We start from the raw sequence: 459,029 nt of genomic DNA on the forward strand, positions 1-459,029 counted from the left end.
CCGTCGAGCCGCTTGCCTTGATGACGATCATCTCTCGCCGTCGTTCCCGTTTGCCGAACCTTGCGTGAAGCTTGCCGATTCCGGTTAACGGACGGTTTACGAGTCCGCCTCCCGTCCACTAGCTGTCACGCGATGCAGCCATGACGACGAGCCCCAGCACGGTCACCAGCGCCCCCAGTGCAACGCCGGGGCTGACCCAGCCATGGCCGAGCAAGCCCTCGAACAGGATGATGTAGCAGGGCGAAAGATAGGTATAGGCAAGAACCTTGGCGGCCGGCAGCCGCATCGCCGCATACTGGACGAGGAAGGTGGTGCCCGCCGTCGTGAAGATGGCGAGGTAGACGATCGCCACCCAGACGATCGCCGGCAGCGATTGCCAGTCGGTCTGCACGATCTCGCTGACCCCGTAGAGCGCGATACACAGGCCCGTGGCGACCAGCGTCCACAAGGTGAAAGCCGCGAGCGGCTCGCGACCGTCGTTGAGTTTGCGGACCAGCGGCGCATAGGCCGCGTGGCAGACGACGCCGATGAAGAAGATCATCTCGCCGCGGCCCAGGTCGAAAGCCAGAAGCGCATCGAGGTTGCCGCCGAAAATCACCCAGATCGAGCCGAGGCCGGCAAACACCAGGCTGGCGATGACGATGCCGCGCGGCACCTGCCCGAGAAAGAGATAGCCGAAGACCGCCGACATCAGCGGCATCAGCGTGAAGACCGCTCCCGTCGAAACCGGATCGGTCAACCGCAGCGCCATGAACATGGTGATGAAGAACACCGCCATCAGCGCGCCGAGCACCAGATAGCGCCACGGCGCCCGAGGTGCCGGGATACGGCCGCGCGTCAGCACAGCCACGGCTGCTGCCATCACCACCACGCCGAACGCGAACCGCATGGCGTTGATTGCGGCCGGCCCGATATGCGACGCGGCCATCCCGCCAAGCGAATAGGAGCCCGATACCAACGCGGTAAACAGCAGCATCGCGAGATGCCCGAGCAGTTTCTGCCTGCCGGTGGCATGCGTCGTCGCGCGCGGTTTCGCGTCGAGGGCTATATCTGCGGATTGGCTCAAATCGGTGTCCCGGACTGTATACAGGGGGACTAGCCGAGAGCGCTGACAGACGAAAGCAAAATCGAGAGGGCCAGAAGCAGGGGCAAGCGTCGGCCCGCCGTTGCTTCTGGCGCCTCAAGCACGCTCAGGCGGCCTTGGCCGTTTCCACCGCATGCACGGCGCGGAAGCCGGTGCAGAGGCGGTTCCACACATTGATCATGCCGATGGCCACGCTGAGCTTGACCATTTCCTCTTCGCTGAAATGCGCCCGGACTGCATCATAGCTTTCGTCCTCGACATGGTGACCGGCAAGCGCCGTCAGCGTCTCGGTCCATTCCAGCGCCGCACGCTCGCGATCCGAGTAAAGCGGCGATTCGCGCCATGCCGAGACCAGATAGACGCGCTGCTCGGTCTCACCGTCGCGCCGCGCCTCGCGCGTGTGCATGTCGACGCAATAGGAACAGCCGTTGATCTGCGAGGCCCGCAGCTTGATGAGATGCAGCAGCGAATGCTCCAGCCCGCAATTGTTGGCCGCTTCGTTGAGCGCCATCACCTGCTTCATGATGTCTGGCGCGACGTTGAAAAACTGCAGTCTGGGCTTCATGCCTTTTCTCCTTTGGCTTGGGTATTTTTGGAGCGCCCCTGCGGGCGTTTGTTCTGCTCGGCAAAGGCGCAGGCGGCCGCAACGGCGCGCGGGTCGGCCTCGGCGCTGAAATCGGCCGCGATGTCGGCAATCGATGTCTCGGCAAGCGCAGCGCGGTAGGCGCGCTCGGCCTTCAGCATTGCCGCGTTGATCTGGCAGGGTTTTGCATGGACCTCCGCGGGCAGTCTCACGGGTCCGCGTTGACGTATCTCCGTACAACGGAAAGCCGGTTGCCGCCCCTCGATGGCAAGCACGACGTCGAGCAGCGTGATCTTCTCCGCCGCCCGCGCAAGCCGGTAGCCGCCCTGCGGGCCCGAGACGGATTCGAGCAACCCGTCGGCAACGAGCGCCTTGAGGTGCTTCAGCAAATAGCTTGCCGAGATCTCGTAGGCATCCGCGAAGGCTGCGGCAGGCATCGTTTCGCCCGGCCCAAGCGAGGCCAGGATCGTGACGCTATGGATCGCCGCCTCGACTCCTTCAGAAAGTTTCATCGTCTGCCCTCAATTCTGGACTCTCCATATCCTGGATATTACATATCCACAATAGGATTGTGAGTGTTCTCCTGACAAGGCCTGTCAGCGACTGTTCAGTCGTTGTCGGCAATCCTTGCGAGAAGGCGCGCCAGCGAGACAGCCTCGTCGCGGCCCAGCCGGGCGCCGACAGCAGCCTCGATCGCCGGTGCGTACACGCCCCATATCCTTGCCCGCACAGCCAGCCCGTCGGCAGTGATGGCGAGCACATGCCCGCGACGGTCGTCGGCGCAAGGGCGCCGCTCGACCAGACCGGCCTTCACCAGCCGCTCGACCAGCCGCGATAGGTTGTACTGCTCGAACAGCAGCGCGTGCTCCAGTTCGAACGGGCGCAGACCGCCCTCGCCCACCTTTTCGAGTTCCCACAGCGCATCGTACCAGGCCAGCGGCGGCAGATCCGCCTCCTTGAGCCGCGTCTCGACCTTCTGCATGGCGACGCGATACGCCCGCGCGAGCGCAATCCACGCCGCGACCGTTGCCTTGTCGGGTCCATTCATAAGCATCACCGTAATGTGAATTAATGCAATTGCATGAACATTGACTTTCAGATCCCACTCGCCAATTTACATGCAAATGCATTAAATTCAACCGACGGAGTCGCCCATGTCTGCAAAACTCACCCTCGTTTCCTTCGACCTCTGCCCTTATGTTCAGCGCGCTGCGATTGTGCTTGCCGAAAAGGGCGTCTCGTTCGAACGCATCGACGTCGACCTCTCCAACAAGCCGGGCTGGTTCAAGGCGATCTCACCGCTCGGCAAGGTTCCGCTGCTGAAGGTGGGCGACGAGGTCCTGTTCGAGAGCGCCGCGCTCGTCGAATATCTCGATGAGACGAAGCAGCCGCGGCTCCATCCCGAAGATGCGTTGACCCGGGCGCGTCACCGCGCGTGGATGGAATTCGGCTCGGCAGCGCTCGGCGACATCTGGACCATGGAAACCACGACCGGCCAGTCCACCTTCGATGACGCGGGCGCCCGGCTTCGCCAGAAGATGGAGCGGCTGGAAACCGAAATCGGCACAGGCCCCTATTTCGCGGGCGAAGCGTTCTCGATCGTCGACGCGGTCTTCGCGCCTGCATTTCGCTATTTCGACGTGTTCGACACGATTGCCGATTTCGGCGTCTTCACCGGTCTCGGCAAGGTCGGTGCGTGGCGGCAGGCCCTCGCGCGGCGCCCTTCGGTGAAGAACGCCGTGGTGGCCGACTACAACGACCGTCTGCGCCGTTTCCTGGCCATGAAGAACGGCGTCATCGTCAACCGGTCGGCCGCCGCCTGACGGCGGCCCAACGCCGCCAAGCACCGCCGCGTTCAGGCTGAGGCGATCGAAGCCTCGATCGCCCCGGACATGATCTCGATGCCGCGGTCGATCTCTTCATCCGAGACCGTCAGCGGCGGTGCGATGCGGAACACGCCGCCCATGCCGGGCAGCTTGACGATGTTCATGCTGAGCCCACGCTGCATCGCCTCTTCCATGATCCTGGCGCCCAGTTCGAAACCAGGCGCCTTGGTCTGCCGGTCCTTCACGACCTCCAACCCGAGAAGCAGCCCTCGCCCGCGCACGTCGCCGACGCATTCGTACTTCTGCTGAAGCGACAGCAGGCCGGCGCGCAGCCTTTCGCCGCTCCGGGCGGCCCGGTCGACCAGCCCGTCACGCTCGACCACATCGAGCACCGTTACACCCACCGCTGCGGTAAGCGGGTCGGAGACGTGGGTGGTGTAGAACAGGAAGCCGCGTTCGAACGCCTTCTGCTCGATTTCCTCGGTGGTCATGACCGCGGCCAGCGGCAGGCCGGCGCCGAGGGTCTTCGAAAGCGTCAGGATGTCGGGCGTCACGCCGTCGCGCTGGAATGCGAACATGTCCCCCGTGCGACCGACGCCCGTCTGCGCCTCGTCGAGGATCAACAGCATGCCGCGCTCGTGGCACTTCTGCTTCAAGGCGGCGAGATAGCCCTGCGGCAGTTCGAGAATACCGCCGCTCGACAGGATCGGTTCGGCGATGAAGGCAGCGAGATTGCCCGTCGACTGCCGGTCGATCAGTTCGAAGGCGTCGTCCAGTTCGGTCTGCCAGTCATTCGAACCGTCGGCGTGGGAGAAGCGCGGGCGATAGGCATTTGGGGCCGGAATGACCAGCGAACCGGCTGTCGCGGGGCCATAGCCGCGCCTGCCCGCGCTGTAGGTTGCGGAGGCCGCAGCACCCGTCATGCCGTGCCAGCTCTGCGCAAAAGCAACGACCTCGTGCCCGCCTGTGACCAGCTTGGCCATGCGGATCGCAGCCTCGTTCGATTCCGCTCCGGTGGTAAGCAGTTGAACGCGGTCGAGCCCCGGCGCGAGCGCCGCCAGCCGCGCCGCGAGTTCGACCACCGGTCGGGACAGCATGCCGCTGAAGAGATGCGCGACAGACCTCATCTGCCGATCGACCGTCGCCACTATGTCGGGATGCGTATGGCCGAGCACGGCGCTCATCTGGCCCGAGGTGAAGTCGAGGATCGCGCGCCCGTCGGCATCGTAAACGAAGCTGCTCTCGGCGCGCTCGATGATGACGCTTTCGAAGCTTGGTCCGTAGCGGATCAAATGCTTGCGCGCGGCCGCCCAGAATGCGGGGTCGTCGTTCAGGGACACGAAATCTCTCCGAATGGCTCGCCCAATCGCTAGCGCTGCTTGAGCTTACGCGCAAATTGATATTACCGTACTCCGGTATCAATCGGACTGATGCCATGCATCTCCTCGACCTCACGCTTCTACGGAACTTCGCTGCGGTCGCGCGAACCGGTTCCATAAGCCTTGCCTCCAGCCAGATCGGCAGGACACAGTCCGCGCTGAGCATGCAAATGCAGCGCCTGGAAGAGCAGATCGGCCAGTCGCTTCTGCATCGCAGCGGGTCGGGCGTGCGCCTGACCGCCGCTGGCGAAAGGTTTCTGGCTCACGCCGAGTCCTTGCTTGCCAGGCACGACGAAATCCTCGCCGACATGGCTGGCGGCATGCTCAAGGGTCCCATCAGCCTTGGGTGCCCAGAAGACTACTCGATCGCCTTCATCCCGGAATTGCTCAAAGACTTCCTTGCGCTGCACCCCGAAGTCGAGCTGCGCATGGTCTGCGCGCCTACCACCGAGCTGCGTCCCCTGCTGCATCGTCGCCAGATCGACATGGCGCTCGTGTCTCTCTCCGACGCCGCAAACAGCGATGCCATACGCAAGGAACGATTTGTGTGGGTGGCGAACGAACCGAAGCCAGCCATACTCGATCTCGACCCTATTCCGCTGGCTTTGTCGGCGCCCACGACGCTCGACTATCGAGCTGCCTGCGACGCGATGGACGCGGTCAATCGCCGCTACAGGGTCGCATTCGCCAGCGACAGCTTGGCCGGGCTTATCGCAATCGCGCGTTCGGGGCATGCGATCAGCGTTCTGACGCAGACAGCCGTGCCAGCCGATCTCCATATCGTCTCTAGTGGCTTGCCGCCTTTGCCGAAGCTCGGGATCGCGCTCGAATTTGCCGAGCAACGTCCATCCTCCGCAGCCACGGCCTTGGGCGACCATATTCGAACGGTGCTACCGAGCCTATCGGCCGACGCAGCGGCATCGTATCCCGTCGCCGCCGTGGCGCTGCGGCGACGTTGAACGCGCCCTGCTCTATTCGGCGGCCTGGCGCGCCATCGGGTTGTTGGGATGCGTCGTCCAGTTGGCATAGACAGGCTCGACGACCTTGCCGGTGCGCTTGTCGAGACTGCCCGCCGCCAGCGGCTCCAGGGTAATGCAGCCTTCCACCGGGCAGACATTGACGCAGAGGTTGCACCCGACGCACTCCTCCTCGATCACCTCGAAATGGCGCGCGCCGTCGACCATGCTGGTTATCGCCTGGTGCGAGGTATCCTCGCAGGCGATGTGGCAGCGCCCGCACTTGATGCAGGCATCCTGGTCGATGCGCGCTTTCGCGACGTAATTGAGGTTGAGATACTGCCAGTCGGTGACGTTGGGCGTCGCGCGGCCGACGATGGCGTCGAGATCGGCATGCCCTTTCTCGTCCATCCAGTTCTTCAGCCCCTCGATCATCTCCTCCACGATCTTGAAGCCGTAGGTCATAGCCGCGGTGCACACCTGCACGTTGCCTGCCCCCAGCGCCATGAATTCGGCCGCGTCCCGCCACGTCGTGATGCCGCCGATGCCGGAGATCGGCAGACCGCGGGTCTCGCTGTCGCGCGCGATCTCGGCGACCATGTTCATGGCGATCGGCTTCACCGCCGGGCCGCAATAGCCGCCGTGGCTGCCCTTGCCGTCGATGGTTGGCTGCGGCGCGAAACTGTCGAGATCGACCCCGGTGATCGAGTTGATCGTGTTGATGAGCGACACGGCATCGGTACCGCCAGTAAGGGCGGCGCGTGCCGGCTTGCGGATGTCGGTGATGTTCGGCGTCAGCTTGGTGATGACCGGCATGCGGGTGTTCTGCTTGCACCAGCGCACGACCATCTCGATGTATTCCGGCACCTGGCCGACCGCCGAGCCCATGCCGCGCTCGCTCATGCCGTGCGGGCAGCCGAAGTTCAGCTCGATGCCGTCGGCACCCGTATCCTCCACCAACGGCAGGATCGCCTTCCAGGCTTCCTCGACGCATGGCACCATGATCGATACGATCAGCGCCCGGTCCGGCCAGTCGCGCTTGACCTGCTTGATCTCGCGCAGGTTGGTCTGCAGGTCGCGGTCGGTGATGAGCTCGATATTGTTGAGGCCCAGCAGACGCCGGTCCGCCCCCAGATCGCGCCGTAGCGCGGCCCGTTGACGTTGACGACGGGCGGGCCTTCCTCGCCCAGCGTCTTCCACACGACGCCGCCCCACCCCGCCTTGAAGGCGCGGACGACATTGTACTCCTTGTCAGTCGGCGGCGCCGAGGCGAGCCAGAACGGATTCGGCGACTTGATGCCGACGAAGTTCGAACGAATGTCTGCCATGCTCATGCCCTCCCGTTAGAGGTGAGTGCCCGGTGGATGCTTTCAGCCGCGTCGCGCCCGGCGGCGACCGCAGCGACGGTCAGGTCCTCGCGCGCGTCGACGACGCAGTCGCCGCCCGCCCAGACCTTGGCCATGGAGGTACGCCCTTCGGCATCGACCTTGATGCGCCCGCCTTCCATGGCGATCGAATTGCCGGAGCCGTTGAGTGGCGACGCGTCGAACGACTGGCCGATCGCCTTGAACACCTGGTCGGCGTCAATCAGCATCGTCTCGCCCGTGCCGACCAGCTTGCCATCGCGCAGGGTCGTGTATTCGAGCTCGATACCGGCAACACGACCGCCCGCGTCGATGACGCTTTTGGGCTGCAGCCAGTGGCGGATGGTGACGCCCTTGGAGGCAGCCAGATCCTGCTCGAACTCCGAAGCGTTCATGTGTTCCTTGCCGCGGCGATAGCAGATCGTCACCTCTTCGGCGCCGAGCAGCTTGGACTGGATCGCAGCGTCGATCGCCGTCATGCCGCCGCCGATGACGACGACACGCCGACCGACCGGAAGCTGTGCGAGATCGCCGGCCTGCCGCAACTCGGCGATGAAATCGACCGCATCCTGGACGCCCTCGGCATCCTCGCCCTCGGCCCGCAGGGCGTTCACACCGCTCAGGCCCATGCCGAGGAACACGGCGTCATGAGAGGACGCGAGTTCCGCAACGGAAATGTCGCGGCCAAGCGCCTTGTCGTGCTGAACATCGATGCCGCCGATGGCGGTGATGTAATCGACTTCGGCCTGCGCGAAGCCGTCGACGGACTTGTAGGCCGCGATGCCGTATTCGTTGAGGCCGCCGGCCTTCGGCTTGGCTTCGTAGACCGTCACCTCGTGCCCGTTGACCGCCAGCCGATGCGCGCAGGCGAGCCCTGCCGGCCCAGCGCCGACGACGGCGATCCTTTTGCCGGTCGGCGCGGCGCGCTCGTAGAACTGTTTGTGCTGCGCCATCGCGGTATCCGTCGCGTAGCGCTGCAGGCGACCGATCTGCACCGGCTTGCCCTCGGCCACCTCGCGGACGCAGACCTCCTCGCACAGCGTCTCTGTCGGGCAGACGCGAGCACACATGCCGCCGAGAATATTCTGGTCGAAGATGGTCTTGGCCGCGCCAACAGGATTGCCCGTCGAGATCTGCCGGATGAACATCGGAATATCGATCGACGTCGGACAGGCCTGCATGCATGGGGCATCGTAGCAGAAGTAGCAGCGATCCGCCTCGACCAGCGCCTCATGGCGGTCGAACGGGGGATGAAGATCGGAAAAATTGTCCGCATATTCCGGCGGCGCGAGCCGGCCGGCGGCGATGCCCTGCTTGAACTGGCCTTCAGCCATCGTCGATGTTCCCCATTATTGGTTTTGGGGAAATGCTAGCACGAATAATTTTTTTATCAATCGGTCAAATTTTTGACGACGGAGCTAAGTCGCGGTAATTACTTGATAATTATAGTCATGTTTTGCGTGCGGCCTCAGGTTGCCGACGCAATGTCCGTCCGAGCGAAATCATCGCCTTTATAGAGCAGCTGCAGTTCGTGCTTCGTCGCATACGCATATGAGAAGCAGTCACCAAAGTTGAGCCTCGCCGGATGGCCCGTACCCTTGCCGAAGCGCCGGTAGGCTTTCATGGCTTCACCATAAAGGTCGGCCTCAATGCCGACCATGCGGATGCCCAGCGCATTCAGCAGTTGGGGAACTGCCGCTTCCGCTACTTCGTAGTCGCCGAGAACCTTGCCGATCGATAATGCTGCCTCAAACCCATTGGTCACCGTCGTCACCGGCGCATCTGCCGCCCTGATCTGCTGTACCAGCCGCTCGGATCCGGCTTCTTCAAGCGCGATTGCGACGATCGCGGACGTCTCTACCAGGATCAATCGTCCTCACCCCACATCTCGTCCATGAAAGCCTTATCGTCCTCGGCGCGATAGGGTCGAGACCCGCGCGCTGCGCGAATCTGGACCAAGACGGATTCCAACTTGTCTTCGGTCGCGTTGTCACGCTGCCTGCGCGCCTCCTCTGCCTCCAGAACGGCAAGCTTAACAGCCTCGGTTAGCGTTACGCGACGCGCCCGGGCGAAGTGCCGCAGAAGCCGGTCGGCTTCTTTATCTTGAATGTGCAGAGCCATTTTCTGCCTCCATGTACAAAGTGATATGGTACTTTGTACATGGGTTTTCTACAACGATGGTACGGCTGCGGCCAACAGCTACCCCCGCATCCGCTCGAAATTGGCGTCAAACAGTGGCATCGCCTGAATTCTTGCAGGCAAGCGCCGGCCGAGAAGCTCGATCTCGAACCCTGTTTCCGCCTCTGCAATTTCGCGCGGCACATAGCCCATCGCCACCGATTTACGGGAATGATGGGCGTAACCCCCGACGTCACCCAGCCGCGCACGGCGCCTTCGAACCAGATCGCCTCGTCGCCGATGACGTCGGCGTCGACCGCATCCACGACGAAGCTGCGCAGCCGTAGCCGGCCGCCCTGCTCGCGCTCGGCGAGTGCCGCCGCCTTGCCGACGAAATCCGCCTCCTTGCCATAGGCGACGAAGCGGTCGAGGCCGGCTTCTAGAGGACCGTAGATCGGCCGGTATTCACGCGCCCAGGAACCGTAATTCTTTTCGAGCCGCAGCGCGTTGAGGCGCGCGCGAGCCGAACAGGCCGATACTGAATTCTTCACCCGCCGACATCAGCCGCTCGAAGACATGACGCTGATATTCCGGCGCCATCCAGATCTCGTAGCCGAGATCGCCGGTATAGCTCACGCGCCCGACCAGACAGGGCGCCATGCCGATGTCCATCCTGCGGATCGCCATGAACGGGAACGCGGCATTCGAAACGTCGGCGCGGGTAACTGTCTCGAGCAGTTTTCGCGCTGTCGGGCCGGCGATGGCTAGCCCGACCAACGACAGGCCCCGCGCATCGACATTCACGCTTCCTTCGCCCGGCAGGTGCTTCTCGAACCAGCGCATGTGGTTCTGCTCGGCAATGCCGGAGCCGAAGATCATCCAGTCCTGCGATGACGACCGGTCCGCATCGTCAGTAAGATCGCCACCGTAAAATCGCCGATCAGCTTGCCGTCTTCCTTCAGCATCGGCGCGAGCGCCATGCGTCCCGGTGCGGGCAGCTTGCAGGCGAGCATGCGGTCAAGCCAGTCGCGGGCGCCCTTCCCCGTCACCCGGTATTTGGCAAAGCTGGAGATTTCCATGAGGCCGACGCGCTCGCGCACAGTCTGCGCCTCATTTGCCACATGCTCGAAATCGGTCGAACGCCGCCAGGAAAATTTGTCCCTCGCGCCCCGCGGCGCATACCACAACGGCACCTCGAGCCCATAGGCGACACCCCATTGCGCACCCTTGGCCGAAAGAAGGTCATAGATCGGCGTGGTCTTCAGCGGTCGTCCGGCCGGCAATTCCTCGTTGGGGAAGCCGATCGAGAAGCGCCGCGAATAGTTCTCGCGCACCTTGGCGTTCGTATAGGCCATCGACGCCCAGTCGCCGTAGCGCGCCACGTCCATCGCCCAGATGTCGGCGCCCGGATCGCCGTCGATCATCCAGTTGGCGAGCGCCAGCCCGACGCCGCCGCCCTGGCTGAAGCCGGCCATCACCCCGCAGGCCACCCAGAAGCCGGGAAGCCCGCGCACCGGCCCCACGAGCGGGTTGCCGTCGGGCGCAAACGTGAAGGGCCCGTTGATGATCTGCTTGATGCCGGTCTTCTGGAAGGCCGGGAAATGGCGAAAACCCACCTCAAGCGACGGCGCGATGCGGTCGATGTCGGGCTCCAGAAGCTCGTGGCCGAAATTCCACGGCGTCTGGTATTCCGACCATGGCTTGGCGGCCTTTTCGTAGGTGCCCATAAGCATGCCGCCGCGCTCCTGGCGCAGATAAAGCTCACCGTCGAAGTCGATGGCATGGATGATCTCGCTGCCGGTCTTCGCGTTCCACTCCGCCACTTCCGGCATGTCCTCGGTGATGAGGTACATGTGCTCCATGGCCAGCACCGGCAGTTCCAGCCCCACCATGCGCCCAACCTCGCGCGCCCAGAGCCCGCCGGCATTGACGACATGCTCGGCCACCACCTCGCCCTTGCCGGTGATGACACGCCACATGCCATCTTCGCGCCGCACGATATCCTCGACCTTGGTGAAGCGATGCACCTCCGCGCCCAGCTTTCGGGCGGCCTTGGCATAGGCGTGGGTGACGCCGGAGGGGTCGAGGTGACCGTCCTCCGAATTGCGCACCGCGCCGACGAACTGCTTCGGATCGAGCAGCGGCATCAGCTCTGCCGCCTCCTGCGCCGAGATTTCCTCCAGGTCGAGCCCGAGATAGCGCCCCTTGGCCACGACGCCCCGCAGCCAGTCCATGCGTGCTTCGGTGGCCGCCAGCAGCACGCCGCCGGTGATGTGCACGCCGGTTGCCTGGCCGGAAAGCTCCTCGATCTCCTTGTAGAGTTCGATCGTGTATTTCTGCAGCTTGGCGACGTTCGGGTCGCCGTTGACCGTGTGCATGCCGCCCGCCGCGTGCCATGTCGAGCCGGAGGTCAATTCGTCGCGCTCCAGCAGCATGACATCGGTCCAGCCATGCCGGGCAAGATGATAGAGCACGGAAGCGCCCACGACGCCTCCCCCGATTACCACGACACGTGCGTGCGATTTCATGATTGCTGTTCTCGTTCAGTGAGTTGAAGGCTTGGCCTGAATCTTGTTGTCAGGCGCTTGGAAGCGGGAGTTTGGGCGTTCCGGCATGGATCCTCGGGCTTGACCCGAGGATCCATGCCTGACCATCTCCACCTCGCCAGCAGCACGAAATAGGTCACGGCTCCCCCGCCCCGATCTCTTCCTTGCGTTTGGCGACGTAGGCGTCGAGCGCTTCTCGTACGCTCTCGTCCATCGGCGGCTGTTGGTATTCGGCCAGCGCCTTCTTCCAGACCTGCGTCGCGCGCGCGGTTGCATCGGCGGCGCCGCTCTCCTGCCAGCTCTCGTAGTTCTGCCAGTTGGAGACCATCGGCTGGTAGAACGCGCTCGAATAGCGCTCCAGCGTGTGCGCATCGCCGAAGAAGTGCCCGCCCGTCGGCACGCGCGCCAGCGCGTCCAGCGCCAGCTCGGCCTCGTTCACCTCGATCGGGCGCAGCAGTTCCATCATGTGCTGGATCATCTCGACGTCGAGCACCACCTTCTCGAAGCTCGCCGTGAGACCGCCCTCCTGCCAGCCGGCGGCGTGGTAAAGCAGGTTGCCGTGGCCGAGCACGGCGCCCCACAGCGCCATCATCGTCTCGTAGGCGCCCTGCGCATCCGCCGCGTTGGAGGCGGAGCCCGGCGTGGTGCGGTATGGCAGGTTGTAGCGGCGCGCAAGCTGGCCGGAGGCGATGTTGGCCTTCGCGTTCTCCGGCGTGCCGAAGGCCGGAGCGCCAGAGCGCATGTCGACATTGGAGGTGAACGCCCCATACATTACCGGTGCGCCGGGCCGCACCAGCTGGGTCAGGACAATGCCGGCGAGCGCTTCGGCATTCTGCTGCGCCAGCGCGCCGGCCAGCGTCACCGGGCTCATCGCCCCCATCAACGTGAAGGGCGTGACAGCGACCGACTGCCCATGTTCCGCCATCACCATCAGGCCCTCGGCCATCTGGTCGTCGAAACGACGCGGGCTGTTGACCGAGATGATGGTGGAAAGTGCGGGATCGCCGCGCATCTGGTCCAGCGTCAGCCCGCGCGCGATCGCCATCATCTCGATACCGTCCAGCGCCCTGCCCTGGCCGATGGCGGAGACGTGAAAGCTCTTGTCGGTCAGCGTCAGGTTGGCGAGATAGGTGTCGAGGTGCCGGGTGTTGGCCGCGAGCTCGATCGGCGCGCAGACCTGGTTGCCGAGCATGGTGATGCAGTTGAAATGCTGCGCCAGCCGGATGAGGTCGCAATAATCGCGATGGTTTCCCGCGCGTCGCCCGCGCTCCATGTCGTGCACGTTGGGCGGCCCGGCAACCAGCGTGAAGCAGATGGCATCGCCGCCCAGTGGAACCGCGCGCACCGGGTTGCGCGGCGTCAGCGTGTAGGACGGCTGCGTTGTCCCAAGTGCCTCCGCAACAAGCCCGCGATCGATGTAGACCGTCTTTGCAGCGCGATCGACCTTGGCGCCAGATCGGGCGAACACGTCGAGCGCGGCGGCGCTCATCATCTCGATGCCGAGATTTTCCAGGATGTGCATCGATGCGTCGTGGATCGCCTCCACCTGGTCGTCAGAAAGGACCCGCATCGGCGGATAGGGATTGCGCACATGCGACGCCGCAAGCTGCGGGATCGGTGCAGGCTCGCGGGCGTTGGCGCGCCCGCCGGAGCGGCGGCGGCGTGGTTCGGCGTTCATCCTCAAAGGCTTATCGTGCTGAAACGCTTCTTCTGTCGAAAAAGCGTCCTATCCGGGCGTAATTTTAAGATGAGCGGCAAATATTCGCGTCTGATGGAAAGAATAGCGACATTCCGCGTCGCTTAAATAACATAGCATGAATTTCGAGAGTTTTGGCGCTTCTGGACGCCACGAGACAAATCGGTCAGGAAGTGGGGACGGTGCAGGCTGCACCGGCAAGAGAAATTGCCGCCCGAGGTGTCCCAGTGTCCACGCTCCTGACCACGCTGTTCTCCCAATCGGCGCCGCTGATCCTTTTGGCGCTCGCGGTCTTCGGCATCGTCATCTTTGCGGTTTCGATGCTGTTGCTTACTGCCTTCAGGTCATCCACCCGGCACCTCGATCAGGCGGTTCCCGTCACCACCTTCATGAGCACGATCGCGACGGCATGGGCGTTGGCGCTGGGCTTTGCCGCCGCCGACGTTTGGTCCATCCGCGCGCAGGCCGAGCAGGCCGCCAGCGAGGAGCGTTCCACGATAGCCCGCCTCGCAGGCATAGCCGGACCCGATGCGCTCGACGTGCCGGCCATGATCGAAGGCCTCATCGCCTATAAGGCTGCGGTGCGCGATGTCGAATGGGGTGCCAACGCCAACCGCGACCCGGCGCTGGAAGTCGACCGGGCACTCCAGCAGATTCGCATCGGCATGATCGACTTCGCGCAGGCCGGTGCCTCGGCCCCGCTGGTTGCGAAGATGGCGCAGGACTTCGACGAGTTGCAGGATGCGCGCAACAAGCGGCTTGCATTGGGCGGCAACTCGATCAGCCAGTACAAATGGTATCTGGTGCTGTTCCTGACATTCCTGTCGATGGTTGCGATCGCCGCCGTGCATGCGGAGCGCCCTCCGGCGGCACGCAACGCGCTGGCGGTGTTCGCCGTCGCGGCTGTCGTCAGCCTCTGGATCCTCGCTCTGCATGCCATTCCCTATGCGGGCGCGGCGCGCATCGGCTTCGAGGAAATCCAGTTCCCGATCTCACACTCCTGAACCGCGCCTTCGCCTCCCGCCTGGATCGTTAAAATTCAAGGCAAGCTTTCATTTACGGGCATCCGCTAGTGTGACGGAATGTCTGTATCGCGTTCCTTGCGTTTCCTGCCGCTCTTGTTGCTGCTGGCCTTATCGGCCTGCGCCAGCAAGCCCGATCGTATCAACAATGTCTGCTCGGTGTTCGACCAGAATTCCGGCTTCGTCGGCAACTGGCATCGTTCGGCAAGCAGCGCGTCGCGTCAATACGGCATTCCCGTTCACATCCTGATGGCGACGATCCGCATGGAGTCCGGCTTCGAAGGCCGCGCGCGCCCGCCACGCAAGAAAATCCTCGGCTTTATTCCCGGCAAGCGCGCCTCGACAGCCTACGGCTATTCGCAGGCGCTTGACGGCACATGGACTGAATATCAGCGTGCGACCGGCCGCCATATGGCCCGCCGCAACAACTTCTCCGACGCCGTCGATTTCGTCGGGTGGTACCATAACAAGTCGGCGACCACGCTCGGCATCGCGCCGCACGACGCCTACAATCTCTATCTAGCCTATTATTCCGGCCATGCCGGCTATCGGCGCGGAAGCTGGCGCAGCAATACCTCGATCCAGAACTACGCACGCCGCACCGCGACGATGGCTCAGAACTACGCATCGCAGATGCAGTCCTGCGGGCGCTAGACGCCGCCAGCGCAACTGCTCGACAGGTCAAGACGCTCTCACTGCGTCCTTCGAGGCTCGCAGAGCCTGTTCTCGGGCTTGCCGAAGGCAAGACCCGGGGGCTCGCACCTCAGGATGAGGGAGGTGATTTGATCGCCCCCAACAGCACAGCGGATTCAACTACAGGGGGAAAAGGCCGACGCACGTCGGTAGAACAACCTTCGAGCCCGCGAGTTTGCCGGAGCGATGCAAGACCTCCCTCATCCTGAGGTGCGAGCCCCCGGGTCGTGCCTTCGGCAAGCCCGAGGACAGGCTCTGCGAGCCTCGAAGGACGCACCACAAACTGCACAGCAGAAGCGAACGCCTACCGCGGCTTCTTGCCGAAGACGCGGATGTATTCGGCCTCGCCGCCCTTGGCGAGCGCCTTGGCCTGCTTCACCCAGTTGTCGCGCTCGATGCGCCCCTTGAATTTGAGATAGTTGTCGACCCAGTCGCGCTCGGCCTTCTTCCACGCCGCCACCTGCGCGTAGGTGTAGATGCCGAGCCCGTTGAGAACGCCCTCCAGCTTTGGCCCGACACCGGAGATCAGCTTGAGATCGTCGGGGTTGCGCGGTTTCTTCACCGCTGGCGGACGCCCCTTCTCGGCGCCACCTGCCGTCTCAGAAACGCCCATCTGTGCCCTGGCTTCCTCGGGCGAGGAGGCGGTGCGCGCACGGCGCGGTGGCGTCTTCGCCGCCTTGCCGGCCGCCTTTTCCTTCGCGGTAGCGGCGCTTGCGGGTTTCACCGCAGCGCTCGCAGCCTGGCGTCCCTCGCCCGCTTCCGTCAGCGACTTCTCCGGTGCGGAATCGCCGGGCTGGCCCGTCATCGCTTTAGATGCGCGCGCCCTGGGCTGAGCCTTGGCATCCAGGAGGCGCGCCGGCGTTGCCGCCGCAGCGGCGCCGGGCCGCTCGGCGCGGCTGCCGGCCTTCGTCGGCTTGCGCGGCGCCTTGGCCTTCGGCGTCTCGGCCGCCGGATCGGACTCTTGCGCGCCTTCGAAGCTGATGACCGGCTCCATCGAGGCAAGTTGATCGTCGTCCAGCCAGCAAAGGCTCTTGTGCCCGTTGCCGAGGTCCTTCATCGGCGGCACCTGCGTCTCGCACTTGTTGCCCGGCACGAACTGCTTCCACCGGCAGCGCGTCTGGAAAGGACAGCCGGGCGGCGGGTTCATGGCCGATGGGATGTCGCCTTCCAGCACGATGTGCTTCTTCACCACGCTCGTATCCGCGATCGGGATCGCCGACAGCAGCGCCTCCGTGTAGGGGTGGTAGGGCGGCGAGAATATCTGGTCCGTCGTTCCCGTTTCGACGATGTGGCCCAGATACATCACGACGACGCGGTCGGCGATGTAGCGCACGACTGACAGGTCGTGGCTGATGAACAGCATCGTCGTCTTGTTCTTACGCTGGATGTCCATCAGCAGCTCGGTCACCGCCGCCTGCACCGAGACATCGAGCGCCGAGACCGGCTCGTCGGCCACGACAACCTTGGCGTTGCCGGCAAAGGCGCGGGCGACGCCGATGCGCTGCTTCTGCCCGCCGGAGAGCTGGCGCGGCATGCGCTCGGCAAACGCGCGCGGCAGCTTCACCAGGTCCAGCAACTCGAACATTCGCTTGCGGCGATCCTCGACCGTGTCACCGATCTTGAATTTTTCCAGCGTGCGGATGATCTGCGACCCCACCGAATGGCTCGGATTCAGCGTGTCGAACGGGTTCTGGAACACCATCTGGATGCCCGACACCGTCTCGGTGTCGCGCTTTTCGATCGGCGTATCTTCGATCTCGGTATTGGCCAGCGTGACGGTGCCCGACGTCGCCGTCTCCAGCCCGAGAAGCACCTTGGCGAGCGTGGACTTGCCGCAGCCCGATTCACCCACGATGGCCACGGTTTCGCTCTCGCGCGCCTCGAAGCTGATCTGCTCGTTGGCCTTGACGGTGCGTGTCTCAGCCCCGCCGAAGATGGCGTTGGCCGCCACCTCGTAATATTTCTTCAGATTTTCGATCTTGAGCACCGGTGCGCCCGGCTTGACGGCTTCCTTCTCCGTCGTTGCACCTTCTGGCAGCGCATTCCAGTCGATCTCGTTGAAGCGCACGCAGCGGCTGAAATGCCGGTCGTGCCCCTCGACCTCGATCATCGGGATTTCAGCCGCATCGCACAGGCCAGGCTTGAAGTGGTGGCAGCGCGGCCCGAAATTGCAGCCCTTCGGGCGCTCGTGCGGCAGCGGAAGCTGGCCCGGAATGGCGATCAGCGGCCGAGAGTTCTTGTCTGCGCCGGGCAGCGGTATCGAGCGGAACAGACCCTGCGTGTAGGGGTGGCGCATGTGGTCGAACACATCCTTGATCGACCCCGTCTCCACCGCCTCGCCCGAATACATCACCGTGATCCGGTCGCACGTCTCCAGGATAAGCCCGAGATTGTGCGACACGAAGATCATCGAGGTGCCGAACTGTTCGCCGAGCCCCTTGACCAGCTCGACGATGCCGGCCTCCACCGTCACGTCAAGCGCGGTCGTCGGTTCGTCGAGAAGCAACAGGGCCGGATTGGACAAGAGCGCCATCGCGATAACGATGCGCTGCTGCTGGCCGCCCGAAAGCTGGTGAGGAAAGGAGCGCATTATCCGCTCGGGGTCCGGCAGCCGCACGGAGCGAACCATCTCCAGCGCGCGCTTGTAGGCCTCGTCGCTCGAAACCTTGTCGTGGATCAGCGGCACTTCCATCAACTGCCGGCCGATCTTCATCGCCGGATTCAGGCTCGCCATCGGCTCCTGGTAGATCATGGCGATCTCGTTGCCGCGAATGGCCCGCAGTTCAGCATCGGACAGGTCGCCCATGTCCTTGCCCTTGAACTTGATGCGCCCGCCGACAATCTTGCCGACATTCGACAGGTCGCGCATCACGCCCAGCGACACGGTCGATTTTCCGCAGCCGCTCTCGCCGACGATCCCCATCGCCTCACCCGGCATCACCGTGCAGGAGAAGTCCATCACGGCAGGAATCTCGCCCTTGCGCGTGAAGAAGGAGATAGACAGGTTTTCGATCTCGAGGATCGGATCGGCGTTCTGGGCCGCCTCGCTTGGCTTTACGGCTTCGTTCATGGTTCCGTCCTCAATCCTTCAGCGACTGTTCGCGCAGCGCATCGGCCAGAAGGTTCAGGCCAAGCACGAACGACATCAGCGCGATTGTCGGCGGCAGTGCGGGGTGGATATGCGAACGCAGGAGCCGGCTCGCCTCCTTGATCGCCGTACCCCAGTCGGGGCTTTCCGGCGCAAGGCCGAGGCCGAAATAGCCCAGCGTGCCAAGCAGGATCGTCGTGTAGCCGATGCGAAGGCAGGCATCGACGATCAGCGGCCCGCGCGCATTGGGCAACACTTCCCACAGCATGATGTACCAGGGGCTTTCGCCGCGGGTCTGGGCTGCGGCCACGTAGTCGCGCGTCTTGATGTCCATCACCAGGCCGCGAACGATGCGGAAGACACCCGGCGATGAGGCGAAGACCACGGCTACGAAGATGTTCAGCTCGTTCGGCCGGATGGCGATGATGCCCAGCGGGTCGGCGTTGAAGACAAGGCCGAGATAGATCCACCCGCCGATCAGCAGCGTCAGCCCGATCTGTATCGCCAGCGCCTGCGGTCGATGCTTGTAGCGTGTGTAAAACAGCGTGCAGAAGAAGATGATCGGAAACAGGAAGAACACGCCCGCCATCGTGTAGGGGATCGGCGTGTCCATGATGCCGGGCGTCACTAGCAGGTAGAACAGCAGGATCACCGGGAAAGCCAGCACGAGGTTGGCCAGGAACGACAGGATCGTGTCCACCCGCCCCCATAATAGCCGGCCGGCAGGCCAAGCGTGATGCCGACCATCAGCGCGAACATCGTCGCCGCCGGCGCGATCACCAGCACGATCTGGCTGCCATAGACCATGCGCGAAAAGATGTCGCGCGCCAGCCTGTCGCCACCGAAGAGGAAGGCCTGCCCGCTTTCGGGCTCAATCGCGCCCGGCAGCGCATCCTTCATCACCAGCACCTGGGCCAGCGGATTGAACGGAGCGACCGTCGAGGCGAACATCGCCGTGAACAGCCAGAACAGGCAGATCGTTACACCGGCGATGCCGACATAGGTATCGAAGAGCTGGCCATAGAGCCCGAGCCGCGCGCGGAAGGCGAAACTCGTGCCGAGCACGACGGCCAGCGCCAGCCAGACCGGCCAGAACCGCACCAGGACACCAAGCAGCACCTGGAACGCGCTGAGATATTCATGTTGCATGCGCGGTCCCCTTACTGCACGCGAATGCGCGGGTTGAGATAGGCGTAACCCACGTCGGAGATGAGCTGGGTGAAGAGCACCACGAACACCGACACCAGCGAGCAGCCGAGCAGCAGGTCGATGTCGTTGTTGCCCGCGGCCTCCACGAGCGTGAAGCCAAAGCCCTGGTAGCGGAACATCACCTCAACGATGACGACGCCGGTCAGCAGCCACGGAAACTGCAGCATGATGACCGTGAACGGCGCAATCAGCGCGTTGCGCAGCGCATGCTTGACGACGACGGCATTGAAGGAAAGCCCCTTGAGCCGCGCCGTGCGGATATATTGCTGCGTCATCACCTCGACCATCGAGGCGCGCGTCATGCGGGCGATGTAGCCGATGCCGTAGATCGCCATCGTCATTACCGGCAGGGTGAAGTTGTAGAAGCTGATGCCCTGGCTGGTCGCCGATGCCGCCGAGCCGTTGAGCCAGCCGAGCCACGACGCGAAGACGACGGTGAAGATGACGCCCGATATGTATTCAGGCGTCGCCGTCGTCGTGATCGATGCAACCGAAAGCGAGCGGTCCGTTCGCGATCCCTCCCGCATGCCGGCGAAGATGCCGATCAGCAGCGCGACGGGCACCATGACCACCATCACCCAGAACATCAGGATGCCGGTGGCGCCCAGCGCCGGCCAGAGCTTGGCCGAAACCGTTGTCTTGAATTTGGTCGAACAGCCGAAATCGCCCTGCAGGATGCCGCCATAATAGGGCTCGGCCGGTTCGTTGCAGTAGGAGAAGCGCGGCGTCACTGCGCCCGTCTCGGCGTCTATGTTGGGCTGCTTCTGCACCACGCCGAGCCAGCGCCCGTAGCGCAAAAAGAAATTGTCCCGGTAACCGTTCCGCACGAGCCAGCTTTCGATGTGCTCGTCAGAGGAGCGCATGTCGAGCTGGCTGATCGACAGCTTGCGCAGGTTCGGCTCCAGATTGACCATGAAGAACACGACCAGCGTGAGGCACAGCATGGTCAGCAGCATCGTTCCGAGACGACGAGTGATAAAGGTCAGCATCGTACCCCCTGCCTGTCGGGTTGGGGAATGCGCCGCACTATACGCCTATGGAGAACCGCAAGGAAATGGCCGTGCCATCGGCAGGACGACCGTCCTGCTTCCGTCCCGGCCCTGGCTTGCGTCGTGTTCCCCTTCAACGCTTTTCTAGCTCAGGCGCCCCGTTGAGGCGGAAAGGGGGCTTGCGCCCCCTTTCCTGTTTTTTCTGCCGATCAGGCTTCGTCCAGCCAGACCTTGCCGAAATCATGCTCGAAGGTCTGGTGCATCCCGTGGTTCTTCACGGCCGCCACCGAGTGGTTATAGAGCTTGCGCCAGTAAGGCTGGATGATGATGCCGGAGTCCTGGAGGATCTTCTCGATCTCCTCCATCACGCCACGACGTTCATCGGCATCCGCGATCGAGAGCGCCTGGTTGATCTTGGCGTCGAGGTCCGGATTGGAGTAGCCGGCCTCGTTCCATGCCTCGCCGGTGCGGTAGGCGATGGCGACCACCTGGATGCCCAGAGGGCGCATGTTCCAGTTGGTCATCGAGTACGGATACTTCGTCCAGTCGTTCCAGAAGGTCGAGCCCGGAAGCACCGTGCGCTTGACCTTGAAGCCGGCTTCACGAAGCTGGGCGGCGATCGCGTCGCCCGTGTTCTTGTGCCAGTCCTCATCGACCGTGATGAGCTCGTGCTCATAGTCCATCTGGCCGGCTTCTTCCATCAGCGCCTTTGCAGCCTCGATGTCCCGTTCGAACGGCGGGAGTTCGGCATATTCCGGATGGATCGGGCAGACGTGGTGGTTTTCGGCCACCGCCGGCATTGCCGTAGCCCAGCGCGAGGATGGTCGCGTTGTCGACGGCCTTCGTCAGCGCCTGTCGCACCTTCTGGTCGTCATAGGGCGCGTTGTTGACGTTGGTGCGCGCAACGATCGTGGACGCGGTAACGACCTCCGACGTCTCGAGGCCGATGCCCTCGAGGATCGACACGAAATCGGCCGTGGTCTCATGGTTGGTATGCACCTCGAGCGCCTCGAAGGCCGAAACCATCGCCGCCGGATCGGTGCCGTAGTCGATGAACTCGACGCCGTCGAGATAGACCTCGCCGTTCCACCACTTGCCGTTCTCGCGCCGCTTGTAGACCACGGACTGGCCTACATCGTAGGACACGAGTTCGAACGGCCCGGTGCCGATCGGGTTCTGCACGAAATTCGCGCCCGTCTCGTCGAAGGAGCGGTGCACGATGAGGCCCGGATAGTCGGTCAGGTTCGGGATAAGCGCGATGTCCGGCTCGGTCAGCTTGAGGCGGACCGTCATGTCGTCGACCTTCTCGACAGAACCTTCACGCAGCTTGCCCGTCTCCGCGTCGGCCAGCGAGCCAAGGCGGCCCGGCATGGAATTACCTTCCGCGCTGCGATCCGCCCAACGCGTGATGTTGAAGATCACGTCATCGGCGTTGAAGGTGTCGCCGTTCGTCCAGGTAACGCCCGGGCGGCAATGGAAGACGTACTCGGTGGCGTCGTCGTTGATTTCCCAGCTCTCGAGCAGATAGGGTTCGAAAGTGAACTCGCGCGTGTATTTCACCAGCGGCTCAAGCGTCTGGCGCTCGGCGTTGGCGATCTCCGACCAGTCTGCCGTGCGGGGATCCTTGGGATCCTTGACCGCCATCGCGACCTTGAGGACACCGCCCTTCTTGGGCTCTTCCTGCGCCATCGCCGGGGTCGGCGCGGCCAGTCCGATCATTCCATAAGCCATTGCGGTGGTAGCACCGAAGGCGCTGGCCATGGCCAGAAATTCGCGGCGGTCGAGCTTGCCGGCCTTCGTCTCCTCCGCCAGCTTTTTTATATGGTCGGGGACACGGTTGCCGTTGCTCTTGTAAAACTTCATCGACGTTCTCCCATTTGAAGCTGCTTGCGTTAGCATTCCGCAGATGGACGGCGATGTCAAAAACCCCCGTCCGCAGGCACCGCAACGGAATGTGCAACGTTGCAGGGGGCACAGATGGCGTAATTGCGACAAAGTTGACGCAATTTTAGCAATGGGAAAAGAATCTCGGCGGCGCGGAGATCGATTCCGCCCGAGCGTCTCATGACATTACCTGCCGTTTTGGAGTGCCGATAGCGCCACCGCTCACGGGCTTCGATGCCAGCGGGCGCTGCCGGCCGCATTGTTGACAAGCCGTCACGAAGGTTGCCTAAGTTCCGCAACGGTAATTCGTCAGCGTTTGGAGGGTTTCATGTCGATGCGCGCCGCTCGGATTTTCTCCATTCTCGCGACCCTTTTGCTGGCCTTTTCCATCCCCGCTTCCGGCCAGAGCGAGCGTCGGATCGCGACGACCCCCGATTCGGACTATTTCGGCTTCGATCTGCGCACCGAGCAGGACATACCGCTCGACGCCTGCGAGGCAGTGTGCCTCGCCGATCAGGATTGCCGCGCCTTCACCTACAACACGCGCGCGCAATGGTGCTTCCTGAAATCCGACTACAGCACGTTGAACCCGTTCCCGGGTGCGGTGGCCGGACGCGTGGTCGTCGACAGCGGCGAAGCCGAACTCGGCGCACCACCCGTGCTCGACTACGTGCCGCAGCACATGCGCGATGAGGCCCTGCGCTACCGCGCGACGCTCGAGCGCGAAACGCCGGACGAATCCACCGGCATCGTATACCTGTCCTCGAGCGCAGCCAGCGCCCTGAGTGCCGGCGATCCGCAAACGGCGGTGGAAGCCCGGCGTGCCGCGCTCGTCATCGACCCCGACGACGCCGAACTGTGGGCCGGACTTGCCCGTGCGCAGTTCGCCGTCGAGCCCGACTCCAGCTCCGAACGCGCGCAGCGTGGCCAGGACGGCATGTCGGCCGCGCTAAACGCCTATGCACTGGCGCGCTCCGCATCGGCTCGTGCAGACAGCCTCGCGGCGGTCGGTCTCGCGCTGGACAACCGCGACCTCTATCGCCCGGCCCTCCAGGCCTATGAGGCGAGCCTGGCGTTGGTCGACGATGCTTCGGTACGTGCCGCCTATCTCGACCTGAAGGCTCGCAAGGGCTTCCGCGTCGTCAACAATACGGTGGAGGCCGATGGGGCCGCGCCGCGCGCCTGCGTCCAGTTCTCCGAGGATCTGGCGAAATCGGGCGTCGACTACGCACCCTTCGTCACCGTTGACGACGCCGCCCCGAAGGCAATCGAAACCTCCGGCACGCAGCTCTGCGTCGAGGGTCTCGAACACGGCAAATATTACCGTATCGGCATCCGGTCCGGCCTTCCCGCCGCCGTCGGCGAGGTGATCGCAAGCCCCGTCACGCTATCCGTCTATGTCCGCGACCGCGCACCCTCGATGCGTTTCTCCGGCGAGAATTTCGTGCTGCCGTCCACGGGCCGCCATGCCCTGCCGATCGTCAGCGTGAACACGCCGCTTGCCGAGCTGAAGCTGCATCGCGTGGGCGACCGCGCGCTGAGCGATCTGATGAAGGACAACCCCTTCCCGCGCCAGATCGACGAGTACGAGATTTCCTCGCTGGCGGAGAATCTCGGCGAGCTCGTCTGGCAGGGCACGATCGAAATCGACAACCAGCTCAATAAGGACGTGGTCACCGCCTTCCCGGTCGAGGAAGCGCTGCCGGAGCGCAAGCCTGGCGTCTACGTACTCACCGGAACGCCGCAGGGCGACACCAGCGATCCTGGAATGCGCGCGCCACGCAGTGGTTCGTCGTCTCCGACATCGGCCTCTCGACCTATGCCGGCGAGGACGGATTGACGGTCTTCGCCCGCTCGCTGGCAACCGCGCGCCCGCTGGAAGGCGTGGAGCTGCAGCTTCTCGCCCGCAACAACGAGGTGCTGGGCACCGCAACGACGGATGCCAGGGGACAGGCCGTGTTCACGGCCGGCCTGACGCGCGGCGGTTCCGGCATGGCGCCCGCGGTGCTCACGGCCGCGGGCGGCAAACAGGATTTCGTCTTCCTCGATATGACGCGCGGCGGTTTCGACCTGTCCGACCGCGGCGTGACGGGTCGCGCCGCCCCCGGCGCCATCGACGTTTTCGCCTGGACCGAGCGCGGCATCTACCGCCCCGGCGAGACGGTCCATGCAGCCGCCCTCGCGCGCGACGAAAGTGCCGACGCGATCGAGAACCTGCCGCTGACCTTCATTTACACCCGCCCGGACGGCGTCGAGGAGCGCCGCATCACCAGCGATGGCGGCGCGCTCGGCGGCCATCATGTGCCGCTGGAGCTGCAGCAGACGGCGATGCTTGGTTCCTGGACGCTGGGCATCTACAGCGACCCCGACACCTCGCCCCTCGCCCAGTCGGTATTCCTGGTCGAGGAATTCGTTCCGGACAGGATCGAGTTCGACCTCGAACCCGAGACGCCGGAGTTCGATGCCGGCGAACCGGCCTGGATCGCGCTCGACGGCCGCTACCTCTACGGTGCGCCCGCTTCCAATCTGGAGCTAGAGGGCGAGGTCGTCGTCTCCACAAGACGCGAATGGGATCGGTTCCCCGGCTTCTCGTTTGGCCTAGCGGACGAAGAGATCGAGGCGTCATCGACCTCCCTCGACATTGATGCGACGGACGAGGACGGCAAGGCCCGCATCGAAGTGGCAACCGATGCACTGCCCTCCACGACCGGTTTGCTCGAGGCCAAGGTGACCGTGCGCATGCGCGAAAGCGGTGGCCGCGCGGTCGAGCGCAGCACGAAGCTTGCCATCCGCCCGCAGGACGCCGTGATCGGTATCCGTCCCGATTTCGCCGGCTCCGAAGTGCCACAGGGGTCCACTGCCTCGTTCCGCGCGATCGCCGTCTCGCCCGCAGGCGAGCGTGAGGCGCTGTCCGGCGCGCTCTGGACGCTGACCAAGGTCGAGCGCAACTATCAGTGGTACCGCAGCAACAACGCTTGGAACTACGAGGCGATCACCGTCGAGCGTCGCATCGACAGTGGCACCGTCGACATCGCTGCCGACGATCCCGCGACCATCGCGGTCCCCGTCGACTGGGGCCGCTACCGCCTCGAGGTCGAGAGCGCCGATCCTGCCGGACCGGTTGCCAGCTACGAATTCGATGCCGGCTGGTTCGTCGAGGCAACCTCGACGGAAACTCCCGATGGCCTGGAGATCGCCCTCGACAAGGACAGCTACGAAACCGGCGAGACCGCGACCCTGAAGGTATCGCCCCGCTTCGCCGGCGAGCTGCTGGTGGCGATCGGCTCCGAACGCCTCCATCAAACGATCGAGGCGAGCGTGCCAGCCGAGGGCACCGAGATCGAGATCCCCGTTTCGGCCGACTGGGGCGCCGGGGCCTATGTCACGGCAACGCTGTTCCGCCCCGGCGAAACGGAGGAAAGCCGCATGCCGTCGCGCGCCATCGGCGTAAAGTGGCTGGCGATCGATCCCGCGGAGCGCAAGCTCGGCGTCGAGCTTTCCCCGCCCGCGCAGGCCCTGCCCCGCGCGCCGCTTTCCATCCCCGTTTCTCTGACGGGGCTGGAACCCAGCGAGGAAGCCTACGTCGCGGTGGCAGCCGTCAACGTCGGCATCCTCAACCTGACCCGCTACGAGCCCCCGCGCCTGAAGACTGGTATTTCGGCCAGCGCCGGCTCGGTCTCGATATACGCGACATCTACGGCCGGCTGATCGACGGTTCGGCCGGCGCTTTCGGACGCATCCGCACGGGCGGCGACGGCGGCGGCCTCACCGCGCAGGGCAGCGCGCCGACCGAGAAGCTGCTGGCCTTCTTCTCCGGACCCGTAAAGGTCGGCGACGATGGCAAGGCCGAAATCACCTTCGACATACCCGAATTCAACGGCACGGCCCGCGTGATGGCGGTGGCGTGGTCGAAGCGCGGTGTTGGCGAAGCGACAACGGACGTCATCATCCGCGACCCGATCGTGATCACCGCCGGTCAGCCTCGCTTCATGGCGACCGGCGACCGTGCCACCGTGCGCCTCGACATCCACAACGCCGACGGCCCCGCCGGCGATTATGCGGTTGCGGTGCGGACAGACGGCATGGCCGGCTTCGACTTTGGCGACGTGCCGCAAAGCGTCGCGCTCGGCGACAACGCCCGCGCCACGCTGACGCTTCCGGTCACGGCGACAGCCACCGGCGATGCTACGGTGACCGTGTCGCTCACTCACGCTGACGGCGTTGAGGTCGACCGCACTCTCTTCCTGCCGGTGCGTCAGCCGGCGATGCCGGTCACGAACCGTCAGGTCATCAGCCTCCAGGCCAATGGCGGATCGCTGCGCGTTGATGGCGAATTGCTGGCAGACAGCCTGCTCGACGGCGCATCGGTATCCGTCGGCGTATCGCCGGCATCGGCCTTCGACCTGCCCTCGCTCCTGATGACGCTCGACCGCTATCCCCATGGCTGCGCAGAGCAGACGGTCAGTCGCGCCCTGCCACTGCTTTACGTGGGCGAACTCTCTTCCGCGACGGGCCTCGAGAACGATCCCGGCCTGCGCGAACGCGTGCAGAAGGCGATCGCCAGGGTGATGACCTTCCAGACGTCGACCGGCTCGTTCGGCCTGTGGGGGCCTGGCTACGGCGACCTCTGGCTCGACGCGTACATCACCGACTTCCTGACCCGCGCCCGCGAAGCCGATTTCGGCGTGCCGGTTCAGGGTATGACCAACGCCTTAAGCAATCTCCAGAACCAGCTTTCCTACACGACGGACGTTTCCGAGCGCGGCACGGAGATCGCCTACGCGCTTTATGTGCTGGCGCGCAATCGCAAGGCGCCCATCGGCGACCTGCGTTATTATGCCGACACGCGGCTGGAGGAATTCACCAGCCCGATGGCACGCGCCCAGCTTGCGCGGCACTCGCGCTTTATGGCGACAACCAGCGCGCCGATACCGTCTTTGCATCCGCGCTGCGGCGCGCGCAGGGCGACACCGCTACCAACTTCAACCGCTCCGACTACGGCTCCTCGCTGCGCGACGGCGCGGCGATGCTGGCGCTGGCGGCAGAAACCCGCCCCTCGCCTGGCACGGTTCCGGCCATGGTAAGCTTTGTCACGCAACAGAAGAACAACGCGCGCTGGACGAGCACCCAGGAAGAAGCCTGGATGCTGCTGGCGGCCCGTGCCGTGCAGGCTTCGGGCGACGCGATCCGGCTCGATGTGGACGGCGCGCCGCATACCGGAAGCTTCGCCCGACGCGTTGCCGGTGAGAGCCTGCAGGACAACCCCATCACCGTCACCAACCGGGGCGACGAACCTGTCGATGCGGTGGTCACCACGGTAGCCGCACCTGTCGATCCGCTGCCGGCCGGCGGCAACGGCTTCACCATCACGCGCAGCTACTACACGCTTGACGGCGAGGAGGCGACGGTGTCCGAAGCGGCGCAGAACGAGCGTTTCGTGGTGGTTCTGCGCGTCAACGAAGCCAACACCTGGCCCTCGCGGGTGGCGGTGACCGACCTGTTGCCAGCCGGCTTCGAGATCGACAATCCGCGCCTTGTCGGCAGCGCGGAACTCGCCAATTTCGACTGGCTGGCCGAACCGGAAGCCGCCCATTTCGAATTCCGCGACGACCGCTTCGTCGCCGCCTTCGACCGCAATGGCGGCGGGTCGTTCCAGGTCGCCTATGTGGTTCGGGCGGTAACGCCTGGCGTCTACGCCCACCCCGCCGCCGTCGTGGAGGACATGTATCGCCCGCAATTCAACGGCCGCACGGCAGCCGGCATGGTTGAGGTGATTGCCGCGCAATGATGCGCTGGAAGGGCCCTGCTCTGGCGCTTTCCATGACCGCGGTGCTCGGTACCGCGGCGATGGCAGGGCTCGACGCGCTTGATCGCGCTTATCCGCCCCCGCTCGAGCCACCGGCAACCTCCACCGAGGTGGTCGACCGCGACGGCGCCCTGCTGCGCGCGCTGGCCACGCCGCAGGGCGCCTGGCGTTTCCGCATCACGCTCGACGAGGTCGACCCGCATTTCGTCGACATGCTGATCGCCTACGAGGACCGGCGCTTCCGTCGGCACGTCGGCATCGATCCGGCAGCACTCGCCCGCGCCGCAACCCAGTTCATCACCAATGGCCGCATCGTCTCCGGCGGCTCCACCATCACCATGCAGCTCGCCCGGCTGATCGAGCCACGCAAGGAGCGCTCGCTGACGGCCAAGCTGCGCCAGATGGTGCGCGCGCTGCAGATCGAGCGGCGACTGTCGAAGGATGATATCCTCGAACGCTACCTGACGCTGGCGCCCTATGGCGGCAATCTCGAAGGCATTCGCGCAGCGACGCTCGCCTGGTTCGGCAAGGAGCCCAAGCGCCTCGGCGTCGGCGAGGCAGCCCTGCTGGTTTCCCTGCCCCAGCTACCCGAACGCCGCCGCCCCGACCGGCACCCGCAGGCCGCCGCCGAAGCCGCGCGCGACCGCGTGCTCGCCCGCATGATCACAGCCGACAAGCTGGAACAGCGCGAGGCCGAGCGCGCACGCGACGCCTCGGTGCCGGCGAGACGTCACGACATGCCCTTCCTGGCCGCACACGCCGCCGAACGCGCGCTCGCGGAAAACCCCGGCCTCCCGCGCCATCAGCTCACCATCAGCCGCCGTGTGCAGGAAGGGCTGGAGGCCGTGGCCCGCGAGACGGCGGCGCGGCTCGGTTCCCGCCTCTCCGTCGCCATGGTCATGGCCGATGCGCAGACCGGCGATATTCTTGCGGAAGTCGGTTCGGCAGGCTTCTTCGATGGCGCCCGCGCCGGCTGGGTGGACATGACGCGGGCGGTCCGCTCGCCGGGCTCGACGCTGAAGCCGTTCATCTACGGGCTCGCCTTCGAGGAAGGGCTGGTGGCGCAGGAGACGATCATCGAGGATCGGCCATCGAATTTTGGCGGCTATCTTCCGCGCAATTTCGATCTCGAATATCAGGGCGACGTGTCTGTACGCACGGCACTGCAGATGTCGCTCAACGTGCCGGCCGTGCGGCTGCTCGATGCCGTCGGTCCGACGCGGCTCGCGGCCCGCTTCCGCCGCGCCGGCGTGACGCTGGCGCTCCCGCGCGACGAGGCGCCGGGCCTCGCCATTGCGCTCGGGGGCGCGGGTCTGACGCTACGCGACCTCGTGCGCCTCTATACCGGGCTCGCCAATCGCGGCGAGACGGTCGCGATTGCCAACGTTGCCGGGGAGCGCGAGACAGCAGCGATCCTCGACCGCCGCGCGACATGGCAGGTCGCCGACATGCTGTCCGGCATCGCGCCACCCGAAGGCGCTGGCGCCAGAGGCATCGCTTACAAGACCGGAACCAGCTACGGCTACCGCGATGCTTGGTCTGTCGGTTTTGACGGCCGTCATGTGCTCGGTGTCTGGGTTGGCAGGCCGGATGGCGCGGCCGTGCCCGGCCTGTCCGGCTATGCGTCTGCCGCGCCCGTTCTGTTCAAGGCCTTCGAACGGTCGGGGCTGCCGGTCACGCCCCTGCCCCGTGCGCCTGCCGGTGCGCTGCGCACGGCGCGCGCCGACCTGCCGATGATGCAGCGGCGCTTCTCCGCGCCCGGCGACGCTTTGCGCCAGCCGGGCGTTGCCGAGCCGGCGCCGCAGATCGTCTTCCCGCCGCAGGGCGCGCGGGTCGAGCTTGCATCGGGCGCCGGCAGCGCGGCGATACCACTGGTGCTCAAGCTGCAGGGCGGTCGCGCTCCGTTCCGCTGGCTCGCAAATGGTCGCCCCGTCGAAGGCCTCTGGCGCCGGCGCACGGCCAACTGGCAGCCGGACGGTGCAGGCTTCTCCACCCTGACGGTCATCGACGCCGCAGGCCGCACGGCCAGCGTGAAAGTGTTCATCGAACAGGACGCCCCAACACCCTGAATCGACTCGCGGATTAGCCTTGGTGCGTCCTTCAAGGCTCCCCTTCGACAAGCTCAGGGTCGCACCTCAGGATGAGGGACGTTGTGCATCGCTTCGGCAAGTCGGTGGGCTCGAGGGCCCTTCCGTTAAGGTGCATCGAGCCCACTGCTCAGCGGGTTCGATCAACCCACCTCCCTCATCCTGAGGTGCGAGCGGAGCGAGCCTCGAAGGACGCACCTATCGTCATACCACCCCGGGAGCTAAGCCGCCGCGGGCTTCGGCATCAGCGCCTTGAGGTCAGATGCCGGATCGGCGGCAACATCCAGCGGGATCGACAGCCGCGCCGCGAGCAGCCGCCGCGCCACCATGTGGTCGGCCGGGCTGTTGACGCTCTCCACCGCGATCAGCCTGCCTTCACGATAGACGAAGACGGAGAACTTTCCGTTGGCCGGGTCGCCGCGCATGACGGTTTCGTTCATGCCCATCGCAAGGCCAGCGATCTGCAGCTTCGTCGCGCCCTGATGAGACCAGAACCACGGCAAGCTGTCGTAAGCGTGGTCGTTGCCGGTCAACCGCGCGGCTACGCATTTGCCCTGGTCGACGGCATTCTGCACGGATTCCAGGCGGATCATGCCGATGCCATAGGGGTTCGGGTGTGCCGCACAGTCGCCGATCGCCGAGATGGCCGGGTCGGTGGTGAGCAGCCGATCGCTCACAACGACGCCATTGTCGGTCGCAAGCCCGGCCTCGGAGGCCAGTTCGGCGTTCGGCACCACACCGGCAGCCACGACCACCGCATCGGTATCCAGCGTGTCGCCGTCCGAAAGCGTAACCTTGCGGCCGTCGATTTCAGTCGCCACCGTTCCGAGCCGCAGCCGTGTCCCCATCTGCTCGTGGATCGGCACGAAGCAGGCGCTCATCATCGGCGAAAGCACACGGCCCATCAGCCGGTCGGCCGCTTCGAGCACATCGACGGCGATGTCGCGCTGCCGTAGCAGTGCTGCGACCTCGAGCCCGATGAAGCCGCCGCCGATGATGGTGGCGTGTTGAAGGTCATCGAGCCGGCCGGTCATGAGGCGCGCATGGGCGAGCGTGCGCAATTCCATCACGCTTGCCGGATCGAGCCCTTCGATGGGCGGAAAGCGGTTGCGCGCGCCCGTCGCCAGCACGAGATGGTCGTAGGGCAGCCGCTCGCCGCCTTCGAGCACCAGTTCTCGCGCGGGACGGTCGATGCTCTGCGCCCGCACACCGAGGCGCAGTTCGATATTATTCTGCCCGTAGAAGGCTTCGCCCTTCAGCGGAAGCGAGGAATCCTCGACGCTTTTGAGAAACTCCTTCGACAGCGGAGGCCGCTGGTACGGCAGGTCGGGTTCGGCGCCGATGACGATCACCGAACCCTGGAACCCGTTGTGCCGCAGCGCCGCAGCGCATTCCACGCCCGCCTGCCCGCTACCGACGATCACCACCCGCGACACTGTCTCTTCGCTCAAGAGCCGTCTCCTGCAATTGGACTGCGCTGGAGATAACAACGCGCCTGCCCCATGTCGACGGGTCGCGTCGTTTGAGCCGCGGTTTCTCTCTCCTGCGTCATCCCGGCCGACCGAGCTTGCGAGGGGTCGCGAAGCGACGGGACCCATTGGCCCGAAAATCGTGTGGCACGGCCCCGTGCAGCACGCGGCGCATGTCCGTACAGCCGCGAACGCCCGCAAACCGGCCGTGCTGCTCAATGGGTCCCGGATAGCCTGCGCTGCGCTTCGGCTTCCGGGATGACGATGGCGAGGGCAGCACTTCGTATCACGACAGCGGCACGGTCTCCCTCATCCTGAGGTGCTTCGCGAAGCGGAGCCTCGAAGGACGCACTACCCCTCAGCCCAATATCCCCGGCAGATCGAGCTGATGTTCCCTGGCACAGTCGATTGCGATCTCGTAGCCGGCGTCCGCATGGCGCATGACGCCGGTGGCCGGATCGTTCCACAACACGCGCTCGACACGCTTCGCCGCTTCCGGCGTGCCGTCGCAGACGATCACCATGCCCGAATGCTGCGAGAAGCCCATGCCGACGCCGCCGCCATGGTGCAGCGACACCCATGTCGCCCCGGAAGCTGTATTGAGGAGCGCGTTGAGCAAAGGCCAGTCGGAAACGGCGTCGGAGCCGTCCATCATCGACTCCGTCTCCCGGTTGGGCGAGGCGACGGAGCCGGAATCGAGGTGGTCGCGGCCGATCACGACCGGTGCCTTCAGCTCGCCCTTCGCCACCATCTCGTTGAAGGCGACGCCTGCCTTGTGGCGGTCGCCGAGCCCGATCCAGCAGATGCGCGCCGGCAGGCCCTGGAACGCGATGCGCTCCTGCGCCATGTCGAGCCAGCGATGCAGATGCTCGTTTTCGGGAAACAATTCCTTCATCTTCGCGTCGGTCCTGCGAATGTCCTCCGGGTCGCCGGAAAGCGCCGCCCAGCGGAACGGCCCGATGCCGCGACAGAACAGCGGCCGGATATAGGCCGGCACGAAGCCGGGGAAGGCAAAGGCGTTTTCGAGCCCCTCCTCCTTGGCCACCTGCCGGATATTGTTGCCGTAGTCGAGCGTCGGCACGCCGGCATTCCAGAAGTCGACCATGGCCGCGACATGCGTCTTCATCGACGCACGCGCCGCCTTCTCGACCGCCCTCGGGTCGCGCTCGCGCCTGTCGCGCCATTCGGCGACCGTCCAGCCGACCGGCAGGTAGCCGTTGATCGGGTCGTGCGCGGAGGTCTGGTCGGTGACGATGTCCGGGCGCGCGCCGCCGGCCTTCATGCGCTTGACGAGTTCCGGGAAAACATCTGCGGCATTGCCAAGCAGGCCGACCGATTTCGCCTCGCCGGCCTTGGTCCAGCGCTCGATCTTCTCCAGCGCCTCGTCAAGCGTGGTGGCCTTCTCGTCTAGGTAACGTGTGCGGATACGGAAATCGATGCGGGTCTCGTCGCACTCCACCGCAAGGCAGCACGCTCCGGCAAAGACCGCCGCCAACGGCTGCGCGCCACCCATGCCGCCGAGTCCGCCAGTCAGGATCCACTTGCCCTTGAGGCTGCCGTCATAATGCTGGCGGCCAGCCTCGGCGAAGGTCTCGTAGGTGCCCTGCACGATGCCCTGCGTGCCGATATAGATCCACGAGCCGGCCGTCATCTGGCCGTACATGGCGAGCCCCTTGCGGTCGAGCTCGTTGAAATGCTCCCATGTCGCCCAATGCGGCACGAGGTTGGAATTGGCGATCAGCACCCGCGGCGCATCGGCATGGGTGCGGAACACGCCCACCGGCTTGCCGGACTGGACCAGCAAAGTCTGGTCGCCTTCGAGATCGCGCAGCGCGGCGACGATACGGTCGAAGTCCTGCCAGGTGCGCGCCGCCCTGCCTATGCCGCCATAGACCACCAGCTCGTTAGGATTTTCGGCAACGTCAGGATCGAGATTGTTCATCAGCATGCGCAACGGCGCCTCGGTCAGCCAGCTTTTCGCCGTCAGTTCGGTGCCGGTAGCGGCGCGGATGGTGCGGGTGTTGTCGAGGCGGGAATGGAGCGTCATCATGTCCTCCAGGGTTCAGCGACGCGCCCAATCGAGCGCGGTTTCGAATATGCTGTGCAGCACTGCGCGCAGCGGCGCGGCGAAATCGGGATCGTAGGCAACCGGCCAGTTAGTCTCATCGACGGGACCGACCGGCTCGCGCAGATAGCCCCGGCAGGCGAGTTCCATCTGCAGCGCATGCACGCCCTCCTCCGGCGTGCCGTAATGGCGCGTGATCCACCCGCCCCGGAAGCGGCCATTGACGACGAAGCTCTCGTCGCTGGCCTCCAGCAGCGTGGTCACCTTTGCTTCAAGCTGCGGATCGGCGCTCGCCCCGCCATTGGTGCCGAGATTGAACACCGGAAGCTCGCCCGGAAACAGGCGTGGGATCACCGACCGGATCGAATGACAGTCGTAGAGCACGACCCGATCGTGGCTCCCGCGCAGGCGTTCCAGCTCGGTACGAAGCGCTGCGTGGTAAGGGTCGAACCATGTCTCCCGCCGCCGCGCGATGCCCCCTCGCCGGGCTGCAATCCGTCACGGTAGAGCGGATCGCCATCGAACGTCTCCGTCGGACACAGGCCGGTGGTCGCCTGTCCGGGATAGAGTGACACCCCCGACGGGTCGCGATTGACGTCGATCACCGTGCGCGAGATCGCGGTGCGCACCACCGTCGCGCCGAGCCCGGCCGCAAAATCGTAGAGTTTCTCGATCCACCAGTCCGTGTCGCGCCGGGCCAGCCACGGCGAAACGATCTGGCCGTCCAGACCCGGCAATTCGGTGCCGGTGTGCGGGATCGAAACCAGCAGCGGCGCATCGCCACGCGTCACGGTTAGCCAAGGGGTGGTCACAACCATACCTCCAAGACTGCAGCTTTACGTTGCCCCCTCTGTCCTGCCGGACATCTCCCCCACGGGTGGGGAGATCAGCCGTCGCGTCTGCCTTCGCTAACCGCCTGGGTTGCAAGATGGGCGGCCGGACTGAAGCTGCCGATCTCCCCCTTGTGGGGGAGATGTCCGGCAGGACAGTGGGGGGCGCGACAGAGTGCCAGCGTTTGCGCTCACCCCTCCACCCCCGGCAAATCCACGGCTCCCGCCGCCTCGATCACCGCACCCGTGCGCACCAGTGTGTTTGCGGCTTCCATGTCCGGATGGAAATGGCGGTCGTCGTCAAGATGCGGCACGCTGGCCCGCAACAGCGCCCTCACCGCCTCCAGCGATGCGCTCGATGCAAGCGGCGCATGGAAGTCGCAGCCCTGCGCGGCCGCCAGCAGTTCGATGCCGACGACGGCCGTGGCGTTCTCCACCATGCCGATCAGGCGCCGTGCACCATGCGCGGCCATGGAAACGTGGTCTTCCTGATTGGCCGAAGTCGGGATGGAATCGACGCTTGCCGGATAGGCCTTCTGCTTGTTCTCCGACACGAGCGCCGCCGCCGTGACCTGCGGGATCATGAAGCCGGAATTGAGCCCCGGCTTTGGTGTCAGGAACGCGGGCATGCCTGAAAGCGCCGGATCGACCAGCATCGCGATGCGGCGCTCGGCGAGCGAGCCGATCTCGCAGACCGCCAGCGCGATCATGTCGGCGGCAAATGCCACGGGCTCAGCGTGGAAGTTGCCGCCCGACAATGCCGTGTCGTCCCCAAATTCATCACCTGGGAAGATCAGCGGATTGTCGGTCACACCGTTGGCCTCCGTCGCAAGCGTATCTGCCGCCTTGCGCAACACGTCGAGCGCCGCACCCATCACCTGCGGCTGGCAGCGCAGGCAATACGGGTCCTGCACGCGCTCGTCGCCGATGCGGTGCGATTCGCGGATCGCGCTTCCTTCCATCAACCGGCGCAGCGTTTCCGCCGTCTCGATCTGGCCGCGATGCTTGCGAAGCTGGTGAATACGCGGATCGAACGGTGCATCCGAGCCCTTCGCCGCGTCGGTGGACAAAGCACCTGTCACCAGCGCGGATCGGAAGAGCAGTTCCGCCTCGAACAGGCCAGCGAGCGCATAGGCAGTGGAGAACTGGGTGCCGTTCAGCAGCGCCAGCCCTTCCTTGGCGCCGAGCGTCACGGGCGCGAGACCGGCCGCGGCAAGACCTTCGGCAGCCGGCATGCGGCGATCGTCCAAGAACACGTTGCCGACGCCGATCATCACCGCCGTCATGTGAGCCAGTGGCGCCAGATCGCCCGACGCCCCCACCGAGCCTTGCGCCGGCACCAGCGGCACGACACCTCGCTCCAGCATCGCTTCGAGCAGATCGACCGTTTCCTGCCGCACGCCCGACGCTCCCTGCGCAAGGCTCGCGAGTTTCAGCGCCATCATCAGCCGCGCCACGGACTGCGGCATTGGCTCGCCGGTGCCGGCGGCATGCGACAACACGATGTTACGCTGCAGAGTTTCCAGATCGGCAGCCGGAATGCGCACGCTTGCAAGCTTCCCGAACCCGGTATTGATGCCGTAGACAGGCTCGCCCCTGGCGACGATGCGCGCCACAGCCTCAGCGCTGGCCGCAATTTTCGGGCGGCACGATGGATCGAGCTTCGGCACCGCGCCGCGATAGATGGCGCGCCAGTCGGTGAGCGTGGCAGCACCCGGCTTGAGCTGTCTGGTCATTTGCCCCTCCACACCCGCTGGTGCAGCGGGTTGAAACCGATGCGGTAGACGAGCTCCGCCGGGCTCTCGACATCCCAGATCGCCAGATCCGCCCATTTGCCCGCCTCAAGCGTGCCGGTCTCACTCAGGAGGCCGAGCGCGCGCGCCGCCTCACGCGTGAGGCCTGCGATGCACTCGTCGACCGTGAGCCGAAACAGCGTCGCCGCCATGTTCATCGTCAGCAGCACTGACGTCAGTGGCGAGGTGCCGGGGTTGCAGTCGGTCGCCACCGCCATGCGGACGCCGTGGCGACGGAAAAGCTCGACCGGCGGTCGCCGCTCCTCGCGGATAAAGTAGAACGCGCCCGGCAGAAGCACGGCAACAGTGCCGGCCTCGGCCATCGCCTCCGCACCTTCTTCATCCGTATATTCCACATGGTCGGCCGAAAGCGCACCGTATCGGGCGGCAAGTGCGGCGCCATGCAGATTGGAAAGCTGGTCGGCGTGCAGTTTGACTGGCAGTCCGAGCGCGGCGGCTGCATCGAAGACGCGCGCAATCTGCTCAGGCGCAAACGCGATACCCTCGCAGAACCCGTCGACCGCGTCGGCAAGCCCGGCCTGCGCCACTGCCGGCAGCATCTCGCCGACAACCTTGTCGATATAGCTATCCTTGTCGCCCTCCATTTCAGGCGGCAGCGCATGGGCACCAAGGAAAGTCGTGCGCACCGAGACGGGACGCTCCTGCGCCAGCCGGCGCGCTGCCCGAAGCGACTTCAGCTCGTTTTGGGTGTCGAGCCCATAGCCGGACTTGATTTCGATGGTGGTGACACCCTCCGCCAGCAGCGCGTCGAGCCGCGGCAGAGACTGGCGTACAAGCTCGTCTTCGTCGGCCGCGCGCAGCGCCCTCACCGACGAAACGATGCCGCCGCCCGCCCGCGCCACCTCTTCGTAGGAAGCGCCGGCAAGGCGCATCTCGAATTCATTGGCGCGGCTCCCGGCATGAACGAGATGGGTGTGGCAGTCGATAAGCCCCGGCGTCATCAGTCTGCCACCGCAATCGACCGTCTCGGCGGACCCGAGTCCGGCAGGCAGCTCGGGCTCCGGACCCGCAAAGACGATGCAGCCATCGCGCGCGACAACCGCCCCGCGCACGATGACACCCCCGCCACCATCGGCCTTGGCCATCGTTGCGAGCTTGGCGTTGCGCCAGACCTTCACCGACATCGTTCCTCCTTCGACAGGCAGAGGGGCATTTCCGCCTTTCATTCCTCACCAATATGTATATACATAATGAAAAGCGACGCAAGCGGAGTCTTGGGCCATGACGGTGATCTTTGCGGAACAGGCGCTCACGCCCGGGGGCTGGCTCGAAAACGTCAGCATGACGGTCGCCAACGGCCGCATAGGCCGGATCGAACCGGACTCTTCACCTGCCGACGCCGACGAGCGCTGCACGGTTCTGCTGCCGACGGTCGCCAATCTCCACAGCCACGCCTTCCAGCGCGCGATGGCGGGCATGGCCGAACATCGCGGCCCCACCGCCGATACCTTCTGGACCTGGCGCGAGGTGATGTATCGCCATGCGCTGACGATGACGCCCGAGCACGTCGAGGCGACCGCGCTGATGCTTTATGTCGAGATGCTGGAGGCAGGCTTCGGCCGCGTCGGCGAGTTCCACTATCTCCATCATGCGCCGGACGGCCGGCGCTATGACGACGAGGCCGAGATGGCGGGCCGCATCGCCGCGGCCGCGCAGGCAAGCGGCATCGGCCTGACGCTGCTGCCCGTCTTCTACGCGCATTCGACCTTCGGCGGCGCCGAGCCGACGCCGGGCCAGCGCCGTTTCATCAACGATGTCGAAGCTTTCGCGCGCCTGCTTGAATCATCCCGCAAGGTCGTTGAATCACTACCTGAGGCAGTCGTCGGCGTCGCGCCACATTCGCTGCGCGCTGTCACGCCCGACGAGCTTGCGGCGGTGGTGCCGCTCGCAGCCGGCGGCCCCGTGCACATCCACGTCGCCGAGCAGGTCAAGGAGGTCGAGGACTGTCTTGCCTGGTCCGGCGCCCGCCCCGTCGAGTGGCTTCTGGCCAACGCACCCGTTGACGGCAACTGGTGCTTGATCCATGCCACCCACATGAACGACAGCGAAACAATCGCGGCCGCGCGCACCGGGGCCGTGGCAGGCCTCTGCCCGGTCACCGAAGCAAATCTCGGCGACGGCATCTTTTCCGGCTCCCTCTTTGCCGCGCATGACGGCCATTGGGGCGTCGGCTCCGACTCCAACGTCCTCATCGGCCTCGCCGACGAGTTGCGTCAGTTCGAATATGCCCAGCGGCTCGGCAATCGCGCCCGAAATGTCATGGCAGGCGGCCCCGGTTCGACCGGCCGCGCGCTTTTCGATGCCGCGCATCGCGGCGGCGCCCGGGCGCTCGGCGCAGCGGACGCTGGCATCGCCGTCGGCGCACCGGCCGATTTCATGGCGCTCGACACCACGCACCCCACCTGCGAGGGCAAGGCCGGCGACGCGCTGCTCGACGCCTTCATCTTTGCCGGCGCGGGCCGGCCGGACCGCGTCTGGATCGGCGGCCGCAAGCTGGTCGAAAACGGACGTCACCGTCTGCGCGACGAAGCCGAACGTGGCTTCCGCAAGGCCCTGCGCGAGTTGTCGGAGGCATGACCGTCCCCTCCTCCCTCCACCAGCGCATCCTTGCCGACATCGGCCAAAAGATCGTCTCCGGCGAATGGCCGCCCGGCCATCGCATACCCTTCGAGCACGAGCTGACCGAGCAGTATGGCTGCTCGCGCATGACCGTGAACAAGGCGCTGACCCAGCTTGCCAAGGCGGGGCTGATCGAGCGGCGCAAGCGCTCCGGCAGCTTCGTCGCCCGTCCGCGCTCGCAGGCAGCGGTGCTGGAAATCCACGATATACGCACGGAGGTCGAAGCGCTCGGCCTGCCCTATCGCTATTCGCTTTCGTCGCTCACGCAGCGTCTCGCCGAAACGCCGGAAGACGCTACAGCGGGCTTTTCCGATGCGGTCCCGCTTCTCGACATCGCCTGCCGGCATTTCGCAGGCGACGCACCCTTCTGCCTGGAAGAACGCCTGATCAGCCTCGAAGCTGTACCGGAGGCTGCGGTCCAGAGCTTTGCGGACACTGCGCCCGGCGCGTGGCTCATCAGCCACGTCCCATGGAGCACGGCGGAACACACCATCCGCGCGGTCGCGGCCGACCGCGCCACGGCGCGCATGCTGGATGTTCCGCCAAACACGGCCTGCCTCGTGGTCGAGCGCCGCACCTGGTCGGGCGGCCTGCCCGTCACGCGCGTGCGGCTCACATATCCGGGCACAAGCCACGCCGTCGTGGCCCGCTTCACGCCGGAAGGCTGAACCGTTGCTTTTGCCGCGCCCGGCAGCCATGCTGCCCAGGCAACGCATCGGAGGAACCATGACATCGTCGCTCATCGGCCAGTCGGCCTGCACCATCGTCGACCGGCTGAAAAGCGAAGACGTTTCCCCACTCGATCTTCTCGACGCGCTGGAGGAACGCATCGCCGCGGTCGACCCGGCCGTCAACGCCCTGCCGACGCTGTGCTTCGATCGCGCCCGCAACCGCGCCACCGAACTGATGAAGCAGCCCGTCGAGAAGCGCGGGCGGCTCGCCGGCCTGCCGGTGCCGATCAAGGACCTGACCGAAGTGGAGGGTGTGCGCACCACGTGGGGCTCGCCGATCTACGCCGACTTTGTGCCCGAGCGCTCCGACATCCTGGTTGAGACCGTCGAGGCCGAAGGCGGGCTCATCTACGCGAAATCGGCCACACCCGAGTTCGGCGCCGGCGCCAACACCTTCAATGAGGTGTTCGGCATGACGCGAAACCCCTGGAACACCAGCCGCTCGGCGGCGGGTTCCAGCGGCGGCGCGGCGGTCTCGGGCTGGCTACCGGCATGGCATGGGTGGCGCATGGCTCCGATCTCGGCGGCTCGCTGCGCAATCCGGCGAGCTTCTGTGGCATCGTCGGCCTGCGCCCGAGCCCCGGCCGCGTCGCTGCCACGCCCGGCACCATCGCCGACAACATCCTCTCGGTCGAAGGCCCGATGGCACGCACGGTCGAGGATGTTGCCCTGATGCTCGACGCGATGACCGGCGAAAACCCGCTCGACCCCGTTTCGCTGCCGCGGGACGGTACGTCCTATCTGCAAGCCGCGCGCTCCGGAATGCCGATACGAAAGGTCGCCTTCAGCGCCGACCTCGGCGTGACACCGGTCGATCCAGAGGTCGCAGAGATTTGCCGCCGCGCGGCCTATCGCTTCCGTGAGCTCGGTGTCGAGGTAGTGGATGCACACCCTGATCTTTCCAACGCCCACAGCGCTTTCCAGACGTTGCGGGCCAGAGGCTTCGCGGCAGCCCATGCCCGCAAGCTCCAGGAGCACCCGGCAAGCTCAAGCCGGAGACGGTCTGGAACGTTGAAAAAGGTCTGCAACTGACGATGGCCGAAATCATCGAGGCCGAGACGCAGCGTACGGAGATGATCGCCAATGCGGTCGCGTTCCTGACCGACTACGATCTGCTGATGACACCGGCGACGATCGTCGCGCCCTATCCTGTCGAACAGCGCTACGTCACCGAATGTGCGGGCGTAACCTTCGACACCTACATCGACTGGCTGGCCATTGCCTTTGCCGTGTCGCTTACGACAGCACCCGCACTGTCGCTGCCCTGCGGCTTTACCGCAGAGGGGTTACCCGTCGGCCTGCAGATCGTGGCGATCCCGCGCGGCGAGGCGAAGCTGCTTTCAGGCGCGCGCCAGCTCGAAAAGCTGCTCGACCTCGACACCGTTTCGCCGATCGATCCGCGCCCGGGAAGCTGACGGTCAGCTTCTGCCTTCCAGCCAAGCCCAGAGATAGGCCGCGAGAGGTGCCTCGACATGCAGGCGCGCCGTCTCAGGCCCAATCCGATAGAGTAAGACGGTAACGCCGGCGAAAAGCACGGCCGCCGAGCGGCTGCCTGCATTGATGTCGACGGAGGTGCCCTCGGCCACGATCTCGCGCAGCGCGACGCCGGATATTTCGAGGATCGCATAGGCGTCGTCGCAGGGCGTGGCGACATAACCGTTCCGCCAACCGGGCGCGGCAGCAAGCGGACCGGGCGAGACCAGAAGCGTGCGGTCGCGCCCGATCCGCACGGCAAAAGGCTCCGCCGCAGCCACCGACCAAAGGCTGATTTCCGGCGCGGCAGGCATGAGTTCGGCAAGGGCGGCATCCAGATCGCCGGAAACAAGTGCCTGGCCGAGCCCCAGGACGCGCCTCACCGAATAGGCGTCCCCATCGATCCGCGCGGTTGTCCAGTCCGGCGCCGGGCTCCAGAACAGCCCGCGGTCTCGCATCGTCTTACGCATCGATCCGGCTCCCCTCGCGATCGAAGAAGCAGGGCTGCGCGATGACCGCGCGTCTTGCTTTGCCCAGATGGAACAGGCTCACCTCTTCGCCCATGCGCGACATGCCCTGCTCGACCAGCCCCAGCGCAATCGGGCCGCCGACGGCCGGGCTCTCGTAGCTCGAGGTGACGTAGCCTGCCGAGCGCCGCTTGCCGCCGGTTTCGTCCAGCACATGCGCGCCGGTCGGCAATGCGGGCCCGCCATCCGCCACCACGAGCCCGACAAACTGCTGCCGGTTGTCGCGCAAGGCGTTCTCGGTGAACAGCGAGCGCTTGCCGACATATTCGCCCTGCCGCTTGTCGCGCGGGCCGGTGATGCCCAGATCGTGCGGCATCGACGTGCCGTCCGTATCCTTTCCGGCAATGATGAAGCCCTTTTCGGCGCGCAGCAGCAGCAGTGCCTCGGAGCCCATGAGCACGGCGTCGAGCGCCCTGCCCGCTTCGTTCATCGCAGCCCAAAGTGCTGGCGCCTTCGATGCCGGCACCGAGATTTCGTAGGAGCGGTCGCCGGTAAAACTGACCCGCGCCACGCGCGCCGCGCCCCCTTCGAACGAGCCTTGCGCAGCGGCCATATGCGGCAGCGCCGCGTCATCCAGGTCCACACCGAGCGACAGCGCCGCAACCAGCGCCTTTGCGCGCGGACCCGTCGCGGTCAGCGTCGCCCAGTGCGCAGTGAGATTGTGCACGAACACCGCCGCCGGATCGAACCGATCCTGCCGCCACTCTTCCAGCCGCGCGACGACGCCGGCCACATGGCCCGACGAGCAGGAGACGACGTAATGGTCGTCCGCGAGCTTCACCGTCACGCCATCGTCGTAGATGACGCCGCCCTCGGTGAGCATGAAGCCGTAGCGGATTCGGCCGGGTTTCAGCGTCGAGATGGTGTTGTAGGAATTGTAGTCGACGATCGCGCCCGCCTGCGGCCCGAACACCTCGATCTTGCCGAGCGGCGAGCCGTCGAAGATCGCGACCGTCTCGCGCGCCTGGCGCGCCTCGCGCCGTATCTCGTCATCGGCCTCGCCACCACCATAGAAGGCAGGCCGCAGCCAGCCGCCATACTCGCGAAAAACCCCGCCCGCCGCGCGATGCTGCGTCTCCAGCGCCAGCCGCCGCACCGGATTGAACAGTTGCCCGCGCCGCCGGCCGGCCACCACCGTGAACGGCACCGGCACGAAGGGCGGGCGGTAGGTGGTCGTTCCCGTATGTTCGATCGTGCGGCCGGTAACCGCGGCCATCGCTGCAAGACCGTTCATATTGGAGGTCTTGCCCTGATCGGTCGCCATGCCGAGCGTCGTGTAGCGCTTGAGATGTTCGACCGAGCGGAAATTCTCACGAGCGGCGAGTTCGACGTCCTTCAGCGTCACGTCGTTCTGGAAGTCGATCCACTGGCGGCCCTTTGCGCCGGGGTTCGGCCATGCCGGTGCGATCGCATAGTCGCCAAAGTCGCCCGCCGCCGCGCCCGCAAGCGATATGCCGTCGACAGGAGCGCCCGGCACGAAGGCGGCGATGGCCTCGTCGTAGCGCAGCTTTCCCTTCGCCTGGCAGAACAGATGCACCGTCGGCGTGTAACCGCCTGAAGCCAGCACGCAATCGGCCTCGATCCGCTTTCCCGAGATCGTGACAGCCTCGACGCCTTTTCCGCCATGAACAGCGTCGACGCTGGCGCCCTCCCGCAGGTCGGCGACCGTCACCGCAGCGCCGGCTTCCCTCAGCGCATCGGCCAATCCCAGTGCACGCGAATTGTTGACAGCAAGCACGATGCGCTCGCCCACCAGCACGCCGTAGCGGCGCAGGTAATAAAGCGCGGCTTCCGCCGACATGACGCCTGGCCGGTCATTGTCGGCAAAGACCAGCGGCCGCTCGATCGCGCCAGTCGCGAGCACAATCCGCTTCGGCCTGATGCGCCAATGCCGGTCGGGCGCTCCGTCCCGACGCTCCCAGCAGCAGACGAGATTGTGGTCATAGATCCCGTAGGCAGTTGTCCGCGACAAAATCCGCGCGCCGGCCTGCTCGACATCACCGGCAAGCACGGCAGCCCGCTCTGCCCCATCGGCCTCACGATGGAGCATTGTTCCGCCGGGCTCGAAACGATCGTCGACGACGATTACGCTGCCACCTGCACGCGCCGCATCGCGCGCTGCCAAGAGCCCCGACCGCCCCGACCCGACCACAAGCACGTCGCAGCGCGCGTTCATCGCGGGACTGTCGGCCGGCGGCTCGTGCGCGGGATCGAGCCGCCCCAGCCCCGCCATGGCGCGAATGCGCGGTTCGAAGCGATGCCAGTCCGGCCAGAGAAAGGTCTTGTAGTAGAACCCGGCAGGCAGGAATGGCGACAGCCGGTCGAGCAGGCCGAGCCGGTCGCCCTCGGCTGTCGGCCGCGCATTGACGGAGCGCAGATCCATGCCCGCTTCGAGGCGCTGCGTCGTCGCGCGGACGTTCGGCCACGTCTTGCCGTGGATGGTCACGTCGAGGATCGCGTTCGGCTCCTCGCTCCACGCACCATGGATGCCGCGCGGCCGGTGATACTTGAACGAGCGGCCGACAACGCGCACGCCATTGGCCAGCAATGCCGAGGCGAGCGTATCGCCCTCCCGCCCCTCATAGGCTCTGCCGTCGAAGGTGAAAGCCAGCGGCGCGCCGCTGTCTCGGATGCGGCGCGCGCTCATGCCTCCGGCCTCCGCAGCGAGTGCGACCCCGACACCGCATGGCTCACGGTGTCGCGTTCCATCAGGAAGAACTCGCCGCAGGTCGCGTGTAACCAAACCTCCCGTGTCGCGCCCTTCGGGTTGTGGTCGAAATGAAGGTAGCGCGCCCAGGCATCTGCCGAGACCTCGGCCGCCGGCTCGGGTCGCGTCTTGCCGGCCTCGGCGCAGAATGTGAACTCGGTCTCGTCGCGCTCGCCGCAGAAGGGGCATGAAAAGAGTTGCATGATCCGCCCCCTAATGCGCGATGCCGGAACCGGCCGCTTCATCGACGAGGCGGCCGGTCGCGAAACGGTCGAGGTCGAAGGGACGGCTGATCTCGTGGTGTTCGCCGGTGGCGATCAGATGCGCGGTCAGCCAGCCACCCGCCGGGATCGCCTTGAATCCGCCCGTCCCCCAGCCTCCGTTCAGGTAGAGCCCAGACACCGGCGATGGCCCGATGATCGGCGAGGAATCCGGCACCACGTCGACCACGCCTGCCCACTGCCGCAGCATCCTGAGCTGCCCGAAGGCGGGAAACATCTCCAGCATGCCGGAGACGACTGTCTGCTGCATCGGCGGATTGCCGCGCTGCGCATAGGAGGGCACGCGGTCGAGCCCGCCACCCAAGACGATCTCGCCCTTGTCGGACTGGAATAGATAGGTACCGGTGCCGGGATAAAGCACCACCGTGTCGAGGCAGGGTTTCACCGGTTCCGACACCATCGCCTGCAGAGAGTAGGAGCGGACGGGAAGCTGGAAGCCCGCCTTCGCCGCAAGCACGCTCGAATGACCGGCAACGCAGAGCGCCACTGCATCGGCGTGGATCGTGCCCAGCGACGTCTCGACGCCGACGCATCGGCCGCCTTCGATGAGGAAGCCGGCCACCTCGCAATTCTGGACGATGTCGATGCCGAACCCGTCGGCGGCGCGCGCATAGCCCCAGGCAACGGCATCGTGGCGCGCGACGCCTGCCCGCCCCTGCCAGGTTCCGCCGAAGATCGGATAGCGCGCTTCGTCGCTGGTGTTGAGCAGCGGCGCCTTGTCCAGCACGCCGTCGCGGTCGAGCAGTTCGGCATCGGTGCCGTTGATCTGCATCGCATTGACGAGCCGCGCCGCCATCTCCATCTCGGCCGGCGAACTGGCGACTGTGACGACGCCGCGCTGCGACAGCATGACGTTGTAGTTGAGCTCCCGCGAAAGCCCCTCATAGAGCTTCAGGGAGAATTCGTAGAGCGCCACGCTTTCGGCATAGAAATAGTTGGAGCGGATGGTCGCGGTGTTGCGGCCGGTATTGCCGCCACCCAGCCAGCCTTTCTCCAGCACGGCGACATTGGTGATGCCGTGGTTCTTGGCAAGGTAATATGCGGTCGCAAGCCCCTGCCCGCCGCCGCCGATGATGACGGCGTCGTAGCGTGGCTTCGGTTGCGGCGAGCGCCAGGCGGGCTGCCAGCCGCTATGGCCGCGAAGACCTTCGCGCAACAACCCGAACGCGGAATAATGTCTGGTCACATGTCCCCTCTCGCTGGCGACATCGCGCCGACTGCGATCTAAGGCCGCGCCGCGCGCTGGCACAACCACGGATGCGACCAAATCTGTTGCGCGACCGAACGATTTAGGGCTTTGTGGCGCCGTTCTTCGGAGGGCCCCATGTTCGAGACACTTCAACCCGCCGCACCCGACGGCATCCTCATGCTCATGTCGCTCTATCGCGACGATCCGCGCACCGACAAGCTCGACCTCGGCGTCGGGGTCTACAAGGATGTCGACGGCAAGACGCCAGTCATGCGCGCGGTCCGCGAGGCCGAGCGACGGCTTCACAAGACGCAGGCCAGCAAGAGCTATCTCGGGCTTGCCGGCGATGTCGTGTTTAACGAGCTGATGATCGGCCTTGTGTTCGGCGAGAAGGCGGAACGCCCTCGCCTGCGTGCCGCGCAGACGCCCGGCGGCACCGGCGCGCTGCGGCTGCTGGCCGACCTGATCGCGGCTTCGCGCCCCGATACCACCGTGTGGGTGCCGGACCCGACCTGGCCCAACCACATGCCGATCCTGCGCGCCGCGGGCTTGACCGCGCGCACCTACCCCTATTTCGACAGCACGACCGGCAGCGTGCGTTTCGACGCGATGATCGAGGCGCTAAAAGGCGCGGTGCCCGGCGACGTGGTGCTGCTGCACGGCTGCTGCCACAACCCGACCGGTGCTGACCTCTCCGCCGCACAGTGGGAGACTGTTGCCGCGCTCCTTGCCGAACGCGGCCTGACGCCTTTCGTCGACATCGCCTATCAGGGGTTCGGCGACGGGCTGGAAAAGGATGCCGCCGGCCTTCGCATTCTCGCGGCCCACGTGCCGGAACTGCTGGCCGCCGCAAGCTGCTCCAAGAATTTCTCCGTCTATCGCGACCGAGCCGGCGCGGCGCTGCTGCTGGGTCGCAATGCCGCCGAGGCGGACACCGCCTATGGCCAGTTGCTCGGCCTTGCGCGCGGCATCTGGTCGATGCCCCCTGACCATGCGGCTGCATGCGTGCGCATTGTGCTCGAAGACGACGACCTGCGCGCCGACTGGAAGGCGGAGCTGGAAGCCGTGCGGCTGCGCATGCTGAGCCTGCGCGAAGGCTTTGCCGAGGCGCTGCGCCGCGAGTCCAATTCCGATCGCTTCGATTTCATCGCCCGCCAGCGCGGCATGTTCTCGAGGCTCGGCCTCACCGGCGAGCAGGTGTCCCGCCTGCGCGCCGAGCACGGCGTCTACATCGTCGGTGACAGCCGCTTCAACGTCGCCGGTCTGCCCGGCGACCGGCTCGATGCGCTAGCCACGAAGGTCGTTTCGGTATTGTAGGAGGCGTAATGTCCACCACCATAGACAGGGTCAAGGCCGCCCGCGAAGCAGCCTCCGCCGGGCTCGACAGCGCCCGCGGCATGGACCGGGAGGATGCGCTGGCCCCGATGCGCGGTCTCTTTGCCCTGCCTGCCGGCGAGATCTATCTCGACGGCAATTCGCTGGGCGCGATGCCGGCCTCCGTCGGTCCGGCCATGGCCGAGGCCCTTTCGGAAGGCTGGGCGAAGGACCTGATCCGGAGCTGGAATGGCCGCAACTGGCACATGCTGCCGGTTACGGTCGGCGACCGGCTGGCGCCGCTGATGGGCGCGAAGGCGGGCGAGGTGCTGGCCGCCGACTCCACTTCGGTCAATCTCTACAAGGTGTTCTGCGCAGCAATGCGCATGCGCCCCGATCGCACCGGCGTCATCTCCGAGCGGAACAATTTTCCCACCGACATCCATATCCTCCAGGGCGCGATCGCCAACGTTTTCCCGCAGGCGCAACTGGCGCTCGCAGACGATGACGACGAATCCGTGCTTTCGCTGCTGGGGCCAGACACGGCGGTTGTTTGCCTGAGCCAGGTCAACTACCGCACGGGTCGCCTGCGGGACATGGCACGTGTCACCAAGGCCATTCACGACGCCGGCGCGCTGGTCATCTGGGATCTGTGCCATTCGCTGGGCGCGCTGCCGATCGACCTCAACGGCTGCAATGCCGACTTCGCCGTCGGTTGCTCCTATAAATACATGAATGGCGGTCCCGGCGCGCCGGCATGGCTTTTCGTCGCCTCCCGCCACCTGGCCAGTGCCGGCAATCCGCTGACGGGGTGGCAGGGTCATGCCGCGCCGTTCGCCTTCGAAGTCGATTTCGCACCGTCGGCAACGATCGAGAAGTTCCGGGTCGGCACGCCGCCCGTTCTCTCCTATCTGCCCTTGCTCGAAAGCCTCGCCGTCTTCGAGCGCACCGACATGGACGCCCTGCGCGCGAAGTCGCTGAAGCTGACCGGCTATTTCATGGAGCTGGCCGACGAGAAACTTGCCAGGCACGGCCTCAAGGTCATCACACCGAGAAAAGAGGCCGAGCGGGGCAGCCAGGTCGCGCTCACCCATGAACATGGCTGGCCGATCATGCAGGCGCTGATCGCCTGCGGCGTCGTCGGCGACTTCCGCGCTCCGGATATCCTGCGCTTCGGCTTCACCCCGCTCTATGTCGGCTTCGAGGATGTATGGGGCGCGACCGCCACGCTCGAAGCGATCATGGAAAGCGGTCTCTGGCGCGAGCCCCGCTTCGCCGAACGCAAGCTGGTGACGTGACCACGGTTCACGACGATTGACCTTCCATCGACGATGTGCGTCCTTCGAGGCTCGCTGCGCTCGCACCTCAGGATGAGGGAGGTTGCCCGTCGAACTCGCGGGTCAGCGGGCTCGATATACGACAGCTTCGAGGATGAAGGATGTTGGCATCAAGCCAACCACATTGTCGGTTCGATCAACCCACCTCCCTCATCCTGAGGTGCGAGCGCAGCGAGCCTCGAAGGACGCACTATCAACATGAAAGCGACGCCAACCATGATGCCATCCGTCAGACACCCCGACCTCGAAGGCAGGTCCGTACTGATCACCGGCGGTGGCTCGGGCATCGGCGCGGCACTGACTGAAGGCTTCGCGCGGCAGGGCTGCAAGGTGGCCTTCATCGACATCGCGCGAGAGGCCTCAGAGACGCTGGCTGCGCGCCTGCGGGATGCCGGTCTGAGCGCGCTCTTCCTGCAGGCCGACCTGCGCGACATCGACGCCCTGCGTCAGGCAGCCGCCGAAGCCGCGGAGACGCATGGGCCCGTCACCGTGCTGGTCAACAACGCGGCATACGACCAGCGCCACGAGATCGCCGACGTGACGGTCGACTACTGGGACGACAATCAGGCCATCAACCTGCGGCCGCATTTCTTCACCGCCCAGGCGGTGGCGCCGGGCATGAAGGCGGCGGGCGGTGGCTCGATCATCAACTTCACCTCCACCTCCTTCATGATCAACCATCCCGACATGCCGTCCTATACGGCGGCGAAAGCCGGCATCATCGGGCTCACCAAGGGGCTGGCCGGCAAGCTCGGCCCGGACCGCATCCGCGTCAACGCGATCGCGCCGGGTTGGGTGATGACGGAACGCCAACGCGAACTGTGGGTGACGCCCGACGGGCTTTCCGCCCATCTCGAGCGGCAATGCCTGAAAGAGGAGATGCAGCCGGCAGACCTCGTCGGACCTTGCCTCTTCCTGGCATCAGACGCTTCCCGCATGTTGACCGCGCAAACGCTCATCGTCGACGCCGGGCATTTGTAGAGGCGGCCGACACCCGCGTTCGCTCCTAAAGCATCATCTGGTAGCTGACCGGCACGAACCGATAACCCTGGTCGAGCGGTTCGGCATAGCCGAGCGCCGGGAAAGGCATGTGGTAGCCGAGGAATGGAACCCGGTCGGCCGCGATCATGTCGAACACGCGCCGGCGCGTCGCCGCCGCCTCCTCCTTGTCCATATCGAAACGCACGTGCCAGTCGGGACGCTGCAGCGAGGCGACGTAGTGGTTGGCCGTGTCGGCGGTCAGCACGAGCCGCTTGTCTTCGGATTCCAGGTTGAAGATCATGTGGCCCGGCGTGTGGCCGGTGGCCAGCATCGCGCTTATGCCCGGCACCACCTCATCGCCATCGCCCAGGAAAGTCATCTTCTCCGCCAGCGGCACGACGTTGGCTTGAACGGCCCGCGCCGAGTTCTCGGTCGGCCCGCTCAGGCGCTCGTCGGCGGTCCAGAAATCGTACTCAGCCTGTCCAGTCACGTAGCGTGCATTGGCAAATGTCGGAGCACCGTCTTCCATCACCCCGCCGATATGATCGCCATGAAAGTGGGTGAGAACGACGACCGACACGTCATCGGCGCTATAGCCGGAAGCCTCAAGCCGAGAGCGTAGCTGTCCCATACCGCCTTCGCGCGCGGCTGCCCCCAGGCCTGTGTCGAAAAGCACCAGTTCGGACCCGGTATTGACCAGCGTCGGCGTGAAGCTGTTCACGAACCGGCCCGCGGGCAGGAAATTTTCCTCCAGCAACGCAGCCATGGCCTCGGCATCCTGGTCCTCGCCGAAGGTCGGATGCGGCCCATCGCCCGGCCGCAACCCGTCGAGGATCGCCGTCACCTCGAAGCCGCCGAGATTGAAACGATGGAAGCCGGCATTGCCCACATCCGTCATCGGCGCCTGGGCATGCGCGGCCCGCACCATGATCTGCGGCGTTGCCAGAACCGCCGCCGTACCCGCTACGCTCATCTTGAGAACCGATCTGCGATCTGCCGTTGGCATCATCTTGCCACTCCCTCCGTTCAAATGTCGATGCTGCGAACATGGCAACCTCGGCGGCGGCGGCAAGGGTCTCACGGCAACGTGAGCGTTCGTGAGATGGCCACGACGGAAACCGCCAACGGAAATAGATGATAAGACTGCCTTATGGATTGATGACGCCCGCACCCCCTGTGCTAACCCGCCGTCATGTCCGACCATCCTGCGCCGTTGTCCCGGCGCGCTCCCGCCGACTGGCTCGTCCGTTGAACCGCACCATCCCGCTCATTCTGGCGGTGGCGCTGTTCATGGAGCAGATGGATTCGACCGTCATCGCCACATCGCTGCCGGCCATTGCTGCCGACATCGGTACGAGCCCGATCACGCTCAAGCTCGCTCTGACCAGTTACTTCGTCGCGCTTGCGATCTTCATTCCCGTCTCGGGCTGGATGGCCGACCGCTTCGGCGCCAAGCGTGTGTTCCGCATCGCCATCGTCGTCTTCATGCTGGGATCGCTTGCCTGCGCGATGGCCGGCTCGCTCGGCGCATTCGTGGCCGCACGCTTCCTGCAAGGCATGGGCGGTGCGATGATGACGCCGGTCGGTCGTCTCGTGCTGGTGCGCTCGACGCAACGCAGCCAGCTCGTCTCGGCCATGGCATGGCTGACCGTGCCCGCATTGATCGGCCCCCTCATCGGCCCGCCGGTCGGAGGCTTCATCACCACCTTCTTCACCTGGCACTGGATCTTCCTGATCAACATCCCGATCGGCCTGCTCGGCGTGATCGTATCCGGCTACGTACTGCCCGACATGCCGCCCTCGCCCGTCGCCCGCATCGACTGGACCGGCTTCTTCCTGTCGGCACTTGCCGCCGCCGGCGTCGTCTTCGGCCTCTCGGTGGTCAGCATGCCGGCGCTTCCCCCGATCATCGGCGTCACCACGCTTGCCCTCGGCATCGCGGCCGCCGTGCTCTATGTGCGGCACGCAAGGCGCATCGCCACACCGATCCTCGACCTCAGGCTGTTCGACAACCCGGCCCCGCGCATTGCCATCCTGTCGGGCACCATCTTCCGCATCGGCATCGGCGCGGTGCCGTTCCTTTTGCCGCTGATGTTCCAGCTCGGCTTCGGCCTCAGCCCGTTCGAATCCGGCATGCTGACCTTTGCGAGCGCTTTGGGCGCGATCGCGCTGAAATTCGTGGCGACGACCGCCCTGCGGTTAGCCGGCTTCCGCAATGTACTGATCTTCGCGACGATCGCCGGCGCGCTCCTGATGGGCGCCAACGCCTTCTTCACCCCGGCAACGCCTTACTGGGTCATCATAGCGGTGCTGGTGGCGGCCGGCTTCACGCGCTCGCTGTTCTTCACCTCCAACAACGCGCTGGTCTTCGCCGAGATCGACGACCGGCAGGCGAGTCAGGCAACGGCGATCGCCTCGGTGGCGCAGCAGATTTCCATCGCCATGGGCGTAGCCTTCGCCGGCATGATGCTGGAGGCGCACCACGTTCTGACCGGCGAGCCGACGGGGCTGGCCGCCTTCGGCCCGGCCTTCATCGGCGTCGCCCTGCTTGCTGGATGCGCGGTGCTGCCGATCCTGTGGTTGTCGCCCGACGCAGGTCTGACCGTATCCGGCCATGTCCGCAAGAAACTGCCACCGCAGGAAAGCCCTCACTCGGTCGACTGAGGGTCCGTTTCCGCCCTGCCCTTGAAGTCCTTGGCGAGGATGTAGAGCTCGACCGACTCGTCGCGCGAGGCCGGTGGCTTGACGTGATGCACCGTGCGGAAATTGCGCTTGAGAAGGTCGAGCAGCCCGCCTTCCGTGCCGCCCTGAAACGTCTTCGCCAGAAAATGCCCGCCGGGCTTTAGCACCTGGATCGCGAAATCGGCCGCGACCTCGCACAGATGCATGGTGCGGATGTGGTCGGTGCGGCGGTGCCCCGTCGTCGGCGCGGCCATGTCGGAAACGACCAGGTCGGGCGCGCCGCCCAGCGTCTCCATCAGCCGCGCCGGCGCCTCGTCGTCGAGAAAATCCATCTGCAGGATCGCGGAACCCGGCACCGGGTCCATCTCCAGATAGTCGATGCCGACGACGGTCGGCGCATCCTCCGGCGACTTTACCCGTGCCGCCGCCACCTGCAACCAGCCGCCGGGTGCAGCCCCCAGATCGATCAAGCGCTGGCCCGGCTTCAGCAGCTTGTGTCGGTCGTCGATCTCGATCAGCTTGAACGCCGCGCGCGAGCGATAGCCTTCCGCCTTGGAGCGGTGAACGTAGGGATCGTTGAGATGCCGCTCCAGCCAGCGGCGCGACGAATTCTTCAGCCCGCTCTTCTTCTTGATCCGCGTCTTCAGCGCGCGCGCACCACCGCCGCCCGACGCCCCGCTCTTGCCCGGCTTCTTCATCGCCCGAACGCTCCCCTGCGGCGGTTGCGGCGCCAGGCGCCGTCGTCGGCCATCAGCTCCGAAAGCATGCCCTCGCGCAGGCCCCTGTCGGCGACGCGCAGGCGCTCCGACGGCCAGTGGCGGCGGATCGCCTCCAGGATCGCGCAGCCCGCGAGCACGAGGTCGGCCCGGTCCGGTCCGATGCAGGGGTTCGCCATGCGCTCCTCGAAGCCCCAGCCAAGCAGCTTCTCGATCATCGCATCGACATGTCCATTGTCCATCCACAACCCGTCGACGCGGCGGCGGTCGTAGCGCTCCAGTCCCAGATGCACGCCCGCCAGCGTCGTGACCGTGCCGGACGTGCCGAGCAGGTGGAAACGCTCGCCCGCCGCCAGATGCGAAAGCCGTGTCCGGCCCTCGAAGCGGTCGAGCATGCCCGACACCTCCTCCACCATCGCCTCGAAGATCGCGGGCGTCACATGCCGGCCGCCGAACCGCTCGGCAAGCGAGACGACACCGACCGGCAGCGAGGTCCACGAGACGATGTGGTTGGCAAGCCTTGGCGTGCGGTGGCGCGAAACGTCGATCAGCGCGATCTCGGACGAGCCGCCGCCGATGTCGAACAGCACCACGCCATCCGTGCCGCGCTCGACCAATGAGCCGCAGCCGGAAACGGCGAGTCGCGCCTCGGTCTTGCGGTCGATGACCTCCAGTTTCAGCCCGGCCTCTGTCTCAACGCGGGCGATGAACTCCGCGCCGTTTTCGGCCGAGCGGCAGGCTTCGGTCGCGATCAGCCGCGCCTTGCGCACCTGCCGCGACTGCAGCTTGTCGGCGCAGACCTTCAGCGCCTCGACGGCGCGGTCCATCGCCGGCTGACCGAGCCGGCCGCTGGCCGAAAGCCCCTCGCCCAGCCTCACGATGCGTGAGAATGCATCGATGACGCGAAACTGTCCCGGCCGCTGCGGGATCGCCACCAGCAGCCGGCAATTGTTGGTTCCAAGGTCAAGCGCCGCATAGACGGGAAGGTCGGCCGCGCGAGGCCGCTGGCCGTTGGCCGCATGTTGCCCTCCGGCCGCGCCACCCTTGCCTATGCCCGGCTGGCCCTGCGGCGCTGCCGGGGCTTCCTTCGCCACCTGGCCTTGCGCTGTCTGCCCGGCTGCGGGGCTCGACTGTACCGCACCGGGGTTGGCGCCGCCGCCCGGCGTCACGCCATCGCGCGCGAAAACCTTGCGGCCACGGCGTCGCTTGCGGCGTTTTCTGGATTGGCCTTTTCCGGGAGCGGCGTCACGACCATCCCGTGCCGGCGCAGGATTGCCCTGGCTCCGGCTGCTGGGGTGTCCGGAATGCGGCGCGGCGGCCTCGACCGGCCCGCCCACGCCGCCAGACGCCCCGCCCTGCGGCGCATCCGCGCCCGAATCGGGGTCTTTCACTGGCTATCCTTTAGCGCCGCGCGAACCAAAAGGACGCAGCAGGCGCACTCGTCTTTTCTGTTGGCGACAGAGTATCAGCGCCGATGCCAAACACCAAGTGCGTGTGCCGGCGAAATTTTCGCAACGCTCGCAGGATGCCGGCAGCACCCGGGTCACCCGCATTGGGGCGGTAGCGTAAAGGCCCTCGCCATTCTTCAGGAGCATATTTCCCCGGGGATCACCCGCATTGGCGCTGTAGTGGAACGACGGTTTGGGGTTGACTATTCGCCGTCCGTGGCTATATCGGGCGCATTCGGTGCCGCCCACGCTGCACCACCGCCCGTTTCAGGGCGAACCCGGCCAAAGCGCCGTGTTGGGGAATAGGTTAACGGTAGACCCACGGACTCTGACTCCGTTAGTCCTGGTTCGAATCCAGGTTCCCCAGCCAACTTACTTAGCAACATCTAAGGCTGTGGATTTGCGATCTCGTTCGTCGAGATGGCACTCGTGTGGATTTTAGGGAATTTTGCAACCTGATCCAGTCGGCACCGTGGTATCGGACCGGTCTGCAAGGCACTCCAGGTCAGTCCGCGCGACTAACAGCGACCGCAAATCTGAGGAGGCATCTAAGTTGGAGCCTACAAACCAGAGACCGCCGATCGAATTCGTGGCGCTGCTCACCTGGATCAGCTCCTCGATAATAGTGGCCGTCTATCTGCAAATATCGCCTCCCGCCGTCTTGGGTGGCGTGTCGCTGGTCTACCTAATGATCACCGCGTTCATCGTATTACTGTCGACTATGGGCGTTATGGCCGCCCACGCCTTCTTCTCCCGCAGCGTCCTCGCCTTTTTGGTGGGTGGGCTCCTCGGCCCGTGCATCGTCTTCGGCTTTGTGGGCATTATGGGTGGCCTTAGCGCCACCCCAGGGTTCAGCCCTTTCTTCCTCATCTCCTGCGCAGTCCCCGGCGGCTTGCAGGGCGCAGTCTCCTATCTGCTGACGAAATATCCGAAAGAACAACGCAGGAAGAGTGCGTGACTCTCACCGCATCGCGGCGATCTTCCTGCGCAGCCAGCCGGAGCCGATTTCGGCGAGCAGCACGAGAGCGATGATCACCAGCAGGATCGCGGCGACGCGCTGGCTTTCGAGTTGCTGCGTTGTGCGTTTCAGGTACCAGCCCATGCCGCCGCCGCCGAAGAAGCCGACCACGGTCGCAGCCCGGAAGGCAACGTCCCAGGTGTAGATGGCGATGCCGGTAAAGGCGACGCGCACCTGTGGCAGCACCGCATACTGGAAGACCTGCAGCGGGCTCGCGCCCACCGAGCGCATGGCTTCCACCGGCCCCATGTCGATCGCCTCCAGCTCGTCGGCGAACAGCTTGCCGGCAAAGCCGATGCAGAACACCGTCAGCGCCAGTGTGCCGGCCAGCATGCCGAAGCCCAGCACGGTCACGAACAGGATCGTCCAGATCGTCTCGTGGATCGACCGGCTGCCCATGATCGCGAAGCGCCCGAAGGGATAGGCGATCCGGCGGCCGATCGTGATGTTGCGCGCCGCAAGCCACGCGAGCGGGATGGAGCAGACCACGCCCAGGAAGCCACCCAGCAGCGACATTTCCAGCGTGCGGATCACCGAGCGGATGAAATCGGCATCGGTGACATAGCCGAGGTCCGGCGGGAAATAGCGCGTCGCCAGAATCTCGGCGAGCCGGGGAAAGGCCCCAAGCACTCGCGACAGGTCGATGTTGAGGAACGCGATCGACCAGCCGAGGAAGGCGAGCACGGCCAGCATGACCGCGAAGCGGATCGTGGCCTCCGGGTGACGGTAGCGCGACCAGCTCTTGCGTGGCGCGGCGACGGTTTCGGCGGTAACGACGGTCATGGCGCCCTCCTCAGATCACGGCCTTGCGGGCAGTAGTGAGACGACCTCGCCGATCGCGATCAGCACCAGCACGGCCAGCACCACCAGCGTCACGCCGCCATAGTTGAACATCGCCATCTGGCGGAAGAACACGAGGCCGAGACCGCCCGCGCCCACCAGTCCCATGATGGCGGAACGGCGGATGTTGATGTCCCATTCGAAGATGATGGTGCCGATGATGACCGGCAGGATCTGCGGCACGATGCCGTAATACATCACCTGGAACTGGTTGCCGCCCACGGCGCGGATCGCCTCCACGGGCTTGGGATCGATGTTCTCGATCGCCTCGGCGGTGATCTTCGAAATGAAGCCGATCGAGCGCATGGCGACCGCGAGAATGCCCGGAAGCGCACCCAGCCCTACCGCGCCGACGAACAGCAGCGCCCAGATGATCTCGTGGATCGAACGCGACAGCACCATCAGGAAGCGGCCGACGGGGTAGAAGAAATATTTGCTCGGCGTAACGTTGGCCGCACCGAACCACGCCACCGGCAGCGAGAGCACGCAGCCGAGCAGCGTGCCCAGCGTCGCCATCATCAGCGTTTCCAGCGCCGGCACGATCAGGTGCGGCACCAGCGACCAGTCGATCCACAGGAAGCGTTCCAGCGTGCCGCCGATACCCAGCGCGCCGCCCATGCGCGCCCAGTCGGTATCGACCATGATGGTGTCCCAGAAACACCAGCCGAGCACGGCAAGGGCAGCTGCCACCAGCAGCCAGTTGTTGATGCGGCGGCCGCGCTTGTGCGCGACCCATGCATCGAACCCGTGTTCGGAGACGGCCGGTGCTGCGACGCTCATCACAGCACCTCCATCGCGTAGATCTCGTCGAGGTCCTGCTTGCGCATGCCCTTCGACGGCCCGTCGAACTTCTTGTAGCCGTCCTGCATGCCGATGATGCGGTTGCAGGTTTCCAGCGCAAGCTGCACGTCGTGAATGTTGCAGAGCACCGGCACCTTGAACTCGTCGGCAAGCTCGCGAATGAGCCCCATGACATCGCGAGAGATCTTGGGGTCCAGCGCCGAAGTCGGCTCGTCCAGGAGCAGGATTTCCGGTTTCTGCATCAGCGCGCGGGCAATGCCGACGCGCTGGCGCTGGCCGCCCGAAAGGGCGTCGGCGCGTTTGTCGACATGGTCCTGCAGGCCCACACGTTCCAGCAGATGCAGCGCGCGGTCGATGTCCTCGCGCGGAAACGCCTTGAAGAAGGAGCGGAAGGCCCCCGTGTAGCCGAGCCGGCCGGACAGCACGTTGTCCATCACCGACATGCGGTTCACCAGGTTGAACTCCTGGAAGATCATGCCGATGCGCCGCCGCAGGTGCCGAAGCTCCCCGCCGCGCAGCGCACGTACATTCTGGCCGAACAGCACGATGTCGCCCTCGGTCGGCTCGACCAGCCGGTTGACGCAGCGGATCAGCGTCGACTTGCCTGCGCCGCTGGGGCCGATGACCGCGCAGAAGTCGCTGTCGTCGACGGAGAAGTCGATCCCCTTCAGGATCTGCGGCCCGCTCGAAGTGTAACTGACTTTCAGGTTGCGAACGTCGAGCACAGGCACGCGGTTCTCCTCATGTCCGGGAAGGCCGCGACGTGCGCGGCCCTCCACAATACCGGCCTCGTGTCTCACTGACCTTCGGCCTTCTTTTCGGCGTCGACCAGCTTGCGGATGATACCGTAATCCGAATCCTGCATGGCGACGAACTTGGTGGACTTGATGCCGTCGAAGAACGGCTTCGCATCGGGGTTTTCGTGCAGTGTCAGGAACGCTTCCTTGATCGCGGCCTTGATGGGCTCGCAAAGGTCGGTGCGATAGACCATCGGATCCTGCGGGATGATGCCCGACTGCCATAGAACGCGATAATCCTCCGGCGCGGCGAGCCCGCGATCGATGACGTTGTCGAGGCGATGGGTTGCCACGAAGGCGTCGTCGACGCGGCCTTCCTTGACGGCCAGGGCCGACTGGTCGTGACCGCCGGTGTAGACCACCTTGGAGAAGTACTTCTCCAGTTCGGGCCCGGTGCCGATCTCGTCCCCGAAGACCATGCGCGGCATCAGGTTTCCGGACGTGCTGGCGGGATCGGCGAGGCCGACGATGGTGCCCTTCAGCGATTCGATGCTGTCGAACTTCGAGTCGGACCGCACCACCAGCACGGCGCGATAGCCCGGCCCTTCCTCCTGGAAATGACCCTTCACCTTGGTGTAGGTCGCAAAAACCTCCAGGTTCGGGTCCTTCTCCCTGGCAAGCACATAGGAATTCGGCCCATGGACGCCGATATGCACCCAGCCATTGACCATGCCTTCGATCACCGAGGCATAGGATGTCGGCATGAAGAACTCGACGCTCTTGCCGGTCTTCTCCTTCAGGGCGTCCAGAAGCGGCTTGTAGATGTCGAGTTCCTGCGTCGTTTCCTCGGTCGGAATGATCGAGAAGACGAGCTGGCCGGGATCCTTGCACTCCTGTGCCAGGGCCGCCGATGCGTAGGCAACGACCGCCGGCGGTCGCCAGTGATGCGAGTATGCGGGTAGCAGGCTTCATGTTTTGCTCCTCCCTTTTGAGCGTCAATCCAGACGGGCGTGCTGCGCAATGCAGACGCCCGAAATTCCCGTCAGGCCACCGCCTTGCGGCCGCCGCCCTCCAGACCGGCAACGGCAACCAGCTCCTCCCGGCTGCCGATGAAGTTCTGGCCACGTTCCCCCTCGAACGCGGTATCGATAAGCGCGCGCCACTCCGCATCGTCGATGCCATAGGCGCGGAAATCGGTCGAAACGCCGAGCTTGTCGAGCGTGGTCTCGAGGCGCTCCGCCGCACCGGCGGCATCCGTCCCGAAAATGGAGCGCAGCCCCTCCTCGCAAATGCCTCCCTGCCCGGCGACACTTCGGATGATCATCGGCAGCGAGAACGAGCAGGCGATGCCGTGCGGCACGCCATGTTTGAGCGTGATCGGATAGGAAAGCGAGTGCGCGATCGCCGTCTTGGTATTGGAGAACGCGAAGCCGGCCAACGTGGCGGCACGCGCCATACGCTCGCGCAGTTGAGGGTTGCGCAGGTCTCCGGCAAGCGCCGGCAGCGTTGAGAGAACGCCACGCGCGGCGGCCACCGCATGGGCCGCCGAAACGGGGTTGGCGTTGCGGTTCCAGAGGCTTTCAAGCGAGTGCGAGAGCGCGTCGAGCCCGGTCTGGATCGTCAGCTCGCGCGGTTTGCCTGCCATCAGATCCGGGTCGACGAGCGCCACCTCGGGATAGAGCCCCGGATGCGCCAGCGAATATTTGCTGCCGGCGGCATTGTCCCAGACGGTGCCCCAGCAGGTCACTTCGCTGCCGGTTCCGGCGGTGGTCGGCACGGCGATCAGCGGCCAGGGCGAAAGTGTTTCGGCGCCGGCGCGCTTCTTCAGGAATGCGTCCATCGCGGCGAAATCACCGCGGGCGGCGGCGAAAACCTTGGCGGAATCGATCACCGAGCCGCCGCCGAGCGCAACGATCACCGGTGTTGCGGCAAGTGCGGCGAACCGCGCCACCTGACCTTCGAGCAACGCGATGTCCGGGTTCGGCGCGATGTCCTCGACGACCAGCAGCGGCTTTCCCGCGCTCTTTTCCAGCGCGGCGGCCAGGCTTCGGAAGTAGGGTTCGCCATAAGTGACGAGCACATAGGGACGCCCGTTCAGCAGCGAACCGAGCTTTGAAAAGCTTCCGTGTCCGAACTGCACGTCGACCGGGTTACGATAGGACCACACGGCGATTTCCTGCGTTGAATGTTCTTGCGCTTCGAACCGTGACCGACTTGCAGTCCATTGACTAATACAAATTTCCGGCCACTATCATTGACTGTGGCTATAGTTTTCACGCACCTCCGTTCCTTTCATGCAGTGGCCGAGCATCGCGGTTTCACGGCGGCCGCGCAGGCGCTCAACATCAGCCAGCCCACCGTCACGACGCAGGTGAAGGAGTTGGAAGAGCGCTACGGCGTAGAGCTTCTCGTGCGCCGCGGTCGGCGTGTCGAGCTGACCGAAACCGGCGCGGCGCTGTTCGACATCAGCCGCAGGATCATGAAGCTGACCGAGGAAGCCGACGAGCTTCTGCTCTCCAGCGGCCATCTGACGATCGGGCAGTTGCGTGTCGCCGCCGTCGGGCCTTTCCACGCAACCGACATGATAGCCCGCTTCCTGGCCGCCTATCCGGCGATCAAGGTCAGCATGCTGCTCGGCAATTCGGACCAGACGCTACAGCGCATCCTCGAACTGGAGGCGGATGTGGCGATACTCGCCCATGTGGTCGACGATCCGCGCGTGCATTCGGTGCCGTTCAGTACCCACGAGGTCGTCGTGTTCGTCAACACAGACCATCCGTGGAACGCGCGCGACGCGGTCTCGATCGCCGAGCTGGCCGACCAGCCGCTCATCCTGCGCGAGACCGGCTCGACGACCCGCCGCGCGCTCGAACGTGCCGCCGAGACGGCGGGCGTCGAGATCAGGCCGTTTCTGGAAATCGGATCGCGCGAGGGAATCTGGAAGGCCGTCGAGCGCGGACTTGGCATCGGCGTGGTGGCCGATTTCGAGTTCGTCGCCCACCCCCGGCTCGCCACCATCGCCATCTCCGATGCCGCGATACGCACTGAGTACCGCCTGGCCTGCCTTCAGGAACGGCGCAACTCACCGAAGATCGAGGCTTTCATGGAAACCGTGCTGGCCGACCGGCACACCGGAAGATAGCCCCAGCCTATCATTCCATTGACAGTATCGATTTGACCAATGGTCGCTGCGGCGCGACTTCTAAGGCTCGCTGACGGAGCCACCTTTATGCACATCTCGCTGATCCTTCTCCACCTTGCCGGTGCCGTCATGCTGCTGCTGGTCGCGGTGCACATGGTCAGGACCGGCATGGAGCGCGCGCATGGCGCACCGCTGCGCCGGCTGCTGGGTCGCGCGCGTCGGGGCCGCCTGCCCGCCGCGGCCGGCGGAACGGTCATGGCGGTCCTGCTCCAGAGTTCTACCGCAGTTGCCATCCTCGCTTGTGGCTTTGCGGCGAGCGGCGCCCTGCCCGTCTCGACCGGCATCGCGCTGCTGCTCGGCGCCGACCTCGGCTCGGCAATCGTCGTTCGGATCCTGTCGTTTGATCTTGGCTGGCTCATTCCCGTCTGCTTCCTCGCCGGCGGTGTGCTGTTCCTCAAGACGCGTGCGCAGACGACGCGCGAAACGGGGCGCATGGTGCTCGGCATCGGCTTCGTCCTGATGTCGCTCCAGCTCATCGCCACCGCGACCGGCCCGCTGCGCGATGGCGGTATGCTACCCACCATCGCCCGCTATCTGGCCGAGGACTATCTGACGGCGTTCTTGCTTGGCGCGGTCTTCACCTGGCTGATCCATTCGAGCGTCGCTTCGGTTCTCATGCTTGCTACCTTCGCAAGCCAGGGCCTGATGCCGCTCGAAGCGGCCGTGCCGATGGTGCTTGGCGCAAACCTTGGCGGCGGCCTGATCGCCTACTGGCTATCGCGTGGCATGCCGGTCGAGGCGTCGCGCCTGCCGGTCGCCAATCTTCTGTTCCGCGCAGTCGGCTCCGTCCTGGCGCTCGCCCTGTTCGAAACGGCAACCCTGCCCCTGGAATGGCTCGGCACCGATGCCGGTGCGGGCCTCGTCAACCTGCATCTTCTCTTCAATGCCGCCCTGGCCGCGCTCAGCCTGCCATTCGTGGGCCTGATGGAGCGCCTGCTCACACAGTTGATGCCCACTGCCACCGCAAAGCCGGCGGACGAAGATCCCCTACGCCGCCGTATCAGCGCGCTCGATCGCGCGGTCATCGGCACGCCCCGGCTGGCGCTTGCAAGCGCCACACGGGAGCTGCTGCGCATGGGCGAACTGGTGGAAGTGATGGTCCGGCCTGTCATGGACCTCTTCAATGGCGGCGACAGGGTCGAGATCGTCCGCGTCCAGGCCGTCGACGAGGACGTCAATCGGGCGCACAGCGAGATCAAGCTTTACCTCGCCGAGGTCAATCGCGGCGAAATGACCAGCGAGGAGGCGCGACGCAGCATCGAGCTCACGGATTTCGCCATCAACCTCGAACACGCCGGAGACATCGTCGCCAAGAACCTGCTGCCGCTCGCCGAGGAGCGCGCGCAGAAGCGTTGGCGCTTCTCCGACGAGGGCTGGGGCGAGTTGCAGGACCTGCACCAGCAACTGCTGGAGAACATGCATCTGGCCCTCAACGTCCTCGTCTCGCAGGACCTGCCTTCCGCGCGCCAGCTCGTGGTCGAGAAAGAGCGGATGCGCGACCTCGCCCGCGCCAGCCACGACCGGCATCTCAAGCGGTTGCAGACCGGGACGCCCGAAAGCATCGAGACGAGCGGCATGCACCTGGAGATCGCGCGCGGGCTCAAGGAGATCAACTCGCTGCTGGCAGCCGTCGCCTATCCGATCCTCAAGCGCAGCGGCGACCTGCTGGAAAGCAGGCTTGCACAGCCGTCCCATTCATAGGACGGCCTCGCCGCTCAGCCGCTCGTTTCGTCTGCAAACTGCTCGGCGATCTTCCAGAATGCACGCACGAGCTTGCCGCCCGAGCGCTCGCGCAGGCAGATGAGTGCCTCGTCCATCGTCACCTCCGGCGCGTCGATCCTGAGCGGCGACAGGCCGCTGTGCCATCCGAACTCGGCAGCCGACACGAAACCGACGCCGGCGCCCGACGCGACGATCTCGCGCACGGCCTCGCGTCCCTCTGCCTCGATCACCGCCTTCAGCGGAACGCCCTGCTCCTGCGCCATCGCTTCCAGCTTGTGGCGCGTTTTCGACCCGCGCTCGCGCATGATGAGCGGATGGCCGGCAAGCTCCTGGAGCGTCACGGACTGCCGGCCTGCCAGTGCATGCTTGCCTGACACGAAGGCGATGATCGGCGTGGAGTTGAGATGCAGGATCTCGAATTCCCTGCCCTGCGGAATTTCGCCCAGAACGCCAAGGTCGGCCTCGTATGCGAACAGGCTCGAAATCACCGTCTCCGTATTGCCGGACCGTACGCTGATCTGGATGCCGGGATAGGCCTCCCGGAACCGCCCCAGCACATGCAGCAGATGGTGGGCCGCATCCGCGACGATACGGAGCGTGCCAGACCTCAACGCCTTCGATTCCGACAGCAGATCGTGCGCCTGCTGCTCGGTGTCGAACATGCGGTGGGTGATGTCGAGAAGCTGCTGCCCCTGCCGTGTCAGCGAAACCTGCTTCTTGTGCCGGTTGAAGAGGAGAACGTCGTATTCTTCCTCCAGCTTGCGCACCTGATCGGAGATTGCCGGCTGCGTCAGGAAAAGCGCCTCGGCCGCGCGCGAAAACCCACCGCAGATGGCGACGTAGTGAAAGGCCCTAAGCTGAACGTAACGCATGCTCTTTCCTTTTTGCCGGCTATCCGACACGCCGACCATCCATCGCCAGGGCTTATTGATGGATACAAAATAACGATTTGGCAAATAGAAAAGCCGAGCGCATGGTGCGGCCACCCTTATCGGAGATGCACACCATGGCGCCGGAATTCTCGAAAAACGCCCCCTTCGAAGCGCCCGCGCTGGGCGAGCCCTACCTGCTGACGCCCGGCCCGCTCACGACCGCCTATTCGGTCAAGCAGGCGATGCTGAGGGACTGGGGTTCGTGGGATGCCGACTTCCGCGCGATGACCGCCGATCTGCGCCGCCGCCTCCTCGCTTTGATCGGCGACGACAAGTGCGACTATGACTGCGTTCCCATGCAGGGATCGGGCTCGTTCTGCGTCGAGGCGATGCTGGGTTCGTTCGTGCCGAAGGATGGCAAGGTGCTCGTGCTGGCAAACGGCGCCTATGGGCTGCGTGCTGCCCAGACCATGGACTATCTCGGCCGCGCCCACACGCTGATCGACAAGGGCGACTACCTGCCACCGCGCGGAGACGAGGTCGCCGCAGCACTCGACGCCGATCCGGCGATCACCCATGTTATCGCGATCCACTGCGAGACCAGCTCCGGGATCCTCAACCCGCTCGCCGAGATTTCCGATGCCGTGCACTCGCGCGGTCGCAAGCTGCTTGTCGATTCGATGAGCGCCTTCGGCGCCGTGCCGCTGGAGGTAAGCCGCATCCCTTACGAAGCCATGGTGTCGTCGGCCAACAAATGCATCGAAGGCGTGCCCGGCTTCGGCTTCGTCATCGCGAAGAAGACGGCGCTGGAAGCGGCCAGGGGCAACAGCCATTCGCTGTCGCTGGACGTCCACGCCCAGTGGGCCACGATGGAAAAGACGGGCCAATGGCGGTTCACGCCGCCCACCCATGTCGTCGCCGCCTTTATCGAGGCGCTGAAGATGCACGAAGCCGAGGGCGGCGTCGCGGCGCGCGGCGCGCGCTACACGCAGAACCGTGACGTCATGGTCACCGGCATGAAGGAACTCGGCTTCGAGACGCTGCTGTCGGACCAGTGGCTGTCGCCGATCATCGTCACCTTCTTCTGCCCCGCCGATCCGAACTTCGTGTTCTCGAAATTCTACGACCTGATGAAGGACAAGGGCTTCATCATCTATCCCGGCAAGCTGACGGTGGTGGATTCCTTCCGCGTCGGCTGCATCGGCCGGATGGACGCGCACGTCATGCGCCGCGTCGTCGAGGCCGCAGGCCAGTCGCTCGCGGAGATGGGCGTAACGAGCGCAGCCCCGCCGAGCGCGGCCCTCGACGAGCGTTCGAAGCTCGCGGCCTGATGCCCGAGGGAATTCATAGATCAGATCAATCGATCCAATTCAGAATTGCGATTGGGCAAATGGATTGGAATGCGCGACACAGGCAGCGACCTGCCAGTTTTGAGGAAATGCCATGAACCAGATGTCCCCTGTCACCGTGTCGGCCAACGGTCGATCCTATTCCTGGCCGCGCGTGCCGGCGATCGCGATCTGCCTTGACGGCTGCGAACCGGCCTATCTGGACGAGGCCATTCGCGCCGGCCTGATGCCGACGCTCAAGCGCATCAAGGAGAAGGGCACGGTCCGCACCGCGCACTCCGTCATTCCGAGCTTCACCAACCCTAACAATCTGTCGATCGCGACCGGCCGCCCGCCGTCGGTGCACGGCATCTGCGGCAACTACCTCTACAACCCCGAGACCGGGGAAGAGGTGATGATGAACGATCCGAAGTTCCTGCGCGCGCCGACCGTCTTCAAGGCGTTCTACGACGCCGGCGCCAAGGTCGCGGTCGTCACCGCCAAGGACAAGCTGCGCGCCCTGCTCGGCCACGGCCTCGCCTATGACGAAGGTCGCGCGATCTGCTTCTCCTCGGAGAAGTCGGACACCACCACCAAGGCCGCCAACGGCATCGAAAACGCCTCCACCTGGCTCGGCCGGCCGGTTCCAGAGGTCTACTCGGCCGAACTGTCGGAGTTCGTCTTCGCCGCAGGCGTCAAGCTGCTCAAGGAGTTCAAGCCGGACGTGATGTACCTGACCACGACAGACTACGTGCAGCACAAATATGCACCGGGCGTGAAGCAGGCGAACGACTTCTACGAGATGTTCGACAAATATCTCGGCGAGCTCGACGCCCTGGGTGCCGCCATTGTCGTGACCGCTGACCACGGCATGAAGCCCAAGCACCATGCCGATGGCTCGCCCTCCGTGATCTATGTCCAGGACCTGCTCGACGAATGGATCGGCAAGGATGCCGCTCGCGTCATCCTGCCGATCACCGATCCTTATGTGGTGCACCACGGCGCGCTCGGCTCGTTTGCAACGGCCTATCTGCCGAAGGGTGCCGACCGCGCCGACATCATGAAGCGCCTGGCGGCCGTCGACGGCATCACAGTCGTGCTTGGCCGCGAGGAGGCTTGCGAACGCTTCGAACTGCCGGAAGATCGCATCGGCGACATCGTCATGGTCTCCGGCGAGAACATCACCGTGGGAACCTCCGAGCACCGGCACGACCTCGCCGCCCTCGACGAGCCCCTTCGCTCGCATGGCGGCCTGACCGAGCAGGCGGTGCCCTTCATCGTCAATCGCGTCCTGCCGAAAATGCCGGAGGCGCCATCGCTCCGCAATTTCGACGCCTTCTATTACGCGGCCATGGCTGCGGCACAGCAAAAGTGAGGGAGTCAGCCATGACCAAGGCGGAACCCGCCATCAAGGTTCGCCACGAGCCGATGCGCATCGCCGGCGAGAAGGTCGACGCCGACGGCGTCGTCGAGGTTCGCTACCCGTGGGACAACACCGTGGTCGGCACCGTGCCGGCAGGCGGTGCCGAGCATGCGCGCCGCGCCTTCGAAATCGCGGCCGCCTACCAGCCGAAGCTCACCCGCTACGAGCGCCAGCGCATCCTGTTGCGCACCGCCGAGCTTCTCAACGCGCGCAAGGACGAGATTTCGGATCTCGTCACACTGGAACTCGGCATCTCCAAGCAGGACTCGCTCTACGAGGTCGGCCGCGCGTTCGACGTCTTCACGCTCGCCGGTCAACTGGCGATCCACGATGACGGCCAGGTATTTTCCTGCGACCTCACCCCGCATGGCAAGGCGCGCAAGATTTTCACCCTCCGCGAGCCGCTGACCGCGATTTCCGCGATCACCCCGTTCAACCACCCGCTGAACATGGTCTCGCACAAGATCGCACCGGCCATCGCCACCAACAACTGCGTCGTCGTCAAGCCGACCGAGCTGACGCCGATGACCGCGCTGGTGCTGGCCGACATCCTTACGAAGCCGGCCTGCCGCCCGAAATGCTCTCCGTCGTCACCGGCTGGCCGGCCGACATCGGCGACGAGATGATCACCAATCCCAACATCGACCTCATCACCTTTACCGGCGGCGTGCCCGTCGGCAAGCTGATCGCGTCGAAGGCCGGATACAAGCGCCAAGTGCTGGAGCTCGGCGGCAACGATCCGCTGATCGTGCTCAACGACCTGTCCGACGACGATCTGGCCAAGGCCGCCGATCTCGCGGTGGCGGGCGCCACCAAGAATTCCGGCCAGCGCTGCACCGCCGTCAAGCGTATCCTCGTCCAGGAAAAGGTGGCCGACCGCTTCGTACCCATGGTGCTGGAGCGCGCGAAGAAGATCGTTTTCGGCGACCCGATGGATCCGGCAACGCAGCTCGGCACCGTCGTGCACGAGAAGGCGGCGGCCATGTTCGAAAGCCGCGTCCACATGGCGGCGGAAGCCGGAGCCGAGGTGCTTTACAACCCCGGTCGGCGTGGCTCCCTGCTGCCGCCGATCGTCGTCGACCATGTGCCGCACGAATCCGAACTGGTGATGGAGGAGACCTTCGGCCCGATCGTCCCGATCATCCGCGCGCCCGATGACGACGACGCCCTGATCGCGCTCTCCAACTCCACCGCCTTCGGCCTTTCCTCGGGCGTCTGCACCAACGACTACCGCCGCATGCAGAAATACATCGCGGGCCTCAAGGTCGGCACGGTCAACATCTGGGAAGTGCCCGGCTATCGCATCGAGATGAGCCCGTTCGGCGGCATCAAGGATTCGGGCAACGGCTATAAGGAAGGCGTGATCGAGGCGATGAAGTCGTTCACCAACGTCAAGACCTTCTCGCTGCCCTGGTAGTGCCTGCATGACATACGATCTCGCCGTCGTCGGCGCGGGCATCGTCGGGCTGGCCCATGCGCTCGCGGCGGCGAGCCGCGGCCTCAGCGTCGTCGTCATCGACCGCGACGCACAGGCCAACGGCGCGTCGATCAGGAATTTCGGCCTCGTCGTGGTGTCCGGCGAGGAGCCCGGCCGCCAGCGTAGGCTGGCCGAACGTTCGCGCGAGATCTGGCTCGAAGTCGCGCGGCCTGCTGGCATCGAAGTCCTGCACACCGGCCTGCTCGCCGTGGCGCAGCGCCCGGAAGCGCTGGCGCTGCTCGAGGCCTTCGCGGCCAGCGAAAGCGGCGCAGGCTGCACCCTGCTCTCCCAGGAAGAACTCGGCCGCCGGCAGGGCGGGCTCAACCTCGGCAATCTGCGCGGCGGGCTTCTCAGCCCAGCGGAAATCCGCATCGAATCGCGCGAGGCGATCCCAAGGATCGCGGCCTATCTCGAAGGCGAGCTGAAGGTCGATTTCCGTTTCGCCACGACCGTTAGCGGCGTCTCTCCTCCAGTTGTCGAGACAAGCAGCGGGCCGATCCGCGCCGGCAAGGTCGTCGTCTGTCCGGGCGACGATCTCACCGGGCTCTTTCCCGAACTGATCGCCCGGCATGAAGTCCAGCGCTGCAAGTTGCAGATGCTGCGCCTTGCCCCGAGCGGCCTGCGCCTCGCCTCGGCCGTCGTCTCCGACTTGAGCCTGGTCCGCTACCCCGGCTATGCGCTGCTGCCCGAAGCCTCGGCCCTGCGCGCGCGGCTCGAAGACGACAGCGCCGAAGCCCTGCGCAACGGCGTGCACATGATCGCCGTCCAGAGCGCCGACGGTTCGCTCGTCGTCGGCGATTCCCATCATTATGGGAAGACGCCCGATCCGTTCGGCTCGGAAGCCGTCGACGCGCTAATCCTTCGTGAGTTCGGCGCGGTCTTTGCAAAATCACCGACAGTCTCGCGCGCGCTGGACCGGCACCTACGCCTCCGCACCGGAGCGCGCGCATTTCCGCGAGCAGGCGGGAGACGATGTCCGTCTCGTGATGATCACCAGCGGCACCGGCGCCAGCACGGCTTTCGCCATTGGCGAGGAAACCATAAGCGAGCTATTCAACTGAAGCGTCCGGCAGCGTGAGCGGCGAGGCGCCAGACCGAGGCGGGGAGACGCGGCAATGAGCATTGTCCACACCGAAGGCGAGTCTAACCGCGCGGCGGCAAGGCAGGAATGGAACGCGCGTCAGCATCACGCGCCAGCGCAGGAGCTTCTCCGGCGCGACGCCGACGCCTTCCTGCACCAGAGCCTTTCGAGCCCCTGCGTATCGACGATCGCGAAGGCCGAAGGCATCTGGATCGAGGACCTCGCGGGCCGGCGATACATGGATTTCCACGGCAACAGCGTCCACCATATCGGCTACGCTCATCCCCGGCTGGTTGCCGCGATCAAGCAGCAGCTCGACGATCTCAGCTTCGCCCCGCGCCGCTTCGCCTGCGAGCCCGCCGTGGAACTCGCCGAGAAGCTTGGCCGACTTGCACCGGGCGACCTCTCGAAAGTGCTTTTCACGACCGGCGGCTCCGATGCGATCGAGGTCGCGTTGAAGGTCGCGCGTGCGGCCACCGGACGCTTCAAGACTCTTTCGTTCTGGGACGCCTTCCACGGTGCCGGTTTCGCCGCCGCCAGCGTCGGCGGCGAGGCAACGTTTCGCTCGCAGATCGCCGGCCCGCTCGTCACCGGCGCCGAGCACGTGGCGCCATGGGCGAGCCGCAACTGTGCCTACGGCCACGACAGCCTCGAAGCGTCCGCCCGCGCCTGCGCGAACATGATCTCCTATGTCCTTGGCCGCGAGGGCGATTTTGCAGCCGTCATTGCCGAGCCGATGCGCGCCACGCCGCTCGTTCCCGCGCCCGGTTTCTGGAAAGCCGTGCGCGAAGCCTGCGACCGGCACGGAACCCTGCTCATCTTCGATGAAATCCCGACGGGTCTCGGCAAGACCGGCAGGTTCTTCTCGCACGAGCACGACGGCGTCGTTCCCGACATTCTCGTGCTGGGCAAGGCGCTCGGTGGCGGCATCCTGCCGATCGCATCGGTCATCGCGCGACGCGACCTCGACGTCGCTGGCGACTACGCGATCGGTCACTACACCCACGAGAAGAACCCGGTGACGACCCGCGCCGCCCTCACCACCATCGGCATCATTGAAGAGGAAGGCCTCGTCGAGCGCGCGGCGGAACTAGGCAGCTACGCCATGGCAAGGCTTTCGGAAACCCTGGCCCGCAGCCCTCATTTCGGTGAGGTACGCGGCCGGGGCCTGATGATGGGCGTCGAGCTGGTGACCGATACCGACAGCTACGCCCCTGCCCGCGAACTGGCCGAGCGCGTCTATTATCGCTGCCTGGAGGAAGGCCTGAGCTTCAAGATCAGCGCCGGCAACGTGCTGACCCTGTCACCACCGCTCATCATCGACCGCGAGGATCTCGACCGTGCGTTGGCGACCGTCGAGCGCGCGGTCATGGCCGGCTGAGCACCGGCCATTCGCCAGCATGACGGCGCGATGACAAATATCGCCGTGCGCGATAGTACCATCGATTAAATAGATTTTACTTATCGCGGCACTTTCCCCACGATCCCACCATGGACGTTTTGAAGCCGGCGATACCGGCGTGCCGCAGAGCAGCAGGCGTCCCCTCGCATCCGCTTCAGGTGCCAAATAATGGGGAACACGATCATGACAACATATCGCGCAGCCGCACTCGCAGCTTTCGCGACGGCTCTTTCCGCCTCGGCTGCTTTCGCCCAGACCGAGTTGACCGTCTACACCTCGATCGAGGCCGTCGACCTCGACCGCTACAAGCAGACTTTCGAAGCCGCCAATCCCGACATCAAGGTCAACTGGGTTCGCGACTCCACCGGCGTCATGACCGCCAAGCTGCTGGCCGAGAAGGACAACCCGCAGGCCGACGTGGTCTGGGGCGTGGCTGCGACCTCCCTGCTCCTGCTCAAGAGCGAGGGCATGCTGGAGCCCTATGCGCCGGCCGGTGTCGAAAAGCTCGATCCGAAATTCGTGGATTCCTCCACCCCGCCCAGTTGGGTCGGCATGGACGCCTATGTGGCTGCGCTTTGCTACAACACCATCGAGGCGGAGAAGCTTGGCCTCACCCCGCCCAAATCCTGGAAGGACCTGACCAAGCCGGAATATAAGGGCCACGTGGTGATGCCGAACCCGAACTCGTCGGGCACCGGCTTCCTCGACGTGTCGGCCTGGATCCAGATGTTCGGCGAGGACGACGCCTGGGCGTTCATGGACGGCCTGCACGAAAACATAGCCGCCTACACCCACTCCGGTTCCAAGCCCTGCAAGATGGCGGCGGCCGGTGAAACGGTGATCGGCGTATCCTTCGAGTTCCCGGGCGCCAACGCCAAGAAGGCCGGCGCGCCCATCGACATCATCTTCCCCGAGGAAGGCTCTGGCTGGGAAGCGGAAGCAACCGCCATCATCGCCGGCACCGCCAATCTCGAGGCTGCTCAGAAGCTGGTCGACTGGTCGATCACCAAGGAAGCCAACGAGATGTACAATGTCGGCTACGCGGTCGTCGCTTATCCCGGCATTGCCAAGCCGGTCGAGCATCTGCCCGACGACATTCCGTCGAAGATGATCGAGAACGATTTCGAATGGGCGGCGAACAACCGCAAGGCCATTCTGGCTGAATGGCAGAAGCGCTACGACGCAAAGTCCGAACCGAAGGGCTAGCCCCTTGAGGACAAGGCCGGGTGGAGCGATGATCGCGCCCGGCCTTTTTCATGCCAAACAAAAGGTCGTGCGATGAAACACGAGACCATTCCCGGCGCGACCAGCGCTGCGGTACGCTCGCGGCTATCCGCGGAAGGGACCGAACCGGTGAAATCCCCTTACCTGCAGATCCAGAACGTCTGGAAGACTTTCGGCGAGTTCGCCGCGCTCAAGGGCATCTCGCTGTCGATCCAGGAAGGCGAGTTCGTCTGCTTCCTCGGCCCCTCCGGATGCGGCAAGACAACCCTGTTGCGCGCCGTGGCCGGTCTCGACCTTCAGACCCGCGGCACCATCCACCAGGGTGGCCGGGATATTTCCGTCCTGCCGCCCTCGCAGCGCGATTACGGCATCGTTTTCCAGTCCTACGCACTCTTTCCCAACCTCACGATCGAGAAGAACGTCGCCTTCGGCCTTGAAAACACCCGGCGTTCGAAAGCAGAAATCGCGCAGCGCGTCGCCGAACTTCTCGACCTCGTCGGCCTCGCCAGCCAGGCCAGGAAATATCCTGCCCAGCTTTCCGGAGGCCAGCAGCAGCGCATCGCGCTGGCCCGCGCCATGGCCATCTCTCCCGGCCTGCTGCTGCTCGACGAGCCGCTTTCGGCGCTCGACGCCAAGGTGCGTGTCCACCTCCGCCACGAGATCAAGAACCTGCAGCGCAAGCTGGGCGTGACCACCATCATGGTCACCCACGACCAGGAAGAAGCCCTTGCCATGGCTGACCGCATCGTGGTCATGAACCACGGTGTGATCGAGCAGGTCGGAACGCCGACCGAAGTCTATCGCGAACCGGCAAGCCTCTTCGTCGCCGACTTCATCGGCGAGACGAACCAGTTCCCCGCCAAGGTGCTGTCCGGCGGCAAGGTGGCCCTCACCGGCACCGAACTCGCCTGCGCGCCGCATGGCTGCGCCACCGGCACACCGGTCACCGCCGTGATCCGCCCCGTCGACGTCATTCCCCACGGCGACGGCGCCCGTTCACCCGGCGCGCCGGATGTAGTGGCCACACGTGAGAACCTGATTGAGGTCGACGTGCGCGAGATGGAATTTCTCGGCGGTTTCTGGCGCACCCGCCTCGCCTCGCCTCGCTTCGGCGACGGCCTGCTGGTCGCCGATTTCTCCATCAATGCCGTGCGCAGGCTCGACATCGCCGAGGGCAGCGCCATGAGCGTCGAACTCCCGCGCGACCGGGTGCTCGTCTTTCCCGAGAGGGCCGCCTGACATGACCGCCGCAACGCTCGAAATCCCCAGGGGCCGCGCGTTGCGGACCAGGGTCTCCGGCGACGATCTCGTCAAGCGCGGCTTGATGGTGGTCATCTCGCTCTATCTGCTGGTGGCGCTTGCCGCCCCGCTCTACGTCCTGCTGTCAAAGTCCGTCTCGACCTACGAGTTCGACCTGACCGCCTTCGAGCTCCAGCGCAGCGACGAAAGCGCCACGACCTGGAGCGAGCCGACGACCGTAGCCACGCTCAATGAGGAAGTCGGCGGCGTCATCACGCCCGACCAGTTGAACACGGGCTCGGACGGCCGCCTCTCCCTGACCGCGCTTTATCCCGACTTCAGTTTCCGCAGTCCGGTCATGTACCGCATCCGCGGGACGAGCGATGACGCCGCCTATCTGGTGGGCTCGGAGCTGCATCGCGGTACCGAATGGCTCGAGCTTGATTCCAACTCCTTTCGCCGGGTGGTGATCCGCCCCTCGGCATCGCTCGGGCTCGACAACTTCGTCGCCTATTTCTCAACGCCCGCGCTCGCACAGTCGATCGCCAATTCGGTACTGATGGGTGTCATCAGTACCGTACTGGTCATCAGCATCGCCTTCGGCCTCGCCTACGCGCTCAACCGAAGCTGCATGCCGTTCAAGGGCTTTTTCAGGCTCGTCACCACCATTCCCATTCTTGTGCCGTCGCTGCTGCCGGGCATCGCGCTCGTCTATCTCTTCGGCAATCAGGGCCTGTTGAAGGGTCTCATGATGGGCCATTCCATCTACGGCCCGATCGGCATCGTCATCGGCTCGGTGTTTTTCACCCTGCCCCACGCGCTGCTCATCATCTCGACCGCGCTGTCGGTGGCCGACCAGCGCCACTACGAGGCCGCGCAATCGCTCAGGTCGAGTCCATGGCGCACCTTCTGGACCGTCACGGTGCCGGGCGCGCGCTACGGCATCATCTCGGCCGCCTTCGTGGTGTTCACGCTCGTCATCACCGATTTCGGCCTGCCGAAGGTGATCGGCGGCCAGTACAATGTGCTCGCCGTCGACATCTACAAGCAGGTCATCGGCCAGCAGAATTTCGAGATGGGCGCCGTGGTGGCGGTGCTGCTGCTGGTGCCGGCCGTCGCCGCCTTCTTCGTCGACAGCGCCATCCGCAAGCGTCAGGTGGCATTGCTGTCGGCGCGCTCCGTGCCCTATCAGCCGAAGCCCGATCGCGGCTTCGATACCGCCTGCTTCGTCTATTGCTCCGCCGTCGCCCTCTTCATCCTGATGATGATCGGCGTCTGCCAGTTCGCGGCGACGGTGAAATTCTGGCCCTACGACCTGACGCCCAGCCTCAACAACTTCCGCTTCGACCTGATGGATGGCGGCGGTTGGGGCGCTTATTACAACTCGATCGTGATGGCGCTGCTCACCGCCGTCTTCGGCACGATCATCGTCTTCGTCGGCGCCTACATGGTGGAAAAGACCGACGGCTTCGCGGCCGGCCGCACACTCTTCCAGTTCCTTGCCATGCTGCCGATGGCCGTGCCGGGCATGGTCTTGGGCCTCTCCTACATCTTCTTCTTCAACGATCCGGCAAACCCGTTCAACGCGATCTACGGCACTATGGCGATCCTGGTGGTCTCCACCGTCACCCACTTCTATACGGTGTCACACCTCACGGCGCTGACTGCGCTCAACCAGATGGACCGCGAGTTCGAGCCGGTCGCGGCCTCGCTCAAGCAGCCGTTCCACCGCCTGTTCTTCCGGGTGACGGTGCCGGTTTCCCTGCCCGCCATCCTCGACATATCGATCTACCTGTTCGTCAATGCGATGACGACGGTGTCGGCGGTGGTGTTCCTCTATTCCACACAGACGCAGCTCGCCTCGGTGGCCGTGCTCAACATGGACGATGCCGGCGACATCGCGCCCGCGGCTGCCATGGGCATGATGATCTTCTACACCAACGTCGCCGCGCGGCTGCTGCATGGGCTCGTATCGCGGCTGCTGCTGAAGCGCTCGCAGGCCTGGCGGCAGCGATAGCGCCTCTTTGCCCACGGCTTGCTCCAGATAAGAAAAGGGCCCGCACAAGGCGGGCCCTCTGCATATCGGACGGTGCCGCTTGGATCAGAACGCCGGTTCGACGCTGTCGACATTCGCCTTCGTCACGACCGTGAGCGGGATCGGCAGACGGGCGCCGACTTCCTTGCCGTCGAGGATCTCGGCCATGGTCTCGATGGCGAGCTTGCCGTCTTCCACCGGCGACTGGACGATCGTCGAATGCATCTCACCCGACTTGATGGACTCGAACGCGTCCTTCTGGCCATTGATGCCGACGATCGGCGGCGTCGGCTCGCCGGGCTTGGCTTCCTTCCACGCGTCGATGAAGCCGCGCGCCATCGTGTCGTCGTTGGCATAGACGCCGTCGATGCCGTCGCCGAAGCGGGTGATGAGGTCGCGGCTGACGACGAGCGCCTTCTGCTGGTCGAAGTCGGCGTTCACCGTGTCGAGAACCTCGATCTTGCTGCCGATCTCGGCAAGGCGATCCATGAAGCCGCCGACGCGGCCGATGGTCGTGCCATTGCCGGCCTGCCCGGCGATCACGACGACGGAGCCTTCGCCACCCAGCGCGTCATTGAGCGATCCGCGGCCATCTCGCCTTCCTCGTAGACGTCCGGTCCGGTGAAGGACTTGATGAACTGGTTGGCCTGCTCGTCCATCGGCGAGTTGATGAGGATCGACGGGATTTCCGCCTGCTGCGCCCGCGCGAGGCCTGGAATGTAGGCCTGCGGGTCAAGTGGCCACAGGATGATGCCGTCGGCGTTGCGCGCGATGCAGGTGTTGAGCTGCTCGGTGCCGGTCTGCACGTCGAAGTTCTGGCTGAGCGTGATGACCTCGATGCCGAGTTCCTTGGCGCGCGCCTCCAGTGCCTCGTTGGCCGGCGTCGCATAGGCATGCGCGTCGGCAGCGGTGACGTAGCAGACGGTCTTGGCTTCCGCCCAACCCACTGAGGCAAGCAGCGCCAGCGCGCTGACAATCATTCCGGTTTTCGTATTGGTCATGGTTTCCTCCTTAAAATCTCAAGATTTTCAGCCCGATGCGCCTGCCGCCGCATGTGTGCGCGGGCCATGCCGCACCGTACGGTCGAGAACGACAAGCAGAATGAGGATGAGGCCGGCGACGACCTGCTGGATGTAGGCGGGCACCGACTGGAACTCCATCGCCGTGGTCAGCGCCGCGATCGTCAGCACACCGCCCAGCGTGCCGAGCGCCGAGCCACGCCCGCCCTCGATGCGCGTGCCGCCGACCACCACCGCCGCGATCACCGTGACGATCAGTTCGGCACCGAAGACGGGCGAGCCGGTATTCGTGGTCAGGCTCTGGAGAACGCCGGCCACACCCGCCAGCGTTCCGGCAAAGACGAAGGCGAGGAACACCGTCCGGCCGGGCGCGATGCCACTCGCCTCGGCTGCGTCGGCATTGGAACCGACCGCGAACAGGTTGCGCCCCGCCACGGTGCGCGTCAGCCAGAAGTGCAGCAGCAGGATCGCGCCGACGAACAGCGCGCTGCGCAGCGTGAATATCTCGAGATAGATCTTCGACAGCGCCAGAGACAGCATGATGTCCGTGCCCGGAACCGGCTGGCTGTCGGTCAGCCAATGTGCGACCGACCGGAAGATCAGCATCGTTGCAAGCGTGGCGACCAGCGCGTTGACCTTGAAGACGACCGAGAGCAGCCCGTTGAAGGCGCCAGCGGCCGCACCCGCAAGCACGCCGGCAAGTGCTGCGGGCCAGATGCCGATGGCCGGTTGCAGCATAACGGCCGTGATGCCCGCCAGCGCAAAGGTCGAACCCACCGAAAGATCGATCTGGCGGGCGATGAGCAACACCGTCATCCCGATCGCGATGATGCCGATGGCGGCGCTGCGGTCGAGCCCCAGGCTGAGCGTCGTGACGCTCAGGAATCCGGGAACCGTCAGCGAGGCGACCAGCAGCGTCAGCCCAAGAATGACGGCGACGCGGTAGCGGACGAGCCGTGCGATCGGAGTCATCAAGCCCCTCCCCGTCTGCGAAGGGCGACATCCAGCGCGACAGCGCCGGCGATCAGCAATCCGAGAACGAAGCCCTGCACCGGTGTCCGCACGCCCTGCAGCACCATCACATTGGTCAGCAGTTGCACGAACACCAGCCCGGCAATCGCGCGCGGCACCGAGCCGAAGCCGCCCATGATCGAGATACCGCCGACGACGACAGCCGTTATGGCGCTGAACTCGTAGCCCGTGCCTACCAACGGTCGCGCGCTTTGAAGGGTCAGCCCAAGCAGCGCGCCGCTCAAGCCCGAGCACAGCGCGGTAATCACGAATGCGCCTGCCTTGACCGCCCGCACCGGCACCGCGCTCGCCTCGGCGGCGCTGTAGTTGCCGCCGGTGGCCACCGTCCATCGGCCCCAATAGGAGCGCGACAGCACGAAGTGACCGACAACCGCCACTGCGAGGAAAATCAGGACGATTGTGGGTATGCCGAACACGCGGCTCTTTACCAGCGCGGCCGTGTCCGGGTTCGTGCCATAGACGATCACGCCCCCCACCGCCGCCTGCACGATGCCGAGCACGATCGTGCCCACGCCGAGCGTCGCGATGATCGGATTGATGCCGATATAGCCGATCAGCAGACCGCTCATCAGCCCGCAGAAACCGGCCAGCGCGATCGCCGCCGCGAAGGCCGGTACCGGGCCGATGACGGGTTGCAGGGCAAGCGACAGGATGGCCCCGCACGCGATCGTCGCCGGCACCGACAGATCAGCAAGCCCGCCCACCACAAGCACGAAGGTCATGCCCACGACGACGATGCCGACGATCGCCATGGAGGTCAGTACATTGACGAAATTGCCTGCCGTGAAGAAGACCGGGCTGGCCAGCGAGCCGTAGATCAGCACCGCCAGGATCGCGATCGCAAGCCCGCCACGGGAAAGAAGATCGACCAGAGGGCTTCCGCCCCGAAAACGTTCATTCGTCGTGTCTTGCTGCATCTGCATCGGTACGTCCGTCACGCCGCCTCCTCCCCGGTGGCAAGCGCCATGATCCTCTCCTCGCTCAGGGCCGCGCGCTCGACGGGTGCGGCGGCATGGCCGTCCCGCATCACGACGACGCGATCGCACACCCCGAGAACCTCCGGCAGTTCCGACGAAATCATCACCACCGCCATGCCGCCGGCGACGAGTTCGCCGATGATGCGGTGGATTTCGGCCTTCGCGCCCACGTCGACGCCCCGCGTCGGCTCATCGAGGATGAGCACCGAAGGGCTGGCGGACAGCCATTTGGAAATGACGGCCTTCTGCTGGTTGCCGCCCGAAAGAAGGCTGATGCGCCGTTCCGGGTCCGGCGGCACGATGGAGAATTCCTTGGTGTATCGGTCGGCCAGCTTACGGTCGGCGCTCATGCTCACGCGGCCGAATCGGGACAGCTTGCGCAGCACCGGCAGGCTGATGTTCTCGCGCACGCTGAGCGAGGGGACGATGCCGTCGTCCTTGCGGTCTTCCGGCACATAGGCGATGCCCGCGCGCATGGCAGCCGCCGGCGACTTGATCGTCACAGCCTTGCCGCCGATCTCGATCCGGCCCTCGGTGGCGCGCGCCAGGCCGAAGATGGCCCTTGCCAGCTCCGTGCGGCCTGCCCCGACAAGCCCGGTAAGCCCGAGGATTTCGCCCGATCGCACCTCGAAGCTCACATCGCGAAAATTGTAGCCGTCGCCGAGGCCGATCACCTTCAGCACCGGCGCGCCGATGTCCGACGGCGTCTTCGGGAAGACGTTGGTGACCTCGCGCCCGACCATCAGCCGGATCATCTCCGCAGCCGTGATCCCGTCGGCCGGCCGCGTGTCGATCATGCTGCCGTCGCGCAGGATCGTCACGTCGTCGGCGATCTCCAGCACTTCCTTGAGGCGATGGCTGATGTAGATGATGGCAATGCCTTCCTGCTTCATCTTGCGCAGGATGCGAAACAGCGCTGCCGTCTCGTGCTCGCTCAGGCTCGAGGTCGGCTCGTCGAGAACGATGATGCGGGGCTTTGCCGCGTAGGCCTTGGCGATCTCGACAAGCTGCTGCTGGCTGATCGAGAGATCGCCAAGCCGCGCTTTGGGATCGATCGCCGCGCCAAGTTCGTTCAGGATGACTTCGGTGTCGCGCACCATGGCCGCCTTGTCCGCAAGGCCCCACTTGCGCGGCATGCGCCCGAGGTACACGTTTTCGGCAACGGTTAGGTCGGGAACAAGATTGAGTTCCTGATGCACCATGCGGACGCCGAGCTTCTGGGCGTCGGCGGGCTTGCGCATGCGCACTTCGACCCCGGCAATCTCCGTCGTGCCGGTCGTGGGCAGGTAGGTACCGCTCAACACCTTCATCAGCGTCGACTTGCCAGCGCCGTTTTCGCCGACGATCGCATGCACGCGGCCGAACTCGACCGTCAGATTGACGTTCGAAAGCGCCTTCACGCCCGGAAAAGTCTTGCTGATCCCCCGCATGCGGAGGGCTGTTGCCGCAGCCGACATACCCTTCCTCCCGATCGCGCGCCCCTGCCCTTCGTTCCGGTATCGGATGCGCATTGTTCTATTACACTAATATAATACCCTGCGCAAGCAAGCGCCCGGGCTTTCTTCCCGCCTTAGATTGAAAGACCGTAGAAGCGTACGGCATTCAGGCCATAAACCGCGCCCCGTTCGGCTTCGCTCAGTCGACCGTCGATAATTGCACGCAACGCCTGCAGTGCCTCGGCATAGCTGCCGGCTTGCAGGCACACCGGCCAGTCGCTGCCGAACATCAGCCGTTCGGAGCCGAACAGTCCGGCGACACGATCGACATAGGGCTTGAGGTCTGCCGGCTTCCAGGCTCGGTGATCGGCCTCTGTAATCATTCCCGAAAGCTTGCAAAGCACATTTGGAAATGCAGCTACGGCGGCCATATCCTCGGCCCAGCCGCCGAACGCGCCGGATGCGATATCCGGCTTCGCGATATGGTCGATGACAGCCTTCAGCCCCGGCACCGCCTCCAGCGCGCGAGCGACATGCGGCAGATGCCGGGGATGAACGAGTATATCGAACGCTATGCCGCGTTCCGCCAGCAGCTTCAGATTGGCGAGCACCGCTGGTCGCAAAATGTAGGCGTCATCGGCAAGGTCCTGCAGCATCGGCCGCAGCCCCACGAATTTGGGCTGCCGCGCAAGCGCATCGAGCTTGGCGCCGAAGCCGCCATCCTCCATGTCGAGCCACCCCACGACGCCTGCGACGAACGGTGTCCCCTCCGCAAGCTCGAGCAGAAACGCGGTCTCCGCCTCGGTCTGCGCGGCCTGCACCACGACAGTGGCGTCAACGCCGGCCCTGCGCAGCAGCGGCGCAAGGTCGTCCGGCATATAGTCGCGGTAGAGTGGCTCGCCCATCTCGGGCGACATCCAGTGATAGTCGCCGCGCCCAACCTGCCAGAAATGATGATGGGCATCGATGACGGGAGCGGCGGCCATCTGCGCCTCCTACGCGTCCGCGCGGAATGTCTGCGTCTGGGTTCCGAGGCCCTCGATGCCGAGTTCGACGACATCGCCGTCCTTGAGGTAGCGCGGCGGCTTCATGCCCATGCCGACGCCGGGCGGTGTGCCGGTCGAGATGATGTCGCCGGGCAGCAGCGACATGAACTGCGACAGGTAGGAGACCAGATGCGCGACGCCATAGACCATCGTCTTCGTTGAGCCGTCCTGCATCGTCTCGCCGTTCACCTTCAGCCACATGCCGAGGTTCTGCGGGTCGGACACCGCGTCGCGCGTCACCAGCCAGGGGCCGATCGGACCGAACGTGTCGCAGCTCTTGCCCTTCGTCCACTGGCCTTGCCGCTCGGTCTGGAACGCACGCTCGGACACGTCGTGGGCGACGCAATAGCCGGCGACGTAATCCATCGCATCGGCTTCGGAGACGTATTTCGCGGGCTTGCCGATCACCACGCCGAGCTCGACCTCCCAGTCGGTCTTTTCCGAACCGCGCGGGATCAGGACGTCATCGTCGGGACCGACGATCGCCGAGGTCGCCTTCATGAAGATCACCGGCTCCGACGGCACCGCCATGCCGGACTCCGCGGCATGGTCGGCATAGTTGAGGCCGATGCAGATGAATTTGCCGACGCCGGCAACGCAGGGTCCGATGCGCGGATTGCCGGCAACGAGCGGTAGGCTCTTGGGATCGGTCTGCGACAGCGCCTTCAGCGCATCGGGATGCAGATGTTCGCCCGCCACGTCGGCGATCACGCCGGAAAGATCGCGGATCGCCCCATCGGCGTCGATCAGGCCCGGCTTCTCCGCGCCGGGCTCGCCAAAACGAACAAGCTTCATAATGAGTCTCCCGAATGAAACGATCAGTAGGTGGCGCGGCCGCCGGAAAGGTCGAAAACCGAAGCGGTAGTGAAGCTGTTTTCCTTCGTCACCAGCCAGGCAACCATGTTCGCGGCCTCGTCCACCTCGAGGAACCGCGCGCGCGGGATCTTCGACAGCATGTAGTCGATATGCTCCTGCTTCATCTGGTCGAAGATCGGCGTGCGGGCGGCCGCAGGCGTGATGCAGTTGACGGCAATGTCGAAGCCGGCCAGTTCCTTGCCGAGCGATTTCGTCAGGCCGATCACCGCCGCCTTCGAAGCCGAATACGCCGAGGCATTGGGGTTGCCCTCCTTGCCGGCGATGGAAGCCACATTGACGATGCGGCCATAGTTCTGCGCCTTCATCGAAGGCACGACGGCCCGGTTCACGTAGAACGTCCCGTTCAGGTTGATGTCGATCACCCGCCGCCACTCGTCCAGCGGATACTCGTCGAGCGTATGGTTGGGACCCGCAATGCCGGCGGAATTGACGAGGATCGAAACCGGCGCAAGCCGCTTTTCCGTCTCCTTGTGGGCGGCAACGACGGCATCGGCGTCGGTGATGTCGACAACCACCGTCTCGACGCCCGCGCCGAGTTCTGCCTTCGCCGCAGCCAGCCGCTCGCCACCGATGTCCCAGAGGCAAACCTTCGCACCGGAGGCGAGGATACGCTTGGCAAAGGCAAAACCCAGTCCCTGAGCGCCCCCTGTGATGACGGCAACCTGGCCTTCAAGATCCAACTTGTTCATTGCCCGAACCTCCCGAATCGTCGTGTCGTGTGCCTCGCCCAGCCTGTCCTGCGCGTCGGCTTTTCCTGCATTGCTCTTGCATATTACACTAGTATAATGCAAGCCTTGAAACGCCACGTGATGGCCTCGTGCAGGCCGGTTACCGCCATCGTGGCGGAAAACATGTCGTGAGGACGGGACCATAGTTTCGAAATCGCCTGACCAGCCAACCGAAGACCGGCTGTCCGCATTCCTCGGCGGCGTGGCGCTCAACCGCGCGATCCCGCTGCGCGACCAGGTCTATTCGCTGGTCCGCAAGGCCATCGTTACCGGCAAGCTGGCACCCGGCGCGCCCATCAACGAAATCGACATCGCGACCCGGCTGGGGATCTCGCGCACCCCCGTGCGCGAGGCGGTCAAGAAGGTCAGCGACGAGGGCCTCGTCGAGGTGTTCGCGCAGCACGGCACCTTTGTCGCCGACATCCGCCGCGAGCAGGTCGAAGAGGCCTACATCATCCGCATCGCGCTGGAGTTGGAGAGCATCAGGCGCGCGGCCGAACGCATAACACCGTCCCACGTGCAGGACCTCGAGGACATCGTCAACGCGCACGAGACAGCGGTGAAGCGTTCGCGCTACGACGAGGCGATCGCCCGCGACGACGATTTCCACCGCTACATCGCCGAGGTCAACGGCCTGCACATGCTGTGGAAGGTGGTCGACATCTCCAAGGCGCAGATGGATCGTTGCCGCCTGCTGACCTTGCCGAGCCCCGGCGCGGGTCAGGAGACGATCGCCCAGCACCGCGCGATCCTCGAAGCGCTGGCGCAACGCGATCAGGAAGCGTCGATGCGGGCCTTGAAGACCCATCTTCAGACGTCGCTCGACAACACGCTTGCCTATCTCGACGCAACGATTGGCGAGCGCGCGTCCTGACCTGAGCGGCCGGGCGCTGGGGTCACGGCGCTGCGGAAGACAAAGACAAACGACCGGAGGAATGCAGGTGAAGGTTTCGCAACGCAGGGCCGTCGGGCGGGCAGGCCTGGAGCTGACGGCGCTGGGACTGGGCTGCGCTGCTTTCGGCGGGCTCTACCGGCCGATCGCCGCCGATGACGCGCTGGCTACGCTGCGCGCTGCCTGGCAGGCAGGCATTCGCCATTTCGACGCCGCGCCGATGTACGGGCTCGGTCGCGCGGAACATCTCCTCGGACACTTCCTGCGCGAGGAAAGCGGCGGCGTCGACGAGGCCGTCATCAGCACCAAGGTCGGCCGGCTGATGGCCCTGCCCCGCCCCGGCCGCGAACTACCGCCGGAGCCGCCGAAGAACCCGTTCGATTCCGGCTGGAACAACGGCCTCGGGTTCCGCGAGGTCTTCGACTACAGCTATGACGGCCTGATGCGCAGCTTCGACGACAGTCAGCAACGCCTCGGCCTGCCCGGCATCGATCTTCTTTTCGTGCACGACATCGGCCGCGTCACCCATGGCGAGCGCCACGACCGCACATGGAGCGACCTGACCGGCGGCGGCTTCCGGGCGCTTGTCGAACTGCGCGACGCGGGCCTCATCAAGGGCTTCGGCCTCGGCGTCAACGAGACGCAGGCGATAGACGAGGCGATGAACGAGACCGACCTCGACTGCTGCCTTCTTGCCGGGCGCTACACCCTGCTCGACCGGTCCGGCGAGGAACTTCTGGCCAAGGCCCGGTCTCGCAATGTCTCGATCGTGGCGGGCGGCGTGTACAATTCGGGCATCCTTGCCGCGCGCAACGCAGTCGACCGCAAGTTCGACTACCGCGATGCGCCGGCAGAGATCGTGAAGCGTGTCGACCGTCTCGCTGAGATTTGCGCGCGGTTCGACGTGCCGTTGGGCGCTGCGGCGATCCAGTTCCCGATCCGCAACGAAGCGATCACGTCGGTGCTGGTCGGCGCCAGAAGCGTCGACGATGTCACGACCAGCATCGACTGGTTCGAGCGCGAGATACCGGATGCGTTGTGGAGCGAGCTCGACGCGGCCGCCTGATACGGCCGCAAAGCCCTACATGGTCGCGCCGACCGACCAGGGCACGAATTCGCTGTCGCCGTAGCCAAGCTGCTCGGACTTCGTCCGCTCGCCGGATGCCACAGCAAGAACCCGCTGCAGGATTTCCTCGCCCTTCTGCGCCAGCGAAACCCCGTCGAGGACATCGCCGCAATTGATGTCCATGTCCTCGTTCATCTGCTCGTAGATGTAGGAATTGGACGCGAGCTTGAGCGAAGGCGTCGGCTTGCAGCCGAAGGCCGAGCCGCGCCCCGTGGTAAAGCAGAGCACATTCGCACCGCCGGCCACCTGCCCCGTCGCCGAAACCGGGTCGTAGCCGGGCGTATCCATGAACACCAGCCCCTTGGCCGTGACGGGTTCGGCATAGTCGAAGACACCGTTCAGGTTGGTCGAGCCACCCTTGGCCGCGGCCCCCAGCGACTTTTCGAGGATCGTCGTCAGCCCGCCCGCCTTGTTGCCGGGCGACGGGTTGTTGTTCATCTCCATGTTGTGGCGGGCCGTGTAGTCCTCCCACCAGCGAATGCGCTCCGCAAGCTTCTCGCCCACCTGCGTGCTTTCGGCCCGGTGCATCAGCAGATGTTCGGCGCCGTAGATTTCCGGCGTCTCAGAGAGGATCGCGGTGCCCCCTTCGGCGACCAGCAGGTCGACCGCCACGCCCAGCGCCGGATTGGCCGTGATGCCGGAGTAACCGTCGGAGCCCCCGCACTGTAGCGCGAGCATCAGCTCCGAGGCCGGCGCCTCGCTGCGGGTCGCCTCGTTGACGGTCGGCAGCATCTCCTCGATTGCGCGCACGCCCGCTTCCACGGTCTTGCGCGTGCCGCCCACTTCCTGGATCGTCAGCGTGCGGAAGGTCGTGTCCTCGCTGATGCCGTAGGACTGCATCCAGCGCGGGATCTGGAACGCCTCGCAACCGAGGCCCACCATCAGCACCCCGCCGATATTGGGATTGGTCGCGAAGCCCCATTGCGTGCGCTTGAGAAGTTCATACGCCTCGCCGTGGGTGTCGAGCCCGCAGCCGGTGCCGTGAACCAGCGAGATCACGCCATCGATGTTTGGATAATCTGCGAGGATGCCGGAGCGCGTCACCTGGTCTGCGATGAAGCGCGCGGCACTCGCCGAACAGTTAACCGATGTCAGCACCGCCACATAGTTGCGCGTGCCGTATTTGCCGTTCGCGCGGCGGAAGCCCTGGAAGCTGCGCCGCTTGTCCGCGGCGACGAACGCAGTCGGCTTCGTTTCGGTACCGAACGCGTAATCGCGGTCGAAGGCGTGCAGATAGACATTGTGCTCATGCACCCAGCTTCCCGGTGCGATGTCCTCCTTGGCAAAACCGATCACTTGCCCGTACTTGATCACCGCCGCATCGCGGGGATCGCCTCCACCGCCATCTTGTGGCCGCGCGGCACGCGCTGCGATGCGGTGACGCCCACGATCGTATCGCCGGCGCTGAAGGGTTCGATTGCCACAACGATGTTGTCGGCATCGGTAAGTCGGAGTGCGCGCGCTGTCGGTGCCGTCAACATATCCTGGAAATCGCCTGAAAAACGGGGTTGCAACCCAGAGGGAATGTAAGAATACTAATATAACAGTTCAGGTCGGTCAAGGCGGCTCCCCCTACCCGATCGCTGCGAGGAGGACTGAGAGAATGCAACGGATGGGTTTGTGCATCGGCCTGAAGGCCGGCCAGGTCGAGCGATACCGCGAACTGCACGCGGCCGTCTGGCCCGACGTGCTGGCCGCCATCTCGACAGCCAACATCCGCAACTACTCGATCTTCCTCAAGGAGCCGGAAAACCTGCTCTTCGCCTATTGGGAATATGTCGGCACGGATTTCGAGCGCGACACGGCGATCATGCGCGAAAACCCCGCCATGCAGGAATGGTGGAAGATCTGTGACCCGCTGCAGCAACCGCTCGATACACGACGCGACGGCGAATGGTGGGCGGCAATGGAACCTGTCTTCTTCCACCCGTGAATCCGGGCAGGTCTTCCTCTCTTACAACAGGAAGAAGACGATCGCCGGAAACAGTGCCAGTAGCAGCACGCCGAAAAGCTGGATGCCCACAAACGGCATGATCCCGCGATAGATGTCGCCGATCTTGACCGACCTTGGCGCAGCGCCTTTCAGGAAGAACAGCGCAAAGCCGAACGGCGGCGTCAGGAACGACGTCTGCAGGTTGACCGATACCAGGATCGCGAACCAGAGCAGCACCAGCGAACGCTGGTCGGCAGCCGGCAGGTGTTCGATCCCGAGGGCCGGTGCGAAATCGGGCGCGAAGCTGGCGATGATCGGCGCGAACACGGGCAGGATGATCAGCGTGATCTCCAGCCAGTCGAAGAAGAAGCCGAGCAGGAAGATCACCACCATGAGAAGGAACAGCAGGCTCCAGTGGGTGAGCCCCATCCAGGCGATGAAATCCAGGATCAGGTCCTCTCCGTAAAGCGCGCGGAAGACGTAGGAAAAAGCCGTGGCGCCCGCGAAGATCAGGAAGATCATCGCCGACGTCAGCGCCGTCTGCATGCACACCTTGTCAAGCGATGCCCGGGTCAGCTTGCCGTTGAACCAGGCCAGCAGGATGGCGCCGAACGCGCCGATGCCCGAGGCTTCCGTCGGCGTTGCCCAGCCGGCGAAGATCGAACCGAGCACGAGCGAAATCAGGAAGACGATCGGCAGGAAGCCCTTGACCACCATGCCGATGAGATTGGCAACGCCCACCTCGTCCTCGGCGCGTTGGACGGCGGGCGCCTTGTCCGGCCTGAACGCCGCCAGCGCGACGATGTAGACGCAATAGAGGAAAGCCAGCATCAGGCCCGGCAGGATGGCCGCCAGAAACAGGTCGCCGACCGAGATCGCCATCAGGTCGGCCATCATCACCAGCATGACGGAGGGCGGCAGCAAGATGCCCAGCGTCGCGCTGGCCGCAACCGTGCCCGTGCCGAGGCGCACGTCGTATTTCTGCGCGATCATCGCCGGCAGCGCCATCATGGTCAGCATCACAACCGATGCGCCGATGATGCCGGTCGTCGCCGCAAGGATCGTGCCCAGCAGCGTTACGGCAAGGGCCAGCCCGCCGGGCACCCGGCGCAGCATCACCTGCAGCACGCGCAGCAGGTTGCTCGCCACCTGGCTCTGCTCGAGCATGATGCCCATGAAGATGAAGCAGGGAACGGCCACCAGAATCTGGTTGTTGGCCGCCGTCTGCCACAGCCGCTCCACGAAGAGGTAGAGTTCCGACGTGTGCATGACCCCGAGCCCTATGCCGCCCAGTGCAAAGAGCAGCGCAAGCCCGCCAAGCACGAGCCCTACCGGAAAGCCGGTGAACACGCACAGCGCCAGGGCTATGAACATGTAGCCGCCGAGATAGTCGTAGAGATGATTGTAGATCGCGGTCATGGCGAGACTTCACCGGGCTTGGTTTCGTCTGCTGCGGCCGGCGGGAGCCCCACCATGTCGAGGCGCCGCAGCGCTTCCTGGCGCAGCGCCGAAGAACCGAACAGATAGACGGCGAGCCGCATCAGCGTCGACAGCAGCGACGCCATCAGCAGGGCCGCGCCGATCAGCACGAAGGACTTGATGATCCAGCGGTTGGGCAGTCCTGTCATCGCCGGAGACCCTTCCCCTTGCAGGAAGGCCTTTTCGACGAAGAACCAGGATTGATAGATCAGCACCCCGCAATAGGGGATCGCCAGAACGAGAAGCGCGATCAGCTCCAGCCATCCGCGCCGGCGATCAGACTGGCGCTCGCGCCAGATGTCCACGCGCACATGCGTGCCGTTGAGATAGGCCAGCCCGTAGGCGAGCAGGAAGATGACGGCATGCAGATGCCACTCCATCTCCTGCAGCTTCGTCGGAGACAGGAAATCGTAGAGCCAGCTGTTCATCACGAACTGCTGGATGAAGATGATCTTCCGCGTGACGACGTCGTAAACGATGATCAGGATCAGCGGGATGATGAGCCATGAGCCCAACCGCCCGAAAAAGGCGCATATCCGTTCCAGAATGTCGGATGCGGCGAGGAAAGAACGCATCATGTGCTCCAATCGAATGCCGGATCGCGCGCCCGCGGAAGAAGAGGCGCGCCGCTACCGGCGCGCCTCCGACGGTTATTTCAGGTAGGCGCGCTCGCCCCAGACCTTGTAGTTCTCGCGGAACGCCGCAAGGCTTTCCCAGACGCGAGCGGAATCGGCGTTGGCGCCGGTCTCCGCGTCCAGCACCTTCTCCCACGCGGTACGGAACGCGTCGAGCATCTCCTGCGGCCATTCCATGGTCGCCACACCGTCGGCCTCGTTCTGCTGCATGATCTCGTACTGGCCAGCCTCGCCATCGGCAAACTGCTGCACCAGCGCGCTTTCGCAGGTCAGCTCCACCGTGCGCTTCTGGCTGTCGCTCAGCTTGTCCCAGCTATCCTTGTTGATCAGGAGCTCCTGGACGGTGGACTGCTGGTGCCAGCCGGGGAAGTAGTTGAACTTGGCGATCTGGTAGAAGCCCAGCCCACGGTCGATGGACGGGACCGACTGCTCGGCGCCGTCGAGCGTGCCAAGTTCCAGCGCCTGATAGACTTCGCCCGGCGCCAGGAGCTGCGTGGAAACGCCGAATTCCTCCATCACCTTGGCGCCGAGGCCCAGGAAGCGCATCTTGATGCCGCGCAGGTCCTCGAGTGTCTTGATCTCCTTGCGGAACCAGCCACCGCTTTCCGGAGGCAGGATACCGCACGGCAGCATGTGGATGTTGTCACGCGCGTAGAATTCCTGCGCGAGCTCCAGCCCGCCGCCATGGCGAAGCCAGGCGAGCATCTCGCCCGCACCGGGGCCGAACGGCACGGCAGCGAAGAACGCATAGGCCGAGTTCTTGCCGACGTTGAAGCCCGGTGAACCGTAGGCGGCATCGACGGCCCCTTCGGAAACCGCGTCGTAATACTGCGTTCCGGCGACGATCGCGCCCGGCTCGAAGACGCGGATGTCGAAATTGCCGTCGGTCAGCGTTTCGACGTCCTCGGCGATGTTCCACGCGGTCGGGCCGGCAATCGGCATGGCCTGCGCATAGGCGGAATGAACCCGCCAGCGCACGCGCTCCTGTGCGTCGGCCACCGTGGTCATCCCCACGGCCAGTGCAAGCGCAAGGCCACCGGCGGCTGCAAAATTCTTCATTTCGAACTCCTCTCTCGTTTCCTCCGGCTGCCCCCGATCAGGCCTGGCCGAACTCCTCTTCGAAGTCATGGAACCGGTCGTAGCCGACCATGCCCATGAACTCGTCATACGTCGCCATGCCCGATGCCGCCGCGATCGTTGTCCCGTCGTTCTTCAGCGTGTCGAGTATGGTTTTCGCCGCCCGTGCGGCGGCAAACAGGGTCGACAGCGCGTAGAACACGATGTCGAAACCCATCTCCTGAATGTCGTTCGCCGCCAGCTTCTGGACCTCGTTGCCGTCCATGATGCTCAGCACCTTCCGCCCCGGAACGTCGCGCGCGATGGCCTCGGCCTGCGCGATCGTGCGCACCCCGTCCACGAAGACGAGGTCGACGCCCGTCTCCGCATAGAGGTTGGCGCGGCGGACCGCTTCCTCGATCCCATGGACGCCCAGCGCATCGGTGCGCGCGATCAGCAGCATGTCAGACTTGCCGCGCGCGCTCACCGCGCCCTTGAGCGTGCGAACCTGGCTTTCGGCGGAAACGAGCTGGATGCCCGCGAGCTGGCCGCAGCGCTTCGGCAGTGTCTGGTCCTCGAGATGGATCGCGGCGACACCCACCTGCGCATAGTCCTCGACAGTGCGCAGCAGGTTGTTGGCGCCGCCATAGCCCGTATCGGCATCGGCAATCACCGGCAGCGAGGTCGCCCGCACCATGCGCCGCGCGTGATCGATCATCTCGCTTTGCGTCATCAGGCCGAGGTCCGGCATGCCCAGCGTGGTGGCTGTCGCGCCGAAGCCGGTCATGTAAACGGCCGGGAAGCCCGCCTGCTCGACGAGACGCGCCGTCAGCACGTCCGATGCGCCCGGCGCCTGGATGAGCCTGCCCGCGGCAAGAAGGTCTTTCAATGTCGGCATCGGAAACTCATGTCTGGATCAGCGGCCGCCGGCCACGTCGAGTACGCTGGCGCTGATGTAGGAGGATGCGGGCGAAAGCAGCCATACGGCCGCCTCCGCGACTTCGGCGGGAGCGCCCAGCCGCTGCAGCGGGATGACATCGGCCAGCGCGGCAACGGCGGCCGGATCGCCCAGCGAATCGAGCTGGATTTCGGTGTCGATGATGCCGGGCGCGAGCGCGTTGACGCGCACATGCGGCGCAAGCTCCTTGGAGAAGGCATGCGTCAGCGTGACGATCGCGCCCTTCGTCGCGGCATAGGCCATGTTGCCGACCATGCCCCCGGTGCGGGCCGCAATCGACGCCATCGAGACCACCGAGCGATCCGCAAAGCTGCCTGCGCGCGTTGCAAAGGCGGCGGTGACGTAGAACACGCTCTTGAGGTTGACCGAAAGGACGCGTTCGAGCTCACCTGCGTCCAGATCGGCAAGCGTCATGCGCTTTCCGATGATGCCGGCATTGTTGACGAGATGGGCGATACCGCCCCACTGGCTCTGGACGAGATCGGCCGCCGCGTCGACCTGAGTCTTGTCGCTGACGTCCACGACCTGAGTCAGCACACGCTCGCCATGGCGGTCGGCCAGTTCTGCAAGGCGATCCTCGCGAACGTCCCACACGGCAACGCGCGCGCCAGCCGCCACCAGCTTTTCGGTGATCGCGCGCCCGATGCCCGAAGCACCGCCGGTCACAAGAGCCACACGCCCATCGAAAGACGATGCGGACGCAGTCTCGCTGGCTGTTGAAGACATCACCCCTCCCGTTTGCGGCTGGTCAGCCGACGGCGGCGGTATTAGCATATCAGAACTAGTATGCAATCCATTTATGCAATTTGCTCTGGTCAAGGCAGCTTCGGTGCCGCAAAACAGGGCAGGAACGACGCGGCCGGCCGCTATCGCAACGGCACCGCCGCGCAACGATGTTGGGAACGTATGGCCGCATTCACAATTCCACAGGGGAAATCATCGCTCGCCGTCACCGTCGCGGCCAGCATTCGCGACGCTATCGTCAACGCGAAGTTCGGCTTCGGCGAAGCGCTTTCGGAGGAGAACCTGGCTGCCGCCTTCGAGGTCAGCCGCACGCCTGTTCGCGAGGCCCTCAACCTGCTTCAGCTCGAGGGCCTGGTGTCGATCGTGCCGAAGTCCGGCACCTACGTGTTCACGCCCACGCTGGAGGACATCTCGGAGATCTGCGAATACCGCGCGGTTCTGGAGACTCACGCGGCGGAACTCGCAGCCCGCGACAATCCTGAGGCCCTGGCTGCTGCAGAGCTGACCGCGCTCGCCGACGAGATGGAGGCGGCGATGAAGGCGCAGGACATCCCGCTCTACGGCCGCCTCGACAGCCGCTATCACGGCGCGTTCTTCGAGAACGCGCGCAACCGCTATCTCGTCATGGGTTTCAAGATGATCATGGGCCGCGTCGCCACGCTGCGGACTCAGCTAGCGCTGCATGCCCGCAACGAGCCGGAACGCTCCTACGGCGACCACCGCCGCATGATAGAGCTTATCCGCAAGGGCGATACGGCCCGGCTGAAACAGGTGCTGCGTGCCCATATTCGCCGCACCAAGGACAATTACATGCAGGCCTTCGAGGCCAATCCGATCCGTCCGCTCACCGCGCGGGAAGCGATGCGCCGGAAGCTCGGCCCGCTGAAATCGTGAGGCGCGCGGCCTGCCGGCGATCCGTTCTCAGATCAGCCCGGCGCTCGCGAGATCGCGCATGAACCGGCTGGCGCCATAGGTCCACGGAGTGCATTCGGTCGAAAGCTGGACGCGGTTGATCAGCGTTCCCAGCTTCGGCGAGGAAATCTCGACACTATCGCCGGCATGGTGTGTGAACCCCCTGCCCGCTTCGCCTCGGTCCTTGGACGGCACGAACATGGTGCCGAGATAGAGCGCCATGCCGTCGGGATACTGATGATGGCGACCCATGGCGGCCGCGACAAGCTCTTCCGGAGCGCGGCTGATCTCCGACATCGAGCTCGAACCCTCCAGCTCGAACCCGTCCTCGCCGCGCACGTGAAGCCGCACCTCGGCCTGCTTCACGTCGTCGAGGGAGAACGTGTCGTCGAACAGGCGGATGAACGGACCAAGTGCCGCCGATGCGTTGTTGTCTTTCGCCTTGCCGAGCAGCAGCGCCGAGCGCCCTTCCACATCGCGCAGGTTGACGTCGTTCCCCAGCGTCGCGCCGACGATGCGGCCCTCACTGGAGGCGATGACCGCCACTTCCGGCTCGGGATTGTTCCAGGTCGAAACCGGATGCAGCCCCACATCGGCGCCAAAGCCGACCGACGCGAGCGGCTGGCATTTGGTGAAGATTTCGGCATCTGGCCCGATGCCCACCTCGAGATATTGCGACCAAGCGCCCCGTTCGATCAGGCGCTGCTTGATCGCCATCGCTTCCGGCGAACCGGGCTTGAGCTTCGACAGGTCGTGCCCGATGTGCTGCGCGATGTCGGCGCGGATCGCATCCGCCTTGTCCGCATCGCCGCGCGCCTGTTCCTCGATCACGCGCTCGAGCAGCGACACGACAAAGGTGACCCCGGAGGCCTTCACGGCCTGCAGGTCCACAGGCGAGAGCAGGTGCGGCCTCGCCTTGTCCCTCGCCGCCTGGTGGCTATTGGCTTCGATCTCTGCGACAGGCCCAAGCGAGCGGCCAACGCACGACGCCACATACCCAACCGGATCGGTCATCTCGCAGATGTCGCGCACCGTCGGCGCATCCCGCGATGTGATGTCGTGCACCTCCCCGTCGCGAACGGTCACGACCAGCGGATGAGCGCGGTCGGCGACGTGGGCGCGGCCGACAAGCGTGCCTTCGCCGGGTGTGGCTGTTGTTGTGCTCACGAAATCCCCTCCTCCTGCTGATGAAGCGCGCGCACTATTGCCTTTTTGATTGCCAAGGCAAAGGGCCATAGCGGATTTGCGGCAAGGTTCCCGCCGATCGCAATCGGCATTGCGCTTGTGGCTGGATGTGCCAGACTTGCTCGTTACCAGCAAGGAAGCACACCGCCATGAGCCTCTATCTGCTTGCCCTGCTCGCGGGCATCGTCACCGGCCTGCGCACGGCAATGGCGCTGGCGGCTTTGAGTTGGGCCGCCTATCTCGGCGTGCTGCCGCTCGGCGGTAGCTGGCTCGGCTGGCTTGGCCATTGGCTGACGCCCTGGCTTCTTACCGCTGCGGCGGCTCTCGAACTTGCCGGCGACAAGCTGCCATCGACGCCCAGCCGCAAGGTGCCCCCTCAGTTCGGCGCACGCCTGCTGGCTGGTCGGTGCGCTGTGCGGCGCTGCCATCAGCCTGCCTGCAGGCGCATGGGTCGGCGGCTTGCTCGCCGGCCTCGTCGGCGCGGCGATCGGCACGCTGGGCGGGGCGGCGGCCCGCGCCCGCCTCGCCGCGCTGTTTGGGCGCGACCTGCCCGCAGCACTTGTCGAGGACGCGGTCGCGATCGTCGCCGCACTTCTTCTTTTGGGAAGTCTCAGATGACCACCAGCTACGACGCCATCATCGTCGGCGCCGGCCAGGCAGGCCCCTCGCTGGCTGTCCGCCTCGCCGGTACCGGCATGAAGGTGGCGCTCGTCGAGCGCAAGCTTGTCGGCGGCACCTGCGTCAACACCGGCTGCACCCCCACCAAGGCCATGGTCGCGAGCGCCTATGCTGCTCACATGGCCCGCCGGGCAGGCGACTACGGCGTTCGCGGCGTCGGAGAAATCACCGTCGACATGAACGCCGTGAAGGCGCGCAAGGACGCGATCGTCGAAGCATCGCGCACCGGCCTTGTCGAATGGCTACGGGGCACCGAAAACCTGACCTTGATCGAGGGCCACGCCCGCTTCATCTCCTCCAACGAACTCACTGTTGCGGACAACCGGATCGCGGCCCCGCGCATCTTCCTCAACGTCGGCGGGCGCGCCACTGTGCCCGTTTATCCAGGCACCGAGGAGATCGGCTATCTCACCAATTCGACCATCCTCGACCTCGATGAATTGCCGGCCCACCTCGTGATCGTGGGCGGCGGCTATATTGGTCTCGAATTCGCGCAGATGTTCCGCCGCTTCGGTGCGGAGGTCACCGTGGTCGAGCGCGGCGCGCGGCTGCTTCCCCGCGAGGACGAGGACGTCGCGCAGGCCATTCACGACATGTTGGTGGACGAAGGTGTGACCATCCGTCTCAACGCCGATTGCATCTCGTTCGAGCGGCGTGGCGACAGCAAGGTCGTGGGCGTGAGCTGCACGCAGGGCGAGCCGGAAGTCGTTGGCAGCCACGTTCTGCTCGCCGTCGGCCGCACGCCCAATACGGACGATCTGGGCCTCGATGCCGCGGGCGTCGAATGCGACAAGCGCGGCTACGTCACCGTGGACGACGAACTGCGTACCAGCGTGCCCGGCATCTGGGCGCTGGGCGACTGCAACGGCAAAGGCGCGTTCACGCACACCGCTTACAACGACTTCGAAATCGCGGCGGAAAACCTGCTCGACAATGCCGGCCGCAAGGTCTCCGACCGGCAGACCGCATACGCGCTCTACACGGACCCGCCCTTTGGTCGCGTCGGCATGAGCGAGGCCGAGGCACGCCGTGCCGGCCACCAGATTATGGTTGGCAAGCGGCCGATGACCCGCGTCTCCCGCGCCAAGGAGAAGGGCGAGACCGTCGGCCTGATGAAGATCGTCAGCGACGCTGCAACCGGCAAGCTGCTCGGCGCGGCGATCCTCGGCGTCGGCGGCGACGAGGCCGTGCACGCCGTGCTCGATCTCATCCATGTCGGCGCGACGGCGGAAACGCTTCGGCGCGCCGTCCACATTCATCCCACCGTGGCCGAACTGCTGCCGACGCTGGTGGCGGAACAGAAGCCCGCCTGACGCGCGAATTCGCCCCCATCTCTGGCGGGAACGACACCATGTCGTCTAGCGTTTGCGCCGCATGATTCTTGTCGTCGTTGTCCTTCTTGCCGTCTGCATCGGCATACCTTTGGCCTATGCCTGGCGCATCTGGCGCCTGTCGGAACGCTCCCGCATTGCATGGCTGCTCGTGATCGCCGACTCTGCCGTCTTCGTGGCGCTCGTGATGCTTGTCGGTCGATGGGATATTGCCGGCTACTATATCCGTTTCGTGCTGCTCGCCCTGCTGGCGGTGGCCGTTGCGCTGTCAAGGCTCCGACACGCCAGCCTGCCCTGGCTGCCGGCTGACGGTGCCTCGGTCTGGCGCCAGCACTGGCCCACGGCCGGCTCGCTGGCGCTGTTCGGCGCAGCGCTGGTCTACGTGCTTCTGGGCCTGCGGACACCGGCCGACACGCGAAACCTGGCCTTTCCGTTGCAGGGTGGCACCTTTTTCGTCGGGCAAGGCGGCGGCATCGCACTGTTGAACCACCATGCCAGCCATCGCGAGCAGCGCTACGCCGCCGACATCACCGCGATCGGCCCCGCCGGCTTCCGTGCCAGTGGCATCCTGCCGAGCGAGGTTGATCGCTACGAAATCTATGACGACGCGGTCGTGAGCCCTTGCGAAGCCACGGTGCTGGCTGCGGTCGACGGCTTGCCCGACCTCCCGCCGCCCGAAAGAGACGGAGACAACGCGGCAGGCAATCACGTCGTGCTCGACTGCGGCGACATCGAAGTCGAGATCGCGCATTTGCGGCAGGGCTCGGTGGCCGTCGAAACCGGCGACACCCTGTCGGTGGGCGAGCCTATCGGCCGCGTCGGCAATTCCGGCAACACGACGGAACCGCATCTTCATATCCACGCGGTCGATCCGCAAACCCGAGACGGCGTCGCCGTCACCTTCGACGGGCGCTTCCCAGCCCGCAATCGCATCTACCGCAACTGAAAACGGGCGACCGTCGCCGGCCGCCCGTCATTGTTCAGCAAGCTTGTCTGCCCGCGTTTTATTCGAACATGCCCTTCGGCGTCTCACCGTTCAGGAAGGATTCGATGTAGGTGTTCAACAGGTCCACCTGTCCGATGACCGCGGTATGCGAGGTCGCAGGCAGCACCGCGAGACGCGATTCCGGCAGCGGCTCGCCCATGTCGCCCATGGCCCCGCCGCCCAGCAGTCGGAACATCGCCACCGCGTGCTCGAGCGTCATGTAGTCGGCATCGCCGGCAATGATCAGCACCGGGGTCTTCAGCGCCTTCACGTCTTCTTCCCAGTCGAGCGGCTCGTGCTCGAGCTGGATCAGCTTCTCCACCAGAGCCGGAAAGCCGTCGGGATCAGCCGCAAGCTCCTTGTACTGCTCGGCAAACGGCATCTCGACGAACATCTCGACGGTCATGTGCGGGATGAAATCGCGAAAAGCCTTCTGCGTGCCTTCGATGTCGTAGGCGACGGAAGCGGCCGCCAGCTTGCTCACCTTCTCGGGATGCCGAATGGCAAGCTGCAGGCCGGCAGCGGCCCCCATCGAATAGCCGAACACATCGGCCTTCTCGATACCGACGGCATCCATGAAGGCAGCGACGTCGTCGGCGAGGTTCGGATAGGTGATCGGCCGATCTATGTCGGTCGTGCGGCCGTGCCCCTGGAACTCCAGCGCGTAGACCTTGTGGGTCTCGGCCAGCTTGCCGACGATGCCGCCCATCGACGGGATGTTCATATAGGCGCCGTGAAGCACGACCAGCGGATCACCCTCGCCGGAAACCTCGTAATACATCTGCATGCCATTGACCTCGACGCGGTCGCCCGCCGGTTCGGTCTGCGCGAAGGCGGGGCCGGTCACAAGCAGGATGGCTGCGGCAAAAGTGGTGCGGAACATGGTCGTCTCCTCGGATATTCGGTTTGGCTGCCACTAGGACGCACGAGGCAGCCACCTCCCGACACTCGACCTTGAATTTTTTCTAGCGAGGGTATTCGAGCTCCATGGCAACCACGTCGGTCGTGCGTCGGCCATAGCGTTGCTCGATCGCCTTCAAGGTTGCATCGAGCACCTGCGCCGGCTTCGCATCCGAGAAATCGGCGACCTGCTCGTCGCCTCGCCAGCTTCCGGTTCGATCGGGCACGATCCGCGCGCCATTTCTGCTTGTGATCGGCCCCTCGGCAAAGGTCAGCGCCTGCGAGCGGTAGGTCCGCGACCACGCATCGGCAACCAGCGCCAGCGAAACCTCGTCCATACCCTCCTCCAGCGCAATGGCGAGCTGCTCGCGGGTCCAGAACGTCGCACTATTGCCGATCACGGTCCGGGCGAAGCTGCGGTTGAAACGGAAGGCACCGCTGGCATGGCGCGCGTCCCACGTATCGACGCCGAGACCGCGCGCGACTTCCACGGCCTTGTCCCGCCCGGCAATGGCCTCGATCAGCGTCAGCATCATCGGCATCGACGCTGTGATGCCGGTCGTCGTCGCCACGTTCCCATCGACAACGAAGCGCCGGTTGGCCACGTGTTCGATGGTCGGGCTGCGCTTGAGCAGTTCGGTGAGATAATACCAGTGCGTGGTGGCCTGCCGCCCGTCGAGCAGCCCGGCCGCCCCCACTACCTTCGCCCCGACGCAGACGCCGATGACAATCGCGCCCTTGGCCGACTGGCCCTTGATCCAGTCGAGCGCGACCGGATCGTCGTCGCGGCTCATCGCCGGCACGATCACATAGTCCGCCCCCTCGGGGTATTGCGCATCGAACGCCGCGATCGTCGTGTCCGGCTCGACAGTCAGCGCCGGATAGAGCGAAACCGGTCCCTCCTGCGTCGCCACCAGCGATACGTCCGCGATGTCCGCGCGACGCAGGATGCCGTAAGGCATCAAATAGTCGGTGGTCTCCGTGGCGTCGTTGATACCGATGATCGCGATCACCGGCCGCTCACGCTTGGGCGGCTTCAGCGCCGCCAGCATCGCCTCCGTTTCCTCGGGCGGCACCACCGACGCCGCCATTGCGGGCGGGGCCGGTGGCAGGCTGTAGAGCCAGCCCAGCCACCCTGCCGCTGCAACGGCAACCAAGCCCAACACGCCCAGCGAAATCATCTTCACGCTCATCCTGCGTCTCCATCACCGCAAACCGCGAAACTTGACGCCAATTCTACTGCTGCTACGATTTGGCCGAAATGACATAAATCGGGCAAAAACTGCCATGAGCCGAGCCGTTGCCATCATCCTCCATCCCGGCTTCCAGATGCTGGACGTAACCGGCCCAGTCGCCGCGTTCGAGATCGCCAACCGGTTTCGCCCTGGCAGCTACACGCTGACCGTGCTCGCGCCGGAAGGCGGCGGAAGGGTGCCAAGCTCCTCCGGTCTCGATCTCGACGCCGCGCCCCTCGACGACGCCGAGTACGACACGGTTCTGGTTTCGGGCGGCGAAATCATAAGGTCGATGTCAGCGATGCAGGAGATCGTCGGCTGGCTGCCGCAGGCAAAGGCGCGCCGCATCGCAAGCGTCTGCTCCGGCGCCTTCTTCCTGGCCGAAGCGGGCCTGCTGGAGGGCCGTCGCGCGACAACGCACTGGGAAAGCACCGACCATTTTGCACGCCGCTACCCGAACATCCGGCTGGACGCGGAACGCATCTTCATCCGCGACGGCGATGTCTGGACGTCCGCCGGCATCTCGGCCGGGATCGACCTGACGCTTGCCCTCATCGAGGATGATCTGGGATCGGACATTGCCCGCCGCATCGCCCAGCAGCTCGTCGTGCATCAGAGGCGGCCGGGCGGTCAGTCACAGTTCTCCGCGATTGTCGAGCTGGGTGGGCGCAGCGGCCGCTTCGCCGCGCTGATCGACTGGATGCGCGCCCATATCGCCGAACCGTTGACGGTGGAACGTCTTGCGGACCGCGCCGCGATGAGCCCGCGCAATTTCGCGCGCGCCTTTACTGCCGAGACCGGCACGACGCCAGCCAAGGCCGTAGAGCGGCTACGGCTGGAAACCGCGAGAACGGCGGTGGAATCGAGCGCGCGCGCGCTCGACGAGATTGCCGTATCGGCCGGCTTCGGCGATCCCGGACGCATGCGGCGCGCCTTCGTGCGACAGTTCGGTCTGCCACCGCATTCAATGCGCCGCGCAGCGCGCCAGATGCCCCAAACCGGCCAATAACGCCAACGAAGGGCCGAAGGCTATTCGGCCGCGAGCCGCCGCGGCTTTGCCGCACGCGTCCGCTTCGGCGCCGGATTTCGATGCTGGTCGGCCAGCGGCGAGACATCCTCCATCGGCCACGCATCCACGGCCACGACGCGCTGAACCAGTTCGGCGGCCGCAGCCAGCCGCCCGAACTCCGCCGCGTCGATGACGCCGCGCTCGCGCGCTTCCTCGGGGTCGCGGATTTCGGCAGCCCGCATCTTCTTTTCGATCGGCTCCACGTCCATCACCGCCTGGAAGGCATGCTCCAGATCCTTGAGGGCATGGGTCTCGCGGCCTTCGCCGAGATAGAGGTTCGGCGTCAGGCGATCACGCTGCTCCGATGGCGCCATCAGCGTCTCGGCGACCTTGTCCGTCAACCTGTCGGACGGCGCGCGATAGGAAATGCCGAACGGGAACGCAACGATGCGCGTCACCCACGCGGCCCAGCGCGCCGGCAGATTGTCGAGCACGCCGTCGAACGCCGCGCAGATGCGCTCCTCGCCATTCACCATGATGTAGTCGACGATGGGGCGGTCGATCTTCTGCCGGCCCTCGTCTTCGTAACGCTTCAGCACCGCGCCCAGCAGGTAGAGTTCGGACAGGATGTCGCCGAGCCGCGCCGAGATCAGTTCCTTGCGCTTCAGCGCGCCGCCCATCGTGAGCAGCGCCAGATCGGAGATCAACGCGAACGCCGAGGCATAGCGCGACAGCCGCTGCCAGTGGTGGGGCATGCCCACATCCTTCGGCGACGGTGCAAACAGCGCGCCCGACCAACCGCGCAGGAAGGCGCGCCCGGCATTGGCGATCGAATGCCCCGCATGCGCCCAGAAGCTGCGGTCGAAAGCGTCGAGGCCCTTGTCCTTGTCGGCTTGCGAAAGCGCCTCCAGTTCCTTCAGCATATAAGGATGCGAGCGGATCGCGCCCTGGCCGAAGATCATCAGATTGCGGGTGAGGATGTTCGCGCCTTCGACCGTAATGCCGATGGGCACGGACCGATATTGCCCGCCCATATAGTTGCGCGGGCCGTCTATGATCGCCTTGCCGCCATGGATGTCCATCGCCTTTTCGATCGACTCCCGCATGCGCTCGGTGGCGTGATATTTCATTATTGCCGAGATCACCGACGGCTTCTCGCCCCGGTCGAGCGCGGCAACCGTCAGCCGCCGCGCCGCATCGATCAGGTAGGCGTTAGCAGCAAGGTCGGCGAGATGCCGGCGGATGCCCTCGAACATGCCGATCGGGACGTTGAACTGGCGTCGCACGCGCGCATAGGCGCCGGTCGCCCGCGCGCACATTGCCGCCGAGGCCGCGGACTGCGAGGGCAGCGAAATCCCGCGCCCCGCCGCCAGCGCCGTCATCAGCATCTTCCAGCCCTGCCCGACCTGTTCCTGGCCGCCGAGGATCCAGTCGAGCGGGATGAAGACGTCCTTGCCGTAGAGCGGACCGTTCTGGAAATGGGTGAACTGCGGGATATGGCGCTCGCCATGGCTCACGCCCGGCGTCGCTGTCGGCAGTAGGGCAACGGTGATGCCGCGCTCTTTCTCGCCACCCAGGAGCCCGTCCGGATCGAAGAGCTTGAAGGCCAGTCCCATCACGGTCGCGACCGGACCCAGCGTGATGTAACGCTTGTGGAAATTCAGGCGGATGCCGAGCACCTTCCGGCCCTCGTGCTTGCCATATTCCACGACGCCGCTGTCGGTCATTGCGGCCGCGTCCGAACCCGCATCCTCCGACGTCAGTCCGAAGCATGGAATCTCGGAGCCGTCGGCCAGCCTTGGCAGCCAGTGGTCCTTCTGCGCCTCGGTGCCAAAATGCATCAGCAGTTCGCCCGGCCCGAGCGAATTCGGCACCATGACGGTGACGCCGGCCACCACGCTTGCCGACGAGATGGTCCGCACCACCTCGGAATGCATCGTGTTGGAGAAGCCGAGCCCGCCATATTTCTCCGGGATGATCATGCCGAAGAACTTGTTCTTGCGCATGAAATCCCAGACCTCCGGCGGCAGGTCGCGGTCCTGCCAGGCGATCTTCCAGTCGTCGATCATGGAACAGAGTTCGCGCACCGGGCCGTCCATGAACGCCTGTTCGCGCGCCGAGAGTGCGGCGGGCGGCATGTCCAGCAGCTTCTGCCAGTCCGGGTTGCCGGTGAAAAGTTCGCCGTCCCACCAGACGGTACCGGCGTCGATCGCTTCGCGCTCGGTGTTGGAAATCGGTGGCAGCACGCCGCCGGCCCAACGGAAAATTGGCCGGGTCAGATAGTCCCTGCGGAATTCTCGGATACCCATGTCGCTCCCTTCGCTTGGTTTGCCAATGCGGAAACCGCCCGAAAGTTCCCGCGCGGCGGCCTAACGCTGCCTCGATGCGATCATTCGCACGCCAGTCGAACGGCGGCGGCCAGCATCACCCGCGCCCCAGCCACTGCCGCATCCCACTCGGTCCACTCGTCCGGCGCATGGCTTACCCCGCCTCGGCTGGGCACGAAAATGAGGCCCGCCGGCGCCAGCGCCTGCATGGTCTGGGCGTCGTGCCCCGCACCCGAGGGCATCACCACGGACGGCAATGCCAGAGCCTCCGCCTCCCTGCGCAGAAGCCCTGCAAGTCCCGCATCGAGCATGACCGGTTCGATGCGGCTGCGTTCTACAATCTCGTTTGTTAGCCCGTGACGCTCCGACACCGCCGCGATGAGATCGCGCAGACCCGCGCACAGCCGGCCCATCGCAACGCTTTCCGCATCCCGAACGATGATTGAGAATAGCGCCTCCCCGGAATCGTATGCGGGAAGTTCGGGCTCAGTTCCACCTTGCCGATGGTGATGCGCGACTGTTCCGTCCCCTGCGCTGAAATGAGACCGGGTATTCCGGTCGCAATCTCGGCCAACCCGGCAAAAGCGTCGGCGCGCATGTCCATCGGCGTAGTGCCGGAGTGGTTGGCAACGCCGCGCAGCGTCACGCCGAGATGTACAACACCCGAAACGCGGTCGGCGATGCCGACGGGAATCGACGCCCGCTCGAGCACCGGCCCCTGCTCGACATGCAGTTCCAGAAACGCCCTGACCGAATTCGCCGGCCGCGCCGACGCCATAACGCCAGCCGGGTCGAGGTTGTGGCTCGCCAACGCTTCGGTGAGACGCACGCCGTCGGCATCGGCCGCTGTCTCAAGCCATTCCTGCGTCGTCAGCCCGGCCAGCGCCTGCGAGCCCAGCATGCCGCCGAAGCGACCCTCCTCCTCGCTGGTGGCCACCACCTCGATGGGGTGGACGAGCGGCACCTTCGCATCGCGCATCGCAAGCGCGCATTCGAGCGCGACGGCAACCCCGAGCGCGCCATCGAACGCCCCTCCGGATGGCACCGTGTCAAGGTGCGAGCCCAGCATCACGCAAGGCGCGCCTTCCCGCCCCAGCCGCCCGGACACGTTCGCCGCGCCATCCATCGACACACGAAGCCCCTCCCCCTGCATACGTGCGGCAAACCAGCGACGGACGGCCATGTCCTCGGCCGAAAGCCCCGGGCGATTCCAGCCCGCCTTGTCCGGCACGCGCCCGAAATCGTTGAGCGCGTCGAAGATAGCCTTCATCCGCCGGCCGTCGATTTCCGCCCGTCTTTCGCCTGCCACCGGATCCTCCCTTGCTTCGCGCCGCACTTTCCACCGCTTCGACGGCTGCAGTTAATTTATATGTATAAATCATTGCCTGCCGCAAATTATAGTGATTAATTATCGCAATAACGCAGCGGAACGACGAACGGAGATACTCATGAGACGCGTACTTGCCGCCTTGGCGGCCGCATGCGCATTGGCGATCGCGCCAGCCGCCTTCGCCCAGACACCGCCCAATGTGATCGTGGTCGGACAGATCGCCGAGCCGCAGTCGCTCGACCCGCACGCTGTGACGGCGGTCAACGACTTCCGCATCCTCGTGAACGTCTATGACGGCCTTGTGCGTTTCGCCGACGGCTCACTCGAAGTAGAGCCGTCACTTGCAGAGAGCTGGGAGATCTCCGAAGACGGGCTCACCTACATCTTCAAGCTTCGCGAAGGCGTCACCTTCCATGACGGCACGCCCTTCAACGCCGAGGCGGTGAAGTTCAACTTCGAACGCATGCTCGACGAGGAGCATCCCTTCCACGACACCGGCCCCTTCCCGCTGGCCTTCTTCTTCTCGGCGGTCGATGAGGTGACGGCGGTTGACGACACGACGGTCGAGTTCAAGCTGAACGAGCCGTTCGCGCCGTTCCTTCCAACCTCGCCTACCCGACCGGCCTGATCGTCTCGCCGGCTGCCGTCGAGGCAAGCGGCAAGGATTACGGGCGCAACCCGGTCGGTACCGGCGCCTACAAATTCGAGGAATGGCAGGGCAATCAGCGCGTTGTCGTGACCCGCAACGAGGATTACTGGGACGGCGCCCCGACGCCGGAAGCCATCGTCTTCCGTCCGATCACTGATGCCAACACCCGCGTTGCCGAGATGCTGTCGGGCGGGCTCGACATCATGGTCGAGGTGCCGCCGGATTCGGTCGCCCAGTTCCGCGACGCGCCCGATTTCCAGGTGCATGAGCAGGCCGGCCCGCACGTCTGGTTCCTCATCCTCAACATGAAGGAAGGCCCCTTCGCGGAGAAGGCCGTGCGTCAGGCGGCCAACTACGCGATCAACAAGGAATCACTCGTCACCGACGTGTTGCAGGGAACCGCGGAGGTCGCGGCAGGCCCGACCCCGCCGGCCTTCGCCTGGGCCTATAACGAGGAGGTGCAGCCCTACCCGTACGATCCAGACAAGGCGCGCGAACTGCTTGCCGAGGCCGGCTATGACGGCGAGGAGATTACCTTCTACGTCACCGAGGGCGGCTCCGGCATGCTCGATCCGGTCGCCATGGGCACCGCCATCCAGGCCGATCTGGCCGCCGTGGGCATGAACGTCAAGATCGAGACTTATGAGTGGAATACCTTCCTCGGCCAGGTGAATCCCGGCCTCGAAGGTAAGGCCGACATGGCCGAGATGGCGTGGATGACCAACGATCCCGACACCCTGCCCTTCCTGACGCTGCGCACGGCTGCCTTCCCGTCGGAAGGCGGCTTCAACTCCGGCTACTACTCCAACGTGGAGGTCGACGAACTGCTCAATCAGGCTCGCGTTTCGACCGAACCGGAGGAGCGTGCGACGCTCTACAAGCAGATGCAGGAGATCGTGCACGAGGATGCCCCTTGGGTGTTCGTGGCAAACTGGGTGCAGGGCGCGGTCACGACGGCCAATATCGAAGGCTTCAGCCTGCAGCCGTCGTTCTTCCTGATGCTTCAGGACGTGTCGAAGAACTGAGGGCCGGGGGCATACTTGATGGACCAGCGCCCCTTCGCCCCCCTCTGTCCTGCCGGACATCTCCCCACACGGGGGAGATTGGCAGCTTCCATGCTGTCGCTCTTGCCGCAGACGGTTTGCGAAAGCGGGGAGGAAAGCCGATCTCCCCCCTTGTGGGGGAGATGTCTGGCAGGACAGAGGGGGCAACGTAGGGCGTCGGTCCGTCCATGAGGAATACCCCTCATGATTGCCTACATCGCAAAGAGGCTTCTTGCCGCGATACCCGTCCTGTTCGGGCTCACGCTGATCGTGTTCCTGATCATGGCGCTGATCCCCGGTGACCCGGCGACGGCTATTCTCGGCAATTTCGCCACGCCTGAAAACGTCGCCCGGCTCAACGCGCAGCTCGGTCTCGACAAGCCCCTGCCCCAGCGATACCTGATCTGGCTCGGCAACCTGTTCCAGGGCGATCTCGGACGCTCCTTCGCGCTCAACCGGCCCGTGCTCGACGAAGTGCTGGAGCGTTTCCAGGCAACCCTCATACTCGCGGGCGCCGCACTCCTGCTCTGTTCGATCTTCGGTCTGCTGGCCGGCATCGTCTCGGCTGTGCGCCAGTTCGGCTGGGCAGATCGCATCGTCACACTGCTGGTGCTGATCGGCATATCCACCCCCTCCTTCTTCCTCGGCCTGCTCCTGATCCTGTTCTTCGCGGTCGACCTGCGCTGGTTCCCGGCCAGCGGCATGTACGCGATCTACGGCGGCGGCGACCTGCCGGACCTGCTCTACCACCTCGTCATGCCGGCAGTGACGCTGGCGGCGGTCGCCACCGGCGTCATCGCGAGGCTCACCCGAACCGCCATGCTCGAGGTGCTGCGGCAGGATTATATCCGCACCGCCCGCGCCAAGGGGCTGAGCGAGCGCCGCGTCATCTACCGGCACGCCTTCAAGGCAGCTCTGGTCAGCGTCATCCCGGTCATCGGCATACAGGCTGGCTTCGTGCTCGGTGGCGCGGTCTATATCGAGACGGTCTTCCAGTGGCCGGGCATCGGCGCCATGCTGGTCAACGCCATCTCAACCCGCGACATCCTGCTGGTGCAGGGCGGCGTGCTGGTGGTCGCCGCCAGCTACGTGCTGTTCAACCTTGCAGCCGACGTCATTCAGTCGACGCTCGATCCGAGGTTGAGGCGATGAGCGCAACCATCGAAACCGCAAAATCAGCGCGCCGGTCGGGTCGGCCCGACGCCATTCGCCTGATGCTCAACAACAGGCTGGCGACGGCCGGTCTGGTCATCCTCGCATTCATGGCAGCACTGGCGCTGCTTGCACCGCTGCTGCCGCTTGCCGATCCCGATGCGACAGCGCCTGCGCAGCGGCTGCTGCGCCCGTTCGCCGAAGGTCACCTGCTCGGCACCGATGCGCTCGGCCGCGACATCCTCTCCCGCATCGTCTGGGGCCTGCGCGTCAGCCTCGCCGTCGGCATTTCGGCAACGCTGATTGCCGCCTTCTTCGGCTCGCTGATCGGCCTCGTCGCCGGCTACACGGGCGGCCGCACCGATACGCTGCTGATGCGCGGCATCGACATGCTGATGGCCTTCCCCTACATCCTGCTTGCGCTGGCCATCGTCGCCGTACTGGGGCCGGGCCTCATCAACGCGCTTTATGCCATTGCCGCCGTCAACATCCCGTTCTTCGCCCGCAACATACGTGGCGTCACGCTTGGCCTCGCCCGGCGCGAATTCGTCGATGCGGCGCGGCTTTCCGGCAAATCGCACACGCGCATCCTGACCTCCGAAATCCTGCCCAACGTCATGCCGGTCATCGTCGTGACAATGTCGACCACCGTCGGCTGGATGATCCTCGAAACCGCCGGCCTCTCCTTCCTCGGGCTCGGCGCACAGCCACCGCAGGCCGATCTCGGCTCGATGCTGGGCGACGGTCGGCGCGTGCTTTTCAACGCCCCGCACGTCGCGCTGATGCCCGGCATCGCCATCTTCCTGCTGGTGATGAGCATCAACCTCCTGGGCGACGGCATTCGCGACGTGCTCGATCCGCGGTTGAAATCCGGCGCGCTGACGCGTCCCGTCGCGCGCACCGCCATCGAGCTTCCGGCCGGCGAAACCCACGCCGACGCGGTTCCCGGCGCAGTGCTCGATGTCGCGGGACTGAAGACCCAGTTCCAGATCGGTTCGAAGACGCTTCACGCCGTCGGCGGAGTCGACCTGATGCTCGGCGAGACGGAATGCCTCGGCCTCGTTGGCGAATCCGGCTCCGGCAAGTCGGTCACGGCGATGTCAATCATGGGCCTCGTGCCCACCCCGCCGGGCCGTATCGCCGGCGGCGCCATCCGCCTGAAGGGTGAGGACCTGCTTGCAGCTTCCGACGCGCGTATCCGGCAATTGCGCGGCGGCGCGGTCTCCCACGTCTTCCAGGACCCGCTCTCGACGCTGCACCCACTGTTCACGGTCGGCGACCAGATCATCGAGGCGATCCGCGCCCACCAGCCGCTCGGCCATGCGCAGGCGCGCGAACGGGCGAAGGAGTTGCTGGCGCTGGTGCGCATTCCCAACCCGGAACAGCGGCTCGACGCCTGGCCGCACGAGCTGTCGGGCGGCATGCGGCAGCGTGTCTGCATCGCCATGGCGCTTGCAAACGACGCCGAACTTCTGATCGTCGACGAGCCGACGACCGCCCTCGACGTCACCGTGCAGGCGCAGATCCTCGCGCTGATGAACAAGCTCCGCCACGAGAAACAGGCGTCGATCCTGTTCATCACCCACGATTTCGGCGTGGTCTCGGCACTCTGCGACCGGGTGGCGGTGATGTATGCGGGCCGCATCGTGGAAACCGGCACGACGGAACAGGTGCTGGAGAGCCCCGCCCACCCCTACACGCGCAAGCTGATCGACTGCGTGCCCGTGCTGGGCGCGCCCGAACGCCGGCTGGATGCGATCGAGGGCCTGCCGCCTTCCGTCGACGACCTGCCGGAAGGCTGCGCATTCGCACAGCGCTGCCCGCGCGTACAACCCGAATGCCGGCGCGGTGAGATCGCGCTCGATCCGCTGGGCGATGGCCGTGCCGCGCGCTGCCTGTTCCCGCTGGCGAATGACGACGAAAGGCCCGCGACCGATGCCTGACGACACCGCCGCACTGATCGAGATCGACTCCGTCGAGCGTGTCTTCGGCGGCGGCCGCACGCTGTTCGGCGGGCACAAGCCCGGCGTCCACGCCATCCAGCAGGTCTCCCTGGAGGTCCGCCCCGGCGAGACGCTTGGCATCGTCGGCGAATCCGGTTGCGGGAAGTCGACGCTGGCGCGCATGCTGGTCGGGCTCGACAAGCCGACCGGCGGCGCGATCCGCTTCAAGGGCGAGGACGTAGCCGATGCTGCCCGAAAGGATTTCGGCACGCTGGCGCGGCGCATCCAGTACGTGTTCCAGGATCCCGTCTCGTCGCTCAATCCGCGCAAGACGATCCGCGCGATCCTGGAAGCGCCTCTCATCCATCTCCTCGGCCTCGGCGGCAGCGAGCGCCGGCAGCGGCTTGCCGAGCTGATGGACGCGGTCAATTTGCGCCCCGAATTCCTCGAACGCTATCCGCACGAATTCTCCGGCGGTCAGGCCCAGCGCATCGGCATTGCGCGTGCGCTTGCGGCAAGCCCCGAACTGATCGTGCTCGACGAGCCGGTCTCCGCGCTCGACGTTTCCGTGCAGGCGCAGGTGCTCAACCTGCTCGACGACCTGAAAGCGCGTTTCGGCCTGACTTACGTCTTCATCAGCCACGACCTGTCGGTGGTCGAAAGCGTCAGCGACCGTGTCGCGGTGATGTATTTCGGCCGTCTCGCCGAGATCGGCCCGTCGAAGGCCATCTTCGCCGATCCGCGTCACCACTATACGAGGCTGCTGCTCGATTCGGTGCCGGTGCCCGGCCGTCCGGTGCTGGCGCCTGAGGACGGCAATGCGGAGCTGCCCGATCCTTACGATCCGCCGCCGGGCTGCGCCTTTGCCGCGCGCTGCCCCGCCGCCGACGACCTGTGCCGCACGAAGCGCCCCTCGCTGGAGGAAGGCGCGGTGGACAAGGAGCACCTCGCCGCTTGCTTCCACCCGCCGCTCCTGACAGGAGAGAAACGGGCAGGCTGATGGGCGACAAGGGATGACGACGGGAAACACGCCGCTGGTGGTGACGCCGCCGAAACGGCGCAAGCGCTCGGATATGCTCGCGGCGCGCATCCGCGACCTGATCTCCCAGCGAGGCCTGTCCCCGGCGACCGCATCCCGCAGGAATGGCTGGCCGAAGAGGAGATGAAAGCCTCCAAGGGCACCGTCCGCGAGGCGATGAAGGCGCTGGAAACCCAGGGCCTCATCAAGACGCGCACCGGTCCCGGCGGGGGCGCCTTCGTCACCGCCCTGTCGGGCGAGCAGGCGATGGACCTGCTCAGCAACCTCTTCCTCTTCAACCAGCCGGGCATCGCCGACATCTATGCGCTACGCAAGCTTCTGGAGCCCGAACTGGCCGCAAGCCTTGCCGGCAAGCTCGACGAGCAGGGCAGCGCGGCCCTTCAGACGACGATCAGGCTCTACGAAAACGAGCCGAAGACGGCCGAGGAGGAATTCCGCCAGCGGATCGCCGAACTCGACTTCCACTCGGTCCTCGCCAGCCTCGCCGAGAACCAGTTGCTCGGCTTCGTCTGCGTGTTCCTACAGACGCTGCTGCGCGATTTGACCGAGTGCCGCGCGATCTACGCCGAGCCGAACCCGCAGCTCCGCGAGACCGCACTCAACTATCAGGTGCGCACAATCCGCCTGCTCAAGGCAGGCGATGCCGAAGGTGCGCGGCGGCTGATGCGCGAGCACATGGAAGACGCCGAGCGCTATATGCTGGAACGCGCCCGCATCCGCAGCCAGGCTTCACGAGAAAGCTGATAGCGCCTAGCGCGCCAGCCAGCCGCCATCGACCGGCAGGACCGCGCCGTGGATATAGTCGGAAGCATTCGAGGCGAGAAACACCGCCGCGCCGCCCAGATCTTCCCCCTTGCCCCACCGTCCAGCCGGAATTCGCTTGAGAATCTCGGTGTTTCGCTCCGAATCCTCGCGCAGCGCCCGCGTATTGTTGGTCTCGATATAGCCGGGGGCGATGGCGTTCACGTTGATGCCGCGCGCCGCCCACTCATTGGCAAGCAGCCGCGTCAGGCCGGCAAGGCCGCTCTTTGCGGCGGTGTACGATGCGATCCTGATACCACCCTGAAACGACAGCAGCGACGCGATGTTGATGATCTTGGCCGGCGCGTTCTCCGCAAGCGCGCCCGCCGCGAAGGCCTGGCAGAGGAAGAAGACAGACTTGAGATTGACGTCCATGACGGCATCCCAGTCTTCCTCGGTGAAGTCCACCGCGTCCGCGCGCCGGATGATGCCGGCATTGTTGACCAGTATGTCGGGCCGACCGCATTCCTCGGTAACGCGCGGCATCAGCCCACGTACCGCCTTCATGTCCGAGAGATCGGCCTTGATCGCCGCAAAGCGTCCGCCCTTGCCCTCGATCAGCGCCGCCGTGTCGTCCATGGCCGAACGGCCCACGCCAACAACAGAAGCGCCGGCATTTGCCAGCGCGGCAGCGATCGCCTGCCCTATGCCGGTGTTCGCGCCGGTCACCAGCGCCGTCTTGCCTGAAAGATCGAAGGGAGATGCGTGCACGGTCATGCCTTCCTGTGGTGTCGGAAGGCCGTAACAGACCACGGCTCGGGCGTCTGCGTCCATCCCCTGCGCGGTGCTAACGGATCGCGTATTTGTCGATCACGGTTTGCAGGTAGGCGGCGGCTTCCGCCCCCTTAAGAGCATCGCCCCACAGCCGCGCGGCGATCTCCTCGTGCAGCGACATCGCCTCCGGCGCGGAGGTTATCAGCGCCACGCCGAGCCGCACATTCGGCTGCTCTCCCAGCCGAAACGGGCTGATTGCTAGAACCGAGCGGTCCGCCTGGCGGAATATCTGGAAACTCGTCGCCGGCACCTGCTCGCGCACGATGCCGATCTGGATGCCGATCGGCTGGTCGTTCAGCATCGAGAGGATGTATTCGGCCTCGTTGCGCGCCGCGCGCCTGCGCTCGTCCACGGTCGCTGCCGGCAGGTCGTGCCGTCCCACCATGCCGTGCATCAGGAAACGTTCCAGATCGGCCGACGAGATCAGGCTTACGATCAGCGGCCGGCGCAACCGGAAGGCGGCCTTGCGTTCGCGCAGGATTTCGACGAGCGCGTCCACCGCCCGGGCCGACGTCCCGTCGGGATCGACACCCTCGGGGATCGACTCCTTCAAAACGGTCTTCAGCACCGTGTCATACCCGTCGGAGGTCAGCAGATAGGAGACCGGGCTGAACAGCCCGATGATCTGCTGGCATTCCTCCTCGAGCTGGCGCATCCGCTCGAAGAACGCCGTCGACGTGCTGACATATTCCACACCGACGCCCATCAGGCTCGGCAGCGAAACGCCGAGTTCGCCGGCGATGTTGGTCAGCGTGTCGATCTTGCGGATTTCGCCCTTTTCGGCGCGATAGAGCGCCGCGCGCGACATGTGGAGCTTTTCGGCCAGGGCATCCGGGGTAAGGCCCTTCCCCATGCGATGAGCACGCAGGCGTGCGCCGATGTCGCGGAAGCTGATTGCGTCTTGGTCCGAACTGCTCACATTCTCTCCCGCGCGGGCTCCAGAAGCGGCCCCGTTATCCGGCGACCGACGCATGATTGTCAATGAAACCTCTCATATCCGCCACTTCGGATCAATTATTGGACGCATCTTAAATTCGTCTCATTTTTGAGAATTGCGATTGACAGCCAATCCGCCCCTCCATTACCGTCCATTCTTTCTTGGCCCCAAAAATAAGAGGTGGAACAGTGAACAGGGTAGTCAGCAGGCTCAAGGCAATCGCATTGTCGACCGTTATCGGTCTTTCTGCCGCGTCGGCGGCATGGTCGGCGGATTTCGTCGCCAAGATCGGCCATCTGGAATCCGCGCAGCAGTCGCGTCACGTGATGCTCGAGAAGGTCGCGGCCCTCGTGGCCGAGCGCACCGACGGCGCCGTCGAGTTCCAGATTTTCCCGCAAGGGCAGCTCGGCCAGCAGCGCGAGATGACCGAAGGCGTCCAGCTCGGCACGCTTGAGGCAACCGTCGCGCCGGCCGCCTTCCTCGGCGGCTTCAACCCGCTGGTGTCGATCCTCGACATCCCCTTCCTTCTGCCGGACGACGCAGAAGCCGCGCAGAAGATCCGCGGTGGCGCCTTCGGCAAGGCCTTATGCGATTCCTTCTCCACCCGTGGCGTCGTCTGCCTGACCTTGTGGCCGAACGGCAAGAAGCACTTCACCTCCAGCAAGCCGCTGGCCGCCATCGACGATTTCGCCGGCCAGAAGTTCCGCGTGATGGATTCCAACATCCTGATCGAGCAGTTCAACGCGCTCGGCGCCTCGGCAATAGCGCTGCCCTTCGGCGAGCTCTACACCGCGCTGCAGACCGGCGTGGTCGATGCGCAGGAAAACCCGCTCGATACCATCCAGCGCATGAAGTACTACGAGGTCCAGAAGCATCTCGTGGTTTCGGACCACGGCGCGATGGAAGATGTCGTGCTGTTCAACCCGGCGTTCTGGAACGGTCTTCCTGAAGAGCACCGCACCGTCATCACCGAGGCCTTCCAGGAAGTCATTCCCGAGCTCATCGCCCACAAGGCCGAGGCCGTTAAGGCGGCGCTCGCCGAAATCGAGGCGTCGGGCATCGACATCCGCGAGATGACTGCCGAGGAAAAGCAGGCCTTCCGCGAGAAGATGTACCCCGCCACGCGCGAGGCCTTCCTCAGCCGCACCGGCGATGAGGGCAAGGCGCTTATCGAGGTCTACGAGCGCGAATACGAAGCCGTAGCGCAGTAAGAACCGATGCGCGGCGCCCGCTTCGATAGCGGCGCCGCGCCCCGATCTTCGAGGAACCGGCCATGAAGGCGCTTTCCATTTTGCGGGCCGCCGAGCGGATTGCCATTGTCGCGATCTTTCTCATCATGGTCGCGCTGTACTTCCTCAATGTCGTGGGACGCCAGTTCGGCGGCTCGATGGCCTCCAACCTCGCCTGGATCGAGGAGGCCGTCCGCCTGATGAGCCTGTTCCTCGTCTTCCTCGCCATCGGGCTCGCGCTGGAAAAGGGCCGCCATGTCGGCGTCCACACATGGCGCGACCGCATCGCCGCGAAGACGCACCTTCCGGTACGCCGCATCATCGACGCGGTGGGCGTGATCTTCAGCCTCTATCTCGCCTGGCTTGGATACCAGATGACCATCTTCGTCCACTCCATGGGCCAGATCAGCCCAACGCTGAACATGCCGATCTTCTGGATGTACCTGGCACCGACCGCCGGCTTCATCCTGCTGGCGCTACGCTACGGGCTCAGCTTCTTCGGCCTGATCGACCGCTATTCGGCGCAGGACAAGGAGTAGACGCATGTTGCTCGCTATCGTCGTAGCCACTGCCGTAATCCTTCTCGTCCTCGGCTTCGAGATGCTGCTGGTGCTTGGCGTGCCGGCGCTCATGGTCAAGGAGTTCTTCTACGGCACCCTGCCCGACCCGGTCGCGGTGCAGAAGATCGTGGGCGGCATCAACCATTCCACCCTGCTGGCGATCCCCTTCTTCATCCTCGCCGCCGAACTGATGGGTGGAGGCCAGATTTCCGCCCGCCTTACAGGCATGGCGAGCGCGTTCCTCGGACATTTCCGTGGCGGCCCCGGCTACACCACCATCGGCGGCTCGCTCGCCTTCGGCTCGGTGTCGGGCTCCGCTCCCGCAACGGTCGCCGCCATGGGACGCATGGTTTATCCCGACCTGCGCGCCAAGGGGTTCAGCGACAAGTTCAGCCTCGGGCTCATCGCCTCGGCCGCCGAGACATCGCTGCTGCTGCCACCGTCCATCACCCTCATCATCTATGGCTGGATGACGGGAACGTCGGTGGCCAAGCTTTTCATCGCCGGCATCGTGCCCGGCCTTGTCCTTGCGCTGTCGTTCGCGATCCTCGTAGCCATCGAGGCGCGCAGGAATGGCATCGAAGGAGGAGAGCGCACGAGCTGGCACGAGAGATTGAGGGCGGTATCGCGTGCCACGTGGGCGCTGGGCATGCCCCTCATCATCCTCGGCGGCATTTACACCGGCTATTTCACGCCCACCGAGGCAGCGGCCGTCAGCGTGGTCTACGCGATCTTCGTCGAGACCGTCATCTTCCGCAGCCTCAACCTGCGCAAGCTCATCGACATCACCGAGCGCGCAGCCCTGTCCACGGCCATCATCTTCATCCTGCTCGCGCTTGGCGGCCTGCTGTCCTACTTCGTCACACTCGCTCAGGTGCCGAGCCACATCCTCACCTTCATCGAAACCGTCAACGCCGGCCCGATCGTCTTCCTCGTCATCATCAACGTCGTGTTCCTGGTCGTCGGCATGTTCGTCGATCCCAACTCGGCGTTGCTGATCCTCGTGCCGCCGCTCTACCCGGTCGCCATGGCGCTCGGCATCGATCCCGTACACTTCGGCGTCATCGTCACGCTCAACATCACGATCGGCATGATCACGCCGCCATTCGGCCTCGACCTTTTCGTCGCCGCCTCGACGCTGTCCAAGCCGGTCATGGTCATAATATCGGGTATCGGGCCGTTCATCGCCGCCAACCTCGCGACGCTGCTGGTCATCACCTATGTGCCGCCGGTCTCCACCTTCCTGCCCAACCTGCTGGTCGGCTGACGGGGAGATGACGATGCTGCATGCCGAAAAACGATTCCGCAGATTCCATCGGTTTTCGAGCGCGACCTGCCCGTGGTCTCCAACGACCCGGTCAATGGCGAATATATGCGCCTCGTGCTGCGCGCCCCGACCGATCTTCTCGAACAATGCCGCGCCGGTCAGTTCTTCCATCTGCTCTGCCCCGCGATTGGCGGCGAGACGCCCTATCTGCGCCGTCCCATGAGCATCTACGGCTTCTATCCTGAGCGGGAGGAACTGCACTTCCTCTACAAGGTGACGGGCGAAGGCACGCGCGCGCTCTTCCATCTCGGGCCGGGCGACAGCCTCAACGTGCTCGGGCCGCTCGGTCAGGGATCCGGATCGAGGCCGGCTGGCAGCATCTCGTGCTTGTGGCGCGCGGCGTCGGCCTTGCGACGCTTGCCCCACTTGCGCTGGAAGCACAGCGGCTCGGACGCAACCTCACCGCCATCTGCAGCGCGCGCAATCCCGAGGTGCTGATGTCGACGGACTATTTCCGCGATCTTGGCGCCAATGTCATCACCGTCACGGATTCCGAGGGCACCGCCGGTGTCGACAACATCGAGCGTATCATCGAAGGACTGGTCGCCGACCAGGGCGTCGACGCATTCTACACCTGCGGCTCCAACCGCCTGCTGCGGCTGCTCCAGGCGCTCGGCGAGCGCCACGGCATTCCCGGCGAGATCGCGCTGGAGCAGCAGATGGCCTGCGGCCTCGGCATGTGCCATTGCTGCGTGCGTCCCTTCCGCAAGGGCGAACGCCTCGTCAACCTGCGCGTCTGCCGCGAAGGCCCCGTCTTCGACATGCAGGAGGCGATGCCATGGTAGATCTTGGCGTCGACATCGGGACGCTGCGCCTCAAGAACCCGATCATGCCCGCCTCGGGCACCTTCTCGGAAGACCTCGCCGACGTCTTCGATCTCGAATGCCTCGGTGCGCATGTCACCAAGACGATCACGCGCGGCTGGCGCGACGGAAATCCGACTCCGCGCGTCTGCGAGGTCTCGGGTTCGATGCTCAACTCCATCGGCATCCCCAGCAAGGGCATCGGCTACTTCATCGAGAAGACGATCCCCTTCTACCAGCGCTATCGCACGCCGCTGGTGGTCAGCATCTCGGGCAACACCGCCGACGAGTTCGCGACTCTCTGCTCCGAGGTCAGCGTCGACGGGGTGGATGCCATCGAGGTCAACATCTCCTGCCCGAACATCGAGGAAGACGGCAAGGCCTTCGCCATCCGCGCTTCCTCGACCTATGACGTGATGTGCAAGCTGCGCAAGGCGACCAGCCTTCCGCTGTGGGCAAAGCTCACGCCCAACACCGGCGAGACGCCCGAAGTGGCACGCGCCGCTGAAGAAGGCGGCGCCGACGCGCTGGTCGTCGCCAACACGCTGCTGGCGATGGCCATCGACATCCGCACCCGCAAGCCCAAGCTCGGCAACCTGATGGGCGGGCTCTCCGGCCCCTCGCTGAAGCCGATCGCGCTGCGTATGGCCTACCAGTGCGCCAGGGCCGCAAAGATCCCCGTCATCGGCTGCGGCGGCATCTCGACGGCCGAGGACGTGCTCGAATTCCTGATCGCAGGCGCCAGCGCTGTGCAGGTCGGCACCGCGACCTTCATCAATCCCACCGTCATGCCGGCCATCATCGCCGATCTCCAAAGCTATCTGGAACGCGAGAACATCGCCTCCGTGCGCGACCTCGTCGGCACCGTGATCGACGACGAGCAGAAGGCGGGCGTGGTCTTCATGGAGACGGCGCCATGACCGCGCTCAAGGCCAAGCCCGCCGACGACCGCGACGTCGACCTGGAGACCGCGCGATATCTCTTCGAGACGATCGCCGCACGCACACCGGATACGCAGGGCGTCAGCCGCCCGGCCTTCTCGGCGGTCGAAACCGATACCCTGCGCTTCCTTGAGGACTTCGCCCGCGCGAACGGGCTGGAGGTCTGGTACGACGCCGGCGCCAACGCCAACTTCGCCCTGCCCGGCGACCGCAACGCCGAGCGCTTCGTCGTCATCGGATCGCATGTCGACAGCGTGCCTTACGGCGGCAATTTCGACGGGCTCGCCGGCGTCGTCGCCGGCCTCGTCTGCCTGTTGCGGGCGCAGCGGCGCGGCGAGCGTTTTGCACGGCCCGTCCATGTGCTTGCCATGCGCGGCGAGGAAAGCGCCTGGTTCGGTCCCTGCTATATCGGCTCCAAGGCGCTCACCGGCACGCTCGATGCGGCCGAGTTGAAGGCGCTGCACAAGGGCGACGGGCGCACGCTCGACAACCACATGGGCGACGCAGGCATTGCCATGGAGCCGGTGCGCGCGCGCCAGCCGCTGATCGACCTGTCCGCGATCGAGGCCTATCTCGAACTGCACATCGAGCAGGGTCCCTTGTTGATCGGCAAGGAGATTCCCGCCGCCGTCGTTTCCGGCATCCGGGGCAATTTCCGTCACCGCCGCGTGCGCTGCATCGGCGAGGCCGGCCATTCGGGCGCGGTGCCCAAGGCCTATCGCCGCGACGCGGTGCTCGCCATGGCCGACCTGCTGGTGCGCCTCGACGAGAGCTGGTCGACCATCCTCAACATGGGTGACGATCTGGTGCTGACCAGCGGCATGGTCGGAACCGACCCCGAGCGGCACGCAATGTCGAAGATCCCGGAAGAAGTCTCTTTCAGCCTCGACATCCGCAGCCAGAGCCCGCGCACCCTCGATGACATGCGCCGGCTTCTCCAGGCCGAGATGCAGCAGGTCGAAAAGGACCGCAAGGTCCGCTTCGAGCTCGACGAGGAGATGCGCGTCGAGCCGGCGATGTGCGATCCCGAACTGGTCGAAGGCCTGAAGGCGGCGATGGCGCGTGTCGGTCAGGAGCCGTTCGTCATGCCGTCGGGCGGGGGCCACGACGCGGCGGTATTTTCCGCGGCCGGTGTTCCCTCGGCCATGGTGTTCGTGCGAAACAGCAACGGCTCCCACAACCCGCAAGAGGCGATGGAGTTGGCGGACTTCATCGCTGCCACCGACATCGTCCACGAGTTTCTGACGAGGCACGAATGACGACGCTGACCATCCGCCGACCCGACGACTGGCATGTCCACCTGCGCGACGGCGCGATGTTGCAGGCTGTCACACCTCACACGGCCGCGCATTTCGCCCGCGCCATAATCATGCCCAACCTCGTGCCGCCGGTGGTCACCCGCGCCGATGCCGCAGCCTACCGCCAGCGCATCATGGCCGCACTGCCGCAGGGCAGCGACTTCACCCCGCTGATGACGCTCTATTTGACCGAGGCCACCGACCCGGCCGATGTCGAGGCGGCCTTCCGCGCCGGCGAGATCTCCGCCGTGAAGCTCTATCCGGCTGGTGCCACCACCAACTCGCAAAGCGGCGTGCGCGACATCCGCAAGGTTTATCCAGTGCTTGAACGCATGGCCGAGATTGGCCTGACGCTGTGCGTCCATGGCGAAGTGACCGACCCATCGATCGACATCTTCGACCGCGAGGCCGTGTTCATCGACCGCGTGCTCGATCCGATGCGACGCGCGATCCCCGGCCTGCGCGTGGTCATGGAACACGTCACCACCAAGGACGGCGTCGATTACGCCCTGTCGCAGGACGAAAACCTCGCCGCGACCATCACAACCCATCACCTCATCATCAACCGCAACGCCATCCTGGCAGGCGGTATCCGCCCGCACCTACTGCCTCCCGGTCGCCAAGCGCGAGACGCATCGCCTGGCGCTGCGCGCGGCGGCGACTTCGGGCGACCGGCGGTTCTTCCTCGGCACGGATTCAGCGCCGCATACCGACCCGCTCAAGGAATGCGCCTGCGGCTGCGCCGGCATCTTCTCATCGATCAACACGATGGGATGTCTTGCTCATGTCTTTGAGCAGGAAGATGCACTCGACCGGCTGGAGGCATTCGTGTCGCTGAACGGACCGGCCTTCTACGGGCTCCCCGTCAACGAGGCGCGCGTCACGCTGCAAAGGCATGACGAGCCCGTGGCCTTCCCCGAAAAGATCGAGACCGGCGACGGCCCGGTCACCGTCTTCGACCCGATGTTCCCGATCCACTGGAATCTGGCTGGCGAGGCTGGCTAGAGCGAGATGAAGTTGATAGCGAGAGGTCCCGGTCAACTTTTGGGGTGAAGCCATGTTCTCCAACACTTTTCCAGATCGCGCGGTGATATCCGAAACGGTGGCCAAGATGCTGCTGGAGATCAACGCCGTCCATTTCCGCGCAGATCAGCCCTATACCTTCACCTCAGGCCTCGCGAGCCCGGTCTACATCGACTGCCGCAAGCTGATTTCCTACCCGCGCATCCGCTCCGCGATCATGGATTTCGCGGCCTCCGTCATCTTCCGCAATGTCGGCTTCGAACAGTTCGACGCAGTGGCAGGCGGCGAGACGGCCGGCATCCCCTTTGCGGCATGGCTCTCGGACCGGATGGGCCTGCCGATGCAGTATGTGCGCAAGAAGCCAAAGGGCTTCGGTCGCGACGCCCAGATCGAAGGCACGCTGGAAGAAGGCGCGCGCGTGCTGCTGGTCGAGGACCTGACCACGGACGGCGGCAGCAAGATCAAGTTCGCCGAGGCGATCTCCAAGACCGGGGCGCGCGTCACCGACACTTTCGCCGTCTTCTATTACGACATCTTCCCCGACACGCCTCAGAAACTGGAAGCGGCCGGCATGCGGCTGCACTATCTGGCGACGTGGTGGGACATCCTCAGCGTCTGCAAGGAACAGAAGCGCTTTTCCGCCGAGACGATCGCCGAAGTGGAAAGCTTCCTCAATGCGCCGGTCCAATGGTCGGCCAACCACGGCGGCATATCCGAACTGCCGCGCTCGTAGCCAAGGAAACGGATCATGTTTGATACGCTTGTAACGGGTTTGAACGAACAGGGCGGAGGCGTGCGCGCCTATGAAGCCTGCGCCCGCGCCGCGCGCGCCCGCATCGCGGACGAGCCGGAAAACGCGGCCGCGCTGTTCCTCATCTCCTTTGCCGCGCAGCGTTTCGTCGAAGCCTATGACGACCAGCCGCTGACGGTGGATGCCGCCGGCGAGGAGCTGGAACAGTTCACCGCCTTCGTCTCGACCCTCGACGCAGCATGGGCCAACGGATCGGCCGAGGCCAAGCTCGAGGCCCTGAACACCGTCGCAACCCGGATCAACGCGACAGCGCGTAGCTGATCCTCGCCCGCCCGGCATCGTCTCAGACGAATTTCATCGACAAGCCGGACCGCCGCACTCTAGTAAAATGAGAGTGCCTGCGGCCGGCCGATCGGCAGGGGGCGGGAGGAAAGAATGAGCGAGACCGAACCGTGTTTCGACGTGGCCCATCTCGGCCATGTCGAACTCCTCACAGACAGACCCGAGGAAAGCCTCGACTTCTTCGTCAACGTCTACGGCCTGACAGAGAGCGGCCGCGAAGGCGACTCCGTCTATCTGCGCGCGTTCGACGACTATGAATTCCACACGCTGAAGCTCACCGCGGCCGGAACGACCGGTGTCGGGCACGTCGCCTACCGCACATCGTCGCAAGCCGCTCTGCAGCGCCGCGTCGCCGTCATCGAACAGATGGGCTGCGGGATAGGCTGGCACGACGGCGATCTCGGCCATGGCCGCGCCTATCGCTTCAACGATCCCGACGGTCACGTCTTCGAGCTCTATTACGACACGAAAGTCTACGAGGCACCTCCGCAGGAGCGCCCTGCCCTCAAGAACCTCGCTCAGCGCTATCACGGACGCGGCGTCGCCGTGCGCCGCATCGACCACCTCAACCTGCTGGCCGCCGACGTGTCGGTCATCCGCGACTTCATGACGAAGGCGCTGGGCAGCCGTGTGACGGAGCAGATCCAGCTCGACAACGGTCGCCTCGGCGGCTGCTGGTTCACGATCAACAACAAGACCTACGACATCGCCTATACGGAGGATCACTCCGGCCAGCGCGGCCGCTTCCACCACATCACATACGCGGTGGACCAGCGCGAGGATGTGCTGCGCGCCGCCGACATCTTCCTCGAAAACGGCGTCTTCATCGAGACCGGCCCGCACAAGCACGCGATCCAGGGCACGTTCTTCCTCTACGCATACGAGCCTGCGGGCAACCGCGTCGAGGTAGCCAATGCCGGCGCGCGGCTGATCCTGCAGCCTGATTGGCCGGCCGTCACCTGGACGGAGACCGAGCGCAAGAAGGGTCAGGCATGGGGGCTTAAAACAATCGAGAGCTTCCACACCCACGGCACGCCGCCGATCGAGACCGGGAAAGGCTGAGCCGGCGATGAAGATCGGCTTTATCGGTTTCGGCGAAGCCGCGCGCGCCTTCCGCAAAAGCCTCGCCGAGGCCGACCCGGCGCTTGCCTTCTTCGCCTACGACATGCTGCTCGACAGCGAAGGCTCGCAGGGGCCCTGCGCCGCCTTGATGAAGGAATGCGACGTAGCCGCCGTCGCCTCGTCAGCGGACGGATTTTCGGACTGTGACTGGATCATCAGTGCCGTCACCGCCGACCAGAGCCTTGAGGCAGCACGGGCCGCATCCGTCGGGCTGCGCCCCGGCCATACCTTCTTCGACATCAATTCGGTTTCGCCGCAGCGCAAGCAGGAGAGTGCTGCGCACGTCTCCGCAACCGGTGCCGCATATCTCGACATGGCCGTGATGGCGCCGGTCCATCCGCGTGGGCACCGCACGCCGGTGCTGCTTGCGGGCAACGTCGAACCCTCCACAAGACAGGCGCTTGCGGATTTCGGCTTCGATTTCGAGGTCGTCGGCCCCGAAGCGGGTGCTGCGACCGCCATCAAGATGGTGCGCAGCCTGTTCGTGAAGGGGCTGGAAGCAATCACCGTCGAGGCGCTGCTGGCCGCGCAGGCTTCAGGCTGCCTCGACTACGTTCTCAAGTCGCTCGGCAGCTCGTTCCCCGGCCTCGGCTGGCCGGATTTCGCGCACTACCAGTTCGAGCGCACGCTGACCCACGGCAACCGCCGCGCCGCCGAAATGCGTGAAAGTGCCGCAACCATGGCCGCGCTCGGGCGAAATGATCGTCTCGCCGACGCTATTGCGGACACCCAGGCCCGCATGGGGGCTATCCGATCTGACCCGCAACCGCATGCCGATCTCGCGGCCGTTCTGGCGGTGCTCGCGCCGCGCTCGAGGCCCTAGCAGACCTCTCCGCCGCAAATTCGCCGGCAAATCCTGTTCAAAGACAACGAGCGCCTCGTGGCGTTGCCGACGTGGTCGGAACCTCGCCGCCTGGCACCCGTTGGGTCGATGCCGCTGTCAGTCGTCACGACCGACGATCCGGCGCAAGCGGTATCGATTTTGCGCTTTCGTCCACGCATCTGTCGTTACGAGACCATAGACACAAGTGCCGATCACGTGTTCATGTCAGTCGTTTTCAATTCCGTTACCACTTTCGCGCTTACAATGCCGGAGGCGGTTAGGGGTGCGAGCGCGGCGGCTCGATCTGTCGCGCACTCGGGGCTCTGCACGAATCGTGCAACCGCCCCGCAACAAACGAAATGGTACGGCCGGTTCACCGGTCGAGACCTCCAGGGGAGTATACCTTGAAGGTAGGTAAATATTTCTGGCCCGTCGTCGGCGTTGCCGCCGTGGCCTTCTCGATCTGGCTTCTCTACCACGAGCTGCGAGGCCTTTCACTCGACGAGCTGTGGGGCAGTCTTGTTGCGATTTCGGCGAAGGACTGGATTCTCGCCGCCTTGGCAACGCTCCTCGCCTATGCCGCACTGGCCGGCTACGACCATCTGGCGCTGCTGCACCTGAAACGCCACGTCGGCTGGACCTACATCACGCTCTGTTCCTTCACCACCTATGCGCTGTCGCACAATATCGGCGCTTCGGTCGTCTCGGGCTCGGTGGTGCGATACCGTGCCTACAGCGCAAAGGGGCTCGGCGCGGCTGAAGTCGGCGTCCTCGTCGCCTTCTGCTCGTTCACGTTCGCGCTCGGCACGATCATGCTGGCCGGCTTCGTGCTGATCCTGGAGCCCGGCCTTGCCGAACGCTTCGTCGACGTGCTTCCGGTGGAAGCCTCGGCGGCCACCGGCTTGCTGCTGCTTGCGCTCGTGTTGCTTTATGTCGTCGGCAGCGCGCTACACCTGAAGCCGCTCAAACTTGGAAGCTTCGAAATCCACTATCCGCGCCTGCCCATCGTCGCCCGCCAGCTCGTGATCGCGCCGCTCGAACTGATCGGTGCAGCGGCCATCATCTATTTCGCACTACCGGAAGCCGGCAATCCGGGCTTCATGATCGTGCTCGGCATCTTCCTGGTATCGTTCTCGGCCGCCTTGCTCTCGCATGCGCCGGGTGGGCTGGGCGTCCTTGAGCTGGTGTTCATCACCGGCCTATCTGACATGGACCCGGCCGACGTTCTGGCCGCCCTGGTCGTCTTCAGGCTGCTTTACCTGATCATACCGTTCATCATTGCCCTGTTTGTGGTTCTGGGTTTCGAGCGGACCCAGCTTGCGCATCAGAAGGAATGATCGGGCGCCGGATGTCCTCCGGCCAGTTGATGGGGAACGTGTCGGGCGACATCGAGCCGCCGGAAACGATGAAGGCCATGGCGTCGTTCTTGCTCCAGTCGAGCCAGGTCAACCGGGATGTCGGCACGATCTCCACGAACCCTGACGTCGGGTTCGGCGTCGTCGGTACGTAGACGGTGGCCAGTTCCGGCTGATCCTCGGTCGCGGGGAAAATCCGGGTAACGATGCCGACGACACGCATGTCGCGCGACGGAAACTCTATCAGCACGACGCGTTGACCGGCTGCCACGCCATCGCCGCCCATGGAGCGGATCAGCGTGCGTGTCGCGCCGTAGATGGTACGCGCCAGCGGAACGGCGTCCACCAGCCTGTCGACCATGCCGAGAAAGCGCCGGCCCACGACGGCGTTTGCGACCCTGCCGAGCACGTAGAGAAAAATCAGCACCAGCAGCAGCGCCAGGCCCGACTGGAACCAGCCTGCCAGAATGAGGTCGGCCGCTTCGGGCGACGTCGGACGCACCATGCCGGAGAGCGCCAGCGTCGCCGGCCTGCCCGTCCAGATCAGCATGTCCACCACGAACCAGACGATCCAGACCGTGACGAACAGCGGAATGACCGTCAGGACTCCGGTGATGATATGGCGGGTGATCGACTGCATCGTACCTGTCCAGTTCCCGGTGGCCGGTTCCGTACGCTTACTCCTGGGCAGCGCCGGGCTCGATCACGCCCTTCGGCGGGTCCATCGCCGGCACTTCGGGATTACCCTCGGCCCGGTCGCGGTAGAGCGCGGCGCGCCCTAAAAGCATCAGCGTCACCGGTGTCGTGATCGTAATGAATATCCCGATCAGCAGTTCATGGAAAACCGGGCGCGACTGCAGCACGCTGAAGCAGATCATCGACGCGATCAGAATCGCCGCCGCGCCCCAGCTCGTGCCGAGCGTCGGCGCATGCAGCCGGTCGTAGAATGAACCCAGGCGATAGAAGCCGAACGACCCGATCAGCGTCAGTCCCGCTCCAATCAGAAGGAAGATCGAGACCAGCACGGAGGCCCACAGCGGAAGCTCGGCAATATGGCTCATTCGATCACCTCCCCCGCATCAGGAACTTCGCCAGCGCCACCGTCGCCACGAAACCCAGCACGGCAATGATCAGCGACACTTCGAAATAAAGGGTGTTGCCGGTGCGGATGCCGAAAACCAGCAGCATCAGCATCGAATTCACATAGAGCGTATCGAGCCCGAGTACCCGATCCTGCGCGCGTGGTCCCCGCATCATCCGCACCATCGCGAATGCCATGGCGACGGCGAGTGCGGCCTGCGCGATCGTGACGGCCAGGGTGAGGATCGCGACGCTCATTCGAATATCTCCATCAGCAGGTGCTCGTAGCGCGTCTTGATGAGTTCGTACCACGTCTCCTCGTCGACGAGGTCAAAAACGTGGAGCAGCAGCGTGCCGCGTGAGGCGTTGTAGTCGAGCCAGGCCGTGCCGGGAGTAGCCGTCAGGATCACCGCCAGCAAAGCAAGCGCGGTCGGGTCGCGCAGTTCCAGCGGAATCGTCATGAAGCCCGACGTGTTCGGGCGGCGCGAACCCTGCAGGAGGATACGGGCTACATCGATGTTCGAGCGCACGATGTCATAAAGCACGGTCACGACCAGCTTGCCGATCAGGTCCCAGCGCCGCAGGCGCGGCTTCGATGGGTGCAGCGCAGCCATGCCTTGCGCGGCAACAAGGGCGACAGCCAGCCCGACGATGAACTGACCGAGCGAGAAACTCGTCAGAAGCAGCCACATCGTCACCAGCGACGCGATCAGCAGCGGATAGGGAAAGACGCGGCTCATTCGCCCTGCTCCCGCTGCGGCCGCGTCGCCCGCGGCGCTTCCATCACCCCTTCGATATAGGATTGCGGCGCGTAGAGGCTCGTTGCGGTCGCCTCCATATAGCGCATCACCGGCCCGGCCTGCGTCGTCAGGGCAAGCGTCAGGAACAGCAGCCCCACCACCGGCGCGATCTCGATGAGAAGTACGCGCGGCACGCGCACCTCCAGCGGTGCCCAGAACGCGCGGATGCCGGCACGGCTCATGGAGATCAAGGCTGCAAGACCGGATGCGATCAGCATGGCGACCAGCCACCACGCACTTTGCGGGATCGTCCCGCCCTGCCCGAAACCATCGGGATTCAGCATTGCGGTCAGCATCGCGAACTTGGCGACGAAACCCGACAGCGGCGGCAGGCCCGCCAGCAGGATCGCGCAGGCGCCGAAGCTTATGCCGAGGATCGCGAGCGTGCCGGGTATCGACACGCCGACCACCTCTTCCTCTGTCTCCTCGTCGCCGTCCTCGCCAAACGCTTCCATCGTCACCGCGAGCACGTTGGCAATCGAGTCCTGGCCGCGTTCGATCAGCTCGATCAGCAGGAAAAAGGCCCCGATCGTCAGCGTGGAGGAGACAAGATAAAAAAGCGCACCCGCCGTCACGTCGACCTGCAGCAGGCCCATCGTCGCCAGCAGCGTGCCGGATGAGACGAGCACCGAGAAGCCCGCGAGCCGCCCGAGGGCCTGCGAGGCCAGGACGCCGAATGTGCCGAAGGCGATCGTGGCCATGCCGCCGACAAAAAGCAGCCAGGAGCCAAAACCGGGCGAACTGTCCGGCGTCTCGACGAAGAACAGCAGTGACAGTCTCAGGATGACATAGACGCCTACCTTGCTGAGAATCGCAAAGATCGCGGCAACCGGCGCCGGCGCCGCGGTGTAGGTCGTTGGCAGCCAGAACGACAGCGGCCACATGCCGGCCTTGATGAGGAACGCGACGCCGAGAATGGCCGCACCGGTTTCGAGGAAGATGCGGCTGCCGGGATCCACGAGCGGAATGCGGATGGCCAGATCCGCCATGTTGAGCGTGCCGGTCGTGCCGTAGATGAGCGCCACACCGGTCAGGAAAAGCAGCGCCGACAGCAGGTTTATGGCGATGTAGTGCAGGCCTGCCTTGACGCGCTGCGTGCCCGAGCTGTGCAGCATCAGCCCGTAGGATGCCGCGAGCATGATTTCGAAGAAGACGAACAGGTTGAAAAGGTCGCCGGTCAGGAACGCCCCGTTGAGCCCCATCAGCAGGAACATGAACAGCGTATGGAAATGCGGGCCAGCGCGGTGCCAGCGTCCGATCGAGAACACCAGCGAGGGGATGGCGAGAAGGCTGGTCAGCACCAGCATCATCGCCGAGAGCCGATCGAGCACAAGGTTGATTGCGAAGGGCGGCGGCCAGTTGCCCAGAAGATAGACTACCACCCGACCCTTGTCGGGTTCGCCGTCGGCATGCGCCATGCGCAGCAACAGCAGCGAGATCGCCAGCAGGGCCACCGACGTCAGGATCGAGACCGTCGCCTTCAGCAGGCGCTCGCGATCGTCGAAGAACAGCAGCAGCGCTCCCGCCACCAGAGGCAGCAGGATCGGCGCGATGACGAGGTGCTGGGGCGCGACGCTCATCGCTCGGGCTCCCTGCCGTCGACATGGTCGGTACCGGTGAGGCCACGGGCGGCCAGCAAGACCACCAGGAACAGCGCCGTGGTCGCAAATCCGATGACGATGGCCGTCAGCACCAGCGCCTGCGGCACAGGGTCGACGAAGGCTGATGGATCGACCTCGACCGAGGTGTCGATCACAGGGGCAAGCCGGTTGGTCAGGCGCCCCATGGAGAAGATGAAGAGGTTCACCGCGTAGGACAGCAGCGCCAGACCGATGACAACCTGATAGGTGCGCGGGCGCTGAATCAGCCAGACGCCGGATCCGACCAGAAGACCGATGCCGAGGGAGAGCGTCAGTTCCATCAGACGAACTCCTCTTCCAGCTCTTCGGCCTTCGTCGCCTCGATCGCGCGTGCACGGTGGCTACGTATGGACTGATGCGCGATGGCGATAAGGATCAGCACGGTCGCGCCGACCACCAGCGAGAAGACGCCGAGGTCGAACAGAAGCGCGGTCGCCGTCGGCACTTTCCCGATGAACGGCACCTCGGTGTACTGGAAGTAGGATGTGAGGAACGGAAAGCCGAACAGCCACGAACCGATGCCGGTAAAGGCCGCCATCAGCAGGCCGAAGCCGATCCAGCGCACCGGCAGGATGCGCAGCCTGTCTTCCACCCAGCGCGTGCCGCCTGCCAGATATTGGAGCAGGAAGCCGATTGCCATGGTGATACCTGCGGCAAAGCCGCCCCCCGGCAGGTCGTGACCGCGCAGGAAGAGATACGCCGCAAGCAGGATCGTGACCGGGAAAAGCCATTGCATGATGACCGACGGAATCGTCAGGTAATCGCGCACGGTTTCGCCGACCTCCCTGTCGGAGCGGTCGTCGTCATAAGCGTCCTGGATGCGTTGCTGCTCGGGCACGCCGATGCTCTCGGCAGCGGGGCGGAAACGTCGCAGCAGCGCAAAGACCGTCAGCGCCACGATGCCGAGCACCACGATCTCGCCGAACGTGTCGAAGCCGCGGAAATCGACAAGGATCACGTTGACGACATTGGTGCCGCCGCCTTCCGGATAGGCTTTGAGCAGGAAAAACTCGGAAATCGATTCCGGCCATGGCGTCGTCATCATCACGTAGGACACGAATGCCATGCCACCGCCGCACGCGACCGCCAGCGCGAAATCGCGATGCCGGCGCATGCGCGCAATCGACGTCGTCGCGTTGTCGACCTGCTCGAGGCGCTTGGGCAGCCAGCGCAACCCGAGAAGGATGAGCACGGTCGTCACGATCTCGACGAGAAGCTGGGTCAGCGCCAGATCGGGCGCGGAGAACCAGACGAAGGTGATGCAGGTCACGATGCCCGCGCCGCCCATCAGCACCAGCGCGGCGAGGCGGTGATACTTGGCCTTGTAGGCCGCGCCCAGCGCGCAGATGCCGCCAACAGCCCAGATCGCCGCGAAGATCGGGTCGATGCCTCCGAGTGTGGGCGTCTCCGGCACGAAGCCGATGCGCAGCACCGGCCACGCGCCAGCCACCAGCGCCAGGAACAGGACGAGCCGCAACTGCGGCTGCAGCCGCCGCGTCCCGAATGCGGTCTCCATCCAGCGCGCCCAGCGCCAGGAAATCGTGACCAGGATGCGTTCGAAGATGCGCTGGCCCTTGAGGTTGCGCAGGAACGGCGTTCCGTCCTCGCAGGTCGCAAGGTAGCGGCGCAGCGCCAGGTAGAGGAAGATGCCGCCCACGAACGCGAGAAGGCTCATGATCAGCGGCATGTTGAAGCCGTGCCACACCGAGAGGCTGTAGTCTGGCGTGCGATCGCCTAGCACAGCCACGACGGCAGCGTGCAGATAGGGCCCGACGGTAATGCCCGGAACGATGCCCACGATCAGGCAGATCAGCACCAGAACCTCGATCGGCACCCGCATCCAGTGCGGCGGCTCGTGCGGCACGCGCGGTAGGTCCGTGGGTTTGGGGCCGAAGAAGACCGTATGGATGAACCGGATGGAATAGGTGACGGCAAACGCGCCTGCGATGGTCGCGGCGTAAGGCGTCAGGCCGTCGAGCATCGAGCCGTGGTGCTGTTCCAGCGTCTCGGCGAAGAACATTTCCTTCGAAAGAAACCCGTTCAGCAGCGGCACGCCCGCCATGGCGGCGCTGGCCACCATCGCCAGCGTCGCCGTGATCGGCATGAAGGTGATGAGCCCCGACAGGCGCCGCATGTCGCGCGTGCCCGCCTCATGATCGATGATGCCCGCCGCCATGAACAGCGATGCCTTGAAGGTCGCGTGGTTCATCATGTGGAAGATGGCCGCAACGGCCGCCAGCGGGCTGCCAAGGCTGAGCAGTGTCGTGATGAGGCCGAGATGGCTGATCGTCGAATAGGCCAGCAGCCCCTTCAGGTCCTGCTGGAAGATCGCGAAGAACGCACCGATCAGCAGCGTGCTCATGCCCGCGAAACCGAGAATGAAGAACCATTCGTCCGTTCCGGACAGCACCGGCCATAATCGCGCCATCAGGAAGACTCCGGCCTTCACCATGGTCGCGGAATGCAGGTAGGCCGAGACAGGCGTGGGCGCGGCCATCGCGTTAGGCAGCCAGAAGTGGAACGGGAACTGCGCGCTCTTGGTCAGCGCACCCATCAGGATCAGCAGGAGAGCGGGCGTATAGAGCTCATGCTCGCGGATCACGTTGCCGGACGCCAGCACGTCGTCCAGTTCGTAGCTGCCCACGATGTGGCCGATGATGATGAGCCCGACGAGCAGGCATAGACCACCGATGCCGGTGATCGTCAGCGCCATGCGCGCACCGTCGCGCGCCGCTGCATTGTGGTGCCAGTAGCCGATCAGCAGGAAGGAGAAGATGCTGGTCAGCTCCCAGAAGATCGCCATCACGATCAGGTTGCCGGAGATGACCATGCCCTGCATGGCGCCCATGAACGCCAGGAAAAACGAGAAGAAGCGAGGAACCGGGTCCTTCGGCGACATATAATAGCGCGCATAGAGCACGACGAGGAAACCGATGCCGGTGATCAGCATCGAGAACATCCAGCCGAAACCGTCCATCCGCAGCGTGAAATTCAGCCCGAACTCCGGCAGCCACTCGACCTGTCGACGCACCACGCCGCCGTTGGCGACCGAGGGAAACAGCGATGTGGTGATCGCGAACGCGACGATGGTCAACCCGCCCGAAAGCCACGCCTCGGCGTTGCGTGCGTTGCCTGGCAGCATGGCCGCCAGCACGCTGCCCATGAAAGGCAGCAAAATCAGGAGCAAGAGCAGGTTTGCTTCGGTCATGCACCAGGTTGGTTTGTTCAGATCGAGAATGCCGGGCGAGCCCGGAGCGCATCACTGAAAAGCGGCATTAGGCCCGCTCCCGTCAAGCCGGTAATTTCACACCGCATCGATATGACGCTGTCGGGTGCTCTGGGCGCAACGCCCAAGGCGCGGATCAGGCTGGCGGGGGCGCGGGTGGCCGTGCCTGTACGTGTTCCGGCGGAACGGCGACAGCGGTCGTTGTGCGCATCTCGTGCAGCCATTCGCGCCAGATCGCCACCAGCAGCGCCATCAGCACAGGGCCGATGAAGAGCCCCAGAAAGCCCATCGTCTTCACGCCGCCGATGAGGCCGAAGAATGTCGGCAGGAACGGCAGCTTGATCGGTCCGCCGACCAACCTCGGGCGCAGCGTCTTGTCGACGATGAAAAGCTCGGTAGCCCCCAAGCGAAAAGCGCCACGCCGGCTACCGGCGAGCCGGAAGCCACCAGATAGACGGACACCAGCGTGAACGACAGCGGCGCACCGCCCGGCACCAGCGCCATGACACCGGTAATCACGCCCAACGTCACGGGCGACGGCACGCCCGCGATCCAGTAGGCGATGCCAAGCACGATACCTTCACCGATGGCGATCAGCGTCATGCCCATGACGGTGGAGCTGATGGTTGCCGGCACAACCCGCGAAATCCGCTCCCAGCGCATCGGCAGGATGCGTTCACCCAGAGTATCGAGCTGTGCCACGAAATTCTCGCCGTCGCGATAGACGAAAAACAGCGCGATCATCATGAACAGCAGCGTCAAAAGCAGGTCGAAGAGGCCGGTGCCCGCCGCGAGCACTCCACGATAGATGCTGCCGATATTGGCGCCGCTGACGATTTGCACAAGCTCGCCGATCGCGCCCGGGTGCCCGATATAGCGATACCACTGCTCGTCGATCCACTGGCCGATGCCCGGAAGTGCCGCCATCCACTCCGGCGTCGTCGAGCCCGTGCGGTTGGTCTCGACCGCCCAGTTGAACCACTGCCCGACCTCGGTGATCGTGTAGCTGACCGCGATCACGATCGGCACGATCAGGAAGGTGAGGATCAGCAGGATCGCGACCGTCGCCGCGATTGTCCGGTTTCCGCCGCAGCGCCGCAGGATGTCGCGATAGATCGGCCAGCTCGCAAAGCCGATCACCATCGCCGCCAGCACCGGCACGAGGAAGCCGTGGAAGAAATAGATCCCGGCGGCCAGCACAGCCACCAGCAGCCAGCGCGCCGCCGAAATAGGCGGTATGAGGCCGATGCGCGAGGACGCGGTGGTGCCCAGCCAGCGCGGCTCCTGCGGTTGTTCGATCGGCTTCACGTCGCGAGGGTTCATTGGCAGTGGGCTATCCCGGGAAAAGGGCCTTTTCGTTCGGTACGAGGTGTTTGGGCCGTAAGCATATCGGTTGTGTGACACCGGCTCTCAAGCCCGGTCAAGTCCGATCGTCGCGCGGCATGCGCGCCTTTAGTCGCGCCTGCGGGCTTCAGGGCATTCTGAAAGCCTCGTAACGAAGGGGCATTCCGGGTCTGATCGTCTCGTCTTCAGGCGGCAGAAGGGCGATACCGTCGGCCGCCGCCATCGCCGAAAGGTTGGCTGACGAACCGCGTCCCAGCATCTCCACGATCGGCACGCCCGCCTCGCTGCGCCCCGCTATGCGAACCGGCACGAACTCCGTCCGGCCCGCTTTCTTGCCATACTCGAACCCAGCCACTGCAGGCTGCCAGGCAGGGACGACGTCGCGGAGCCCCGCGACCGTGCGGATCGCCGGCAGCGCGATCTGGCGAAACGTCACCAGCGCGGCATTCGGGTTGCCGGGAAGGCCGAAGAACACCGCCTGGCCCAGCCTGCCGACCTTGACCGGCTTGCCCGGCCGCATGGCGACCTTCACCACCTCCAACGGCGTGCCCTCGTCGCGCATGATCGCCGCGACATGGTCCTCGTCCCCGCCCGATACGCCGCCGGTGGTGACGACCAGATCGCAGGTCGAAGATGCCGCGTTCAGCGTCCGCTCCAGCAGCGACCGGTCGTCGGGCACGATGCCGAAATCCTCGACCTGCGCCCATGTCAGCCGCGACAGCATGGCGCGCAGAACAACCCGGTTGGAGTTGTAGATCTGCCCCGGCGCCAGGGTCTCGCCGGGCTCTCGCAGTTCCGAACCTGTCGAGATCAGGCCGATACGCACCTTGCGAAAAAGGGATACGCTGCTCACACCAGCCCCCGCCAGCAGCGCGAGCTTTTGCGGCGATAGCGCCTCGCCGCTGGAGGCCAGCAGCGCCCCGCGTTCCACATCCTCGCCCGCCAGACGGATGTTCTCGCCCGCCCGCGGCCGTTTGCCTGAAATCTTGACCTGATCGCCGTCGCGCTTGCAGCGTTCCTGCATCACGACTGCGTCGAAGCCCTCTGGCACTGGCGCACCGGTGAAGATGCGCAGGGTCTGAGGCTCGCCGGGCGTCGAGCCCTGCAAGCTCGCACCAGCGGCGATCCGGCCGGCGACGGGCAAGGTCCACGGCTCGTCTCCCGCGAGGTCACCAAGCCGCACCGCGTAGCCATCCATCGCCGAATTGTCGAAGGCCGGCACCGCCATCGGCGAGATGACGTCTGCTGCAAGCACCCTGCCCTGCGCGTCCACAAGATCGATCGTTTCGGTCTCGGCGACCGCGCCAGCGATCGCCACGGCGCGCGCTGCGGCAATATCGGGCGAGACCGGCCGCGACGCGTCACCGGCCAAACAGGTCTCTTCCGATAAGGGTTCGGTTTCGCTCATGGGGTTCGGTTCGGGCATCGCTTTCAAGACAATGGCGCACCGCGTGCTCGCGATGCGCCATATCTTGTTACAGGCGGTGTTCGCCCCGGTCCATCAGGCGATGCAATATCAGCCTCAGTCCCCGTCCATCGCAAAGGCGGTGTTTGCGCCTTTCGGCTGCATCGCGCGCCAGATCACAGGCCCCAGCACCGCCGCGAATGCGATCGCGTAGATCGTCAGTGCGATCGGCGAGGTGAACAGGAACGTCCAGTCGCCGCGATTGATCATCAGGCCGCGCCTAAGCTGCTCCTCGGCCAGCGGACCGAGGATCGTCCCCACCAGCACCGGCGCCAGCGGATAGCCGAAGCGGCGCATCAGGAAGCCCAGCAACCCGAACGCAAGCAGCAGCACCAGCGCGAAGACCGACCCTTCCGCCCCCACGATGCCCAGCGTCGCGAAGGTGAGGATGCCGGCATAGAGCCACGGGCGCGGGATCATCAGTAGCTTCACCCACACGCCGACGAAGGGCAGGTTGAGCACGACCAGCATCAGATTGGCGATAAACAGGCTGGCAACCAGCCCCCAGACGATGTCCGGGTTGTTGGTGAACAGCAGCGGACCCGGCTGCAGCCCGTACTGCTGGAAGCCGGCCAGCATGATTGCCGCGGTCGCCGAGGTCGGAAGGCCCAGCGTCAGCAGCGGGATCAGCGTGCCGGCAGCCGAGGCATTGTTGGCGGCCTCCGGCCCCGCGACGCCCTCGATTGCGCCCTTCGGCCCCTCGAATTCCTCCTTGGCCACGCCTTTCGCCGTCTTGCGCTCGGTCGAATAGGACAGGAAAGTCGGGATTTCGGCGCCGCCCGTCGGCAAAGGCCCGAAGCTGAAGCCCAGCAGCGTGCCGCGAATATAGGGTCGGATGCAGCGCTTGAGGTCGGCAAGTGTCAGCCAGACCGAGCCTTTGATGGCCTCGACCTTCTCGCCGATATTGTGCTTCTGCGAGGCGATGTAGAGCGTCTCGCCGACCGCGAACAGGCCGACCGCCACGATGGCGATCGAGATGTTGTCGCGCAGTTCAGCGACCCCGAATGCAAGCCGCGCCTGCCCGGTCAGCTTGTCGATGCCGACGAGGCCGATGGCAAGCCCGAGAAACAGCGCCGTCAGGCCCCGGATGATCGAGCCGCCGAACGCCGCCGAAACGGTCATGAACGACAGCACCATCAGCGCGAAATATTCCGCCGGGCCAAACGACAAGGCCACCATCACCATGAAGGGCGCGACCACAGCCAGCCCCAGCGTCGCGAAGCTGCCGCCGAAGAACGAGCCGATCGCGGCAGCACCCAGCGCTTTGCCGCCGCGCCCATCGCGGGCCATCTTGTTGCCCTCGACGGCGGTCATGATCGATGCGGTTTCGCCGGGCGTGTTGAGCAGGATCGACGAGATCGCACCGCCATACATGCCGCCATAATAGATGCCGGCGAACATGATGAGCGAGCCGGTGGCGCCGAAGGAAAGGCTGACGGGCAGCAGCAGCGCCACTGTCAGCGCAGGGCCGATGCCCGGCATCACGCCGACGGCCGTGCCGAGGATCACGCCGATCAGCGCGAACAGCAGGTTCATCGGCTCGATTGCGACCGCAAGTCCGTTCAGGAGAAGCGAGAATGTATCCATGACGCTTTGCCTTCCTTAGCGGCGGAACGGGCTGTCGATCAGCCGTTCAAGCGGTCCGGCCCTCAGGGAAAGCCCGAGGCCGTGGCGGAACAGGATGTAGAGAAGCGCCGAGATGCAAACGCCGACGAGAACGGTGAACCACACAGGCCTGCGCCCCATGCCGCGCGCCGAAAGACCGAACAGCGCGCCGGAGGCCAGAATGAAGCCCGCCCCGATGCTCAGCAGCGTGATTTCGGCAACGACGGCGCCGACGATCCAGCCCACCGGCGGCCAGTTCATCTCCGAACGCTCCGGAAACTCGCTCAGGATCGCAAGCCGCACTGTCAGGAAGCCGAACACGACAAGCCCGGCCGCCACCACATAGGGAAAGATTTCCGGGCCGACCTGGGCATAGTTGCGCCTGGCCGGGTAACTGGACGCATCCCACCAGATCAGGATCGCCAGCGCGAATAGACCTAGAGCAATTGCGAGCCCTGCCAGATCACGGCCGGTGGTGTGCTGCGGCTCGGAGGGGAGCCGGCTCTCGCCGGCTCCTTCTGTCTCGGTGGACATCGCTGTCTCCCTTACTGGGTGATGCCCAGCTCTCCAAGGATAGCGCCGGTCTGCTCGATCTCGCCCTTCAGGTATTCGGCGAAATCAGGACCGTCGAGATAGGTGTTTACCCAGCCCTTGGTCTCCAGTTCCTTGTTCCAGGCATCGGATTCGGCCATCGTGCGAATGGTGGAGATCAGCGCGTCGCGCTGCTCGTCGCTCAGCCCCGGCGCGCCGGCGATCATGCGCCAGTTCTGTACGTCGACGTCGAAGCCCTGCTCGACGAAGGTCGGCGCGTCCAGATAGGACTGGCGCTCCGGCGCTGTGATGCCGATCACCTTCAGCGCGCCCGCCTCGATCTGCGCCGAGAACTCGCTGTAACCGGAGACGCCAACGGTAACCTGGTTGCCGAGCAGCGCGGCCAGCGCCTCGCCGCCGCCGGAATAGGGAATGTAGTTGATCGCCGCGGGATCGGCGCCTGCCGCCTTGGCGAACATGCCGGCCGCGATATGGTCGACGCCACCGGCGGAGCCGCCCGCCCACGTCACGGCGCCCGGATCGTTGCGCAGCGCCTCGGCAAGCTGTTCGGCATTGTCGATCTCGCTGTTGGCCGGAGCGACCACCACGACATATTCACCGGTAAGCCGCGCGATCGGGGTGACGTCGGCAAGGCTCACTGGCGAATCGTTGGCTATGATGGCGCCGACCATCACATAGCCGCCGACGATGGTGGCCGATCCGTCCCCGTTCGAGTTGTTGACGAACTGCTGCAGGCCGATGGTGCCGCCGGCGCCGCCGACATTCTCTACCTGGATGTTGGAGACGAGGCCCTCGGACTGCAGCGTCGACTGGATCGTGCGCGCGGTCTGGTCCCAGCCGCCGCCTGGCGCTGCCGGCGCCATGATCTTCAATTCGGAAAGCTGCGCGAAGGCGGACGTTGCGGAAAGCAGCCCGACGGCTGCGGCAAGCGCGAAAATTCTCATGATGTCCTCCCAGACAATGCTGTCATGACGGCCGCGTGCGGCCAGCCGGTATCCTCCCGGTTGCGCGCATCCTAGCAGCCGAACCTGTCATCCGCCTGTCACCGTCTTTCAGAGATCGTTTGAGAAGTCGCTCCGGCGAGGCAGGTGACGCGGGTTTCGAGAACCAAAGCGGAGCGTACTTTTAGGTACGTGAGCATCGGACGCGCAGAAAACCGCGTCAGATGCCTGCCGGTGTAGACTTATCGGACGATCTCTCAGCGGGGTGAGACGATCTCGCGCCATGTCGCCAGGAAACGGCTGCGCCGCTGCTGGTCGAGCGAAACCAGCAGCGATGGCCCAAGCGCCAGCGGCTGGACCGCCCCCTGCCGCGCGCCGAGATCGCCTCGGAGGTGAACGGCCCGGTCGAGCCGGGCACGATTGAGCCGAGCGCCGCGTCGCCAGCCGAGATCGCCTGCCCCTGCGGCGATAGCGCGAAATCGACAAACGCCCGGGCAAGGTCCGGCTCGGATGCGTCGCGCGGGATCAGCATCGTGCGGGTCAGCACCAGCACGTAGTCGTCCGGCACGATGATGCCGATCTCGGCGCCCGCGCCTGTCGCGCCAGTGCATAGGAACCGAGAACGTTGTAGCCGAGCGCCAGATCGCCCCGCGCGACCCGGTCGAGAATATCCGGGCTCGACCCGCTCAGATGCACGCCGATCCGCCCGAATGCGGTCGCAAGCCGCCAGAAGTTCGACGAGATGAGCTGGTCCTGCGCGGCCAGCAGGTAGCCGACGCCGCTCTTGGCGATGTCGTAGGTGCCGACCAGCCCGCGAAAGCGTTCCGGCTGCTCCTCCAGCAGCTCAGCAAGCCGCAGATGCGTGCGCGGCAGCTCCTCTTCGCGCACGAGATCGGGATTGTAGATGATGACGGCCGGCTCGAAGGTGAAGCCGATCACCTCGCCGCGCCACTGCGCCCAGCCCGGCACCGATTGCAGGTACTGCGAGGGATGGGCGAGCGCGTGGCCGTCATTGGCAAGCTTGAGTTGCAGATCAGCCGCCGAAGAGATCATCAGGTCCGGCTTCGGCGCGATGCTGCCGCGGAGGAACTCCTCGTACATCACCAGCGTGTCGGTCTCCCGGTAGATCACCTCGACATCGGGCCGCACTTGCTGGAAACCCTCTACGAACCGCGCGAAAAGCGGCGTGTCGGTCGTGCCGACGATCGTCAGCGAGCGCGCACCCTCGGCCGGTGGCTGCGGGGCGGGATAGCGGTTCTCCGCCGCCTCGCCCTGCCCCGGCACAAGCACCAGCGCGGCGGCAAGAAGCGTCGCCCCGGCGACAGCCGCCGCGGCCGTGTGCGCGGCCGGCTTCCTGCGGCGCAGCGGCAGCGTGATCTCCACCGTCAGCCCGCCGCCGTCGCGGTCTGCCAAGCGGAGGCTGCCGCCATGCGAATCGACGACACGCTTGACGATGGCGAGCCCCAGTCCCGAGCCCGTCTTGCCTTCCCCGGCGCTGCCCCGCTTGAAACGTTGAAGCACCGTTTCCTTCTCCGGATCGGGAATGCCCGGTCCCCGGTCGCTAACCGAAAGCAGCACGGTACCCGGCTGGGGCGACGCCGCTGCGATCTCGACCGGCCCCGCCGAATAGAGCATCGCGTTGTCGACCACGTTGCGCAGCATCTCGCGCATCACCACCCGGTCGGCAAACAGCTCAGCCGCACCGGCGTCCTCCTCGACCGACACCGACAGCCGTGCCGCAGCCGCCGGATCGAGCCGCTGCCGCACCTCGTCGATCAGCGCGTCGACGCTGGTAGGCCGCGCATCGCGCATGTCCAGCCGGTGCGAGATCGTTGCGTCCATCAGGAGCTGCGAGACGAGCTGGCTTGCCTGCGCAGCACTCTGGTGGATGCGCGAGACCCGCGCGCGCAGCTTCTCCGGGTCCGGCTCGTCCATGGCGATCTCGGCCTGCGCGCGAAGCGAGGCCAGCGGCGTGCGCACCTCGTGCGCGGCCTCGCTCACCAGTCCGCTCAGCCGTTCTATCGCCAGCCGCAGCCGGTCGGTGAAGCCGTTCAGCGCAACGACGAGCTGGCTGACTTCCGCCGGCACCGGCACCGAAACCGGCGACAGGTCGTCGGGCGAGCGCGCGCGCAGCTCCTGCTCCAGCGTGGAGAGCGGCGCGAAGGTACGGCCAAGGCCGAACCAGACGATGCCGATCGCCAGCAGCGTCAACGCGGCCAGCGGCAGCATCGCGTTGGAAAGGATTTCGGCCGAAAGCAGTTCGCGCTCGTTCTGCGTCTCCGCCACGCGGATCGTCACCCAGGCGGCCTCGTCCGCCGACGAGATCAGCCGTCCGAGGCTCACCAGCCGCAGCGTCTCGCCGCGATAATCGAGGTCCTGGAAGACCGGCTCGGCCGAATCGGCCGGAGGCAGGTCGTTGGCGAGGTCGTCATAGCCGGTCACCAGCACGCCGTCGGGTGCCCTGACCGTGTAAAACAGCCTGTCGCTGCCCGAAAACATCGCGAATGAAGCGAACGGCAGCTCGACCAGCACCGTCTCGTCCTCGATCTGCACCGCGCCCGCGATCGTCAGCGCGGACGCAGCCAGCAGCCGGTCGAAGGCCCGGTCGGCCGCGCGCTCCGCGTAATCGTTGATGAAGGCGGCGAGCGCCACCGCGGCGACCAGCAGCAGCGAGACGGCCAGCGCGAAGATACGCCGGCGGATCGAGAACGCGCTATTTGCCATCGCCGCCCGCTGCCCGCGCCAGATAACCGACGCCCCGCACCGTCTCGATTTCCAGCCGAGAACCTTCCAGCTTGCGACGCAGGCGCGAGACCTGAAGCTCGAGCGCGTTGACCGAGACGTCCTCGTCGAAATTGAAGAGCTGCGCCATCAGCCGTTCCTTGGCCACCACCTGCCCCACCCGCGCGAGCAGGATTTCGAGCAGACGGAACTCGCGCCGCCCCAGCTCGACCTTGCGTCCGCCGACACTCACGAAGCCGTTGGCGAGATCGACAGTTACGTCGCCCACCGTGGCAAGGCTCGTCACCTGCCCCGCCGGGCGGCGCATCAGCACCCGCAGGCGCGCTTCCAGCTCGCGCAGGTCGAACGGCTTGACCAGATAGTCGTCGGCCCCGCGATCGAGCAGGCTCACCTTGTCGTCGATCTCCGCGCGCGCCGTCATCACCAGAACCGGTGTCTCCGACTTGCGGCCCCGCAGTTCGCCAAGGATCGAGATTCCGTCGCGGCCGGGCAGCGTCAGATCGAGCGCCACCACGTCGAACGTCTCGCTGGCGGCCACCTCGATCGCATCGTCGCCGTTGCGCAGCCACTCGACGGAATGGCCGGCATCGCGCAGCCGGCGCTCGATCGCCTCGCCGAGATCCTCGTTGTCCTCCACCAGCAATATGCGCATCGTCGTCGCACCGCCCTCCTCCGGCGTAGCGGGAGACAATCGCACCTGCGGCCCTCAGCTTCAACGCACCCCCACACGTTTTGCGCAACGATGGTCTTGTGTGCGCCGCGATTGATTGTCAGAACGTTGCCAGCCGTTTCCTTTCCGCATGCGCCAAGGGACAGACAATGGAAAACGACCTCGAAAGATACGCCATCGCCATCATCGTCGTGTTCGGTGCATTGGCCGTAGGCGGGCTGATGGCGGCCGGCATCGCCGCCGGCGACCGCAGCACCTTCCTTTACGCGCTCGGCGCCGCCACGGCCGCGTGGGTTGCGGGCTATGCGATGGTCTTCGGTTTGCCTCGCCTTCTTGCCGTGCTCATCCTTGTCGCGGTGGTCATGGCCATCGCCTCGACCGTCGCCTTCATCACCTGAGTTCAGGCAGGATTCGAGGCAAGCAGCGCGCGCGCGCGCTCAAGGTCGTCGGGCGTGTTGACGTTGAAGAACGGATCCGTGCCCTCCCCGGCAGCAAACTGCGCAACGGCAGCGTCGTGATTCTGCGCCCATGTGGCGACCTTGCGGTCCCCGCGCTCCAGCGCGGCCCGCAAATCCCCGCGCAATGCCACCGGCCAAAGGCCGAAGGTCGGATGAAGCCGCTGCACACCCTCGCCATCGACGGAGGCCGCCAGAGCCAGCCCACCGCCGCCGGCGTCCCGCAGACGTTCGGCGAGGTCGTCCGGCATGAACGGCGTATCCCCTGCGGCCGAAACCAGCGAATCGCCGCCACGCGCGGCCGCCCACTCCATCCCGGCCAGAATGCCAGCCAGCGGCCCCGGCAGGCCGCCAATCGTGTCGGCAATCACCGGAAGGCCGAAACGCGCAAAGCGGGCCGGGTCGCCATTGGCGTTGATGGCCAGCGCCGCGCACTGCGGTCGCAGCCGGGCGATCACATGGTCGAGCAGCGTCGTTTCGCCCAGCGCCAGCAGCGCCTTGTCACCGCCGCCCATACGGGAAGCGCGGCCACCCGCAAGGATCACGCCCAGAGTTTCAGCCAAATGCGCCTCCGTTTGACGTCTCATCGCCATTGAGCACGGCCCATCCGAGGCCGGCAAGCCGCAAGGGGAACGATCGCCGTTTGCGTCCGTTGCGGGGACAGGGTGGGGCAGCAAGGGAGAAGATCATGTCCGTAGCACGCATCACTGAAATCTCCTCGACATCGACCAAAAGCTTCGAGGACGCCATCAATGTCGGCATCGAACGTGCCGGAAACACCCTGCGCAACCTCAAGGGCGCATGGGTCAAGGATCAGGAAGTAACCGTGGAGAACGGCCGGATCGCATCCTACAAGGTCATCCTGAAAGTCACCTTCGTACTCGACGATTGATCCGTCGACGCCGGGCGCGGTCGAATGGCCGCGACCGGCACGTCCCCGTCATTTGAGACGGATATGGCCGGCGAGATAGTCGAGAACAGCGCGAACGCGTGCCGTCTTCCTGAGATCTGGATGAACGAACAGCCAGAGCTCCGTCTCCAGCGCCGCGATCGGCTCGCCAGTTCTTCGCAGCGACGTATCGTCTTCGGCAAGATAGGTCGGCAGGATCGCAGCACCCGCGCCAATGCGCGCGGCATTATGCATCGACAGGATCGAGTTGAAGCGCAGCACGCAGCGCGCATCCAGTCCCGCGTCCTTCATCCACGCGTGCAGCGCGCCATAAGGCATGTCCGCCGACGGACCCAGCATCGGCACCTCATCGACACTCCCGTTCGTTTCCGTCGGCACGTAAAGGGCCTGCCGGATGAGACCCAGACGCCGCCCCGCCAGATTGAGCTCCGGGTCAGAAGACGGCCGCAGCGCGATCTCGGCATCGCGACGCGCCAGATCGTACACATCGTTCGAAACGCGTATATCGAGCACGATGCCTGGAAAGGCGTTTCGGAAAGGCGCAAGTATCGGCGCCAGCAACCCGGCAAACAGCGTATCCGTCGTCGTCAGGACGACGCTCCCGGTCGGACGATTGTCGCGTCCGGCCACTTTCCGTTCGGCCTCCATTGCGATCTCGCGCATGTCGCGCGCCGCCCTCAGAAGCGCCGCGCCCGCCGCGGTCGGCTGATACCCGTCGCGAAACCGTTCGAACACGCGCGCGCCGAGCCGCGCCTCGATGGCGTTGAGGCGACGCATCATCGTCGGATGGCTTTGGCCGGTAGACCGCGCCGCCGCTGCCAGCGACCCCGATTCGGCTATTGCCAGCAGCACGGAATAGTCCGACCAATCCATCACATCTTTCAATTCTGAAAGTCCTATTGCCACTTCTTTCTATCGATAAACAAAATTGAACACACTACCCTCTCCCGGACAAGAGATCGGGAGATCGGCATGCAGGCTCACATCGTTCACGTTCATCCAGAACCGGCCTCGTTCAACGCCGAGCTGACGCAGCGCGCGAGAACCACCCTGGAGGCGACCGGCGCCGCGGTCACCGTATCCGATCTCTACGCGTCCGGTTTCGATCCCGTCGAGGCGGCAGAGCACTATCGCAATCGCTTCGACCCGGCGACCTTCTCCGCACTCGCAGAGCAGCGCCACGCATGGCAGACCGACACCGTACCCGTTGATGTGGCCCGTGAAGTCGAGGCGCTATCGAAGGCCGACCTGCTGGTCATCCAGTTCCCGCTCTGGTGGCACGGACCGCCCGCCATGTTGAAAGGCTGGTTCGACCGCGTGTTCATGAATGGCGGGCTCTACACCAGCCGCAAGCGCTACGACGCGGGCCATTTTCGCGGTCGCAGGGCAATTCTATCGATCACAACGGGTGCGCCCGAAGCGGCGTTCGGTCCAGGCGCACGGGGCGGCGACCCGGAAACCATGCTGTGGCCGCTGCACTATTCGCTCCACTATATGGGCTTTACGGTGCTCGCCCCGTTCTGGACCTTCGGTGTGCAGGGGCACGGCTATGTTTACGAACAGGACGACAGCCTCTCGACCAGACTCACCACGCAGCTCGATCGCTGGCAGCATCGGCTGGAAACCATCGGAAGAGCACCCACGCTCGCTTTTCCCGCTTGGGAGGACTGGGATCGGCAGGGCCAGCCCCTCGAATCAACGCGCGTCCGGGCACCTTCGGTCGCGCAGTCCTGACCATCCCGCCCCGCACCCCTGTCGCAACTCAATGCCGTGTCGTGCGTTGTGCCCAAAAAGATACAGGGAAAAAGTCAGATGGACGCCGCACAATTCCGCTTGCCGGTGCGTATCCAGTCAGCACCGGGCGAACCGATCAGTGAAGTCTACAGCGCCGAGCAGGCGCTGGATCTCCTGCTGGCATGGCCGCATCATCAGGGCCGGGTATACGAAGCGGCCTTGAAGGCCTGTTTTGCCGCGACGGTCGATGTCGAGGCAGCCGAAAAAGCTCAACAGGCCTTCCGAGCCTTCGCACGGCTGTCGGGCATTCTTTCACGCGACATGATGCCGGCACTCCCCGGCGCTTTCGGCTTCCGCCCGCATCTACCGGGATAGCGTCATGAAGGGCTGCCTCTACTTGGGGGCGCCCATATCGCCGGTGGGCCCCTTCATTTCCGGCCACGACATCTGGACGGGACACTGCGACCGGTCCAGCTGGCATCGGTACTCGGCGTCGGTCATGCCCGCCGGGGGCGCGCCGCGATACATCGGACCCGATGAGCCGCAGGCCGAAAGGAGTGTCAAAGCCGACGCGACCAGCGCCAACTTAAGCGTTAGCGCGCTTGCGTTTCCGACAGGGCCGACGCCTTCCACGCGGGCCCCAGCCCCGCTAACGCTTGTTGTCACCACCAACTCGACCTCCTGACAGGTTTCAACAGCACCGCCCGTCGCCGTGCTGCGGCCTCACGGGCGCGCCTGCCTATAGCACGCGTGCAATCGTCGTATCAAACCACGGCGACGATCGCCGTCCGGGATTTTTGGCCATTCGCCCAACGAAAAAGGGCCGGCTTCGCGCCGGCCCTGTTCTGTTACTGCTTGATTTCGAAGGTCACGTTGACCTGAACCCTGTAGGTGTTTTCGCCCGCCTCGACGGGCACCGCGTCGGAAGCCGCCTCCATCCGATAGGCCTTGGCGCCGAGCGGCATCGGCGGCGGTGCGAAGGACTGCTCCGAGAGTTCCAGGATGCCCCCGAGCTCGACGCCGGCGGCTTCGGCAAGCGTCCGGGCACGGGCCATCGCGTCCTCGACCGCGCGCTTGCGCGCCTCGGTGGTGGCGGCTGCCGGATCGTCGTTGATGAAAGTGATGTTGCCGCCCTGGTTGACGCCAAGCGTCACGGAGCGATCGATTACCTCACCCACCGTCGCGATGTCACGCACGCGCACCGTCAGAGTGTTGGAGACCTGATAGGCGACTATCCGAGGCTGCTCTTCGCCAGAATTGTTCTGCGGGTAGACATAGCGCGGGTTGATCTGCAGGCCGGCGGTCTGGATATCGCGCTGCTCGATACCCGCATCCTTCATGGCCTTGATGACGGCACTCATGGCCTCGTTGTTGGCGTCGAGCGCATCGCGCGCGGTCTCGGCTTCCCGCATCACCGCGAGGCTGACAATCGCCATGTCGGGCGCGATAGCGGTCTCGCCTTCACCGGTCACAACAACGCGCGGGGTATTCCGGGGTTGAGAGTCCTGAGCCATGGCCACTCCTGGCAGGGTCATCGCTGCCGCGAGCAGCATCGGCAGGTATCTGCGGTTCATCTGGTTCTCCAATAAGTTGTTTTCCCGAGACGGGATCGGCATAGGAAGCGATTATGGGTGGATTGCGGCGGCAGTCTTGTGCCGAAGCAAAAAAGCAACTAGGTCAGCGGCGGTGGGGCCTGTAGCTCAATGGTTAGAGCCGGCGGCTCATAACCGCTTGGTTGGGGGTTCGAGTCCCTCCGGGCCCACCAATTCCGCCTCAAATACCCGCGATCAGCGGATCACCGGGCAGTTGTGCCGGTCGGCGAAGGTAATGATCGCGGTTCGGTAGCCGTGGCCGCGACCCTTCACGCGCACCGTGCGCGGGCCTGAGCCGATCAGGCGCACATCGCGCAGGCCCATGCGGTAGGCCTTGCGAACCGCCTCGCGGGGCGAGCAGCCACGGTCGCGATAGGCGTGGCGGCGATGGTCGCGATAACCGCGGCGTTCGCGATAATCATGACGCCCGCGATCCTCGAAATGAAGCCCGACATTGGGACCGGAATTGCCAAACCCGAAATAGATGCCGCCGTTCTGCGCCTGCGCGGCAGCCGGCATGGCCGACAGCGCGCCGAGGCCGATAAGGGTGGAAAGGGCAGCGGTTTTGATGATCTTCAGCATGATTCTCTCCGGAAGCGCTGTGCGTGTTGCGATGCGCCGCACACTGCCACCGGCAAGCTGAACCTGCCGCGAACCGCCCGTTCATCCTGCGTTCAGCCGGCCCGGTCGATCCGCCTTGTCCAGTATTCCATTGTCTTGACTGTCTCTTGCGCCTGCCCGACATCGCGCCAGAAGAACCCGGTGGTCAGCCCCTCGATGCGGGCATAGCCCCGGTGTCGCCAGAAATCGTCGAGTGGCCGGTAGCCGGCCGGCCGTAACGGATGATCCGCAGGCCTTATGACGGCAGAGAAGACGCAGGCGCCAAACCCTGCTTCCGCCGCCGCCTTTTCGCGTTCCTCGAAGAACCGCACCCCGACCCCCTGCCCGCGATAGCGCTTCTCCAGCACCGATTCGCCGAAGTAGAAGAAATCCGCGGGGTCCAGCCCGCGCTTCGCGAACGGCTCCGCGAATGCCTCGAAATGATCGTTGAGCGGCGAGGCCGTCGCTGCCCCCACGAGCCGGTTCTCGTCGAAGGCACCAATCACGACAGCGCCCGGAGATTCCATATAGGTCGCAAGGTAGCGCCGCTCGTAGTCGAGGTCGCCCTCGTAAAGGTACGGAAAATCGCGGAAGACCGTGATCCGTAGCCGCGCGAGATCGTCGAAGGCCGCTTCGGCTTCCGCGCGGGCGAGCCTGCGTACCTCCACCCGTTCAGTCCTTCGCCACCTGCGCGGTCCAGTCGGCAAGGTTATAATAGGTAGTCACGCGCGAGATGAGCCCGTCGTCGATCTCGAAGAAGATGCCGGCCGGCAGCGAATAGGTCTGGCCATTGGCTTCGGGCAGCCCCTCCGCGGTTGCGAGATAGGTCCCGCGCACGGTGAACTCGGCCGCCGCGCGGCCGCCGCCCTGATTGACCATGATCGCCACGTCCGACAGTTCCTCGCGATAGTGCCCGTCCATCATGCCGAGGAACCACCGGAACTTTTCCTTGCCGATCTCGCGACCGCCCTGGTTGATGTCATGGGCGACGTCCTCGGAAAGACAGGCCAGCATGGCGTCCCGGTCGCCCGAATTGAAGGCGGCGACGTAGCGCTCGATCAGCGTGCGGGTCTCGGCTTCGCTCATGTCGGTCTGGTCCTTTTCTGCAGTCTGGTTTTTTCTAGCCACCGCGCGGCAAGTCGGATGGATGGAAAACGGCAGCGGAAGCCGTGGCAGCGACGTGTCGCCGGCTTCAGGGCTCCTCATCCAGCATATAATCGAAATAGTCCTCCGGTTCGGCAAGGTCGGTCTCGCTGGCCGTCACCTTGCCGCGCACGGAAACGCCTGCCTCGTGCACGGTCTCGCGACTGCCGGAAACGAGATGATGCCACCAGTAGAGGTCGCGGCCTTCCGCAACCAGCCGATAGGCGCATGTCTGCGGCAGCCACCGGATGGTTGGCACGTTCTGAGGTGTCAGCCCCACGCAGTCCGGCACCACCGCCAGTCGGTGTTCGTAGTCGTGGCAGCGGCAGGTATCCCCATCGAACATCCGGCAGGCGACGCTTGTCCAGTAGATCTCGCCGCTATCCTCGTCCTCGAGCTTGGAAAGGCAGCATTTGCCGCACCCGTCGCACAGCGCCTCCCATTCCTGCGGCGTCATCGCCTCGAGCGTCTTTGTTTTCCAGAATGGCTGCGTCATCGGGCCGGTTTGCGCGCTTGAGCCCGTCCGGTCAAGCGCCATGGAGACGCGCCTTGCTTTCGCCGCGAAATTGCCCGGCTTTCGACCATCTCGCCCCTTCGGCGGAACCATTGGAGGCGCGTCGAGTTGCTGTGGCGAACGGGACGATCGGACAGGAGTTTACCGCACGATGAAACGAGCACCCATCCTCACAGGCACAGCCTTGGCGCTGGTCATGGCCGCAGCACAGGCTCAGGCCGCGCCATCCGTGGCAGCAATGAAGGTGAGCGAGGCGCGCGCGACCGCACCGGTTGTTCTTGCCCAGGCAGACGAGCAGCTCAGCGAAGAAGAACTGCTGAAGCGTCAGCGCGAGGCCGAGGAAAAGGCAAAGGAAGAGGCGCCGGCCGCAGAAGAGCAGGCTCCCGCCGAGGAAGCAGCACCTGCGGAAGAAGCACCGCCCGCCGCGGAGGAAGCGCCTGCACCGGCCGAGGCAGCACCCGCTGAAGAGCCGGCGGCCGAACCTGCGCCTGAGCCAGAGGCAGCGCCGGAACCCGAGGCCGCGCCAGCGCCCGATGACGAGCCCGGCCTGCAGTTCGAGCAGGATGAGGAGGCACCCGCCGAAGAGGCCGCACCGGCACCTGAGGCTGCCCCTGCACCCGCCGAAGAAGAGCCGGCCATGGAAGAAGAAGCTCCGGCCGCAGACGAGCAGCCCGAGGAAGCTCCGGCCGCAGAGGAAGCACCCGCTCCGGAAGCCGATGAGCCCGCTCCGACGCCCGAGCCAGCGCCTGCGCAGGAGCCAGCAGCCGAGGAGGAAGCTCCTCAGGCTGATGAGCCCGGTCTCCAGTTCGAGGAGGAGCAGGCCCCGGCTGACGAACCGCAGCCGATCCCGTCCGGCGAGGGCGAACCCGTCCCGACCGACAAGCCACAGCCCATCCCTTCCGGTGAAGGCGAGGCTGATCCGGCCGATGAGCCGCAGCCTGTCCCGTCTGGCGAGGGTGCGCCTGACGAGGAGGCGACCGGCGAGGAAGCCCCGATCCTCGACAGCCAGAAGGAAGGTGATGCCGCGCAGCAGCAGCCGGAAGGCGAAGGCGAAACGGAAGAGCAGGGCTTGACCTTCGAGGAAGAAGCCGGGCCTCCGCCCGCGTCGGATGCCGAAGCGCAGAAGCTTGAGGAACCTGTCGAAGTTGAGTCGCTTCGCGCCGAGGAAGGACGTCGCATCGAACGTCGTGACCGCCGCGAGCGCCGCGAAGGTACCGACGTGCTGCGCGAGATCGGCGACCGCTTCGTCATCCAGCTCAACAACCAAGTCGTGGTGCAGAGCGACGACCGGGAGCGCATGAGCCGCGACGCCGATGAGGTCTACTACGAGGAGCTGCCGCGGGGCCGTGTCCGTGAGACGATTGTGCGCCCCAACGGCGTGCAGGTCGTGACGGTGCGCGATCGCTATGGCGACGTGGTCCGCCGTTCGCGCTTCATGCCCGACGGTCAGGAATACGTGCTGGTCTACACCGATCGCCGCGACCGCGAGGAACGCCGCGAATGGCGGGACCCGGCTCGCGACCTGCCGCCGCTGCGCCTCACCATCCCGCGCGACGAGTACATTCTCGACGCCCGCCGCGTGCAGAACGAGGACGCCTACTACCAGTTCCTCGACCAGCCGCCGGTCGAGCCGGTGCGTCGCCTCTACACCGTCGATGAGGTGAAGTATTCGGCCCGCGTTCGCGACAGTGTGCGCCGCGTCGACCTCGACACCATCACCTTCGAGTTCGGCTCCGCATCGATCTCCGAGAGCGAGATTCCGCGCCTCGAAGGTGTGGCAACCGCGATGGAGCGCCTGCTGGAGGAAAATCCGGCGGAAACCTTCCTGATCGAAGGCCATACGGATGCTGTCGGTTCCGACGAGGCGAATCTGGCCCTGTCAGACCAGCGTGCGGAATCCGTTGCGATCGCACTGACCAACGTGTTCGCAATTCCGCCCGAAAATCTGGTTACACAGGGCTATGGCGAGACCTATCTGAAGGTGGATACGGCAGAGCCTGCGCGTGAAAACCGCCGCGTTGCCATACGCCGCATCACGCCTCTCGTCTCGCCGGTGGCGAGCCGCTAGTTCCCTGCCCCGTTCCCGCCAGACGGGAATGATGGCGAAAGCCCGGCCGGATCCCCCTCCCCGGCCGGGCTTTTCATTTGGGCGTTGAACTTTCGTCCCGGTGACGAACGCATCGCGCGGTGCGACAGTGTGGCGGAGGGAGGAAACCGATGAAGCCCATCAGCGGAGCCATGCCGCTTGCCGCACTCGAGGCGGTTGCCATCGACACGGAGACGACCGGCCTCGACACGGCGCGGGCACGCATCATTCAACTCGCCGGCATCGGCATCGAACTGGGCCGGGTCAATCCAGACGAAGCTTTCGAGACACTGATCGACCCGGGCGAGCCTATCCCCGAAGCATCGAGCGAAATCCACGGCATTCGCGACGGCGATGTCCGGGACGCTCCCTCCTTCGCCGAGGCGTTTGCCGCCTTCTCCGCGTTCCGCGCCGGTCGGGTGCTCGTCGGTCATTCGATGGGCTTCGACCTGGCTGTTCTGCAGGGCGAGGCCATGCGCGCGGGCCTGCCGTGGGCGAAGCCTCGCTCGCTCTGCGTACGCCTGCTGGGTGTGGTCGCAAACCCCCGCCTTCATGACCAATCGCTGGATACGCTGGCAAGCTGGCTCGGCATTTCCATTTCCGGCCGGCACAGCGCAAAGGGCGATGCGCGCGCCGCCGCCGAGATTTTCGTCGCATTGCTGCCTCACCTCGCCGAACGCCACGTGCGAACGCTCGCCGAAGCGGAACGCGCCTGCCTGGGCCTGTCCACCCGGCTTGAAGACGGTCACCGTGCCGGCTGGGTCGAACCGGTTTCCCACCCGGACCTGTCCGCCTCCACCGGCGCGATCGACCCCTATGCCTACAGCCACCGCGTCGACGACCTGATGGCCAGTCCGGTCGTGGCGATCGCGGAAAACGCCACGGCGAAAGACGCCGTCGACCTGATGGCCGAACGCCGCATCAGCTCGATCTTCGTGTCGGCCGACGGCACGCCAAACGGTCCGCTCTCCGCCTACGGCATCGTCACCGAGCGCGACGTGATGCGCCGCATCGCGGCCCATGGTGCGCAGGCGCTGGACATGTCGGCCGGCGAGATCGCCTCGCGTCCACTCGCTAGCATCGCCGCCGAAGCCTTTGTCTATCGCGCCGTCGCCCGCATGGAGCGGCTGCACATCCGTCACCTGGCGGTGCGCGACGAAAGCGACACGCTCGTCGGCGTCATTTCCGCGCGCGACCTCCTGCGTCTACGCGCCGGCGCGGCGATCAGCCTCGACGATGCCATCGGTTCGGCCAGCAGCGCCGAGGCCATGGCACAGGCCTGGGCGACCCTGCCGGCGGTCGCCCTCAGTCTCGGTGCCGAGGAGCTCGACGCCCGCATCATCGCCGGCGTCGTCAGCGAGGAGGTGCGCGTGATGACCCGCCGCGCCGCCGAACTCGCCGAGGCCGCGATGCAGGAGGCCGGCCACGGTTCTCCGCCATGCCCCTACGCGCTTCTGGTGCTGGGTTCCGGCGGGCGCGGCGAAAGCCTGCTCGCGCCCGATCAGGACAACGCCATCGTCTTTGCCGAAGGCGCTCCGGGCAGCGAAGCCTGCCGCTGGTTCGCCCAACTCGGCAGCCACGTCTCGGACATCCTCGACACGGCCGGCATCCCCTACTGCACCGGCGGCGTCATGGCCAGAAACGAAGCCTGGCGCGGCTCGCGGGAAACCTGGCAGGCCCGCATCGCCGAATGGGTGGGGCGGTCGAGCGGCGCGGACCTGCTCAACGTCGACATCTTCTTCGACCAGCGCCCGGTCCACGGCGACCTGTCGCTCGGCGCGCGGATGTTCGATAGCGCTTTCGATGCGGCCGCCAACCAGCCGGTTTTCGCCAAGCTGATGGGCGAAAAGCTGTTTTCCGCCTCGAACCCGTTCACACTGCTTGGAAATATCCGGACCGATGAGGGCCGCATCGATCTCAAGCTGCACGGCCTGTTCCCGATCGTCGCTGCCGCCCGCGTCCTGGCAATCCGCCATGACATCCGCCGCCGTTCTACCCGCCAAAGGCTAGAAGGCCTTGCCGAACGCGGCCTCGGCAATGTCGGCGAGATCGCAAGGCTGCTCGAGGCGCATCGCCTGTTCATGACACTGATGCTGGAGCAGCAAAGCCGCGACCTCGAAGCCGGCATACCGGTCTCCAACAAGGTCGAGATAGCAACGCTTCCCACGCCCGTCCGCTCAGACCTCAAGGCAGCACTCAAGGCCACGCAGCTCGTGCCGGATTTCGTGCAGGGGCTGATGTTTCGATCTAGCTGAACGTCCCCGCCAACTTCGTACCTGTCCGTGCCAGCACCTCGTCCGGCACGAAGAAGTCGGCCGCGAGCGGGCCTGTGGCGCCCGGCGCATAGGCGGAGAAGTCGGTCATGCCCTCCGCGCGCAGCACCTCCTCGTCGATGAAGAAGTTGCCTGTCGCCTCGCGCGACGGTCGCGTCAGGATGGCGTGGGCTGCATCCGCCATGATTTGCGGCGAGCGGCTCATCGCCGCCACCGCCTCGCCGCCGAGCAGGTTGCGCACGGCGGCCGTGTCGATGGCCGTCAGCGGCCACAGCGAATTGACGGCGATGCCGTCGCCGGCGAACTCGGCGCTCATGCCCAGCGTACACATCGACATGCCGAACTTCGCCATCGTGTAGGCGACGTGGTTCTTGAACCACTTTGCCGCCATGTCGAGCGGCGGCGCCAGATTCAGAATGTGAGGATTATCCGACAACTTCAGGTGCGGAATACACATTTTGGAGACGAGAAACGTCCCGCGCGTATTGATCTGGTGCATCAGATCGAAGCGCTTCATGTCGGTCTGCAACGTGCCGGTAAGCTGGATCGCGCTGGCATTGTTGACGCAGATGTCGATACCGCCGAAGGCCTCGACCGTCTTCTTCACCGCGGCTGAAACCTGTTCCTCGTCGCGAATGTCGCACAGAACCGGCAGCCCACGGCCGCCTGCGGCCTCGATCTCCTCCACCGCCGAATAGATGGTACCCGGCAGTTTCGGGTGCGGCTCGGCCGTCTTGGCAGCGATCGTCACGTTGGCGCCGTCGCGCGCGGCCCTGAGCGCGATCGCAAGCCCGATCCCGCGCGACCCGCCCGAGATGAACAGCGTCTTTCCCTTGAGCGACATGAAATCCTCCTCTCGGCCCGGCGGGTCTATTCGGGCAATATCAGTTCCGTACGTGTCCGGCTGGAGCGCGTTTCGACGCCCTGCGTCCCGACGCTGGCGCTCGCCGAAGACGTTTGGACCGTCGTTCCGCTCACGCGTGCCGTCGCCGCGCCGCCATAGACCGTGCAGCCCGAAACGGCGGCCATCAGCGCTGCCAGAACGGCATATCGCAGCATCTCATCCAAAGATCTTGTCGCCCTGCTCGTCGATGACCTGCCTTGCCTTGCGCAAGGTCACGTCTATCGCATCCTGCTTCGCAGCAAACCGGTCTGCGCGGATGAAGCGATGCTCCTTCACCTCGCCTCCGATCTCCTTGCTGATGACCCCGCAGGTCTGGTACTGGCCGCCCTCGGTGAAGGGCGTGGCGCGAATGGTGAAGCCGTTATGCTCCACGGGTTCGCCTGCGGCTTCCTCTGCCGCCTCGCCACCACTACCACACCGAAAAGCTTCTTCCAGAACGACATCGCAGAATTCTCCCGTCAGGCCGCGCGAACGGCATGGCCGCTACCGACTGCCTTATCTATAACGGCAGCGGCGCGCCAAGGGAAACCGCCATCATGCGCTCAGATGCATCACAATCTCGCGCCGATACGGCCGCTCGCGGTGCTCGAACAGGTAGATGCCCTGCCATGTACCCAGCGCCGGCAGCCCCTCCACCACCGGTATCGACAACGAAACCGCCGTCAGAGCCGCCTTGATGTGTGCCGGCATGTCGTCCGGCCCCTCCGTCGTATGAACCACCCAGCCCATGGAAGGGTCGTCGGCGGACGGCACCAGCCGACGGAAGAAGGCGTCAAGGTCGCGCCGCACATCCGGGTCGGCGTTTTCCTGAATCAGCAGCGAGCAGGAGGTATGCCGCACGAACAGCGTCAGCAGGCCGGTATCCACCCGCGCCTCGCGAACGAAGGCGAGCGCTTCTTCGGTGATCTCGTAAAGGCCGGGGCCGGTGGTGGCGACTGTGATCCGGGTCTGCATGGTGTGCCTCACAAGCGCCGTACCGGCTGGCGCAGCACGGTCTTGAGCTTTTCCGGCGCCGTCTTGCGCGGGTCGGAAATGTAGATTTCGTGATGGTGCCCGGTCTCGGCCAGCCCGTTCTCCGGCAGGAATTCCTCGTGCAGGCGGCGCAGTATCGGCCCCTCGTCGTCATAGGAGCCGACATGCATGACCTGTACGCTCAGCCCCTCATCGTAAGCCTCCAGCCGCAGCGTCTCCGGCGGCGCGCCGAACTTCGCCTTTGCCTTGTCCACCGCCGCCTCGAACATGGCTTGCGTGATCCACTCCGGCTGCATGATCATCATCGTCCACGACCACGCATCCTTGTCGCGGGTCAGGAAGGTCGACGTGTCCTGCGCCCACCATAATCCCTCGAGCGGCATCACCGCATAGTCGCGGGCCAATTCCTTCTTCGACATAAACTTCAGCGGATAGCTGACCGAATAGAGCCATTCGACCGCGCGCTTGTAGGCTGGCGCGGTATTGGGGTCGCCATGCCCGTCGACCTTGACGAACTGCATCTGCGGCACGTCGACCACCGTAAAGCGCCCTGTTGGCGGCTGCCACAGAGCCTTCATCGTCTTCTTGAAATCAACCTTGTCCACCGGCACCGCCTCGGCTTTTCCCGAGGCCAGTCAACCAGCGGCGGGGCACTGGCGCAAGTCGGCCAGACCCCGCAACAAGATCATCCTGACAACACCGTTTCTGCAATCTCCTCGCTGGACGAGATAGGTCCAACGTGATCGGCCTGCGCGCCGTTAAGGTTGGCAATGCCTACTTCGGCATCGCTCCGGTATAGATCGCGGTCGGCCTCAGCAACCTGCCCGTGCGCTGCTGTTCGATGGCGTGCGCCGTCCAGCCCGCGCTGCGGCCCACCGCGAACACCGGCGTGAAAGCGCGCCGCGGAATGCCCAGAGCGTCGAGAAGGATCGCCGTATAGAACTCGACATTGGTGTCGAGCCGGCGGTCCGGCTTGGCGATCTCCAGTGCCCGGCGTGCATAGGCCTCCACCTCGGCCGCGAAACCAAGGTCGGTTCCGCGCCCGCCAAGGCGCTCCACAGCCTGCTTCAGCACATCGGCCCGGGGGTCGCGCACCTTGTAGATACGATGGCCGAAGCCCATCAGCCGCTCGCCGCGCGCAAGGGCGGCATCGATCCATTCGCCGATCCGATCGGACGTTGCGATGGTATCGAGCATGTCGAGCACCGGTTCGGGAGCCCCGCCGTGCAGCGGCCCCGTCAGCGCGCAGTAGCCGGCCAGCACCGACATCGCGAGGTCGGCCTGCGTGGAAGCGACCACCCGCGCGGCGAAGGTGGAGGCGTTCATGCCATGGTCGGCCACCGTCACCAGATAGGCATCGAGCGCCTTCGCCTCGTCGTCCGACGCAACCTCGCCCCGCATCATCCGCAGAAGGTCCGCCGCGTGTCCCATCGACGGCTCAGGCTCGACCGGTGCCTCGCCCTGCGCCTGGCGCACGAGGCATGCGGCAATCACCGGCATCGCGCCGACGATGGCTGCCTCCAGCGGCACGCCGTCGGCCGGTGAAATTCCCGCGACGCCGATGCGAAACGCCTCGATCGTCGGCACGCCATCGGTCACCGGCAGGACCGTTTTCATCCGTGCAAAGGCGGCAACCCTGGCCTCGCCCAGCCAGCGCCGCACGTCCGTCTCATCCACGGGCTTGGCCGAAGCAGCGCCCCACAGCCGCGCGACAAGACCTTCGAAGTCTGTCCGCTCGGCGAGGTCGCCGATACGCGTGCCGGCAACGATCAGCTCGCCGTGCTCGCCATCGACATGGGAAAGTGCGGTCACTGCCGCCGCAACCCCGTCGAGTCCTGCTGCCGATTTGGTGTGAATGGTCATCGATCTGTCTCCTGCTGCATTGCAACAAGGTGATGCCCCTTTCATCATTGATCAATATTGATTAGCTTGATCAATATGAAAAATGCGCCGACGCCCGCTTATCTCACCGCCCGCGAAGCCGCTGCCGAGCTCTCGGTTACGCCCGCGACCCTCTACGCCTATGTCAGCCGCGGCCTGATCCGCTCCGAGGCGGTTGGCGACAGCAGAAGCCGCCGCTATCGCGCCGACGACATCCGCGCCCTGCGCGCGCGCCGCAACGCTTCGCCAACGACCCAGGGCGAAGCGGCGATGCCCGTGCTCGATTCTTCCGTGTCAACGATCACCGAGGCTGGCCCGATCTATCGCGGCGTGCCTGCAGTCGCCCTGTCCGATACAGCCACGCTGGAGCAGACGGCGCAGATCCTGTGGGACGCGCGCGGTGCCGACCCGTTCGAGGCCGGAAACATGCCGGTGGTCAGCGCGGAGATGCAGGCAGTCATGAAGGCGGCCTTGGGCGCCAAGCCGCTGCCGCGCGCCATTGCCGCCCTGTCGCTGGCCTGCGATGCCGATCCCCGCGCCCACAACCGCTCGCCCGAAGGCCGCATGGCCGCCGGCGCGCGCGTCATGCGCCTCGTCGCAGCGGCGATCCTCGGCACGGATCCATCGCCGCGTCCGCTGCACCTGCAACTGGCCGAGGCGTGGATGCCGGGAGAGCCCCGCGCCGGCGAGCTGGTGCGCCGCGCGCTCGTGCTTCTTGCGGACCATGAACTAAACGCCTCCACCTGGACCGTGCGCAGCGCCGTCTCCACCGGCCTCAGCCTCCACGACGCCCTGATTGCCGGCCTTGTCGCGCTGAAGGGTCCGCGCCACGGCGGCGCCGGCCCGCTTGCGGCCCGTTTCGTGACGGAGCTTGCCGAGGGCGACATCGCCGAAAGGGTGGCAGACCGTGTGGAACTGGGCGAAACGATCCCCGGCTTCGGCCATAGCGTCTATGCGGATGGCGACCCGCGCGCGGATGTACTGCTGCGCGCGCTGGTCAAGGCCGGCGCCGACAGGCGGCTGGCAGCCGAGGCTCCGGCGCTCGTCACCGAGGCGACAGGCCTGCATCCCAACATCGACTACGCGCTAGCGGTAATGATGCACATGTTCGGCATGCCTGTCGGACACGAAATGGCGATCTTCGCCGTCGCCCGCACGGCCGGCTGGGTCGCGCACGGCATCGAACAACTGGAGACCGGCACGCTCATCCGGCCCCGCGCCCGCTATGTGGGCCCGGAGCCGGGACGATCTCACTCCACCGGCTAGACGTCAGACCGGCAGCGCCTCCTCCGCATACTGCGCTGCGTATTCTGCGTTTGGCGGGATCGGCTTGATGATGTCGATCAGCACGCCGTTCGGGTCGGCGGTGATGAAGTGGCGCTGGCCGAAATCCTCGTCGCGCAGCGAACGCAGCACCGGCAGCCCGGCGGCGACCAGCCGGTCGTGCACGGTATCCACGTCCTCGACCTCGAAGTTGAGCAACAGGCCCGACACGCGGCCCCTGCCCTGCTCGGGGATCGTCTCGTGGCTGCCGTCGAGGATCGCGAGGTTGATCGTCTCGTCCTCGCTCGATGTCAGATGCACGTACCACTCGCTTTCGAACATCACCGTGAACCCGAAATGCTGGACATAGAACGCAGTCGTGCCGGCAACGTCGCCGGTCATGATGACGGGATAATAGCTGGTCGCTTTCATGGTCTTCCCTTTCGCTTGCCATTAACATACAATCTGCATGTATCTATTTAACTAACATACAGGCTGCATGTATGCAAGAAGCAAATTCGCCGCGCCGCTCCAACCGCGAACGCACGGAAGCCACCCGCGCCGCGCTGCTCGATGCGGCACGAAAACTGTTCGTCGAAAAATCCTATGCGGAGACCGGCACGCCGGAGATCGTGGCCGCCGCCGGCGTCACGCGCGGCGCGCTCTATCACCACTTTGCCGACAAGCAGGCCCTGCTGCGCGCCGTTGTCGAAGCCGAGTCACAAGCTGTGGCTCAAGAGATCGACCGCGCGGCCCCCGGAGCCCTTTCGGCACGCGATGCGCTGTGCGCGGCGGCGAGACGTTTCTTGAAGCGATGGCTGTTCCCGGCCGCACCCGGCTCCTGCTGCTCGATGGGCCGGCCGTACTGGGCCGCGCGGCGATGGACGAGATCGATGCCCGCCACGCCAACCGCACCCTCAAGGTGGGGCTGGAAGCAGCCATGCAGGCCGGTGATCTGCCCGCCCTCCCACTTGATGCGCTGGCCGCCCAGCTCGGCGCGATGTTCGACCGCGCCGCACTCGCCATCGAGGCAGGCGCCCCGCCGGAAGATCACCGCAAGGCGCTGGCCGCCGTCATCGATGCGCTGGTGGCCGCAAAGAGCTGACTTCCCGGGCTACCCTGCGTTCGGTGCTGAAGGCAGCGTTGTGTCGCCCGCACCCAGCGATCGCTGCATCAGCACGGTATCGACCCACCGGCCGAGCTTGAAGCCCACCGAGGTGAACGTGCCGGCATGGGCAAATCCCATGCGCCTGTGCAGCGCAATCGAGCCCTCGTTGCCGCTGTTGCCGATTACCGCGAGCATCTGCCGCCACGGCCCCTTTTCGCAGCGCGCAATCAGCTCGCCCAGCAACGCGCTGCCGATACCCTTTCCCGCAAGCCCGTCGGCGACATAGACGGAATCCTCGATCGAGAACCGGTAGGCCGGCCGCGGCCTGTAAGCCGTGGCATAGGCGTAACCGACCACCTGCCCATCGAGTTCGGCGGCAAGATACGGAAGCCCCGCTGCAAACACGGCCGCGCGCCGCGCCAGCATCTCCTCGACCGCCGGCGGCACTTCCTCGAAGGTCGCCAGCCCATGCAGCACATGATGCGCGTAGATCGCCCGGATCGCCGCCATGTCGGCCTCGCCCGCATCGCGAACGGTTACGCTTGTCCTGGGGGCACCCGCATCAGCCATGGCTTCACCTGCTCGCTCGACGTTGCATGCCCGCCATCATGCGCGATGATTTCGAATAAGGAAAGATTTGCCTATTGATGATTCATATGAGATTTTCTTTGGTATGAGAGGCCTCAATCTCGACTATCTGCGCACCTTCGTTGCCGTCGTGGAGCACGGGGGCTTTTCGGCGGCGGCTACCCGGCTGGGCCTGACGCAACCGGCCGTCAGCCTGCAGATCCGTCAGCTCGAAAAGCGGCTTGGCGTCAGGCTCATCGAACGGGTCGGACGCGGCACACGCCCCACGCCCGCAGGCGCGGAACTTCTACACCATGCCGGAAGGATCGAAGGCGAGGTCGCGGCCACACTTGACGCTGTCGGGCGCTATGCATCCGGCACGATGGGCCTCGTGAGGCTCGGCACCGGCGCGACCGCCTGCATCTTCCTCCTGCCGCCGCTGTTGCGCGAACTGCGCGAGCGCTTTCCTGATCTCGAAATCACCGTCAGCACCGGCAACACGGCTGAAATCGTCCGGGCCGTCGAGGAAAACACGCTCGACATCGCTCTGGTCACAATGCCGGCATCGGGCCGCATTCTCGAAATACAGCCGATCATGGAGGAAGAATTCGTGGCAATCGCCCCGCCGCGCACCGCGTTGCCCGATCCTGCGACCCCTGCCGCACTGGCGGAAATGCCGTTGCTGCTCTTCGAACCGGGCGGCAACACGCGCCGTATCGTCGATCAATGGTTTGCCGCCGCCGGCATCCAGTTCAAGCCGGCGATGTCGCTCGGCAGCGTCGAGGCGATCAAGGAACTGGTGGCGGCCGGCCTCGGCTGTTCGATCCTGCCGGCATCGTCGCTCGGCGCGCAGAAACGAAAAGGCGCAGCCCCGCATTCGCCTCTATCACCGCCACTGCACCGTACCCTGGCGAGCGTCGTGCGACGCGACAAGCCGCTCACCCGCGGCATCAGGGAAATGCTGCGCGCGCTGGAGCGGCTGGCGCCGGATGCTCCCGCCTCTCGGCCCACTTCATCGGACAAAGAAAAACCCGGCGTGTAGCCGGGTTTTTCGATTTAGCTTCAAACGCTTGAGCTTGCTTCCGGACTCAACTGTCGAGGAAGCTTCTCAGCTTGCGCGAGCGGCTCGGATGCTTGAGCTTGCGCAGCGCCTTGGCCTCGATCTGGCGGATACGCTCGCGCGTCACCGAGAACTGCTGGCCAACTTCCTCCAGCGTGTGGTCGGTGTTCATGCCGATGCCGAAGCGCATGCGCAGCACGCGCTCCTCGCGCGGCGTCAGCGAGGCGAGCACGCGCGTGGTCGTCTCGCGCAGGTTCGCCTGGATCGCAGCGTCGATCGGCAGGATCGCCATCTTGTCCTCGATGAAATCGCCGAGGTGCGAGTCTTCCTCGTCGCCGACCGGCGTTTCGAGCGAGATCGGCTCCTTGGCGATCTTGAGAACCTTGCGCACCTTTTCCAGCGGCATCGCCAGCTTTTCGGCGAGCTCTTCCGGCGTCGGCTCGCGGCCGATCTCGTGCAGCATCTGGCGCGAGGTGCGCACGATCTTGTTGATCGTCTCGATCATGTGCACCGGAATGCGGATCGTGCGCGCCTGGTCGGCGATCGACCGGGTGATCGCCTGCCGGATCCACCACGTCGCATAGGTGGAGAACTTGTAGCCGCGGCGATACTCGAACTTGTCCACCGCCTTCATCAGGCCGATATTGCCTTCCTGGATCAGGTCGAGGAACTGCAGGCCGCGGTTCGTGTACTTCTTGGCGATGGAAATCACGAGGCGCAGGTTTGCCTCGACCATCTCCTTCTTGGCGATGGCTGCCTCGCGCTCGCCCTTCTGCACCTGGTTCACGATCTTGCGGAACTCGAGGATCGAGATCGCCGTCTCAGTGGCCAGGTTCTGGATCTCCGAGCGGATTTCCTTGATGGTCTCTTTTTCGTTCTGGTAGAATTCCTTCCAGCCGCGGCTGGACAGGTTGGCGATCGCCTTCATCCAGTTCGGGTCGAGCTCGGTGCCCTGATATTCCTTCAGGAAATCCTCGCGGCGCACGCCGTAGCTTTCGGCCAGGCGCAGCAGCTTGCCTTCGTTCTGCACCAGTCGCTTGTTGATGTCGTAAAGCTGCTCGACCAGCGCCTCGATGCGCGCCTGGTTGAGCGACAGCGACTTCACCGCCGTGATCAGCTCTTCCTTGAGCTTCTTGTAGGAACGCTCCTGGCTGGAAGACAGCGCGCCGGCGGCGGCAAGACGCGCCTCGACCTGCTGGTCCTGAAGCTTGCGCAGCCGCTTGTAGGTGGATGCGATGACGTCGAGCGTCTCCATCACCTGCGGGCGCAGCTCGGCCTCCATCGCGGCGAGCGACAGGTTGGCCTCGTCTTCCTCGTCGTCCTCTTCCTCGGCGCGGCTCTCGCCGCCGACATTGGTGATGTCGTCGTCTTCGCGGCCACGGCGTCCGCCGCGGGCTTCGTCGGCCTTGGGCTTGTCGTCTTCCTCGACGCGCTCGACCGTGGGCGCCTGCTTGGCCTCGGGCCCGGCATAGGTCGCCTCGAGATCGATGATCTCGCGCAGCAGGATCTTGCCTTCGTTAAGCTCGTCGCGCCAGATGATGATGGCCTGGAAGGTCAGCGGGCTCTCGCACAGGCCCGCGATCATCGTCTCGCGGCCGGCCTCGATGCGCTTGGCGATGGCGATTTCGCCCTCGCGCGACAGCAGCTCAACCGAACCCATCTCGCGCAGATACATGCGCACTGGGTCGTCGGTGCGGTCGGTCGGCTCCTTCTTGGCCGGCGTCGCGGCAACGGCCGTGCCGGTCTGCTCGGCCAGCTCGTTGGCGTCTTCCTCGGCGTCGGAGTTGTTGTTGTTGTCCGCTTCCTCGCCCGCCTCGTCGTCCTCGACCACGTTGATGCCCATGTCGGACAGCATCGCCATCGTGTCTTCGATCTGTTCGGACGTGACCTCTTCGGAGGGCAGGACGGCATTGAGCTCGTCCATCGTGACATAGCCGCGCTTCTTGGCGACCTTGATCATCTTCTTGACAGCGTCGTCGGAAAGGTCGAGCAGGGGACCGTCGGTCGTGCCCTCGCGTTCGGTTTCGACCTCTTCCTTCTCTTTTGTCGCCATATTGTTTTTCTCCAAGCGGCAGAAGCTTCGTCGAGGCGTCAAAGCCCCTGCGTGCGCGGCAAGATCGGTTTCTACTTGCGCCTAGACCGCGATAGCTGCGTTTGCCTTAATTCCCGATTAACCCTGCTATACGGCATATAAGGCGCATATCCCGGCCGTCCAACGGCAGCCGCATCCTTTTACCCCAGCGAGGCCCAGACCTCGTCCGTCACGATTGCGATCGTCCTGATTCCGTCATTCACGCGGAAGGTCAAGCGGCTAGAGCTGATTCGGCGCAAAAAAGCGAATCAAATGCTCCTTAGCCTGCCCCAACCGTCAAGCGGTCAAGGGTATCCTGCGAAGCCATCCGCCTCGCTGCGCCTATGTAGAGAGCCGTCGAAGTTTCGACAAGGGGCGCTCACGAAAGAGATGGCCGCACGATGCTCGCGTCAACCGGGCCAGCGCGCCTCGAAGGTGATAATGTCGTCTCCGTCTCGCGGTGCGCGTCCGAAGGCGTAGTTGCCGGAGACCGTAACATCCGTGAAGCCAGCGGCCTCGAGCGCCAATCCGAACTCCGTGACACCCCACCATCGCAGCCTGAAGAGATCCAGTTCGGTGTCGACGAGCCGGCCCTCGCGCCACAACTCATAGCGAAGATGAGACAGCGTCACCTGCGCCACATGATCGGTTTCCACGCGTTGGTCAGTCAGCGTAAGCAGGGCGCCATCGGCCGTCTCCCAGCTTCGTACCGACATTGCAGGCCCCACAAATGCACCAGCCGGGTCGAGATCGACGATAAGTCTGCCGCCAGGCTGCAAATGGTCGCGGAACCGCGCGATCACCGCCCGGGCGGTTCCAACCTCGGTCACAAGCTGGAATGAACCGGCCGGCACGACGATGGCGGCAAAGCGCTTGTCATAAGAGAATGTATTGAACGTCTGGCGTGTCAGATTGGCCGGCAAGTGGCGAGCGCCACATACCTGGCGACAATAAAAAGCATCTCTTCAGAAGCGTCGAACCCCTCGACGGCGAGACCGGCTTCGAGCAGCGGCACGAGAATCCGTCCGTTGCCGACGGCGGGCTCCAGCACAGGACCATCGCATCCGGCAAGCCGCTGAAGATAATACTCGACATCGCCGAAGGACCGTCCCACCGGCTTGTCGAGATCGTAGACCCACGAAGCGAGCTTCCCATAGCGATTATGCATGATGTCCCTGCGAGATTGCGCGGTTGCCCAACGGCGACGTCATAGGGGTGCCGGCTGGAACGTGCCAGCAGACTTGCGGTGTTTCGGTGCGTCAAATTGGCCTTAAGTCGCGGCCATGGTCGCAGAGAAGACCAGCCTCTACACCCGCCCGGACGAAACCCCGAACCCCTCGATCAGCGCTTCCAGCCGCTCCAGGTTGGCAATGTCGGCGCTTATGGCGTTCAGCACGTGCAGCAAATGCTGGCATGACTGCTCTTCGCCGCCCTCCACCGCTTCCGCGAGTGCGGCTTCCACGCTCGAACGTTGCTCGCGCAATTCGCGGGTGCGCGAATGAAGTGCGGCGAGCTGGCCGAAGGCTTCCCGCACATCGTCGAGTGCGGCATCTTCCAGCGCCGGCCACAGGCGCGCCCGGCGCACCAGCGCGACGGCGTTATCCCACGTGCCGCTCAGCCCTGCCTGTTCCAGCGCGGCGACAAGCGTCGACCGCTCGTGCGCCGCGCCGTGGGCCAGCGCGTCGAGCAGTGCAGCATGCAGCCGCTTGAGGTCGGGATGCTGCAGGTTCATGTGCTCGAACGCATCGAAATAATCGTCGAGCAATGTCGGATGGTTGACCATCGCGACCAGCATCGCCGTGTCGCGAAGCGGTAGCGGCCCTCCGCTGCTGCGAACGAGCGCCGAGCGCGCGAGGCTGTCGCTCACCGCAAGCCGGCCCGAAGCCTGCCCCGGCCGCCCGCGCCCTGCGCCGTAGCCGCCGCGCTCCTGCCCGCCGAAGCGGCTGTCACGCCCGCGATTGCTTCCGAAGAAGGCCTGGACCCGCTCGCGCATGTCCTGCTGGTAGTGCCGCCGCACGCTTTCGTCGCGGATGCGGCTGGTGAGATCGCGCAGTGTCCGTTCGAGCTCGGCGCGGCGTTCAGGTGTGTCGAACACGCCGCCGGACGTCTCGCGCAGCCACAGCAGCTCCGCAAGCGGCCGGGCCTGCGCCAGCACCTCGCGAAACGCTTCCGGCCCGCCGGCCTTCACCAGATCGTCAGGGTCCTGCCCCTCCGGCAAAAGGGCAAAACGCAAAGTGCGCCCCGCCTGCACCAGCGGCAGCGCCAGTTCGGCCGCCCTGTGCGCCGCCTTCAGCCCGGCCTGATCGCCGTCGAAACACAACACCGGCTCGCCGGTCATGCGCCACAACAGCTCTAGCTGGTTTTCGGTCAGCGCCGTGCCGAGCGGCGCGACCGCGTTCTCGATGCCGGCCTGCGCCAGCGCGATCACGTCCATGTAGCCCTCGACGGCGATCACCGTGCCGGCCTTCACCTGCGCCTTGCGCGCTCGGGCGAAATTGTAGAGCACGTTGCCCTTGTGGAAGAGCTCGGTATCGTTCGAGTTGAGGTATTTCGCCGGCACGTCGACCGAAAGCGCCCGCCCGCCGAAGGCGATCACCTTGCCGCGGCTGTCCTCGATCGGGAACATCACGCGGTCGCGGAACCGGTCGTATGAAACGGGTATGTCGGGTCCGTGCACCACCAGCCCGCACGCCTCGATCTGCTCCCTGCTCGCGCCTTTGCCGGCCAGGAACTCCTTGAGCGCATTGCGGCTGTCGGGCGCGTAGCCCATCCGGAAAGCCTGCTGCGTCACCGACGAAAGGCCGCGCTCACGCAGATAGGCGCGTGCCTTCGCGCCGCTGGCGGACTGTAGCTGCTCCTGGAAGAACTTCGTCGCAAGCTCCATCACGTCGGTCAGCGTGGTGCGCTCGCGCTCGCGGCGTTCCGCCTGCTCGTCGCGCGCCGGCATCGGCACGCCTGCCATCTCCGCCACCCGCTCGACCGCCTCGGGAAAGCTCATGCCGTCCAGCTCGGTCAGGAAGCGGAAATGGTCGCCCGATACCCCGCAACCGAAGCAGTGGTAGCGGCCTTTTTGTCCTCGCAGTGAAACGATGGCGACTTTTCGCCATGAAACGGACAGCAGGCCCAGTAGTCGCCGCGCTGGGCATTCGTCTTGCGCCGGTCCCACGTCACGCGCGCGCCGATCACCGATGAAATCGGCACACGGTCGCGTATCTCGTCGAGGAATGAGGGCGAAAAGCGCATCGGCGGAACTCTTTTATCACCCCATATAGGCGAGCCCGCCCCGCAAAGCGACACGCCGCGCGCCGCCTTGCCCGGTATTCACAGCCGACCGGCAACCGTCTTCTGCTCTCGCCGCGTCGCTGCGACCATTGCGCGTGCCTCGAAATAGTTTCGCGCGCGTACCTTGACTCACCTACCCTCGGGTCAATACTGCTTCTGCTGCTCAAATAATCGGCATTTTGTGCGCCGGGCACAAGAATACCGAACGGGGGGGGCAGTTAATGCTACGTCTGGTACGCGGCGCGTTTAGACGCGCTTTGTCAGTTTTCTTTCAGAGTATTTCGACCCTGGCGAACTTGCCGGTCCGCGCGATTCGTGCCGGCCTGCCGGTTGTGCTTGCCCTGGTCGGCTTCGCCTTCGAAGCGCTCCTTCGCTGGCACCATCCCGAAAGAGGCAGCATCTCGCCGGCAGTTTTCGTGCCCGTCGCGGAGGAAAGCGGCGCGATCGTCCCGATCGGCGAATGGGTCCTGGAAACGGCCTGCAACGACGCGGCCAGCTGGGACAGCCACGTCATCGTCGCCGTGAACGTCTCGGCAGTGCAGCTTCACAGCCCTGAATTTGCGCACAAGGTCCACGAGATCCTGCTCAGAACCGGCCTTCCTCCACGGCGGCTCGAGATCGAGATCACCGAGACGGCCCTCGTTCGCGACATGACCCGCGCCCTCGCCACGCTGCGCCAGCTCAAGACGCTGGGCGTGATGGTGGCGATGGACGATTTCGGCACCGGCTAATCGTCCCTTTCCAACCTGCGCGCGTTCCCCTTCGACAAGATCAAGATCGACGGCTCCTTCGTGCGCTCTGTCGACACCAACAGGCAGGCGGCCACCATCGTCAAGGCGGTGCTGGGCATCGGGCGCGGTCTCGGCCTGCCTGTGCTGGCCGAAGGCGTGGAGACCACGGAGGAGCTGAAATTCCTCGCAAGCGAGTTCTGCCAGATCGGCCAGGGTTATCTGCTCGGGCGTCCGGCGCCGCTGTCCTCCATGAAGGATGACAAGATGGCAACGCCCTCCGCAGCCTAGCCGGGAGCCGATGTGATTCGTCGGAAATAGGCCATTTAAAGTTTATTCGGCTAAGCTATAATTGTCGGAACCAAAACGCTTTCCGGTGATTTGCAGGCCATGGCCTCACATGTGAACCAAGCCGGCCGCGCCTGCCGCGCGGCCAACTCGCGATGACGGGCTCCGTCGTCCTTATCAATCTCGCAGGCGCCGTTGCGCTGCTGTTGTGGGCCACCCGCATGGTCCGCACCGGCGTCGAACGCGCCTATGGCGACGTCCTGCGCCGCAAGCTGCGCGGCACGTTGCGCAATCCGCTGCTCGCGGTCGCGGCCGGCGGTGCGCTGGCGATTGCATTCCAGAGCGCAACCGCCGTCTCCCTGCTGGTCGGCTCCTTCGCCGGGTCCGGTATCGTCACGGGCGCCGCAGGCCTCGTCGCCGTGCTCGGCGCGGACCTCGGCTCCGCCTTCGTCGTCAAGCTCCTGTCTTTCGATCTGTCACTGCTCGTGCCGATCGCGCTCTTCGTCGGCACGACGATCTTTCTGGCCACCGAGCGCCGCGCATGGCGCCAGTTCGGGCGCATCCTGGTCGGCGTCGGCCTGCTGATCCTGTCGCTGCGCCTCATCGGCGAGGCGTCAGAACCCCTGCGTGAGAGCGGCATCCTGCCGGTCGTCGTCAACTACCTCGCCGCCGACCCCGTCACCGCGTTCCTGATCGCGGCCGTCGCGACCTGGCTCTTCCATTCCAGCGTCGCGTTCATCCTGCTCATCGTCGCACTGGCCGCGCGCGGCCTCGTGCCAGCCGAGCTCGGCATCGTCATGGTGCTCGGCGCAAACCTCGGCGGCGGGCTGATCGCGGCGATGCTGTCGCGTACCATGTCGCCGCCCAGCCGCGTCGTGCCGCTCGGCAATCTCGCGATCCGGGCCATCGGCGCGTTGCTGGCATTGGCCGGCATTGTCTGGCTGCACCCGCCGCTGGAACTGCTGGGCGCGAGCGTGCCGTTGCAGATCGTCCACGCGCACATTGTCTTCAACGTGGCGCTCGTGATTGCGGGCATTCCGTTTGCTGGCCTCGTCGCCCGCACGATCGAGCGGCTGCTCGCCTATGCCGCGCCGCCGGTTCCGGTCTCGTTCGAGGACAAGGATACGAACGCGCTCGATCCCGAAGCGCTGGGCACCCCGTCGCGCGCGCTCGCCAATGTTACGCGCGCGGTCGTCGGCGTATGCGAGACCATCGAGGTGATGTTGAAGAACATCATGGAGCTCTACGAGGAGCCCGATCGTGCGCGCATGGCGGCGCTTGCCGCGCTTGACGACCGGGTGGACCGCAGGCACGCGGCGATCAAGCTCTATTTGGCGCGCATCACCACCGGCCAGATGAATGACGACGAGGCCCGGCGCACGCAGGAGCTTCTTGGCGCCTGCGTGAAGCTGGAGCAGGTCGGCGACATCATCGTGCGCAACATGCTCGTACATGTCGGCAAGAAGCTGGACCGTGGCCTGAACTTCACGCCGGAAGGCTGGCGCGAATTGTTGAACCTGCATGCGGCGGTAGTTGCCAATGCCCGCCTCGCCTTCAACGTCCTGATCTCACGCGACACCGAAACCGCGCTGCAGCTCGTGCGCGAGAAGGATCGGCTGCGCGATGTCGAGCGCGCGACCAGCCGCAGCCACTTCGAGCGTCTGCGCGAAGGAACGCCGCGCAGCGTCGAGACGAGTTCGCTCCACCTCGACACGATCCGCGACTTGAAGCAGATTAACTCCCTGCTCGCCTCCATCGCCTATCCTGTGCTCGAGGAGCGCGGCATGCTGGGCGGCACCCGGCTCAAGGCAGCGGAGTAGAGCGCATAGACCCGATTGGTAAGAAGCGGAACGCTCCGTCTCGTTCAATAAAGCTGCGCGTCGTTCCAGGCATCTACGGTCTGGCCCGGCTCGCCGGCGACGCCCCCATCCCGGACTGGGCCAATGGTGCCGGCTTTTCAGCGATAGTCCGCGCCGACGACGAGCTTACCATCGTCTGCCCGCAGGACCGTATACCGAATCAGGTGGACGCAGACCGCAACTGGCGCTGCTTTCGCAGTCTCGGCCCGTTCGCGTTCGATGCGACCGGAATCGTGCTCTCGCTCATTCAACCCCTGTCCACGCAGGGCGTCGGCGTCTTTGTCGTCTGCACCTTCGACGGGGAACATATCCTCGTTCCCGAGCGAAACTGGGACAAATCGCGGGCTTTTCTTGAGGGCGCCGGCCATGTCTTTGTGGAGTAAGGATCAAGGCCCTGCCCGCCTCAATCGCCCATCCAGGGTTAGAGGGGGCGGCATGCTGGGCGCTGCCCGGTTGAAGGCGGCGGAATGGCCGCCGCCTCCCTCCAAGCCGTCCTCGTTCAGGCGAAAACGTCCGCCACATAGCGCCCGTGGTCCCGCTCCACCGTGTCGGCCCAGTCTTCCGCCTGCGCCTCGCTCGCGCCTGAAGCCTCTCGGTAGATGCGGATCAGCGTTTCGCGCACGGCGGGCGCCATGTGCCTGCCGTCGCCGCAGACGAAGACCGTAGCGTCCTGCCGGAAGAGCGCCTCCACGCGCTGCCGCTCCGTCCAGACCCGATGCTGCACGAACGTGACCTCGCCGTCAGGCTGTTCCGAAAACGCCGGCAGCACGGTGACGACCCCGTCCCTCTCCCAGTCCGACAGCTCGTCGCGATAGAGATAGTCGACATCGGCGTGGTTGGTGCCGAAGAACAGCAGAGCCGGGCCGACCTCCTGCCCGCCGGCCTTCTGCGCCGCGCGCTCCTGCAGGAAGCCGCGGAACGGCGCAAGTCCGGAGCCGGCGCAGATCATCACCATCGGCTTTGCCGGGTCTGCCGGCGGGTGGAAGCGCGCATTGGAGGGTCGAACCGCGATCGAAACACGGTCGCCCGCTTGCAGCGATGCGAGGTAGGACGACGCCACGCCCCGGTACTGGCCGGCGCCCGAGAGAGCCGGCGCATCGACCACAGCGATCGTCAGCGTCACATGATCGGGCTTCCACAAGGGCGACGACGAGATCGAGTACTGCCGCGCCTTCATCGGCGGCAGCATCTGCAGATAGGCCTCGAACGTGAGCGGGCACGACTGGAACCGGTCGAGCAGGTCGATGACGCTGCACCGCCGGCTAAGGACGTCTGCGTCGTATCCGTCACCGGCAAGTCGCTCCAGTTCTGCCTTCTCCGGCGGGCAACGCGTTGCGGCGGCGGCAAGCGCACCGACCTGCGCCCGCGTTGCAGGCTGCGACAGTTCCACATAGTTCGACAGAAGCTCCGCGCAGCTCACGGGGTGGCCCACCGGTAGACCTGACGCACCCTGCGCACGGTTGATGACGACCATCGTATCCGCCGCCAGCCCGAACCGGCGCAGCACGCGATCGACGGCGGCCTCGGGGTTGCGCGCCAGAACGGCCAGATAGTCGCCCGCGCGGTAGGTCATGCCTTCCGGCAGCCTGAATTCGATATGCCGCTTTGAGCGCGCGCCGGGCGCCGTCATGTCGACCAGCTCCCGGTTTTCGGTGACGACGCCCTGTTCGAGGTCGCCTAGCCGCAGCGCGCTCTCGCGCCCGCCCTTCACGAATTCGAGCTCGAGCGTGGCGGTTGGCTCCGCGACCGCGATTGTCCGCCCGAATGCCTCGCCCAGCGCCGGCCATAGCCCCGCATACCAGGCATCGAAGCTGCCGAAGAAGTCGCCGCCCGAATCCGCTTCGCCGCGCTCGCCGGCCCGCTTTGCGCCAGCCTTTTCAAGTGCGGCATCCACCCGCTTGGGGATCGCCTGATAGGTGCGCGCCCACTGGCGGTTGCCGCAACCGAAGACAGCGAAGGTGAGCCCGTCCAGCGACCCCGCCTTCAGGTCTTCCACCGAAGCGACGAACTGACGTGCATTGTCCGGCGGCTGGCCTTCGTAGGACGCTGTCACCACCACCAGAGCGCCATCCGTCGGCAGGTTGTTGGCATAGTCGTCCATCGGCGCGACGACGGCGTCGAACCCGTTGGCGGCCGCGTCCGCCGCGATCCTGCCGGCAAACGCCTCGGACGAGCCGGTATTGCTCCCGTAGAGCACCAGCAGTCGTGTCGCGGCTTCGCCCTCCGGCAGCGAAACCTTTGCCGGAGCCGCGAGCGGCTTTTGCGGCGCGGTCAGCGGCTTGCCGCGCGTCAGCGTCTGCGACGAGCGGCGCGCTTTGGCGCGGATCTTCAGGTTGTCCGGCTTGATCGTCAGCGTCTCGTGAATCTTGAGCTGGTAGGCCGGGTCGTCGAAGACGAAGTCGAACCGCTGCAGCATCATCGCAAGCACAAGCTGCGCTTCCTGCATGGCGAATGGGCGGCCAATGCAGGCGCGTTTGCCGGTGCCAAAGGGTTTCCACGCGTTCGGCGGAAGCTGCTCTGCATTTTCCGGCGCGAACCGCTCGGGGCGGAATGCTTCCGCGTCCTCGCCCCACACCGCCGGGTCTCGGTGCAGCATCGGCTCCAGGATCATCACAGTATCGCGTGTCGTCAGGTTGTATTTGCCCGCAATGACGGTGTCTTCCAGCGGCTTGACCGCAAAGGCGGCGGCAGTCGGCCAGATGCGCAGGCTCTCCATCAGCACCTGCTCGATGTAGCGAAGCTGTGCCAGATGTTCGACGCGGGGCACCTCGTCGCCTAGCACCTCGTCGACCACGGCGCGCGCCTTCTGCAGCACCTCGGGGTTTTTCAGGAGCAGATAGGTCGCGAACGAAAGCAGCCCGCTGGTCGTCTCGTGCCCGGCGATCAGGAACGTGATCATCTGATAGGCGATGTTTTCCTCCGAGAGCTTCTCGCCCGTTTCCGGGTCGACACCGTTGAGCATGCGGCTGAGAAGATCGTCCTTTTCCGCTCCCTTCGGATCGCTCTTGCGTTCCGCGATCAGGTCCTGCGCGACGCCGCGAAGCAGGTCTGAATCGGCCTGGTACTGACGCGCCGTGGAAAGCATCAGGTTGCTGACCAGCTTTGGCCGGCGCGCCCTTTGGCCGGATTCAGCCAGCGCTCCCACCATCGCCCCGACGAACGGGTGCATCTCATTCTGGTAGAAGCTGTTGAAGCGATAGTCGAAAGCGCACAGCGCGATCGTATCGAGCGTCAGCCGCGTCATGTTGTCGGGCACGTCGATCACCGCGTCGGGGCCGAACCGCTCCCACCGCACGAACATCTGGTCGGCGATGTCGAGCATCTTGTCGAACATCGAGCGCACGCCGATCGGCCCGAATGCCGGCATCAGAATGCGATGCGCCTTGCCCCAGTTCGGCTCTTCGCTATGGGCAGTAAACAGCCCATCGCCGGCAAAGGCGCGGATTTCCTCCAGCGGCGCGTGCACGCGCTTGTTGAAACGCGTCTCGTCGCACAGCTCATTCACGAGTTCCTGCGAACTCGCCACATACATCTCGCGATCGAGGATCTTCAGCTTGAAGAAGGGGCCGTACGTCCTGGCAAGCCCCATGAGGCTTTGGACAGGGTTCTGCGCATCCAGCTCGGTCAGGTTACCGATGATCGGCTTCAGCGGCGGTTGCGGTACATGGTTCGTTGCGGGCATGAAAGCACCTCTGGAAAAAGCCGGCGCTTGACGGTCAGCCGGCAGACAACTAAATTACAAACGTAAAATAGTAAGCAGGCAGGGGCTTGTAAAGTGGCGGATGTCAAAAACAGAAAAGCGCGGGAAGACGACCCCCGTTACAGGCGCAGCCTCTCGGCGATCCTCGACGCGGTCACCAGCCTCATCGAGGCGCATTCGCTTGCTGAAATCTCGATAACGCGGGTCGTTGAGGCCGCCGGCGTCACCCGCCCCACCTTTTACCAGCACTTCGCCGACGTGCCGGCTGCGGCAAGAGTGGCCGGCCTAGCAAGACTGGAGGCGGCATTCCCGCCGCCTGAGCCGCTGTCCGATCTGGGGACGCTGACCCCGCAAGCCTTGCGCACGCATATCGTCGGCCACGTCGAGCCGGTTCTGCGTCACCTGTGCGAGCACCGAGTCTTCTATCTGCGCATCCTCGACGGTGCGGGAAACGTCGCCTTCTTCGAGGAGATCGTATCCTTCGTCTCCGGCCGCATGTTGCCGGACGTCTTCGAGATCGCCGCGCGGGAGGGAGGGGCCGAGACCGAAGACCTCATCGCCGTCACAGCAGGCGGCGTCATGTGGCTGACCATCCGCTGGCTTCGGGGCGAACCGGCGCCCGAAAACGCCGAGCAGATGGCCCATCGCATAGCGGGCCTCACGCCCGCCATGGTCACACGGATCGGTTGAGAGGACGAAGCCTGCCGGCGCGTGCCAGCCTAGGCCAGCAATTCCTTGACGATGGCGCTGGCGCGCGAAAAGTCGATCCGGCCCGGATAACGCTCTTTCAGCACGGCCATCACCGCGCCCATGTCGCGCAGGCTGGCCGCCCCCGTCTCGGCGATCACGTCCGCGCAGATGCGCCGCAGCTCGTCCTCGCCTATCTGGCGCGGCAGGAATTCCTTGACGATCTCGATCTCGGCGCGCTCCGCGGCCGCCAGTTCCGGACGCCCGCCATCGGCGAACGCCTTGGCCGATTCCTCGCGCTGCTTGACCATCTTGGTCAGGATCTGGAGAATCTCGTCATCGCTGACCCGCTCCTTGCCGACGCCGCGATTGGCGATGTCCCTGTCCTGGATCGCAGCAGTGATCAGCCGCAGCGTCGCGACGCGGATCCTGTCCTGGCTTTTCTGCGCATCCCTCAATGCCTGGGCGATTGTGTCGCGCATGACTGTTCCTTTGTTTCGCCGGCGTGCGTTGCCGATCATTGACCGCGCCAAGGCCTTCGCCTATGGACCGGACCATACTATCTATAACGCGGCGAAGGCCAGAAGGTCCCCGCCAGGCTGCAGTCTGCGCGATATGTCCCGCCGACGGGATGATTGCAAGCGCGGTCTCTCAGGAACGGAGAACGGCGATGGTCGACAAGAACGACGCGAGCACGAGCGCGCCCTGGGCGCAGAGGAAGCCCACCGCACTTCTGGTGCTCGCCGACGGCACGGTGATCGAAGGCTTCGGACTGGGCGCGACCGGCCACGTCGTTGCCGAGGTCTGCTTCAACACCGCGCTCACCGGCTACCAAGAAATCCTCACCGATCCGTCCTATGCCGGCCAGATCGTCACCTTCACCTTCCCGCATATCGGCAATATCGGCGCCAATGGCGAGGACATTGAGGACCTGAACCCGGCTGCGCGCGCCGGCGCCGTCGGCGCGGTCTTCAAGGCCGACATCACCGCACCGTCGAACTACCGCTCCGCAGAAGGCCTGAACGACTGGCTCAAGCGGCGCGGCATCATCGCCATGAGCGGCATCGACACGCGGGCGCTCACGGCCCTGATCCGTGAAAAGGGCGCGCCCAACGCCGTCATCGCCCACGCGCCGGACGGCAATTTCGACGTCGCGGCCCTCACGAAGGAAGCGCAAGCCTGGTCCGGCCTCGTCGGCCTCGACCTGGCGAAGGACGTCACCTCCGGCCAGTCCTCGGTGTGGAACGAGACGCCCTGGGAGTGGAACAAGGGTTATAGCGAGACGGCCGGCGAGCCCGCCATGCACATCGTCGCCATCGACTACGGTGTGAAGCGCAACATCCTGCGCCTTCTGGCGGGTCTCGGCGCCAAGGTCACCGTAGTGCCCGCAAAGACCCAGGCCGAGGACATTCTGGCGATGAAGCCGGACGGCATCTTCCTGTCCAACGGCCCCGGCGATCCGGCCGCCACCGGTGACTATGCCGTGCCCGTCATCAAGGACCTTCTGGAAGCGGACCTGCCCATCTTCGGCATCTGCCTCGGCCATCAGATGCTGGCGCTCGCCGTTGGCGGCAAGACGGTCAAGATGCACCAGGGCCACCACGGCGCGAACCACCCGGTGAAGGACCACACCACCGGCAAGGTCGAGATCGTGTCGATGAATCACGGCTTCGCGGTGGATTCGAAGTCCCTGCCGGAAGGCGTTGAAGAGACTCACATTTCGCTGTTCGACAATTCCAACTGCGGCATCGCGCTTGCCGGCAAGCCGGTCTTCTCCGTGCAGCATCACCCGGAAGCCTCGCCGGGCCCGCAGGATTCGCACTACCTCTTCCGCCGCTTCGCCAACCTCATCCGGGCCCGCCAGGGCGAACCCGCGCTCGCCGAGCGCTAGTCGGGCCTACCTGGCCCCGGCGCGCCGCCGCCTGCGGCCGAAACCCAGCAGGCGCGCCAGAGCCATCGTCATCAGCGCGCCGATCCCGAACCCCGCTGCCGCCCAGGCCAGCCCGTGCGGCGTGATCGGCAGCGCCGGCTCGAAGTCGCGCCACGCGCCCCGCACGAGCCTTTCGTCGTATCCGCGAGTCAGCGCCAGCGGCCGCGCGATCGGCGGCATCGCGCCCATGCGCTCCACCTGCTCGGCAAGGCTTTCATAGCGCGCCACCGCCTCGCGCATGCTGATGCCACGGTCGCGGAAGAACGTCTCCGCGGATTCGCTGTACAGCGCCAGCGCCTCCTCGCGGCTCAGTCCGCTGCGCACCGCATCCTCGTCGAAGCGCGCGACCACGGCCTGCATCTCCTCGATCGCGCCTCCCAGCCGCTGCCTGTACTGTTGCGCGAACTCCGGTGCCTGGCCCGCCGCAAGCGCCACGGCGATCCCGCCCGCCATGACTGCCGTTCTGCGCATGATCGCCACCAGCCTTCCTCCCGCTATCCCGCCGCCACCGCGGCGCACCCAAAGACCCTCTCCAACGTCCCTGCCATAGCCATGGTTTCATCGAGGTGACCGGGTGACGTAAAGGTGCCGTCTTGCGTAAACGTCACGACAGCCTATCTAGGAGGCGGTTACCAAAAGATACCGCCCTCGTTCGAACCGACTTCCCACCGCAGGAATGCCCTTACCCATGAGTTTCACCATCGATCTTCTCGACGACGCGACACGGCCGAAGGCGCCCAGGATCGAGGGCCTCACCGAGCCGCAGCGCATGCAGGGCCGCCGGCTCGCCATGATCCACGCAATGCACCTGCGCCAGATGGCCGAAGTGCGGCAGGTCATGGAGCATGTCACGGCCGGCGAAATGCAGGTGGACGCGCTCGGCGAAGCGCTGTCGGACATGCAGATGAGCCACAACTACCGGGTCTTCGGCAGTCTCTGCGGTCAGGAGTGCCGCATGCTCACCTTCCACCACACCGCCGAGGATCGGATGCTGTTTCCGGCGCTTGCGGCGCAGGACAATGACGGTCTGCGCAAGGTGGTCGAGCGCCTCGCCGCCGAGCACGAGGTCATCCATCACCTGATAGAGCGCATGGAGGCCGCAGCCCGAGCCGCGAGGAGCGAACCCGGCCCGGAAACCTTTGCCAGCCTGCGCAGATCGTTCGAGACGCTGGAACGCGTCGTCGTCTCCCACTTCGGCTACGAGCAGGAAGAACTCGAGGAAGCGCTCGGCTACTACGAGATCGACATCTGACCTGACACGTCGGTAAAGGCGCGTCAGATCGGGTTGTTGAACGTATCGCAGTCCGCAAGCCGGCCGTTGCGCAGGCCGTTGGCGAACCAGGTCGCGCGCTGCTCCGACGTGCCGTGGTTGAAGCTCTCGGGCACGACATAGCCCTGCGTGCGCCGCTGCAGCGTGTCGTCGCCGATCTGGTGCGCCGCGTTCATGGCTTCCTCGATATCGCCGTCCTCGAGCAGGCCCTTCTGCGCGGTGAAATGCGCCCAGATGCCGGCGAAGCAGTCGGCCTGCAACTCAACCCGCATCGACATGCGGTTGGCCTCGGCCTGTCCCATGGTCTGGCGCTGCCTGTTGAATTCCGGCAGCACGCCGATCAGGTTCTGCACGTGATGGCCGACCTCGTGCGCGATCACATAGGCCTGTGCGAAGTCCCCTGACGCACCGAAGCGCTGCGACAGTTCGCGGAAGAAGCCGAGGTCGATATAGACCCGCGAGTCCCCGGGCAGTAGAATGGGCCGGACGCCGCGGAAGCAAAACCGCATGCCGAACGCACCTGATCGGTGAACAGCACCATGCGCGGCTCGGTATAGGTCTGGCCTTCAGCCTGGAAGATGCCGTTCCAGACATCTTCGGTCTCGGCGAGCACCACCGAGACGAACTGAGCCTCCGCATCGCTCGGCTGGCTGCCCGGCGCCTCGTCTTGCGTGATCTGGGGATTGGCCGGCCCGCTGCCGCCCTCCAGGATCTGCAGCGGGTCGATGCCGCATGCGCGCAGCACGAAGAACAGCACAACCAGGATAACGATACCGGAAAGCCCACCCCCGCCGACGCCCCGGCCGATCGGGATCTGCATCGGCCTGCCGCTACGCCCGAAACCGCCGGGTGCGCCGCTCTGTCCGCGACGGTCCTCGACATTGCTGCTCTGCCGACGGCCTCTCCAACGCATGGTCTGCTCCTCGCAAAGTCCCGGCCTGTGCCCACTCGGCCAAGCGCAATACAACTGCAAACTAGCGAAAGCGTTGCACCGGGTCATCCGCTTTCTCGCATCGCCCGCAGCACGTGTCAGCGTTAATGAAGCGTTAAATCAGGGCGGTTAGCGTCGTGCAGGCATCCAGAAAACCGGCCCAGCATGACCACGCCCGCGCCTCTCGCACCGCTGATCGAACTCGCCGCGCAGAAGAACCTCGATCTGTTCTTCCGCGTCGGGCGAGGCTACCTCACGCACGCCATGCGCGGTGGCATGCAGAACCAGCAGGGCTGGGGCGCAAGCCCCCTCGGCGTCCAGTCGCGTGCGGAGGCCCGCATCGTCTGCACGCTGGCCCCGCCATTGCCGGAAGCCCGCCTTTATGCGTGGCCCGGCGGTGTGCCGCGCCGCGGCGCCCTGCCGGTCACGCGCTGAACGCCGCTACCTGAACAGCAGCACCGGGATCTTGCACGACCGGATCATCTCCGTCGTGGTGGAGCCGATGAACAGCGAGCGGATGCGGGAATGGCCATAGGCGCCCATGACCAGCAGGTCGATCCCGTCGCGTTCCACCGTCTCTGAAATGACCTTGTCGGGCTGTCCGGGCACCAGCTTGGCGGCTGTCTCGTGCCCTCCGGCCTTCAGCGTCGCCTGCGCGCCCTCCAGGGCCCGCCGCGCCTCCACGCTCTCGGTGCCCGCCATCAGAAGCCGGATGTCCAGACCTGCGAAAAGCGGCGAGCGCGCCACATGGTCCACGGCCTTCATCGCGCTCTGCCCACCATCATAGGCGATCAGGACCTTGCGAACCGGCCTGAATGTACGCGCGGCAACGAAGACCGGCTTCTTGGACGCGCGCGCGATCCGCTCCATGTTGGAGCCGAGATGCAGCTTGGCGAAATCCGCCGCCTCGCCCCGCTTGCCGATCACGATGCCGCGCGCGTCGACTTCGGCCTCCGCAACGGCCTCAAGCAGATCGCCATTGCGCAACCGCGCGCTCACCGTCTCGACGCCGGCTTGCTTCAGGGCGGCCTCGGCATCCTCGAGGATCGCCCGGCCACGCTTCTGCGCCAGGCGCGCACGCTGTTCGTCCAGCGTCGAAAGTTCCTCCAGCAACGCGGTACGGGCGCCAAGCGCGATTGAGCCCGACAGGTCGGAGCTCGCGGTCTCGCGACGTCCGAGCACGTGCAGCAGTTCCACCGGCGCCCCGGTGCGGCCCGCGATCCAGCCTGCGTATTCGCAAACGCTTCTGGAATAGGTCGAACCGTCCACCAGCGCGATGAGTTTGTCGGTCATTGTGTCCTCCCTGCCGTGCAGGTTAAGCCGCGAAGTCGAAACGTCGCAAACGGTGCAAGATAAGCCATCATCAATGCGCCATGAGCTTGTCGAGCGCGCCAGGCTTGTCGTGGATGGCAAGGCGGTCGACGATCGTTTCGCTCGCCAGGTTCATGCCGACGATCTCCACCTCCGCGCCGTCGCGCCGAAACTTCAGCACCGCCATGTCGAGCGCGGCGACGCTGGAAATGTCCCAGATATGGGCGCGCGAGACGTCGATGGTGACCTTCTCCAGCGTCTCCCTGAAATCGAAGGCCGCCATGAAGTCCTCCGCCGAGGCAAAGAAGAGCTGGCCTTCGACCGTGTAGGTGCGGTGCCGGCCGTCCGCGCTGAGCGTCGAGGAAACGGCGAAGAGCTGCGCGATCTTCCAGGCAAAGAAGATGCCCGACAGAAGCACGCCGATCAGCACGCCGATGGCGAGATTATGCGTGAAGATGACGCCGACCACCGTCGCCAGCATGACGATGGATGACGAGCGCGGATGATCCCGCAGGTTCCTGATCGACGACCACGAGAAGGTGCCGATCGACACCATGATCATGATCGCGACCAGCGCGGCCATGGGGATCTGGCTGACGAGGTCGCCGAGAACCAGGATCATGAACAGCAGCAGCATGCCGGCGGCAAAGTCGACAGCCGCCCGCGCCCGCCGGACTTCACGTTGATGATCGACTGGCCGATCATGGCGCAGCCTGCCATGCCGCCGATAAAGGCGGTCGCCGTATTGGCGATGCCCTGTCCGATGCACTCCTGGTTGCGGTCGGACGGCGTGTCGGTCAGGTCGTCGACGATCTGTGCCGTCATCAGCGATTCCAGCAGGCCCACCACCGCCACTGCCGCCGAATAGGGCAGGATGATGAGCAGCGTTTCCAGCGTCAGCGGAATGTCCGGGATCAGGAATACCGGCAGCGTCGAAGGCAGTTCGCCCATGTCGCCCACGGTGCGAACGTCGAAGCCGAAGGCAATGGCAACCGTCGTCAGCACGACGATGCACACCAGCGGCGACGGAACGGCCTTGGTGAGGCGTGGAAAGAGATAGATGATCGCCAATCCCGCCGCGACCATGACATAGGTCAGCCACGGCACGCCGATCAGCTCGGGAAGCTGCGCCATGAAGATCAGGATTGCCAGCGCGTTGACGAAGCCGGTCATCACCGAGCGCGAAACGAAGCGCATCACGTAGCCGAGCTTGAGGAAGCCCGCGCCGATCTGCAGCAGGCCCGCAAGCACCGTGGCGGCCAGCAGGTATTGCAGCCCGTGATCACGCACCAGCGTCACCATCAGCACGGCGGTTGCCGCCGTCGCGGCCGAGATCATGCCCGGCCTGCCGCCCACGAAGGCGATCAGCACGGCGATAGAGAACGAGGCGTAGAGCCCGACCTTCGGGTCGACCCCGGCGATGATCGAGAAGGCGATGGCCTCGGGAATGAGCGCAAGGGCAACGACGAGGCCGGCGAGAAGATCGCCGCGCACGTTGCCGAACCACTGCGCGCGGTAGGCGGACAAGGATTTCATGAATTTCCAGCAGTATCGAAAGCCTGACGGTCGGCCCGGGCGGGTCGCATGGCGTTTCAGGCGTGTTCGTTGTCCGGCGGATTGGCGGCCGGAAGAGCCACCCGGACTTTCACCGGGTCCTGACGGGATGGGGGTGGTCTTAGGCAATTCGTTGCTGCGCCGCAACATCAAATCCCGATCGCCACCACGTTCGCCGAGGCGTCTTCACGTCGGGCAACCCTCATGCTACCCAGAACTCGCTATGAAGTTCGCATTCAAATCCTCCTCGACCTTCTTCCTGGGCTGAACCACGCGTTCAGGCCGGCGCATTGCGGTGCGCCAGGAAGATAACGGCCCGGTTTCGCCAGCGGCCGAAAAGAGGATCTCGACATGCAGAACGACAGCGCGCACGGGCTGAGCCCCGAGCAAATCTCAACCTTCATCTCGCACGGCTTCGTCAGGATCGACGAGGCGTTCCCATCCGAGCTGGCGCACGACGCCCGCGCCATCCTGTGGCAGGCGATGGGCCTGTCGCCCGAGGAGCCGGCCGGCTGGACCCAACCCGTCATACGGCTGGGCATGTTCACCGAGCAGCCGTTCATTGCCGCGGCCAACACCCCGCGTCTTCACGCAGCCTACGACGCACTCGTCGGTCCCGGCCGCTGGCATGCGCCGGCCGCGATAGGCACCTTTCCGGTGCGGTTCCCGAGCGCCGACGAACCGGGCGACGTCGGCTGGCATGTCGATGTCAGCTTCGGGACCGACGAGCCGGACTTCATGCAATGGCGTGCCAACGTGGTCAGCCGTGGCCGCGCCCTGCTGATGCTGTTCCTGTTCTCCGACATCGGCGAGGACGACGCGCCAACACGCATCCGCATCGGCTCGCACCGGCAGATCGCGCGGCAATTGCTGCCCCATGGCGAAGCGGGGCTGACACTGGGCGAACTGGCAGCAAACGGTTTCGCCGAAAGCGCGGATTGCGCTGAAACGCTGGCGACCGGCCCCGCCGGCACGGTCTATCTGTGCCATCCGTTTCTGGTCCACAGCGCCCAGCCGCATTGCGGAACGACACCGCGTTTCCTGGCCCAGCCGCCACTGCTGCCGACAGGCCCCTTCAGGTCGGACCTGCCGCCTTCACCGGTGCAGATCGCCATCCGCGAAGCCTGCGGCCTGCATTTCTGAGTGCAGCGGCCACCTACGGCCGGAGAAAGACCACCTGTAAAGCCCTCTCCCCGCTGTCGGGGAGAGGGACAGGTTCATTCAGGTCACACCCGCAAGCCTACTCCGCGATCGCGCCACAGGTCAGGTTGGCCACCGCGCCCGTCATCGCGCCGGCCCGTTCCGAGGCCAGGAATGCGGCCGTCTCGGCTACATGCTCGATGCGCGGCAGCCGCTTAAGCATCGTCATTTGCGCCGCACCGCCCAACCATTGGTCGACGCTGAGCCCCATCATCGCTGCCTTGGCCTCGAACATCGGGCCTGTGAACGAGCCGGCCGCTGGCGCATCGGTCAGTGCATGAGACCTGATGCAGGCGACCCGGATGTTGCGTGGCCCCAGTTCGTCGGCAAGCGTGCGGGAGAACGCCTCGACACCAGCCTGCGATGCAGCATGGCCGAGGTGCCCGCCCACGGCAAGCACCGCGCCCGGCGCCGACAGCGTCAGGATCACGCCGGTCCGCGACCGCCCCATATGCGGGGCGACCGCCTTCGACGTGATGAACAGCGCCCGCAGGAACCGATCCACCGGCAGCATGAATGCGTCCAGCGACAGCTCTCCGATCGTCGTTCCCTGGTCATGCGGGAAGCTCACCGCGTTGAGCGCGATGTCTATGCTTCCCGCGCGCTCGGCGATGTCCGCTGCGTGGCGGTCCACCGCCTGTTCGTCGAGCACGTCGAGTTCGGCCGTCTCCACCTGCCCACCGGCCGAGGCGATTGCATTGGCCACCCGGTCGAGCTTTGCCCGGTTGCGCCCTGCAACGAAGACGCGCGCGCCTTCCCGCGCAAACACCTCGGCCACGGCGGAGCCGATGGCGCCGGCACCATATATCACGGCATTCCTGTCATTCAGTAACATGATGTTCTCGCGTGCTCCGGCTGCCGTCAGGCAAGGGACTTTTCAAGCGCCTCAAGGATCGTGGTCCAGCCCTTGATGTGGCCGTCACGCGAATCCTCGCTCCTGAACTTGACCTGCCGCAGCGTGATTTCGGTGGCGCCCGCTTCCGCCTCGGCGAAGTCGACCGTCACCACGCTGTCGTCGAGCGAGTGCGGCGATTCCCAGGTGAACGACAAATGCGAGTGCGGATCGATCGCAAGGTAGGTGCCCGCATGCGGGATCTCCTTTTCGGGCGTCACCATGACGATCGAGAACCGCCCGCCCTTCACCGGGTCGTTCGTCACCCGGGCATTGCCCGTCGTGGACGGCGGGCGCATGAATTTCGACAGCATCTGCGGCGACAGCCACGCCTCGAAAACCTTCTCACGCGGGGCCGCGATCCTGTGGTTTATCGTCAGTTCCAGTTCGCTCATCGTCTTGGTCTCCTGTAACCAGCAACTCTTCCAGCGCCGAGAGGCGCAGTTCCCAGATCGATTTCAACTGGCCGAACCACTGCTCGGTGAGCCTCAGCGGTGCGAGCTCGGGTGCGATGAAATGTTCGCGCCCCACGGTCCGGCGGGTGACGAGACCCGCCTCCTCCAGCACCTTGATGTGCTTCGAAACGGAGTTCAGCGACATCTCGAAATGGGCGGCGAGTGCCGTCACCCTCAACGCCCCCTCCTGTACGAGGAGCGTGAGTATCCTGCGCCGCGTGGTATCGCCTGCGGCCTTCAGAATGCGTGACAGGTCTTCTTCGTCCATTCATTCACCCTTATGGTTGAATATATGCCCCACGAAAATTAGTCAACCATTTGGGTGAATAATTTTTCGCGACGCGCCCCCGGTCCGCGACGACTGGCTGCGAACCCTTGTCTATCTCGAGACCACCAGCTCCTGCTCGATCTGGTCGAACAGCGCACGCCAGGCCGTGTCGGGAAAATCGACGAGCCCAAGCCCCCGCAGCAGGAACGCCCCTTCGGCGGCGAAGAATGCGATGCGCGCCTGCTCGTCACGGCCGAACAGCTTCAGCCGGTCGCGGTAGTAGTTGCGCAGCACTTCGGCATGGCCGGGCGATTCCGCCAGCGTCGCCATCAGGCTGGCGGCGCGCGCGGCAAGCGCGTCGTTTTCGTCGCGGGTCGCTGCCAGATGCGCCTGCATGCCGGCCTCCGCGCTGTCCGCAAGCGTCTCCCGCTTTGCCTCGACCTCACCCAGAAACCGGTCGATGTCGCGCCTTGTCATCGCGGCAACCAGTTCCTGCTTGCTGGCATAGCAGTAGAGCACGCCGCCCTTGCTGACGCCGGCACGCCGTGCGACCGCGTCGAAGGTCAGGCTCCCTGCCCCCTCCTCGGTTACGATCGCTTCGGCTGCATCCAGGATAGCATCCCTGTCGATCGTCCTTTTCCTGCCCATCTGTTTTCCTCTTTTCAAACCGTCTGGTCGGATATATATAGCACCGAAGTTCCGGCACGTCACCCGTCGCCGGCATCGGATCGAAAGGAGAAAAGTCATGGCCTGGCTCTATCTCGGCTTTGCCGGCCTGCTGGAAATCGTCTGGGCCTCGTTCCTGAAGCAGTCCGAGGGGTTCACCCGGCTCACGCCGAGCGTCATCACGCTGTTGGCGATGGCAGGCTCCTTCTGGCTGCTGGCCCTGGCCATGCGCAGCCTGCCGCTCGGCACCGCCTATGCCATCTGGACCGGCATCGGCGCGGTCGGCGCCTTTGTTGTCGGCATAGTGGTCATGGGCGAGGCGGCGACCCTCGGTCGCATCCTCAGCGTTGCCCTTCTGATAACCGGCATGGTGGGCCTCAAGCTCTCGTCGGGCCACTGAGATCTGCCGCGTCTCATCGCCGTCTTGACCCGGCCCGTGACCATGTCGCGGGCCTTTTCCGTCAATTCCCACCCACGTCATCGCACACGGACACGCGACCTCGTAACCACGTGCAGAAAGTTGGTGCGCGGTTGTCGGGATTGGCTGCCATCGCGCGTCCTTGGTCCGAAACGTTGGTTGACGGAAGGAAGGAACGGACAATGCGCAAGATCATCGCGGCAGCTTTCACCACGCTCGACGGCGTCATGCAGGCGCCCGGCGGCCCGGAGGAAGACCGCAGCGGCGGCTTCGAATATGGCGGCTGGCTGCCGAATTTCTGGGACGACGAGCTCGGCGCCGCACTGGACAGGAACTTCGCCGAGCCCTTCGACCTGCTGCTGGGGCGTCGCACATATGACATCTTCGCCGCACACTGGCCCTACATCCAGGTTGACCCGGAGGCGAGCGATTTCGATGCGATGAATGCCGACATCGCCAACACCTTCAATCGCATCACCAAATACGTCGCGACCCACCGGCCGGAGTCGCTCCACTGGCAGAACAGTCAGGCACTCGGAACCGACGTCGTCGCCACGTTGCGCGAACTCAAGCAGGGCGACGGCCCCGACCTGATGACGCAGGGCTCGAGCGAGCTGCTGGATCTTCTATTCGAGAACGATCTCGTCGACGAGCTGCGCCTTTTCATCTTCCCGCTGGTGCTGGGCAAGGGGAAGCGCGTCTTCGGCAATGGCAGCGCCCCCGCACGCTCAAGCTTGCCTCCTCGAGCCTATCGCCCAACGGCATCCTCATCACGCGTTACGAGCGCGCAGGCGATGTCCAGATCGGCTCTTTCGCCATGGAAACACCAACACTGGCCGAGCTCGAGCGCCGCAGCAACCTCGGCTGAACCCTGCCGGCCTCTGTCTTCCACATGGCCGCGCCGCCAGCGCGGCCATGCCGTTCTCACGCCGCCCGGTAATCCGGCGCGCTCTTCAGGTAGCGCGCGTAGGCGTCGGCGTTGGGCGGCGACAGGTTTTCGGCCAGCGGATTGCGCTTGCGCACCTTGGCCCCCATGTCGTCAAGCAGTTCGTCGAAGTGCTTGAAATGATAGGGCGCAACGCATAGCCCGCCATACACGCCGGCGGCCGGCCGCTCGTGCCGCTTCCATTGCAGCATCATGTCGATATTGGCGTTCATCTCCGCGGCGCTGGGCTGCCGCGCCAGCATGCCGTCAGCATAGCGCACCAGCCAGTTCGCCGCGAGCTCCGCGCTCAAAACCGTGCAGAAGGACGAGTTGAACCCGACGAACCCCATATCCGGCAGGTCCGGATTGGCAACGATGCGATAGAGCCTGTATTGCCCGTCCGGCTCCACCAGCTTGCGGGCATATTCGTGGGGCAGAAAGGGCACGCCGAGCTTCCAGCCGGTCGCCAGTATGGCAATGTCCGTGGGCACCCACTCCCCGCCGGTCAGCACGACCCCGCCCTGCTCGTAGCGTGCGAAGGTGCCCTGCACGGCCTTTATCCGTCCCTCGGCGACCATGTCGAAGAAGCCGGGCGTGACGATGGGGACCGAACAGTTGAGCCCGGTCTCGATCGGCTTGGTCGGGCGAAGTCCCGTCTTCTTCAGCTTGAGCTGCATCGTCAGCAGGCTTTCCAGCGCCCGCCAGTTGGCCCACACGAACGGCCTGGCGATCGCGTGGTTCAGCCGCGCCATCGCCGTCTGGCCCCAGCCGGGAAACATCTTTTCCTGCGCCCGGATGTAGAGGATGCGCTTGAAGTTGATCAGCCCGCCGATGAAATAGGGTATGCGCCAGACCGACTCCAGATAGACGATCGTCACGCTGCTCGCCCCGGATTTCACCGCATTGACCGCAATGTCGGTGGCCGATTTGGAAAAGCCGAGCACGGTCACCCGCTTTCCCTTCACCATCGCAGGATCTGTATATTCGGACGAGTGGATTGCGTTGCCGCCGGCCGCCTCGAATTCGTCCCGTCCGGGAAATTCCGGCACGTTCCGGTCGCTGAACTGGCCGGTGCAGAGGGCGAGGAAATCGCAATCCGCCTCCCGTTCCGCGCCGTTCGAGTCCAGCGTCAGCGTCCAGCCCTTCCTGCCATCGGCGCGGCGCTTCATCCCTGTCACGCGCGTATCGAACGCGATCAGCGGCGCAATGCCGTTGTCGTCCGCATAGGCGCGCAGATAGGCATGCACCTGCGGTCCCTTGGGCCACTCCGGATAGTCGGCCGGCATCGGCTTGGATGTGTAGCGGTAAAGCTCCTTCGGGCTCTGCGTCTGGACGTCGGGATATGACCGCGATGGTTCCCACACGCCGCCAAGGTCATGGCTGCGCTCGATCACGGTCACGTCGTGCCCGCGCTCCTTGAATGCCTTGGCGGCTGCAAGCCCGCTCACGCCCGCGCCAATGACGAAGACCTTCTTCCTCTCGACCATTGTCGTCTTTCCTCTCACCCCGGCACGCGCTTCCCCGTCCAGCGCGCAAGGCACGCCGGATGAGATCGGTCCCGATCAGTTCATGTCAGGTTGGGTCTGCCGAAGCTCAGCTCAGGGCAAGCCCAAAAATGGCCGGATTCAGGGTCGTGCGGCGACGAACTTGTTTAAGGCACGTCAGCATCGCAGACGCAGAAAGCCGCCATTTGCAGGCTGCCCTCACCCGAACTTTAGTCGTTGGCTTCTGGCGGCAGGAAATCGACCTCATGCATCGCCGAAATCTTCACCACCTCTTCAGGGTCGCTGAGGTTGTCGAGCTTGGTGAAAAGTTCCTCCAGCATCCGCGCCGGCGAGACCCAGAACAGTGCCCGCGTCGGCTTGTCCGACTTGTTGAAATAGCCGTGAGGGATGCCGCGCGGCATGCGCACGAGGTCGCCCGCCTTGGCCTTCACCCACTCGCCGTCGAGCTTCAGGTCGAGCTCGCCTTCCTGCACGAGGATGAACTCGTCCTGGGTGGGGTGGATGTGCACGGGCACGAACTGGCCGGGCTCGCTGTTTGTCTCGAAGGCAAAGGTGCTGTCGCACACCGCCTTGGGAAAATAGACCTGGCCCAGGATGTTCCAGGTCTTGCCGGCGTGGCCGGTGCCTTCGCGGGTGATGCCCTTGTCGAGGTCTTTGCTCATCGTGAAGCTCCCATTCTGCTTGAGGATGCGGCCTTTGCGACCGTCATTGGTTCCGTTCCCTGTTTAGGATAGCAGGCTTCCAGCCCTCTATCCGCATCACGCGGCCACTATCCGGAAAACGCAAAAATCGAACGGCTGCGGCTCCACGTCGCGCTTTCGGCTTTGTGACGTATCGTCATGTGGTAGTGTTCAGGCATGCACATGAAAGAGGGGCATAGCAACGCAGCACCGCTTTCGGCACATATCCTGTTCGAGTCGGACGATCTCGACTGCGCGCGGGAGCGGGTTGCGGAGAAATTCTGCAGTCACCGGCTGGAGATCATCGGTGACAGGAAGCCTTTTCGCGCGGTTCACCACCACGCTCCGGGCGACATCATCTCGCTTAACTACATCAGCTACGGCGCGGACGTTCTGATCGATCCCGGCGAGCTTGGCGATTTCTACCTGATCCAGATGCCGGTCAATGGCGGCGCCACCATCCGCCACGGCGGCCGCGAATTCATCACCAGCCGCAGCGTCGCCTCGGTGCTCAATGCTGACCTCGCCACCCGGATGCAATGGTGGCAGGGCTGCGCGCAGATCCTCGTCCAGGTGCGCAAGGCGCCTTTCATGGCGCTCGCCGAACGCCTGCTCGACCGACGCCTTCCCGGCCCCGTCGTCTTCGACCCGCTGATCGACTTCACCCGGCCGCACATGCTCGCCTGGCGCGGCATGGCCAACGCCATGTTCCACGCCGCGGAGGAAACCGCCGGCGGCCCCACGCTTCAGGCAGCCCTCAACGAGCAGCGCCTGATGGAGCTCTTCCTGCGCGGCCAGCCTAACAATTGCAGCCTGTTCTTCGACGATACCCCGTCGGGCGCGACCCCGCGCCATGTCCACCGTGCCGAAGAGTATATCCGTGCCTTTGCCGACCGACCGATCACCCTGTTCGACATCGCCGAGGCCGCAGGGGTCGCGCCGCGCACCCTGCAACTCGGCTACCGCACCGTCCTCGGCATCTCGCCGCTGCGCTCGCTCGCCCGGGAACGCCTGCGCCGCGTGCGCTACGAGCTCATCGCCGGGGAAGGATTGGTTTCCGTCACCGACGTCGCATTTCGCTGGGGTTTCGGCCATCTCGGCCGCTTCGCAGCAGACTATCGCCGCGAGTTCGGGGAGCGCCCGAGCGAGACCGTACGCCGCAGCGCAGCCGCGCCGTTTCCCTCCTATTCGAGCGTTTCAGGCAGCTTCGCTAGCACGACGTCCACACGCCGCGACGCTTCGCCGCCGCTCGCCCCATTTCCGGGGTTCCCTACCCCTTCTCCTTACCCTATAAGGCCCGCCTAGCCTGACAGAATCTTCACTTGCCCCGAACCGGCAGGGCCTCCGCGACGCGTCAGCGCAAAACGGAGAATCCCCGTCCGGCGCTTGGGCAAGCCCGAACCGACGGACGCTTCCATGCCAAAACGCACCGACATCAAGTCGATCCTGATCATCGGGGCCGGCCCCATCGTGATTGGCCAGGCCTGCGAGTTCGACTATTCGGGCACACAGGCCTGCAAGGCGCTCAAGGCCGAGGGCTACCGCATCATCCTCGTCAACTCCAACCCGGCCACCATCATGACCGACCCGGAGCTGGCCGACGCGACCTATATCGAGCCGATCACGCCGGAAGTCGTCGCCAAGATCATCGCCAAGGAGCGCCCCGACGCGCTGCTGCCTACCATGGGCGGCCAGACCGCGCTCAACACCGCGCTCTCGCTGCGCCGCATGGGCGTGCTTGAGCGCTACAATGTCGAGATGATCGGCGCCAACGCCGAGGCCATCGACAAGGCCGAGGACCGCTCGCTCTTCCGCGAGGCGATGGCAAAGATCGGGCTGGAGACGCCGCGCTCCATGCTCGCCAACGCTTCGGAAGTGAAGGACGCTGACCGCAAGCAGCACGAGGCGCGCCGCGCCGAACTCAAGGCTTCCAACCCCGCCGATCTCGACGCCGCGCTCGACGCGCTGGAGACCGAATGGAACCTCGGCGAAGGCGACCGCAAGCAGCGCTACATCGCGCATGCCATGGGCATCGCCGCCCAGGCGCTCGACCATGTCGGCCTGCCCGCCATCATCCGCCCGTCCTTCACCATGGGCGGCACCGGCGGCGGCATCGCCTACAACCGCGCCGAGTTCTTCGACATCATCAATTCCGGCCTCGACGCCTCCCCCACCACCGAAGTCCTCATCGAGGAATCCGTGCTCGGCTGGAAGGAATACGAGATGGAGGTCGTGCGCGACCGCGCCGACAACTGCATCATCGTGTGCTCTATCGAGAACCTGGACCCGATGGGCGTCCACACCGGCGATTCGATCACCGTCGCGCCGGCCCTGACGCTGACGGACAAGGAATACCAGATGATGCGCAACGCCTCGCTCGCGGTGCTGCGCGAGATCGGCGTCGAGACCGGCGGCTCCAACGTCCAGTTTGCCGTCAACCCGGCCGATGGCCGCCTCGTCGTGATCGAGATGAACCCGCGCGTCTCGCGCTCCTCGGCGCTTGCCTCCAAGGCCACCGGCTTCCCCATCGCCAAGGTCGCGGCCCGGCTTGCCGTCGGCTACACGCTGGACGAACTGGACAACGACATCACCGGCGGCGCGACGCCCGCCTCCTTCGAGCCGTCCATCGACTACGTCGTCACCAAGATCCCGCGTTTCGCCTTCGAGAAGTTCCCCGGCGCCGACAATGTGCTCACCACCGCCATGAAGTCGGTCGGCGAGGTCATGGCCATCGGCCGCACCTTCCAGGAATCGCTGCAGAAGGCGCTGCGCGGCCTCGAAACCGGCCTCACCGGCCTCGACGAGATCGAGATCCCCGGCTTGAACCATGGCGACGACAAGAACGCCATCCGCGCGGCCCTCGGCACGCCCACGCCCGACCGTCTGCGCATGGTCGCCCAGGCGATCCGCATGGGCACCTCGCTGGAAGACGTGCACCAGATGTGCCGCATCGACCCGTGGTTCCTCGAGCAGATCGCCGGCATCCTCGCCATGGAAGCCCGCATCCGCCAGCACGGCCTGCCGCAGGATGCGGAGAACCTGCGCATGCTCAAGGCGATGGGCTTCTCCGACGCCCGCCTCGCCTCGCTTGTCAACAAGGACGCCGAAGACGTTGCGAAGCAACGCGAAAAGCTCGCCGTCCACCCCGTCTACAAGCGCATCGACACCTGTGCTGCCGAGTTCGCCTCGCCGACCGCCTACATGTATTCGACCTACGAAGTGCCCTTCGCCGGCGCGCTCGCCGACGAGGCCAAGGTCTCCGACCGCAAGAAGGTCGTCATCCTCGGCGGCGGCCCCAACCGCATCGGCCAGGGCATCGAGTTCGACTATTGCTGCTGCCATGCCTGCTTCGCGCTGGCCGATGCCGGCTACGAATCGATCATGGTCAACTGCAACCCGGAGACCGTCTCCACCGACTACGACACCTCCGACCGGCTCTATTTCGAGCCGCTGACGCCGGAGGACGTGCTGGAGATCCTGCGCGCCGAGCAAGCCGCCGGCACGCTTGCCGGCGTCATCGTCCAGTTCGGCGGCCAGACGCCGCTGAAGCTCGCCGAGGCGCTGGAGCGGGCCGGCATCCCGATCCTCGGCACCTCGCCCGACATGATCGACCTCGCCGAGGACCGCGACCGCTTCCAGAAGCTCCTGAAGAAGCTCGACCTGAAGCAGCCGCACAACGGCATCGCCTGGTCGGTCGAGCAGGCGCGCACCGTCGCCTCCGAGCTCGGCTTCCCGCTGGTCGTGCGCCCGTCCTACGTGCTGGGCGGCCGCGCCATGCAGATCATCCACGACGAGGGCATGCTGCAGACCTACCTGCTCGACACCGTGCCCGGCCTCGTCCCCGAGGACATCAAGCAGAAATACCCCAACGACAAGACCGGCCAGATCAACACGCTGCTGGGCAAGAACCCGCTGCTGTTCGACACCTACCTGTCGGAGGCCATCGAGGTCGACGTCGACGCGCTCTGCGACGGCAAGTCCGTCTACGTCTCCGGCATCATGGAGCATATCGAGGAGGCCGGCATCCATTCCGGCGATAGCGCCTGCTCGCTCCCCGTCCGCTCGCTGTCGGCCGACACCGTCGCCGAGCTCGAGCGCCAGACCGCGGCGCTTGCCAAGGGCCTCAACGTCGGCGGCCTGATGAACGTGCAATACGCCATCAAGGATGGCGAGATCTTCGTGCTCGAGGTCAACCCGCGCGCCAGCCGCACCGTACCCTTCGTCGCCAAGACCATCGGCCGCCCGATCGCCAAGATCGCGGCCCGCATCATGGCCGGCGAGAGCCTCGACGAGGCCTTCGCCCACTATGGCGAAAAGCCGGACCTCGCAGCCCTCTCCCACGTCGCGGTCAAGGAAGCCGTCTTCCCCTTCGCCCGTTTCCCCGGCGTCGACACGCTGCTGGGGCCGGAGATGAAGTCCACCGGCGAGGTCATGGGCCTCGACGCCGATTTCGCGCTCGCCTTCGCCAAGAGCCAGCTCGGCGCCGGCGTCGACCTGCCCCGCGCGGGCACCCTCTTCGTCTCGGTGCGCGACGAGGACAAGGTGAAGATCCTGCCTTCGGTCAAGAAGCTCGCCGACCTCGGCTTCCGCGTGCTCGCCACCGGCGGCACCCAGCGTTTCCTGGCCGAAAACGGCGTGGCGGCGGAAAAGATCAACAAGGTGCTCGAAGGCCGCCCCCACATCGAAGACGCCATCCGCAACCGCCAGGTCCAGCTCGTCTTCAACACCACGGACAGCCAGAAAGCCGTCTCGGACTCAAAATCGCTGCGCCGCGCCACCCTGATGCAGAAGGTGCCCTACTACACGACGATGGCAGGTGCGGCTGCCGCCGCGCAGGCGATTGCGGCACTGAAGGCGGGGAGTTTGGAAGTGCGGCCGTTGCAGGGGTATTTTGGGTAGAGTCGCCTCTCAGTTACAAAGGAAATATGCAAAATTAAGTTATCTTGCATCTACGCAGGAGAGTTCGGAAACAAATTTGACAATTTCGTCAATAATCGGAAAGTTTATACCTTCTGATTTAGCCACTTTAAAAATAGCGCTGAAAATTGCGGGGGACTTGCTCGCGTCCTTTCCGTTGACATTAAACCGTTTGCTTATATTGTCTCGAATGGCGAGATATCTCTCACCCATAGCTTCAGACATAAGCTTCTCCAAATTCCCTGCGATTGCCGCAAAACCCGGCTCACAACCGGCAGGAAAGTCCTGCACATTAGGGTGACCAACAATAGCCTGAATAAGTCGATTTCTCTTCCTAGCTTGTTCAATATCCTTCGTATTCGTTTGGCCACTGTCATTATCGAAGATAGGATAAGTCGGAATACCCAAGCTCCTGAACGCAAAAAGCGGCTTATCTATTTTCGTTTTCCCGCCGACATCAATTAACGCTATTCCCTCCCGCAATGGATCGCGGCCTTGATGCATATAGGCAGCTTGAATTATGGCTTTGTCCGACACTCCTTCGACAAGAATAACCTTTTCTGCGAAGAACCCTTCTGAAACTTCTCGATTGAAAATATGAAGACCCAACTTAAATGCTTCCACCGAAAGAGGCTGCACATCGTCGCCCAGATGGCGCGCCATCCCCTCGCTAAAATCCTTTATTGTAAGATTATTACATACCGTATCCATACCATCATCATGCACCCTCTTGGAAAGCATTCTAATTTTATCAACGTCTATAATACTTACAAGTTTCTCCGAATGAGTTGCGTATATAATCTGCACCCCTATACCATTTTCTTTGCTATATTCCCTTGTTATATTTTGAAATGCCTCATAGAAAAGCGACTGCTTTATAGGATGCTGATAAATTTCAGGTTCCTCAATCAGGATAATAATATCACTGAAGGCCTCACCGAATTCCTCCTGAACGTCGTCAGCCCCCGGCAACGATTGCTGTTCAGCTAGAAACTGCACGAGGGAGAAAAGGATCGCGCGCTGGAGCCCATGCCCCACATTTGCGACGCTGCCCTGCAACCCTCTATGCACCACATTAACCACAGGAGCCGGGAACGACACACTAATCTCGTTGGCCTTATTAAGATCTGCCACAAGACTGGTGTCAGAATAATACATTCCAAGCGTGTCCGTCAGCCTCTTACTTATGTCTTTTAACTGCGGAACCTTTTCAGGGTCAGTAATCTCTGCAAGCTTGTTATTTGATTCCAATATAAAATCAGAAAATTCTTTCCTATTTTCGAATGTTTGTTTTACGATTTCGGAAAGCAATCCGATTACCGGGCTTTTTCTCTGATCGCTGGCCTCCTCACTAGTATCTTTAACTGCATGTATAAATCTAACAGATGTCTTTTTGCTAAGCTTCCCTAAGGCGACATTTTTTGCTCCGAAAAAACCTCGCACTTTTGATTCCTTTAATAAATCTGGATTCCTCGCTTCCCACTCCTTCAAATTCTCTTCCATTTCATCACCGGAGGCGGCAGGAAGATCATATTCGGCCCTCAGAGAAGTATATAAACTACGCTTCTTATTCCCATTATTCTCTTTTCGAAATTCGTCGAATGCTGGATTTATTTTAGCGTGAACAGAGAACTCGCCGGTATCGCCAGATTGGCCGCCGAACTCGCGTACCACTCGCAGCCTGCCATCCACAGTGGCCCGCGCGAACTCTGCCCTCTCAACCGGCGTCAAGTCGCAAAACTCCATTGCAATCGAAATCTTGCGCAATTGGTTATGCATAAAATGATCCTGAATGGAAATCTTGGCAGAGGCGTCAAAGAATAGATCAATCGCCTTAAGTATGGATGATTTTCCCGCATTATTCGTTCCAACGATGGCCGTTATTTCATCGAAGTTCACAATAAGGCTTTCAATAGAACGAAAATTTTCTATCTGAACATTAGATATTCTCATGAAATTTCACCCCAGAACAAAACCAAGAGGAGTCGGTTAAATTGGCGCCACTTCCCTCTTCCTCGCCCTCTCAATCTTCCCCTGCGCCTTCCTGATCCGCGTCGCCGCTTCCTTGGCCTTGTCGCCGTCCATCGCCTCGCGTTTTATCACCTCGTGCTCGATCAGGGCGGCAAGGTTTTCAGGCGCGACTTTCAGGTCGGGAAAGAGCCGTCGCAGTTCGCGCCGCACCACGGCGACGACCGGCTCCGAACGCAGGATCGCCGCCACGGTGAACCGGTTGAACAACTGCGCCTGCTGATGGAACGCGTCCATCGCGTCCGTCGTCAGCCCCTCCTTGGCGAAGAGGAACATCTGCCTCAGATGGTCCTCGTTCCTCGGCGTCATGTCGGGAAGGATGAAGCGGCAGACTTCCTCGTGGCTGATCTGGTTGGAAACGTAGATCCGGATCAGCCGCCACTCGACCGCATTGGTCAGGATCACCCAGTGAATGCCCTGATGCGCACCATAGTCGATCACCTGCCGCAGGTGGTTGTCGGCAAGACTGCTTCCCGCCGACTTCACCTCGATGAGGAGGCGCAACTTGCCGCCGATCCTGATTGCAAGGTCGCAATAGGTCGCCTTGATCTGGTGTTCCGATGTCAGCTCTTCATATTTGTCGTAGCCGAAGACGTCGGCCAGAATATCCTTGACCACGGTGACAGTATCCGCCTCCGCCACGTCAGCCTTTTGCTGTGCGGTTGCCACGCGTTGGTATTTCTTCAGGTTGACGCCAACCCGATCGACAAACTTCTTCGGCAGCCTGCTCATGAAATCCCCCATTCCCCGCAGGCATTTTGCCCGCAAGGCGGCTCACGACACAAGCATAAATTGAAAAGGCGGAGGGCACGCCGCAACACCCCTTGCCACCGGTTTTGGCAATGCTAAATTTCGGTCATGACGAAGCTTGAAAAAATCGAGCGGGAGATCGAGGCGCTCGGCCCCGAGGAGCTCTCACATTTCCGCGCGTGGTTTGCCGCCTTCGATGCCGCCAATTGGGATGCCCGTATCGACAGCGATGCCGCGTCCGGAAAACTCGATGCGCTGGCCGAACGGGCTCTCACCGCCCACCGCGACGGCCGCACGCGTCCACTGTGAACCATTTCGCCATTGCCGATTTCTGGGATTGCTACCAGAGATTGCCAGCGGCGGTCCAAAGAATTGCGGATCGCAACTTCGAACGGCTGAAGGCCGATCCTTACCACCCTTCACTGCATTTCAAACAAGCTGGCCGTTTCTGGTCGGCTCGTGTCGGCCTCCAGTACCGCGCGCTGGCCGTCAGGGATGGGGACGACATGATCTGGTTCTGGATTGGCACGCATGCCGATTATGACAGGCTTGTGGGCTGACTTCCTCACGCCACCCAGGCCTGATACTCCCCCACCAGCCCCTCATATTCCTCCATGTCCGGAAATTTCTCGAAGCTGCGCACAGCGCCCGTCTGCGCGAAGGGCAGCCTGGTGGAGGTGTATGTCTCCATGAAAGGGCGGAACCACAAGGCGTCGTCCAGCATGGTCGGGCGCACGTTTACGAACCAGTCCATGCCTTGGGCGCGCGTGAACATCCACGTCATGCAGTGCCCGCAGCAATAATGGTGGATGTCGTCGCCATGCAGGCCGCCGATCACCGGCTCGCCCTTCGTCACCGCGAAGCCGTCGGCGGGGATGATCGCGGTCAGCGAATAGGCGCTGGCCGACATCTTCTGGCAGCCGGGGCAGTGGCAGGCGCTGGTTGCCAGCGGCGGTTTCGTCACGCGGATTTCGACGCGCCCGCAGCGGCACGATCCGGCAAGCGGCAGGGGCATTCTGGACATAGGGACATCTCCGGGTGTTTTAGGCGGTGAACGTGGCGCGCCGGGCCGGCGCGGCGTCGCGCCATGGAAGAAAATTCACCCCCGCCTGTCCACCCCCTCCCCGCCCCGATCTGCCCTTTTCAACCGCCCGCCGGGCACACTGGCGACGCGTTGCGCCACGGATGTGAATTTCGCGATCCACACACTTTCCACACGCATAGACTGTAGATAATCTGGCGCTTTCAATGCGGGGGTGCATACATGAAAGCGATATCGGTGCGGCGAGCATCTGCCTTGATGCTCGCGGGGGTTGTTGTGTTGTCCGGGCCGGTTGCCGCTATTGCGGAGTCGCTCGCCGGCAGTGCCGGCCAGGTTCGCCACCGCCCGCGTTTCATGGACTCGGAAGGCGTCTGTCAGGACGTCTACAAAGCCTATGTCGAAGCCTCCGGCCACTCCGCCTATGCGCAAACCCATCTGAGCTTCAACGTCGAAGCCTTTTTCTGCGGGCATTCCTTCAACGCCCCGTCGCAGAAGGTTGCCGAGGAGCGCGCCCTGGAGAACTGCAACGCCGCCTTCAAATACTACAAGCTCTCGTCGGCCGGCCGGTGCACCATCTACGCTTCCAAATAGGCGCGGGCCGCAAGCGCCATTGAGCAATGGCACGCCCCCTCCACCGCTTCGCAGGGGAGGAACGGGGGCGCGGCCGTCCGCAGCGCTGGATCCTCCCCTGTTTCACGGGGGAGGGGACCGTGCGAAGCATGGTGGAGGGGGCGTTTCCGTGAAAACCTGAAGCGATCGAGGCCGCTCCTGCCCACCTAAAAAAATCCATCCACCTCCCCCAACTCGCCCGACAATCCCGCGCCGGACCGGAATGAGGAACGGCGATGGACTGGCATGTGGCGATCGAGAAGAACCGGGAGGCGCTGAAACGCGTGCTTGCCATGCTCGTTGCCATGGTGAGGAGCGGTCCGCGCAGCGGGACGGAAAGCCAACGATTTGGCTTTCCGGGCGAACGAACGGTGAGACCCCGGTGGCCCTTCGGGGGCATCGGAAGGTCCAGTGGACCTTTCGAGGGGGTCGAACGCCCGGAAGGGCAAATGGCCATAGCCGAGGGCTGGGCTCAACAGGTGGCTAGCCCCAACGAAGCGTCTGAGAACGGCCGGGACACTGCCGGAGGCAGCGGGGACCCGGAGGGGATGCGTTCCGAAAGCCGCCCGGCGCTCCCCGTCATCTCCACCGCGCCGTGCTGCGGCTGCTGCGTCCAGCGGAAGCGGCGGCACGGCGGCTGATCGTCGTCGCTGCGCGCGACCTCGTCGTCACCCTGCCGCCGGCACGCCCGCGAAAGCCCGCGCCGCAGCCGGCCGCGCCCGCTCTGCGCCGCCTCGGCATCGCCGTTTCGCCGTTGGCCACCGGGGCGGCAGCCGCGATCACAGCTCCTGCCCGTCCGCGACCGGCGCCCAGCCTGTCGCTTGTCGACCCGATCCGCCTGCCGAGGCCCCGCCGTCATGTGCCGCCGCATCGCGCCCCGCGCATTTCCTTCCCCGGCGCGGCCGACCGGCGGCCGCTCCCGCAGCCGCCGGCGCCCGACGATCCGCTGGATGCGACACGGCTCGGCCTCAGGCTGCGTGCTCTGGCGGATGCCCTTGACGATTTGCCGAAGCACGCCCGCCGTTTCGCCCGCTGGCGGGCGCGGCGCGATCGCGAGGTGACGGCCGGGCGCGTCCGCCGCCTGTCGCCCCTGCGCCCCGGTCGCCCGCCCGGCGCGCGGCGTAGCTCCACCCGCGAGATCCATGAAGTCCTCGCCGACCTGCAATGGTTCGCTCAACAAGCGCTGGCGCGACCGGACACCTCATGATGGAGCGGGCGGGGGCACATCGGCGACAGGCCGCAAGCCCGACCGGGCGTTGGGCCCTATGGCCCGCCCCCGCGAGCGCCAGCCGCCGCAGGCGGCGAAACGGCGCGTGAGCGAAAACCAAAGGCGAGCTAAACCACCACTCCGATGATCTCCGCGAGCAGGTCGTTCAGCCTGTCGCGGTAGCCATTTTCGGCCGAGCGGCGGTTCTCGTCGGAGGTCATCGCCACGGTCAGCGACAGCGCCGGCACGATATAGGCCATCTGCCCGCCATGCCCCCAGGCGAAGCGCACCTCCTGCCCGCCGATCCGGTGCAGGAACCAGCCATAGCCGTAGCGGTAGCCGTTGAAGGGTGACCGCGTGCGCGGCTGCCAGGACTGTTCGATCCAGTCGGCCGACACGATGCGGGTGCCGTCGGGCGTGCGCCCACCATTGCGGTAGAGCTCGGCGAAGGCCGCGAGCGAGCGCGTCGACATCGCCATCTGGTTGCCGCCGAGATAGATGCCCTGCGGGTCGCGCTCCCAGCCGCCGATGGCGAACCCCTCGAGCGGGTCGAACCACTCCCGCGCCAGCGCCAGCATGGTCCGGCCGCTCACGCGGGTCAGGATCGCCGAGAGAAGGTGCGTCGAGCCGGTCGAATAAAGCATGCGCCCGCCCGGCTCGTCCTCGAACGGCATGGCAAGCGCGGCGCGCACCCAGTTGGGGCTCGCCACCCAGCGCCCGTAGTTCGGGCCCGACGTGCGCCCCAGCCCCGCCTGCATCGAAAGCAGATTGCCGATGGTGATCTGCTCCAGCCGCGGGTCGGGATCGGCAGGCAGCTCGGCGCGCAGCAGCGGCGCGATCTTCTGGTCCGCTCCCTCCAGCAGTCCCTTGTCGATGGCGATCCCCACCATCGCCGACACCATCGACTTGGAGGCCGACTTGATATTCGTGGGATCGCCCGGCGCATGGCCGCGATAGCCGCGCTCGGCGATCATGCGTCCGTCGCGGCACACCACAACCGCCTTCAGCGGCTCCAGCGCCTCCGCCCGCTCCAGAATATTGACGACTGCTTCGGCGCTGGCCTCGTTTTCCGCAGCGCGGGCAGCGGGCGCAAGCGGCAGCAGCAGGGGAAGGGTGAGCGCGGTGCGGCGGGTGATGCTGATCATGTCTCGCAGCTAGGCGAAACCGGCGGCGAAATCACGGTCCCTTCCGACGATTCACGGCAAGTTTATCGGCAACGCACAGGTCCTCCCCTTCTGTTTCAGTTTCGCCTAATATGGAAACGGGACGGACGGGCGAGACCAGAAGCGAGCGAGGGAGTATCGCCATGCCCAATTCCATACAGCAGCCGCAGCCTTTCGACATCGTCGGCGACCCGGTGCTCATCGCCGGCATAGGCCAGGGTTTCGAGGCCACGCTCAACTGGCGTGTCCATGACGGCCACGACGAGCGCACCGGCTTTTTCAATGTCGGCGGCGGCACCGGCGAGCACGGCCAGTTCCAAGTGCAAGCGGCGATCGGCAGCGCCGCGTTTCAGCTCGACCGGCTGTTCGTCGAGGTTTTCGAAGAAAGTGCGCAGGACGGCTCGGAGATCAACAAGGTGATCGTGCCGGTGATCTACGGCCCACGCATCGTCCCGGGGTATATCGGCTTCCGCCTGCATCTGGTGAAGGCGGGCGATACGCTGTCGAAGATCGCCCAGCAGCACTACGGCGATTCCGGCCAGTTCCAGCGGATCGCTCGGGCGAACCCGCAGCTCGTTACCGATCCGAACGTGATCTTTCCCGGGCAGGAACTGAAGGTGCCGATCGGGACTTGAAACGGACGGCTAGTCAGCCGGTGGGACCGGGCAGCTCATGTCGCCTTCCTCGCAGTCGAGATAGGTCTTGAGCTGTTCCGTCCGCGCCTCGGTGAGCGCCGTCTTGCAGTCCGCCACGATCAGCGGGTAGATGCTGCCGCCCTCGACGCTCTTTGTCTGGAACGCGCACTCGCCGTCGCGGAAAGTGATCCACGCGCGCTGAGCTGCGGTCAGCGCCGTCTTGGTCTCGTGATCGTCGCCGATCCGGCGGACGATCTCACGATAGGCCGCGTTGAGTGCCTTGTCGGCAGCCTCGAATTCCTTGCCCGCGCAGATGTTCATCGTCGTCTGATCCCGCGGGTCGGCGCATTCGTCAGCGAGAGCAGGCATACTTATGCCACACAGCGCGACAACCGAAACGATAATGAGCTTTCGCGACAGCCACATCGGCGCGCTCCCCGGCTTCATGATCAGGACGATTTCGCCATGCGCGTGCGGGCCGGCCGCAGTCCTGTCTCTTCCAGCAGGCCCTTACGCTTGGCGTCATAGTAGTAGCCGCGCGAATAGAAGCGCACTGCCAGATCATGGTCGCCGCCTGCGGTAATGTAGGCGCCGCGCAGATATTTGCCCGCGTACATGAGGTTCGTCTCGGCATCGAGCAGGCCTTCAGGCGTACCGCGATAGCCCATGGTGCGCGCCGTCTGCGGCAGAATCTGCATCAGCCCCCAATAGGGACCGTTGCGCGCGGCGGGATTGAAGGTGCTTTCACGCTCTACGACGCGCCGTAGCAGCGAAACAGGGATTTCGTGTTGAGCGGCGTAGCGTGCGATCAGCGCATCGAGTTCCGGGCTGCGTGGCGCCACCGCCTTACCGGGCATGAACACCGCCGCGGCAGGGTTGTCCGGCGTCGGTCCCGCAAATGCGCTTGCCACGACGGCGTCGGTTGACGCATCCGTCGAAAACGCCGGCAGCGTTTCCACCTTTTCAGGCAGGACCGGATCGGAGCCTGCGAACGACATTTCCGGCTCGAGGCCGAGATCGGTCGAGGTGCATCCGGATGCAAGTGCGGTACAGAGCAGCGCGCTGGCAGCGATTGTGAAGCGGAAACGAGGCAAGGCCGCGCCCATCATTCGTTGATTTCGTGGTCCCACCCAACGTTGCCTTAACTGAAAGCGCGCGGCGAAGCAACGCCGCGCGACGCGCTTGCTGGTCGCAGTTTTACAGCAGTAGAATTAAATCCAGCCCAATCAGGAGACCTCCCATGCCGAACCGTTTTCATGGCCTTGCACTCGCTTCCTCACTCTGCGTCGCCTGCCTGCCCGCGCTGGCTGCCGAGGAGACGATCTCGTTCGAAGTGGAGGGGATGAAGGTCGTCGGCACGCTCAACCTGCCCGATGGAGTGAACAACCCGCCCGCGATCCTGCTTTTGCATGGCTTCACCGGCTCGCGCGACGAGCTGGAAATCCCAGCGGTCGGCGAAGGCATTTTCGCACGCGCGGGGCGCATGTGGGCAGAAAAAGGGATCGCCAGTCTCCGCATCGACTATCGGTTCAACGGCGAGAGCGACGGCGAATTCGCCGATTCGACACTGCATGCACACATCGCCGACGGGCTTGCAGCGCTGGATTGGCTGGCAAGGTCCGGCCGGGTCGACGACGATCGGCTGGCACTTGTCGGGTGGAGCATGGGCGGCGCGGTTGGCGCGGCCGTGGCCGGCCGCACGGAGCATGACCTCGACGCGGTCGCGCTATGGGCGCCGGGCGTCAACATGGCAGCCTCCATCACGATGATGTTCGGACCGGAAACGGTCAAGAAAGGGCTTGCTGGTGGCGATACCCCAGTGACCGCCACGCTTCCCTGGGGCGACAAGATCAAGCTGAAGCCTGCATTCTTCCAGAGCCTGTTCGAGGTCGATCCGGTCGCCGAGATCACGGAATACGACGATCCGCTTTTTGTCGCCGTCGGTACCAAGGATGACGTGGTGTTTCCGCAGCCAGCCTCCGGCCAGATCCTGCTCGACTATCGCGACGACGATGATGATGACGCCACGCTGTTCGTTCGCGAGATGGACCATGTCTTCAACGCCTTCAATGGCGTGGAGCAGGTCGACGAGCTCATCGGCGCAACCGGCGACTTCATCGCCAGGCATCTGGACGACTGAGACACGTTGTGCCCTGCAGCAACTGTCAGGAACGTTCGGCGCTCACTTCGTTCCCTCTATGTTCCGTGTCGCCATTGTGATACGCTCTGCTTGAGTCGAAAAAGGCCGGGTCGATGAGCGAAGCCCCTTCCCAGCATCATCTCGTGTTCGAGACGGAGCTCGGTTTTATTGCGATTGCGTGGAGCCAGATGGGATTGACTCATCTGGCTCTGCCCGAGGGGAGTTATGAAGCTGCCGAGCACCGCGCGGCACGCTGGTCTGCCGGTGCGGCTGGAAAGGCGGAAGAGGCGCCGGCCTTCGTTGGCGAGGCGGTTGCTCTCATCCGGCGTTACGCGACCGGCGAGGCGATCGACTTTTCGGCACTACCGCTGGACCTGACCGGCATCGATCCGTTCCGGCGCGCGATCTATGCGGCAACACTCAAGCTGGCTCAGGGCGAAGTCACGACCTACGGCGAGCTGGCTGACCGCGCGGGCTTTCCAAAGATGGCGCGTGAGACCGGCGCTGCGCTCGGGCGCAACCCCTGCCCCTCGTTGTGCCGTGCCACCGTATTCTCGCCGCCGGAGGCAAGATCGGCGGTTTTTCGGCGCCCGGTGGCACCGTCACCAAGGAGAGGCTGCTGTCCCATGAGGGCGTACAGCTAGGTCCTCCCCCGCCAGCACAGGCCTCTTTCGCATTCTAAAACCATCCCGGGCGGCTTTCCCGAAGCTTGCCGAGCGCAGCCCTTGTTCTTGTGAATGCAGGGGAAGCTGACATAATTGGGATGTCGAATCGACCGTGGTCGTCCCGACTAGTTCTTCTCTCCCAGTATTCGTCCTGTATCCCCCGAGTTCCCTGGTTCCGGGTACGCGCGCCTGCGTCAAAACCAAAAGAACAGAACGACAGGGATCGAAAATGATGCTGCTTCCACCCGATGACTACGCCAAACGCCGGCTGACGGAACCGGCCGAGCTCACGGTTGCCGCCGAATTTCTGATCGCGCGCGGTTTCGGGAGCGACGAGATCGCCGTCCAACTCTCGCGCTTCTATTATGTCGACATCGACGCATTGAACGATGTCGTTTCGAACATGAGCGACCATGGCCGGAAGGCTCAGTGGAGGCACGTCTCCTGACTGCCTCTTGAAAGGCCGGGGATCGGTGCCCACATAGGGTCTGTTCCTGCTGGTCGCGCCGCGAGGCGCTTGACCGGTCTTTCCTCGAAAGATGGCGCAATGCGCCGGTAGGAACCTTCGGCAATCATGGCTGGCCGCATGCGCCATCGACCCGGCTCGGTGATGGCGCGGCAAGTCACGGATGTACTGGCGGCCCCGCCTCGCGCGCGGCCGGCCTGGTTGCCCTGAGTGATTTCCCGCTTCGAGATATCAGATACGCTTACCGCTGCCTGCGTCGAATAGGTGCGCCATGCCGGCGTCGATCGCAAGCGGCAGCACGTCGCCGTCGGCAACGCGGACGGTACCCGGCAACCGCGCGATCAGCTCGCCCGCTCGCGCATCGCCGTCAACCGGATAGCCGTGCGCAAGCGTGTCGGCGCCAAGCGCCTCGACCGCGGTGACCTTCATCTCAATGTCGGCGTTGTTGCGCGCCGAAACCAGCGTGAGATGCTCCGGCCGCACACCGAGCAGAACCTTGCGTCCGGCTTCCGGCAGGCTCGTTTCCCGTGGCTTTACCGTGCCGCCGGCTGCCAGCTTCAAACCTTTGCCCGTTTCACCGCCTTCGGCGGCAAGCAGGTTCATCGCTGGCGACCCGATGAAACCCGCAACGAAGATGCTCGCCGGCCTCTCGTATATCGCGATGGGCGTATCGACCTGCTCGGCCAGCCCCTGGTTCATCACCACCAGCGTGTCGGCAAGCGTCATCGCCTCCACCTGGTCGTGCGTGACATAGACGCTTGTGACGCCCAGTGACCGCTGCAGGTTCTTGATCTCGATGCGCATCTGGCCGCGCAGCTTGGCATCGAGGTTGCTGAGCGGCTCGTCGAACAGGAACGCCTTGGGACTGCGGACGATGGCGCGGCCCATTGCCACGCGCTGGCGCTGGCCGCCGGAAAGTTCGCGCGGGCGCCGCTCCAGAAGCTCGGCAAGTCCAAGCGTGCCAGCCGCATCGCGCACGCGCCGGTCGATTTCGTCCTTGTCCATGCCGCGATTGCGCAGCCCATAGGCCATGTTGTCGTAGACCTTCATATGCGGGTAGAGCGCATAGTTCTGAAACACCATGGCGATGTCGCGCTCGGCCGGCCCCAGCGTGTTGACCACCTTGTCGCCGATGGAGACCGTACCGGAGGTGATCTCCTCCAGACCCGCGATCATGCGCAGGAGCGTGGACTTGCCGCAGCCGGAAGGGCCGACGAGCACGCACATCGCGCCATCGGGAATGTCGATCGAGATGCCTTTCACGGCCTCGACGCGGCCGCCATAGGTTTTTCTTACGTCTTTGAGTTCGACGGTCGCCATGGAGGTTGGTTTCTCACTTCTCGGTTTCGACGAGGCCCTTCACGAACCAGCGCTGCATGAACAGAACCACCAGGATCGGCGGCAGGATTGCGAACACCGAGGTCACCATCACGAGGTGCCATTCCGTGTCCGCATCGGCAAACGAGATCATCTTCCGCAGAGCGATGACGATCGTGTTCATGTCGTTGCTGTTGGTGACGAGCAGCGGCCAGAGATATTGCGTCCAGCCATAGATGAACATGATGACGAACAGGGCCGCCAGATTGGTCTTCGACAGGGGCATCAGGATGTCCTTGAAGAAGCGCCACGGCCCTGCACCGTCGACCCGGGCCGCCTCGACCAGTTCGCCCGGTATGGTCATGAAGAACTGGCGGAACAGCAGCGTCGCGGTTGCCGAAGCCATCAGCGGCAAGATGAGGCCGGTATAGGAATCGATCAGGCCGAGATCGACCATGACCTTGTATGTCGGCAGGATGCGCACCTCGACCGGCAGCATCAACGTGATGAAGATCACCCAGAAAAAGAACATGCGGCCGGGGAAGCGGAAGAAGACGATCGCGAAAGCCGACAGCACCGAAATCACGATCTTGCCGATGGCGATGCCCAGCGCCATGACGGTCGTGTTGAACAGCAGCGTGCCGACGCCCACCCCGCCGATGCGGCCGACACCGCCGAAAAGCGCCTCGTAATAATTGTCGAAGAAGTGCTCGCCGGGCAGCAGCGGCAGCGGCGGCCGCAGAATGGTCTGCAGCGAATGAGTGGAGGCGACGAAGGTGTAGTAGATCGGGAACGCGACGATGAACACGCCGACGATGAGGATCGCATGGGCGATGTAGCGCGATCTGCGGCTGATGCCGAGCATCGCGCCTTGCTCGCGCCGGCCGAGAGCGGCCGCCGTCGACTGCTGGGTGGCGGCCTCAGCCATAATGCACCTTCTTTTCCACGTAGCGGAACTGGATGGCCGTCAGCGCGATCACGATCACCATGAGGATCACCGACTGCGCGGCGGAGTCGCCGAGGATCAGATTGACGAAGCCGTCATTGTAGACCTTGTAGACCAGCGTCTCGGTAGCCTTGCCCGGCCCGCCGCCGGTGACGGCATGGATGATGCCGAACGTGTCGAAGAACGCGTAGGTCGTGTTGATGACCAGCAGGAAGAAGGTCGTCGGTGCCAGCAGCGGGAAGATGATCGTCCAGAAGCGCTTGGTCTCGCCGGCGCCGTCGATCGCGGCAGCCTCAATCAGCGTCTTCGGGATCGCCTGAAGTCCGGCGACAAAGAACAGGAAATTGTAGGAAATCTGTTTCCAGGCGGCAGCGGCGATCACCAGCACCATTGCCTGATCACCGCGCAGCAACGGATCCCACTGGTAGCCGGACGAGCGCAGCATGTAGGCGAAGGTGCCCATCGCCGGATTGAACATAAACAGCCACACCATGCCAGCAATCGCCGGCGCGATCGCATAAGGCCAGATCAGCATGGTGCGATAGATGCCCCTGCCCCGGATGATCTTGTCAGCCATGACCGCGAGCAGCAGCGCAATCGACATCGCCACGAAAGCGACTGCTATCGAGAACACAGCCGTGTTCTGCAGCGCGTTGATGTAGTTCGGCTCCGCCAGCACGCGGCGGAAATTGGCCAGTCCCACGAAGGTGCTGCGCAGCCCGAACGGGTCCTCCCGCAAGACCGACTGGTAGAGCGCCTGGCTGGCCGGCCAGTAGAAGAAGATGCCCACGATCACGAGCTGCGGCGCGATCAGCAGATAGGGCAGGATCTTGTTGGGAAAGGTGACGCGCGGGGACAAGAAGCCTCCTCCACGGTGAAAGGGCCGCCCGCGCGAATGTCGCGCGGGCGGCCGGGATGAGAGACGGGACTGCTAGTTGCCGATCGCCTGCTGGATCGCAGCGTTGCCGCGTTCCACCGCGTTGTCGAGCGCCTGCTGCGCGGTCTGCTCGCCGGCAAGCATCTTCTCGAACTCCTCGTTCTCGATGTCGCGCACCTGCGGCAGGTTCACGAGGCGGACGCCGCGCGAGTTCTCGGTCGGTGCCTTGCCCATCATCTGGGTGATCGGGATCTCGCGGCCCGGGTTCTCGTCATAGAAGCCGGAGGCCTTGGTCGCCTCGTAGGCTGCCAGCGTCACCGGCAGATAGCCGGACACCTGGTGGAGACGCTCCTGGATCTCGGTCTGTGACAGGAAGTTGAAGAAGGCCGCGACGCCTTCGTACTCTGCGTCCTCGTGGCCGCCGAACACCCAGAGGCTGGCGCCGCCGGGGATCGTGTTCTGCGGTGCGCCTTCTGCTTCCGGATAGTAGGGAAGCTGGCCGAGGCCGTAGTTGAGGCCGGACTTCAGCACGTCACCGAGACCACCCGAAGACTCCGTCAGGATCGCGCACTCACCCGACAGGAAGAGCTGCTTGGCCTCGGAGGTACGGCCGCCGTAGCGGAACGTGTCGTCCTTGGCGAGATCGGCGAGGTTCTGGAAGTGGGTGACGAAGAGGCCTTCGTTGATCTTCAGCTCGACATCGGTGCCGGCGAGGCCGTTCTCCTGCGTGCCGTACTGCAGATTGTTCCAGGCAGCGAAGTTCTCGAGCCCGATCCAGGTGAGCCAGGTCGAGGTCAGGCCGCACGATGCCGCACCCGATTCCTTGATCTTCTTGGCGGCTTCGAACACTTCCGGCCAGGTCTTGGGCGGGTTTTCGGTGTCGAGGCCGGCCTTCTCGAAAATGTCCTTGTTGTAATAGAGGATCGGCGAGGAGGAGTTGTAAGGGAACGACAGCATCGTGCCGTCGGGCTTGGAATAATAGGCGACGATGCCCGGCAGGTACTCGTCCTTGTTGAACTCTCCGCCGCCCATGGACAGCACTTCGGCCACCGGCTTCACCGCGCCTTCGGCGGCCATCATCACGCCGGTGCCGACGTCGAAGACCTGGATGATGTGCGGCGACTGGTTCGCACGGAATGCGGCAATGCCGGCATTCAGCGTCTCGGGATAGGTGCCCTTGAACACCGGAACGACCTTGTAGTCGCTCTGGCTCTCGTTGAACTCCTTCGAGAGCGTTTCCACGACCTCGTTGTTGGCGCCGGTCATCGCGTGCCACCACTGGATTTCGGTGACGGCGAAGGCCGCGGATGTGGACAGAACGGTGAATGTCGCGGCGAGTCCGGCCGCAAAGCCCTGGGTCTTCATGTTACGCTCCCTTTAATTCGTTGGCGAAAGATCCGGGATACCAGGCGCAACCCAAGGCTGCGCGGCCGGTAGCCGGCTCCGCAATCGGGAGTATTGTCGCTCTATGACGGCTCGGCAACAGTTTTGTTTCACTTTCATGAAATTTCGCGGCGAACATTCCACAGCGAAACGCGAGCGAAACGAAAATCAGGCGAAAGTCTGCGTTTAAACCGCGCGCAGATTCTAGGGCAGCCAGTCGATCGGCACGTGGCCTTCGTCGGCGCGCACCCTGTCAAGCCAGGCCACGACGTTCGCAAAGCGCGCCATCTCGTAACCGGCGTAGTCCGCGTCCTGCGTATAGGCAAACAGCGCGATGTCGGCGATGCTGAGCGCCTGCCCCGCGACGAACGGCGTATGCGCGAGCTGGTCCTCCATGACGGCGAGCGCGGCGTGCCCACCCTGCAGCAACTGCTCCATGCGTTCGGGCGTCGCCTGGCTTGCCCGCTCCGGATATTTCCTCAGCGCCCGGCGAACCGCGATGAACGGTTCGTGGCTGTATTGCTCGAAGAACAGCCACTGATAGACAAGCGCGCGTTCGTATGCATCCTCAGGCAGGAAGCGCGTCCCTTCGGCGAAGTGGAGAAGCATCGCATTCGATTCGGCCAGAAGCCGGCCATTTTCGAACTCCAGCAGCGGCACCTTGCCGTTGGGGTTCTTCGCCAGATAGCCGGGACGCCGGGTCTCGCCGGTGATCGAGTTGACCTCGACGTGCCGGAACGGGCGTCCGAGCTTGGCCAGCAGCAGGCGCGGCTTGTAGCAATTGCCGCTGTCGTGCATTCCGTAGAGTGTGAGCATGGCTGTTCCCTGTGTTCGCGATCGCGGCACTATCCGCGATTGCCGTCACAGGCGCCAATGACAAGAATTGCTCTTCCCTTCAGCGGCGTTGATACGTCTCAGCGTCGTCCGCCGAACAGAGGGATTACCTTGGCTTCGCCGGCAAACATCTCCGAGAATTCGATCTCGGCGGCATCCGTTGCCGTACCGGCCAGTTGCGGAGCGGAAAGCAGAAATCCCTGATAGAGATCCGCGCCGGCGTCGAGCGCAGCCGAAAGCTGCCGCCTCGTCTCGATACCTTCGATCAACACCTGCGCGCCGTCGGCCTGAAACCCCTCGACCAGCCGCGGCAGCAGTCGCGAAGCGCCTTCGCTTTCCGCCACCCGCCGAAACCAGAGCCCGTCGATACGCACGAGGTCCGGCGCGACCGTGCGGATAAGGTCCAGCGGTGGCGGCTCGCCGGCTATGCCGCCAAGCGCGATACGCAGGCCGTGCCCTCGCAGCGTCCGGACAATATCAGGTATGGTCTCGAAATCGAACGCGGCAAGGTTGCGGAAAGTGCTGGTCATGCGATCGACCGGCAGTTCCACACGGTCGAGCAGCTTGGCGATGTCCTCGGCAAATCCCTGAGACGAGCCAACCCCGATTATGCAGTCCAGGCCTTGCAGATCGAAATGGCGGTAGTTGCCGAGATGCAGCGCAGCCGCCAGACGCTCGGCGAAGGCGCGCTCTCCGGCCGGCAGAGAGGCGAGATACGGCCTCGGCGGCATTGGAGTGCCGTCTCTGAAAGGCCGTAGGAAACCTTCGGCATGCGCAGCGACAAGACCACCCGCCTTGCGCCGATAGACCGGCTGAAATGCACTGCGCAGGATGAAATCGCCGAGACGCGCGGTCTCGATCCCTATTTCGTCAGCGGAAATCGCATCGTCAGGTACCCGCTGCGGTCTCATGAAGACTTGCGCCGTCCAAAGGTTGGGTGGGGATATCTGGCGAAAGCTGCCGGCGCTGCTCCAGCAGATGATGTCGCGCCGGCGCTTGCACCGGCGCCGAAGCTGCCAGGCACGACTTCCGGCCGCGCAAGAAGGAAGCCCTGCACCATATGCGCGCCGGCGGCTTCCGCTGCCTCGAGTTGCCAGTTCTCTTCAATGCCCTCGAAGATAACGGTGATCCCCTTGGACACAAACTCTTCGACCATCACTGACAGCAGGGCGAAGCCCGGCTTGGTTTCCATCAGCCGCGAAATCCAGCGCGCGTCGAATTTGACGATGTTGGGTCTCAGCGCTTCGACGCGTTCCATATCGGAGGCCTCCGCACCAAAGTCGTCGATTGCGACCTGGAAGCCGCTGCTGCGCAATGTCTCTACGAAAATGGCAAGTGCCTGTTGCGACGACGACTTCTGCTCGGTCACTTCGCAGACGACCCTGCGCGGGTCGATGCCGGCTTCGTTCAGGGTGACGCGCATTTCATGCAAGGTCATGTCGGCAATCTGACGCGCGTGGAAAACCGACGGGTCGAAATTGACGAACAGCATCTTTTCCGGATCGAGGAACCTGCCCGCATTGAGCACATGGAGAGTACGCGTCAAAGTCTCGACGTTGAGCCGCTCTGCCGCCGGTATGGCCAGAAAAAAATCTTGAGGCGAGACGCTCTGCTCATCTTTGAAGGGACGGATCAGCCCCTCATAGGCCGTGACCTTGAGCTTGCCGTGGCCAAGCGCAAATATCGGCTGAAATGCCGACCTGAGCACGTAGGGTTCCCATATGCCCGTGGCAGTGCCGTCGTCCTGCTCCTCGATGTGCGCCAAGATTGTGCTGCGCGACACGCAGTGTCCTCCAAGCTGCCCGCATTTACCCCATCGTCGGACCTTCCCACCGAAGGATTTACTATCTGTTAACGGCAGTCCGGAGCCGCGCTGCACCAACGCTTCGCGCTTTCCGCGCTTGCGATTCCGTGTGCAATGCGACATTAAACGCGCGGCCGCGAAGGGCGGCCTTTCCCGGAACGGAGATTTGATTATGGCCTTCCTCGCCGATGCCCTTTCACGCGTAAAGCCTTCCGCGACCATCGTGGTGACGCAGAAAGCGCGCGACTTGAAGGCGAAAGGACGCGACGTGATTTCGCTGGGCGCCGGCGAGCCGGATTTCGACACGCCCGACAATATCAAGAACGCGGCCGTCGAAGCGATCCGGCGCGGCGAGACCAAATATACGCCGGTCGCCGGCATCACGCCGCTACGCGAAGCGATCGCGGCGAAGTTCAAGCGCGAGAACAATCTGGACTACAAGCCCGAGCAGACCATTGTCTGCACCGGCGGCAAGCAGGTTCTGTTCAACGCTTTCATCGCCACGCTGAACCCCGGCGACGAAGTCGTGATTCCGCGTCCTTACTGGGTCAGCTACCCGGAGATGGTGGCGCTCTGCGGCGGCACCCCGGTCTTTGCCGAGACGTCGATCGACAACGGCTTCAAGCTGACGGCCGAGGCGCTGGAAAAGGCGATCACGCCGAAGACCAAGTGGTTCCTGATGAACTCGCCGTCCAACCCGTCGGGCGCGGCCTATACCGAGGCCGAGCTTCGCGCGCTGGCCGACGTGCTGATGAAGCACCCGCATGTCTGGACGCTGACCGACGACATGTACGAGCACCTGACCTATGGCGACTTCAAGTTCCGCACGCTCGCGGAGGTCGAACCGGCGCTCTACGAGCGCACGCTGACGATGAACGGCGTTTCGAAAGCCTATGCGATGACCGGCTGGCGCATTGGCTACGCGGCAGGCCCGCTGCAGATCATCAAGGCGATGGACATGGTGCAAGGCCAGCAGACCTCGGGCGCCTGCTCGATCGCGCAGTGGGCCGCGGTCGAAGCGCTCAACGGACCGCAGGACTTCATCGAGACGAACAGGACGCTCTTCCAGGGGCGCCGCGATCTGGTCGTGTCGATGTTGAACCAGGCACGCGGCCTCTCCTGCCCGACGCCCGAAGGCGCGTTCTACGTATATCCGTCGTGCCAGGATCTGCTCGGCAAGAAGACGCCCGCAGGCAAGGTGATCGAGACCGACGAGGATTTCGTCTCGGAACTGCTGGAGGCCGAAGGTGTTGCGGCGGTCCATGGCTCGGCCTTCGGTCTTGGCCCGAACTTCCGCATCTCCTACGCGACGTCGGACGCGCTGCTGGAGGAAGCCTGTACCCGCATCCAGCGCTTCGCTGGCTCCCTCACCTGACGCGACACGCGCCAGCTTCGCCTCGGTTATTTTAATGCACTCCTTGAGCCCGGCCCGTCGGCCGGGCTCTTTCGTTGAACAAGCCTCCACTGCACTTTGTGTTGTGCGATTGTCGTCTGCGTGTGCAAACTGCCGACGACGTCCGGCGAAAACGCGAGGGAGGAAGACCCATGCTGAAACAGGTTACGATCGTGGCAACGGCAGCAGCAATGTGGAGCGGGATCGCCGCGGCACAGGAAAACCGGATCGACATGGTTCGCCCGGATGCGCCGGAACTCGCCGCGCACGGCCAGCGGGCGGTCGGCGTGCGAACTATCGAACTGGTCAACCCGGACCAGATCGACATCGTCAATGTCGAGGTCGGCAAGGATCATCCTCGCTACGACCGTCCACTGACCGTCGAAGTCTGGTATCCGGCCGATACGACGGAACAGGGCGGGACCTATGAAGGTGTCTATCTGCGCGACGGCGAAACGCAGGTCACACTGACCGGCAGGGCGGTGCGCGATGCCGAGCCGCTGGCAGGCGACAACGCCCCCTACCCGCTCGTCATTATCTCGCACGGCTATCCCGGCAATCGCTTCCTTCTGAGCCATCTCGCCGAGAACTTGGCGACCAAGGGCTACGTGGTTGCTTCCATCGACCACACGGACTCGACTTACAACGACCAGAACAAGTTCGGCTCAACGCTGGTCAATCGCCCGCTCGACCAGAAGTTCGTCCTCAACGAGATGGAGCGGCTTTCCGCCGAGGCAGACGGCTTCCTCTCCGGCATGGTGGAAACCGGCAACGCGGCGATCGTGGGCTATTCGATGGGCGGATACGGCGCGATGATCAGCGCCGGAGCCGGCGTAACCCAGGCAAGCACGGAATATGACTGGGGCGCACCCGACGGCACGCTGGGGATCCATCTGTCGGGGTCCGACACCTATGCCACGCTGCCGGACGAGAGGGTCAAGGCCGTGGTTGCTTTCGCGCCATGGGGCATGAATACAGGTTTCTGGGATGCGGAAGGGCTGAAGGGCGTGTCCAAGCCCGTCTTCATCGTCGCCGGCAGCGTCGACGACGTCTCGCTCTACGAAGGCGGCGTGAAGACGATCTATGATCTAAGCGTCAACGCGCCGGAGCGCTTCCTGCTGACCTTCGAGAACGCGAACCACAACGCGGCCGCACCCATGCCGGCGCCGGCGCAATCGTGGAAGCATTCGGAGAAGCTGGGGTTCGCGCCCTTCGAACACTATGCCGACGCGGTTTGGGATACGGTGCGCATGAACAACATCGCCCAGCACTTCGTCACCGCGTTCCTCGGCAAATATCTCAAGAACGACAACGAGATGGAGGCCTATCTCGATCTCATTCCCAATGCGGCTGACGGCGTTTTCGCACTGGAGGAGAACGGCAATCGCAAGCCGGAGCACACCTACTGGAAGGGCTTCGGGGATCGCACCGCAAAGGGACTGACCCTGCAGCACGCGACAGCAGCGGAATAGTCCTGCTTCCCCGGCGTCGGTCAGTCGCTGTCGTCGGGGATCTTCAGCATGTGGCCGCAGGCCTTGCAGTAGACCGCATCCATTTCATGCCGTTGAAGCGCGCATTGCGGGCACGGGAAAAACACCTTCGCCGGCCGAAAGATCGCCTGCGCCAGCCGCACGAACAACGATATGCCGACGATCATTGTCACGATCGATGTCAGCTTGCCCCACGTGCCGGGCAGCACGATATCGCCGAAGCCTGTGGTCGTGACGGTTGCGACGGTGAAATAGAACGCGTCGACATACCCCACCACACCCGACCCTTCGTTGAAGAAGAAGGTGTAGACGAAACCTGTGACCACGAAGAGGAAGGTCAGCAGGTTCATGACCGCGTGCACGGTCTCGCGCCATTCGCCGTAACCGTTGCGCTCGAGCGGCCCCCAAAGCACGCCGCTACGCGACAGTGTCCACAAGCGCAGGATGCGCAGGAACCCCAGATTGGCAAGCGTCTGGGGGAAGAGCAGCGTCACCAGCACGAGCAGGTCGACCCAGATGGTCGGCTGCCTGAACCAGCGCCCGATATCGCTCGAAGCCAGTGCACGCGCGGCGATGTCTATGCCGAGGATAGCGGCCACGGTGTAGTCGATCCACAGGAACGACGGCCGGTCGCGCAGCATCGGCGACGCGATGAAGAACACGATGGCTGCCAGATCAACGACGGTAACGGCGAGCTGGAACCGCAGGGCGGCGCGGGAACGCCCATGATAGAGCTTTCGAAGCTTCGCGCGTAGCGCCGCGAACCTGGTTTCTTCGGCGGCTGGTGTCTTGTCGATGGTCATACGGCCTCGATAGACGCTGCAGCCATCGGCGTCCACTGCCTCCTCGGCAACCACTTGCCCTCGCCCGAATCCCGTGGGACGATGACGATCTGGCCCCGCACGGCCGCAGAGCCGTCGTGGTCATGCGACGGCCGAAGGCCGGCCGCCGCTCATGAGGTAACGCGTGAGAGGAGGTCAGGTCATCATGGGTGCAAGAGCCGGAGAACGGCGCAAGGGACCGAAATGCATAGCCATCGTCGGTCCCTTTGCGAGCGGCAAGACAACGCTTTTCGATGCGATTCTGGCGCGAACGGGCGCAATCCCGCGACAGAACGCGGTGTCGTCGGGCAACACCGTCGGCGACCACACGCCGGAAGCCCGTGCCCACCAGATGAGCGTCGAGGCGACCTTCGCCACCACCGAATTCCTGGGTGAGAGCATCACCTTCGTCGACTGCCCGGGTTCCGTCGAATTCGCTTTCGAGGCCCAGCCGGTGCTGGCTGCCTGCGATCTTGCGGTGGTGGTCGCCGAACCGGACGAGAAGAAGTTTCCCGCCCTGCAACTCATCATGCGTCAGCTCGACGCGATGGGCGTGCCGCGCATGCTGTTTCTCAACAAGATCGACAAGGCCACCGTCGGCGTGCGCGATACGCTGAAGCTCCTGCAGCCGGCAAGCTCGATCCCGCTTCTGCTGCGGCAGATCCCGCTGCGCAAGAACGGCATCGTCATAGGCTCGATCGACCTCGCCCTGGAGCGCGCTTACATCTATCGCGAGTATGCCGAAAGCTCGATCGCGGACATTCCCGACGACGACAAGGCACGCGAGATCGAGGCGCGCTTCTCCATGCTGGAGACGCTGGCCGACCATGACGACCTCCTCATGGAACAGCTTCTTGAGGAGATCGAGCCGCCGCGCGACAGCATCTTCGACGACCTCGCCGCCGATCTGCGCGAAGGCGTCGTCACCCCGGTGCTGATCGGCGCGGCCGAAAAGGGCAACGGTGTGCTCCGGTTGCTGAAGGCGATCCGCCACGATTCTCCCGATTCGGAAGCGACACGCGCGCGCCTTGGCGTGCCGTCCGGCCAATCCGCGCTTCAGATCATGAAGACGATCCACACGCCGCATGGCGGCAAGCTGTCGCTGGCGAGGGTGCTGTCCGGGACCATCTCCGATGCGACGGAGGTGTTCTCTTCCTCCGGCACCACGGGCAAGGTTTCCGGCATCTATCGAATGCTTGGCAAGGACCAGTCCAAGATTCCGGCGGCGGAAGAAGGCGAAACCGTCGCGCTCGGCAAGCTCGACGACTTCGCGACGGGCGACACGATCAGCACATCGAAAGGCGTTGCGGCGCTGGTGGAACTCGATGTGCCCTCGCCAGTCTTCACCACCGCGCTCAGGCCGAAGGAGCGCAAGGACGACGTCAAGCTGTCGACCGGCCTGCAGAAACTGCTGCAGGAAGACCCCTCGCTGTCGATGGAGCAGAACCAGGATACCGGTGAGACGATCATCTCCGGCCATGGCGAGATGCATTTGAGGGTCACCGTCGAGCGGCTGGAGGGCAAGTACCAGATCCCGGTAGAATCCCACACGCCGCAGGTGCCCTATCGCGAAACGATCCGCAAATCTGTCACTCAACGTGGCCGGCACAAGAAGCAGTCGGGCGGCCACGGCCAGTTCGGCGACGTGGTACTCGACATCAAGCCCCTGCCACGCGGCGCGGGCTTCGAGTTTACCGACACGATCACCGGCGGCGTCGTACCGAAGCAGTACATACCGTCGGTCGAGCATGGCATAAGGGACTATCTCAAGACCGGACCGCTAGGCTTTCCGGTCGTCGACGTGGCCGTCAACCTCGCCGACGGCTCCTACCATTCGGTCGACTCCTCCGACATGGCGTTCCAGCAAGCCGCGCGGCTCGGCATGAAGGACGGCATGGCCGCCTGCTCGCCGGTTCTGCTCGAACCGGTGCTGAAAGTGGAAATCTACACGCCATCGGAAGCGACCGCGAAGGTCACCGCGATCGTCCCGCAAAGGCGGGGCCAGATTCTCGGCTTCGACGGTCGTCCGGGCTGGCCCGGATGGGACGTGGTCGAGGCGATGATGCCACAGGCCGAGATTGGAAACCTGATCGTCGAGCTGCGATCCGCGACGCGGGCGTCGCCACGTATGTGGCGACTTTCGATCACATGGCGGAGCTGACCGGGAGGCTTGCCGACGAGGTGATGAACGCGAACGGCAAGGCCGCGTAGAACCACCCGCAAACAAGAAACGGCGTCTGGATCAAACCAGGCGCCGTTTCCTTGCAGACCGCCATCGTGTCGTCCGATTTCGGCAGGCCCGCCGCATATTACCGGAACAAGCCGGGACGGTTGTGAGTGGGACACGGCGTTTGCCTGAACGCCTCTTCGTTGCGACAGATGCCCCCATCTCCCGCTACGCCTCAGCGCCACCGCGTCCTGACTTCAATTCCTAACCGACCTGCACGCGCTCGCGCAGGTTACGGAGGGTTACAAGTCACCGTTACGTGCCCGCTTTCCCGGCATTCGCGGCTGCGGACGAGCAACAATCAGGCATGCAGACAAGAAAAAAGCCGGATCTGGGAAGATCCGGCTGAGTTATTGGAAGTGCCGTTAGGCAAAACCTCCAGAGGGGAACACTCGCGGGCGCTAATGGGAGGAGGAACGCGCCCGGGAGATGATTAGGATATGAGCGTTATCTGCCCAAAATGCAAGCAAGGTATTTTGCATTGCACCTATGCAGGTCGCGCATGGCTTGTTTGCCGGGCAACCTGCCACCCTGCCGGGCAGCGACTGGCGTCAATATGACCAGCTCCGCGCCTTGGCGATCAGGAAGTCGCGGAAGACGTGCAGCTTGACCTGGTTCTTCATCGCGTCCGGATAACAGAAATAGGTGTCGAACGACGGCACCTCCGTCTCGGGCATGAGCTGGACCAGTCCGGAATCCTTTTCGACCATGTAGTCGGGCAACATGGCGATGCCTGCACCACGTTGTACTGCGGCCTTAATCGACATGATGTTGTTGATCTGCAGCGAGGCCACGCGCTTCGATCCCTCCGGACGCCCGGCCGTCTCCAGCCAGTTCATGTCGGCGAGATGCGACGGCACCGGCTCGCCGAAGCTGACGATGCGGTGCTGGTCCAGCTCGTCTATGGAGCGCGGCTTGCCGTGCTTGTTAACGTAGGAAGGTGCTGCATAGAGGTGGAAGTGCACCGTAAACAGGCGACGCTGGATCAGATCCGGCTGCTGCGGCTGCCGCAGGCGGATGGCGCAATCGGCCTGGCGCAGAGTCAGGTCCAGTTCCTCGTTGGCGAGGATGAGCTGGAGCTGGATTTCCGGATAGAGGTCGAGGAACTCCTGCACGCGCTCGGTCAGCCAGCCGGAGCCGAGGCCGACAGTCGTCGTGACGCGCAGCGGCCCGGACGGCCGGTCCTTGGCCTCCGTGAGGCGCATCTTCACGCTTTCGAGCTTCATCAGCACTTCGTGCGCCGCCTGGTAGAGCATTTCGCCCTGCTCGGTCAGAACGAGGCCGCGTGCATGCCGATGGAACAATGCCACCCCGACATCCTGCTCAAGCGCACTCACCTGCCGCGAGATCGCCGATTGCGACAGGCGCAGGCTCTCGGCGGCATGGGTGAACGACCCAGCCTCCGCGGCTGCGTGGAAAACGCGCAGCTTGTCCCAGTCCAGAGCCATTTTCCGGTCCCCTCAACCAGATTGCGGGACGGCTATTCCGCCGCTTCCCGGTGCGCTTCCATTTCAGCGATGTAACGCTCGGCTTCAAGCGCGGCCATACAGCCGAGACCAGCCGCCGTGACCGCCTGGCGATAGATATCGTCGGTGACATCGCCAGCCGCAAAAACGCCCGGCACATCGGTCACGGTCGAATCCGGTGCCGTCCACAGATAGCCGTTCGGCTTCTGCTTGAGCTTGCCTGCGAACAGTTCCACGGCCGGCGCATGGCCGATCGCGACGAACACCATCCGTCGACATTTCAGTCACTTCGCCTGTTTTGGTGTTCTTGAGCCTGAGGCCGGTCACCGACGGCGGCAGCGGCGCCTTGCGCACATCGCCGACGATCTCGTCGACCTGATGATCCCAGAGAACCTTGATGTTGTCCTTCTTGAAAAGGCGATCCTGCAGGATGCGCTCGGCCCGGAATTCGTCACGGCGGTGAACCACCGTCACGCTCTTGGCGAGGTTTGCAAGGTAAAGCGCTTCCTCGACCGCGGTGTTGCCGCCACCGACCACCACCACATCCTTGCCACGGTAGAAGAAACCGTCGCAGGTGGCGCAAGCCGAAACGCCAAAGCCCATGAAAGTCTGCTCGCTAGGCAGGCCAAGCCATTTGGCCTGCGCGCCCGTAGCGACGATCAGCGCATCGCATGTGTATTCCGTGCCGGAATCCGTCGAGATGCGGAACGGCCGCACGTCCAGATCGACGTTGGTCACGAGGTCGGTGACGATCTCGGCGCCGACATGCTCGGCCTGTTTCAGCATCTGCTCCATCAGCCAAGGCCCCTGAATAGGGTCGGCGAAGCCGGGATAGTTCTCGACGTCGGTGGTGATGGTGAGCTGCCCGCCCTGCTGCATGCCGGAGATCAGCACCGGCTCCAGCATTGCGCGCGCGGCGTAGATCGCCGCCGTATAGCCGGCCGGACCCGAACCGATGATGAGGACAGGCGCGTGTTTCGCTGTCATGACGTTGCCTTCTGCCGCTGCTGCTGCGCGCCGGAGCGCGTCGCAAAATCGCTGTGGAATTGTTGCCGCTAATCTAGGTGTTGTGGCCCGGCCGTTGCAAGGCGACGAATTGTTCCGCCCGGCAAAGGCTGGGGAAAGTCGTTCTCCCGCCTCACCTACCGGCGCAAAGCGGCCAAAAAGCTTTGGATGCTGGGACATTATCCGCTAGTTTCGAGACCGAAACGCGACAGATCTCTCTCCTCGCCCACCCGGAACCACCAGATGCCCATTAAGGCCGACCTCGACGCCATCGACTGGAAGATCCTCAAGGAGCTTCAGGATGACGGCCGGATGACCAATGTCGAATTGTCGCGCCGCGTCGGCATATCCGCCCCGCCCTGCCTGCGGCGGGTCAAGCGCCTCGAGGATGCGGGGATCATCCGTGGATACCGGGCATTGCTCAACGCGCGTGAACTGGGGCTCGATGTCGTCGCCTTCTGCCTGATAGGGCTTCACCACCAGTCGGAAGCGGAATTGAAGGCTTTTGCCGCCCGCACGCTCAACTGGCCGATCGTGCGGCGCGCGTGGATGGTTTCGGGCGAGTCGGATTTCATGCTGCATTGCGTGGCGAGCGACCTCACCGCTTTCCAGACCTTCGTCATCGAGGAACTGACCTCAGCCCCCAACGTCGACACCGTGCGTACCGCACTGACTATCCGCCAGGTGAAGGACGAGGGGCTCGTGGGCATCGGCGAATAGGGTTTCGACAATGACCGCGACAACCAGACCGCTTTCCAGCGAAGAGCATGAAGGCGTCGATCGAGACGAGCACCTGCCATTCGGGCACTTCGCGCCCGATGGCCGGCAGAAGGCGCTGATAGCGATTGCCCGCGCCAGCTTTCTACACCGTGGCCTCTTCCGCGGTGCGGTCACCCGTGCCGTTATGGGGAGCGCAGGTGGACCTCTGGACGTTCGGTTCCGCGATTGCGCGTATCGCCTTCGCGGCCTGGACAACTCGATTCAATCGGGGCTTCTGCTTAATCCGAATTACAATGCGGCCGATCTGGATTTCCTGATCGAAGGCGTTCCTTCGGGCGGCACCTTTCTGGATATCGGGGCCAATATCGGCCTCTACACGCTTCCCCTTGCGAAGCGGGCAGGCCCAGCCGGAAAGGTGGTGGCTATCGACGCGAACCGGCTGATGGCACGGCGGCTCGCCTGGAACGCCACGGCGTCCGGCATCGACAACATCGCGATTTTCCCGTGCGCCGTGAGCGACCATGAAGGCACGGGGTCTCTCAGTCTGCGCAAGAACAACATTGCCAGCGCCGCGCTTGCCGACGACAGCGAAGGCGGCATCGTGATCCGCACCCTGCCTTCCATACTCGCGGAAGCTGGAACAACTCGGATTGACGGCCTCAAGATCGACGTCGAAGGGCACGAGGACCGTGTCCTGGCTCCGTTTCTCGAGACTTGTGACGGCGAACTTCTTCCCGCGCGGATCGTTATCGAACGTCCGAACGGAAGCGACGACTACCCGGCCTGCAGGGCTGCTTTCAAGAACCGCGGCTACCGACCGGTGGGGCGCTCGCGCTACAATTCATTCTACATGCTCGGCTGAGGCGTTCCGCCAAGCCGCCTGTAAATCTCGATCAACCGCTCCGCCTCGCCTTCGAGCCGGAACCGCGCAGCGACATGCCGGCGGCCGTTTTCCCCGTGAAGTTCCGCCCGCTCCGGATCGCGCAGGTAATCTTCTACCGCTGCCGTCATTGCCGCGAGGTCGTCCGGAGCGATCACCGTGCCGGTCTCGCCTTCCTCGACAAGCTCGGAAAACGCGCCGACATCCGCGGCCACGACCGGCACCCCGCTTGCCATCGCCTCGAGCGGCGTTAGCCCGAATCCTTCCCAGCGCTGCGGCGCGACGAACAACGACAGCGCCCGATACCAGCGTTCGATGTCGCGATGCTCGCCGACGAACAGAATGCGGTCCGACAGGCCGGCGGCGGCAACGCGTGCACGTAACTCGTCCTCGAAGGCCTTGTGCTGCGCCGTCGCACGTCCGGCGACCACGGCTGCCCATTCGGGATGTTTCGGCAGCAGCGCAACCATCGCATCGACGAACAGGTCTGTGCCTTTCTGCCGCCGCACGCGCCCGAAGCAGCCAATATAGTGAAACGCGGGGTCGAGCCCGAGCGCGCGAACGGCCTCGGCCTTTTCCTCGGCCGGGTGGAACCGGCCGGTATCGATGCCGTGCATGATGACGCTATGTGGCACTTCGAGATAGCCAGCCGTCTTGCGGCTGGTGGCGACAACCTCGTCCATCCGGCGAATGAGGAAACGCGTCCAGCCGGTATGCGCGCGCTGTGAGGCGGACGTGAAGACAAGCTTCAGCGGCGCGCGGAACACGTCCCTGAGGATGAGGCCGCCGAGCATCTCGACATTGCGGCGCGCATGCCAGACCCGGAAGCGTGCACCCGCCGGGCGCTTGATCAGCGCCGGCACCTGCCACCATCGCATCTTCGGCAAATGGTCGGGCAAGCCCGGGCCCAGCGTCACAATGCCGATCGACGCGGCCTGCAGCGGCACGAGCTGGATGATGGTGCTCGTGACGCCTGAAAGTCGACGCTTGAAGTTCGGCGCTATCGCAAGGACGCTCGACATGGCGACGCGAGCCGGTGGTCCGGCGTGCGCTGCCCCGCTCACGCCCAGCGCAGCTCGACGATCTCGTAGCCGCGCGCGCCGCCCGGCGCATTGACCTCGACCTCGTCGCCGACGCCCTTGCCGATCAGCGCCCGCGCGATCGGCGAGGAAATGGAGATGCGGCCGGCCTTCACGTCGGCTTCCTGGTCGCCGACGATCTGGTAGGTCTTTTCTTCCTCGGTATCCTCGTCGACCAGCACAACGGTCGCGCCGAACTTGACCTTGTCGCCAGACAGCTTCGACACGTCGATAACGTCGGCGCGCGCGATCAGATCCTCGAGTTCGTTGACGCGGCCTTCGTTGAGACTCTGCGATTCCTTGGCAGCGTGATATTCCGCGTTCTCCGAAAGGTCACCATGAGAACGCGCTTCCGAGATCGCCTCGATGATCCGCGGACGCTCTTCCTGCTGGCGCCAGCGCAGCTCCTCCTTCAGCGTCTCGAACCCACCGACCGTCATCGGGACCTTGTTCATGTCAGTCGACCCTTTCCTTTGTCTTTTTCCGGTCCGCGCATCCATGGCGCGAGACACAAAAAGAAAACGGTCCGGCAGCCGCGGCCAACGAACCGTTTATTGCTTGTTCGACCAAATATAACGGTTCTGCCGCGTTTTTCACGAAGAATTTTGACTGGTCCAGACCAGCGTCACTTCGCCGCCCGCCCCTCACCCCTTGAATATCAGGGCTGCGCCGCCCGCGATCAGGGCGAAGCCGGCAAGGTGGTTCCAGGTGATCGCCTCCTTGAGGTAAAGCACCGAAAACACCGCGAAGACCACCAGAGTGATGACTTCCTGCATGGTCTTGAGCTCGGCCGCCGAATAGACCGAATGACCGATCCGGTTCGCAGGCACCGCAAGCCAGTACTCCACGAACGCGATCATCCAGCTCGCAAAAACCGCCATATAGAGCGGCGCGGTCTTGAATTTGAGATGGCCGTACCACGCCAGCGTCATGAAGACGTTGGACGCGACAAGCAGCAGCACCGGCAACACCTTGGGCGACAGCAGGAACGACATGCGGGACCGTTTTGCGCGAGAGGAAAGCGAAGATCAGCCATTGCACAACTCCGACATGAAAATCACCAGAAATCCGCTATGATGAACCGTTCTTCAGGGAGCGAGACGTTGCAGAAACGGATCCAGAAGGAATGGGAGCTGACCATCGGCCCCGATACGGTGCGGCTCTTCGTGCTGAAGGCGAAGGCGATCAGCGCCGCTCTTAACCACGACTACGAGGCAGGGAGTGAACACGAGATCGAGCTGGACGACAGCTCGCACGATCGCACCATCATGACGGGCTGGCCGAGGAGGAGGCGGAAGACCTGACCGAGCGCGAGCTGCGCGCCCTCATGAACGACTTGAATGTCGACGAGGCCGCCGAACTGATCGCGATCGCCTGGATCGGTCGCGGCGATTTCGACGCCTCCGAATGGGAGGCCGCCGTCGCGGAGGCCCGCCAGCGCGGTGCCGGGCGGCGCGCTTCGAAATATCTGCTCGGCATGCCGATGCTGGGCGACTGGCTTGAAGAAGGCCTCGAGGCGATCGGGGCCTGATGTCTGCAACGCTCCGTTACGGTAATTGAAGGGCGCGACTGTTGCCGCCGCCTGCCCTGACGCCCACGTCAACATGATGCGCCTCCTTCGAAAATCCCGACCGATGCTGTTGTTGCTGGCGAGCCTAACCTTGCCGGGGTGGTCATACGCAGCCGAGGTTGGCGAACTGCCTGCGACGATGGCCGCGCCGGACCCGAAGCCGCAGACCAACGAGACCCAGCCGGCGGAACCGGCAACGACAACTCCACCGGCCATGCCGGCCGAAGAAGCCCAATGTCGCGAACGGCTTGAGACATTGGGCGTTGTCTTCGAGGAGCACGAGCCGCTCGCGGATGACCTGGGCTGCTCGGCAACGCATCCAGTCACGGTCTCGCGGCTCTCAAAGGATGTCGAACTGACACCGCCTGCGGTGCTGACATGCGCGATGGCGGAAGCATCCGCGAGGTTCGTTCAGGACCATGCCGGCCCGCTGACGCGAGGCGCATTCGGATCGGATCTCGCCGCCATCGAACAGGTATCGGCCTATGTGTGCCGGCCACGCAACGGCTCCAAAAAGCTATCCGAACACGCTTTCGCCAACGCGCTCGATTGGGGTGCGCTGGTGCTTGAAGATGGAACGCGCATAGAGGTCCAGGCGCATGGATCGGCGGCCCCGCGCCGTTCCAGGCTGGTCAAGGCCATCCAGAAGGCAGCGTGCGGTCCTTTCAAGACCGTGCTCGGCCCCGGTAGTGACGCGGACCACGCCAACCACTTCCATTTCGATCTCGCCCGAAGGCGAAACGGTGGAACGTGGTGCGAATAGCTGCCCCATTGCCGCCACAGCGGTGAATCCGCCCGCACAGGTTTCCTTTACCCTTCCCGCCTAGACTACAAGCGTACGGGACAGGGAAGACGGGATGCCCAAAGTATTGCGTAGCGGGGCAGCGAAACTCTTTGGATCGATCCGCAGACGCGCGCGCACCCTGGTTCGGGCGGCGGCGATCGGTGCGGGTGCGCTCGCTTTCACCTCATGCTCGGTCAGCAGCGTGCTGACGCCGACCGTCGATGTCGGCGCGCAGACCTCCTCCATCTCGCAGCCGCGGGGACTTGCAAGGCTCGCGCCACTGAGCGCGATGACGGCTGCCTACCCTCGCCTGTCGACGCCTCGCGCCTCGCCCGGCGCGGCAATGCCCGCGAGCGAAGTTGAGTGCCGCCGCCAGTTGCGCAGGATGGGCGCCACCTATCAGGATCTGGCGCCGATCAACCAGGGAGGGTCCTGCCGCATCGACCACCCGGTGCAGGTGAGCCGCCTGTCCGGCAATATCCAGATGAAGCCGGCCGCAACCCTGAGCTGCGACATGGCGCTGGCCTTTGCGAGCTGGACCAAGAAAGAACTCGCGCCCGCTGCGCGCTGGCGCTATCTGAGCGGTGTGAAGACCATCCATCAGGGCTCCAGCTATTCCTGCCGCAACATCGCCGGTTCGGGTGGCGTCGCCTCGGAACACTCCAAGGGCAACGCGCTCGACGTTATGCGCATCGAGCTCAAGAATGGCAGCGACATCGACGTGCGCAAGCCCGGCTGGTTCAGTTTCCGCCAGCGCAGCCTGCTCAACAATGTCCGCACAGGCGGCTGCGACTATTTCAGCACCGTTCTCGGACCGGGCTACAACGCAGCTCACGCTGACCACTTCCACTTCGACATCAAGAACCGCCGCAACGGTTACGTCGCCTGCAAATAGGCCTGTCGGGCGCAGGCGCAGCAAGTTTCCTGTCGCGCGAAGGCATTGTCGGTGCTAAGCGGAAATCATGCTTACAGTCGAAATCGCCATCGTCGTTGTTCTCATCTGCGTCAACGGCCTGCTGGCCATGTCGGAACTGGCGGTCGTCTCGGCGCGGCCGGCGCGTCTCGCTGCGATGGCCGAGCGTGGTAACACGGGAGCCGCAAAGGCCGCGAAACTTGCCGCCGATCCGGGCAGGTTCCTTTCCACGGTTCAGATCGGCATCACGCTGGTGGGCGTGCTGTCGGGCGCCTTCTCGGGCGCAACGCTTGGCCTGAGGATGTCTTCCTGGCTTAACGAACTCGGGCTGTCCCCAAGCCTGGCCGGCACGCTCGGCGTGGGCACGGTCGTTGCCCTCATCACCTATGGATCGCTGATCATCGGCGAACTCGTGCCCAAGCAGATTGCCCTGCGCAACCCGGAGGGCGTGGCCTCGCGTGTCGCGCCTGCCATGCACATCCTGTCGGTGCTCGGCGCTCCGCTGGTCTGGCTGCTGGACATCTCGGGCAAGACGGTGCTGAGCCTGCTTGGCCAGTCGGACGAAGGCGCCTCCAAGGTGACCGACGAGGAGATCGTAAGCCTCATCGCGGAAGCTGAGAGCCACGGCGTCGTGGAAAGCGACGAACGCAAGATGATCGCGGGCGTGATGCGGCTCGCCGACCGCAGCGTCCGCGCGATCATGACGCCGCGAACGGAGATCGACTGGCTGGATGCCAAGGACAGCAAGGCCAACCTGCGCACCAAGCTGCTGGAAGCGCGGCATGCGCTGCTGCCGGTGGCCGATGGCAGTGTCGACCAGATGATCGGTGTGGTGCGCACGAGGGAGGCGCTGGCCGCACTTGTCGGAAAGCGAACGTTCGACCTGCGTACGCTCATCCATCCTGCGCCGATCGTTCACGACAACGCCGACGCGCTCGATGTGCTGACGACTTTGAAAGAAGCCGATATGCCAATGGCGCTCGTTCATGACGAGTATGGCGATTTCGAAGGCGTGGTCACGCCCGCCGACATCCTCGAGACGATCACCGGGGTCTTCAAGTCGGATCTTGATGATGAGGAAGAAGCTGTCGCCGTGCAGCGCGACGACGGCTCATGGCTGCTTGCCGGCTATATGCCGATTGACGAGATGGCCGACTTGCTAAGCATAACGCTTCCAGCAAAGCGTGACTACCAGACGCTTGCCGGCTTCGTGCTGTCGCACATGCATCACCTGCCGGCAACCGGCGAGTCCGTGCACGCGCTCGGCTGGCGTTTCGAGGTCGTGGACCTCGACGGCCGCCGCATCGACAAAGTGCTGGCGATCCGCTCGATCAAGACCCACCGCGAACATATGCCATGAGGTCTCGGAACGGCGCGAACCGGGTTCGCGCCGTTCCGGAGAGATAATCGTCAGGCAGCCTTGGCGGCGGCCTTGTCGGCATCGCGGGCGGTCTTGAGCGCCCTCGTCCACCAACCGAACTGCTTCAGCATACCGTCGGCCGCGTCGTTCAGGTGCGCGAAATCGGAGAGTTTCTTGTCGCCGGAGGCGATCTGCGCGTAGTCGGCCCAGACGATGTGAACGCCATTGCGGATCGGGTTCATCTGAAGCTCGACCGCATGCAGCCGAAGCTGCTCGATCGCGCGGGCACCGCCGACGCCGCCATAGCCCACAAAGGCCACCGGCTTGTTGTTCCACTCGTTATAGGCGTAGTCGAGCGCGTTCTTCAGCACGGCCGTCGGACCGCGATTATATTCGGCAGCGGTGACGATGTAGCCGTCGAGGCTGGCGATCTTGTCCTGCCACGCCTTGGCGCCATCTGCGTTCGAGGGGGCGTATGCGGGCGACGCCTGCTCGTCGAAGAACGGAAGCGGATAGTCGCGCAGGTCGACGATCTCGACCTCGAACTCGCCGGTGGCCTTTGCGCGCTCGGCGATCCATTCGGCCGGCTTGTCGCCGAAGCGGCCCGGACGCGTGGAACCGATGATTACCCCAATCCTTGGCTTTGCCATTTTTGTGTCCTTTCACGGAAAACATGGTATCCTTTGGATACTGGGGCTATATAGGAGACTGGTTTTGCAGTGCACAAGGAGGCACTTTGTTGACACTCAGTCACCGTGACCATACCGCCTGTCAGGCCGTCAGTGACGTGCTGTCCCGTGTCGGCGACAAGTGGACGGTGCTCGTGGTGGAACTGCTCAGCGACGGCCCCATGCGCTTCAACGAGCTCCGCCGGCTGATCGGCAACATCTCGCAGAAGATGCTGACGTCGACCCTGCGCGGCCTCGAACGCGACGGGCTGGTGACGCGAACCGTCTATCCGACGATCCCGCCGCGCGTCGATTACGAGCTGACCGATCTTGGCCGCGACTTGCGCGTGCCGGTCAAGGGGCTGGCGCTGTGGGCGCGCGCAAACATCGGCAAGATCAATAGCGCGCGCACCCGTTTCGATGCGGATCAGGTCTAGGATCGAAACGTTGCGCTATTTACGCGAACGCGGCGCATCCTCGGTCTGGTAGACCGATATCTGGTGACCGTCGGGGTCGGCGAACTCGCTCGACCAGCCGCCCGGCGCGTGGCTTACCGGCGTGACGATGGTCGCGCCCTTTTGCGCGAGCCCCTCGACGACATCGTCAATGCCGCCCTCAGCCAAATCGAAGACGACAATCGGCGAATTGCCCGGCCGGGACTCCATCCTGAAGAAGAGCAGGTCGATATTGTTGGCGATGCTGGCGATCAGCCACGCATTGCCGTCGCCGTCGTCATCCATGCGCTGCACGTCGAGACCCACCACATCGCGGTAGAACGCCTCCGTGCGGTCGATATCACTGACGTAATAGCAGATATTGCCGATGCGGGATTTGGAAAGCATGGATTTGCTCCTTGATCTGTCATGCGCCCGTCAGTTGCCGCCGGTGGTGGTTTTGTGAGGTCTCCGGGCGAGAAATTCTGAAGGCGATCGGATGACCCTCGGGATCGTGACTGGCGAAATCGACATAGCCGGTGCGCAAGACGGGCAACAGGCCGCGGCGTATGGAGCCGAACGCAAGCGCACCGTGCAGCGCCGGCAGGCCGGGCGGCACTTCCCGGCCGACCCGGGACAACGCGCGCCGAAGTGCTGCGATGCGCTGGCGCAGCGCCTCGTCGGAGATGCGCAGGAGAGAGCGTATCTCGGCCTTGTTGTGTCCCGATAGCGCGAGCACCGCGACGATCCGCAGAGATGGCGCCAGTCCGTCGAGTTGAGGGAGCGCTGCACAGGGCGGCGGCTCGTCCGCCACCGGCGCTGCCAAAACTGCCTGACTTTCGCGATTGCTCCTGCGCACTGCGCTGCGCGCGCTCATCCGCGCAAGATTGCGCATCACACCGCCAAGCCATGCGCGGTTTTCGATAGAAGGCGCGCGCCCGGACGATAGCGCCACCGCCAGCGTATCCTGCAGAAGATCGTCCGCCTCGACACCCCTGCAAGCATGCCGCCGCGCCAACGCCAGCAGGTCGAGATAGGCGGCGCGCGTGAGCGGGGCAGACATTGTCGGTGTCGCTACTTTTCGTCGGGAATCGGCGTCGGCTTACCCTGGCTGTCGAGCGCCACCATCACGAAATCGGCGTGGGTCACACGCTCCATCAGGTCGCTGAGGTAGCGTTGCGCCCAGGCCTCGACGCGCAGCGTCATGGAGGTGCGGCCGACCCTGGTGATGTCGATATAGATGCAGAGCGTATCGCCCACCTTCATCGGCTTGGCGAACGACATCTCCTTGACCGCAGCCGTCACGACGCGGCCTTTGGCGCGTTCAGCCGCCCGGATGCCACAGGCAAGATCCATCTGAGCCATCACCCAGCCGCCGAAGATGTCGCCGGCAGCATTAGCGTCGGCAGGCATGGCCAGCGTCCGCAAGGTCAATTCGCCCACAGGATTGACGTCGTTGCGGTTCATTGCGGCTCCTCTCCTGCAGGCACTGTTCTTTCTCGCCTAGCGTTACGTCGCGCCGCGGTCAATGCGCGGCGATGGCGTAATTGCGGCGCGCGGCGTCGCCTTTTTCTCGCGTCCGCACGGGGAGCTGTCCTAGGCTGCGGCCCGCAGCGAACCCGGAGTAGACTGTGACACGCATAAAGGCCGCCATCTGCCATCGTTTCGGAGAGCCGCTTTCGATCGAGGAGATCGACATCGCCGATCCCGGTCCCGGCGAGGTTATGGTCGACGTGAAAGCCTGCGCCATCTGCCATTCCGACATCTTCTACGCCGAAGGCGCATGGGGCGGCGGCCTGCCCGCAGTCTACGGACACGAGGCCGCCGGCATCGTGTCGGCGATCGGCGATGAGGTCGACGGCGTCGCGCTCGGCGACCGTGTCGTCGTCACGCTGATACGCTCATGCGGCGGCTGCCATTATTGCGGACAGGGCAGCCTGGTGATGTGCGAGGAGGTGTTTCCGCTCGACGCAAAAAGCCCGCTGACCGGAACGGACGGGACACCATACGTGCAATCCATGCGCACCGGAGCCTTTGCCGAGAAGGTGGTCGTGCATAAAAGCCAGCTTGCCAAGCTCCCCGACGATATGGCGTTCGAACCGGCTTCCCTGCTCGCCTGTGGCGTCATCACTGGCTTCGGCGCGGTGGTCAACACTGCGAAAGTGCGGCCGGGACAGGCGGTCGCCGTGGTCGGCTGCGGCGGCGTCGGCCTCAACAGCGTTCAGGGTGCGGCGCTGGCCGGCGCATCCATGGTGATCGCGCTCGATCTTTCCGAAGACAAGCTGACGGCGGCACGCGCTTTCGGAGCGACGCACGCGTTTAACCCCGTCACGACCGATGCGGCCGCAGAGATCATGGCGCTCACTGGCGGCAGGGGCGTCGATTATGTGTTCGTCACCGTGGGCGCGAAAGCCGCCTTCGACGGCGCTTTCTCATATCTCACCAAAAACGGCGCGGTGGTCATCGTCGGCATGCCGCCATCCGGCGTGATGGCCTCCTACGACCCCGGCACCATGGCCGCATGGAACCAGCGCATATTCGGGTCCAAGATGGGCGAGACGGACGTCTCGCGCGACATCCCGATGCTGGTCGATCACTACCGCGCCGGCAGGCTGAAACTCGACGAATTGGTCAGCGCCCGTTACCCTCTGGCCCAAATCAACGAAGCAATCGCGGCGGTCAACGCCGGCAAGGCGTTGCGAAACGTGATCGTATTCTAGGCTGGAGTCCTTCATGAAAATCACCGACGTCAAAACCTGGGTCGTGGGGAACCCGCCCCCGGGCATCGGTGGCAAATATTTCATCTTCGTTCGGCTGACGACCGATGGCGGCGTGACCGGCTATGGCGAGGCCTATAACGCCACCTTCGGCCCGCGCGTGACCGCCGCGATGATCGAGGATTGCGCGGAGCGCTACCTCGTCGGCCGCGACCCGCACGACATCGAGACCTTCTTCCGCCGGGCCTATTCGTCCGGCTTCACGCAGCGCCCCGACGTTTCGATGATGGGCTGCGTCTCCGCGCTCGAAATGGCGTGCTGGGACATCATCGGCAAGGAAGCGGGCAAGCCGGTCTATGCGCTACTCGGCGGCCGCGTGCACGAGACGCTGCGCTCCTACACCTATCTTTATCCGCACGAAGGCAGCGTGCACTCAGAGGATGCACGGGGCAGGAACGTCTACAACGACCCCGACCTCGCCGCAAAATGCGCTGCCGAATATGTGCGTCAGGGCTTCAACGCCGTGAAGCTGGACCCCGCCGGGCCCTATACCGCCTTCGACGGGCACCAGCCGCGCCTCGTCGACATCGACACCTCGACCCGAATGGTCGCAGCGATCCGCGAGGCCGTCGGCATGAACGCCGACATTCTGTTCGGCACGCACGGCCAGTTCACCGCTTCCGGCGCGCTGCGCATGGCGCGCGCGATCGAACCCTACGATCCGCTATGGTTCGAGGAGCCGGTACCGCCGGACATGCCCGAGGTGATGGCGCAGGTGGCGCGCGGAACCTCGATTCCGGTGGCGACCGGCGAGCGGCTGACGACAAAGTGGGAGTTTGCCCGGGTCATCGAGAACCGCGCCGCATCGATCATCCAGCCCGATCTCGGCCGCTCGGGCGGCATCCTCGAGACCAAGAAGATCGCCGCGATGGCGGAAGCGTTCCACATCCAGGTGGCGCCGCACTGCTATTGCGGACCGCTGGTCGGCGCGGCCAACATCCAGCTCGCGGTGACGCTGCCGAACTTCCTGATCCTGGAATCGCTGAAGCAGTGGGACGGCTTCCACGCGAAACTGCTGAAAAAGAAGATCGAATGGCAGGACGGCCACGTCATCCCGTCCACGGAACCCGGCATCGGCGTCGAGCTCGACGAAGCCGTCTGCGAGGCGCATCCCTACGACGGCGAGCACCTGCACCTTCAGATGGCGCAGGAACCGCTGTTTCCGTAGCGCATAGATTTCAATCCCTTAACGCCGAAACGCGATTCAATTCCGCAAGTCGTTGAATCAGTTTCTCAACGCACTGCTGCGCCGGCATGCAAGCGGTCGACGAGATCGCGAACCGTCTCGCGCAGGCTTCTGGCGCCGCCCGGCTTCCAGCCGAGGCTTGTGATCTTCTCCGTCGTCATGACATTGAATCGCGAGGTATCGGACGCGGGCGGAAGCGGGTTGGAACATCCCGTCGCCTGCTGCACCATCACCAGCAGATCGCACCGGTCGACCATCAGATCGGAAACGTTGAAGACCTGCCCGGATACGGCATCGAAGGACGCATCGAGGACCACCGCCACCGCAGCGCCGACATCCTCGCCATGGACTTCGCTGCCTGCCCGCGGCTCGACAGGCCTGCCGGCGAGCCAGTCCCGCAGCAGCGGGGTCCATTTGTCCTCCGGACTGTCGCGTCCGGCCAGCCCATAGACGCCGGTCACGCGCAGCGAAGACGGCGCGAACCCCTCGCCCGCCATCGCATGCAGCCGCCGCTCGACGGCAAGCTTGACCTCGCCGTAGAGCGTGTCGGGATGCGGGCGCATCGCCTCATTGAGCTGCGTGCCGGGCGGCTGGGTGCCGTAGACCGCGCGTGAGGACAGGAACACGGCGCGCCGCACACCCGCGGCACGTGCCTGCTCGAAAAGCGCCATCGAGCCGTCGACGTTGCGCAGGCGGAAGCCCGCCGGGTCGTCGCCCTCGCCGCCACGGTAACGGCCCGGGAGATGATCGAAGGCGGCGTGCACGAAGCTGTCGACGCCGGCAAAAGCCGCCGATTGGTCGCGGTCTGGATCGAGCGAACCTTCCACGAATTTCACCGGCGCCACAAAGGTGCCCGGCGGCGGCGCGCGCCGCCCCATCACGACCACGTCGTAGCCGCGCTCCAGCAACATATTGACAATAAAACGCCCCACATAGCCCGCACCGCCGGAAACCAGCGTTGTCGGCATCGCTACTCCTTACGCTCGGGATTGGGCAGCCGGTCGATGTCCGGCGGGGAACCTTCGAGATAGCTCTGCCAGAGGTCTATCAGGGGTCGCAGCAGGTCTGCCTTGGGGTGTTGCCGTTCCCAAGGCTTCTCATACTGGTAATGCACGATGTGCACCGACTTCCAGTCCCACAGTTCCGGCAGGTTGAACCAGACATACTGCAGCATGTTGTAGAACACGGGCAGGCCGTGCCAGTTCGGAAAGAAGGACTGCAGGAACGTCTGGTCCGTGCGGGGCCAGTAAGCGTCGGGCGCATCAAGGCGAGATAGCATCTTCTCGAAGGTCACGCGCGAAGGCTTGGCGACAAAGACGCCGGAATTGAGACGGTGGAAATCCGCCAGCCCCTCATAGACATTCGGGGCCGCGCTGAACTCCGGATAGAGGAAAAGCCGGTCGATGTTGCGCACCACGACGGCGTCGGCGTCGATGAAGACGACGCTGTCATAGTCTTCCAACTCCCACAGCCGCAGCTTTGCGAAATTGTCGAGCGGCGTATGGAAGGCCGGCTTGCGCCCCTTGGTGAACGGGTTCTCGGCATGGATGCGCTCGCGCTGATGGCGGGCATTGAACGCATCGGAGGTCGGCAGCAGTTCGGCGAGGTGAAGCCGCGCGCCCAGCGCTTCCAGCGGCGCGAGCGCAGCATGCTCGACGCCGCCGGTGTGCATGACGACGATCTCGGCCGTGGTTGCCGTGGCACGCAGCGACCGCACAAGCGCCGTCGCGCCGAGCACGTAGTCGGCGTTGGTGACGAGTGTGACGTAGGCGCGAGAAATCATCGGGACGGCAAAGCAAGCGCTCTACGTTGCCCCCTCTGTCCTGCCGGACATCTCCCCACGTGGGGGAGATCGGCCTTCACATCCGCTACCGCCCATCGCCAGCGTGGCAGGGAGAGCTCGGGCAGCGATGAAAGCTGATCTCCCCCTTGCGGGGGAGATGTCCGGCAGGACAGAGGGGGCAACGTAAGGCACGGACGTCCGCAAGAACGAATTACCCCACGCTCTTCAAGCGCTTGCCTTCCGGGTCGCGTTCGATGACCGGCTCGATGTCCTTGGTCCACGCCGAGACGGCTGGGATACGGCTGCGATCGACGCGGTAGGCGTATTTCTTCGCCACCTCGATCACCTCCTCGAGCAGCCCCTCGGCCAGCGTGGTCGGGTTGAGACCGAGCTTGAGGAACTGCTCGTTGCGCACGACGAGATCGTTCTCGGCCGCTTCCTTGCGCGGATTTGGCAGCCACGCGATCCGCGCGCCGGTGATTTTCGCAACCAGCTCGGCAAGATCGCGCACGCGGTGCGTCTCGGTCATCTGGTTGAAGATCTTCACCCGGTCGCCCTTGGCCGGCGGGCTCTTCAGCGCCAGCTCGATGCAGCGCACCGAATCCTGGATGTGGATGAAGGCCCGGGTCTGACCGCCCGTGCCGTGCACGGTCAGCGGATAGCCGATCGCAGCCTGGATCAGGAAGCGGTTGAGCACAGTGCCATAGTCGCCGTCATAGTCGAAGCGGTTAATGAGCTGCGCGTGCCGGCGCGTCTGCGCGGTGTGCGTGCCCCACACGATGCCCTGATGCAGGTCGGTGATCCGCAGGCCGTCGTTCTTGGCGTAGAACTGGAACAGCAGCTGATCCAGGCACTTGGTCATGTGGTAGATCGAGCCAGGATTGGCGGGATAGAGGATTTCCTGCTTCGCCGTCTCCCCGACATCGTATCGATGCCGACCGGCAGGTAGCCCTCGGGGATCGCCGCGCCGACCGTCGAATAACCATAGACGCCCATCGTGCCCAGATGCACCAGATGCGCATCGACACCGGTCTCGACCAGCGCGTTGAGCACGTTGTGGGTCGCGTTGACGTTGTTGTTGACGGTGTAGTTCTTGTGCCGGTCGCTCTTCATCGAATAGGGCGCGGCGCGCTGCTCGGCGAAATGCACGATCGCGTCGGGCCGCTCCTTGCGGAGCCAGCCCTTGAAGATCTCGTAGTCGCTGGCAAGGTCGATGAGGTGGAAATGAATCCGCCGGCCCGTTTCCTGATACCAGATGCGCGTGCGTTCCTGGATCGAGTCCATCGGCGTCAGCGACTGTACGCCCAGCTCCGTGTCGATCCAGCGGCGCGACAGATTGTCGATGATGTGGACGTCATGCCCTGCATCGGAAAGATGCAGGCAGGTTGGCCAGCCGATGAACCCGTCACCGCCGAGAACAGCAATCTTCATATCAGGCAATCCCCTTCGTCATGAAAACCAGCTTCTAGCAACGCATCGTGACGACAATGTATCCGCCGCAAACGAGTTTTTCACCCGCTTTATCCGAGCCTTAGCGCAACGACCCCGCCGACGATCAGCAGTGCGGCGGCCGCGCGCCATCGCGTCATCGATTCGCCCAGCATCACTACCGACAGAACCATGGCGAACAGGATCGACGATTCGCGCAGCGCGGCCACGGTGGCGATCGGCGCCTTTGTCATGGCCCATATTACGATGCCATAGCCCGAGGCGCTGAGCAGCCCGCTGACGAGGCAGACCTTCCATTCGGGCACCATGACGCGGATGACCCGCGTGCCGCGCACCAGAATGCACGCCGCGATCGCCGTGATGCCTTCGATCACGAATAGCCAGACGATGTAGCTCGCCGCCGTCGCGGCCGAGCGTGCACCGGAGCCGTCCGCAAGGGTGTAGCCGGCGATGAAGACCGATGTCGCCAGCGCGTAGATGACCGGCCGCCTGCCGAGCGCATTCATGCCGCCGCCACGCATCGACATCAGGAAGGTGCCTGCGCAAAGAAGCAATATCCCGAGCACCGCAACCTTGCCCGGCACTTCGCCGATGAGAACCAGACCGCCCAGCGTGGTGAACAGCGGAGCAGTGCCGCGCGCCAGCGGATAGGCCTGCCCGAGTTCGCCGGTCTCGTAGGCGCGAGCCAGAAAATAGTTGTAGCCGATGTGCAGGGCGGACGAGAGCCCGAGCCAGAACCAGGTGATGCCGGCGGGCATCGCGACGAAGGGCAGGAACGGCAGGGAAACGACACCCATGCCGAACCCCATCAGCGAGATCGCGGCGAAGCGGTCGAGCCGCACCTTGAGCAGCGCGTTCCACGTTGCATGCATCGCCGCCGCCAGCAGAACGGCAAAAAATACGGCCGCGCTCACGTCACGCGGTCCGGTTGTGCTGCCATCATCTCAGGCGAGGCGGTGGAAACGACCATTGGGAGAAATTCGGGTGTTGAGGTGTGAAATCTGCCACGGCGCATAGCACAGCGGGACGCCCGCAAGCAAAGCCGGCAAAGAGATTTCGTCTGGTCCAGGATTGCGGCGGAGACGACCGCTTCACCTTCCCGGCAGGGCCGGGATAGTGTTTCGGGTGCCGAATTCCAATCTTTCGAGCCGATTTCAGCATCAGATCGCCCGATTCACGCCTTGATAAGGTCCGAAATGCGCATAAACTCACAAGAGGCGGTGCCAGGGCAGACTGCGCGGCATAAACCGCGTGCGCGAGAGGAGCGAGGCCGATGTCTGCGGCGACGACAAGGTGGACGGATGGAAGCGAGGCTCACCAGGGCTTCGAACCGCATGAACTCGAAAGCATGCAACCCATCATTGAGGCGGTATGCCGCGAATTGGGCGTGACCGAACGCGAGAAATCGCGACGCAAGGCCGTCGCCGACCGGGTGATGGCAGCCTACAGCCGTGGCACTCGCCTGCCGCTCAATATGGTGAGCGCCGGCCTGTCAGAGCACCGGGCCTGAGAGGCCCGCGCCGAAGCGTGACGCCGGCGCGGGAATGGAAAGCTGGAACACGCAGACGGCTCTACCCGGATGGATATTGTCCGGCTCCGCCGTCGCTCGACGTATTGCTTTCCAGCATCATGAGCCGCCGGAAGCCAGCGCAAGAATCCCTCCGGATCATCCACCTCCACGAGCTTCCTTTGGTCGATCAACCAGAAACGGTTGGCCACGGCGCGAATGAACGACCGATCATGTGAAACCAGCAGCGACGTTGCCTCATGTGCAAGCAGCTCTGCTTCCAGCGCTTCCTGCCCTTCGATGTCGAGGTGGTTCGTCGGTTCGTCCAGCAGGTAGAAGTTGGGATAGGCCAGTCTGAGCATCAACATCATCAGCCGCGCCTTCTGCCCACCGGAAAGCACCTCTATCTTGCGTGCCTGTAGCTCTATCGGAAGCCCCGCGCCCGCAAGCAACGAACGCGCCCGCTGGTCTCCGATATCGAAGCGCCAGGAGAGCAGCGCAAAAGGCGTTGTTTTAGGATCGACATCGGACAGGTCCTGATCGGCATAGCCCGGCACCACCGAAGGCGTGACCTTGACGCCTGCGACCGAGCCGGGTTCGCCAATGGCACGCCGCATCATGTCGACCAGCCGCGTCTTGCCGACACCATTGCGGCCCAGCAGCACGATACGGTCGCCCTGATTGATGCTGCGCTTGCCCGTACGAAACAGCAGCGTGCCGTCCGGCGTTACCATCGGCACGTCGTCGAAGCTGACCAGTACCTTGGCATGGGTGCCGCGATTGGCAAGCCGGATCGTGCCGGCCGAGCGCTCCCTGTGAGCCGGCTGCGCGGCGCTCTCCAGCCGCTCGGCACGCGCCTTAAGCTGCTTGGTCTTCACGGTTAGCAGGTCGCTGCCGGAGTTTATGCCGATATTGTTGAGTTTCGCCGCTTGCCGCCGCAACTGCGCCGCCGCCTTTACGTCGCGCTCGAACTTGCGTTCAGCAGCCGCGTCGATCTCGTCCAGCGCAGCGCGGGCGCGCGAATAGGGCAACGCGAAGGTGGGCGAGTTTTCGGGACGCAGAAATAGCGTACGGTTGGTGACGGCATCGAGAAAAGCGCGGTCGTGGCTGGCAATCACCACCGGCACCTCGCGCGGCAACGCGTTGAGCCAGGTTTCGAGAAGACCGATCTTTTCGAGGTCGAGATGATTGGTCGGCTCGTCAAGCAGCAGAACATCCGGCTCTGCCACCCACACACGAGCGATCAACGCCAGGCGCTGCCAACCGCCCGAGAGCCTGCGAACCGTCCTGTCGCGGAGCTCCTCCGGCACATCGAGCGAATCCAGCACCACGTCGACACGCCAGCTTTCGCTGGCACGCTGTTCTTGCGGCAACGCGTTGGCGACGGCCTCGTGGAAGCTGGCATCCATAAGACTGTCGGGCACGGCCTGTTCGACAAACCCGACAGCAACGCCGCGCGCACGGGTGATCTCTCCAGCCGTCGGCTCCATTTGTCCCGTCAGGCATTTGAGCAGAGTCGACTTGCCACGGCCGTTGGCGGCAACGAGGCCCAATCTGTCACCACGGCCGATGACGAGGTCGAGATTGGAAAAAAGCGGCGCATTAAGGCTGACGCCAACGGATTTCAGGTTGATCAGGGACATGGTTCGTTCTCGGGTCCGACCGGTCGCCGGGCAATTCATGCCACGAGCGAATACCGGGATTGTGCACTTCGGCGCGGCTGGAGCAGCCATGCGCCACGAAGGGCGGACCAAGAGAAACTGAAAGCGGGAAAAGAAACCCGGGACCGTTCCTGGTCAGCCCTGCAAGCAAGCCTGCAGGGCGTGGACGGGACCGCGCTGACGGTGTTGATTGAAGATCATCACGCAGCCCTCCTTTCCGAAACATGTGTGGGCACTGGACAGCAATTACATCAGAACCGTCGGATATTTCAAGCGTACTCAGCACCTGTGCTGGCCGGACGATGTGCCCAAACAAAATTCGAGGGTTTAGACGCGCGGAACCCGCGCCGAAGCCTCAAGCCGGCGCGGGACATCGTCCTTCGTTCGCCTAGCTGGCTGGCGCGTTCATCGCCCAGACCACGCCGAACGGATCGCGGAGCTGACCCCAGCGATCGCCCCAGAACATGACCTGAAGCGGAACGGTCACCTCGCAGCCGGCATCGACGGCGCGCTGCCACCATGAGTCAATATCGTCATGGCTCAGATGAAGCTGCAGGACGTAGCCCTGCGCTGGCTCGTGCGGATGGCCATGCTCCGGATAGGCATCGCCGAGCATCAGCGACGAACCGTTGACGTGAAGGTGGATGTGCATCGTCCGGCCCTGCTCGTCGGCGGGCACGGCGTAGACCTCGGTTGCATCGAAGGCGCGGCCATAGAATTCGGCGGCCTTGATGGCCCCATCCACCTGAAGGTAGGCATTGAGCCCTCCGGTTGGGGTCGGCATGGCTTGCTGGGTCTCGTCGGACATCGGCGTCTCTCCTTTTTGCGGCTGTCTCGCCTTCAAGACGTTCGGCGAAAAGCCGTCCCGACATCCACCCGAAAAAGCTGACTCGCTCAGATCCTCAAGCCACCAAGCGTCATGGTCACCGCCCCGGCCGGCCGGTCTTGCGTGACCTGCGCGTCTCCTTGCGCGCATCGGCCGGATCCTCGTAGGAGCCGATGCCGGCACGTTCGCGCTTGACCGCCTTGGCTTCGTTGTCCGGTTTTGACGGGACCTTGCCCTGGACCGGCTTCTCGGTACGACCAACGGTCATCTCGTCCAGCGTGTTCTTGCGGAACATTCCACCGGCGGCGGGGGTAGCGTGGTCGCCGGAGGTCCCCATCTCGTCGAGGTCCGGCTTGCGGAAAAGGCTGCCATCGTCGCCGACTGTGCGGTGCCGGGCCTTGCCCTTGTTGTGCTGGCCCTTGCGGCGCCCGGAATCCGGGCTCTCCAGCTCCACTTCGCGCGCCAGAGGATCGTCGGAGATCGCCAGTTCGGTATCGCGCAGGCGCTTGACCTCGTCGCGCAGCCGCGCGGCGCGCTCGAAGTCGAGGTCCGCGGCCGCATCCCGCATTTCCTTCTCGAGATGCTCCAGATGCGCCTTGAGGTTCGCGCCGACGAGCTGGCCGCCCTTGGACACCTTCGAAATGTCCGGGCGGACATGATCGCGCTCGTAGACCGAGTCGAGAATGTCGCCGATGTTCTTCTTGACCGATTCAGGCGTGATGCCGTTGGCCGTGTTGTATTCGAGCTGCTTCTCGCGACGGCGATTGGTTTCCGCCATCGCCCGGTCCATCGAACCGGTTACCTGATCGGCGTAGAGAATGACCTTGCCGTCGACGTTACGCGCGGCGCGGCCGATGGTCTGGATCAGAGATGTCTCCGAGCGCAGGAAGCCTTCCTTGTCGGCGTCGAGGATGGCCACGAAGCCGCATTCCGGAATGTCGAGCCCCTCGCGCAGCAGGTTGATGCCGACCAGAACGTCGAACGCGCCGAGGCGCAGATCGCGCAGGATCTCGATGCGTTCGAGCGTGTCGATGTCGGAGTGCATATAGCGCACCCGCACGCCCTGTTCGTGCAGATATTCGGTCAGTTCCTCGGCCATGCGCTTGGTTAGCACCGTGACCAGTGTGCGGTAGCCCTTGGCTGTCGTCTCGCGGATCTCGCCCAGCACGTCGTCGACCTGCGTGCGCGCCGGCCGCACCTCGACCGGCGGATCGATCAGACCGGTCGGACGGATCACCTGCTCGGCGAACACGCCGCCCGCCTGCTCCATCTCCCAGCCGCCCGGCGTCGCCGACACCGCGACCGTGAGCGGGCGCATCGCGTCCCACTCCTCGAAGCGCAGCGGCCGATTGTCCATGCACGACGGGAGGCGGAAGCCGTATTCGGCCAGCGTCGCCTTGCGGCGGAAGTCGCCCCGATACATGCCGCCGATCTGCGGCACGGTGACGTGGCTTTCGTCGATGAAGACGAGCGCGTTGTCGGGCACATATTCGAACAGCGTCGGCGGTGGATCGCCCGGCGCGCGGCCAGTGAGATAGCGCGAATAGTTCTCGATGCCGGCACAGGAGCCGGTTGCCTCGAGCATTTCGAGATCGAAACGTGTGCGCTGCTCCAACCGCTGCGCCTCCAGCAGGCGCCCTGCCCTTTCCAGCTCGACCAGCCGGTGCTGCAGCTCTTCCTTGATAGACTTGATTGCCTGATTGAGTGTCGGCCGTGGCGTCACATAGTGCGAGTTGGCGTAAATCTTGACGCTCTTGAGGTCGCCGGTCTTCTGGCCGGTCAGCGGATCGAACTCTGTTATCGTCTCGATCTCGTCGCCGAACAGCGTGATCCGCCAGGCGCGGTCTTCAAGGTGGGCGGGGAACAGCTCGATGGTATCGCCACGCACGCGGAACGAGCCGCGTGTGAAATTGATGTCCTGCCGCTTGTATTGCTGGGCAACGAGGTCTGCGAGAAGCTGACGCTGATCGAGCCTGTCGCCCACCTCCATCTGGAACGTCATGGCCGTATAGGTTTCGACCGACCCGATACCGTAGATGCACGACACCGACGCGACGATGATGACGTCGTCGCGCTCCAGCAGCGAGCGCGTGGCCGAGTGGCGCATGCGGTCGATCTGCTCGTTGATGGAAGATTCCTTCTCGATATATGTATCCGTCCGGGGCACGTAGGCCTCCGGCTGGTAGTAGTCGTAGTAGGAAACGAAATACTCGACGGCGTTGTTCGGAAAGAAGCTCTTGAACTCGCCGTAGAGCTGGGCTGCCAGCGTCTTGTTGGGCGCGAGAATCAGTGCTGGGCGCTGCGTCTCCTCGATCACCTTGGCCATGGTGAAGGTCTTGCCCGACCCGGTGACGCCCAGCAGCACCTGCGTGCGGTCCTGCTCCTTCACGCCGCCGACAAGGTCCGCAATGGCGGTTGGCTGGTCGCCTGACGGCTTGAATGCCGTCTCCATGCGGATTTCGATGCCGCCTTCCGACTTTTCCGGCCGCGCGGGCCGGTGCGGCACCCAGGCCTCGTTCTTCAGGTTGGGATCGCCGCCCTCGATCAGGCGCGACAGCGCCGCGACCGTGGCAGTGACACCTGACGACGACAGCTTCTCGACATCCTCAAGCGCGATGTCGAGCCCGGGCACGGGGTTGAGGCCGGCGGCCGCACGCTCCTTGGGCGATGCTGCACCGCCCATCGATGTTCCACGCGCCGAGCGCGTCGGCGCCGATGATCGTTCAGGCACCTTTTTCTTCGGCTTGGCGGGGGCCTTTTCGGCCTCGTCGGCGATCTGCTGGGCCCAGTCCGAGATCGACCCGCTCAGCGGCGCACCCTCGAATTCGCTTTGCGGCGCCTCGCCGAAACCGACCGGGTTCAGCGGCTCGGAAGCATCGAGATAATCGGTGAGCGGACTCTTGCGCGAGCGCGCACCGAAAACGGCATCCTTCGCGCGCGAGGCGTTCTTCTTGTCAGGGGTATCGGCCATGGCGAGAATATGGGCAGAGTCCGCCGCAATGGAAAGGGCCCCCTTTCACACGCACGCCAATCGGCCCTCCATACTGACAAGCCGGTGTCAGGAATGCAGCTTCCAATAGTGCGCTCGATGCCGACGCAGTGCTTTCAAGGAAGGCCTCAGACTTGGATCTGAGGGTACACGCGCCGTAAGGTCTTCATGGAGCATCGCTCGGTATTTTTCTTCGAGCAGCGGACTCGCGATGATGCGAAAATCGTCTTCAAATGAGATCAGGAAGTGATCAACCGCCCAATGCAGGGATTTGATGATCAGCATGGCGTTAGTGGGAACGTCTGCGCCGCCATCACTCACCTCATAAATATGGCAGCAATCTGCCTCAAATGCATTCCGATGGTCACGTTGTGCAAGGCCTGTCAGAGCGCAGCGGAAATTGTAGGCGGGCAAGACCGTTGCCCTTAACCTCATGTCCCTGCGTGCGCGCTGCACGGCGTCGAACGGGCGATCTTCCACGGTCAACGATTGTTGGCCGTGATCGCTCATTCCCTGCACACCGTTGCCTTCCACTTTCCAGCTTGTCTCGATGCCGTGCTCAGCAGCGACGAGGATAGCCTCTGCCTCCCGGTCGTCGATTTCTCTCACACTTCGCTGAGTGAGGGATCGCCGATTGGGGCCCTGAAGACCAGCTTCGAAGACACCATTGTCCGCGCTGACCGGAATGCGGAACGCCAACGGGCGGTAGCCTGCAATTTCGGCAGCGAGCATGTTCGCGTTGCCGGGGACCGGATAAATATCTCGGACGACCCCCACTGCATAGTAGCAAGCTTGACGGTCCGACTTAGAACGCGAAGTCGTATAAAGGACTATTTTGGAGACCGCATTACTGACGACGTCCCTGTAACGGCGTTCAAAAATGATAACGCTCGACTCCTGCCAGCCAAGCTTACGAACTTCACGGCTGTTGTAGACGATGCACCCCACGCACCCAGAATGTATGAATGCCAGGATAGCTGGTAGTTAGCAAAAGTTGAAAATCGGATTGCAGCTGAACTTTAAAGTTGCTCCCTAGCACAGTTCGAAGCCTGCCGACCTCCTCACCTCACCCTTTCACCTGCACCCATCTCAACATGAAGAAATTGTCGGGCCGCTGGACCACGTCGATGGCGTCGCGTGCGGCCCAGACCAGGGGCTCCACATAAAGCGGCACATAGCTCATCTCGTCCTGCACGATGCCGGCGATTTCGTCGAGCATCGCCTGCCGCTTCGCGGGATCGAGCTCCTGTTGAACCATGGGCAGCAGTTCATCGACCCGTGCATTGGAATAGCCGCCGAAATTCCAGGTTCCCAGCGTATTGGACGGCGTGTGGACCAGGAAGCGGATCGGGTGCTCGGCATCGAAGGTGCCGGGCGACCAGCCGAGCAGGAACACGTCGAAACGGTCCTCGCGCAGTTCGGTCCAGTATGTGCGCACGGGCATCGTCTCAAGCTGCGCCTTGAGCCCAACCGCAGCCAGCATGCCGGTAAGCGCCTGGCAGACGGCATCGTCGTTCAGGTAGCGGTCGTTGGTGCATCGCAGGCTGAAGGAGAAGCCTTGCGGATAGCCGGCTTCGGCAAGCAGGGCGCGCGCCGCATCGGCGTCGTAGGCTGGGCGCGAAGAATGCGCGGTCGAATAGCCGGATAGCCCCGCCGGGACGAGCTGGCTGGCAGGTTCCGCCATGCCGTTCATCAAAACGCGGTCGATCGCATCGACATTGATGGCGCTGGCCACGGCCCGCCGCACACGCACGTCCTGGAACGGGTTCTTGCCCGTGGTTTCGAGGGAACCATACAACGCCGGGTGGTCATGCGCGAAGCCGAGCACGATCACGCGCGCTTCGAGGCCTTCCAGCGTCTTTATCCCGTCGAGCGAGCGCAATCGTTCGGCGTCCTGCACCGGCACGCTCTGCAACATGTCGATCTCTCCGGAGACAAGCGCGGCGATCGCGGTGGCAGCGCTGCCGATCGGCATGAAGACGGCTTCGGTGACATTGTGCTGCGGCTCGTCCCACCACTCTTCGTTTACGGCAAGGCGGGTCTGCACGTCGGGGTCGCGCGCCGCGAGCTTGAACGGTCCGGTTCCATTGGTGTTAAGCGTCGCGAATGTCGGCTGGTCCTTGGCGGGCATCGTCGAGTTGTTCGCGGCGGCCCAGTCGCGATCCATGATCATCCAGTTCGCGATGCTCTCGGGAAAGATCGGATCCGGCGCCTTGGTCACGAAATCGACGGTGTAGTCGTCGACGACGCGCACCTCCTGCACAGGCGCGAACCAGGAGCGCACATCGGACTGTTCGGAGATGCCCCGCTCGTAAGAGAAGAGCACGTCGTCGGCAGTGAAATCCGATCCGTCGTGAAACTTGACGCCCTGCCGCAGCACGAAGCGCCAGCCGTCCTCATCTTCGAGCGGCTTCCATTCGGTCGCCAGCGAGGGTTCGATCGACATGTCGGGCGCACGACGCACCAAGCCCTCATAGATATTGTTGAGGAACGATGTCACCGGCGCGAGATTCGCCGCATGCGGGTCCATGGTCTGTGGGTCCGTGCTCGCCGACCAGCGAAACGTTTCCGCGTGAGCGTTCGCCGACAATGAAACGCCGAGCGCAAGCGCAGCAGCCGTGAAAATCCTTGAATTCATTGGTCCCTCCACTGCCCACATGCAGCCGCTTTCGTGAGCCTTTCGCACAATCTGCAAGCTATCTTGTCGCCCAAGGCAAATCCAAAGGGAAATCACGCGCGCGTCAGCGCGCGGTCAGATAGAGCCAGACCATAAAAAAGCGGCGCGATTTCTCGCGCCGCTCTTGCAAACCGCCGTGCCGGTGACCCGGCACGATGCCCTTAGGCTGCGGACAGGTTCACTGCCTTCGGACCCTTGCCCATACGGTCGGGCTCGACGTCGAAGGAAACCTTCTGACCGTCGACGAGGGTACGCAGGCCGGAGGCCTCGACAGCGGAAATGTGGACGAAAACGTCCTTCGCGCCGTCGTCAGGCGTGATGAAGCCGAAGCCTTTGGTTGCATTGAAAAACTTTACGGTGCCGGTCTGGGCCATGGGGGAAAGCTCCTGTTCCCTTTGGTAAGCTGCGTCTGCGCGACATGCGCAGGGTCGCCGTCGAGAGTTCACGATGTCGGGGAAAGGTCGTCCTAAACGGTCCAGTCTCCGGGTCAGCAAATGCCCGAACGTCAGCGTTATTCGCACGAAATCAACGAAAATACAAGCACCTCAACGTTTGCCCGGAGGCACATTTCCATCCAGCAGCGGAACGAAGGGCTCCTCGGAAACGGGTGGCGGCGGGGCGTCAGCCACGCTTGCCTGCTCGGCCGGCTTCTGATCGGTCGCGGAAGCAGGCGCCGGCCGGCGCTGCACCTCGGCAACGATGGCCAGCAGCGAAGCGAAATCGCGCGCCATCGGCTCCAGATGCGCCTTGTAGTCGACCTGCCTGTCCAGTGGCGGCAATTCAAAGAAATCCTTGTCGCTGGGCAGCATCAGGAAGAATTCGGCCTGGCGCACGGCAAGGCGCGGGCTTCCCCGCCGCCACCGCTCGTTCACCCAGCCCAGAACGTCGCCCAGCCCCCGGCAAAGAGCGCCCGCGCCTCCTCACGCCTGTCGCTGCGAAATTCGTAAAACTGGTCAAGCGGGGTGCGGCTGAAGACCGTTTCCAGCCGGTCGCCGCCAAAGAAAGCCGACAGCGACCGCATCAGGTCGCTGAACGGCTGCATAAGGCTTGGCTCCGGCTTGCGCACCGCAACCAGGGTGCCCGGAAAACTGTCCCGGACGCCGCAGCAAAGCACCACCCCCTTGAAAAGGACGATCGTCGACGACTTGTTTCTGCGCGACAGGGTCATCTCGCAGATTTCGAAATGCTTGCCGTCGAGCCGGCCGGTGATGATGTCGCCGAATTCGGTGTGATTGTAGTCGCCCTTGAGCACGGCCGGAAGGCGTCGGAAACTTCCCGGTTCGTATCCATGCGAATACCGCAACCCGTTCACGAAACCGAACATCACCGGCAGGATGTGATCGCGAAAGCCCTGCTGCGTATCGACACCGACCCGGTGCGCGAAGCGGTGTACCCCCACCCCGCCAACGATGGCGGCAATACCGCCGCCGATCAGGAGGATCAACGCGACTTTCTCCGCCATGGAGCTGAAATTGGCGATGATGAAATAGAAGACCACCGCGCAGGCAAGCACGTAACTCCCGAGCAGCATCGGCACCCGACGACCGATCTCGGCCTGGGCATGGCGTCGCCGCTCATTGTAGTTGGCGACGTCCTTCTCTATCGCGGCGATCGTTTCGGCGTTAGGCAGATATTCGTCGGCATTCATGGTGACGCCCCGCGCAATGCTTGCTCATCATATCATCCGGGTAAAGGTGTGAGTAGCGGTGACGTCCAGAGCGGACGCGACGCGCAACGGGAACTATGCTATCTTCACCAAAGAACGGGTTGTGGGTCGCGTGCGGCCATGCTCCCGGGCGGGGTTCGCGAAGCTGGCCGCAGACCACGACCGCAAACAAGCGGTTGGAGGAATGGTCATGACGAACTTTCATGTCTACGCCGGAGCAGAAGGCGCGCCGGCCTATCCGGATGTGCGTTCAATCGAGATCGGCGACCTCTATGACTGCCTGCGGGCAGGCTACGAGGATTTCATGGCGAAGCCCTCGCACATCATCTTCATCATCGTGATGTATCCGCTGATCGGCGTGGTGCTCGCCGCCTGGACATCGGGCGCAAACGCGCTGCCGATGCTGTTTCCGCTCGCGTCCGGCTTTGCCCTGCTCGGTCCGTTCGCGGCAATCGGCCTCTACGAGATCAGCCGCCGCCGCGAAGCGGGAATGGACACGTCATGGCGCCATGCACTCGAACTGCGCCACTCGCCGGCCCTTCCCTCGATCGCCGCGGTTGGCGCCATGCTGTTTGCCGTGTTCATCGCCTGGCTGCTGACCGCACAGGCAATCTACTCAGCGATATTCGGCCCCGAGCCGCCGGCGTCGGTCGGCAGTTTCCTGTCCCAGCTCTTCTCGACATCCGAAGGCTGGACCCTGATCCTGGCGGGCAATGCCATCGGTTTCGTCTTCGCAGTGGTAGTGCTATCGACGACGGTCGTGGCCTTCCCGCTGCTTGTCGACCGGGATGTCGGTGCATGGGCGGCAATCCACACCTCGGCCAGGGCCGTCATGGCAAATCCCCTGCAGATGCTCGCTTGGGGTTTCATCGTCGCGCTGTTGCTCGCGCTCGGCAGCTTGCCGCTCTTTGCCGGCCTCATCGTCGTCATCCCGATCCTTGGCCACGCAACCTGGCACCTCTATCGCAAGGTGGTGGTCGAGGAACGCGTCTAGCGCAGCAGCGAACGCCCGGTTGGGGCGAGCCTCAGCCGCGTGGCCGGCGTGCGGCGCGCAAGCTCTGCCAGCGCCGCTGCGCCTGCCGGCGTATCCTGCAAGCGCTCGAACCCGTCCTCGCCGGCCACCCGTATCAGCATCACAAACACCGAAACGTGTTCCCGCACTGGCAGTCTGGGAAACGTATTTTCGGACGATTCAGTGACCAGGCTTGCCACGGTCTCGCAGCCGACGGGCTTAAGCGCTGGCACGAACGCGTCCCGGTACCAAGCCACGAAACCATCGAGATCACCGGGATCCACGGGGCATATGAGCGCCTCGAAATTGCAAGCCGGCGACATCGACACCGCCTGCTGTGGCCGGTTCCTCGGATCGAGCGCCCCGAAAGTGTCTCCGCCGCAGGGACGGAGCAGAAGCACGTCGTCGAAATCGATCATCGTCGCATTGGCAGCGGCGCTGTGCGCGGCCCAGACTGGACCATCATAAAACAAGGCAAGCGCTGCGGCCCGGCTTTCCATGCCGGAAAACCCGCGCAGCCAGACGAACCGGTCGGGCCGGTCGAGATCGCGGAACTGGCCCAGCACGGATATGTCGCAAGCTTCCTGCGTTTCAACGAATTCGCGGTCGAACAGGTCGATCAGCGTATCGCGCGCACCCGGATGCAGAATGTATTGGCGCAGCTCGACGACGGCGGTGTGGACCGTGCGGCGGGTAGCTTCGGTGGCGGAAAGGCGCATGGAAGACCGACTGGCGTTCAGTTGAAAGACGCGCTCATAACACCCGGAGCGGCACACCTCCTGTCAGGAGCTTTTGGGCAGCAGCAGCCGTCAGCGTTCGATTAAGGTTAAGAATAACCTAAAGTTGCGGTGCCGCGCGGCGCTGCGCTATGGGATGGCATACACTCTCACCGCGGAATGCAGGCAGAAGCGATGGCCCAGAGCTACAACATTTCCGCCGGCTTCATTCAGTCGACGCAAGACCACCCCGACAGGCCGTTCTATTGTGATGCGGCCAACACCCTGACCTATAGCGAGATGGGCGCCATTGTCCGGCGCCTGGCCTCCTGGTTTTCGAGTGGCGGTCGCCCGCGGCGTGTCGGCATCCTCGCGACGCGCAGCCTCGAAGCCTATGCGGGCATGCTGGCGGCCGGCCTCGCAGGCGCCGCCTACGTGCCGCTCAACCTAAAATGGCCCGAAGAGCGCATCATCGCGCTACTGAACGCGCTGTCGCTGGACGCGCTGGTGGTCGACGCGAAGGCGGCCGCCCTGCTGACGCCGGCGGTCCTTGCGGCGGCACCCGACAAGATCGTGATTGCAGACGCCGCGCCTGCCATCGAGCCGCGCGCCGGACAGGACATCGTCCGGCTGGGCGCCGTGGAGGCCCAGCCTCTGGACGCTCCTGCTCACGTCGATCCGGACGATCTCGCCTACATCATCTTCACCTCCGGCACGACCGGCATGCCGAAGGGCGTGATGATCTCGGCCGCCTCCCTGAGCAGCTACCTCGAGCAGAGCCGCGGCTGGACGAAGCTCACGCCGGATGACCGGCTGGCCGAAACCTGCGACGTCACCTTCGACCTGACGGTGCACAACTTGTTCCTGTGCGTCGAAGCGGGTGCGTCGCTGCATGTGATGTCCGCGCTGGAAATGCTCGCACCGGGGCGTTTCGTGCGGGCCCGTGAAATCACGGTTTGGCTGTCGGTGCCGACGCTCGTGGCGATGATGCGCCGCAACGGTTCGCTCAAGCCCGGCATCTTCCCGAGCATGAGGCTCTCGCTGTTCTGCGGCGAGCCGCTGCCGGCTGCGGCCGCGCAGGCCTGGGCGGAAGCGACCCCCAACGGCGTGGTAGAGAATATTTACGGACCGACGGAGGCAACCGTCGTCTGCATGCGCCAGCCCCTGACGGAGCCGGCGGTTGTCACCCCGAGCCGCGGCATAATCGCCATCGGCACGCCGTTCGAGACCATGGAGGTGGCGATCCTGGGTGACGACATGCGCCCGCTGCCCGATGGCGAACCGGGCGAAATCGCGCTCTCCGGCCCACAGCTTGCCGTCGGCTACTTCAATGCGCCGGAACAGACGGCCGACCGCTTTCGCGAGATCGACGGCAAGCGCTGGTATCTGACCGGGGATCTCGGCGTGAGAGACGGCGACGGTGTATTCCACCATCTCGGCCGCACCGACAACCAGATCAAGCTCAAGGGCAACCGGATCGAGCTGGAAGAGGTGGAGATGCACCTGCGCCGCGCCGCCGGCAGCGACATGGTTGCCGTCGTGGCCTGGCCGGTCGTGGACGGTTCGGCGCAGGGGCTGGTCGGCTTTTGCAGCAGCACGCTCGACGCAGAGACCATCGCGGGTGCGATGGTCAAGACGCTGCCGCGCTATATGATGCCGGATCCGATCCATGTCGTCGATTCGCTGCCGGTCAACGTCAATGGCAAGGTGGACCGGCGCGCACTGGTGGCGAGGCTGGACGAAATGGAAAAGGCGGGTGAGCCGGCGCAGCCGCGCCCCCAAATGGCAATGGCGGGAGGCATGTCGTGACAGAACTGGCGAGCGCGCGCATACGCGAAACGATTTTTTCCGTGCTGGCACAGCGTGGCCAGCCTGCGGTGGCCGAGGACGAGCCGCTGTTCTCCACGGGGCGTCTCGATTCCCTGGCAGCGACCGAGGTTCTGACGATGCTCGAGGCTGACTTCGGCATCGACCTCGCGGACGAGGATTTCGACATCCTCCAGATCGATACGCTGCGCGATATCGAGGCCCTGCTTTCGACGCGCAAGGCGGCGTAGCTGTCCGTCAACCTTTTCGGCTCATAATGAATACTCGGGCGGCGGGCTTTTCCCGCCGCGGCTTTTTTGGACGATGCCGTCGAGGATGTTTTGAAACTGCGGCCGATAGAAATTGGCGACGCCGGCAAGGCCGCCGCACTGCTTGCCGAAGGCTTTCCCAGCCATTCGCACGAAGCATGGGCCGGAACCGTCCGACGCCTGTTCGCCCATGTGCAAGAGATCGGCGAAACCTCCATCGGCCAGTTCGTCATGGCCGGAGGCGACGAGATCGGGCTGTGCCTGGCGATCCCGTCATATCGCACCGCCTATGCGGACCAGCCGACCAGGATTGTGAATCTGGCCTCGTTCTTTCTGAGGCCCGGCAGCGAATGGATGGCGCCGCTGCTCATGCGCCGCCTCACAGCCGACCGCAGCGTCGAATACACCGACCTCACGGCATCGCCATCAATGCGCAAGATCAACCGGCAGACCGGTTTTGTCGATCATTCGGAAGGGTCGGTCTTCATACCGGTTCCAGTTGCCGCCTTGCGCGCGGGGCGTGGGGCTAGGGTCCTTCCGCTCGGCGCAATCCGTCCGGGCACATTGCCCGACGCACATATCCGGCTGCTGGAGCAACATGCCGCGCTTGGCTGCATTGCGGTTGCGCTTGAAGTCCACGGGACGTGCCACCCGCTGATCCTCACATCGTCGCCGCGCCGTCGCGTGCCGAGCGCCCGCGTCATCCTGGTGCGCGATCGCCAGCTGATCCGCAAAGGTTTGGGTCCCATTGCCAGGCACCTGATGAAACGGGGTTTCGCTTTCCTCGAATTCGACGCCCGCGCCAAAGTCGGCTTTCCAGAGGCGATGTTTCGCACGGAAGTCGCGCCTGTCCAGTCGACGAGAGACACCGCAGACGAAGCGATCGACCATACCTTCTCCGAGATGGTATTCCTGCGCCCCGGCTGAAACACTGCCGCGAGCGAAGTACTTCAAATCCAAGGTGTTATCAAAACGGCGCGCCGCAGGTGAACGGGCGCGGTCACAAATCTTTTGCTTGCCCGATGCTCCAAAATGAAGGAAGGTTTCTTCCGTTCGGGCGTTTGCCGGCCCGGAGACTGGAATAGGATACCCCGGTGCAAGTGCAGTTTATCGAGCCTATCACCTGCCATGTCGCCCGGGACGACCGCGGAACAAGAGGGTTCCGGCAAGGCCCCGACGCGAGGAAAGCTGTTTCTTCTCCCCCAGTAAAGGCGCGAGATTGAGCGGGATTGACACCCCCGCAAGAGACAACAAGTGGGAGATAAGGAGCTTCCCATGCCCCAGAGCGGAACCGTGAAATTTTTCAACCATGCCAAGGGCTTCGGCTTCATTACGCCGGACGACGGCCAGAAGGATGTGTTCGTTCACATCTCTGCCGTCCAGGCATCGGGCCTGCCAGGGCTCGAGGACGGCCAGAAAGTGTCGTTCGAAACCGAACCTGACAAGCGTGGCAAGGGCCCCAAAGCCGTCAATCTGACGGTCCTCTAGAAGGGTCATAGCTGCAACCTGAATCAATTGGATGCGCCGGGTCTCCGGCGCATCTGTTTCAGCCTGTCAGCGAGAGTGATCGCTCGTTCAGGTGCCGTTCAGCCGGCGAAGCCTAAATTTCTCCAAGCACGCGCTAAACAACGCGCATTGGCTTTTGGAGATGAACGGCATGACAAGTCTCTTGAAGAAATCGGCTATTGCCGGCCTTATTGCGGCAACGGCAATAACTGCGGCTATGCCCGCCGCGCAGGCGGGCGAAAGGTGGCGGCATCGAGATCGTGGCGGCGACATGCTGGCCGCGGGTGTGCTCGGCCTAGCCACTGGCGCACTCATCGCAGGCGCCGCGCGACCTGCCCCGATCTACCGCGAACGCTACTACGACGACGGCTATTACGCCCCTCCCCCGGTCGTTTATGAGCGCCCGGTCCGGGTCTACGAGCAGCCGCGCCGGGTGTATGTCGAACGTTACGCGACATACGAGCCGTGGACGGATGAGTGGTACCGCTATTGCTCGGACCGCTATCGTTCCTTCGATCCGTCCAGCGGGACGTTCGTCGGATATGACGGGGTTCGCCGGTTCTGCGAAGCCAACTGATTGAAAAAGGCCCGGCATTGCCGGGCCTTTCTTTAAACCAGGAACGGGTTCCCGCGCCGCTCGTCGCCGAAGCGGCCCCCGGGTCCGTGACCGCAGATGAAGCCGACATCGTCACCCAGCGGCAGCAATTTTTCCTTGATTGAGCGAATGAGGGTATCGTGGTCACCGCCCGGCAGATCGGTGCGACCGATGGAGCCGTGAAACAGAACGTCGCCCACATGGGCGAATTTCGCCGCCCTATTGTAGAACACGACATGTCCCGGCGCATGGCCTGGGCAATGCAGCACCTCGAAATCATGCCCGGCAAACGAGACGGTCTCGCCTTCCTGCAAATAGCGGTCGGGCGTGCAGTTGCGGACCGGATCTGGCAGGCCGAACATCTGCGCCTGGCTTTCCAGGTTCGAGAGCAGTGAAGCATCCGCCTCGTGCGGCCCGACGATGTCGACGTCGAGCGCTTCCTTGAGCGCCATCGCACCGCCGGCATGGTCGATATGGCCATGCGTGATCCAGATCGCCTCGATCGTCAGCCCGTTATCGTTGATTGCGGCAAGGATCCGGTCGACCTCCCCGCCCGGATCGATCACCACCCCGCGCTTCTCACTCTCGTCGAAAAGGATCGTGCAGTTCTGCTGAAACGGCGTGACGGTAATGATGCCGGCTCTCAATTCGCCCATGGTTGTCTCCTCTGTTACGCCACACATGGAGAGGGCGCGGGTCAACGAAAAGGGCGGCCGCGAGGCCGCCCTCGATTTCAGCCAGAGCGGGCCGGATCAGCGATTGCCCATCTGCTTCATGACCATGCCGACGATACCGGTCAGCACGGCACCGCCCGCGCCGCCACCGATCACATCGCCCAGAATGCCGCCGAGCGCGCCGGCGTCGCCGCCCATCCCGCCAAGCAGCAAGCCGCCGCCGAGACCGCCCACACCGCCGGAGATGATCTCCTTGATGACCTGGCTCATGTCGACCTGCTTGAGCGCAGCGCCGACCGCCTGGCCGCCGATGATCCCCGTCACGACCTGAATGATGATAGGAAGAAGCGCTTCCATATGAAGTTTCCCTCTATAACACCGGCGCGAGTCTCGCCGGCGTCGGAAGTGGAAACCCGAATTCGACTAAAGTCAAACGGAGCGACGACCTGTGGTTGCGAAGAAATGACGGCCTATTCGGCCGCCACCGCCTGCTTCGGCTGCACCTCGGCCATGTAATCTTCCATCAGGGTCTTGGCGATCTCGCCGACCTCGAAATTATAGGGGCCGATCTCCGAGACCGGCGTGACCTCTGCCGCCGTTCCGGTCAGGAACGCCTGCTCGAAACCCTCGAGTTCTTCCGGCATGATAGCCCGCTCGATGACTTCGAGGCCGCGCGCCTTTGCAAGGCCGATAACCGTGCGACGGGTGATGCCGTCGAGGAAGCAGTCCGGCGTCGGCGTATGGATCTTGCCGTCCTTGACGAAGAAGACGTTCGCACCCGTCGCCTCGGCAACCTGCCCGCGCCAGTCGAGCATCAGCGCGTCGGCATAACCCTTTGCTTCGGCTGCATGTTTCGACAGCGTGCAGATCATGTAGAGGCCGGCGGCCTTCGAGCGTGACGGCGCCGTGCGCGGGTCGGGACGGCGGTATTCCGCCATGTCGAGCCGGATGCCCTTCAGCTTCTGCGCGGGATCGAAATAGCTCGGCCACTGCCAGATGGCGATCGCGCAATTGATGCGATTGTTCTGGGCCGAGACGCCCATCATCTCCGAGCCGCGCCACGCGATCGGGCGGACATAGGCGTCTGCGAAACCCTGCATGCGCAGGAGAGTGCGGCAGGCATCGTCGATCTCGGCAACCGAGTAGGGAATGGTGAATCCGAGGATGCGGGCGGACTCGTGCAGACGCTCGGTATGCTCGGTCAGCTTGAAGATCTCGCCGCCATAGGCGCGCTCGCCCTCGAACACGGCGCTGGCATAGTGCAGCCCGTGGGTCAGTACGTGAATCTTGGCCTCCGCCCATTTGACGAATTCGCCATTCATCCAGATGTGACCTTCAAGCTGGTCGAAAGGAACGGATGCCATAGAAGTCTCCCTAGGGGCGCAAGGCCCTGTTTTCATTGGACGTGCGGTGCGGGATCGCCTAACCGGATACGCCGGACCGCAACTTTATGCCGAAAGCGAGGCGAGTTGAAGGAAGTTCCGGGCAAACAGCCCATGGCTTTTCTTTTCGTTCGCATTACGGCCGAAAGATTGGCAAAAATTACCATCGGCCCGAATTTATGTCAACAAGGCTGACATAAATTCGGCAGACAGGAACGACGAGCAGGATATGACGCAGCATCCGGAGCGAAACGAGGACCCGATAAAATCGGCGTTGACGGGCGAAGACGGCATCGACTTCGCCATCATCGAGCTGTTCTTTTTCGCCTATCGCGACTTCACCTCGGACCCGGACCAGATCCTTGGCGAATACGCTTTCGGCCGTGCCCACCATCGCGTCCTGCACTTCGTCAACCGCAGGCCGGGCCTTACCGTGGCCGAACTTCTCGACGTGCTCAGGATCACCAAGCAGAGCCTCGCGCGGGTGTTGAAGCAGCTGATCGACACCGGCCACATCGTGCAGGTGCAGGGTCCGCGCGACAGGCGCCAGCGCGAGCTTTATCCAACCGCCAAGGGCCGCGGGCTTGCACTTGCGCTGGCAGCGCCCCAATCCCGCCGCATCGCCGCGGCATTGGCGGAAGCGGCACCTGGCGACCGCGCCGCAATCGAGCGGTTTCTCCTAGGCATGGTCAATCCCGAGCAGCGCGCGCAGATCGACGATCAGACAGCGACCGGGGATGACCGGCGCAGGGAGGCAGGCTAGGATCGCCGGAGGGTGGGGCATTGCACTTGAAGGACTTGCCTATGACGCAGGATTCGCATGTACCGGGCGACGATGCCCCCATCTGCTCGTGGTCGACGACGACACCCGCATCCGCACCCTGCTGAAACAGTTCCTGAGCGAAAACGGCTATCGCATCACCGTGGCCGGCAACGCGGACGAAGCACGGCGCAAATTGGCAGGGCTGGATTTCGACCTGATCGTGCTCGATGTGATGATGCCGGGCGAGAGCGGCGTGCAGCTTACGAAGTCGCTGCGCGAGCAGAAGAACGTGCCGATCCTGATGCTGACCGCGCTGTCGGAGACCGACAGCCGGGTGGCCGGCCTCGAAGCCGGCGCGGACGACTACCTGCCCAAGCCGTTCGACCCGCGCGAGCTGCTGCTGCGGCTCAACAACATCCTGCGTCGCGGCGGCCCGCAGCAGACGCCGAAGGTGGAGCAGATCGTCTTCGGGCCCTACACGTTCCAGATCGCACGGCGCGAACTGAAGCGCGGCGGCGAAATTCTGAAGCTGACAGATCGTGAACAGGAGATACTGGTCATCTTCGCGGAGCGGGCCGGAGACACGATCCCGAGGCACGAGCTGGTCGGCTCGGACGCGGAGGTCGGCGAGCGCACCATCGACGTGCAGATCAACCGCCTGCGGCGCAAGATCGAGCGCGACCCGTCCAACCCGGTGTGGCTGCAGACGGTGCGCGGTGTTGGATACAGGCTCAGTGTCGAATAGACTGATGCCCCAGATGTGCCCTTGAAACCGGGCGCGGGAAAAGGCTGATGGCGAGTTCCGACACACCGGCGCGCGATAAGTCAGAACGGGCCGGCGGGTATCTGCGTCCGTTTGCCGGCCTGTGGAACGGGTTCGGCCGCGTCTGGCGGGTCGTCGCACGCTATCTGCCGAAGCGGCTTTATGCGCGTTCGCTCATCATCGTGATCGCGCCGATGATCCTGCTGCAATCCGTGATCGCCTTTGCCTTCATGGAGCGGCATTGGCAGACGGTGACCCAGCGCCTTTCGGCTGCGGTGACACGCGACATCGCAGCCGTCATCGACATGATCGAGACCTACCCGCCCGGTGACAACTATGCCGACGTGATCCGCATCGCCCAGGAGCGGCTGCAGCTCAAGATCGACATATTGCCGCCCGATCCCCTGCCCGCCCCCGGCCCCAAGCCGTTCTTCTCGATCCTCGACTACTTCCTGAGCCAGCAGATCAACCAGCAGATCAACCGGCCCTTCTGGATCGATACGGTCGGCGCCTCCAACATCGTGGAAATCCGCGTCCGGCTGGAAGACAAGGTGCTGCGCGTCTTCGCCCGCCGCAGCCAGACCTACGCCTCGAACACGCACATCTTCCTGTTGTGGATGGTCGGCAGCTCGCTGGTGCTCATCGGCATCGCCGTCGCTTTCCTGCGCAATCAGATCAGGCCGATCCTGCGCCTTGCAGAAGCCGCGGAAAGCTTCGGCAAGGGACGGCCGACGCCGAGCGACTTCCGGCCGCGCGGTGCGGAAGAGGTCCGGCGCGCCGGTGCTGCGTTCATACAGATGCGCGAGCGCATCGAGCGACAGATCGAGCAACGCACCGCGATGCTCACAGGCGTCAGCCACGACCTGCGCACCATCCTCACCCGCTTCAAGCTGCAGCTTGCTCTGGGCGGCTCGAAGATGGACCGCGAAGCGCTCGACCAGGATATCGACGACATGCAGTCGATGCTGGAGGGCTATCTCGCCTTCGCTCGCGGCGAGGCAGGCGAGGATACCGGCCAGTTCGACATTGCCGCATTCATGGAGAAGCTGTCGGAAGAAGCGAAGCTGCGCAAGCGCACGCTGACGACGTACCTGACCGGCAATCCGGACGTCTATGTGCGGCCCAATGCCTTCTCGCGCCTGCTGTCGAACGTCGTGGGGAATGCGTTCCGTTACGCAAAGACCGTGAGCATCAAGGCGACCCACGCGCGCGGGTCGCTGCTAGTCATCGTCGACGATGACGGCCCCGGCATACCGGCGGAAAAACGCGAGGAGGTCTTCAAGCCCTTCTACCGGCTGGACGACGCCCGCAACCAGGATTCCGGCGGCACGGGCCTCGGCCTGTCCATCGCGCGTGACATCGCCCGCAGCCATGGCGGCGACATCACGCTCGATGAAAGTCCGCTCGGCGGCCTGCGTGCCGTTATCCGTATCCCGGCCTGAGGCCGATCAGGCCGGGCGCTCGCCGATCTTCACCGTCAGAGGCTCGAGCCCATCGATGGTGCCGACCAGTTCGTCGCCCGGCTGCACGGGTCCGACGCCATGCGGCGTGCCGGTGAGGATAATGTCGCCGGCCTTGAGCTCGAACAGCGTCGACAGGTTCGCGATGATCTCCGGCACGCGCCAGATCAGCAGCTCGATGTCGGATTCCTGCTTGGTCTCGCCATTGACGGTCAGCTTGATCGCCCCCTTGGAGATGTGGCCGACCTTTTCAACCGGCGACAGCGGGCCGCACGGGCAGGACTGGTCGAACGACTTGGCAATCTCCCACGGCTTGCCGTTGCCCTGGATGTCGCGGCGGGTCATGTCGAGACCCGTGCCGTAGCCCCAGATGTGGTTCAGCGCATCGCTCTCGGCGATGTTGTAGCCGCCCGACTTGAGCGCGATGACCATTTCCATCTCATGATGGAAATTCTCGGTGATCGTCGGATAGGCGATCGTGGAACCGCTCTCCACCACTGAATCCGTCGGCTTCTGGAAGAAGATCGGGGGATCACGATCCTCGTCGCCGCCCATCTCGCGAACGTGCGCGACGTAGTTTCGACCGACGCAGTAGATGCGTCGTACCGGGAAGCGCTCCTTGCTGCCCGCTACAGCCAGGCTGGCCTGTTCGGGCGCGTCGATCACATATCCGTTGCTGGCCATCGTCTCCTCCTTGGTGAAGCCATGTCGGCTGGCATAATGCACATTAAGAAAGGCCGCGCATCAAAAAATAGGTTTTTGACAGTCGCAGTAAGAAATGTAGATTATGTGAGCCGCAGGGTCGGGAGGATCCTGCAAGGCGAACAGGGAGGAATGACCATGAAAACGGGTTCGGATCTTTGCCGCGCCGCGACGGCGGCGCTCGCGCTTTCCATCGCATCTCTGACGGGCGTCACGGGCGCCGCCTATGCGCAGGACAAGAACATAACCATCGTCGTGCCGAATCCCTCGGCCATCAACAATTTCCCGCTGCACGTCGCGATCGGCGAAGGCTATTTCGAGGAAGCAGGCATCAAGGTCACCGTCGAGGCGGTCAACGGCTCGGCATCCGTGCTGCAATCCATGGCGGCAGGCCAGGCGCAGATCGGCAATCCCGGCCCCGGCCCGCTTCTCGGTGCCCGGGCGCGCGGCGAGGATGTCGTCTTCATCTACAATCAGTTCCCGAAATCGATCTTCGGGCTCGTCGTGCGTGATGAATCCGAGGTCCAGAGCCCAGCTGACCTCAAGGGCACGGTCGTCGGCGTCGGCACGGCCGACGGCGCGGAAGTCGGCTTCAGCCGCGCGATCCTGACCGATGTCGGGCTTTCCGAAGGCACCGACTATGAATTCCTGGCAATCGGCGACGGCGGTACTGCGGCGGCGGCGTTCCTCAATGACGAGGTCTCATCCTACGCCGCCGCGGTCAGCGACGCTGCCATCATTGAATCGCGTGGCATTCCGCTCCGCGAAATCACGCCGGAAGCCTACCTTTCCTATTTCGGCAATGGCTGGGCGGTGACCCGCAGCTATCTGGATGAAAATCCGGACGTCATCGAGGCCTTCGGTAAGGCGCTCGTGAAGGGCACCAAGTTCGGCATGGACCCCGCCAACAAGGACAAGGTGCTGGAGCACACCACGGCCGGCAACCCGCAGGAAGGCGAGGACCGGGAATTCGCCGAAGCGCTGCTGGCAGCCATCCAGGACCGCATCACGCCGCTCGACATGTCCAACGGCTATGGCTACCAGCCGCCGGAGCATTGGCAGATGTGGCACGACAGCTCGGTTGAATCCGGCGCCCTGTCGGCACCGCTCGACGACCTCGAAGCCGCCTACACCAACCAGTTCGTGGAAGCGTGGAACGCGGAATGACCGTCCTTCCACGGACAGATGCCATGACGGCCGGCTCGCAGAGCCGGCCGGTCTACGAGCTCTCCGGCGTTGCCAAGAGCTATGCGCGAGGCAATCTCCGCGCGCTCGACCGTGTCGACCTGACGTTGCGCGAAGGCAGCTTCTCCTCGGTGATTGGCCCGTCGGGCTGCGGCAAGTCCACGCTGCTGAAGATCATGGCGGGGTTGATCCCGCCATCGGAGGGCGGCGTTTATCTGGAGGGCACCCCGTCACAGGCACGCGCGAGGACATCGGCATGATGTTCCAGCAGGCGACGCTTTTTCCGTGGCGCACGGTGCTGGAGAATATCGTCCTGCCGATTGAGATCCGCGACGGCAAGGCGGCAGCCCGCGCCAAGCATCGCGATGCGCTTGCCTTGCTTGAACTGGTCGGGCTTAAAGGCTTCGAAGGTCGCTGGCCGCATGAGCTGTCGGGCGGCATGGCCCAGCGCGCCGCCATCTGCAGGATGCTGGTGACGGAACCGGCGGTGCTGCTGCTCGACGAGCCCTTCAGTGCGCTCGACGAGCTCTCGCGCGACTTCATGAACATGGAGCTGCAGCGCATCTGCATGGAGCGCAACGCCACCGCCTTCCTCATTACCCATTCGATTCCCGAGGCCGTGATCCTGTCGGACACGGTCTACGTCATGTCGCCGCGCCCGGGGACGTTTGTGGAGACGGTCGAGATCGACCTGCCCCGCCCGCGCACGCTGGACATGATGACCGACGCCAAATTCGGCGACTACGTACGCCGCATCCGTGCGCGACTCGACAAGGGAGCTTTCCTGTGACCATCGCGACCGACCCGCAGGCTCGGCGTCCCGACACGGTCTGGACCGAGCATGTAACCTTTATCGACCGCATACCGCGCTCCATCGCGATGGCCGGCATCATGATTGCCTTTCTCGCAGTGTGGCAGCTTGTCCACATTTCCGGGCTGGTTTCGCCGATCATCCTGCCGGGGCCGTGGGAGACCGGCGAGGACATCGTCTTCGTCGCGAAGAACCTCGCCAGCGGCGGCTACATGCTGGGCGCGCTCTGGATCACGGTCAAGGAAGTCATCTACGGCTTCGCCATCGCGCTTGCGATCGGCTTCACGTTGGGAGTGCTGGTCGGCGAATTCACCTTCGGCGAGCGTGCCGTGCTGCCCTATCTCGTGGCCATCGACACCATGCCGAAAGTGGCTTTCGCGCCGATCTTCCTCGCCTGGCTCGGCTTCGGCATCTCCTCCAAGGTCGCGCTTGCGGCCTTCATCGCCACCTTCCCGATCGTGGTCGGCACGGCAGCCGGCCTTCACGCGGCTGACGAGAACGCGCGCGCCCTCTTTCGCACCATGGGCGCCAGTCGCTGGCAGACCCTCTTTAAGATGAAGCTGCCGCTCGGCATGCCGCAGATGTTCACCGGCCTGAAGATTGCCGCAGTCGGTGTCATGGCTGGTGCGATCACCGGCGAGTTCCTTGGCGGCGGCAAGGGTTTCGGCGAGCTGATCCGCGTTGCCGCCTCGCAGCTCAACACGCCGCGTGTCTTCTCTCTCATCATCTTCCTGAGCCTGCTCGGCCTCGCTCTCTTCTGGACGGTGGTCTGGCTGGAGCGCCGTCTCGTATTCTGGCAAAGGTCCGGTGCTGGAAAATTCGGCTGACGCGTGGCACGGGAGCACGAAAACTGCGGAACGCTGCATGGCATTGAATGAAACAGAGATTGATGCCGCCGGGCGCGGGGAAAAGACGACGGCGGCGACGGCCGTCTACCGTCAGCTTCGCCAGGACATTCTCAAGGGCAATTTCAAGCCCGGCCAGAAGCTGCAGATCGACCAGGTGGCAACGCGCTACGGCAGCGGCACCAATCCGGTGCGCGAGGCGCTCAACCGCCTGTCGTCGGAACATCTCGTCGATCGGCACGACCAGCGCGGCTTCTTCGTGCCGCCGCTGTCGATGGAGCGCCTGCGCGAACTGGTGAAGACACGCTGCTGGCTGGAATCGATCGCGCTGGAGGAGTCCATCACCAACCGTACTCCCGGCTGGGAGGACGGTATCGTCCTGACTTTCCACCACCTGTCACGCACGCCGATCCGCACGCCGGAGGAAGGCGGTGACAACTCCGAATGGGAGGTCAGGCACCGGGCGTTCCATAACGCGCTGATTTCAGGCTGCGGATCGACATGGTTGATCGGCTTCTGCAACGAGATGATGGATCACGCAGAGCGCTACCGCTACATCTCCATGAGCACCTATCCGCGCCGCGATTCCGTCGTCGAGCACCGGCTGATCATGGAGGCTGCGCTCGATGGCGACGTGGAGCTGGCGAAGACGCGGCTGACCGATCAGTACCGGCTCACCCTGCGCCATCTCGAGGAACAGGTTGCCGCCGCCGGCGGCTGACCGCCCTGTCAGGCCGGCAGATTGGCGATCACGAAATCCGCCCGCTCGGCGACCGAGGCTTTCGGAACCTCCACCAACTCGTAGCCCGCGGCCACGTAGCCTTCGACAAGCGCATCATATTCGCGGCATGCATCCTCGAACGATTTCGAGCGCTCCGCCTCGTCGACATAGATCTCCCGCCAGGGCGGGGTGACAAACACAGAAGGCGCGTAGCGATAGGTTTCGACCGCACGCCGCAGGTGTGCCGGAACGTCCAGCCCCTTCATTTCGAGAAACGATGTCAGGTCGACAAGCGAGCGGTCGAAGAAGATGGCGCGTTCGCCGGGGGCTGTGGTGTTGAACAGGTGCATTGTGCGCGACGCGGCAAGGGCGACGAACTGCGTTGCATCGGTCCATGGCAGCGCACCACCGCCCAGATGCATCTGCTCGCGTACGATCTGCCGGCCGGCCTCGGAGCACACTGTGTAGCCTCGATAAGCCAGCGCGCCAAGCAGCGTCGACTTGCCGCCGCCGGAACATCCCGTGAGCACCACTGCCTGACGGCTGGCGACCAGCGCCGGATTGCCGGGCAGATAGGCATCTTCGTCAAGCATAAGGGTTGAGGCTTTCGCCTAGAAAAGCTTGCCGCCGTTCGGTACCGGCTTGTCGATTGCGGCGAGCACAACCTCGCCGTCCTCGTCCGGGAAACCGACCGTCAGCACTTCCGACATGAACTTGCCGATCTGGCGCGGCGGGAAGTTCACCACCGCCATCACCTGCCGCCCGACCAGCGTTTCCGGCGTGTAGTGTTTGGTGATCTGCGCCGAGGTCTTCTTCTCGCCGATCTCCGGCCCGAAATCGATCCATAGCTTGATCGCCGGCTTGCGCGCTTCCGGGTACGGCTCGGCCGCCACGATGGTGCCGGCGCGGATGTCGACCTGGTCGAAATCGTCATAAGTGATCTCGGGCCTCGGCCCGGCATCCTTGCTCATGGCGATGCCCCTCAGCAGGAGCCCTGCGTCTCGAACAGCACGTTCGAGAGCGCGTCGCGGGCGCTCGATCCCGACCAGATGACGAACTGGAATGCCTGGAAATAGCATTCGCAGGCTTCGAGCGCCGACGACAGCAGCACCTCGACCTGCTGGCTGGTGGGCTCTGCGCCGCCGGCCAGCAGCAGCGCCTGGCGGAACATGATCGCGCCCTCCTGCTCCCACAGGTCGAAATGGCCGAACAGCATCTGCTCGTTGATCAGCGACAGCAGGCGCATCACCTCGAGCGCGCGGTTCTCGGGCACCTTGATGTCGAAGGCGCAGGCCAGATGCAGCGCCTCGAAATCCTCCATCCAGGAGAAGGAAACATGATAATCGGTCCATGTACCGGCGACCGATATGGCGATCTCGTCGTCGCCGGTTCGCTCGAACGACCAGTCGTTCATGTTCGCGACGTGCTCGATGACATCCACCGGGTGGAGGTCGCGCGCTACGTCAAGTTCAAGCAGGTCCATCAAAAGTCTCTTCCCGTCGGTCATGAGGCGGCATTCACGCACACCTGATTACGGAGCACGCGGCACGAGAAATCGGCTACTGAGGAAGGAAGGGAGGCAAGCAACGCATACAAGGCTCTGCCGGTCCCCACCGCCCGGCACATGCGGGCCGCCAAATCGCGTCCCGAATCATGCAACAAATTCAGTCTATTGATGCAGAGTCGCCTGAACACCCCTTTTTTAGCGGAGTGGCATTCTGCGATGTGGATAGAGATTCAGGGGCTGATTCAAAGCCGGAGTCTAAGCGACTCTCGCCAAAGCGTTTTTCGCAGTGGCCGAATGTGGAAAACTTGACGCGGATTTTACGAAGTTTTTTTGGCCCGCGGCTTCGCGGCAGGCTTTTCGGCCGCCTTGGACGCGCCTGCGCCGACCTTGGCTTCAAGCTCCGCCAGGCGCGCCGCCAGCTTTTCGTTTTCAGCGCGCGCTTTCAGCGCCATCTCGCGCACGGCCTCGAACTCTTCCCGCTGGACGATTTCCATCGAGTTGAGGATGCGTTCGGCCTGTCCACGGAACGCCGTCTCGACCTCCTTGCGCACGCCCTGGGCAGCGCCGGCAGCGTCGGTCATCAGCTTGGCGAACTCGTCGAGAATGCGGTTGGGTCCGGTCGACATGGTTAGGGGCCTCGCTGTTTCTTCACATGAGGAAGTAGTGGGCGACGCGGGCGAATGCAAGGCACATGGCGTCGCGCCCGCGCCTTGACCTCGCCATGGCCTCGGCTCATATGGTCGCCAACGCAACCGGCAACCGGGGTGCCAGACTTGACCGAACTTCTCCTGCCGCTGGCCGCCCTGCCATTTCCCGAAATCGACCCCGTCATCGTCCAGATCGGCCCGCTGGCCATACACTGGTATGGGCTGGGCTATGTGGTCGGCATCCTGTTCGCGTGGTGGTATGCGCGCCGGCTGGTCGCCAATGACAAGCTCTGGGCCGGCGGCAAGTCGCCGCTGACCGCCGAAGACATCGACGATTTCCTGATCTGGGCGGCTGCCGGCGTCGTGCTCGGCGGCCGCATCGGCTACATCCTGTTCTACGATCTCGCCCGCTACATCGAGCGGCCAGGCGACATACTGGCCGTCTGGCAGGGCGGCATGTCGTTCCATGGCGGGCTGGCGGGCGTCACCGTTGCCATGATCGCCTTCGCCTTCCGGCGTGGTTTCAGCCCATGGAGCCTGTTCGATACGATTGCTGCTGGCGTGCCGATCGGCTTCGGTCTGGTGCGCGTCACCAACTTCATCAATTCAGAGCTTTGGGGTCGCCCGTCCGACGTTCCCTGGGCGATGGTGTTCCCCAATGGCGGGCCGGAGCCGCGCCACCCCAGCCAGCTTTACGAGGCGCTGCTTGAAGGCTTTGTGCTGTTCATCGTGCTGCGCCTGCTGACCCACTCGGCGCTGAAGCTCAAGCAACCGGGTTTCGTCGCGGGCGCGATGGTGGCCTGCTACGGCGCCGCGCGCATCTTCGTGGAATTCTTCCGCGAACCCGACGCGCATATCGGCTACCTCGTCGGCGGATGGCTGACCATGGGCATGGTGCTGTCGGTGCCGCTCCTCGTCATCGGTATATGGGCGATGCTGCGGGCAAAACGGGCCGCCGCCGCCGCCAATGACGGCCCTGAGGCAAAAGCTGATCCGGCTGATTGAAGCCAGCGGCCCGATTTCCGTTTCCGAATACATGGCGGCCTGCCTGTTCGACCCGCAGGACGGCTATTACACGTCGCGCGAACCGTTCGGCGCCGGCGGCGATTTCATCACCGCGCCGGAGATCAGCCAGATGTTCGGCGAGCTGCTCGCGGTCTGGGCTTGGTCGGCCTGGTCGGCCAACGGTAAGCCGGTGCCCTCCATCCTAGCCGAGATCGGACCGGGCCGCGGCACGCTGATGGCGGACATGCTGCGCACGCTCGGCCACCTCGACCCGTCGTTCGTGACACTCACACGAGTAGCGATGATCGAGGCGAGCCCGCGCCTGACGGAAATCCAGCGCGGCAAGCTCGAAGCCGGACGTGCTCGGCCGACATGGTACCGGGACATATCCGCCCTGCCCGACCTGCCGCTCGTCATCGTCGGCAACGAGCTGTTCGACGCCTTGCCCGTGCGCCAATTCGTCAAGACGCCGCGCGGCTGGCGCGAGCGCATGGTCGCGCTCGCCAACGACGGTCAGCTCTCGTTCGCAGCCGGCATGAACGGGCTCGACGAGGCCCTGTTGCCTGCAGATGCAGCCGACGCGCCGGATGGCGCGATCGTCGAGCTGGCGCCGGCGCGCGAAGCCCTGATGGATACAATCGCGGCGCGGATAGCAAAGCGAGGCGGCGCCGGCATCTTCATCGACTACGGCCATTTGCAACCAGGCACCGGCGACACGCTGCAGGCAATGCGCGCGCATCAGTTCGATGACGTGCTCGCCAACCCGGGCGAAGCCGACCTGACCTCGCATGTGGACTTTGCGGCACTTGCAGCCGTTGCGCGGGCCCGTGGTCTGGAAGCGCGGCTGATGACCCAGGGCGATTTCCTGGTCGGCATGGGGTTGCTGGAACGCGCCGGCGCGCTGGGAGCAAACTGCGACGCCGCGACGCGGGAGCGCCTGGAAGGCGCGGTGCACCGGCTTGCAGGCCCTGATGCAATGGGCACGCTGTTCAAGGTTCTGATGATTATGCCGGAGGGCACAGCGCTGCCGCCGGACATCGCGACGGATTGACTTTTCCCCCTCGCCTGCCCCACGATCCGCGCTCAAACGGTCACCGTGAGAACGACAGGCAATGTTGCGGAACGGTGGCACGAAGGGACAAAGGCGGCGCATGCTGGAAACTGTTCGACCGGACCCGATCCGGTCTCCGGTGCTTGAGAGATTCGCGCAAAGCGGCGTCAGGCACGGGTTCTTCACCCGTGCCGGCGGTGTCTCGGATGGCATCTACAAGGGCCTGAACGCCGGTGTCGGCTCGCAGGATTCGACCGAAAGCGTCATCGAGAATCGCCGCCGCGTTGCGGCATGGATGGGCGTCGGAGCCGACCGGCTGCTGACCCTTTATCAGGTTCATTCGCCCGATGCGCTCGTCGTACGCGAGCCTTTCGGCTTACCGCGACCCAAAGCCGACGCCATGGTCACCGATAGGCCCGGCATTGCGCTCGGCGTACTGGCTGCCGATTGCGGTCCGGTGCTCTACGCCGATAGCGAGGCCGGCGTGATCGGCGCCGCCCATGCCGGCTGGAAGGGCGCGCTGACGGGCGTGCTGGAATCCACGATCGAGGCTATGGAAGGGCTGGGCGCGAAGCGGAGCGCATCGCCGCCGTGCTTGGCCCATCGATCGGCCCGGAAAACTACGAGGTCGGCCCGGAATTCGTTCAGCGTTTCGTCGAGGCTGATCCGGCGAACCAAGATTACTTCACACCCTCAAAGCAGGCCGGCCACGCGATGTTCGATCTCAACCGCTACACGGTCGAGCGCCTGCTGCGGGCCGGCGTGGCGGCGAGCGCGATCGGCCGTTGCACCTATGCCGACGAGGCCAGTTTCTTCTCCTACCGGCGCGCAACGCACCGCAAGGAGCCCGACTATGGACGCCAGATTTCGGCGATCGTTCTGGAGGACCGCTGATGGCGCTGCATTTCGAAAAGACCGAGTTCGACGCGCGACGTGATCGTCTCATCATCGAGATGGCCGACCGCAAGCTGGATGCCATGCTGCTCTTCGCACAGGAGAGCATGTACTGGCTGACGGGTTACGACACGTTCGGCTTCTGCTTCTTCCAGTGCCTTGTAGTAAAGGCAGACGGCTCGATGGTGCTGATGACGCGCTCGGCCGACCTGCGTCAGGCACGCCACACCTCCATCCTCGACAACATCGTGGTGTGGACGGACCGTGACGGGGCCAATCCGGCCGCCGAACTGCGCAACCTGCTCAACGACATGGATCTGCTGGGATGCCGCATCGGCGTTGAATATGACACGCACGGTCTGACGGCGAAGAACGGCCGGCTGCTGGACGAGCAGCTCAAGACGTTCGCAACCGCCGAGGACGCATCCGACATCATGCAGCGGCTGCGCCTGCTCAAGAGCGCGGCCGAGATCGCCAAGGCGCAGAAGGCCGCGGCACTCGCCGACGATGCGCTCGATGCGGCGCTGCCTCTCATCAAGCAGGGCGGCGACGAGGGCGCGATCCTTGCCGCAATGCAGGGCGCCGTCTTCGCGGGCGGCGGCGATTACCCCGCCAACGAGTTCATCATCGGCTCCGGCGCCGATGCGCTGCTCTGCCGCTACAAGGCGGGCCGCCGCAAGCTCAACAAGAACGACCAGCTCACGCTCGAATGGGCCGGCGTCTTCCACCATTATCACGCACCGATGATGCGCACGATCCTGACCGGCAAGGCATCCAAGCGGCATCAGGAGCTGTTCGAGGCCGCGCGGGAAGCGCTGCTTGCCGTGGAAAAGGCCATGGTGCCGGGCAAGACCTTCGGCGACGTGTTCGATGCCCATGCCCGGGTGATGGAAGCGCACGGCCTGACCCGGCATCGGCTCAACGCGTGCGGCTATTCGGTTGGCGCGCGGTTCACGCCGTCCTGGATGGACATGCCGATGTTCTACGGAGGCAATCCCGAGCCGATCGCGCCCGACATGACCCTGTTCGCCCACATGATCATCATGGATTCAGACAGCGAAACCGCGATGACGCTCGGCCGGACATATCTGACGACCGATGGGGACCCAAAACCGCTGTCCCGCCATGATCTCGACTTGATCGTCCAGTGATTCCATTATGAGGGACGAAAACCGGTGCGCCCGCATCCCGGCGCACAGGAGGACTATCGGCATGTCACGCCCGGCCCTTTACGCAATGTTGTTCGGCACCGCGCTGGTGCTTTCCGCCTGCACCAGCACGCAGGACGTGCTCGAACCGTCGGCACTCGTCAGCGCCGACACGCCGACCTTGCCGCCGCAGGTGGATTCGCCGTCGGCGGAACCGGCAGCCCCCGCTCCCGCCGCTCAGCCCGCGGCCGGCCAGCAAACCAACGTGGCGGCGATCACCACCGACGCCCGCGTGCAGTTCGCGCCGGTTGTGGGTGCAGCCAGCGAGGCATCGACGCCTTTGGCAGCACGGCTCACCGCACGCGCGACCCAGCGCGGCATCACGCTGGTGCAGTCCGGCGACAGCTCGGCCACGCTGGTGATGAAGGGCTACTTCTCGACGATCGCCGACGACGGACGCACGACGGTCATCTATGTGTGGGATGTGGTCGACCCCGCGGGCACGCGCATTCACCGTATTCAGGGGCAGGCAACGTCGGCCGCGCGCGGTGAAGGCTGGTCGTCGGTGGACCCGGCAACGATGGAATCGATAGCCGACCGCACCGTCGACGAGTTGGCCAACTGGCTCGTCGCGCGGCCCGGCTGATGCGGCAAAAGCCATTTGCCGAGCGAGATAGAGGGGAAATCGTCCCCTTCGCGCTTGCAATACCGGCTCACACCGGTAAAAGCCCGCTCATATCCTTCGCCGGGGAAATTTCATGAAGCTTTTTGCGGGCAACTCCAACCGGGTGCTGGCCGAAGCCGTCGCCCGCTACCTCAATATCTCGCTGGGCAAGGCCAGCGTCAGGCGCTTCGCCGACCAAGAGATATTCGTCGAGATCCAGGAGAACGTGCGCGGCGAGGATGTTTTCGTTCTCCAGTCGACGTCGTACCCGGCCAACGACCACCTGATGGAACTGCTGATCATGATCGACGCTTTCCGTCGGTCCTCGGCGCGCCGCATCACGGCGGTCATTCCCTATTTCGGCTATGCCCGGCAGGACCGCCGCGCCTCGGGCCGCACGCCGATCTCGGCCAAGCTGGTCGCCAACCTGATCACCCAGGCCGGCGCCGACCGTGTCCTCACGCTCGATCTTCACGCAGGCCAGATCCAGGGCTTCTTCGACATCCCGACCGACAACCTCTTTGCGGTGCCGGTGCTCGCCCGCGACGTGAAGCGCAACTACGAACTGCCGAACGTGATGGTGGTATCGCCCGACGTCGGCGGCGTCGTGCGCGCCCGCGCGCTCGCCAAGCGGCTCGATGCGCTTCTGGCCATCGTCGACAAGCGCCGCGAGAAGCCGGGCGATCGGAAGTAATGAACATCATCGGCGACGTGCGCGGCAAGGACTGTCTGCTGATCGACGACATCGTCGATTCCGGCGGCACGCTCTGCAATGCCGCCGATGCGCTTCTGGCAAACGGCGCCACCAGCGTCACGGCCTATATCACCCACGGCGTTCTGTCGGGCGGCGCGGTCGCGCGCATCGCCTCCTCGCAACTCAAGGAACTGGTGACCACTGATTCCATCCAGCCGACATCAGGGGTCGAGGCCGCGCACAACATACGCGTCGTCTCGATCGCCGACCTGATCGGCGAGGCGATCTCGCGGACAGCCACCGAGGAATCGGTTTCGAGCCTCTTCGACTAGGCTCAGGCGAGCAGCCAGACCATCCCGGCCAGCGCCGACGCGGCCAGCACCGGGATCATCCCGATTTTCAGGCGCAAGAGTGCGATGGCCGCAGCCAGCCCGATGACGGCCGCTGCCGGATCGAAGCTGGCGGGGTCGGGCACGGCGACGCTGAACGGGCCGAAGCCACGCTCTTCCACGGTCGCGAAAAGCACATGAATCGCGAACCACAGGGCCAGATTGGCGATCACGCCCACAACGGCAGCCGTCACCCCCGCAAGCGCGGCGGCCAGCCAGCGCACGTTGCGCACCGTCTCGACATAGGGCGCGCCGGCGAAAATCCACAGGAAGCACGGCGCGAAGGTGAACCACAGCGCCACCAGCGCACCCAGCACCCCGCCGGTGACCGGCTCTAGTGCCGCAAGGCGCGCGCCGCCGAGATAACCGACGAACAGCAAAACGAGGATCAGCGGCCCGGGCGTCGTCTCGGCCAGCCCCAGCCCGGTCAGCATCTCGTCTGGCCGAAGCCATCCGTAGACCTCGACCGCCTGCTGGGCGACGTAGGCCAGAACGGCATATGCGCCGCCAAAGGTCACCGTCGCCATGACGGAGAAGAAGCGCGCTTCCTGCGAAAAGACATGCTCCATGCCAAGCGCAGCCTGCACCAGGAAGAGCGGCAGCAGCCAGATTGCCAGCCAGACGGCACTGGTGCGAATAAAACGCGACCACGATGGGCTTGCCCATTCCGGCATGGCCTGTCCGGTATCGGCTAAATCCGCCGTGTCGCTGTCCGAACGCCCGGAGAGCAGATGCGCAGCAGCACCCACGAGTGCGGCGCCGAGCACGATCAGCGGGAATGGCACCTGCAGGAACGCGATGGCGACGAACGCAACAACGGCGAGCACCCCCAGCCATCGGCTCTTCAGCGCGCGGCTGGACACCTTTATCAGCGCTTCCAGCACTACGGCCAGCACGGCCGCCTTCAGGCCGAAGAGCAGGCCCTGGACCAGCGTCACCTCTCCAGCCAGCAGGTAGATCGTCGACAGCGCGATGAGCACGGCGGCACCCGGCAGCACGAAAAGCAGACCAGCCATGAGCCCGCCGCGCACGCCCTGCACGAGCCAGCCGGCATAGGTGGCAAGCTGCATCGCCTCCGGCCCTGGCAGGAGCATGCAGTAGTTCAGCGCGTGCAGGAAACGCGGCTCGTCCAGCCAGCGCTTTTCCTCGACGAGCACGCGGTGCATTAGCGCGATCTGGCCGGCCGGGCCGCCGAACGACAGCAGGCCGATCTTGGCGAATACGGCGAAGAGCTCTCCGATGCCGGGTTCCGAAACGGGTCTCACCCGGTCTTTCTGATCCATCGTATCCAAGGCTCCGGTGACAACGCCCTGCGTCCTTCGAGGCTCGCTGCGCTCGCACCTCAGGATGAGGAGCGCTGTGCCGCGTTCTGGTAAGCTCGTGGGCTCGGCGTCCATCAAGCCCCCTGTGAGCTGGTTCGATCAGCGCACCTCCCTCATCCTGAGGTGCGAGCGCAGCGAGCCTCGAAGGAAGCACTACTGTTTTATGCTACTGCCTATCCGCGTATCTGCGACAGCTTGATAACGTTGCCGTCATGTTCAAGGAAAATTTGCCGCTCGATACCGATCGCCTCCAGAAATGCTTCATCGTGGCTGACCACCAGCAGCGCGCCGCCGAAGGTGTTGAGGCCGTCTTCCACCTCGGCGACGGAATCGAGGTCAAGGTGGTTGGTCGGCTCGTCGAGGATCAGGAGTTCCGGCGGTGTCTGGCCGGCGGCCACGCACGCCAGCCCCGCCCGCAACCTCTCGCCGCCCGATAGCGTACCGACGACCTGCAAGGCGGCATCGGCGCGAAATGCGTAGCGCGCCAGCGCCGAACGACACTCGAACTCGCTGGCGCCCGGGTTGATGCGCCGGTAGTTTTCGAGGATCGACATACGCGGTTCCAGCAGGCTGACATGCTGGTCGAAGAAGGCAAGGCTCGCCTCGACGCGGAGTTCGCCTCTGAGTGGCGGAATGATGCTCGCCAGCGTTTTCAGCAGGGTGGATTTTCCGGAACCGTTCGGCCCGACGATTGCGATCCGTTCCGGCCCGGTGACGTTCAGCGTGATCGTGGCCAGCGGCCGACCATCGAACCCGACCGCAAGGTCGCGGGCGTCGACGAGCAGTTTGCCCGCCGGCACGTCGCGGGAAGCGACGCCCGCCGTGAACGGCGTCACCCGCTCGAGCGCTTCACGGCTGCGGCTCAGCCGTTCGTTTGCCTCCGCTTCCAGCCGTCCGGCAATCCCGCTGTTGCGCGCGGCGGTCGCCTCCGCGCGCTGCTGGCGTGCATCGAGCAGAATTTTCGGGTCGGAACTCGTCGCCCGCGCCTTGCGCCCCGCAGAATCCCGTTTCGCCTGGCGTTCACGTGCGGCCTGGGCGGCGCGGGCCACCTGCCGTGAGTTGCGGTCGGCGGCTTCGGCCTCCCGTTCCGCCAGCGCCTTCTCGACATCGCGCTGTTCGCGATAGGCATCGTAGCCGCCGCCATAGCTGCGCGCGCCGTGCGACGAAAGCTCCACGATCCTGTCCATCCGGTTGAGCAGCGCCCTGTCATGGCTGACGACGATCGCGCCGCCCTTCCAGCTTTCAAGGAAGCCGTGCAACATCTTCCGCCCGTCGCGGTCGAGGTTGTTCGTGGGCTCATCCAGCAGGATCATGTCGGGCCGGTCGAAGGAGAGTGCCGCCAGCGCCGCGCGTGTTCTCTGGCCACCACTGAGGCTCACGAGCTGCCGCCCGGGCGCGATGCCTGCAAGCCCGACATCGGCGAGCGCCTTGTCGAGGCGCGGCTCCAATGTCCAGTCTGCCTCGGCGATCTCCTCGACACTGGCGCGACCGGCTTCGATTTTGTCCAGCAATGCCAGTTGGTCGACGACGCCAAACAGGCTCGCCACCGTTTCGTCGTCACCGACATCGGCCATCTGCCGCAGCAGCGCAACGCGCCCGCTCCCCCGTACGGCGCCCGAAGTCGGCGCCACCTCACCGGCAAGAATCGCGATCAGCGAAGACTTGCCGACCCCGTTGCGCCCGACAAGGCCGGTGCGTTCGGGCCCAAAGGCGAGACTGAGGTTTTCGAAAAGCGGCCGGCCGTCAGGAAGCCGGAAGGAAAGGTCGTGAAGGGAAAGAACAGGCATGCGACACCGGAATAATGGATGCGAAACGGGCGGGGATGGCGCGCTTTGCATCGTTCATCGGTGTCACTCCTTCAAAATCGGTCGCTGCCGATATAGGGCCTTTCGGCGCTGGTTTGAACCCCTGCCCTGTCAGGCTGCGACAATCCCGTGCTGTATACGGAACGCATCGCGGATCGCATCCGCCATGCCGTTGACGGCCGCGCCGCGCGCCGTCGGGCGCTGGTAGAGCACGACGTTGGACGCATCGATCCCGCCGAAGCCGTCCTCCGTCGTCAACTCACGGCAGCCGGACGGAATGTTGCTGCGCGACAGGGGCGCGATCGCAAGGCCTGATGCCACGGCAAGCTTGAGCCCGCTGCTCATGTCGCTGCGATACGCGACGCGATAGTCCAGCCCTAGATTTTCCAGCGACCGGATGGCGAACTCGGTACACCAGCCGGAATTCTCGTAGAGCGCTATCGGCACCGGGGACTGTTCGTGGACATGATGGGTCTCGGAGGTCGCCCACACCGTCGGATCCACCATGAGCACCTCGCGCCGGGGCGAATCCTGCCATTCGAAGACGACCGCAAGGTCGAGGTCGCCCCGCTCCAGCGCCGCCATCTGTGCCGACGAGCTGGCATAGCGCACCATGATCTCGACATTGGAATGCATGTTGTTGAACGTCGCCAGCGCGCGCGGCAGCACGGTCGTCCCGTATTCCTCGGGAATGCCGATGCTTACCCGCCCTTCGAGGGCAGGCGCCGTCAGCGAAGCCGCCGTCTCGTCGAGCAGCGAGACGATACGCCTGGCGTTGACCAGCAATTCCTCGCCGCGCCGGGTGAGCGCGACGCCGCGCGGCCCACGCTCGAACAGCGGATCGCCGACCATGTCCTCCAGCCGCTTGATCTGGAGACTGACCGCCGACTGGGTACGTCCCACCACGCCGGCGGCCTTGGTGAAGTTCTCCATGTCGGCCACCGCGACGAAAGTCCGCAGCAGGTCGCTATCGAGGTGCATGGTCACGACGAGGCATTCCCTTTTCTCATGCCAGCCATGATGGATATTCGTTTGTCAAATGTCAAAGCGACACCTACTTCGTGGGCAAGCAAATGAAGGAGTTGTCGTCATGGCTATGGCGATCGGCCTGTCCGGCCTGGAGGACACGCGGAGAAGCAACAGAGAAGAGCGCACGGCCAGCGAAGGCCGCATCGGCGCCGCTTTGCGTGCCGTGCTGGACAAACGTAACGATCGCCTGCTGCGCGACGCGGGGCTGACCCGCGAGGACGTGCTCGGCGCCGAAGGCATGTTCTGGCACGAGCGGTCCCGCGACAGCACTCTGTGGTCGCTTTAGACGCCGCGCGAACCGTCGCGCCGCGCAACGAACCTCGCTCGCCCGCCGACGGAAATGTCGGCGGGTTCTTTTGCGTGATCGGCGGACTTCAGCCGTCCGGCTGTCCGCGCATGTAGCGGCGAGGCGACGCACCGAGCATGCGCCGGAACATGGTGGTGAAAGCCGGTACGCTGTCATAGCCAAGATCTAGCGCGACGGTGGTCACCGGCACGCCGTCGGCCAGGCGCGGCAGCGCCGCAAACAGCGTCGCCTGCCGCCGCCAGACGGACAGGCTCAATCCCGTCTCGCGCAGGAAGGCGCGCGTGAAGCTACGCCTGCTCATTCCGCATGCCGCAGCCCAATCATCGATGGTTGCATGTGGTGACGGCGTGGTGACGAACCGCCGGCAGAGCGCAGCCAGCCGAGGGTCGGCGGGAAACGGCAAGGCAAACGGGCGCTCCTCGAGATTGGGAATTTCCAGCAGGATGAGGTTCATGATCGCCGCCGCACGCCCTGCGGTGCCCTCGGCGGTCCCGATCTGCACGGCTTCCACGATCAGGCTGCGCATCAGGTCGGTCATGGCCAGCACGCGCAGCGTATCGGGAAGGTCGGGTGCTGCACCCTGCAGCACATAGGCCGAGCGCATCCGCACCAGACCCAGCATGTCGACGGCATGCTCGACGCCTGCCGGAATCCACATCGCATGATCCGCCGGCACCATCCATCGCCCTTGCCCGGTCGAGATCATCACGACGCCGGAAAGCGCATGGAGGAGTTGCGCGCGGCCGTGCCGGTGCGGCGTCACGCGGTGCCCGTCCGGAAAGTCGGAGGCCGACGCCACGACAGCACCCGACGCCGTCTCGATCCAGTCGAGACGGCCCTGCAGATCGTCGGACATTGCTGCCACGTGATCATCGCTGGTTTGTTTCACAACCTCCACCCCCAAGCATGGCCCACCTGCGAAAGAAGTCGACCAAACCACGAAGGACGGCCGCCTGCAACAGCGCTATGGAGCAGACGAACCATCATCAGGGTGAACATCTTGTCCGACATCGCAGCAGGCGCGTCCCGGCCGGCGGCCGAAAACACCGTCTTTCCCGTCATTCTGGCGGTGAGCCTGTGCCACCTGCTCAACGACGTCCTGCAATCGTTGCTGGCCGCCATCTACCCAATGCTGAAGACGGATTACGCACTCGACTTCTGGCAGATCGGCCTGCTCACGCTCACCTTCCAGGTGACCGCCTCGCTGCTGCAGCCCGCAATCGGCCTCTACACCGACCGCAGGCCGATGCCGCAATCACTGCCCGTCGGCATGGCTTCGAGCATGTGCGGCCTGCTGCTGCTGGCTTTCGCATCGAACTATCCGCTGCTGCTCGCCGGCGCGGCGATGATCGGCATCGGCTCGGCTATCTTCCATCCGGAGGCCTCGCGCGTAGCCCGGCTCGCATCCGGCGGCCGCTACGGGCTGGCACAGTCGCTGTTCCAGGTCGGCGGCAATTTTGGCACGGCCATCGGGCCGCTGCTCGCCGCCTTCATCGTCGTTCCACGAGGGCAGACGAGCGTTGCCTGGTTCTCGCTGATCGCCCTTCTGGGCATGTTGATCCTGCGCCAGGTCGGAAACTGGTACGGACGCTACCAAGCCGCGAATGCCGGACGCAGCCCCTTGAGCACGGCGCTGCCGCTGCCGCGCAAGCGTATCCTGATCGCGCTCGTCGTTCTCGCGCTACTGGTCTTCACCAAGAACATCTACACGGCCAGCGTGACGAGCTACTACACCTTCTTCCTGATCGAGAAGTTCGACGTGACCGTGCAGCAGTCGCAGATGATGCTGTTCCTGTTCCTGGGCGCAATGGCGCTGGGCACCGTAATGGGCGGCCCCATCGGCGACCGGTTCGGCTCCAAGACGGTGATCTGGTTCTCGATCCTCGGCGTGTTGCCGTTCACGCTCGCACTGCCCTATGCCGACCTTTTCTGGAGCGGTGTACTTTCCTTCGCGATCGGCGTCATCATGGCGTCGGCGTTCCCTGCCATCGTCGTCTTCGCACAGGAGCTCGTGCCGGGCCGTGTGGGTATGATCGCCGGCATCTTCTTCGGCTTCGCCTTCGGCATGGGCGGCATCGCGGCCGCCGTACTCGGCGTGCTGGCCGACACAAACGGCATCGAATGGGTCTATCAGATCTGCTCGTACCTGCCGTTCCTCGGCCTGCTGACGATTTTCCTGCCCGGAACGCGGGAATTGCGCGTCGGGAGCCCCAGCGGCTGACGGGATGGTTCGTTAAGGTTCAAGGTCGACCGCAGCCCGAAAACTGCCATCCATGTGGAATGGCACTGACGTGTGTTCGTGGACGATCTTCCATTCTCCATCGGTTCGGGCGAGACACACGGTCAGCCGCTGCCACCATTCGGCACTCTCGCCCTCCCCCGTGATGGCAGCCATCTTCTGCAGGCCATAGCAGACAGCAAGATCGCCGCTGACGACGACCTTCAGGTCACGCTCTTCGATCTCCACAGGCCCCTCCCACTTGTCGAGCCACGCCGCCATGCCCGGAACATCGAACCCGTGAGCCAGCGGCGGCGCCAAGTCGAAAAGGACTGCTTCAGTCGCAAACTGCGCGCCAATGGAAGCGGCATCCTTTCGGCGGTGGCCTTCACGAACTGCGTCGAGCACTGCCGCGATGCTTGCCTTGTCTTTGTCGAATGTCATGGTCGCCTCCATCGATTGCATTATTTTCCTTCCAAGGACGCAGACGCCTTGTCGACCCCGACACCGGAGGCCACTTTTTCGGATCGACCGGAAATGTTGCGTCGGGCCCCCTCTTCCGCTATAGGACCGCCACCCGCGTAGACACCCTTGGAGGCAACGCGGATGGGAGCGGCTGCAGAGCCGCTTTCGACGTTTGAGGGCTCAGGCCCGCGAACGCTCCAGCTACGAAACGAAAGGAAATGCCATGAGCCAGTCTTACGAGCTCAAGGCCGAGGCGCGCGAACGGGTCGGTAAGGGGTCCGCCCGGGAACTTCGTCGCAACGGTATGGTGCCAGCAGTCATTTACGGCGACAAGCAGACCCCGCTGTCTATCGCCCTGAACTACAAGGACGTCTACTACAAGATTCATGGCGGCGGTTTCATGACCACCATCGCCACGATCAACGTCGACGGCAAGAAGATCCAGGTCCTGCCCAAGGACTACCAGCTCGATCCGGTGCGCGATTTTCCGATGCACGTGGACTTCCTGCGGGTCAGCAAGAACACGGTCGTCACCGTCAACATCCCGGTTCACTTCATCAATGAAGAGAAGTCCGTCGGTATCAAGCGCGGCGGCGTGCTGAACGTCGTGCGTCACGATATCGAGGCGCATGTCCCGGCCAACGAGATCCCCGACTTCATCGAGGTCGATCTGGCAGGCACCGACCTGGGCGACTCGATCCACATCTCCTCGGTCACCCTGCCGAAGGACGTGAAGCCGACGATCACCGACCGCGATTTCACGATCGCCACCATCGCTGCGCCGGCTGGCCTCAAGTCCGAGGCCGACGAAGAGGCGGCTGAGGTCGAGGACGAAAACGAAGAAGAGGGCGACGAGGAATAGTCGCCGCGCCGGGAGTACCCGCCATGCTGCTCATCGCTGGTTTGGGCAATCCCGGCCCGAAATACGAAGACAACCGGCACAATGTCGGCTTCATGGCGGCGGACGAAATCGCCCGCCGCCATTCCTTCGCCCCCTGGTCGAAAAAGTTCCAGGGGCTGATCGCCGAAGGCCGCATTGCCGGCCAGAAGGTGCTTCTCATCAAGCCGCAGACCTTCATGAACCTATCCGGCCAGTCGGTCGGCGAGGCCATGCGCTTTCACAAGCTTTCGCCGGCCGATCTGCTGGTCATGTATGACGAGCTCGACCTTGCCCCCGGAAAGGTGCGCATCAAGACCGGCGGCGGCGCCGGCGGCCACAACGGCATCCGCTCCATCGACGCCCATTGCGGCAAGGAGTATCGCCGCATGCGCATCGGCATCGGCCATCCAGGCGTCAAGGAGATGGTGACCCACCACGTACTCGGCGACTTCGCAAAATCGGATCGGGAGTGGCTGGAGCCGCTGCTCGAGGCCATCGCTGACAATGCGGACAAGCTCGTTGCCGGCGACAACAATGGCTTCATGAACAAGACCAGCCTTGCCGTACAGGGCACGGAAGAGCCGGCCCCTAAGGCCGAGCGGCCCGCCACACCCGGCAAGAGCCATATCCGGCAGGCACGTCCCCGGCCGAATGCCATGCAGGTTCCCGAGACCGGCCCGATGGCGGCGATGCTCAAGAAGCTTTTCGGCGACAAGGGCTGAATCGGGCTTTCGCCGGAACCAATCGGCACTGCCAGGCGTCTGTTGACATCATGAAGGACGATTGCGAACCCGAATCGGTCGAGGACGTGCTCGAATGCGTCGAGGAAGCCGGCGCTGCGGAGGAACGTGTGTCGGTGCGCGAAATCGTCCACCGCATCGGCGACGACGCGTTCCCGCCACTCATTCTGGCGCCTGCCCTGATTATCGTGACCCCTGCCAGCGCAATCATCGGCCTGTCGACGTTCTGCGGGACGATCGTCGCACTGGTGGCGATCCAGATGGTCATTGGCCGAGACAGGCTGTGGCTGCCGGCCTTCATCCTCAACCGCACCATCGAGCAGCAGCGCCTGGAGCGTGTCATCGGCCGTATAGAGCGGCCCGCCCGCTATATCGATCGCCTGACACGGAAGCGGCTGACAATGCTGGTCGATCCACCCATGGCGCGCGTGTGGGCGCTCGTCTGTTTGCTGCTGTCAATGGTCATTCCGGTGCTGGAACTGGTGCCGATGTCATCCACCATAATCGCGGCGACGATTTCGCTGTTTGCGCTGGCGATGCTCGCGCGCGACGGGCTGCTTGTAGTGATGGGGCTGCTCGTGCTTGGTGGCGCGGCATCGCTCGCGTTGGGCGTTGTCTCGACTGGCTAGACCTTCGGGGGTTGACGATCATCGACCGTTTCGCCCATAGCCCTGTGCAAATTCTGCTTTCCCGATAGGACCACATCATGGGTTTCAAATGCGGCATCGTTGGGTTGCCCAACGTCGGCAAGTCGACGCTGTTCAACGCACTGACCAAGACGGCCGCGGCACAGGCCGCAAACTATCCCTTCTGCACGATCGAGCCGAACACCGGCGAGGTCGCTGTGCCCGACAGCCGGTTGCAGCAGATCGCCGGGATCGCCAAGTCCAAGGAGATCATCCCCACCCGCATATCATTCGTGGACATTGCCGGTCTGGTGCGCGGCGCCTCGAAGGGCGAAGGGCTGGGCAATCAGTTCCTGGCCAACATCCGCGAGGTCGACGCCATCGTGCATGTGCTGCGCTGCTTCGAGGATGACGACATCACCCATGTCGAGGGCCGCATCGATCCGGTCGCAGACGCCGAGACCGTCGAGACGGAGTTGATGCTCGCCGATCTCGAAAGCCTCGAGCGCCGCATCGTGCAGGTGCGCAAGCGCGCCACCGGCAAGGAGAAGGAGGCAATGACGGTCCTGCCGGTGATGGAACAGTCGCTCGCGCTGCTTCAGGACGGCAAGCCGGTGCGCATGATGCTGGACGGCATCGCGGCCGAGGACCTCAATATCCTGCAGGGCCTGAACCTGCTCACGTCCAAGCCTGTGCTTTACGTTTGCAACGTCGCCGAAAGCGACGCGGCCGGCGGCAACGAGCATACCAGGGCTGTCGAGGCGATGGCCGAGAAACAGGGCGCAAAGACGGTCGTCATCTCCGCCGCGATCGAAGCGGAGGTCGCGCAGCTCGCCGACGAGGAGGCGAAGGAATATCTCGAGGCGATGGGCCTGGTAGAGCCCGGCCTCGACCGGCTGATCCGCGCCGGCTACGACCTGCTCAACCTTATCACCTACTTCACAGCCGGCCCGAAGGAGACCCGCGCCTGGACGGTGGAGAAGGGTTCCAAGGCTCCGCGGGCGGCCGGCGTCATCCATACCGACTTCGAGCGTGGCTTCATTCGCGCCCAGACAATCGCTTTCAACGATTACGTCACGCTGGGTGGCGAGACGGCGGCGAAGGAAGCCGGCAAGGCGCGCGACGAAGGCAAGGAGTACGTCGTGCAGGACGGCGACGTGCTGCTGTTCAAGTTCAACACCTGAACAGCGAGCCCGGCTGATCCGCTCCCAACTACCTCCTTAGAGGTAATGGCTACTCCGTTTGGATGATGCCGGACGCAACAGGAAGCCGTTGCGCCGGCAACCGCCCGCAATATCATCGCGGGACCGTGATGGCTCCGGTGCGGAGTCAAGGGAAACACGGACAGGGTGGGTAAACGGGGACGGACGGAACAGCGCGTTCCGGTCCGCTATTCTTTGCGACGCCATCGGCCCACGGGGGCAATGGGGGTTAGCCGAGCACGCCTGTAGCGCGCTCCAGCCAACGGAGTTTGGCTATGTCGCTGAAGACCAAGACGATACCCAGGAAGACCATGTCGAGCCTGACAACCGAACTTGTCGGCTCGCTCAAGATGAAGGCAAATGCGGTGAAGACCACGCCCGGCCACGGCCAGGCGGGTCGTCATCCGACCCGGGAGCTGCTCGATACCCTGTCGGGCCACAAGGACCCCGGCATGTTCGGCCGGATGTTCCCGAAACTCGAACCCTTGCGCGTTTCCGACGCGAAGTTGGAAGACCTGGCAAGGGCGATGGTCGACTCCTCGCCGGGTTCGCCCGACGGGAACAATGACGACATCCCCTCCGGCTTCACCTATCTCGGCCAGTTCGTCGATCACGACATCAGCCTGGACATGACCTCGCTGGGCGACAAGGAGAAAGACCCTCTCGGCATCGAGAACTTCCGCACGCCGAGCCTCGACCTCGACGCCATCTACGGGCTCGGGCCGGATGGAAGCCCGCACCTTTATGCGCGCAATCCTGACAACAAGAACAAGCCGGGGCCGAAATTCCTGATCGGCAAGAATTTCGACACCGGCGAAGGGGCATTCCGCAACGATCTGCCGCGCAATCCTGAGGGACGCGCCCTGATCGGCGATCACCGCAATGACGAGAACCTGCTGGTCGCCCAGACGCACCTGGCGTTCCTGAAGTTCCACAACAAGGTCTGCGACATCGTCGCCGGCAGCGCCAACCCGCCGGACAATGTGTTCATGGAAGCGCGCAGGATCGTCACCTGGCATTACCAGTGGATGATCCTGCACGATTTCGTCGAACGGCTCTGCGGAGACGCGATCGTCGCCAAGATCCTGCACGACGGGCGCAAATTCTACCGCTTCAAACGCGTGCCCTACATGCCGGTCGAATTCTCCGCGGCCGCATACCGCCTTGGGCACTCGATGGTACGCCAGCGCTATCCGCACAACCGCATCTTCACCGGCGCGGATTTCGATCTCTTCTTTGGCTTCTCCGGCCTATCTGGTCAGATCGTCGGCGATCTCGCACCCGTACCACCAACGGGACCGCTACCGGTGTCGACGCTGCCGTCGAACTGGATCATCGACTGGCGGCGTTTCTTCGAGCTTGGCGACAGCGGGGGCGCTCCCGTCACGACGACGCCCTCGCGGAAGATCGACCCGTATCTCGTGCCGGCTCTGGCAAAACTGCCCGGAGAGGACGAGACCAGCCTGAGTGCCATCCTCGCCTTCCGTAATCTGAAACGCGGCGTCACACTGGGTCTTCCTTCCGGCCAGGATGTTGCCACCGCGATGAAGATCAAGAACCCGCTCACCCCGGACGAGATCGCCTCGGACTCGGGCGGCTCCACGGATGGGGCCGTCGCCAAGCAGCATGGCATGCATACGGCAACGCCGCTCTGGTACTACATCCTCAAGGAGGCCAAGGTTCGCCACGACGGAAAGCGCCTGGGTCCGGTGGGTTCGGCGATCATATCGGAGGTGTTCGTCGGCCTCGTCCATGGCGACCACGCCTCCTATCTGTGGCAACGCACAAACTGGAAGCCGACGCTGCCGTCGGCTCAGGCGAACGACTTCACCATGGTCGACATGCTGCGCCTGATCGACGACATCAATCCGCTGGGTGACTGACCGACGGGACTGCATTTGAAGACTGCCGGCGCGGCTCCGCTGCCGCGCCGGCGTTGGCCGAACCCAAATGATGCCTTGGGGAATTGCCTTTTGCGCATCACGACGGCATTAGTCTTGTTCAAGCATGAACAGGATTTGCCGATGACCGGGAAGCGTTGGGCGTTCGAGGATTTCGCCGAAGGGGCGACGATCGACCTCGGGCAGAAACACGTCACAGCCGAAGAGATCATCGAGTTCGCGAGCGAATTCGACGCCCAGCCGATGCATCTCGACGAGGAAGCCGGCAAGGCCAGTATCCTCGGAGGACTGGCGGCATCAGGCTGGCATACGTGCTGCATGTTCATGCGGCTGATGTGCGACGGCTTCCTGCTCGATTCGACCTCGCAGGGCTCGCCCGGCATCGACTACGTGCGCTGGAAGAAGCCGGTGTTGGCAGGCGACACGCTCACCGGCACGAGCACTGTTACGGCAAAGCGTGCCTCGTCCTCGCGGCCCAATCTCGGTCTCGTTACCGTACGCCACGAACTCGTCAACCAGCGCGGCGAGGTCGTGCTGGAACTGCAGAACACCGGCATGTTCCTCAAGCGCATGGCGGGAGAAGCGGCATGACCCTCGACGCCTATTTCCGCATCGGCGAAACGATCACGCTCGGCTCGCATACCTTCGAGGCCGACGAGATCAAGGCGTTTGCCGCCAAATACGATCCGCAGCGCTTCCACATGGATGAGGAGGAAGCCAAACACAGCGTCTTCGGCGGGCTGTGCGCGTCGGGCTGGCACACGGCCGCGACCTGGATGAAGTACAATCTCAAGAGACGCGAGGACGCTGGCGAGCAGCCCTGGGATGGCGTCGGCGAGGCCCCGCAGTTCGGCCCCTCGCCCGGTTTCCAGAATCTCAAATGGCTGAAGCCCGTCTATGCCGGCGAAACCGTCACTTTCACGCGCCGGGCGCTCGCCCATCGCGCCCTCGCCTCGCGGCCCGGCTGGCGCCTGCTGACGATTGCCTGCGAGGCATTCGATTCAACCGGCGACAAGGTGCTGGAATTCGAGAGTGCCGTCCTCGTCAAAGCCGCCTAGAAAACCAGCGATCGGTGGGTGGCAACGCCTGCCATCACCCCATCGGCCGAAGCAAAAGCGATGCTGTGCGCGCCCCGCGCGATGTCGCCTGCGGCAAAGACGTTCGGCACGCTGGTCATCTGCATTCCGTCCGTGCGGATGATCTGGCCGAACGGCGCCTCGTCCATAGCGCAGCCGAGTTGGCCGGCGATGTCGCTGTTCATATGCGAGCGCAGGCCGACGAAAAGCGCATCGACGTCCCGCATGCGGCCGCCGGCAAGCTCGACAGCCGACAGGGCGTCACCCTCTCCGTGCAAGGCGGTGACTGCGCCGCGCTCGACTGCCACGCCGCGGCGGTCGAGTTCGGCCAGCACCTCGGGCTCCGGCTCCAGCACGTCGTTGACGAAGATAGTGGTGGGCCCCCATTCCGCGATCAGCATCGCCTGATGCACCGATACCGGCATGGTCGCCAGCACGCCGAGACGCTGGCCCGCATATTCGTAGCCGTGGCAATAGGGGCAATGAAGCACCGAGCGACCCCAGCGTTGCTTTAGGCCGGGAATCTCGGGCAGTTCGTCCGACAGCCCATAGGCAAGCACCAGTCGCTCGCTTTCCAGCATCCGGCCGTCCTCCAGCCGCACGCCAAAGCCATCCCCTTGTGCCTGCGCGCTTGCCACCTTTCCTTCGACGAAGGTGACGGTTGGATAGGCCGCGACCTGTGCGCGTGCCGTCGCCAGGATCGCGCCAGGCGCGCTGCCGTCCTGCGCGAAGAAGCCGTGCGAGTGTTCGGCAAAGCGGTTGCGCGGCGCGCCGGCATCGACGACGCATACGGAACGGCGCGCGCGTGCCAGGTACATGGCCGCCGAGAGGCCGGCGAAGCTGCCGCCGACGATGATCGCATCATGATGCATGAGCAGTCTCCAGATCGTGTTTTCCGCCTCGTGCAGAGAGGCGTTTATGGAAATCGGCACTCAGGGCAGCCAGCGTCACCTCGCCCAACCGGGCGAGCAGCAAGGCCTCGGCGTCCCTGAATGTCTGGTCGAGCGCGGCATTCACCGCCTGCTCGACGAGACATCCGGGCGATTCCGACCGATTGCCCATGGCGAGCAGAACGGGGCTTCCGAGCGCGTCGTAGACGTCGCGAAGCGTCACCTTCTCCAAGTCGCATGCGAGCGTCCAGCCGCCACCATGCCCCTTTTCGGCGCGCACATAGCCCTCATCCCGCAGCCCCGCCATGATCCGCCGGATTACAACAGGGTTGGTGCACATGGCTTTCGCCAGCACCTCCGAGGTGATGGGACGGGATTGCTCGGCCATATGGAGCAGGACGTGCAGCACGCCCGAAAGTTTGCTATCGCGTTTCATGTAACTTCATATGTTACACAATGCGATGCAAGTCAATAGCGCCGCTGCGTGCACATCCAGGCCACGCGAATGTCAACTGGACCCCGCTTTCGTTCGCTACGCGGCGGTGTGTGCCATCGAGCCACCGCCCTGGGCAGACGGGAGCGTGCTCCTCGCGTCAGGTTTCGAAATCGAGATCTGCCGGCGAGATCAGCACCGAGAAGTGCTCGCACCAGATCACGACGCTTTGGTAGAGGTTGAGATCGACACCGGCCGGGATCGTGTAATTCTGACTGCCCTGGAAGGCACGCAACTGGCCAAGATCGACGAACATCGTGTCCTCCACGTCGGCGGAGGAACGGATCGAGGCCCTTGGGACCAGATAGACGTGATACTTCGGTCCCGGCCCGACCTCGAAATCCTCGTTGAGAAATACGGTGTCAGAATAAAGCGAAACGCCGCCGCTTCCATAATGGATCGGGTCGCTCGGATTGGCGTGGATGAACGTTCCCTTTGCCACCAGCCGGCTGTCGTTGGACGCCTGCAAGGTTTCGGTCGCCGGCGGCGGGGGAATACGAAGGGAAACAGAAAGAACCCTAGCGCCACGCCACCGGCAGCGCCGAAAACCGCCCCGAAAAGAAATGCCAGAAGCCAGCGCATACCACTCCCCCTTTGGTCAAGGGCAGGTTATTGGAGCCTAGGACGTTGTCAAACCCTGCATTCCCTCACGCCCCCTTGGAATGGGACCACTTGGAATGACTTAGTCACCCTCGAACGCGATCAGGGTGCGAACATCGACCCCGAGCGCTTCGAGCTTGGCTCGGCCCCCGAGGTCCGGCAGGTCGATCACGAAACAGGCGGCAACGATCTCGCCACCCATCTGGCTGATGAGCTTGACGGCGCCCTCAGCCGTACCACCGGTCGCGATCAGGTCGTCGACGAGGATGACTTTCTCGCCGGCGGAGACTGCGTCTTTGTGCATCTCCATTTCATCCAGCCCGTATTCCAGCGAATAGGCGACGCGCACGGTCTCGTGCGGCAGCTTGCCCTTCTTGCGAATAGGGATGAAGCCGGCCGACAACTGATGCGCGATCGCCCCGCCGAGGATGAAGCCGCGCGCCTCTATACCGGCAATCTTGTCGATCTTGGAGCCGGCCCACGGATGCACGAGCTCATCCACCGCGCGGCGGAAGGCGCGCGCGTTGCCCAGGAGCGTCGTGATGTCCCGGAACTGGATGCCCGGCTGGGATAATCCGGAATCGTGCGGATTGCGGAGAGAAGGGTTTCTTCGAGAGTATGTTTCACAAGCCGGTTCCCTGTTGCCGGTCATTCTTGGCCCGCCGAACGCCAAAGAAAAGGGCGGCTGGTAGCCGCCCTTAACCTTTGATGTGGCTTTTCGGTCAGTGGTCGACGTTCGACCAAACCTTGCGCTTGGTGAGATAGACCAGCCCGCCGAACAGGACGAGGAAGATCATCACGTTGAAGCCCATGCGCTTGCGCTCTTCCATGTGCGGTTCGGCCGCCCACATCAGGAACGCGGTGATGTCGTGCGCATACTGGTCCAGCGTTTCGGGCGCGCCGTCGTCATAGGTGATCTGCCCATCCGCGAGCGGGGGCGGCATCGACAGCGCCGAGCTGGCCATGAAATGTGGGTTGTAATAGGTGCCCGGCTGCAGCTCGACGCCCTCGGGTGCATCCTCGTAGCCGGTCAGCAGCGCATAGACGTAGTCCGGCCCGCCCTCGGCATACTGGGTGAAGATGTCGAACACGAATGTCGGGAAGCCGCGCGTCACGGCACGCGCCTTGGCCATCAGCGACAGATCCGGCGGAGCCGCGCCGTTGTTGGAAGCCGCAGCTGCTTCCGGGTTGGCGAAGGGCGACGGGAAGTGGTCGGACGGGATCGCGGCGCGCATGAACATGTCGCCGGAAGAATCCGGGCCGTCTTGCACTTCGTACTCGGCGGCGAGCGTCCTGATCTGCTCCTCGGAATAGCCGAGGTGCTCGAGCGTACGGAAGCTCACGCGCTCCAGGCCATGGCAGGCCGCGCAGGATTCACGGTACACCTTGAGCCCGCGCTGAAGCTGTCCCTGATCGTAGGTTCCGAAAGGACCGGCAAAGGACCAGTCCTGTTCCACCGGCTTGATCAGCGGATAGTGCGGCGTGCCGCCCTCTTCCTCAGCCGCCTGGGCCGCCCCGGCGAGGCCGAATGCGATACCGAGCGCTGTCAGTCCCTTGATGAAAGAATTCATGTCGAAGTCCTTGTCTGCCTGAAGCCGCTCAGCCTTTGGTTTCCGGGGACGCCGTAGCACCGGCGGGCTGTGCGGTGGCCGCACCCTTGTTCTTGTCCAGCACCGCATCGGTGATCGAGTTGGGCAGACGCCGCGGCGTCTCGATCAGGCCCAGCAGCGGCATGACGATCAGGAAGAAGCCGAAGTAGAACAGCGTCGAAACCTGCATTGCCGGGATGTACCAGCCTTCCGCCGGCTTGGAGCCGAGCCAGCCGAGGAAGACGGCGTTGGCGGCGAAGAGCCAGAAGAACAGCTTGTACCACGGACGGTAGACCGCCGAGCGAACCTTAGAGGTGTCGAGCCACGGCACGAAGAACAGCACCGCGATAGCACCGAACATCGCGAGCACGCCGCCCAGCTTGGAGTCGATCGGGCCGATGTTGAAGGTGATGGCGCGCAGGATCGCGTAGAAGGGCAGGAAGTACCATTCAGGCACGATGTGCGACGGCGTCACCAGCGGGTTGGCCGGAATGTAGTTATCGGCATGCCCCATGTAGTTGGGGATGTAGAAGACGAAATAGGCGAACAGCATCAGGAAGACGATCATGGCAAAGCCATCCTTGATCGTCGCATAAGGCGTGAAGGCCACGGTGTCGGTCTTCGACTTCACCTCGATGCCGGTCGGATTGGTCTGGCCGGTGACATGCAGCGCCCATACGTGCAGCACAACGACGCCGGCGATCATGAACGGCAGCAGGTAGTGCAGCGAGAAGAAGCGGTTCAGCGTCGGATTGTCGACCGCGAAGCCGCCGAGCAGAAGCTGCTGAATCCACTCGCCCACCAACGGGATCGCGGTGAAGAAGCCGGTGATGACGGTCGCGCCCCAGAAGCTCATCTGGCCCCACGGCAGCACGTAGCCCATGAAGGCGGTGGCCATCATCAGCAGGTAGATGATCACACCGAGGATCCACAGCAGCTCGCGCGGCGCCTTGTAGGAGCCGTAATAGAGACCGCGGAAGATGTGGATATAGACGGCGATGAAGAACATCGACGCGCCGTTGGCGTGGAGATAGCGCAGCAGCCAGCCCGAGTTCACGTCGCGCATGATCTTCTCGACCGAATCGAACGCAAGCTCGGTCGACGCGGCATAATGCATGGCCAGCACGATGCCGGTGACGATCTGAACCACCAGCATCAGCGAGAGAATGCCGCCGAAGGTATAGGCATAGTTCAGGTTGCGCGGAACCGGATAGGAAACGAACGAGTCGTGCACCAGCCGCGGCAACGGCATGCGTGCGTCGAACCAGCGGCCGATGCCGGTCTTGGGCGAATAGGTCGAGTGTCCACCGCTCATGGTCTAATGCTCTCTCTTTTCCCTCAACCGATCCTGATGACCGTATCGGAGATGAATTCGAAATGCGGAATGAGAAGGTTCTCCGGCGCGGGGCCCTTACGGATACGGCCAGCCGTATCGTAGTGCGAGCCATGGCACGGGCAGAACCAGCCGCCGAAGTCGCCGGCCTGGCCGAGCGGCACGCAGCCGAGATGGGTGCACGAACCGATCATGACGATCCAGTTCTCCTTGCCCTCGCCGGCGGAACGGGAAATGTCTTCGGCAGACACATCGGAAGCAAGGTTCTCGTTGCGCGCCAGCGGATCCTTGAGTTCCGCCATCGGCACTTCCTTGGCCTCCTCGACCTCCGCTTCCGTGCGGTTGCGGATGAAGACGGGCTTGCCGCGCCACTTGGCCGTCACCGACATGCCGGCCTCGATCGCGGAGACGTCGACATCGATGGTTGCCAGCGCCAGCGTCGAGGCATCGGGTCGCATCTGGTCGATGAACGGCCATACGGCCGCGCCGGCCCCAACCACGCCTGCCATGCCGGTGGCGATGTAAAGGAAATCGCGGCGGTTATGATCGGTCGCTTCGTTCGCGCTCACGGGCACAGGGTCCTTTCGCCTCATTGTCGCCGGAAGAAACCCGCATGACCTTTTCGGTCGTCCCGCTCACCACCTCGTCATATGCACTGGCGGCTGGCGACGGCTGGCGGATTCCCCCTGCATTTGGCGATGGTTTCTATGCGCGCCTTCCGCGATTGTCCAGTATCACGAGCGCGCGGGGGCAGATTGTCGCGGGGCGTGTGGACGCAGGCGGCAACACCAGCTTATGCAAGGCGCCGTGTTGCGGCGGAAGTGAACGAGGGGAGGTTTCATGCACAGTATTATCGACCGGTCCGAATGGGCGGAGGAACCGGACAAGTGGCTCGGCGAGGTCCAGCTTGGCGCGCATGGCGGTAATCTATGCCTCATCTTCAATCTGATGGCGCCCGGCCAGGGGCCAAGGTTGCACAAGCATCCCTACCCCGAAACCTTCATCATCCGAGCAGGCCGGGCATTGTTCACCGTCGGTGACGAGACAGTCGAGGCAGGGCCGGGAAAGATCGTGGTGGTGCCGGCGGACACGCCCCACAAATTCATCAATCCAGGCCCCGATGTGCTCGAGACCATCGACATCCACGAACGCGGGAGCTTTATCACCGAGTGGCTGGAGTAACCGCGCTCAGGACGCGCCCAGCCTTGCAAGCACCTCGCGCGGAATCTGGTACTCGCGGATCGCGTCGTGATGCCGCCGCAATCCGCACAGCTCACGCTGGATGAAGTAGGCATAGACCGCCTCGGCCGCATCCTTGAGCAAAGCATTGCGCGTGGGCGATGCCTGCTCCGCTTCTGCGAGCTGGTGCAGAGCGCGCTTGACCCTGTCTCCGGCGCGCCCGAGCGAAGCCGCCTTCTCCGCCGCAATCTCGTGATCCAGCGGATTGGCGGCATCGCCAACCTGCCCGCCCCCGCCGGAAAGCGCGGAGGCCGTGTAGCGCGATGGCGGTCGCAGCGACAACCGATCACTCCGCCGCGAGGCTGGAGGCAAGGAAACCGCCGGACTGGCGTTTCCAGAGCTGGGCGTAGAGCCCGTCGCGGGCGATCAGCTCGTCATGTGTGCCCTGCTCTGCGATCCTGCCCTCGTCGATGACCACGAGCCGGTCGAGCGCCGCAATGGTCGACAGCCGGTGTGCGACCGCTACCACAGTCTTGCCCTCCATCAGCCGGTAGAGATTCTCCTGAATCGCGGCCTCGATTTCCGAATCGAGAGCCGAGGTTGCCTCGTCCAGGATCAGGATCGGCGCGTCCTTGAGCATCATCCGGGCAATCGCGATTCGCTGCCGCTGGCCGCCGGACAGCTTGACGCCGCGCTCGCCGACATGGGCGTCGTAGCCCGTCCGGCCCTTCGGATCGCTGACGCCGACGATGAAGTCATGCGCCGCGGCACGCTTCGCAGCCTCGACGATCTCGGCATCGCTCGCGCCGGGCTTGCCGTAGGCGATGTTGTCGCGAATCGAGCGATGCATCAGCAGCGGATCCTGCGCCACCACGCCGAACTGCGCGCGCAGCGAGGCCTGCGTCACCGAGCGGATGTCCGTACCGTCGAGCAGGATGCGCCCACCTTCCACGTCGAACAGGCGCAGCGCAAGGTTGACGATCGTCGTCTTGCCGGCGCCGGACGGACCCACCAGCGCCACCCGTTCACCCGGCTTCACATGCAGGTCCAGGCCCTCGATGACGCCGCTGCCTTTGCCGTAGGTGAAGGTGACGTCTTCGAATTTCAGGTCGCCGGCAACGCGCGACATCACCGCGGCATCGGGCGCATCGCGCAGCTCGGGCCGCACCGAGATCGTGCCGGTGGCGTCCTGCACGGTGGCGAACGAGCGGATCAGCCCGTTGATGTTGAACATCATGTAGCCGGACATCTGGTTGAGCCGGAAGACCAGCCCCATCGCCGCGGCGATCTCGCCGGTGTGGCGCTGCCCGCCATCCAGCCGCGCAGCGCGAGAATGAACACGGCCGCCATCATGAACCCGTTGAGGATCGCAACCGCCGAGCGCACACTAGTGATGGCGCGGGTCAGGCGTTTCACCGCTCCCAGATAGCGGTCCATGCCGTCGCGCACGTAGTCGTTCTCGCGATGGCCGCTGTCGAACAGCTTGACCGCCATGATGTTGGTGAAGGCGTCGACAAGGCGCCCGTTGAGAATGGAACGTTCGTCGGCCGTCCTGCGGCCGGCCGCCCGCAGCGGCGGCAGCAGCCACCACGCAGTTGCGCAATAGGCGACGAGCCAGACGGCAAGCACCAGCCCCATCGCCGGATCGAGCAGCACGAGAATGGTGCCCGCCAGCACGAGGAACGACAGGAAGCTCCACATCGTCTGGAGCGAGGAGACGATGAAGTCGCCGGTCGCCTCACCGCCCTGCAATATCTTGGTGGCGATGCGGCCGGCGAAATCGTTCTGGTAGAAGGAATAGGGCTGCTCGATGACGCGGCGGAACGACTGCCAGCGCACGAGCTGGTAGAAGGACGGCACGATTACCTGCTGCTCGACGATCGCATTGGCGACCATCACCGCCGCGCGCACGACCAGTACCAGCAGCAGGAAGGCGACGATCTCCCACCAGTGATCGGCGAGAAGCCGCGCTGGAGAGGAGGTTTCCAGCAGATCGATCAGCCAGCCCAGCGACCAGTAGAGCGCTGCATCTACCGCGCCCGACAGGCCGCCCACGATGAGTAGAAGGACGAACGGCCCCTTCGCCTGGCGCGCGAAGAACAGGATGAACTGCCACGCATCGCGCGGCAGCACCTCCCGTTCCGTATCGGCGAAGGGTTCGATGACGCCCTCCGCCTTGCGCCAGATGCGCTCGGCGAAGCCGTCATCCTTGCGTTCGTCCATTTGGCTCATTCGGCCGCGATTTCCTTCTCCGGCCCCGTGGCCGGTTCGTCATGCAGCAGGAATCCGCCCGACTGCCTCTGCCATAACTGGGCATAAAGCCCCTCCTTGGCAATCAGCTCCTCGTGCGTTCCTTCCTCTATGATGCGGCCCCGGTCCATCACGACCAGCCTGTCCATCGCCGCGATGGTGGAGAGCCGGTGAGCGATGGCGATCACCGTCTTGCCCTCCATCAGGCGATAGAGATTCTCCTGGATCGCGGCCTCGACTTCCGAATCGAGCGCGGAGGTCGCCTCATCGAGGATCAGGATCGGCGCGTCCTTGAGCATCACGCGTGCGATCGCGATGCGCTGCCGCTGGCCGCCCGACAGCTTGACGCCGCGTTCGCCGACATGGGCGTCGAGCCCCCTGCGGCCCTTGGGGTCGCTGAGGCCACCGATGAACTCCAGCGCCTCGGCGCGCCGCGCGGCCTCGACCACCATGTCTTCCGTCGCATCGGGGCGACCGTAGAGGATGTTGTCGCGAACCGAGCGGTGCAGCAGTGACGTATCCTGCGTGACGACACCGATGTGGGCGCGCAGGCTGTCTTGCTGGACTGCGGCGATGTTCTGGCCGTCGATCGTCACCTTGCCGCCCTCGATGTCGTAGAAACGCAGCAGGATGTTGACCAGCGTCGACTTGCCGGCGCCCGAACGGCCAACGATGCCGACCTTCTCGCCAGGCCGAATGTTAAGCGACAGATCCTCGATCCCGCCCTTCTGCTTTCCGTAGTGGAAGCGGACATGATCGAACCCGATCTCGCCCTTCTGGACGACGATCTCGTTGGCACCGGGCCGGTCGTCGACGAGGCGCGGCAGCGAAATCGAGCGGATGCCGTCCTGAACCGTACCGATGTTCTCGAACAGGCCGGACACCTCCCACATGATCCATTGCGACATGCCCCACAAGCGCAGCACGAGGCCGAGCGCCACGGCCACCGCGCCGATCGACACCGCCTGCCCCAGCCACAGCCAGATCGAAATCGCAGCCACGGCCGCCAGAAGCAGCGAGTTGAGGAAATAGAGGATGCCGTAGAGGCTCGTCACCAGCCGCATCATCCGATGGACGGTTTCGAGGAAGTCGCTCATGCCTTCACGTGCGAACGCCGCCTCGCGCCTTGCATGGCTGAAGAGCTTCACCGTCTGGATGTTGGCATAGCTGTCGACCACGCGGCCGGTCATGATCGCGCGGGCATCCGCCTGCTCCTCGGACACCTTGCCGAGGCGAGGAACGTAGTAGCGCAAGAGCCCGACATAGGCGACCAGCCAGACGGCGAGCGGCAATGCGAGCCGCCAGTCGGCCGAGCCAACCAGGAACAACACGCCGATGAAATAGACGATGACGTAATTCAGAACGTCGATCAGCTTGATGACACATTCGCGCACGGCAAGCGCCGTCTGCATCAGCTTGGTGGCGATGCGCCCGGCAAACTCGTCCTGATAGAACGTCATCGACTGCTTGAGCAGGTAGCGATGCACCTGCCAGCGGATTCGCATCGGAAAATTGCCGAACAGCGACTGGTGGTTGAGCCATGAATTGATGAGCACGGTGAACGGCAGCGCCACCAGCACGACGAAGGCCATGCCGGCGAGCTTCCAGCCCTCCGTCTGCAGGAAGGTTTCGCGGTTCTGCGCAGAAAGCCAGTCGACGATGTTGCCGAGGAAGCCGAACATCCACACCTCGGTCAGCGCGATGATAGACGTGAGGATCGCCGAGATGACGATCAGCGGCCAGGAACCCTTGGTGTAGTGGACGCAGAAGGCGACGAGCGTCTTCGGCGGTTCCACCGGCTCTTCCGGCGGGAACGGGTTCAGGAGGGATTCGAAAAAGCGGTACATGATGAAATCTTCTCTGTGCTCAATTCTATTTGTGCCCGCTGCGCGGGCCAATATGTGCTGCGCGTGACGCGCCTTTGTTAGAGAACGCCGGCTTCCCGGCTTTCGCGTTCTGCGCAGGCTCCCACTCTCTCCTGTATGACGAAGCAGGAAGATGGGGCCCGACAGGCCCGCCGCCAAGCGCGCGCTCGAAAGCTGCTGACAACCGGGTGTCAGCAACGGGCAACGGGCCCGTCTTGATTGGTGGGAGCTCTATCGCGGAGTGTTTCGGGTCACCGTGTTTTCCGGCGTTCATGGTGCGTTTCCTCTTATGGGACTGACAGGCTGACGGCGCTAGGCCGCCAGCCTCTCATGGTCTTTTTGCTGTGCCGGCGCCCAGTCGCTTCCAAGCTGGTCGGAGGCATTTTCCGCTGCTGGATCACCGGCCGGGTCGGAGCGGCGGAAGCGGGCGAACAGCCGTGCGAGCAGCGACGGGCGCGAAGGCGCGCGGAACTCCTGCACGTCAGGCAGCAGGCCGCGATGCGGCCGCTGACGCGGCGGAGGAGCGCCGGGGCCCAGCACGAGCAGCGACCAGGCATATTGCCGGGCATCATGGATGGAGTGCGGCCCCGAGCGGGCGCGCGGATACGGAGTACGCATGGCGAAAATCCTCAAGGATCGGAACTGGCGATCCGGCGGAAGTCGCGTCGATGCTGGTTAGTCAGGGAAAAAGCGTCGAACCGAATCCGCCGTCAGGCGATAAGCCCACGGATGGGGCGAATGGCGTCTATGAGCATCATGCAATCCATTTGACTCCCCCTTCGGTTCGAGTTGACGATGACAGCGCTATAGACCTCTTCCCCGCAACTGGCTAGCTGAAAGCTGACCTTACGGAGCCGCGCCGGAGCAACTGTTGCATTCCGGCTACTATTTAGAAGACCACGATATTGCCTTCCCCTGCCCCGCACGACCTGCACATCGCGCTCTATCAGCCCGACATTCCCGGCAATGCCGGCGCCATACTGCGCATGGCGGCATGCCTCGACCTTGCCGTCCACATCATCGAGCCCGCCGGCTTCGACATGTCCGACAGGGCGCTGAAGCGCGCCGGTATGGACTATCTGGAGATGGCGGCGCTGACGCGTCACGTTTCCTGGGAAAGTTTCGAGGTATGGCGGGCTGAGCAGGGCCGCCGGTTCGTGCTTTTCAGCACCAAGGCGACCGTGCCCTATACGGATTTCGCCTTCGCGGCTGGCGACGTCTTGCTCTTTGGCCGAGAATCGGCCGGGGTGCCAGACCATGTGCACGATGCTGCCGACACGCGGCTGACGATCCCGATGCGTGCCGGCGCCCGTAGCCTCAACCTGGCGCTTTCGGCGGCCATGGCCGCCGGCGAAGCGATCCGTCAGACGCGCTGACCGCGTCGGCAAGGGTGCATTGTCAGAAGCAGTTCGGGTCATCGATTCATCCTTCTCCGTCCATCGAAGGATGATTTCATACAACCTCAACAATAGTTTAGGTCAAGCGCGTCCCGGCTTTTTTGCTCAGCGGCCCAGCCCCATCCGGGCGAGCAACCGGTCGCGCTTTACGAACTGGTGATAGAACGCTGCAGCCACATGCAGCAGGACCAACGCGATCAGCAATGTGCCGCCGATACCGTGCGGCGCGCGCGGCGGATAGGCATGGAAATCCGGCAACGGTGCCTGAGATGCGCCTGCCAGAATGTCGCCGGCGCCGGAAAGCAGCACCATGCCGATACCGCTCGCGCCCATGCCGATGATGACGACATAGAAGAGCCCGTGGACGATACGAGCTGCCCGCGCCTGCCAAAGCGGCGCGCCAGTCGAGTCCGCCGGTTTCTTGTCGGCCAGCCACCACCAGAAAAGCCTGAGCAGTGTCAACCCCAGCACCGATACCCCCATCACGGCATGGATTCGCAATAGCGCCAGCTTCGCCTCAGGGTCATTCATGTCCGCGGCCCGCAGGCCCGACACCAGCATGCCGATCAAGGCCACGGCCGTGACCCAGTGCATAGCCACCGCAACGGCACCATAGCGGTGAGTGCTGCTTTTCCAGCGCATGACCTGTCTCCTTGCCAGCTCGCCTGCTCGCTGATTATATAGCATGCAATGTATATAGATAGCAAGCTATGCAAAAACGATTCGAGAGAACCAGATCATCCGGCTACATGACCAACTGGGCGGCACGCCTCTTTGCCCGGGCCATAGACCGCAGGGTGAAAGAGTTCGGCGTCTCCTCAGGCCAGATGCCGGTCTTCTTTGCGCTGGGCGACGGTGCAGCGCTCAGCCAGAAGGCGCTCGCCGCCATCGCGTCGATCGAGCAACCGACGATGGCGGCCACGCTCTCCCGCATGGAGCGCGACGGGATGATCGAGCGCCGGCCCGACCCAAGGGACGGACGCAGCCAGTTGGTGGCGTTGACGCCGGAGGCGATGGAAAAGGCGCTTAAGGTCAAGGAGGCAGGAATGTCGGTCAACGCGGTCGCTCTGGCCGACCTGACGGAGGCCGAACGGGAGCAGTTCCTGGAACTGCTCGGCAAGGTCATCACCTCGCTGGAAAAGATGCTCGAAGACTAATTAGGGCCGGTCAGTCGGCCGTCGGCAGCCTGCGGATCGTGAATTCGATCACGTCGTCGGGGCGCTCGCACCAGCTCTCGATTTCAGTCCAGTAGGCCTGCTTCGGCCAGCGGTCGAACCACTCGCGCGCCTTGTCGCGCGCGGCCTGGCGCGGCAGCATGAAGGTCTCGCGGATAAATCCATCCCGCACCTTGCGGCCGGTTTCGGCGCGGCGCCTGTCGAGGCTGCGCTTGAGACTGTCGAGCGGCGGTCTTGCGGGAACGCGCACCGGTATCTCCCGGAAATTCCTTGACCCTCACCGGCAACAGATTAGGGATCGCCGCGAGACTTTACGAGTCCTTTTGATTGGCTTCGATTTGCCGTCAGGCCGGGGCCCTATGGAGACATGAATGCAGCGTCCAGAGTTGCCGGCAGGCCTGCCGGACGGAATCGAGGAGAAGAAGGCAGCCGCGAAGGCCTGGTTCGAGGAACTGCGCGACCGCATCTGCGACACCTTCGAAAAGATCGAGGACGACCTTACCGGGCCTCAGTCGGGCTGGTCCCCCGGCCGCTTCGAGCGCACGCCGTGGGAGCGCGATGGCGGTAAGGGTGGCGGCGGCGTGATGTCGATGATGTATGGCCGCGTCTTCGAGAAGGTCGGCGTGCACGTCTCCACGGTTCACGGCGAGTTCTCGCCCGAGTTCCGCAGCCAGATCCCGGGGGCGGAGGAAGACCCGCGCTTCTGGGCTTCGGGCATTTCGCTGATCGCGCACCCGCAGAACCCCAACGTGCCGGCGGTTCATATGAACACGCGCATGGTGGTGACAACCCGCCAGTGGTTCGGCGGCGGCGCCGACCTGACCCCCGTGCTCGATCGGCGGCGCGTCCAGGAAGACCCGGACACGGTGGCCTTTCACAAGTCGATGAAGTTCATCTGCGACAAGCATGCCGCGGTCGCCGACCATCAGAAATTCAAGGAATGGTGCGACGAGTATTTCTTTCTGCCTCATCGAAACGAGGCGCGCGGCGTTGGCGGCATCTTCTACGACTGGCTGAAAAGCCCCGAAGACAAGGGGGCTGGGATGCCGATTTCCGCTTCACGCAGGATGTCGGCCGCACCTTCCAGATCGTCTACAACCACATCGTCCGGCGCAATTTCAACGACAACTGGACCGAGGCCGATCGCGAGGAGCAACTCATCCGGCGCGGCCGCTATGTCGAGTTCAACCTGCTCTATGATCGCGGCACAATCTTCGGCCTCAAGACCGGCGGCAATGTCGATTCGATCCTGTCGAGCCTGCCGCCGGAAGTGAAGTGGCCCTAGAGTAAGGCACGCACCTGGCGTCATCCCGGCCGACCGAGCGTAGCGAGGGAGAGCCGGGACCCATTGGTCCGGAAATCGTGTGGCGCGCCCCTCTTCCGGAGGTGGCGCGCAGCCGTTGCCGCGGGTCGTGTATGTCGTTGCCGCCACGCGAACCTGCGACCCGGCCGTGCTGATCAATGGGTCCCGGATAGCCTCGCTGCGCTCCGGCTTCCGGGATGACGTGGAGAGGTAGGGGCGCTTCCCTTGGCCGGATGACACAATGTCAGCAACCGCCTTCAACGAGCCTCCTTGGCAGCGCTGCGTGTCCGATCGGCAGGTCGCCGAGTTCGGCCTGGCTCATGCTGCGCAGGGCGGGGTGAGCCAGCGGGTCGATCCGCCATTGGTCAGTTTCGGACAGTTCGGTGCGATCGAGGACCTGGCGCACGGCAGTAAAGAGAAACTGGAGCATTTTGGCCTCCTGTGGCGATAACATGGCCCACTTTCTCACGCTCTATGGCGATGAACTATGGAGTTTGCGTGCGGCTTGGTATAGATAATCTATATGAAGGAACTGAACCGGGTTCATCTCAACGGACTGCGAGCGCTGGAGGCGGTGGGGCGGCTGGGGACGCTCCAGAAGGCCGCCGAGGAACTCGGCGTTTCAGTCGGCGCCGTCAGCCAGCAGGTGCTGAAGTCGGAAGCCCAGCTTGGCCGAACGGTATTCGACCGGTCCGGACGCGGCCTTGCGCCGACGGAATTCGGCGTCGCGTTCCTCGCACGACTGACGACCGGCTTTCTTGCCCTTGATGAGGCCGTTGCGTCGTCGCGCAGCCATGCCGAATCGATCCTCACCATCTCGGTCGCCCCGGTCTTCGCGTCGAAATGGCTCGTACCCCGGCTCAACGCCTTCTCGAGGCTCGTCCCCGACATCATCGTACGCATCGATGCGTCGACCACCCTCATCAATCCGGACACGTCCGATGTCGACATCGCCATTCGTGTCGGGGACGGAACCTGGCCCGGCGTGAAGACGGACTATCTGCTGCCGCAGGAAGTGTTCCCCGTATGCGCGCCGGAACTCGCCAGGACGCTACGCGAACCCCGCGACCTACTGCATGCCCCGATCGTGCGCGATGCGCATTCGACCCTTAGCTGGAACGTGTGGCTGTCCAGATTCGGTATGGACGAAAGCCAGCTTGGCGACGGCCATTCCTTCACCGATGCGGCCCTGTGTCTCGATGCCTGCATCGCCGGCCAGGGTGTCATGCTCGCTTGGCAGACGCTCGCCCACTATGCGCTGTCGGTCGGGCAGGTCGTTGCCCCCTTCCCCGAGCGCGCAACGACCGGCCTCGGCTATTATCTCGTTTCGTCTGCGACTCGTCGCGAGCCGTCCAAGGTTGCCCGATTCCGTCGCTGGATTAAGTCCGAGATCGCCCAAGACTTCGCAACAATGCCCGCCGAACTGGCCGAAACTGCGAAAAGCGCCCGCTGATGCATCGGCGCAACAGCAACCAGCCAAGCATTTGAAACGACTCTGTTTTTAATAAGCCCGAACCGGCCAGAACGTCCCTTTCAAGGCTGTTTTAGCCCGATCCGCAGCCAGGCCAACATCTCACGCCAGATGACAGGCTGAAACACATACGTTAGACATCATGCCGGCTTGGGGAGAGGCGGCCCGCTGGGGGCGGCCGCCTTTCGGGCGCGGGCCGGTCGGCAGCGGTCGGACCCCCTCGCACTTTCTGTTTACGGTAAAGTTTCTGTAAAACTTTAAAGATCAGGATCGCATCATGGCTCCTGCACGCACCCTCACGCTCGCCTCGATTCTGACCCTTGCGGCGACTACACTCCCCCTCCACGCAACGGAAGGGGTAGTGACAACCGCCATGCTGCAACAGGCAGCCGTATCGGTCGACGAGGTCACCCGGCTTCCCGCTTTCGTGCATCGCATGTTCCGTCCGGAGAAGCCGAGCGACCGCACCATTATAATGCTGCACGGCTCGGGCGGCGACGAGACGACGCTTGCGTCGCTCGCCTCGACCATCGCGCCTGACGCGACTTTGATCGGCGTTCGTGGCAGGGTAGTGCAGGATGGCGTCAAGCGCTGGTACAAACGCATCTCGCCGACGCAGTTCGACCAGGAGGACGTGCGCAAGGAAGCAGCGGCGTTTGTCGATTTCCTGAAGGACATGGCCGCCGAACAGAAGCTCGACCTGTCGAAGGTCACCTTCCTGGGCTATTCCAATGGCGCGAACCTGATCGCTGCCCTGACACAGCTTTATCCGGGCATCGTCCGAAGCGCGGTTCTGTTGCGCCCGATGCCGGTATTGGGCGAGACACCGAAGGTCGACCTGTCGGATTCACGCTTCCTGACGATCGCCGGCGCGGACGACAAGCTGTATTCCCCTTTCGCGCAGGCGCTCGAAAGCCAGTTGCTGAACTGCGGCGCAAGCGTCGACGCGCGCATGATCCATTCGGGCCACGCGATCGGCGAAGAAGATGCGAAGATCGCTGCCGAATGGCTGGGCAGCGCCTCGAAATAGGCGAACATTTCAGCAACCGGATACCGGCCTTCCGTGTTATCCTTTTGTACCGTGAGCAGACGGACAAGAAGGAGAAGAACGATGAAGGAATTTCATTGCGGCTCACTCGTCCCCGGTTGCGACTGGCACACGCGACACCCGGAAGAAGCCGAGGTCATGCGCCGCGCGATCGAGCACATGCGTGAAACCCACGGCGAATCGACCATTCGCGAAACGATGGTCGAGGCAATCCGCTCGCGCATCGAGACGAAGCGCGACGCAGCCTGACTTTTCATCCAGCATTTCAAAGCTTTGCGGCGCACTTCTCGTGCGTCGCAACTGTGATTCGATAATCAGCCGGTGGGTGCTGCACTGTGGGCTTAGGGCTGCCCAGCACGCGCCAGATCGATGAGCTTTTCGCGATCCAACGAGAACCCGGAGTCGATCCAAGCCTCCTCGAGTGTGCGCAGCGTCTCGCCGACACCAGGGCCCGGCTGTATGCCGAGCGCGGTCAGGTCGCTGCCCTTCACCGGGAAAGCCGGCTTTTGCCAGGTTTCGAGAAAGCGCAGCAGCCTCGCGTTCCCGCCGGCCTCTATCAGCGCGCTGTCATCCTGCGCCGCCCTTGCACGGGCCGAGGCCAGCGCCAGCCGTAGCCGGTCGTGCAACCCGCCCACATCGCCACGATAGGCAACCTTCGCCATCGCCGCTTCACTGGTGGCGTGATGCACGGGCTGGCCCCTGCCCAAACGCCGAGCCGCTGCGCCTCAGCGTTCGACATCTTCAGGCGTTCGGCCATCGCCGATACGCGCTCTGTGTCTGGCGGTATGATCGCCGCCAGCCGCAGCATGGGATCGGCCTGCCAACCAAGATCGCGTTCGGCAGCGACGAGGCCGTGGATAGCGTCGATGCCCCATTTCTCGCTTTCCGGCAGGATCGCGGTCAGAACGCCCGATTGACGCATCCACAACAGCGCGCGCGATGGATCAGGGGCGGCGAGAAGCTTCCTGAGCTCGCTCCACACCCGCTCCGCCGAAAGCCGCGCGAGGCCGTCCTTGAGCCGCGCGCAGGCGCGAATGCCGTCGGCATCCGGCCGCCCCGCGCCATACCAGGCGAAGAAACGGAAGAAGCGCAGGATGCGAAGGTAGTCCTCGCGGATCCGCGTCTCCGCGTCTCCGATGAAACGCAGCGCCCGCGTCTCCAGATCGGCAAGCCCTCCGACCAGATCCACCACATCGCCCTGCGCGGTCGCGTAAAGCGCGTTGATGGTGAAATCGCGCCTTTCGGCATCGCGTTTCCAGTCGCGGCCGAATACGACCCGCGCGCGCCGGCCATCTGTCTCCACGTCGTCGCGCAGCGTCGTCACCTCATAGGCGTGGCCGTCGGCGATGACGGTTATTGTGCCATGCTCCTTGCCTGTGGGCACGGTCTTGAATCCAGCCGCCGCCACACGACGCTCCGTTTCGTCCGGCACATTCGTCGTGGCGATGTCGATGTCCGTTACGGGTTGCCCCAGCAGCGTATTGCGGATCGCGCCGCCGGCCACGCGCGCCTCCTCGCCATCTTCGGACAGCACGGATAGCAACCGCTGCAAGCTTTCGTCCCGCAACCAGCCAGCCCGGTCTGCGATCGATGCACCGCTCACGTGTAGAGCCTCTCGTAGAGCGTGCGGATGATGCCCGCGGTCACGCCCCAGATATACCGCTCGCCGAAGGGCATCGTGTAGAAGAAACGTTCCTTGTCTTGCCACATACGGCTCTCGCGGTTGTGGTTCGCAGGGTTCATCAGGAAGGACAGCGGCACCTCGAACGCGTCGTCCACCTCGTCTTCGTTGAGCGTCAGCAGGAAGCCCGGCTTCACGACCGAAAGCACCGGCGCGATGCGGAAACCGCTGCCCGACACATAATCCGGCATGCGCCCGACGACATCGATGAAATCCGTGCCGAGGCCGATTTCCTCCTCGGTTTCGCGCAATGCGGCAAATTCGGGTGTCGGGTCGGTCGGGTCGATGCGGCCGCCCGGAAACGCCACCTGGCCGGAATGGCTGCGCAGCTTCTCGGTGCGTTTGGTCAGGATGACGCTTGCCTCGTCGCCCCGGTCGACCACCGGAATGAGCACCGCCGCATCGCGAAGTTTGGCATTCGCGAACAGCGCCTTGAGATCCGGGTTCAGGCTGTGGTCGCCATAGTCGGTGTCGTGGTGCGGCGCCTGCTCGCCAGCGGCGCGGCGGCGGAAATCCTCCGCCGAGAATGTCCCGATCGTCGAGGCGTCCATCGTCACGCGCTGAGCCTTTTCAGCGTGTCGGCAGGCATGATGGGGAACACCGCCCCCTTGGAGCGCACGGCGAACATCGTCCGTCCGTCGACGTCGATTTCCTCGCCAAGTTCCGCCAGCTCGTACATCACCGGCCGCGTGACCAGCGCTTCCAGCCGCCCGCGCACCAGAAGGTAGGGTTTCAGCCCGTCGGTTCCCTCCTCGTCGACGAAGCGGAGCGGATTGTCGGGGCCAGCCTCGACCACGTCGCCGACATTGGTGCGGAAGGTCAGCACCTGATCGCTCCCCTCCCCGCTGGCATCGACCTCCACCGCCAAGAAGGGCGCATCCTCGACGCGGATACCCACCTTCTCGACGGGCGTAACGAGATAGGTTTTGCCATCGTCGTCCTTGCGCAGCACGGTCGAAAAGAGCTGCACCAGCGGCATCCGGCCGATCGGCGTGCCGAGGTAGAACCAGGTGCCGTCGCGCTTGATCTCCATGTCGAGATCGCCGCAGAAGGGCGGATTCCAGCGCTCGACCGGCGGAAGACCCTTTCCGGCCCGCGCCGCGCGCCCGATCAGCGCCTCCAGTCCGGCGGTGTCGGTGGCCTCGCCGAGGCCCGGGGCGTCATTATCTGTGCGTATAGCCATCGTCACGAAATAGTCACTGTTGTTCCGCTTGTCAGCCTTGTTGCGTGTTTTAAGTTCAACCAAGCCGCACCGCCAAGGGCGATGCCGAGTCGCAAAAGACAAGGAACCGGACGCTTATGAGCGTAACGATCAAGGAACCCGCCCTCAGCGAGACCCAGATGGTTGCCCAGGCGGAGGCAGCGCTCGCAGACATTTCCAAGGTGCGCGACGCGGTCGGCAAGGTAATTTTCGGCCAGGAAAGCGTGGTCGAGCGCACGATGGTGGCCCTGCTCGCAGGCGGCCACGCGTTGCTCGTTGGCGTGCCCGGTCTGGCGAAGACCAAGCTGGTCGAGACGCTGGGCGTGGTGCTTGGCCTGGACGGCCGCCGCATCCAGTTCACCCCGGACCTGATGCCGTCCGACATTATCGGCTCGGAAGTGATGGATCAGGACGAAAAGGGCACCCGGTCCTTCCGTTTCATCCGCGGACCGATCTTCGCCCAGCTCCTCATGGCCGACGAGATCAACCGCGCCTCGCCGCGCACGCAGTCGGCGCTGCTCCAGTCGATGCAGGAATACCACGTGACCGTAGCAGGCCAACGTCACGACCTGCCGGCTCCTTTCCACGTGCTCGCGACACAGAACCCGCTCGAGCAGGAAGGCACCTACCCGCTGCCGGAAGCGCAGCTCGACCGGTTCCTGATGCAGGTCGACATCCTCTACCCCGAGCTGGCGGCCGAGCGGCGCATCCTGCTGGAAACGACAGGCGTCGAGGATGCGACTGCCGAAAACGTTCTTTCGGCGACGCGTCTCCGGGAAATCCAGACGTTGATCCGGCGCATGCCGGTTCCTGAAAGCGTGGTAGAGGCGATCCTCTCGCTGGTGCGCTCCGCGCGGCCGGGACAGGGCAATGCCGAGACCGACAAGCACGTTTCCTGGGGCCCCGGCCCACGTGCCAGCCAGGCCCTCACATTGTGCGCCCGCGCTCGCGCCCTGTTCGACGGGCGGCTTGCACCGTCGATCGACGATGTGCGCGCGCTGGCTGAACCCGTGCTCCAGCACCGCATGGCGCTTACCTTCGCGGCCCGCGCCGAAGGCATGAGCGTGCGCGACGTCGTGGCCAAGCTGGCGAAAGCGGCCGGCTGATGGCACGCGTCGGCGAGGCCGCACCCCCGGTCGCGGCTCGCGACGCCCTCGCCCGCGCCCGACTGCGCGCTTCACTGGTGCCCGACCTGCTGGTCGAGGCCCGCCGCGTCGTCAACACTGTGATCGCCGGCTGGCACGGCCGCCGCAAGCGCGGCATCGGCGAGAATTTCTGGCAGTTCCGCCCCTATGTCGAAGGCGAGACGATGTCGCGCATCGACTGGCGGCGTTCCGCCCGAGACGACCATGTCTACGTCCGCGACAAGGAATGGGAGGCTGCTCACACCGTGTGGCTGTGGGCCGACCCCTCGCCGTCCATGCTCTACCAGTCGCGCGGTGCTTCGGTGTCCAAGGAATCGCGTGCGCTCGTCCTGATTCTGGCCTTGGCGGAGCTGCTCTCGCGCAGCGGCGAGCGCATCGCATGGCCCGGTCTCAGCGATCCGTTCACGGCGCGTAACGGCGCCGAACGGCTGGCCTCCTACCTGCTTCACGCCGGCGAGTTGCCTGCGCGGCCCAATCTTTCGCAATTGCGCCGGTTCAGCGACATCGTCGTTGCCGGCGATTTTCTCGATCCGGTCGAAGAAACGTTTGAATGGCTCGATCCGCTGGCCCAGCGCGGCGTACGCGCGCATCTGATCGAGATCAGCGATCCGGCCGAAGAAAGCTTTCCCTATTCCGGCCGCACCGAATTCACCGATCCTGAAACCGGCCAGAAGCTGACGGCCGGCCGCGCCGAAACGCTTGCGGAGGACTACCGCCGCCTCTACACGGCGCGCCGGCAGGAACTCGCAAGCCGCTGCGCCAAGCTCGGCTGGAGCTACACGGTCAATCATACGGATCGGCTCGCCTCGGACGCGCTGGTCAAGGTTCACATGGCGATGACCGCCGATGTCGGGCATGGAGGCCGCTGATGGGTTGGCTCCCGATTTCGTTCGGCTTTCCCGCCATTCTGTTCGGGCTTCTCGCCCTGCCCGTGATCTGGTGGCTGCTGCGCCTGACGCCGCCGAAGCCGCAGACCGAGACCTTCCCGCCTCTGCGCATCCTCGCGCGCGTGATGCGCAAGGAGGAAACGCCGCACCAGAGCCCGTGGTGGCTGACACTGTTGCGGCTGCTGATGGCGGCGCTGGTGATCTTCGCGCTCGCAGACCCGGTATTCAACGCCCGCGAGGCAACACCGGCAAGCGGTGGCGCCACCGCGATCGTGATCGACAATGGCTGGGCGAGCGCGCCCGACTGGGAGGTTCGCGTCGCCACGGCCGAGCGCCTGATCGACGACGCGAACGATGCCGGGCAGCCGGTCGTCCTCGCCTTCACCGCCGAGCAGACCAACACGGAGATCGGCCCGTTCGATGCCGCCACGGCGCGTGAGCGGCTCGCGGCGGCAGAGCCCCGCCCGGTGCCGGTCGACCGGCTCGCAATGTTCACGCGCGTGGCGCAGGCGCTGGAGGCCGTGCCGGACGCGACCGTAGCCATGCTTTCGGACGGGCTCGCGACCGACGGCGACGAAGCCGCATTCCAAGCGCTGCTTGCAGGCAGCACGGGCCAGCTCGTCTGGATCGAACCGAACGAACTGGCCATGATCGGCGTACGCGAAAGCGACAACCTCGCCGACGCCTTCACGTTCAGCGCCGTGCGCAGCACAACCGACGCGTTGCCGCGCCAGGCGACGGCAGCCGCGTTCGACGATCGCGGCCGCCGCATCGCCGAGACGACACTGTCCTTCGGCGCCGGAGAAACCGAGGCACAGGGACAGTTTCGCGTGCCGTTCGAACTGCGCAACGACTTCGTTTCGATTGTCGTCGACGGGCAGAACCAGGCCGCGTCGGTCTATCTGCTCGATGAAAATTCCCGCCGGCGCCGCGTCGGCCTGATTTCGCAGGCCGAAGCCGACGCCGCGCAGCCGCTTCTGTCGCCGCTCTATTACATCCGCCGTGCGCTGGAGCCGTTTTCCGATCTGGTTGAGCCATCGAGCACCGACCTGAATGAGGCGATCCCGGAAATCCTCGAGCAACGCCCGGCCATGATCGTCATGGCCGATGTCGGCACGCTGCCCGATACGGCCCGCGAGCGCCTCGTCGAGTGGATGAACGAAGGCGGCACGCTCGTCCGCTTCGCGGGCTCTCGCCTCGCTGCTGCCGGCAATGACGAGGAACTGCTGCCGGTCCGGCTGCGCACCGGCGAGCGCGCGCTGGGCGGCGCCCTTTCATGGACCGAGCCGCAGCCGGTGACAGAGTTTCCGCCCACCGGGCCGTTCGCGGATCTCGCGCCACCGACCGAAGTGACCGTCTCGCGGCAGGTGTTGGCCGAGCCGACCGCCGACATCGTTGAGCGCACCTGGGCGAACCTTGCCGACGGCACACCGTTGATAACGGGCGCGCCGCGCGGCGAAGGCACGCTGGTTCTGTTCCACGTCACGCCCGAGGCGACGTGGTCGAGCCTGCCGATCTCCGGTTCCTTTGTCGAGATTTTGCGCCGCATCGTGCAGCTTTCGCGAAACCAGGGCCGCATCGATGCATCCGGCGAGGGTGCAGCCGGTTCGCTCGCGCCCTACCGCATGATCTCCGCCGACGGCCAGCTTGTGCCGCCGGGACCCGAGGCACGTCCGCTGGAGCCCGGTCAACGGCCTGCCGTCACCATCGAGAATCCGCCCGGCTTCTACGGCACCGAAGAAGGCGTGGTCGCGCACAATCTGCTGACGCCCGATGCTACCTTCAGCCCCATCGAGCGCCCTGAGACCGGCCTGCCCGTCACCACAGCCGCCTATGCGTTCGACGAGGCGGTCGACCTGAAGGGACCGCTGATCGCCGCCGCGCTCGCCCTGATGCTGCTCGACACGCTTGCCGTATTCTGGATGGGCGGAATATTCGCGCGCAGGTCCGGACTGCGGCCTGGTCCAGCCCAGACGGCTAGCCTTGTCGTGGCCGCGCTCGCCGGCGGCCTCGTCTTCCTGCCGGCAAACGCCGACGCGCAGGATGCCCAGCCCGACGACGAGGCAGCAATCGCCGCGATCTCGCAGACGCGCATCGCCTATGTCGTCACCGGCAACGGTTCGGTAGACGCGGTCAGCCGCGCCGGCCTGCAGGGCCTGACGCGCTATCTGGTCGAGAAGACGGCGCTCGAACCGGCCGATCCGGCCGGCGTCGACATTGAGACCGACGAACTCGCCTTCTACCCGCTGATCTACTGGCCCGTCGACGAGACGGCGGCGATGCCTTCCGAGGCGGCGCTGGCGCGCGTCGACGCCTATATGCGCGAAGGCGGCACGGTGCTGTTCGACACGCGCGACCAGTATTCGAATGGGTTCGGTGCAAACGCCGCGAGCCCTTCCACGCGGCGGCTGCGCGATATCCTGGCAAACATGAACGTGCCACCGCTGGAGCCGGTGCCACAGGACCACGTGCTGACCAAGACCTTCTTCATCATGCCGGATTTCCCCGGACGCTTCGCCGGTGGCCCGCTCTGGGTCGAAGCCTCGTTTGATGCGGCGAACCCCGACAACAGGCCGGTGCGGACCGGCGATGGCGTCTCGCCGATCATGATCACTGCCAACGATTTCGCTGGCGCCTGGGCGATCGACTCCTCCGGCGCACCCATGTTCCCGACCGTACCGGCGGACCCGATGCAGCGCGTCTATGCCTACCGGGCCGGCGTCAACATCATGATGTACATGCTCACCGGCAACTACAAATCCGATCAGGTGCACGTGCCGATCCTTCTCGAACGGCTGGGGCAGTAACGATGACCCTTTCCGCGCCCTGCTCTTTCGCGCCAGCCGATGATGCACAGGCGGGCACCGCATGAACTGGTCGCTCTCCTTCGAGCCGCTCGTGTCATGGGGCTGGATGGCGGCGATCCTGCTCCCGGTGGCCGTGCTTGCCATCGTTGGCCTCGCGCTGCGACAGCGCGGAGCGTTGCTGCGGCTTGCCGCCTTTGCGGCGCTGGCCATCGCCTTGCTCAACCCTGTGCTGCTGGACGAGGAACGCGATCCGCTGCAAAGCGTCGTCGCTCTCGTGGTCGACCGCAGCCAGAGCCAGGACATCGGTGACCGCGCGGAGACGACGGAGGCCGCTGTCGAAACGTTGCAGGCGCGCCTTGCGCGTTTCCCGCAATTCGACTTGCGGGTGGTGGAGGCCGGGCGCGCAAGCGCTGCTGACGACCGCACGCAGACGCGACTTTTCGGCGCTCTCGACAACGCATTCCGCGACGTGCCGCCGTCGCGGGTCGCTGGCGCGATCATGATCACCGACGGGCAGGTCCACGACGTGCCTGCGCAGGTCGATGAATCGGGTGCGCCGCTGCACGTGCTCGTCACCGGCGAAGAGGACGAGTTCGACCGCCGCATCCGGTTCGAGCGCGCGCCGCGCTTCGGCATCGTAGGGCGGCCTGTGGACCTGACCTACCGCGTCGTGACCACTGGGGACGAAGAAGGGCTGATCGACGTCCGGGTGCTGGTCAATGGCGAGATCGTTTCGGTGGAGCAGGCGATCATCGGCCAGGACATGCCGCTGGAGCTGATCGTCCCGAACGCCGGCAAGAACATCGTGGAACTGGTGATCGACACGGCACCGGGCGAGCTCACCGACACCAACAATCGCGCCATCGCCATGCTTGACGGCATTCGCGAAAACCTGCGCGTGCTGCTCGTCTCCGGCGAGCCGCATGCCGGCGAGCGCACCTGGCGGAACCTGCTCAAGTCCGACACTTCGGTCGACCTGATCCATTTCACCATCCTGCGCCCGCCGGAGAAGCAGGACGGAACGCCGATCAATGAACTCTCACTGATCGCCTTCCCGACTCGCGAGCTGTTCGTCGAGCGCATCAACGACTTCGACCTGATCATCTTCGACCGCTACCAGCACCGCGACGTGCTGCCGATCCTCTATTACGACTACATCGCCGAATATGTGGAAAATGGCGGCGCGCTGCTGATCGCAGCCGGCCCCGAATATGCCGGCAACCAGTCCATCGCGCGTACACCGCTGATGTCTGCACTTCCCGCGATGCCCACCGGCACGGTTGTCGAGCAGGGCTTCTATCCGCGCCTGACAGACATTGGCCAGCGCCATCCGGTGACGCGCGGGCTCGAGGGTTCGGCCGCCGAGCCGCCGCAATGGAGCCGCTGGTTCCGGCAGATCGACATCCAGTCCCCCGAGGGCGAGGTCGTCATGAACGGTGCCGGCGACCGCCCGCTGCTCGTGCTCAACCGGCGCGGCGAAGGACGCGTCGGCATGCTGTTGTCCGACCAGGGCTGGCTGTGGGCGCGCGGCTTCGAGGGCGGCGGCCCGCACGTATCGCTCTATCGGCGCATGGCGCACTGGCTGATGAAAGAGCCGGAGCTGGAGGAAGAGCGCCTCACCGCCTCCGGCCGCGGCATGACGCTCGACATCACCCGTCAGACCATGAGCGACGATCCGGGACCCGCGACGGTCGTCTCTCCGTCCGGCCAGTCGATCGACGTGACGCTTGAACCGTCGACGCCGGGCCAGTTCACCGGCAGCGTCGAGACCGACGAGATCGGCCTCTACCAGATCGGCAATGGCGATCTGACGACGCTTGCCCATGTCGGCCCGGTCAACGCGCCGGAATTCCAGGATACGGTGTCGACGACCGAGGTGCTGCGGCCTGCTTCGGAAGCATCGGGCGGTAGCGTGAGGCGTCTGGCGGCAACGCTTGCCGGCGGCGTATCCGTGCCCAATGTCGTGCCGGTTCGCGCGGGCGGCGAGGCTTCGGGCCGCGACTGGATCGGCCTGCGCACCACCAATGACAGCGTGTTGCGCTCCGTCAGCCGCGTGCCTCTGTTCGCCGGCTTCTTCGGCCTCGCCCTGCTGCTGATGGCGCTGGGCGCGATGTGGTATCGGGAAGGAAGGTAAGTAATCAGGTGAGTAGGGCATTAAGGCAGTAGGCAGCCGGACATATTGCCCTACTGCCCTATTCCCTTATTCCACTACTCCGCCGCCTTCAGCCTCTTACGCTCGACGGGCCCGCTGGCAGCGGCAGTGCCCGCATGCCCCACCTCCCCAGCAAACCCTGCCAGTGCACCCGACTTCAGTTGCGCCGCCAGCAGCCGCCTCGGATCGACCGGCCGCGGCATGATGAGCTGGCCGTTCGGCACCACCACGTCGAAGCCCAGCGGGGCGTAGTATGGCGCGTCGCCGACGAGTATGACGAGGCCCCAGCCGTCCTTGCCTGCCGCCTCCAGCGCGATCGCGACAAGCTTCTTGCCGATGCCCAGATTCTTGTAGGCCGGCCGCACCGCCAGCGGCCCGAGCAGCAGCGCGGTGGCACCACCGGCCGCGATCGGCGTCATGCGCACCGATGCTACGACCTTGCCGTCCACGAGCCCGACGAAGGACAGGTCGCGCCGGTGCGGCCCGCCCTCGCGGATCTTGTAGGCAGCGCGCGCGAAGCGACCCGGCCCGAAGGCTTCCGCGTTGATGTCTTCGATTTCGGGGTCGTGCGCGGCAAGTTCCTGCGCGTAGGCGACGTCAAGGCTCATGGTCGTATCCTGTTTGCAAGCGTGAGAACGGTTGATGCGGCAAGCGCCGCCAACGCCCCTGGGGGCGTTCAGCCAATTCGTCGTCGCTCGAAACGGATCGTGGTCACGGCAGTCTCCTCCGCCCGGATAGTCCGGACGAAATTTCCGCTAGCACCAAAACCGCCGGTCCGCAATCGCAGATTCTCACGCGTGGTGACGAACTGTTCATCGCCCGGCGCATTTCCCGGAGGTGGGCACGTGCCTAGATTGGAAGGAACACAGCAAGGAGCAATGCAATGGGACGTCTCGTCGACGGTATCTGGAAAGACGAATGGTACGACACGGGCAGCGACGGCAAGTTCAAGCGCTCCGAGTCCCAGTTCCGTGACTGGATTACGGTCGACGGCAAGCCGGCGGAAGGTCGCGAACGAGGCTTCAAGGCGGAGCCCGGTCGCTATCACCTCTACGTTTCCTATGCCTGCCCATGGGCCCACCGCACACTTGTCTACCGCAAGCTGAAGAAGCTCGAGGACGTCATCTCCGTCGACGTCGTGCATCATTTCATGGGTGAAAACGGCTGGACCTTCGTGGAGGAAGACGGTGCCACAGGCGACACGCTCTACGGCAGCGAGTTCCTGCACCAGATCTACACCCGGGCCGACCCGACCTATTCCGGCCGCGTGACGGTGCCGGTGCTGTGGGACAAGAAAGAACAGACGATCGTTTCCAACGAGTCGTCCGAAATCATCCGTATGCTCAATTCAGCCTTCGACGCGTGGGGCGACGCGTCGGTCGATCTCTCGCCGGCACATCTGCGGCGGGAGATCGACGCAGTCAACGACCGCGTCTATCCGGCGATCAACAACGGCGTCTACCGCGCGGGCTTCGCCACCACGCAGGGCGCTTACGAAGAAGCTTTCGACGAACTATTCGACGCGCTCGACGATATGGAGCAGCGCCTCGCCCGCAGCCGCTATCTGGTCGGCGACAAGACAACGGAAGCGGACTGGCGGCTTTTCACGACCCTGATCCGCTTCGATGCGGTCTATTATTCGCACTTCAAGTGCAACCTCCGGCAGATCCGCGACTACCCGAACCTGTCAAACTATCTGCGCGATCTCTATCAGGTGCCGGGCATCGCTAGCACGGTCAACATGCTGCACATCAAGGCGCATTATTATGCGAGCCATGAAACCGTGAACCCGACGCGCATCGTGCCAAAGGGCCCGGAACTCGACTTCACCGCGCCGCACGACCGCAACCGGTTCAGGAAAGCAGCCTGAGGAGCCTGCCGGCGGCTACCAGTAAGCCGCCGTTGGTTCGCCTGCGAACAGCTCCGCAATGCGCCGGCGTGTCGCCGGCGTCGTTTCCTCCGGCAGGGCATCGATCGGGAAGAAGCCCGCTTCGGCGACTTCGGCATCCGGCTTCTTCGGCGCCGTCTGTCGATAATCCGTAATGAGATACACCGCGACATGATCGCGCCGGCTCGATTGTCTGTTGAAGTGAAGAGACTTCAGAACGGGCATCGAGAGCAGCTCGATATTGGCTTCTTCCACCAGTTCGCGCCCCAGCGACTCAAGCGCCGTCTCTCCGGCCTCCACCCCCCGCCGGGAAAATGCCAGCCCGGCACATAGGTGTGGCGCACGAGAAAAACGGCATTGTTGCCGGCGTCATGGATGACCCCGCGCACCCCGAACGTCATCGGTCGGCGCAGCAGGAACCAAGCGTGAAAAAGCCGTCCACGCAGCCGTGCCCATACGCGTTGGCGCATGAATGGAGGTTCGTCGTCGCTCACCGGCAAGCCTCCGAGATATTTGGAGACAGGTGCGGCATCCCGGCGCGGCAGATCCGCTTTTCGCCGAAATGCGGTTCCCACACTTCGCGCTCATGCTCTAAAGAATAAGGATGTTCAGGCTTGCACATCTTTCCGACATCCATCTCGGCCCCCTGCCCGACCTAGCCTATCGCGACCTCGTCTCCAAGCGGATAACGGGCTACATCAACTGGCGCCGCCATCGGCGCTCCAACCTGCACGAAGGCATCATCGACGCCATTGTCGCCGACCTCAAGGCTGCGGAACCCGACCACATCGCCGTCTCGGGAGACCTTATGAACCTCGCCCTGAGTGGCGAGGTAGAGCTCTCCCGCCTCTGGCTCGAGGCGTTGGGCGCGCCTGACAAGGTATCGGTTGTGCCCGGCAACCACGACGCCTACGTGCCCGGCGCGCTCGACAAGGCCTGCGCTGCCTGGGGTCCGTGGATGCATGGCGATGGCATGGAGGAGCCGGCCCGGCGCGGCGCGTTCCCTTTCATGCGCGTACGTGGAACTGTCGCCGTGATCGGCGTCTCGTCGGCACGCGCGACCGCGCCGTTCATGGCAAGCGGCTTCTTCGGCGACGGCCAGGCGGAACGGCTGGGGCGACTGCTCGACGAGGCCGACGCCCAAGGCTTGTGCCGTGTCATCATCATCCATCATCCGCCGGTGCGCGGCGCAGACCCCGCTCACAAGCGGCTGCTCGGCATCGGCCGCTTCCAGAAGGTGATGCGCAAGCATGGGGCGGAACTCGTGCTGCACGGTCATACGCACCTGCCGACCACGCACCGCATCGAGGGGCACAAGCGCGACATTCCTGTCGTGGGCGTTGCCGCGGCCGGCCAGGCGCCGAAGGGCAAGCGCCCGCCCGGGCAGTACAATCTGTTCGAGATCGGCGGCGATGCCGGAACGTGGCGCATAGCCCTGACGCGCAGGGGACTTTCGGACGACGGTACGAAGGTCCAGACGATCAAGACCGAGTTGCTGGCGGAGTAGCGCGCTCCCCGCATCCAAAGTCAGAAAGAACGCCCCAGCATATCCGCAACCTGCGGCCACGACAGCATCAGGATCACCGCCACGCCGACCAGCCCGCCGAGCAGGATGATACCGAGGCCGCGCAGGACGGTCGAGCCCTTCTTTTCCTTGTCATTGTCCTGAGACACATAGAGGCGAGGGTCGAGCAGGGTCACCTCGCCTTCCAGCATCCGCCGTCGCTCGATGACCCGTTCGGCGATGTAGCGCGTAACCTGGTCCGCGACCTTGTTGATATCGCTCGACTCGGCAAGCACCACACGTCCCAGCCGCGTATCGCGCAGGAACCGGTAAGTGCGACGGTCACGCCCCATCGTCACATGGGCGACGGAATCGATCCACAGGCGCGGCTGTGCGCCGGCGGAGATGGCGAAGTCGAAGCGTTCGTCATCCTCGTCCACATCGGCGAAAACGGGTTTCAGATCCTCGGCCAGCAGTTCCAGCCGCGTGCGCTGCGCCTCACGAATGTCGACGACGACATCGTCACGGTCGGCGACCGCGTTCTTCACGTCGCGGATCGCCTCGGCAAGGCGGCTGCCCACCTTCTGGTGCTCGGCATTCATGTCCTCGACTGGCTCGCTCATCGGCCGGCCTCCAATGCTTGGTTAAGCAATCGTTAACACAGACAGTCGGCGAAATCACGGCGCAACCGATTTTGCGCACCGCTATCGCAGCCTTAAGTCGCCTCACTCGCGGAGGCCGGCCGTACGACGGATGATTGTCAGCATCTCGTCGGGTGCTTCGTCGGGCAGCATATGGCCGATATCGGGAAACAGATGAACCGCGAAACGCCAGGGCAGCCCCTGTGCGTGTCGTGCGGGCAGCACGTTGTCGAGCCCGCCCCAGACGACGCTGACCGGCATGCGAAACGCTTCCAGCCGTTCCCTCGGAAGCAATCCCTGCCGGCCGTCCCGCACCAGTCCGGCCGCGATGGCGATCAGCTTCTCGCCGGCACCGGGTGCTGCGCGCGCGGCGAGCGTGTCGGCGATAACCGTATCGGAAACAGGCGACATCCAACCGTACATCGCCTCCATGCAGGGGCGCAGCTCAGCTTCGTCCCGTGCGGCCGCGTAGCGCGTCAGCAGGCGGTGGTTGATCTCGGGTCCGAAACCGCCCGGCGATAGCAATGTCAGCGAGGCGACCCGCGCAGGCTCCAAGATGCCCATCAGCGCGGCAACCGCGCCGCCCATCGAGTGGCCGACGAGATGAACGCGCTCCAGTCCGCGTGTGGCAAAATCCTCGAGCAGCGACTGCGCCGCGACTTTTGCCGATCCGGCTTCGGGATAGGCAAGCGAAGCACCATGGCCCGGCAGGTCATAGGCAAGGGTGACCGCACCGTCCGCAAGACGCTCCTGAACATGCGTCCACGCCGCGTGGCTGCCGCCGAAGCCGTGCAGCAACGCGATCGTTTCACTGCCGCTGCCCAGTTCCCGCGCGAAAAGCGCCATGCTCCACCTCCCGGAATCAACAATTAAAGGAAGCGGACGTTTCCATGAACGCGGGTTCGGGTAAAGGTATCGTGGGCTAGCTTAGCTTGCGCCCATCAAACCGGCTGCCCTGAGCGTCTCGACCAACCGGTTTGTCAGGCTTTCCGGATAGTTGCCCTTGCGGAAAAATGCCTCGGGATTGGCCGCGAATGCGGAATTGCCGGCGCGAAGCCGACCCAGGAGTGCGTCCACTTTCTCCCTGTCGCCGAGTTCGTAGGCAACCACGAGCCGCGCCGCGAGGTAGTGGGCTCGGTCGCTCGACGCCAGCGGGCTGACCGCGCTGGAAGCGGCTTCCATCTCGCCAAGCATGAAGCGCCCCAGGAACAGACCATAATCCCACCAGGTCGGATGCGCGCTGGCTGCCATCACCGCGCGATGCAGGATAGGCGTGCCGGCGGCATAATCGCCCGCGAAGATCTGGGCGTAGCCGTAGGATGCGGCCATGCTGAGATCGAACTCGTTCAGTGCGTAGGCTTTGTGAACCCAACGCATTGCTTCGGACAGGTTGGCGGTGCGCGACAACACATAGCCCATCGCCCTGTGGGCCGACGGGCTGCTGGGCGCGAGCTGTACGGCGCGGCGCGCGTAGTCGAGCGCCTGCTGCTCCGATGCCTGTTCGGGATAGTCATATCGATTGACGATGCTCTGCATGTGCAACGCCGCCAGTTCCGCATAGATCAGGGCGGACGAAACCCGCGCTTTCCTGAGATCTTCGAAACACTCGTAGGCGGTGCGATGGGCATCGGCCTGCTGGTCGCGGTAGAAGGCCTCGTTGAGCGCCAGGCATCGCGCCAGCGGTGTTTCGGCCCGGTTCTCCGCCAGATCGGCATACAACACACCGGACACGGAGGCGACCGTCGTCAGCAGGTCGGCGACGATATCCTCGATTGCCCGCTGATCACGATCGGCAATTGCAAGATTGCGCGACAAGACCACCTTGCCGTTGGACACATTCTGCAGTTCGACATGCACCTCGCCCGGCGTCGAGGCTTGCCCGACCAGAAACAGGAAGTCGGTCCGGCGAACCTTGCCGCTCTTACCCGGCTGCATCGGCGGCGCGATGACATGCACCGTATCGAAACCACTGAGGCCGCGCCGCACCGCCGCGGCAATCCTCTCCCCGCCGTAGTCGCCCGCTTCAACGCTCATGTAGACCGATGGCAAAAGGTCGCCAGGCACGGAACCCGTCGTATCGCTAAACCCGAACGGTGCCGCGGCGCGCTGGACGCCTTGGGCACCCACTGCCCCTGACGATGGAGGTGCGAAACTGCGGTAGCCAACCACGCCGCCCAGAACCGCGAGCAGAAGAAGACCGATCGCGAGAAACGGCAATGCTCGCCGGTTGGCCGTCTGGCCGAGATTGTTCTGTTCAGGTGCCGCCACACCTGCAACGCAGGCTACGGTGAGATCCGCTACATGATATTCCGGCACGTAGCTGCCACGCGGCACCGATATCCGCAGCGGGTCTGCAGCCCCGTCGCCTTCGTAATACTGTTGCAGTAGATCCCGCAGTCGCCCCGCCTGCACCCGAACCACGGTGTCGGTCGCCGGATCGAACTGGTCGTCCTTGTGGAAGACGTCGACCCCGATGGAGAACCCCTTGAGGCGATCCGCGTTGCCGGCGACATCCTGTTCCACCAGATAACGCAGGAGATCGCGCGCGCGCTCTGACCTGGCGAACACGTCGCTCGCAAGAATACGCTCCAGCGCGTCTCGAACCTGATCGGCGGGGGCATGATACGCCGCAAGCTTCGGCCCTTTCCCTGGCAGAGAAAGCTAAGGGAGCCGTATCATACGCGCGATTTTGTCCCGAACAAAACCATAAGCAGTTGATAAAGTGCGCCGTCGGCGCAACTGCTTGTCGCGCCGACGAAAAACTTTTGCAGCCGCTTGAGCCGCCGTAACGTCAGCCGACGATCCGGTTAGCCGCCGACACTACCGCCTCGAGCGAAGCCGCGACGATGTTGGTGTTGATTCCCGCACCGAAGATGCGCCCGCCCGGGTGCTCGACCTCCATGTAGCTGATCGCGGCCGCGTTCGAGCCGCGCTGCATGGAATGCTCCGAGTAGTCGAGGACCGACATTTCGATGCCGAGGTGGCGCGAAAGCGCGTCGACGAAGCCGTCGATCGGTCCCGTTCCCGTGCCGGTGATGGTGATTTCCTCGCCATTGTCGGTCACCACCGCCTCCACAACGCGTCGCCCCTTGGCCGACGTGTCCGGAAAGGTCTGGTGGTCAATGAACTTCAGCCGCGCGCCGGGCTGGTCGACATAGACCTCGAGGAACCGTTCGTGGATGCGCTTGGCAGGCACTTCCTTGCCCTCGGCGTCGCTGATCTGCTGGATGTCCTGGCTGAACTCCACCTGCAGGCCGCGCGGCAGATTGAGGCCGTAATCAGCCTGCAGCACATAAGCAATGCCGCCTTTGCCCGATTGCGAGTTGATGCGGATGATCGCCTCGTAGCTACGGCCCACGTCCTGCGGGTCGATCGGCAGATAGGGCACTTCCCATTGGGGTTTGTTGGCGGTCTTGATCGCCTTCATGCCCTTGTTGATCGCATCCTGGTGCGATCCCGAGAAGGCGGTGTAGACGAGCTCGCCGACGTAAGGGTGACGCTCGGGGATCTTCATCTGGTTCGAATATTCGAACACGTCCTTCATCCGGTTGATGTCGGTGCAGTCCAGTTCCGGATCGACGCCCTGCGTGTACATGTTCAGCGCCAGCGTCACGATATCGACGTTGCCGGTGCGCTCGCCATTGCCGAAGAGTGTGCCTTCCACGCGGTCGGCGCCTGCCATCAGGCCGAGCTCCGTCGCCGCGATGCCGGTGCCGCGATCGTTGTGCGGATGCAGCGAGACGATCAGGCTGTCGCGATTGTCGAGGTTGCGGCACATCCATTCGATCTGGTCGGCGTAGATGTTGGGCGTCGCCATCTCCACGGTTGCCGGCAGATTGATGATCAGCTTGTTGTCCGGCGTCGGCTTCACGATCTCGGCGACCGCGTTGCAGATTTCCAGCGCTACCTCGAGCTCGGTTCCGGTGAAGCTTTCGGGCGAATACTCGAAGCGGTATCCACCACCGGCCTTGGCGGCCATGTCGGTGATCATCTTCGCCGCGTCGGTGGCAATCTGCTTGATGCCGGCAACATCCTTGGCGAACACAACGCGCCGCTGCAACTCACTGGTCGAGTTGTAGAAATGCACGATAGGCGTCTTCGCCCCCTCAAGTGCCTCGAAGGTCCGGCTGATCAGCTCTGGCCGGCACTGCACAAGCACCTGCAGATCGACATCGGCAGGCACGTTGCCTTCCTCAATGCACCAGCGGGCGAAGTCGAAATCGGTCTGTGATGCAGACGGGAAACCGATTTCGATCTCCTTGAAGCCCATGTCGAGCAGGAGCTGGAACATGCGCGCCTTGCGGTCGTGCCCCATCGGGTCGACCAGAGCCTGATTGCCGTCACGCAGGTCGACGGAACACCAGATCGGCGCCTTCTCGATGCGCCTGGCCGGCCAGGTACGGTCCTTGAGGTCGATCGCGGGATAGGGCTGGTACTTTACCGGGGCGTCGCCCATGCCCTTTCGCGAGGCATTGGGCGCGATGCGGCTTTGCTCGTTCATCGTCTTGTCTCCAGCGCCAGCCGGGCTTTCATTGCCACGGCGCGGGCGCGCTTCCATCTTTGTTTCGCAACTGGTTCGGCAAGGAGCTGGCGCCGGCGTCGGCAAATCGACCGCCGGGTGCTCCTTCAGCGAGCCCGGCGATCGCCGCTAAGGCCGAGAAGGAGAAGCGTGGAGAAGAGCGCGCGCACGGTCTCGCCCGCAAAAGCGGTCGAACGTGTCGTGTGAGAGGCGCTGCGCTTGGTCATGAGCGGTTCAATAGACGATGCCGTGCCGGCTGGCAAGTGTACGCGAGCAGCGTCTGCCCGCGCTCACACCCGACCGTTTCTGGGCAGGTGATTTCGATAGGGCCTGGCCGGGTCGACCTCGTCCCACGAGCCATCGAGGGCCGCGTAAACGCTCTCGGGATCGAAACCCATGTCGCGAATGACATGAACAGGAAGCCGCGACAGTTTCACGATCGTCCGCCGTTCCTCACGGTGAGCGAGCATCGCCTGCCAGCCCGCCAGCAATGTGCCGAGAAAGTCGTACCGCGCTCCACGAAAAGGCACGGGTCCCCGAAGCTCCATCACAGACATCTCAACACTCCACCGAATGAGCGCGCAAAATTGAACCGGTTCATCAGCCGTGCAGATCTGCGGTTTGAACCGGTTCAAAGATACGCCTTGCATTCCCGTGGTCAAGAATTATTTTGAACCGGTTCAAGTCCGCGCCGAAATCAAGGACTTGAGACCGAATTTGTGAGACGATTGCCCTGATGGGAAAACTGATACTCGACAAAAGCCCCAAACTGGCCGACGTCGCGAGGGCGGCGGGCGTTTCCAAGGGAACGGCTTCGAATGTCTTCAATCGGCCGGAAATCGTCAGCAAGGAGGTTCGCGAACGCGTCCTCGCGGCGGCCGCTTCCATCGGCTATAGCGGACCCGATCCGAAGGGCCGCCTGCTGAGCGCCGGCAAGGTCAACGCGATCGGCGTCGCGACCGTCGAGCCGCTCGGCTATTTCTTCACCGACCCTTTCGCCCGCGTGCTCATGACCGGCATCACCGAGGCGTGCGATGCCAACGGCACCGGCATCTCGCTGGTCTCTGCGGCGAACGAAGATGAGCTGATCTGGAATGTCCGCAACGCGCTGGTGGACGGCTTCATCCTGTTTTGCCTGGAAGGCGCGGAGCGCCTCATCGATCTGTCGCGGGAACGTCAGTTGCCGTTCGTGGCGCTTGCCTTCGGACATCGCGACGAGACCATTTCGGTGGTTGCCGTCGACAATGTCGCGGGCGCCCGGGTCGCTGCCCGGCACATGGCAGAACTCGGCCATCGCGACTTCGCCATTCTGGCCATGGAGTTTCAGGAAGGCGGCTTTGGCCGCGCAACCGCAGAACGCATCTCAGGGTCGACATTCTCCGCCTCGGGCGACCGGGTGAAGGGCTATCTCGACGAGCTCGCAGGTTGGAACATCGACACATCGTCGATCCCGGTCTTCGAGACGCTTGCAGACGAGGCGACCGTTCATCCGGCACTGGAGGAACTGTTTTCCTCACCCACACCGCCGACGGCCCTGCTCGCACAATCCGACCGCATCGCCTTCATTGCGATGGACTGGCTGCGCGCGCGGGGGATCTCCGTGCCGGGGAGGTCTCTGTCATCGGGTTCGATGGCGTTCCCGAATGCGAGCGGTCGACCCCTCCCCTCACTACCATCCAGCAGCCAATCGCCGAAATCGGCCGCCGCGCGGTAAAGGCCATTCTCGATCACGGACACGAAGTCTGGCGCGAAACGCTGGACATTGAACTCGCTGTCCGCAAGTCGACCGCCCCGCCGCCGGCCCGGCGTATCCGTTAGCTGGCCTACCGGACAGCAGGCAGCAAAGCGTCGGCTGAAATACGTCCGCCGCCGTAAACGACAAGCGCCAGCGCCATGGCCGCCCAAGGCAGGTGGAAATTGGCCCAGCCATCGGGAATCGTGAGTTGTATGACGGCGGTCATCAGCAACACCCCGAACGCGGCAAAGCGTGTGAACAGGCCGGCCACGAGCAACACAGGAAAGACGATCTCGCCAAGAGACGAGCCCCATGCCGCAAGCGTCGGAAACGGAAAATCCAAAGCCTGTCCGAACACATGCAGCTTGAATTCGTTCGCGAAAAGGTAGTTCACCGACGGCGCCAGGCTCAGAAAGCCGTCCCATTTGGTGAGACCTGACCGGAAGAAGGGAACTGCCAGCGCGATACGCAGGACCAGTAGCGCCAGCGACGGCGGTATCGACGCGAGCAACGCGTCAAAACGGTGCAGCAGACCGGTGCCGCGTTCCACCACGGTATTCATCAGAACGTCTCCTGGCTGTTGACTTGCAGTCCCGAAATAGCACCCAGCGAGATCAGACCCGCCAACGCCGCTCCAGGATTGAAATCGCTGTTGCGCCTGCCTGCCTCTTCGGCGGCATCGCCGATCGTATCGCCGGCAAGCAGCGCGGTAATGAAGGGCGCGTCGACCGCGGGCAGGATCGATGCCTTAACCTCCGCTTCGGGGCGCGTGACAAGAACGGTTTGGGCCATCGCCGTTGCACACCGGCGCGACACGCTCTTGCTGGTGCGCGGCCCAGATCGAACCGATGGCATGGCTGGACGCGAGCAGACGTGTCGCCGGGTGCGCGATCAACCGTGTGTCGGGAAGCATCTCGGAAGCAACGGCCGCGAGGCTCTGCAACCCGATCGGGTCAGCGTCAGCGGCATGGTAGGCTTCGCTCCACGCATATTCGAGGCGCGCAACATCTGCGAGATAGGCAAGCGAACCTGCCGGGGTGAAGCTGGCTATGAAGTCCGAGAAGCTGGCGCCGTAGCGGATCAGGACTGCGTCTTCCGGCTTGTGGACCGCCACATAAGCACGCGCCATGGCACGGAAGAACGTGTCCCCGACAATCCGGTAAACAACGGGAAAGGCCCGCACCAACGCCTCGACCAGGCTGACATGCACATTGTTGCGATAGACTGCGAAGCGCAGCCTGTCCGGCTGCCCGCGTGCACTCGTCAGGCCTTCCGGCAGCGGAAGTTCCGGGTCCGCCAGTGCAGCCGCAAAGCGGGCCTCGAGAGTGCCGTGTTGCATCATGCCACCCGACGGCCGATGTCCGGCAGACGCGCAAGTGCATCGTCGACCCGTTCGGCTTCCGCGCTCAGTGTCGGAAAGTCAGGAACGTCATTGTCCCACTCCACCAGCGTCGGCATTGGTCCCGTGCGGCCGAGCGCGAATTCATAGAGCGCGAGGACGTCGTCACGCACGGTCGAAGCGTGCGCATCGATTGCCAGTCGCTCGCCCGCTTCGTCAGCGGTCTCATCGTATCCGGCAAGATGGATCTCGCCGACACGCTCGACGGGAAAGCGGCGGATGTAGTCGTACGGATCCAGCCTGTGGTTGATCGCCGAGACCATCACATTGTTGACGTCGAGCAGCAGCCCGCAGCCGGTGCGCTCAGAAATCGTTCGCAGAAAGTCGATCTCATCGATCGTGCTTTCCTCGAAAAGCAGGTAGGTCGACGGGTTCTCGAGCAGCATGCGCGTGCCGAGCGCTTCCTGTACCTGGTCGATGTGCGCGCAGATGCGATCCCGCGTTTCGTTGGTATAAGGCAAGGGCAGTAGGTCGTTGAAATAACCGCTTTCGTGTGTCGACCACGCAAGATGTTCGGAGAAGGATGCCGGGCGATAGCGCTCGATCAATTTTTTCAGGCGACCAAGATGCGTCTTGTCGAGTTCGCGGCTGCCGCCGATCGACAGCCCGACGCCGTGCAGGGACAGCGGATAGCGCTCCGCAATGGCCGAAAGGTAGCGATGCGGCGGACCGCCCTCGCCCATGTAGTTTTCCGCATGCACTTCGAAGAAGCCGATGTTCGGATTGCCGGAAAGTATGTCTCCGTAGTGTTCGGGTTTGAGCCCGAGACCGGCACGTTGGGGCAAGGTGTTGAAGCGCGTCATCCTGGCTTCCTTCGTCATGCATTTCGGGAAATTGCCGGGGCGCCTAAATCGGCGCCCCGGCGGCTGTCAGTCTCAGGAGGGAATGTCGCGGGTAAGCGCTTCGAGGCTGCCCATGCGGTTCTCGGGCAGTTCCATCGTTTCGCACGTGCCAGCCGGAACCAGCTTCCAGGCATTGCCCTGGTAGTCGACCTTGGACGTGCCGGCGCACGTCGTGCCCGGACCGGCGGCGCAGTCGTTCTGGCCGGCCATGGCGACGCCGTAGCACTTCTCCATGTTTTCCTTGTCCTGGGCCGAAGCGGACGAGACGGCGGCGGCGCCCATAGCGGTTGCAAGCGAGCTGGCAAGTGCGAGCGAGAGAATCTGACGGTTCATGTCCTGGATACCTCCATGTTGGCTGAAGCCTGCTTGGCTTCGTGACAGAAGCCGGGAGTGGCTTCATGCAGACCAATTCGATGGAGAAGCGAGCATGTTACAGCCGACTGTTCGGGACACGGCTTCGTGATGACTTCGTGAATTCGCGTGCGCTACACACGCTTGTGTTCCGCACTGAGAGAGTGGATTCGACAATTCGACCCGGTACTCTGTAACAAGTTGGCATCGTCGTCGCACGAATTGGAGACACGTATTGACGCCTCAAATGGATGCACGGCTTTCCGAATTGTTGCGGGCCGCGCTGGATGGCGACCAAGCGGCCTACGCCAATTTCCTGCGCGAGATCGCTGGATTGGTCAGAGCGACTATCGGCAGAAGAGTCGGATCATCGTCGGGATTGGACCCGGAGGATATCGTGCAGGAAACATTGCTGGCCATTCATCTCAAGCGCCACACATGGCGCGCCGACAGCCCGCTGGGGCCGTGGGTGCACGCCATTGCGCGCTACAAGATAGTGGACGCCTTCCGCCGGCACGGCCGGGCCGTTTCCGTCGACATCGATGACTTTTCCGACCAGCTCGCCAGCGAAGAGCAACGGACGGTCAGCGAACGCGACCTTGAACGCGCTCTGGAGTGCCTGACCTCCGGGCAGCGGGATGTGGTTTCCGCGATAAGCCTCGAAGGCAAGTCGATCACCGAGACGGCTACGCGCCTGGGCATGAAGGAAACGGCCGTGCGCGTCGCGCTTCACCGCGGCCTTGCCGCAATCGCGCAAAGATTTGGAGGTGGCGGCTGATGCGCACCGACGATCTGATAAAGGCGATTGCCGCCGACACCGGACGCAAGGAAGCGCCGATCGGCAGAACGTGGCTGCTTTGCGTGACGGCGGGTTTCATGCTCGCCGCGCTGGTCTTCAGCGTCCTGCTAGGGCCCCGGCCGGATTTTCAGGCGGTGCTGTCCACGATCCGCTTCCCGCTCAAGTTCCTGCTGGTTGCGATCCTGCTCGCCAGCACGATCCCGCTCGTCCAGGCGCTGGCGCGCCCCGGCGCGCGGCCGCCGATGTGGGCAGCACTTGCCGCCCCAACCGCCGTGGTGATCGCGGTTCTGGTCGAGCTGTCAGTGCTGCCGAGAGAGGCGTGGGTTTCGTCATGGATCGGCACCAATCTCTGGGTTTGCCTCACCTACATCCCGCTGATCGGGCTGGGGCCCTTGGCGATCATGATCGCGGCCCTGCGCAAGGGGGCGCCTACGCGACCCGTTCTGACCGGCGCCATGGCTGGCGTGGTGGCGGGCGGCGTGGCGGCGATGTTCTACGCCGCGCACTGCACCGACGATTCACCGCTTTTCGTGGCCGCCTGGTACAGCATCGCCATCGGCATCCTTGCGGGTGTGGGCGCACTTGCCGGTCGCTACGCGCTGCGCTGGTAGGCTGGCCGCCGCGGCGCATCACGCCGCGGCGATCGCCTCTACTTGTCGACGCCGCCCCAGATCGTCTCGGCGGTCTTGACCACCAGATCGAGCTTCCGCTTCTGGTCGTCCTCGGTGATCTTGTTGCCTTCCTCGGTGGAAGCGAAACCGCATTGCGGCGCGATGCCGAGCTGGTCGATGTCGGCGAACTTCGAAGCCGCGTCGAACTTTCGCTTCAGGTCCTCGAGGTCTTCGAGATCGCCCACCTTGGTCGTTATGAAGCCCGGCAGCACACGCTTCTTGCCCTTGGGCAGCAGGCGCAGCGGCTCCAGCCCACCGGCCCTCTCGCTGTCATACTCCATGAAGTAGATGTCGACGCCCGTCTTGTTGAAGATCGCGTCGGCGGCCGGGTCGTAGGCGCCCTCCGCCGCATAGGTCGACACGAAGTTGCCGCGGCACATATGCATTCCGATCACCATGTCGTCCGGCCGGTCCTTGATCGCCTCGTGCATCATCCATGCATAGCGGTCGATCAGCCAGTCCGGGTCCTGTCCTTCTTCCGCCTTCGCCGCGCGGTGCTTGGGATCGCAGAGGTAGGCAAAGAAAATATCGTCCATCTGCAGGTATCGGCAGCCGGCGTCGTAGAAGGCGCGCACCGCCTTGGCATAGGTGGCGGCAAGATCGGCGAACAGCGCTTCGGCGTCCTGATATTCCTTGGGATGGATGTCGGACTTCGCAACCCGAAAATGGCAGCAGCTCGGACCGGGGATCGAGATTTTCGGCATTACGTCAGTGGCGCCAGCCAGAAAGCGGTAATGCTCCAGCATCGGGTGATCGTCGGGGAAGTCGAGCTTTCCCGTGATGGTCGGGAAGATCGGGCGCAGCTTTACGCCGTGGAACTGCACGCCCTCGTCGCGCTCCTCAAGGTCGAGCCCCTGCAATTCGCCCATGAAATCGTAATGCCAGAAGGAGCGCCTGATCTCGCCGTCGGTCACGACCGGCAGCCCAGCGTTCTCTTGCATGCGCACGACGGAGCGGATCGCCTCGTCTTCAACCGCCTTGAGCTCTTCGGCGTCGATCGCCTTTTCCTCATAGTGGCGCCGGCGCGCATCCTTCACGGATTGTGGCCGGAGCAGGCTTCCGACATGGTCGGCGCGGAAAGGTGGCCTCAGCTTGGTCGACGGGGCGTTGGATACAGTGTTCATGGCGTCTCCTCCGAAATGCTGCAGATATGACTCGGACGCAGGCTCGCTAGCATGGAGCAGGCGCAAGCACCATCCACTTGACAGCTTGTTGTATACAGAACGTACTGGCGCGACGGAGCCCACGGCGATGTGCTAAGGACACGCCGATACGACACGAAAGGATGATGCCATGGCCCGCGAAGCGCGCCAGGAAAAGGGTTCTTCCCAGACGCTCAAGGCGGTTCTGGGTGTACGCGATCTGGTCTTCTCCGGGGCAATACCGCCGGGCGAACGTATGTCCGAAGTCAGCGTCAGCGAGCGGCTTGGCCTGTCGCGGACACCCGTGCGCGCCGCGCTCGCCCGCCTCGAGCAGGAAGGCATCCTCGATGCGATTCCATCGGGGGCTACTCCGTGCGGCTCTTTACCGAAGCCGACGTGATAGACGCGATCGAACTGCGGGGCGTGCTGGAAGGGACCGCCGCCCGCCTTGCCGCCGAGCGCGGCGTATCGCCGGCAAAGCTCGCCATTTTCAAGGCCCTCGTTCGTCAACTTGACGATGTCGTCGCCGTGCCGCCCGAAACGATGGACCTCGACGCCTATATTGCCCTCAACGCCGAGTTTCACGAGATGCTTGGCACGCTGTCGGGCAGCCGGATCGTCCAGCGCGAGATCGAGCGGGTCATGCACCTGCCTTTTGCTGGCCCAAGCGCGTTTCTCAACGCCCAGACCAGCGTGCCAGCCTTCCGCGCCTCGCTCGGCGTCGGCCAGGCGCAGCACCGCGCGATCACACTGGCAATCGAGATGCGCGAGGGCTCGCGCGCTGAAGCGGTGACCCGCGAACATGCGCGGCTGGCGCGGATCAACCTCGACTTCGTGATGAAGGACAAGGACCTGATCGAGCGCGTGCCGGGCCTCGTTCTCGTTGCGGGCTGACTCAGGCATTGAAACAGGTGCGGGCTTTCCCCGCGAAAAGTTCTATTATATAACAATCAGCGGTTCTTTTGGGAGGATACCTGACATGCGTAAGCTGAAATCGCTGCTTCTAGCCGCAGCCGCCCTTGGGGCGATGACTGCGGCATCCTATGCGCAGGAGGTGACGCTGCGCCTCCACCAGATGTTGCCGCCACAGGCGACGATTCCCGCCAAGGCGCTCACGCCCTGGCGCGAGAAAGTGATGGCCGATTCCGGCGGTCGCATCCAGATCGACCAGTTCGACGCGATGGCGCTCGGCGGCACGCCGCCTCAGCTCGTCGACCAGGTAAACGACAATGTCGTCGATCTGATCTGGACCGTCATCGGCTATACGCCTGGCCGTTTCCCATCCACGGAAACGTTCGAACTGCCGTTTTTCATGACCACCGGCGAGGCGACCTCCAAGGCGTTTCATGAATATTGCGAAAAACGCTGCGTCGACGAGTTTGCCGGCATGAAGGTCATTGCGTGGCACGCGCACGGGCCCGGCCTCATTCACTCCAAGAACCCGGTCAACAAGCTCGAGGACATGAAGGGCCTGAAGATTCGCGGCGGCTCGCGCGTCATCAACCAGATGCTCGAGGCGTTGGGCGCCACTCCGGTGGGCATGCCAGTTCCGGCGGTGTCCGAAGCATTGTCGAAAGGCGTAATCGACGCGACGACCATCCCCTGGGAGGTGACGCCGTCGCTGCGCGTCTCAGAGCTCGTCAAGAACCACACCGGCTTCTCCGGCTCGCATGGCCTCTACACGCAGACCTTCGTCTTCGCCATGAGCCAGGCTTCCTACGACAAGCTGCCCGACGACCTGAAGGCGGTGATCGACGCCAATTCCGGCATCGAGACGGCGGCGATGTTCGGCCGCGTGATGGACGAGGGCGATGCCGGCGGTCTCAAGATCGCCCAGGACCTCGGCAACAACATCATCACGCTCGATGAAGCCGAGACCCAGCGCTGGAAGGATGCCGCCGCGCCGCTGATCGATGCCTGGATCGCAGAGATGAGCGCCAAGGGGCTGGACGCCGAAGCAATGGTGACGGAAGCCCAGGAACTCATCACCAAGCACACGCCGGAGATGTAGGCGTCGCATTTGCTCGTGGCCGGCCCGCGTGCCGGTCACGGTGCTATTCTTCGACGATGACCAGTTCGAACGTGACGCAGACCGGATTGCTGCCGTGCGCGAGCAATCCCTCGTGGATGTCGCCGTTCATGTCGACCAGCGCGACGTCCAGTTCGCACCGACCCTCCGCTACCGTCCCGCGCCGCACCATCACCTCGGTCGCGTAGGACGGGACATGGGAACCGTCGGCAAAGTCGACGCCTACGAGACTGCCAACACCGACAACCGACGCATTCATGAAACCGTGGCTTTGGCAGACGCGTTCGATCGCCGCCGAAATATCGCCATTGGGGCGCATGGTGCATGCCAGCGCTCGCTGCCTGGAAGAAAATTCTCCATCGTCGGCTGCCGCCTCGGCGGAGAAAAGCTTGAAGTTGGTTTCGGCGTCGTCTTTCGCCACGAACATGACGCCGTCAAGGCCCCAGGCCCGCACATCGGTGTCCCTTGCCACGATCGCCTCATGCGGCAGCAGGTGGCCGGCACGCCGTTCACCGTCGTTATGCAGCCAGATGCCATGGCAATGGATGAACGGCTCGCCGTCGCGGATCCCCACGATCACCCCTGCGCCCTCCACGGTGACGACGCCGGCCGGCGAACGTGTGTCGCTGTACCAGGCGGCATGCGACGTATCAGGTGCAGCAGCCGGGATCACGTAGTGCATCGGCTCGATCGCGAGTCTGTCGAGATCGGCATAGCCGGATGCGTAGCCGGCCTGCGCCAGCGCGCCGGTCACCGCCATATTGACGCTCTGCCCTGCCCGCAGGCGCAGGACCAGCGGCACGGCGGTGCCGGCCGCGACCCTTTCCCGTACTGGCGCAACCGGGCCGGGATGGCGGATCGAACGCATCGCCATCAGCCCGCCAGCCCCGCCGTGACGAACCCGCCGTCGACAGCCAGCACCTGGCCGTTGACGTAGGCCGCATCGTCGGAAATCAGGAACGCCACCGCCGTTGCGATCTCGTCGGGTTGACCGTAGCGGCGCAGCGGCACCCGCTCGTGCCACTGGCGGCGGACATCGTCAGTGTGGACGGCACGCGCCAGCGGTGTATCGATCGGCCCGGGCGCGACAGCGTTGACGCGGATGCCGCTCGGCCCGAGTTCGTTCGCCATCACCAGCGTCAGAAGGTTCTGCCCGCCCTTGGACGAGCCGTAGGCGCTGCGCCCCTTGTTGCCCATCAGGCCGGAGATGGAGGTGATGTTGACGATCGAGCCGCCCTGCCCGCCGGCCAGCCAGATACGGGCAGCCGCCCGCGAGACGATGAAGGTACCGGTCAGGTTGACGTCGACGATGCGCCGGAAGTCCTCGACGCTGGTTTCGACCGCCGGCTTGTCCATGCCGATGCCCGCGCAGTTCACGACGCCGGCCAGCGGCCTGTCGGCGGCGATGCGCGCCATGGCTGCCTCGACGGCGTCCTCGTCGGTCACGCTCAGCGCCACACCGTGCTCGCGTGGCAGGGCGAGTGCGTCACAAGCCGCATCGAGCGCCTCGCGGTTCAGGTCGAGCAGCCATGGGTGCCAGCCGCGTTCGTTCAACAGGCGGGCAGTCGCGAACCCGATGCCGGACGCCCCGCCGGTGACGACGACGGCCCCGCTCACGCCGCCGGCTCCTGCGCGCGCTCGCCGAGCTCACCGCGCCGTTCCAGCTCCTCGCGGATCAGTTTCTTGGCGATCTTGCCGTAGGCGGATTTCGGCATCTCCGGCCAGAACACGAAGCGCTTCGGCATCTTGTAACGCGCAATCTTCGTTTCCAGCCAGGACCTGACGTCGATGTCGGCTGCGGCCAATCCCTCCCGCGCCACGCAGACCGCGACGCCGACCTCGCCCCAGACGGGGTCCGGCACGCCAAGCACCGCCACCTCGCTGATGGCGGGGTGCTGCAGGATCTTTTCCTCGATCTCGCGCGGATAGATGTTCGAGCCGCCGGAAATGTACATGTCGGAAGCCCGGCCGGTGATGTAGACGAAGCCGTTCTGGTCCATGTGGCCGAGGTCGCCGGTGCGGAACCATCCATTGCGGAACGACTTCGCGTTGGCTTCGGGGTTGTCGTAATAGCCGGCAAAGACGGCCGGGCCGACGACGCAGATCTCGCCGGTCTCGCCGGGCGCGACCTCGTCTCCGTCGTCGTTCTGGATTTCGACCTGCATGCCAGTGCGCTCGAAGCCGCAGGTGCCGATGCGCGCATGCGGACCATCATCCGGCGTGTGGAACGCCGGGGGCAGCACGGTGATATTGCCCGTCACTTCGCCCAGCCCGAAATACTGCACGAGCACCGGCCCGAGCGTGGCGAGTGCCCGCTTCTGGTCCTCGCGATACATCGGCGCGCCGGCATAGATCACGTAGCGCAGCGAGGAACGGTCGATCTTTTCGACGGCGGGGTCCTCGATCAGCATCTTGAGGATCGTCGGCACGGTGAAGAGATTGGTCACGCGCCACTTCTCGATCAGAGACCAGACGGCGCCCACTTCCAGCTTCTCCGAAGCAGGCAGGATCGTCTTGACGCCATGCGCGACCTGAACGAGCTGGTGCACTCCCGCGCCATGCGAAAGCGGCGCGACCACGATGGAGGCGTCGTCCGGCCCGGTGCCCGGCATCAGGTCGCACAGATGGTTGGTGATGACGAACGCCATCTGGCCATGCGTCAGCACTGCGGCCTTGGGCCGGCCGGTCGTGCCGGACGTGAAGAAGAACCAGCATGGATCGTCGCGGTCGACCGCAGCACTACTCACCCTGGCGCCCTCATGCCGGGCGACGATCGCTTCGTAGTCTTCGCCGAACGTGGAGCCGCCGATCGAGATGACGAAGCCGATCTGCGGCGAAGCCTGTCGACAGGCCGCCGCATGATCCGCAAAGGCTGCGCCGCAGATCATCCCACGCGCGCCGCTCGCCTGCGCTAAATAGGCGACATCCTCCGGCGTCTGGCGGTAGTTGGTCGGCACCCAAACCGCACCAACGCGGAAGCAGGCGAACATGGATTCGAACATCTGGTTGCAGTTGGAAGATTGAACCAGAATGCGGTCGCCCTTGGTCACACCGAATTCGGAGACGAGCGCTGCGGCCATGGCATCGACCCGCGCCTCCATTTGGGCCCAGCTCCAGCTCCGCTCTCCCCAGACAAAGCCGATACCCTCGGGGTCCCGCCGCGCCGCCTGCGTCAGGAAGTGCGATAGGTTCATCACCCGCGTCGAGCTCGGCGTCATCCGTGCACCTGTGTCCACCGTCAACTCTTTCGCTCCGCTGTCACAACCGTATTCATCTGGAAAGTCTTCTGTCAGGGGCCTTCACGTTGCCGTTTTCGCGGCCGGCGTTTCTGGCTGCGAACATCTGCGCCAATTTGCCTTCGACCAGCCGCGCCTCCTGCAGCAGATAGCCGGCCAGTTCCGCCTGGCGCGCCTCCTGCATGCGGCTGTCGATCGCCGCCACGCTCAGCGCGCCGGCAATCCGCCCTTCTGGCGTTCGCAGCACCACGCCGATGCCCCAGGAGTTTGCGAAGATCAGCCCCGGATTGAGCGCGTAGCCCTTGCGCCGCGTGGCCGCCACGTCCTCGCGAATGCGGTCCTGCGACAGCATCGGATATTTTACGGCCATCACTTCCGAATTGGCCGCAAGCATGGCCTCGACCTCGTCGTCGGGAAGCGCCGAAAGCATCGCCAGGGAACCGGCACCTACGCCGAGCGGATGTTCGAAACCCGCCTGCAGCGCATGCGTGCGGACCGGATAGGTGCCCTCCTCCCGGTAAAGGCAGACCGAATAGGTATCGCGCCGCACCGAGAGGAAGGACGAATCCTCGGTCTTCCGGGAAAGCCGCAGCAGGCTCTCCATGGAGAGCTGCAAAAGGCCGAAGCGACGCGATGCGAGGCTGCCGAGCACGTAGGACTCTTCGCCCGGAAAATAGCGGCGGCTCTCGGCATCCTGATCCACGAACCCCGCGCGCATCAGCGCCAGCAGCAGCCGGCGACAGGTCGGTTTGTTGAGGCCGGTTTCCGCGACGAGGTCCGTGAGCGTAACACCACGATCGGCGTGCCTGCCGACGGTCGACAGCAGGCCGAGCGCGCGATCGACGCTTTGCGAACCGGTCGCGTCGCGATCCATCGGCGAAACCACCACCGTCATGTCACACCGCCCCGCCGGCAGCGCAGCTCTGCCCGCCATCCACCGGCAGGCAGACGCCGGTGATGAACCGTGCTTCGTCCGAGGCCAGGAAGACAGCCGCTGCGGCAACGTCCCAGGCCGTGCCCATATGGCCGAGCGGCACCATGGCGTTGCGCGCCGCCACCATATCGTCGGTGGTTTCGTATTGGCTGGAGATCTGTTTGTAGATCAGCGGCGTGTCGATCAGGCCGGGCATGATGCAGTTGGCGCGAATACCTTGCCGCGCATATTGCATCGCAAGCGCCACGGTCGCCTGGTTCACCGCCGCCTTTGTGGCGTAATAGGCGAAATAGGGGTAGCCGACATAGCGGATCGCCGCGAGCGACGAGATGTTGACGATCGCCCCGCTGCCACGCCGGAGCATGTGCGGCAGCACCGCCTTTGCGGTTCGGTAGACGGGGCCGATATTGAGGTCGAGCGCGGCCTGGAAAGCCGCTTCATCCAGTTCGACCGGTCCGCCCATATGCGTGACGCCGACATTGTTGTGCAGGATGTCGATGCCGCCGAGCGCATCGACGGTCGCAGAGGCCGCAGCCTCGACCGAGGCAAGTTGCGTCACGTCCGCCGCAATCGCGATCGCCTCGTTGCCCTCTTCGCGGATGATCGCAGCCGTCTCCTCAGCAGCGTCCGCGTTCAGGTCGATACAGGCGACACGAGCGCCGGCGCGCGCATAGGCGACGGCCGCAGCCTTGCCGTTGCCCCAGCCGGGGCCCGACGAGCCGGCACCGAAGACGATTGCGCATTTTTCCTTGAGACGCTGGCTCACGCCGATCTTTCTCCGAAAGGCATAGGAGTTTCAGTCGCGAGCGGCCCGGAAGCCGCCCGCAGATTCGTGTTTCAGACCATTAGCCGAGATCGGCGCCCACAGCCTTCTCGAGGATCGCCCAGGCATCGTCGCCGTATTTGCCCTTCCACTCGGCGTAGAAGCCGGCTTCCTTCAGCTTCTCGCGGAAGGAGGCAGCTTCGGCGTCGTTGATGGCCATGCCGTTCGATTCCAGCTCGCCGCGCAGCGTCGCATTGAGCGCAGCCACGTCCTCGCGCTCCTTGACGGCTGCCTCGTTGATGTTGCGGGCCACGATCTCGCGCACATCCTCGGGCATCGCTTCCCAGGCGCGCTTGTTGGCCAGGAACCAGAAGCCGTCCCACATGTGGTTGGTGACGGACAGATACTTCTGCACTTCGTAGAGCTTGGCCGTGGAGATGATGGCCAGCGGGTTCTCCTGCCCGTCGACGATGCCGGTCTGCAGTGCCGAATAGACCTCGGCGAAGTTGATGCTGGCGGGTGCGGATTCGAAGGCGGTGAACATCGAGGTCCACAGCGGGCTCACCGGCACGCGGATCTTGAAGCCCTTGAGGTCTTCGGCCGTGGCAACCGGCCCCACCGACGAGGTGATCTGGCGGAAGCCGTTGTCCCAGATCTTGTCCATAACGACGAGGTTGGACTTCTCGATCTCGCCGCGTACATAGGCGCCGAGCTCGCCGTCCATCGCCGGCCACACCTCATCGTAGCTCGGGAAGGCAAATCCGATGCCGCTGATCGAGGCATTGGCGACGAGCGTCGACAGGATCAGCGGCGACAGCGTGAAGAACTCGACGCCGCCCGAACGCACCTGGCTGAGCATGTCGGTGTCGGCGCCGAGCTGGTTGTTCGGGAAGATCTGGATCGCAACGCGGCCGCTGGTCTCCTCACGGATCTTGTCCATGGCCTCCTGCGCGCGCACGTTCATCGGGTGCGAGAGCGGCAGGTTGTTGGCGTATTTGTAGTTGAACTCGGCCGACTGGGCGCCGGCGTAGCGGATCGTGCTGACCAGCGGCAGCGCGGCCGCCCCCAGCACCAGTGTTCTGCGGGTGACGTTCATGCGGGTTTCCTCCTTGGTTGCATGTTTGATGGGCGTCACAGATACGAAATCGACAGCGCCGGAACGGCTGCGATGAGAAGCAGGCCGATGAGTAGCGCGCCCAGGTAAGGCCAGATTGCGCCCATCGCCTCGTCCGGCGAAACGTCGCCGATCTTGCAGGCGATGTAGAAGCCGATGCCGATGGGCGGCGCCATAAGGCCGATGTTCATCGCCGTGACCACGACCATGGCGTAGTGCACGTCGTGAATGCCGAGCTGCTTGGCGATGGGGAACATCAACGGCGCCATAAGCACGATCGCCGGCAGTCCTTCCAGCACACAGCCAAGCACCATGAAGACTGCAATGGTGACAAGCATGAACGAGAACCAGCCGCCGGGCAGTTCCTTCATCGCGGTTGCAAGCTGGAACGCAAAGCCAGTCTGCGTCAGCGCCCAGGCCATGGCGGAGGCGGTGCCAAGGATAAGCAGGATCGCACCTGACATCGCCGCAGTCTCGACCAGCATCGCATAGATCTTGGCAGGCTTGATGCCGCCATAGAGCACGATGCCGATGACGAAGGCGTAGACGACCGCGATGGTCGAAACTTCCGTCGCGGTGGCGATACCGCCGCCGACCGCGCCACGGATGATGAAGGGCAGAAGCAGTGCGGGCGCTGCGATCAACAGGGTGGTGCGTATCACCTTGAAGGACGCGCGCTTTACGCCCTCCATGTTTTCATGCCGCGCCTTCCAGCGCGCCAGCACGGCGAGCGCCAGCAGCAGCACCATGGCGATGACGAAACCGCTCGTAAACAGCGCAGCGATGGAGACGCCCGCCACCGAACCGAGCACGATTAGCACGATGGACGGCGGTACGGTGTCTGCCATGGCAGCACCCGTTGCCAGCAGCGCGATCATCTCCTTCGGCTTGTGGCCACGCCGTTTCATCTCGGGAAACAGCGCCGGCGCCACGGTCGCCATGTCGGAGACCTTGGAGCCGGAGATACCCGAGACGAGGAACAACGAGCCCAGCAGCACATAGGACATGCCGGCCTTCACGTGGCCGAGCAGCGAGCCCATGAATTCCACGATCGCCTTGCCCATGCCGGTGGCGTCGAGAATGCAGCCGAGCAGCACGAAGATCGGCACCGAAAGCAGGATCAGGCTCGACATGCCCTCGTCCATGCGGCCGATCATGACGATCATCGGCACATGCGTGGAGTATGTCAGGAAGGCGATGGTGCCGAGGCCGAAGCAGAAGGCGATCGGCACGCCCATCACCAGGCACAGCGCGGCCACGCCGACAAGGAAGATGAGAATGTTGCCGTGGCCGAGCCCCAGGAAGACCGGTTTCGCCAGCCAGAAAAGCCCGCCGAGCACCGCGAGCGTCACCACAGCCATCGCGATGTCGACTGGCTTCGATTCGCGCAGCAGATGGCCGATCGCCACGATCAGCATGAGCACGATGCCGAGCACGATGGCCGACACGCGGTAGCTGACCGATATGTTGAGCGCGGCAGACGTGATGAACGACTCCTCGCGCACATATTCGATCGCAGGCAGGATAAGCGCACCGAGCACCACCACCACGATCAACAGCGCCAGCGCATCGACAAAGCCGCGTAGCCGGTCGGGGAACATGCCGATGAAAACGGTAAGCCGCAGATGCTCGTTGCGGTCGATCGCGATCGCCGCGCCCATCATCGCGAGCCACAAGAAGGAGATGGAGGCGGCCTCGTCGACCCAGATGATCGGGGTATGCAGCAGGTATCGCGCGACGACGCCCGTCAGGAGCAAGCCGACAATGACGACGAGAAGCACCGCAGCCACGGCTTCGACCGGGCGCATGAGCGCCGAGCCAGGCCTTGCCCCCACGACCTCGGCCTGGGTTTCTATCGTCAGCGCTTCCTCGTTGGCAGACGCCATGCAGGCTCCTCCTCCCCGTCGAATCCGCGAACACAAGTCGCGAAACACGCCTTGGACCCAAAGCCGGCAACTACCTCTGCGCGGTAATCGCTCCTCCCGACCGATCCTGGCGAAGTTCGATCAATGATCCACATTATGGACCATAAACTCCCTAAGTCCTGCTTATTTACATAGAACGCCTTTCTAAGCAAGCATAGTGCGCAGAAAGAGCGATCCATATAGTGGATCAACACTGCGAGGCAGGTGCTCTATGGAAGCATAACGCAATTCAAATCTACCAGTGGTTGCATCTGCGTTGTACCACTTCCCTACCGCGTGCGTGCTCTTCTTCCGATATGAGCAGGCAATATCGCACATCTCGACTTCGCATGTTCGGCACCGACCGGTCGGCCACGGCGGCGGTCGAGTTTGCGATCCTCAGCCCGCTCTACATTTTTCTCATCATGGGCATGACGGCTTACGGCATCTATTTCGGTGCCAGCCATTCCGTGCAGCAACTGTCTGCCGACGCAGCACGAGCGGCCATCGCCGGCATCGATGCCACGGAGCGCCAGACGCTGGCTTCCGACTTCATTGGGCGCAACGCCAGCGGCTATCTCTTTATCGATGGTGACAAGCTGTCGGTCTCCGTCGGCGACAATCCCGCAGTGCCCGGCCAGTTCAATGTCACCATAAGCTACGACGCCAGCAATCTGCCGATCTGGGGCCTGTTCGACCGCCTCGCAATGCCGCATCGCACGATCCTGCGTCGATCCACCATTCGCATCGGAGGCATATGATGGGCTCGTTGTCATCCGGGTTGCGCCGCGGAATGAGGGTCCTGCGCGACACGTCGGGCCAGTTCGCGTTGATGACCGCCATCCTTGCGCCCGTCGCGATCACCCTTGCGGCATTTGCCGTCGACGCTGGCTCGCTTTATGTCGAAAAGCGTCAGGCTCAGGCACTCGTAGACCTGGCCGCGATCACCGCGGCGGCCAATCTGGGCAAGGCCGAGCAGGCCGCGATGGTCACCTTCGCAGACAATGGCGCAACCGACGCAGCGTCCGGTGAAAACGTCTCGGTGGTAACTGGCCATTACAACGCTACCGGCCCCATACCCCAGGAGCGTTTCACAGCCGGTGCCGGCCCGGTCAACGCAGCAAGGGTCGTCTATCGGACGACGGGTTCGCGATATTTCGCCGGCGCGATCATTCCGCCGCCGGAGATCGTGGTCGCCGCCACCGCCGGCACTGAGGCAGAAGCCGCGTTCTCCGTCGGGTCGCGCCTGGCCGCGCTCGACGGCGGCATCGTCAATACGCTGCTTAGTGGCCTTACCGGCTCCAGCATCTCGCTATCGGTGATGGACTATAATGCGCTGCTGGATGCGGATGTCAGCCTGCTATCCTTTCTCGACCAGCTCGCAATAGACCTCGACCTTGGTGCGGGCAGCTACAAACAAGCCCTTGAGGCGGCCGTCACAGTCGGCCAGATTGCAAAGTCTCTGTCAAAAACACCCGGTCTGGCCGGCAGTGCTAAGTCGGCGGCCGGCAAGCTGTCGTTCCAGGCATCTGGCGGCCGCGCACCGACCTTGCAGCTTTCGCGGCTTATCGACCTCGGGCAGTCCCACGGCAACCTCCTCGCCTCCAATATCGAGCAGATCGCCGCCGATGTCGGGGTACTTGAGCTTCTGGCACTCAGCACCGTCGTAGCCGGCAAGGGCAAGCAGGTCGCACTCGACCTCGGCGCACACGTACCCGGCCTGCTGGCCGTCACCGTCGATCTTGCCATCGGCGAGCCGCCGCAACAGTCGCCCTGGCTGCGGATCGGCAGCAATGGAGACGTCGTGCGCACCGTGCAGACCAGGCTGTCGCTGGTGGCCGAAATCGGCGGGCTGGGCGGTTTGCTTGGCGCGAAAATCCGCATCCCGCTCTATCTCGAACTGGCGTTCGCGGAGGCACGGCTGAAAGGCGTCACCTGCCCGTCCGGCTCACCCGCTGGCGTCAAGGTCTCCGTGGAAGCGCGCCCCGGCATCGCAAACCTTTACCTGGCCGAGGTGAACCCGGCAAAGATCGTCGATTTCGCAAACCCCGCCCCGCGCGCACCGGCGCGTCTGGTGCAAATGCCGTTGGTAAACGTCACCGCACAGGCTCACGCAGAAATCGCCGAGATGGATTACAAGACGCTCGCATTCTCCGCGTCGGACATTGCGTCCGGCAAGATCAAACAGATTTCGACGCACGCGATCGTCGGTTCGCTGACGAAGTCGCTTTTTCGAGCCTGCAGCTCGACGTCAATGTCATCGGCCTCGGCATCGGCCTGCCGTCGAATCTGACCGGCCTTCTCGGGCAGACTATCGGCGCTGCCGCGCCTGCGCTCGACGCTGTTTTGGCCAACCTCCTGTCGACGCTCGGCCTGGCCCTTGGCCAGGCAGACGTGCGCGTCCACGGGGCGAATTGCGGCCGGGCCGTTCTGGTGCAGTAGTCAGAAAGGCTTCACCTGCCAGCCGAGCGGCGGCAGCTCGGTGCCATCCGGATCGGCAAGCCGCACCGTCTCCGTGCCGAAATTGAAGGCGCAGAGCAGCCGTTCACCTTCCGCCTCACGCTCGAAGGCAAGCACATCCTTGTCGTGGCCGTCGACCAACCTGATGGTGCCGCGCATCAATGCCGGGCTTTCCCGCCGCATCTTCAGCATAGCGCGATAGTGGTTGAGGACTGAGCCGGCGGTCTTGTCCTGAACGTCGACAGCGCGCGCGATATGCTCAGCCGGCACCGGAAGCCACGGCTTGGCGGTGGAGAAGCCGCCATTGGCTTCCTCTTCTTCCCACACCATCGGCGTGCGGCATCCATCGCGCCCCTTGTAGCCGGGCCAGAAGCGGATGCCGTAGGGGTCGCGCAAATCCTCGAAAGCCAGGTCGGCTTCCGTCAGTCCCAGCTCCTCCCCTTGATAGATGCAGATCGAACCGCGCAGGCAGCAAAGAAGCGCGATCGAGAAACGCGCCATCGCATCGACATCTTCGTCGGGCCGCAGCCAGCGCGATACATGGCGTGGCACGTCGTGGTTGGAAAAGGCCCAGCAGACCCAGCCCTCGGGTGCCGCTTCCTCGAAAGCCTCGATATGGCCGCGGACATAGGCGGCGGAGAATTCCGGGCTGAGCAGGTCGAACGTATAGCACATATGCAGCCGCTCGGGGCCGCTTGTGTAGCTGGCAACCGTCTGCAGCGATCTGTGTCCATCGCCGACTTCGCCCACTGACGCGCGCGTCGTAGGTTTCCAGGAGCGCCCGCAGCCGCGTCAGAAACACGAGGTTTTCGGGCTGCGTCTTGTCGTAGAGATGATCCTGGAAACCGTATGGGTTGGCTTCCGGCACGTCGCTGCCCCTGCCCTTTGGCAGCGGCGGATTATCGCGCAGCAGCGCGTCGTGCACATAGTGATTGACGGTATCGAGACGGAAACCGTCGACGCCGCGCTCCAGCCAGAAACGCACGGAATCCAGCAACGCGTTCTGGACGTCGGGATTGTGGAAGTTCAGGTCCGGCTGCGAGGCAAGGAAATTGTGCATGTAATATTGCCGTCGCACCGCGTCCCATTCCCAGGCCGGCCCGCCGAACACCGAAAGCCAGTTGTTTGGGGACGTGCCGTCAGGCTTGGCGTCAGCCCAGACATACCAGTCGGATTTCGGGTTCGTGCGGCTCGACCGGCTCTCGACGAACCATGGGTGCTGGTCGGATGAATGCGACAGCACCTGGTCGATGATGACCTTCAGCCCCAGCCCGTGCGCTTCCTCGACCACCGCGTCGAAGTCGGCAAGCGTGCCGAACAGTGGATCGACGTCGCAATAATCCGAAACGTCGTAACCCATGTCGGCCATCGGCGACTTGAAGAACGGCGACAGCCAGACTGCGTCGACGCCGAGCGAGGCCGCATGATGCAATCGCCGCACCACGCCCTTCAGGTCGCCGACGCCGTCGCCCGTCGTGTCCTGGAACGAGCGCGGGTAGATCTGGTAGATCGAGCATCCGCGCCACCAGTCCCGGTCAGTCTCGGCCATCGTCGCTCTCCATCTCATGCCATTTCACCTCGTCGGGGCCGATCTCGACCCGCAGACCGCCGAGCACCATCGTCAGGTACCGCCGCGTGGGATCTTCCCAGTCCGTGACGATCATCGGCGCGCCGTCCTCGCGCAGCCAGCAGACCTCGCCGTCTTGCAGCCGTGTCGTCTCGCGCAAGGCTGCGATCGTGCGGCGCAGGCCCGATAGCGCCCGCACGAAGGCTTCCAGCTCTTCGTCGCGCCCTTCCCAGTCGAGCCAGGTGATGGCGTTGTCCTGCGCATAGGCGTTATTGTTGCCGCCCTGCGTGCGCCCGAACTCGTCGCCCGCCGTCAGCATGATCGTCCCGCGCGAGGCGAACAGGCTGGCAAGCAGCGCCTTGATGTCCTGCCGGCGCGCGGCCACGACCGCCTCGTCGGCGGTCTCGCCTTCAACACCGTGATTCCACGACAGATTGTCGTCGTGCCCGTCGCGATTGTCCTCGCCATTGGCAAGGTTGTGCTTGCACTCGTAGGAGACGAGATCGCGCAGCGTCATCCCGTCATGTGCGGCGAGGAAATTGACGCTGCGCGTTGCATTGCCCGAAAACACGTCGAACGACCCCGCAAGCCGTCGTCGCCAGCGAGCCGACCATGCCGGCATCGCCGCGCCAGAAGCGGCGCACATCGTCGCGGAAACGGTCGTTCCATTCAAGAAACGGCGGCTGAAAATTGCCGAGCTGATAACCGCCCGGTCCGATGTCCCACGGCTCGGCGATCAGGATACGATCCCTGAGGATTTCGTCTTCGATCATCGCGCGCAGCAGCGGTGCGTCGGCCCGAAAACCGTTCGCATCGCGGCCGAGAATGGGCGCCAGGTCGAAGCGAAACCCGTCGACGCCGGCATGGCGCACGAATGTGCGCAGCGAATCCAGCACGAGGCGCTGCATCGCCGGATGGTCGCATGCCACCGTATGGCCGGTACCGGTGTCGTTGACCAGCCGGCCGTAAGCGTCGTGGCGGTAATAGGCCCGCGCGTCGAGGCCGCGCAGCGAGAGCGTCGGGCCGAGCGCATCGCTCTCCGCCGTGTGGTTGAAGACGAGGTCGAGGATCACGCCTATGCCAGCCTCGTGAAACGCCGCCACCGTCTTCCGCAATTCCGCCCAGCCGCCGGGCGCAAGCCGGGGGTCGAGCGCCATGAAGGTGACGGGATTGTAGCCCCATGCGTTGCGCAGCCCGAGCGGCGGCAGATGGCGCTCATCCATCCACGCGGTGATCGGCATCAGCTCCACCGCACCGACGCCCAGCCCGACGAGATGCTCGATGACCGCAGGATGCGCGAGCGCACCGATCGTCCCTCGCAGATGCTCCGTCACGGCCGGATGCCGCATTGTGAAACCACGTACGTTGAGTTCGTAGATCAACCCGCCGGGCCTGAAACGCGGCGGCGCGACAACCACCCGCGGCAGCTTGCGAACCAGCGCCTTGGGCATCAGCGGCGCGGTATCGCCGCCCTCCCCGCGCCGCGCCGCAAGCCTGGCATCGTAGGCATATGGCCGGTCGATCTCCAAAGCGTATGGATCGACCAGCAGCTTGTCAGGATCGAACCACAGGCCGTGCTGGGGGTCGGAAGGCCCGTCGGCCCGCAGGCCGTAGCGGGCGCCTTCTCCGAGGCCGGCGATCTCCGCTGAGAACATGCCTTCAGCCCCACGCGCCAGCTCGACCCGGTCCGTCTCGCGGTCATGGTCGTCGAAAATCGAGACCCAGATGCGCTCGGCCGCACCGGACCAGACGGAAAAGCGGATGCCGCCCGCTTCCAGCACTGCTCCAGGCTGGAGTCCTTCGCTCACGACAGCCATCGTACTCGACCGCGACGACCTAGTCCGTGCGTCCTTCGAGGCTCGCTACGCTCGCACCTCAGGATGAGGAAAGTGGGTGGATCGAATCCGCCTTCACGGACTCGCTGCAAGTCAAATGAACGACCCTCGAGTCTGCGAGCTTGCGTGCTCGATGCACAACAGCCCTCATCCTGAGGTGCGAGCGTAGCGAGCCTCGAAGGACGCACCCCCACGGCTGCTACCGAGCCAACGATCACGTAATCACGCTCGGCGCGGACCGGCCGGTATGCTTCGTGATACCGGCGATCTCGTCGGCCGCCGCGATCAGGTCCGCCAGCGCTTCCTGCGTCTCGATGTCGTGCCTGTCGGCGGCCGGCTCGTAGCGCTCGATATAGACGCGCAGCGTCGCGCCCGACGTGCCAGTGCCGGAGAGGCGGAAGACGGCGCGCGAGCCGCCGGCAAACAGCACCCGCACGCCCTGCTTTTCGCTCACCGACCCGTCGACCGGATCATGGTAGGCGAAATCGTCGGCGGCCTCGACCGTGAGCCCGGCGACCGTGCGACCCGGCAGGTTCGGCAGCGCCGCGCGCAAGGCATCCATCAGCCGGTTAGCGGCATCCGTATCCACGCCCTCGTAGTCGTGCCGCGAATAGTAGTTGCGGCCAAAGGTCTTCCAGTGACCGCGCACGATCTCGCCGACACTCTCCTTGCGCACGGCGAGGATGTTCAGCCAGAGCAGGACGGCCCAAAGCCCATCCTTCTCCCGCACATGGTCCGAGCCGGTGCCCGCGCTCTCCTCGCCGCAGATCGTGGCGAGCCCCGCATCGAGCAGATTGCCGAAGAATTTCCAGCCCGTCGGCGTTTCATAGATGCCGATGCCCAGCTTCTCGGCCAGCCTGTCGGCCGCCGCACTAGTCGGCATCGACCGCGCGATGCCCTTCAGCCCGTCGCTGTAGCCCGGTGCCAGATGGGCGTTTGCGGCAAGCATCGCGAGCGAGTCTGAAGGCGTAACGAACATGCCTCGGCCGATCACCAGGTTGCGGTCGCCATCGCCATCCGAAGCGGCGCCGAAATCGGGCGCGTCGTCCGACATCATCAGGTCGAAGAGCTCGCGCGCATGAACGAGGTTCGGGTCGGGATGGTGGCCGCCGAAATCGGGCAGCGGCACGGCGTTGCGTGCCGTTCCCTGGGCCGCGCCCAGCCGTCGCTCGAGAATCTCCACCGCATAAGGCCCGGTTACCGCGTGCATGGCGTCGAACACCATCCGGAAACCGGACGCGAACATCGCCCTGATCGCGTCAAAGTCGAACAGGCTTTCCATCAGCTCGGCATAGTCGGCTACCGGGTCGGCGACCTCGACAGTCATGTCCCCGGCCGAAAAGCTGCCCACCGTGTCGAGATCGATGTCAGGCACATCCGCGATCGCGTAACGGTCGATCTCGCGACTGCGGGCATAGATCGCTTCGGTGACTTTTTCCGGCGCGGGGCCGCCATTGCCGACATTGTACTTGATGCCGAAATCCTCGTTCGGCCCGCCCGGATTGTGGCTGGCCGAAAGCAAGATGCCACCAAAGGCTTCGTTCTTGCGGATGAGATGGGATGCGGCCGGTGTCGACAAAATGCCGCCGCGCCCGACGATCACCCGGCCGAAGCCGTTGGCCGAGGCCATCTTGATCGCGATCTGGATCGCCTCGCGGTTGAAGTAGCGGCCATCGCCGCCGATCACCAGCGTCTCGCCGCGATAGCCCGCCACCGAATCGAAGATCGACTGGATGAAGTTCTCGACATAGTTCTTCTGCTGGAAGACCGGCACCTTCTTGCGCAGCCCGGACGTGCCCGGTTTCTGGTCGTCATACGGCGTGGTCTCGACGATCGAGATCATATGCAAAATTCCTCTGTCATGCGGCCAGCGAGCGGAACAGCGCGACATAGTCCCGTGCGCTCGCCTGCCAGGATACGTCCGCCTTCATGCCCTGCTTCTGCATCGCTGTCCAAGCCCCGCGATCGGCGAAAACGCCGCACAGGCGTTGCACCGCGCCGACAAGCGCATCTCCCGATCCGGGGGCAAACTGGAAGCCGGTTGCCACGCCTGCGGAAAGTGCCGCATGGTTGGCATCGATCACCGTATCGGCAAGCCCCCGGTGCGCGCCACCACCGGCACGCAGCCGTAGCGCAGCCCGTAAAGCTGGGTGAGCCCGCACGGCTCGAACCGCGACGGGATGAGGATGGCGTCAGCCCCGCCCTGCAGGAGGTGCGACAGCTCCTCGTCATAGCCGACCACCACGCCGATCCGGCCGCGATGGCGTGCGGCCCCTGCCAGCAGGGCGCCCTCGAGGCCCTGGTCGCCAGAGCCCAGCACCGCCAGCCGTGCGCCGAGGTCGGCAATCGCGTCGAGCTCGGCGGCGAGAATATCCATGCCCTTCTGCCAGGTCAGACGGCTGACCACGCACAGAAGCGGGCTTGCATCGGCGTCGAGGCCGAAACGCTGCTCCACGGCACGTCGGTTCTTGCCCCGCGCCTTGAGCGATTTCGCCGAAAAGGTCTCCGCCAGATGTGGGTCGATCTGCGGGTCCCATTGCCCCGTGTCGATGCCGTTCAGGATGCCGTGCAGATGTCCGGCCCTCAGGTTTATCAGCCCATCGAGCCCCATGCCGAATTCGGGCGTACGGATTTCCTGCGCATAGGTCGGGCTGACGGTCGTGATCGCATGCGCCGCCTGCAGGCCGGCCTTGAGGAAGCCGACGCCGCCGAAATATTCCACGCCGTCGAGCGCCATCGCCTGTGGCGGCAGGCCGAGCTCGGGGAAGATCGAGGCGGGAAATTGCCCCTGAAAGGCCAGGTTGTGCACCGTCATCACCGAGGGCGGAGATGGCTGCTCGTCATAGCGCAGATAGGCGAGCGTCAACGCCGCCTGCCAGTCATGCGCATGAACGATGTCGGGCCGGAGGTCTCCGACCGCCCCGCTCGCAATATCGGCCGCAGCAGCGCGCGCGAACGCGGCAAAGCGGCGCCAGTTGTCCGGCCAGTCGACACCGCTGCCGTCGCCGTAGGCTCCGCCCGGCCGGTCGAACAGATGCGGGGCGTCAAGCACGATCAGGTCGAGCCCGTCGAGCGTGCCGGCGACAATCCGCGCCTTGCCGCCGAAGAGGTCGGCATAGCTGTGCAGCGCCTTCGTCTTCTTCGGCAGCCGCGCAAGCACCGAAGGATAGCCGGGCAGCATAGTCCGCACCGAGACGCCGAGTGCTGCCAACGCCCCCGGCAACGCGCCGGTCACGTCGGCCAGCCCGCCCGTCTTGATGAGCGGAAACACCTCGGATGCGACAGAGAGGATTTTCATGCGTCAGTCGTTCAGTCGGTCGATCATCTTCTGCGTGATCAGGCATACGCCCTTTTCCGTGCGCCTGAAACGCTTCGCGTCGAGCTTTGGATCCTCGCCCACCACCAGCCCCTCGGGAATCTTCACGCCACGGTCGATCACCACGCGGGAAAGCTGCGCGTTGCGGCCGACATGGCAATTGGGCAGCACCACCGCCTCATCGAGCGAAGAGAACGAGTTCACCCGCGCGCCGGTGAAGATCAGGCTGCGCCGCAGCGCAGCGCCTGAGATGATGCAGTCGCCCGCCACAAGCGAGGAGATGGCCGAGCCGCGCCGCCCTTCCTCGTCGTGGACGAACTTCGCCGGCGGCTTGATCTCGGCATAGGTCCAGATCGGCCAGTCCCGGTCGTAGATGTCGAGTTCGGGCGTGATGTCGGTCAGGTCGATATTGGCTTCCCAATAGGCGTCCACCGTGCCGACGTCGCGCCAGTAGGCCTCGCGTTCGAAGCTGGAACGCACGCAGGAAGTGGCGAAGCGATGGGCCACGGCCTTCCCGTTCTTGACGATGTAGGGAATGATGTCCTTGCCGAAATCGCGGCTGGAATCCTTCATCTCCGCGTCGCGGCGAAGCTGGTCCATCAGGAAGGCGGTGCGGAAGACGTAGATGCCCATCGAGGCGAGCGCGAAGTCCGGCTTGTCGGGAATGCCGGGCGGATCCGCGGGTTTTTCGACGAAGGCGATGACGCGGTCCTTCTCGTCGACATGCATGACGCCAAAGCCGGTCGCCTCCATGCGCGGCACTTCCAGACAGCCGATGGTGACGTCGGCACCCTGGTCGACGTGCTGACGCAGCATCAGCTCGTAGTCCATCTTGTAGATGTGGTCGCCGGCCAGGATGACCATGTATTCGACGCCATAATCTTCGATGATGTCGGCATTCTGGAACACCGCATCGGCGGTGCCCTCGTACCACTGCGTTTCAGAGACGCGCTGGCTTGCCGGCAATATGTCGAAGCTCTCGTTGCGCTCCGGCCGGAAGAAGTTCCAGCCGCGCTGCAGGTGGCGGATCAGCGAATGCGCCTTGTACTGGGTAGCGACGCCGATACGCCGGATGCCCGAATTGAGCGCGTTGGAGAGCGCGAAATCGATGATGCGCGTCTTGCCGCCGAAATAGACCGCCGGTTTTGCACGCACGTCGGTCAGTTCGGCAAGCCGGCTCCCCCTGCCGCCAGCGAGCACATAGGCCATCGCGTCGCGGGCCAGCGGCTGTGGTCGTTTCTGTTCCATCGTTCCCTCCTCCTCCCGACCTTTACGGTTCGTATTCAAGCATGATCGTCGCCAGCGGCGGCAAGGTCATCCGTGCGACGATACGACCCCCATCCTCCGCAACCGCCTCGACCGCGCCGCCATTGCCCTGCCCACTGCCGCCATAGTCGCCAGCATCGGTGTTGACGATCTCACGCCATGTTCCGGCGTTCGGCAACGGCACGCGATAGTCCTGGCGGGCGACCGGGGTGAAATTGGAGATGACCGCCACTGGCGGCGCATCGGGCGCCATGCGCAGCCAGGCGAAAATCGAGTTCTGCGCATCGTCGGCGATCAGCCAGCGAAAACCTTCTGGCTCGCAGTCGCGCGCATGCAGCGCCGGCGTTTCGCGATAGGCGTGGTTGAGATCCCGCAGCAGGCGCCGCACACCCTCATGTGCCGGCGCTTCCAGCAGGTCCCAGTCGAGCGCGCGCGCCTCGCTCCATTCGCGGCGCTGGGCGAATTCCTGCCCCATGAACAGAAGCTTCTTGCCGGGATAGCCCCACATGAAGGCGTAGTAGGCGCGGAGCGTCGCGAATTTCTGCCAGTCGTCGCCCGACATCTTGGAAAGGAGCGTGCCTTTCCCATGCACGACCTCGTCGTGGGAAAGCGGCAGGACGAAATTCTCGGAGAACGCGTAGAGAAGGCCGAAGGTAATCTCGTTGTGATGATGCTTTGGTGCACCGGCTCGCGCGCCATGTATTGCAGCGTGTCGTGCATGAAGCCCATGTTCCACTTGAAGCCGAAGCCCAGCCCGCCTTCGTGCACGGGATGTGAAACCTTGGGCCATGAGGTGGATTCCTCGGCGATCGTCATGATGCCGGGGTGGGAGCCGTAGACGGCCGCGTTCATCTTCTGCAGGAAATCGACGGCCTCGAGGTTCTCGCGGCCGCCCAGCTCGTTGGGTATCCACTCGCCCGCCTTGCGCGAATAGTCGAGATAGAGCATCGAGGCGACGGCATCGACCCGCAGCCCGTCGAGATGGTATTTCTCGGCCCAGAACAGGGCGTTGTTGACGAGGTAGGCCAGTACCTCGCGCCGGCCGAAATTGTAGATCGCCGTGTTCCAGTCCGGGTGGAACCCCTTGCGCGGGTCGGCATGTTCGTAAAGCGCGGTGCCATCAAACCGCGCCAGCCCGTGCGCATCTGTCGGGAAATGCGCCGGCACCCAGTCGAGGGTCACCCCGATGCCGGCCCTGTGCGCGCCGTCGACGAAGCGCGCGAACCCCTCCGGCTCGCCGAAACGCGCCGTCGGCGCGTAAAGGCCGGTCGTCTGGTAGCCCCATGACGGATCGTAGGGATGCTCGGTGATCGGCATGAACTCGATATGGGTGAACCCCATGTCGACAACATAGGGGATCAGTCTTTTGGCCAGTTCGTCCCAGGTCAGGAAGGACCCGTCGTCGTGGCGCTGCCAGGAGCCGGCATGCACCTCGTAGGTCGAAACCGGCTGCCGGCGCGCATCGGCATCGCGCCAGAAACGGCGATGCGCCGCGTCACCCCAGTCGTGGGCAGGCGAATGGTCGGTTATCGAACCCGTCGCCGGGCGCAGCTCGGCGCGGAACGCGAACGGGTCCGCCTTCAGCGGCACGCGCTTTCCGTCCGGCCCGACGATCTCGTATTTGTAGACGCGCCCGGCGTCGATGTCGGGCACGAACACCTCCCAGATGCCGGTGTCGACACGCCTGCGCATCGCATGCCGCCGCCCGTCCCACTCGTTGAAGTCGCCCACCACCGAGACGCGCTGCGCATTCGGCGCCCATACAGCAAAGTGCACGCCATGCGCGCCCTCATGGTCTATGACATGCGCGCCGAGCTTGTCGAACAGCCGCAGATGCGAGCCTTCGCCGATGTAGTAGTCGTCCATCGGCCCAAGCACCGGCCCGAACGAATATGCGTCGGTCACCCACCACTCGCCGCCGGCATTGCGCGCCAGGTATTTCAGTGGCTGGCGCTTGCGGATCGTCAGCCTGCCTTCAAAGAAGCCCGCATCATGACGGCGCAGGAGTTCGCCTGCCGGTTTGCCGGCGAGCGTGAAGGCGGTGACGCTTTCCGCGTGAGGAATGAAGCAGCGCGCGAGAAGCCCTTTCTCGCCCTCATGCACGCCCAGCACCGCGAAGGGGTTGCCATGGGAGCCGGAAACGACGGCATCAATGTCGCCCTGCGGCGTCAGCGCCATCTTCCCTTCGGGTTCCCTCCTCCCGGATGCTGTCATCTGGACGCGGCCTTCTCCTCCACCGAACTCACAAGCCCCAGCGTTTTTCTCACCCTATCACGCCGGCACGTTCCAAATCTCCTTCGCATATTGCCTTATCGTGCGGTCGGAAGAGAACCAGCCGACGCGCGCCGTATTGCGGATCGTCATGCCGTACCAGCGCGGGCTGTCGCGCCAGAGTTCGTCAACGTGGCGCTGCGCGCCCGCATAGGCGTCGAAGTCGGCCGCGACCATGAACCAGTCATGATCGTAGAGCCCACCGATAAGATCGCGATAGCGCTCCGGATCGTCGGGCGAAAACACGCCGGACGCGATCGCTTCAAGCGCCTGCCTCAGCTCGGGCGATTTCTCTATGATCGCGCGCGGCTCGTAGCCGCCGGCCCGGCGCTCGGCCACTTCGTCGGCCTTCAGCCCGAAGATCACGATGTTTTCCGCGCCGACGCACTCGCTGATCTCGACATTCGCGCCGTCGAGCGTGCCGATCGTCAGCGCACCGTTGAGCGCGAACTTCATGTTCCCGGTGCCGGAAGCCTCCAGCCCCGCGGTAGAAATCTGCTCGGAGAGGTCGGCCGCGGGGATCATCACCTCGGCGGTGGAAACGTTGTAGTTCGGCACGAACACCACTTTCAGCAGCCCCCGCACCGACGGGTCGCTGTTGATGACCCGCGCAACGTCGTTGGCGAGCTTTATGATCAGCTTGGCATTGTGGTAGCTCGGTGCCGCCTTGCCTCCGAAGAATTTCACGCGCGGCAGCCAGTCCTTTTCCGGATGAGAGCGGATCTGGTCGTAGAGCGCCACCGCCTCGATGATGTTGAGAAGCTGGCGCTTGTATTCGTGAATGCGCTTGATCTGGATGTCGAACAGTGCCGACGGATCGAGCCGCAGCCCCATCCTGTCACCGATCAGCGAAACCAGCCGTTCCTTGTTGGCGCGCTTCACCGCCGCGAACTGCTCCTGGAAAGCCGCATCGTCGGCGAAGGCGTCCAGCTCCTTGAGCGCGTCGATATCGTCCAGGAACCTGTCGCCGATGGCCTCGCGGATCAGGTTCGTCAGGCCCGGATTGCATTGCATCAGCCAGCGGCGCGGCGTGATGCCGTTTGTCTTGTTATTGATGCGTTTTGGGTAGAGCCGATGGAGATCGGCGAACACCGTCTCCTTCATCAGCTCGGTATGCAGGGCCGAAACACCGTTGACCGAGAATGCGCCGACAAAGGCGAGATTGCCCATGCGCACGCGGCGCTCGCCGTCCTCGTGGATCAGCGAGATCGCCCGCACCTGTTCGTCGGAGAACTTGCCGGTCGAGCGCACCCTCAGCAGCACCTCGGCGTTGATCGCATAGATGATCTGCATGTGGCGCGGCAAAAGCCGCTCGAACAGCGGCACCGGCCAGCTTTCCAACGCCTCCGGCAGCAGCGTGTGGTTTGTGTAGGCAAAGGTGCGGTTGGTGATGTCCCACGCCACGTCGAAATCGTGGCCGTGCACGTCCATCAGGAGCCGCATCAGTTCGGCGACTGCGATCGCCGGATGCGTATCGTTGAGGTGGATTGCGGCCTTGTCCGGCAGCGATGTCAGGTCGGGATACTGGCTCAGATGGCGACGAACGATGTCCTGCACCGAAGCCGCCGAGAAGAAATACTCCTGGCGCAGCCGCAGTTCCTGACCCGCCTGATGGCTGTCGGCGGGGTAGAGAACCCGCGTCAGCGCCTCCGCCTTGTTGCTCTCGCGCAGCGCGCCGATATGGTCGCCGGCGTTGAAAGCGTCGAGCAGGATCGGATCGATCGGCATCGCCGACCATAGCCGCAGCGTGTTGACGCGCTTGGCCCGCCATCCAACCACCGGTGTATCGACGGCAACCGCGAGAAACCGCTCCGTCGGTTTCCAGACGTGACGCTCCAGCCGGCCGTCCTTGGACGTCACGGAGCTGACTGCGCCGCCGAAGCCGATCTCGTAAGCGCCCTCGCGCCGTTCGAACTCCCACGGATTGCCGTGTTCCAGCCACGTTTCCGGCAGCTCAACCTGCCAGCCATCGTGAATTTCCTGCCGGAACAGCCCATGCACATAGCGGATGCCGTAGCCATGTGCGGGTATGTCCACGCTTGCCATCGATTCCATAAAGCAGGCAGCCAGCCGCCCGAGGCCACCGTTGCCCAGTGCCGCGTCCGGCTCCAGCCCGGCGATCACGTCGATGTCGACGCCATGGATCGCCAGCGCCTCGCGCATCGCGTCCATCAGGCCGAGATTGGAGAAGGCGTCGCGCATCAGCCGGCCGATCAGGAACTCCATCGACAGGTAATAGACCCGCTTGTCGCCCTGCTCGTAGGCGCGCCGCGTGGATTCGATCCAGCGATCGACTACGCGGTCGCGCACCACCTTGATGGAGGCTGCGAGCCAGTCGTGACGCGTGGCGACCGACGGCTCCTTGCCGACGCGGTATTTCAGGCATTCGATGATTTCCGCCGCCAGCTTGAGCACATCAACCTGTCTCGCGGCGGCATGATCGGATGCGGAAGTTCTGGTCAATGTCATAATGCCCCCGGCTTGGCGCAATCGCGAAGCGACTGCACGCGAGCGATTATCCAGACTTCCTCCCAGTTTCAAATGCTAGCGGATTGAAGAGCCGCATTCAATCGATTAAAGCAACCCCGTCCGAAGGACGAAGGGGAGGAACTGCATGATCCTGTGTTGTGGCGAAGCGCTGATCGACATGCTTCCGCGCGAGACGTCAGCGGGCGAAGCAGCATTTGCACCCTATGTAGGCGGCGCCGTGTTCAACACGGCCATCGCGCTTGGCCGCCTCGGCAGGGAAACGGCTTTCTTTTCAGGCATTTCCAGGGACCTTTTCGGCACGCGCCTCAGCGAGGCCCTGGAGGCAAGCAAAGTCGATCTGCGCCATGTCCGTTTCTCCGACCGGCCGACCACGCTGGCCTTCGTGCACCTCACCGATGGCCATGCCACATACACCTTCTACGACGAGAACACGGCCGGGCGCATGCTGAACGAGCCGGATCTGCCGGTTCTCGATGACAATGTCAGGGCGCTGCATTTCTCCTGCATCAGCCTGATACCGGAACCCTGCGGATCGACTTACGAGGCACTCATGCGCCGCGAGCATCAGCACCGCGTCATGATGCTGGATCCCAATATCCGCGCCGGTTTCATCGCCGACAAGGAACGCCATCTGCTGCGCATGCGGCGCATGATAGCCATGGCCGACATCGTCAAGCTGTCCGACGAGGACCTCGCCTGGTTCGGCGAGACCGGCAGCCACGATGAGATCACCGCGCGCTGGCTGCAGGCGGGGCCGAAGGTCGTCGTCATCACCCGCGGCGGCAAAGGCGCCGTCGGCTATATCGCGGGCGAACGGATCGATGTGCCGGCACGCCGGGTGACCGTTGCCGATACGGTTGGCGCAGGCGACACGTTCAATGCCGGCATCCTCGCCTCGCTTGACGAAGCAGGCTTGCTCGACAAGGAAAGGCTGGAGACACTCAGCGCGGGTGAGCTGCGCGCCGCGCTCGATTTCGCCATGTCGGCGGCTGCGGTGACCGTGTCGCGGCCGGGAGCGAACCCGCCCTGGCGACATGAACTCGCCTGATGCCTGTCGGGCATCACATCGGACGGAGGTGACGATGACGGAGGCAACAGGCAAGCCAGCGGAAACGGGCCGCTTTCCGCCCGTGATCGTCATGGGCGTCGCCGGTTGCGGCAAGACCGAGGTCGGCTCCGCGCTCGCCCGCAAGCTGGGTGCCGAATTCGTCGAGGGTGATGCCTTCCATTCGCCGGAGAACATAGCCCGCATGGCCAGCGGCATTCCACTCGACGACGAGCACCGGGCCGGCTGGCTCGATACGATCGCCGCCGAGGTCGCAGGCCGTACCGCGCGCGGTGCGACGGTGGTCGCCACCTGCTCGGCGCTCAAGCGGCGCTACAGGGACCGGTTGCGCAGCCTGAACCCGAACCTTGTATTCCTGCATCTGGCGCTCGACCGGCAGGCATCGTGGAACCGCGTACAGGGGCGCGGCGGGCACTTCATGCCGTCGAGCCTCGTCGACAGCCAGTTCGCCGATCTCGAACCGCCTTCTGCCGACGAGGCGGCTCTGCGCCTCGATGCGTTGCTGCCTGTCGACACTCTGGTCGAACAGGCGGCTGCATTCCTGAGTGGCCGGCCGGGCACATAAACAGGTTGACGGCAGATCGTGCCGGCCACGACGCCGAGGAGGAGAAGACATGTCCGAAAGCCCCTACGAAATCCTCGATCCGCGCTTCGCAAAGCTGATCAACGGCACGGCCAGGCTGGAGCGGCTCCACACCGGTAGCCGCTGGACCGAGGGGCCGGCATGGTTTGCCGCCGGCCGCTACCTTGTATGGTCGGACATCCCCAACGATCGCATGCTGCGTTATGACGATGCCGACGGCCATGTCAGCGTCTTCCGCCAGCCCGCCGGCAACACCAACGGCCACACGGTGGACAGGCAGGGCAGGCTGGTTTCATGCGAGCACAAGGCCCGCCGCATCAGCCGCACCGAGCATGACGGCAGCGTCGTCACGATTGCCGACCGCTGGCAGGGCAAGCGGCTGAACTCGCCCAATGATCTTATCGTCAAATCCGACGGCTCGATCTGGTTCACGGACCCTACCTACGGCATCGATTCCGACTATGAGGGCGACAGGGCCGACAGCGAAATCGGCGCTTCGCACGTCTACCGCATCGACCCGACAACCGGCGCGGTCGAAGCGGTCGTCACCGACATGATAAAGCCGAACGGCCTCGCTTTCTCGCCCGACGAGACGAAGCTCTACGTGGTCGATACCGGCCGCACGCATGGCGACCATCATCCGGCCCACATGCGCGTCTTCGATGTCGGCAACGATGGCCGTCTCAGCGGCGGATCGGTCTTCGCCGATTGCACCGCGGGCCTGTTCGATGGCTTCCGGCTCGACACGGCCGGCCGCATCTGGACAAGCGCAGCCGACGGCATCCATTGCTACGATCCCGACGGAACCCTGATCGGCAAGATTCTGGTGCCGGAAATCGTCTCAAACTGCTGTTTCGGCGGCCAAAAGCTCAATCGTCTTTTCATCACCGCCACGACGTCGCTCTACGCCGTTTATCTGAAGGTCAACGGCGCCAGAACCGTCTAGGCGAACGGAACTGCCGGGGTGCCGGGCGGCAGCTTCGCCTCGTCTTCCGGCTCGACATGGATGACGATCCGCACCGAGGGAATTTCTTCCTCAAGAGCGGCTTCGATCCGGTCGCAGATTGCGTGGCTCTCTCCGACAGTCATATGTGCGTCGACCACCATGTGGAACTCGATGAAGGTCGCGCGGCCGGCGATCCGCGTCTTCAGGTCGTGAACTTCCAGCGCGCCCTTGGAGTTGGCGGAGATGACGTCGCGGATCCGCACATGCTCCTCGACCGGCACGGCGCGATCCATCAGGCCGTCCAGCGATGAGGTGATGACCTTCCACCCCTGCCAGAGGATGTTGATGGCGACAAGCAGCGCCAGCAGCGGATCGAGAAAATACCATCCTGTCAGAACGGCGCCGACGAGGCCGGCAATGACGCCGACCGACGTCACCACGTCCGTCATGACGTGGTGACCGTCGGCTTCCAGCGCCGGCGACTTGTCCTTGCGCCCGACGCGGATCAGCATCAGCGCCCAGACGCAGTTGATCGCCGCCGCAACGCCGTTAACCGCGAGACCTTCCCAAGCCTGCTCAATCGGTGCCGGATTTTGCCAGCTTCGCCACACCTCGCCCATGATGAGCAGCGCGGCGACGACAATCAGCACGCCCTCAAGCACGGCCGAGAAATATTCCGCCTTGTGGTGCCCATACTGATGGTCGCGATCAGCCGGTTTGTGGCTGACGGAGATCGCCCAAAAGGCCGCGAAACCGGCGATGACGTTGACGATTGATTCCAGCGCGTCCGAGTAAAGCGCGACCGACCCGGTCATCCACCAGGCGACGAACTTCAGACCCATCACGCCGAAAGCGACGACGATGGACCATGCCGCAAGGCGTCGTATGCGCTGCTTGGCAGTCATGACCGCTCGTGACGCTCCCGAACGTGAGGGATGGCAAACGTCATGATCTCGTTCCTCACGCGGCCTTTACCTTTGCCTTGCGCGGCAGATGCGCGACCACGTTCTCGATCATCCGCATGCCGGCGTTCTGGCCGAGCGTCATGATCGATTCGGGGTGGAACTGCACGGCGGCCACAGGCTCGTGCTTGTGCTCGAACGCCATCACCACGCCGTCCTCGGTTTCCGCCGTGACGATGAACGCATCCGGCAACCGCACCGGATCGGCGAATATCGAGTGGTAGCGACCGACAGTCACTTCCTTGGGCAGGCCGGAAAAGATGACGCCGGGCCTCGAAACCCGGATGCGCGACGGCTTGCCGTGCATCGGCACATGAAGCTGGCGCAGCTCGCCACCATAGGCCTCCGCGAGCGCCTGCAAACCGAGGCAGACGCCGAAGATCGGCAGGTCTCGCTTGCGCGCCTTCTCGATCGTCGCCTTGGTGTCGAAATCCTTAGGGCTGCCGGGGCCGGGTGAAAGCACGACAAGATCAGGATTGACCCGGTCGAACACTTCTTCCGGCACCGGGGAGCGCACGGTGGAGACACTCGCGCCGGTCTGGCGGAAATAGTTCGCCAGCGTGTGCACGAACGAGTCCTCATGGTCGACCAGCAGGATCGAGACGCCCTCGCCCACCTTCGCGCCCTCGCGCTCGCTCGTTGCAGCATTGCCGGCCGAGGCCTCGCGGATCGCCGTCAGCATCGCGGAAGCTTTCAGCTCCGTCTCAGCTTCTTCCTCCGCAGGGTCGGAATCGTAAAGCAGCGTCGCGCCTGCGCGGACCTCTGCAATGCCGTCCTTGATGCGGATGGTGCGCAGCGTCAGGCCGGTGTTCATATCGCCGTTGAAATGCACCATGCCGATGGCGCCACCATACCAGGCGCGCGGGCTCTTCTCGTGGTTCTCGATGAAGCGCATCGCCCACAGTTTCGGCGCGCCGGTCACCGTCACTGCCCAAGCATGCGACAGGAATGCGTCGAACGCGTCCATGCCCTCTCGCAGTCGACCTTCGATGTGGTCGACCGTGTGGATCAGGCGCGAATACATCTCGATCTGCCGCCGCCCGATGACACGCACGGAACCCGGTTCGCAAACCCGGCTCTTGTCGTTGCGGTCGACATCGGAACACATGGTCAGCTCGCTCTCGTCCTTCTTCGAGTTCAGCAGCTTGAGGATCTGCTCGGAGTCAGAGATCGCATCGTCGCCGCGGCGGATCGTGCCGGAAATCGGGCAGGTCTCCACGCGCCGGCCGTTGACCCGCACGAACATTTCCGGCGAGGCACCAATCAGGTATTCGCCGCCACCGAGGTTGATGAAGAACGAATAGGGCGACGGATTGATCTTCTTCAGTCGTCGCGTGATCTCCGAAGGCCTGGAATCGCAGCGCTCGAAGAACATCTGCCCCGGCACCACCTCGAAGAGGTCACCGCGCCGGAAGCTTTCCTTGGCCGTTTCCACCAGCTTCGCATATTCGCCGGGCTCATGGTCGCCGCGCGGCGGATGCGGCTGCTCGGCCGGAAAGGCTCCTGTTCGTTGTCGCGTGGCAGACCTGCGGTCGAAAACCCCACGCCGGAATAGTCGTAGCGGTCGTGCCAGGCTTTCGCCTGGTGGTGGTCAACCACAAGGATCTCGTCGGGCAGGTAAAGCACAACGTCGCGCTGGTCGCCGGGACGTTCGAGCTTCTGTTCGACATGGTCGAACTGAAAGGCGATGTCATAGCCGAATGCGCCGTAGAGACCGAGATTGCCATCCTCCGGCGATCGGAAGAGATCGACCAGCGCCCGCAGAACGGTGAACACCGTCGGTGCCTTGCTTCGCTCCTCTTCGGCAAAGACACGGCCGGGCTCGGCCACCCGCAAAGTCATGAGACGCGACGAGACCTCGCCCATCGTCACGGCGGAGAGCGTCTCCACCGCGCGGCGAATTGCCGGCAGCAGCACCTCGCCGCGCGCGTTCAGCGCCTCGATGCGCATCGCCCGGCCTTTGGCGCTGATGACGACCGGCGGGTCGATCATCGCCGTATCCCAGCGCGTATAGCGGCCCGGATACTCGTAATTGGAGGAGAATACGCAGCCGAGCCGTGAATCGAGCGCGTCGATATAGGTTTCGATCGCCCCCTCATAAGGTGTGTCGTGGCGTTGCCGCGTCACCGTCACGCCTCCGGCGGTGATGAACCGTTCGGCGCCGTCTTCAAGCAGTTCGACTGTCATTCCCTGTCTCCATCCGTTTCCGCCTGGCGGACCCGGGACGACTGAAAACAAAATGGCCGCCCGGAAATCCGTTGCGGCCATCACATTTCACGCGCACGCGTTCGCCCGGCCGCTTGTCAGCAGGCCCACCACCACAGGGTCTTAATCGAACGAACCGTCATGGCGAAATCCTTAGCGGCGAACGCCCGCCTGCGCAACCTGATTTCCGCGCCCTCGTACAACCCGCTGTCACCCTCATGTCACGCGTGTCGCTTACGCGGACGGTCCGCGCCGCAGGAAAGGAACGTGCCTTGGCATACGCGACGAACGACGAATTCGGCCGAAACTTCATCTCAACCGAGAAAGACACGCCACCGCGCCACTTAGGCACCCGTTACGACAGTGCCGGCAACTTTCTCTACGAGCCGGGCAACACCTTCGTCTCGCACGTCGTCGACGGTTCGCAGAGCCAGAAGCAGCTGGTCGAGGTTCGCGAGCGCCTGCGTGCCCTGCCCTATTCCAACCACTTCACGTTCACGCCTGTATCGAGCCTGCACAAGACGCTTTTCCAGGGGTGATCGAAGGCCGTCGCGGGCGCGAATACTGGCCGGCGGCACTGCCTGCCGATGCCGCAATTCCCGAAACGACAAGCTGGATCGACGAGCGCCTCGACGGCTTCTCGGTCAAGGCGCCGTTCCGCATCAAGGCCGACATGGTCACGCCGCTGGGCGTTGTCGTATCAGGCCTGACCGATGCCGACGAAAAGGTCATGCGCGAGGCGCGCGATGCGCTTGCGGAGCGCCTCGGCTACCGCCACCCGGACCATGACGACTACACCTTCCACATCACGCTGGCCTATCAGCTCGACTGGCTGCCGCCGGAGGCGGAAGCGATCTATCTACCGGCACTTGCCGAGATGAAGACGCTGCTCGACGCCTTTCCCGAAGGCATCGAGCTCGATGTGCCCGCCTTCTGCGTTTTCGACGATATGGAGGAGTTCAGGCCGCTTCGCGAGATCGGTTGAACGCCCGCAAACCGCTGACCACCAGCCAGGTCAAGCTCGCCCAGGCTGCGCCCAGCGCCCAGCCGGCGGCAACGTCGCTCGGCCAGTGGACGCCGAGATAGACGCGGCTGAAGCCCACCATGATGGTCAGGAGCACAGCCACGCAGATGACGTAGACGCGCGCCGCAAGACTGTCGACGAGACGGACGATCAGCGTGGCCAGCGTGAGATAGACCAGCGCGCTCATGGTCGCGTGGCCGCTCGGAAAGCTCGCCGTATGCGTCTGCACGAGATGATCCACGATGTCGGGTCGCGGCCGGTCGTAGAGCATCTTGAGAAGTTGGCTCAGCGCCGTCCCCGAAACGATCGACAGGAAGACGAACAGCGCCGGCCCATAGCGTCCGATAACCAATAGGAACCCCAGCACCGCGGCAACCAGCACGACCAGCAGCGGATAACCGCCCAGCGCCGTGATCTCGGTGATCGTCTCCACCAGCCAGCCGGGCCCGAGCGGCCTCGCACTGTCTGTCGGGTCGCGAAACATCAGCAGCAGCGCGCTGTCGATCCGCGCGATCTCGTTTTCGCTCACCTCATCGGCGATTGCGAGGAAGACATACACCCCGCTTGCCACCACCGCGACCAGCAGCACTGGCACGGTCGCGAAACGCATTTCGCGCATGCCGCGCACGAGTTGGAAAAGTCTGTTCATGCACCCACCATCGCAGCCGCCGCCCTGGCGCGGCCGATATCGTTCGGGAAATCCATGGCCAGGGCCGCACGCTCCAGCGCCTGCTCGGACTGGCGGTGCGCATTCTCGACAAAACGCTGGTCGCCCGTGCGCGCAAGCGCTGCAAGCGCCTTGTGCAGCCTTACCTGCACCTCCACCACACCGGCGCCATCCCGCGCAATCGGCACGAAGATGTCGTCGAACAGTTCAGCTATGTCCAGATCCGGCACCCAGACCTCGGGAAACCGCGGCTCGATCTCATCGTCTTCTCCCGCCCATATCGCCAGCACACGCACCGCGCGACCGATAACGTCGATCGCCGTGCCCGGATCGTTGATGCCGGGCGAAAGAGCGCGCGAAGCGATCTCCGCCAGAACGCAAAGGCCGAAGCGCGGATCCTGGTCGAAGCTGCGCTCGTCGGCAATGGTCACGGCATCGAGGATCGCGTCGAAATCGGTGGCGGTATCGAAACCGCTGCACCAGGCAATCGGCCGGCCAGGGTCGATGAACGTGCCCGGCAGGCTTGCGAGATACACCCGCCCGCCGGCCGCCTTGGCGGCCCTGGAGATGGCTGCCGTGTCCACATGCTGGATATAGCCGATGCGATCACTGTAGACCGGATGCGCGCCGTCATCGACGACGTCGCGGCCGGGCTCCAGCCGCCTACCGCCGAGATAGGGCGTGCTGCGCCGCGCGCGCATGGCCTTGGCCGTGGCCTCTTCCACCACATCTGTGGTCTCGCCGACACGGCCTAGCCGCAGCAGGTAGTCGATCCAGCGCAGCAGCGTGATGACGATCAGCATCACAACGGCCAGTGTCATGAAGAACAGCACCACGCGGCCGCGCTCGCCATAAGCGCCCATCGACAGGGTGATGATCGCGACGAGGCTGTAGAGGAACGAGCCGACGAATGCAGCCAGCACGTTCTGAGTTGTCTTGTCCTCGATTAGCAGCTTGGTCGCGCGCGGCGTGACATTGCTGGTCGCGGCCGAATATGCCGCAACCATGGTCGACAGCGAGAATGTGGTCACGGCCAGCATACTCGAGGCAATGATCTCGAGGATGCGGTCGACCGAGTTTGCGCCGAGCTTGTCGGCAAGCCCGGTTGGAATGAAAGGCGAGATTAGCAGCGAGACGAGGGCGGCGAAGATGGCCAGCAGCGAGATCACCGAGGCGCGAAACCACAGGCGCCTTGTCAGCAGGCTGAACAGCCATTTCCACTTCGATACCATGGTTCCGCCTCTCCGGATGGAAGCCAGATATGGCGGCTCGGCAAGCCCATGGCAAGCCGCCGTGCCGGGGCTGCGGCAAGGCGGCTCAGGTCGATGCGGCTGCGCTTCCGCGCGCCGGGCGCGTCAGAAGAGCCCTTCGATCTGCCCTTTGTCGTTGAGGAAGATACGCTCCGATGAGGGCGACTTCGGCAGGCCGGGCATGGTCATGATCTCACCGCAGATTGCCACGACGAAGCCCGCGCCAGCGGAAAGCCGCACCTCGCGCACCGGTACGACGTGGTCCGTCGGCGCGCCGCGCAGGTTCGATCCGTCGAAAACGAGTACTGCGTCTTGGCCATGCACACCGGCAGGTTGCCATAGCCCTGCGCTTCCCACTGGTGGAGCTGGTCGCGCACCGACTTGTCGGCGATGGCCTCCGAGCCGCGGTAGATGCGCTTGACGATTGTGTCGATCTTGTCGAACAGCTTCATCTCGTCCGGATAGAGCGGGGCAAACTGGGACTTGCCGGATTCGGCGAGCTCAACCACCTTGTGCGCCAGTTCCTCGATGCCGGCCGACCCCTGCGCCCAGTGCTTGCACAGAACCGCCTCGGCGCCCTGCGCGGCCACATAGGCCTTCACCGCCTCGATTTCGGCATCCGTGTCGGACACGAAATGGTTGATCGCCACGATGGCCGGGACGCCGAACTGTTTCACGTTCTCGATGTGGCGACCGAGATTGGCGCAGCCCTTCTTCACCGCATCGACATTTTCGGCACCGAGATCGTCCTTCTTGATCCCGCCGTTCATCTTGAGCGCACGCACCGTCGCCACGATCACGGCAGCCGCCGGCTTGAGGCCCGCCTTGCGGCACTTGATGTCGAAGAACTTTTCGGCGCCAAGGTCGGCGCCGAAGCCGGCCTCTGTCACCACATAGTCGGCGATCTTGAGCGCCGTCGTGGTCGCGACCACCGAGTTGCAGCCATGCGCGATATTGGCGAACGGGCCGCCATGCACGAAGGCAGGATTGTTCTCGAGCGTCTGCACCAGATTGGGCTGCACGGCATCCTTCAGAAGCACGGCCATGGCGCCGTCGGCCTTCAGGTCGCGCGCGAAGACCGGGCTCTTGTCGCGACGATAGGCAACGATGATGTCGCCGATGCGCTTCTGGAGGTCCGCCAAGTCCGTGGCCAGACACAGGATCGCCATGACCTCAGAGGCAACCGTGATGTCGAAACCGGCCTCGCGCGGAAAACCGTTGGCGACCCCGCCGAGCGAGCAGATGATCTGCCGAAGGGCGCGGTCGTTCATGTCCATGACACGCCGCCAGGCGACACGTCGCACGTCGATGCCCTGCTCGTTGCCCCAGTATATTTGGTTGTCGATCAGCGCCGAGAGCAGATTGTGCGCGGTGGTGATCGCATGGAAGTCGCCGGTGAAGTGGAGGTTCATGTCCTCCATCGGCACCACCTGGGCATATCCACCGCCGGCAGCACCCCCTTCATGCCGAAATTCGGTCCGAGCGACGCCTCGCGGATGCAGACCATCGCCTTCTTGCCGATGCGGTTCAGCCCGTCGCCGAGGCCCACGGTGGTGGTGGTCTTGCCCTCACCCGCCGGCGTCGGATTGATCGCCGTGACGAGGATCAGCTTGCCGTCCTTGTTGCCCTGCACCTGCTTGATGTATTCGGCGGAGACCTTCGCCTTGTCATGCCCGTAAGGCAGCAGATGCTCGGCGGGAATGCCCAGCCCCGCGCCTACGTCCATGATCGGCTTTTTCGTGGCTGCGCGTGCGATCTCGATGTCGGACTTGAACTCGGCCATGCGATCTCCCCCTGGGACGGCTCGTTTGCGACGCGGCTGATGCGCCGCCGTTGGCCGCATAGAAGCCCGACCGGGTCAATTCGCGCCGTCTCAAAACAGCCGCCCAATGCGCGAAATGCGACAGGCGGGATAGGGCAGTAGGGGACTAGGGCAGTAAGGAAGTAGGGAACACGAAGCGGTGGGCGGCGTGCTTGCTGTCCCAACCAGTTCCTGCAATTTAGCATACTGCCTTACTGCCCTAGTCCCCTACTGCCCCGCTCTCCTACCGATCCAGCACCTGCCGCACCTCGACCAGATTGGACCGTACCCGCAGCACGTAAAAGCCCATGGTCGCCAGATGCGTCGGCATGATCCAGCCCGCCTCGTTGCCGTTGGAGATGATGAACGGCCGGATATTCAGCGCGGCGCGGAGCTGCTGCTCCGTCTGTTGCCACAGCGGGAGGATCGCACGCTGGCGGATGACGTCCTCGAAGTCGGCCCCGGCAGCGTGGAGAATGCCGTAATAGCCGTAGAGCTGACCATAGGCGAACCAGAACCGATCGTCAGCCCGCGTGTCGAACCAGCCGTAATTGTAGGCTTCGGAACGCTCCCGCAGGATCGCCGAGGTCGACCCGATGTCGTTGGCGATGCGGTCGATGAACTGGATCAGGTTGTCGGCGCGCGCGTCGAACACCGCGTTGCAGGCTTCAAGCCTGTCGTTGAACGTATTCAGGTCGCGGATCGCCGAACGGTAGAAGCTGGGCGTCGGCGTTTTCGGGCCGAACGGATTGAGGCCGAAATACCAGGTGTATTCGTCGAACTGCAGGTTGCCGCGGGCATCCTGCAGATTCTGGTCGATCTGCGATGTGCCGCGGATGCGGCCGAGCGTGTCGACGAGCTCGATCGAGGTGCGGCGTATCGCCTGGTTCACCCCGCGCTGGAACGAAGCCTTGTTGTCGAGCCATGGCGTATGGTCCCAGTCCATGCCGAACAGGCCAAGCTTGTAGAGGATCATCGACGAGATCCAGGCATTCTCGTTGACGTTGAACTCAACGAGGTCGGCCGTCACGTCGGCGATCGCCGAGCGGCCGCAGGTGCGCGTCGTGTCGCCCCCATCGGCGGCCGAAACCTGCTCGCCCGCCGATAGGTTGCGGCTGGCAAGGTTGTAGGCCTGGACATAGTCGGGATCGAAGCCCGTCCAGCGCTGCGTATTCCAGAAGAAATAGCCATAGAGGCCGATCAGCACGAGAAGACCGATGCCGATGGGGCCCTTGATGAGCCAGCCGCGCCGCGCATACCAGCGGCTGGCAGCGACAAAGGGCCAGCAGATCCACGCGATCACCAGGCCGATGCCACGGCCGATCGCCTGAAAGACGCGGGTGAAGAAATTGACAATCGGATCGAACATGGTTCCCCCTCAGTCGTGGAGCCCGTAAAGCCGCGCGCGGAAACCCGCCTTGTCTTTCAGATACGTATCTTTCAGCGTCTCGACAACATGGCGCCGCCAGACCGCGTCGAAACCCTCATAATCGCGATAGAAGCCCTGCTTGTTGAACACGTAGCGCGACACGAAGTCGAACGGCACGAAATCCGAAATCAGCCGGCTCGTGAGCCAGGCGTCGGGATGGTCGGGCTTTGCCCTGACCACAAGGAAACGGCGCTCGGGCCGCACGTCGGCCATCTTCATCTGGCCAAGCTGAGCGAGCTCCCGCTTCGCCGCGTTGAGGAAGGGGAAAGTACCCTCGCGGTTGATGAGATCGGCATGGCCGTGAATCCAGCTCTGCAGCCAAACGCGGTCGACACTCGACAATTCGCGCTTGGGATCTGACTGATGAATCAGCGTGCGCACGATCATCTCGGCGCGATGTTCGAGATAGTTCGACTCGTCGATCCACGAAGCCCGTGGCAGCTCGATCCGTCCCGTGGAAACAAGGAAGTCGAATATGCGCTCGGTGTCGTGCAGGGAAAGGTAGCTTACCTGCCACGGTCGCGAGCGCCGGAAGCCAGGTGCGGCAGGGTCGCTGATGACCGTTGTCATGCCCGGATCGACGAAGACGTAGAGCCCGCCGAAATGGCTGGTCCAGTAGGCGTTGTGGCGGAAAATCACCTGGTCCGGCACCAGGGCGTTCTGGCGGATGTCGCCCGTCACCTTGGCGAGATCGACCATGTGCTCCAGCATCGCCGTGTCGCGCCAGGCCTCCGGCTCCTGTTTCAACCTGTCGACGAGCGTCGCAAGTTCGGTGGCCTTGCCGGTCACGTCCTCCGCCGACAGCACGCGGAATTCCACCTGGTTGATCGACAGCAGGTCCTCGATGTCCTCGACCTTGGCGACCGAATCCTCGATCTCGCCGTAGATCACGTCCTTGATCGTCAGCGCGTTGATGACGCGGGCATTGGCGGTCAGGAACTCGTAGAGGAGCTGCGAGGTGTTTGAGAATGCCGTGTGCACCACCGGCAGGTCGGCCTGCTGCGGGGTCAGGATGATGAAGCGCCGGTTGATCTGGTTCGGATCGAGATAGTTGATGTCGCCGAGGTCCTCGGCCACCTGCGGCGAGAAACCCGTGCGGTCGATCTCGATCCGCTCGCGCTCTGTCGGCTTCAGCCCGAAAGCCTTCAGCGCCTTGTTGTAGCGCTCGATCAGATGCGGCTCCTCGATGACAAGCAGCCTGCCATAGATCAGCTCGTTGTCGCGCAGAAGGTCCATTATCCCTTCTCCCCGTTCACGGAGATCAGGAACCACTCACGCATTCCAAAGGCCCTTCTTTTGCAATTCGGCCATCTCCCGCGCCGCCCGCTCGCGCAGGCGCGCGTCGCGCAGAAGCGTCTCCACCGCCGCGTCGTCTGACTTGTCGGCGTAGCGGAATTCGGAATCGGCGTAGCGATTGATCTCCTGCATCACCATGTCCATCGTGAACGGACGCCGTAGGTCCTCCACCATGGCCTTCTTCTCCTCGTAGCCTTTGCCCATGAAGGTCTCGGGCTTTTCGAACCATTCGTCGGGCAGCTCGATGTCCATGGCGCGCATCTTGATCGCGTCGGTGACGTTCTTGATCGCCCGGCCGGTGAAGCGCGGCTCCGCCTCCTTGATCCGGTGGAGATAATCGCCAACGTCGGCCAGCGTCTTCGGCTCGCCTCGCTCGTCCATGAAGCGGTCGTAGACCTTTTGCAGCCCGGCCTCCTGCGGCTTGGAATGCGCGTCATAGGCCGTCTGCACGGCGCGCTTGATCTCCTGCGCTGCATAAAGCGTGTGGTCGCCCAGCGGGATCTTGTGGTTCTTGCCGGCCAGGAGCGCAAAGATGTCGATATAGTCGTCGCGGGTCTGCGGCCCGTCGACCAGCCAGCGCGCGCTGGCGCGCTGGCGCAGCGCATCGTCGACGTTCTCCGGATAGTTCGAGAACATGCCGAAGGAGCAATTGCCGCGCACCACCGTGCCGGCGCCGGCGAAGGCGTCCATCAGCACGCCGGTGATCTCGTGCTGGCCGGCCGAGGCGCGGTCGTCCGAGCGCTTGGCCGCCACCTGATCAATGTCGTCGATGGTTCCGAACGCGATGGCGCGCGGGTTGAGCACGTTGTTGACAAATTGCCGGCAGTTCTGCCCCGACTTGCCCTGGTAGGACGAAATCTGGTCGACGCCGAAATTCTCGTAGTGGAAGGGCACGCCCGCCACCTGGGCGTAGTCGTTGACGAGGCCGGCGATCATCTGGATTAGCGTCGTCTTGCCGGTGCCCGGCGCGCCGTCGCCGATGAAGGTGAAGATGAAGCCGCCCAGTTCCACGAACGGATTGAGCTGCCGGTCGAGATCGTAGGCCATCAGCATCTTGGCGAGCTTGACCGACTGGTACTTGGCGACGTGGTTGCCCACCACTTCGTCCGGCTTCTTGAAGGTCATCACCAGCGCCTTGGCCTTGCGGCCGGGCGCGACGTCAAAACCATCGATGGTGAAATCGTCCTTCTCGATGCGGATATGCGCGTCGTCGAACGCACCCAGCGCATCGAAGCGGCTGCGCCGCGACAATAGGCCCTCAATGGCGGCTGTGGCGAAGGCGCGCGTGCGGGCCGGCAGGTCGTGATCGTCCTTGGCGCCGGCAAGCGCGCCATCGAGCCCTGCGATCAGCGCCTTCAGTGCGTCCTGCTGCGTGTCGAACGCATAATCTGGCTCCGCCACGTCGCTGGGCGCCTCGGCGTCGCTCTCGACGGTCTGCAGCAGGTAGGAGGCAAAGGTGAAGGCCGCGACATAGGCTGCCGCCGAAAGCAGCCGCTTGTAGTGGGAAACGTCCTCGCCCTCGAGCGGCGAGCGTGCGTTCTTCGCCTGCAAATCCTCAAGTGCCGTCGATTTCGCGAACACGTCGGCCACCGCCATGGCGATGCTCAGCCCCCGCCGGGCGCGGTAGAGCAGCGTATGCTGCGGGATCGACATGAGCTGGTCGTCGGGCCGCACCGCCTGCACGGTTTTCGCCAGCTCCACCTCGCGGGTGCGCCTTACCGAGCCGGTCGAAACCGTCGACACGAAGCGCCGCCCGGTGCCTGCAAGCTCGGTCTGCGAGCGGCCGGACGAATCCTCCAGCACCACCACGCGGGTGATGAAGCTCTGCGCCATCGCGCGGTGCTTCTCGATGTCGGCTTCGGATATGGCGGTCAGGCCGGTGTCCATGGTCAGGCTCCCCTAAACATCGCTGATCACCTGCCCATTGGAGATGATGTGCACCTGATAGCCGCCGAAGATCTTCTGAGCCTCGCCGGCAGCGTAGAGCGCCTGATAGGCCTCGTGCGGGATCAGCGCGTGGCGCTCGTAGCTCGAAACGCCCTGCCGGGTCGCCTCGAGATCGTCGGTGTTGATATGGAATTCCTCGCGCGCCGGCTGGCTGGAAAACAGCCCCTTGCGCGCCGGTTGCTCGGACTTGGAAAACACTTCCTGCACCGTCCAGGTCAAAAGCCACGCGTTCTGCTCGCGGCGCACCTTTGACAGAACCTCCGCAACCACCGAATTGTGCTCGGTGATGCCGGCGGAATAGAACGGCCCCAGCACGACGCGGCGTAGCTGCTTGGGATGCAGCGCGTCGAAATCCTTGTCGAGATTGCCGGCAATGGTGGCCGGCGAAAGCGAATAGGCTGAGTTCTTCTCGGCAAAGTCGTCGAAGCGATGCGCGAGTTCCGGGTTGAGCAGCCCCTCGACCGGCAGCGGAATCTTGACGTTCTCGTCGAGCTTGCCGTCCCGGGAAACCAGTTCGCGGACAACGTTGTCGGAGGAATCCTCCAATGTCGCCATGTAGACCAGTGGCAGGTTGGCCGTGCCGTCGAACGCACCCCAATGAACGACGTAGATCGGCCGTCGCGTCTTGGGGTTCACAGACACCTTCACCGTACGCGGCAGGACGAAGGGCGCAAAGATCAGCCCCTCGGAAACCTCCTCCAGATAAAGCCGCTCGGCCATCGATTTGCGCAACGCGTGCGGCATCGCACGTTGCCGCAGGATGAAATCGGCCATCTCGGCGCGCAACACCTCGGGTTCCGGAATCCCCGCCAGCCGCTTCTCGGCACTGCGCCGGTCGTTCTCAAGTTCCAGCACGTTCTGGAAAACGGGATAGCCGCTTTCGGCGCGCGAGATGCGGAACGAATCCATGAAGCCGAGACGGTTCTTCCAGCACGCGAAGGAATTTTCCAGCCGCACAAGATATTCGGCCATCACCTTGGCCACGAGGTCGTGCCGGTATAGCGGCGAGCGCTCGTCACGCAGGAACACGTCCAGCCCGCCGAGTGCCGCGGAAATGGTGTCGAAATAGCGCACTGCGGCGTCGGTGGTCGTCATGCCCATCCTTTTGCGGGATGGCGTTCCTTCGCGCCCCCTCTGTCCTGCCGGACATCTCCCCACAAGGGGGAGATCGGCTTTCGTATATGACTTCGCCAATCGCCAGCGTTGGAGGGTGAGCGGTTGTATCGCGGCCGGCTGATCTCCCCCCCCCTCGTGGGGGAGGTGTCCGGCAGGACAGAGGGGGCAACATAGGGCTCAAGGCTCGCAGAAGTTGCGCTATTGCTTCACGTAGTCGGCCGAGTTGTGCTTCTTCAGCACGTCGTCGAAGCGCCGGGCGAACGCGTCATCGGCAAGCTTCTTGCGGCGCTGGATGTCGGCTGTGGTGACCATGTTCTTCTCGTGCAATTCGAGCAGATCGCCGATGTGACGCTGTGCGGCGGCGCCGATGCCCGCCATCGTCTCCTCGGCAGTGTTGTCGACCTGGCTGCCGAGCGTATTGATGCGGTGCGCAACTTCCTGCTGCGCCGCGGTCTTCAGCGAATCCTCCAGCGCCTTGTAGAGAACGATGCGCTGCTCGGTGTCGATGGTCAGCTTGTTGATGAGCGTATTCTGCGCCGCGATCTGGTTGTTGAGCGAATCGACGAAGGTCTGGAACATCGAGGTGTAGCGTTCGAGCGTCTGGCTCTCGGCCAGCAGTTCCTGCTCCTTGGCCTGCGCCTGATTGTATTCGGTGGCCAGCTTCGAGCGTTCGGCTTCCAGCTCGGTACGTTCCGTCTGGCTGGTCGAGGCCGCGATCCGGTTTTCCACGTCGAGCAGCGCCGGGTTGAGTTCCTCGATGCGCTTTTGGGTTCCCGTCAGGTTGTCGATCGTCGCCTTGCGGCGCTCGATCACCTCGCCGAGGCTCTTTTCGGAGGTCGCGTAGCGCTGGTCTAGAATGTTCTTCTGCTCGGTCAGGATGCCGACGATCGTATCGGACTTCGCCAGCAGCTCCTGCAGATTGCCCGCCAGCGACATGTTGCGCACGCGCTCGGTGCGCATGCGCTGCTTGCGCTGGTTGGAGAAGATGCCGATGAAGCTCTCCCAGCCCGTATAGCTCTTCATGCTCTCGAACTCGGCGCCGAAGACGTTGGTGGCATCCTCCAGCCCGATGATGAGGTCGGCGATGTTGCCTTCCATCACCTTCTGCTGGTTGAGCACGTCCTGAATGCGAGCGTTCTCGATATCGAAGTCGCTGGCTCCGATCTTCTGGTCGGTCTGCGCAAACTTCTCCAGCACGACACCGGACTGCTCGATCTTCGAGCGCATGTCCTCGACCACCCGTTTCGTCTTGGCAATCTCGGCGTCGAAATTCTGCAATGTCGCCATGCGCTCCGCTCCAGCTAATCGATAACTTTGTAAAAATGACTTCGCGGAATATATGTGGGCGCCATTGCGATTGAAAGACAAAGTGCTGCCGGAAATCACGCTGCGGCAGACAGGCGCCCTGCCCAGCTTTCACTCGCCGGCGAACCCGATCAGGTCTTCCGGTGGCATACGCCCCATTTCTTCTTCCCAGTGCCGGCGGCACAGGGAGACGTAGACATCCTTGCCAATCGCCACCTGCGCGCCCTGCTTGGCCACCTTGCCGTCGGCGCCGAGCCGCACCACCATCGTCGCCTTGCGTCCGCAACGGCAGATCGTGCGCACCTCGCGCAGCTCGTCGGCAATGGCCAACAGCGCCCGCGAGCCGGAAAACAGCTTGCCCTGGAAATCGGTCCGCAGCCCGTAGCACATCACGGGAATGCCCAACCGATCCGCCACCCGCGCAAGCTGCCACACCTGTTCCTCTTCAAGGAACTGCGCCTCGTCGACGAAAACGCAGTGCGTCGTCGTGTGATCGTGGTGGTCGCGAATGCGCTCGTATAGGTCGTCGCCGTCGCGGAACATCTCCGCGTCCGCTTCGAGGCCGATGCGCGAGGAAATGTAGCCGGCAGCGTCGTCCCGGCGATAGTGGCCGGCCACGAACAGCATCGTCGTCATGCCGCGTTCGCGGTAGTTGTACGAAGCCTGCAGCAGCATGGTCGTCTTGCCGGCATTCATCGTCGCGTAGTGGAAATAAAGCTTCGCCATCAGCCTATTAACCCCAACACGGCAGATGTTGGGAGGTAGGGCTTTGCACCTTCCACCATTTTTGCGCATACCCTGGAAACGACGCGGGCTTGTCGCGCTCAGGCAACCCCGCGACGCGTACCGTTGCGCCGTTAACCTTGAAACCGGCAACAAATGATGTTTGGCTCATGACAATCATCTAAAGCATGGCGAACCGCCAGGCCATCCAACATTGGGAGACGTTTTCATGTCGCATCGCAGGACTATTATTATTTCTCTGGCCTTTTCGGCCGCGCTGGGCACAGGCAGCGCTTTTGCCGCCGATCCGGAAAGCTGCGAGACCGTCACCTTCTCCGACGTCGGCTGGACCGACATCACCGCCACCACAGCCACCGCCTCGGTCGTCCTCGACGCGCTGGGCTATGACGCAGAAACGCAGGTCCTGTCGGTACCGGTCACCTACGCCTCCCTCAAGAACAAGGACATCGACGTTTTCCTCGGCAACTGGATGCCGACCATGGAAGCCGACATCGCGCCCTACCGCGAGGACGGCTCGGTCGAAACGATCGTCACCAACCTCGAAGGCGCGAAATACACGCTGGCTGTACCGAAATACGCCTACGATGCCGGCCTCAAATCCTTCGCCGACATCGCCAAGTTCAAGGACGAGCTCGGCGGCAAGATCTACGGCATCGAGCCCGGCAATGACGGCAACCGCCTGATCATCGACATGATCGAGGCCGGCCAGTTCGGTCTCGACGGCTTCGAGGTTGTCGAAAGCTCGGAAGCCGGCATGCTGAGCCAGGTGCAGCGCTCGGTGAACGCCAAGGAGCCCGTCGTCTTCCTCGGCTGGGAGCCGCATCCCATGAACGCCAATATCGAGATGGCCTATCTCGAAGGCGGCGATGACGTGTTCGGCCCCAACTATGGCGGCGCGACGGTTCACACCAATGTGCGGCAGGGCTACACCGAAGAGTGCCCGAACCTCGGCAAGCTTCTGACCAACATGGTCTTTTCGCTCCAGATGGAAAACGAGATCATGGGCGCGATCCTCAATGACGGCGAAGATGCCGAGGACGCTGCCGAAGACTGGCTCAAGGCCAATCCGCAGGTGCTCGATGCATGGCTCGCCGGCGTCACCACGCTCGGTGGCGAAGATGGTCTTGCTGCTGTGAAAGCCGATCTCGGCCTGTAATCGACAACGATAAAGATCGAGGGCGGCGCGCGGAGGACGCGGGCCGCCCCGGCCATTTGGCAATCGACCGGGGGACATGATGGATCCTATCTCCGACTGGATCGCCGACCGCGATCGCAAGATCGAGATCGGTAAATGGGGTCGGGATTTCTTCGACTTCCTGACCACCAATTTCGCCTGGTTCTTCGATTCTCTGGCGAGGGGCATAACCACTGTCCTCGACTTTTTTGTCGACCTGCTTCTGGCGGTGCCGCCCTTCGCGATCGTGCTGGCCATGGCTGGCCTCGCCTATCTCCTGCAACGATCCTGGAAGCTGGCGCTCGGCGTGGCGCTCGGGTTGCTCTTCATCATCAATCAGGGCTTGTGGGAAGCCACCGTGGAAACGCTGGTACTCGTCATCGCCGCGGCCTCTGCGTCGATGGCGATCGGCGTGCCGATCGGCATCTGGGCAGCGCATAACGAACGCGTCTATCGCGTCCTGCAGCCGATCCTCGACCTGATGCAGACTTTGCCGACCTTCGTCTATCTCATTCCGGTGCTGATCCTCTTCGGTCTCGGCATGGCGCCGGGCCTTATCGTCACCGTCATCTTCGCCAGCCCCGCCCCGATCCGCCTCACCTATCTAGGCATCACCTCCGTGCCGACGCCGATGCTGGAGGCCGGCGAGGCATTCGGGGCGACGAAGCGGCAGCTTTTGTGGAAGGTGGAGCTTCCGGCCGCCCTGCCGACCATCATGGCGGGCCTCACCCAGTGCATCATGCTTTCGCTATCCATGGTCGTGATCGCCGCGCTGATCGGCGCGTCCGGCCTAGGCACGCCGGTGGTGCGCGCGCTGAACACGCTGAATATTCCGCAGGGTATCGAGGCAGGACTCGCCATCGTCATCATCGCGATCATTCTCGACCGCATGACGCGCATCGAACAGGGCACCGGCAAATGAGCGTCGCCGTCGAGTTCAAGAATGTCGACATCGTCTTCGGCAAGGAGCAGCAGGCCGCGTTGAAGATGATCGACGCGGGCGCCTCCCGCGCCGAGATCCTCGACGCAACCGGCGCGGTGCTGGGCTGCGCAGGCGCGAGCCTCGCCGTCGAGCAAGGCGAGATTTCCGTTCTCATGGGACTTTCAGGCTCCGGAAAGTCCACGCTGCTGCGTGCGGTCAACGGCTTGAACAAGGTCACACGCGGCGAGGTAATCGTGCACGACGGCGACTGGGCGGCCGACGTCGTCTCTTGCCCACCCGCCGAACTGCGCAAGATCCGTCGCGAATGTGTTGCCATGGTGTTCCAGCAATTCGCGCTGTTACCCTGGCGCACCGTGCGCGAGAATGTTGGCTTCGGGCTGGAGTTGTCAGGCGTGCCCGCCGCGCAGCGCAAGGAGCGCGTGGCCGCGCAGCTTGAGCTGGTCGGCCTGTCGCAATGGGCAGACAAAATATGCGCACGAGCTGTCCGGTGGCATGCAGCAGCGCGTCGGGCTGGCGCGCGCTTTCGCCACCGAAGCGCCGATCCTGCTGATGGACGAACCCTTCTCGGCGCTTGATCCGCTGATCCGGACCAAGCTTCAGGACGAGTTGCTGGCACTGCAGGAGCGCCTCCACAAGACCATCATCTTCGTCAGCCACGACCTTGAGGAAGCGCTGAAGATCGGCAATCGCATCACCATCATGGAAGGCGGCCATATCGTCCAGACCGGCGCGCCGGAAGAGATCGTGCTGTCGCCAGCCAACGACTACGTCCGCGACTTCATCTCCAACGTGAACCCGCTTTCCGTCCTGACGGCATGGAACGTCATGCGCGACCGGCGCGATCTTTCCGATGCCGGCGAGGACTGGGTATGGCTCGACCGCCGCAAGACGACGCGCTTCCAGCTCGATGCCAACGGGCTCGTCACCGGCGCGGAAAGAAACGGCCGGCCGGCGATATGGACATCGTGCGATCCTTTCGAAGCGCTGCCTGAAGACGCCCACCAGGTCTATTGGGCCAAGCCCGGCACCCCGCTCAAGGCGGTCATGCAGGCTATGCACCAGTCGCAGACCGCGCCCGTCGCTCTCTTCGACGAAAGCTCGCGCTTCGTCGGCGCAATCGGCATCCGCGACGTGTTGCGCGCCGTGCTGCGCCGGTAAGCTTTACCCACAGCCACAGGAAGAAAATCCTCACGAGGGTGGATTTTGCAACGCAGCAAGGTTATGCTGCATTGCGATCTCGTGTTTGGCCCGTTCGAGGCACATAACGGGAACCGTCGAAGGCGCGAGACGTTCACCTTGGCAAAGCCAGGAGGCAACGATGCTCGGCACAGGCCCGTCAAACAAGAACATCCTCCGCCGCAAGACAGCGCTGAACGCGCGTCAGCGCACCGTGGATCTCAAGATTTCACTGCCGTCCGGCAGCGGCAGCGGCAGCGCTGCGAAGCGGCTTGCACGCAAGATTCAGGATTCGGTCTCGCGCACGCTGCTGCGGGAGGGCGAGGACGCTTCATGCGTGACCATCGTCGAGGACCGCTCGGCGCAAGAACATAAACGCACCAGCAAAGCCCGGGTGGGCCCGACCCCGGTCGGCTGCGGTGCCTGGTGGAATTTCTAGTCCGCGAACGATGCCTGAAGACAACGAACTCGACCCCTACAGTACCGCCGTGTTCCTCGATTTCGACGGCACGCTCGTCGACATCGCCGATCGCCCTGACGCGGTGATCCTCCGCGCGGACATCCGCGATGCACTCGACCTGCTTCACGATGCGCTTGACGGCGCGCTGGCCGTCGTATCCGGCAGGCCCGTTTCCGAACTCGACAGCTTCCTTGCACCGCTGCGCCTGCCAGTCGCGGGCGTCCACGGCCTCGAAGTCCGCCACGGCGACACTGACGTGCAGCGCCACGGCTTTGATAGCGCAGCGCTGAATCGGCTCGTCGCATCGGCGCGCGCCTTTGCGGCCCACCATCCTGCCCTGCTGGTCGAGACGAAGGCAGGCTCCGTGGCGATCCATTATCGTCAGGCGCCAGAGCTGGGCGAGGCAGTAGAAAGCTTCGCCGATGACTGCGCACAGGCAGAGCCAGGCGTGGAAATCCTGCGCGGCAAGATGGTCGCCGAGCTTCGCTTGGGCGGCCGCAACAAGGCCGACGCGGTTTCCTATTTCATGGAACGGCCGCCCTTCGTGGGACGTACGCCCTGGTTCTTCGGCGACGACGTCACCGACGAGGACGGCTTTCGCCGCGTCAACGAGCTCAGCGGGCAATCGGTGAAGATCGGGCCCGGCCCGACGGCTGCTCGTCACAGCTTCAAGAGCATCGGCGCGTTTCATCGCTGGCTGGTGCGCGCTGCCGAAAGGGCAGCACTGGCAAAGACAATGGAGGAAGACGAAGTGACGGGAGGCAATCAGGCTCGCGGAACCAGACCCGGTATCCGCCCGGCCAGGACCATGGGGAACGTGACATGAGCAGACTGGTGATTCTTTCAAACCGCGTGGCCGACCTGCGCAAGACCAGCCAGTCGGGCGGGCTCGCGGTGGGCCTTGCCGATGCGCTGCGCCAGCGCGGCGGCGTCTGGTTCGGCTGGGACGGCGAGACGCTGCAGACCCAGCCCCGCGAGGCAACCGTCGAGCAGGTCGGCAATGTGCGCATGATCTCGGCCGCGATGACGGTCGAAGACTACATGAACTACTATGTGGGCTACGCGAACAGCGTCCTGTGGCCGCTGTTTCACTACCGGCTCGACCTCGTCGACTTCCACGCGCCCTATTTCGACGCCTATCAGCGGGTCAATGCCAACTTTGCCGGGCTGATCGCCCCCTACCTGCAGGACGACGACCTGATCTGGGTTCATGATTATCACTTCATTCCGATGGCCAACTGCCTGCGCCGCCTCGGCTGCCGCCAGCGCATGGGCTTCTTCCTGCACATTCCATTCCCGCCGCCGGACCTGCTGGCCGCCTCCCCGAACCACCGCTATCTCGTAGAGGCGCTGCTCGACTACGACGTGCTCGGCTTCCAGACGACAGCGGACACGATAAACTTCCGCCACTATCTGGAGGAATGGGGCGTGGGCGAAGTGCTCGACGAGCGCACGATCCGCTACAAGGGCCGCACCATCGCCATCGACCGCTACCCGATCGGCATCGACGTCGAGAGCTTCCGGGATATGGCCCGTAATGCGCCCGACGACGTGCGCATCGACAGCGCGCGCCGCGAAAAGCTCGGACGCAAGCAGATCATCGGCGTCGACAGGCTCGACTACTCCAAGGGCCTGCCCGACCGCTTCCAGGCTTTCGGCAAGCTGCTGGCGCAGCATCCCGAGCTGGAAAAGCAGGTGACCTTCCTGCAGGTCGCGCCGCCCACACGCGAGGACGTCAATGCCTATTCAGACATACGCGACGAGCTGGAGGGCCTGACGGGCTCGATCAACGGCCGCTTCTCGGACTTCAACTGGACGCCGCTGCGCTACATTCACCGCCCCGTCCCGCGTGAGACGCTGGCAGCCCTCTTCCGCGCCAGCCACGTTGGCCTGGTGACGCCATTGCGCGACGGAATGAACCTCGTCGCCAAGGAATTCGTCGCCGCGCAGGATGACGAAGACCCCGGCGTGCTGGTTCTTTCGCAATTTGCGGGTGCCGCCGAGGACATGACGGAAGCGCTGATCGTCAATCCCTACGACACGGACACGATGGCCGAAGCGATACACCAGGCGCTTGTGATGCCGCTGGAGGAGCGAAAGGCTCGCCACAAGGCGCTTCTCGATCATATCCTTCATCAGGACACGCAGCGGTGGCTGGCCACGTTCCTCAACGACCTTGAAACGTCCGGCGGCCATACCAACCCGCCCCCGACAGTCTCATCGCCGCCGACGCGGCCTGACCAGCGGGATTGCATCCCGTCGGCCGGGCGGCTATCAGGTCGACCGTCAGCACAAGGAGCCTTATGCGCAGCGACGTCATCACCGGTTTTCCCCGCGGGAGTGAACGGCCCAAGGGCCGAATGACACGTTGTGCGCCGCAGGCGCCTTACTGACGGAATATCTTACATGACCGAAAAACTACGCATCCGGGCCTATGGTCCGGACGACAGGCAGCGGCTGCTTGCCATCTGGCATGCCGCATCTCTGAAGGGGCATCCCTTCTTCACCGCCGATCAGCTTCGCGAACAGGCCAAGCTTGTCGGTGAAGCCTACCTGCCCAAGGCTGAAAACTGGGTTGCCACGCTTGCCGACGAGCCCATCGGCTTCATCGGCCTTCTGGACACCTTCATCGGCGGATTGTTCGTCGATCCTGCTCGCCATGGAACAGGCGCAGGTCGGCACCTTGTCGAGTACGCATTGTCGCTGAAGGGTGAGTTGTCGCTGGAAGTGTTCACCCTCAACACAAGCGCCATCGGCTTCTACCGCCATATCGGCTTCGTGGAGACCGGCAGACGCATCAGCAACGAGCACGGCATGCCGCTCGAACTGGTCGCGATGCGCAGTAGCTAGCGATACCCGGTCGCGGCGGCACGCCTGCCGCGACCGACCGCTTGCGCGTTCCGGAACACCGGTGAAAGGGCCATGCTCGCATCTTGCATCGCCCGGCAGGGCACCGCTAAGATGGTGTCAAATTGTTCTATTTCATAACAATATTTGCGGAGGAATTTCCATGAACCCATCAGGTCAGGTCGCGATCGTCACCGGCGGCGGCTCCGGTCTCGGCGAGGCGACGGCACGTGCGCTTGCCGCGAAGGGCGCGAAGGTCGCGCTGTTCGACATCGGCATCGAGCGCGCCGAGGCTGTGGCCGCCGAACTCGGCGGCATCGCGGTCAAGTGCGACGTCTCCAGGGCCGAGGCAGCGGAAGCCGCCATCGCCGAGGTCGCAGACAAGCTCGGCACGCCGCGGATCCTGGTCAATTGCGCCGGCATCGCCATCGCCATGAAGACCACGGGCAAGGACGGCGCCCACCCGCTCGACCTCTACCGCAAGGTTATCGAGGTCAATCTCATCGGCACTTTCAATATGATCCGGCTCTTCGCCGCTCGCGTCGAGCAGGCCGAACCGCTGGAGGGCGGCGAGCGCGGCGTCATCGTCAACACCGCTTCGGTCGCAGCCTATGACGGCCAGATCGGCCAGGCAGCCTATTCGTCCTCAAAGGGCGGCGTTGTCGGCATGACGCTGCCGATTGCCCGCGACCTTGCCCGCTCCGGCATCCGTGTCATGACGATAGCGCCCGGCATCTTCCGTACGCCGATGCTCGCCGGTCTGCCGGAGGATGCGCAGAAGTCGCTCGGCCAGCAGGTGCCCTTCCCTTCCCGTCTCGGCGACCCTGCGGAATATGGCGCGCTTGCCAGCCACATCGTCGAAAACCAGATGCTCAACGGTGAGGTGATCCGCCTCGACGGCGCGATCCGCATGGCGCCTAAATAAGCGCGGAACCGGCGGCGATGGAGGGGGCAGCCCGCAAGACCGGCCCATTGACCGGCTTCACCGTCATCGAAATGGCGGGGCTGGGGCCTGTGCCTCACGCCGGCCTGATGCTGGCCGAGCTTGGGGCGCGCGTTGTGCGCGTCGAGCGGCTGGCCAAGGAGCAAGCCTTCCTCAACCTGCCGCCGCAATACGACCTCGACAGGCACGGCCGCGAGATCATCCGCATCGACCTGAAGCGTGCCGAAGGCACCGCGCTGATTATGCGACTGGCAGCCGGCGCCGATGCGATCCTTGAAGGCTTTCGCCCCGGCGTCATGGAGCGGCTGGGGCTCGGCCCTGAACCGCTGCTCGCCGCAAACCCGCGTCTGGTCTATGGGCGGATGACCGGGTTCGGCCAGGACGGCCCGCTCGCTGCGCGCGCCGGACATGACCTGACCTATCTGGCGCTGTCAGGCGTGCTGCATACGATCGGTCCGAAGGACGGCAAGCCCGTGCCACCGCTTAACCTGGCAGCGGACTATGGCGGCGGCACGATGTTCCTCATCATGGGCGTGCTTGCCGCCCTGCTCGAAGCCTCGCGCTCGGGCAAGGGGCAGGTGGTAGACGCCGCGATGATCGATGGCGCGTCCATGCTGGCGGCGCCCTTCTTCGCCTTCATGGCGGCCGGCATCTGGCAGGACCGGCGCGGCGTGAACCTCCTCGATTCGGGTACGCCCTTCTACGACACCTACACCTGCGCCGACGGCCGCCATGTCGCCGTCGCCTGCCTGGAGCCGCAGTTCTTCGCCGAGTTCTGCCGCCTGCTGCCGCTGGACGAGCGCTTCGCGCGCGCGCAATACGACCAGTCGCTATGGCCGGACATGCGGGCTGCGATCGCATCACGGATTGCCGAGCGTCCACGCGACGACTGGGCAGCGCTGTTCGAGCCGACCGACGCCTGTGTCGCGCCGGTGCTCTCGCTTGGTGAAGCGCCGGCCCATCCGCACAACAGGGCGCGCCGCACGCATGTCGAGACCGACGGCCTCACGCGCCCTGCCCCGGCACCCCGCTTTTCCCGGACCATCACGACCGTTTCGCCGCAGGCCCTCCGTGACAGCGCAGCCACGCTCCGGGCGTTCGGCATCGACGAATCGGAAGCGGAGCATCTTGCCAGCGAGGGTATCGTCGGCCGATAATAAGACTTTCACAGTCAACTTATTGGAAGCGATCCGTTGTCAGAAAAGAAGAAGGACGTCCTGCGCGAAACCGACGATGAGGCGATTCGCCTCGCGCGCACGCTGTTGCGGTCCTCACGCTATGGCGCGCTTGCGGTACTCGATCCTGAAACGGGGGCACCGATGGCCAGCCGGGTCGCGGTTGCAACCGACCATGACGGCGCCCCCATCATCCTGATCTCGGCTCTTTCCGCCCACACTGGCGGCATTGTTGCCGATCCGCGCTGCTCGCTGATGTTGGGCGAGCCCGGCAAGGGCGACCCGCTCGCCCATCCGCGCATCACCATTGCCTGCAAAGCGGAGAAGATCGCGAAAGACGACCCGCGACACGGACGTATTGAGTGGCGTTTCCTCGCGCACAATCCGAAATCGAAGCTTTATGCTGGGCTGGGCGACTTCGCCTTCTTCCGCCTCGTTCCACAGCGCGCCAGCCTCAACGGCGGGTTTGGCAAGGCTTATGCGCTGACCGTCGATGACCTGATGATCACCGGGTCATCTCTCGACGCGATCGCGGCGGCCGAGCCGGGCGCGGTCAAACATATGAACGAGGACCATGGCGACGCGATCGGCCGCTACGCGATCCATTTCGGCAAGGTGCGAGAGCCCGGCGACTGGATCATGACGGGTATCGACGCCGATGGCTTCGATCTTGCCTCTGGCGACCGCACGATGCGGATTTTTTTTCAAAAACCTCTCGTCGACGCCCACGATATGCACAAGACACTTGTCGCCATGGCTGTCGAGGCTCGCCAGGCGCTATCGGCAATTGGTCCAGTTTGAAGCAAGCGGTGCGCAATGATGAAACTGTCTCATAAACGCTTGTTATCTTGGAAGTTTGCGCTATACGTTAGGTTGCAGGCAGGTAATAACTGGGCCGATTTACAACCTGCCTTTCGTTCGATGTTGTTGCCCCCACAACGTCTTCGAAAGATGCGGCAACGGGGATACGATGGTTTCTGATCAGCTTGTCGACAACGCCGACATGGTTGCCGAGTTTCTGTCTGCCATCGGCAACGGAAAAAGGCTGGCGATCATGTGCCACCTCCTGAGCGGCGAAATGTCAGTCGGTGAAATTGCGGAAAAAGTGGACTTGAGCCAGTCTGCGCTGTCGCAACATCTGGCAAAGCTTCGCGCCATGGGCCTCGTGGAGACCCGTCGCGAGCGGCAGATGATCTTCTATTCCTGCTCCTCGGCAAAGGTGCGCGAGGTGCTGGTGACGCTCGACGGCATTTTCGGCGCAAGGGCCGCAGCCGAGTAGGATTGCCACTGCGCCGACCCGAGTTTACCTCTGCCGGTATCCGCTCGCGAATCCGGGAGAGCCACTTTGGCGCAAGGCCTCAGCCACATCACCTTTATCGTCCGCGATCTTGACCGCATGGAAACAATCCTGTCGTCCGTGCTCGGTGCCCGCAAGGTTTACGATTCCGGCGACGATACCTTCTCCCTGTCCCGTGAACGCTTCTTTCTGGTCGGCGACGGCCACAACGCCGTGTGGATCGCAACGATGGAGGGCGATGCGCTACCTTCGCGCACGTACAATCATGTCGCCTTCAAGATCGACGATCCCGACTACGATGCCTGCCTCGCTCGCGTGACAGGCCTGGGTCTGGAGATGCGCGAGAGCCGGCCGAGGGTCGCGGGCGAAGGTCGGTCGATCTATTTCTACGACGACGACAACCACATGTTCGAGCTGCACACCGGCACTCTGGAAGAGCGCCTGAAGCGCTACGCCAGGGGCACGGGAGACGCCGCGTGACGCAAGGCGGCTACGACCCGGCAACGGCGATTCGCATCGAAAGCCCCGACGACCCGCGCATTGCCGCCTACCACGCCATCCGCGAGCGCGACCTTGTCGGCCGGGAGGGCCGTTTCATCGCCGAGGGCAAGGTTGTCCTGAACGTGCTGTTTTCCGCCCGCCGCTTCGCGGTCGAATCGGCGCTGATCCTGGAACAGCGCCTTCTCGGAATGGCTGAAACACTGACGCGCGCGCCCGCAGACATGCCGGTCTATGTCGCATCGCAATCCGTCATGGATGCGGTCGCGGGCTTCCATATCCACCGCGGCGTGCTGGCGCTGGGCCGTTGTCGCGCCGAAGACGACCCCGGGGAGATGCTCGCCGGCCTGCCCGCCGATGCGTTGGTCGTCGCACTTGTCGGCATTTCCAACCACGACAATATGGGCGCAATCTTCCGCAACGCCGCGGCTTTCGAGGCAGATGCGGTGCTGCTCGATCCGAGCTGCTGCGATCCGCTATACCGCAAGGCGATCCGTGTTTCCGTGGGCGCAGCGCTCAAGGTGCCTTTTACCCGGATATCCGGCGAGGCAGCGCTGGTCGACATGCTTGCCCGCCACGGCTTTCGCCAGTTCGCACTGTCCCCATCCGGCAGTCGCGCCGTCGATACCGTGAACCGCGAAGGCCGTACGGCGCTTTATCTCGGCACCGAAGGCGCCGGCCTGCCGCCTGCCCTGATGGCGCGCATGGAAACGGTGCGCATTGCGATGTCACAAGACTTCGACAGCCTCAACGTCGCCGCCGCCTCGGCCGTCGCGCTCCACCGGCTGTGGCGGGACCAGTAGAGATAACCGTCAGCGTGGCGTGGCTGCGGCTTTCTGAAGCGCACGAATGCGCTCTGCGAGGCTCGGCATGCCGCTCCTGCTCTCGCCCGTGTCGGCCGCCAGCGCCTTGTGTATCGGCGAATCCGGCTCATCCAGCATCGCCGTCAGGTTGACCACCTCGGCCGCCAGATCGTTGATCTGCTCGCGCAGCACCGCGCTCTCGCGCCGCTCTTCGTCCCAGCCGTCGGAACTGGCGCGCTCCACGCTGTCGAGCGAAGCCCGCAGCTTCTTGTTCTCGCGTGTCAGCACGGTCAGCCGCTCTTCCAGCCGCTTCCGGTCGCTTTCCAGTTTTGCCGTCGCCTTCTCGACATCACCGCCGGTTGCACCGGCAACCAGTGTCGAGAGCCGCACCGTCAGCTCCGCCACTTCCGCCTCGAGCTTAGCGCGTTGTTCCTGTTCTTCGGCCAGTGCCTGCTGAAGGTCGTGCTCGGTCGCGCCGCCGCCCTTGACCTGGTCACGCAGCCTCGCCAGTTCCCGCTCGCGCCGCTCCAGCTTGTCGTCCCGGTCAGAAAGCGTGGTCGTCAGGCGTTCCACCTTCTTTTCAAGCGCGGCATGTTTCTTCTGCTCCTCGCGCAGCGCATCGCGCGCTGCCTTGTGCTCGGCAACGACCTCGCGAACCCGCCTGTCGGCTTCCTTGCGTTCGTTGCGCAGCGTCGCGACATCGTCGGTGAGCTTTTCCAGCTTCGATTCCTGCGCCACGATCTCGATCTGGCGGCTCGACGCGCTGAAGCTTGCCTCGTCATACATGCGACCGAGCTTTTCTAGCTCGATCGCCCGTTCACCCAGCATACGTTCGTGCTCGCCGAGCCGATCGGTAAGCCGCTGGAGTTGCTCCTCGCGCTGACGCAGCTCTGTGCGCAGTTCCGCAGCGCGTGTTTCCATCTGGGTGACGGCGGCGTTCTTCTCGTCGCGCTCCTCGGCGATACGCTTCAGCTCGTCACGATTTCTATTGATCTCGACGATCTGTTCCGACGCCTTCTCGCGAAACGATTTGAGGCTCATTTCGAGCCGCCGCGTCGACATCGCGAATTCTGCCCGCAGCCTGTCCTTGTCGGCCTGGATCTCATCCATGGTCAGCGGCACAGACGCCTCGATGCGCTTGCGCGTCAAGGCGACCGCCCGTCGCCAGATGGCTGGTGCCACCATCAGCGCGAGGAATGCCGCGCACAGGAAACCGAGAATGAAGAAGAGCGTCGTCTGGATCACTGCGTTTCGTCCAATCCACGCCGCGCGGCGCGCGGAACCCAGGCTCTATGTGCCACGGCGGGACAGCAGGAATCCAGTGCCGTGCGCGCCGTTGCGCACGGTAAGGTTAAATGAGCGGGCGCACGCTCAGAAGGGATTCCAGGTCGGCGACTGCGTCAGCTTCAGATAGCCGACGTTCAGCCCGAGCCTTGCGCCTACGCCGGTACGCACCGGCACCAGCAGGACCGGGCCGTTCTTGAGCACGGTGAACCCGAGCCCCGCCACCACATAGGCAGAACCCGCAACGCCGGCATAGCGGCGATAAAGCGCAGGAATGCTGTCGAGGTTGTAGACCAGGATCATCGTGCGCGAGCCCTGCCCGCCGAAATCCCATCCCAGCGAAGGGCCCTGCCAGAAGACGGAATGGTCACCCACGTTCTTGGTGTAAAGGGTGCCTTCGCCAAACGTCAGGCCGCCGATCAGCGCGCCGGAGCCTTCCTCACCGAGGATGTAGCCATTCGGCATGCCGTAGGATGAAAAGATCTGTTCGACCACCGAGGCGAGCCCGCCGGATGTGGTGCCGAAGAACTGGTGCCCGGAATCGAGCACCTCCTGGGCCGTATAGGCCTCACCGGCCGCAGCCCGGGCCGGCAGCGCCGTCGATGTCGCGGCAGCCACGGCAAACAGCATCGCAGCTACCACGCTGATCACGTTTCGAGGAAAGAGCCTGCAGAACATGCCTTCTATCTCCGTATCGAACTGCCCCACCGCGTCGCGGCGCATGCGGACCTTCGGGACCGCATCGACACGCCAATATCATTCAAACTATGACCGAAACCTTATCCAATCATTAACCATTGGCCTGCCGGCCGCCGAAACGCGTAAACCGTTGCTTTACCGAAGCGTATTGGAGCGACTTGCCAGCGGTGGTCGTTCGGGTTTCCTTGTCGCGCTGCCTTCCTTGTGTAACCAATATCCGGCAATTGAAGGGGTGATTCGCCAGCGGCGCACGGCGCAACGCTGGTGTTTTGTATGAACCGAAAGACAGACGACAGGGACGCTTTCCGCATGGCCGATATTTTGACCCTTTCCGCACCGGATCTCGCGGCCCTTCTCTGCAGCAGGGTCTGTCACGACATCATCTCCCCTGTGGGCGCGATCAACAACGGCCTCGAACTGCTCGATGAAGGCGGCGCCGACGAAGACGCCATGCGCCTCATCCGCACCAGCGCGCGCAACGCCTCGGCGCGGCTGCAGTTTGCCCGCATCGCCTTCGGCGCGGCTGGCTCAGCGGGCATGCAGATCGACACTGGCGACGCGGAGAGCGTGGCGACCGCCTTCCTCGCCAACGAGAAACCTGAATTCGAGTGGCAGGGTGCCCGCGCGCTCCTGCCCAAGAACAAGGTTAAGTTGCTGCTCAACCTGATACTGGTCGCCAACGCCGCAATTCCGCGCGGCGGCAAGCTGACGGTTCAGCTTCACGATCTGGATACCGCGCCGCGCTTCACGCTGACGGCCAACGGACCGATGGTGCGCGTACCGGCCCGTTTCCTGGAACTCCATTCGGGCGTCAAGTCGGACGAGCCGATCGATGCGCATGCCGTTCAACCCTATTACACCCTGCTTCTGGCGCATGAGGCGAGCATGACGATTTCCATGCGGGCCAGCCCCGAAGAGATCGTGCTGACGGCAGCCTGAGAGCTGCTTCCAGCTCACATGGAGACAGGTTTGCCGGGCTTGCGTGCGAGGCGGTTACGGCCGATTTTGCACTAAGCCTGTATGCGCAGCGTTTAACGCATTTTTAGCTAGGCAATTACGGTGATTTTTACCGAAAGCCCCTAGTCTGCCCGCAATGCAAGTCGGTGTGCATGAAAGGGGTGGACTATGAAGCGCTGCATGATCGTCGATGACTCGAGCGTCATCAGGAAGGTCGCAAAGCGTATCCTGAGCGGTCCGGAGATGACCGTGACTGAGGCTGGGCTGGCCGTGGAAGCACTGGCCATCTGCGCAAGCGACATGCCCGACATCATCGTGGTGGATTCAAGCCTCCCCGACATGATGACTGACGAGTTCATTCGCCAGGCAATGTCGATCAGTGAACTCTACACCCCGTATATCGTCATCTGCATGACCGAATTCGACGTCGGTACGATCATGCGTGCCAAGCGGGCCGGTGCAAAAGGCTATATCCTGAAGCCATTCAATCGCCCGCAGCTCCTCGAGCGTTTCCGCGAGATGCAGGTCGCAGCGTAGCGAACAGCCCAATGAAACAGGGCCGCTGACGACGTCGACGGCCCTGAGATTCTGTGAAGCGCTAGTCGCTTTACGCGCTTTCGCGGATTTCCTCTGGCTCACGCAGCACATAGCCGCGGCCCCAGACCGTCTCGATGTAGTTCTGCCCGCCGGATGCGGCATCGAGCTTCTTGCGCAGCTTGCAGATGAAAACGTCGATGATTTTCAGTTCCGGCTCGTCCATGCCACCATAAAGGTGGTTCAGGAACATTTCCTTGGTGAGCGTCGTGCCCTTGCGCAGCGAGAGCAGCTCCAGCATCTGGTATTCCTTGCCGGTCAGGTGCACGCGCTGACCGCCGACCTCGACCGTCTTCGCGTCGAGATTGACCAGGAGATCGCCGGTGTTGATGACCGACTGCGCATGCCCTTTCGAGCGGCGTACGATGGCATGGATGCGCGCAACCAGCTCGTCCTTATGGAACGGCTTGGTCATGTAGTCGTCGGCTCCGAAACCGAGGCCGCGCACCTTGTCCTCAATGCCGGCCATGCCGGAGAGGATCAGGATCGGTGTCTTGACCTTGGAAAGCCGCAGCGTCCGCAGCACCTCGTAACCCGACATGTCGGGCAGATTGAGATCCAGCAGGATGATATCGTAGTCGTAGAGCTTGCCCAGATCCACGCCTTCTTCGCCGAGATCGGTCGTATAGACGTTGAAGCTCTCCGATTTGAGCATCAGCTCGATGCTTTGTGCGGTCGCACTATCGTCTTCAATGAGCAGAACGCGCATTAATGTCCCCTTTCCCGCCGCCAGACCGGGTTCGGCATGCTTCCGGCACCGGAACAGTGATTTTCTGAATCGGAACCTGCCACGCAATGGTTAACAAAATATGATTCCGCATGGCAAGCGATATTAACCCTTTTCAGCTACTGCCCGTACCTTCTTGAATCTAAATGTTAATCCCATGAGCCGTGAGCTCATGTGATGGTTGAGCAAATTCCGGCAAGTGACTCAATATGAGTCATTTTGTCGGCTCGACCCTCGGTTGAGCATCTTTACCCGCCCTTAAGTCCTCTGCGCTATGATTAACAATGCGCGTAAACGAATGGTTACCAAGAGCGCAGGGTTAGTAATTTGTTTCCAGATTGCCCCGATAGTGACGGACGGGGCGCGTAGCGGGAGACAGGCGCCGCGTTTGACGGTGCGTAGTATGCGTTTCGGGAGTAGCGAGTGATGAAGTCACGTGAGAACCTGGTGCGGCTCAAGCAGTTTCAGGTCAACGAGAAGCGCAAGCAGCTCTTGCAGCTCGACATGATGATTGCCGAGTTCGATCGTATGGCGACTGAGCTGGATTTGCAGATCGTGGCGGAAGAAAAGAAGGCGGGGATCACCGATACAGGTCATTTCGCCTATCCGACCTTCGCCAAGGCGGCACGGCAGCGCCGCGACAATCTCAAGAATTCGCAGGCTGACCTCCAGCAGCAGCGCGAAGCCGCCGAGTCGGCACTGAATGAAGCCGAGGCCGAGCTTTCCAAGGCCGAGATGCTGGAATCCCGCGACGGACGCGGTCGAGACGTAGACAGCGGCGGTCGCAGTGCGATGATCGGCTAGGTCGTCCCCGCCCGCTGGGCGGCACGACCATCGAATGCAGCCGGCGCGCTTCAGCGCCGCTCGGAAACGGACAGGGCTGACGTTATATTGTGCACCCCTCCCTTTCACTCCCTGCCTTGCCCGAGATGAAAGCGCCTGTTGCCACCCCGTGGCTTAAGGTTGGCGCTGGGAACACCTGCTAACGTTTCCTCCCTCAAGGGCACGGCTGGCACATCCCGCAGCCCGAGCTTAGCGCAGGCTATCCAAACCTCCATTCAGCAGCACGGCTGTGTGTCGGCGGGGTACGTCCTTTGAGGCTACCCCGAGCTTGTCGAATAAAATTGTCGAAGCGCGCTTTTTGCCGTGACAAGCCGTGCCGCGGGTCACGCGGCCAATGGGTCCAGCTCGGCGGTCGCTAAGCTCCCCTGGCCGGGCTGACGGCGGCAGGGTGAGCGCTATTCGCTGGATGCACTGAAAAGTCGCGTGAGCGAGAATCTGCTCGCGTGCTGGCCACAGCGGGTCGCCCGTCGTCCGGCGCCCTCGCGGAGCGCCAGCGATCCAACCAGTCGGCCGCAGGCCGCAAGCCCGACCGGGCGTCGGAGCTGACGCGAGGCCCTGGCGGTGGGCCAGCGAGCAAAGCGAGCGATGCGGCCCGTGAGCGAAAACTAATGTCGATATTGCTGGATGCGTGTCGTGCGAAGGCCGGCGAGGCCATATTCGTCGATCGAAGCCTGCCAGGAGAGAAATTCCTCCACGGTCAGCTTATAGCGCTGGCACGCCTCCTCGAGGCTGAGCAGGCCGCCGCGAACCGCGGCAACAACTTCGGCCTTGCGTCGGATGACCCAGCGCCTTGTATTGGTGGGCGGCAAATCCGCAATGGTAAGCGGGCTGCCATCCGGCCCAATCACATATTTGACCCGCGGTCTAACCAGATCGGTCATCGTACTCTCTAACGCAAACTCTAGGACCTAATCACGCTGAGCCTAACCCGGTGGTTTTAAAAAATGGCTAAGCACGCCATAATGCTTAAGTAACGATTATGAATCCCGCGTTAGGCTTTTCGGGCTCATTTAAGTCGAATGTGAACCAACGCTTTTCCCGGCCTCGGCCGTGGCGGCGGCACGAGCCTTGACCTATATTGCGCGCGGGGGCATGAAGCCGCCGAAACCAGACCGAAGCGGAACGAACGCGCCATGAACAGCCTCGATCTCCCCGGCCGCCCGGAAGAGACGCGCATCGTCGTCGCGATGTCGGGCGGTGTCGATTCCTCAGTCGTCGCCGGCCTTCTCAAGCGTGAAGGCTACGACGTCGTTGGCGTCACGCTGCAGCTTTACGATCATGGCGCCGCAACGCACCGCGCCGGTTCCTGCTGTGCGGGCCAGGATATAGACGACGCACGCCGGGTCTCCGAGACGCTGGGCATCCCGCATTACGTCCTCGATTACGAGAAGCGCTTCAAGGAAGCGGTGATCGATCCATTCGCCGAAAGCTATGTGGCGGGCGAAACGCCGATCCCGTGCGTCTCGTGCAACCAGACGGTTAAGTTCGCCGACCTGCTGGAAACCGCGCGCGAGCTCGGCGCCGACGCGCTCGCCACCGGCCACTATATCCGCAGCAGGGCCAATGGTGCCCATCGCGCACTTTATCGCCCTGTGGATGCCGACCGCGACCAGAGCTATTTCCTGTTCGCCACCACGCAGGCGCAGATCGATTTTCTGCGGTTTCCTCTCGGCCATTTGTCCAAGCCGCAGGTGCGCGCTGAGGCTGAGGCCATGGGGCTGGTCGTCGCCAACAAGCAGGACAGCCAGGACATCTGCTTCGTGCCGCAGGGCAAGTATTCCGACATTATCGCGAAGCTGAAGCCGACCGCGGCAACGCCCGGCGACATCGTCCACATCGATGGCCGCGTGCTCGGCAGCCACGAGGGCATCCTGCGCTATACGATCGGCCAGCGGCGCGGCATCGGCGTCGCCTCCGGCGAGCCTCTTTATGTCGTCCATCTCGACGCGGATCGCGCGCGCGTGATCGTCGGCCCGCGCGAAGCGCTGGAAACGCACAAGATATATCTGCGCGACCTGAACTGGCTGGGAGACGAGGCCCTCTCCGCCCTGCCCACAGGCGGCCTGGAGCTGTTTGCCAAGGTGCGTTCGACCCGTCCGCCACGGCCGGCCGTGCTGCACCATCGCGACGGCGCGAGCTGGGTCGAGCTTGTCGATGGTGAATCCGGCATCGCGCCCGGTCAGGCCTGCGTGCTCTATTCGGACGATGGCGACGACGCCCGCGTATTCGGCGGCGGCTTCATCGAGCGTTCGGAGCGCGGCGCGGAAGCCGAGGCGATGCTGTCGCGTCTCGCTGCCCAGCCGGCACGCCAGAGCGCCTGAGCCGAACAGGCAGCGGCATCTTCGTCTGGCCGAAAAATTCTTGAATCAATCGTGGGTGACGGTTCCCGCCGTCAGGATGCGCAGCACGCCGATCGCTTCTTCGCCGTCGGTGCGCGGGTTGGCGCGGGTCTGGATGCAGTCGATGAAATGCTCCAGTTCGCGTGTCAGCGGCATGCCCGACGTGACCGGCACGTAGGACGGCTCGTTGGTCGTGAACGCCCAATGGCCGCTGTCCTGCCAGACGGCGTGGCGATAGACGGCGAGCTTGCGGTCCCAGGGTTCGACGTCGTCGAAGACGGCCATCGCCTTGGTGCCCACCACGGTCAGCCGGCGCTCACGATAGGGATTGAGCCTGGACGTGAAGAGATGGCTGCGCAAGCCACCGGGAAAGCGCATGTGAAGGTGCGCGAAATCGCTCAGATGATCGAGCAGCGCGGCGCCCTCGCCGCGGATTTCCGTCGGCGGTGCGCCGGTGATGGCGAGGATCATCGACAGGTCGTGCGGCGCCAGGTCCCACAGGGCGTCGTTCTCGGTGTGGAACTTGCCGAGACCAAGCCGGTGGGAGTGGATGTATTTGACCGTGCCGAGCTCGCCGGCATCGATGAGTTGCTTGAGCTGCTCGAAGGCGGGGTGAAAGCGCAGCACATGGCCAACCATGAAGACGCGTTCATTGGCCTTGGCGGCGGCAACGGCGCGTTCGGCGTCCGGCACCGTGAGCGCGATCGGCTTCTCGACCAGCACGTCCTTGCCGGCTTCCACGGCTCGGATCGCGGCGGCGGCATGGTGCTGCGGCGGCAGCGCCATCACGATCGCATCGACGTCGTCGCGGCCGTAAAGCTCGTCCGGGTCGACCGCGATGCAGTCCTGCTCACTCGCGAATCCCTCCGCCCGTGCAGCGTTCGCATCCGAAACGGCATGCAACGCCCCAAGCGATTTGAGGGTGCGGATGTGGTTGGAGCCCCAATAGCCGCATCCGAGGACGGCGATACGCGGTTTCATGAACCCTGTAGCTGGAAAATGTCGACGCCGAGACATAGTCGCGCGGCCAGCCGAACTCAACCCCGCCACGCATGAAAAGCGGCAATGCGCACCGCAACTTTTCGCACGCGCACAATGCTTGACAGCGCCGCCACCGCCCCCTTATATCCGCCCGACCTTGGCAATCGCCCTGCCGCCCCGGAAACCGACCGGCGACAGATTTCAAAGCGAGCGCAGCGGGGCGGAGTAGCTCAGTAGGTTAGAGCAGAGGAATCATAATCCTTGTGTCGGGGGTTCGAATCCCTCCTCCGCTACCATCAAGCCCCACACCCGCTTGACCCGATTGGGATAGGCTCGTCAGGCTTGGCGATCTTAACCCACGCGATGTGAAGGTCGGCCGTTTCGCCTTGTTCGACATGGGCGGCACAGCAGTCAGGATCGATGACGATGATCCGAAAACTTGCCTGATCGTTCCCGATCTAGATACCGAACTGGACAAACATCACGCCGGCCCCTGCGCGGCGTCGATTTGCTCAGTAATCATACTGCACGCATCGTACCGCCGCATACGGACCGCGAGCTGACGGTGTCAGATACGGACATCGTCAAGGTCGACGCGTCGGTAGATCGCTTCGGCAAACGAGTATGCCGCGAAGGCAATGAGGCCGACACCCATCAGGGAGAGCAACAGCCAGCCCAGCGGAAGCCCCTGCACGAACTCAAGCGCAGCTTTCGAACTCGCCTGTTCCCCACCGCGCACCGAGCGCGTTGCGAGGAGGAAGGCCAGCACCAGGAAGATGATCCCCCGCGCGATCAAACCTGTCTTGGCGATCGGGTGAATGACACGCATCGTTTTGTCATCGGCGTTTATGTATCGGGCGTAGCGCTTGCCGACCGCCTTGATGAGATGAGCCACACCCACGCCCGCTAGCGTTATGGCCAGGGCGGCAGCAACCCAGCGTGCGCCCACGAAGCCGGCAAGGGTGTCGGCCCAGCCGCCCTCACCTCCTCCGCTCCCGAGGCCTCCAACACCCGCAAGCGACAGACTGTAGGAGGCAAGGACGCCGTAGGTGATACCGCTGACCAGCAGTCCGCCACGGATTGGAAGGCCCTTGGCTCCTGTGCCGTGGTTGTCGGTGTCGAATCCCGCCTGAATGAAGCGCCAGAGGGAATAGAAGATCAAACCGGCGATCAACAGATAGGCAATGACACTCCCGCCGACGCCGGAAAAAAGCACCGACAGCGCGTCGCGTGAGCCCATGGTTCTGCCGCTCCCGACAGCAGCCAACGCGGCGAAGAAACCAATTACCGCGTAGATCAGTCCTCTAGCTGCATACCCCGCACGGGCGAGCGGTCGGAACCAGTTCTTCACCTCATTGGCCACGACGCTCTCCTGCTGGCGCGCGTTTCAATGGGAGATGAATGCTCCAAGAGATCAGTCGTTCCGTGGCACCAGGGCTTGCCGGGGGACGAGACGGGATCTGCAGTGTCTTCACGGAAAACGCTGGCGGCGCTGACCCCTGTGGCAGTCGATTTCGATGGTTGGGGGTCCGGGTCGAGGGAATAGCTCGAGAAGTCGGCAAAGCCTGGGGAGGCCAAGAAAGAAACATCCACCCCTCGTAAACCCAGGGGGATGATTGGCTTGGATTCACCGCAAGCGCTTCGTGGCGAGCCACACGAGGTGCCTCGCACCACCAGCGCGCACGCGCACCTCCTCGACCTCCAGACCGGCTTGCCGCAGACGTTTTGCAAACCGTTGATCTGGGGCGGCAGACCAAATGGCCAAAACACCGCCGGGATTGAGCGCCGCCTGCGCGGCAGCCAGTCCCGTTGCGTCATAGAGCTGGTCGTTCTCCGAGCGGGACAGCCCATCCGGGCCATTGTCGACATCGAGCAATATGGCGTCGAACGGCCCATTGTGGCGGATCACCGGCGCAACGTCGCCTTCGTGAAGGATGACCCGCGGATACGTCAGACTTGCGCCATGAACGTCGGCGAGCGGGCCCTTCGCCCAGGCGATCACGCTCGGCACCAGTTCGGCGACGATAATCTCACACTGCTCGGAAAAATGCGCAAGTGCTGCCCGTAGCGTAAAGCCCATGCCGAGACCGCCGATCAGGATCCGGGTCCCGTCACGCTTACCGATCCGCTTTGCCGCCAGGATCGCCAGCTGCTCTTCAGAGCGGCCCCGGCGGCTGTTCATCAACTCGGTCGTGCCCGACATGATGGAAAACTCGTCGCCCCGTTGCATGAGCCGGAGTTCGCTCCCGCCGGGGACCGGGGCTCGATCCACTTGCTTCCACGCCAGCATGCTATGTCTTCATCTGTAAGGAAAACCAGGTTGTGCTTAAGGTTGGTCACGCTCATGTCTTCATGAACGAGGCGCGCCCATAGGCCCGTTCAGCCGGGGCGCTTCGGTTTGCCCTTGTTTTTCCGGGCATTGCCGGAATCGGCAGCGGCCGCCTTGCCACGGTGCGCAGGCTTCTTCCGCGTCTTTGCGTCCTTGCGGGCTTTCGGTTTGGCCTGCCAAGCTCTCTCGCGCACCTGACCAGCCGGCGCGATGATGATACCGCGTTCGGTGCTACCAGGCCGATTGATCTGCTCCGCAAACGCGGCTGCCTTGTCGGCGGCGATCTCGAACCGGGTTTGTGCATCCTCGATCCTGATCGCGCCGACGTCGCGTTTGGTCACACCGCCTGCCTTGCAGATCATCGGCAGCAGCCACTTCGGGTCGGCGCGCTGCTTGCGACCAAGCGATAGCGTGAACCAGACGCCACCCTCCATGTCTGGCCCCCGGGGCTCTCGCGCGGCGGCTGGGCCGCGCTCTTGCCCGTTCTTTTTGTCATACTTAGACTTTTTCGCGTGAAGCTCGGCCGCAGGCAGAGGGGTGAGGTCTTCCGGCACAGGGCGCGATGCGAGCTGCAGGCGCAGGAAGGCCGCGGCTATGCGCTCCGGAGCGACCTTCGCAAGCAGGTCCGCCACGAACGCGGCTTCTGCTTCGTCCGGCTCGGCAGTGGCAAGCGCGGCGTCCGTTATGTCTTTGCGATACCGCGCCTCGATTTCGGCGATGCCGGGCGCGGTGCGCTCGACAGCCGTCAATTTGGCCAGCGCAAGGACGCGCTGCGCCGCGCCGCGCCTGTGTTGCGGCACGATGAGGACACACACGCCCTTGCGGCCTGCACGTCCCGTCCGGCCGGAGCGGTGGAGAAGCGTTGCGGGGTTGCTCGGCACATCCGCATGGATGACGAGGTCCAGGTTCGGCAGGTCGATCCCTCGGGCCGCGACGTCGGTTGCCACGCAAACATGTGCCCTGCCGTCTCGCATCGCCTGTAGCGCGTTGGATCGCTCCGACTGGGCCATTTCTCCCCGAAAGCGAAACCACGGAGAAGCCACGGTTGGAAAGGCGTGCGGTCAGGTGGCGCACGGCCTCGCGTGTGTGGCAGAACACCAGCGCGCTCGTGCTGTCAGAGTTGAGCAACGTGTTGATGACGGCGTGTTCGCGATCGTCACGCCGTACGAGCATCAATTGATATTCGATGTCGGCGTGTTGTTCAGTCGAGGCGGTCACCGCCACGCGTTGCGCATCCTTCTGAAAGGTTTTCGCCAGGTCCGCGATGCCACGCGGCACAGTTGCCGAGAACATCAGCGTCCGGCGTTCCACCGGCGCCGCGCCGAGGATGTATTCGAGGTCTTCGCGGAAACCGAGATCGAGCATTTCATCGGCCTCGTCGAGCACCACGACGTGCAGCCCTCCAAGGTCCAGCGCGCCTTTTGCGATGTGGTCGCGCAGGCGCCCGGGCGTGCCGACGACTAGATGCGCGCCGCGCTCAAGAGCCCGGCGTTCCTTGCGCATGTCCATGCCACCGACGCAGGTCGCAGTGTGAATGTGCGCCGCCCCATAGAGCCAGTCGAGTTCCCGCTGCACCTGAAGCGCCAGCTCGCGAGTCGGCGCGATAACGAGACCCAACGGCCTCTCCGCGGGACCGAAATGGTCAGCGCTCCCCAGCAGACTTGAGGCAATGGCGATGCCGAAGGCGACCGTCTTGCCCGAACCGGTTTGAGCCGAAACCAGCAGATCGGCTTCAATATAGCGCTGGCTCGCCATCTCCAACTGGACCGGCGTGAGATTTTTGTAGCCCTTCGCCTCGAGCGCTGAAGCAAGGGATGGATGGATGGATGGCGGGGAGGAATGGGCGTCGTGGGCTGCGGTCATCTTGGGAAACCTCTGTGAGCGCGCCGCATACCATAGCCGGCGTGTCGACGCCTAAGGATTCCTGAAATATCCGACCTTGATGATTGCTCGCGCCAGCTTTGCATCCGGCAGGCGGCGCAGTCGTGGCGCTAGTGCGAGGACATAGCGTCGTGAAGGGATCGGCACCCGGCGTATGTTCCGCCGCTGACGAGTTCAGCCACTTCACCGGTTTCCCAGATCAGCAGCGCATCGGCCGGACTGCGGTCGACGGGCGACAGGGACTGACCGAGGGCCTTCGCCGCGTTTTGCATCACGAGCGGAAGCCTGTCGCCCAAAGACGGCTTGAGGTGGGCGGCCAAGACCCCCATGGCGAGCGTGCGTTTTGGATCGTGGATGCCCACCGGGCAGAACGCATCCTGGACGTTGTCGGTACCGAACGCCACGTTGACGCCAGCAGCTAGAAGCTCGGAGACGGCCGTCAGCCCACGCTCGCGCGGAATCGTTCTGTCCCGATCCTGCAGATAGAGATTGCTCGACGGCAGCGCGACCACAGAAAGGCCAGCGCGCGCCGTCAGCTCGATCCGCTGCTTCCGCACATCCTGCTCGATGACGGTAAGATTGCAGGCGTGGCCGCACAGCACCGGCCCGGCATGAGCGGTCCTGACTGCTTCGCGGGCGATGAGTTCGAGCCCGTCGAGCTCCGGCGAAAGGCCTTCGTCGACATGAAAGTCGAGCGCGAGGCCATGCCTGGCCGCAACGCTGAACATGTTGTGGATACCGGCAGCTCTTTCAGGCTGATCGAAGACGAACGCGCCCAAGGCACCTCCGGATTGAGCGATGGCCCGGCCAACGGCCTGCGAATAGCCGGCATCTGCCATTGATGCGATGGGCAGCAACGCGGCACGCTGGATAGTGATTTGGTCGCGCCAGTCCTCAGCAAGATCCCCGATCACACGCCACGCTAAAGGCAGGCGGTCAGGGTCACGGATATCGACCTCCCAGTCGACATGGGTGCGCACCATGCGCGTGCCCGCGGCAACCATCTCTCGGATACCGCGCTCCGCGCGTCCGCGCAGATCGTCATATGTCCAGTTCATCTTGTCCGCCGATTGCGCCGTGATGGCGTCGAGCAGGCTTCCACCGGCGAAATCGAGGCGTTCGATCGTGAAGCACTTGTCGAGATGGCAATGCGGCTCGACGAAAGGCGTTGTCACGAGACGCCCCCAAGATCGGTATCGACCGGGCCATCCTGCGACATGCCGGCGACCGACCCATCGCGGACGACCAGATTACCGGCGAGACAGTCGCGGTCGCGCCGCCCTCCGAAACGCTGCGCGTCGGCGACAAGCGACGCCGGCACCCGCGCATTGCCCAGCACCGCATCCAGCCGCGCCGTCATCAGGCGACCCGCTGCCCCTTGGGTGCCGCCGAAGCCGCCGCTAACCACCGTTTGAACGAAGCACCCACGGTGCCGTCTGAAATCTCCTGCGTGGCCGGAGTATAGCCGGCAGCAATCATCTTGCGGCCCAGCATGTGGTCGGCGGGCCGGTTGACGCTGTCGATGGCAATCAGTCTTCCCTGTCCGAAATGGTAGACGGCGAAAGCGCCCTCGCCCGGATCACCCGCAACCACGTGCTCGTCCGCGTCCATGGAGAGTCCAACCATCTGCAGCTTCATGTCTGCGATGTCGGACCAGAACCACGGCACCGCCGTGTAAGGCTCCTGATGCTTGCCCACGATCACGCCGGCCAAATGCCTTGCCTGGTCGGTGGCGTTCTGCACGGATTCGAGCCGGACGAGACGGTCGAGCTGCCAGTGCGGGAAACGCACGCAATCGCCGATGGCGAAGATGCCTTCCGCCGAGGTGCGCATCTGCGCATCGACGACAATGCCCCCGTCGACGGCAATGCCGGCCTCAACGGCCAATGCGACATCTGGATCAGCCCCGATGCCGACTACCACCATGTCGGCCGAAATTTCATCGCCGGACTGCGTCCGCACGGCGCTGACGGCTCTCGATCCCAGAAACTCGGCAGCCGCAGTACCAAACCGGACATCCACCCCTGCCCCCGCCAGCCGCGCGAGAACGTGTTTCGAGATCACCGGCGAGACTGCCCGCGCAAGCAATCTCTCGCCGATTTCGAGGACGGTCACGCCTTTGCCGGCAGCTGCCATCGTGGCCGCGATCTCGAGACCGATGAAACCACCGCCGACGATGACGACATTGCGCGCCGTCGCCATGGCCGATTTGATCCGACGAGCATCTGTCGCCGTGCGCAGCTCAAAGACGCCATCGAGATCACATCCCTTCACCGCCGGGCGGCGCGGGACTGCCCCCGTTGCCAGGACGAGCTTGTCGAACGCAATCGCCTCCCCATCCACGATGCAGAAGCGAGCCGTGGCGTCGATCCGCTCCACCCGCTTGCCGGGGCGGTAGTCGATCGCATTGTTGACGTAGATCGCTTCGCCGCGAAGCGGCTGGAGATTGTCTTCGGTTCCCTTGAGAAACGCCTTTGAGAGCGGTGGGCGGTGATAGGGATACTCAGGCTCGTCGCCGATCAGCATGACCGACCCCTCATAGCCCTCTTGGCGCAACGAAACGGCAAGCTGCGATCCGCCATGCCCGGCCCCGACGATGACGACGCCCGTCATCACGAAGCCTTCCGCACCGGCTGGTGAGGCGGCAGCGCCTCGATCTCGTCGGGCGTCAGATGCTTAACCTCATCCCAGAAGCGCGACTTCGGCGAATTGAGCAGGCCGTGCGGGTCGAGCCGCTTCTTCCATGCCAGATGGCGGAAGTCTGGTTTCATCGACCCGCCCTCGACATAGGGCACGTGCGGATTGGATGTCGGGCAGCCATGCTCGTCGTAAACGCGCGCGAGCTCGAACAGTCGCTCGTCGCTCGTGTAGCGCACCACTGGCAGGTCGAAGGCGACGAGCTCGCCGTTGAGAAGCGCGAACTCGTGGTGCATGAGAACCTCGTCGCCGAAAATGCGCCGGAGCGGATCGATCTTCGCACTGTCGAGCGGCGCGCGGACGGTGACCTGTAGATTGGTCACCGAGCGATCCTGCTTCAGCACCTGCAGTGTCGTATGGTTGTAGGAGAATTCGGACAGGGCCGGCAGGCCGGAGGCCTTCATCGCCGCATCGTCCAGCTCAAGTTCTGTCGTCCCGCCATGCTCTTCGATCAGGCGCAGGGCGTCCGCGAGATGCTCGTCGGCGACCATCACCAGAAGGAGGTCGCGCCCACGGCTGGAGATGTCACCGAGTTGCCTGATCGACGAGGCGATACGTCCGTCGACAGTGGTCAGGAGCTTCAGGTTCAGTTCCCGCGCCGAACCCAGCGCAATGCCGGCCTCGAAAGCCTGCTTGTAGGTGTCGAACGACGCGATCACGTTGATCCAGCGCGGCGACGGCACAGTGCGCAGGACCAGATCGGTGATGATGCCGTTCAGCCCCCACGCGTGGTGGATCGCGGAGATGTCCTTGCCAGAGAACACATGACGCTGCGGCTCCTTCTCGATCGACAGGACGCCGATACTTTCCACATTGCCGCCATCGCGCAGCATGCCATGCCGGATCGAGCCGATACCACCCGAACCGCCGGCGATGAAGCCGCCAATGGTCGCGATTGCCTCGGTCGACGGGAACAGGGGCAGTGCGCGCCCGTGATCGGCGAGCGCTTCGTTGATCGCGCCGATCTTCGCGCCGGCCTCGACATGCACGGTGGCCGGTCCGATCTCGAGGACCTGGCCGACGCCGGTCATGTCGATGATAAGGCCACCCTCCATGGGCACGGCCTGCCCGTAATTGCCGGTGCCGCCGCCACGAACGACCATCGGCACATTCCACTCGACAGCCACGGCGATGCAGCGTTTGAGCTCCTCGACCGACTTCGGCGCGGCGACCAGATCGCCGAAGCAGGAGGCGAGTTCCCGGTTGAGGATCGGGCTGTACCAGAAGAAGTCGCGCGAACGCTTCTTCACGATGGACGGCGTGTCGAACGTTTCCACATCGCCCAGCGCCGATGCAAAGGCGCTCCAGTCGATGTCGTTCTTGCCTGAAATGGACATGTATTTCCTCCGGCGTTCTTCTTCAGCGGGAGCGGTTTTGCCGGTCCTGCTGATCGCAGAACCGGTCGAATTCGGACAGGAATGCAGCGAAGTTGCGTGCGGCGGTCGCAAGCAGCTCCTCGCCCAGTTCGGCAGTCGCCGCTGAGGCATCGCCACAGGCGCCAGGTACGCTGAGATCCTCGATTGTCCATGCCGGTCGGGCGCGGCCGGGTGTAAGTCCGATATGGCGGAACTCCTCCTGCCAGCCTTCGGCCGCATTGCCGAAATCGGCGGCGGCATCCATGGCGACGAGGTCCGGCTTCAGTGCCAGCATCGCGCTGGTCTCGACCAGGCCGGCGTGGATGCCAAAGGAACGCTCACGGGCATCGCCATGCCGGTCGGCCTCGTTGAAATTGTACCAGTTGCAGGTCGCGACATGCAGGCCGTGCTCCACCTTCAGGTCGCGCGCGGCGATGTCGAGCACCGGCGCGTTGCCGCCATGGGCGTTGAGCAGCACCAGCCGGCGAAAGCCGGTCCGCGCGAGGCTCGCGGCAATGTCCGCCAGAAGCCGCAGCATCGTTTCGGCGGAGAGGCTTATCGTGCCGGGTATCGCGCCATGCTCGTTGCTCTTGCCATAGGCAAAGCCCGGCATGGCCAGCACCGGCAGCTCTGCCGGCAGATGCGCGAGCGAGCGCTCCAGCACTGCTTCCGCCAGATCGCGGTCGACCGACACCGGCAGATGCGGGCCATGCTGCTCGATGGCGCCAACCGGCAGCACCGCGATCGTGCGGCTTCGATCGATGGATGCGAACTGCGCGCGTGAAAGATCGGCCCATCGGGCGAGATGGCGCGTCATGACGGCATGCTCCCATTGGATGATGGCAAGGTGCGGCCGAAGCGCGAGAAGCGTCGCCGATCGATTCTATAGTGGGGGATATTCATGAGGCTTTTTCCGAACATCTCGCTTTTCCGCTGATCGCCATGCGACCGGTCGAATTGCGGCTCGTTCCGTAAAAGCCCTGTGCCATGGGGTACCGCAATGTCATCGAAGGCGGCTGCACTGTCAAGCTCCTGCCACCGTGTCAGCCACCGGCGAAACGGTTCCGCAACAACCACTTCTGTCCTATGGCTTGGCGCAGCATCAACCAACCCGGCAGGGAGATTCGACATTGCCCAAATCCGTCAACGCAGGTGACATAGCGGCCCCCTTCTCCAACTACAGTCACGGCATGCTGGTGTCGGCCGGAAGCGACGTGCTGTTCTGTTCCGGCCAGCTTGGCAACGCGCCCGATGGCAGCGTTCCGGAAGGTTGTGCCGCGCAGGCGGAGCAGTGCTTTGCCAATGCCGAGGCGATCCTGCGCGCCGCCGGCATGGGTCTTTCCGATGTCGTGCGCATCAATGCCTATGTGACGGCGCGCGAGCATATGGCTCCCTATATGGAGGTTCGTAACCGGCTCTTTGCCGAGCCCTATCCCGCATCCACGCTAGTGATCGTGTCCGGCTTCTCGCGACCCGAATTTGTGGTCGAAGTCGAGGTGGTCGCAGCGCGCAAGCCCTGACGCCGCCTACTGGTAAGATGCGCCTGGAATGAACGGATATTTCTCGATCACCTTCTCGTCTATCTCGACCCCGAGTCCCGGCGCATCCGGCGCGAGAATGGTCCCGTCGACGATTTCGAACGGGGTGCCGAGCTCATCGCGGAATGCGTTGATGGCGGAGACATCCGCCTCGTAGATAAAGGCATTCGGCGCCACCGAAAGCACATGGGTGGACGCAGCCGTGCTCAGCACCGATGCGCTCGTGTGCGGCGCGAACTGAAGGTGCCATGCGCCTGCCAGGGCAGCAATTTTCAGGATCTCGGTGATACCGCCCGTCTTGCAGCAATCCGCCTGCACGAACTGAATGACCTCCTCGCTGATGAGTGTTCTCAGTTCATGCCGTGTGAAATGGTTCTCGCCGGCCGCCAGCGGCGTCGCCGTCAGGTCGCGCAGACGCCGGTAGCCCGGCAGGTTGTCCGGCGTGAACGGCTCCTCCAGCCAGGCAAGGCGACCTGCCTCGCAGACCTCGGCGATGCGGGCGACGTCGGCGGTGCGGTAGCGGGTGCCGGCGTCCGCCGCAAGCGTGATCTCGGGACCGAATGCCGCCCTGACTGCGCTCACGCGCTCGAGGTCCTTCTCAAGCGTATCGCCGACGCGCAGCTTCATGAAGTCGTAGCCGCGCGCGATGAACCCCTCTATCTCTCGCTTGAGATCGTCCACCGGCTGGAAGCCAAGGCTGATGCCGCCGGCATAGGCGCGGATCGGCCGCCTCTTGCCGCCGAGCAGCCGATAGACCGGCTGGCCGAGGTCCTTGCCCTTGATGTCCCACAGTGCAAGGTCGACCCCGCTCAGCCCGATCACCGCAGCAGCTCCCGGCCCGTGGGTCGCTATGTAATGCCTGTAGGACTTGTCCCAGATCGCTTCGGTCTCGTGCGCGTCCATGCCGATGAGCGATGGGCCGAGCGCATCGTTGATGAATGCGGCAATCGTACTCGGCGTCTGCGCGTGGTGGGCCTCGCCGTAGCCGACAATGCCGCACTCGGTCTCGATCCGCACCAGCACCATGTCGCGCTTGGCGGACCGCCCGACGGCGAAAACCGCTCCGCCCGGAGTCGGGCAGGACAATGCGAAGGCCTGGATACGCTTGATCTTGGTCATGTGCTTTAGCCCTTCACCGCGCCGCCACCGACACCGGAAACCAGATGCTTCTGCAGGAAGAAGAATACTAGCAGGATCGGCGCCGAGGTGATGACGCCGCCGGCCATCAGCATACCCCAGTCTGTGGTGTACTGACCGATCAGACCCGAGAGGCCGAGCGGCAGCGTGCGGTTCTTGTCCGAGAGGATGAAAGTGCTGGCATACAGGAACTCGTTCCAGGTGTGGATCATCACCCAGGTCGCCACCGCCACGATGCCCGGACGGGCCATCGGCAGGATAACGCGCCAGAACGCCTGCCAGCGCGTGCAGCCGTCGAGCCTGGCCGCATCCTCCAGCGAGTGCGGGACCTGCGAGAAGAACCCGCGCATCAGCCACACGCAGAGCGGCAGCATGTAGCTGAGATAGACGGGGATCAGGCCGTAGAGGCTGTCGAGCCAGCCCAGCCAGCGAAGCTGGATGTAGAACGGAATGAGCAGAAGCACCGGTGGGAACATCTGCCCGTAGAGCATGAACAGCGGCAGGGCCACCGATCCCTTGAAGCGGTGCCGCGCCATCGCGTAGCCGGCCGTCACCGAGATCGCGACGCTGATGATTGTAACGCTGGCCGTCAGGATAAGGCTGTTGAGGGCGAACCGCCAGAATTCGGCACCGACCAGCAGATCGATATAGCTCTGGAACGTGAACGAATGCGGCACGAGGCTGGGCGGCCGTGCGAAAAGCTCGTCCTTGGCGCGCAGCGACGTCGCGATCATCCAGTAGAACGGGAAGACGCACCAGACGAAGGCGACCCACAGGCCGGCATAGAGGAAGCCGACACGGAGCCATTTCGGCGTCCAGCTCCGGCGCAGCGGCGGTACCGACACAGCGGTGCCGGCAGGAGTGGCGGTGATGGCGGCGCTGCTCATGATCACTCGCCCTCCTTTGCCTGGATAAGCTTGAGATAGAGCGTTGTGGCGATCACCAGACCGACGAACAGCATTGTGGCCACGGCCGAGGCCATGCCGAGATCGTAGCGCTGGAAGCCGTATTTGTAGGCGAGCGTGAACAGGATTTCGGACGAGTTCAGCGGCCCACCTTCGGTCATCAGCCAGATGGCGTTGAAGTTGTTGACCGTCAGGATGAAGGTCAGCACCGCCGCGATCGCGAACGAGACCCGGATTTGCGGCAGGATCACATGCCACAATTTGCGCCAGCCGGACGCGCCGTCCATGGACGCTGCCTCCAGGATCGAGCGCGGGACGAGCTGCAGCGCGGCCAGGAGCAACAGCATGACGAACGGCGTTCCCTTCCAGATGCTCTCCACGGTGACCGCGTAGAGCGAGGTCGCCGTATCGCCGAGCCAAGGATGGTAGTCCTCGATGATGCCCCAGCGAACAAGAAGCTCGTTAACGATGCCGACGCTGGGGTCGTACATCCAGCGCCATGTCAGCACGGCGACAACGCTGGGAACCACCCACGGAACCAGGATGCCCGACCGGAAGAAGCCGATCCCGGGGATTGCCCGATGAAGCAGCAACGCCAGGCCAAGGCCGAGAGAAAGCTGCACGACGACGTTCAGCACCACCCAGACAAGGGTGTTGAACGACGCAATGCCGAAGCTCGGATCGGCAAAGACGCGCTCGAAGTTGCGCAGGCCAACGAAGGCCATGTCGCCGCTGTTGAGCGTGCGCAAGGTGACGTCGTAAAAGGCCGACATAACGCCGGACACAAGGGGATAGACCACCACGCCGACCACGATGATGATGGCGGGAAGCACCATGAGATAGGGATAGATGCGCGCGCCCGTGCCCGTCTCGAAGACGGACGACCAGGTTCGCCGCAGCTGCTGGTTTCTTGGAGCGCGCGCATTCATGGCGTTACTGACCCAGTATCTGTCTGATCTGCGTTGCAGCCTGCGTCATCACCTCGTCGATGGGCTCGCCGCGCAGTGCCGAATCCCAGACCGTGCCGAACACGTCGGAATGGATCTGGCTCCATTGCGCAACCACTGGACGGGCGTGGCCGGCACTTGCCTGCATCATGAACGGCTGCAGCTCTTCAGGCAGCTTGGCGATAGCCTCGTCGGTTGCAGCCGCCGCCTGAGCGGAGAGACGATTGTACTGCGCCATGAGTTCGACGCTGCGCGGACCGGTCAGCCACTCCACCAGCTCCCAGCTTGCATCGGACACACCGGAGTTGGCGTTGATCGCGAGGTTGTAGCCACCGATTACCGTCGCGGCCTCCTTGCCGGCAGGCAGCGGCACGATCGAATAATCGAGATCGGGATTGCCGTTGTTGAGCGCACCGATCGCCCAGTCGCCGCTGATCAGCATGCCAGCGCGTTCCTGGATGAAGGGCGCGTTGACCTCGTCCCACGAATTGGCGGTCAATACCGATGCGGGCATGGCTTGATGTTCGGTGTAGAGACCGGAAATGAACTGTACCGCCTCGATGGCTTCCGGAGAATCGACGCCGACCGTGCCATCGTCGGCAATGATCTCGGCGCCGCTCTGCCAGATGAACGGGTAGAGCTGGAACGCTCCGACGCGGCTTCCGCCAAACGTAAGGCCGAACGTGCCTGCGTCCTTGTCGGTCATGGCGATGGCGGCTGCCTGGAATTCGTCCCAGGTCTTCGGCGCCGCGTCGATGCCCGCTTCCGCCAGCATCTTGTTGTTGACGTAGAGCGCGACGTTGTTGGTGTAGAGCGGCATCGCATACTGGCGCTGTTTGAACCGGCCGGCCGACAGAGGTCCGGGCTGATATTGATCGGCGATCGGGTCGCTTTTGTCGGTCACATCGGCAAGCAGTCCGGCATCGGCCAGACCCGCAACCCAGGCGATGTCGAGCGCCATGACGTCCGGTCCAGCACCGCCGGACATGGCGACGAAGAGGTTGCGCTCCATCTCCATGTGCGGAACTGCCTGGATTTCGACCGTGTGGCCGGTCTCGGCCTCAAAGGCCTTCAATTCGGCGTAGATCGGCGCATCCGGCGCCGAGGCGAGCGGTGCGTTCACCCACAGCACGACGTTGTCGGCAAAGGCCGGCGTCGCGCCGAGCGTGGCCGCGAGTGCTGCCGCGGCTGTGCTGTATTTCAGAAAATGTCGCATAGGTATTCTCCTCCACTGTGCGCCCTTCGGCGCTGCTGCTGTTATCAAGTTGAGCTGCCTGCCTCGTCTGTTGAGCGTGTCCAGGCAAACCCGGTTCCAAACCACGCCTCCAGGTCCTCGCCCATCGGTAGCGCCGCCGGGCTTCCGGTCGAACTGCCGGCGACGCCGATGGCATCGATCGACCAGCCACCCTCCGGTTCAGGCTGAACCGAATCTCCCGCATCGCCGAAGACAAGCTGAACCGCGCGGCGAGCAGCTATGTCGCTGGCCAGCGTTAGCCGCGCGCCCTTGCGTATGAAGATCGGCATTCTGTCGAGCGGAACGTCGTGGATGCGCCACGCCAGGCCGGACACGTACTCGCCCGTCAGCACGTCGAACCATTCGCCCTGCGGCAGATAGATCGCGCGCGTGTTGCCGTAGAACGCGACGGGCGCGACCAGAATGTCGTCTCCGAGCATGTATTGCTGATCCCAGTCGTTGACGGCCGACCAGTCGATCTCGGGGAAGGCGAGCGGCATCATCCGCATCATCGGCGCCCCGCCCTGCGCAGCTTCCTGTCCGTAGCGCTCGAAGATCGGCCTGAGCGCCAGATGCAGCTTGCCGTAGGTCTGATAGACGGCGGCGGATTGCTCATCCATGTCCCAGGGCTCGCGGCAGCCAAGGCCGTGCAGCATCATAAGCGGCGTGAAGCAGGAGAACTGCGTCCAGCGCGCAAAGACCTGCGGCGTCGGTGTGCCGAAATAGCCGCCGAGGTCGCTGCCCACAAAGGACCAGCCGCCGAATGCAGCGCTCTGAACCGCACGCACGGAAGACGGCAGACCGGTCTTGGGGCAGAAATCCGACGTCTGGTCACCCGTCCAGATCGGCGCCCGCACGCGCGGCGAACCGGATCGACTGATGATGGCGGGCACCTTGCCGTCAAAGGCGGCGATCGTCGCCTCGAGATAATAGCGCACGAAGGCGTTGTGCGCCTTGCCGCCTGTCTCCCCGGAATGGAGCACGGCATGTTCGGGCAACTGTTCGCCGAAGTCGGCCTTGAAACCCTTGATGCCCTGCCGCAGCAGGCCGCGCAGGCTGTCCGACCACCATGCGGCAGCTTCCGGGTTCGAGTAGTCGATCAGCGCCGCCACGATGTTGGGGTTGGCGCCCGGCCTGCGCGTGATCAGTTCGGCCTGCGCGTCGACGATCGTGTAGCCCTTTGCCCGCGCGAACTCGAAGGATTTGGTGCCGACCACGACCCAGGGGCAAAGCCAAAGATAGATTTCGGTCCCGTCTTCCGCCATCCGCCGGACCATGGCGTCGGCATCGGGGTATTTCTGTGTGTCGAAGGCAAAGGAATGCACTTCGCTCGCCCAATAGGCGTCGATCAGCTTGACGCCCATCGGCAGGCCGAGCGCGGCGTGGCCATCGATGTCGGCCTGCACGGTCTTCGCGTTTTCGATCCGCCAGTCGCCAGCCTTCCAGAGATCGAAGAAGCTCGCTTCCGGCATCAGCGGCGGACCGATCCTCTCGATCAGCGCAGCGTAGAGGTCGCCGAGGTCCCCGAGATGGATTTCGAGGTCGAGGCGGCCGCCTTCGACCTGGATGCGCAGCATGTTCGGATCGAAAGGTGCCGCGATGTGGAACACGGCCGGCGCTTCTTCAGGCAGGTAAAGCCCGTAGCCGAGCGTCGTCGCGATCCAGGGCGACGGAAGATAGGTGCCGTTTCCGAGGCCGAAATTCTCCAGGTAGTAGCGCACCGACTGGCCGCGCAGGTCCAGCGTCTCGAACCGCTCGCCGCCGCCGAAGGCCTGAAACTTGCGCGGCACGCCAAACGCGATGTCGAGCGCCGCCGCATCGTCCTTTTCGAGCGTGATGAGCAAGCGCCGGCTATCGGCTTCGGCGCTCACCGTCATTCGCACGCCGTCGGCACGGTCAGCCGGCAGATGCGTCCAGGAGCCGCCATCGGCCCTCCAGCCAATGGACACCGGCCGCCATGCGGCGTCTGCGGCGACCTTGTCGAGACCTATGACCATCGGCGCGTCAGACATGATCGACCTGCACGCCAAGCTGCCGTCCGAGATGAAGCACGGCGTCGGCCCAGCGCCCATAGACGGCGGTCACGTGATGCTCGTAGCCTTCATCGATGAAGCGGCGAACAAGTTCCTCCGCGCCTGCATCGGCGGGGCGGAAATAGCCCGCCGCGCGATTGGCACGCGATTTCTCTGCCTCGATCTCGCCTTCGCAGACAAAAATGCGCAGCGTGCCATCGTCGCGCAGCGAAAGCCGTATCAGCGTCATCGGGCCGGCCTTGAGCGGGAAGGTTTCCTGCTTCAGCACAGGATCGAGCGAGCGCGGGCCGTCGGCAAGGCGCGGGCTGACGCCATAGTGCCAAAGGACGAGCCGGTTTCTTGCCCGGTCGAGCCCGGAAATGTCGGTAAGGAACGGCAGCGACGCCGGATCGAACGCGCGCGCCACGAGGGCGGTCGCGGCACCCATCACATCGCCCTCCGGCGCGATCGGCACTGCGCGGTCGGAAAGCTCGCCCAGCGCGCCCCAGGTGCCCTTGAAGTTCTCGGCGTAGAGAATTTCCGGCCAGTCTCGGATTGCGACGGCATCGGCTTCGATCCGGTCCAGACCGGCGGCAAGCTGCGCATAGGTGCGCCCCAGCGCGAGGCGGCCTGCCTCCTCATCGCCTCCGTCGAAGGAGGCCTCCGCCCAGCGGCTCGCGCCAAGCCGCACGGCATTGTCATCCGCCTTGCAGCCTTCCAGGAAACGCACCAGCGTCGTCTGCTGGATGGTGATGCCGAGACGCTGGCGCAGCATCCAGGGGTCTACCGCGAGGTTCGTGAACCAGTCGGCATGCGAGCCGATCAACGCGATCCGTGCGCCGCGCAGGCGGCTGTGCGCACGCGATGCCGCGGCGAATGCGGTGAGTTCTCCGGCAAGGGCCGGATCTTCCGGGTTGCCGAGCAGCAAGGTGAAACCGTGACCGAAGCGGCTCAGTGTCGATGCCCAGAGCTGCGCACCGCAAAGCGAATTGGTGACGATCTCCTCGGCCTCCTCGAGCGCCCAGATCGCAATCGGAATCGGCCGGTCGCCGACAGCGTCGAGCACATCATGCAGGAGTTCGGCCGTGCAGAACGTAGAAAGCTGGACGACCAGCCCGTCGAGGGCGTCGAAATCGAGCGACGAAAGCGCTTCACGGCAGCTCTCGCGGTCGCGGGCGAGCTTGCCTGCCAGCGTGAACCGCCCTTGCAGCCCGCCCTCGCCCATCAGCCGGCCGGTGCGCGTGATCAGCTCAGCCGCGGCGGCTTCCGAAAAGAGCGGCGAAGCCACGAAGAGCACACCAATATGGCGCCCGTCCGTATCGGCCGGCTTGGTTCTGGTCAGCATGTCAGGCAGTCTCCTCCATCGCGCGCGCATCGGAAGCCGCCTCGAGCCCGCCGCCGCTTACAAAACAATAGGCCGCATAGCTGAGCGCGGCCTTTGGGTCGTTCCCGATCGACGGCGCGATGAAGGAGAGCGAAAGCCGCCCTTCGTCATAGCCACCAAGCAGGCTCTGGTTCAGTCCGTCAAAAATTGCGCTGCGGTCCGACTCGGGCGTCAGCGACGGCCAGCCGCTGATGACGACGGCGGGGACCGGGTGCAGGTTGAGCGCATTTCCCAGCGCCAGACCGAGCAGGAATTGGCGCTCGCGCAGCATCTCGCGCGCAACGTTGTCGACTTCGAGCGCATCGAGGAACCGGTCTCCCCGCGCGAGAATTTCGTTGCCCGGCACGCCGATGATCGTCGAAACCGCGCGCAGGGAGGTGTAGGCCTCAACGCAGCCGCGATGGCCGCAGCGGCATACGAGACCGTCGCGCTCGATCACCATGTGCCCCATCTCGAACGGGGAAAAGGCATCGATGGGCTCGGCCTCGTTGACGATGACACCCGCCACGCCATGGCCAACGAACAGGAACAGGTGATCGCCTTCGACAGCATAGGTGGATGGCATCGCATATCGGTTGAAGGCGGCCTGAGCGACGACCGAGTTCGTCAGCGCGAGCGGCAGACCCGGAAGCACTTTGCCCAGGAACCCTTCCAGGCGCGCCATGTCCCACGGAAAGATCGGGTTGCCGGCCTCGCGCCCGTAGCCCGGGATGGACATTGCTGCCTGGCGTAGGTCGATGCCGCGGGCATCAACCCACTCGCGCAACGCCACGGCGCTTGCCGAGAACAGCCTTTCGAACTCGTCCTGATCAAGGTTCGGCGACGCCGGCATTCGCTCGACGTAATCGAGCGTACCGCCAAGATTGCCGACACCCAGCGACAAACGACTGTTCGACAGCTCGATACCGAGCACGTTGATATTATTACTCAATGTAACGAGGGCGGTCGGCCCACCGGCGTGAGGGGCAGATTCCTTCCTCTCTTCGACCAGCTTTTCACTACGCAAATCCGCTACGATGCGTGAAACACTCGCCTCGGTGAGGCTTGTTTCCCGAGCCAAATCAGTACGAAACGCGCCTTTTGTGCGCAAAAGGCTTTCGAGAACGGTCGCTCTCGTCTGCTTTCTGCTACGGGGGACAAATCGTCCGGACATCGGCTCTCCGCCATGTTTACACTGTGTAATTATTCTGCTTTATGGGAGCGACTTGTCAACAGGGAGCGAGAACAAAGTGGCAGAGTTGACACTGCGGGCGGTGCAAAAGCAGTTCGGCGGGGTGGAGGCGGTGAAGGCCGTAGACCTCGACGTCGATCATGGCGAATTCATCGTGCTGGTAGGACCCTCCGGCTGCGGCAAGAGTACGCTGCTGCGCATGATCGCCGGTCTGGAAGAAATCACCTCCGGCGAAATCAAGCTTGACGGACACAGCCTGAACCAAGTGGCGCCCCGCGACCGCGACATGGCCATGGTGTTCCAGGACTACGCGCTCTACCCGCACATGACGGTCGCGGAAAACCTCGGCTTCGCGCTCAAGATGCGCGCGCTCTCCCCGAACAGATCGACGCGAAGGTTTCCGAGGTCGCGAAGATGCTGGAACTCGACGCCCTGCTCGAGCGCAAGCCGCGCGCGTTGTCCGGCGGGCAGCGTCAGCGCGTCGCGCTTGGACGCGCCCTGATCCGCGACCCCAAGGTGTTCCTGTTCGACGAACCGCTTTCCAACCTCGATGCAAAGCTGCGCGTCGGCATGCGCATGGAGATACGCAAGCTCCAGAACGCGCTCGGCACGACGAGCATTTATGTTACGCACGACCAGATCGAGGCCATGACCATGGCCGACCGGATCGTTGTTCTGAAGCTGGGCGAGGTGCAGCAGATCGGAACGCCGGGCGACATCTATCAGCGCCCCGTCAACAGCTTCGTCGGCACCTTCATCGGCTCGCCGCCGATGAGCCTCGTGCCCGCCACGCTGCGGCGGGATGGCGATGCCTTCCTTCTCGATTTCGGCAAGGACCAGACGATCCGACTGCCGGTCTCGCGCAACGAGAGCATCGAGCGTGCCGGTGTCGAACATGTGGATGTCGGCATGCGTGCGGAACACCTGTCTATCGCAGACGGTGCGAAAGGGTCGGATGAATTCGAATCCGACGTTGTGCTTGTCGAGGAACATGGCGCCGACTCGATTGCCGTAGTCACTCTCGGGCGGCGCGAGGTCATGGCCCGCATCCGCCCCGGCGCGGCGGACACCGGCGACAAGGGCATGCGCTTCCGCATCGACAGCGAAGCCATCCACCTTTTCCATCCGGATACAGGTGTGCGCCTTGTCTGACCGGCGTCGCGGCGAGGTCTTCTGCGTCGGCCTTGCCATCCAGGATACGATTTTCTCGGTCGACGAGATTCCCCGCGAACCAGTGAAGATCTATGCGCGGGAACGCCGAGAAGTCGGCGGCGGGCCGGCCGCGACGGCAGCCGTTGCGATCGCCCGGCTTGGCGGGCGCGCGGCGATTGCAGCGCGCATAGGCGCGGACGCCACCGGAAATGCGATTACCGATGAGCTTGGCGGCGAAGGCATCGACACCACCTGGCTGCGCGCATTCGATAACAACCGGTCGCCCGGGGCCGTAATTCTGGTGGACAGGCACGGCGAGCGGCTGATCGTCGCCTATGTCGATCCCGATACGCCGACCGAAGCCGATTGGTTGCGCCCGGAAACGCTAGGCGGCGCGCTGCTTTGCGATCTGTCGTGGCCGCAAGGCGCGCTTGCCTGTCTGCAGCAGGCGAAACGGGAAGGCATTCCATCGGTGCTGGACGCCGAGATTACGCGTCACCCGCGCGAGGTGGTCGAACCCGTCATCGCCGGCTGCGACCATGTCGTATTCTCCCGACCGGGCCTCGCCCAGTTCACGGAAACGGATTCGATAGAAGAGGGTTTGAGGCGCGCGCGCCGTCCCGGCCACAAGGTCGTGGGCGTTACCGACGGTGCGGACGGCCTCTACTGGCTCGACGGCGATGCGCTGCGCAATGCTCGCCCGCCACGTGTCGAGGTTGTCGATACCGTTGGCGCCGGCGACGCCTTTCACGGCGCCTTTGCATTGGCTCTCTCCCACGGGCGGCCGCTCGAAGAGACGATCCGCTTCGCCAACAGCGTTGCCGCCCTCAAATGCACTGTCCCCGGCGGTCGTGCCGGGCTCCCGACACCGCAGGCGCTCCAGCGCTTCGACCCTGAACTCGATCTGAATTGGATTGTCGCACGATGACTGAAGGTTTCACTCCGACTCCCATGGAACGCAATACCAGGCTCGACGAGAAGCTGGCCGCGATCAGGCGCGACCCGTCTGGTTCGAAGGAATTTCTGATCTGCGATGCCAAGGACCCTGACATGGCGCGCGGCATTGCCGCGCTGGGCATGGTCCGCGACGAGAACGGCAAGGAACGGCCGCGCAATCGCCGGGAATTCCTCGACATCGTCCGGGCGGTCGTGAAGCAGGACATCGTCGACCTGATGCTGCTCTCCGCGTACAATCTGCATAAGCTGGCGGTGGAGGAGGACCTTTTCGCAAACAGCAACATGGCCCGGGCGGCTCGCGTCAACGACACAAGCGAAATCTGGCTTCCGCGCCACGGCGCCTATCGCGCTTCCCCATCACAGCCATTCAGAACGGCCGAACTCTCGCGCGTCATGCATGGCGGCCGTCCTCCGTTGACGAAGGGTGTGGCAGGTGCGGATCTCGGCCTCTACAGCCTGACCTTCACCAACGACGTCGATGCCGACCATCGCACGTTGACCGCCTACAATGCGTTTCGCGCGGAGTGCAACGCGCTCGGCTTCAGGCACTTCCTCGAAGTCTTCAACCCGAATGTCGGCACGCTTGCCGGAGAAGAAGTCGGCCAGTTCGTCAACGACTGCATCGTGCGATGCCTGGCGGGCGTCGATCGCGAGGCAGCACCCATTTTCCTCAAGGTCGCCTATAACGGGCCGCGCGCGATGGAAGAACTGGTGGCGTATGATGACGAGATGATCGTCGGCGTGCTCGGCGGTGCCGGCGGCACCACCCGCGACACATTCGAACTGCTCGCTCAGTCGAAGCGACATGGAGCGCGGCTTGCGCTCTTCGGACGCAAGATCAATCAGGCGGAATCGCCGCTCGACCTGATCGAAATTCTTCGCCGCGTTGCCGATGATGAGTTGACACCCGCCGACGGCGTGTCGCTCTATCACGACCGGCTGACAAAAGGACGCATTCCGGCGCGCATCGCGCTGGACGAGGATCAGCTTGTCAGCCAGCCGGTCCTCAAGGCAGCGTAAGGAGCATTTATCAGTGACACGGACGACGCCAAATTACCCATCGACACAGCTCTTCATCGACGGTGAATGGCGACCCGGAAGAGAAGGCAAGACGATCGACGTGGTCGATCCGGCAACCGGCGAGGCGATCGGCACGGTCGCCCACGCAACGCGCGTGGATCTCGACGCGGCTCTGGAAGCGGCCGAGCGTGGCTTTGCCACCTGGAGCGAAACCTCGCCATTCGAGCGCTACAAGCTGATGCGCAAGGCTGCCGACATACTCAGGCAGCGCGCCGACGAGATCGCACAGGCGATGACGCTGGAACAGGGCAAGCCCGTGGGCGAAGCGCGCATGGAAACCCTTGCAGGCGCCGACATCATCGACTGGTTCGCCGAGGAGGCCCGCCGCACCTACGGACAGGTCGTGCCGGCACGCGCGCCCGGCGTCACCCAGATGATCGTCAAGCTGCCGGTCGGTCCGGTCGCCGCTTTCACGCCCTGGAACTTCCCCATCAACCAGGTCGTGCGTAAGCTTTCTGCTGCACTTGCCGCGGGCTGTTCGATCATCGTCAAGGCTCCGGAAGAAACCCCCGCAGCACCGGCAGCGCTGGTGCGTGCCTTTGCCGATGCCGGCATCCCGGCTGGCGTGATCGGGCTGGTCTACGGCGTTCCCGCCGAGATTTCGGAATATCTCATCCCGCATCCAACGATCCGCAAAATCTCCTTCACCGGATCGACTCCGGTAGGCAAGCATCTGGCGGCCCTTGCCGGGCAGCACATGAAGCTCGCCACGATGGAGCTCGGCGGCCATGCTCCGGCGATGGTCTTCGACGACGCGGATATCGACAAGGCGGTGAAGGTTCTGTCGGCGTCTAAATACCGCAATGCCGGCCAGGTTTGCGTGTCCCCGACACGCTTCCTCGTCCAGGAAAAGTCGTTCGACGGTTTCGTGGACGCCTTCACGGCGGCCGCGAAGGCAGTAAAGGTCGGTAACGGCTTCGAGGAAGGTACCGCCATGGGGCCGCTCGCCAACGAGCGGCGCATCCCCGTGCTCGAATCCCTGATTGCCGATGCCGTTGAGCAGGGTGGCGAATTGCGAACCGGCGGCCGGCGCATCGGCAACAAGGGCAACTTCTTCGAGCCGACCGTGCTGGCCAATGTGCCGACGGATGCGCGCATCATGAATGAGGAGCCGTTCGGGCCTGTCGCCATCATCAACCGCTTCGCCACCACCGAGGATGCGATCGCGGAAGCAAACCGCCTGCCCTACGGCCTCGCAAGCTATGCGTTCACGCGCTCGACCGAGACGGCGGATCAGCTCGGCAAGCGCATCGTGGCAGGCATGACCTCGATCAACCACAATGGCCTCGCCCTCCCGGAAATCCACTTCGGCGGTGTGCGGGATTCCGGATATGGCAGCGAAGGTGGGTCGGAAGCGATCAACGCCTATCTCGTGCCGAAACTGGTGACCCTGGCCGCCTGAGGCGACGCAGCTTAAACAACCTAACGGCCGCCATCGCACCCGCAATGGCGGCCGTTTTTATCGCCGCGCTTCGGCCTTGAAGGTCTTCTTTGTCAGCGATGAAGGTGTTGCACGCCGAGAGCCGTCTCGTTCAGGCCGGCCACCTGCGCCAACAATGCCGACACGAGCGGCGTGTGCGGTTCGCGCCGCGCCGCCACGAGCCCAACCATATGGCTTACAGTCGGCGCGACGATCGGAATGCGGCGTATCGGCTCGGCGAAATCGAGAGCCGCCGCAAGGTTGAGCGGCATGATCGACGACCATTCGCCCGTGCGCACATGCGAGAACAGGACAACCATCGAGTTGGACTCCAGCGTCGGCCGCACTGTTGCGCCGGCAGCGGCCAGATGCCGGTCGATGATCCGCCGGTTCTGCATGTCGGGCGTCAGCAGGCAGAGCGGCACCTGCGCGACCTCCGTCCAGGTCACTTCCTCGCGGTCGGCGAATGGCCCGCCCGCACCGACGATCAGATGATAGCGCTCGCTGTAGAGCGGCACGGTGGTGACGTTTCCCAAGGGTTCATGATCGAGATAGGTGATGCCGACATCGATGTCGAAATTGCCGAGCATCGACAGGATCTCAACCGAGGTACGCGACAGAACGGAGAAACCGACGCCGGGATGCCGCTCGCGAAAAGGTGTGGTGATGCCGGCGACCATGGCCAGTGCGGTAGGAATGGCCGCGACGCGTATGCGGCCCGACAGGCCGAGTCGCGCGGCGCGCATCTCCTCGCGCATCGTGCGGGTGTCGGAGACGATGCGGCGCGCCCAGGTCAGCACCTGCCGGCCCTCCGGCGTGAGACCGCGAAAACGCGAGCCCCGCTCCACCAGCATCACCCCCAGCATGGTCTCGAGCTGCTTGATGGCCGAAGACAAGGTCGGCTGCGTCACACCGCATTCCTCGGCGGCGCGGCCGAAATGGCCTTCCTTGGCCAACACGATGAAGAGTTCGAGCCGTTCGATCAGCATGACACGCAACCCCTGAGCAGTGCGTGACCGTCGCATGGTCCCCGGCGCGCGAACCGCGCCGGGGATGATACACGTGTTGATCAGCCGAAGAGCGCGGCCGTCTTTTCGAGCGTCACCCAGATGCCCCAGAGGATCGGAACACCGACAGCCGTCCATGCGATGGCTGCCTTGGCGTCGAGGCCACCCTTGCCGATGCCGAACGAGCCGGTCTGCTCGGTCTGGGAAGCGGCCGTCTTGGCCTGCAGGCTGGCAACCTCCGCGTCGGACATGAACCATTTGTCCGCGAGTGGTCGCACGAAGAAGTTGGCCACGACCCCCAGCGCCAGCATGCCGGCGAGGATATACATCGTGAAATCGTAGACCTGCGCCCGCGGAATGCCGGCTGCAAGCTGGAATTCGCGGATGTAATTGACCACCACCGGCCCGACGATGCCTGCGGTCGACCATGCGGTCAGCAGCCGGCCGTGGATCGCGCCAACGAACTGGGTGCCGAAGATGTCCGCGAGATAGGCCGGGATCGTTGCGAAGCCGCCGCCATACATCGACAGGATGATGCCGAACATCAGCACGAACAGAAGCTGGCTGCCCATATGCGCCGCGGTCGGCGCAAGCGCGTACAGCACGATGCCGAGCAGCAGGAATGTGTAGTAGGTGTTCTTGCGGCCGATATAGTCGGAAAGGGACGCCCAGAAGAAGCGCCCGACGATATTGAACAGCGACAGGAGCCCCGCAAAGCCTGCGGCAATGCCGGCGATGGCAGTCTTCTGGCTGGCGTCGAGTTCGTTGAAGGAAAGGTCGGGCAGCCCGATCAGGTCGCCGGCGAAGATTTCCTGCAGCATTGGCGATGCCATGCCGATGACGCCGATACCGGCCGAGACGTTGAGCATGAGTACCGCCCAGATCAGCCAGAACTGCGTCGTCTTGTGCGCGTCGCGCAGGTGGACGTGCCGGGTGGTGATCATCGCCTTGTTGGTGTTTGCCGGCGGGGTCCAGCCTTCCGGCCGCCAGCCCGATGGCGGGATGCGGTAACCGAAAGCCCCGAGCGTCATCGCAACGGCATAAAGCAGCGCCATCACGACGAAGGTCTGCCAGACACCAACGGAATCTTCCGTGCGGAAGGTGTTCATCAGGAAATTGGCCAGAGGCGCACCAATCATCGCGCCGCCGCCGAAACCCATGATTGCCATGCCGGTGGCCATGCCGCGCCGGTCGGGGAACCATTTGATGAGTGTCGAGACCGGCGAGATGTAGCCGAGTCCAAGTCCGATGCCGCCGATGACGCCGGCGCCCAGCCACATCAGCCACAATTGGTGGGTGATGATGCCGATCGCGGCGATGACCATGCCCCCGCACCAGCAGACCATAGACGCCAGGCCCGCCTTGCGCGGGCCGGCGCGCTCGAGCCAGCCGCCCCAGATGGCAGCCGCCGAGCCGAGGAAGACGAAGAACAGCGTATACATCCAGCCGAGATCGGACACCCGCCAGTCGCAGGTGGTGGTGAAAAGTGCCGTGAACACGTTGAGATCAGCGCAGACGACCGGCTGATCGATGCCGATGGCGCGCGAGAGCGGCAGCCAGAACACGCTGAAGCCGTACGCCATGCCGATGCAGAGATGGATGGCGAGGGCTGCCGGCGGCACGAGCCAGCGGTTGAAGCCCGGCCGGGCGATGATGCGCTCCTTGTCGAGTATGCCGACACCGACACTGCCGCCCGTGTAGGTTTCACTTGCTGTGGACATGAATTCTCCTCCGCCCGCCGAAGTGCATCCGCGCGGGTCGTCCTGCTGGTTACGTCTGATGATTGTCGGCTGCCGCGCCGTCCTCCGTGGCAGCGGCCGCCCGAACGTCTATGGCTTGCGGCGTCCCCGCCTCATCCGCACTCCTCCCGTTTGGTTGCCTTTAACCATAAGCAACGGGCGTGCCAGTTGCGCGGCTCAACGATTTCAGAGACTTATCGATTAAGAGAAAAGCCCTATGGACATTTTGTCCGGAGGGCATGGACAAAATGTCCGAAGGTCTCAGGCAGCTTCAGGCAGCCAGATCGTGAAGGTGGTGCCCCTGCCCTCTTCGCTCTCGACCGAAATCCTGCCGCCCTGGCGTTTAATCAGGGTCTGGCTGATCGAAAGGCCGAGCCCCGTGCCCTCGCTGCGCTTGGTGGTGAAGAACGGATCGAAGACCTTGCGGATCAGTTCATCGCTCATGCCCACGCCAGTATCGGCAATGACGATTGCCAGGCCCGGCCGCCCGTCGACGTCCTCGTCGCGTGTAACGAAGGTGAGCTTTCCGCCGTCCGGCATCGCATGGATGGCATTGACGATCAGGTTGACCAGCACCTGCTGCAATTCCGTGCGGTTCATCAGCAGGAGGCGCTTTGCGCTCTTCTCGCGGACGATGTCGATCTCGGCCTTGTTGAGCAGATGCTGGACCAGCGGCAGGCAGTCGTCGATCACGTTGTCCGGGGCATGCCGCTCGACATAGCCGGCATACTCTTCGGGCTTGGCGAATTGCAGCAGCTTGGTGACGATCTGGCTGATGCGATGGATCTGCTCGTCGAGGAGGCGGAATTCGGTTTTCGCCTCGTCCGCCCTGTCGCCCATGACTGCCCGCACGACTTCGAGATTGCCCTGCATCACGGCGATCGGGTTGTTGATCTCATGCGCCACGCCCGCCGTGATCTCGCCGATCGCTGCGAGCTTCTCCGACATGATGAGCTGCTTGGTCGTTGCCTCGAGCTGTCGGTTGGCAAGCTGCAGTTCGCGGGTTCGCTCGTCCACCCGGTCGTTCAGTTCCTCGTTCCAGGCACGCAACTGCCGGTCGCGCTCCTGCAACTGGTCCAGCAAATGGTCGAGGTGGACAGCCACCCGTCCGATCTCGTCGCGAGCCTCGGCCACGTTCGTTCGCGCACCGAGATCACCGCTCTCGACTTTGGCGATGGTCCCGGTCATGCGCTCCAGCGGCAGAAAGATCGACCCCGCCCAGCGCAGGAAGATCGGCACGCTGACCATGGCAATTGCCAGGAAAGCCAGCAGGATCGTCAGCAGTGTCTCACGCTTGGCTTCGGTGAAAGGTGCTTCGAGGAAGCCGACATAGAGCATGCCGACACGCTTACCATAGCTGTCCACGATTGGTTCGTAAGCAGACACGTACCAATCGTTTACGACAAAGGCGCTGTCGAGCCAGGTCCGGCCCTTGTCGAGCACGGCGGAGCGCACAATCGCCGAAACGCGGGTCCCCAGCGCACGCCGTCCTTCGAACAGGCGCACATTCGTGCTGATGCGAACGTCGTCGACGAACAGCGTGGCGGTTCCCTGGCTTCCTTCCGGCAGGCTCGCCTCACGATAGACGAGGTCGTTGATGGTATCGATGAATTCGAGGTTGCGGTTGAGCAGCACACCGCCAACGAGCGCCCCTGTATCGCCGTTTCCGAGTGCGGCCGGGCTGGCCGAATGCACGACCATACCGCGTGTCTCCTCGCTGCGATCGGTCGGCACGGCATTAGCCGTCGGCACCAACTCGACGCGCGCCTGCGCGGCGAGGTCGGGCGAGATCGCAGCCAGATCTTCGCCGCTGAAAATATCGATGGCTGTTTCAGGGCTTCCTGCCAGAGCGGACACGATAATCGGCCAGTCGGTCCGTCTTCGCCCGTCAGTCAGCGAGCGCGCCGACGCAACCACATCGCCTGCCTCGTCGGTCAGGTACAGAAAGTCGAACGCAAGCGCGCGCCGGGTTTCCTCCAGAAGCTGCTCGAGCGAATCCGGCGCGGTCCGCTGCAATTCGACGGTATCGCGGTAGCGGGCGGAAGCGCCCAGCGCCGCGATCTGCTCGCCGGTGTTTTCAAGGATGCGCGCCAGATATTGGTGCGCAATGGTGAGATCGCCATTGACCTTGGAAATCAGCGTTGCGTCGAACTTGGCATTCCAGCGAAAGACGGTGACGCCCAGCAACAGCGGCAGAAGCACGAGTGTCGGCAGAAGCGCGATGGCGAGCAGCCTGAAGCGGACCGAGCGGCCGCGTTCCCTCGTCTTTGCAGTTGCATCGGCCGTCGTCTCAGACATTCCATGCCGCGCATTTGCGGTCGATCGTCTTGCGCGAGACGCCCAGCCTCCGGGCGGCCTCCTCCCGGTTGCCGCCGCTCTCTCTCAGCACGGAGAGGATATGGCGGCGTTCGAGGTCGGCAAGGCTGCCGTCACTCTCGCCAGTCCCGCGCTGCGGTGAGCGGCTCGCACCAAGCTGCTCCAGCGGGAAGCGCCCAAGGATCAGGGTACGCTCGATGACGTTGCGCAGCTCGCGCACATTGCCCGGCCAGTCGTACCGCGCCAGCGCGGCCCGCGCCTCGTCCTCGAGCTGCACCGGCGGCATGCCAAGCTGCTGGGAGAGCTTGCGCATGAACAGGTCGGCGAGTTCCTGAACGTCGTGGTCGCGCTCGTTCAGCGGCGGAAGATGGATCTGCATCACATTGATGCGGAAGTAGAGATCGGCCCGAAACCGCCCCTCCTCGACAGCGCGTGCAAGATCGGCATTGGTCGCGAAGACGAACCGGAGATCGACCGGCACTTCGCGCTCCGATCCGACGGGTCGCACACGACGGTCTTCCAGCACCCGCAGAAGCTTGCCTTGCAGGGCAAGCGGCAGGTCGCCCATTTCGTCCAGGAACAGCGTGCCGCCCTGCGCGTGCATGAAAATGCCTTCGCGCGATCCTTCGGCACCCGTGAAGGCGCCTTTGACATGACCGAACAGTTCGCTCTCGATCATGTCGGGCGGGATCGCTGCGCAGTTGACGGGCACGAAGGGCTTGTCGGCACGCTCGGACAGCGAATGCAGCGATCGCGCAGCCACCTCCTTGCCCGTTCCGGATTCGCCTGTGAGCAGCACCGACGTGGGAAGCGGCGCAACGCGGGCGATGGTCTCGCGAACCTGGCGGATGGCCTCCGACTCGCCGATCAGCCGGTCCCGAAGCAACATATGGTCCGAGGCCGCGCGCAGTTCGTAGCGCAGCACGTAGTTCTCACGCTGCAGGCGCACCCGGTCGAGACACCGCGCCACCGCGTTGAGGATCTGGTTGGACCGGAACGGCTTGAGCACGAAATCCGCGGCCCCTGCCCGCAGCGCCTGGATCGCGGTTTCAAGGTCGGCGAATGCAGTGATCAGGATGGCGTCGGCAAACAGTCCGATCGCGCGCTGCTCGGCCAGCCAGTCGACGCCGTTCTTTCCCGGCATGATGTTGTCGAGGATGACGACGTCGAAGTGATGCTCGTCGAGCTTGCGGGTCGCCTCGTCCGTGTCGGCCGCTTCCTCAATGCGCTTGCAGCGTGGGCCGAGCGTGCGCATCAGGAAATTGCGCATGCCCGGCTCGTCATCGATGATCAGGATCGATGCCTGCGCCAGCCAGGGGCCGAATTCCGGATCGCCAACAGGTTCCCGCAGCTTGCGTGCCGCCTGCACCGCCATCGCATGTCCTCCCCCATGCTTATCGAACGGGAACGTTAGCCGCAGGCGCGCGCGAACGCAAAGCCGTTGACGCTACCGACCGACGGCGTAGGCCTGCATCAAACGTGGCGTTGCGGCAGCCCGCAGCATCCCGTCCTCGTCGCGCGCGGCAGAGACCATTCGGCCGATCGACCATTCCGGCGTCACGTCGACACGGTGGCCACGCGCCTTGAGCGCCGCGATCGTCTCCGCGCCGAATGTTTCCTCGATGGCGAGGTTCCCGGGCTTGCGATCACGCGGATAGAACGAGTTCGGGAAATGCGCCGTATGCGACATTGGCAGGTCGATAGCTTCCTGCAGGTTCATGCCGTGATGGACGTGGCGCAGGAAGAACTGGAGCTGCCACTGCTCCTGCTGGTCGCCGCCCGGCGTACCAAACACCATGTAGGGGCGGCCGTCCTTCTCGGCGAGGCTTGGCGTCAGCGTCGTGCGCGGTCGCTTGCCGGGCGCCAGGCTCGCCGGCAGCCCCTCCTCCAACCAGAACATCTGGGCGCGCGTGTTGAGCATGAAGCCGAGCTCGGGAATGTAGGGCGAGGACTGCAGCCAGCCGCCGGAAGGCATGGCAGCGACCATGTTGCCGTCCCTGTCGATGGTGTCGATGTGAACGGTATCGCCGCGTCGTACGGAACGCATGTCGGCCATGGTCGGCTCGGCCGAAGCCGCGTCGGGATTGGCCACGCGCGACAGGCGCTCGAGGGCGGCATCCATGCGCGCGATCTGGTCCTCGTAGCCGGCAATCCGGCCCGGCCGCAGTTCCAGCGACGCCGTCTCGGCGATCAGCTTGCGCCGTTCGTCGCTATACGCATCCGACAGCAGCGTCTCGATCGGAACGTCGATGAAATTCGGATCGCTGTAGTAGTATTCGCGGTCGGCGAAGGCGAGCTTCATCGCCTCGGTCAGCGTGTGGACGAAATCCGGTCCGCGCGTATCCATGGCGCCGATGTCGAAGCCCTTCAACAGCGCGAGCGTTTGCAGGAACACCGGCCCCTGCCCCCACGGGCCGATCTTGTTCAGGCGATAGCCATGATAGTCATAAGTCAGAGGCTTTTCGTAGGTCGCCTGCCAGCCGGCCATGTCGTCGGCGGTGATCACGCCGCGATGGCGGGAGCCGCTTTCGTCCATCACCTCGTTCTCGCGCGCGAACCGGTCGATCGCCTCCGCAACGAACCGCGATAGAACGCGTCGCGGGCACGCTCGATCTGCTTTTCGCGGCTGCCGCCGCCCGCCTGCGATCCCGAGATGACGCGCTTCCAGGTATTCGCCAGCGCCTCGTTGCGAAACAGCTTCTTTGCCTCCGGCAACCGGCCGCCGGGCGTGAAGAAGGCCGCCGAGGTCGGCCATTCGCGGGTGAAGAAGTCCTTCAGCCCCGCAACGGTGTTGGCAACGCGCGGCAGCATCGGATGACCGTTCTCGGCATAGTGGATCGCGGGCGCCATGACATCGGCCAGCGGCAGCGAGCCATGATCGCGCAGAAGCTGCATCCAGGCATCGAATGCGCCCGGGATCACGGTCGCCAGCAGCCCGTTGCCGGGGATCAGCGTCAGCCCCTGCCCCTTGTAGTGTTCCATGGTCGCGCCTGCCGGCGTCGTGCCCTGCCCGCACAGCACTTCGGTCTTTCCGGTTCTTGCCGAGTGGAAGACAATCGGAACTTCGCCGCCGGGGCCGACGAGGTGTGGTTCGACCACCTGCAGCACGAACCCGGCTGCCACCGCGGCGTCGAAAGCGTTGCCGCCGCGCTCCAGCATCGCCATGCCGGATTGCGAGGCGAGCCAATGGGTGGTGGTGACGACGCCGAACGTGCCGAGGATCTCGGGCCTTGTAGTGAACATGGATGCTGCTCCGTGGTCTGGTCAGTTGTCGCGTGGGTCGAGCGCATCGCGCAGCCCGTCGCCGAGAAGATTGAAGCCGAGCACGACCAGGAAGATCGCGCCGCCGGGGAATATCGACATCCAGGGGGCCTGGGTCATGAAGTTCTTTGCAGTGTTGAGCATCGAACCCCAGGACGGGTTCGGCGGCTGCTGCCCGAGGCCGAGGAAGGAGAGGCTCGCCTCCGCGATGATCGCGGTCGCAATCGTGATCGTTGCCTGCACCACGATCGGCGGCAGCACGTTGGGGAAGATGTAGCGGATGATGATGAGTACGTTCGGCAGGCCGATGGCGCGCGCGCCCTCGACATAATCCTCCGTCTTGACCGCAAGCGTCTGGCCGCGTGTCAGGCGCACGAAGATGGGGGTGGCAGACAGACCGATGGCGATCATCGCATTGGTGAGGCTCGGGCCCAGGAACGCGGCAAGCGCGATGGCCAGGATAAGGAACGGGATGGCCAGCAGCGCCTCGGTAACGCGCGAGATGGTGGCATCCACCCAGCCGCCATAATAACCCGCAAGCAGACCGAACGGCACGCCGACGGCAACCGCGATGGCGACCGATACCACGCCCGCCATCAGCGAAGCGCGCGCGCCATAGAGCATACGCGTGTAGATGTCGCGACCCAGTTCGTCAGTACCCAGCCAGAACTCGGCCGAAGGCGGCTTGCGGATAGATGTGAACGAGGTCGCAAACGGATCGTACCCGGCAAGCAGCGGCGCGAACAACGCGAGCAGGATGAACGTTGCAACGAGCACACCGCCGAATACGGCGCTGCGGTTGGAGAGGAACTTGGTCGCGCTGCGTCCAAGCTTGCGGCGCGGCGCGATGGCTTCTGCCTGGACGCTCATTGCGGATGCCTCAGACGCGGATTGATGAGGATGTAGAGGACGTCGGCAATCAGGTTCATGAAGATGAAGCCGACGGCCGTGCACAAGACGACGCCCTGCACCACGGCATAGTCGCGGGTAAACACGGCGTCCACGATGAGCTTGCCGAAACCGGGAATGGTGAAGACCTGTTCGGTCAGCACGGCGCCGGCCAGCAACTCGCCGAACAGCAGCGTCGAGAGGGTCACAATGGGCATCAGTGCATTGCGCAGCGCATGCTTGAGGATCACCGTCTTCGGCAGCAGGCCCTTCGCCCGCGCTGTCCTGATGTAATCGGAGGTCAGCACGCCGAGCATCGCCGAGCGCGTATGCCGCATCAGATATGCAGCCAGCGCCGTACCAAGCACGAAAGACGGCATCAGCATCGTGCGCAGCGATTGCAGCGGGTCCTCCGTCAGCGGCACGTAGCCGGACGCGGGAAGCAGCCGCCACTGCACGGAGACGATCATGATGAGGATGATGCCTAGCCAGAAATTCGGAATGGACATGCCCGACAACGCGACGGCGTTGGCGGCATAGTCCGTCACCGTCCCTTTCCGCACCGCCGCGATGATGCCGGCCGGAATGCCGATCAGCATCGCCATGATGATCGCCATAACCGCAAGCTGCAGCGTCACCGGCAGCTTCTGCGCAATCAGCGTAGAAACCGGGACGCCGGTGCGCAGCGAATTGCCGAAATCGCCGGTGAGGACGTTGCCGAGCCAGGCGAGGTACTGGACGTGGAACGGATCGTCGAGGCGATACTTTTCGCGCAGGAAGGCAAGCACCTGGGGGTCCCGCTCCTCGCCTGCCATGGTCAGCAGCGGATCGCCCGGCAGTATCTTCTGAAGCCCGAACACGATCAGTGTCACGAGCACCAGCGTGGGGATCGCGACGAAAACGCGCCTGGCGATTATCTTCAGCATCCGGTTTGGCTCACGCAATGCAGGGGCGACGGCGCAGAGGCCGCCGTCGCCCGGTTTCGACTATTCGGCCATCGTCACGCCCTTGAGGCGCAACATGCCGTCCGGATAGGGCTGGAAGCCCTCGACGTTCGAGGCGAGCACGAACGGCCAGGGCTGGTGGTAGACATAGATGATCGGCAGATCGTCCTGCAGGATCGCCTGTGCCTGGTTGTAAAGCGGCAGGCGCGCCTCGGGGTCCGGCGTTTCGCGCGCTTCGTTCAGAAGGCGATCGACCTCCTCGTTGCAGTAATTGGAATCGTTGAGGGTTCCCTCGCAGGTGACGAACTGATGCAGGTTGCCGTCCGGGTCAACGCGACCGGACCAGCCGATCTGTGCCGCCTGGTAGTTGCCGGCCTGCATTTCCTGCTGCATGGCGGCGAACTCGGTCGGCTGAAGGCTGATGTCGAAACCGGCTTCGGTCGCCATGGCCTGAATCAGCTCATTGATCGCCGTGGCTGTCGTGTTGTTGCCGAAGCTGAGCGTGAAGGCGACGCGCTCATGGCCGGCCTCCGCAAGCAGCGCCTTGGCCGCCTCGACGTCGCGGGTGACGACCGGATAGTCGTCGCTGTTGTAGGGGCTCGCCGGCGGGAACGGCTGCTGCGCGGGCTCGAACAGGCCATTGCCCACCACCTCGTTGATGATGTCGCGGCCGATCGCAAGCTGAAGCGCCTGGCGCACGCGCTTGTCAGTGCCGAGCGGGTTGTCGCCGTCACCCTCGCCGCTGGTGTTGATGGTGATGCCCTGATAGCCAAGCCCGGCGATGGGCATGAACTGCAGGTTCTCGTCATCTCTGACGGCCGCTGCATCAGAAGGGTTCAGCCGCTCCAGCATATCGAGGTCGCCGGCACGCAGATTGGCCAGCCGCACGGTCGAATCCGGGATCGGCTGGAAGACAAGCCGCTCGAAATGATAGTCGTCTGCATCCGGATGATTGGCGAACTTTTCCAGCACGATGCGGTCGTTCTGAACGCGACTGACGAACTTGTATGGGCCGGAGCAAACCGGGTTCGTGCCGATGTCGCTCTCGAAAGTGGCCGGAGACAGAAGCATGCCGGCACGATCCGAAAGCTGCGCGAGCAGCGTCGCATCGGGTTGCGCCAGCGTCAGCACTACGGTCGTGGCATCGGGCGCCTCGACACCTGTTACCGAAGTGAGCTCGCTCTTGCGCAGGCTGTCCGGCAGCGTCCGCGCGCGTTCGAGATTTGCAACCACGGCAGCAGCGTCCAGCTTCGTGCCGTCATGGAAGGTCATGTCGTCGCGGATCGTGAAGGTGAGCTTGGTATTGTCTTCGTTCCAGCTCCAGTCGGTGGCGACGCGCGGAACAAATTTCAGCTCGGCATCGACATCGATCAGCTTGTCGCAAAGCGATGCGTAGACGAGGCGGCCGACGAAAGTGCGCGACTTGTGCGGGTCGAGCACATCGGGGTCTTCCTGAAGCCCGATGCGGAACTCCTGCGCCGAAGCAGCACCCGCGGCCAGCAGCATCGTTGTCGTAAGCAAGGATGATAGTAGCAGTTTCATGATGACGTTCCCCTGTTGTGTGTTTTTTGTCAGAAGTTCGGGGAGCCGGCCGGGCCGGTTTCCCAAGAGGCCTATTCGGCCATGGTGACGCCGGCGAGCCGGATCATCCCGTCGGGATATGCGGTGAAGCCCTCGATCGAAGCCTGGTGCACGAACGGCCAGGGCAGATAGAAGAGGTAGATGATCGGCATCTCGTCACGCAGGATTTCCTGCGCCTGATCGTAGAGCGCCTTGCGTTCCGCCTCGCCTGTCACCGTACGCGCTTCGTTAAGCAGCCGGTCGACCTCCTCGTTGCAGTATTTCGCATCGTTGAGACTGCCCTCGCATGTGACGTACTGGTGAATGTTGCCATCCGGATCGACGCGGCCGGACCAGCCCGACTGACCAACCTCGAAGTCGCCAGCCTTGAGCGCGGACTGAAGTGCCGCGAACTCGGTCGGGCGCAGCGTGATGTCGAAACCGGCTTCCGCACCCATCGCCTGCACCAGCTCGAAGACCTGCTGCATGACGGTGTTGTTGCCGAAGGTCAGCTCGAAGGCGACACGCTCGTGTCCCGCCTCGGCAAGCAGCTCCTTGGCCCGCTCGACATTGCGGCCGTCACCGCCAGTCTCGGGGTTGTAGGCAAAGCTTGCCGGTGGGAATGCCTGATAGGCCGGCTGATAGGTGCCGGCGCCGACGACCTCGTTGATCACGTTGCGGTCGATGGCAAGGTCGAGGGCCTGACGGACGCGCTTGTCCTGACCGAGCGGATTATCGGCCCGGTCGCCATTGGCCATGTTGACCTCGATCGCCTGGAAGCCGAGACCGGTGACGGAGGCGAGCTTGATGCTGTCGTCGCCTTCCACGGTTGCGAGATCCGACGGTGCGACGCGCTCGATGATGTCGACGTCGCCCGAGCGCAGATTGGCAAGGCGCACTGTCGTATCCGGAATCGGCACGAAGGTGACCTTGTCGAAGGCATAGGCATCCGCGTTCCAGTGCTCGGCGAACTTCTCCAGCACGATGCGGTCGTTCTGCACCCTCTCGACGAACTTGTAGGGGCCGGAGCAGACCGGGTTCTGGCCGGGGTCGTTTTCAAACGAAGCGGGCGACATCAGCATGCCGGCGCGGTCGGTCAACTGCGCAAGGAACCCGGCGTCCGGCTGCGACAGCGTGATCTGGAGGGTCTGAGCGTCGACCACCGCGATATCCGAGATGGACGCGACCTCGCTTTTGCGCAGGCTCTCCTCATCCGTACGGGCGCGGTCCAGATTGGCCTTCACGGCCTCTGCGTCGATCGGCGCGCCATCGTGGAAAGTGGCACCCTCGCGCAGCGACATGGTCAGCACGGTGCTGTCGTCGTTCCACGACCATTCGGTCGCGATCTGTGGCACGATGGCGAGCTTCTCGTCGATGTCGACCAGCTTGTCGCAAAGCGAGGTGAAGACGATGCGGCCAACGAAAGTGCGCGCGCGATGTGGATCGAGCACGTCCGGATCGTCCTGCAGCGCGATCCGCAGATCGGCCGCCGATGCGGCGCTCGCCATCAGCATCGCGCCCAGTGTCAGTGTCAGCAGTCTTTTCATGTCTGGCCTCCTTGTTGGTTGATGTCCGGTGTCGACGGCTCCGCCTCGCGGCGAGCCTGGAATGTGCGGTAGACTTCGAGGCGACGGCTGAGCGCGGTGTCCGCGCTGTCGTCGGCCCCGATGCCGGGTTCGGCCTCGCCGATCTCGCGCCAGAAATGGCAGGCGACCAGCCGCCCGCCTCCAGCGTCCTCGAGCGCCGGGTGCTCCTGCGCGCAGCGCGGCTGCACATGCGGACAACGCGTGTGGAAGCGGCAGCCGGTCGGCAAGTCCGTGGGATTGGGCACGTCACCCTGCAGCAATTGCGGCGCGACCCTGTCCTTCGGGTCGGGTGCCGGGATGGCCCGAAGCAGCGCCTGCGTATAGGGATGCAGCGGCTTTTCGTAGAGCGGGTCGACCGGCGACATTTCGACGATCTCGCCGAGATACATCACGGCGACGCGATCGCTCATATGGCGGATAACCGCCAGATCGTGCGCGACGATCACCAGTGTCAGGCCGAAGCGTTCCTTCAGATCCTCCAGCAGGTTGATCACCTGCGCCTGGATAGAGACATCGAGCGCCGAGACCGGCTCGTCGCCAATGATGAGCTTCGGCTCGCCCGCCAGTGCGCGGGCAATCCCGATGCGCTGGCGCTGTCCGCCGGAGAACTCATGGGGGTAACGATCGGCATATTCGGGCCGCAGTCCCACAATGCCGAGAAGCTCGGAAACGCGGGCACGCACCGCCGCGCCGCGCGCCAGCCCGTGCAGGCGGATCGGTTCGGCGATGATGTCTCCCACCGTCATACGCGGATTGAGCGATGCGAACGGGTCCTGGAAGATGATCTGCAGGTCGCGCCGCAGGCGGCGCATGTCCCGCGACGGCAGCGACGTGATCGACTGCCCCTCGTAAAGGACGTCACCCTCGCTGGGCTCGATCAGCCGCAGAAGAAGACGGCCGAGTGTCGACTTTCCACAACCGGACTCCCCGACGATGGCGAAGGTCTCGCCACGGCGTATCTGCAGCGAGACATCGTTCACGGCATGCACTGTCGGCGAGGACTCAAACAACCCGCGCCGACCGCCGAAGCGCTTGACGAGGCCACGCGCCTCGAGGATCGGCGCTTCCGCGGTCGCAGCGCTCATTGCCGCGCCTCCATGGTCTGCTCGATGGGCGCATACCAGCAGGCCGCGCTATGCCCGTCGCCGAACGGCACGGTTGGTGGGACCTCATCGTGGCAGCGGCTGTCGGCAAGGGGGCAACGCGGTGCGAAGCGGCAACCTTTCGGCATCAGGTCCAAAGGCGGCACGGCGCCCTTGATGGTTGCGAGCCTGCCCTGTCTGCGCCCGAGCGACGGCACCGAACCGAAAAGCCCGATCGTGTATGGATGCTGGGGATCGCCGAAGATCGCCTCGACCGGGCCGCTTTCGACGATGCGCCCGGCATACATGACAGCCACATCGTCGGCCACCTCCGCGACAACGCCAAGGTCGTGGGTGATGAGGATCATCGCCGTGCCGGTCTCGGCCTGGATCTGACGCACGAGAGCGAGGATCTGCGCCTGGATCGTCACGTCCAGTGCCGTCGTCGGCTCGTCGGCGATCAGCAATTTCGGCCGGTTAGCGAGCGCCATCGCGATCATGACCCGCTGCCGCATGCCTCCGGAAAGCTGGTGCGGGTAGGCATCGAGCCGCTTCTCGGGCGCGGGAATGCGCACCCATTCGAGCATCTTCAGCGCCTCGGCTCGCGCTTCTCCCTTCGAGACGTCGCGATGGCGCATGATGCCCTCGGCGATCTGCTGCCCGACCGTAAACGCCGGATTGAGCGACGTCATCGGCTCCTGGAAAATCATCGCCATTTCGTTGCCGCGCAGGTCCGCGCGGGCCCGCTCCGGCATGGCGAACAGGTTCCGGCCGTTGAACTCCGCGGTTCCCGAGACAATGCGCGCCGGCGGCGACGGCAGCAGCCCCATCAGCGCCAGCGAGGTCACGCTCTTGCCGCAACCGGACTCCCCGACGATGCAGAGCGTCTTGCCAGGTGACACGGAAAAGGAAACGCTTTCGACAAGATTGGTCTCGGCGCCCGCCTTGAAGGTCAACGAGAAATCCTTGACCGCAAGAACAGGCGCCGTGACGGGCGAGACTGACTGCATAGTGCCGTCATCCAGGGCTTGCGGCCGGCTCATGCTCTCGTCCTCACGTTCAGTTCCTCGGCTTCGTCGATCATGGCGTCCATCCGCCCTTCCTCGTCGTCACCCAACGCTATCGACTGAAGGTTGGCGTTGATGGCGTTGAGATGGCGCCGCATCGCACGCTCGGAGGCCGGAGCATCGCGGTCGGCGATCGCCTCGACGATCACCAGATGCTCGCGGAAGGAGCTGTCGCGGCGCTCGTCGTTGCGCGCCCGTGCACGCAGGGCCCGCCAATCCGGCTCGCGACGGATGGTCTGCACTACATCGAACAACGACAGCAGCAGGCCGTTGCGGGCGCATTCTGCGATGCGTCGGTGGAAAGCGCTGTCCCACAGCTCCCAGCCGTCATCGTCGAGCGCGGACGATGTTTTCTGCGCGAGGCGGCGCAGTGCGTCGATGTCTTCCGCCGAGCATCGGATCGCCGCCATGCGCGCGAGCGCCGGTTCGATCTGAAGCCTCGCTTCCATCACTTCAAGCGGATTGGTTCGGTCGGCGAGATTTCCGACGAGCAAAGGCTGGATGGCGGGACGACGTCCGATGAAGGTTCCCTTGCCTTGCCGGCGCCAGACGATTCCTTCGGCCTCGAGCACTTCCATCGCCCGGCGAACGGCCCGGCGCCCCAGCCCCATGGACGACGCCAGGTCGCGCTCCGGCGGCAGCCGCCACTCCACATCGTCGCGATGCTCGCGCACGAGCTGGCGCAGCTTCTCCAGCGCAATAGACGAATTCGATGTCGGCCGTTCAGCCTGCAATCCCACCCCTCCGAGAGGAACCATTTCATGAATTGGTTCCCTTCGTTTATTTTGCCGATCTGGCGGAGTGTCAAGTGAAAGCGGTCAGATGCCCACGTAATCGTTCACAAATGCGTGCGATCCCCGTGGCGAGGACCGGACGAAGGCAATTGAGATGTTGTGGAAGTTGTCGTTAGCCGCGACGGATCGCGGCAACGAGATTGCGCAGTTCGTCCGGTGCAACAGGCCGCCTGTAGAGCGTACTGCCAACGATGAAGCCGGGCGTACCCACCAAAGACAGCGCTCGCGCCTGCGCGTGATTGCGTTCGAGCAACGCGTCTATGGCGGGCAGGTGCACATCGAGCGCGTCCCGCACGGCGCCGACATCCACGCCCGCGTCGCGCATCGCATCGTCTATACGGCGCAATGTCAGGCGCCCCTTGAGCGCCATAACCGCATCATGCGCTTGCGCATAGACGCCGATCGCATTGGCGGCGAGCACCATCCTGGCGGGGTAGAGAACCTCGCCGCCATTGATCGGCCAGTCCTTCATGATCAGGCGAATGCCCCCATCTTCCGCAACGACCCGTTTGAGATGCAGGTGAAGCGCCTTGCAGGTGGGACAGGCATAGTCGAAGAACTCCGCCACCGTGATATCGCCGTCCGGATTGCCGAGCACCGGCAACATCGGATCGAACAGGATATCCGACAGCCCGGGAACCGGCTGCGCAGAAGAGGCACCGGCGGCCATGCACGTTACGCCAGCTACGAGCAGCGTTCTTCTGGTGATCGTCATGGCAACTCCTCTGCCGGCAGCGAGAGAACAGCCCGGAGGCCATGCGGCTCCCGGTTCTCCAGAGACAGGTCGCCTCCCATCCGCGAGACCGCCTCCTTCGCGATCGCCAGGCCGAGCCCGCTGCCTTCCGACGAGCGATGCCGTCCGCGAAAAAACCGATCAGTCGCGCGAGACAACTCGTCTGCGGCAATGCCGGGCCCTTCGTCTTCGACGCAAAGATCCAGACGCCCCTTGCACGCAGAAAGCCGGACGACGATTCTTGCCCCCTGAGGCGAATAGACGATCGCGTTTTCGATCAGGTTTCGAAGCGCCAGAGCCGCCAGCACAGGGTCGATCCGCACCGGCCTGTCGGCATCCAGACCGTCATAGACGACCTCTATCGGCGGCGCTGACGGCAACGACAGATTGCCGGCGATGCGCGCTACCAATTCGCTCGCCCGGACGGCCACCAAGGATGATTGTTCGGCATCAGCCTCCACCGCAGCAAGATCGAGCAACTGGCGAACCAGTCGCGACGTGCGGTCGACACCGGCCGAAATTTGCCGGAGCGCATGGGCATGTACCTCGCCGTCTGCGCTAGCCAGCGCGATCTGCGCCTGTGTCTTGAGCCCGGCGAGCGGGGTCTTCAACTCATGGGCTGCGAAGGCAGTGAAACTCTTCTCGCGGTCCCGCGCATCTGCAACACGTCTGAAAAGACCGTTCAGCGCCTCGACCGCCGGCGCGATCTCCTTCGGCAGTCGTGCTTCGGGCAAGGGGTGCAAATCGTTGGCATCACGTCCTGCCAATGCATGCTCCATATCTTTCAGGGGCGACATGCCGCGCCTCACGCTGAACCAGATCGCGCCGCCGAGAAAAGGCAGAACCAGTGCTGCCGGCGCGACCAGTCCCTTGATGACCTCGCTGACGAGCCGGTCGCGGATGCGGATGCTGTCGCCGACCATCACCCGTACGCCCAGCGCTTCGTTCTCGATCGCGAATACCCGCCAGGTCTCGCCGCCGACGTCTGTTTCGGAAAAGCCCTGCTTCACATCCGTTAGGCGTCCTTGCGGAGCGTGCTCGGACTGACCGACCAGCGTGCCGTCGAGCGACCATATCTGGCAGGAAAGCTGCCTTTCGTATGACTGCGGCTCAACCGCACGCGATTGCGGGCCGCTGGTGCCGTTGCCATCGATGCTGGCCAAAGCCAGATCCACGCGGTGATCGGTCAACAGCGAATCGACCATGCGCGCAGCCTCCATCAGGCGGGCATCCAGTACCCGCTCAAGCTCCGCCTGCGTGCTGAAATAGATCCAGACGACGGCAAGAAACCAGACGAGCCCGGTCGACCCCAGAAGAACGACCAGCAGCCGGGCACGGATCGATCTCATGCACCCTCCTCCGCCAGACGGTAGCCAAGGCCACGCACGGTGCGGATGAAGCCGGCGCCAAGCTTGGCGCGCAGATGGTGCACATGCACCTCGACTGCGTTGCTTTCGACTTCCTCCTGCCAGCCATAAAGGGCTTCCTCGAGCGTATGTTTGGAAACCGTCATGCCAGGGTGTTCCATCAGCGCGCGCAGAACGCCGAACTCGCGGCGCGTGAGCATCAACGGCTCGCCGTTAAGCGACGCGGTCTGACGTGCCGTATCGAGCATGACGCCGCACCATTCGAGCTTCGCAGCCGCGCGGCCCTGCCCGCGACGCGCGACGGCTCGAACCCGTGCTGACAATTCGTCTAGATCGAACGGCTTGCCGACATAGTCATCGGCACCCGCATCCAGGCCGGTGATCCGGTCTGATATTTGGTCGCGCGCGGTCAGAAGCAGCACCGGTGTGGTGTTGCCGCCGCCGCGCATCGAGGCGAGAATGTCGAGGCCGGAGCCGTCGGGCAGCATCAGGTCGAGCACGACGGCATCGTAGGGCTGGGCTGACAGTGCCGCGTCGGCATCTTCGCAGGTCGCGACGGCGTCGACTGTGAAGCCCGCGAGACCAAGCCCTACCGAAAGACCGTCGAGCAGCAGCGCATCATCCTCCACGACGAGAACTCTCAAGATATCGTCTCCAGGGCTTCCCTTATGCCGCACCGCTGCCCGCCGATCCGGTCAGCCGACCAGCAAATGCTCCATGGAGGGGTCGGGTATCACGACAATCGGGCTTCCGTCCCTCACTTCTGCGTGCAGATGGATGATGTCCTGATTGACGAGCCGGATGCACCCCGAAGACACAGCCTTGCCGATGCTCCAGGCCTCGGGCGAACCGTGGACGCGATAGAGCGTATCCTTGCCGCCCTGGTGAATATAAAGCGCCCGCGCTCCCAGCGGGTTTTTCAGACCCGGGTCCATGCCGCCATTGGCGATGCTGTAGGGTTCAAGCGCCGGCTGACGCGCGACCATTTCGTCCGGCGGGGTCCAGCGCGGCCACTCTCGCTTGTAGGCAACGATCGCCGCACCGGCCCACGAAAAACCCTGCCTGCCGACGCCCACACCGTAGCGCGTGGCCCTGCCTCCCGGCTTGACGTGATAGAGATAACGGTTCGGCGTATCGACCACGATCGTGCCCGGCCGGTGCCGCGTCGCATAGTCGACATCGGTTCGCCAATAGCGCCGGTCCATCTTGCTGACATCGACGGCGGGAAGCGGAAACCGTTCCTCCGGCATGGCGAAATACATGGGTGGAACAGAGGGCGCCGGCGGGGGCGCAGGTGAGATCGGCGCCGCCGGCACCGTCGGGCGGGCCGCCACGCATCCCGACGCCAGCAACGCACTCATCCCTGCCAGCACGGCCCGGCGCCCCATCCGCACGGTGGCCGGCGCAATTTTCTGTTCGTCGCCGGAAGATCCAAAATTCCGCGTCATCCGCATACCTCGTCAAGTTCATCGAGGTCGCGCTCAACAACGCCAAGCTTAAGGCTGCCTTAAGTACATGGTTGACGTCGAGAAATGAGGCCGGACCAACCTAGGTTGGGCAGCGATGAGTTCGCCTCATCGCCTCATGACGAATACTCGTTGGAGGTGCCCTCCCCAACCGCGCTATCGTTCAGGTGGCGGAATGGGAATATGCAGCGACAGTGTCCCGCAGCAGCCAGCGCCATGAGAGCGGCTTCGATGAAAGGATGTCGCAATGTTCAGATGGTGGAAGAAGATAAGCACCGCGACGAGCCCACAGACGGCGTTCAACCGGCGCAGGCTCGCCAACACGATGCCCGGCGAAACGGGAGCGCTCGCCGCCAACCGGCTAGGTTGGTTCATCGGTTGAGGCTTGCGGCGGCAAATCCGGAGCATCCTGCGGGATCGGATTTGCCTCTATGTCCGCGATCAGGCGATACATCTCGTCGATCTCGCGAACCTGCGCCTCGATGATACCGTCGGCGAGTTCCCGCACCCGCGGATCGCGTATATGGGCCCTTTCGCTGATCATGATCGCGATGGAGTGGTGCGGGATCATCGCCCGCATGTAGGACACGTCCGAAACGGTCTCCTGGCTCCTGACGAGCCATAGCGAGCCCGCGAAGACGACGACGCTGGCACCGATGATGAGGGCGTTGGCCGTCCTGTTGCGATACATCGACCACATGAAGGCCAACATGATAATCGCCATCGTAGCGCCCATCAGCAGCGCCATCCATGTTCGGGTCTGGCTAAAGGCAACGTGATCCAGGGCATAGGTGTTCAGGTACATCAGCCCGAACATCACCACCGTCGACGTTGCGATCATTGCTGCAAAGCGAGCGTATGACATGGCAGCGGCTCCATCTGGTTGCTTGTCCGACAAGCAACCAACAGCTCAGCGCCGGATAGGTTTCATCACCCGCTGCGCGCTCTAGGGAACGCATTGCGTCAGGCAAACAGTCGCCAGAAGAAGACCGCGCTCATGGCCGCGCCGACGACGATGACCACCGCGCGAACAATCGACCGAGGCAGCGCGCGGGCCAGCGGCGCACCGGCATAGCCGCCCGCCGTGGCAGCCACCATCATCACGAGGGCTTGCGGCCAGGCAACGAGACCCGCCAGCGCGAAGGTCGCTACCGAAATTGCGGATAAAACGAAGGACAGGCCGTTCTTCAAGCCGTTCATGAGGTTGATGTCGCGCATGCCCCACAACGAGAACAGCGCAAGCAGCACAATGCCGAGCCCACCGTTGAAATAGCCGCCGTAGATGGAGACCAGCACGGTGCCCACCGGCCCTTCCGCGGAGCCGAAGCTGTGCCGTTGCGCCCAGTCCCTGATCTTGTCTCCGAACGCGAAGGCAAGGGTAGCGACCGCCAGTAGAAAGGGCACGACCGCTGAGAACGCTTCATTGGAGGAAACCAGCAGCAGCACCGAACCGATCAGCCCGCCAATGGCCGTTGCCGCAACGATCTTGACGAGCCTTGCCCGATCAAAAGTGGCAATTTCCCGCCGAAAACCGGCGGCTCCCGCAAGGTAGCCGGGAAAGACCGCGACGGCACTGGTCGCGTTTGCCGCCACCACCGGCACGCTGGTGTAGACGAGAGCGGGGAACGTCAGAAACGTGCCCCCGCCCGCCACCGTATTGAGCATGCCTGCGAAAAATGCCGCGGCGGCCAGCACCAGATAGTCTGTCATGGATTTCCTCTCCGCCGACTCGCGGCGGCAAAGCCTATGCCGCAGAAGGACCGGGATCGTCAAAACCTTCCGGCCCCACTGGAACGGGCTGGCGCACCGCTCCTCCAGCGGAATGGACGAGCCGCAGCACGGGCCTGCGCGTCGCGGGTCGCGAAAGCCCGCTCATCGCTTCCTTCTCGCGCCGGACAGCCTCGGGCTGGTAAAGGACCTGTTCCAGCATCACGCGGCGCTCCACCCGGTCGGGGTCGGTGAAGCAAAATTCCTGTCCCTCGATCAGGCCGAGCAGCGCCAGTCCGCGCGGATTGCTGATTGGCAGAAAGAGGCCGACCGGAGCAGACATGTTTCCGTCCGAGATAACCCGCGTGTCCCGCTCACCGCCGTTGACGCTGAAATTGACACGGCTGCTGAGCGTCGCGACGTTTGCGGGCACATCGTCGCGAAAGACGACAAGGGCGGAATCGAGCTTTCTTTTCAGAAGCAGCGCAAGCGGGTCCTCGCGCCCGAGACATCGGTCGCGCATCACCTCGAGAATGGTGAAGTCCTTGGTTGTGAGAATGCAGCTCTCGGCCGACATCGCAGTTCTCCATCGCTCCGCCAGAAGGCGGCAAAATTGAAACGAGAGTGGAGAATCCCCTGGCCGCTGACGCGGCACAGGGGCTACGATCCTGCGATGAGGCAGCCTCCGAAAAGCTTGAGGCGGGAGAGAAGCGAAACGCAGTTCATGCCAACGCTAGTTTTCGCTCACGGCATCGACACCAGCCGTGGCAGCCGCTTCGCCAACGCTCTCGACGGTCAGCCGGTGGCTGCGCCCGTCCCGCGATGCCCAATCAATGGATTGCCCGGTCGATAGTCCGATCAGCGCCGCGCCGATCGGCGTAAGGATCGAGATTTTCCCGCGGCGATGTCCGCCTCACCGGGGAAGACGAGCGTGACGGTACGATCCTCGCCCGCATCCGTGGTGAAGCGGAGGGTCGAGCCCATGCGCACGATGTTGTCGCCAAGCCGGCCGTCCGCGACCAGGCGCGCGCGGTCCAGCTCGGCAAAGAGCTGTTCGGCAACGGCGGGGTTGCGCTCGGCGAACGATTCCGCGAGCAGCGACAGCCGCTCATGGTCGGAACGCGTCATGGAGATCGCGGGCTTGCGGTGTTTCTTGTTGTCTGCGGCCATTGCTGGACATCCTGTTGACCGTGTGGCCGCACTTGCATCGGCAAGGGCCTGCGGTCCGTTTAGAAATTGCTGATTTTTTGTCGCGTATCCAGCCTACCGCCCATCAGGCGAAAGCCGATGCCCGCGGCCGGGGCGCGACGCGACCGAGCCGCGGGTCAGTGTCCCGCGATAGGACACACCCGGTAACGGATGGAAATGCGATGCTCGATCTTGCTCATACTGGCAGAGGTGGGCGATCGCCTGGCGAATGTCAAGCCGCACCAGTTGGATGACGAGCGCCGGACATGCCGGGCCGCCTTGCTGGCCAAGCTGTTCAGGCCTTTTACCTCCGGTGTGACAAAGCGCGCGAACCACCTGTTGCGAGTTCGATTTTCCGTTGCGTTTGCCAATTGACAAGGCGCCGGCTCCCGCCTAGCGTTGCAAATGTGACCGGGTGTTCACATTTAGCCCGGCAGCTCGAAATGTCTCGCGACATGGCGCAGAAGGGATAGTCCTTGACGATCGGCATCGCTTCCTTTGGCACCCGTTCAGGGGCGGCTGTTTTCAATGCCGTGCTCGCTGCCGAATTGCTTGGCCGGGGCGCCATTGGCGGCTTTGCCGTCTTCGCGATCCTCGACGCCGACGGCAAAGTGCATCACCGCTGGACGCAGGATGGAGGCGTCTGCACGCTCGACATTCCACCTTCATGGCATGACGCGGGGATCGCGGCGTGCATTTCGAGCGGCCCGAACCGCCCCGAACCGCTGATCCAGTTCCTGCCCGGCGCAAACGGATGCGCACTGGTGACCGGCCATCGCCTGCCGCACGCGCCCAATACCAGTGACGTTCCGATCAATGATGCCGTGCTTGCGCGTCTGAATGCCGGCGAAACACCGCAGGCGGCAATCGATGCAGAGTTTGCGCAGTCACCCGAGATCGACGCCGGCCTGATCGCGATCACCGCCGATGGTGCACTTGGGTTGGGCGAATTCGGCGCGTGTCCAGCGCCGCAGCGATCTTGGACAAGCCCGCCGCAGCGACGCCGATCGCAGCTTCGCCCTGCTCCATAATTCGATCTTCATAGCCGACGGTCACTGCCAGAACCTCGCGGATGCGTTGTCCGGCATTGCATGGCAAGCACTCACCGGCACCCCTGCCCCGCACTCCTTCCTGAAGCTTGGCCGTCCGATCGCGTTTCGACTCGCTGAACGGGACCGGATCGTCATCGACGGGGCCGGTGACATCATCGGGCTGGAGACGGCGAACCCGGCCCTTCTGACTGCCGAGCGTGTCGGCACGGCGGGCTATCTGTCGGCGGAAATCTGGCAGGCCGAGCGCAGGATCGGCATCGCGGTCACCGAGCTTTTCGCGCGCATGGCCGGTGGCACCGCCCATCCGCAGGACGAGCCGGATTCCCGAAACTTGATGATGGTGAGGCTTTCCGATGTCGCGGCGTGAGCGAACCGAACGCGCGATCCTCCAGGCGCTCGAGGATCAGATCCGCGAAACCGGGATGGCCGGCGTCGGGGTCAACTCAGTGGCCAAGCGGGCCGGCGTCAGCAAGGAGCTGATCTACCGCTACTTCGACGGCATGCCGGGCCTGATGATGGCCTGGATGCAGGAGCAGGACTTCTGGACGAAGCGCGCCAACGTCGTGAAAAACGACGAGTCGAGCGAGCAGACACCCGCAGCGCTCATCCTCGCGATGTTGCGCGAGCAGATGGACGGCCTGGCAAACAACCAGGCCCTCTGCGAGGTCCGCCGCTGGGAGCTGATCGAGCGCAACGAGGTAAGCGCCAAGCTCGCAGACCGCCGCGAAAGTGCAGCGCGTGCCTTCATCGACCGTGTTGACGGCCTGACCGACGATGTCGATGTGCCCGCCGTAGTCAGCATCATGCTGGCCGGCATTCTCTACCTGATGCTCCGCTCCAAGACCGAGGAATACTTCCTCGGCGTCTCGCTGCGCACGCCCGAAGGCTGGGACCGGCTATGGAAGGCCACCCAGCACCTGACGGGCGCCTTGCCGGCAGACCTCAAGGAACAGTCGCTGCGCTCGCTCGAGACGCGCCGCACGCCGAAGGAAACCGATCAATGACGCGCGCGGCCGACCTGCTGGCAAATGCACTGGTCGCACATGGCGTCGACCGGCTCTTCTGTGTGCCGGGTGAAAGCTATCTCAGCGTGCTGGACGCGTTGACCGCACGCGATGAAATCAACGTCATCACCACGCGGCACGAAAGCGGCGCGGGCTTCATCGCGCTCGCCGATGCTCGGCTCACGGGTCGTCCCGGCGTGGCCTTCGTCAGCCGCGGCCCCGGCGCGATGAATGCGGCAATCGCCGTGCACTCGTCGCAGCAGGATGCTGTGCCGTTGGTGCTCTTCATCGGCCAGGTGGAACGTGCCCATCGCAACATGGGAGCGTTTCAGGAGGTCGATTACGGCCGCGTGTTCGGCCCGATGGTGAAGTGGGTCGCCGAGGTGAACGACGCTTCACGGCTGGCCGACACGGTGGCAACCGCGTTCCATGCGGCGGCGAGCGGAACGCCCGGCCCTGCGGTCGTCGTGCTACCCGAGGACATGCTCGAAGACGACGTGAACGACGCGCCGGTGACGGTCAATCGAGTGGCCCGCGCTGCAGCCCCTCACGATGACATCGACCGGCTGAGAACGCTGATAGACGAAGCAAGGCGGCCGCTGATTGTCGCTGGCGGCCTCCTGAAGGCAAATGGTGGCGAGACGGCGCTGCGATCGGTGGCCGAGGCCTTCGGCGTGCCCGTTGCCGCCGCCGTCAGGCATGCCGACCTCATGCCCGGCGACCACCCGAACTATGCGGGTCACATGACCTATGGCGCGCCGGCCGAACTACTGCGCGGCCTCAAACAGGCGGACCTCGTGATCGCCGTGGGCACGCGGCTGGGAGACGTCACCACCCAGGGCTATGCATTTCCAGCGGCACCCGCACCCGAACAACGCGTGGTGCAGGTCTGGCCGGATGCAGCCGCGGTCGGCAGTGTTCGCAGCCTCGACATGGGCATCGCCGCCGATCCGCTCCTGTTCCTCGACCAGCTACGCGCCGTCGCGCCTGAGACGCCGTGCGAGGAGCACATCAGATGGTGCGCCGAACTTCACGCCACCGCGACAGCCCTGCGCCAGTGGAGCGGAACGGCAGAGGCGCCGGACGGCATCGTCTTCGGCGCGTTTGTGGAGGCCTTCGACCGGCTGCTTGGCGACGAAGCCATCATCGCTCTCGATGCCGGCAATTTCGGCGGCTGGGTGCAAAAGCACATGCGCTTCGGCGGCGGCCGCGCGATGCTGGCGCCCGCGTCCGGCGCAATGGGCTATGGCGTGCCGGCAGCCGTCGCCGCCAGTCTGCGGCGGCCCGATCGCAAGGTCGTCTGTTTCGTGGGTGATGGGGGCTTCCTGATGACGGGAAGCGAGCTCGCGACCGCCATGCAAGGCGGCGCGGCGCCCATCCTCGTCGTCTCTGACAACGGCTCCTACGGCACCATCAGGATGCATCAGGAAAAGCACTTCCCGGGACGCGTCGGCATGACCGCGCTGACGAATCCAGACTTTGCCGCCATGGCCACGTCCTACGGTGCGCTTGGCTTGCGGGTCGAGACCGCCGGCGAGATCGAAGAAGCGATTACGACCGCGCTTTCGGCTGACCGCCCGGTCGTGATCTCGGTCAAAACCAGCCTCCAACACATATCGGCAGCGGCGACCATCGACGCGCTGCGCACGGCAAACAGGTAGCAGGGCTTATGCGCATCGCCGTCATAGGAGCGGGCATTATCGGCATGACCACGGCGTATTTCCTGCGCCGCGAAGGCTATGCCGTAACGGTTATCGACCGGCAGAGCGAACCCGGCACCGAAACGAGCAAGGCCAATGGTGCGCAGTTGAGTTACAGCTTCGTCGCGCCGCTGGCCGATCCGGGCGTGCTGCCGAAACTGCCGTCCTGGCTCACCGACAGGGACGCTCCACTGCATTTCCGTCTCCGCGCCGACCCGCAGCAATGGCGCTGGGGGCTGTCCTTCCTGCGCGCGTGCCAGCGCGCCACGGCCCGCCGCGTCACGATGGAGCTGCTGGAACTCGGCATCTCAAGCCGCGAATTGCTGCGCAAGATGGTGGCGGACGAGGGCTTCGACTTCGACTTTTCACCGTCCGGCAAGCTGCTCGTCTACGAAGACGACGCGACATACGCGAAAGCCCGTGCACAGATGGCGTTTCAGGATGGCTCCGGTGGCGAGCACAGCGTGCTGACCACGCAGGCCTGCCTCGATATGGAGCCGACTTTGGCGCAAAGCGGGCGCGGCATCGTCGGTGGCATCTTCCTGCCGGAGGAGGATGCAGGCGACTGCCTGAAGCTCTGCGCCCAGCTTCACCGCAAGCTCGCGCATCCCGCGTCCGGCGTGGACTTCCATTTCGACACCGAGGTACGCGGTCTGAAACTGGAGGGCGGTCGCGTGGCCGCGCTCGATACGAGCGCTGGCTCTCTGCAGGCAGACGGATACGTGATCGCCAACGGGCTTGGGGCACAGCGGCTTTCCACGCAAGCAGGTTTCAACCCGCTGATCTACCCGCTCAAGGGCTACAGTCTCACCTACCAGTTGACGCCTGAAAGCCAGGCACCGCGGCTGAGCGTCAGCGATATCAGGACCAAGGTCGTCTATGCGCGGCTCGGCGACCGGCTTCGCGTGGCCGGAATGGTGGACATCGGCGACGGCGACGCGGGCATCCGCAGCCGCCGCATCGAGTTGCTGAAAACACAGGTCCACGATTTCCTGCCGCAGCTCGCACCGGCGGCGGAACCCGAGCCTTGGGCTGGCCTGAGGCCGGCGCGTCCGGACAGCACACCGCTGATCGGGGCCACGCCCTACACGAACCTCTGGATCAATGCCGGGCACGGAAGCCTGGGATTCACGCTGGCGGCGGGAAGCGCCGGCCTGCTGCGGGACAGGATTGCGCGCCGTCCCACAGCCATCAGGGAGGGCAAATTCGCGCTTCACTAGCAGAGAGCATCAATCCGCAAAGGGGCAGGAACGTCCCGGCGACCAACGAGAAGGGGAATATCATGATGCAGACATATGGACGATTTTTCAGGCATGCCCGCGCGCTGCTATGCGCGGCAGCGGTGATGGTACCGATGGCAGGCCATTCGGTGGCGCAGGCCGAAACCCTGCGGGCCGTGATGCAGTCCGGCCTTCGGGTCATGGACCCGGTGCTCAGCACCGCCTTCCTGACGCGCAACCATGGCTACATGATCTACGACACCCTGCTTGGCGTGGACTCCGACTTCAAGGTGCAGCCGCAGATGGCGAGCTGGACCGTCTCCGAAGACGGCAAGCTCTACACATTCACGCTGCGCGACGGCCTCAAGTGGCATGACGGCGAGCCGGTTACCGCCGAGGACGCCGTCGTCTCGCTGAAGCGCTGGGCCGAGGTGGACACCACCGGTCAGGCGCTCATGACCATGGTCGAAGGCATCGACGCCGTCGACGACAAGTCGTTCGAGATCAAGCTCAGCCAGCCGACGACGCTGGTCCTCTCCGGCCTCTCCAAGCTGAGCTCGCGGCCGGCCTTCATCATGCCGAAGCGCATCGCCGAGACGCCCTCCTCCGAACCGATCACGGAATTCGTAGGTTCGGGTCCGTTCAAGTTCGTCGAGGCCGAATTCCAGCCGGGCATCTCCGTCGTCTATGAGAAGAACGAGGACTACGTGCCCCGCGACGAGCCATCGAGCTGGACCGCCGGCGGCAAGGTCGTCAATGTCGATCGCGTGGAATGGGTGACGATGCCCGACCAGATGACGGCCATCAACGCGTTGCAGAACGGCGAGGTCGACTTCATCCAGGAAGTGCCGTTCGACCTGCTGCCGCTGGTGGAAGCCGCCGACGGCATCAAGGCCGAGGTCATGGACGAGCTCGGCGCCTGGACGTACTTCCGCATGAACCACCTGTATCCGCCCTTCGACAACAAGCTTGTGCGGCAGGCGGCGATGGCGGCCGTCGGGCAGGAAGACGTGCTCAAGCTGCTGGTCGGCAATCCGGATTTCTACCAGACCTGCGGCGCCGTCATGGGCTGCGGCAACCCGAACGGCGATGAGTACGGCGCCGAGTGGGTCGTCAATTCCGACATCGAACGCGCGCAGTCTCTGCTGAAGGAAGCCGGTTACGATGGCACGCCCGTCGTGCTTCTCCAGCCGACCGACATCGCCATGCTGGCCGCCCAGCCGATCGTGCTCGGCGACGCGCTGCGCAAGGCCGGATTCACCGTCGAGATGAAGACGATGGACTGGCAGACGGTCGTGACCCAGCAGGGCAACCAGAACGCGCCTTCGGAAGGCGGCTGGAACATCTTCTCGACCTACAGCATCCTTGCGACCAGCGGCGATCCGTTCGGCAACACCACGCTGTCGACGGCCGGACGCTCTTCCTGGGCCGGTTGGCCCGACGTACCGGAGATCGAGGCGCTGAGGCTCGACTATGCGCGCGCCGCAACGCCGGAGGAGCAGAAGGAGATCGCGGTGAAGATCCAGAAGCTCGCGATCGACGAAGGCGTCGTGGGGCCGCTGGGCCAGTTCCGCATCCCGGCCGCCTACAGCACCGAGTGGACGGGCTTCCCGAAGGCTCCGGTCACCCTGTTCTGGAACGTCCAGAAAACGGCTGAGTGAGGAAACGATGTTCCCTTATGTCATCAAGCGGGTACTGGCGACGATACCGGTGATGACGATGGTCGCGGTCGTGGTCTTCGCCATGCTTCGGCTGACGCCTGGCGACCCGGCCGCGATCCTTGCCGGCGATGATGCTTCGGGCGCGCAGCTCGAGCAGATTCGCCGGACGATGGGACTGGATCAGCCGATCCTGACCCAGCTCTTCGTGTGGCTGAAGCAGTTGCTTCAGGGCGATCTTGGAGTGTCCCTCATTTCGGGCACTCCGGTCGTCAGCATGATCGGTTCGCGCGTTGCCCCGACCATCTCGCTCGCGCTCGCCACCATCGTACTGACGATCATCGTCGCCGTGCCGATGGGCGTTGTGGCGGCGCGGCGCCCGGGCAAGCTGCTCGACCGCACCGTCATGACCTTTTCGGTCATGGGATTTTCAATCCCGACCTTCGTCATCGGCTATCTTCTGATCTACCTGCTGTCGCTCAAGCTGGGCTGGTTCCCGGTGCAGGGCTACAGCCCGATCGAAAAGGGCATAGGCCCGTTCCTGCATCGCCTCGTGCTGCCCACCATCGCGCTTAGCGGCATCTATGTCGCGCTGGTTGCCCGCATCACGCGAAGCAGCGTGATCGACGTGATGGGCGAAGACTACATACGTACCGCCCGCGCCAAGGGCGCGCGCGAAAGCACGGTCCTGCTGCGTCATGCGCTGCGCAACGCCGCCGTGCCGATCGTCACCGTCATCGGCATCGGTGTGGCATCCCTGATCACGGGCGTCGTCGTCACGGAATCCGTATTCAACCTGCCGGGCCTGGGACGGCTCGTGGTGGAAGCCGTGCTTGCCCGGGACTACCCCGTCATCCAGGGGCTCATCCTCCTGTTTTCGTTCACCTACGTGCTGATCAACCTCACGGTCGACATTCTCTACACCGTGTTTGATCCGCGGATCCGTTACTGAGGCCGCGATGATGAAGACCATCCAGAATCCGGCCGTCGGAGAACTGCCGCCCGTAGGCGCCGGCATCGACCGGAAAAACTCGACCTTCAATCAGCTCCTGCTTTCGCTGAAGAGCATCCCGGTCCTCGTAGCCCTTGTCGTGCTCGTCACGGTCGTGGTGCTGGCGGCTTTTGCGCCCGTGCTTGGCACCGTCGACCCGATAGCCATCAATCCAGGTGGGCGCTTCAGTCCCATCTCCGAAGCCTACTGGCTGGGCAGCGATGCCTATGGCCGCGACCTCTATTCGCGCCTTCTCTACGGCGCGCGTATTTCGCTCATCGTCGGCCTTGGCGCGGCAGCGGCCAGCATCGCGGCCGGGCTCGTCATCGGCGTGGTGGCCGGCTATCTGAAGGTGCTCGACGCCATCATCATGCGCGTGATGGACGGTGTCATGGCGATCCCAAGCATATTGCTGGCCATCGCGCTCGTCTCGCTGACCGGCGCATCGCTGGTGACCGTGCTGGTCGCCATCACGGTGCCCGAGATACCGCGCGTCGTCAGGCTGGTGCGCAGCATCATCCTCAACGTCCGGTCGGAGGCCTATGTGGAAGCGGCCGTGTCACTCGGCACGCCGACGCTACGCATTCTGACGCGTCATATGGTGCCAAACACGATCGCGCCGCTGATCGTCCAGGGGACCTTCATCTTTGCCTCGGCCATCCTGACGGAGGCGACGCTCAGCTTCCTCGGTGCCGGCCTTCCAACGGAAATCCCGTCATGGGGCAACATGATGGCCGATGGCCGCATGTACTTCCAGCTCTATCCCGGCCTCGTGCTCTACCCCGGCATCGTGCTGGCGCTCACGCTGTTGAGCGTCAACATCCTTGGCGACGTGTTGCGCGACGTGCTCGACCCGAAAATGGCGAAACGCACATGACCAACCCGAAAAAAGACGGCGGCAACGCAAACGGTCAGCCGGTCCTCGACGTTCGTAACCTCGACGTCAGCCTTGTGGGTGCGGGTCAGACCAGGGTCGTGCGCGACGTCAGCCTCACCGTGAATCCGGGCGAGACGGTCTGCGTCGTCGGCGAGTCGGGATCGGGCAAGTCCGTGACCGCCTTCTCGATCATGGGGCTGCTTTCGAGCGAGGCGCTCCGTTGCACGAGCGGAAGCATACTTCTGCAGGGCGAGAACGTGCTCGAGGCCAGCGCCGAACGCCTGCGCGACCTGCGTGCCACAACGATGGCGATGGTGTTCCAGGAGCCGATGACGGCGCTGAACCCCGTCGAGACGGTCGGTGATCAGATCGACGAGGTCCTGCGCATTCATCGCAAGGAACTCGGCAAGCGCGAGCGCCGGCAGCGAGTCATGGCGATGCTGGAATCCGTGCACCTGCCGGACCCCGAACGCATCTACAATTCCTATCCGAACCAGCTTTCCGGCGGTCAGCGGCAGAGAGTTGTGATCTGCATTGCCCTGATCCTGGAACCCAAGCTGCTGATCGCCGACGAGCCGACGACGGCGTTGGACGTCACCACCCAGCGGCAAATCCTGCTGCTGATCCGCGAATTGCAGGAAAAGCACAACACGGCCGTTTTGTTCATCACCCACGATTTCGGCGTGGTGGCCGACATCGCCGACCGCGTGGTGGTGATGAACCGCGGCGAGGTTGTCGAGATGGGCCCGCGCGACCAGATTCTGGCAGAACCGGCGGAGGACTACACCCGCATGCTGGTGTCGTCAGTGCCGAGCCTTGTGCCTGATACGCGCGCCGAAAACCGCAACGAGATCGTGCTGTCGGTCAAGGAACTCGGCAAGACCTATTCGGAGAAGGGCTTCCTGAAACGGCGCCGCGACGTGGCTGCGGCGGTCGACATCAACCTGACCCTGCGTCGCGGCGAAATCCTCGGTGTCGTTGGTGAATCAGGTTCCGGAAAGTCGACGCTCGCCCGCTGCGTCGTACGTCTGCAGGACCCCACCAGCGGCGAAGTCGTCATCTGCGGCGAAAACATCGCAGCGTTGCGCGGCCAGACGCTGCAGGCGATGCGCAAGCGCGTCCAGATGGTTTTCCAGGACCCGTACCGGTCACTGAACCCGCGATTGACGGTGGGCGATTCCATCACCGAGGGTCTGACCAATTTCGGCGTCAGCCGCGATGCAGCCCTTGCCAGGGCACGCGAACTGATGACGCTGGTAGGCCTGTCGCCGGACGTGCTGCAACGCTTCCCGCACCAGTTCTCGGGCGGCCAGCGCCAGCGCCTGTGCATAGCGCGTGCTCTTGCGCTCGAGCCGGACGTGCTGGTCGCGGATGAGGCCGTCTCGGCGCTCGACGTATCCGTGCAGGCACAGGTTCTGGCGCTGCTCGACGATATTCGCGAGAAGACCGGCGTCGGCGTGCTGTTCATCACCCATGACCTGCGGGTCGCCGCGCAGATCTGCGATACGATCATGGTGATGCAGAACGGGCGCATGGTCGAGTTCGGTGCCGCAGCCGATGTCCTGACTGCCCCCGTGAGGCCTACACGCGCGCCCTGCTCGACGCAGCGCCCGGCCGCCATTGGGACTTCCAGCATTTCCGCCCTCTATGAGAGACAACGCTATGCAGCAGACTTTCGACATCCTCATCCGCAACGCGACGATCATCGACGGCACCGGCGCCGAGCGCTTCGCCGGGGACATCGGCATCGTCGGCGACCGCATCACGCGGATGGGCGACCTTCGCGATGCCAGGGGCGAGCGCGAGATCGACGCCAATGGCCGGGTGGCAGCGCCCGGCTTCATCGACGCCCATACGCATGACGACCGCATCCTGCTGTCGGCCGGGGATATGACCGCAAAGGTCAGCCAGGGCGTGACGACGGTCGTGGGCGGCAATTGCGGCATCTCGCTCGCGCCGATGCCCCGCCCGGTCAAGCGCCCGGTCACTCCGCCGCTCGACCTGCTCGACGACAGCGGCGACTGGTACCGCTACCGCACCTTCGGCGACTACCTCGAAGCGCTGCGGCAGCAGCCGGCAGCCACCAACTGCGCGATGCTGGTCGGGCACACGACGCTGCGCGCCATCACGATGGACGACCTGAGCCGCACGGCAACCGCCGCCGAAATCGCCGCCATGCAGGAACATGTCGTCGAGGCGATGGAAGCCGGCGCGATCGGCGTCTCGACCGGCCTCGCCTATCCGCCTGCCAAGGCCGCGACCACCGAGGAGGTCATCGAGGTCTGCAGGCCGATGGCAAAGTATCGCGGGCTCTATTGCACACACATGCGCGACGAGGGCGACCATTCGATCGACTCGCTGGACGAGTCGTTCCGCATTACCCGCGAAGTCGGCGTGCAGCTTCTCATCTCGCACCACAAGCTCGCAGGCGAGAAGAACCACGGCCGCTCGGTAGAGACGCTGAAGCACATCGAGGCGCATATGGCACATCAGCATGTCTGCCTCGACTGCTATCCCTATGCGGCATCGTCGACGATCCTGACCGCCGATCATGCCAAGAGCTCTCCCAAGACCATCGTCACCTGGTCGAAGGCCATGCCGCAGCACGCCGGCAAGGAACTCTCCGACATCATGACCGAGATGGACTGCGACCTCGACACGGCAGTCGAACGCCTCCTGCCGGCGGGCGCAGTCTATTTCCGGATGAACGAGGAGGATGTGAAACGCATCCTCAAATTCAATCCGACGATGATCGGCTCCGACGGCCTGCCGCATGACGAGCAGCCGCACCCGCGTCTGTGGGGCACTTTCCCCCGCGTACTCGGTCATTACAGCCGCGACCTCGGCCTGTTCCCGCTCGAAACGGCGGTGCACAAGATGACCGGGCTGACCGCTATGGAATTTGGTCTCAAGGATCGTGGCGTGCTGCGCGAGTGTGCCTTCGCCGACGTGACGCTGTTCGATCCGGAGACGGTGATCGACCGCGCCACCTTCGAAAAGCCCATCGCCCTGTCGGCGGGCATCGACACGGTGCTGGTCAACGGCAATATCGTATGGCGCGAAGGCAAATCGACCGGCGCACGACCGGGCCGGGTGCTGAGACGCGAAGCAGACTGAGCTTCGCGGCAGCGCTTTGGCTCGCAGGGGAATTGGGAGGGACTTTTCCAATGTTTGCACGAAATATCGTTACCTGCGTCGACCACCATCATGGCCAGGCGTCGCGAACGATTCTCTCCGGCTACCCCGCCATTCGCGGCACGACGATGCGCGAAAAGGCAGACTATTACATTCGAAACATGTCCTGGCTGCATGAATCGATGCTGCGTGAACCGCGCGGCCATCGCAACATGCTGGGCGCCGTGCTCACCGATCCCGTCAGCGACGATGCCGCCTACGGCGTTATCTTCCTGCATCCGTCGGGCATGTTTGACGGGTGCGGCGACAGCACGTTCGCCACCGCCGCAGCCTTGATCGAACTGGGCATGGTTCCCGCAACCGAGCCGGCAACACGGTTTTCGCTCGATACGGTCCTGGGGCCGCTCGAGATCGAAGCCGACGTCAAGGACGGCATTGTTCGCGAAGTTCGTTTCCGCAACGTGCCATCCTACCATGTCGGCGACTTCGAGGTCGCGCTGCCCGACGGCCGCACCATCGGCATCGAGACGGCATTCGGCGGGCTGTTCTACGGCTTCATCGACGCCGCATCGGCCGGCATCGAGCTTTCCCAGAAGGCCGAGCGGGAGATCGTCAATACGGCACAGGCGCTGTGGGAAGCGATCGGCGAAACGACCGCTCTGGCAGACCCCGCCACCGGCAAGCCGGTACCGGTCGATCTGTTCACTTTCGTGCAACGGCGGGAGGCCGATCGCGGCAGTAGCTATCTGGCAGCAAACGTCTATCGGCCCGGCCGCATGGGCCGCACGCCGTCCGGCACAGGCAGCAGCGCCCATCTGGCGCTCCGCGTCGCCAAGGGCATTCACGACCCGGACGAGCCTTTCGTGCAGCACAGCTTGCTGGGTACACACTTCACCGGCACGGCCACACGCTCGAAGCTGCCAAACGGCCATCCCTGCGTGGTGCCGAGCATCGGCGCCAAATCCTTCATGATGGGCATGAACCAGTTCGTGATCGATCCTGCGGATCCGTTCGCCCACGGTTTCATCGTCGAGTCCTGACGCCGACCATATGGGTCGGAGGCGTATCTCCATTCCCATGCATGGTTCGTCCATGTGGCATCTCAAGCGTTTGGTCGATGGAAATCGGCCAGACGACCTGAGGCCGTAAATTTCAATCAGCCCCCGATTGCTTTCGCGCAAGAACCATGTCGATATATTCACGTAGAAATAACGGAGGGTTTCATGTTTCGCGAATTTCGTGTTCGACTTGCCGGCAGCCTGTTGCTGGCTATTGGCCTGTTCTCCACAACTGCCAGCGCTCAGGAAGACGCCCCCGTGGTCGCGGCAGCGGCAAACCTCCAGTTCGCCATCGAAGAGATCGCGAAAAGCTTTGCAGCCGATACGGGCAAGGAAGTGCGCCTTTCGATGGGGTCCACTGGTAATATCGCCCGCCAGATTCGTCAGGGCGCTCCATTCGAACTTTTCCTTGCAGCCGACGAGAAGACGCTGCTGGATCTGGCAGCAGACGGCCTGACGCGTGACGAGGGGACGGTATATGCGGTCGGACGCATCGTTGTGATCACGCCGAATGGGTCCAAGCTGGCTGCGGATGGTAGCCTCGGCTCGCTGAAGGAGGCACTGGCGGGCGGTACGCTGGGACGCTTCGCTATCGCCAATCCCGAGCATGCGCCCTTTGGCGTTGCCGCGCGCGAAGCCTTGGCCCACGAAGCTTTGTGGGATGCCATCCAGCCGCACATCGTGCTCGGCGAGAATGTCAGCCAGGCCACGCAGTTTGCGCTGTCGGGCAACACAGACGGCGGCATCATTGCGTATTCGCTTGCGCTCGCACCAAGCAATAGGGAGCGCGGCACCTTCGAACTTGTTCCGGAGGAATGGCATGAGCCCTTGCGCCAGCGCATGGCCTTGCTCAAGAATGCAGGTCCGGTAGCGGAGGCATTCTACGAATACATGGACCAACCGACTGCACGCGAAATCCTGGAACGCTACGGCTTCGCGCCGCCCAAGGGCCAATAACCAGTGGACTGGACAGCGCTTTGGCTGTCGCTTCGCCTGGCTGGCTGGACGGTCCTGATCCTGTTGCCGCTGTCGATCCTGCTGGGGCGATTGCTGGCCTATCGAAGGTTTCGCGGCAAAGGCTTCACGGAAGCTCTGATCATGCTGCCGCTGGTGATGCCGCCGACGGTATTCGGCTTCTATCTGCTCGTCGCTTTCGGGGCGAACAGCCCGGTCGGCGGGATATGGCAATCGCTGGTCGGTCGGCAACTGGTCTTTTCCTTCGAGGGGCTGGTGCTGGCGTCAGTCGTGCTCAATCTCCCCTTTGCCATCCAGCCGGCCCAGCGCGGTTTCGAGGCAATTCCGACAGAAGTGCGGGAGGCGGCACAGTGCTGCGGCCTCTCCCCGCTTCGCTCGCTGTTGAAGGTCGAGCTTCCGCTTGCCTGGCCTGGCCTGCTGACGGCCATGGTGCTGACCTTCGCGCACACGCTCGGCGAGTTCGGCGTCGTGCTTATGGTCGGCGGCTCCATTCCCGGCGAAACCAAGACGATCGCGATCGCCATCTACGACCGGGTCCAGGCCTTCGACGATCAGTCTGCCGCCATCATGTCGGCAGTGCTGCTGGCGATTTCGCTCGCCACCATCTCACTCACCTTCTGGCTTTCGGCGCGTGTCGGGCGGAGGCTCGGCTGATGGCGCTGGACATGTCAGCGAAGGCGGCAGGGCCGATCCCTCTGGATGTTTCCTTTCGCGTGGCACCCGGCGAACTGATGGCGCTTGTCGGCCATTCAGGGTCCGGCAAGACCACGATCCTGCGCTCGATCGCAGGCTTGTGGACGCCCGCGCACGCAAACATCTCGGTCAGCGGCGAGCCATGGCTGGACACGGAAACCGGGGTCGATCTTCCTGCACATCGCAGGCGCGTCGGCATCGTCTTCCAGTCCTATGCGCTCTTTCCGCACATGAGCGCCCTGGCAAACGTTGTGGCGGCGATGGGTCATGTCCCGCGGCGGGATAAGGTCGACAAGGCAATGGAACTGCTGTCGCTGGTAAACCTTCCCGGCCTGGAGCATCGCAAACCGGCCGCGCTGTCAGGCGGCCAGCAACAACGCGTGGCGCTTGCCCGCGCGCTGGCGCGCGAACCGGCGGCACTGCTGCTCGACGAGCCGTTTTCGGCCGTCGACCGCGCGACACGCCAGATTCTCTACCGCGAACTGCGCGCGCTGCGCTCGCATCTCAGGATGCCGACCGTGCTCGTGACGCATGACCTGGAAGAGGCCCGCGAACTGGCCGACCGTATCGTCGTGATCGAGCACGGCCGCCTTGTGCGAACCGGCACCACAGCGGAGATCATGTTCGACCCGGCGGCATTGCGCGCGATGGGCCTGCGCGATCTCGTTTCCGTGCTGCCCGCGGCGGTCGAGGCGCATGAGCATGACGGCCTGACGCGGCTTTCCACGCCGGCGGGCCAGATCTGGCTGCCCGGGCTGGATGCAAGCCCCGGCGCGCGTGTTCAGGTTCGCATCCACGCGCACGAAGTCATCGTTGCGCGCCAGCGCCCGCAGGAAATCTCGGCGCTCAATGTGTTGCCTGCTGTCGTGAAGGGATTGGCCGAGGGCGACGGTCCAGGGGCAGTGGTGCGGCTCGACCTTGCCGGCCACGAGCTGCTGGCGCGCATTACGGCCCGGTCGGTCCATGCACTCTCACTCGAAGAAGGAGCGCCCTGCTTCGCCATCCTGAAATCGATGGCGGTGGCGCGCGACGACGTGCAGCACGATGCTTCGTAGGGTAAGGTAGACTTCAGAAAGTCTGATTGTACGGTCCGACCTGGGGATGGCGGCGCAGGACCATATCGACAGCGTCGAACATGGCCCGCCTGCGCTCGCCCGAGACGGGGCTTTCCACGACCACGACGATCTCCGGCTTGTTGGACGAAGCCCGCACGAGCCCCCAGGTGCCATCGTCAAGCACTATGCGAATGCCGTTGACGGTGATCAGTTCGCGCACCGAACCGCCGCCGATCATCTCGCCGTTGCGCGCAGCATCTCCGACCTGCCGGCTGACGGCGCTGACGACGTCGTATTTCTCTCCGTCGTCGCAATGCGCCGACATGGTCGGCGTGCCGTAGGTGACGGGCAACTCGTCATAGAGGCGCGACAGGCTTGGGGCGCCCTCGCGGTCAAGCATCCGGCAGACGGTAATCGCGGTCATAAGCCCGTCGTCGTACCCGCGACCGATCGGCTCCCCGAAGAAGAAGTGACCGGACTTCTCGAAGGCGGCGATGGCACCCGTTTCACTCATCCGCCGCTTGATATGCGAATGGCCGGTCTTCCAGTATTCAGTCGCGGCGCGGTTCTCGCGCAACAGCGGATCCTCCTTGAACAGGCCCGTGGACTTCACATCGACGACGAAGCGCGAGCCGGGATGCTGCACGGCGATGTCGCGCGCAATCATCAGGCCGATCTTGTCGGCGAATATCTCCCGCCCCGTATCGTCGACCACGCCGCAACGGTCTCCGTCGCCGTCGAAGCCGAACCCGAGATCCGCACCGGTGCGCAGCACCTCGTCGCGGATGGCATGCAGCATCCTCATGTCTTCGGGATTCGGATTGTAGCGCGGGAAGCCGTGGTCGAGTTCGACGTCGAGGGGAACGACCTCGCAGCCGATACGCTCAAGAAGCTCCGGGGCAAAGGCGCCCGCGGTACCGTTGCCGCATGCCGCCACCACCTTCAGGCGCCGCTCCAGCGTTATCCGTCCGGCAAGATCGTCAAGGTAGCGCTGCCGCATGCCCGATACGGCCACATATGCACCTCCGGGCACCGGCTCTCCCGCGCCCGAAAGAACGATGTCGCGCAATGCGGACATCTCGTTGACGCCGAACGTCAGCGGCGGCTCTACGCCCATCTTGACGCCGGTCCAGCCATTTTCGTTATGCGACGCAGTCACCATGGCCACGGACGGCACTCCAAGCGCGAACTGCGCGAAATACGCCATCGGCGACAGCGCCAGCCCAATGTCGTGCACGCGTATGCCAGCCGTGATCAGACCCAGCGTCAGCGCCTGCTTTACGGACTGTGAGTAGGAGCGGAAGTCGTGCCCGGTGACGATCTCAGGCGGCTTGCCCATGCGGCGCATGAGGGTGCCGAGACCGAGGCCCAGCGCCTGCAGGCCTGGCAGGTTTATCTCTGGCTCGACATCCGAGCCCGGATAGCCGAACCACCAGCGCGCATCGTATTCGCGAAAGCCGGACGGCTTGACGAGAGGCATGGTCTCGAACGCGACGCTGTTGCGCTCCAGCCGATCTGCGGGCTTGCCGAACATGAGACCCTCCCCACCGCCAGCCGCTAGAAGACTACGGTTGCCTTGCGCATGTGAAACGCTTCCGCATAGCGTTCGGGAGCACGACACTCCATTCCCCGCAACCGCGCAAGCCCGCGGAACGTTTCCTCGTCGAACCAGTCCTTCGAGCGTTGCGTCGCGAAGTGGCAGGACAGGAGATCGATCTTGCGATCCATCGCGTCCCTGCTGAGCGGTACGTAGACATTGGGACGCCCGACGTCGCCATCCCATTTCGGTATCTCGTATTCCAGGATGACCTGGTCACGAAACACGTTCCAGGTCAGCAGGCTGATCTCGCGATGATCCTGATGGGCGTCGTCGCGCGTATGCGTGAAGATCACGTCGGGCACGACGGTGTCGCGGATCTCGGTCATCCACTGCTTGATCGACATGCTCTGCGACGGGAAATAGCTGTCCTCGAAATTGCCGAAATGCGTGTGGCGCTCGACCTGGGGACCAAGAAACGCATTGGCTGACGCCTCGGCCTCGTCCGCGCGAATGCCGTTGGCGCTGCACACGCACCAGAAAACCCGCAATGGCCGGTCGGCCGCTACCATGGAGATGAGCGTGCCGCCGAGCCCGATCTCTATGTCGTCGGAGTGCGCGCCGAGGCACAAAACGGTCAACGGCTCGTTGCCGCGTGTGAGTTCCAGCGACCTCATGGCAATGCGAGCTCGAGCCTCTTCGAGGCAGCCGGCGCAATCGTGTGGCGCTTCCAGGGCATCTCGCCGCGCTCGACCATCTCTTCCAGCGCCTGCCAGTCGCGCAGCGTGTCCATCGACCGCCAGAACCCCTCATGCTTGTAGGCCATGAGCTTGTCCTCCCGGATCAGCCGCTCGAACGGTTCCAGCACGAGTTCCTCGCCCTCGCGCATGTAGTCGAATATCTCGCGGCGGAAGAGGAAGTATCCGCCGTTGATCCAGATGTCCGACCGATCGGAAGTCCTGAACTCGACCACCCGGCCGTCTTCCGCAATATCGGCCAGGTGATAGGTCAGCGGCGGGCGAACGGCCAGGAAACAGGCAAGCTTGTCGCTGGCCTTGAAACGCCGGACCATGTCGTCGAGGTCGACGTCGCACAGTCCGTCACTGTAATTGGCGAGGAACATATCCTCGGTTTCGACCATCTCGCGCACCGCCCACAGACGCTCGCCGATCTTGCGCCAGATGCCGGTGTCGATCAGCGCGATACGCCAGTCGGTGGGGATATCGCCGAGATATTCAACCTGCCGTCCGCCAGCCGACACCACGCAGTCGGCAAAGGACTGCGGCCTCAGGTTGAGGAAGAAATCCTTGATGACGTTCGCCTTGTAGCCGAGACACAGGACGAAATCCTGGTGCCCGTAATCTGAATAGTACTGCATGACGTGATGGAGGATCGGCTGTTGCCCCAGCGGGATCATCGGCTTGGGCACACCTTCCTTGTACTCGCGGATGCGGGTCCCGAGACCGCCGCAGAAAAGAACGACTTTCATCTTGCGAACTCCGTAGGCGATGCAACGCGCACATTGGGGATTGGCACGACGAGCTTCGCGCCCCAGCCGGCGACATAGCTCAGCTGCTGAGCGATCTCGTGCCGCAGGTTCCACGGCAGGATCAGGATGTAGTCCGGCCGCGCCTCTTCGATCGCCTCGACCGGCAGGATCGGTATGTGCATGCCGGGCGTATAGCGACCATGCTTGTAGGGGTTGCGATCGACCGTGAAGCGCAGCAGGTCGGGACCGATGCCGCAATAGTTGAGCAAAGTGTTGCCCTTGCCGGGGGCGCCATAGCCGCAGACGACCTTGCCTTCGCTCTGTGCGGTCAGCAGGAACGAGAGGATGTCGCGCTTCGCCCGCTGGGCGCTGGCCGCAAACGAGGTGTAGGTTTCCATCCGGTCGAAACCGAGTTCGCGCTCCCGCGCCTCAAGTTCACCGACGGCTGGACCGACGTCGTGCGCCGAGTCGGCATGCGCGAGATAGACGCGCAGCGAACCGCCATGGGTCGGCAGCTTCTCGACGTCGAACACTTTAAACCGGTGGCGTCGCGCCATCTCCTGGATAGTCAGCAGCGAGAAGTAGGAAAAGTGCTCGTGATAGATCGTGTCGAACTGGTTTTCGGCGATCAGTCGTTCGAGGTGCGGAAACTCGAGCGTGACCGCACCCTCCGGGTTCAGCAGCAGCTTGATGCCGGCGACGAAATCATTGAGGTCGGGCACCTGCGCGAGCACATTGTTGCCGATGATGAGATCGGCACCCGTGCCTTCCTCGATCAACTGGCGCGCCAGCCGCACACCGAAGAAGTCGACGCGGGTAGGAATGCCCTTGTCGATCGCGACCTGCGCGACATTGGCGGCCGGCTCGATACCAAGCACCGGTACACCCAGCGCGCCAAAGTGTTGGAGAAGATAGCCGTCATTGCTGGCAAGCTCGACGGCGAGATGGTTGCCGCACAGCCCGAGCCTGTCGGTGATCGCTTCGCAATAGGCCTTGGCGTGCGCGACCCAGCTCGTCGAATAGGACGAGAAATAGGCGTATTCGGTGAAGATCGCGTCCGGGCTGACATACTCCTTAAGCTGAACAAGGAAGCACTTGTCGCACACCTGCACGTGCAGCGGATAATGGACTTCCGGTTCGTCGAGCTGCTCCGCCGTCCGGAAATCCTCGCAGGGAGGCGACATGCCGAGATCGACGAACGTTGCCGACAAAGGCGAGCCGCAGAGCCTGCAACTGGCGGCCGGATGAACCGACGAAACTCGATACGTGGTCTCCACCGCCTGATAATTCATCGCGTCTCTCCAGCTATCGACTCTGCGGTTTCGGGAAAAGCGGATGACATCAGGTTGCATGTCCCCGCCAAGCCTGGATTGAACGATACGAGCCGGCCTCCGCGAAGCCGAGACCGCAGAATGGGCAAACGCATCCCCCAATGGAGTAGGCGGGCTAAGGTTGAGGCCGAACCCGGCCTGCCCTTGGCTATGCGAGATGCCGCGATACCCCGTTCGTAGAACCGACACGACCGACATCAGCCGAAAGCGTGTTTTGCATCACGCGCCCGCACACCCGATCATCGCCGCATAAGAACAGCGTGGGCGAGATCATGAAATTCATCGAAACGCAGTTTAATGGGGCCTGGATCGTCGAACCAGAACCGTTCCGGGATGACCGGGGCACCTTTACCCGCACATTTTGCTCAAAAGCGTTTGAGAGCCGTGGGCTCGAACATCGCTTCGTGCAGCACAACCACTCCTACTCGGTAAAGAAGGGGACACTCCGCGGCCTGCACTTCCAGCGGGAGCCGCATGCCGAAACGAAGCTCGTTTCGTGCATCAACGGCGCTGTGCTCGATGTAATCGTCGACATGCGTCCCGGATCCAGCACCAGATGGCAATGGCTTGCGGTCGAGCTTTCGGCCGTCAACCGCCGGCTCCTCTATGTGCCGAAGGGCTTCGCGCAGGGCTTCATCACGCTCGCAGACCATTGTCTGGTCAACTACCTGATGTCGACCTACTACGTGCCGGATGCGGCGTGTGGCCTTCGGTTCGACGATCCCTTCCTCGGCATCGAATGGCCTGCCCGGCCGACGACCCTTTCGGACCGGGACCGCGCATGGCCTCTCCTCGAAATGACGGAAGCCTGACGGGTAACTAGCCCGGACGCAGCAGATCGTGCTCGCGCAACCTGCGCGCTGCTTCGATGATCTGCGAAAATGGCAGACCCGAGCGCTCGGCCATGTCGATCAGCGAGTGCCGGCCATCCGCCAGGTTCAGCACCCACAACATCGGCATGGTGGAATGGCCTCCCGACGAAGGGCCTCCTACCGACGCGTAGAGCCCCCGGCGCCCCAGTTGCGGCTCGCCCTTCGGGTTCAGGCTGACCGGAATCCAATCCTCTTCCAGAATGTCGATTGCATCAGTGACGATGCGATAGGAGCGCGCAAGGTGCTCGGGACGGATGAAATCCAGATTGTCCGCCGAAGTGTGGTATTCGGGAAAAGTGCCAAAGGCGCTGTTCTGAAACAGACCGAACGGCATGTCGAAGCCCGGTGAACAGAACTGCCGCTCGTCATAGCCATAAGGCGAGAACGGCACGGATCGCGCCTGCTCGCCCTCGCCCGCCAAAATGTGCGTCATGACGCGATCGATGACCGCATTGTCGCGTCGGCTGCGCTTGTAGGTCGGGCCTCCCCGTCACCCACGCAGGACACTGCAATGCCGTGCTTGACCCTGCCGACCCGGCCCTCGTTCGCCGACAGCCAGGCCAACGGGCCGAGTGTGCCGGGCGCGAACAGAAAGCGGTAGGTGTAGCGCGTGTCGCGGCCGCGCATTGCGTTCGCCAACATCGCCAGCAGCGCCAAGCCCGAACAATTGTCGTTGGCAAGCGATGGATGGCAAATGTGCGTGGTCAGAAGGATCTCATCCTCGGTGCGGCCGCGATGAATGTATTCGCCATAGTCGAGCTGGCCGTCCTTGAGCTCGGAATCGATGCAGACCTCATAAACGGCGTCCGGAAGAGACATGAGTTTGGTGTGGCTCATGCAGAAGCCCCATGTTCGACCATAATAGGACGTCCGGTAAGGGATCAGGTCGGGCTGATCGGGTAGCGTGAAGACATGGCGCTTCAGCTCAGCCAGATCGATCAGGCGCCGGATCGGCATGCTGTAGCCGACGACGTGCAGATTGGACGCGGAAAAGTCGAGGACGCGTTTTCCATCTGGCGCCTTGATGAACGCATCCCTGATGGTCCATTCCGGAGGCACGACCCAATCGAAGAGCGGCGTACCGGTGGCGACAGCACGGCGCTGCAGTTCGACGGTCTGCGCCAGAACATCAAGCGTATCTCGCACCCCCTGCCCGGTCAGACTGCGGCAGATGGGAAAGAGACTGCTGGCAAGCTCGTACATGGCTTGACCGACGTCGGTCTCGCCGGCGCCGGTCATATTCGAATCGAGGACACGAACTTCCATCGCTTGCGGCGATCAATCGACAAGTGACAGTGTCTTGCCGACCCTGGCTTTTTCCGTGTGACGCAATTCGCTGTCGATGACACCATCGCGCATGAGCTGTTTTATGTGAGCAATGCGCTGGAAGCGCGGCCCCTCGAAATCGTCGCGCGACACGCCGGACTGCGAGAAGGCGGCGTAGAGTTCCTTCGCACCCGCTTCGGCATCCCATTGCGGCCGCGCCGCCGGCAAGACCGTGGCGAGCTTCTCGAAACTGACACGATAGGAACGCGTATCCGGACCGGCACCTTCGGCATAGTCCACCCGGCAACCTGGAACCACGCTCGCGACAATTTCGGCGATCTCGCTGATGCGGTAGTTGTGGGCGGTGGTGCCGACATTGAATGCCTGGGCGTGGACCTTGTCCGTCGGCGCAACGAGCCCGGCCGCGAATGCACGGGCAATGTCCTGCGCATGAACGATCGGGCGCCATGGCGTGCCATCGGATTTCAGGAAGATGCTGCCGTCGGCGACAGCGCCGGCCACGAGATTGTTGAGCACGATGTCGAACCGGATGCGTGGCGACATGCCATAGGCCGTCGCCGGCCGGAAGAAGACGGGACAGAAGTCGGCATCGGCCAGCTTGGTGATGTCGCGTTCGGCGAGGACCTTCGACCAGCCATAGGGCGTCACCGGGCGCAGCGCACCAGTCTCGTCGATCAGCTCTGCAGTCGACTGGCCGTAATTGCTGCAGGACGACGCAAACAGGAAGCGGCGCACACCCGCTTCCTTGGCCATGCACGCTACATGCACGCTGCCGCGATGATTGATGTCGTAGGTCACGTTGGGATTGAGGTTGCTCAGCGGATCGTTGGACAACGCGGCTAGATGAATGACCGCATCCTGCCCCTCGAAATCTTCCGGTACGGCATCGCGGACATCCTTGCGGATATGCGGCACTGCCGCCTGCGTGCCGCCTCTGTCGTAGGTGCATCTCTCGTACAGGTCGGAATCGAGGCCGGTAACCGTGTGCCCCGCCTCGAGCAGGTGCGGCACCATCACGGATCCGAGATAGCCTTTGTGGCCGGTAACAAGCACGCGCATCGCATATATCCGTTTTCAGCGTTTCGGTTGCTGCAAGGCTAGCCTCTTCGCCCGCCACGCAACGAGGTCGCCGAAAGGATGAATGCGGCGGGTGATGGTGGCCTGGCATCACCCGTTGGGAGGTATACTGACCGTTCGTTGGCGGTCGGCTTCCATGCCAAGGATGATTTCGCCACTTCGACACCATCTTCGACCTGTGCGTATCGTCATGAGACATTTCTCTTGGACATATGACAATGACAGCGCAGCCGCCGCTCAACCTGCAACGGAAGTTCTGGGACAGTTGGGCCGCCATTTCGGGCGACAAGGGATACGAGGAAATATCGGCGCGTCAGGCCAGAATCGTTTGCGACTGGCTCTCATCGCTCGACGTCACCAATATGAAGCTGCTCGAAGTCGGATGTGGCACCGGGTGGCTTTGCCCTCGGCTTGCAGCGTTCGGCAACGTCACGGCAACCGATCTGTCGCCGACGCAGATCGAAACCGCCCGAACTTTGTTCCCACAGGTCCGTTTCCTCGCGGGGGACTTCATGACACTGGAACTGGAGCCGGAGCAGTTCGACGCTGTCGTCACTCTCGAAGTTCTGGCTCACGTTGCCGACCAGCAGGCATTTGTCGAGCGCATCGCGAGATTGCTGAAACCCAACGGCTTGTTGATGCTCGCGACTCAGAACCGCCCGGTGCTCGAGCGATACAACCGGATCGAACCGCCTGGGCCGGGGCAGATCAGACGATGGGTCGACGCCCGCGAATTGACCGCCCTGCTCTCCCGTTCCTTCCGGATACTCGAACTGAAGTCGGTGACGCCGAGAGCCAATCGAGGTGTCATGCGCCTGCTGAACTCACGCAAGATCAACTATCCGGTCCGGGCTCTCTTCGACGACAGGTTCGAACGGTTCAAGGAGCGGCTCGGCCTTGGCTGGACGCTTTTGGCGCTCGCGCGAAAAGTGTCGCCTTAGAGCTATTCTCCTGCCGAAACGAGCAGGACCCAGTCTGCGAAGCCTGCCCGGTTTTGTTGTGCCGGTGGCGCTACTGCGACAGGTCTTCCCTGGTCGGGCGAAACCGCGGTCGGCTGCCCCATCACTCCAGCCGAGGGGTCGTACCACCGTATGCTCAGTCTTTCGGCACCGAACTTGGAGGGGTCGATCTCGACGCCAGTCGGCGCCACCAGATAGGAAATCGACCAGCTTCGGTCGGGAGCGACCGCCGTCATCAGCCGGCCTCCCGCTGCTTGGATCGGGCCATCCGCCAAAGCAGGCTCAAGCGTCCACCACGCGATCCCATCGAACAGCGTTTTCAGATGTGTCATGCTTTCCGCGCCGCGGCTCGCGAGCGCCTCGCGCCACGTCTCCTCGACGGAGTAGATACCGGGTCCGCTGAAATGCCATATGGGATTGTTGCCGAACACCTGTCCCGCCGCACCGCCGAGAAGAGCGCCATAGGCGATTTCACGCAGCGATTGCTCGCTCGAGTCGTGTTCGCCTTCGTATACCCCCTCCAGCAGCAGCAGAGGTCGGCCCAGCTCCATCTGGTATCTTTCAAGAACCTGGCGATGCACATCGGAATAGGAATAGATCGTCTCGATGTCCATCCAGTCGGCATTCCGCCACACCTGCGCAGGGATCGAGTCCGGCGCTCCGTGCGCGGCAGCCAGAGCGCTATCGCCCCCGGCCCGCAGGCCATCGATCACCGCCTCGACAAGCGACGGGTCGGCCGGATCGTAGTCACCGCCGTGTAGCCATATGATGTTGCCGAGCCCACGAAAATGCTCGGCCAGATACCGGCCGTAGGCTTCGAGTTTCTCCGTGCCGGCAGCCTGCATCTGCGCATACCAGCCTTCTTCGCCCCCCGAAGCCGAGATAGGCGGGCGTCAGCAGCACGACGAAGCCCTCCTCCCGCGCCCGCGACAAAACCCATCGCGCATGATCGAAAAAGGCATCGTTCGGCTCGAAGGGCCGCCCCTCGGCGAACGGAAGATTGCCATAGGCATTTGCCGGCGCGTTGCTGGCGAATTTGTGCTCGATGAGCGACACGACGAGTGTATTGAAGCCACGCGACCGACGGTCCGCGAGATAGACTTCAACCTCCTCCCTGGTCAGTTCCGCAATCAGCGACCACGCGGTATCGCCGTGCAGGAGGAAGGGGCGGTCGTCTGCATCGACGAGGTAGCTCCCTCCGTCATTGATGCGAAGCGGGAAAGTGGTCGCCCACGCGGCCGAAGCCGTCGCGAGCAGCAAAACCGATACGAAAATGGCACGCAGGGTCGCCGGCATTCCGTTATCTGACGGCCGCAAGCTGCTTGTGCCCCGCCGTAGCAGCACCGTTGAACGCTCTGAAAACCACCTGCGACGGCCGACCGACGAGGTGGCGTTCGACGCCATCTTCAAGCGCCCGCGCGTAGATCTCCAAAGCGGCATCGACGGCTGACACGGTCTCTTCTATTTCCGCGTCACCATGTGTGTAGCTCACCACGAAGGACGGGGCGAGCACGCCACGGCGGATGATCTCCTGCAGGAACAGTGTCCGGAAGGCCTGCGAGGGCCTCCCCGCCCGATCGAGCGTACTGAACGCCAGACAGCAATCGCGACCGACGGCTGCGAAGTGGCTCTCCACCCCTCGCCTTCTCGCGGCGAGCGTTACCCCCTCCCGCAGCCGCCTGCCCTGGCGATAGAGATGTTCGATGACTGGTTCGTCCCGATAGATCTGCATCGTCGCAATCGCCGCCGCCAGCGCATGCGTCTCCGCGCCGTGCGTGGTCGACAGCAGGAACACGCGTGGCCGGTCGACATGGTCGAGCCCGCCCAGCCGCATGATCTCGCGGCGACCGGCGAGCGCCGAGATGGAAAAGCCATTGCCGAGTGCCTTGCCGAAACACGACAGGTCCGGAACGATGCCATACAGCGTCTGGGCGCCGCCCTCATGCCAGCGGAAACCCGTGATCATCTCATCGAGGATCAGCAGCGCGCCGTTGTCCCGGCAGACACGCTGTACCTCATGCAGATAGCCGGCCGGCGGATCATCCCCGCGCGAGGGCTCCATGATGACCGCAGCGATGCGGCCGGGATAGAGCGCGAACAGGGCTTCCACACTCGAGGCATCGCCGTAGCGGAACGTCACGGTGAGCCGCCTGACGGCCTCGGGAATGCCGGCGTTCATCGGCGTGGTGCCGATGAACCAGTCGTCGGTCGAGAAGAACGGATGGTCTGCACAGCAGGCGACCATGTCACGTCCGGTATACGCCCGCGCCAGCCGCACGGCCGCCGAGGTGGCATCGGACCCGTCCTTGCAGAACTTGACCATCTCCGCGCCCTTGACAGTGTCCAGAAACGACTGGGCACATTCGGCCTCAAGCCGGTGCGGCCTCGTGAAATTTGCTCCGTCGCGCATCGCGCGAGCGGCAGCATCGACCACCGGAGCGTAGGCGTGGCCAAGCCCCACGGCACGGTTGCCCATGCCGTACTCGATGTAACGGTTTCCATCCACATCCCAGACGTGACAGCCTTCGCCACGGGCAATGAAACCGGGCGACAGCACGGGGTACTGGTCGTCTCCCTTGGCATAGGTGTGGGCACCGCCGGGAATGAGTTCCGCGGCACGGCTGCGCAACGCGTCGGATCGCGTAAAGTCAGTAATCATCTAGGCAGCATCCCTCGAAGGATTTCGGTACCAGCGTTCGCGTGCAACCCTGAGCCAGTTCTTGACCGGCGCGGGCAGGTAGGTTCGCAGGCCGGCGCGAAGGCCAAGCGGCGTCGCCCATTCGTCCATCGGCAGCGGCAGCGCGATCGTAGGGCGCTGATGCGCTATGTCTTCGATGAGACGCGCATAGCTTCCAGCCATGCGCTTGAGCCCGAACTTGTTCGCCACGCGATGCCGCGCAGCCACGGACATCGTCGCTAGTCGCTCCGGATTGTGCCCAAGCTCGTCGATGCTCCGCGCCGCCGAGCGACAATCACCAATGGGAAACAGAACGCCTGACACGTCGTTTTCAGCGATCGTATCGGTGACGCCGGCAATGTCGGAAACAACAGGCACGCAGCCCGACGCCATTGCCTCCAGCAACGTCAGGCCAAAACCTTCGAAGCGCGAGGGCATCAGCAGCACATCGTGAGAAGCAAGCGTTTCGGGAACCTGATCCGGCGACACGGCGCCGACAAAACTGGTTCTGGCGGCATGGGGTGCCAGCCGCGTTTTCAACGCTTCAAGGTCGGGCCCATCGCCGGCGACCGTCAGCGTGACCGGCTCGGTAATAGCGGCCATGATGTCGGGAAGCCAGAAGACGCCTTTAGACGCGTCCTCGACACGCCCCAGGTAAAGAACCCTCAGCGGCTCTGCGGGCTCGCGGCGTCGTCGTCTATCGGCAATTTCCTCGACCTCCAGCGCATTCGGTATTGCGAAAGTGCGCGAGACGGGAAAACCGTGGCGGACAACCAGGTCGCGCCGGCAGCGCTGCGACACGCCGACAGTGGCGTGGACATGGTCGCGCAGCGCGCGGGCCGCGGCGTATGTGCCGGGCGTGATGTTGTGCACGATCATGATCCGCAGCATGTGCGCAGGCAGGTATCGCGCGAGATTCATCTGCACGCGATCGGCCAGCACATTGACGAAGACACCGTCGAAGCCACGTTCGTGCAAGGCGGCCAGCATGGCCTCTGCCTGCTGCTTCTCGCTGCTGCAACTGTCGGTGTGAAGCAGCACGCCGTTCTCCGAAGTATCGGTCCAGGCGGTGGCCTCGCGCGCGTCATGCGACAGCCCCATCCACTCGACTTCGATGCCGTGTGCCCGCAGACCCTTCCGAAGTTGCCGAAAGACCGTGTAGGTACCGCCCAGATGCGGCTTGACGAAATATGCGAGTTTCACGAAATCACCGTCGGGTTTCCATCGCCGGGACGTCGGCGGTGTCGCCTGAATCCGTCGCATGCTAGGCCAAACGCCCCGGCTCGATAGTCGGGTATTGGTGCAAGCTGGCCCTACCCCTTTGTGGTGAGCGCGTGTGCGTGCGGCTTAGGCATGGTGCATTGGAGTGGCAGGCCAGCATCCCTGTGTCTGGCGTTTGGTGAACCACCCTCGAAATGCCAACTGTCCTTCGGCAGCCCGCTCGACAGTATGTCACGCAAAAATCCACGAGGGGTGGACATGAAAATCGTGTTGTTCGGGCAGTTCGGCTGCGGAAACACCGGCAACGATGGATCCCTGAAGGCAATGGCGGACCTGCTGCGCGATGCGCGGCCGGACGCCGAGATTGTCTGCGCTTGTCCAAACCCGGCCAATGTGGAGTCCGACCTTGGCATCTCGTCGATCGGAACATCGCGCCCTGTCATGACCGGCAGGGTCGCTTCATTTCTCAATCGTGTGCTGTTGAGGCTTCCCGGCCGCATAATCCACCTGCTGGATCCGATCAGACAATTGAAGGGCGCCGATATGGTTCTCGTCCCGGGGACCGGTTTTCTAGACGACTTTCAGGAGATACCGCGCGGATGGCCGCTGATGATACTGCGCTGGTGCCTTGCGGCACGGCTGGTCGGCGCACGCCTGGCGTTTGTCAGCATCGGCGCCGGCCCCATCCGGCACCCGATGAGCCGCTTCTTCCTCACGGCAGCCGCGCGCCTGTGCCAT

At 64.2% G+C, this 459,029-nt stretch carries 391 protein-coding genes, 3 tRNA genes, 51 pseudogenes and 1 other annotated feature (2 of these 446 only partly in view); of the genes and pseudogenes, 188 read left to right on the forward strand and 257 right to left on the reverse strand.

What is annotated here, in order from left to right:
* The 5 genes from HK436_RS19135 to HK436_RS19155 all read right to left on the reverse strand — a co-directional run.
* On the reverse strand, positions 1 to 31 hold the start of the coding sequence (locus HK436_RS19135) for a hypothetical protein (RefSeq protein ID WP_173192296.1). It extends 206 nt beyond the left edge of the window; the window shows 31 of its 237 coding nt (coding positions 1-31); it begins with the start codon at positions 29 to 31; its stop codon lies beyond the left edge, outside the window.
* Positions 32 to 118: 87 nt separating this feature from the next.
* Positions 119 to 1,066, reverse strand: coding sequence for a DMT family transporter (locus HK436_RS19140; RefSeq protein WP_244649052.1), 948 nt, complete (start codon positions 1,064 to 1,066; stop codon positions 119 to 121).
* Positions 1,067 to 1,190: 124 nt separating this feature from the next.
* On the reverse strand, positions 1,191 to 1,649 hold the full coding sequence (locus tag HK436_RS19145) for a carboxymuconolactone decarboxylase family protein (protein WP_173192298.1): 459 nt from the start codon (positions 1,647 to 1,649) through the stop codon (positions 1,191 to 1,193).
* Complete coding sequence (locus tag HK436_RS19150; RefSeq protein ID WP_173192300.1) at positions 1,646 to 2,179, reverse strand: RrF2 family transcriptional regulator; 534 nt, start codon at positions 2,177 to 2,179, stop codon at positions 1,646 to 1,648. Before HK436_RS19150 ends, HK436_RS19145 begins: the two co-directional genes overlap by 4 nt.
* A gap of 95 nt (positions 2,180 to 2,274) precedes the next feature.
* Entirely contained in the window at positions 2,275 to 2,715 is a 441-nt protein-coding gene (locus HK436_RS19155; protein ID WP_173192302.1) for a MarR family winged helix-turn-helix transcriptional regulator, read from the reverse strand.
* Positions 2,716 to 2,821: 106 nt separating this feature from the next.
* On the opposite strand from HK436_RS19155, the gene HK436_RS19160 reads away from it, so the two are divergent.
* Positions 2,822 to 3,490, forward strand: a complete 669-nt coding sequence (locus tag HK436_RS19160; protein WP_173192304.1) for a glutathione S-transferase family protein — start codon at positions 2,822 to 2,824, stop codon at positions 3,488 to 3,490.
* Positions 3,491 to 3,522: 32 nt separating this feature from the next.
* Here HK436_RS19160 and HK436_RS19165 read toward each other — a convergent pair whose 3' ends face one another.
* On the reverse strand, positions 3,523 to 4,833 hold the full coding sequence (locus HK436_RS19165; protein ID WP_173192305.1) for an aspartate aminotransferase family protein: 1,311 nt from the start codon (positions 4,831 to 4,833) through the stop codon (positions 3,523 to 3,525).
* Between the two features lie 95 nt (positions 4,834 to 4,928).
* On the opposite strand from HK436_RS19165, the gene HK436_RS19170 reads away from it, so the two are divergent.
* Complete coding sequence (locus HK436_RS19170; protein WP_173192307.1) at positions 4,929 to 5,831, forward strand: LysR family transcriptional regulator; 903 nt, start codon at positions 4,929 to 4,931, stop codon at positions 5,829 to 5,831.
* 12 nt (positions 5,832 to 5,843) lie between these two features.
* On the opposite strand, the pseudogene preA reads toward HK436_RS19170, so the two are convergent.
* The 6 genes and pseudogenes from preA to HK436_RS19200 form a co-directional block, all read right to left on the reverse strand.
* A pseudogene (preA, locus tag HK436_RS19175) lies at positions 5,844 to 7,156 on the reverse strand (NAD-dependent dihydropyrimidine dehydrogenase subunit PreA).
* Positions 7,157 to 7,158: 2 nt separating this feature from the next.
* The gene (locus HK436_RS19180; protein WP_173192309.1) at positions 7,159 to 8,526 is read right to left on the reverse strand and encodes an NAD(P)-dependent oxidoreductase; all 1,368 of its coding nucleotides are present in this window, start codon (positions 8,524 to 8,526) and stop codon (positions 7,159 to 7,161) included.
* Between the two features lie 134 nt (positions 8,527 to 8,660).
* On the reverse strand, positions 8,661 to 9,062 hold the full coding sequence (locus tag HK436_RS19185; RefSeq protein WP_173192311.1) for a type II toxin-antitoxin system VapC family toxin: 402 nt from the start codon (positions 9,060 to 9,062) through the stop codon (positions 8,661 to 8,663).
* Positions 9,059 to 9,313, reverse strand: coding sequence for a type II toxin-antitoxin system VapB family antitoxin (locus tag HK436_RS19190; protein WP_173192313.1), 255 nt, complete (start codon positions 9,311 to 9,313; stop codon positions 9,059 to 9,061). The genes HK436_RS19185 and HK436_RS19190 overlap by 4 nt, the downstream gene beginning before the upstream one ends.
* 78 nt (positions 9,314 to 9,391) lie before the next feature.
* Positions 9,392 to 11,838, reverse strand: a pseudogene (locus HK436_RS19195) (GcvT family protein).
* Between the two features lie 154 nt (positions 11,839 to 11,992).
* Positions 11,993 to 13,534, reverse strand: a complete 1,542-nt coding sequence (locus tag HK436_RS19200) for a trimethylamine methyltransferase family protein (RefSeq protein ID WP_173192314.1) — start codon at positions 13,532 to 13,534, stop codon at positions 11,993 to 11,995.
* A gap of 245 nt (positions 13,535 to 13,779) precedes the next feature.
* Between HK436_RS19200 and HK436_RS19205 the strand changes: the two genes are divergently transcribed.
* Both HK436_RS19205 and HK436_RS19210 read left to right on the forward strand, forming a co-directional pair.
* The gene (locus HK436_RS19205; RefSeq protein ID WP_173192316.1) at positions 13,780 to 14,556 is read left to right on the forward strand and encodes a bestrophin-like domain; all 777 of its coding nucleotides are present in this window, start codon (positions 13,780 to 13,782) and stop codon (positions 14,554 to 14,556) included.
* 78 nt (positions 14,557 to 14,634) lie between these two features.
* Positions 14,635 to 15,228: a transglycosylase SLT domain-containing protein gene (locus HK436_RS19210; RefSeq protein ID WP_173192318.1), complete on the forward strand. Its 594-nt coding sequence runs from the start codon at positions 14,635 to 14,637 to the stop codon at positions 15,226 to 15,228.
* A 343-nt stretch (positions 15,229 to 15,571) separates the two neighbouring features.
* Here HK436_RS19210 and HK436_RS34115 read toward each other — a convergent pair whose 3' ends face one another.
* The 5 genes and pseudogenes from HK436_RS34115 to HK436_RS19230 all read right to left on the reverse strand — a co-directional run bounded on the left by HK436_RS34115 (position 15,572) and on the right by HK436_RS19230 (position 22,452).
* Positions 15,572 to 16,072: a helix-hairpin-helix domain-containing protein gene (locus HK436_RS34115; RefSeq protein WP_512770958.1), complete on the reverse strand. Its 501-nt coding sequence runs from the start codon at positions 16,070 to 16,072 to the stop codon at positions 15,572 to 15,574.
* Between the two features lie 102 nt (positions 16,073 to 16,174).
* Positions 16,175 to 18,337 (reverse strand): annotated as a pseudogene (locus HK436_RS19215) (dipeptide ABC transporter ATP-binding protein); the annotation flags it as partial.
* Between the two features lie 10 nt (positions 18,338 to 18,347).
* Positions 18,348 to 19,504, reverse strand: a pseudogene (locus tag HK436_RS19220) (ABC transporter permease).
* Between the two features lie 11 nt (positions 19,505 to 19,515).
* The gene (locus HK436_RS19225) at positions 19,516 to 20,553 is read right to left on the reverse strand and encodes an ABC transporter permease (RefSeq protein WP_173192322.1); all 1,038 of its coding nucleotides are present in this window, start codon (positions 20,551 to 20,553) and stop codon (positions 19,516 to 19,518) included.
* Positions 20,554 to 20,762: 209 nt separating this feature from the next.
* Positions 20,763 to 22,452 (reverse strand): annotated as a pseudogene (locus HK436_RS19230) (ABC transporter substrate-binding protein).
* Positions 22,453 to 22,765: 313 nt separating this feature from the next.
* Between HK436_RS19230 and HK436_RS19235 the strand changes: the two are divergent.
* Both HK436_RS19235 and pbpC read left to right on the forward strand, forming a co-directional pair.
* Positions 22,766 to 28,225 (forward strand): annotated as a pseudogene (locus tag HK436_RS19235) (alpha-2-macroglobulin family protein).
* The gene (gene pbpC / locus HK436_RS19240) at positions 28,222 to 30,312 is read left to right on the forward strand and encodes a penicillin-binding protein 1C (RefSeq protein ID WP_173192324.1); all 2,091 of its coding nucleotides are present in this window, start codon (positions 28,222 to 28,224) and stop codon (positions 30,310 to 30,312) included. Before HK436_RS19235 ends, pbpC begins: the two are co-directional and overlap by 4 nt.
* Positions 30,313 to 30,551: 239 nt before the next feature.
* Here the strand turns inward: pbpC and HK436_RS19245 are convergent, their stop codons facing one another.
* The 5 genes and pseudogenes from HK436_RS19245 to hutI form a co-directional block, all read right to left on the reverse strand.
* Positions 30,552 to 31,781 (reverse strand): NAD(P)/FAD-dependent oxidoreductase, encoded by a 1,230-nt coding sequence (locus HK436_RS19245; protein ID WP_244649054.1) that lies wholly within the window; start codon positions 31,779 to 31,781, stop codon positions 30,552 to 30,554.
* A gap of 376 nt (positions 31,782 to 32,157) precedes the next feature.
* Positions 32,158 to 33,846: a urocanate hydratase gene (gene hutU / locus HK436_RS19250; RefSeq protein ID WP_173193635.1), complete on the reverse strand. Its 1,689-nt coding sequence runs from the start codon at positions 33,844 to 33,846 to the stop codon at positions 32,158 to 32,160.
* A 15-nt stretch (positions 33,847 to 33,861) separates the two neighbouring features.
* Positions 33,862 to 34,682: pseudogene (hutG, locus tag HK436_RS19255) on the reverse strand (N-formylglutamate deformylase).
* A gap of 203 nt (positions 34,683 to 34,885) precedes the next feature.
* A complete protein-coding gene (hutH, locus tag HK436_RS19260; RefSeq protein ID WP_173192328.1) occupies positions 34,886 to 36,430 on the reverse strand; it encodes a histidine ammonia-lyase in 1,545 nt (514 codons plus the stop codon).
* The gene (hutI, locus tag HK436_RS19265) at positions 36,427 to 37,593 is read right to left on the reverse strand and encodes an imidazolonepropionase (protein ID WP_376769197.1); all 1,167 of its coding nucleotides are present in this window, start codon (positions 37,591 to 37,593) and stop codon (positions 36,427 to 36,429) included. Before hutI ends, hutH begins: the two co-directional genes overlap by 4 nt.
* Positions 37,594 to 37,729: 136 nt before the next feature.
* Here hutI and HK436_RS19270 point away from each other — a divergent pair, with 136 nt between their 5' ends.
* From HK436_RS19270 to HK436_RS19280, 3 genes and pseudogenes are all read left to right on the forward strand, one after another.
* Positions 37,730 to 39,085, forward strand: a complete 1,356-nt coding sequence (locus HK436_RS19270; protein WP_173192331.1) for a formimidoylglutamate deiminase — start codon at positions 37,730 to 37,732, stop codon at positions 39,083 to 39,085.
* Positions 39,082 to 39,795 carry a histidine utilization transcriptional repressor HutC gene (gene hutC, locus HK436_RS19275; protein ID WP_173192333.1) on the forward strand — a complete coding sequence of 238 codons (714 nt, stop codon included), beginning with the start codon at positions 39,082 to 39,084 and terminating at the stop codon, positions 39,793 to 39,795. Before HK436_RS19270 ends, hutC begins: the two co-directional genes overlap by 4 nt.
* A gap of 58 nt (positions 39,796 to 39,853) precedes the next feature.
* Positions 39,854 to 41,273 (forward strand): annotated as a pseudogene (locus HK436_RS19280) (amidase).
* A gap of 3 nt (positions 41,274 to 41,276) precedes the next feature.
* On the opposite strand, the gene HK436_RS19285 reads toward HK436_RS19280, so the two are convergent.
* Genes HK436_RS19285 through HK436_RS19300 form a run of 4 tightly spaced genes read right to left on the reverse strand, consistent with a single transcriptional unit; the run spans position 41,277 to position 46,032 of the window.
* Complete coding sequence (locus tag HK436_RS19285) at positions 41,277 to 41,801, reverse strand: sarcosine oxidase subunit gamma family protein (RefSeq protein WP_173192335.1); 525 nt, start codon at positions 41,799 to 41,801, stop codon at positions 41,277 to 41,279.
* Positions 41,794 to 44,505 (reverse strand): 2Fe-2S iron-sulfur cluster-binding protein, encoded by a 2,712-nt coding sequence (locus HK436_RS19290; protein WP_173192337.1) that lies wholly within the window; start codon positions 44,503 to 44,505, stop codon positions 41,794 to 41,796. Before HK436_RS19290 ends, HK436_RS19285 begins: the two co-directional genes overlap by 8 nt.
* The gene (locus HK436_RS19295) at positions 44,502 to 44,768 is read right to left on the reverse strand and encodes a sarcosine oxidase subunit delta (protein ID WP_173192338.1); all 267 of its coding nucleotides are present in this window, start codon (positions 44,766 to 44,768) and stop codon (positions 44,502 to 44,504) included. Before HK436_RS19295 ends, HK436_RS19290 begins: the two co-directional genes overlap by 4 nt.
* 10 nt (positions 44,769 to 44,778) lie before the next feature.
* The gene (locus HK436_RS19300) at positions 44,779 to 46,032 is read right to left on the reverse strand and encodes a sarcosine oxidase subunit beta family protein (RefSeq protein ID WP_173192340.1); all 1,254 of its coding nucleotides are present in this window, start codon (positions 46,030 to 46,032) and stop codon (positions 44,779 to 44,781) included.
* A 138-nt stretch (positions 46,033 to 46,170) separates the two neighbouring features.
* On the opposite strand from HK436_RS19300, the gene HK436_RS19305 reads away from it, so the two are divergent.
* From HK436_RS19305 to HK436_RS19315, 3 genes are all read left to right on the forward strand, one after another.
* On the forward strand, positions 46,171 to 47,352 hold the full coding sequence (locus tag HK436_RS19305; protein ID WP_173192342.1) for an amino acid aminotransferase: 1,182 nt from the start codon (positions 46,171 to 46,173) through the stop codon (positions 47,350 to 47,352).
* Positions 47,353 to 47,360: 8 nt separating this feature from the next.
* Positions 47,361 to 48,647: a kynureninase gene (gene kynU / locus HK436_RS19310; protein WP_206680545.1), complete on the forward strand. Its 1,287-nt coding sequence runs from the start codon at positions 47,361 to 47,363 to the stop codon at positions 48,645 to 48,647.
* A 255-nt stretch (positions 48,648 to 48,902) separates the two neighbouring features.
* Positions 48,903 to 49,667, forward strand: coding sequence for an SDR family NAD(P)-dependent oxidoreductase (locus HK436_RS19315; protein WP_173193639.1), 765 nt, complete (start codon positions 48,903 to 48,905; stop codon positions 49,665 to 49,667).
* 25 nt (positions 49,668 to 49,692) lie between these two features.
* Here the strand turns inward: HK436_RS19315 and HK436_RS19320 are convergent, their stop codons facing one another.
* A complete protein-coding gene (locus HK436_RS19320; RefSeq protein ID WP_173193641.1) occupies positions 49,693 to 50,673 on the reverse strand; it encodes an MBL fold metallo-hydrolase in 981 nt (326 codons plus the stop codon).
* 242 nt (positions 50,674 to 50,915) lie between these two features.
* On the opposite strand from HK436_RS19320, the gene HK436_RS19325 reads away from it, so the two are divergent.
* Positions 50,916 to 52,331: an MFS transporter gene (locus HK436_RS19325; RefSeq protein WP_173192344.1), complete on the forward strand. Its 1,416-nt coding sequence runs from the start codon at positions 50,916 to 50,918 to the stop codon at positions 52,329 to 52,331.
* Here the strand turns inward: HK436_RS19325 and HK436_RS19330 are convergent.
* Positions 52,316 to 53,047 carry an RlmE family RNA methyltransferase gene (locus tag HK436_RS19330; protein ID WP_173192346.1) on the reverse strand — a complete coding sequence of 244 codons (732 nt, stop codon included), beginning with the start codon at positions 53,045 to 53,047 and terminating at the stop codon, positions 52,316 to 52,318. The two genes, HK436_RS19325 and HK436_RS19330, sit on opposite strands and share 16 nt — an antisense overlap.
* Positions 53,044 to 54,456: a Ppx/GppA phosphatase family protein gene (locus HK436_RS19335; RefSeq protein ID WP_173192348.1), complete on the reverse strand. Its 1,413-nt coding sequence runs from the start codon at positions 54,454 to 54,456 to the stop codon at positions 53,044 to 53,046. The genes HK436_RS19330 and HK436_RS19335 overlap by 4 nt, the downstream gene beginning before the upstream one ends.
* Positions 54,457 to 54,809: 353 nt before the next feature.
* Between HK436_RS19335 and HK436_RS19340 the strand changes: the two genes are divergently transcribed.
* Both HK436_RS19340 and HK436_RS19345 read left to right on the forward strand, forming a co-directional pair.
* A tRNA-Gln gene (locus HK436_RS19340) sits at positions 54,810 to 54,883 on the forward strand.
* 219 nt (positions 54,884 to 55,102) lie between these two features.
* Positions 55,103 to 55,471: a hypothetical protein gene (locus HK436_RS19345; RefSeq protein WP_173192350.1), complete on the forward strand. Its 369-nt coding sequence runs from the start codon at positions 55,103 to 55,105 to the stop codon at positions 55,469 to 55,471.
* Positions 55,472 to 55,474: 3 nt separating this feature from the next.
* Here the strand turns inward: HK436_RS19345 and phnE (HK436_RS19350) are convergent, their stop codons facing one another.
* The 5 genes from phnE (HK436_RS19350) to psrA form a co-directional block, all read right to left on the reverse strand.
* The gene (phnE, locus tag HK436_RS19350) at positions 55,475 to 56,314 is read right to left on the reverse strand and encodes a phosphonate ABC transporter, permease protein PhnE (protein WP_173192352.1); all 840 of its coding nucleotides are present in this window, start codon (positions 56,312 to 56,314) and stop codon (positions 55,475 to 55,477) included.
* Between the two features lie 15 nt (positions 56,315 to 56,329).
* On the reverse strand, positions 56,330 to 57,151 hold the full coding sequence (gene phnE / locus HK436_RS19355) for a phosphonate ABC transporter, permease protein PhnE (RefSeq protein WP_173192354.1): 822 nt from the start codon (positions 57,149 to 57,151) through the stop codon (positions 56,330 to 56,332).
* The gene (phnC, locus tag HK436_RS19360) at positions 57,151 to 57,903 is read right to left on the reverse strand and encodes a phosphonate ABC transporter ATP-binding protein (protein ID WP_173192356.1); all 753 of its coding nucleotides are present in this window, start codon (positions 57,901 to 57,903) and stop codon (positions 57,151 to 57,153) included. The genes phnE (HK436_RS19355) and phnC overlap by 1 nt, the downstream gene beginning before the upstream one ends.
* 65 nt (positions 57,904 to 57,968) lie before the next feature.
* Positions 57,969 to 58,874, reverse strand: a complete 906-nt coding sequence (locus HK436_RS19365; protein ID WP_173193643.1) for a phosphate/phosphite/phosphonate ABC transporter substrate-binding protein — start codon at positions 58,872 to 58,874, stop codon at positions 57,969 to 57,971.
* 77 nt (positions 58,875 to 58,951) lie between these two features.
* Complete coding sequence (gene psrA / locus HK436_RS19370; protein WP_173192358.1) at positions 58,952 to 60,076, reverse strand: iron-containing alcohol dehydrogenase PsrA; 1,125 nt, start codon at positions 60,074 to 60,076, stop codon at positions 58,952 to 58,954.
* A gap of 93 nt (positions 60,077 to 60,169) precedes the next feature.
* Between psrA and HK436_RS19375 the strand changes: the two genes are divergently transcribed.
* Both HK436_RS19375 and HK436_RS19380 read left to right on the forward strand, forming a co-directional pair.
* Complete coding sequence (locus HK436_RS19375; protein ID WP_173193645.1) at positions 60,170 to 61,051, forward strand: LysR substrate-binding domain-containing protein; 882 nt, start codon at positions 60,170 to 60,172, stop codon at positions 61,049 to 61,051.
* A gap of 87 nt (positions 61,052 to 61,138) precedes the next feature.
* Positions 61,139 to 62,812: a Na/Pi cotransporter family protein gene (locus HK436_RS19380; protein WP_173192360.1), complete on the forward strand. Its 1,674-nt coding sequence runs from the start codon at positions 61,139 to 61,141 to the stop codon at positions 62,810 to 62,812.
* Between the two features lie 14 nt (positions 62,813 to 62,826).
* Here the strand turns inward: HK436_RS19380 and HK436_RS19385 are convergent, their stop codons facing one another.
* Entirely contained in the window at positions 62,827 to 63,705 is an 879-nt protein-coding gene (locus HK436_RS19385) for a LysR substrate-binding domain-containing protein (RefSeq protein ID WP_173192362.1), read from the reverse strand.
* 134 nt (positions 63,706 to 63,839) lie between these two features.
* On the opposite strand from HK436_RS19385, the gene HK436_RS19390 reads away from it, so the two are divergent.
* From HK436_RS19390 to HK436_RS19425, 8 genes and pseudogenes are all read left to right on the forward strand, one after another.
* A complete protein-coding gene (locus tag HK436_RS19390) occupies positions 63,840 to 65,036 on the forward strand; it encodes a 2-aminoethylphosphonate--pyruvate transaminase (RefSeq protein ID WP_173192363.1) in 1,197 nt (398 codons plus the stop codon).
* A 112-nt stretch (positions 65,037 to 65,148) separates the two neighbouring features.
* Positions 65,149 to 66,408: a phosphonoacetate hydrolase gene (gene phnA / locus HK436_RS19395; protein WP_173192365.1), complete on the forward strand. Its 1,260-nt coding sequence runs from the start codon at positions 65,149 to 65,151 to the stop codon at positions 66,406 to 66,408.
* Positions 66,409 to 66,419: 11 nt separating this feature from the next.
* Positions 66,420 to 67,873: pseudogene (gene phnY, locus HK436_RS19400) on the forward strand (phosphonoacetaldehyde dehydrogenase).
* 7 nt (positions 67,874 to 67,880) lie between these two features.
* Positions 67,881 to 69,011: a TIGR03364 family FAD-dependent oxidoreductase gene (locus HK436_RS19405; RefSeq protein WP_312860638.1), complete on the forward strand. Its 1,131-nt coding sequence runs from the start codon at positions 67,881 to 67,883 to the stop codon at positions 69,009 to 69,011.
* A 37-nt stretch (positions 69,012 to 69,048) separates the two neighbouring features.
* Positions 69,049 to 70,395, forward strand: a complete 1,347-nt coding sequence (gene pbfA, locus HK436_RS19410) for a (R)-1-hydroxy-2-aminoethylphosphonate ammonia-lyase (protein WP_173192367.1) — start codon at positions 69,049 to 69,051, stop codon at positions 70,393 to 70,395.
* Between the two features lie 204 nt (positions 70,396 to 70,599).
* Positions 70,600 to 71,622 carry a putative 2-aminoethylphosphonate ABC transporter substrate-binding protein gene (locus HK436_RS19415; protein WP_173192369.1) on the forward strand — a complete coding sequence of 341 codons (1,023 nt, stop codon included), beginning with the start codon at positions 70,600 to 70,602 and terminating at the stop codon, positions 71,620 to 71,622.
* A 72-nt stretch (positions 71,623 to 71,694) separates the two neighbouring features.
* Positions 71,695 to 72,879 carry a putative 2-aminoethylphosphonate ABC transporter ATP-binding protein gene (locus HK436_RS19420; protein WP_173192371.1) on the forward strand — a complete coding sequence of 395 codons (1,185 nt, stop codon included), beginning with the start codon at positions 71,695 to 71,697 and terminating at the stop codon, positions 72,877 to 72,879.
* A 1-nt stretch (position 72,880) separates the two neighbouring features.
* Entirely contained in the window at positions 72,881 to 74,896 is a 2,016-nt protein-coding gene (locus HK436_RS19425) for a putative 2-aminoethylphosphonate ABC transporter permease subunit (RefSeq protein ID WP_173192372.1), read from the forward strand.
* Between the two features lie 84 nt (positions 74,897 to 74,980).
* Here the strand turns inward: HK436_RS19425 and HK436_RS19430 are convergent.
* From HK436_RS19430 to HK436_RS19460, 7 genes and pseudogenes are all read right to left on the reverse strand, one after another.
* Positions 74,981 to 75,915: pseudogene (locus tag HK436_RS19430) on the reverse strand (sugar ABC transporter substrate-binding protein).
* Positions 75,916 to 75,942: 27 nt separating this feature from the next.
* Positions 75,943 to 76,905: an ABC transporter permease gene (locus tag HK436_RS19435; protein WP_173192374.1), complete on the reverse strand. Its 963-nt coding sequence runs from the start codon at positions 76,903 to 76,905 to the stop codon at positions 75,943 to 75,945.
* A complete protein-coding gene (locus HK436_RS19440; protein WP_312860639.1) occupies positions 76,905 to 77,903 on the reverse strand; it encodes an ABC transporter permease in 999 nt (332 codons plus the stop codon). The genes HK436_RS19435 and HK436_RS19440 overlap by 1 nt, the downstream gene beginning before the upstream one ends.
* Positions 77,900 to 79,399: a sugar ABC transporter ATP-binding protein gene (locus HK436_RS19445; protein WP_173192376.1), complete on the reverse strand. Its 1,500-nt coding sequence runs from the start codon at positions 79,397 to 79,399 to the stop codon at positions 77,900 to 77,902. The genes HK436_RS19440 and HK436_RS19445 overlap by 4 nt, the downstream gene beginning before the upstream one ends.
* Before the next feature lie 113 nt (positions 79,400 to 79,512).
* Entirely contained in the window at positions 79,513 to 80,364 is an 852-nt protein-coding gene (locus HK436_RS19450) for an amidohydrolase family protein (protein WP_173192378.1), read from the reverse strand.
* A gap of 9 nt (positions 80,365 to 80,373) precedes the next feature.
* On the reverse strand, positions 80,374 to 81,219 hold the full coding sequence (locus tag HK436_RS19455; RefSeq protein WP_173192379.1) for a fumarylacetoacetate hydrolase family protein: 846 nt from the start codon (positions 81,217 to 81,219) through the stop codon (positions 80,374 to 80,376).
* 23 nt (positions 81,220 to 81,242) lie between these two features.
* Positions 81,243 to 81,989 carry an SDR family NAD(P)-dependent oxidoreductase gene (locus tag HK436_RS19460; RefSeq protein ID WP_173192381.1) on the reverse strand — a complete coding sequence of 249 codons (747 nt, stop codon included), beginning with the start codon at positions 81,987 to 81,989 and terminating at the stop codon, positions 81,243 to 81,245.
* Between the two features lie 241 nt (positions 81,990 to 82,230).
* On the opposite strand from HK436_RS19460, the gene HK436_RS19465 reads away from it, so the two are divergent.
* Both HK436_RS19465 and HK436_RS19470 read left to right on the forward strand, forming a co-directional pair.
* Positions 82,231 to 82,902 carry a GntR family transcriptional regulator gene (locus tag HK436_RS19465; protein WP_312860640.1) on the forward strand — a complete coding sequence of 224 codons (672 nt, stop codon included), beginning with the start codon at positions 82,231 to 82,233 and terminating at the stop codon, positions 82,900 to 82,902.
* A 61-nt stretch (positions 82,903 to 82,963) separates the two neighbouring features.
* Entirely contained in the window at positions 82,964 to 83,986 is a 1,023-nt protein-coding gene (locus HK436_RS19470; protein ID WP_173192383.1) for an aldo/keto reductase, read from the forward strand.
* Positions 83,987 to 84,001: 15 nt separating this feature from the next.
* On the opposite strand, the pseudogene HK436_RS19475 reads toward HK436_RS19470, so the two are convergent.
* Positions 84,002 to 85,527, reverse strand: a pseudogene (locus tag HK436_RS19475) (D-arabinonate dehydratase).
* Positions 85,528 to 85,649: 122 nt separating this feature from the next.
* On the opposite strand from HK436_RS19475, the gene HK436_RS19480 reads away from it, so the two are divergent.
* Entirely contained in the window at positions 85,650 to 85,979 is a 330-nt protein-coding gene (locus tag HK436_RS19480; RefSeq protein WP_173192385.1) for an L-rhamnose mutarotase, read from the forward strand.
* Between the two features lie 21 nt (positions 85,980 to 86,000).
* Here HK436_RS19480 and HK436_RS19485 read toward each other — a convergent pair whose 3' ends face one another.
* From HK436_RS19485 to HK436_RS19505, 5 genes are all read right to left on the reverse strand, one after another.
* The gene (locus HK436_RS19485; RefSeq protein WP_173192387.1) at positions 86,001 to 87,398 is read right to left on the reverse strand and encodes a TRAP transporter large permease; all 1,398 of its coding nucleotides are present in this window, start codon (positions 87,396 to 87,398) and stop codon (positions 86,001 to 86,003) included.
* Entirely contained in the window at positions 87,395 to 88,036 is a 642-nt protein-coding gene (locus HK436_RS19490; protein ID WP_173192389.1) for a TRAP transporter small permease subunit, read from the reverse strand. The genes HK436_RS19485 and HK436_RS19490 overlap by 4 nt, the downstream gene beginning before the upstream one ends.
* A gap of 72 nt (positions 88,037 to 88,108) precedes the next feature.
* A complete protein-coding gene (locus HK436_RS19495) occupies positions 88,109 to 89,152 on the reverse strand; it encodes a TRAP transporter substrate-binding protein (protein WP_173192391.1) in 1,044 nt (347 codons plus the stop codon).
* 37 nt (positions 89,153 to 89,189) lie between these two features.
* The gene (locus tag HK436_RS19500; RefSeq protein WP_173192393.1) at positions 89,190 to 90,047 is read right to left on the reverse strand and encodes an isocitrate lyase/PEP mutase family protein; all 858 of its coding nucleotides are present in this window, start codon (positions 90,045 to 90,047) and stop codon (positions 89,190 to 89,192) included.
* A gap of 18 nt (positions 90,048 to 90,065) precedes the next feature.
* Entirely contained in the window at positions 90,066 to 90,833 is a 768-nt protein-coding gene (locus HK436_RS19505) for an SDR family NAD(P)-dependent oxidoreductase (RefSeq protein ID WP_173192394.1), read from the reverse strand.
* Between the two features lie 180 nt (positions 90,834 to 91,013).
* On the opposite strand from HK436_RS19505, the gene HK436_RS19510 reads away from it, so the two are divergent.
* The gene (locus HK436_RS19510) at positions 91,014 to 91,745 is read left to right on the forward strand and encodes a GntR family transcriptional regulator (RefSeq protein WP_173192396.1); all 732 of its coding nucleotides are present in this window, start codon (positions 91,014 to 91,016) and stop codon (positions 91,743 to 91,745) included.
* 27 nt (positions 91,746 to 91,772) lie between these two features.
* Here HK436_RS19510 and HK436_RS19515 read toward each other — a convergent pair whose 3' ends face one another.
* Positions 91,773 to 92,930, reverse strand: a complete 1,158-nt coding sequence (locus HK436_RS19515) for a fumarylacetoacetate hydrolase family protein (protein ID WP_312860641.1) — start codon at positions 92,928 to 92,930, stop codon at positions 91,773 to 91,775.
* 167 nt (positions 92,931 to 93,097) lie between these two features.
* Between HK436_RS19515 and HK436_RS19520 the strand changes: the two are divergent.
* From HK436_RS19520 to HK436_RS19530, 3 genes and pseudogenes are all read left to right on the forward strand, one after another.
* Positions 93,098 to 93,566, forward strand: a pseudogene (locus HK436_RS19520) (DUF4126 domain-containing protein).
* Positions 93,563 to 94,939, forward strand: a complete 1,377-nt coding sequence (locus HK436_RS19525; RefSeq protein ID WP_173192400.1) for an FAD-containing oxidoreductase — start codon at positions 93,563 to 93,565, stop codon at positions 94,937 to 94,939. Before HK436_RS19520 ends, HK436_RS19525 begins: the two are co-directional and overlap by 4 nt.
* Before the next feature lie 61 nt (positions 94,940 to 95,000).
* The gene (locus HK436_RS19530; protein WP_173192402.1) at positions 95,001 to 95,903 is read left to right on the forward strand and encodes a M23 family metallopeptidase; all 903 of its coding nucleotides are present in this window, start codon (positions 95,001 to 95,003) and stop codon (positions 95,901 to 95,903) included.
* Between the two features lie 58 nt (positions 95,904 to 95,961).
* Here HK436_RS19530 and HK436_RS19535 read toward each other — a convergent pair whose 3' ends face one another.
* Both HK436_RS19535 and HK436_RS19540 read right to left on the reverse strand, forming a co-directional pair.
* Positions 95,962 to 96,825, reverse strand: a complete 864-nt coding sequence (locus HK436_RS19535) for an alpha/beta fold hydrolase (RefSeq protein WP_173192404.1) — start codon at positions 96,823 to 96,825, stop codon at positions 95,962 to 95,964.
* 82 nt (positions 96,826 to 96,907) lie between these two features.
* Positions 96,908 to 98,035: a DJ-1/PfpI family protein gene (locus tag HK436_RS19540; RefSeq protein ID WP_173192406.1), complete on the reverse strand. Its 1,128-nt coding sequence runs from the start codon at positions 98,033 to 98,035 to the stop codon at positions 96,908 to 96,910.
* Positions 98,036 to 98,129: 94 nt separating this feature from the next.
* Between HK436_RS19540 and HK436_RS19545 the strand changes: the two genes are divergently transcribed.
* Positions 98,130 to 99,086: a GlxA family transcriptional regulator gene (locus tag HK436_RS19545; RefSeq protein ID WP_173192408.1), complete on the forward strand. Its 957-nt coding sequence runs from the start codon at positions 98,130 to 98,132 to the stop codon at positions 99,084 to 99,086.
* A gap of 20 nt (positions 99,087 to 99,106) precedes the next feature.
* Here the strand turns inward: HK436_RS19545 and HK436_RS19550 are convergent, their stop codons facing one another.
* The 3 genes from HK436_RS19550 to HK436_RS19555 all read right to left on the reverse strand — a co-directional run bounded on the left by HK436_RS19550 (position 99,107) and on the right by HK436_RS19555 (position 102,722).
* Positions 99,107 to 101,395, reverse strand: coding sequence for an acyl-CoA dehydrogenase (locus HK436_RS19550; protein ID WP_173192410.1), 2,289 nt, complete (start codon positions 101,393 to 101,395; stop codon positions 99,107 to 99,109).
* A gap of 80 nt (positions 101,396 to 101,475) precedes the next feature.
* On the reverse strand, positions 101,476 to 101,856 hold the full coding sequence (locus tag HK436_RS31565) for a M20/M25/M40 family metallo-hydrolase (protein WP_376769198.1): 381 nt from the start codon (positions 101,854 to 101,856) through the stop codon (positions 101,476 to 101,478).
* Positions 101,763 to 102,722, reverse strand: coding sequence for a hydantoinase/carbamoylase family amidase (locus HK436_RS19555; RefSeq protein ID WP_312860642.1), 960 nt, complete (start codon positions 102,720 to 102,722; stop codon positions 101,763 to 101,765). The genes HK436_RS31565 and HK436_RS19555 overlap by 94 nt, the downstream gene beginning before the upstream one ends.
* Positions 102,723 to 102,861: 139 nt before the next feature.
* On the opposite strand from HK436_RS19555, the pseudogene HK436_RS19560 reads away from it, so the two are divergent.
* The 5 genes and pseudogenes from HK436_RS19560 to HK436_RS19580 all read left to right on the forward strand — a co-directional run bounded on the left by HK436_RS19560 (position 102,862) and on the right by HK436_RS19580 (position 109,313).
* A pseudogene (locus HK436_RS19560) lies at positions 102,862 to 104,417 on the forward strand (ABC transporter substrate-binding protein).
* 222 nt (positions 104,418 to 104,639) lie between these two features.
* Positions 104,640 to 105,587, forward strand: a complete 948-nt coding sequence (locus HK436_RS19565; RefSeq protein WP_173192412.1) for an ABC transporter permease — start codon at positions 104,640 to 104,642, stop codon at positions 105,585 to 105,587.
* Positions 105,584 to 107,530, forward strand: coding sequence for a dipeptide/oligopeptide/nickel ABC transporter permease/ATP-binding protein (locus tag HK436_RS19570; protein ID WP_173192414.1), 1,947 nt, complete (start codon positions 105,584 to 105,586; stop codon positions 107,528 to 107,530). Before HK436_RS19565 ends, HK436_RS19570 begins: the two co-directional genes overlap by 4 nt.
* A complete protein-coding gene (locus tag HK436_RS19575) occupies positions 107,523 to 108,530 on the forward strand; it encodes an ABC transporter ATP-binding protein (protein ID WP_173192423.1) in 1,008 nt (335 codons plus the stop codon). The genes HK436_RS19570 and HK436_RS19575 overlap by 8 nt, the downstream gene beginning before the upstream one ends.
* 13 nt (positions 108,531 to 108,543) lie before the next feature.
* Positions 108,544 to 109,313, forward strand: a pseudogene (locus tag HK436_RS19580) (FadR/GntR family transcriptional regulator).
* 6 nt (positions 109,314 to 109,319) lie between these two features.
* On the opposite strand, the gene kduD reads toward HK436_RS19580, so the two are convergent.
* Positions 109,320 to 110,087 (reverse strand): 2-dehydro-3-deoxy-D-gluconate 5-dehydrogenase KduD, encoded by a 768-nt coding sequence (gene kduD, locus HK436_RS19585; RefSeq protein ID WP_173192425.1) that lies wholly within the window; start codon positions 110,085 to 110,087, stop codon positions 109,320 to 109,322.
* A 70-nt stretch (positions 110,088 to 110,157) separates the two neighbouring features.
* Positions 110,158 to 111,063 carry a helix-turn-helix domain-containing protein gene (locus HK436_RS19590; RefSeq protein ID WP_312860643.1) on the reverse strand — a complete coding sequence of 302 codons (906 nt, stop codon included), beginning with the start codon at positions 111,061 to 111,063 and terminating at the stop codon, positions 110,158 to 110,160.
* A 206-nt stretch (positions 111,064 to 111,269) separates the two neighbouring features.
* On the opposite strand from HK436_RS19590, the gene HK436_RS19595 reads away from it, so the two are divergent.
* The 13 genes and pseudogenes from HK436_RS19595 to HK436_RS19650 all read left to right on the forward strand — a co-directional run bounded on the left by HK436_RS19595 (position 111,270) and on the right by HK436_RS19650 (position 122,637).
* Positions 111,270 to 112,292: a TRAP transporter substrate-binding protein gene (locus HK436_RS19595; protein WP_173192427.1), complete on the forward strand. Its 1,023-nt coding sequence runs from the start codon at positions 111,270 to 111,272 to the stop codon at positions 112,290 to 112,292.
* Positions 112,293 to 112,354: 62 nt separating this feature from the next.
* Positions 112,355 to 112,849, forward strand: a complete 495-nt coding sequence (locus HK436_RS19600; RefSeq protein ID WP_173192429.1) for a TRAP transporter small permease — start codon at positions 112,355 to 112,357, stop codon at positions 112,847 to 112,849.
* Positions 112,850 to 112,853: 4 nt separating this feature from the next.
* On the forward strand, positions 112,854 to 114,137 hold the full coding sequence (locus tag HK436_RS19605) for a TRAP transporter large permease (RefSeq protein ID WP_173192431.1): 1,284 nt from the start codon (positions 112,854 to 112,856) through the stop codon (positions 114,135 to 114,137).
* A 72-nt stretch (positions 114,138 to 114,209) separates the two neighbouring features.
* Positions 114,210 to 114,635, forward strand: coding sequence for a ferredoxin reductase domain-containing protein (locus HK436_RS31570; RefSeq protein WP_244649058.1), 426 nt, complete (start codon positions 114,210 to 114,212; stop codon positions 114,633 to 114,635).
* On the forward strand, positions 114,635 to 114,982 hold the full coding sequence (locus HK436_RS31575) for an iron-sulfur cluster-binding protein (protein ID WP_244649060.1): 348 nt from the start codon (positions 114,635 to 114,637) through the stop codon (positions 114,980 to 114,982). Before HK436_RS31570 ends, HK436_RS31575 begins: the two co-directional genes overlap by 1 nt.
* Positions 114,976 to 115,920: a dihydroorotate dehydrogenase gene (locus HK436_RS19615; protein ID WP_173192439.1), complete on the forward strand. Its 945-nt coding sequence runs from the start codon at positions 114,976 to 114,978 to the stop codon at positions 115,918 to 115,920. The genes HK436_RS31575 and HK436_RS19615 overlap by 7 nt, the downstream gene beginning before the upstream one ends.
* Positions 115,917 to 117,200 (forward strand): Zn-dependent hydrolase, encoded by a 1,284-nt coding sequence (locus tag HK436_RS19620; RefSeq protein ID WP_173192441.1) that lies wholly within the window; start codon positions 115,917 to 115,919, stop codon positions 117,198 to 117,200. The genes HK436_RS19615 and HK436_RS19620 overlap by 4 nt, the downstream gene beginning before the upstream one ends.
* Positions 117,197 to 118,244, forward strand: a pseudogene (gene pyrC / locus HK436_RS19625) (dihydroorotase). The gene HK436_RS19620 and the pseudogene pyrC overlap by 4 nt, the downstream one beginning before the upstream one ends.
* 52 nt (positions 118,245 to 118,296) lie before the next feature.
* Positions 118,297 to 118,995, forward strand: coding sequence for an orotate phosphoribosyltransferase (locus tag HK436_RS19630; RefSeq protein ID WP_173192443.1), 699 nt, complete (start codon positions 118,297 to 118,299; stop codon positions 118,993 to 118,995).
* 15 nt (positions 118,996 to 119,010) lie between these two features.
* Positions 119,011 to 119,334 carry a hypothetical protein gene (locus HK436_RS19635; RefSeq protein ID WP_173192445.1) on the forward strand — a complete coding sequence of 108 codons (324 nt, stop codon included), beginning with the start codon at positions 119,011 to 119,013 and terminating at the stop codon, positions 119,332 to 119,334.
* A 114-nt stretch (positions 119,335 to 119,448) separates the two neighbouring features.
* Positions 119,449 to 120,417, forward strand: coding sequence for a catechol 2,3-dioxygenase (locus HK436_RS19640; RefSeq protein ID WP_173192447.1), 969 nt, complete (start codon positions 119,449 to 119,451; stop codon positions 120,415 to 120,417).
* A 7-nt stretch (positions 120,418 to 120,424) separates the two neighbouring features.
* Positions 120,425 to 121,300 (forward strand): NAD(P)-dependent oxidoreductase, encoded by an 876-nt coding sequence (locus HK436_RS19645; protein WP_173192449.1) that lies wholly within the window; start codon positions 120,425 to 120,427, stop codon positions 121,298 to 121,300.
* A gap of 404 nt (positions 121,301 to 121,704) precedes the next feature.
* The gene (locus HK436_RS19650; RefSeq protein ID WP_173192451.1) at positions 121,705 to 122,637 is read left to right on the forward strand and encodes a lysylphosphatidylglycerol synthase transmembrane domain-containing protein; all 933 of its coding nucleotides are present in this window, start codon (positions 121,705 to 121,707) and stop codon (positions 122,635 to 122,637) included.
* On the opposite strand, the gene HK436_RS19655 is transcribed toward HK436_RS19650, so the two are convergent.
* The 15 genes and pseudogenes from HK436_RS19655 to HK436_RS19720 all read right to left on the reverse strand — a co-directional run bounded on the left by HK436_RS19655 (position 122,576) and on the right by HK436_RS19720 (position 138,702).
* Entirely contained in the window at positions 122,576 to 123,295 is a 720-nt protein-coding gene (locus tag HK436_RS19655) for a DUF502 domain-containing protein (RefSeq protein ID WP_173192453.1), read from the reverse strand. The genes HK436_RS19650 and HK436_RS19655 overlap by 62 nt on opposite strands.
* A gap of 37 nt (positions 123,296 to 123,332) precedes the next feature.
* Complete coding sequence (mnhG, locus tag HK436_RS19660) at positions 123,333 to 123,716, reverse strand: monovalent cation/H(+) antiporter subunit G (protein ID WP_173192455.1); 384 nt, start codon at positions 123,714 to 123,716, stop codon at positions 123,333 to 123,335.
* 4 nt (positions 123,717 to 123,720) lie between these two features.
* On the reverse strand, positions 123,721 to 123,993 hold the full coding sequence (locus tag HK436_RS19665) for a K+/H+ antiporter subunit F (protein ID WP_173192457.1): 273 nt from the start codon (positions 123,991 to 123,993) through the stop codon (positions 123,721 to 123,723).
* Positions 123,990 to 124,475, reverse strand: a complete 486-nt coding sequence (locus tag HK436_RS19670) for a Na+/H+ antiporter subunit E (protein WP_173192459.1) — start codon at positions 124,473 to 124,475, stop codon at positions 123,990 to 123,992. The genes HK436_RS19665 and HK436_RS19670 overlap by 4 nt, the downstream gene beginning before the upstream one ends.
* Positions 124,472 to 126,115: a monovalent cation/H+ antiporter subunit D gene (locus tag HK436_RS19675; RefSeq protein WP_173192461.1), complete on the reverse strand. Its 1,644-nt coding sequence runs from the start codon at positions 126,113 to 126,115 to the stop codon at positions 124,472 to 124,474. The genes HK436_RS19670 and HK436_RS19675 overlap by 4 nt, the downstream gene beginning before the upstream one ends.
* Complete coding sequence (locus HK436_RS19680; protein WP_173192463.1) at positions 126,112 to 126,456, reverse strand: Na+/H+ antiporter subunit C; 345 nt, start codon at positions 126,454 to 126,456, stop codon at positions 126,112 to 126,114. The genes HK436_RS19675 and HK436_RS19680 overlap by 4 nt, the downstream gene beginning before the upstream one ends.
* The gene (locus HK436_RS19685; RefSeq protein WP_173192465.1) at positions 126,456 to 129,383 is read right to left on the reverse strand and encodes a monovalent cation/H+ antiporter subunit A; all 2,928 of its coding nucleotides are present in this window, start codon (positions 129,381 to 129,383) and stop codon (positions 126,456 to 126,458) included. Before HK436_RS19685 ends, HK436_RS19680 begins: the two co-directional genes overlap by 1 nt.
* Positions 129,384 to 129,537: 154 nt before the next feature.
* A pseudogene (locus HK436_RS19690) lies at positions 129,538 to 130,724 on the reverse strand (AI-2E family transporter).
* Between the two features lie 148 nt (positions 130,725 to 130,872).
* Positions 130,873 to 132,153, reverse strand: coding sequence for a molybdopterin molybdotransferase MoeA (locus tag HK436_RS19695; RefSeq protein ID WP_173192467.1), 1,281 nt, complete (start codon positions 132,151 to 132,153; stop codon positions 130,873 to 130,875).
* A gap of 114 nt (positions 132,154 to 132,267) precedes the next feature.
* Positions 132,268 to 133,797 carry a tripartite tricarboxylate transporter permease gene (locus HK436_RS19700; protein ID WP_173192469.1) on the reverse strand — a complete coding sequence of 510 codons (1,530 nt, stop codon included), beginning with the start codon at positions 133,795 to 133,797 and terminating at the stop codon, positions 132,268 to 132,270.
* Positions 133,798 to 133,812: 15 nt separating this feature from the next.
* Positions 133,813 to 134,349, reverse strand: coding sequence for a tripartite tricarboxylate transporter TctB family protein (locus HK436_RS19705; protein WP_173192471.1), 537 nt, complete (start codon positions 134,347 to 134,349; stop codon positions 133,813 to 133,815).
* A gap of 11 nt (positions 134,350 to 134,360) precedes the next feature.
* Positions 134,361 to 135,311 (reverse strand): Bug family tripartite tricarboxylate transporter substrate binding protein, encoded by a 951-nt coding sequence (locus HK436_RS19710; protein ID WP_173192473.1) that lies wholly within the window; start codon positions 135,309 to 135,311, stop codon positions 134,361 to 134,363.
* Between the two features lie 217 nt (positions 135,312 to 135,528).
* Positions 135,529 to 135,876 carry a substrate-binding domain-containing protein gene (locus tag HK436_RS30625; RefSeq protein ID WP_206680547.1) on the reverse strand — a complete coding sequence of 116 codons (348 nt, stop codon included), beginning with the start codon at positions 135,874 to 135,876 and terminating at the stop codon, positions 135,529 to 135,531.
* Entirely contained in the window at positions 135,849 to 138,032 is a 2,184-nt protein-coding gene (locus tag HK436_RS19715; protein ID WP_206680548.1) for a sensor histidine kinase N-terminal domain-containing protein, read from the reverse strand. The genes HK436_RS30625 and HK436_RS19715 overlap by 28 nt, the downstream gene beginning before the upstream one ends.
* On the reverse strand, positions 138,022 to 138,702 hold the full coding sequence (locus tag HK436_RS19720; RefSeq protein WP_173193653.1) for a response regulator transcription factor: 681 nt from the start codon (positions 138,700 to 138,702) through the stop codon (positions 138,022 to 138,024). The genes HK436_RS19715 and HK436_RS19720 overlap by 11 nt, the downstream gene beginning before the upstream one ends.
* 167 nt (positions 138,703 to 138,869) lie before the next feature.
* Here HK436_RS19720 and HK436_RS19725 point away from each other — a divergent pair, with 167 nt between their 5' ends.
* Positions 138,870 to 139,118: a hypothetical protein gene (locus HK436_RS19725; RefSeq protein ID WP_173192475.1), complete on the forward strand. Its 249-nt coding sequence runs from the start codon at positions 138,870 to 138,872 to the stop codon at positions 139,116 to 139,118.
* A 2-nt stretch (positions 139,119 to 139,120) separates the two neighbouring features.
* Here the strand turns inward: HK436_RS19725 and mobA are convergent, their stop codons facing one another.
* Positions 139,121 to 139,738: a molybdenum cofactor guanylyltransferase MobA gene (gene mobA, locus HK436_RS19730; RefSeq protein ID WP_173192477.1), complete on the reverse strand. Its 618-nt coding sequence runs from the start codon at positions 139,736 to 139,738 to the stop codon at positions 139,121 to 139,123.
* 125 nt (positions 139,739 to 139,863) lie between these two features.
* Between mobA and HK436_RS19735 the strand changes: the two genes are divergently transcribed.
* The gene (locus HK436_RS19735) at positions 139,864 to 140,067 is read left to right on the forward strand and encodes a dodecin family protein (protein WP_173192479.1); all 204 of its coding nucleotides are present in this window, start codon (positions 139,864 to 139,866) and stop codon (positions 140,065 to 140,067) included.
* A 48-nt stretch (positions 140,068 to 140,115) separates the two neighbouring features.
* On the opposite strand, the gene HK436_RS19740 is transcribed toward HK436_RS19735, so the two are convergent.
* Positions 140,116 to 140,961: a LysR family transcriptional regulator gene (locus tag HK436_RS19740; RefSeq protein ID WP_312860688.1), complete on the reverse strand. Its 846-nt coding sequence runs from the start codon at positions 140,959 to 140,961 to the stop codon at positions 140,116 to 140,118.
* A 96-nt stretch (positions 140,962 to 141,057) separates the two neighbouring features.
* Between HK436_RS19740 and HK436_RS19745 the strand changes: the two genes are divergently transcribed.
* Both HK436_RS19745 and HK436_RS19750 read left to right on the forward strand, forming a co-directional pair.
* On the forward strand, positions 141,058 to 141,819 hold the full coding sequence (locus HK436_RS19745; protein WP_173192483.1) for an NAD(P)H-dependent oxidoreductase: 762 nt from the start codon (positions 141,058 to 141,060) through the stop codon (positions 141,817 to 141,819).
* 78 nt (positions 141,820 to 141,897) lie between these two features.
* Complete coding sequence (locus HK436_RS19750; protein WP_173192485.1) at positions 141,898 to 142,194, forward strand: DUF982 domain-containing protein; 297 nt, start codon at positions 141,898 to 141,900, stop codon at positions 142,192 to 142,194.
* Between the two features lie 473 nt (positions 142,195 to 142,667).
* Here HK436_RS19750 and HK436_RS19755 read toward each other — a convergent pair whose 3' ends face one another.
* Positions 142,668 to 143,393 (reverse strand): SIMPL domain-containing protein, encoded by a 726-nt coding sequence (locus tag HK436_RS19755; RefSeq protein WP_173192487.1) that lies wholly within the window; start codon positions 143,391 to 143,393, stop codon positions 142,668 to 142,670.
* Positions 143,394 to 143,508: 115 nt separating this feature from the next.
* Between HK436_RS19755 and HK436_RS19760 the strand changes: the two genes are divergently transcribed.
* Positions 143,509 to 143,584 (forward strand) — tRNA-Ile (locus HK436_RS19760).
* Positions 143,585 to 143,606: 22 nt separating this feature from the next.
* Here HK436_RS19760 and HK436_RS19765 read toward each other — a convergent pair.
* The 4 genes from HK436_RS19765 to HK436_RS19780 form a co-directional block, all read right to left on the reverse strand.
* Positions 143,607 to 143,993 carry a hypothetical protein gene (locus tag HK436_RS19765; protein WP_173192489.1) on the reverse strand — a complete coding sequence of 129 codons (387 nt, stop codon included), beginning with the start codon at positions 143,991 to 143,993 and terminating at the stop codon, positions 143,607 to 143,609.
* A gap of 92 nt (positions 143,994 to 144,085) precedes the next feature.
* Positions 144,086 to 144,679 carry a GNAT family N-acetyltransferase gene (locus HK436_RS19770; RefSeq protein ID WP_173192491.1) on the reverse strand — a complete coding sequence of 198 codons (594 nt, stop codon included), beginning with the start codon at positions 144,677 to 144,679 and terminating at the stop codon, positions 144,086 to 144,088.
* A gap of 4 nt (positions 144,680 to 144,683) precedes the next feature.
* Positions 144,684 to 145,097 (reverse strand): ketosteroid isomerase-related protein, encoded by a 414-nt coding sequence (locus HK436_RS19775; RefSeq protein ID WP_173192493.1) that lies wholly within the window; start codon positions 145,095 to 145,097, stop codon positions 144,684 to 144,686.
* 106 nt (positions 145,098 to 145,203) lie between these two features.
* On the reverse strand, positions 145,204 to 145,650 hold the full coding sequence (locus tag HK436_RS19780; RefSeq protein ID WP_173193655.1) for a YcgN family cysteine cluster protein: 447 nt from the start codon (positions 145,648 to 145,650) through the stop codon (positions 145,204 to 145,206).
* 169 nt (positions 145,651 to 145,819) lie between these two features.
* Here HK436_RS19780 and HK436_RS19785 point away from each other — a divergent pair, with 169 nt between their 5' ends.
* Positions 145,820 to 147,736, forward strand: a complete 1,917-nt coding sequence (locus HK436_RS19785) for an OmpA family protein (protein ID WP_173192495.1) — start codon at positions 145,820 to 145,822, stop codon at positions 147,734 to 147,736.
* A gap of 149 nt (positions 147,737 to 147,885) precedes the next feature.
* The gene (locus tag HK436_RS19790; RefSeq protein WP_173192503.1) at positions 147,886 to 150,009 is read left to right on the forward strand and encodes a DUF294 nucleotidyltransferase-like domain-containing protein; all 2,124 of its coding nucleotides are present in this window, start codon (positions 147,886 to 147,888) and stop codon (positions 150,007 to 150,009) included.
* Here the strand turns inward: HK436_RS19790 and HK436_RS19795 are convergent.
* The 6 genes from HK436_RS19795 to HK436_RS19820 form a co-directional block, all read right to left on the reverse strand.
* Positions 150,002 to 150,871 (reverse strand): SDR family oxidoreductase, encoded by an 870-nt coding sequence (locus HK436_RS19795; RefSeq protein WP_173192505.1) that lies wholly within the window; start codon positions 150,869 to 150,871, stop codon positions 150,002 to 150,004. The genes HK436_RS19790 and HK436_RS19795 overlap by 8 nt on opposite strands.
* Before the next feature lie 26 nt (positions 150,872 to 150,897).
* Positions 150,898 to 151,086, reverse strand: a complete 189-nt coding sequence (locus tag HK436_RS19800; RefSeq protein ID WP_173192507.1) for a hypothetical protein — start codon at positions 151,084 to 151,086, stop codon at positions 150,898 to 150,900.
* A gap of 1 nt (position 151,087) precedes the next feature.
* Positions 151,088 to 151,303 (reverse strand): HlyU family transcriptional regulator, encoded by a 216-nt coding sequence (locus tag HK436_RS19805; RefSeq protein WP_312860644.1) that lies wholly within the window; start codon positions 151,301 to 151,303, stop codon positions 151,088 to 151,090.
* A 162-nt stretch (positions 151,304 to 151,465) separates the two neighbouring features.
* A complete protein-coding gene (locus HK436_RS19810; protein ID WP_173192509.1) occupies positions 151,466 to 151,885 on the reverse strand; it encodes a secondary thiamine-phosphate synthase enzyme YjbQ in 420 nt (139 codons plus the stop codon).
* Positions 151,886 to 151,893: 8 nt separating this feature from the next.
* A complete protein-coding gene (locus HK436_RS19815) occupies positions 151,894 to 152,508 on the reverse strand; it encodes a GyrI-like domain-containing protein (protein WP_173192511.1) in 615 nt (204 codons plus the stop codon).
* A gap of 169 nt (positions 152,509 to 152,677) precedes the next feature.
* Positions 152,678 to 153,766 carry a citrate synthase/methylcitrate synthase gene (locus HK436_RS19820; RefSeq protein WP_173192513.1) on the reverse strand — a complete coding sequence of 363 codons (1,089 nt, stop codon included), beginning with the start codon at positions 153,764 to 153,766 and terminating at the stop codon, positions 152,678 to 152,680.
* Positions 153,767 to 153,841: 75 nt separating this feature from the next.
* Between HK436_RS19820 and HK436_RS19825 the strand changes: the two genes are divergently transcribed.
* Complete coding sequence (locus tag HK436_RS19825) at positions 153,842 to 155,050, forward strand: citrate synthase family protein (RefSeq protein WP_173192515.1); 1,209 nt, start codon at positions 153,842 to 153,844, stop codon at positions 155,048 to 155,050.
* Between the two features lie 3 nt (positions 155,051 to 155,053).
* On the opposite strand, the gene HK436_RS19830 is transcribed toward HK436_RS19825, so the two are convergent.
* Positions 155,054 to 155,479, reverse strand: coding sequence for a VOC family protein (locus HK436_RS19830; RefSeq protein WP_173192516.1), 426 nt, complete (start codon positions 155,477 to 155,479; stop codon positions 155,054 to 155,056).
* 71 nt (positions 155,480 to 155,550) lie between these two features.
* Between HK436_RS19830 and HK436_RS19835 the strand changes: the two are divergent.
* Positions 155,551 to 156,152, forward strand: a pseudogene (locus tag HK436_RS19835) (TetR/AcrR family transcriptional regulator).
* Between the two features lie 9 nt (positions 156,153 to 156,161).
* Here HK436_RS19835 and HK436_RS19840 read toward each other — a convergent pair.
* Positions 156,162 to 156,725: a GNAT family N-acetyltransferase gene (locus HK436_RS19840; RefSeq protein ID WP_173192517.1), complete on the reverse strand. Its 564-nt coding sequence runs from the start codon at positions 156,723 to 156,725 to the stop codon at positions 156,162 to 156,164.
* Positions 156,726 to 156,828: 103 nt separating this feature from the next.
* Between HK436_RS19840 and HK436_RS19845 the strand changes: the two genes are divergently transcribed.
* Entirely contained in the window at positions 156,829 to 157,764 is a 936-nt protein-coding gene (locus HK436_RS19845) for a LysR family transcriptional regulator (protein WP_173192518.1), read from the forward strand.
* A gap of 46 nt (positions 157,765 to 157,810) precedes the next feature.
* Here HK436_RS19845 and rpoD read toward each other — a convergent pair whose 3' ends face one another.
* The 4 genes and pseudogenes from rpoD to dnaG form a co-directional block, all read right to left on the reverse strand.
* A complete protein-coding gene (rpoD, locus tag HK436_RS19850) occupies positions 157,811 to 159,835 on the reverse strand; it encodes an RNA polymerase sigma factor RpoD (RefSeq protein WP_173192519.1) in 2,025 nt (674 codons plus the stop codon).
* A gap of 428 nt (positions 159,836 to 160,263) precedes the next feature.
* A complete protein-coding gene (locus HK436_RS19855) occupies positions 160,264 to 160,776 on the reverse strand; it encodes a class I SAM-dependent methyltransferase (RefSeq protein WP_244649062.1) in 513 nt (170 codons plus the stop codon).
* Complete coding sequence (locus HK436_RS31580) at positions 160,761 to 161,021, reverse strand: class I SAM-dependent methyltransferase (RefSeq protein ID WP_244649064.1); 261 nt, start codon at positions 161,019 to 161,021, stop codon at positions 160,761 to 160,763. Before HK436_RS31580 ends, HK436_RS19855 begins: the two co-directional genes overlap by 16 nt.
* Positions 161,022 to 161,159: 138 nt before the next feature.
* Positions 161,160 to 163,096, reverse strand: a pseudogene (dnaG, locus tag HK436_RS19860) (DNA primase).
* Between the two features lie 395 nt (positions 163,097 to 163,491).
* Between dnaG and HK436_RS19865 the strand changes: the two are divergent.
* The 3 genes and pseudogenes from HK436_RS19865 to HK436_RS34120 form a co-directional block, all read left to right on the forward strand.
* A pseudogene (locus tag HK436_RS19865) lies at positions 163,492 to 164,154 on the forward strand (putative bifunctional diguanylate cyclase/phosphodiesterase); the annotation flags it as partial.
* Between the two features lie 152 nt (positions 164,155 to 164,306).
* Positions 164,307 to 165,971 (forward strand): Na/Pi cotransporter family protein, encoded by a 1,665-nt coding sequence (locus HK436_RS19870; protein ID WP_173192520.1) that lies wholly within the window; start codon positions 164,307 to 164,309, stop codon positions 165,969 to 165,971.
* Positions 165,972 to 166,051: 80 nt separating this feature from the next.
* Positions 166,052 to 166,393 carry an ACT domain-containing protein gene (locus HK436_RS34120; RefSeq protein ID WP_244649260.1) on the forward strand — a complete coding sequence of 114 codons (342 nt, stop codon included), beginning with the start codon at positions 166,052 to 166,054 and terminating at the stop codon, positions 166,391 to 166,393.
* 116 nt (positions 166,394 to 166,509) lie between these two features.
* On the opposite strand, the gene HK436_RS19880 is transcribed toward HK436_RS34120, so the two are convergent.
* Positions 166,510 to 169,692, reverse strand: coding sequence for a bifunctional cytochrome P450/NADPH--P450 reductase (locus HK436_RS19880; RefSeq protein ID WP_173192521.1), 3,183 nt, complete (start codon positions 169,690 to 169,692; stop codon positions 166,510 to 166,512).
* Between the two features lie 93 nt (positions 169,693 to 169,785).
* On the opposite strand from HK436_RS19880, the gene HK436_RS19885 reads away from it, so the two are divergent.
* Entirely contained in the window at positions 169,786 to 170,400 is a 615-nt protein-coding gene (locus HK436_RS19885) for a TetR/AcrR family transcriptional regulator (protein ID WP_173192522.1), read from the forward strand.
* Between the two features lie 29 nt (positions 170,401 to 170,429).
* On the opposite strand, the gene HK436_RS19890 is transcribed toward HK436_RS19885, so the two are convergent.
* On the reverse strand, positions 170,430 to 170,879 hold the full coding sequence (locus tag HK436_RS19890) for a GatB/YqeY domain-containing protein (RefSeq protein WP_173192523.1): 450 nt from the start codon (positions 170,877 to 170,879) through the stop codon (positions 170,430 to 170,432).
* 188 nt (positions 170,880 to 171,067) lie between these two features.
* Between HK436_RS19890 and carA the strand changes: the two genes are divergently transcribed.
* A complete protein-coding gene (gene carA / locus HK436_RS19895; protein ID WP_173192530.1) occupies positions 171,068 to 172,288 on the forward strand; it encodes a glutamine-hydrolyzing carbamoyl-phosphate synthase small subunit in 1,221 nt (406 codons plus the stop codon).
* A gap of 6 nt (positions 172,289 to 172,294) precedes the next feature.
* On the opposite strand, the gene HK436_RS19900 is transcribed toward carA, so the two are convergent.
* Entirely contained in the window at positions 172,295 to 172,798 is a 504-nt protein-coding gene (locus HK436_RS19900) for a DUF2937 family protein (protein WP_244649262.1), read from the reverse strand.
* Between the two features lie 217 nt (positions 172,799 to 173,015).
* Between HK436_RS19900 and HK436_RS19905 the strand changes: the two genes are divergently transcribed.
* Positions 173,016 to 173,579, forward strand: coding sequence for a hemerythrin domain-containing protein (locus HK436_RS19905; protein ID WP_173192532.1), 564 nt, complete (start codon positions 173,016 to 173,018; stop codon positions 173,577 to 173,579).
* 23 nt (positions 173,580 to 173,602) lie between these two features.
* Here the strand turns inward: HK436_RS19905 and ypfJ are convergent.
* Positions 173,603 to 174,510 (reverse strand): annotated as a pseudogene (gene ypfJ, locus HK436_RS19910) (KPN_02809 family neutral zinc metallopeptidase).
* Between the two features lie 183 nt (positions 174,511 to 174,693).
* Between ypfJ and HK436_RS19915 the strand changes: the two are divergent.
* A complete protein-coding gene (locus HK436_RS19915; protein ID WP_173192534.1) occupies positions 174,694 to 174,963 on the forward strand; it encodes a hypothetical protein in 270 nt (89 codons plus the stop codon).
* 6 nt (positions 174,964 to 174,969) lie between these two features.
* Here the strand turns inward: HK436_RS19915 and HK436_RS19920 are convergent, their stop codons facing one another.
* Together HK436_RS19920 and HK436_RS19925 are read right to left on the reverse strand one after the other, a co-directional pair.
* A complete protein-coding gene (locus tag HK436_RS19920; protein WP_173192536.1) occupies positions 174,970 to 175,821 on the reverse strand; it encodes a universal stress protein in 852 nt (283 codons plus the stop codon).
* 70 nt (positions 175,822 to 175,891) lie between these two features.
* Positions 175,892 to 177,375, reverse strand: a pseudogene (locus tag HK436_RS19925) (SulP family inorganic anion transporter).
* Between the two features lie 67 nt (positions 177,376 to 177,442).
* Positions 177,443 to 177,498 (reverse strand) — a sequence feature (sul1 is cis-regulatory element that is thought to sense ions involved in sulfur or methionine metabolism; They are found in Alphaproteobacteria).
* 246 nt (positions 177,499 to 177,744) lie between these two features.
* On the opposite strand from HK436_RS19925, the gene HK436_RS19930 reads away from it, so the two are divergent.
* Positions 177,745 to 178,536: a phytanoyl-CoA dioxygenase family protein gene (locus tag HK436_RS19930; RefSeq protein ID WP_173192538.1), complete on the forward strand. Its 792-nt coding sequence runs from the start codon at positions 177,745 to 177,747 to the stop codon at positions 178,534 to 178,536.
* Between the two features lie 97 nt (positions 178,537 to 178,633).
* Here HK436_RS19930 and HK436_RS19935 read toward each other — a convergent pair whose 3' ends face one another.
* From HK436_RS19935 to HK436_RS19950, 4 genes are all read right to left on the reverse strand, one after another.
* Positions 178,634 to 179,428, reverse strand: a complete 795-nt coding sequence (locus HK436_RS19935) for an SDR family NAD(P)-dependent oxidoreductase (RefSeq protein ID WP_173192540.1) — start codon at positions 179,426 to 179,428, stop codon at positions 178,634 to 178,636.
* A 26-nt stretch (positions 179,429 to 179,454) separates the two neighbouring features.
* The gene (locus HK436_RS19940; RefSeq protein ID WP_173192542.1) at positions 179,455 to 179,880 is read right to left on the reverse strand and encodes an SRPBCC family protein; all 426 of its coding nucleotides are present in this window, start codon (positions 179,878 to 179,880) and stop codon (positions 179,455 to 179,457) included.
* A complete protein-coding gene (locus HK436_RS19945) occupies positions 179,831 to 180,208 on the reverse strand; it encodes an ArsR/SmtB family transcription factor (RefSeq protein ID WP_173192544.1) in 378 nt (125 codons plus the stop codon). Before HK436_RS19945 ends, HK436_RS19940 begins: the two co-directional genes overlap by 50 nt.
* A 111-nt stretch (positions 180,209 to 180,319) precedes the next feature.
* Entirely contained in the window at positions 180,320 to 180,856 is a 537-nt protein-coding gene (locus HK436_RS19950; protein ID WP_173192546.1) for a TetR/AcrR family transcriptional regulator, read from the reverse strand.
* Positions 180,857 to 180,953: 97 nt separating this feature from the next.
* Here HK436_RS19950 and sugE point away from each other — a divergent pair, with 97 nt between their 5' ends.
* The gene (gene sugE, locus HK436_RS19955; protein WP_173192548.1) at positions 180,954 to 181,274 is read left to right on the forward strand and encodes a quaternary ammonium compound efflux SMR transporter SugE; all 321 of its coding nucleotides are present in this window, start codon (positions 180,954 to 180,956) and stop codon (positions 181,272 to 181,274) included.
* Positions 181,275 to 181,474: 200 nt separating this feature from the next.
* Positions 181,475 to 182,160: pseudogene (locus HK436_RS19960) on the forward strand (dihydrofolate reductase family protein).
* A gap of 56 nt (positions 182,161 to 182,216) precedes the next feature.
* On the opposite strand, the gene HK436_RS19965 reads toward HK436_RS19960, so the two are convergent.
* Together HK436_RS19965 and HK436_RS19970 are read right to left on the reverse strand one after the other, a co-directional pair.
* Entirely contained in the window at positions 182,217 to 183,704 is a 1,488-nt protein-coding gene (locus tag HK436_RS19965; protein ID WP_173192550.1) for a flavin-containing monooxygenase, read from the reverse strand.
* Positions 183,705 to 183,931: 227 nt separating this feature from the next.
* Positions 183,932 to 184,384 carry a cupin domain-containing protein gene (locus HK436_RS19970; RefSeq protein WP_173192552.1) on the reverse strand — a complete coding sequence of 151 codons (453 nt, stop codon included), beginning with the start codon at positions 184,382 to 184,384 and terminating at the stop codon, positions 183,932 to 183,934.
* A 201-nt stretch (positions 184,385 to 184,585) separates the two neighbouring features.
* Between HK436_RS19970 and HK436_RS19975 the strand changes: the two genes are divergently transcribed.
* A complete protein-coding gene (locus tag HK436_RS19975) occupies positions 184,586 to 185,707 on the forward strand; it encodes an AraC family transcriptional regulator (RefSeq protein ID WP_173192554.1) in 1,122 nt (373 codons plus the stop codon).
* A gap of 111 nt (positions 185,708 to 185,818) precedes the next feature.
* Positions 185,819 to 189,301: a carbamoyl-phosphate synthase large subunit gene (gene carB / locus HK436_RS19980; RefSeq protein WP_173192562.1), complete on the forward strand. Its 3,483-nt coding sequence runs from the start codon at positions 185,819 to 185,821 to the stop codon at positions 189,299 to 189,301.
* A gap of 39 nt (positions 189,302 to 189,340) precedes the next feature.
* Here carB and HK436_RS19985 read toward each other — a convergent pair whose 3' ends face one another.
* Together HK436_RS19985 and HK436_RS19990 are read right to left on the reverse strand one after the other, a co-directional pair.
* The gene (locus HK436_RS19985; protein WP_173192564.1) at positions 189,341 to 191,272 is read right to left on the reverse strand and encodes an AAA family ATPase; all 1,932 of its coding nucleotides are present in this window, start codon (positions 191,270 to 191,272) and stop codon (positions 189,341 to 189,343) included.
* A 36-nt stretch (positions 191,273 to 191,308) separates the two neighbouring features.
* On the reverse strand, positions 191,309 to 192,079 hold the full coding sequence (locus HK436_RS19990) for a type I restriction enzyme HsdR N-terminal domain-containing protein (protein WP_173192566.1): 771 nt from the start codon (positions 192,077 to 192,079) through the stop codon (positions 191,309 to 191,311).
* A gap of 126 nt (positions 192,080 to 192,205) precedes the next feature.
* Between HK436_RS19990 and HK436_RS19995 the strand changes: the two genes are divergently transcribed.
* Together HK436_RS19995 and HK436_RS20000 are read left to right on the forward strand one after the other, a co-directional pair.
* Positions 192,206 to 192,406, forward strand: coding sequence for a hypothetical protein (locus HK436_RS19995; RefSeq protein WP_173192568.1), 201 nt, complete (start codon positions 192,206 to 192,208; stop codon positions 192,404 to 192,406).
* Positions 192,403 to 192,657, forward strand: a complete 255-nt coding sequence (locus HK436_RS20000) for a ParE family toxin-like protein (RefSeq protein ID WP_173192570.1) — start codon at positions 192,403 to 192,405, stop codon at positions 192,655 to 192,657. Before HK436_RS19995 ends, HK436_RS20000 begins: the two co-directional genes overlap by 4 nt.
* A gap of 5 nt (positions 192,658 to 192,662) precedes the next feature.
* Here HK436_RS20000 and HK436_RS20005 read toward each other — a convergent pair whose 3' ends face one another.
* Positions 192,663 to 193,121 carry a GFA family protein gene (locus tag HK436_RS20005; RefSeq protein WP_173192572.1) on the reverse strand — a complete coding sequence of 153 codons (459 nt, stop codon included), beginning with the start codon at positions 193,119 to 193,121 and terminating at the stop codon, positions 192,663 to 192,665.
* A 240-nt stretch (positions 193,122 to 193,361) separates the two neighbouring features.
* Here HK436_RS20005 and HK436_RS20010 point away from each other — a divergent pair, with 240 nt between their 5' ends.
* Complete coding sequence (locus HK436_RS20010) at positions 193,362 to 193,730, forward strand: hypothetical protein (protein ID WP_173192575.1); 369 nt, start codon at positions 193,362 to 193,364, stop codon at positions 193,728 to 193,730.
* Between the two features lie 613 nt (positions 193,731 to 194,343).
* A complete protein-coding gene (locus tag HK436_RS20015) occupies positions 194,344 to 194,955 on the forward strand; it encodes a hypothetical protein (RefSeq protein WP_173192577.1) in 612 nt (203 codons plus the stop codon).
* Between the two features lie 128 nt (positions 194,956 to 195,083).
* Here the strand turns inward: HK436_RS20015 and HK436_RS20020 are convergent, their stop codons facing one another.
* Complete coding sequence (locus tag HK436_RS20020; protein WP_173192579.1) at positions 195,084 to 196,100, reverse strand: serine hydrolase domain-containing protein; 1,017 nt, start codon at positions 196,098 to 196,100, stop codon at positions 195,084 to 195,086.
* 161 nt (positions 196,101 to 196,261) lie between these two features.
* On the opposite strand from HK436_RS20020, the gene HK436_RS20025 reads away from it, so the two are divergent.
* Entirely contained in the window at positions 196,262 to 196,753 is a 492-nt protein-coding gene (locus HK436_RS20025) for a Gmad2 immunoglobulin-like domain-containing protein (protein ID WP_173192581.1), read from the forward strand.
* A gap of 9 nt (positions 196,754 to 196,762) precedes the next feature.
* Here the strand turns inward: HK436_RS20025 and HK436_RS20030 are convergent, their stop codons facing one another.
* Entirely contained in the window at positions 196,763 to 197,122 is a 360-nt protein-coding gene (locus HK436_RS20030) for a lysozyme inhibitor LprI family protein (protein ID WP_173193662.1), read from the reverse strand.
* An 80-nt stretch (positions 197,123 to 197,202) separates the two neighbouring features.
* Positions 197,203 to 197,862, reverse strand: coding sequence for a transglycosylase SLT domain-containing protein (locus HK436_RS20035; RefSeq protein WP_173192583.1), 660 nt, complete (start codon positions 197,860 to 197,862; stop codon positions 197,203 to 197,205).
* Between the two features lie 131 nt (positions 197,863 to 197,993).
* Here HK436_RS20035 and HK436_RS20040 point away from each other — a divergent pair, with 131 nt between their 5' ends.
* From HK436_RS20040 to HK436_RS20050, 3 genes and pseudogenes are all read left to right on the forward strand, one after another.
* Positions 197,994 to 198,893 (forward strand): alpha/beta hydrolase family protein, encoded by a 900-nt coding sequence (locus HK436_RS20040; protein ID WP_173192585.1) that lies wholly within the window; start codon positions 197,994 to 197,996, stop codon positions 198,891 to 198,893.
* Between the two features lie 194 nt (positions 198,894 to 199,087).
* A pseudogene (locus HK436_RS20045) lies at positions 199,088 to 199,575 on the forward strand (methylated-DNA--[protein]-cysteine S-methyltransferase).
* A gap of 212 nt (positions 199,576 to 199,787) precedes the next feature.
* Positions 199,788 to 200,006 (forward strand): hypothetical protein, encoded by a 219-nt coding sequence (locus HK436_RS20050; protein ID WP_173192587.1) that lies wholly within the window; start codon positions 199,788 to 199,790, stop codon positions 200,004 to 200,006.
* Between the two features lie 249 nt (positions 200,007 to 200,255).
* On the opposite strand, the gene ugpC is transcribed toward HK436_RS20050, so the two are convergent.
* The 7 genes from ugpC to HK436_RS20085 all read right to left on the reverse strand — a co-directional run bounded on the left by ugpC (position 200,256) and on the right by HK436_RS20085 (position 207,164).
* Entirely contained in the window at positions 200,256 to 201,344 is a 1,089-nt protein-coding gene (gene ugpC, locus HK436_RS20055; protein WP_173192589.1) for a sn-glycerol-3-phosphate ABC transporter ATP-binding protein UgpC, read from the reverse strand.
* 13 nt (positions 201,345 to 201,357) lie between these two features.
* Entirely contained in the window at positions 201,358 to 202,206 is an 849-nt protein-coding gene (ugpE, locus tag HK436_RS20060) for a sn-glycerol-3-phosphate ABC transporter permease UgpE (protein ID WP_173193664.1), read from the reverse strand.
* 55 nt (positions 202,207 to 202,261) lie between these two features.
* A complete protein-coding gene (ugpA, locus tag HK436_RS20065; protein WP_173192591.1) occupies positions 202,262 to 203,146 on the reverse strand; it encodes a sn-glycerol-3-phosphate ABC transporter permease UgpA in 885 nt (294 codons plus the stop codon).
* Positions 203,147 to 203,218: 72 nt separating this feature from the next.
* Positions 203,219 to 204,529, reverse strand: coding sequence for a sn-glycerol-3-phosphate ABC transporter substrate-binding protein UgpB (gene ugpB, locus HK436_RS20070; protein WP_173192593.1), 1,311 nt, complete (start codon positions 204,527 to 204,529; stop codon positions 203,219 to 203,221).
* Positions 204,530 to 204,751: 222 nt separating this feature from the next.
* The gene (locus HK436_RS20075; protein WP_173192595.1) at positions 204,752 to 205,363 is read right to left on the reverse strand and encodes a glutathione S-transferase family protein; all 612 of its coding nucleotides are present in this window, start codon (positions 205,361 to 205,363) and stop codon (positions 204,752 to 204,754) included.
* 98 nt (positions 205,364 to 205,461) lie between these two features.
* The gene (locus HK436_RS20080) at positions 205,462 to 206,292 is read right to left on the reverse strand and encodes an EAL domain-containing protein (RefSeq protein ID WP_173192597.1); all 831 of its coding nucleotides are present in this window, start codon (positions 206,290 to 206,292) and stop codon (positions 205,462 to 205,464) included.
* Positions 206,289 to 207,164, reverse strand: coding sequence for an EAL domain-containing protein (locus HK436_RS20085; protein WP_173192599.1), 876 nt, complete (start codon positions 207,162 to 207,164; stop codon positions 206,289 to 206,291). The genes HK436_RS20080 and HK436_RS20085 overlap by 4 nt, the downstream gene beginning before the upstream one ends.
* 193 nt (positions 207,165 to 207,357) lie before the next feature.
* On the opposite strand from HK436_RS20085, the gene HK436_RS20090 reads away from it, so the two are divergent.
* Together HK436_RS20090 and HK436_RS20095 are read left to right on the forward strand one after the other, a co-directional pair.
* A complete protein-coding gene (locus HK436_RS20090) occupies positions 207,358 to 208,560 on the forward strand; it encodes a pyridoxal phosphate-dependent aminotransferase (protein WP_173192601.1) in 1,203 nt (400 codons plus the stop codon).
* 170 nt (positions 208,561 to 208,730) lie between these two features.
* Positions 208,731 to 210,050: an alpha/beta hydrolase family protein gene (locus HK436_RS20095; protein WP_173192603.1), complete on the forward strand. Its 1,320-nt coding sequence runs from the start codon at positions 208,731 to 208,733 to the stop codon at positions 210,048 to 210,050.
* 20 nt (positions 210,051 to 210,070) lie between these two features.
* Here the strand turns inward: HK436_RS20095 and HK436_RS20100 are convergent, their stop codons facing one another.
* Entirely contained in the window at positions 210,071 to 210,871 is an 801-nt protein-coding gene (locus HK436_RS20100) for a potassium channel family protein (RefSeq protein WP_173192605.1), read from the reverse strand.
* Positions 210,872 to 211,055: 184 nt separating this feature from the next.
* On the opposite strand from HK436_RS20100, the pseudogene HK436_RS20105 reads away from it, so the two are divergent.
* Positions 211,056 to 213,100: pseudogene (locus HK436_RS20105) on the forward strand (elongation factor G).
* 567 nt (positions 213,101 to 213,667) lie between these two features.
* Here HK436_RS20105 and HK436_RS20110 read toward each other — a convergent pair.
* Together HK436_RS20110 and trxB are read right to left on the reverse strand one after the other, a co-directional pair.
* Complete coding sequence (locus HK436_RS20110; protein WP_173192607.1) at positions 213,668 to 214,564, reverse strand: LysR family transcriptional regulator; 897 nt, start codon at positions 214,562 to 214,564, stop codon at positions 213,668 to 213,670.
* Between the two features lie 32 nt (positions 214,565 to 214,596).
* Positions 214,597 to 215,569 (reverse strand): annotated as a pseudogene (gene trxB / locus HK436_RS20115) (thioredoxin-disulfide reductase).
* A 261-nt stretch (positions 215,570 to 215,830) separates the two neighbouring features.
* Here trxB and HK436_RS20120 point away from each other — a divergent pair.
* The gene (locus tag HK436_RS20120) at positions 215,831 to 216,307 is read left to right on the forward strand and encodes an Lrp/AsnC family transcriptional regulator (RefSeq protein ID WP_173192609.1); all 477 of its coding nucleotides are present in this window, start codon (positions 215,831 to 215,833) and stop codon (positions 216,305 to 216,307) included.
* Positions 216,308 to 216,317: 10 nt separating this feature from the next.
* Positions 216,318 to 217,169, forward strand: coding sequence for an FkbM family methyltransferase (locus HK436_RS20125; protein WP_173192611.1), 852 nt, complete (start codon positions 216,318 to 216,320; stop codon positions 217,167 to 217,169).
* Here the strand turns inward: HK436_RS20125 and HK436_RS20130 are convergent.
* From HK436_RS20130 to HK436_RS20140, 3 genes are all read right to left on the reverse strand, one after another.
* Positions 217,154 to 218,209, reverse strand: coding sequence for a glycosyltransferase family 4 protein (locus tag HK436_RS20130; protein ID WP_173192613.1), 1,056 nt, complete (start codon positions 218,207 to 218,209; stop codon positions 217,154 to 217,156). The two genes, HK436_RS20125 and HK436_RS20130, sit on opposite strands and share 16 nt — an antisense overlap.
* A gap of 38 nt (positions 218,210 to 218,247) precedes the next feature.
* The gene (gene greA, locus HK436_RS20135) at positions 218,248 to 218,721 is read right to left on the reverse strand and encodes a transcription elongation factor GreA (protein WP_173192615.1); all 474 of its coding nucleotides are present in this window, start codon (positions 218,719 to 218,721) and stop codon (positions 218,248 to 218,250) included.
* A gap of 189 nt (positions 218,722 to 218,910) precedes the next feature.
* Positions 218,911 to 219,261, reverse strand: coding sequence for a DMT family protein (locus HK436_RS20140; RefSeq protein ID WP_173192617.1), 351 nt, complete (start codon positions 219,259 to 219,261; stop codon positions 218,911 to 218,913).
* 81 nt (positions 219,262 to 219,342) lie between these two features.
* On the opposite strand from HK436_RS20140, the pseudogene HK436_RS20145 reads away from it, so the two are divergent.
* The 4 genes and pseudogenes from HK436_RS20145 to HK436_RS20160 all read left to right on the forward strand — a co-directional run bounded on the left by HK436_RS20145 (position 219,343) and on the right by HK436_RS20160 (position 222,893).
* Positions 219,343 to 219,797: pseudogene (locus HK436_RS20145) on the forward strand (DUF3775 domain-containing protein).
* A gap of 130 nt (positions 219,798 to 219,927) precedes the next feature.
* Positions 219,928 to 220,599: an extensin-like domain-containing protein gene (locus tag HK436_RS20150; protein ID WP_173192619.1), complete on the forward strand. Its 672-nt coding sequence runs from the start codon at positions 219,928 to 219,930 to the stop codon at positions 220,597 to 220,599.
* A gap of 94 nt (positions 220,600 to 220,693) precedes the next feature.
* Positions 220,694 to 221,515, forward strand: a complete 822-nt coding sequence (locus HK436_RS20155) for an extensin-like domain-containing protein (RefSeq protein ID WP_173192621.1) — start codon at positions 220,694 to 220,696, stop codon at positions 221,513 to 221,515.
* Positions 221,516 to 221,582: 67 nt separating this feature from the next.
* Positions 221,583 to 222,893, forward strand: coding sequence for a hemolysin family protein (locus HK436_RS20160; protein ID WP_173192623.1), 1,311 nt, complete (start codon positions 221,583 to 221,585; stop codon positions 222,891 to 222,893).
* A gap of 50 nt (positions 222,894 to 222,943) precedes the next feature.
* On the opposite strand, the gene HK436_RS20165 is transcribed toward HK436_RS20160, so the two are convergent.
* Complete coding sequence (locus HK436_RS20165) at positions 222,944 to 223,543, reverse strand: NADPH-dependent FMN reductase (protein WP_173192625.1); 600 nt, start codon at positions 223,541 to 223,543, stop codon at positions 222,944 to 222,946.
* Between the two features lie 89 nt (positions 223,544 to 223,632).
* Between HK436_RS20165 and HK436_RS20170 the strand changes: the two genes are divergently transcribed.
* Positions 223,633 to 223,998: a winged helix-turn-helix transcriptional regulator gene (locus tag HK436_RS20170; RefSeq protein WP_244649066.1), complete on the forward strand. Its 366-nt coding sequence runs from the start codon at positions 223,633 to 223,635 to the stop codon at positions 223,996 to 223,998.
* Positions 223,999 to 224,013: 15 nt separating this feature from the next.
* On the opposite strand, the gene HK436_RS20175 is transcribed toward HK436_RS20170, so the two are convergent.
* From HK436_RS20175 to HK436_RS20185, 3 genes are read right to left on the reverse strand one after another with little or no spacing between them, the layout of a single operon-like run.
* Entirely contained in the window at positions 224,014 to 224,403 is a 390-nt protein-coding gene (locus HK436_RS20175) for a VOC family protein (protein WP_173192629.1), read from the reverse strand.
* 19 nt (positions 224,404 to 224,422) lie between these two features.
* Positions 224,423 to 225,058, reverse strand: a complete 636-nt coding sequence (locus HK436_RS20180; protein ID WP_244649068.1) for an RNA polymerase sigma factor — start codon at positions 225,056 to 225,058, stop codon at positions 224,423 to 224,425.
* Between the two features lie 11 nt (positions 225,059 to 225,069).
* Positions 225,070 to 225,462, reverse strand: coding sequence for an acyl-CoA thioesterase (locus HK436_RS20185; protein ID WP_173192631.1), 393 nt, complete (start codon positions 225,460 to 225,462; stop codon positions 225,070 to 225,072).
* 164 nt (positions 225,463 to 225,626) lie between these two features.
* Here HK436_RS20185 and HK436_RS20190 point away from each other — a divergent pair, with 164 nt between their 5' ends.
* Together HK436_RS20190 and HK436_RS20195 are read left to right on the forward strand one after the other, a co-directional pair.
* Positions 225,627 to 226,715 (forward strand): Zn-dependent alcohol dehydrogenase, encoded by a 1,089-nt coding sequence (locus tag HK436_RS20190; RefSeq protein WP_312860646.1) that lies wholly within the window; start codon positions 225,627 to 225,629, stop codon positions 226,713 to 226,715.
* Between the two features lie 13 nt (positions 226,716 to 226,728).
* Complete coding sequence (locus HK436_RS20195; RefSeq protein WP_173192633.1) at positions 226,729 to 227,940, forward strand: mandelate racemase/muconate lactonizing enzyme family protein; 1,212 nt, start codon at positions 226,729 to 226,731, stop codon at positions 227,938 to 227,940.
* Positions 227,941 to 228,005: 65 nt separating this feature from the next.
* Here HK436_RS20195 and HK436_RS20200 read toward each other — a convergent pair whose 3' ends face one another.
* The 12 genes and pseudogenes from HK436_RS20200 to HK436_RS20255 form a co-directional block, all read right to left on the reverse strand.
* Positions 228,006 to 228,926, reverse strand: a complete 921-nt coding sequence (locus tag HK436_RS20200) for an NAD-dependent epimerase/dehydratase family protein (protein WP_173192635.1) — start codon at positions 228,924 to 228,926, stop codon at positions 228,006 to 228,008.
* A gap of 2 nt (positions 228,927 to 228,928) precedes the next feature.
* Positions 228,929 to 229,741 carry a glycosyltransferase gene (locus HK436_RS20205; protein ID WP_173192637.1) on the reverse strand — a complete coding sequence of 271 codons (813 nt, stop codon included), beginning with the start codon at positions 229,739 to 229,741 and terminating at the stop codon, positions 228,929 to 228,931.
* A 211-nt stretch (positions 229,742 to 229,952) separates the two neighbouring features.
* Positions 229,953 to 231,172 (reverse strand): annotated as a pseudogene (locus HK436_RS20210) (NAD-dependent epimerase/dehydratase family protein).
* Positions 231,173 to 231,261: 89 nt separating this feature from the next.
* Complete coding sequence (locus tag HK436_RS20215) at positions 231,262 to 232,104, reverse strand: EamA family transporter (protein ID WP_173192638.1); 843 nt, start codon at positions 232,102 to 232,104, stop codon at positions 231,262 to 231,264.
* A 529-nt stretch (positions 232,105 to 232,633) separates the two neighbouring features.
* A complete protein-coding gene (locus tag HK436_RS20220; protein WP_173192640.1) occupies positions 232,634 to 234,340 on the reverse strand; it encodes an ABC-F family ATP-binding cassette domain-containing protein in 1,707 nt (568 codons plus the stop codon).
* Between the two features lie 406 nt (positions 234,341 to 234,746).
* A complete protein-coding gene (locus HK436_RS20225; RefSeq protein ID WP_173192642.1) occupies positions 234,747 to 235,166 on the reverse strand; it encodes a VOC family protein in 420 nt (139 codons plus the stop codon).
* Positions 235,167 to 235,281: 115 nt separating this feature from the next.
* A complete protein-coding gene (uvrB, locus tag HK436_RS20230) occupies positions 235,282 to 238,155 on the reverse strand; it encodes an excinuclease ABC subunit UvrB (RefSeq protein WP_173192644.1) in 2,874 nt (957 codons plus the stop codon).
* 87 nt (positions 238,156 to 238,242) lie between these two features.
* A complete protein-coding gene (locus tag HK436_RS20235; protein WP_173192646.1) occupies positions 238,243 to 238,905 on the reverse strand; it encodes an HNH endonuclease in 663 nt (220 codons plus the stop codon).
* Positions 238,906 to 239,239: 334 nt separating this feature from the next.
* Positions 239,240 to 240,811: an ABC transporter substrate-binding protein gene (locus HK436_RS20240; RefSeq protein WP_173192648.1), complete on the reverse strand. Its 1,572-nt coding sequence runs from the start codon at positions 240,809 to 240,811 to the stop codon at positions 239,240 to 239,242.
* Between the two features lie 200 nt (positions 240,812 to 241,011).
* Positions 241,012 to 241,224 (reverse strand): cold-shock protein, encoded by a 213-nt coding sequence (locus tag HK436_RS20245; RefSeq protein ID WP_148916006.1) that lies wholly within the window; start codon positions 241,222 to 241,224, stop codon positions 241,012 to 241,014.
* A gap of 171 nt (positions 241,225 to 241,395) precedes the next feature.
* On the reverse strand, positions 241,396 to 241,683 hold the full coding sequence (locus HK436_RS20250; protein WP_173192650.1) for a hypothetical protein: 288 nt from the start codon (positions 241,681 to 241,683) through the stop codon (positions 241,396 to 241,398).
* A gap of 35 nt (positions 241,684 to 241,718) precedes the next feature.
* Positions 241,719 to 242,498, reverse strand: a complete 780-nt coding sequence (locus HK436_RS20255) for a hypothetical protein (RefSeq protein WP_173192652.1) — start codon at positions 242,496 to 242,498, stop codon at positions 241,719 to 241,721.
* A gap of 208 nt (positions 242,499 to 242,706) precedes the next feature.
* Here HK436_RS20255 and HK436_RS20260 point away from each other — a divergent pair, with 208 nt between their 5' ends.
* A complete protein-coding gene (locus HK436_RS20260) occupies positions 242,707 to 243,510 on the forward strand; it encodes a DUF2189 domain-containing protein (protein WP_173192654.1) in 804 nt (267 codons plus the stop codon).
* On the opposite strand, the gene HK436_RS20265 is transcribed toward HK436_RS20260, so the two are convergent.
* Positions 243,507 to 244,247 (reverse strand): NIPSNAP family protein, encoded by a 741-nt coding sequence (locus HK436_RS20265; RefSeq protein WP_173192656.1) that lies wholly within the window; start codon positions 244,245 to 244,247, stop codon positions 243,507 to 243,509. The two genes, HK436_RS20260 and HK436_RS20265, sit on opposite strands and share 4 nt — an antisense overlap.
* 192 nt (positions 244,248 to 244,439) lie before the next feature.
* Here HK436_RS20265 and HK436_RS20270 point away from each other — a divergent pair, with 192 nt between their 5' ends.
* From HK436_RS20270 to HK436_RS20290, 5 genes are all read left to right on the forward strand, one after another.
* A complete protein-coding gene (locus HK436_RS20270) occupies positions 244,440 to 246,053 on the forward strand; it encodes an AMP-binding protein (protein WP_173192658.1) in 1,614 nt (537 codons plus the stop codon).
* Positions 246,050 to 246,301, forward strand: coding sequence for an acyl carrier protein (locus HK436_RS20275; RefSeq protein ID WP_173192660.1), 252 nt, complete (start codon positions 246,050 to 246,052; stop codon positions 246,299 to 246,301). Before HK436_RS20270 ends, HK436_RS20275 begins: the two co-directional genes overlap by 4 nt.
* A gap of 90 nt (positions 246,302 to 246,391) precedes the next feature.
* The gene (locus HK436_RS20280; RefSeq protein ID WP_173192662.1) at positions 246,392 to 247,246 is read left to right on the forward strand and encodes a hypothetical protein; all 855 of its coding nucleotides are present in this window, start codon (positions 246,392 to 246,394) and stop codon (positions 247,244 to 247,246) included.
* A 348-nt stretch (positions 247,247 to 247,594) separates the two neighbouring features.
* On the forward strand, positions 247,595 to 247,807 hold the full coding sequence (locus HK436_RS20285) for a cold-shock protein (RefSeq protein ID WP_173192664.1): 213 nt from the start codon (positions 247,595 to 247,597) through the stop codon (positions 247,805 to 247,807).
* A gap of 169 nt (positions 247,808 to 247,976) precedes the next feature.
* Positions 247,977 to 248,402, forward strand: coding sequence for a BA14K family protein (locus HK436_RS20290; protein ID WP_173192666.1), 426 nt, complete (start codon positions 247,977 to 247,979; stop codon positions 248,400 to 248,402).
* A 32-nt stretch (positions 248,403 to 248,434) separates the two neighbouring features.
* Here HK436_RS20290 and HK436_RS20295 read toward each other — a convergent pair whose 3' ends face one another.
* The 3 genes from HK436_RS20295 to HK436_RS20305 form a co-directional block, all read right to left on the reverse strand.
* Positions 248,435 to 249,076 (reverse strand): MBL fold metallo-hydrolase, encoded by a 642-nt coding sequence (locus tag HK436_RS20295; protein WP_173192668.1) that lies wholly within the window; start codon positions 249,074 to 249,076, stop codon positions 248,435 to 248,437.
* 96 nt (positions 249,077 to 249,172) lie between these two features.
* Positions 249,173 to 249,451, reverse strand: a complete 279-nt coding sequence (locus HK436_RS20300) for a hypothetical protein (RefSeq protein ID WP_173192670.1) — start codon at positions 249,449 to 249,451, stop codon at positions 249,173 to 249,175.
* Positions 249,452 to 249,564: 113 nt separating this feature from the next.
* Entirely contained in the window at positions 249,565 to 250,458 is an 894-nt protein-coding gene (locus tag HK436_RS20305) for a branched-chain amino acid aminotransferase (protein WP_173192672.1), read from the reverse strand.
* A 247-nt stretch (positions 250,459 to 250,705) separates the two neighbouring features.
* Between HK436_RS20305 and HK436_RS20310 the strand changes: the two genes are divergently transcribed.
* Genes HK436_RS20310 through HK436_RS20320 form a run of 3 tightly spaced genes read left to right on the forward strand, consistent with a single transcriptional unit; the run spans position 250,706 to position 253,444 of the window.
* A complete protein-coding gene (locus HK436_RS20310; protein WP_173192674.1) occupies positions 250,706 to 251,239 on the forward strand; it encodes a MarR family winged helix-turn-helix transcriptional regulator in 534 nt (177 codons plus the stop codon).
* A gap of 19 nt (positions 251,240 to 251,258) precedes the next feature.
* Positions 251,259 to 251,984, forward strand: coding sequence for a response regulator (locus tag HK436_RS20315; protein ID WP_312860689.1), 726 nt, complete (start codon positions 251,259 to 251,261; stop codon positions 251,982 to 251,984).
* A gap of 47 nt (positions 251,985 to 252,031) precedes the next feature.
* Positions 252,032 to 253,444 (forward strand): ATP-binding protein, encoded by a 1,413-nt coding sequence (locus tag HK436_RS20320; protein ID WP_173192678.1) that lies wholly within the window; start codon positions 252,032 to 252,034, stop codon positions 253,442 to 253,444.
* Positions 253,445 to 253,450: 6 nt separating this feature from the next.
* Here the strand turns inward: HK436_RS20320 and HK436_RS20325 are convergent, their stop codons facing one another.
* Complete coding sequence (locus tag HK436_RS20325) at positions 253,451 to 254,146, reverse strand: fumarylacetoacetate hydrolase family protein (RefSeq protein ID WP_173192680.1); 696 nt, start codon at positions 254,144 to 254,146, stop codon at positions 253,451 to 253,453.
* A 156-nt stretch (positions 254,147 to 254,302) separates the two neighbouring features.
* On the opposite strand from HK436_RS20325, the gene HK436_RS20330 reads away from it, so the two are divergent.
* From HK436_RS20330 to HK436_RS20345, 4 genes and pseudogenes are all read left to right on the forward strand, one after another.
* Positions 254,303 to 255,331 carry an ABC transporter substrate-binding protein gene (locus HK436_RS20330; protein WP_173192682.1) on the forward strand — a complete coding sequence of 343 codons (1,029 nt, stop codon included), beginning with the start codon at positions 254,303 to 254,305 and terminating at the stop codon, positions 255,329 to 255,331.
* 23 nt (positions 255,332 to 255,354) lie between these two features.
* Positions 255,355 to 256,139 (forward strand): annotated as a pseudogene (locus HK436_RS20335) (ABC transporter ATP-binding protein).
* Complete coding sequence (locus HK436_RS20340; RefSeq protein ID WP_312860647.1) at positions 256,136 to 256,987, forward strand: ABC transporter permease; 852 nt, start codon at positions 256,136 to 256,138, stop codon at positions 256,985 to 256,987. The pseudogene HK436_RS20335 and the gene HK436_RS20340 overlap by 4 nt, the downstream one beginning before the upstream one ends.
* Positions 256,988 to 257,024: 37 nt before the next feature.
* On the forward strand, positions 257,025 to 257,726 hold the full coding sequence (locus HK436_RS20345; protein ID WP_173192684.1) for a GntR family transcriptional regulator: 702 nt from the start codon (positions 257,025 to 257,027) through the stop codon (positions 257,724 to 257,726).
* An 8-nt stretch (positions 257,727 to 257,734) separates the two neighbouring features.
* Here HK436_RS20345 and HK436_RS20350 read toward each other — a convergent pair whose 3' ends face one another.
* The 4 genes from HK436_RS20350 to HK436_RS20365 form a co-directional block, all read right to left on the reverse strand.
* Positions 257,735 to 258,319: an AAA family ATPase gene (locus tag HK436_RS20350; protein ID WP_173192685.1), complete on the reverse strand. Its 585-nt coding sequence runs from the start codon at positions 258,317 to 258,319 to the stop codon at positions 257,735 to 257,737.
* A gap of 18 nt (positions 258,320 to 258,337) precedes the next feature.
* On the reverse strand, positions 258,338 to 258,697 hold the full coding sequence (locus tag HK436_RS20355; protein WP_173192687.1) for a tRNA-binding protein: 360 nt from the start codon (positions 258,695 to 258,697) through the stop codon (positions 258,338 to 258,340).
* Positions 258,698 to 258,708: 11 nt separating this feature from the next.
* Complete coding sequence (locus tag HK436_RS20360; RefSeq protein WP_173192689.1) at positions 258,709 to 259,209, reverse strand: type III secretion system chaperone family protein; 501 nt, start codon at positions 259,207 to 259,209, stop codon at positions 258,709 to 258,711.
* 341 nt (positions 259,210 to 259,550) lie between these two features.
* Complete coding sequence (locus HK436_RS20365; protein ID WP_173192691.1) at positions 259,551 to 259,859, reverse strand: accessory factor UbiK family protein; 309 nt, start codon at positions 259,857 to 259,859, stop codon at positions 259,551 to 259,553.
* A 147-nt stretch (positions 259,860 to 260,006) separates the two neighbouring features.
* On the opposite strand from HK436_RS20365, the gene lgt reads away from it, so the two are divergent.
* From lgt to HK436_RS20395, 6 genes and pseudogenes are all read left to right on the forward strand, one after another.
* A complete protein-coding gene (gene lgt / locus HK436_RS20370; protein WP_244649070.1) occupies positions 260,007 to 260,885 on the forward strand; it encodes a prolipoprotein diacylglyceryl transferase in 879 nt (292 codons plus the stop codon).
* The gene (locus HK436_RS20375) at positions 260,848 to 261,936 is read left to right on the forward strand and encodes a class I SAM-dependent methyltransferase (protein ID WP_173192694.1); all 1,089 of its coding nucleotides are present in this window, start codon (positions 260,848 to 260,850) and stop codon (positions 261,934 to 261,936) included. Before lgt ends, HK436_RS20375 begins: the two co-directional genes overlap by 38 nt.
* Positions 261,937 to 262,036: 100 nt before the next feature.
* Positions 262,037 to 262,830, forward strand: a pseudogene (gene pgeF, locus HK436_RS20380) (peptidoglycan editing factor PgeF).
* Positions 262,830 to 263,981 (forward strand): M24 family metallopeptidase, encoded by a 1,152-nt coding sequence (locus HK436_RS20385; protein WP_173192696.1) that lies wholly within the window; start codon positions 262,830 to 262,832, stop codon positions 263,979 to 263,981. Before pgeF ends, HK436_RS20385 begins: the two are co-directional and overlap by 1 nt.
* 61 nt (positions 263,982 to 264,042) lie before the next feature.
* A complete protein-coding gene (locus HK436_RS20390; RefSeq protein WP_173192698.1) occupies positions 264,043 to 264,624 on the forward strand; it encodes a hypothetical protein in 582 nt (193 codons plus the stop codon).
* Positions 264,625 to 264,736: 112 nt separating this feature from the next.
* A pseudogene (locus HK436_RS20395) lies at positions 264,737 to 265,668 on the forward strand (ribose-phosphate pyrophosphokinase).
* Positions 265,669 to 265,670: 2 nt separating this feature from the next.
* Here HK436_RS20395 and chrA read toward each other — a convergent pair.
* The 3 genes from chrA to HK436_RS20410 form a co-directional block, all read right to left on the reverse strand.
* On the reverse strand, positions 265,671 to 267,008 hold the full coding sequence (chrA, locus tag HK436_RS20400) for a chromate efflux transporter (protein ID WP_173192700.1): 1,338 nt from the start codon (positions 267,006 to 267,008) through the stop codon (positions 265,671 to 265,673).
* A 212-nt stretch (positions 267,009 to 267,220) separates the two neighbouring features.
* Positions 267,221 to 268,834, reverse strand: coding sequence for an ABC-F family ATP-binding cassette domain-containing protein (locus HK436_RS20405; RefSeq protein WP_173192702.1), 1,614 nt, complete (start codon positions 268,832 to 268,834; stop codon positions 267,221 to 267,223).
* A gap of 129 nt (positions 268,835 to 268,963) precedes the next feature.
* Complete coding sequence (locus HK436_RS20410) at positions 268,964 to 269,833, reverse strand: LysR family transcriptional regulator (protein WP_194248623.1); 870 nt, start codon at positions 269,831 to 269,833, stop codon at positions 268,964 to 268,966.
* A gap of 109 nt (positions 269,834 to 269,942) precedes the next feature.
* Here HK436_RS20410 and HK436_RS20415 point away from each other — a divergent pair, with 109 nt between their 5' ends.
* Complete coding sequence (locus HK436_RS20415) at positions 269,943 to 270,167, forward strand: hypothetical protein (RefSeq protein ID WP_173192706.1); 225 nt, start codon at positions 269,943 to 269,945, stop codon at positions 270,165 to 270,167.
* A gap of 88 nt (positions 270,168 to 270,255) precedes the next feature.
* Here HK436_RS20415 and HK436_RS20420 read toward each other — a convergent pair whose 3' ends face one another.
* Entirely contained in the window at positions 270,256 to 271,044 is a 789-nt protein-coding gene (locus HK436_RS20420) for an AraC family transcriptional regulator (protein WP_173192707.1), read from the reverse strand.
* Between the two features lie 144 nt (positions 271,045 to 271,188).
* Between HK436_RS20420 and HK436_RS20425 the strand changes: the two genes are divergently transcribed.
* Positions 271,189 to 272,409 carry an MFS transporter gene (locus tag HK436_RS20425; protein WP_173192709.1) on the forward strand — a complete coding sequence of 407 codons (1,221 nt, stop codon included), beginning with the start codon at positions 271,189 to 271,191 and terminating at the stop codon, positions 272,407 to 272,409.
* A gap of 12 nt (positions 272,410 to 272,421) precedes the next feature.
* Here HK436_RS20425 and HK436_RS20430 read toward each other — a convergent pair whose 3' ends face one another.
* Positions 272,422 to 272,850, reverse strand: a complete 429-nt coding sequence (locus HK436_RS20430) for a YybH family protein (protein WP_173192711.1) — start codon at positions 272,848 to 272,850, stop codon at positions 272,422 to 272,424.
* Positions 272,851 to 273,094: 244 nt separating this feature from the next.
* On the opposite strand from HK436_RS20430, the gene HK436_RS20435 reads away from it, so the two are divergent.
* The 7 genes from HK436_RS20435 to HK436_RS20465 all read left to right on the forward strand — a co-directional run bounded on the left by HK436_RS20435 (position 273,095) and on the right by HK436_RS20465 (position 279,278).
* Positions 273,095 to 273,733 carry a 50S ribosomal protein L25/general stress protein Ctc gene (locus HK436_RS20435; protein ID WP_173192713.1) on the forward strand — a complete coding sequence of 213 codons (639 nt, stop codon included), beginning with the start codon at positions 273,095 to 273,097 and terminating at the stop codon, positions 273,731 to 273,733.
* A gap of 23 nt (positions 273,734 to 273,756) precedes the next feature.
* A complete protein-coding gene (gene pth, locus HK436_RS20440) occupies positions 273,757 to 274,473 on the forward strand; it encodes an aminoacyl-tRNA hydrolase (RefSeq protein WP_173192715.1) in 717 nt (238 codons plus the stop codon).
* 50 nt (positions 274,474 to 274,523) lie between these two features.
* Positions 274,524 to 275,120, forward strand: a complete 597-nt coding sequence (locus tag HK436_RS20445) for an exopolysaccharide biosynthesis protein (RefSeq protein ID WP_173192717.1) — start codon at positions 274,524 to 274,526, stop codon at positions 275,118 to 275,120.
* A 77-nt stretch (positions 275,121 to 275,197) separates the two neighbouring features.
* Complete coding sequence (gene ychF / locus HK436_RS20450; RefSeq protein WP_173192719.1) at positions 275,198 to 276,301, forward strand: redox-regulated ATPase YchF; 1,104 nt, start codon at positions 275,198 to 275,200, stop codon at positions 276,299 to 276,301.
* Positions 276,302 to 276,594: 293 nt separating this feature from the next.
* Complete coding sequence (locus HK436_RS20455; RefSeq protein WP_173192721.1) at positions 276,595 to 278,202, forward strand: peroxidase family protein; 1,608 nt, start codon at positions 276,595 to 276,597, stop codon at positions 278,200 to 278,202.
* 141 nt (positions 278,203 to 278,343) lie between these two features.
* Positions 278,344 to 278,811 carry a MaoC family dehydratase gene (locus HK436_RS20460; RefSeq protein WP_173192723.1) on the forward strand — a complete coding sequence of 156 codons (468 nt, stop codon included), beginning with the start codon at positions 278,344 to 278,346 and terminating at the stop codon, positions 278,809 to 278,811.
* Complete coding sequence (locus HK436_RS20465; protein WP_173192725.1) at positions 278,808 to 279,278, forward strand: MaoC family dehydratase; 471 nt, start codon at positions 278,808 to 278,810, stop codon at positions 279,276 to 279,278. Before HK436_RS20460 ends, HK436_RS20465 begins: the two co-directional genes overlap by 4 nt.
* Here the strand turns inward: HK436_RS20465 and HK436_RS20470 are convergent.
* The 7 genes and pseudogenes from HK436_RS20470 to petA all read right to left on the reverse strand — a co-directional run bounded on the left by HK436_RS20470 (position 279,275) and on the right by petA (position 284,770).
* A complete protein-coding gene (locus HK436_RS20470; protein ID WP_173192727.1) occupies positions 279,275 to 280,168 on the reverse strand; it encodes an NAD(P)/FAD-dependent oxidoreductase in 894 nt (297 codons plus the stop codon). The two genes, HK436_RS20465 and HK436_RS20470, sit on opposite strands and share 4 nt — an antisense overlap.
* Positions 280,158 to 280,622: an Rrf2 family transcriptional regulator gene (locus HK436_RS20475; protein ID WP_173192729.1), complete on the reverse strand. Its 465-nt coding sequence runs from the start codon at positions 280,620 to 280,622 to the stop codon at positions 280,158 to 280,160. The genes HK436_RS20470 and HK436_RS20475 overlap by 11 nt, the downstream gene beginning before the upstream one ends.
* A gap of 157 nt (positions 280,623 to 280,779) precedes the next feature.
* Positions 280,780 to 281,148 carry a DM13 domain-containing protein gene (locus HK436_RS20480; protein WP_206680550.1) on the reverse strand — a complete coding sequence of 123 codons (369 nt, stop codon included), beginning with the start codon at positions 281,146 to 281,148 and terminating at the stop codon, positions 280,780 to 280,782.
* Between the two features lie 213 nt (positions 281,149 to 281,361).
* A pseudogene (locus HK436_RS20485) lies at positions 281,362 to 281,906 on the reverse strand (adenine phosphoribosyltransferase).
* A 95-nt stretch (positions 281,907 to 282,001) separates the two neighbouring features.
* Positions 282,002 to 282,850 (reverse strand): cytochrome c1, encoded by an 849-nt coding sequence (locus HK436_RS20490; protein WP_173192731.1) that lies wholly within the window; start codon positions 282,848 to 282,850, stop codon positions 282,002 to 282,004.
* 28 nt (positions 282,851 to 282,878) lie between these two features.
* Complete coding sequence (locus HK436_RS20495; protein WP_173192733.1) at positions 282,879 to 284,183, reverse strand: cytochrome b; 1,305 nt, start codon at positions 284,181 to 284,183, stop codon at positions 282,879 to 282,881.
* 23 nt (positions 284,184 to 284,206) lie between these two features.
* Complete coding sequence (gene petA, locus HK436_RS20500) at positions 284,207 to 284,770, reverse strand: ubiquinol-cytochrome c reductase iron-sulfur subunit (protein WP_376769177.1); 564 nt, start codon at positions 284,768 to 284,770, stop codon at positions 284,207 to 284,209.
* Between the two features lie 271 nt (positions 284,771 to 285,041).
* Between petA and HK436_RS20505 the strand changes: the two genes are divergently transcribed.
* Positions 285,042 to 285,383, forward strand: coding sequence for a cupin domain-containing protein (locus HK436_RS20505; RefSeq protein ID WP_173192737.1), 342 nt, complete (start codon positions 285,042 to 285,044; stop codon positions 285,381 to 285,383).
* Between the two features lie 6 nt (positions 285,384 to 285,389).
* On the opposite strand, the gene HK436_RS20510 is transcribed toward HK436_RS20505, so the two are convergent.
* From HK436_RS20510 to HK436_RS20525, 4 genes and pseudogenes are all read right to left on the reverse strand, one after another.
* A complete protein-coding gene (locus HK436_RS20510) occupies positions 285,390 to 285,722 on the reverse strand; it encodes a DUF6665 family protein (RefSeq protein WP_376769178.1) in 333 nt (110 codons plus the stop codon).
* 4 nt (positions 285,723 to 285,726) lie between these two features.
* Positions 285,727 to 287,612, reverse strand: a pseudogene (locus tag HK436_RS33630) (ABC transporter ATP-binding protein).
* A complete protein-coding gene (locus tag HK436_RS20520) occupies positions 287,609 to 289,477 on the reverse strand; it encodes an ABC transporter ATP-binding protein (protein ID WP_173192739.1) in 1,869 nt (622 codons plus the stop codon). The pseudogene HK436_RS33630 and the gene HK436_RS20520 overlap by 4 nt, the downstream one beginning before the upstream one ends.
* A 330-nt stretch (positions 289,478 to 289,807) precedes the next feature.
* Positions 289,808 to 290,113, reverse strand: coding sequence for a hypothetical protein (locus tag HK436_RS20525; protein WP_173192741.1), 306 nt, complete (start codon positions 290,111 to 290,113; stop codon positions 289,808 to 289,810).
* 287 nt (positions 290,114 to 290,400) lie between these two features.
* Between HK436_RS20525 and HK436_RS20530 the strand changes: the two genes are divergently transcribed.
* Complete coding sequence (locus HK436_RS20530) at positions 290,401 to 290,871, forward strand: tRNA (cytidine(34)-2'-O)-methyltransferase (RefSeq protein ID WP_280515733.1); 471 nt, start codon at positions 290,401 to 290,403, stop codon at positions 290,869 to 290,871.
* 126 nt (positions 290,872 to 290,997) lie between these two features.
* Here the strand turns inward: HK436_RS20530 and HK436_RS20535 are convergent, their stop codons facing one another.
* Positions 290,998 to 291,534 carry a cytochrome b gene (locus HK436_RS20535; RefSeq protein ID WP_173192743.1) on the reverse strand — a complete coding sequence of 179 codons (537 nt, stop codon included), beginning with the start codon at positions 291,532 to 291,534 and terminating at the stop codon, positions 290,998 to 291,000.
* A 68-nt stretch (positions 291,535 to 291,602) separates the two neighbouring features.
* Here HK436_RS20535 and HK436_RS20540 point away from each other — a divergent pair, with 68 nt between their 5' ends.
* Entirely contained in the window at positions 291,603 to 292,049 is a 447-nt protein-coding gene (locus HK436_RS20540; protein ID WP_206680551.1) for a MarR family winged helix-turn-helix transcriptional regulator, read from the forward strand.
* A 10-nt stretch (positions 292,050 to 292,059) separates the two neighbouring features.
* Here HK436_RS20540 and HK436_RS20545 read toward each other — a convergent pair whose 3' ends face one another.
* Complete coding sequence (locus HK436_RS20545; protein WP_173192745.1) at positions 292,060 to 292,317, reverse strand: hypothetical protein; 258 nt, start codon at positions 292,315 to 292,317, stop codon at positions 292,060 to 292,062.
* A gap of 121 nt (positions 292,318 to 292,438) precedes the next feature.
* On the opposite strand from HK436_RS20545, the pseudogene hemF reads away from it, so the two are divergent.
* A pseudogene (gene hemF / locus HK436_RS20550) lies at positions 292,439 to 293,352 on the forward strand (oxygen-dependent coproporphyrinogen oxidase).
* 262 nt (positions 293,353 to 293,614) lie between these two features.
* Here hemF and HK436_RS20555 read toward each other — a convergent pair.
* Entirely contained in the window at positions 293,615 to 293,800 is a 186-nt protein-coding gene (locus HK436_RS20555; protein ID WP_173192747.1) for a hypothetical protein, read from the reverse strand.
* Between the two features lie 93 nt (positions 293,801 to 293,893).
* Here HK436_RS20555 and HK436_RS20560 point away from each other — a divergent pair, with 93 nt between their 5' ends.
* From HK436_RS20560 to HK436_RS20570, 3 genes are all read left to right on the forward strand, one after another.
* The gene (locus HK436_RS20560) at positions 293,894 to 294,823 is read left to right on the forward strand and encodes a LysR substrate-binding domain-containing protein (RefSeq protein ID WP_173192749.1); all 930 of its coding nucleotides are present in this window, start codon (positions 293,894 to 293,896) and stop codon (positions 294,821 to 294,823) included.
* Positions 294,824 to 295,118: 295 nt separating this feature from the next.
* A complete protein-coding gene (locus tag HK436_RS20565; protein WP_244649072.1) occupies positions 295,119 to 295,871 on the forward strand; it encodes an alpha/beta hydrolase in 753 nt (250 codons plus the stop codon).
* Positions 295,872 to 295,952: 81 nt separating this feature from the next.
* The gene (locus HK436_RS20570) at positions 295,953 to 296,138 is read left to right on the forward strand and encodes a DUF1059 domain-containing protein (RefSeq protein WP_173192751.1); all 186 of its coding nucleotides are present in this window, start codon (positions 295,953 to 295,955) and stop codon (positions 296,136 to 296,138) included.
* Between the two features lie 92 nt (positions 296,139 to 296,230).
* Here the strand turns inward: HK436_RS20570 and HK436_RS20575 are convergent.
* From HK436_RS20575 to HK436_RS20585, 3 genes and pseudogenes are all read right to left on the reverse strand, one after another.
* Positions 296,231 to 297,492 (reverse strand): annotated as a pseudogene (locus HK436_RS20575) (CCA tRNA nucleotidyltransferase).
* A complete protein-coding gene (locus HK436_RS20580) occupies positions 297,489 to 298,121 on the reverse strand; it encodes a CoA pyrophosphatase (RefSeq protein WP_173193679.1) in 633 nt (210 codons plus the stop codon). Before HK436_RS20580 ends, HK436_RS20575 begins: the two are co-directional and overlap by 4 nt.
* Positions 298,122 to 298,123: 2 nt before the next feature.
* The gene (locus tag HK436_RS20585) at positions 298,124 to 298,753 is read right to left on the reverse strand and encodes a DUF1285 domain-containing protein (RefSeq protein WP_173193680.1); all 630 of its coding nucleotides are present in this window, start codon (positions 298,751 to 298,753) and stop codon (positions 298,124 to 298,126) included.
* Positions 298,754 to 298,869: 116 nt separating this feature from the next.
* Between HK436_RS20585 and HK436_RS20590 the strand changes: the two genes are divergently transcribed.
* From HK436_RS20590 to HK436_RS20605, 4 genes are all read left to right on the forward strand, one after another.
* Entirely contained in the window at positions 298,870 to 299,877 is a 1,008-nt protein-coding gene (locus tag HK436_RS20590) for an AAA family ATPase (RefSeq protein WP_173192753.1), read from the forward strand.
* Positions 299,877 to 300,785, forward strand: coding sequence for a DUF58 domain-containing protein (locus tag HK436_RS20595; protein WP_173192755.1), 909 nt, complete (start codon positions 299,877 to 299,879; stop codon positions 300,783 to 300,785). The genes HK436_RS20590 and HK436_RS20595 overlap by 1 nt, the downstream gene beginning before the upstream one ends.
* The gene (locus HK436_RS20600) at positions 300,785 to 303,610 is read left to right on the forward strand and encodes a DUF4159 domain-containing protein (RefSeq protein WP_173192757.1); all 2,826 of its coding nucleotides are present in this window, start codon (positions 300,785 to 300,787) and stop codon (positions 303,608 to 303,610) included. The genes HK436_RS20595 and HK436_RS20600 overlap by 1 nt, the downstream gene beginning before the upstream one ends.
* A gap of 61 nt (positions 303,611 to 303,671) precedes the next feature.
* Positions 303,672 to 305,744, forward strand: a complete 2,073-nt coding sequence (locus HK436_RS20605) for a hypothetical protein (protein WP_173192759.1) — start codon at positions 303,672 to 303,674, stop codon at positions 305,742 to 305,744.
* A gap of 74 nt (positions 305,745 to 305,818) precedes the next feature.
* Here the strand turns inward: HK436_RS20605 and HK436_RS20610 are convergent, their stop codons facing one another.
* The gene (locus tag HK436_RS20610; RefSeq protein WP_173192761.1) at positions 305,819 to 306,370 is read right to left on the reverse strand and encodes a GNAT family N-acetyltransferase; all 552 of its coding nucleotides are present in this window, start codon (positions 306,368 to 306,370) and stop codon (positions 305,819 to 305,821) included.
* 275 nt (positions 306,371 to 306,645) lie between these two features.
* On the opposite strand from HK436_RS20610, the gene HK436_RS20615 reads away from it, so the two are divergent.
* Complete coding sequence (locus HK436_RS20615) at positions 306,646 to 307,632, forward strand: glutathione S-transferase family protein (RefSeq protein WP_173192763.1); 987 nt, start codon at positions 306,646 to 306,648, stop codon at positions 307,630 to 307,632.
* Between the two features lie 15 nt (positions 307,633 to 307,647).
* Here HK436_RS20615 and HK436_RS20620 read toward each other — a convergent pair.
* Positions 307,648 to 308,120 (reverse strand): annotated as a pseudogene (locus HK436_RS20620) (NUDIX domain-containing protein).
* Between the two features lie 134 nt (positions 308,121 to 308,254).
* On the opposite strand from HK436_RS20620, the gene HK436_RS20625 reads away from it, so the two are divergent.
* On the forward strand, positions 308,255 to 309,157 hold the full coding sequence (locus tag HK436_RS20625) for a metallophosphoesterase family protein (protein ID WP_173192765.1): 903 nt from the start codon (positions 308,255 to 308,257) through the stop codon (positions 309,155 to 309,157).
* 20 nt (positions 309,158 to 309,177) lie between these two features.
* On the opposite strand, the gene HK436_RS20630 is transcribed toward HK436_RS20625, so the two are convergent.
* The 5 genes from HK436_RS20630 to HK436_RS20650 all read right to left on the reverse strand — a co-directional run bounded on the left by HK436_RS20630 (position 309,178) and on the right by HK436_RS20650 (position 314,871).
* Positions 309,178 to 309,777 carry a hypothetical protein gene (locus HK436_RS20630; RefSeq protein WP_244649074.1) on the reverse strand — a complete coding sequence of 200 codons (600 nt, stop codon included), beginning with the start codon at positions 309,775 to 309,777 and terminating at the stop codon, positions 309,178 to 309,180.
* 102 nt (positions 309,778 to 309,879) lie between these two features.
* Positions 309,880 to 310,641, reverse strand: a complete 762-nt coding sequence (locus tag HK436_RS20635; RefSeq protein WP_173192767.1) for an alpha/beta fold hydrolase — start codon at positions 310,639 to 310,641, stop codon at positions 309,880 to 309,882.
* An 81-nt stretch (positions 310,642 to 310,722) separates the two neighbouring features.
* Positions 310,723 to 312,363 carry a tetratricopeptide repeat protein gene (locus tag HK436_RS20640; protein WP_173192769.1) on the reverse strand — a complete coding sequence of 547 codons (1,641 nt, stop codon included), beginning with the start codon at positions 312,361 to 312,363 and terminating at the stop codon, positions 310,723 to 310,725.
* Positions 312,364 to 312,586: 223 nt separating this feature from the next.
* Positions 312,587 to 314,251, reverse strand: a complete 1,665-nt coding sequence (leuA, locus tag HK436_RS20645) for a 2-isopropylmalate synthase (RefSeq protein ID WP_173193684.1) — start codon at positions 314,249 to 314,251, stop codon at positions 312,587 to 312,589.
* A gap of 353 nt (positions 314,252 to 314,604) precedes the next feature.
* Positions 314,605 to 314,871, reverse strand: coding sequence for a hypothetical protein (locus tag HK436_RS20650; RefSeq protein WP_173192771.1), 267 nt, complete (start codon positions 314,869 to 314,871; stop codon positions 314,605 to 314,607).
* 179 nt (positions 314,872 to 315,050) lie between these two features.
* On the opposite strand from HK436_RS20650, the pseudogene HK436_RS20655 reads away from it, so the two are divergent.
* Positions 315,051 to 316,132 (forward strand): annotated as a pseudogene (locus HK436_RS20655) (LacI family DNA-binding transcriptional regulator).
* Positions 316,133 to 316,137: 5 nt separating this feature from the next.
* On the opposite strand, the gene HK436_RS20660 reads toward HK436_RS20655, so the two are convergent.
* The 5 genes from HK436_RS20660 to HK436_RS20675 all read right to left on the reverse strand — a co-directional run bounded on the left by HK436_RS20660 (position 316,138) and on the right by HK436_RS20675 (position 318,623).
* Entirely contained in the window at positions 316,138 to 316,611 is a 474-nt protein-coding gene (locus HK436_RS20660) for a DoxX family protein (RefSeq protein ID WP_173192773.1), read from the reverse strand.
* The gene (locus HK436_RS31585) at positions 316,611 to 316,841 is read right to left on the reverse strand and encodes a hypothetical protein (protein ID WP_244649076.1); all 231 of its coding nucleotides are present in this window, start codon (positions 316,839 to 316,841) and stop codon (positions 316,611 to 316,613) included. Before HK436_RS31585 ends, HK436_RS20660 begins: the two co-directional genes overlap by 1 nt.
* Positions 316,798 to 317,391, reverse strand: coding sequence for an HvfC/BufC N-terminal domain-containing protein (locus HK436_RS20665; protein ID WP_244649078.1), 594 nt, complete (start codon positions 317,389 to 317,391; stop codon positions 316,798 to 316,800). The genes HK436_RS31585 and HK436_RS20665 overlap by 44 nt, the downstream gene beginning before the upstream one ends.
* Entirely contained in the window at positions 317,388 to 318,251 is an 864-nt protein-coding gene (bufB, locus tag HK436_RS20670) for an MNIO family bufferin maturase (RefSeq protein WP_244649080.1), read from the reverse strand. The genes HK436_RS20665 and bufB overlap by 4 nt, the downstream gene beginning before the upstream one ends.
* Before the next feature lie 72 nt (positions 318,252 to 318,323).
* The gene (locus HK436_RS20675; protein WP_173192776.1) at positions 318,324 to 318,623 is read right to left on the reverse strand and encodes a BufA1 family periplasmic bufferin-type metallophore; all 300 of its coding nucleotides are present in this window, start codon (positions 318,621 to 318,623) and stop codon (positions 318,324 to 318,326) included.
* Between the two features lie 253 nt (positions 318,624 to 318,876).
* Between HK436_RS20675 and HK436_RS20680 the strand changes: the two genes are divergently transcribed.
* Both HK436_RS20680 and HK436_RS20685 read left to right on the forward strand, forming a co-directional pair.
* Positions 318,877 to 319,419 carry a sigma-70 family RNA polymerase sigma factor gene (locus HK436_RS20680; protein WP_173192778.1) on the forward strand — a complete coding sequence of 181 codons (543 nt, stop codon included), beginning with the start codon at positions 318,877 to 318,879 and terminating at the stop codon, positions 319,417 to 319,419.
* Positions 319,419 to 320,051, forward strand: coding sequence for an NrsF family protein (locus HK436_RS20685; protein ID WP_173192780.1), 633 nt, complete (start codon positions 319,419 to 319,421; stop codon positions 320,049 to 320,051). The genes HK436_RS20680 and HK436_RS20685 overlap by 1 nt, the downstream gene beginning before the upstream one ends.
* A gap of 38 nt (positions 320,052 to 320,089) precedes the next feature.
* Here HK436_RS20685 and HK436_RS20690 read toward each other — a convergent pair whose 3' ends face one another.
* A complete protein-coding gene (locus tag HK436_RS20690; RefSeq protein WP_173192781.1) occupies positions 320,090 to 321,235 on the reverse strand; it encodes a 5-methyltetrahydropteroyltriglutamate--homocysteine S-methyltransferase in 1,146 nt (381 codons plus the stop codon).
* Between the two features lie 169 nt (positions 321,236 to 321,404).
* Between HK436_RS20690 and HK436_RS33635 the strand changes: the two genes are divergently transcribed.
* The 3 genes from HK436_RS33635 to HK436_RS20700 all read left to right on the forward strand — a co-directional run bounded on the left by HK436_RS33635 (position 321,405) and on the right by HK436_RS20700 (position 323,264).
* A complete protein-coding gene (locus HK436_RS33635; protein ID WP_376769179.1) occupies positions 321,405 to 321,653 on the forward strand; it encodes a GntR family transcriptional regulator in 249 nt (82 codons plus the stop codon).
* A complete protein-coding gene (locus HK436_RS20695) occupies positions 321,626 to 322,147 on the forward strand; it encodes a GntR family transcriptional regulator (protein WP_376769180.1) in 522 nt (173 codons plus the stop codon). The genes HK436_RS33635 and HK436_RS20695 overlap by 28 nt, the downstream gene beginning before the upstream one ends.
* Positions 322,148 to 322,232: 85 nt before the next feature.
* Positions 322,233 to 323,264, forward strand: a complete 1,032-nt coding sequence (locus HK436_RS20700) for a TRAP transporter substrate-binding protein (RefSeq protein ID WP_173192782.1) — start codon at positions 322,233 to 322,235, stop codon at positions 323,262 to 323,264.
* A 43-nt stretch (positions 323,265 to 323,307) separates the two neighbouring features.
* On the opposite strand, the gene HK436_RS20705 is transcribed toward HK436_RS20700, so the two are convergent.
* From HK436_RS20705 to HK436_RS20735, 7 genes are all read right to left on the reverse strand, one after another.
* Entirely contained in the window at positions 323,308 to 324,156 is an 849-nt protein-coding gene (locus HK436_RS20705) for a PCC domain-containing protein (protein ID WP_206680552.1), read from the reverse strand.
* Positions 324,156 to 324,899 (reverse strand): SDR family NAD(P)-dependent oxidoreductase, encoded by a 744-nt coding sequence (locus HK436_RS20710; protein ID WP_173192783.1) that lies wholly within the window; start codon positions 324,897 to 324,899, stop codon positions 324,156 to 324,158. The genes HK436_RS20705 and HK436_RS20710 overlap by 1 nt, the downstream gene beginning before the upstream one ends.
* Complete coding sequence (locus tag HK436_RS20715) at positions 324,896 to 326,500, reverse strand: acyl-CoA synthetase (RefSeq protein WP_173193688.1); 1,605 nt, start codon at positions 326,498 to 326,500, stop codon at positions 324,896 to 324,898. The genes HK436_RS20710 and HK436_RS20715 overlap by 4 nt, the downstream gene beginning before the upstream one ends.
* Positions 326,501 to 326,552: 52 nt before the next feature.
* Complete coding sequence (locus tag HK436_RS20720) at positions 326,553 to 327,413, reverse strand: IclR family transcriptional regulator (protein ID WP_244649082.1); 861 nt, start codon at positions 327,411 to 327,413, stop codon at positions 326,553 to 326,555.
* A 1-nt stretch (position 327,414) separates the two neighbouring features.
* On the reverse strand, positions 327,415 to 328,218 hold the full coding sequence (locus HK436_RS20725) for an SDR family NAD(P)-dependent oxidoreductase (RefSeq protein WP_173192784.1): 804 nt from the start codon (positions 328,216 to 328,218) through the stop codon (positions 327,415 to 327,417).
* Between the two features lie 79 nt (positions 328,219 to 328,297).
* Positions 328,298 to 329,311, reverse strand: a complete 1,014-nt coding sequence (locus HK436_RS20730) for a TRAP transporter substrate-binding protein (protein WP_173192785.1) — start codon at positions 329,309 to 329,311, stop codon at positions 328,298 to 328,300.
* Between the two features lie 35 nt (positions 329,312 to 329,346).
* On the reverse strand, positions 329,347 to 331,215 hold the full coding sequence (locus tag HK436_RS20735; protein WP_173192786.1) for a TRAP transporter large permease subunit: 1,869 nt from the start codon (positions 331,213 to 331,215) through the stop codon (positions 329,347 to 329,349).
* Positions 331,216 to 331,583: 368 nt separating this feature from the next.
* On the opposite strand from HK436_RS20735, the gene HK436_RS20740 reads away from it, so the two are divergent.
* The gene (locus HK436_RS20740; protein WP_244649084.1) at positions 331,584 to 331,994 is read left to right on the forward strand and encodes a TadE/TadG family type IV pilus assembly protein; all 411 of its coding nucleotides are present in this window, start codon (positions 331,584 to 331,586) and stop codon (positions 331,992 to 331,994) included.
* Positions 331,995 to 332,026: 32 nt separating this feature from the next.
* Positions 332,027 to 333,526, forward strand: coding sequence for a pilus assembly protein TadG-related protein (locus HK436_RS20745; protein WP_173192788.1), 1,500 nt, complete (start codon positions 332,027 to 332,029; stop codon positions 333,524 to 333,526).
* Positions 333,527 to 333,675: 149 nt separating this feature from the next.
* Here HK436_RS20745 and bglA read toward each other — a convergent pair.
* The 7 genes and pseudogenes from bglA to HK436_RS20780 all read right to left on the reverse strand — a co-directional run bounded on the left by bglA (position 333,676) and on the right by HK436_RS20780 (position 346,417).
* Positions 333,676 to 335,242 (reverse strand): annotated as a pseudogene (bglA, locus tag HK436_RS20750) (beta-galactosidase BglA).
* Positions 335,243 to 335,300: 58 nt separating this feature from the next.
* A pseudogene (glgX, locus tag HK436_RS20755) lies at positions 335,301 to 337,077 on the reverse strand (glycogen debranching protein GlgX); the annotation flags it as partial.
* Between the two features lie 232 nt (positions 337,078 to 337,309).
* A complete protein-coding gene (locus tag HK436_RS20760) occupies positions 337,310 to 338,938 on the reverse strand; it encodes an alpha-D-glucose phosphate-specific phosphoglucomutase (protein WP_173192789.1) in 1,629 nt (542 codons plus the stop codon).
* Positions 338,939 to 338,954: 16 nt separating this feature from the next.
* A pseudogene (gene glgA / locus HK436_RS20765) lies at positions 338,955 to 340,393 on the reverse strand (glycogen synthase GlgA).
* Positions 340,394 to 340,396: 3 nt separating this feature from the next.
* Positions 340,397 to 341,659 carry a glucose-1-phosphate adenylyltransferase gene (glgC, locus tag HK436_RS20770; RefSeq protein WP_173192791.1) on the reverse strand — a complete coding sequence of 421 codons (1,263 nt, stop codon included), beginning with the start codon at positions 341,657 to 341,659 and terminating at the stop codon, positions 340,397 to 340,399.
* Positions 341,660 to 341,681: 22 nt separating this feature from the next.
* Positions 341,682 to 343,855, reverse strand: a pseudogene (gene glgB, locus HK436_RS20775) (1,4-alpha-glucan branching protein GlgB).
* 93 nt (positions 343,856 to 343,948) lie between these two features.
* The gene (locus HK436_RS20780; protein ID WP_173192793.1) at positions 343,949 to 346,417 is read right to left on the reverse strand and encodes a glycogen/starch/alpha-glucan phosphorylase; all 2,469 of its coding nucleotides are present in this window, start codon (positions 346,415 to 346,417) and stop codon (positions 343,949 to 343,951) included.
* Positions 346,418 to 346,562: 145 nt separating this feature from the next.
* Between HK436_RS20780 and HK436_RS20785 the strand changes: the two genes are divergently transcribed.
* The 3 genes from HK436_RS20785 to HK436_RS20795 are packed head-to-tail and all read left to right on the forward strand — an operon-like array spanning position 346,563 to position 349,033.
* Positions 346,563 to 347,486, forward strand: a complete 924-nt coding sequence (locus HK436_RS20785) for a carbohydrate kinase family protein (RefSeq protein ID WP_173192795.1) — start codon at positions 346,563 to 346,565, stop codon at positions 347,484 to 347,486.
* Between the two features lie 34 nt (positions 347,487 to 347,520).
* Positions 347,521 to 348,069: a gluconokinase gene (locus tag HK436_RS20790; RefSeq protein ID WP_173192796.1), complete on the forward strand. Its 549-nt coding sequence runs from the start codon at positions 347,521 to 347,523 to the stop codon at positions 348,067 to 348,069.
* A gap of 49 nt (positions 348,070 to 348,118) precedes the next feature.
* On the forward strand, positions 348,119 to 349,033 hold the full coding sequence (locus HK436_RS20795; RefSeq protein ID WP_173192798.1) for an SMP-30/gluconolactonase/LRE family protein: 915 nt from the start codon (positions 348,119 to 348,121) through the stop codon (positions 349,031 to 349,033).
* Here HK436_RS20795 and HK436_RS20800 read toward each other — a convergent pair.
* Positions 349,030 to 349,938, reverse strand: coding sequence for a cation diffusion facilitator family transporter (locus tag HK436_RS20800; RefSeq protein WP_173192800.1), 909 nt, complete (start codon positions 349,936 to 349,938; stop codon positions 349,030 to 349,032). The genes HK436_RS20795 and HK436_RS20800 overlap by 4 nt on opposite strands.
* A gap of 55 nt (positions 349,939 to 349,993) precedes the next feature.
* Positions 349,994 to 352,182 (reverse strand): annotated as a pseudogene (locus tag HK436_RS20805) (anthranilate synthase).
* A 236-nt stretch (positions 352,183 to 352,418) separates the two neighbouring features.
* Between HK436_RS20805 and HK436_RS20810 the strand changes: the two are divergent.
* A pseudogene (locus tag HK436_RS20810) lies at positions 352,419 to 353,185 on the forward strand (DUF1868 domain-containing protein).
* Here HK436_RS20810 and HK436_RS20815 read toward each other — a convergent pair.
* The 9 genes and pseudogenes from HK436_RS20815 to HK436_RS20855 all read right to left on the reverse strand — a co-directional run bounded on the left by HK436_RS20815 (position 353,160) and on the right by HK436_RS20855 (position 364,761).
* On the reverse strand, positions 353,160 to 353,873 hold the full coding sequence (locus HK436_RS20815) for a phosphatase PAP2 family protein (protein ID WP_173192802.1): 714 nt from the start codon (positions 353,871 to 353,873) through the stop codon (positions 353,160 to 353,162). The pseudogene HK436_RS20810 and the gene HK436_RS20815 sit on opposite strands and share 26 nt — an antisense overlap.
* Positions 353,870 to 355,123: a DUF2254 domain-containing protein gene (locus HK436_RS20820; protein ID WP_173192804.1), complete on the reverse strand. Its 1,254-nt coding sequence runs from the start codon at positions 355,121 to 355,123 to the stop codon at positions 353,870 to 353,872. Before HK436_RS20820 ends, HK436_RS20815 begins: the two co-directional genes overlap by 4 nt.
* Positions 355,124 to 355,246: 123 nt before the next feature.
* Positions 355,247 to 356,924, reverse strand: a pseudogene (locus HK436_RS20825) (formate--tetrahydrofolate ligase).
* 262 nt (positions 356,925 to 357,186) lie between these two features.
* Entirely contained in the window at positions 357,187 to 358,311 is a 1,125-nt protein-coding gene (locus tag HK436_RS20830) for a DUF2333 family protein (RefSeq protein WP_173192806.1), read from the reverse strand.
* Between the two features lie 9 nt (positions 358,312 to 358,320).
* On the reverse strand, positions 358,321 to 359,607 hold the full coding sequence (locus tag HK436_RS20835; RefSeq protein ID WP_173192808.1) for a DUF6638 family protein: 1,287 nt from the start codon (positions 359,605 to 359,607) through the stop codon (positions 358,321 to 358,323).
* A 36-nt stretch (positions 359,608 to 359,643) separates the two neighbouring features.
* Positions 359,644 to 361,554: an AAA family ATPase gene (locus HK436_RS20840; RefSeq protein WP_173192810.1), complete on the reverse strand. Its 1,911-nt coding sequence runs from the start codon at positions 361,552 to 361,554 to the stop codon at positions 359,644 to 359,646.
* Positions 361,555 to 361,566: 12 nt separating this feature from the next.
* Complete coding sequence (locus HK436_RS20845; protein ID WP_173192812.1) at positions 361,567 to 362,709, reverse strand: hypothetical protein; 1,143 nt, start codon at positions 362,707 to 362,709, stop codon at positions 361,567 to 361,569.
* Between the two features lie 219 nt (positions 362,710 to 362,928).
* Positions 362,929 to 364,017, reverse strand: a complete 1,089-nt coding sequence (locus tag HK436_RS20850; RefSeq protein WP_173192814.1) for a hypothetical protein — start codon at positions 364,015 to 364,017, stop codon at positions 362,929 to 362,931.
* A gap of 129 nt (positions 364,018 to 364,146) precedes the next feature.
* On the reverse strand, positions 364,147 to 364,761 hold the full coding sequence (locus tag HK436_RS20855) for a thymidine kinase (RefSeq protein WP_173192816.1): 615 nt from the start codon (positions 364,759 to 364,761) through the stop codon (positions 364,147 to 364,149).
* A gap of 226 nt (positions 364,762 to 364,987) precedes the next feature.
* On the opposite strand from HK436_RS20855, the gene HK436_RS20860 reads away from it, so the two are divergent.
* From HK436_RS20860 to HK436_RS20920, 13 genes and pseudogenes are all read left to right on the forward strand, one after another.
* Complete coding sequence (locus tag HK436_RS20860; RefSeq protein ID WP_173192817.1) at positions 364,988 to 365,935, forward strand: choline ABC transporter substrate-binding protein; 948 nt, start codon at positions 364,988 to 364,990, stop codon at positions 365,933 to 365,935.
* A gap of 79 nt (positions 365,936 to 366,014) precedes the next feature.
* The gene (gene choW / locus HK436_RS20865; RefSeq protein ID WP_173193692.1) at positions 366,015 to 366,875 is read left to right on the forward strand and encodes a choline ABC transporter permease subunit; all 861 of its coding nucleotides are present in this window, start codon (positions 366,015 to 366,017) and stop codon (positions 366,873 to 366,875) included.
* Positions 366,872 to 368,054 (forward strand): annotated as a pseudogene (gene choV, locus HK436_RS20870) (choline ABC transporter ATP-binding protein). The gene choW and the pseudogene choV overlap by 4 nt, the downstream one beginning before the upstream one ends.
* 160 nt (positions 368,055 to 368,214) lie before the next feature.
* Entirely contained in the window at positions 368,215 to 368,511 is a 297-nt protein-coding gene (locus HK436_RS20875) for a hypothetical protein (protein WP_173192819.1), read from the forward strand.
* A gap of 10 nt (positions 368,512 to 368,521) precedes the next feature.
* Positions 368,522 to 369,358: a trehalose-phosphatase gene (gene otsB, locus HK436_RS20880; protein WP_173192828.1), complete on the forward strand. Its 837-nt coding sequence runs from the start codon at positions 368,522 to 368,524 to the stop codon at positions 369,356 to 369,358.
* Entirely contained in the window at positions 369,355 to 370,896 is a 1,542-nt protein-coding gene (gene otsA / locus HK436_RS20885) for an alpha,alpha-trehalose-phosphate synthase (UDP-forming) (protein ID WP_173192830.1), read from the forward strand. The genes otsB and otsA overlap by 4 nt, the downstream gene beginning before the upstream one ends.
* Before the next feature lie 42 nt (positions 370,897 to 370,938).
* Entirely contained in the window at positions 370,939 to 371,382 is a 444-nt protein-coding gene (locus tag HK436_RS20890; protein WP_173192832.1) for a GNAT family N-acetyltransferase, read from the forward strand.
* 160 nt (positions 371,383 to 371,542) lie between these two features.
* Positions 371,543 to 372,304, forward strand: coding sequence for a 3-hydroxyacyl-CoA dehydrogenase (locus HK436_RS20895; RefSeq protein WP_173192834.1), 762 nt, complete (start codon positions 371,543 to 371,545; stop codon positions 372,302 to 372,304).
* Between the two features lie 17 nt (positions 372,305 to 372,321).
* The gene (locus HK436_RS20900; RefSeq protein ID WP_173192836.1) at positions 372,322 to 373,479 is read left to right on the forward strand and encodes a CaiB/BaiF CoA transferase family protein; all 1,158 of its coding nucleotides are present in this window, start codon (positions 372,322 to 372,324) and stop codon (positions 373,477 to 373,479) included.
* A 36-nt stretch (positions 373,480 to 373,515) separates the two neighbouring features.
* Complete coding sequence (locus HK436_RS20905; RefSeq protein WP_173192838.1) at positions 373,516 to 374,298, forward strand: HugZ family pyridoxamine 5'-phosphate oxidase; 783 nt, start codon at positions 373,516 to 373,518, stop codon at positions 374,296 to 374,298.
* 169 nt (positions 374,299 to 374,467) lie between these two features.
* Positions 374,468 to 374,776 (forward strand): ArsR/SmtB family transcription factor, encoded by a 309-nt coding sequence (locus HK436_RS20910; protein ID WP_173192840.1) that lies wholly within the window; start codon positions 374,468 to 374,470, stop codon positions 374,774 to 374,776.
* A 66-nt stretch (positions 374,777 to 374,842) separates the two neighbouring features.
* Positions 374,843 to 375,274, forward strand: coding sequence for a FosX/FosE/FosI family fosfomycin resistance hydrolase (gene fosX, locus HK436_RS20915; protein ID WP_173192842.1), 432 nt, complete (start codon positions 374,843 to 374,845; stop codon positions 375,272 to 375,274).
* Entirely contained in the window at positions 375,271 to 376,095 is an 825-nt protein-coding gene (locus HK436_RS20920) for a TrmH family RNA methyltransferase (protein ID WP_312860650.1), read from the forward strand. The genes fosX and HK436_RS20920 overlap by 4 nt, the downstream gene beginning before the upstream one ends.
* A gap of 9 nt (positions 376,096 to 376,104) precedes the next feature.
* Here HK436_RS20920 and HK436_RS20925 read toward each other — a convergent pair whose 3' ends face one another.
* A complete protein-coding gene (locus HK436_RS20925) occupies positions 376,105 to 377,340 on the reverse strand; it encodes a coiled-coil domain-containing protein (protein WP_173192843.1) in 1,236 nt (411 codons plus the stop codon).
* Between the two features lie 126 nt (positions 377,341 to 377,466).
* Entirely contained in the window at positions 377,467 to 378,057 is a 591-nt protein-coding gene (locus tag HK436_RS20930) for a DUF1134 domain-containing protein (RefSeq protein ID WP_173193696.1), read from the reverse strand.
* 330 nt (positions 378,058 to 378,387) lie between these two features.
* Here HK436_RS20930 and chpT point away from each other — a divergent pair, with 330 nt between their 5' ends.
* Together chpT and HK436_RS20940 are read left to right on the forward strand one after the other, a co-directional pair.
* A complete protein-coding gene (gene chpT, locus HK436_RS20935; protein ID WP_173193698.1) occupies positions 378,388 to 379,017 on the forward strand; it encodes a histidine phosphotransferase ChpT in 630 nt (209 codons plus the stop codon).
* Positions 379,018 to 379,203: 186 nt separating this feature from the next.
* Positions 379,204 to 379,572 carry a response regulator gene (locus HK436_RS20940; RefSeq protein ID WP_173192845.1) on the forward strand — a complete coding sequence of 123 codons (369 nt, stop codon included), beginning with the start codon at positions 379,204 to 379,206 and terminating at the stop codon, positions 379,570 to 379,572.
* Positions 379,573 to 379,642: 70 nt separating this feature from the next.
* Here the strand turns inward: HK436_RS20940 and ctrA are convergent, their stop codons facing one another.
* Positions 379,643 to 380,338, reverse strand: coding sequence for a response regulator transcription factor CtrA (gene ctrA, locus HK436_RS20945; protein ID WP_173192847.1), 696 nt, complete (start codon positions 380,336 to 380,338; stop codon positions 379,643 to 379,645).
* Positions 380,339 to 380,782: 444 nt separating this feature from the next.
* On the opposite strand from ctrA, the gene HK436_RS20950 reads away from it, so the two are divergent.
* On the forward strand, positions 380,783 to 381,160 hold the full coding sequence (locus tag HK436_RS20950) for a flagellar export protein FliJ (protein ID WP_173193700.1): 378 nt from the start codon (positions 380,783 to 380,785) through the stop codon (positions 381,158 to 381,160).
* A gap of 644 nt (positions 381,161 to 381,804) precedes the next feature.
* On the opposite strand, the gene sciP is transcribed toward HK436_RS20950, so the two are convergent.
* Complete coding sequence (gene sciP / locus HK436_RS20955) at positions 381,805 to 382,080, reverse strand: CtrA inhibitor SciP (RefSeq protein ID WP_148916391.1); 276 nt, start codon at positions 382,078 to 382,080, stop codon at positions 381,805 to 381,807.
* Positions 382,081 to 382,332: 252 nt separating this feature from the next.
* Between sciP and mnmA the strand changes: the two genes are divergently transcribed.
* Complete coding sequence (gene mnmA / locus HK436_RS20960) at positions 382,333 to 383,520, forward strand: tRNA 2-thiouridine(34) synthase MnmA (protein ID WP_173192849.1); 1,188 nt, start codon at positions 382,333 to 382,335, stop codon at positions 383,518 to 383,520.
* 45 nt (positions 383,521 to 383,565) lie between these two features.
* Here mnmA and HK436_RS20965 read toward each other — a convergent pair whose 3' ends face one another.
* Entirely contained in the window at positions 383,566 to 384,519 is a 954-nt protein-coding gene (locus HK436_RS20965) for a Gfo/Idh/MocA family protein (protein WP_173192851.1), read from the reverse strand.
* Positions 384,520 to 384,738: 219 nt separating this feature from the next.
* Between HK436_RS20965 and HK436_RS20970 the strand changes: the two genes are divergently transcribed.
* Positions 384,739 to 384,815, forward strand: a tRNA-Met gene (locus HK436_RS20970).
* A 272-nt stretch (positions 384,816 to 385,087) separates the two neighbouring features.
* Here HK436_RS20970 and HK436_RS33100 read toward each other — a convergent pair.
* The 8 genes and pseudogenes from HK436_RS33100 to HK436_RS21010 all read right to left on the reverse strand — a co-directional run bounded on the left by HK436_RS33100 (position 385,088) and on the right by HK436_RS21010 (position 393,598).
* Positions 385,088 to 385,882: a DUF1206 domain-containing protein gene (locus HK436_RS33100; RefSeq protein WP_173192853.1), complete on the reverse strand. Its 795-nt coding sequence runs from the start codon at positions 385,880 to 385,882 to the stop codon at positions 385,088 to 385,090.
* Positions 385,883 to 386,146: 264 nt separating this feature from the next.
* Complete coding sequence (locus tag HK436_RS20980) at positions 386,147 to 386,809, reverse strand: polyamine aminopropyltransferase (RefSeq protein WP_173192855.1); 663 nt, start codon at positions 386,807 to 386,809, stop codon at positions 386,147 to 386,149.
* 89 nt (positions 386,810 to 386,898) lie between these two features.
* Positions 386,899 to 388,711 (reverse strand): annotated as a pseudogene (locus HK436_RS33640) (DEAD/DEAH box helicase).
* Between the two features lie 128 nt (positions 388,712 to 388,839).
* Positions 388,840 to 389,904 carry an amidohydrolase family protein gene (locus HK436_RS20990; RefSeq protein ID WP_173192857.1) on the reverse strand — a complete coding sequence of 355 codons (1,065 nt, stop codon included), beginning with the start codon at positions 389,902 to 389,904 and terminating at the stop codon, positions 388,840 to 388,842.
* Entirely contained in the window at positions 389,901 to 390,089 is a 189-nt protein-coding gene (locus HK436_RS20995) for a hypothetical protein (RefSeq protein ID WP_173192859.1), read from the reverse strand. The genes HK436_RS20990 and HK436_RS20995 overlap by 4 nt, the downstream gene beginning before the upstream one ends.
* Entirely contained in the window at positions 390,089 to 391,342 is a 1,254-nt protein-coding gene (locus HK436_RS21000; RefSeq protein ID WP_173192861.1) for an NAD(P)/FAD-dependent oxidoreductase, read from the reverse strand. The genes HK436_RS20995 and HK436_RS21000 overlap by 1 nt, the downstream gene beginning before the upstream one ends.
* Positions 391,342 to 392,763, reverse strand: a complete 1,422-nt coding sequence (locus tag HK436_RS21005; RefSeq protein WP_173192863.1) for an FAD-binding oxidoreductase — start codon at positions 392,761 to 392,763, stop codon at positions 391,342 to 391,344. Before HK436_RS21005 ends, HK436_RS21000 begins: the two co-directional genes overlap by 1 nt.
* A gap of 22 nt (positions 392,764 to 392,785) precedes the next feature.
* A complete protein-coding gene (locus HK436_RS21010) occupies positions 392,786 to 393,598 on the reverse strand; it encodes a creatininase family protein (RefSeq protein ID WP_173192865.1) in 813 nt (270 codons plus the stop codon).
* 313 nt (positions 393,599 to 393,911) lie between these two features.
* Here HK436_RS21010 and HK436_RS21015 point away from each other — a divergent pair, with 313 nt between their 5' ends.
* Positions 393,912 to 394,301 (forward strand): RidA family protein, encoded by a 390-nt coding sequence (locus HK436_RS21015; RefSeq protein WP_280515737.1) that lies wholly within the window; start codon positions 393,912 to 393,914, stop codon positions 394,299 to 394,301.
* Positions 394,302 to 394,307: 6 nt separating this feature from the next.
* Here HK436_RS21015 and HK436_RS21020 read toward each other — a convergent pair whose 3' ends face one another.
* Genes HK436_RS21020 through HK436_RS33115 form a run of 7 tightly spaced genes read right to left on the reverse strand, consistent with a single transcriptional unit; the run spans position 394,308 to position 402,851 of the window.
* On the reverse strand, positions 394,308 to 395,438 hold the full coding sequence (locus tag HK436_RS21020) for a mandelate racemase/muconate lactonizing enzyme family protein (protein WP_173192867.1): 1,131 nt from the start codon (positions 395,436 to 395,438) through the stop codon (positions 394,308 to 394,310).
* Between the two features lie 5 nt (positions 395,439 to 395,443).
* Complete coding sequence (locus HK436_RS21025; protein WP_173192869.1) at positions 395,444 to 396,343, reverse strand: carbohydrate ABC transporter permease; 900 nt, start codon at positions 396,341 to 396,343, stop codon at positions 395,444 to 395,446.
* A gap of 2 nt (positions 396,344 to 396,345) precedes the next feature.
* Positions 396,346 to 397,290, reverse strand: coding sequence for a carbohydrate ABC transporter permease (locus tag HK436_RS21030; protein WP_173192871.1), 945 nt, complete (start codon positions 397,288 to 397,290; stop codon positions 396,346 to 396,348).
* A gap of 4 nt (positions 397,291 to 397,294) precedes the next feature.
* On the reverse strand, positions 397,295 to 398,524 hold the full coding sequence (locus tag HK436_RS21035) for an ABC transporter substrate-binding protein (protein WP_173192873.1): 1,230 nt from the start codon (positions 398,522 to 398,524) through the stop codon (positions 397,295 to 397,297).
* 44 nt (positions 398,525 to 398,568) lie between these two features.
* A complete protein-coding gene (locus HK436_RS21040) occupies positions 398,569 to 400,554 on the reverse strand; it encodes a TIM-barrel domain-containing protein (protein WP_173192875.1) in 1,986 nt (661 codons plus the stop codon).
* Positions 400,547 to 401,899 (reverse strand): hypothetical protein, encoded by a 1,353-nt coding sequence (locus HK436_RS21045; protein ID WP_173192877.1) that lies wholly within the window; start codon positions 401,897 to 401,899, stop codon positions 400,547 to 400,549. The genes HK436_RS21040 and HK436_RS21045 overlap by 8 nt, the downstream gene beginning before the upstream one ends.
* 1 nt (position 401,900) lies before the next feature.
* Positions 401,901 to 402,851, reverse strand: a complete 951-nt coding sequence (locus HK436_RS33115) for an ROK family protein (RefSeq protein WP_312860652.1) — start codon at positions 402,849 to 402,851, stop codon at positions 401,901 to 401,903.
* A 103-nt stretch (positions 402,852 to 402,954) separates the two neighbouring features.
* Here HK436_RS33115 and HK436_RS33120 point away from each other — a divergent pair.
* The 5 genes and pseudogenes from HK436_RS33120 to HK436_RS21070 all read left to right on the forward strand — a co-directional run.
* Positions 402,955 to 403,589, forward strand: a pseudogene (locus tag HK436_RS33120) (ABC transporter ATP-binding protein); the annotation flags it as partial.
* 291 nt (positions 403,590 to 403,880) lie between these two features.
* Complete coding sequence (locus HK436_RS33125; RefSeq protein ID WP_312860690.1) at positions 403,881 to 404,261, forward strand: P-loop NTPase family protein; 381 nt, start codon at positions 403,881 to 403,883, stop codon at positions 404,259 to 404,261.
* Positions 404,254 to 405,189, forward strand: a complete 936-nt coding sequence (locus HK436_RS21060; protein ID WP_173192881.1) for a PfkB family carbohydrate kinase — start codon at positions 404,254 to 404,256, stop codon at positions 405,187 to 405,189. Before HK436_RS33125 ends, HK436_RS21060 begins: the two co-directional genes overlap by 8 nt.
* Positions 405,186 to 406,238 carry a beta/alpha barrel domain-containing protein gene (locus HK436_RS21065; RefSeq protein WP_244649089.1) on the forward strand — a complete coding sequence of 351 codons (1,053 nt, stop codon included), beginning with the start codon at positions 405,186 to 405,188 and terminating at the stop codon, positions 406,236 to 406,238. Before HK436_RS21060 ends, HK436_RS21065 begins: the two co-directional genes overlap by 4 nt.
* A 13-nt stretch (positions 406,239 to 406,251) precedes the next feature.
* Positions 406,252 to 407,700 carry an NAD-dependent succinate-semialdehyde dehydrogenase gene (locus HK436_RS21070; RefSeq protein ID WP_173192883.1) on the forward strand — a complete coding sequence of 483 codons (1,449 nt, stop codon included), beginning with the start codon at positions 406,252 to 406,254 and terminating at the stop codon, positions 407,698 to 407,700.
* Between the two features lie 92 nt (positions 407,701 to 407,792).
* Here the strand turns inward: HK436_RS21070 and HK436_RS21075 are convergent, their stop codons facing one another.
* The 20 genes and pseudogenes from HK436_RS21075 to rnk form a co-directional block, all read right to left on the reverse strand.
* On the reverse strand, positions 407,793 to 408,704 hold the full coding sequence (locus HK436_RS21075; protein WP_173193706.1) for a LysR family transcriptional regulator: 912 nt from the start codon (positions 408,702 to 408,704) through the stop codon (positions 407,793 to 407,795).
* 83 nt (positions 408,705 to 408,787) lie between these two features.
* Positions 408,788 to 410,446 (reverse strand): OFA family MFS transporter, encoded by a 1,659-nt coding sequence (locus tag HK436_RS21080; RefSeq protein WP_173192885.1) that lies wholly within the window; start codon positions 410,444 to 410,446, stop codon positions 408,788 to 408,790.
* A gap of 279 nt (positions 410,447 to 410,725) precedes the next feature.
* Positions 410,726 to 412,762, reverse strand: coding sequence for a sensor histidine kinase (locus tag HK436_RS21085; protein ID WP_173192887.1), 2,037 nt, complete (start codon positions 412,760 to 412,762; stop codon positions 410,726 to 410,728).
* Positions 412,755 to 414,155: a sigma-54-dependent transcriptional regulator gene (locus HK436_RS21090; RefSeq protein WP_173192889.1), complete on the reverse strand. Its 1,401-nt coding sequence runs from the start codon at positions 414,153 to 414,155 to the stop codon at positions 412,755 to 412,757. The genes HK436_RS21085 and HK436_RS21090 overlap by 8 nt, the downstream gene beginning before the upstream one ends.
* A gap of 72 nt (positions 414,156 to 414,227) precedes the next feature.
* Positions 414,228 to 416,023, reverse strand: a pseudogene (locus HK436_RS21095) (gamma-glutamyltransferase family protein).
* A 21-nt stretch (positions 416,024 to 416,044) separates the two neighbouring features.
* Positions 416,045 to 416,911 (reverse strand): ABC transporter permease, encoded by an 867-nt coding sequence (locus tag HK436_RS21100; RefSeq protein ID WP_173192891.1) that lies wholly within the window; start codon positions 416,909 to 416,911, stop codon positions 416,045 to 416,047.
* Entirely contained in the window at positions 416,908 to 417,855 is a 948-nt protein-coding gene (locus tag HK436_RS21105) for an ABC transporter permease (protein WP_173192893.1), read from the reverse strand. Before HK436_RS21105 ends, HK436_RS21100 begins: the two co-directional genes overlap by 4 nt.
* Before the next feature lie 60 nt (positions 417,856 to 417,915).
* Entirely contained in the window at positions 417,916 to 419,415 is a 1,500-nt protein-coding gene (locus tag HK436_RS21110; RefSeq protein ID WP_173192895.1) for an ABC transporter substrate-binding protein, read from the reverse strand.
* Between the two features lie 71 nt (positions 419,416 to 419,486).
* Positions 419,487 to 420,980 carry an ABC transporter substrate-binding protein gene (locus HK436_RS21115; RefSeq protein ID WP_173192897.1) on the reverse strand — a complete coding sequence of 498 codons (1,494 nt, stop codon included), beginning with the start codon at positions 420,978 to 420,980 and terminating at the stop codon, positions 419,487 to 419,489.
* Complete coding sequence (locus HK436_RS21120) at positions 420,977 to 422,104, reverse strand: ABC transporter ATP-binding protein (RefSeq protein WP_173192904.1); 1,128 nt, start codon at positions 422,102 to 422,104, stop codon at positions 420,977 to 420,979. The genes HK436_RS21115 and HK436_RS21120 overlap by 4 nt, the downstream gene beginning before the upstream one ends.
* Positions 422,101 to 423,144 (reverse strand): ABC transporter ATP-binding protein, encoded by a 1,044-nt coding sequence (locus HK436_RS21125; RefSeq protein ID WP_206680553.1) that lies wholly within the window; start codon positions 423,142 to 423,144, stop codon positions 422,101 to 422,103. Before HK436_RS21125 ends, HK436_RS21120 begins: the two co-directional genes overlap by 4 nt.
* Positions 423,141 to 423,902, reverse strand: a complete 762-nt coding sequence (locus HK436_RS21130) for a FadR/GntR family transcriptional regulator (RefSeq protein WP_206680554.1) — start codon at positions 423,900 to 423,902, stop codon at positions 423,141 to 423,143. The genes HK436_RS21125 and HK436_RS21130 overlap by 4 nt, the downstream gene beginning before the upstream one ends.
* Before the next feature lie 172 nt (positions 423,903 to 424,074).
* Positions 424,075 to 424,677, reverse strand: coding sequence for a DsbA family protein (locus HK436_RS21135; RefSeq protein WP_173192909.1), 603 nt, complete (start codon positions 424,675 to 424,677; stop codon positions 424,075 to 424,077).
* Positions 424,674 to 426,044: an ATP-binding protein gene (locus tag HK436_RS21140; protein ID WP_173192911.1), complete on the reverse strand. Its 1,371-nt coding sequence runs from the start codon at positions 426,042 to 426,044 to the stop codon at positions 424,674 to 424,676. The genes HK436_RS21135 and HK436_RS21140 overlap by 4 nt, the downstream gene beginning before the upstream one ends.
* The gene (locus HK436_RS21145; RefSeq protein WP_173192913.1) at positions 426,041 to 426,706 is read right to left on the reverse strand and encodes a response regulator; all 666 of its coding nucleotides are present in this window, start codon (positions 426,704 to 426,706) and stop codon (positions 426,041 to 426,043) included. The genes HK436_RS21140 and HK436_RS21145 overlap by 4 nt, the downstream gene beginning before the upstream one ends.
* Before the next feature lie 51 nt (positions 426,707 to 426,757).
* Complete coding sequence (locus HK436_RS21150) at positions 426,758 to 427,510, reverse strand: L,D-transpeptidase (protein ID WP_173192915.1); 753 nt, start codon at positions 427,508 to 427,510, stop codon at positions 426,758 to 426,760.
* A gap of 379 nt (positions 427,511 to 427,889) precedes the next feature.
* On the reverse strand, positions 427,890 to 428,393 hold the full coding sequence (locus HK436_RS21155) for a DUF305 domain-containing protein (protein ID WP_173192917.1): 504 nt from the start codon (positions 428,391 to 428,393) through the stop codon (positions 427,890 to 427,892).
* Positions 428,394 to 428,491: 98 nt separating this feature from the next.
* On the reverse strand, positions 428,492 to 429,238 hold the full coding sequence (locus HK436_RS21160; protein WP_173192919.1) for a sulfite exporter TauE/SafE family protein: 747 nt from the start codon (positions 429,236 to 429,238) through the stop codon (positions 428,492 to 428,494).
* Positions 429,239 to 429,272: 34 nt separating this feature from the next.
* Positions 429,273 to 429,812, reverse strand: coding sequence for a GreA/GreB family elongation factor (locus HK436_RS21165; RefSeq protein WP_173192921.1), 540 nt, complete (start codon positions 429,810 to 429,812; stop codon positions 429,273 to 429,275).
* Positions 429,813 to 429,968: 156 nt separating this feature from the next.
* A pseudogene (rnk, locus tag HK436_RS21170) lies at positions 429,969 to 430,405 on the reverse strand (nucleoside diphosphate kinase regulator).
* 210 nt (positions 430,406 to 430,615) lie between these two features.
* On the opposite strand from rnk, the gene HK436_RS21175 reads away from it, so the two are divergent.
* From HK436_RS21175 to modC, 15 genes and pseudogenes are all read left to right on the forward strand, one after another.
* A complete protein-coding gene (locus HK436_RS21175) occupies positions 430,616 to 430,798 on the forward strand; it encodes a hypothetical protein (protein WP_173192923.1) in 183 nt (60 codons plus the stop codon).
* Positions 430,799 to 430,899: 101 nt separating this feature from the next.
* A complete protein-coding gene (locus HK436_RS21180; protein WP_173192925.1) occupies positions 430,900 to 431,454 on the forward strand; it encodes a DUF6963 family protein in 555 nt (184 codons plus the stop codon).
* Positions 431,351 to 431,842 carry a DUF6963 family protein gene (locus HK436_RS21185; RefSeq protein ID WP_376769181.1) on the forward strand — a complete coding sequence of 164 codons (492 nt, stop codon included), beginning with the start codon at positions 431,351 to 431,353 and terminating at the stop codon, positions 431,840 to 431,842. The genes HK436_RS21180 and HK436_RS21185 overlap by 104 nt, the downstream gene beginning before the upstream one ends.
* A complete protein-coding gene (locus tag HK436_RS21190; protein ID WP_173192929.1) occupies positions 431,829 to 432,479 on the forward strand; it encodes a TetR/AcrR family transcriptional regulator in 651 nt (216 codons plus the stop codon). The genes HK436_RS21185 and HK436_RS21190 overlap by 14 nt, the downstream gene beginning before the upstream one ends.
* The gene (locus tag HK436_RS21195; protein ID WP_173192931.1) at positions 432,476 to 434,140 is read left to right on the forward strand and encodes a thiamine pyrophosphate-dependent enzyme; all 1,665 of its coding nucleotides are present in this window, start codon (positions 432,476 to 432,478) and stop codon (positions 434,138 to 434,140) included. The genes HK436_RS21190 and HK436_RS21195 overlap by 4 nt, the downstream gene beginning before the upstream one ends.
* 8 nt (positions 434,141 to 434,148) lie before the next feature.
* On the forward strand, positions 434,149 to 435,399 hold the full coding sequence (locus HK436_RS21200) for a D-amino acid dehydrogenase (protein ID WP_173192933.1): 1,251 nt from the start codon (positions 434,149 to 434,151) through the stop codon (positions 435,397 to 435,399).
* Positions 435,400 to 435,464: 65 nt separating this feature from the next.
* Positions 435,465 to 437,060 (forward strand): ABC transporter substrate-binding protein, encoded by a 1,596-nt coding sequence (locus tag HK436_RS21205; protein WP_173193710.1) that lies wholly within the window; start codon positions 435,465 to 435,467, stop codon positions 437,058 to 437,060.
* Between the two features lie 7 nt (positions 437,061 to 437,067).
* Entirely contained in the window at positions 437,068 to 438,009 is a 942-nt protein-coding gene (locus tag HK436_RS21210; protein WP_173192935.1) for an ABC transporter permease, read from the forward strand.
* Between the two features lie 7 nt (positions 438,010 to 438,016).
* A complete protein-coding gene (locus tag HK436_RS21215; protein WP_244649093.1) occupies positions 438,017 to 438,925 on the forward strand; it encodes an ABC transporter permease in 909 nt (302 codons plus the stop codon).
* A pseudogene (locus HK436_RS21220) lies at positions 438,922 to 440,576 on the forward strand (ABC transporter ATP-binding protein). The gene HK436_RS21215 and the pseudogene HK436_RS21220 overlap by 4 nt, the downstream one beginning before the upstream one ends.
* A gap of 11 nt (positions 440,577 to 440,587) precedes the next feature.
* Complete coding sequence (locus HK436_RS21225; RefSeq protein ID WP_173192937.1) at positions 440,588 to 442,042, forward strand: N-acyl-D-amino-acid deacylase family protein; 1,455 nt, start codon at positions 440,588 to 440,590, stop codon at positions 442,040 to 442,042.
* A gap of 50 nt (positions 442,043 to 442,092) precedes the next feature.
* Positions 442,093 to 443,100 (forward strand): proline racemase family protein, encoded by a 1,008-nt coding sequence (locus tag HK436_RS21230; protein WP_173192939.1) that lies wholly within the window; start codon positions 442,093 to 442,095, stop codon positions 443,098 to 443,100.
* A gap of 183 nt (positions 443,101 to 443,283) precedes the next feature.
* The gene (gene modA / locus HK436_RS21235; RefSeq protein ID WP_173192941.1) at positions 443,284 to 444,075 is read left to right on the forward strand and encodes a molybdate ABC transporter substrate-binding protein; all 792 of its coding nucleotides are present in this window, start codon (positions 443,284 to 443,286) and stop codon (positions 444,073 to 444,075) included.
* Between the two features lie 3 nt (positions 444,076 to 444,078).
* Positions 444,079 to 444,747, forward strand: a complete 669-nt coding sequence (gene modB / locus HK436_RS21240) for a molybdate ABC transporter permease subunit (protein ID WP_173192949.1) — start codon at positions 444,079 to 444,081, stop codon at positions 444,745 to 444,747.
* Positions 444,747 to 445,841, forward strand: a complete 1,095-nt coding sequence (gene modC / locus HK436_RS21245) for a molybdenum ABC transporter ATP-binding protein (RefSeq protein WP_173192951.1) — start codon at positions 444,747 to 444,749, stop codon at positions 445,839 to 445,841. The genes modB and modC overlap by 1 nt, the downstream gene beginning before the upstream one ends.
* 13 nt (positions 445,842 to 445,854) lie before the next feature.
* Here the strand turns inward: modC and HK436_RS21250 are convergent, their stop codons facing one another.
* The 4 genes from HK436_RS21250 to HK436_RS21265 are packed head-to-tail and all read right to left on the reverse strand — an operon-like array spanning position 445,855 to position 450,159.
* Positions 445,855 to 447,375 (reverse strand): phosphomannomutase/phosphoglucomutase, encoded by a 1,521-nt coding sequence (locus HK436_RS21250; RefSeq protein ID WP_173192953.1) that lies wholly within the window; start codon positions 447,373 to 447,375, stop codon positions 445,855 to 445,857.
* A 23-nt stretch (positions 447,376 to 447,398) separates the two neighbouring features.
* Entirely contained in the window at positions 447,399 to 448,055 is a 657-nt protein-coding gene (locus tag HK436_RS21255; protein WP_173192955.1) for a PIG-L deacetylase family protein, read from the reverse strand.
* A complete protein-coding gene (locus tag HK436_RS21260) occupies positions 448,052 to 448,867 on the reverse strand; it encodes a sugar phosphate nucleotidyltransferase (protein WP_173192957.1) in 816 nt (271 codons plus the stop codon). The genes HK436_RS21255 and HK436_RS21260 overlap by 4 nt, the downstream gene beginning before the upstream one ends.
* Positions 448,864 to 450,159, reverse strand: coding sequence for a class I SAM-dependent methyltransferase (locus HK436_RS21265; RefSeq protein ID WP_173192959.1), 1,296 nt, complete (start codon positions 450,157 to 450,159; stop codon positions 448,864 to 448,866). The genes HK436_RS21260 and HK436_RS21265 overlap by 4 nt, the downstream gene beginning before the upstream one ends.
* Positions 450,160 to 450,470: 311 nt before the next feature.
* Between HK436_RS21265 and rfbC the strand changes: the two genes are divergently transcribed.
* Positions 450,471 to 451,010, forward strand: coding sequence for a dTDP-4-dehydrorhamnose 3,5-epimerase (rfbC, locus tag HK436_RS21270; protein ID WP_173192961.1), 540 nt, complete (start codon positions 450,471 to 450,473; stop codon positions 451,008 to 451,010).
* Positions 451,011 to 451,017: 7 nt separating this feature from the next.
* Here the strand turns inward: rfbC and HK436_RS21275 are convergent.
* Together HK436_RS21275 and HK436_RS21280 are read right to left on the reverse strand one after the other, a co-directional pair.
* A pseudogene (locus HK436_RS21275) lies at positions 451,018 to 452,336 on the reverse strand (DUF4910 domain-containing protein).
* 12 nt (positions 452,337 to 452,348) lie between these two features.
* Positions 452,349 to 453,416 (reverse strand): NAD-dependent epimerase/dehydratase family protein, encoded by a 1,068-nt coding sequence (locus HK436_RS21280; protein ID WP_173192963.1) that lies wholly within the window; start codon positions 453,414 to 453,416, stop codon positions 452,349 to 452,351.
* Positions 453,417 to 453,652: 236 nt separating this feature from the next.
* On the opposite strand from HK436_RS21280, the gene HK436_RS21285 reads away from it, so the two are divergent.
* A complete protein-coding gene (locus tag HK436_RS21285; protein ID WP_173192965.1) occupies positions 453,653 to 454,375 on the forward strand; it encodes a class I SAM-dependent methyltransferase in 723 nt (240 codons plus the stop codon).
* A 2-nt stretch (positions 454,376 to 454,377) separates the two neighbouring features.
* Here the strand turns inward: HK436_RS21285 and HK436_RS33645 are convergent, their stop codons facing one another.
* The 5 genes and pseudogenes from HK436_RS33645 to HK436_RS21305 form a co-directional block, all read right to left on the reverse strand.
* Positions 454,378 to 454,629, reverse strand: a complete 252-nt coding sequence (locus HK436_RS33645) for a putative collagen-binding domain-containing protein (RefSeq protein WP_244649294.1) — start codon at positions 454,627 to 454,629, stop codon at positions 454,378 to 454,380.
* Positions 454,630 to 454,692: 63 nt separating this feature from the next.
* A pseudogene (locus HK436_RS33650) lies at positions 454,693 to 455,247 on the reverse strand (apiosidase-like domain-containing protein); the annotation flags it as partial.
* Positions 455,141 to 455,797 carry an apiosidase-like domain-containing protein gene (locus HK436_RS33655; protein WP_376769182.1) on the reverse strand — a complete coding sequence of 219 codons (657 nt, stop codon included), beginning with the start codon at positions 455,795 to 455,797 and terminating at the stop codon, positions 455,141 to 455,143. The gene HK436_RS33655 and the pseudogene HK436_RS33650, both read right to left, overlap by 107 nt.
* Positions 455,694 to 457,052 carry a glutamate-1-semialdehyde 2,1-aminomutase gene (locus HK436_RS21300; protein WP_173192971.1) on the reverse strand — a complete coding sequence of 453 codons (1,359 nt, stop codon included), beginning with the start codon at positions 457,050 to 457,052 and terminating at the stop codon, positions 455,694 to 455,696. Before HK436_RS21300 ends, HK436_RS33655 begins: the two co-directional genes overlap by 104 nt.
* Positions 457,053 to 458,273, reverse strand: coding sequence for a glycosyltransferase family 4 protein (locus HK436_RS21305; protein WP_173192979.1), 1,221 nt, complete (start codon positions 458,271 to 458,273; stop codon positions 457,053 to 457,055).
* A gap of 276 nt (positions 458,274 to 458,549) precedes the next feature.
* Between HK436_RS21305 and HK436_RS21310 the strand changes: the two genes are divergently transcribed.
* On the forward strand, positions 458,550 to 459,029 hold the 5' portion of the coding sequence (locus tag HK436_RS21310) for a polysaccharide pyruvyl transferase family protein (protein ID WP_173192988.1). 762 nt of this gene lie beyond the right edge of the window; only the first 480 of its 1,242 coding nucleotides appear in the window; its start codon is at positions 458,550 to 458,552; its stop codon lies beyond the right edge, outside the window.

Source organism: Neoaquamicrobium sediminum, from assembly GCF_013240295.1.
GTDB lineage: Bacteria > Pseudomonadota > Alphaproteobacteria > Rhizobiales > Rhizobiaceae > Aerobium > Aerobium sediminum.

Bases quoted from the DNA above. Each gene is read 5' to 3' on its own strand.
- HK436_RS20795 (WP_173192798.1), top strand. From the start codon at position 348,119: ATGTCCGAAAGCCCCTACGAAATCCTCGATCCGCGCTTCGCAAAGCTG.
- HK436_RS19750 (WP_173192485.1), top strand. From the start codon at position 141,898: ATGGACGCCGCACAATTCCGCTTGCCGGTGCGTATCCAGTCAGCACCG.
- HK436_RS21135 (WP_173192909.1), bottom strand. From the start codon at position 424,677: ATGACGATCACCAGAAGAACGCTGCTCGTAGCTGGCGTAACGTGCATG.
- HK436_RS20595 (WP_173192755.1), top strand. From the start codon at position 299,877: ATGGCACGCGTCGGCGAGGCCGCACCCCCGGTCGCGGCTCGCGACGCC.
- HK436_RS20375 (WP_173192694.1), top strand. From the start codon at position 260,848: ATGACGGCCCTGAGGCAAAAGCTGATCCGGCTGATTGAAGCCAGCGGC.
- HK436_RS20205 (WP_173192637.1), bottom strand. From the start codon at position 229,741: ATGATTTCTCGCGCCTACGTCACACTCGTCACCAACGCCGACTACGTG.
- HK436_RS20390 (WP_173192698.1), top strand. From the start codon at position 264,043: ATGTCACGCCCGGCCCTTTACGCAATGTTGTTCGGCACCGCGCTGGTG.
- HK436_RS20940 (WP_173192845.1), top strand. From the start codon at position 379,204: ATGAAGCGCTGCATGATCGTCGATGACTCGAGCGTCATCAGGAAGGTC.
- HK436_RS20705 (WP_206680552.1), bottom strand. From the start codon at position 324,156: ATGGCGATGCGTTCGATCCGCCATCCCGGCCCGGTTGCGCCAGTACGG.
- HK436_RS19190 (WP_173192313.1), bottom strand. From the start codon at position 9,313: ATGGCTCTGCACATTCAAGATAAAGAAGCCGACCGGCTTCTGCGGCAC.
- bufB (WP_244649080.1), bottom strand. From the start codon at position 318,251: ATGACGCGCTTCAACACCTTGCCCCAACGTGCCGGTCTCGGGCTCAAA.
- HK436_RS21205 (WP_173193710.1), top strand. From the start codon at position 435,465: ATGCAGACATATGGACGATTTTTCAGGCATGCCCGCGCGCTGCTATGC.
- sugE (WP_173192548.1), top strand. From the start codon at position 180,954: ATGGCCTGGCTCTATCTCGGCTTTGCCGGCCTGCTGGAAATCGTCTGG.
- pth (WP_173192715.1), top strand. From the start codon at position 273,757: ATGCTGCTCATCGCTGGTTTGGGCAATCCCGGCCCGAAATACGAAGAC.
- HK436_RS19950 (WP_173192546.1), bottom strand. From the start codon at position 180,856: ATGGGCAGGAAAAGGACGATCGACAGGGATGCTATCCTGGATGCAGCC.
- phnE (WP_173192352.1), bottom strand. From the start codon at position 56,314: ATGACCGTCGTTACCGCCGAAACCGTCGCCGCGCCACGCAAGAGCTGG.
- HK436_RS19270 (WP_173192331.1), top strand. From the start codon at position 37,730: ATGACGGTGATCTTTGCGGAACAGGCGCTCACGCCCGGGGGCTGGCTC.
- HK436_RS20780 (WP_173192793.1), bottom strand. From the start codon at position 346,417: ATGACATTGACCAGAACTTCCGCATCCGATCATGCCGCCGCGAGACAG.
- HK436_RS19915 (WP_173192534.1), top strand. From the start codon at position 174,694: ATGACCACGCCCGCGCCTCTCGCACCGCTGATCGAACTCGCCGCGCAG.
- HK436_RS20890 (WP_173192832.1), top strand. From the start codon at position 370,939: ATGACCGAAAAACTACGCATCCGGGCCTATGGTCCGGACGACAGGCAG.
- HK436_RS20445 (WP_173192717.1), top strand. From the start codon at position 274,524: ATGAAGGACGATTGCGAACCCGAATCGGTCGAGGACGTGCTCGAATGC.
- HK436_RS20025 (WP_173192581.1), top strand. From the start codon at position 196,262: ATGCCCAATTCCATACAGCAGCCGCAGCCTTTCGACATCGTCGGCGAC.
- HK436_RS19480 (WP_173192385.1), top strand. From the start codon at position 85,650: ATGCAACGGATGGGTTTGTGCATCGGCCTGAAGGCCGGCCAGGTCGAG.
- HK436_RS20125 (WP_173192611.1), top strand. From the start codon at position 216,318: ATGACCGCGACAACCAGACCGCTTTCCAGCGAAGAGCATGAAGGCGTC.
- HK436_RS19825 (WP_173192515.1), top strand. From the start codon at position 153,842: ATGAAAAATGCGCCGACGCCCGCTTATCTCACCGCCCGCGAAGCCGCT.
- HK436_RS20195 (WP_173192633.1), top strand. From the start codon at position 226,729: ATGAAAATCACCGACGTCAAAACCTGGGTCGTGGGGAACCCGCCCCCG.
- HK436_RS20555 (WP_173192747.1), bottom strand. From the start codon at position 293,800: ATGCTCCAGTTTCTCTTTACTGCCGTGCGCCAGGTCCTCGATCGCACC.
- HK436_RS20245 (WP_148916006.1), bottom strand. From the start codon at position 241,224: ATGGCCCAGACCGGCACCGTAAAGTTTTTCAATGCAACCAAAGGCTTC.
- HK436_RS20560 (WP_173192749.1), top strand. From the start codon at position 293,894: ATGAAGGAACTGAACCGGGTTCATCTCAACGGACTGCGAGCGCTGGAG.
- HK436_RS19435 (WP_173192374.1), bottom strand. From the start codon at position 76,905: ATGACTCCGATCGCACGGCTCGTCCGCTACCGCGTCGCCGTCATTCTT.
- HK436_RS19540 (WP_173192406.1), bottom strand. From the start codon at position 98,035: ATGAGCGTGAAGATGATTTCGCTGGGCGTGTTGGGCTTGGTTGCCGTT.
- HK436_RS19970 (WP_173192552.1), bottom strand. From the start codon at position 184,384: ATGAGCAAAGACCTCGACAAGGGCATCACCCGCGAAGGCACCGGCCAC.
- ugpB (WP_173192593.1), bottom strand. From the start codon at position 204,529: ATGAAGACCCAGGGCTTTGCGGCCGGACTCGCCGCGACATTCACCGTT.
- HK436_RS20690 (WP_173192781.1), bottom strand. From the start codon at position 321,235: ATGAACACTGTATCCAACGCCCCGTCGACCAAGCTGAGGCCACCTTTC.
- HK436_RS19305 (WP_173192342.1), top strand. From the start codon at position 46,171: ATGTTCGAGACACTTCAACCCGCCGCACCCGACGGCATCCTCATGCTC.
- HK436_RS20835 (WP_173192808.1), bottom strand. From the start codon at position 359,607: ATGGACCTTCTGCGCGACAACGAGCTGATCTATGGCAGGCTGCTTGTC.
- HK436_RS19715 (WP_206680548.1), bottom strand. From the start codon at position 138,032: ATGGCAAATAGCGCGTTCTCGATCCGCCGGCGTATCTTCGCGCTGGCC.
- HK436_RS20715 (WP_173193688.1), bottom strand. From the start codon at position 326,500: ATGACGCCGAGCTCGACGCGGGTGATGAACCTATCGCACTTCCTGACG.
- HK436_RS19940 (WP_173192542.1), bottom strand. From the start codon at position 179,880: ATGAGCGAACTGGAACTGACGATAAACCACAGGATCGCGGCCCCGCGT.
- HK436_RS19790 (WP_173192503.1), top strand. From the start codon at position 147,886: ATGAAGCCCATCAGCGGAGCCATGCCGCTTGCCGCACTCGAGGCGGTT.
- HK436_RS21140 (WP_173192911.1), bottom strand. From the start codon at position 426,044: ATGAGATCGATCCGTGCCCGGCTGCTGGTCGTTCTTCTGGGGTCGACC.
- HK436_RS20910 (WP_173192840.1), top strand. From the start codon at position 374,468: ATGGTTTCTGATCAGCTTGTCGACAACGCCGACATGGTTGCCGAGTTT.
- HK436_RS20720 (WP_244649082.1), bottom strand. From the start codon at position 327,413: ATGACGGTGGTGGTTTCGCCGATGGATCGCGACGCGACCGGTTCGCAA.
- HK436_RS20345 (WP_173192684.1), top strand. From the start codon at position 257,025: ATGGCATTGAATGAAACAGAGATTGATGCCGCCGGGCGCGGGGAAAAG.
- ctrA (WP_173192847.1), bottom strand. From the start codon at position 380,338: ATGCGCGTTCTGCTCATTGAAGACGATAGTGCGACCGCACAAAGCATC.
- HK436_RS19620 (WP_173192441.1), top strand. From the start codon at position 115,917: ATGACCGCGCTCAAGGCCAAGCCCGCCGACGACCGCGACGTCGACCTG.
- HK436_RS20300 (WP_173192670.1), bottom strand. From the start codon at position 249,451: ATGGAAGCGCTTCTTCCTATCATCATTCAGGTCGTGACGGGGATCATC.
- HK436_RS20410 (WP_194248623.1), bottom strand. From the start codon at position 269,833: ATGCACCTCGATAGCGACCTGCTGCGGACTTTCGTCGCGGTGGCCGAC.
- HK436_RS20980 (WP_173192855.1), bottom strand. From the start codon at position 386,809: ATGCTGGCGTGGAAGCAAGTGGATCGAGCCCCGGTCCCCGGCGGGAGC.
- HK436_RS21230 (WP_173192939.1), top strand. From the start codon at position 442,093: ATGTTTGCACGAAATATCGTTACCTGCGTCGACCACCATCATGGCCAG.
- HK436_RS21195 (WP_173192931.1), top strand. From the start codon at position 432,476: ATGACGCGCGCGGCCGACCTGCTGGCAAATGCACTGGTCGCACATGGC.
- HK436_RS20080 (WP_173192597.1), bottom strand. From the start codon at position 206,292: ATGAGACCGCAGCGGGTACCTGACGATGCGATTTCCGCTGACGAAATA.
- HK436_RS20385 (WP_173192696.1), top strand. From the start codon at position 262,830: ATGGCGCTGCATTTCGAAAAGACCGAGTTCGACGCGCGACGTGATCGT.
- HK436_RS20615 (WP_173192763.1), top strand. From the start codon at position 306,646: ATGGGACGTCTCGTCGACGGTATCTGGAAAGACGAATGGTACGACACG.
- HK436_RS20685 (WP_173192780.1), top strand. From the start codon at position 319,419: ATGCGCACCGACGATCTGATAAAGGCGATTGCCGCCGACACCGGACGC.
- HK436_RS19505 (WP_173192394.1), bottom strand. From the start codon at position 90,833: ATGTCTTCAACAGCCAGCGAGACTGCGTCCGCATCGTCTTTCGATGGG.
- ugpC (WP_173192589.1), bottom strand. From the start codon at position 201,344: ATGGCGACCGTCGAACTCAAAGACGTAAGAAAAACCTATGGCGGCCGC.
- HK436_RS19975 (WP_173192554.1), top strand. From the start codon at position 184,586: ATGAAAGAGGGGCATAGCAACGCAGCACCGCTTTCGGCACATATCCTG.
- HK436_RS19210 (WP_173192318.1), top strand. From the start codon at position 14,635: ATGTCTGTATCGCGTTCCTTGCGTTTCCTGCCGCTCTTGTTGCTGCTG.
- HK436_RS19565 (WP_173192412.1), top strand. From the start codon at position 104,640: ATGATTGCCTACATCGCAAAGAGGCTTCTTGCCGCGATACCCGTCCTG.
- HK436_RS19890 (WP_173192523.1), bottom strand. From the start codon at position 170,879: ATGCGCGACACAATCGCCCAGGCATTGAGGGATGCGCAGAAAAGCCAG.
- HK436_RS19385 (WP_173192362.1), bottom strand. From the start codon at position 63,705: ATGCGTTACGTTCAGCTTAGGGCCTTTCACTACGTCGCCATCTGCGGT.
- HK436_RS21160 (WP_173192919.1), bottom strand. From the start codon at position 429,238: ATGACAGACTATCTGGTGCTGGCCGCCGCGGCATTTTTCGCAGGCATG.
- HK436_RS21025 (WP_173192869.1), bottom strand. From the start codon at position 396,343: ATGAGCAGCGCCGCCATCACCGCCACTCCTGCCGGCACCGCTGTGTCG.
- HK436_RS21080 (WP_173192885.1), bottom strand. From the start codon at position 410,446: ATGTCCACAGCAAGTGAAACCTACACGGGCGGCAGTGTCGGTGTCGGC.
- HK436_RS20460 (WP_173192723.1), top strand. From the start codon at position 278,344: ATGACCGGGAAGCGTTGGGCGTTCGAGGATTTCGCCGAAGGGGCGACG.
- HK436_RS20735 (WP_173192786.1), bottom strand. From the start codon at position 331,215: ATGGCGTCTGCCAACGAGGAAGCGCTGACGATAGAAACCCAGGCCGAG.
- HK436_RS21255 (WP_173192955.1), bottom strand. From the start codon at position 448,055: ATGAGGTCGCTGGAACTCACACGCGGCAACGAGCCGTTGACCGTTTTG.
- HK436_RS19405 (WP_312860638.1), top strand. From the start codon at position 67,881: ATGACATACGATCTCGCCGTCGTCGGCGCGGGCATCGTCGGGCTGGCC.
- HK436_RS19675 (WP_173192461.1), bottom strand. From the start codon at position 126,115: ATGAGCGTCGCGCCCCAGCACCTCGTCATCGCGCCGATCCTGCTGCCT.
- HK436_RS19320 (WP_173193641.1), bottom strand. From the start codon at position 50,673: ATGCCAACGGCAGATCGCAGATCGGTTCTCAAGATGAGCGTAGCGGGT.
- HK436_RS20610 (WP_173192761.1), bottom strand. From the start codon at position 306,370: ATGAGCCTTGACGTCGCCTACGCGCAGGAACTTGCCGCGCACGACCCC.
- HK436_RS20455 (WP_173192721.1), top strand. From the start codon at position 276,595: ATGTCGCTGAAGACCAAGACGATACCCAGGAAGACCATGTCGAGCCTG.
- HK436_RS21150 (WP_173192915.1), bottom strand. From the start codon at position 427,510: ATGACGCGGAATTTTGGATCTTCCGGCGACGAACAGAAAATTGCGCCG.
- HK436_RS20570 (WP_173192751.1), top strand. From the start codon at position 295,953: ATGAAGGAATTTCATTGCGGCTCACTCGTCCCCGGTTGCGACTGGCAC.
- HK436_RS20035 (WP_173192583.1), bottom strand. From the start codon at position 197,862: ATGATGGGCGCGGCCTTGCCTCGTTTCCGCTTCACAATCGCTGCCAGC.
- HK436_RS19765 (WP_173192489.1), bottom strand. From the start codon at position 143,993: ATGCTGAAGATCATCAAAACCGCTGCCCTTTCCACCCTTATCGGCCTC.
- HK436_RS20630 (WP_244649074.1), bottom strand. From the start codon at position 309,777: ATGAGCGAGCCAGTCGAGGACATGAATGCCGAGCACCAGAAGGTGGGC.
- HK436_RS20730 (WP_173192785.1), bottom strand. From the start codon at position 329,311: ATGAACGTCACCCGCAGAACACTGGTGCTGGGGGCGGCCGCGCTGCCG.
- HK436_RS20800 (WP_173192800.1), bottom strand. From the start codon at position 349,938: ATGACTGCCAAGCAGCGCATACGACGCCTTGCGGCATGGTCCATCGTC.
- glgC (WP_173192791.1), bottom strand. From the start codon at position 341,659: ATGGAACAGAAACGACCACAGCCGCTGGCCCGCGACGCGATGGCCTAT.
- hutU (WP_173193635.1), bottom strand. From the start codon at position 33,846: ATGACGCTCCATTCCCGCCTCGACAACACCCGCACCATCCGCGCCGCT.
- HK436_RS19550 (WP_173192410.1), bottom strand. From the start codon at position 101,395: ATGGGTATCCGAGAATTCCGCAGGGACTATCTGACCCGGCCAATTTTC.
- HK436_RS20635 (WP_173192767.1), bottom strand. From the start codon at position 310,641: ATGGCGCTTTTCGCGCGGGAACTGGGCAGCGGCAGTGAAACGATCGCG.
- HK436_RS20585 (WP_173193680.1), bottom strand. From the start codon at position 298,753: ATGGCTATACGCACAGATAATGACGCCCCGGGCCTCGGCGAGGCCACC.
- sciP (WP_148916391.1), bottom strand. From the start codon at position 382,080: ATGACCGATCTGGTTAGACCGCGGGTCAAATATGTGATTGGGCCGGAT.
- HK436_RS19680 (WP_173192463.1), bottom strand. From the start codon at position 126,456: ATGGAACTGACGCTCTCCCTCGGCATCGGTCTTCTGGTCGGATCCGGC.
- HK436_RS21045 (WP_173192877.1), bottom strand. From the start codon at position 401,899: ATGCTGACCAGAACCAAGCCGGCCGATACGGACGGGCGCCATATTGGT.
- HK436_RS20140 (WP_173192617.1), bottom strand. From the start codon at position 219,261: ATGTCGTTCCTGCTGTCGCCCAAGGTGTTGCCGGTGCTGCTGCTTGTC.
- HK436_RS20965 (WP_173192851.1), bottom strand. From the start codon at position 384,519: ATGAAACCGCGTATCGCCGTCCTCGGATGCGGCTATTGGGGCTCCAAC.
- HK436_RS19380 (WP_173192360.1), top strand. From the start codon at position 61,139: ATGCACATCTCGCTGATCCTTCTCCACCTTGCCGGTGCCGTCATGCTG.
- ugpE (WP_173193664.1), bottom strand. From the start codon at position 202,206: ATGCTCGGCATCAGCCGCAGATCGCGCTACATCGCCCATGCGATCCTC.
- HK436_RS19870 (WP_173192520.1), top strand. From the start codon at position 164,307: ATGACGGGCTCCGTCGTCCTTATCAATCTCGCAGGCGCCGTTGCGCTG.
- HK436_RS19685 (WP_173192465.1), bottom strand. From the start codon at position 129,383: ATGACCGAAGCAAACCTGCTCTTGCTCCTGATTTTGCTGCCTTTCATG.
- HK436_RS21300 (WP_173192971.1), bottom strand. From the start codon at position 457,052: ATGATTACTGACTTTACGCGATCCGACGCGTTGCGCAGCCGTGCCGCG.
- HK436_RS21090 (WP_173192889.1), bottom strand. From the start codon at position 414,155: ATGGCGGTGCAGGCGGCACGCAAGCTGCGGGAACCTGTTGGCGATCCG.
- HK436_RS19780 (WP_173193655.1), bottom strand. From the start codon at position 145,650: ATGACGCAGCCATTCTGGAAAACAAAGACGCTCGAGGCGATGACGCCG.
- HK436_RS21040 (WP_173192875.1), bottom strand. From the start codon at position 400,554: ATGTCTGACGCGCCGATGGTCATAGGTCTCGACAAGGTCGCCGCAGAC.
- HK436_RS20285 (WP_173192664.1), top strand. From the start codon at position 247,595: ATGCCCCAGAGCGGAACCGTGAAATTTTTCAACCATGCCAAGGGCTTC.
- HK436_RS20320 (WP_173192678.1), top strand. From the start codon at position 252,032: ATGGCGAGTTCCGACACACCGGCGCGCGATAAGTCAGAACGGGCCGGC.
- HK436_RS20815 (WP_173192802.1), bottom strand. From the start codon at position 353,873: ATGAACAGACTTTTCCAACTCGTGCGCGGCATGCGCGAAATGCGTTTC.
- HK436_RS19615 (WP_173192439.1), top strand. From the start codon at position 114,976: ATGGTAGATCTTGGCGTCGACATCGGGACGCTGCGCCTCAAGAACCCG.
- HK436_RS21010 (WP_173192865.1), bottom strand. From the start codon at position 393,598: ATGACGCGCCATCTCGCCCGATGGGCCGATCTTTCACGCGCGCAGTTC.
- HK436_RS19425 (WP_173192372.1), top strand. From the start codon at position 72,881: ATGACCGCCGCAACGCTCGAAATCCCCAGGGGCCGCGCGTTGCGGACC.
- HK436_RS19655 (WP_173192453.1), bottom strand. From the start codon at position 123,295: ATGCAGTCGATCACCCGCCATATCATCACCGGAGTCCTGACGGTCATT.
- HK436_RS19635 (WP_173192445.1), top strand. From the start codon at position 119,011: ATGTTTGATACGCTTGTAACGGGTTTGAACGAACAGGGCGGAGGCGTG.
- HK436_RS21190 (WP_173192929.1), top strand. From the start codon at position 431,829: ATGTCGCGGCGTGAGCGAACCGAACGCGCGATCCTCCAGGCGCTCGAG.
- HK436_RS20900 (WP_173192836.1), top strand. From the start codon at position 372,322: ATGGAGGGGGCAGCCCGCAAGACCGGCCCATTGACCGGCTTCACCGTC.
- HK436_RS21120 (WP_173192904.1), bottom strand. From the start codon at position 422,104: ATGAGCGCTGCGACCGCGGAAGCGCCGATCCTCGAGGCGCGTGGCCTC.
- HK436_RS20490 (WP_173192731.1), bottom strand. From the start codon at position 282,850: ATGAATTCTTTCATCAAGGGACTGACAGCGCTCGGTATCGCATTCGGC.
- HK436_RS19330 (WP_173192346.1), bottom strand. From the start codon at position 53,047: ATGAAGAAGCCGGGCAAGAGCGGGGCGTCGGGCGGCGGTGGTGCGCGC.
- HK436_RS21105 (WP_173192893.1), bottom strand. From the start codon at position 417,855: ATGCTGAAGATAATCGCCAGGCGCGTTTTCGTCGCGATCCCCACGCTG.
- HK436_RS19965 (WP_173192550.1), bottom strand. From the start codon at position 183,704: ATGGTCGAGAGGAAGAAGGTCTTCGTCATTGGCGCGGGCGTGAGCGGG.
- HK436_RS19150 (WP_173192300.1), bottom strand. From the start codon at position 2,179: ATGAAACTTTCTGAAGGAGTCGAGGCGGCGATCCATAGCGTCACGATC.
- HK436_RS20415 (WP_173192706.1), top strand. From the start codon at position 269,943: ATGGCTATGGCGATCGGCCTGTCCGGCCTGGAGGACACGCGGAGAAGC.
- HK436_RS21285 (WP_173192965.1), top strand. From the start codon at position 453,653: ATGACAGCGCAGCCGCCGCTCAACCTGCAACGGAAGTTCTGGGACAGT.
- HK436_RS20270 (WP_173192658.1), top strand. From the start codon at position 244,440: ATGGCCCAGAGCTACAACATTTCCGCCGGCTTCATTCAGTCGACGCAA.
- HK436_RS20820 (WP_173192804.1), bottom strand. From the start codon at position 355,123: ATGGTATCGAAGTGGAAATGGCTGTTCAGCCTGCTGACAAGGCGCCTG.
- HK436_RS19500 (WP_173192393.1), bottom strand. From the start codon at position 90,047: ATGCCGACATTGAAAGACCTTCTTGCCGCGGGCAGGCTCATCCAGGCG.
- HK436_RS20185 (WP_173192631.1), bottom strand. From the start codon at position 225,462: ATGAACCGCAACGACGTCAATCCTGTGGGCGAATTGACCTTGCGGACG.
- HK436_RS19990 (WP_173192566.1), bottom strand. From the start codon at position 192,079: ATGAGCAGGCTGCCGAAGAAGTTTGTCGATCGGGTTGGCGTCAACCTG.
- HK436_RS20365 (WP_173192691.1), bottom strand. From the start codon at position 259,859: ATGTCGACCGGACCCAACCGCATTCTCGACGAGTTCGCCAAGCTGATG.
- HK436_RS19755 (WP_173192487.1), bottom strand. From the start codon at position 143,393: ATGAACCGCAGATACCTGCCGATGCTGCTCGCGGCAGCGATGACCCTG.
- kynU (WP_206680545.1), top strand. From the start codon at position 47,361: ATGTCCACCACCATAGACAGGGTCAAGGCCGCCCGCGAAGCAGCCTCC.
- HK436_RS19455 (WP_173192379.1), bottom strand. From the start codon at position 81,219: ATGAAGCTTGTTCGTTTTGGCGAGCCCGGCGCGGAGAAGCCGGGCCTG.
- HK436_RS19845 (WP_173192518.1), top strand. From the start codon at position 156,829: ATGAGAGGCCTCAATCTCGACTATCTGCGCACCTTCGTTGCCGTCGTG.
- HK436_RS19450 (WP_173192378.1), bottom strand. From the start codon at position 80,364: ATGGCCGCCGCTCCCGTCATCGATGCCCATCATCATTTCTGGCAGGTT.
- HK436_RS19445 (WP_173192376.1), bottom strand. From the start codon at position 79,399: ATGTCGGCTGCGGCAACAGCCCTCCGCATGCGGGGGATCAGCAAGACT.
- HK436_RS19735 (WP_173192479.1), top strand. From the start codon at position 139,864: ATGTCCGTAGCACGCATCACTGAAATCTCCTCGACATCGACCAAAAGC.
- HK436_RS19785 (WP_173192495.1), top strand. From the start codon at position 145,820: ATGAAACGAGCACCCATCCTCACAGGCACAGCCTTGGCGCTGGTCATG.
- HK436_RS21165 (WP_173192921.1), bottom strand. From the start codon at position 429,812: ATGTCGGCCGAGAGCTGCATTCTCACAACCAAGGACTTCACCATTCTC.
- HK436_RS19920 (WP_173192536.1), bottom strand. From the start codon at position 175,821: ATGACCGACAAACTCATCGCGCTGGTGGACGGTTCGACCTATTCCAGA.
- HK436_RS21020 (WP_173192867.1), bottom strand. From the start codon at position 395,438: ATGACCAAGATCAAGCGTATCCAGGCCTTCGCATTGTCCTGCCCGACT.
- HK436_RS19670 (WP_173192459.1), bottom strand. From the start codon at position 124,475: ATGAGCCGCGTCTTTCCCTATCCGCTGCTGATCGCGTCGCTGGTGACG.
- HK436_RS33655 (WP_376769182.1), bottom strand. From the start codon at position 455,797: ATGGCGTCGAACGCCACCTCGTCGGTCGGCCGTCGCAGGTGGTTTTCA.
- otsB (WP_173192828.1), top strand. From the start codon at position 368,522: ATGCCTGAAGACAACGAACTCGACCCCTACAGTACCGCCGTGTTCCTC.
- HK436_RS20030 (WP_173193662.1), bottom strand. From the start codon at position 197,122: ATGCCTGCTCTCGCTGACGAATGCGCCGACCCGCGGGATCAGACGACG.
- HK436_RS20875 (WP_173192819.1), top strand. From the start codon at position 368,215: ATGCTCGGCACAGGCCCGTCAAACAAGAACATCCTCCGCCGCAAGACA.
- HK436_RS20290 (WP_173192666.1), top strand. From the start codon at position 247,977: ATGACAAGTCTCTTGAAGAAATCGGCTATTGCCGGCCTTATTGCGGCA.
- HK436_RS21250 (WP_173192953.1), bottom strand. From the start codon at position 447,375: ATGTTCGGCAAGCCCGCAGATCGGCTGGAGCGCAACAGCGTCGCGTTC.
- HK436_RS21260 (WP_173192957.1), bottom strand. From the start codon at position 448,867: ATGAAAGTCGTTCTTTTCTGCGGCGGTCTCGGGACCCGCATCCGCGAG.
- HK436_RS19945 (WP_173192544.1), bottom strand. From the start codon at position 180,208: ATGGACGAAGAAGACCTGTCACGCATTCTGAAGGCCGCAGGCGATACC.
- HK436_RS20525 (WP_173192741.1), bottom strand. From the start codon at position 290,113: ATGCGTACTCCGTATCCGCGCGCCCGCTCGGGGCCGCACTCCATCCAT.
- HK436_RS20930 (WP_173193696.1), bottom strand. From the start codon at position 378,057: ATGTTCTGCAGGCTCTTTCCTCGAAACGTGATCAGCGTGGTAGCTGCG.
- HK436_RS19900 (WP_244649262.1), bottom strand. From the start codon at position 172,798: ATGCGCAGAACGGCAGTCATGGCGGGCGGGATCGCCGTGGCGCTTGCG.
- HK436_RS19525 (WP_173192400.1), top strand. From the start codon at position 93,563: ATGACCACCAGCTACGACGCCATCATCGTCGGCGCCGGCCAGGCAGGC.
- HK436_RS19490 (WP_173192389.1), bottom strand. From the start codon at position 88,036: ATGATGCGTTCTTTCCTCGCCGCATCCGACATTCTGGAACGGATATGC.
- HK436_RS20420 (WP_173192707.1), bottom strand. From the start codon at position 271,044: ATGTCCGACGATCTGCAGGGCCGTCTCGACTGGATCGAGACGGCGTCG.
- HK436_RS19820 (WP_173192513.1), bottom strand. From the start codon at position 153,766: ATGACCATTCACACCAAATCGGCAGCAGGACTCGACGGGGTTGCGGCG.
- HK436_RS21005 (WP_173192863.1), bottom strand. From the start codon at position 392,763: ATGTCCATTTCAGGCAAGAACGACATCGACTGGAGCGCCTTTGCATCG.
- HK436_RS19645 (WP_173192449.1), top strand. From the start codon at position 120,425: ATGAAGATCGGCTTTATCGGTTTCGGCGAAGCCGCGCGCGCCTTCCGC.
- HK436_RS19930 (WP_173192538.1), top strand. From the start codon at position 177,745: ATGCAGAACGACAGCGCGCACGGGCTGAGCCCCGAGCAAATCTCAACC.
- HK436_RS20465 (WP_173192725.1), top strand. From the start codon at position 278,808: ATGACCCTCGACGCCTATTTCCGCATCGGCGAAACGATCACGCTCGGC.
- HK436_RS20020 (WP_173192579.1), bottom strand. From the start codon at position 196,100: ATGATCAGCATCACCCGCCGCACCGCGCTCACCCTTCCCCTGCTGCTG.
- chpT (WP_173193698.1), top strand. From the start codon at position 378,388: ATGGCCGATATTTTGACCCTTTCCGCACCGGATCTCGCGGCCCTTCTC.
- HK436_RS20745 (WP_173192788.1), top strand. From the start codon at position 332,027: ATGAGGGTCCTGCGCGACACGTCGGGCCAGTTCGCGTTGATGACCGCC.
- hutC (WP_173192333.1), top strand. From the start codon at position 39,082: ATGACCGTCCCCTCCTCCCTCCACCAGCGCATCCTTGCCGACATCGGC.
- HK436_RS19745 (WP_173192483.1), top strand. From the start codon at position 141,058: ATGCAGGCTCACATCGTTCACGTTCATCCAGAACCGGCCTCGTTCAAC.
- HK436_RS19935 (WP_173192540.1), bottom strand. From the start codon at position 179,428: ATGTTACTGAATGACAGGAATGCCGTGATATATGGTGCCGGCGCCATC.
- HK436_RS21265 (WP_173192959.1), bottom strand. From the start codon at position 450,159: ATGAATTATCAGGCGGTGGAGACCACGTATCGAGTTTCGTCGGTTCAT.
- HK436_RS20235 (WP_173192646.1), bottom strand. From the start codon at position 238,905: ATGCTCGCTGCCGAAATTGCAGGCTACCGCCCGTTGGCGTTCCGCATT.
- HK436_RS19640 (WP_173192447.1), top strand. From the start codon at position 119,449: ATGAGCGAGACCGAACCGTGTTTCGACGTGGCCCATCTCGGCCATGTC.
- HK436_RS19830 (WP_173192516.1), bottom strand. From the start codon at position 155,479: ATGAAAGCGACCAGCTATTATCCCGTCATCATGACCGGCGACGTTGCC.
- HK436_RS20785 (WP_173192795.1), top strand. From the start codon at position 346,563: ATGATCCTGTGTTGTGGCGAAGCGCTGATCGACATGCTTCCGCGCGAG.
- HK436_RS19415 (WP_173192369.1), top strand. From the start codon at position 70,600: ATGACAACATATCGCGCAGCCGCACTCGCAGCTTTCGCGACGGCTCTT.
- HK436_RS19600 (WP_173192429.1), top strand. From the start codon at position 112,355: ATGAAGGCGCTTTCCATTTTGCGGGCCGCCGAGCGGATTGCCATTGTC.
- HK436_RS20310 (WP_173192674.1), top strand. From the start codon at position 250,706: ATGACGCAGCATCCGGAGCGAAACGAGGACCCGATAAAATCGGCGTTG.
- HK436_RS19485 (WP_173192387.1), bottom strand. From the start codon at position 87,398: ATGACCGCGATCTACAATCATCTCTACGACTATCTCGGCGGCTACATG.
- HK436_RS20855 (WP_173192816.1), bottom strand. From the start codon at position 364,761: ATGGCGAAGCTTTATTTCCACTACGCGACGATGAATGCCGGCAAGACG.
- HK436_RS20005 (WP_173192572.1), bottom strand. From the start codon at position 193,121: ATGTCCAGAATGCCCCTGCCGCTTGCCGGATCGTGCCGCTGCGGGCGC.
- HK436_RS20740 (WP_244649084.1), top strand. From the start codon at position 331,584: ATGTTCGGCACCGACCGGTCGGCCACGGCGGCGGTCGAGTTTGCGATC.
- HK436_RS20010 (WP_173192575.1), top strand. From the start codon at position 193,362: ATGAAAGCGATATCGGTGCGGCGAGCATCTGCCTTGATGCTCGCGGGG.
- HK436_RS31575 (WP_244649060.1), top strand. From the start codon at position 114,635: ATGTCGACGGACTATTTCCGCGATCTTGGCGCCAATGTCATCACCGTC.
- HK436_RS31580 (WP_244649064.1), bottom strand. From the start codon at position 161,021: ATGCATAATCGCTATGGGAAGCTCGCTTCGTGGGTCTACGATCTCGAC.
- HK436_RS19295 (WP_173192338.1), bottom strand. From the start codon at position 44,768: ATGCAACTCTTTTCATGCCCCTTCTGCGGCGAGCGCGACGAGACCGAG.
- HK436_RS33645 (WP_244649294.1), bottom strand. From the start codon at position 454,629: ATGACGGCGGTCGCTCCCGACCGAAGCTGGTCGATTTCCTATCTGGTG.
- otsA (WP_173192830.1), top strand. From the start codon at position 369,355: ATGAGCAGACTGGTGATTCTTTCAAACCGCGTGGCCGACCTGCGCAAG.
- mnhG (WP_173192455.1), bottom strand. From the start codon at position 123,716: ATGAGCCATATTGCCGAGCTTCCGCTGTGGGCCTCCGTGCTGGTCTCG.
- HK436_RS21110 (WP_173192895.1), bottom strand. From the start codon at position 419,415: ATGAAACTGCTACTATCATCCTTGCTTACGACAACGATGCTGCTGGCC.
- ychF (WP_173192719.1), top strand. From the start codon at position 275,198: ATGGGTTTCAAATGCGGCATCGTTGGGTTGCCCAACGTCGGCAAGTCG.
- modC (WP_173192951.1), top strand. From the start codon at position 444,747: ATGGCGCTGGACATGTCAGCGAAGGCGGCAGGGCCGATCCCTCTGGAT.
- HK436_RS19800 (WP_173192507.1), bottom strand. From the start codon at position 151,086: ATGCTGCGATATGCCGTTCTGGCAGCGCTGATGGCCGCCGTTTCGGGC.
- HK436_RS19700 (WP_173192469.1), bottom strand. From the start codon at position 133,797: ATGGATACATTCTCGCTTCTCCTGAACGGACTTGCGGTCGCAATCGAG.
- HK436_RS20355 (WP_173192687.1), bottom strand. From the start codon at position 258,697: ATGAGCAAGGATGCCGGGCCGAGGCCCGAGATCACTTATGACGATTTC.
- HK436_RS20155 (WP_173192621.1), top strand. From the start codon at position 220,694: ATGCCCAAAGTATTGCGTAGCGGGGCAGCGAAACTCTTTGGATCGATC.
- HK436_RS20090 (WP_173192601.1), top strand. From the start codon at position 207,358: ATGGCCTTCCTCGCCGATGCCCTTTCACGCGTAAAGCCTTCCGCGACC.
- HK436_RS19840 (WP_173192517.1), bottom strand. From the start codon at position 156,725: ATGGCTGATGCGGGTGCCCCCAGGACAAGCGTAACCGTTCGCGATGCG.
- HK436_RS19695 (WP_173192467.1), bottom strand. From the start codon at position 132,153: ATGAGCGAAACCGAACCCTTATCGGAAGAGACCTGTTTGGCCGGTGAC.
- HK436_RS19420 (WP_173192371.1), top strand. From the start codon at position 71,695: ATGAAACACGAGACCATTCCCGGCGCGACCAGCGCTGCGGTACGCTCG.
- HK436_RS19725 (WP_173192475.1), top strand. From the start codon at position 138,870: ATGGAAAACGACCTCGAAAGATACGCCATCGCCATCATCGTCGTGTTC.
- HK436_RS20470 (WP_173192727.1), bottom strand. From the start codon at position 280,168: ATGCATCATGATGCGATCATCGTCGGCGGCAGCTTCGCCGGCCTCTCG.
- HK436_RS19145 (WP_173192298.1), bottom strand. From the start codon at position 1,649: ATGAAGCCCAGACTGCAGTTTTTCAACGTCGCGCCAGACATCATGAAG.
- HK436_RS20265 (WP_173192656.1), bottom strand. From the start codon at position 244,247: ATGCGCCTTTCCGCCACCGAAGCTACCCGCCGCACGGTCCACACCGCC.
- rfbC (WP_173192961.1), top strand. From the start codon at position 450,471: ATGAAATTCATCGAAACGCAGTTTAATGGGGCCTGGATCGTCGAACCA.
- HK436_RS19710 (WP_173192473.1), bottom strand. From the start codon at position 135,311: ATGAGAATTTTCGCGCTTGCCGCAGCCGTCGGGCTGCTTTCCGCAACG.
- HK436_RS20160 (WP_173192623.1), top strand. From the start codon at position 221,583: ATGCTTACAGTCGAAATCGCCATCGTCGTTGTTCTCATCTGCGTCAAC.
- HK436_RS20505 (WP_173192737.1), top strand. From the start codon at position 285,042: ATGCACAGTATTATCGACCGGTCCGAATGGGCGGAGGAACCGGACAAG.
- HK436_RS20330 (WP_173192682.1), top strand. From the start codon at position 254,303: ATGAAAACGGGTTCGGATCTTTGCCGCGCCGCGACGGCGGCGCTCGCG.
- HK436_RS20845 (WP_173192812.1), bottom strand. From the start codon at position 362,709: ATGACGACCACCGACGCCGCAGTGCGCTATTTCGACACCATTTCCGCG.
- HK436_RS20130 (WP_173192613.1), bottom strand. From the start codon at position 218,209: ATGTCGAGCGTCCTTGCGATAGCGCCGAACTTCAAGCGTCGACTTTCA.
- HK436_RS20050 (WP_173192587.1), top strand. From the start codon at position 199,788: ATGATGCTGCTTCCACCCGATGACTACGCCAAACGCCGGCTGACGGAA.
- HK436_RS19170 (WP_173192307.1), top strand. From the start codon at position 4,929: ATGCATCTCCTCGACCTCACGCTTCTACGGAACTTCGCTGCGGTCGCG.
- HK436_RS20430 (WP_173192711.1), bottom strand. From the start codon at position 272,850: ATGACATTCGACAAAGACAAGGCAAGCATCGCGGCAGTGCTCGACGCA.
- HK436_RS21125 (WP_206680553.1), bottom strand. From the start codon at position 423,144: ATGAGCCGGCCGCAAGCCCTGGATGACGGCACTATGCAGTCAGTCTCG.
- HK436_RS20790 (WP_173192796.1), top strand. From the start codon at position 347,521: ATGACGGAGGCAACAGGCAAGCCAGCGGAAACGGGCCGCTTTCCGCCC.
- HK436_RS20830 (WP_173192806.1), bottom strand. From the start codon at position 358,311: ATGTTCGATCCGATTGTCAATTTCTTCACCCGCGTCTTTCAGGCGATC.
- HK436_RS20600 (WP_173192757.1), top strand. From the start codon at position 300,785: ATGGGTTGGCTCCCGATTTCGTTCGGCTTTCCCGCCATTCTGTTCGGG.
- HK436_RS19155 (WP_173192302.1), bottom strand. From the start codon at position 2,715: ATGAATGGACCCGACAAGGCAACGGTCGCGGCGTGGATTGCGCTCGCG.
- HK436_RS20535 (WP_173192743.1), bottom strand. From the start codon at position 291,534: ATGCGCTGGAAAAGCAGCACTCACCGCTATGGTGCCGTTGCGGTGGCT.
- pbpC (WP_173192324.1), top strand. From the start codon at position 28,222: ATGATGCGCTGGAAGGGCCCTGCTCTGGCGCTTTCCATGACCGCGGTG.
- kduD (WP_173192425.1), bottom strand. From the start codon at position 110,087: ATGACCGTGCACGCATCTCCCTTCGATCTTTCAGGCAAGACGGCGCTG.
- HK436_RS19495 (WP_173192391.1), bottom strand. From the start codon at position 89,152: ATGAAGAATTTTGCAGCCGCCGGTGGCCTTGCGCTTGCACTGGCCGTG.
- HK436_RS19795 (WP_173192505.1), bottom strand. From the start codon at position 150,871: ATGTCGCTCAAGGGAAAGACGCTGTTCATCTCGGGCGGGTCGCGCGGG.
- HK436_RS19510 (WP_173192396.1), top strand. From the start codon at position 91,014: ATGGCCGCATTCACAATTCCACAGGGGAAATCATCGCTCGCCGTCACC.
- HK436_RS19460 (WP_173192381.1), bottom strand. From the start codon at position 81,989: ATGAACAAGTTGGATCTTGAAGGCCAGGTTGCCGTCATCACAGGGGGC.
- rpoD (WP_173192519.1), bottom strand. From the start codon at position 159,835: ATGGCGACAAAAGAGAAGGAAGAGGTCGAAACCGAACGCGAGGGCACG.
- HK436_RS19995 (WP_173192568.1), top strand. From the start codon at position 192,206: ATGACGAAGCTTGAAAAAATCGAGCGGGAGATCGAGGCGCTCGGCCCC.
- HK436_RS20760 (WP_173192789.1), bottom strand. From the start codon at position 338,938: ATGATCTCGATCGTCGAGACCACGCCGTATGACGACCAGAAACCGGGC.
- HK436_RS19225 (WP_173192322.1), bottom strand. From the start codon at position 20,553: ATGCTGACCTTTATCACTCGTCGTCTCGGAACGATGCTGCTGACCATG.
- HK436_RS20100 (WP_173192605.1), bottom strand. From the start codon at position 210,871: ATGACCATCGACAAGACACCAGCCGCCGAAGAAACCAGGTTCGCGGCG.
- HK436_RS20540 (WP_206680551.1), top strand. From the start codon at position 291,603: ATGCAAAAACGATTCGAGAGAACCAGATCATCCGGCTACATGACCAAC.
- HK436_RS20405 (WP_173192702.1), bottom strand. From the start codon at position 268,834: ATGCCTGTTCTTTCCCTTCACGACCTTTCCTTCCGGCTTCCTGACGGC.
- HK436_RS21225 (WP_173192937.1), top strand. From the start codon at position 440,588: ATGCAGCAGACTTTCGACATCCTCATCCGCAACGCGACGATCATCGAC.
- HK436_RS20675 (WP_173192776.1), bottom strand. From the start codon at position 318,623: ATGAACCGTCAGATTCTCTCGCTCGCACTTGCCAGCTCGCTTGCAACC.
- pbfA (WP_173192367.1), top strand. From the start codon at position 69,049: ATGAGCATTGTCCACACCGAAGGCGAGTCTAACCGCGCGGCGGCAAGG.
- HK436_RS33125 (WP_312860690.1), top strand. From the start codon at position 403,881: ATGAGCCTCGTGCCCGCCACGCTGCGGCGGGATGGCGATGCCTTCCTT.
- HK436_RS20950 (WP_173193700.1), top strand. From the start codon at position 380,783: ATGAAGTCACGTGAGAACCTGGTGCGGCTCAAGCAGTTTCAGGTCAAC.
- chrA (WP_173192700.1), bottom strand. From the start codon at position 267,008: ATGGATCAGAAAGACCGGGTGAGACCCGTTTCGGAACCCGGCATCGGA.
- HK436_RS19535 (WP_173192404.1), bottom strand. From the start codon at position 96,825: ATGTTCCGCACCACTTTTGCCGCAGCCATCCTGCTTGTGACCGGCCCC.
- HK436_RS20475 (WP_173192729.1), bottom strand. From the start codon at position 280,622: ATGAAACGCGATAGCAAACTTTCGGGCGTGCTGCACGTCCTGCTCCAT.
- HK436_RS21210 (WP_173192935.1), top strand. From the start codon at position 437,068: ATGTTCCCTTATGTCATCAAGCGGGTACTGGCGACGATACCGGTGATG.
- HK436_RS19880 (WP_173192521.1), bottom strand. From the start codon at position 169,692: ATGCCCGCAACGAACCATGTACCGCAACCGCCGCTGAAGCCGATCATC.
- HK436_RS20580 (WP_173193679.1), bottom strand. From the start codon at position 298,121: ATGGACGCCTCGACGATCGGGACATTCTCGGCGGAGGATTTCCGCCGC.
- HK436_RS21280 (WP_173192963.1), bottom strand. From the start codon at position 453,416: ATGCGCGTGCTTGTTACCGGCCACAAAGGCTATCTCGGATCCGTGATG.
- HK436_RS20840 (WP_173192810.1), bottom strand. From the start codon at position 361,554: ATGGACACCGGCCTGACCGCCATATCCGAAGCCGACATCGAGAAGCAC.
- phnE (WP_173192354.1), bottom strand. From the start codon at position 57,151: ATGAGCGTCGCAGCACCGGCCGTCTCCGAACACGGGTTCGATGCATGG.
- HK436_RS20255 (WP_173192652.1), bottom strand. From the start codon at position 242,498: ATGAATGCCGACGAATATCTGCCTAACGCCGAAACGATCGCCGCGATA.
- HK436_RS20650 (WP_173192771.1), bottom strand. From the start codon at position 314,871: ATGTCTGTGATGGAGCTTCGGGGACCCGTGCCTTTTCGTGGAGCGCGG.
- HK436_RS20995 (WP_173192859.1), bottom strand. From the start codon at position 390,089: ATGACGGCGCGGCTGGATGCGGTGCTGGGCAATGCGCGGGTGCCGGCG.
- HK436_RS19985 (WP_173192564.1), bottom strand. From the start codon at position 191,272: ATGAGAATATCTAATGTTCAGATAGAAAATTTTCGTTCTATTGAAAGC.
- hutH (WP_173192328.1), bottom strand. From the start codon at position 36,430: ATGACCAGACAGCTCAAGCCGGGTGCTGCCACGCTCACCGACTGGCGC.
- HK436_RS20240 (WP_173192648.1), bottom strand. From the start codon at position 240,811: ATGAATTCAAGGATTTTCACGGCTGCTGCGCTTGCGCTCGGCGTTTCA.
- hutI (WP_376769197.1), bottom strand. From the start codon at position 37,593: ATGGCCAAGGCCGATGGTGGCGGGGGTGTCATCGTGCGCGGGGCGGTT.
- HK436_RS20075 (WP_173192595.1), bottom strand. From the start codon at position 205,363: ATGCTCACACTCTACGGAATGCACGACAGCGGCAATTGCTACAAGCCG.
- HK436_RS21155 (WP_173192917.1), bottom strand. From the start codon at position 428,393: ATGTCATACGCTCGCTTTGCAGCAATGATCGCAACGTCGACGGTGGTG.
- HK436_RS20360 (WP_173192689.1), bottom strand. From the start codon at position 259,209: ATGGACCTGCTTGAACTTGACGTAGCGCGCGACCTCCACCCGGTGGAT.
- HK436_RS21000 (WP_173192861.1), bottom strand. From the start codon at position 391,342: ATGACGGGCGTCGTCATCGTCGGGGCCGGGCATGGCGGATCGCAGCTT.
- HK436_RS20180 (WP_244649068.1), bottom strand. From the start codon at position 225,058: ATGTCTGCCCCGCTCACGCGCGCCGCCTATCTCGACCTGCTGGCGTTG.
- HK436_RS20625 (WP_173192765.1), top strand. From the start codon at position 308,255: ATGTTCAGGCTTGCACATCTTTCCGACATCCATCTCGGCCCCCTGCCC.
- HK436_RS21185 (WP_376769181.1), top strand. From the start codon at position 431,351: ATGGTGCACTTGGGTTGGGCGAATTCGGCGCGTGTCCAGCGCCGCAGC.
- HK436_RS20040 (WP_173192585.1), top strand. From the start codon at position 197,994: ATGCCGAACCGTTTTCATGGCCTTGCACTCGCTTCCTCACTCTGCGTC.
- HK436_RS19630 (WP_173192443.1), top strand. From the start codon at position 118,297: ATGTTCTCCAACACTTTTCCAGATCGCGCGGTGATATCCGAAACGGTG.
- HK436_RS19160 (WP_173192304.1), top strand. From the start codon at position 2,822: ATGTCTGCAAAACTCACCCTCGTTTCCTTCGACCTCTGCCCTTATGTT.
- HK436_RS20220 (WP_173192640.1), bottom strand. From the start codon at position 234,340: ATGTCCCTGATCAACCTGAAATCCGTTGGCGTCAGCCTTAATGCGCCG.
- HK436_RS21200 (WP_173192933.1), top strand. From the start codon at position 434,149: ATGCGCATCGCCGTCATAGGAGCGGGCATTATCGGCATGACCACGGCG.
- HK436_RS20895 (WP_173192834.1), top strand. From the start codon at position 371,543: ATGAACCCATCAGGTCAGGTCGCGATCGTCACCGGCGGCGGCTCCGGT.
- HK436_RS20495 (WP_173192733.1), bottom strand. From the start codon at position 284,183: ATGAGCGGTGGACACTCGACCTATTCGCCCAAGACCGGCATCGGCCGC.
- carA (WP_173192530.1), top strand. From the start codon at position 171,068: ATGGTCGACAAGAACGACGCGAGCACGAGCGCGCCCTGGGCGCAGAGG.
- modA (WP_173192941.1), top strand. From the start codon at position 443,284: ATGTTTCGCGAATTTCGTGTTCGACTTGCCGGCAGCCTGTTGCTGGCT.
- HK436_RS31585 (WP_244649076.1), bottom strand. From the start codon at position 316,841: ATGGCCCAAACCGTTCTTGTCACGCGCCCCGAAGCGGAGGTTAAGGCA.
- HK436_RS21085 (WP_173192887.1), bottom strand. From the start codon at position 412,762: ATGTCTGAGACGACGGCCGATGCAACTGCAAAGACGAGGGAACGCGGC.
- HK436_RS20590 (WP_173192753.1), top strand. From the start codon at position 298,870: ATGAGCGTAACGATCAAGGAACCCGCCCTCAGCGAGACCCAGATGGTT.
- HK436_RS20565 (WP_244649072.1), top strand. From the start codon at position 295,119: ATGGCTCCTGCACGCACCCTCACGCTCGCCTCGATTCTGACCCTTGCG.
- HK436_RS19575 (WP_173192423.1), top strand. From the start codon at position 107,523: ATGCCTGACGACACCGCCGCACTGATCGAGATCGACTCCGTCGAGCGT.
- HK436_RS20700 (WP_173192782.1), top strand. From the start codon at position 322,233: ATGCGTAAGCTGAAATCGCTGCTTCTAGCCGCAGCCGCCCTTGGGGCG.
- HK436_RS20660 (WP_173192773.1), bottom strand. From the start codon at position 316,611: ATGAATACCGTGGTGGAACGCGGCACCGGTCTGCTGCACCGTTTTGAC.
- HK436_RS20605 (WP_173192759.1), top strand. From the start codon at position 303,672: ATGAACTGGTCGCTCTCCTTCGAGCCGCTCGTGTCATGGGGCTGGATG.
- HK436_RS21215 (WP_244649093.1), top strand. From the start codon at position 438,017: ATGATGAAGACCATCCAGAATCCGGCCGTCGGAGAACTGCCGCCCGTA.
- HK436_RS19315 (WP_173193639.1), top strand. From the start codon at position 48,903: ATGATGCCATCCGTCAGACACCCCGACCTCGAAGGCAGGTCCGTACTG.
- HK436_RS20110 (WP_173192607.1), bottom strand. From the start codon at position 214,564: ATGGCTCTGGACTGGGACAAGCTGCGCGTTTTCCACGCAGCCGCGGAG.
- HK436_RS21100 (WP_173192891.1), bottom strand. From the start codon at position 416,911: ATGAGCGTCCAGGCAGAAGCCATCGCGCCGCGCCGCAAGCTTGGACGC.
- HK436_RS19290 (WP_173192337.1), bottom strand. From the start codon at position 44,505: ATGAGCGCGCGCCGCATCCGAGACAGCGGCGCGCCGCTGGCTTTCACC.
- greA (WP_173192615.1), bottom strand. From the start codon at position 218,721: ATGAACAAGGTCCCGATGACGGTCGGTGGGTTCGAGACGCTGAAGGAG.
- HK436_RS21115 (WP_173192897.1), bottom strand. From the start codon at position 420,980: ATGAAAAGACTGCTGACACTGACACTGGGCGCGATGCTGATGGCGAGC.
- HK436_RS19775 (WP_173192493.1), bottom strand. From the start codon at position 145,097: ATGAGCGAAGCCGAGACCCGCACGCTGATCGAGCGCTACGTCGCCGCC.
- HK436_RS20295 (WP_173192668.1), bottom strand. From the start codon at position 249,076: ATGGGCGAATTGAGAGCCGGCATCATTACCGTCACGCCGTTTCAGCAG.
- HK436_RS19545 (WP_173192408.1), top strand. From the start codon at position 98,130: ATGAGCCGAGCCGTTGCCATCATCCTCCATCCCGGCTTCCAGATGCTG.
- HK436_RS20200 (WP_173192635.1), bottom strand. From the start codon at position 228,926: ATGCCGACAACGCTGGTTTCCGGCGGTGCGGGCTATGTGGGGCGTTTT.
- leuA (WP_173193684.1), bottom strand. From the start codon at position 314,251: ATGGGCGACGCCCCGGTAAAGTACCAGCCCTATCCCGCGATCGACCTC.
- HK436_RS20665 (WP_244649078.1), bottom strand. From the start codon at position 317,391: ATGATGCAACACGGCACTCTCGAGGCCCGCTTTGCGGCTGCACTGGCG.
- HK436_RS19285 (WP_173192335.1), bottom strand. From the start codon at position 41,801: ATGCGTAAGACGATGCGAGACCGCGGGCTGTTCTGGAGCCCGGCGCCG.
- HK436_RS19705 (WP_173192471.1), bottom strand. From the start codon at position 134,349: ATGTCCACCGAGACAGAAGGAGCCGGCGAGAGCCGGCTCCCCTCCGAG.
- HK436_RS34115 (WP_512770958.1), bottom strand. From the start codon at position 16,072: ATGACGGGCCAGCCCGGCGATTCCGCACCGGAGAAGTCGCTGACGGAA.
- HK436_RS19810 (WP_173192509.1), bottom strand. From the start codon at position 151,885: ATGCAGACCCGGATCACAGTCGCCACCACCGGCCCCGGCCTTTACGAG.
- HK436_RS20325 (WP_173192680.1), bottom strand. From the start codon at position 254,146: ATGGCCAGCAACGGATATGTGATCGACGCGCCCGAACAGGCCAGCCTG.
- choW (WP_173193692.1), top strand. From the start codon at position 366,015: ATGGATCCTATCTCCGACTGGATCGCCGACCGCGATCGCAAGATCGAG.
- HK436_RS19390 (WP_173192363.1), top strand. From the start codon at position 63,840: ATGGCGCCGGAATTCTCGAAAAACGCCCCCTTCGAAGCGCCCGCGCTG.
- HK436_RS21030 (WP_173192871.1), bottom strand. From the start codon at position 397,290: ATGAATGCGCGCGCTCCAAGAAACCAGCAGCTGCGGCGAACCTGGTCG.
- uvrB (WP_173192644.1), bottom strand. From the start codon at position 238,155: ATGGCCGATACCCCTGACAAGAAGAACGCCTCGCGCGCGAAGGATGCC.
- HK436_RS19180 (WP_173192309.1), bottom strand. From the start codon at position 8,526: ATGGCTGAAGGCCAGTTCAAGCAGGGCATCGCCGCCGGCCGGCTCGCG.
- HK436_RS19570 (WP_173192414.1), top strand. From the start codon at position 105,584: ATGAGCGCAACCATCGAAACCGCAAAATCAGCGCGCCGGTCGGGTCGG.
- HK436_RS20305 (WP_173192672.1), bottom strand. From the start codon at position 250,458: ATGGCATCCGTTCCTTTCGACCAGCTTGAAGGTCACATCTGGATGAAT.
- HK436_RS20860 (WP_173192817.1), top strand. From the start codon at position 364,988: ATGTCGCATCGCAGGACTATTATTATTTCTCTGGCCTTTTCGGCCGCG.
- HK436_RS20095 (WP_173192603.1), top strand. From the start codon at position 208,731: ATGCTGAAACAGGTTACGATCGTGGCAACGGCAGCAGCAATGTGGAGC.
- HK436_RS19530 (WP_173192402.1), top strand. From the start codon at position 95,001: ATGATTCTTGTCGTCGTTGTCCTTCTTGCCGTCTGCATCGGCATACCT.
- HK436_RS19665 (WP_173192457.1), bottom strand. From the start codon at position 123,993: ATGAGCGTCGCGATCCTCACCCTGGCCGTCACGATCGCGCAGGCCGCA.
- HK436_RS33635 (WP_376769179.1), top strand. From the start codon at position 321,405: ATGGCCCGCGAAGCGCGCCAGGAAAAGGGTTCTTCCCAGACGCTCAAG.
- HK436_RS21065 (WP_244649089.1), top strand. From the start codon at position 405,186: ATGACTGAAGGTTTCACTCCGACTCCCATGGAACGCAATACCAGGCTC.
- HK436_RS20435 (WP_173192713.1), top strand. From the start codon at position 273,095: ATGAGCCAGTCTTACGAGCTCAAGGCCGAGGCGCGCGAACGGGTCGGT.
- HK436_RS20520 (WP_173192739.1), bottom strand. From the start codon at position 289,477: ATGTACCGCTTTTTCGAATCCCTCCTGAACCCGTTCCCGCCGGAAGAG.
- HK436_RS19905 (WP_173192532.1), top strand. From the start codon at position 173,016: ATGAGTTTCACCATCGATCTTCTCGACGACGCGACACGGCCGAAGGCG.
- HK436_RS20120 (WP_173192609.1), top strand. From the start codon at position 215,831: ATGCCCATTAAGGCCGACCTCGACGCCATCGACTGGAAGATCCTCAAG.
- HK436_RS19200 (WP_173192314.1), bottom strand. From the start codon at position 13,534: ATGAACGCCGAACCACGCCGCCGCCGCTCCGGCGGGCGCGCCAACGCC.
- HK436_RS20350 (WP_173192685.1), bottom strand. From the start codon at position 258,319: ATGCTTGACGAAGATGCCTATCTGCCCGGCAATCCGGCGCTGGTCGCC.
- HK436_RS19470 (WP_173192383.1), top strand. From the start codon at position 82,964: ATGCAGGTGAAGGTTTCGCAACGCAGGGCCGTCGGGCGGGCAGGCCTG.
- HK436_RS20225 (WP_173192642.1), bottom strand. From the start codon at position 235,166: ATGTCCGACGAGACCCAGCAAGCCATGCCGACCCCAACCGGAGGGCTC.
- phnA (WP_173192365.1), top strand. From the start codon at position 65,149: ATGAACCAGATGTCCCCTGTCACCGTGTCGGCCAACGGTCGATCCTAT.
- HK436_RS21035 (WP_173192873.1), bottom strand. From the start codon at position 398,524: ATGCGACATTTTCTGAAATACAGCACAGCCGCGGCAGCACTCGCGGCC.
- HK436_RS20175 (WP_173192629.1), bottom strand. From the start codon at position 224,403: ATGCTTTCCAAATCCCGCATCGGCAATATCTGCTATTACGTCAGTGAT.
- carB (WP_173192562.1), top strand. From the start codon at position 185,819: ATGCCAAAACGCACCGACATCAAGTCGATCCTGATCATCGGGGCCGGC.
- HK436_RS19605 (WP_173192431.1), top strand. From the start codon at position 112,854: ATGTTGCTCGCTATCGTCGTAGCCACTGCCGTAATCCTTCTCGTCCTC.
- mnmA (WP_173192849.1), top strand. From the start codon at position 382,333: ATGAACAGCCTCGATCTCCCCGGCCGCCCGGAAGAGACGCGCATCGTC.
- HK436_RS20850 (WP_173192814.1), bottom strand. From the start codon at position 364,017: ATGGCGACATTGCAGAATTTCGACGCCGAGATTGCCAAGACGAAACGG.
- HK436_RS19720 (WP_173193653.1), bottom strand. From the start codon at position 138,702: ATGCGCATATTGCTGGTGGAGGACAACGAGGATCTCGGCGAGGCGATC.
- HK436_RS20165 (WP_173192625.1), bottom strand. From the start codon at position 223,543: ATGGCAAAGCCAAGGATTGGGGTAATCATCGGTTCCACGCGTCCGGGC.
- HK436_RS20260 (WP_173192654.1), top strand. From the start codon at position 242,707: ATGACGAACTTTCATGTCTACGCCGGAGCAGAAGGCGCGCCGGCCTAT.